We start from the raw sequence: 443901 nt of genomic DNA on the forward strand, positions 1-443901 counted from the left end.
CGTCAGGGACCCCCACCACCATGCGAGGGGATTTGACCGCGCCTGCCACTGCAACATGATGAGCTCCGCTGTCGTCGAGATGACATCCAACGGTAGCAATTCTGTCATATATCCATCGTTCCACGCGACAAAAATCTGCGTGACGCCACTGTCATAATTCGCCCGCGCGTTGTCATAATCGCGAACGCGACGACGTTTCGGCGTTTCCGAGAAGATGCCGGGGGCGCTGCGTCGCGGGCCCACCGGACTCACGCGTTCCTATCTCCTCAGCCCGCCGACATAGGCCGCGAGCTTGTCCAGCGTCTGGTAGCCATATTCGACGGCGCCAAAGCCGATCATGCCGTCGCGCTGCTCGGTGCTCGCCGCCAGCTGCCGCATCATCAGCACGGTCTTGCCGTTGGCCTGCTCGGCAAAGGTGATGGTGAAGCGGAACATGCCGGGGTCGTCGTCCTGGTCGCCGCCGTGGTCCATCTCCATGAAGGATGGCCGCTCGATCCGACGGAAGCGCATGCGGTTCGGATACACGGTGCCGTCGGGGCCGATCATGTTGAAGCGCCAGACGCCGCCGACCCGCACGTCGATCTCGAAGGTCTCGATCTTGAATCCCTTCGGTCCGAACCATTGCGGCAGGTGCTTGGGATCGGACCATGCCTCGAACACCAAGTCGCGCGGCGCGTCGATCACGCGCGACATCACGATCTCGCGGTCCATCGACCATTGCGACAGGGCGGCATTGGCAGCATTCGTCATTGTCAGGTACCTTTCCGTTTGCTTGGCTTGTTGTTGGTCTTCTCGGTCGTCTTCGACGGCCGCTTGGCAGCCGCCCTCTCCTTTCTGAGCTTCATCACATAGGCCTCGAACCGATCGAGCCTTGCCTCCCAGATCGCGCGCTGGTGCTGGAACCAGTCTTCCGCACTGAGGAGCGCGTCCGGGCTGAGGCGGCAGGTGCGCACGCGACCCTCCTTCTCCGACAACACGAGACCGCACGTCTCCAGCACGTGGATGTGCTTCATGAGGCTCGGAAGCGCCATGTCGAAGGGTCCGGCGAGCTCACCGACCGAGGCCTCGCCCGCACACAGCCGCATCACGATGGCCCGCCGCGTGGGGTCGGCAAGTGCTGCGAAAACCTGATCGAGCTGGGATGTTTGGTTAGCCATGCAGCTAACTATAGGACCATCGCGATCCGGCGTCAAGAATTGTTAGCCGACAGGCTAAGTTTTATGGGTTGCACCAAGTGGAACCGACAACGCGCAATCGTGAATTGGACGCCAAGCCCGCCCCGCTAAGATCGTCACCGGGGCCCAATCGCATCATCAGAGAGAACGTGACGTCCGTTGTCATCTCACCGCAAATCACCAGGCGATCCCTCGCCCGCGCCGCTCTTCTGCCCTTTGCGGCAACTTTCGCCGGGCCGCGTCGCGCCTCGGCGACTTCGGACATGATCGCGCAGATGCGCGATATCGTCGCCGCCGAGCTCGCGCCCACAGCGACCCCGGACCATCCGGGCGGCCTCGCCGCCGCGCTGTACGCCGGCGGACACGTCGAATTCTTCACCTACGGCTTTGCCGACGATGCCACCAAGCGGCCGGTGACGCCGGACACGCTGTTCAACCTCGCCTCCTTGCGAAAACCGTTCGAGGCGGCGCTGGCGGCATCAGGCATCCTCTGCGGCGAGCTGCGGCGCGACGATCCCCTGCCGAAATACCTGCCGGAGCTCACGGGCGACTACGTCCGACACATCACCGTCGGCGAGCTCGCCACGCATACGTCAGGACTGTTGCTGCCGACCGATCACCCGCCCTGGCCTGATGATTCCTACTCGCAGGCGCAATTCATCGAGATGCTCAACGCCTTCGTGCCGCCCCCGGGCATCACGCCCGGCAAGCAGCGCATCTACAGCCATGCCGGCTATGTGCTGCTTCAGCTGGTGCTCGAGCGCTGCTACCGCACGCCGATCGCGAAGCTGATCGAGAGCCGCGTCCTCACGCCGCTCGGCATGCACGCGACGTTCCTACCCGAGCGCGGAGCGGACAATCGCGCGATCATGGACGAGGCTGCGATGCGGCTGATAGCGCAGGGCTATTCCCACCAGGGCACCGCCATCGGCCCGATCGGCAACCAGCAGAGCTATTTCGATTTCCCCGGCACCGGCCAGATGTTCTCGTCCGCGCGGGACCTCTCCACCTTCGTCGCGGCGAGCGTCGACGGCCGCTCGATCGATCCACACTTGCGCGAGGCGCTGCGGTTGACACAGCGCGAAAGTTTCCGCGTCGACCAGACATTTGAGCAGGCTACGTTCGGGCAAGCCATGGCGTGGGAGACCGTACATCTGCCCGGTGTCACCGTCGTCGACAAGCCCGGCGGCCTCAACAATGCGTCGGGCTATATGGGCCTCGTACCCGCACACCGGATCGGCATCGTGCTGCTCGCCAATCGTGGCGATTATCCGCACGAGATCGCCCGCTACAAGATCCTGCCCGCGCTCGCCCGGCTGGTGGCAGCGCAGTGAATCACCCGCGTTACACCGAGCGCGTCAGTCCGCCGTCGACGCGGATGTTCTGCCCTGTGATGTAGGCCGCGGCGTCGGAAGCCAGGAACGAGATCGTCGCCGCGATCTCCTCCACCTTGCCGTAGCGTTTCAGCGGCACGCTGTCGCGGCGCGCGTCGGTCTGCGGCAGGCTGTCGATCCAGCCCGGCAGCACGTTGTTCATGCGGATGTTGTCGGCCGCATGGGTGTCGGTGAAGATCTTCGTGAAGGCAGCAAGGCCTGCACGGAACACGGCGGAGGTCGGAAACATCGAACTGGGTTCGAACGCCCAGGCGGACGAGATATTGATGATGGCGCCGCCCTTCTGCGCCTGCATCACCGGCAGCACCAGCCTGACCGGACGGATGACGTTAAGCAGATAGGTGTCGAGGCCGAGATGCCACTGCTCGTCGGTAATTTCGGTGATGGCGGCGCGCGGCCCATGACCGGCGCTGTTGACCAGCACGTCGATTCGCCCCCATTTTCCCAGCGCCCCGTCGACGAGGCGTTTCAGATCGTCATTGGACTTGTTCGAGCCGGTTACACCGAACCCGCCGAGTTCGGCCGCGAGCGCCTCGCCCTTGCCGGAGGACGACAGGATCGCGATGCGGAAGCCGTCGGCTGCGAGCCGCCGCGCGGCCCCAGCTCCCATGCCGCTGCCGCCTGCGGTGACGAGTGCGACTTTCTCTGCTGCCATGACCTGATATCCCTGTGATAGCGTTGAGGCGAGCCCAAGGTTCAGTCGCTATGGCTCAGCCAATCATCAGACCTTCTACAGCCGGACTTGTCCAAAGGTCCATTGCCGCGAGGCCACGCGACATGAGCGATTTGCAGATCCGCAATTTGCGGCCCGACGAGATCTCCGTCGCGATCGACTGGGCTGCGGCCGAGGGCTGGAATCCCGGCTTTGCCGATGCGGCCTGTTTCGCAATCCCTGATGCGCGAGGTTTCTTCGTCGGCGAGATCGACGGCGCGCCGGTCGCAACCGTCTCCTGCGTCACCTACGACGACAGCTTCGCCTTCCTCGGTTTCTACATCGTGCGGCCAGGCTTTCGCGGCAGGGGCCACGGCCTTCGAATCTGGAATGCCGCGATTGCGCACGCGGGCTCACGCGTGATGGGTCTGGACGGGGTCGTGGCACAGCAGGACAATTACAGGAAGTCCGGCTTCCAGCTGGCTTACGCCAATATCCGCTACAGCGGCACCGTTGCCGCGCCGGCGAAGCCGCCCGCCGGGATTGTTGCGCTCGACACGATCCCATTCGGGCTTGTGCAAGCCGTCGACGCCACCGTCTTCCCTGCCCCGCGCCCGGCCTTCCTGCGCGCCTGGATCAACTCACCTGGACACGTTGGCCGCGCACTCATGCGGGACGGCAAGCTTACCGCGTGGGGCGTGATCCGGCCCTGCCGGACCGGCCGCAAGATCGGCCCGCTGGTAGCCGATGACCGCGCCGCTGCGGAGGCTGTGTTGCAGGCTTTGCTGGCGAGCCCCGGAAGCAACGAGATTGTGCTCGACACACCCGCTGTGAACCGCGATGCTATAGCGCTTGCGGAATCGCTCAAGCTGAAGCCGACATTCGAAACGGCACGAATGTACACTGGACCGATCGCGTCACTGCGGCTCGACCGCGTGTTCGGAGTAACCAGTTTTGAACTAGGGTAGTACCCATTTTGAGTTAGTCCGTTCCGGCTTGAAATTTGTAATCTGCTTCACGTCCCCGCGGCGACGTGCCGTGTATCGTGTTGCATCCGCCGATTTTGTCGGACGGCTCGATCATCATTTTATCGTCGATATTTTATGCGGGAGCATTCATGCCCGAATCCAGAACCAAGGCTCGTTTTTCTCAGCCCACGGCCGATGACACACAGCGCCTCGGGATCGCGGCCGCGTTGGTGCTTGCCGTCGTGACCGCCCTCGGGCTTCATACGCTCGTCTCAGCGCCTGCGATGCGGGAGGCCGCCAGGGCGGAGCTCGCACGTGTCATTGCCGATGAGGATCGGGATGTCTGCGGGCAATTCGGGCTGCGGTCGGAGACGAGCGCATTTGCGGCTTGCAGCCGCGAGCTCGCGAATGTCAGGCGAAAGCAGTCCGACCGCGACCAGGCGGCAGCGGCAGGCATTCCGTAGCGAGCCGTGAAAAACCGTGCGTTGCCTAGTAGCAGCGCGTGATGTTGACGGTGTGCTCGGCACCACCACGGCCGGGTACCGTCACCTGCTCCGTCGGACAACTCGATACATAGGGCCGGTCGGAGGGCACGACGTTCGGCGGGAAACGATGCGCCCAGTCCCAGGGAACGTCGTAGGTGTAGGTGTAGCGAACGTCGTTGGCGACGGGCCCGGCACCGGCGAACGGTTCGCTGTACGCCGCACCGTCGTTGAAGAAGCCGCCGCCGCCCGGCCAGTAGACCCAGGGATTGTTGAAGTTGCGGCCGCGGAACCGCGCGCCCGGCCCGATCGGCGGATGCGCCATCGCGCCGGACCGCACTGCGGCGAACCCGTGGGGGGCGACACCGCCCGGTCGTGCAAAACTGTCGCCGGCGCCAAGGAGCAGCGCGGCTGTGCTGAACGAGGCGAGCAAGGCCCCGTGTGATCTCGACATCATGATACGCACCACACTCGTTTGGCTTCGCGCTCCCCATTGCACGCTAGGCCGGTCCGTCATCCGCCCGCAAACCTATAATTAATTATTGGTTAAGGCACGGGATTAACGGGGAACCGGGTGCGGCGGAACGCCAGGGATATTCGGCGACCATGGCTCAAGATCCGGTGTTGCCTGTCGGGCAAAACACGCCAGCCGTGGGGCAATCCGCGCATCCGAAAATATTCCACTTTACCGAAATTCGGAAACGGCGTATGTGTCGCGGCAACCCGGCCCATGGAAGAGGGGCGTATCGCGATCGTCACGACGCGGGCCGGACGGCGGTGGGCGTGGGCCGCATCGGCGCGAAGGGTTCTGCAGGGCGGGCAACCGTGAGCAAAGCGTCGCGCAAACGACCGGTGTGATCCGCGTACGGCAAAATCGTGTGGTCCTGGCGCCCGGAGTCTGTGCGTCAAGGCTCGTGGTGACGCGTGTGGCCCAACCGGGCCCTCGTGTCAGTCATCTGCGAGCCGACGGGGGCAATAGTGCATCGCTCCCCGGGGAGATCACGACATAAGCCGTCAAACCACTGCGCAGGGAAGGCCGGATGTTTGGGCTTCACCTGTATGCCGCTGTGCAGCCTCTTGTAGCGCAACCCATCGCACAGTGGACCGCGGGTGCGAGGTCAGCACCCGGTCTTCCCTGCGCCCTCTTTCATCTGAGGGTAGGCGACAAAGCAAAGCTCGGGCGAGATGCCGCGAGGATGCGAAGCTGTGTCTGCAATGAAGGTGCGAATCGAAGGAGCGAAGTCGTTGCCGCATACTCCGTCGTTGCGAGCGCAGCGAAGCAATCCAGAAATGTATCCGCGGAGGGATTCTGGATTGCTTCGCTGCGCTCGCAACGATGTGGAAGCAGATGTGGGCCGAAACTCCGCGCTCGTGCCCCCGGACGCTGCGCAGCACGAAGTGATGCGCTGCACAGCCCGGGCCCGTGCGGCAGCGAACTCGATGGCTTTCCTGGGTCCCGGCTCTGCGCAGCAATGCTACGCATTGCAAGCGCGTCCGGGACACGAGAGCCTCCCTACCCCGCAATGACAAATCCGCTGACCTCTCCCCACCTCCCCCACCACTTCTGGCGTGCCGATCCGCTCCTGTAACAAAACTGTCGTACTGCAAAACTAAACGATTGCTCGGGGGCCGCGGTTCGGCGGCCGAGCCGCTTCGTCGCTAGGAGATTTTGATGCGCCGTTCACTGGTGTTGCTGTCAGCCGGACTGACAGTGCTGTCCACCGGATTTGCCTTCGCCGAGAACAACACGCCCCGCAACCTGATCCTGTTCATTCCCGACGGGCTGCGCGCGCTGAAGATCACCCCCGAAACCGCACCCGCCATGGCCGAGGTGCGCGACAAGGGCGTGAACTTCAAGAACTCGCACTCGCTGTTCCCGACCTTCACCATGGCCAACGGCTCGGCGATGTCGACCGGCCATTATCTCGGCGACACCGGCGTGTACTCCAATACGATCTGGGCCAACTACATCTCAGGTCCGGCCGGCGACACCGTGGTCCCCTTCATCGAGAACGACGCCGTCCTCGGCGACATCGACGAGCATTTCAAGGGCAACTATCTCAACGAAGAGACCGTTTTGAAGATGGCCCGCGACAAGGGCCTCAGCACCGCGGCGATCGGCAAGGTCGGCCCCACCTATCAGTGGGACCACACCGATCATCCGGAGAAGACGGGCAAGCACTCGATCATCATCGACGATTCCACCGGAGGCAAGGCCGGCGTCGCGCTGTCGGACGAGATGAAGGACGCGCTGACCAAGGCAGGTCTCGCCCTCACCGCTCCCGGCCGCGGCGACAACGGCAAGGCGGGCGATGCCAGGACGCCCGGCACCACCACGGCCAATTTGGTGCAGCAGGCCTATTTCGCCGACGTCGCCACCAAGGTGGTGCTGCCGATGTTCAAGGCGCGCAACAAGCCGTTCGTGCTGGTGTTCTGGTCGCGCGACCCTGACGGCACCCAGCACAACCAGGGCGACAGCCTCAACCAGATCCTGCCCGGCATCAACGGCCCGAGCACGATGGCGAGCATCAAGAACGCCGACAACAACCTCGCCCAGATCCGCAAGGCGCTGGACGAGCTTGGGCTCGCCGCCAACACCAACATCATGATCCAGGCCGACCACGGCTTCTCGACCATCTCGAAAGAGAGCAACACCAGCCCCTCGGCCAGGATCAGCTATGACGACACGCCGAAGGACTTCTTGCCGATGGGCTTCCTGGCGATCGATCTTGCGAAAGCGCTCGACCTGCCGCTGTTCGACCCCAACGACAAGAACGCGGCCGTCACCGGCAACGCCCATCCGAAGGCCGGCAACGGCGTGCTCGGCAAGGATCCGACCAGGCCCGATCTCGTCGTCGCCACCAATGGCGGCTCGGACCTGATCTACCTCCCGAACAAGGACAAGAAGCTGGCCGCCAGGACGGTGAAGGCGCTGCTGGAGCAGGACTACGTCTCGGGCCTGTTCGTCGACGACCAGCTCGGCCGCATCCCCGGCACCCTGCCGCTGTCGAGCATCAATCTGCGCGGCAAGGCGGCGACGCCGACGCCTGCGATCGTGGTCAACTTCCGCTCCTATGCCAGCGAATGCGGCGAGGCGCCGACCAATTGCTCCGTGCAGGTGGCCGATACCGTGCTGCGCCAGGGCCAGGGCATGCACGGCAGCTTCAGCCGCGGCGACACCTACAACTTCATGGCTGCGATCGGTCCGGACTTTAAAGCCGGGTTCGTCGACGAGCTGCCGGTCAGCAATGCCGACGTCGGCATGACCGCGGCCCAGCTTCTCGGCCTGCGCGGCTCGCAGAATGGCGGCCTGGTCGGCCGGGTAATGTCGGAAGCACTGCCCAACGGCCTCGTGCCGAAGGCGTACAAGGCGGTCGAGAAGTCGAAGAAGAAGTCCGAGAATGGTCTGGAGACCGTGCTCAACGTCCAGCGCGTCGGAAGCCAGCGCTATTTCGACGCCGCCGGATTCCCGGGCCGCACGCTGGGCCTCGAGCCTGAAGCCGGCAAACAAAAAACGGCGGGGCAATAGCCCGCCGCTTCATTCGCGCCCTCAATGAGGGCGCGAAAGCTTCAATCACATGCCAATGTCGAAGACGTTAGGCAATTGGCCCGCCAGAGGCAGCGCGGTGGCGCCCAGGAAGGTCGCCACCATCGCCATCAGGCGACGATTGTTGTGGCGCTTGCCGCGCATCTGGCCGGCGATCCATTCCAGCATCTCGCTGTTGACCTTGGAGGCATAGGATGGCGCCCAGCTCTCGATGTCGGTGTCCTGAGCCAGCGCGACGCTGCGCGGGGGCACCTTCAGCCCTGAGGCGCTCGCTGCATAATGGGCAACGGCCTTGGTGAGCAAATCGTCGAACCGGCCGCCATCGGCACGTTCGGTCGCGGCTTCGTTGATCTCGAACAGCGCCTCGGCTTCGGCGCGGCTGATCGGCTGGTCGTTGACGGCGGTGGCGGTCAGGATGCGGGCGCACCAGGCGGCATCATCGGAATCGAGCGACCGGGAAAAGTGCACCCTTCCCTTGGTGGTCGGACCTTCGCCCGTGATCACGCCATCGCGCACGACGGAAAGCGCATGGGCCGCGGTATCGCGGCAGGACGGTTCGAGGGAGGGCGACTCAACGGACTTCAGCAGTGCGGCAGACATAGTTCACTTCCAGATTTCTTCTGATCGACCAGCATTTTCATGCGGGCGTAAAGGGGTGGTTAATGATTCGATATGCGGATCGCGACATTTCTCAATGGTTGCCGATTGGTCGCTGCGAGGACCATTTCGGTTCCGAAGAGCGTCGGGCGGGCGTGATGCGGGTCATAAACGGCTTTATCGGGGCAATCGAGACCGTGAAGCCCCGGTGGAGATGTTTCGCCGCAGGGAGCGCCGTAACAAAATTGTGCTGAGAAATCAGCCCTTCAGAGCAGGAATTCACATTTTACTTGAAGCAGTTCAGTTGGCGTTCACTTGGGATCGTCAAGTCCATATAATGGGGAATTACGGCAAGCCAGAATTTTTGAGTAAATTCAAAGCGATGAGGTAGAACCATGACACTTCCGATCGGCGCCACCGCACCCGACTTCGAAGCTGAGACCACCGAAGGGAAGATCAAGTTCCATGACTGGATCGGCAACAGCTGGGCGCTGCTGTTCTCGCACCCGAAGGACTTCACGCCGGTTTGCACCACCGAGCTCGGCGCCCTCGCCAAATTGAAGCCGGAGTTCGACAAGCGCGGCGTCAAATTGATGGGCCTCTCGGTCGACCCGGTCGATCGCCACTCGAAATGGTCTGAAGACATCAAGGAGACGCAAGGCGCTGCCCCGAACTACCCGATGATCGGCGATACCGATTACAACGTCTCGAAGCTGTACGGCATGCTGCCGGCCGCGATCTCGGGCGATCCCCTCACCCGCACCGCCGCCGACAACCAGACCGTCCGCAACGTCTTCATCATCGGGCCGGACAAGAAGATCAAGCTGGTGCTGGTCTATCCGATGACCACAGGCCGAAACTTCCAGGAGATCCTGCGCGTGATCGACTCGCTCCAGCTCACCGCCAAGCATCGCGTCGCGACGCCTTCGGACTGGAAGCAAGGTGAGGACGTCATCATCGCGGGCTCGGTCTCCAACGACGAGGCCAAGACGATCTACCCGCAGGGCTGGAAGGAGCCGAAGCCCTACATCCGCATCGTGCCGCAGCCGAAATAACTACCTGTCATTCCGGGGCGATGCGTCAGCATCGGCCCCGGAACGACGAGTTAGACCTTACGCCGCCCGCTGGCGCCCCTTTAGCGGTGGTTCACAGCCCGTACGCTCGACGATTTCCAAGACGTAAACAAGGACACGCTCTGATCCCGCCAAGCCCCCCGCCTGTCATCGTCTGGTTTCGCGACGACCTTCGCCTGTCGGATCACCCCGCCCTCCACGCCGCCGCCAAATCCGGCGCGCCGGTAATCTGCCTCTATGTGCTGGACGATGCGGCCGGCCGTGCGCCCGGCGGCGCGGCGCGATGGTGGCTGGCCCAGTCACTCCGGGCGCTCGGCACGGACATCGCGGCCCGTGGCGGATCGCTTGTCCTGCGCAAGGGACCGGCGGCCAGGGTGATCCCGGAAGTGGCTCGCGACAGCGGCGCCGGTTCGGTCCATTGGAATATCATCGCTCAGTCCCCGCATCAGGCGGTCGAGAAACAGCTCGAGGCGGCGCTGGCAAAGCTCGGCGTGGGCTCGCAAAGTTTCCCCGGCGACCTGCTCGTCCCGCCATCGGCCATCCGCAACAAGGAAGGCCGGGGCTTGCGTGTGTTCACGCCGTTCTGGCAGCGGGTGCTGTCGCTCGGCGATCCGCCCAAGCCCTTGCCCGCACCGAAGCAGCTTCGCCCCGGAGCGAAGATCGCGAGCGACAGGCTGGAGAGCTGGATGCTCGAGCCGAGCAAGCCGGACTGGGCCGGCGGCCTGCGTGAGAGCAGGACGCCGGGTGAGGCGTCGGCCCGCGCCCGCCTGCGCGACTTCCTCAAGCACACCGCGCGCACCTATAGGGGCGACCGCGACCGCCCGGATCGCGAGGGCACCTCAGGCCTGTCGCCGCATTTGCGATTCGGCGAGCTCAGCCCGCGCCAGGTCTTCCACGCCGCGCGCTTCGCCGCGGCCGAGAATCCGGCGCTCAGCTTGGGTATCGACAAGTTTCTGAGCGAGCTCGGCTGGCGCGAGTTCTGCCGCCACCTCCTCCACGATCACCCGAACCTCGCCACCGAGAGCCTGCAAACCAACTTCGACAACTTTCCCTGGAAGCCCGATAACAAGGCGCTCGCCGCCTGGCAGCGCGGCCGCACCGGTTATCCCCTCGTCGATGCCGGCATGCGCGAGCTCTGGCACACCGGCGTCATGCACAACCGCGTGCGGATGGTGGTCGCCTCGTTCCTGGTCAAGCATCTGCTGATCGACTGGCGCGACGGCGAGGCGTGGTTCTGGGACACGCTGGTCGATGCGGATGCCGGCAGCAACCCTGCCAACTGGCAATGGGTCGCCGGCTGCGGTGCCGACGCCGCCCCCTATTTCCGCGTGTTCAATCCGGTGCTTCAAGGCGAGAAGTTCGACCCTGACGGAACCTATGTCCGGCGCTGGGTGCCGGAGCTGAAAGACCTGCCGGCGAAGTTGATCCATCGGCCTTGGCAGGCGACGCCCATCGAGCTTGCGAGCGCTGGCGTGACGCTCGGCAAGACCTATCCGCGCCCGATCATCGACCACGCCAAGGGACGCGAGCGAGCGCTCGCCGCTTACGCAACGATCCGCAAAGGTTGAGCCTTGCTTTGACACAATCATGAAACCCGCTATCGTCATCGCTCCATGCAAACCGTGGGGGACACGATATGGACGACGACAAGCCGATCTCCGAGCAGGCCATGGAGACGATCACCACCGCAGTGGAAGCGACCAAGGACGCCGCCGTCGCCGCCGTGAAGAAGGTGAAGAAGGCAACCAAGAAGGTCGCAAAGAAAGTCGCGCCGAAGAAGGCGTCCAAGAAGAAGGCCGCCAAGAAGTCCTCGAAGAAAGCGACCAAGAAGGCGGTGAAGAAATCCGCGAAGAAGGCCGCGGCCAAGTCGAAAAAGAAGGCCAAGAAGGCCAAGCGCTGATCACAGCGCTTGGATGATGTCTCCGGGTGCGGGCCCGCCCGGAGACCGCTCCTGCGAACCTCTATCCCTGCTTTTTGGCTGCGCGCCTGCCCGGATGATGCTTCCCTTTCGGATCGCGAAACTCGCTGCGATGGCCGCGCCGGTCTTCAGCGTTGAAACGCCGCCGCTTCGCAGGTGAGCCGAACGCCTTGATCACCTTCCTGCCCTTGACCTTCTTGATGACGTAGCCGCCTTCGGTCATCGAGAACGGCGCCTTCAGCGTACCGTTGTGGTCGAACCTGGTACCGCGGGGATGCTTGATGGGTTCGAACCAGGACGGATAGACGAAGTTCGACATCGGGAAACCGCTGACGAGGAAGCCATCCTCCTCCACGGCGTCGCAGACCTCGTAGGCGTATTGGGTGTTCCGGTCCTTGTCGGCCCAGAGATTGGCCAGGGGATCGAGCACCATCTCGAACAACTCGTGTGACGCCGCCATGCTGACCGGCTCGTCGCCGAGCGCCTTGACGAAGATCTTCGAGATCGGCTGGCCCTGATACGTCAGCTCGTGCCGCCCGAGCATGTTCTTGTCGGAGGCGTCGTCGAAATAGACGAGCTGCCAGTCGGTGTGTTTCGGTTTGCGCGTCACGTAGAGATCGACGGGATAGCCCCAGACCGGCAGGAAGTGCTCATCATAGCATTTTTGCAGCGCCGCGGTGAGTTTACCCATCATGCCGCTGTCGATCGTCTCGTCAGCGTGGTTGATGCAGGCAATCCGGACCGGCTTCAGGGAACGGCCGAGCAGTGCTCGCTTCGCCTTCTTCTTCATGGAAATCACCGCGTGAGAGTTCAGCTGAATTGCGATCAGCCTATCACGATGCCCTCGGCACGCCAGGGATGTATTCCGGCGGCGTGGCTCAGGAGCCGAAGCGTCGGTTGACCACGAACACCGCGGCCGCGCACATCGTCATCCCGGCGATCGCCAGAGCATCGAGCTTCTCGCCGAACAGCACATAAGCCATCAGCGCGGTCACGGCGGGCACCAGATAAAACAGGCTCGCAACCGATGTCGCCGCAGCGTGACGGATGAGCCAGTACAAAAGGCTGATCGATCCGATCGAAAGTGCGATCGCGAGCCAACTGAGCGCGAGCACGAACTCGCGCGTCCAGTGCACGACCCGGTCCTCGAACAAAAGGGCGCCGGCTGTGAAGAAGATGGTGACCGCCACATATTGCACGAGATTGCCGGCCCGCCAGTCGATGTGACTGCAGAAGCGGCGCTGATACAGCGTGCCGAGCGTGATGCTGACCAGCGACACCACTGAGGCGAGCCAGCCGAGTCCGGCTTCGCCAATCATCGGGCGCTCGCGCAGAATCAGGGCCACGCCGCCGAGCCCGAACACGAGACCTGCCCACTGCACCGGCGTCACCTTCTCGCCGAGCCAGCGATTGGCGATGGTCGAGGTCAGAATCGGCTGCAGGCCCGGAATGAGCGCGGAGAGGCCTGCCGGAATCGAATGCGCGATCGCGATCGCGGTGCCGCCGAGATAGAAGCCGTGGACGAGTATGCCGGCGACCGCGCTGTGCGCGATACCGACTCGATCAGGCCATTTCGGGCGGGTAATGCCGGCGATGATCGCCATCAACCCGACCACCACCGCCATACGGATGGCGAGATAGGTCAAGGGATCGGCGTTGTTGATGACGTATTTGGTGCCGATGAAGCCGGTGCTCCAGAGCAGGACGAACAGGACAGGCGCTGCGCGCGCGGCCAGATGATCGTGATGATGATTCATTTGCCGCCTCATTGCCCGAGCGGCGACGGTGCGGCAATGTGAATTTCTGATGCTGCGCTGCGACGGTGCACAGCCGCTCAGCTCAGCCCATCACCACTCTTCCGGACAGGGATCGATGATCTTCCAGAGCTCGACCCCGTTCTTGATCTTCTTCATGTCGGTGGTCAGCCCGCCATTGCGGCGAATCCAGTCCTTCACCGTGTCAGGGTAGTAGGACATCAGGTCGGAGGTCCCCGCTGCGCTGGTGACCTTGATTCCAAAGGTGAATGCCTTGTCGTAATAGGCCTGGTGGAAGCCGAGACTCGCCTTTGGTGTCACGCAGATCTTGTTCAGCGGCACGATGCCGAGCACGAGCGTGCAGGCCGAGTTGCAGATCCCGTCGATGATCACGCGCTCGCCGGTGTCGCGGACGCGCTTGTACTTAGCCTTGTACTCTTCGACGTAGCCTCCGTGGTCGCGGGTGATGTGCAGTTCAGCCCGTGCGGGCGCGGCGGCGACGAAGAGCAACAGCAGGCTGAAGAGCGTGATGCGCATGGCAGGTTGCGATGAAAACCTTGCAGGAACGTACCGGCCCCTCGAAGAGGACCTCAATGAAAATCCCCAAAGGAGCCGGGGGCGGAATCTTTGACCGGATTCTCTTTGGCCATACTTGTGTGGGGAATTCGTTAAGCATCCCGAAAAGGCCAAAAATGGGCAGGCCCGACCGCGCTTCCGGCAATTCTGTCACACCCACCCGGGAATCTGCGGGATTAACCCCGCTTTCCGGGCCCCGGATGGGTGCCCTGGCGGTCCGAAATGGCTATAGATGGGTGACCGATTTGCGTGGGTCCGGAGAATCGACATGAGCCAATTCAAGCTTGTAGCCGCGGTTGCTGCCTTGTCGGCCGCAATTCTAGTCCCCAGCCTCGCGGAGGCCAGGGGCCATCACCGCTATTACGCGAGTCCGCTGCCCTACCCGATCAGCTATCTGCACAATTACGGCCCGGGTATCACGCCCGGTACCTTCGCCTTCTACGACGGCCCATCGACCAACCACTGCTATCAGAGCGCTGCCGCCTATGTCGGCCAGGACAGGCGGCGCCACCCCTGCTTCTGAGGGGCGTGGCCACAGCCAAGCGGGCGGCTAGCTGAGGATCTGCTCTCAGCACTCCATTTCGGTTCTGCCACAATTTGATCAGAACAACTTCGATACCCTGTGTCGCGTAAGCGGAGGAAGACATATGAAGCTTAAAATCGGCCTTGTCGCCGTGTTCCTGCTCGGTGCACTCGCGGCATCGTCGTCGGTCGCATCGGCCATGCCGGTTGCGCCAGCACCTGCGCCCCCGCAGCTCTCAGACGTCGAGCAGGCCCGCACGGTCTGCAATGCCTGGGGACGCTGCTGGTGGCAGCCGAACGTCTATTACGGCTACGGTTACGGCCCCGGATATTATGCGCCACCACGCTATTACGGCCCGCGCTACTATCGGCCGCGCTATTATGGATATTATGGCCGCCGCTGGTGAGTTTTGAAGGGGCCCTCTGGGCCCCTTCGCTTTTGCGAGATGGCGCTGGAGTCCGCTGCAGCTGAAGCAACTCCAAGACTGATCTAGATCAAAGATGAAGTTTGCCGTGCCGTCATGCTGCGCGGATGACCGATTTGATAGTATTCCGGTGCCCGCGGGCGGGCAGAATCTGCAAGCACATCTTGAAAAGCAGCCAAGCCGGGAAGGACGAAGCTTTGCATCCTTCGCCTGCAGGCGCCTCCATTTCATGACCCTGCTGCCCGCGCAGCGGATGAACCGGAGAGGTTTGACGTAGCCACGCATCCGGTCCCCGTGTCCGCAATATCAGCGCGGGGAATCCTGTTTACTGAATCGTCGCGTTTCGCCATTGATCGGCGCATCGACGTTCATTTCGTTGTCACATTGCAGCATTCGGCCAGACGCATGTTCTTCGACGCTCTTGCCCCCTCCTCCGCGCTCCAGCTGACCCGGTTTACCGATGTCGACGCGTTTCGACCGGCCGAGTCCCTGGAGGACGCCCGGAGCATTCCGCTTGATGTCGCCAATTTCGCAGCGGCGCGCGCCATCGTGAACCTGCCGGGGTGTCGGATCATTGTGGCGAGGTCATTCGCACGCATTCTCGATAGCGTTTACCGCGCGCCAGGCGGCATGGTGATTCTGCCGATGACCGACGATCTGCGGGCCAGTTCGAGCGGGGTGGATATCGACTCGCGCTTCTTCATCGCCTTGCGCGGCAACCACCATTGCCATTTTGTCGAACCGCGGATCAATCACCATGCGCTGATCATGTTCTCCCCCGCACTCGGGGATCGCGGCTGGTTCGATCGCCCCGACACTTTGTGGGTTCGTATCGCGGACCCCGCTGCGCATCTGTACGCGCGGCAGCTTGTGCAAGATATCTTGCAGACCGCGTCCATACAGCCGGATAGGTTCGAAACGCCGGAGGTCGCCGCGCACCTTCAGGAGGGCCTGTTGCTCGCCTTCGACGAGTTGTTCCGGATCAACCCGTCGCGCGATCGCGGCGCTCCACGTGCGGGCGCACGCTCAGCCAGGCTCGTGCAGCAGATCGACGACTACGTCACAGCCTATCCAACCGCTCCGATCTACACAGCCGATCTCGCCGATGAATTTGGCGTCTCGATCCGCACCCTGGGCGGTGCGGTGGCCAAGGTGCGCGGGATGAGCCTGCATCAATACATCCGGCTGAAGCGGCTCTGGGCAACCCGCTCACAGCTCCTCAGAAGCGGTGCCGCCTCGGTGGCCTCGTGCGCGCGCGCCCAAGGCTTCCACCATCTCGGCGAGTTTGCCGCAGCTTACCGCGCGACCTTCCACGAAGCGCCCTCGGACACGCTGGCGCGAGCCCGGCAAACCGGTTTTCCGGCGAACTGACATCTTCACTGTACTGAGAGGTGGATGGGCAACAAGCCGGCCTGGACGGAGGGAAGACCCTGGGCAGCTTACGAATGGCGCGCTCGGAAGGATTCCAAGCCTCCGACCCTCGGAATCGAAATCCGCTCAGTCCGCAAGCAGTTAGAGTGGATGTTTCGTCGCCTTGCCGCGGAGTTGCGTCTCTCTCCTGCGTGCTCATCGACCAGATTGTTGGGTAGGTCTGAATGCTCGGCGAAGCGATCCGGCCGGACGCTTGAGCGCCACGCCGGTGCCGCACGCCTCAAGCGCAGGTCCGCAATGGCGGCTCCGGATATCCCGCCGCCCCCGTTATCGCGAATGCGTGTGGGGACGCCCCCTTGACGCCCGAGTCTTTCCATCCATATACCATCCATGTGGATGCCAAGGGGATGCTATGTGATGCCGAGTAACGTTCACGAAATCCGACCAAAGCCGTCCGACACGGAAAAAATCACGATCAATCTTGGTTTTGTCGATCTCGGTCAGGTCGACTTGATGGTGCAGGAAGGGTTCTACTCGAACCGCACGGATTTCATCCGGACCGCGATCCGCAACCAGCTCGAACGCCATGCCGACGTGGTCAAGCAGTCCACGGCGCGAAAGAGCCTGGACCTGGGCTTGCGAAACTACAGCCGCGAGGATCTCGAGGCGGCGCGGCGGGCGGGCGAGATGCTGCATATCAATGTTCTGGGCCTCGCGACTATCGCCCAGGACGTCACGCCCGAGCTTGCCCGCGCGACGATCGCCTCGATCTCCGTATTAGGAGCTCTGCACGCGAGTCCGGCCGTCAAATCCGCCCTCGCTGACAGAACGAGGTAAGGCCATGCTGAAACTGGATATGGTTCGCGAAGCCACACGCCTGACGCGGTCGGGCCAGCTCGTTGAGGCCACCGCGCTGATCCAACGCGTGCTTAGGGGTGAGAGCGCGCCGGACGTCACCGCTCCCGGCACACGCCGCTCTCCCGCGACAGAAAGAAAGCCGCCGATCATCGACGCCAAGCCACACGTGGCCGCGACGAGGAGTCCGCGTCGCACAGCCCGTGCGCCGGTGGATCTCGCCAAGAATCTCCCTGGGCTTGGCCTCGGAGGACCGCTGCGGCGCGCCCCGCCGTCCATGGCGGACATCGTGCCGGACGGCACCCGGTTCGTCGAAGGTAGCTACTGCAACGCTGCGGGAAGCCGCTCCTACCGGCTCTTCATCCCCAGCGGCTATCATGGACAGGCCATTCCGCTCGTGATCATGCTGCACGGTTGCACGCAGTCGCCGGAGGATTTCGCCGCCGGCACGCGAATGAACTTCATCGCCGAAGAACAGACCTGCTTCGTGGCCTATCCCGCGCAACGGGCCGAAGCGAACCAGGCGAAATGCTGGAACTGGTTTCGTCCAGCCGACCAGCAGCGCGTTGGGGGCGAGCCTTCGCTCATCGCCGGCATCTCCCGCCAGATCATGCGCGACTATTCGGTCGATCGGGAACGCGTCTACGTCGCCGGACTGTCCGCCGGGGCCGCAGCCGCGGCCGTCATGGGATCGACGTACGGCGATCTGTACGCGGCGATCGGCATTCATTCCGGACTGGCCTGCGGAGCAGCCAGCGACCTTCCCTCCGCGCTGATGGCCATGAAGCAAGGCGGCGGACCTGAGGCAATGCCGGGCGACGGCCCGCCCGTGCCGACAATCGTCTTCCACGGCGATCGCGACACCACGGTGCATTCCAAAAACGGCACTCGGATCGTCCGACAGTCGATCGGCGCATCCCGCACGAAGGCGAAGGTGCACCGCGGGCGGGTACCTGGAGGGCATGCCTACACCCGCACGGTCCACACCGACGTCGGCGGGCGGGGAATCCTCGAACACTGGGAAATCCACGGAGCCGGACACGCATGGTCGGGAGGCAGCCCTGCCGGCTCCTACACCGATCCGGACGGACCGGATGCGACGAGGGAGATGCTGCGTTTCTTTCTCGAACATTCGTTGCAGAGGAGACGAAACTAGCGTCACTGCCAGCGACTCACAGTCACTTCGCGCAGCGCGCGCAGAGGTTGGCAATTGACCCATCGTCTGGCGAACGCAACGGCGACATCCATTCAGAATGCGGCATCTGATGGCGTTCAGAATGACAATCCTGAGACAGCCAAAAGCGCTTGATAGTCATCAGGGTGAATGGCGCGCTCGGAGAGATTCGAACTCCCGACCCTCGGAATCGAAATCCGATGCTCTATCCAGCTGAGCTACGAGCGCCCTGACCCGGGTGAGGGGCCACAAACCGACTGCCTCGGTCGTACGCTGGTGGGCCGGCGCACCGACGGCGTTCGGATCGGTTCGAATTAGCAGAGAGGTCGGACAATAAAAAGCCCTTCCCGCCTTCATCCAGGGGGGATCAGACCATTCTTACCAGGTCGTGTCGAAAAGACCGAAATGCGGCTGCTGTGCCACCTGCATCATCGGCTGGCCGCGCCGCGGCGCCGAATGCGCCCGAGCCACCTTGCGCTTGGGCTGAACTGGGGCCTGAACCTGCGCCTGCGGCTTCCCCTCGGCCTTCGGCGTGAATTGGGCAAATGTCTCGCGCACCCGCGCCTTCGCGGAGGCGTCAGCCAATGGGTCTGCCTGCGCGGTCGGCTGAGGTACGGCGGCCGCGGTCTTCATCACCGGCGCGGCGATGGTCGGCTGCCTGGTGTCGAGCACGACACGTTCAGGCAGATGACGGTCGGACCGGATTCGGATCAGCGGCTGGTCGTAGCTTGCAGCTGCAACGGTCTGCACAGCCGGCAACGTCGGCCAAACGAAATCAGCTGCGAATAACAGTGCGAGCAACGCTCCACCGACGAACAGGAAGTACCGAAAGATGGGCATTGACCGCGCTCCGCCCCCCGCATCCGCGCGTGGGCTTTTCGCCTTAACCGGCGATCCTTTAATTGGTTCCTGGGCCCAGCCTTAGGTTCAAATGGCAACGCCAAGATTTTCGGCCAAGGGGCGTGCAAGGTAACTTTTCCGCTAGCGGAATGTGCAGCCCTTAGGCGCGCCGCGCCGTCACGAGCGAGCACTTCGCCTGGTCGGCGTTCACGTTGACGAATCCGACCGGGACGTGGGCAAAGGTCTTGCGGCTCTTCATGCCAACGGTATCGGCCAGCACGCGGCTGCGGTCCGTCAGATGGCTGCCGTCGCGCCGCGCAAAAGCGCAGACGATCTCGACATCCTTTACAGCATAATCATTGTCATTCCGCACGGTGAAGGTCACCAGCGCCTTCGAGCCAAGGCCGCCGCGCCTCCAGGTCTGCGAGGAGATCCTCATTCGGTCGAGCTCGGCGTCCCCCGCAGCGGGGGTATCGGAGGCCGCCGCCGGGGGAGCCGGATTGTCGCCCGCCAAGGCGAAGCTCACCAAGGTCGATTTCACCGGTTCGGTTTCAGCGACATTGCCTTGGGAAGGATGCGTCGTCAGCCCGAGGGCACCGCCAACCACGAGTGCAGCCATTAAGAGGCCGCGCTCGACCCGGACGTTTGCGGACTTCGTCCGCGGCGTACCCTCGCCATTCCTGACGAAGCTTCCCGGTCCGATCGGAGCAAACCCTTCGCTCATGGGTGCGTCACTCGCCTCCTCTTTCAACCGGTGAGACGAATTCAGGTTCCCGCATCCATGCGAATTTCGGATAGGAGCCATAGTGTCCATCGCCTAACATGCGCTGCGACATCGCTAACGCCCTGCCGAGAGGAATTGAAATGCCAATCATCGTCACCTGGGATCACGTCCATCTGCGCAGCCCCGATCCGGAAGCGACCGCGACGTGGCTGCAGGATATCCTCGGCGGCGAGATCGTGCGCGCGCCAGGGCGCATCGATGTGAACCTCGGCGGCGCAAGGATCTTCATCGCGCCGCTGGAAGGCGACAGCGCCGTCAGCCCGCCGCCTCCTCACCCTCATCAGGGCCTCGACCATTTCGGGCTCACGGTGAAGGACATCGATCTCGTCGCCGCCGAGATCAAGGCCAAGGGTGTGACCTTCACGCGCGAGCCGACCACGATCCGGCCCGGCGTCCGCGTCTGCTTCATCCGCGGTCCCGAAGGCATCTCCATCGAGCTGCTCGAGCGCGACAAGAAATACACGTGATTCCTCAGGGCCTAAGGGCGTTGCCCGTCATTTCAGTGTCACAGATACAACGGGCGGGCAGCCAAGCGAAACTGCCGCGTTGCGCGAGGGGTTGCGCTTTGGCATAAAAGCCTCACCGGTTTAGCCATTGGGCGATGGCGTCCGGCCGACGGGGCGCAATGAAGAACGGCCTCTATTCGATCCATGTGAGCCTGCTCGATGGCCGAGCCGGCAAGGGTAGCGGCGTGATTCTTTTTCGCGACGGCAAGATCCTTGGCGGCGATGCCTACCTCTACTACACCGGCAGCTACGTGGTGAAGGACGACCACACGTTCAAGGGCGAGGTGCTGGTGCAACGGCACACCTCGCCGCGCGGCGACGACAATCCGCTGTTCGGCGGCCCTGCCCCCGTTGGCATCGGCGTCAGCGGCACCTACACGGAAACCCGCGCGGAGATGACCGGCACGGCGCTGGTTGGCAAGGCCAGCCTGATTTTCGGCGCCACCCTGCACAAGCTTGTAGACGCCGACTAGCCACAGGTCTATTCGGCAGCCTGCTCCAGCGGCGCCGTGCGCGGCAGGATGATCTGGATCCGCGTACCGCTGCCCGGCTCGGAAACGAGATCGAGTCGCCCGCCGAGCCGGTTGGTGACGATGCTGTAGACGATGTGCAGCCCCAAACCGGTGCCGCCTTGGTCGCGCCGCGTCGTGAAAAACGGATCGAAGGCACGGCGGCGCACGTCGAGCGACATGCCGCAGCCATTGTCTGAGACGATAATCTCGACATTGTCCTTGCCGGATTCGCGCACCTGGATGTCGATGATGCCAGGACGTCCGTTCGGAAAAGCATGCGCGACCGAATTCAGGAACAGATTGGTCAGCACCTGGCCGTACGGGCCGGGATAGCTGTTCATGGTCAGGTTAGGCTGGCACTCGACGTTGAGCGTGAGATTCTGCTTGCGCAGCCCCGGGCGCAGGCTCATCACCACCTGCTCGGTGAGGTCGGCGAGGTCGAAGCTGCGCTGGTCAGAGTAGTTGCGGTCGGCCGCGACCTGTTTGAAGGACTGGATCAGCTCGGCGGCGCGGTTGAGATTGGAGACCAACTGCGAGGAGGCGTCGCGGCTGGTGTTGAGGTAATCGTTGAGGGTCGAGCGGCGAAGCTCGCCGCGCTCGACCTCGGCAGTGAACATCGCGGTCTTGCGCTCCAGCGCCGAGGCGACAGTCAGGCTGATGCCGACGGGGTTGTTGACCTCGTGCGCCACGCCGGCGACCAGGCGTCCGAGGGCCGCGAGCTTTTCGGCCTCGATCAGCGAGGCCTGGGTCTCGCGCAGATTGCGCAGCGCGGTCTCAGCGGAGTCCTTGGCCTTCCGCATTTCCTGTTCACCGCGCTTGCGCTCGCCGATGTCGAGCGCCACGGTGACGATCCGCTCGATCTCACCCTCGGCATCGAGCAGCGGCAGCTTGTTGACCAGCCATTGCCGCATGTTGCCGGAGGCGTCCTTGTACTCCTCCTCGTAGAATCCGAGCCCCTTTCGCAAGGCCAGCACGCGCTTGTCGTTCTCGTCGGTCTTGGCGGCGCCGTAGCGGGACATCAGATCGGCGGTGGTGCGGCCGAGCGCATCGCCGGGTTCGATACCGAAGATGCCTGCCATATAGCGGTTCATCAGCACGTAACGGAGGTCGCGGTCCTTGACGTTGATGACGGCGGGCACGGTGTCGATGACCTGCTGGAGCAGGCGCCGGCCTTCGGCGATGGCATCTTCCGCCCGCTTCTGGTCGGTGATGTCGCGTAACGTACCCTCGTAGCGGACGATCGTGCCCTGCTCGTCCCGTACCCCCGTCGCACTGTCGGAGAGCCAGAGGATGTTGCCGCTGCGTTGGCGGACCTGGTACTCGAACTCGCGCACAATGCCGTCGCGATGCATCAGCCGCTGGTACTCCACGCGGGCCTCGGGATCGACATAGATGGTGTGGGCGATATCGTTGATGCTGTCGATCAGGTGCTGCGGGCTGTCATAGCCCATCATCCGTGCCAGCGCCGGATTGGCGTTGAGGAGATCGCCTGCCGGCGTCGTCACGTAAATGCCGTCGACCGACCCCTCGAATAGCTTGCGATAGCTCTCTTCCGCCAGCCGCTGCTCGGTGAGCGCCCGCACCGCCGCTTCGCGTGCCGTGTCGGCCTCCTCCAGCGCGCGGCGGAACACCTCCGCCGCGCGGGCAATATCGCCGATCTCGTTGTTGAGATCGGCCGACGGGATCGAGGTCCTTTTCTCGCCCGCCGCGAGGGCACGAATGGAGCGCGCGATCTGGGCCAACGGACGCACCGTCCGCCCCACGACGAAAACGGCGGCGAGGATGCCGATCAACACGCCCATGCTGCCGAGCACGATGCTCTGCCAGCGCGCTTCCGCAAGCGTCCGGGCGAAGTCGCGCGACAGCACATGGCCGCGGCGGTCGCTGACGTCACGGAGCAATTCGGTGACGCGGCCGATCAACCGGCCCTCGGTTCCCAGCACCTCACGATCGATATCGGCGATCTGCCGTTCGCGCACCGCGACTGCGATGATGGCATCGGCGTAATTGTTCACCGCGGTCTTCAGCTTGCCATCGGCAATGTCCATTGTCCGCATGCCCAGCGCGGCCTGTTCGGCTGCGGAGGGATTGCGCGCGAGCAATCCAAGCGCGATCCGGCTCTGGGCCTCCGACAGGCGCGCGGCGAGATCACGGTCGCCGCTTTCGGAGACCGCGGCGTCGAATTGGTCGCGCAGCGGGGGCAGCCCGGCTAGCAGTTGCGCACGGCGATCGATCAAGGTCGATATCCGGTCCAGCCCGCTCCGGTAGGTCGCAAGCCGCTCGGAGACGCCGTCGATCATGTCCTGCTGTTCGGGCGCCAGCTCGATTCGGGTCTTCTTGAGGATGTCGCTCAGCGTCGAGGCCGCCTCGCCGACCTGTTTGAACTGGATGCCGGCGCCGGGATCGGTGACGAAGTCACGCGCGGCGAGCCGCAAATCGTTCATGCGGCGGTCGATGTCCTCTGCGAGGTCGCCGACGCTTTGCAGCCGCTGGAGTTCGGCGAAGGTGGCGTCGATATGCCGGATCGCGATCACGCTGGCAGTCGAGGTGACGATGATCACCGCCAGCACCAGGATGAAGCTGCCGAACGTCATCTGGCCGATCGACAGCGAAAACGATCGCTTCTGCGGCGGATTCGGTGGCGTTTCGACGGACATTGGGGCTGAACCGGACTCCATACCCGCCCTATATACGCCGTATCGCCCCTCCGGGGGAACATGCCTCCGCGAGGCGGAACGGGTTGTTTTTCATGATGGTTTAGCGACGGCTGGGCCGCCGGGCCGGAAACCTGAGGTCCATGGCGATCGGTCCACGCTGCCATGGACGAACTTCAGGGCCTCGGCGCTCCCCAATACTTCGTTTGATATCGAAGTATTCTAGCCGACCGCGCCGACCTCGAACACCTCACCGTCATAGCCTGCTTCGCGGGGGATGCGGAGCTGGCGGCCGGTTTCGGTCTTGGTCATGACCGGCATCACCGTGACAATGGACATGCCTTTGGCATGCTCGAGTGCCGCCTTCACGTTCGGCTGCTTGGCGAGCCGGATCAGATTGCGCGTGGTCGGGAACGGCAACTTGAAGCGACCGCTCTCACCGCCCTCCACTGCCTCGCGCGCCGACAACCAGATCGAATCGGTGGACTCGCGTCCATCATGCGCGCCGAGCTGGTCGGGCGGTGCCGCGGCGAGGAAGAACCAGGTGTCGAAGCGCTTGGGCATCCCCTCCGGCGTGATCCAGTGCGCATAGGGCACGAGCGTGTCGAGCGCGAGCTGGAGATCGTTATCGGCGAGAATGCTGAGAAAGCTGATCTTGTGCTCGTTGAGCGCGACGCGATGCGCGTCGGCGATCTCGCCGGCGCGCTTCGCGTCGATAGGCGTGTTCGAACCATTGGAACGCGCCAGCAGGATGCCGCTCTCTTCGAACGTTTCGCGGATCGCGGCGATCCGAAAACCGCGGTCCGCTTCGCTCAAGGCTTCACCGCCCGAGTAGAGATCGGAACGCTTGACGATCTCCTGATCGCCGGCATCCACGCTTCCCCCGGGAAACACCAGCGCGCCCGAGTTGAACTCGATCTGATGATGGCGCACCATCATGAAGATCTCGACTTCCTTCGCTCCGTCACGAAGCAGAAGGATCGTCGAGGCCGGGCGTGATGCTGATATCTCGGGCATTCAACTAACCTGCGGCGCTGGATTGCGGGCCGAGATTGGCGCGCTTGTCGAAACGAGCGACGCGCGACAAGAGATAATCGACTTCCGCCTTTGCCGTTGCCGTTATCGTTGCCCCCGGCTTGCGCTGTGCGCTGGAGGCGATGATGCCGCGCTTCTGCAGCACGTATTTGCGCACGGTGAGGCCGACGCCGGGCTGCTGCTCGTAGCGGATCAGCGGCAGATGCGCGTCGAAGATGTCATGCGCGGCATCGCGCTTGCCGGCCTTGGAAAGGTTGACGACGTCGATCAGAAGCTCGGGGAAAGCGTAGCCGGTCATGGCACCGTCGGCGCCGCGCTCCAACTCGAAGTCCAGGAACGTGCCGCCATTGCCGCAGAGGATCGAGAGCGGACGGAGCGAGCCATCCTTCTGGAAGCCGCGCAACGTCGTGATCTTCTCCAGGCCCGGCCAGTCCTCGTGCTTGAGCATCACGCAGTTCGGATTGTCCATGACGATCTTGCGGATCACGGCGGGAGTGAACACCACCGTGAGCGTCAGTGGATAATCTTGGAGCACCCATGGCACGTCGGGGCCGATCGCCTCGGCCGCCTGCTTGAAATACCCGACGATCTGGTCGTCGGTGCGAAGCGAGGGCGGCGGCGCGATCATGACGCCGGCGGCGCCCGCGTCCATCGAGGCCCTGGCCAGCGAGCGCATGGTGGCAAAGCCGGGCGCCGAGACCCCGACGATCACCTGCATCTTCTTGGCGCGCTTGACGTAGCGCACCGCCACCTGCTCGGCTTCGGCGGCGTCCAACTTCGGAGCCTCGCCGAGAATCCCGAGCACCGTGACGCCGTCGCAGCCGACCTCCTCGTAGAAATCGGTCAGGCGATCGATCGAGCGCTCGTCGATGCGGCCGTCGTCGTGGAACGGCGTCGGCGCGATTGCGAAGGTGCCCTTAGCGTCGGCGGTGAGTCTCATCAGTCTCTCTCTTTCTCCGTCATTCCCGGACGCGCGGAAGCGCGAAGCCGGAATGACACAATCAGCCTAAAACCGCCGCGCGCCCATCTTGATCTGCTCTTCGGAGAAGAAGATCTCCCGGGCATGCTCAACGATGTCCTGGGCGTTCCAGCCCGTGTGCGGCGGCTTCCAGCCTTCCATCTCCATCATCCGCATTTCGCGCACACCACGGGGCCCGGACACGCCCAGCACCTTGCCGGTCTGATCGCCGGACAAATCGCTGACCATGTATAGCACGGCCGGCGCAATGCCGTCCGGCCCAAGCGCCGCCGAGGGGTTCTCCTTGTAGCGGGGCAGGTCTGCGGTCATGCGGGTCAGTGCGCCCGGGGCGAGCGTCCAGATCCGGATGTTGTACTTCCGGCCCTCGATCGCCAGCACGTTGGAGAGGCCCCAGATGCCGCCCTTGGCGGCCCCGTAATTGGTCTGGCCGAAATTGCCGATCAGCCCTGAGGTCGATGAGGTGTTGACGATGACGCCGCCGCCGTTCTCCCGCATCCAGCGAAACACCGGCATCGTGCAACAGAAGGTGCCTTTCAGATGCACCTTGATGACCCTGTCCCAGTCGGCCTCGGAGGCCTTGTGAAAGGTCTGGTCGCGCAAAATGCCGGCATTGTTGACCAGGATGTCGGCGCGGCCAAAATGCTTGATGGCGTCGTCGAACACCGACTGGCCGCCTTCCATGGTCGAGATGTCGGCGCCGTTCGCGACCGCCTTGCCGCCCTCGGCCTTGATCGCGTCCACCACGAGCTGCGCCATCGAGGTGTCGGCGCCGGAGCCGTCGCGGGGCCCGCCGAGATCGTTGACGACGACCGAGGCCCCTTCCCGCGCGAACAGCTTTGCGTAGGCCTCACCGAGCCCCCCGCCCGCGCCGGTGATCAGCGCGACCTTGCCGTCGAGTAATCCCATGATGGTTTCTCCCTGTTTTGCTGTTCCCTGTCCGAAACGCGATGCAGCGTGAAAGGCTGCGTCCGGGACACGAGATCTCCCTAGCCCAGCACCGTCTTGCCGTTCTTGATCACCGTAACGCCGCGCGAATTCACCTTGGCTTCGAACGAGATCACATTGCCGTCCTTCCAGAGGTCCATGGTCACCGTCTCACCCGGATAAACAGGCGAGGAGAACCGCGCGACGTGCTGGCGGAAGGCTGATGCGTCGTAGTCGGCATAGGTCTGCAGCACACCACGGCAGGTGATGCCGTAGGTGCACATGCCGTGCAGGATGGGGCGCGGGAAGCCGGCCTTCCTGGCGAATTCGGGATCGCTGTGGAGCGGGTTGCGATCGCCGCAGAGGCGATAGACGAGCGCCTGGTCAGGGCGCGTGACGATGTCGATGGTCTTGTCGGGTGCGCGCGAAGGCATCTTGTGCGGATCGGGCTGAGCCAGGTTCGGCCCGCCGAAGCCGCCATCACCGCGGGCAAAGCGGGAGGCGACCAGCGTGGCGAGCTTCTCGCCCTTCTCGTTCTTCAGCACGGTCTGGTGCGAGATGACGACGCCCTTGTCCTTGCCCTTGTCGTAGACCTCGACGACGGAAGAATCGGCGGTGATGTTCGCGGCCACGGGCAGCGGCTGGTGAAAGGTGATGTCGCGCTCGCCATCGACCACCATGACGCGGTTGAGGTTCATCTCGCCCGGGCCCGAGCCCCAGGCCGCGACGGAGGCAAAGGTCGGCACCACCTTCAGCGGCCGCGGCGTGAAGGTACCTTCATTGACGAAGGCGAGTTCGTTCTCGTCCAAGGGATCGGCACCGAGACCGATGCCGCAGGCGTAGAGCATCACCTCGCGATCGCCATAGGCATATTTCTGGCCGAGGTTTTTGAGGGCTTTGAGCTCTTCGTATCTGGCGGACATTTGTTTGTGTTCCTCCCGGCGTCTGTCTCAGCGAGCAGCGGCGCTCGTTAATGTGCCCTCTCCCCTTGTGAGAGAGGGCGACGAGAGCCGTGCGGCAAACTCGTTTGGGTGAGGGGTTGCTTCCTCGGCAAAAGTCTCTGTGGAGAGAACCCTTCATCCGGCGCTTCGCGCCACCTTCTCCCGCAAGGGGAGAAGGGAAGTAAGAACTACACCGGCGTGAAGAACGGCAGCGGTGCCCCATCGGTCGGCTTGAACACCACCTTCACCTTCTGACCGATCTTCAGCTTCTCGAGATCGCAGTCGACGAAATTGGTTTGCACCGACGGGCCCTCCTTCAGCGTGACGTAGCCGATGGCATAAGGACCGCTCGGCGACTTCCGCATCAGGCTCCAGGTGTAGATCGTGCCCTCGCCCGACGCCTCTTCCCATACCGTCTTGTCGGAGTAGCAGAACGGACAGATCGAGCGCGGGAAGTAGTGCGCTTCGCCGCAGGCGGTGCAGCGCTTGATCATGAACTTGCCCTGCCTGGCCGCGTCCCAGAACGCCGCGGTTTCCGGATTGGTCACCGGGGCCGGATACTTCCTAGCTTCGCTCATCACACGCGCTCCAGAATGGCCGTCGAGGCGGCGTGGCGGACACCCAAGAGACCGCCGGTGCCGTGGGCGATGGCGAGATCGCAGTTCCTGACCTGCACCTTCGGATGCGCCTCGCCGCGCAGCTGCCTGACGGCCTCGATGATCTTGGTCATGCCGCCGCGATTGACGGGATGGTTGCTGCAAAGGCCGCCACCGTCGGTGTTGAATGGCAGCTTGCCGACCCCGGAAATCAGATTGCCGTCGGCGACGAACTTGCCGCCCTCGCCCTTCTTGCAGAAACCGAGGTCCTCGAGCTGCATCAGCACCGTGATGGTGAAGCTGTCGTAGATCGAGGCGTATTTGATGTCCTTCGGCGTGATACCGGCTTCCTCGAACGCGCGCGGGCCGGACCAGATGCCGGCCGAGTATGTGAGATCGAGGTCCTTGCCGCCGCGCGGGCCCTTCATCGCCTCGCCATGGCCGATCAGCTTGACCAGCGGCTTCTTCAGGCTCCTGGCGATCTCGGGCGTCGTCACGATCAGCGCGCCGCCGCCATCGGAGACGACGCAGCAGTCCATGCGATGCAGGGGATCGGAGATCATCGGCGAGTTCAGGACATCCTCGACGGTCACAACGTCCTTGAGCATCGCATGGGGATTGTATTGCGCGTGGTGCGAGGCCGCGACCTTGATCCAGGCGAGCTGTTCGCTCGTCGTGCCATAGTCGTGCATGTGGCGCATGGCACACATGCCATAGGCATTGTGCGTGGTCGCGCCGTAAGCGGATTCGAAATCGAGCTCGGCCCCGGCGGCCCGCGGCGGCATCACGCCAGAGCGCGGCTTGCCGGCGAGCGTGATCAGCGCGATCGAGCACTTGCCCGCCGCGATTGCTTCAGCCGCATGGCCAAGGTGGATGATGTAGGAACAACCACCGGTCTCCGTGGAATCGACGTGACGAAGTTTTTTCGTGTTGAGACCGAGATAATCGACCATCGGCCAGGCGCCCCCGGGCGCATCGCCCGCGCAGAAATAGCCGTCGACATCGTCCTTGCTGATCCCGGCATCCTCGATCGCCCCCTTGGCGACCTCGGCGTGGAGCTGGGCGGTGGATTTGTCCGGCGCATGCCGGGTCGGGTGCTCGTAGATCCCGGCAATGTAGGCCTTGCCCTTGATGGTCAAAACAGAGGTCTCCGCTCGCGTTTCTTCTTGGCTCTTTTTTCTGAACCGCACCGGGCGGATTGGCAAGCGCGGAAATATTCCGTCGGGCGAGAGGACAGCGGGTGGGCGCAAGCGAGGTCGGTCATGGAGGGCCGCTCTGCTCCCGCGCCGTCCTGCGAGCGCAGCGAAGCAATCCAGGACTTTCTCCGCGGGTGTATTTCCGGATTGCTTCGCTGCGCCCGCAATGACGGAAGAGGCAGCGGAAATCCCAACGGTGTTCAGCCCGACGGCACAAGCAATTTTCGTTTGATCGAAAAATGGGCCCGCGTTCGAAAAACAACCCCATGCACAGTAGAGCAGTGGTTGATTTAAAAGGATAAATCGCAGCGCGGATTAGCCGGAGGCGTAATTCGCCGATTTGGCCTCCGCGGCAGCTGGGGTGGCGGATCACGCTTGGCTAATCCGCCCCACCAGACCGCCCTACTCCGCGGCAATCTGCCTTGGCGCTGGCGGCGGGCTCGCCAAATCGGCGGCGAGCTGGGCGTAACGGGCCTTGGCGTCGGCGACGGCCTTCTCCTTCACCGGGCCGTAGCCGCGGATGCGGTCGGGCAGCGAGAGCAGTTCGACCGAGGTATCGATCGTGACCGGCGACAACAGGCCGAGCACGGTGGCGACGTCCTTCTCGTAGCCGACGATCAGATCGCGCTCGAGCTTGCGGTCGGCGCTGCGGCCGAAGAAGTCGAGCGGCGTGCCGCGGAGGAATTTGAGCTTCGCCAGCACACCGAACACCTTCAGCATCCACGGGCCGAAGGCGCGCTTCTTCGGACGACCCAGCGCATCGACGCCGCTCGCCAAGATCGGTGGGGCCAGGTTGAAGCTGAACTTGTAGTCGCCCTCGAACTGGTCGCTGAGCTGTTTTGCGAAAGCGCCGTCGGTGAAGAGGCGCGCGACTTCGTACTCGTCCTTGTAAGCGAGCAGCTTTGCATAGTTGATCGCGACTGCGCGCGGCAGCGCATCGCCGTAGCCGCCCTTCACCGCGGCATCACGGACCTGGTCAACCAACTTGCGATAGCGCTTGGCCAGGCGGCCGTTCTGGTAGGCGGTGAGATGCTTGACGCGATGCTCGATGACTTCGTCGAGCGTCATGGCATCCAGTGTCTTGGGCGCTGCGACCTCGTCCGTGCCCTTCAGCATCTCGGCGAGGCGTGCCGGATCCGCGACCGCGAGGCGGCCGAGGCGGAAGGCTTCCTTGTTCATCTTGATCGCGACGCCGTTGACCTCGATTGCCTGCTCGATCGCTTCCGCCGACAGCGGGAACAGTCCCTTCTGATAGGCATAGCCCATCATCATCATGTTGGTGGCGATGCTGTCGCCGAGCAGCCGCTCCGCGGGCTTGGTGAAGTCGAAGAACACGGAATCCTTGTGCAGCGCCGTCTCTAACAGTCCGTTCAGCTTGCGGGTCTGGAAATCGAAGTCGCGGTTGAGGACGAAGTCGGCGGTCGGGATCAGGTGGCTGTTTATGATGCCGCGGGTGCGGGTGCTATCGCAGAGCGAGATCGTGTCCTTGGCGACTGCGACCACCTCGTCGGCGGCGAGCACGACATCGGCCGTACCGGTGACGATGCGCGAGCAGGTCACCTCGGCCGGGTGATCGGAGAGGCGCACGTGGCTCAGCACCGCGCCGCCCTTCTGCGCAAGGCCGGACATGTCGAGGATCATCGAGGCCTTGCCTTCGATGTGCGCGGCCATTCCGAGCAGCGCACCGATGGTGAGCACACCGGTGCCGCCGACGCCGCCGACCGCGATGTTGTAGGGCTTGTCGAGCGCCGGCCGCGACGCCGGCTCGGGAATCGCGCCGATATCGCCGAGATCGGCCGGCGCTCGGTGCCGTGGCGCGCCGCCGTCGATGGTGACGAAGGACGGGCAAAAACCCTTCAGGCAGGAATAATCCTTGTTGCAGGACGACTGGTTGATGGCGCGCTTGCGGCCGAACTCGGTCTCCAGCGGCTCGACCGAGATGCAATTCGATTGCACCGAGCAATCGCCGCAGCCCTCGCAAACGGCCGGGTTGATCATGACCCGGCGCGCCGGATCTTCCATCAGGCCGCGCTTGCGGCGGCGGCGCTTTTCGGCGGCGCAGGTCTGCACGAACACGATCGCCGAAGTGCCCTTGTACTCGCGGCACATCTTCATGACGTTCTGCAGTTCGTCACGGTGAAATTTCTTGACGCCGGGCGCGATCGTGTCGGCCGGATAGGCATCGGGGTTCTCCGAGACGAGATAGATCTCGCTGATGCCCTCGGCGTGCAGCTGGGCCATGATCTTCTGCGGCGACAGATCGCCGTCGTGGCGCTGGCCGCCGGTCATGGCCACCGCATCGTTGTAGAGGATCTTGTAGGTGATGTTGGCCTTGGAGGCGATCGCCTGCCGGATCGCCAGAATGCCCGAATGGAAATAGGTCCCGTCGCCGAGGTTCGCGAAAATGTGGTTCTCGTTGGTGAAAGGCGCGATCCCGACCCACGGCACGCCCTCGCCGCCCATATGGGTGAACGTCTCGGTCGAGCGGTCCATCCACAGCGCCATGAAGTGACAGCCGATGCCGGCCATGGCGCGGCTGCCTTCGGGGACTTTTGTCGATGTGTTGTGAGGACAGCCGGAGCAGAAATACGGCGTGCGGGAGACAGGCGCCGTGGGGATCATCTGGGACGCCTGGCGGCCGTTGAACCAGTCGGCCTTGGCGCGGAGCATCTCCGCGATCTCGGGGTTGAGATCAAGTCGAAGCAGTCGCTCGGTCAGCGAGGTCGCAAGCGAGGCAACGCTGAGCTCGGCGGCGAAGGTCAGGAAGCGCTTGTCGTGCTCGTCCATCTTGCCGACGATGCGCGGGCGCACGTCGTCCCGCCAGTTGAACAGCTCCTGCTTCACCTGGTTCTCGACGATCTCGCGGCGCTCTTCGACAATGAAGATCTCTTCCAGCCCGACAGCGAACTGGCGCACGCCTTCCGGCTCCAGCGGCCAGGGCATGCCGATCTTGTAGAGGCGAAGGCCTATCTTGGCGGCGACCTGCTCGGTAATCCCAAGCTCGCGCAGCGCCTGGCGGACGTCCTCGTAGCTCTTGCCCGAGGCCATGATGCCGAATCGGGCGTTCGGCGAATCCATGGTGATGCGGTTGACCTTGTTGGCGCGCGCAAAGGCGATCGCGGCAAAGCCCTTGTAGTCCTGCAGGCGGCGGTCCTGCTCGAAGCGATCGTCGGGCCAGCGCAGATTGAGGCCGCCGGGCGGCAGCTCGAAATCCGGGGGGATGATGAAAGGCTTCATTTCGTCGGTGAGATCGATCTCGGCGGTGGTCTCCACCGTCTCCGTGATCACCTTCATGCCGACCCAGCAGCCCGAATAGCGCGACATCGCGATGCCGAGCAGGCCCATCTCGATCATCTCGTGAATGCTCGAGGGATAGAGATACGGCATCAGCGCCGAGATGAAGGCATGGTCGGACTGGTGCGGGACGGTCGAGGATTTCGCGCCGTGGTCGTCGCCGGCGAGGCACAGCACGCCGCCGTTCTTGGCGGAGCCCGCCGCGTTGCCGTGGCGGAAGACGTCGCCGCAGCGGTCGACGCCCGGACCCTTGCCGTACCAGATGCCCACGACACCATCATACTTCGCACCGGGCGAGAGGTTGAGCTGCTGCGAGCCCCAGACCGCGGTTGCCGCCAGATCCTCGTTCACGCCGGGCTGGAATTTGATGTTGTACTGCTCGAGGTGCTTGCGAGCGGCGAAGAGCTGCTGATCGTAGCCGCCGAGCGGCGAGCCGCGATAGCCGGAGATGAAGCCCGCGGTGTTCAGGCCGGCGGCGCGGTCGCGGCGAATCTGGGCCATCGGCAAACGGACCAGCGCCTGGATGCCCGTCGTGAAAATATGGCCGGTGTCCTGGGTGTATTTCTGATCGAGACTGATCGGACCCTGGTTGATGCCCATCGTTGTCCTCTTCCGCCCTTTTGAGCGTTGGCTGCTTAAGCCGTTGCCTGCCCGTTGTTTTTAGCTAGGGCGCGCCGACCATCGCCGCCACTCTATGTCGGATATTCAACGCAAAGCATCACAAATCTGGGCCTGCCGCGGCGGCGGGAAAAAAACGCAATTTCGTGGCCGGAAAGGCATTGGCGATTTTCAATTTGTGTCACCATAGCCCGCCGTCGCGAAATGACGTGACGCCCGTATGATGCGAATGGGCGATGAGTCGCAGCAAGAAGGGTCGAGGATGCGGGGGATTCTGGCGGGCCTGATCTTGTGCAGTGCGATTGCGCGCGCGGCAGTTGCCGCCGAGCCGTCGCCCGAGCTGATCGCCGCCGGCAAGACGCTGGTCGAGGCCGGCGACTGCGCGGGCTGCCACACAGCCGATCCGGCAAAGCCGTTCGCCGGGGGCAAACGCATCGACACGCCGTTCGGCGCGATCTATGCGCCGAACCTGACACCTGATCGCGAGACCGGGATCGGCGCCTGGAGCGACGATAATTTCACCCGCGCCCTGCGCACCGGCACCGCGCCGGACGGCTCGCTTTACTACCCGGCCTTCCCCTACCCCTACTTCACGAAGATGACCAAGGACGACACGCTGGCAATCCGCGCCTATCTCGGCACGCTCGCACCTGTCGTCAGCCGCAACAAGCCGCCGGAGCTGCGTTGGCCCCTCAATTATCGCGTCCTGATGCGCGGCTGGAACTTGCTGTTCTTCACGCCCGGCCTGTTCGAGCCGGACCAGAGCAAGAGCGCGACGTGGAACAGGGGCGGCTATCTCGTCACCGGGCCCGGACATTGCGGCGCCTGTCACACGCCGAAGAACTACTTCGGTGCGGACAAGAGCGCGCAGGCGCTGACCGGCAGCGAGCTCGACGGCTGGTACGCGCCGCGTCTCGATGGCGCCGCGCGCAGCGGGCTGCAATCGTGGAGCGCCGAGGACATCACCGAATATCTACAGAGCGGCCGCAATGCCCGGAGCCATGCCGGCGGCCCGATGGCCGAGGTGATCGTCAATTCGACCTCGAAGATGAGCGATGCCGATGTGCGTGCCATCGCGGTTTACCTGAAGGGCCTGCCGCCGGCGCGCCGCGAGACCATCGTGACGCCGCCTGACGAGAGCGAGATGAAAGCCGGCCAGGCGGTCTATGCAAAGTTCTGCATCGCCTGCCACGAAGCCGACGGCACCGGAGCGCCGCGCATCTATCCGCCGCTGCCGGGCAACGCGCTGCTGCAATCGATCAATCCATCCTCCACCTTGCGCGTCATTCTCGACGGCGCGCACACCGTGACGACGCCGCGGGCGCCGAACACCGGCGAGATGCCGGCCTATGCCAGGCAATTGTCGGATGAGGAGATCGCGGCTGTGGTGAACTACATCCGCAACTCCTGGGGCAATGCCGGCCCGCTGGTGACGCCGGAGCAGGTCGCGAAGGCGCGCAATTGAGGAACGAATGGGAAAAGTGAACGGCGAACGGCGGATCCATTCGCAATTCGCCATTCGCGCGCGACAGCGCTCACCGCTCCTCATCTCCCGTGAACACGAATTTCGGCATCTCCCATTTGTAGCGCACCGCAAGCAGACGGAAGCCGAGGCCGAGCACGAAGGTCAGGATCGTCCAGAGCTCGGCGTTGAGCTCGAGGCCGAATGCAGTCGCGTAGAATAGTCCCGTCACGACTGAAACGCTGGCATAGAGCTCGGAGCGAAACAGCAGCGGGACATCGTTGCAGAGCACGTCGCGCAACACACCGCCGGCGCAGCCGGTCACCATGCCTGAAACGATGACGATCGGCAGCGAGGCATCCATCTGCCAGGCGACGTTGCAGCCGATCATGGTGAAGACGACGAGGCCGATGGCATCCAGCACGATGAAGGCGACGTGCAGCCGATGCACGAGTCGCGCCATCAGGATCGTCACGAGCGCCGAACCGCCCGGTAGCGCCAGGTAGACCGGATTTGCAACCCAGACCAGCGGGTAGTGACCGAGAAACAAGTCGCGCAGCGTGCCCCCGCCAAGCGCTGTGACACAGGCGAGAAGGCAGACACCCACATAGTCCATGCTGCGTCTGCCGGCCGCCAATGCTGCCGTCATGCCCTCCGCCGAGATGGCGATATACGCGAGAAGATGCAGCACGCTGTCGGTTGGCGGCAAGCTCCACATCGGTCAGTTCCCTCGTTGCGGCCATGGAACCCAGGTCCACCGGCTCTTGAGGAACAGGTTCCCGATTCCTCATGAGAGGGCAACATCCGACGAAAGCATAAGAGGGGCGGAACAGAATCTCGCAGCCGAGGGTTGTCACGGCGTAACAACGAGGAGACCCAATCGATGGCAGACGACCGTTTTCCCAACGATCCGTACCGCCCGAACCTCGCCGACGATGAGTATCTTCGCGCGGCGCGCCGGGATGCCGACCTTCAGGTCGATCCTGAGCTCGGCGAAGGCCCCGCCTCCAGCGGCAAGGTTGCGCTGTTCGCGGTGGCGATCGCCCTGGTGCTGGGTGCCGTGTTCTATGGCTTGAACAACTCCAGCACGGGCAACCAGGCGAGCAATACGCCTGCGACGCAGACCGCGCAGCAGACGGCTCCGGCCAACCCGGCCGCGCCTCCCGGCATGCGGGACGTGACCCCGCGTAACAACACCGCACCGGGCGTGACCACGGGCGCCGCCTCCAGCAAGCCGGCCGCACCGGCCCCGGATACGCCTGCGGCAAAGGCGGCACCGGATACGCAGACCCCGTCCGACGGCGCGAAGTAACAATTTGCAACACGAAGCGACAGCGGCGGGATCGAAAGGTCCCGCCGCTTCCGTATGGATCTATCCGAACATCTTGTTGAGCTCGCCGCCGGAATAGCCGGTGCCGAGCTCGGTGAAGGTGCCCTTCTCCGCCATCTCCTTCGCCGCGCGCATGAAGCCGCCCCAGGCGGCGCGGGCGAGCGAGCCGCCGACACTGATGCGGCGCACGCCGAGATCCTCGGCTTCCTTCAACGACAGGCCAGCCGTGCCGATCAGCAGGTTGAACGGCTTGGGTGCGACGGCCTTCACCACGGCGGCGATGTCCTCGCGCGTCTTCAGGCCCGGCGCATAGAGACAGTCGGCGCCGGCATCCGCGTAAGCGGTCAGCCGGTCGATGACGAGCTTGAGATCGGTCACGCCCCAGAGATACGCCTCGCAGCGGCCGACCAGCAGCGTACCGCTGTCGCCGATCGCCTTGCGCGAGGCCTTGATGCGCTCGACCGCGAGCGCGCGCTCATAGATCGGCTTGTCCTTGTCGCCGGTGGAATCCTCGATCGACAGGCCCGCGACGCCGGTGCGCACGCCGCGCGCGACATTTTCCGCGACCTTGTCCGGCTCGACCGCGAAGCCGCCCTCGAAATCCGCGTTCACGGGAATGTCGACAGACGAGCTCAATGCTGCCAGATGCTGACACACGTCCTCGACGGTGACGCGGTTGTCGGCCTTGCCGATGGTCCAGGCAAAGCCCGCGCTCGACGACGCAATGGCCTTGAAACCGAGATGCTGCAACGCCTTGGCGCTCCCGACATCGACGGGATTGGGCAGAATGAAGCATCCGCTCTCGTGCATCTTCCTGAATGTTGCGCGCTTGTCTGCAGTTGTCACATGCATGTTTCTCTCCCGTGTTGGCTGCGCAGAGATGGGGTTGCGCGCTCGACAGCGCTAGTGCGCGTCGTGCACCGCGCGGCTGTCCTTCGGCGCCTGCTCGCGATCATTCATGCCGTAGTCCCTGACGACGGTGGCGATGCGCAGGTGATAGTCGGCGAAGATCGTCGCCCTGCCTTTGGCCTGGGTGCGCCTGTGCTCCATTGTGTTGCGCCAGGCCTGCACTGCGGCCTCATCGCGCCAGAACGATAACGACAGGAACTTGCCCTTCTCAGTCAGGCTTTCGAACCGCTCAACCGAGATGAAGCCGTCGATGGCCTGCAGGATCGGCTTCAGATCGGCCGCGAGGTCGAAATAAGTCTGGCAGTGCTCGGGCTTGGGCCAGACTTCGAAGATCACGGCGATCATGGCAGTCTCCTTGATGTTGGTAACCTACATTACCACCTTGCGCAGGAAGGTGCGCTCCTCCGCGAGGATGAATTTGTTGTCCTCGGCAAAATGGAAGTTCGCCATCGCCTCGGCATCGTGCCGCAGCCGCGCGCGATAAGCTTCGTAGGCGGCGAGGCTTTGAAAGGTGACCAGCGCGAACGCGATGTTGTTGGTACCCTCATGCGGCATGAAATAGCCGATCAGGTCGCCGCCGCATTTCGGGATGATCGCGAGCCAGCGCTTCGAATAATCCTCGAACTGCGCACGCTTGAAGGGATCAAGCTGATAGCGGATGAAAACTGTGACGGACATGGGCTCTCCTGTTTCCTCCGTCATTGCGAGCGCAGCGAAGCAATCCGGGAATCCCTCCGCGGGGAGAGTTTGGATTGCATCGGCACCAGTGCAAATTGCTTCGCAATTCGTCACGGGTTCCTCGCAAATGGCGAGATGGCGAGAAACTACGCGCTTGCCCGGCTACAATGCTTCGGCTACGATCGAAGCATGAAATCAGGACCCGACATTGCCATGGTCGCCGCGCTGGTCGGCGATCCCGCCCGCGCCAACATGCTCACGGCGCTGATGAACGGACGCGCGCTCACCGCGAGCGAGCTCGCGCAGGAGGCCGGCATCACCCCACAGACGGCGAGCTCGCATCTCTCGAAGCTGGAGGCCGGCGGGCTGGTCGAGCCGGAGAAGCAGGGCCGCCACCGCTACTACCGCCTCACCGACGACGATGTCGCCGGCGTGCTCGAAGGGCTTGCGGGGCTTGCTGCGCGCACCGGCCATATGCGCGTGCGCACCGGGCCGAAGGATCCGGCGCTGCGGCGCGCGCGGATCTGCTACGACCACCTCGCCGGCGATCTCGGCGTGCAGATGCTCGACAGCCTGCGTGCACGAAACCTGGTGAAGCAGAAGAAGCAGGAGATCGAGCTGACGGCGGAAGGCGAGCGCTTCCTCGCCAAGAATTTGCAGATTTCATCGGAGATGCTCAGCCATCCGCGCCGCCCGGTCTGCAAAGCCTGTCTCGACTGGAGCGAGCGGCGCCACCATCTCGCCGGAACCCTGGGTGCCGCGATGATGCAGCGCTTTGCCGAGCTGAAATGGGCCGCGCGCGACGCCACGCCCGGCAGCCGCGTGGTGAATTTCACCCGCACCGGCGAGAAGCAGTTTGCGGTGCTGTTCGGCAACGGCAAGGACTGATCACGGCCTGGCGTGGCAGCACACGACCGCGTGTGAACGGAGACCCCCATGTTCCCCATCCTGCCGGCCGCGCTCATCGCCGCCCTGCTCGCTTTTCCCCTCACCGCCCGCGCCGCCGACACGCCGCAACGCGAACCCTATGGCATCTCGCTCGAGGGCTTTGCCTATCCCTACCCCGTGCATCTGCTGCCTGTCGTCAACGACGGCGAGCAGCTCAGCATGGCCTACATGGACATCGCGCCGGAGCAGCCGAACGGGCGCACCGTGGTGCTGCTGCACGGTCGCAATTTTCCGTCGAGCTATTGGGCCGATGTCATCAAGATGCTGAACGAGGCCGGCTACCGCGTCGTGGTGCCCGACCAGATCGGCTTCGGCAAATCGTCCAAGCCTGTAGGCGAACTGCATTTCGATAATCTGGCGCGCAACTCCATCGCACTGCTCGATCACCTCAAAATCGACAAGGCCGACATCATCGCGCATTCACTCGGCGGCATGCTGGGGGTACGCATCGCCCGCGCCTATCCCGACCGCGTCTCCCATCTCGTGCTGACCGCGCCGATCGGGCTCGAAGATTACCGCCTCTACGTGCCGCCAACGCCGACCGAGAAGATCATCGAGAGCGAGGACAAGCTCACCGCCGACGGCTATCGCAAGCAGCTGCAGACCAACTACGCGATCAAGCTGCCATCAGAGGCGATCACGCCGTTCATCGATGCCCGCTTCAACATCAAGGGCAGCCCCGATTACCCGCGCTGGCTGCGCGCCTTCGTCTCTTCCGGGCAGATGATCTATCGCGAGCCGGTTGCGCACGAGATTGCTGAGATCACCGAACCGACGCTGTTCATCATGGGCGCCGACGACCACAACGCGCCGGGCCGGCCGAAGGCGCCGGAAGCCTTGCGCGCAAAGATGGGGCAGAATGCCGAGCTCGCAACGGCGTTTGCTGCGAAGATGCCGAATGCGCGCGCCGAGATTATTCCGGATACCGGTCACCTCGTCTTCCTGGAAGCGCCCGGGAAGTACAAGGAATTGGTGCTGGGCTTTCTCGGTCGCTAGCGACGCCGAATTGTCGCTTCAGGCAGCACGCGGGGAATGTTCATGCCGCATTCACGTCATGATTGGCAGGCTTGGATCGCAACGTGACGGCACGTGTCCAAATCAATGTGTCAAATCGCGTCCTTGTGCGCCGCAAGCGCAAAACCCTGCCCGAGAACTTGCTCCCGAGGACCAGAAGGAAGATCGGATGAAATATCTCTTTGCCGCCGTGATGCTCGCCAGTGCGGTCGTCGGCTTCAGCGAGGCGGCCAGCGCCGCCGGTGGTTGCGGCCCAGGCTGGTACCGTGGCCCCTATGGCGGCTGCCGTCCCATGCGCGGTCCCGTCGTCGTCGCCCCCGCGCCTGTTGTGGTCGCCCCGCCTGTTGTCGTGGTGCGTCCGCGCGTCTGCCCCTACGGCTTCCGCTGGTACGCCGGCCGCTGCCGTCCGTTCTGATCTTTCGCGCGGTCAATATCGGTGAATGGCCCAAACCAAAAGGGGATCGCAATCGCGATCCCCTTTTTCAGTCCAGGCGCTGCCCTTACCAGTGGCGCCAATGGCGACGGTGCCAGCGACGGCGCCAACCCCAGTGCCGGTGATGCCAACCCCAGTGCCGGTGACGCCAGCCCCAGTGACGGTGATGCCAGCCCCAGTGACGGTGATACCAGTGGCCGTGCCCCCAGCGCACCTGCTCGGGCTTGAGCTCTGCTAGTTCCTCACTGGTGGTGACGGCGGGATGAGCGTCCGGATTGGCTGATGGCATGCTGCCGTTCCCCAGCGCCCGCGGCGCCAGCGGCGCGGCCTGTGCGGCGGCGGTGAACGCGGCAGTTGCCGCCGCGACACCGAATGCAAGTTTCAAAAAGTTCCGGCGCTCCATGACTCAATCCTCTGATTCATCGATCAAGTGATGCAGAGGAATTGTCGCGGCGCCGACATGAACTGCGGCTGAATCAACCGTTCAGATTCGACGCGTCTCGCTTGGCGAAAAAACATCGCAGGCCTGTCGGAACGCGCCGGCTCCATCCGTCCTAGGCTCGAGACAGCATGGAGACACTGCATGGTCGACCTCACGTTGATCACCTACGACTGGGTTCCCCCGCCACCGCGCGGCTATGTGCGCGATCTCAGGGTCCGCTGGGCGCTCGAAGAGGCTGGACTGCCCTATCGCGTTGCCAGCACGCCATTCAACGACCGCGGCGCAGAACATCTTGTGCACCAGCCGTTCGGCCAGGTGCCATGGCTGACCGATGGCGACCTTTCGATCTTCGAGAGCGGCGCGATCCTGCTGCATCTCGGCGGGCTCAGCCCGAAATTGATGCCATCAGATCGGCGCGGCCGCAGCGAAGCCACGGAATGGCTGTTCGCCGCGCTCAACTCGGTCGAGATGGCAAGCCTGCCGTGGACGATGTCGAAGTTCATGCGCCACCCAACCGATACGGCGGCATGGAAATTCGTCGACGACTTCCTGAAGCTCCGCCTCAAGCATCTCGAGCCGGTGCTGGCCGGCCGCGAATGGCTGGCCGGATCGTTCTCCGCCGCCGACATCCTGATGTCGGACGTCCTGCGCGTCGTCGATCAATTCGACGGGCTGGCCGACAGCCCCGCCTGCCGCGCCTACGTCGCGCGCGCGATAGGCCGTCCGGCGTTCGCAAAGGCCCACGCCGATCAGATGGCGCACTTCGCCGCAGCGGATAAGGCGCGCGGGATGTGACCTGCCGCACATCGTTAACCCGATGTTAGCCATAGGCTCACGGCCGCTGGAACGAAGCAATTTGCTTCAAATTGTCGGGGTGGAAGGTGACCCATGACCCGCATCGACTATCTCAGAGAGCAGGTAGCCCGCGCCGAGCGCCTGGCGAAGGCGATCCTCGATCCGCAAACCGCGGAACGGCTGCGAGCCTTCGCCGCCGAATGTCGCGCGGAGCTGGAGCTCTTGACCGTCAGGACTGCTGCATAAGGCGGCGCCTCACACCAGCTTCATCGGCGTATCGGCCACCACGCGCAAATCGATCCCGCCGATGAGTGCCGCGCGGCGCGCCTCGGCAGCACCGATCGCATCCTCCGACTGCCGCAGCGTGCTGACGTTCGAGCCGAGCGAGACGATGCCGCCGAGCACCAGCGCGATCGAGCCGAGCGCGGCGGTCTGACCCAATCCAAACAACCCGAGGATGGTGACCAGGAGTAATACCGCGCCGCCCCCGATCGCGATCTTGGACGCCAGGATGTACTTCCGGCAACGCTCGGCGATCCCGGCGAGCCGCTCGATCCGATCCTCGATGTCGGAGATTTCGTCGATCAGATCGTCGTCGGTCATGGGATTGCGGTTACCAGATCCCGATTGCAAAGCGGATTCTACAACGGCAGATTGTCGTGCTTCTTCGCCGGCGCTTCGACCTTCTTGTCCTTCAGCATCGCCAGTGCCCGCGCGATCCGCTTCCGGGTCGAATGCGGCATGATGACGTCGTCGATGTAGCCGCGCTCGGCGGCAATGAACGGCGACAGGAAGCGGTCCTCGTATTCCTTGGTGCGGGCGGCGATCTTGTCGGCATCGCCGATGTCGGAGCGGAAGATGATCTCGACCGCACCCTTGGCGCCCATGACCGCGATCTGGGCGGTCGGCCAGGCGTAATTCATGTCGGCGCCGATTTCCTTGGAGGCCATGACGTCGAAGGCGCCGCCATAGGCCTTGCGGGTGATGACCGTCACCAGCGGCACGGTGCATTGCGAGTACGCGAACAAGAGCTTTGCGCCGTGCTTGATCAGGCCGCCATACTCCTGCGCGGTGCCCGGCAGGAAGCCCGGAACGTCGACGAAGGTCACGATCGGGATGTTGAAGGCATCACAAAAACGAACGAAGCGCGCGGCCTTGCGCGAGGCGTCACTGTCGAGCACGCCTGCCAGCACCATCGGCTGGTTGGCGACGAAGCCGACGGTGCGGCCGGCGATACGGCCGAAGCCGGTGACGATGTTCTTGGCGAAGCTCTCCGCGATCTCGAAGAAGTCGCCCTCGTCCACGACCTTCAGGATCAGCTCCTTCATGTCGTAGGGCTTGTTCGGATTGTCGGGGATCAGCGTATCGAGCGACATGTCGATACGGGCGGTGTCGTCGAAGCTCGGCCATTCCGGCACGCCGTCGGTGTTGTTAGCCGGCAGGAAGTCGATCAGGCGCCGCATCTGCAGCAGCGTCTCGACGTCGTTCTCGAAGGCGCCATCCGCGATCGAAGAGCGCGTGGCGTGCACCGAGGCGCCGCCGAGCTCTTCCGCGGTGACGACCTCGTTGGTGACGGTCTTCACCACGTCGGGGCCGGTGACGAACATGTAGCTGGTGTTCTTCACCATGAAGATGAAGTCCGTCATCGCAGGCGAATAGACGTCGCCGCCGGCGCATGGGCCCATGATGACCGAGATCTGCGGGATCACGCCCGAGGCAAGCACGTTGCGGCGGAACACGTAGGAATAGCCGGCGAGCGCTGCGACGCCTTCCTGGATGCGGGCGCCGCCCGCATCATAGAGGCCGATGATGGGCGCCCTCGCCTTCATCGCCATGTCCTGGAGTTTTGTGATTTTCAGCGCATGCGTTTCCGACAACGAGCCGCCGAACACCGTAAAATCCTTGGCGAAGACGAAGGTCTTTCGGCCGTTGACGGTGCCCCACCCCGTGACGACGCCGTCGCCGGGGATCTTGTTCTTCTCCATGCCGAACTCGGTGGAGCGGTGCTCGACGAACATGTCGAACTCCTCGAACGATCCCTTGTCGAGCAAGAGCTCGATGCGCTCGCGGGCGGTCAGCTTGCCGCGGGCGTGCTGCGCCTCGATGCGCTTCTCCCCGCCGCCGAGCTTTGCGCCGGCGCGACGGTCTTCGAGGGCGTCCAGGATATGTTTCATTTGCTCCCGCCAGTTCTTAAGCCTTAAGTGAAGCGGGTTCTAACACGGCATTTTGCGCGCCGGAAAGCGGCTTTCGGCGCCGCAGGGCTGCCTTGAGGTAGCCTGAAGGCGCAAGGAATTCCAGAGTTTTGCTGAGAGGTGAACCATGGACGAGAGCGCAGTTGGCACGGGTGCCGTGACCGGAGGCGTCAGGATCCTGCTGCGGCTCGAGGGGCTCGCGCTGTTCGCGGCCATGACCGCGCTCTATGCGACCTGGGGCGGCTCCTGGTGGCTCTACGCCCTGCTCTTCCTGGTGCCGGATCTGAGCTTCCTGGCGTACCTGTCGGACGCCAGACTCGGCGCGCTGGTCTACAACGCCGCCCACAGCTACATGGCGCCGGTGGCGCTGATGACGCTGGGCTTAGGGTTCTCCTCGCCGTTGACCCTGTCCATCGCCTTGATCTGGCTCGCCCATATCGGCATCGACCGGGCCCTGGGCTACGGCCTGAAATATGACGCCGGCTTCGGCTTCACCCATCTGGGGCGGATCGGCCGCCAGAAAAGCGCCTGATCCCCGTGCACGCGCGGCGGGATGAGCGCGATTTGCCCGCGCTGATCAGTTGACCGGACCAGCCGATCCAGGCTTGCTCCAGATCCGATCAGGCGCTGACGGCGAAGAAGACGACGGATCGCGCGGCGGCCGGGCGACGCTCTATGCGAGCCTCGACCGCTTCCACAAGCTCTGGAACAAGTCAGGCGTGCAGTTCGCCGCAGCGCGCACGGTTTTGACAGCGGCCTGCTCGGCGTCGCCTCGGTCACCGTGTCGGCCAATGCCCAGACCGTGCGCAATTGCCACATCAGGGAGGGCGACGGCGGCGTGCTGATGAACGGCGATACCAACGCGCCCTTCACCTACAAGGACCCCTGCGTCGAGCTCAATCCACATGTCGGCGGCAATCCCGCCACGGCCGAGGCCTCGCGAAAAGCGTTGGTGGAATTTTTGCAGACGTTGTTCAAGCTGGGATAGGCCCGCGTCGGTGCCAAATTCTCCGTCATTGCGAGCGTAGCGAAGCAATCCAGAGTCTTTCCAGGGTGACAGCCTGGATTGCTTCGTCGCAAGAGCTCCTCGCAATGACGAGCCCGATCAACCTGATGCGCTAGCGCGCGCGGCCCGACAGCCGCAGCACGAACACCAGCACTTCGGCGACGGCCTTGTAGAGGTCCGGCGGAATCTCTTCGCCGAGCTCGACCTTCGAAAGCGCGCCGGCCAGGATCTCGTTCTCCTCGATCGGGATGTCGTTGGCCCTGGCGATCTCGACGATCTTGGCGCCGATCGTACCTTTGCCCTTGGCGACGACCACGGGCGCGCCGCTGCCCTTCTCGTAATGCAGCGCGATAGCGAGCTTGGACTCCTCGCTCATGTGGCGCGATCCAGGAAATGCCCGGCGCGGGCCGGCGCGGGTTGCGGCGGGGTGCCGTCGCGCACGACGATGTCGCCGGGCTTGAGCTCGGCCTTGGTCAGCGCCTGATTGAGCTCACCGATGCCGGCGCGGAGTTGCTGCGCCGTCGCCGGCCGCTCGGCCCACATCCGCACAAAGGTCTTGTCGCCGTTGAGCGTGACCAGCGCATGCACGGGGCCCGCCGGCTCGACATTGAGCGTGAAGCGCGCGCGCCAGGCGCGCTTGGCGGTGTCTGGCGTTTCGTTGCCGCCGTCGCGCGATATCTCGAACTGGGCCATCGCGGTGCCCTGCGGCGTCGCAAACGGAATCTCGAAATTCCACTGCGGTAGGCTCGGATCGATGCGATGGCCGCCGGCATCGACGCGGTCGGGCAGTGAAGCGACTTGCAGGAGGGTCTGCCGCGCGAGCGCGGCATCGGTATCGTCGAGCAGGCGATGCACGGTCGCAGCGAGCGGCGCATTCAGCGTCAGTGATGGTGAGGCGATTGCCTGCGGCGACGGAAGCGCGCCGCGGAACGGCGGCGGCGGCGGCGTACGCCCGGCCGCTTCGAAGACATGCCCGTCAGGCAGCACCTTGTTCGTGCCAGGCACATTGCCGGTCATGCGCGGCAGGTTTTGCGTGACCTCCTGCAGCAAGCTTGCGGCAAGGCCTGCGGAGATGGCCCGCGGCAGTGCTGCCTGCGCCGTTTCGCCGGCCATGTCTTTCAGCACGGCAACCGCAAGCGCGGCGTCGCGCGGCATTTGCGTGAGTTGAGCGCCCCCCGCCTCGGGCCCTGGCAACGCCGTCTGCACAGCTTCGCCGGCCACCTGCAGCGCCGGAGCTGCATTCTGCTGCGGCGTGACGGCATTCGTCGCAATCGCAAGGGCCTGCGTCGGCGGCGCGGCGGGCTCGAGCGTGGCTGAGGTCACGGCCAGCGTCTGGCGCAGCACCAGCAGCGCGGCCTTCAAATCCGGTACCGCACCTGACGATGGCGTCCCCCCCGCGGCCAGCGAGGCTTCGAGAAACAGGCCGGATTTCTGGAAGGCGGATTCGATATCGCCGCCATCCAGCGCAGTGTCGAGCGGCGTCTGTTGCGCCAGCACCTCCAGCACCGCCTGCTTCAGGCCAGCAGGCAGATCGCTGCCGCTGACGACCGACGCCAGATTGGCAAACAATGGCGCCTGGCTGCCCTGTTTGGTCGCGGCCTCGGCCGATGCGACTGTGACGGCGACCTGCTCGGTCGGGGTCAAGGAATTGCGGACTGAGGTCATTGACGGCGCAAGCGACGGGCTGTCGGCCAGCGAGGCGGCCGTCGGCGTCAGCGTGACCTGATCGGCGCTCGCCTCGCCCGCCCCATTGACGACAGCCAGCCTGATGGTGCCGTCGTTCCGCGATACCGCGAGCTGGAGATGTTGACCCGGGGTCAGCGACACCTCGGACATCACGTCCATCGAGAGGTTGGCGATCGCGATCCGCACCAGATTGTCCGCGAGCACGCTGACGACCTTGGCGTCGACGACGCTGCCGGCCTGAAGCACAAGATCCGGCGTGGCCGCATCAGCCACGAGGCTGGCGGCACTGACGGGAATGATCGAGCTTATCGGCGTCGCCATCTAGGGGGCCCGAGAGAACGTGCTCCCACCCTAAGGCCGCGGCGTAAACCTCTCGTTAAGGACCTTTGACCCCGGGCGGATTCACGGCCGTCAAAACCGCTACGGCGGCTTCGAAATCCCTCAAGCGGCTGGCCCGCCGGGCGGCGGCCTCCTCGTCCACGCCCCATTGGTCGATGTTCCAGTCCTCATCGACATGGGCGGCGGCCCAGACCTGATCGGCGTCGCGCACGCCATGCGCCAGCGCCAGCGCCAGCAGCGCCGAGCCGGTCAGGGTCGTCACGATGTGGAGGGCAGCCACCGACCAGGGATCATCAGGCAGCGCCGCGCCGGCGACCCGGAGCGCCTCGTCCGGCTGCTTCACATGCATGATGCCCTCGGACAGGATGAAATGCGCGCCCAGCGCCTCCGCGGCCCAGAACAGCACGGGATCCCAATGCGCGGCCTCGCGGGCGACCAGCCCCTCGGGGTGGCCGGCGCGATAGAACAGCAGGTCGGTCTCGAAGTATTTTGCGAGGTCATCCGCGACGAGCTCGACGCGGTCGACGACGCCCTCGACCACACTGTTGGCGATCCGCGTCAGCGGCATCGTCACCGGATCGATCGTCTCGGTTTGGGCGGCCCATTCCGCGGCCACGGCGTCGGCGAGCGCCCGCGCCGGGATCACCACCTGGCGCGTGGAAGGGGTTCGGATCGGCCTGCCGTCGAGCGTGATGGCAAAGCCGCCCTCGGCCTCGAGGACGCCCACCTCCTTGTAGAAGCGTTTGCGCAGCGGCGTGCGCGCGGAGGCACGCGCCGATTCCCGCGGGTCCGGCGGGGGCTGGCTGGCTGCTTCTTCGAACAATTCGCGCATGTGAGTATTCGGTCCCGGTCGCTCAATGCTGGGCTTTTAAGATAAGACCTATGGCCGATAAAGCGAGCGGCGGGGATGAGGGAACTTGCGCTGTCTCCACACCGTCATTGCTGTCGATGTTCACTAATTCGCTGATTGGATCGCGCTGCTCTTGGTAGCTGCGAAGGCTTCGGCATTTTGTCGCGGCCTCCCCGCAACGACGGGGCTAACAGCGCAGGCTCAACTACTCCTCCGGCGCGTTCTCGATCGGGTCGAACCGGCTGGCGTCCAACCCGAGCAAATTCCACGACTGCTGCATATGCTGCGGCAGCGGCGCGATGGCGTCGATAAAGCCGCCGCGCGGATGCGGAATGACGATACGCCTTGCGAGCAGGTGCAGCCGGTTTTGCAGGCCGCCCGGCAGCTGCCAATTCTCGATGTTGAAATATTTGGGATCGCCGACGATGGGATGGCCGATGTGCTCCATGTGGGCGCGCAGCTGGTGGGTGCGCCCCGTCACCGGCTTCAGCGACACCCAGGTCAGCTTGTTGCCGGCGGTCTCGACCACGGCATAGTACGTCACCGCGTGACTGGCGCCCTCGTCGCCATGCTGGGCGATGCGCATGATGGTGTCGTCCTCGCTCTCCTCCTTCGCAAGGAAGGTCGAGATGCGGCCCTGCTTCGGCTTCGGAAGTCCCGGCACCAGCGCCCAATAGGTCTTGCGAGCCGACCGCGAGCGGAAGGCGCCGGTCAGATGCGAGGCGGCAAACCGCGTCTTGGCGATCAAAAGACAGCCCGACGTTTCCCTGTCGATGCGGTGCACGAGGCGTGGCTTCTGGCCCTTGGAATCGCGCATCACCTCCAGCATCTGGTCGATGTGCCGCGTCATGCCCGAGCCGCCCTGCACGGCAAGGCCGGCGGGCTTGTTCAGGACGAGAACGTCGTCGTCCTCGTAGATCGTCATCTCCTTTAGCGCGGCCAGCGTCTTTTGCGCGCCCTCCGAGAGTTCACCTGCGGCCTTCGGCGTGTCGAGCTTCAGCGGCGGAATGCGGACGCTCTGCCCTTCCTCCAGGCGGTCCTTGCTGTCGACGCGCTTGCCGTCAACGCGCAGCTCGCCTTTGCGCACGACGCGCTGGATATGGGAAAACGACAGGCCGGGAAAGCGCGCCTCGAGAAAGCGATCGACGCGCATGTTGTTCTCGTCCGCCGTGACAGTGACGGTCTGCACCTTGGTCGGCAGCAGCGCCTCGACGGGTTTTGCCGGCGCGGCTCGCTCCGCTTCAGCCTTCGGCGGACGCCGCTCGGCGCGCTCGCCGGCGAAACGCGGCGGCTTGCTGCCGGGCTTGCCGCCCGGACGCGGTCCGGCCTTCGCGCTTCGTGCCTTCAACGGGCGCGATTCCTTGCGCTCGTCGCGTTCGCGGGGCTTTGGGTTCATTCTCTTGATACGGCGGCTCATGGTCGTCTGCGTACCCTAAAAGCCGGCCCCCGTCACGGCGAAATGGCCGTTTTCAGCCCTTCCCACCCCGCTCCTTGCGCAGCTTGGCCCAGTAATCCAGCCGCTTCCGGATCTCCCGCTCGAAACCGCGCTCGGGCGGGTCGTAGAAGGTCTGGCGGCCCAGGGCTTCCGGAAAGTAGTCCTGGCCGGAGAAGGCGTCGGGGGCGTCGTGGTCGTATTCGTAGGCGGCGCCGTAGCCCTCAGACTTCATCAGCTTGGTCGGGGAATTGAGGATGTGCTTGGGCGGCAGCAGCGAGCCGGCCTGTTTTGCCACCTGCATCGCCGCCCCGAAGGCCGTATAGACCGCGTTCGATTTCGGCGCGGTGGCGAGATAGACCACGGCCTGCGCGATCGCGAGCTCTCCTTCGGGGTGACCGAGGAAGTCGAAAGCGTCTTTCGCTGCATTTGCGATGACGAGCGCCTGCGGATCGGCGAGCCCGATGTCCTCCACCGCCATGCGCACGACGCGGCGGGCCAGGAACAGCGGGTCTTCGCCGGCATCGAGCATGCGCGCGAGATAGTAGAGCGCGGCGTCAGGATCAGAGCCGCGCACCGATTTATGCAGCGCCGAGATCAGATTGTAGTGGCCATCGGCCGATTTGTCGTAGATCGGCGCGCGGCGCTGCAGGATGTCCTGCAATTGCGCGGCATTGAAAATCTCGTCGGCCCGTGCCGAGCGCCAGACCTCTTCGGCCAGCGTCAGCGAGGCGCGGCCGTCACCATCGGCCATACGCACCAGCACGGACCTCGCCTCGGCATCGAGCGGCAGCTTGCGGCCCTCGACCTCTTCGGCATGCGCGAACAACTTTTCGATCGCATCGGCATCGAGCGCGCGAAATACCAGGACGCGCGCGCGAGAGAGCAACGCCGCGTTGAGTTCGAATGACGGGTTCTCGGTGGTGGCGCCGACCATCACCACCGTGCCGTCTTCCATGACCGGCAGAAACGAATCCTGCTGCGCGCGGTTGAAGCGATGCACCTCGTCGACGAACAGCAGCGTACCCTTGCCCATCTCGCGGCGAGCCCGCGCGGCGTCGAAGGCCTTCTTCAGATCGGCAACGCCGGAGAACACCGCCGAGATCTGCTCGAAATGCAGGTCCGTCGCGTCCGCGAGCAGCCGGGCCACCGTGGTCTTGCCGGTGCCGGGCGGGCCCCAGAACACCAACGATCCCAGCGTGCGCGTCTCCAGCATGCGCGTCAGCGCGCCGTCGGGGCCGAGGATGTGATCCTGGCCGACGACCTCCGACAGTGCACGCGGCCGCAGCCTGTCAGGCAGCGGATGCGGCGCTTCTTGATCGAGCCCCGCCGCGGCGAAGAGAGTTGGGGTCTCCCGTGGTCGCTTCGGACTCATCCGCCCAGCGTGACGTTGATCTGCTGGCCGCCGCGCACCAGCGCAATGCGCCAGAGTCGCGGCTGCTCCTTCGCGGCCTTCTCGAGGTCGCTGGTCCTGGCGATCTTCTGGCTGTTCACGGACAGGATGATGTCGCCCTTCTGGAAGCCGACATTTTGCGCAGCCGTGCCATCGCCGATGTCGGTGACGACGACGCCCTCGGTGTCGGCATCGAGATGCAGCTCGTCGGCCACCGCCGGCGTGATGGTGGAGATCCTTGCACCCTGGAACGGCGAACGCGTGGTGATGACGAGTTCATTACGGCCGCTGTCCGGCGCCGTCTCGAGCGCGATCGTCAGCTTGAGCGGCTTGCTGCCGCGCTGCACGTCGATCTGCGCGGTGCCGCCGAGCGGACGGGTGGCGAAGCGGTAGTCGAACGCGTTGGGGTCGTCTACGGCCTGGCCATCGATTCCGGTGATGAGGTCGGAGGATTTCAACCCGGCCCGCGCCGCGGGGCCGTTGGGGACGACGCTCGCGACCAGCGCACCGGTCGGCGAGCGCAGGCCGAGGCTCTCGGCGATCTCTGCCGTCACCGCCTGCAGCTTCGCGCCGAGCCAAGGCCGCTTCACGGCCGTGCCGCCGCTCTTGGCGGAGGCGACGACGACGCGCGCCATGTTGGCGGGAATCGCAAAGCCGATGCCCTGCGAGCCGCCCGAGCGCGAGTAGATCGCGGTGTTGATGCCGGCAAGCCGGCCGTTCATGTCGACCAGCGCACCGCCGGAATTGCCGGGATTGATCGCAGCGTCGGTCTGGATGAAGAACTGGTAGTCGGTGATGCCGACCTGCGTGCGCGCCAGCGCCGAGATGATGCCGTGGGTCACGGTCTGACCGACGCCGAAGGGATTGCCGATCGCGAGCACGACGTCGCCGACCATCAGCTCGTCCGAATTGGTGAATTCGAGCGCCGGAAATTTTTCCTTGGTGTCCTTCAGGCGCAACACCGCAAGATCGCTGCGGGAATCCTTCAGCACGATCTCCGCCTCGAACTCGCGCTTGTCCGCCAGCGACACCTTCACCTGGTCGGCGCCTTCGATGACGTGGACGTTGGTGACGATGAGTCCGGAGGAATCGACGATCACGCCCGAACCCAGCGAGCGCTGCACCTGCTCCTGCTGCTCGCCGCCGCCGAAGAAACGGCGGAAAATCGGGTCGTCCAGCAGCGGATTGCGGTTCTGCACCACCTTGGCGGCATAGACGTTGACGACCGCAGGCTGCACCCGCTGCACGATCGGCGCATAGGACAGCCGCAGTTCGGCTGGCGAGGACGGAACGCGACGGTCCTGCGCGGCAGCCGGATTGAAGTGGGCCGAAAAGGCTATGCACAGAGCCGTGACGACGGCGGTCCAGTTCGCTCGAAACATTCCTACCTCTCGGAAAAGACGCCGGAATATAGGCGCGTTCGTCTCCCAATAGAAGGGCGCCCGACGGCAATATTCAGTCCTCGCCCGGCGTCACGGGCATACAAGCCTCGCGTGCGAAATCGCAATTTGCTTGGCTTGGTGGATTGGCATGATGTGCGTCAGCTTGCATGCTCGTGCTGGGCAGATTCGGCTGCGGCGAATCGGCGTCAATGGGAACTGGGCAACCGGCGTTCACCGTCGCGGGGCAGTCATCGATCAGTCTTAGGCTCTCGCGTTCTCGACTTGGGGAAGTTCGTCAAAGGATGGAGTCACGACATGAGCAGGACAAGAATAGCGGCCACGGCGATTGGTCTCGCCGGCGCGCTGGCGGCCTCGCAGGCCCAGGCCCAATCGGCAAGCAACAGCGAACAGGAGATCGCGCTCCTGAAGCAGCAACTGAAGTTGCTGGAGCGGAAGCTCGACAAGCTGCAGAACCAGACCGCGGCGAACACGGCGGCAGCAGCAAAGACCAGGGCCGAAGCGAAGGCCGAGGCCAAAGCCGAAGCGCGCTCGGAGGCGAAGGCCGTCGTCGCCAACGCCAATGCGGCATTCCCGGTCAAAGGCGCCCCCCCAACGGCCGGCGTGATCGTGACCATGCCGAACAACCGGCCGACCATTTGCACCGCCGATCAAGCGAACTGCGTCGCGATCACCGGCCGCGTGCATTGGGACGTCGGCGGTTACGACTATCGTCCCAACACGGCGGCCACCGTGCCGCAGAGGCTGGACAGCGGCGAGAACGTCCGCCGCGCGCGCATCGGCCTCGCCGGCAAATTCTTCGACGACTGGAACTTCGCGCTTGTCTATGATTTCGGCGGCTCGTCGGACGGGTTCGGCGGCGCAGCGCCGGGATCGCTGCCCGGTGGCGGGGTCTCCGGCGTCGAGAACGCCTATCTCAGCTACACCGGACTAAAACCGTTCGGCGGCCGCATGGCCGTCGAAGCCGGCATCATGGACCTGCCCTACACCATGGACGAGGCCACGAGTTCCAACGACATCATGTTCATGGAGCGCGCCTCGGCCGGCGTGATCGCCACCAACATCGCCGCCGGAGATTTCCGCTCGGCAGCCGGCACGCGCTGGTTCGACGATCAGCTCTGGATCGGCGGCTATGTCACCGGACCTTCGACGGGCGCCATCCACTCCGCTTCGAGCGCGGCGCCGGCGGGCACGAGCGAGCAATACGGCGCGGTGGCGCGCGTTGCCGGCAATCCCATCAGCGGCAAGGACTACTCGGTGCATATCGGTGCTGACGCACAATGGCTGATCCAGCCGCCGCGCAACCTCATCGCCAATACGCAGACCGTCACGCTGAGCGATCGTCCGGAATTGCGGCTCGACCCGACGACGCTGGTGTCGACGGGGGCGATCGCAAATGTCTCGGGCGCCCAAGTCTACAGCGTCGAAGCGGCTGCGACCTACGGTTCGTTCATCGTCCAGGGTGAGTACTTCTGGTACAACGTCGACCGCACCGCCAATACCGGCGTGCCGCTGGTCGGCGCGCCGAGCCTGAAGTTCCAGGGCGGCTATGCGCAAGCCGGCTACGTGCTGACCGGAGAGGGTCGGACTTACAATGCGGCAAACGCGGCCTATAACGGCGTCAAGCCGGCGCACCCGTTCTCGCTCGATGGCGGCGGCTGGGGCGCATGGGAAATCGCGGGACGCTTCTCGACGATCGACCTCAACGATCAGCTTGCGAGCGCCAACGGCGTCGCGGGCGGACGCCAGAACGTCTACACGCTGGCGCTCAACTGGTACGTCAACGGCAACGTCCGGTTCATGCTCGACTACCTGCACGGCACCGTCTCCAAGCAGACGCTGCCGCCGAGCGCGTTCGCGAATACGGGCTCGGGCTTCGACGCCGTGGCGATGCGTACGCAGTTCGCATTCTGAGACGATCTCGTCCGGGAGCGGCGCGAGCTGCTCCCGGACGATCACGCCGCCCGCTTCGGCTTGTTCGCCGCGACCGGCGGCGGCGCGCAGGCGAGCCGCTGCTGGTGGCTCTCGCCCCAGGCTTTCAGGATGTCGATCACCGGCCGCAGGCTCTCGCCGAGCTCGGAAAGGCAATACTCCACCCGCGGCGGGACTTCGGCATAGACCTTGCGGATGACGAGCTGGTCCTCCTCCAGTGCGCGAAGCTGCTTGGTCAGCATGCGCTGGGTGACGCTGGGCATCATGCGTCGCAATTCGCCGAAGCGCCTTGTGCCGCTCTGGAGGTGATAGAGGATCACGCCCTTCCATTTGCCATCGATCAGGTCCAGCGTCGCCTCGACCGAGCAGCCGGGACGACGGGCAAAATCGCGCCGTTTCATGCTTATTTCCCCGATAGTATCCAAACGGGCACTATATCCCCGAATTTACAGTACTTGCCAAATTGAAGCCGGGGCGACAGTTAGAGCGGCAGGCGAATACGCCATCTGATGGAGACAAGCCATGAAGGCCGTCGGCTACAGGAAGTCGCTACCGATCGAGGATCAGGATGCGCTGATCGATTTCGAAACCGCAAAGCCGGAGCCCAGGGGACGCGACATCCGCGTCGCCGTGAAGGCGATCTCGGCCAATCCTGTGGATTACAAGGTGCGCAAGCGCGCCGCCCCGCCGGAGGGCGAGACCAAAATTCTCGGCTATGATGCGGCCGGCGTGGTCGACGCCGTCGGCCCCGAGGTCAGGCTGTTCAAGCCGGGCGACGAGGTGTTTTACGCCGGCTCGATCCTGCGCCAGGGCACCAATTCCGAATTCCATCTGGTCGACGAGCGCATCGTCGGCAACAAGCCGAAGTCGCTGTCGTTCGCGCAGGCCGCCGCGCTTCCCCTCACCTCCATCACCGCCTGGGAATTGCTGTTCGATCGTCTCGGCGCGGTGCCCGGCAAGAGCGTCGATCCGCGAACGCTCTTGATCACCGGCGGCGCCGGCGGTGTCGGCTCGATCCTGATCCAGCTGGCACGCCGTCTCACCGGCCTTACCGTGGTTGCGACTGCAACGCGGCCGGAGTCGCAGAAATGGTGCCTCGATCTCGGCGCGCATGCGGTGATCGATCACGGCAAGCCGATGAAGGAGCAGATCGAAGAGCTCAAGGTGCCGCCGGTCGCGCTGGTGGCGAGCCTCACCTTCACCGACCAGCACTACAAGTCGATCGCCGAGTTCATGGCGCCGCAGGGCCGGTTCGGCCTGATCGACGATCCGCCGGAATTCACCATGAGCACGTTCAAGGGCAAGGCGATCTCGGTGCACTGGGAATCGATGTTCACGCGCTCCTCATTCCAGACACCCGACATGATCGCGCAGCATCATCTGCTGAACGACGTCGCCGATCTCATCGACAAGGGCGTTCTGCGCACCACGCTCGACCAGACCTTCGGCACGATCAACGCAGCCAATCTCAAGCGCGCGCATGCGCTGCTGGAGAGCGGCAAGTCGCGCGGCAAGATCGTGCTGGAGGGGTGGTAGGACATGTCGTTGGGGTGGGGTGGGTTACGCCTGCGGCTAACCCACCCTTGCGCCCGGCCTAAAGCGTGATGGCATTAAGTTCGATAGCCTGAGTTTTTGAGGTAGTTGGCACATTCCTCGGAGGTGAAGGCGTCGAGGGCGTGGCCGATTGCGGCGCAGACTGCGTCGACGGTTCGCGCGGCGGCTTTGCGGAGCAGATGCTTGAGCTTGGCAAAGACCTGTTCGATCGGGTTCAGGTCGGGCGAGTATTTTGGCAGGAAAAACAGCTTGGCACCGACCGAACGGATGAGCTGGCGAACTGCCTTGCTCCTGTGGCTGCCGAGGTTATCCAGGATGACGATATCGCCGGGTCGAAGGACGGGCAGAAGAACCTTCTCGACATAGATGCGAAAGCTCACGCCGTCGATCGGCCCCTCGATGAACCATGGCGCCTCGATCCGGTCGTGGCGCAGGGCCGCCAGGAAGGTCATGGTCTTCCAGCGGCCGTGGGGAACCTTGGTGTGTAGTCTGTGCCCGCGCGGCGCCCATCCCCGCAAGGGTGCCATATCGGTCCTGGTCCAGGTCTCGTCGATGAAGACCAGCCGCTCAGCTTCGACGCGATCTTGATACTTTGTCCACTGGGCTCGCCGCCGCGCGACCTCAGGTCGATCGCGCTCGCCAGCCGCCACGCTTTTTTTTGAAGCTGAGCTTCTCGGCATGTACGAAGTCCCACACCGAGTGGTAGTCGACCTTCAGGCCACGTCCGGCAAGCTCGGCAACGAGACCGCGTATGGTGAAATCGCCATCCTTGATCCGTTGTGACAGCCAGACCGCGTGCTTGCCCGAAATTGCCTTCGGCTTGTAGCCGCCGATCTGGCTAGGCTCAACGCTGCCGGTCTTCTCGACCCGCTGCATCCAGCCGATGGCCGTGCTGATCGCCACCCCAAACTGCTTGGCGGCTCGATTGCGCGACATCCCGCCCTCGATCGCGGCTACGACACGTTTACGGAGATCCAGAGAGTAAGGCTTGCCCATCCATGCTGGCCTCCTATCCAGCCAGCATGGTGAATCAGAAACAAACTGATTTGGGAATCCCAAATCGATTCAGACTAAAGCCATCCCGCTTTAGGCGATCGTGTTGACGATGCCGCCTTCGGCGCGCAGCGCCGCGCCATTGGTCGCTGACGCCTGCTTCGAGGCGACGTAGACCACCATGTTCGCGATCTCATCGACGCTGGCGAAGCGTTGAATCAAAGAGCTCGGGCGATGCTGCCTGACGAAATTGGCAGCGGCCTCGTCGACCGATTGCCCGTTCTTCTTGGCGAGATCCTTCACGAAGGTCTCGACGCCCTCGGACATGGTCGGACCAGGCAGCACCGAGTTCACGGTGACGCCGGTCCCCCGGGTGAGCTGCGCGAGGCCACGCGCGACCGCGAGCTGGGCCGTCTTGCTCATTCCGTAGTGCATCATCTCGACGGGAATGTTGAGCCCGGATTCCGAGGAGATGAAAACGATGCGGCCCCAGTTGCGCCCAAGCATGCCCTTCATATAGGCGCGCGACAGCCGCACGCCGCTCATCACGTTGACTTCGAAGAATCGGCTCCAGTCTTCGTCCGGGATCTCGAAGAAGTCTTTCGGCTCGAAGATGCCGGCGTTGTTGATGAGGATGTCGACCTCGGGCAGATCAGCCACGAGCGCCTTGCATCCCGCCGCGGTCGAGACGTCGGCGGCGATGCCGCGCACCTTGGCGCCCGCCCCCTCCAGCTTGCGCACGGCCGCATCGACCTTGTCCCGGCCGCGTCCGTTGATGACGACGCTCGCGCCCGAGCCGGCGAGGCCCTTGGCGATGGCGTGTCCGATCCCGGCGGTCGAGCCGGTGACGAGGGCAGTCTTTCCGGACAGGTCGATCTTCATACGCAATCTCCATCGGTGGTGACGGGGATATCGTACCCCGCATGGGCGGCTGCAATCGCCGCTCACCGATGCGTGAGATTTACCTGCGCGATGGGCAGTGTCCGGACAAAGACGACGATGGCATCGAGGTCCTGCGGCGTCATGCCGGTGTCCTCATGAGACGTCGCCGCGCCATACAAAAAAGCGGCGCCCAGGGGCGCCGCCTTTCTGAAATCCCGATACCGGCTGGCTTACGCCGCCTCGGCTTCCTTCGCCTGCACCGGACCGGAGTCCTGGCCCTTGGCATCGACGTCGCGGTCGACGAACTCGATCACCGCCATCGCGGCGTTGTCGCCGTAACGGAAGCCCGCCTTGATGATGCGGGTGTAGCCGCCCTGGCGGTCCTTGTAGCGCGGCGCCAGCACGTCGAACAGCTTCTTGACCTGGTCCTTGTCGCGCATCTCGGAGATCGCCTGGCGGCGCATGGACAGGCCGCCTTTCTTGCCGAGGGTGACGAGCTTCTCGACGATGGGGCGAAGCTCCTTGGCCTTGGGCAGAGTGGTGACGATCTGCTCGTGCTTGATCAGCGCGGCCGCCATGTTGGCGAACATCGCGCGGCGATGCTCGGCCGTGCGGTTGAGCTTCCGATGAACCTTGCCGTGACGCATGTGTAGTGTCCTTACTTGAAACTGCCGCGACGGTTCGTCGGACATGTTGCTCAGGTGGGCTGCCTGCGTTCGCCCAGATAGCGAGTGGTGAACGGCGAGGAGCGAATTGTCGTTCGCTATTCGCCACTCCCAATTCGCCAAACTCAGTAGTGATCTTCGAAGCGCTTGGCGAGCTCGTCGATGTTCTCCGGCGGCCAGCCCGGCACTTCCATGCCGAGATGCAGCCCCATCTGGGCCAGCACTTCCTTGATCTCGTTCAGCGACTTGCGGCCGAAGTTCGGGGTGCGGAGCATTTCCGCTTCCGACTTCTGCACGAGGTCGCCGATATAGACGATGTTGTCGTTCTTCAAGCAGTTGGCCGAACGCACCGAGAGCTCGAGCTCGTCCACCTTCTTGAGGAAGGCCGGGTTGAAGGCGAGGTCCGGGATGATCTCCTGGGCGACTTCCTTGCGCGGCTCTTCGAAGTTGACGAACACGTTGAGCTGATCCTGCAGGATGCGCGCGGCGTAGGCCACGGAATCATCCGGCGTCAGCGCGCCGTTGGTCTCGATCGTCATGGTCAGCTTGTCGTAGTCGAGGATCTGGCCCTCGCGGGTATTCTCGACCTTGTAGGAGACCTTGCGAACCGGCGAGTACAGGCTGTCGACCGGGATCAGGCCGATCGGCGCGTCCTCGGGACGGTTGCGCTCGGCGGGCACGTAGCCCTTGCCGGTGGAGACCGTGAACTCCATGCGGATCTCGGCGCCCTCGTCCAGCGTGCAGATCTGCAGCTCCGGATTGAGCACCACGACGTCGCCGACCGTCTGGATGTCACCCGCGGTGACGGCACCCGGGCCCTGCTTCTTCACGACCATGCGCTTGGGGCCCTCGCCCTGCATCTTGATCGCGATGTCCTTGATGTTCAGCACGATGTCGGTGACGTCCTCGCGGACGCCGGCGATCGAGGAGAACTCGTGCAGCACGCCGTCGATGTGCACCGACTGCACCGCGGCGCCCTGCAGCGAGGAGAGCAGGATGCGGCGTAGCGCGTTGCCGAGCGTCTGGCCGAAGCCACGCTCGAGCGGCTCGGCGACGATGGTCGCAAAGCGGGTCGAATCGCTACCGGGCTGAATCTGGAGCTTGTTCGGCCGAATCAGTTCTTGCCAATTTTTCTGGATCGTCACTGTTTCACCCATACAGGCCAGTCGATTTGAAGGTTCAAATACTGGCGTTGGAGAAAGGCCGCGGATCAGTCCCGCGGCTCCTTAAAAAACCATCGCGGGCGACAAGCGCCCGCAACGTCGTATCAGACGCGCCGACGCTTGCGCGGACGGCAACCGTTGTGCGGGATCGTGGTCACATCGCGGATGGAGGTGACGGTGAAACCCGCGGCCTGCAATGCACGGAGCGCCGACTCACGGCCCGAACCCGGACCGGCGACTTCGACTTCCAGCGTGCGCATGCCGTGCTCCTGCGCCTTCTTCGACACGTCCTCGGCAGCCACCTGCGCGGCGTACGGGGTCGACTTGCGCGAGCCCTTGAAGCCCATCGTGCCGGCGGAAGACCAGGCAATCGTGTTGCCCTGCGCGTCGGTGATGGTGATGGTCGTGTTGTTGAACGACGAGTTCACGTGCGCGACGCCGGAGGCGATGTTCTTGCGCTCACGACGACGAACGCGGGTGGCTTCCTTGCCCATAGACTACCTTTCCTGGAGATCTCAAACGCCGCCGTAATGCCAGCGGCTACACCTGTGAAAATGCGAGTGGCGAATGGCGAGCGGCGAACGCATCCATTCGCTGCTCCCCATTCGCCATTCGCGTCGAATTACTTCTTCTTGCCGGCGATGGCCTTGGCCGGACCCTTGCGCGTACGCGCATTGGTGTGGGTGCGCTGGCCGCGCACCGGCAGACCGCGACGATGACGCAGGCCACGATAGCAGCCGAGGTCCATCAGACGCTTGATGTTGATGCCGACTTCGCGACGCAGATCGCCCTCGACGAGATAGTCGCGGTCGATGACTTCGCGGATCTGGAGCACTTCAGCGTCGCTGAGCTGATTGACCCGACGATCCTCGGGGATCTTCACCTTTTCGAGGATCTCACCAGCGATCTTCTGGCCGATGCCATGGATGTACTGGAGCGCGATCAGCACGCGCTTGTTGGTCGGAATGTTCACGCCGGCAATACGGGCCACGGCCTTCTCTCCTGTTGCCGATCCCTCGTCAGGAATCGGGCTTTAAGTGCTTATGTTTCTCGGGCAGGTGTTCACAAACGCGAACACGACGCCCACCCCTGGTCTTCCTGGGGCCCGGCATCGTTTGAAACTATCCGACTTGGATGCGGGGCTTATTAAGGGATTCAGGGGGCTTTCGTCAACCGCCGCTAGCGCCTGGCTCGCTTTTTCGTGACCTTTTTTGCGGCCTTTCTGGCACCCTTTTTGACGGTCTTCTTGGCGGCCTTTTTAGCCGTTTTCTTGGCTGTCTTCTTTCCTGCCTTTTTGGTGCCCTTCACGGCCTTTTTGGCGGATTTGGCCGATTTGGCTGTCTTTGGAGCCGCTTTCGCCGGCTTTTTGGCTGCTTTCTTGGCGGACTTGGTCTTTTCGGCCGCCCTGTTGGCGGGCGCCGCCCTGGCTGCACTGCGCGCACGCGACTTCCCATGCGTCTTCCCATGCGACTTCCCATGCGTCTTGGGCTCGACCGCGCCCAGCGCCAGCAGCTGGCGATGGATGGCACGGGTCACCTCGTCGATGGCCATCATGCCGTCGATGGTCGACAGCTTCCGGCGCTCGGAATAGTAGTGAATCAGCGGTTCCGTCTGGCTGCGGTAGCTGGCCAACCGCTTGGTCAGGACCTCCGGGGTGTCGTCAAGGCGGACCTCCTCCCCGCGCTCCCGCATCTGGGCGACGCGGGTCTCGACCCGGCTCAGCAGCGCGCTCTCGTTGACGCGAAGCTCGATCACGGCGTCCAGCTTGAGGTGCTTGTGCCGGAGCAGATCATCCAGAGCCTCGGCCTGCGGCACGGTGCGCGGGAAGCCGTCGAGGATGAAGCCATGCTTGGCGTCCGGCTGGTCGATACGGTCGGAGATGATTCCCACCACAACCTCGTCAGGCACGAGCCCGCCGCTGGCCATGATTTCCTTGGCCTTCAGTCCGACCGGCGTCCCCGCCGCAACGGCTGCACGCAACATCTCACCGGTCGAGAGCTGGACGATGCCATAGCGCTGCACCAGCAGCTGCGCCTGGGTGCCCTTGCCCGATCCTGGCGGTCCCAGAAGTATAATTCTCATTGGCGTACGCCCCCCATTGGGTGAGCGATATGTCGCGCACCCGTGTTTGAAACTCAGCAACAGTGCAAATCATAATCAGCGCCGCACCGCTACCCATATCATAGGGGAGCCAATGCCCGGACGCCAAGAAGGCCTTTGAAACCAGGGATTGCGCTGCCGCGAGAGCAGCCCTGCCGATGTCGCCGAACGGCTGGCTGATCGCCCTGGCGGGCCGCGCGTTGCTTGCGCAGCGAATCGGCGGCGCAGATGCGCCGCCTGGAGAGGACGCCGCGCCTTAGCGGCGCCGGCCCCGCAGCTTCGACTTGCGGATCAGGCCTTCATACTGATGAGCCAGCAGATAGCCCTGCACCTGCGCCACGGTATCCATGGTGACGCTGACGACGATCAGCAGCGAAGTGCCGCCGAAATAGAACGGCACCGAGGCATAGGAGATCAGGATTTCCGGGATCAAGCAGACGATCGCCAGGTAAATCGCACCGAGCACGGTGATGCGCGACAGCACGTAGTCGATATATTCCGCCGTGCGCTCGCCCGGACGGATGCCCGGGATGAAGCCACCGTGCTTCTTCAGATTGTCCGCGGTCTCGGTCGGGTTGAACACGATCGCGGTGTAGAAGAACGCGAAGAACACGATCAGCGCGAGATAGAGCACCAGGAACAGCGGACGGCCGTGGCCGAGCTGGGTGGTGATCCACTGGAACCATTCCGGCCCCTTGCCCGCGTTGAAGTTCGCGACCGTGGTCGGCAGCAGCAGCAGCGAGGACGCGAAGATCGGCGGGATCACGCCCGAGGTGTTGAGCTTGAGCGGCAGATGCGAGGACTGGCCCTCGAACATCTTGTTGCCGACCTGGCGCTTCGGATACTGGATCAGGAGCCGGCGCTGGGCGCGCTCCATGAACACGATGAAGGCGATGACGGCCACGGCCATCACGATCACGACCAGGATCAGGCCGGTCGACATCGCGCCCTGACGGCCGAGCTCGAGCATGTTGGCGAGCGCCGCCGGCAGCTCGGCGACGATGCCGGAGAGAATGATCAGCGAGATACCGTTGCCGATGCCGCGCGAGGTGATCTGCTCACCCAGCCACATCAGGAACATGGTGCCGCCGGTCAGCGTGATCGCGGTGGAGAGACGGAAGAACATGCCGGGGTCGCTGACGACGTTGCCGGCACCTTCGAGGCCGACCGCGATGCCGTACGACTGGAACGCGGCCAGGATCACCGTGAGATAGCGGGTGTACTGATTCAGCGTCTTGCGGCCCGCCTCACCTTCCTTCTTCAGCGCCTCGAGCTGCGGCGAGACGGTCGTGAGGAGCTGGATGATGATCGATGCCGAGATGTACGGCATGATGTTCAGCGCGAAGATCGCCATGCGGTGGATGCCGCCACCGGCGAACATGTTGAACATGCCGAGGATGCCGCCTGCCTGCGACTTGAACACCTGCTCCCAGATGTTCGGATCGATGCCGGGCAGCGGGATGTAGGTTCCCAGCCGATAAACGAGTAGCGCACCCAGGGTGAACCAGATGCGCTTCTTCAGTTCGTCGGCCTTGGCGAACGCGCCGAAATTGAGGTTGGCTGCCAGTTGTTCCGCTGCAGAGGCCATATTGGACTTTCTCCCGCCGCCTTTTGCGCCGTCATACCCGCGGCCGGGCTATTTAGCGGACGCCGGACATTATCTGGGGCTTCGGCTTCGATAAGTCCATCGTCCCGCATGCGTAAAGGCCCGCGAGGCGCGGGCCAATGACGCAGTTGTTACGCCGCCTCGCCTTCTTCCTTGGCAGGGGCGAGGATCTTCACCGAACCGCCGGCCTTCTCGACCGCTTCGATCGCGGACTTCGTGGCGCCGTGGACCTCGATGTTCAGCTTCGCCTTGAGCTCACCGCGGCCGAGCAGCCGCAGGCCGGCCTTGGCGCGGCGCAGCACGCCCGCCTTTACCAGGGCCTCGACGTTGACGACGCTGCCGGCCTCGAGCTTCTTGGCATCGATCGCGTCCTGCAGACGGTCGAGATTGATCTCGGCGTACTCGACGCGGAAGATGTTGTTGAAGCCGCGCTTGGGCAGACGGCGATGCAACGGCATCTGACCGCCTTCGAAGCCCTTGATGCGCACGCCCGAACGTGCGGTCTGGCCCTTGCCGCCGCGGCCGGACTGCTTGCCCTTGCCCGAACCAATGCCACGGCCAACGCGCATGCGCTTCTTGCGCGAGCCGGCGTTGTCGGCGATATCGCTGAGCTTCATCGCCCTGCTCCTTGTGTCTTGCGCATGATCTGGCCCGAAAACCGGTATCCACTTTTCGGGATCATGCGCCCTGTTTTACTTCTCGCCGACGATGCGGACGAGATGGTGAACCTTCTCGATCATGCCGCGGACCGCCGGGGTATCCGGCAGTTCGCTGGTGCGGCCGATCTTGTTGAGCTTGAGTCCGATCAGCGTCGAACGCTGCGAGTGATGGCGGCGGATCGCGCTGCCGGTCTGCTCGAGCTTGATCGTCTTTGCGGACTTAGCGGCGTCCTTGGCCATCGTGGTCTACTCCGAAAAGCGTTGGTTAGTCCGCAGCCGCCTCGGCATCGCCGCCGACGCGACGACCCTGGAGGGTGGACACCTTGATGTTGCGGCGCGCCGCGACCGAACGCGGGCTATCCTGATGCTTCAGCGCGTCAAAGGTCGCGCGAACCATGTTGTACGGGTTCGACGAGCCGATCGACTTGGCCACCACGTCCTGGACGCCGAGCGTCTCGAACACGGCGCGCATCGGGCCGCCGGCGATGATGCCGGTACCGGCAGGAGCTGCACGCAGGTAGACACGGCCCGCGCCATGACGGCCGGCAATGTCGTGATGCAGCGTACGGCCCTCACGCAGCGAGACGCGGGTCAGGTTGCGCTTGGCGGACTCGGTGGCCTTGCGGATCGCCTCGGGAACTTCGCGCGCCTTGCCGTGACCGAAGCCGGCGCGGCCCTTCTGATCGCCGATCACGACCAGCGCGGCGAAACCGAAGCGCTTGCCGCCCTTCACGACCTTGGCGACGCGGTTGATGTGCACGAGCTTGTCGACGAACTCGCTGTCGCGCTCCTCGCGCTCCCTGCGTTCACGTCCGCCGCCGCCGCGTTGATCGCGTCCACCACGTTGTTCGCGTTCTGCCATTTTTCCAATCCTTCAGAGGCTTGCGCCTCAATCCTCAAATTCTGTTAGAAGCTCAGCCCGCTCTCGCGCGCAGCGTCGGCAAGAGCCTTGACGCGCCCGTGGTAGAGATAGCTGCCGCGATCGAACACGACTTCCTTGACACCCTTCTCGGCAGCGCGCTCGGCCAGCAGCTTGCCGACCGCCTTCGCCGCATCGATGTCGGCGCCCGTCTTGCCGCCGTCCCGCATCGACTTCTCGAGCGAGGAGGCAGAGGCCAACGTCTCGCCCTTCAAGTCGTCGATGACCTGGGCGTAGATGTGCTTGGACGAGCGGAACACCGACAGACGCGGACGGCCACCACCGGAGCGGCGCAGCTTCAGCCGCACACTCCGCTTGCGCCGGGCATTCGTAACCTTGGCTTTGGACATGACCGGCTCCGTTACTTCTTCTTGCCTTCCTTGCGGAAGATGAATTCGCCAACATACTTCACGCCCTTGCCCTTGTAGGGCTCCGGCGGGCGATAGGAGCGGATCTCAGCGGCGACCTGGCCGACGCGCTGGATGTCGCTGCCCGCCACCGTGATCTCGGTCGGCTTCGGCACGGTGATCGTGATCCCTTCCGGGATCGTGTAGATCACGTCGTGGCTGTAACCGAGCGCCAGCTGCAGGTTCTTGCCCTGCATCGCGGCGCGGTAACCGACGCCGGTGATTTCGAGCTTCTTCTCGAACCCCTTGGTGACGCCTTCGACCAGATTCGCGACCTGGGCGCGAGCGGTACCGTACAGCGCCCGCGCGCGGTTGGTCTCAGCCCGCGGCTTGACCTTGATCTGGCCGCTCTCGAGCTTCACCTCGACGTCGTCATGAACGACGAACTGAAGCTGGCCCTTCGGCCCCTTCATCTTGACGGTCTGCCCATCGACGGTCGCGGTCACACCGGACGGCACCGCCACAGGCTTTTTGCCAACACGTGACATGGATCAAAAATCCTTCTCAGAACACCGTGAAGAGGACTTCACCGCCCACGTTCGCTTCGCGCGCACTGTGGTCGGCCATGATCCCCTTCGGCGTCGACAACACCGAAATACCGAGTCCGTTATTGACCCGCGGCAGGTTCTTCACCGAGGCGTAAACGCGACGCCCGGGCTTGGAAACACGTTCGATCTCGCGGATGACGGGCTCGCCGTCGAAATACTTCAGCTCGATCTCGATCTCGCTGCGGCCCGAGGAGTGCTCGAGGGTCGCGTAACCGCGGATGTAGCCCTCGCTCTTCAGCACTTCGAGGACGTTCTCGCGCATCTTCGAACCAGGGGTGGAGACCTTGTTCTTGGAACGCATCTGCGCGTTGCGGATACGGGTGATCAGATCGCTGATTGGATCGTGCGTAGACATCTAAACGACCCTCCTTACCAGCTCGACTTGACGAGGCCCGGGACCATGCCCTTGGAGCCAAGGTCGCGCAGCGCGATACGGGACAGCTTGTTCTTGCGATAGTTGGAGCGCGGGCGACCCGACAGCTCGCAACGCAGACGGATGCGGGTGGCCGACGAATTGCGCGGCATTTCCGCAAGCTTCAGGGTGGCGGCGAACCGCTCTTCCATCGGCAGCGTCTTGTCGGCGATGATCGCCTTCAACCGCTCGCGCTTCGGGGCGGCGTTCTTCACCATCCGCTTGCGCCGGTTGTTCTTCTCGACTGAACTCTTCTTTGCCATGCTTGGCTCCTGGGTATCCGCGTTTGAGAGGCTTTAGGTCAGCGTCTCACTGCCGGAACGGGAAATTGAAAGCGGTCAACAAGGCCCTCGCCTCTTCGTCGGTCCTGGCCGTGGTGCAGACGGTGATGTCCATACCGCGGGCTTCCGTGACCTTGTCGAAGTCGATCTCGGGGAAAATGATGTGTTCCTTGATGCCGAGCGAGTAGTTGCCGCGGCCGTCAAAGCTCTTCGGGTTCAAGCCGCGGAAGTCGCGGACGCGCGGCAGCGCGACCGTCACCAGGCGATCGATGAACTCGTACATGCGGGCCTTGCGCAGCGTGACCTTGCAGCCGATCGGCTGGTTCTCACGCAGCTTGAAGGTCGCGATCGCGATACGCGAATAGGTCACGATCGCCTTCTGGCCGGCAATCTGAGTCAACTCGGCAGCGGCGGTCTCGGCCTTCTTGCGATCGTTGACGGAATCGCCAACGCCCATGTTCAGCACGACCTTGTCCAGGCGCGGAACCTGCATCACGTTCTCATAACCGAACTTCTCGGTCATGGCCGTGCGGATCTTCGCGTCGTATTCCGCGCGCAGGCGCGGGGTGTAAGCGGCCTCAGCCATCGATCTCAGCTCCCGAGCGCTTGGCGATGCGGACCTTCTTGCCGTCCGCCAGAATCTTGAATCCGACGCGGGTCGGCTTTCCATCCTTGCCGACATACGCGATGTTGGACAGTTGGATCGGCGCCTCTTTCGAGATGATGCCGCCCTCCTGGGCCTGCGTCTGCTTCTGGTGACGCTTGACCATGTTGATGCCGCGCACGAGTGCGGTGCCGGCGTCCGGGCGAACCTCGAACACCTCGCCGCTGCGGCCCTTGTCGCGGCCTGTCAGCACGACGACCTTGTCGCCCTTGCGGATCTTCGCAGCCATCACAGCACCTCCGGCGCGAGCGAAATGATCTTCATGTGGTTCTTGGCGCGCAGCTCGCGCGGCACGGGCCCGAAGATACGGGTGCCGACCGGCTCGGACTGGTTGTTGATCAGAACGGCGGCGTTGCGGTCGAAGCGGATGACCGAACCGTCAGCGCGGCGGATGTCCTTGCGGACACGCACCACGACGGCCTTCATCACGTCGCCCTTCTTCACCTTGCCACGCGGAATGGCTTCCTTGATCGAGACGACGATGATGTCGCCGATGGTGGCGTAGCGGCGCTTGGAGCCCCCGAGCACCTTGATACACATGACACGGCGTGCGCCAGAATTGTCGGCCACGTCGAGGTTGGTCTGCATCTGAATCATTGATGCACCTCGTCCTCTTTCTCTTTGCGCCAGCCTAGCCGGCGCTCAACATTTCCCTGAAGTCGGTCGGCCAAGGCCGACAGATCAGGCGGTTTTCTTGTGCTCACCCCGGATCACGATCCAGGACTTCAACTTCGAAATCGGCTTCGATTCCTCGATCCACACCATGTCGCCCGGCTTGAACTCGTTGTTCTCGTCGTGCGCGTGGTAGTTCTTCGAACGGCGGATCGTCTTCTTGTAGATCGGATGCGTGAAGCGGCGGTCAACGCGCACCACGACGGTCTTGGCAGTCTTGTCGCTGACGACCACGCCTTGCAAAGTACGTTTCGGCATATCCGTTAGCCCCTTACTTCTTCTTGGCGCGCGTCTGCGCGGCGACGGTCTTGATCCGGGCAATGTCACGGCGAGCCTCGCGCAGGCGCGAGGTGTTCTCGAGCTGCCCGGTGGCACGCTGGAAGCGCAGGTTGAAGCGCTCCTTCTTGAGATTCAGGACGGCGTCGTCCTGCTGGTCGGGGCTCATCGCGCGGATGTCTTCGATCTTCATCTGGGCCATGGCCGTTACTCCGCAATGCGCTCGACGAAGCGCGTCTTGATCGGCAGCTTGGCGGCCGCCAGGGTCAGCGCTTCACGCGCCGTCTGGGTGTTGACGCCGTCGATCTCGAACAGCACCCGGCCCGGCTTGACGCGGGCGACCCACAGTTCCGGCGAACCCTTGCCGGAGCCCATGCGGACTTCGGCCGGCTTCTTCGACACCGGAACGTCCGGGAATACGCGGATCCAGACGCGGCCGGCGCGCTTCATGTGGCGGGTCAGCGCGCGGCGGGCGGCTTCGATCTGGCGCGCGGTGACGCGCTCCGGCTCGGTCGCCTTCAGGCCGAACTGGCCGAACGCCAACGTCGCGCCCGAAGTCGCAACGCCGTGAATGCGGCCCTTATGCGCCTTCCGGAACTTCGTTTTCTTAGGTTGCATCATGGCTTTAAGCCCTCAAATTCCTGTGCTGGATCAGGCCGCAGCCGTATCGCGGCGCTGACGGCCACCACGATCGCTGCTACCGCCCGTCTCGCCTTCGGCCATTCTCTTGTCCTGGGCCATCGGATCGTGCTCGAGGATCTCGCCCTTGAAGATCCAGACCTTGACACCGCAAGTGCCGAAGGTCGTGAACGCGGTCGCAACGCCGTAGTCGATGTCCGCGCGCAGCGTGTGCAGCGGCACGCGACCTTCGCGGTACCACTCCATGCGCGCGATTTCCGCACCGCCCAGGCGACCCGAGCAGTTGATGCGGATGCCTTCCGCGCCGAGCCGCATCGCCGACTGAACGGCGCGCTTCATGGCGCGGCGGAACGCGACGCGCCGCTCGAGCTGCTGCGCGATCGATTCGGCCACCAGCGTCGCATCGAGCTCCGGCTTGCGGATTTCGACGATGTTGATGACGACGTCCGACGAGGTGATGTCCGCGACCTTCTTGCGCAGCTTGTCGATATCAGCGCCCTTCTTGCCGATCACCACGCCCGGGCGAGCCGAGTGGATGGTGACGCGGCACTTCTTGTGCGGACGCTCGATCACGATGCGGGCGACGGCCGCCTGCTTGAGCTCCTTGTGCAGGATCTCACGGATCTTGACGTCCTCATGCAGCAGCTTGCCGTATTCCTGCTTGCCGGCGAACCAGCGCGAATCCCAGGTCCGGTTGATGCCGAGGCGCAGACCGATCGGATTGATCTTTTGACCCATCGTGTTCTCCTGCGTCCCTTAGGCCGCTGCTTCGGCTTCGACCTGACGAACGATGATCGTCAGCTGCGAAAATGGTTTGTAGACACGGCCCGACCGACCACGGCCGCGAGCAGCAAAGCGCTTCATCACGAGACCATTGCCGACGAAGGCCTGCGACACGACGAGATCATCGACGTCGAGGTCGTGGTTGTTCTCGGCATTGGCGATAGCCGATTCCAGGCACTTCTTCACGTCGACCGCGATCCGCTTGCGCGAAAACTGCAGGTCGGCGAGCGCGGCGGAAGCCTTCCGGCCGCGAATGAGCTGGGCGACCAGGTTGAGCTTCTGCGGGCTCACCCGCAGCATCCGGGCGACCGCCTTGGCCTCGTTCTCGGCGAGGCTCCGTTCGCGCTTAGGTTTGCTCATCGTTTAATCCTCAAGCCTTCTTGGCTTTCTTGTCGCCGGAGTGGCCATGGAAGGTCCGGGTCGGCGAGAACTCGCCGAACTTGTGACCGACCATTTCCTCGTTGACGGCCACCGGCACGTGCTTCTGACCATTGTAGACGCCGAAGGTCAGGCCCACGAACTGCGGCAGGATCGTCGAGCGACGGCTCCAGATCTTGATGACGTCGTGACGGCCGGACGCACGCGCGGCATCTGCCTTCTTGAGCAGAGAACCCTCGACGAACGGGCCTTTCCAGACTGAACGAACCATGTCCGTCGTTCCTTACTTCTTCCGCTTGTGGCGGCTTAGGAGAATGAATTTGTTGGTCGACTTGTTGGTACGGGTCTTCTTGCCCTTGGTCGGCTTGCCCCACGGAGTGACCGGGTGACGACCGCCCGAGGTACGACCTTCACCACCGCCGTGCGGATGGTCGATCGGGTTCATGGCAACACCGCGGTTGTGCGGGCGACGGCCCATCCAACGCTTGCGACCGGCCTTGCCGATCGAGGTGTTCATGTGATCCGGGTTCGACACCGCGCCGATCGTGCCGCGGCAACGGCCGTGCACCAGGCGCTGCTCGCCCGAGTTCAGGCGGATGATGACGTAGTCCTGATCGCGGCCGACGAGCTGGGCGTAGGTACCAGCCGAGCGAGCGAGCTGACCGCCCTTCCCGATCTTGACCTCGATGTTGTGGATGATCGTGCCGACCGGCATGTTGCCGAGCGGCATGACGTTGCCCGGCTTCACGTCGACATAGTTGCCGGCGACGATGGTGTCACCCACCGCCAGGCGCTGCGGCGCCAGGATGTAGGCCTGCTCGCCGTCCTGATACTTGATCAGCGCGATGAAGCCGGTGCGGTTCGGATCGTATTCCAGCCGCTCGACAACAGCGGGAACGTCGATCTTCTCACGCTTGAAGTCGACGGTACGCAGCGTCTGCTTGTGGCCACCGCCGCGGAAGCGCACGGTGATGCGACCGGTGTTGTTGCGGCCGCCCGAGGACTTCTTGCCTTCGGTGAGCGCCTTGACCGGCTTGCCCTTGTAGAGCGCCGAACGATCGACCATGACCAGCTGGCGCTGGCCCGGCGTCGTGGGATTGAATGTCTTCAGTGCCATCGTCGTACGACCTTACAGACCGGTGGTGACGTCGATCCGGTGGCCCTCTTCGAGGGTCACGATCGCGCGCTTGGTGTTCGACTGCGAGCCGAGATTGCCGCGGAAGACCTTGGTCTTGCCCTTGCGGACCAGCGTGTTGACGCTCTTGACCTTGACGTCAAACAGCTTCTCGATCGCTTCCTTGATCTGCGGCTTGGTCGCCTTGGCGGCCACCTTGAACAGGACCTTGTTGTGCTCGGACGCCAGCGTCGCCTTTTCGGTGACAACAGGGGCGACGATCACGTCGTAATGGCGAGCCTCGATGTTCTTCGTCATTTGAAGCGCGCCTCCAGCGCATCGATGGCGGCCTTGGTCAGAACCAGCTTCTGACGGCGCAGGATGTCATAGACGTTGATGCCCTGGATCGGCAGCACATCCATGTTGGGGATGTTGCGGGCCGCGGCGGCAAATCCGTTGTTGAGCTCGGCGCCGTCGATGATCAGCGCGTTGGTCAGCCCCAGGCCCGAGAAATGACCGAGCAACGCCTTGGTCTTGGCAGCTTCCAGCGCGGCCTTGTCGATCACGAGCAGATCGCCGTCCTTGGCCTTGGCCGAGAGCGCATGCTTGAGAGCAAGCGCGCGGACCTTCTTCGGCAGGTCGGTGGCGTGCGAACGCACGACCGGACCGAAGGCACGACCGCCGCCGCGGAACTGCGGCACGCGGGCCGAGCCGTGACGAGCACCGCCGGTGCCCTTCTGCTTGTACATCTTCTTGCCGGTGCGCCAGATCTCGGCGCGGCCCTTGGCCTTGTGCGTGCCGGCCTGACGCTTGTTCAGCTGCCACTGCACGCAACGCGCAATGATGTCCTGGCGCGGCTCAAGGCCGAAAATGGCGTCGGACAGCTGGACCGAGCCCGCTTCCTTGCCCTCGAGGGTGGTGACCTTCAATTCCATCTCACGCACCCTCTTGCTGGGCCGCGGCTTCGGCTTCGCCGCCCGCAACCTTGAACTTGCCGGGCTTCGGAGCTTCCTTCGGCAGCGGCTTCTTGACGGCATCGCGCACGCGGATCCAGCCGCCCTTGGAGCCGGGAACGGCGCCTTCGACGAGGATCAGGCCACGCTCGACGTCGAGCTGAACAACGCGGAGGTTGAGCGTGGTGATGCGGTCGACACCCATGTGGCCGGGCATCTTCTTGTTCTTCCAGGTCTTGCCGGGGTCCTGACGACCACCGGTCGAGCCGATCGAACGATGCGAGATCGACACGCCGTGCGTCGCGCGCAGACCACCGAAGTTCCAGCGCTTCATACCGCCGGCGAAGCCCTTACCGACCGAGGTGCCGGTGACGTCGACGAACTGGCCCACGACGAAGTGGTCGGCGAGGATCTCGGCGCCCACGGGGATCATGGCATCCGCGGAGACGCGGAATTCCTCGACCTGCCGCTTCGGCTCGACCTTGGCGACCGCGAACTGGCCGCGCTCTGCCTTGGGCATGTACACGGTCTTGCGGCTGCCAGAACCAAGCTGGAGCGCAACATAACCGTTCTTCTCTTCAGTGCGGTGGCCTACGACCTGGCAATTGCCGAGCTTCAGCACGGTCACGGGGATGTGCTCGCCGGCCTCTGTAAAGACCCGCGTCATCCCGACCTTTTGTGCGATCACTCCGGAGCGCATCGGCGTGCTTCCTGTTCTTTCTGTCCGCTAGTGGCGAACGTGATCCAAAAATCTTAGAGCTTGATCTCGACGTCGACACCGGCGGCCAGGTCGAGCTTCATCAAAGCATCGACGGTCTGCGGGGTCGGATCGACGATGTCGAGCAGACGCTTGTGAGTGCGCATCTCGAACTGTTCGCGGCTCTTCTTGTCGACGTGGGGCGAACGGTTGACGGTGAACTTCTCGATGCGGGTGGGCAGCGGAATGGGTCCGCGGACCTGCGCACCGGTGCGCTTCGCCGTGTTCACGATCTCCCGGGTCGACGTATCGAGGATACGATGGTCGAACGCCTTGAGACGGATGCGAATATTCTGGCCGTTCATTGCCGTGTCTTTCTTAGTGAGTGGCGAGTAGCGAACAGCGAATGGATTTCATCCACTCGCCACCCGCCATTCCCTATTCGCGTGATTACTCGATGATCGAAGCGACGACGCCGGCACCGACGGTGCGGCCACCTTCGCGGATCGCGAAGCGGAGCTTCTCTTCCATCGCGATCGGCACGATCAGGTGCACTTCCATCGCGATGTTGTCGCCCGGCATCACCATCTCGGTGCCTTCCGGCAGGTGCACGACACCGGTCACGTCGGTGGTGCGGAAGTAGAACTGCGGACGGTAGTTGGTGAAGAACGGGGTGTGGCGACCGCCCTCTTCCTTGGTGAGGATGTAAGCCTCGGCCTTGAACTTGGTGTGCGGCTTGACCGAACCCGGCTTGGCCAGAACCTGGCCGCGCTCGACGTCCTCGCGCTTGGTACCGCGGAGCAGCGCACCGATGTTGTCGCCGGCCTGGCCCTGATCGAGCAGCTTGCGGAACATTTCGACGCCGGTGACGGTGGTCTTCTGGGTGGCGCGGAGACCGACGATCTCGATTTCCTCGCCGACCTTGACGATACCGCGCTCAACACGGCCGGTCACGACGGTGCCGCGGCCCGAGATCGAGAACACGTCTTCAACCGGCATCAGGAACGGCTGGTCGATCGGACGCTCCGGCTGCGGGATGTAGCTGTCGACGTTCTTCATCAGCTCGATGATGGCGTCGTGGCCGAGCTTCTTGTCCGAATCTTCGAGAGCGGCGAGAGCCGAACCCTTGATGATCGGAATCTTGTCGCCCGGGAATTCATACTTCGAGAGCAGCTCGCGGACTTCGAGCTCGACGAGCTCGAGGAGCTCCGGATCGTCGACCATGTCGCACTTGTTGAGGAACACGACGAGCGCGGGCACGCCGACCTGGCGGGCGAGCAGGATGTGCTCGCGGGTCTGCGGCATCGGGCCGTCAGCAGCCGACACGACCAGGATCGCACCGTCCATCTGGGCAGCGCCGGTGATCATGTTCTTCACGTAGTCGGCGTGGCCGGGGCAGTCGACGTGCGCGTAGTGGCGGTTCGGCGTCTCGTACTCGACGTGCGCGGTCGAGATGGTGATGCCGCGCGCCTTCTCTTCCGGCGCCTTGTCGATCTGGTCGTACGCGGTGAACGTCGCACCGCCGGCTTCGGCGAGAACCTTGGTGATCGCCGCGGTCAGCGACGTCTTGCCATGGTCGACGTGACCGATGGTCCCGATGTTGCAGTGCGGCTTGGTACGTTCAAACTTAGCTTTGGCCATTTGACTCTCCGTTCAATCGTCAGTTCGTGACCGACGACAATCAGGCAAACTTCTTCTGGACTTCTGCCGACACGTTGGCCGGCGCTTCTGCGTAGTGGTCGAACTGCATGGTGAAGGTGGCGCGACCCTGGCTCATCGAGCGCAGATTATTCACGTACCCGAACATGTTCATGAGCGGCACCATCGCGTTGATGACGTTGGCGTTGCCGCGCATGTCCTGCCCCTGGATCTGACCGCGCCGGGAATTCAGGTCGCCGATGACCGAACCGGTGTAGTCTTCCGGGGTCACCACTTCGACCTTCATGATCGGCTCGAGCAGGACGGACTTGCCCATCTGGAGCGCTTCGCGGAAGCAGGCGCGCGAGGCGATTTCGAAGGCGAGTGCCGACGAGTCGACGTCGTGATACTTGCCGTCGACGAGCTGCACCTTGACGTCGACCACGGGGAAGCCCGCGACCACGCCGGACGACAGCACGCTCTCGAGGCCCTTTTCGACGCCGGGGATGTATTCCTTCGGCACGGCGCCGCCGACGATCTTCGATTCGAACTCGTAGCCCTTGCCGGGCTCGTTCGGCTCGACGATGAACGACACCGCAGCGAACTGGCCGGTACCGCCGGTCTGCTTCTTGTGGGTGTAGCTATGCTCGACGCGCTTGGTGACACGCTCCCGGAACGCCACCTGCGGTGCGCCGATGTTGGCGTCGACCTTGTAGGTGCGCTTGAGGATGTCGACCTTGATGTCGAGGTGGAGTTCGCCCATGCCCTTCAGGATGGTCTGGCCGGACTCGTGGTCGGTCGACACGCGGAAGGACGGATCCTCCGCGGCGAGCTTGGCCAGCGCCACGCCCAGCTTCTCCTGGTCGGCCTTGGACTTCGGCTCGATCGCGATCTCGATGACCGGCTCGGGGAATTCCATCTTTTCCAGGATCACCTGCTTGTCGGGATCGCACAGCGTGTCGCCGGTGCGCGCTTCCTTCAGGCCAGCCAGAGCGACGATGTCGCCGGCATAGGCTTCCTTGATGTCTTCGCGGTTGTTCGCATGCATCAAGAGCATGCGCCCGATGCGCTCCTTCTTCTCACGGGTCGAGTTCACGACGCCGGTGCCGCTCTGGAGAACGCCGGAGTAGATGCGGCAGAAGGTGATGGTGCCGACGAACGGGTCGTCCATGATCTTGAACGCGAGCAGCGCCAGCGGCTCCTTGTCGTCCGCCTTGCGCACGACTTCGTTGCCCTTGTCGTCGGTCCCCTTGATCGCAGGCACGTCGAGCGGCGACGGCAGGTAGTCGACGACGGCGTCGAGCAGCGGCTGCACGCCCTTGTTCTTGAAGGCCGAGCCGCACAGCACGGGATAGAACGCGCCGGTCAGCACCGCCTTGCGGATCAGGCGCTTCAGGGTCGCCTCGTCCGGCTCCTTGCCGTCGAGGTAAGCGGCCATGGCGTCGTCGTCGAGCTCGACGGCGGCTTCCACCATCTTCTCGCGGTATTCCTTGGCCTGGTCGACGAGGTCTTCGGGAATGTCGACATAGTCGAACTTCGCGCCGAGCGACTCGTCGTTCCAGACAACGCCTTTCATCTTCACGAGGTCGACGAGACCCTTGAAGTTGTTCTCGGCACCGATCGGAAGCTGGATCGCGACGGGCTTGGCACCCAGACGGTCAACGATGTCGGCCAGACACTTGAAGAAGTCGGCGCCGATCTTGTCCATCTTGTTGGCGAAAACGATGCGGGGAACCTTGTACTTGTCGCCCTGGCGCCAGACGGTCTCGGTCTGGGGCTCAACACCCTGGTTCGAATCGAGCACACAGACGGCACCGTCGAGCACGCGCAGCGAACGCTCGACTTCGATGGTGAAGTCGACGTGGCCGGGGGTGTCGATGATGTTCAGGCGCTTGCCGGCCCAGAACGCAGTGGTCGCGGCCGAGGTGATCGTGATGCCGCGCTCCTGCTCCTGCTCCATCCAATCCATCGTCGCGGCACCTTCGTGCACTTCGCCGATCTTGTGGCTCTTGCCGGTGTAGTAGAGGATGCGCTCGGTCGTCGTCGTCTTACCGGCGTCGATATGCGCCATGATACCGAAGTTACGGTAGTCCTCGATGGCATGTTGGCGGGGCATGGGGTGTTCCTTGCGAGTCCGTTTGTTTCGCCGTTACCAGCGATAGTGCGAGAAGGCGCGGTTGGCTTCCGCCATCCGGTGCACGTCTTCGCGCTTCTTGACGGCGTTCCCACGGTTGTTCGATGCATCCAGGAGCTCCGCCGAGAGACGCTCCGTCATCGTCTTTTCGTTACGCTCGCGCGCGGCCGAGATCAGCCAGCGGATACCCAACGCCTGGCGGCGGGTCGAGCGAACTTCGACCGGCACCTGGTAGGTCGCGCCACCGACGCGGCGGGAGCGCACTTCGATCGTCGGCATGACATTCTCGAGCGCCTGCTCGAACACGCCGAGCGGGTTCTGCTTGGTCTTGCCTTCGATGAGGCTGAATGCACCGTAGACGATGCCTTCGGCGACCGACTTCTTGCCGGCGTACATCACCGAGTTCATGAATTTCGTGACGATGATGTTCCCGAACTTCGGATCGGGAAGAACTTCGCGCTTTTCCGCTGAGTGGCGACGAGACATGGAGCTGGTTCCCGCTTACTTCGGACGCTTCGCGCCGTACTTCGAACGACGCTGCTTACGGTTCTTGACGCCCTGAGTATCCAGAACGCCGCGGAGGATGTGGTAGCGCACGCCGGGCAAATCCTTGACGCGGCCGCCGCGGATCATGACCACCGAGTGCTCCTGGAGGTTATGGCCCTCACCCGGGATGTAGCCGATCACCTCGAAACCGTTGGTCAGACGCACCTTGGCGACCTTACGAAGCGCCGAGTTCGGCTTCTTCGGGGTCGTGGTGTAGACGCGCGTGCAAACACCACGCTTCTGCGGCGACTGCTGCAGCGCCGGCACCTTCTTGCGCGACTTCTGCACTTCACGCGGTTGAGCGATCAGCTGGTTGATCGTCGGCATCCTGGCCTTACCCTTTGTTATCGCGGCCCCTTGCAGGCCCGCTGTCTTGCCGCGGCCCGTTGCCGGGACCGCAAATTCTCTCGAGCCACCCGCTCGATCGGGCCCGCCCGCGCGGAACAATCCACACAAAGCGAAATCGCGCCAACCGCTCATTGCTGAGTGGAAAGCGCTTCGACGCCACAGAGGACCGCAGTATTAAGGCCGATCAGCATAAGCCGCGGCCCGCGCACTGAGGTCATGCATCCGAATTCGACCACAGGAGAACGCGCCCCAGAGGCCTAAAATCGCACTGGCATTGCCTAGCTATTATCGACAGCGTTTGAGCGGCATTCGTCGAGGTTGGTGCCCGCTTAGCGACCCCTGGGGATCAACGGGTGGCCCGTTCCGACGTTGGCAATGCTCACCGCCTGTCGTTAAGTGAGGCGCTTTCTATAAGTGAGAATCGATCAAGTCAAGGCGAAACGACAGTCGCAAAGCGCTTCTGGCAGCTTCGGAAATTGCCCGGTCGTCCCCTGACGCGCCTCCCCGATATGGGAACGATATCCCGGCTCCGCCAACCTTCCATCGATTAACACCCGTATAAAATATAGTTTTATGTCGGCCGCTAAGGCTTTTTTTCCTCTTGATGCGTCAATCTGCCGCCTTCGGCAGAGACAGGCGCCATGCGGTACACCGACGTTGCCATCATTGGCGGAGGACTAGCAGGCTCGACCGCCGCCGCAATGCTCGGGCGTGCCGGCATTTCAGCGATTCTGATCGACCCGCATGAGACCTATCCGGCCGATTTTCGCGTCGAGAAGCTGAGCGGTCACGGTCAGGTCGAGCGATTCCACCAAACGGGCATCGCCGACTCGGTCCTGCGTCGCGCGACCTTCTCGGGCGAGAACTGGATCGCGCGATTCGGCCACATGCTCGACAGGGCGCCGAGCCGACAGTTCAACATCCTCTACGATTCGCTTGTTAACGCGATCCGCGACGAGATTCCCGACACGGTCGGACGTATCTGGACCAAGGCGGTGTCGGTCGCGACCAGTGCCGAGCGGCAAACGGTAGCCCTCGCCAATGATGAGACCATCTCGGCCCGCCTGGTGTTGCTCGCCAACGGCCTGAATGTCGGCCTGCGCCACCAGCTCGGCATCATCAGGAACGTCATCAGCCCCTGCCATTCGATCTCGATCGGCTTCGACGTGGTGCCGGCCGGGCGGAATGCGTTCGACTTCCCGGCGCTCACCTATTTCTCGGAGCGGCCGAGCGACCGCATCCCCTACATCTCGCTGTTTCCGATCGGCACGCGGATGCGCGCCAATCTGTTCGTGTATCGCGGCTTCGACGATCCCTGGCTGCGCGAGCTGCGCCGCGCTCCGGCCGAGACATTGAACGCCGCGCTGCCGCGGCTGAAGCGCATCACCGGCGCCTTCGACATTCCCGGCGAGTTGAAGGTTCGTCCGGTCGATCTCTACGTGAACGACGCCGGCCATCAGCCGGGCGTGGTGCTGGCGGGCGACGCTTTCGCCACCTCCTGCCCGGTCGCCGGCACCGGCTGCGACAAGGTGTTCACCGACATCGAGCGGCTCTGCAACGTCCACATCCCGCAATGGCTCGCCAGCGACGGGATGAATGCGGACAAGATTGCCACCTTCTATGCCGACCCGGTCAAGCGGGCCTGTGATGAATGGTCGGCCGCGAAAGCCTTCGACTTCCGCTCGGTCTCGATTGCGACGAGCCCCTACTGGACCGCTCAGCGCTGGGCACGCTTCATGGCGTGGTCGACCCAGGGATTACTGCGCAGGCTTGGAGGCGCGTTCCACCTGGAGCCGAACTTCCTCGGTCACTCCTCGTCCTCGTCCTCATCACCCTCGTCGAGGTCGTCCTCATCCGCGTCTTCGTCATCATCGCTCTCATCGTCGGCCTGAGCGGTCGCGCCGTGCGGCTGATGGATCTGGTCGTTCCACAGCTTGCGATAGATACCGTTCCTGGCAAGCAGCTCGGCATGCGAGCCGCGCTCGATTGCCCTGCCCCCTGAGATCACGATGATCTCGTCCATCTCGACCACCGAGGTCAGACGATGTGTCGACCAAATCATGGTGCGACCCTTGGCGACCTTGAGCAAGGTGCGGTTGATCGCGGCCTCCGTGGTCTGGTCCAGAGCCGAGGTCGCTTCGTCGAGCAGCAGCACGGAGGGATTGCGGATGATCGCGCGTGCGATCGCGATGCGCTGGCGCTGGCCGCCCGACAGCGTGTCGCCGCGTTCGCCGACCGGGGTGTCGTAGCGCTGCCGCAGGCCCATGATGTAGCGGTGAATCTCGGCCTTCTTGGCAGCCTCCTCCACCTCCTCGTCGGTGGCGCCTTCCTTGCCGAGCCGGATGTTCTCGCGGATCGACATGTTGAACAGCATGTTCTCCTGGAACACCACCGCCATGCTCCGGCGCAGCGAATCCAGCGTCACCTTGCGGACGTCGACACCGTCGATGGTGACGCGCCCCTCATCGGGCACGTAGAGGCGAAGGATCAGATTGAGCAGCGTGCTCTTGCCGGAGCCTGACGGACCAACGATGGCGATGCGCTTGCCGGCGTCGAGCTTGAGGCTGAGATTGTCCAGCACCGGCGTCTGGCCGCCTTCATACTGGAAGCTAACATGCTCGAAGGTGATGTCGTGGGTGATGCGCGGCAGATCGGGCGCGCCGGGACGATCCGCCCCGCGCGTCGGCTCGTCGAGCAGTTCCTGGATGTGACGGATCGCGGCGGCCGAGGAGATCGACACCGGGATGAAATGCATCACGTGGGCGATGTTGTAGGAGACCTCCCAGAACGCGCTCTCGAAGGTGACGAAGGTGCCGATGGTGATCTGGCCCTTGGTCGCGAGATAGGCGCCGATCGCGAGCACGACGAGGTGCAACAGCAGCACGGAGATGGTGACCGTCCGCTCCACCATCGTGGACAGGAACCCCGCTGCCGCAATCCTGTCGCGGGTCGCATCGTTGCGGAAGGTGAAGAAGCCGAACATCTTGCGTTGCAGGCTGAACGCCTTGATCACGGCCTGCGCCGCCACGTTCTCCTGCACCATTCCGAGCAGCGCGCTCTCGTTCAGCTTCTGCTCGTAGTTGGCCTGCACCGCCTTCGGCGTCAGGATGCGCGGGCCGATCAACGTGATCGGGAATACCAGCAGCGCGACCACCGCGAGCTGCCAGTTCAGGAATAGCATCAGGATGATGCCGGCGATCAACTCAAAGAACGGCAGCGCGGCGCTGTTGACGAAGGACTTGACCGAACCTTCGAAGGCCGAGAGATCGACCGAGAAGCGCGACAGGATCTCGCCACGCTTCGTGCGGCCGAAATAAGCCGCCGGCAGGTCCTGGACATGCTCGAACAGGCGCTTGCGGACGTCGGTGATGACGCAAGCCGCCAACCGCGCATCCCAGCGCTCGTACCAGACCGCGACGATCGAGGTTGAGATGCCGGCAGCCGCCAGCACGCCGAGGATCTTGTACAGCGCCTGGAAATCCTCTTCGCCGAGCGCGTCGTCGATCAGGTATTTCAGGCTGAGCGGCATGATGACGTTGAACAGTGTCTCAACCAGGACGCCGAACGCCACATAACCCAGGATGCGCTTGTAGTTGGACAGGAAGGGCTTGACGAATCCCAAGATCGTCGCGAGCGCGCCGGCAGCTTCGCGGGCGGTAAAGACGACGAGGTCCTCATCATCATCGTCATCGAGCTCAAGCTCGTCGTCATCCTCGTCTTCGTCGTCTTGCAGCTCGGGCGCGGCGCCGGGCGCAAGCTTGTCCTCGAGCTCGGCCGCCTCTTGCGCAGCGAGCTTCTGTTTGTCGGGAGAGAGGGGCCTGGACGCCATGAAACCAACCGATGCTGACGGCCGGCATGACCGCAGAGAGAGCAGGAAATAGCGGACCACCGCTACTCCGCCGATTCTATGCGATCAGGACGAGTTCGGCAAAGCAATTGGCGAATTCATCCGCGCCTGGTGATGTTAGTCCTCGTCTTCGTCCTCGATCTTGTCGAAGAAGGAGTAACGCAAGCTGTCGGCGTCGGCATACCATTGGCCCGGCCCTTTGTTGGCGGCGAGCGTCGCAGTCCATAGCGCGTCGGTGCAGTCCTTGCGGTGCATCGACAGATCGAAGCCGTTGCCGAAGAACAGCTCCGACCATTCCCACCAGGTGCCGAGCTTCTTGACCCCGCGCAGCAGGTCGTAGCGGTCGATCACGGCCGAAGCCATGTCCGAGGTGATCGAGCCGAACACGAGGCCGGTCTTGACCACACGGTTCAACTCGCGGATCGCGCGAACCACCTGCCTGGGCGCAACGTGGCATAGGCTGGTCTCGAAGACGTAGTCGAACGTGCCGTCCTTGAACGGCAGGTCGGTGATCGAACCGAGCTTGTTGAACTTCTTCAGCGCCTTCGGCGTCTTGGCATGGATGGCACGGTTGTTCTCGATGCCCCAGGCGTCGACGCCGCGCTCGCGCAATGCGCCGACCAGCTCGCCGCTGGCGGAGCCCGCGACCAGGAGCTTGGCGCCCTTGGCCTTGCCCCAGACGATGGTGATCAGCTTGGACAGATAATCCGGATCTGTGAACTGCCTCCACACCTCGCCGTAAGGTCCGAGGCCGCGATAATTCTCGAAATAGTCGCGGTCGATCTTGTCGGAAACCGGCTCGCCATCCTCCTGCGCACGCGCGCGGCGCAGCCGCATCATCTCGGTCAGAATGATGTCGGTCGCCGCATCCGAGGAGTCGAGGAGACCGTTCAGCGTGGAATCGAACAGATAGTCGCCTACCACCACGATACCGGGATGCTCCTTCGGCTCGGGTCGATGATTGGACATGACATCGCGAACGGGCAGGCCGCCAGGAATCGCATTCACCGACGACAGCCAACGGTGGATTTTGCCTTCCATGAAATGCGCACGCGCATCCCCAAGCGAGGCCGGCAGCGACTTCAGCGCGGCGTCGATCAGCTCCTGGTCCGACAGATTTGCGAACGCCAGCGCATCGGAGCCGGGAATCAGCCAGTTCAGGACGCCGTACCTGCCGACGTCGTGACGCGCGCCCTCATTGTAGACGCAGCAGCCGCCGAAAGCTTCCGACATGAACCAGGCGCCTGGAATCTTGTCGCCCCAGAACGGAGCGTCGAACAGGATCGAGACGCGCAGATAATGCGCGGGGCGATCGAAATACGAGACGTGCTTGACCATGGACTTGCGCAGCTGCTCGCCTTCCCACCCCATCGTCGAGAGCCAGGAGTGCGGCAGGCACATCAGTACGAGATCGAAGTCGCGCGTCTCCGGCCCCTTGCCGTTCATCATCTTCAGCTGATAGCGGCCGGTCGGCGCCTTGCCGACGGTGAGCACGCGGTGATTGAGCTGGATGTCGGCGCTGACCTCCGACTGCAGGCATTCGACCAGCTGCTCGTTGCCGTTCTGGATGGAATAGAGGCCGATATAGCCATCGACATCCATCAGGTAGTTCTTGAGCGCGTTGAGGCCGTTGGTGTTGTGGCTTTCGGTCGCGATGTCGGAGCGCGCCATCACCTTGAAGAAGCGCTTTGCGGTCTCGTCCTCGACCTCTTCGTCGAGCACCTGCTCGGCGGTCTTGTAGGCCCAGGGGTTCTCGTTGTCGTGCGCGCCGACGCCTTCGTAATATTCGATCGGCGACATCTGCTCGGCGCAACGCTTGCGGAACTGCTCGATCGCATCCGCGGTCTTGGCGCCGTATTTGCGGCGCATGCCGGCGACGTCGTCGAGCAACTCGCCGCCGAACTGCACCTGCTCGGCGTCCATCGGAATCGTCTGCAGGCCGAAATGCTGGATCAGCTCGCGCAGCGGATCAGGACCCGTCATCGAATAGTCGTAGATCTCCGCGACGCCGGCCTCGTACATCGCCGGCGCGGAATCGAATTTGCGCGTGACGATCTTGCCGCCGAGGCGATCGGAGGCCTCGAAGATGGTGATGCGACAGAGGTCGCCGAGCTTACGCTTCAAGTACCAGGCGCTCATCAGCCCGCCGGGGCCGCCGCCTACGATTGCGAGATCAAGCATGTGAGTTCCGTGGTCTCCGGCCCTGCCCCCGTCACGGGACCACCGGTCTAAGCTCCCTTAGCAGAAGCACTTTTGCGCCTGAAGGAAAGATGAACAAAGGTTGATCCCGCATCGCAACAGGCAAACAAAGCAGCAAAAAGGCCGGCTTTCGCCGGCCTTTTCGTTATCCTCGTATTCTTACGGATGAAGCACTATTCCGCGGGCGGCAGCGCAGGAAGCTCGGCTTCCGGAGCGGGCGACACGACGGCCGCCTGCTTCTCGCGCTCGTCGAGAATCAGCTTGTCGCGCTTCATGGCGACTTCGCGGATCTTGGCCATGGAGGCGCCGGTGCCCGCCGGGATCAGCCGGCCGACGATGACGTTCTCCTTGAGGCCTTCGAGCGGATCGACCTTGCCGTTGACCGCCGCTTCCGTGAGGACCCGGGTGGTCTCCTGGAACGAGGCCGCCGAGAAGAACGAGCGGGTCTGCAGGCTCGCCTTGGTGATGCCGAGAAGAACCGGCGTTCCCGTGGCGGGCTTCTTGCCCTCTTCCTTGGCCTTCATGTTCAGCGCGTCGAACTCGATCTTGTCGACCTGCTCGCCGGAGATCATGTCCGTGTCGCCCTGATCGGTGACTTCCACCTTCTGGAGCATCTGACGGACAATCACCTCGATGTGCTTGTCGTTGATGAGCACGCCCTGGAGCCGGTAGACCTCCTGGATTTCATTGACCAGATAGGCCGCGAGCTCCTCGATGCCCTTGACCGCAAGGATGTCGTGCGGCGCCGGGTTGCCTTCCACGATGAAGTCGCCCTTTTCGACGACGTCTCCGTCCTGAAGGTGGATGTGCTTGCCCTTCGGGATCAGGTACTCGCGCGCCTCGTCGGTCTTGTCCATCGGCTCGATCGAGATGCGACGCTTGTTCTTGTAGTCGCGCCCGAACCGGATGGTGCCCGCGATCTCGGCGATGATCGCCGCATCCTTCGGACGCCGTGCCTCGAACAGTTCCGCCACCCGCGGCAGACCGCCGGTGATGTCACGCGTCTTGGCGCTCTCGGTCGAGACACGGGCGAGGATGTCGCCCGGGTTGACCTTGGCTCCGACGTCGACCGAGAGAATGGCGTCGACCGACAGCATGTAGCGGGCATCGCCGCCACGGGCGAGCTTGAGCACCTTGCCGTCCTTGCCCTTCACCACGATGGCCGGACGCAGGTCCGAGCCGCCGCGGGTCGAGCGCCAATCGATGACGACGCGCTTGGCGATACCGGTCGCCTCGTCCAGCGTTTCCGAGATCGACTGGCCCTCGACCAGATCCTCGAACCCGATGGTGCCTTCCACTTCGGTGAGGAGCGGACGGGTGTACGGGTCCCACTCGACGATGCGCTGGCCACGCTTGACCATGTCGCCTTCATCGACATGCAGGCGCGAGCCGTACTGAATACGGTGCGTCGCACGCTCGGTGCCGTCGGCATCGACCACCGCCACCACCATGTTGCGCACCATCGCGACCAAATGACCTTCGCTGTTGCGGGCGATGGCCTTGTTCCGGATCACGATCTTGCCGTCGAAATTGGCTTCGACGAAAGACTGCTCGTTGAGCTGCGCCGCGCCGCCGATGTGGAAGGTACGCATGGTGAGCTGCGTGCCCGGCTCGCCGATCGACTGCGCCGCGATGACGCCGACCGCTTCGCCGTGGTTGACCGGCGTGCCGCGGGCGAGGTCGCGGCCGTAGCACTTGCCGCAGATGCCGTTGACGAGTTCGCAGGTCAGCGCCGAGCGGATCTTCACCTCCTGCACACCACCCTGCTGAATGGCGTCCAGATGGCTCTCTTCCATCAGCGTGTCGCGCTTGATGATCACCTTGCCCGAGCTGTCGCGCACGTCTTCGCAGGCCGTGCGTCCGAGGATGCGCGAACCGAGCGAAGCGACCACGGTGCCGGCATCGACGATGGCGCGCATCTTGATGCCGAGCTTGGTGCCGCAGTCGGACTGCGTGATGATGCAATCCTGCGCGACGTCGACCAGACGACGGGTCAGGTAGCCGGAGTTCGCGGTCTTCAACGCGGTGTCCGCGAGGCCCTTACGGGCGCCGTGGGTCGAGTTGAAGTACTCGAGAACCGAGAGGCCCTCCTTGAAGTTCGAGATGATCGGCGTCTCGATGATCTCACCCGACGGCTTGGCCATCAGGCCGCGCATGCCGGCGAGCTGGCGCATCTGGGCCGGCGAACCGCGGGCGCCGGAATGAGCCATCATGTAGATCGAATTGATGTCGGCATCGGCGCCGGCCGCCGTCTTCTTGGTGGAGGAGATCTCCTTCATCATCGCCTTGGCGATTTCTTCCGTGGCCTTCGACCAGGCGTCGACGACCTTGTTGTACTTCTCGCCATGCGTGATCAGGCCGTCGTTGTACTGCTGCTCGAAATCCTTCGCCAGCGTACGCGTGGTGTCGACGATCTTCCACTTGGAGTTCGGCACGACCATGTCGTCCTTGCCGAACGAGATGCCGGCCTTGAACGCGTTGTAGAAGCCGAGCGCCATGATGCGGTCGCAGAAGATCACGGTCTCCTTCTGGCCGCAGTGGCGGTAGACCTGATCGATGACGCCCGAGATCTCGCGCTTGGTCATCAGCTTGTTGATGATCTCGTACGAGATGCGCGGGTTGCGCGGCAGCAAATTGCCGAGCATGACGCGGCCGGCGGTGGTCTCGATCCAGCGCTTGGAGACCTTGCCGGTCTCGTCCATGCCTTCCCAGCGATACTTGATCTTGGTGTGGAGGTGGATGACCTTCGCATGCAGGGCGTGCTCGAGCTCGGCCATCTCGCCGAACAGCTTGCCCTCGCCGGGCAGGCCTTCGCGCATGATCGAGACGTAGTAGAGACCCAGGACGATGTCCTGCGACGGCACGATGATCGGCTGACCATTCGCGGGATGCAGGATGTTGTTGGTCGACATCATCAGCACGCGCGCTTCCAGCTGCGCTTCGAGCGACAGCGGGACGTGCACGGCCATCTGGTCACCATCGAAGTCGGCGTTGAACGCCGAGCAGACCAGCGGGTGAAGCTGGATCGCCTTGCCCTCGATCAGCACCGGCTCGAACGCCTGGATGCCCAGACGATGCAGCGTCGGCGCGCGGTTGAGCAGCACGGGATGCTCGCGGATCACCTCGTCAAGGATGTCCCAGACCTCGGGCCGCTCCTTCTCGACCAGCTTCTTGGCCTGCTTGACGGTGGTGGACAGGCCCTTGGCGTCAAGCCGCGAATAGATGAACGGCTTGAACAGCTCGAGCGCCATCTTCTTCGGCAGACCGCACTGATGCAGGCGCAGCTCGGGACCGACCACGATCACCGAACGGCCCGAATAGTCGACGCGCTTGCCGAGCAGGTTCTGGCGGAAACGGCCCTGCTTGCCCTTCAACATGTCGGCGAGCGACTTCAGCGGGCGCTTGTTGGCACCCGTGATGACGCGGCCGCGACGGCCGTTGTCGAACAGCGCATCGACCGCTTCCTGAAGCATGCGCTTCTCGTTGCGGATGATGATGTCAGGCGCACGCAGCTCCATCAGCCGCTTCAAGCGGTTGTTGCGGTTGATGACGCGGCGATAGAGGTCGTTGAGGTCCGAGGTCGCGAAGCGGCCGCCGTCCAGCGGCACCAGCGGACGCAGGTCCGGCGGGATCACGGGAACGACGGTCAGGATCATCCATTCCGGCTTGTTGCCGGAGTGGCGGAACGCTTCCACGATCTTCAGGCGCTTGGCGAGCTTCTTGTGCTTGATGTCGGAGTCGGTCTCCTGCATTTCCGCACGCAAGGTCAGCTCGAGCTTCTCGAGGTCCATGCCCTTGAGCAGCTCGCGGATCGCCTCGGCGCCGATCATCGCGGTGAAGGAATCCTGGCCGTACTCGTCCTGCGCCTTCAGATATTCGTCTTCCGACAGCAGCTGACGGTCCTTCAGCGCGGTCAGGCCCGGCTCGAGAACGACGTAATATTCGAAGTAGAGGATCCGTTCGAGATCCTTCAGCGTCATGTCCAGCAGCAAGCCGATGCGCGAAGGCAGCGACTTCAAGAACCAGATGTGGGCGACCGGGGCCGCGAGCTCGATATGGCCCATGCGCTCGCGCCGGACGCGCGACAGCGTGACCTCGACCGAGCACTTCTCGCAGATGATGCCCTTGTACTTCATGCGCTTGTACTTGCCGCACAAGCACTCGTAGTCCTTGATCGGCCCGAAGATGCGGGCGCAGAACAGGCCGTCGCGCTCGGGCTTGAAGGTACGGTAGTTGATGGTCTCCGGCTTCTTGATCTCGCCGTAGGACCAGGACAGAATCTTCTCTGGAGACGCGATCGAGATCCGGATCTGGTCGAAGACCTGCGCCGGCGTCGTCGGGTTAAAGAGATTCATAATTTCTTGGTTCATCGTCTTCTCCTCGCGTACCGGTCGCCTCCGGCCGCAAATTCGAAAATCACTCGAGCGGGGCGCCCTGCCCTCAAGGCATCGGGAGGGGCGCCAATGCCCGGCCGTGCAGGCCGGGCATGAAACGTCGTATTACTCGGCTGCTTCCGACGTCGGCGCCGGTCCCATCTTGGAATTGTGCAGGTCGACGTTGAGGCCGAGCGAGCGCATTTCCTTGACCAGCACGTTGAACGATTCCGGAATGCCGGCCTCGAAGGTGTCGTCGCCACGCACGATCGCCTCGTACACCTTGGTACGGCCGGCCACGTCGTCCGACTTCACGGTCAGCATTTCCTGCAGCGTGTAGGCCGCGCCGTAAGCTTCGAGCGCCCACACCTCCATTTCGCCGAAGCGCTGGCCGCCGAACTGCGCCTTGCCACCCAGCGGTTGCTGGGTCACGAGCGAGTACGGACCGATCGAACGCGCGTGGATCTTGTCGTCCACGAGATGGTGCAGCTTGAGCATGTAGATGTAGCCGACCGTCACCTTGCGATCGAAGGCGTCGCCGGTGCGGCCGTCATAGACGGTCGACTGACCCGAAGCATCCAGACCGGCAAGCTTCAGCATCTCCTCGATGTCGCTTTCCTTGGCACCGTCGAACACCGGCGTCGCGATCGGTACGCCGCGGCTCAGATTGTGACCGAGTTCAAGCAGCTCGTTGTCGTTGAGCGTCTTGATCGTCTCGTCCTCGCCATAGACCTTCTTCAAGGTTTCCTTCAGCGGCTTGATGTCCTGCTTCGACAGATAGGCATCGACGGTCTGGCCGATGCGCTTGCCCAGACCGGCGCAAGCCCAGCCGAGATGCGTCTCGAGGATCTGTCCGACGTTCATGCGCGAGGGCACGCCGAGCGGGTTGAGCACGATGTCGGCATGCGTACCGTCTTCGAGGAACGGCATGTCCTCGATCGGCACGATCTTCGACACCACGCCCTTGTTGCCATGGCGGCCGGCCATCTTGTCGCCGGGCTGGATCTTGCGCTTCACCGCAACGAAGACCTTGACCATCTTCATCACGCCGGGCGGCAATTCGTCGCCGCGCTGAAGCTTCTCGACCTTGTCGAGGAAGCGCTGTTCAAGCCCCTTCTTCGACTCGTCGTACTGCTTCCGCATGGCCTCGATCTCGGCCATCAGCTTGTCGTTCGGAGACGCGAACAGCCACCACTGCGACTTCGGGTATTCCTCGAGCACCGCACGGGTGATCTTGGTGTCCTTCTTGAAGCCCTTCGGACCGGCAATGCCCTGCCGCCCCTCGAGCAGCTCGGCCAGACGGTTGTAGACGTTGCGGTCCAGGATCGCCTGCTCGTCGTCGCGGTCCTTGGCCAGACGCTCGATCTCTTCCCGCTCGATCGCCAGCGCACGCTCGTCCTTGTCGACGCCGTGGCGGTTGAACACGCGGACTTCCACGATCGTGCCCTGCACGCCCGGGGGAACGCGCAGCGAGGTGTCGCGCACGTCGGAGGCCTTTTCGCCGAAGATGGCGCGCAGGAGCTTTTCTTCCGGCGTCATCGGGCTCTCGCCCTTCGGCGTGATCTTGCCGACCAGGATGTCGCCGGCGCGCACTTCAGCGCCGATGTAGACGATACCGGCTTCGTCGAGGTTCTTCAGCGCTTCTTCCGAAACGTTCGGAATGTCGCGGGTGATTTCCTCGGGTCCGAGCTTGGTGTCGCGGGCCATCACCTCGAATTCTTCGATATGGATCGAGGTGAAGACGTCTTCCTTCACGATCCGCTCGGAGAGCAGGATCGAGTCTTCGAAGTTGTAGCCGTTCCACGGCATGAACGCGACCAGCACGTTGCGGCCGAGCGCGAGCTCGCCGAGATCGGTCGACGGACCGTCAGCGATGATGTCGCCCTTCTTGACGATGTCGCCGACCTTCACCAGCGGACGCTGGTTGATGCAGGTCGACTGGTTGGAGCGCTGGTACTTCATCAGACGGTAGATATCGACGCCCGACTTGGTCGGATCGAGATCTTCCGTCGCACGGATGACGACGCGGGTCGCGTCGATCTGGTCGATCACGCCCGAGCGGCGCGCCGCGATCGCGGCGCCCGAGTCACGCGCAACCACGCCTTCCATGCCGGTGCCGACGAACGGCGCCTCGGCGCGAACCAGCGGCACCGCCTGGCGTTGCATGTTCGAGCCCATCAGCGCGCGATTGGCGTCGTCGTTCTCGAGGAACGGGATCAAGGCCGCGGCCACCGAAACGAGCTGCTTCGGCGACACGTCCATGTAGTCGACCTTGTCGGGCGTCAGCGGCACGACGTCGCGGGTGCCGCTCGCGCGGCAGACCACCAGGTCTTCGGTGAAGCGGCCCTTGGCGTCGACAGGCACGTTGGCCTGAGCGACCGAATAGCGGCCCTCCTCCATCGCCGACAGGTACACGACCTCGTCGGTGACGCGGCCGTCCTTGACCTTGCGATACGGCGTCTCGACGAAACCGTACTTGTTGACGCGCGCAAAGGTGGCGAGCGAGTTGATCAGGCCGATGTTCGGACCTTCCGGCGTCTCGATCGGGCAGATACGGCCGTAATGCGTCGGATGCACGTCGCGCACCTCGAAGCCGGCGCGCTCGCGGGTCAGGCCGCCCGGTCCGAGCGCCGAGAGACGGCGCTTGTGGGTGATCTCGCTGAGCGGGTTGGTCTGGTCCATGAACTGCGAGAGCTGCGAGGAGCCGAAGAACTCGCGGACGGCGGCGGCCGCCGGCTTCGCGTTGATCAGGTCCTGCGGCATGACCGTGTCGATGTCGACCGAGGACATGCGCTCCTTGATCGCGCGCTCCATGCGCAGGAGGCCGATACGGTACTGGTTCTCCATGAGCTCGCCGACCGAGCGCACACGGCGGTTGCCGAGATGGTCGATGTCGTCGATCTCGCCCTTGCCGTCGCGCAGGTCCACCAGCGTCTTGATGACGCAAAGGATGTCTTCCTTGCGCAGCGTGCGCTGGGTGTCGGGCGCATCGAGGTCGAGGCGCATGTTCATCTTGACGCGGCCGACCGCGGAGAGGTCGTAACGCTCGGCGTCGAAGAACAGCGACTGGAACATCGCCTGCGCCGAATCCAGCGTCGGCGGCTCGCCCGGACGCATCACGCGGTAGATGTCGAACAGCGCGTCCTCACGCGTCATGTTCTTGTCGGCCGCGAGCGTGTTGCGGATGTAGGCGCCGACATTGACGTGGTCGATGTCGAGCAGCGGCAGTTCCTTGTAGCCGTGCTCGTTGAGAGCCTTCATCGACTTGTCGGTGATTTCCTCACCGGCTTCGGCATGGATCTCACCGGTCTTCGGGTTGACGAGGTCCTCGGCGAGGTAGTTGCCGACGAGTTCCTCATCCGACAGACGCAGCGCCTTGAGCCCCTTCTCCTGGAGCTGGCGGGCGGCGCGGACGGTGAGCTTCTTGCCGGCCTCGAGCACGACCTTGCCGGTATCGGCGTCGATCAGGTCGTTGATGGTCGAGTAGCCGCGGAAACGGTTGGCGTCGAACGGAACGCGCCAGCCTTCCTTGGTCCGCTTGTAGAGGATCTTCTTGTAGAACGTGGACAGGATCGCCTCGCCGTCGAGGCCGAGGGCGAACATCAGCGACGTCACCGGAATTTTGCGGCGACGGTCGATACGCGCATAGACGATATCCTTGGCGTCGAACTCGATATCGAGCCAGGAGCCGCGATACGGGATCACGCGGGCAGCGAACAGCAGCTTGCCCGACGAATGGGTCTTGCCCTTGTCGTGATCGAAGAACACGCCAGGCGAACGGTGCATCTGCGAGACGATGACGCGCTCGGTACCGTTCACGATGAAGGTGCCGTTCATCGTCATGAGCGGAATATCGCCCATGTAGACGTCCTGCTCCTTGATGTCCTTGACCGACTTCGCACCGGTTTCTTCGTCGATATCGAACACGATGAGGCGCAGCGTCACCTTGAGGGGTGCCGCGAAGGTCATGCCGCGCTGGCGGCACTCGTCGACGTCATACTTCGGCTGCTCGAACTCGTAGCGGACGAATTCCAGCATCGAGGTGCCCGAGAAGTCGGAGATCGGGAACACGGAACGGAACACGGCCTGCAGGCCCTCGTCGAGGCGCCCGCCGGCGGGTTCGTCGACCATCAGGAACTGGTCATAGGACGCCTTCTGAACCTCGATGAGGTTCGGCATCTCGGCGACTTCCTTGATGTGTCCGAAGAACTTGCGAACGCGTTTGCGACCGGTGAATGTCTGCTGCGCCATCGTGGCCTCTCATTTTCGTCGCCCGCTCCGGGCGAACCGTCCGGAACGCGGCTGCCACCGCTCCCCGGGTTGAATTTTTCGAACCCGCTTTGGGGCCGGAGACTCAGGTTTCAGGCGGGAATGTCCTGAATCTGTTCTTCAGACCTTCAAAACGCAAAACGACGCGCGGGGCGCTAGCGCGCGCCCGCCCGTCACAACGATCGTCTTCACGGACTGAAAAAGCCCGAAATAGCCTGCTCTCCCAACGGCCTACAGGGAAATCCGGTATCCCTGCCCACCGCGCTTTCGTGCTGTCGAACCGATATGGGGCGACAATAATGAAGATTCGAGAGGTTAACCCTCAAATCCCCACACATTTTCGTGTTCAGCCTGCGTCGGGACCATCCGTCGCACGCCTTTTGCATCTGGCGCAGCCCTTAGGGGGCAGGACCAAGATCCCGGACCGCAGCCCGGGATCTCGCCAGAAAGCGTTGCTTACTTGAGCTCGACCTTGGCGCCAGCCTTCTCGAGCTGGACCTTGATCTTCTCGGCCTCGTCCTTGTTCACGCCTTCCTTGACAGGCTTCGGCGCGCCCTCGACGAGGTCCTTTGCTTCCTTCAGGCCCAGGCCGGTGATGGCGCGGACTTCCTTGATGACCTCGATCTTCTTGTCGCCGGCAGAGGCGAGAACGACCGTGAACTCGGTCTTCTCTTCCGCCGGAGCGGCAGCAGCGCCGCCGCCAGCCGGGCCGGCCACGGCGACAGCCGCGGCAGCCGAAACGCCCCACTTCTCTTCGAGGAGCTTCGCGAGTTCGGCAGCTTCGAGCACGGTGAGGCTCGAGAGGTCGTCAACGATCTTCTGCAAGTCAGCCATTGTTCAGTTTCCTTGAGTGTAAGTCTGGTTCGGGTTTGAGTTTTGCGAAGGGCGTCAGGCCGCTTCGCCCTTAGAGGCATGAGCCTGGATGACGCGCGCGAGCTTGCCCGCGGGCGCGTTGGCGAGCTGAGCGAGCTTGGTCGCCGGGGCCACAAGCAGGCCGACGATCTTGCCGCGCAATTCATCAAGCGACGGCAGCGAGGCAAGCGCCTTCACGCTGTCGACATTCAGGACGGTCTTTCCCATCGAGCCGCCAATGATGACGAACTTTTCGTTCGCCTTGGCGAATTCGACGGCGACCTTCGGCGCCGCTACCGGATCGTTCGAAGTGGCGATCACGGTCGGCCCCTTCAGCATGGGGCCGATGGCAACGACGTCAGTGCCTTCAAGAGCAATTTTGGCGAGACGGTTCTTCGAGACCTTCACCGAGGCACCAGCCTGCTTCATCTGCATGCGCAGCTTCTGCATCTGGGCAACGGTCAGGCCGGAATATTGGGCAACGATCGCGACGCTCGTGGTCTTGAAGACCCCGTTGAGCTGTTCGACCGCTTCCTTTTTTGCCGCTCGTTCCACAGCAAGCTCTTTCCGGTTGGCGGTCATCGCGAAAAGCGGGACCGCCGGGTTGCACCCATCGCCCCACCCAGAACCTGAACCTCAGGGCCAAAACCCATCGGACACGCGCCGGGCGAGACGACAATTCAAAGCCTGCCCTCCGGGAGCCCATGGGCCCACGGCGTGTCGAGGTCCGAACCAAACTTCTTCCGCGACCACCCCGAGGTGGGACGCGAAGTGAAATCCGGTCTTCACCCGTCTATGCAGGCCATGCGATTAAGCCGTTGAGAAATCGAAATATCCCGCGGGCGCCTGCAGTCTTGGACAGGACAAGGCCAGCCGGCGAACCGCCTGACCTCTGCCCGCATCCCACCGGCCGATGGATTTTCCTTCCTTTCCGGGCAAATCCTTGCGGACGTCCTGAAAAGGAATGATCTCCTGCGTGTCGGGTTTTCGGAATGCGTGCACGAACGCGCCAGCCAGGGCCGGCACGTCCGGAAGCGGTTCTTTAACCGCTCTTTGCCGGATTGCCAAGAGCAAAATTCACACCAGTTCCAATCCGTTGCCATAGGGCCTGAAACGGGCCGATTCAGGCCGGTTTGACCCCAAAAGGCAGCGGCTTGCCCTCGAAGAACGCGCTCAAGTTCGCCAGCACGCAGTCCTGCATGGCGACGTGCGATTCGAGGGTATGGCCGCCGATATGAGGGGCGAGCACCACATTGGGCAGCACCGTCAACGCGTCGGGCGCGTGCGGTTCCTTATCGAAGACGTCGAGGCCGGCGCCCGCGATGGTCTTGTCGGTGAGTGCAGCAACCAGCGCCTTCTCGTCGACGACCGAGCCGCGGGAGATGTTGACGACATAGCCGTCCGCGCCGAGGCGCTTGAGAATGTCGGCATTAACGACGTGCTGGGTCTCGGTCCCGGCGCGGACCGCGACCATCAGCACGCTGCACCAATCGGCCAGCGCCTCCAAGGCGGGAAAATATTGATAGGGCAAGTTGTACTTGCTGCGGCTGCAATAGCCGATTTCGGCCTCGAAGGCGGCACAGCGCGCCGCGATCTTGCGGCCGATCTCGCCCATGCCGTAGATACCGATGCGACGGCCGGCCATGCCGGCCTGCGGGCGCATCATCGGAGACTGTTTCGACGCCGCCCAATCGCCGCTGCGAACATATTGGTCCGCGACCAATATCCGCCGCGTCGCCGCCAGCATCAGGATCATCGCGAGGTCGGCCACTGAGGCCGCATTGGCGCCGGGGCTGTGGCCGACGGCGATGTTGCGGGCAGCTGCCGCCTTCAGGTCGACGCCGTCATAGCCGGTGCCATAGCAGACGATCGCGCCAAGTTTTGGAAACAGGTCCATCGCCTCGGCGCCGAGCGGCGTGCCGCCCGCGGTCAGCAGCGCGCGGATGCCTGCCAGCTCGTCCGCCGAAAACACCTCCCGTGCGGGCTTGCCGGCGGTGTCGAGCAACTCGAAGCGCTCGGCGAACCGCGCCATCATCGTCTTGGGAAAGCGCGAGTAGATCAGGACCTTGTCGGCCATTGCTCTGGTTTCCGGTGAGTGACGCGCACAAGCGACGAGGGGCGGAATCGGTTGCCCAATTCCGCCCCTCGCCTCATGCAATCCCAGGCTTAGCCGAGAATGGTGCCCGGCTCGACCTTCACGCCCGGGCCCATCGTCGAGGACACCGCAACGCGCTGGATGTAGGTCCCCTTGGAGCCAGCCGGCTTCGCCTTCGAGACAGCATCGGCGAGCGCCTTGATGTTCTCGACCAGCTTCTCCTCGGAGAACGAGGCCTTGCCGACGCCGGCCTGCAGGATGCCGGCCTTCTCGACGCGGAACTCGACCGAGCCACCCTTGGCACCCTTCACCGCACCGGTCACGTCCATGGTCACGGTGCCGATCTTCGGGTTCGGCATCAGGCCGCGCGGGCCGAGCACCTTACCGAGACGGCCGACCAGCGGCATCATGTCGGGGGTGGCGATGCAGCGGTCGAAATCGATCGCGCCGTTCTGCACCTTCTCGACCAGGTCTTCGGCGCCGACGACGTCGGCACCGGCGGCCCTGGCTTCGTCAGCCTTGGCGCCGCGGGCGAACACGCCGACGCGGAGCGTACGGCCGGTGCCGTTCGGCAGGGTCACGACGCCGCGGACCATCTGGTCGGCGTGACGCGGATCGACGCCGAGATTGATCGCGACCTCGATGGTCTCGTCGAACTTCGCCTTGGCGCGTTCCTTGACCATCTTGATGGCGTCCGCGAGCGGGTAAAGCTTTTCGCGGTCAACACCTTCGCGGGCTTTGTTCAAACGCTTTCCGATTGCCATGACCGCTTACCCCGCCACTTCCAGACCCATCGAGCGGGCAGAGCCCTCGACCATCTTCATGGCCGATTCGATGGTGTCGCAATTGAGATCCTTCATCTTCTTCTCGGCGATCTCGCGCACTTGCGCCTTGGTCACCTTGCCGGCCTTGTCACGGCCCGGCGCCTTCGAGCCGGACTGGATTTTTGCGGCCTGCTTGAGGAAGAAGGACATCGGAGGGGTCTTCATCTCGAACGTGAACGAACGATCGGCGTAGATCGTGATCACGACGGGAATCGGGGTGTTCTTCTCTTCCTTCTGGGTCTGGGCGTTGAACGCCTTGCAGAACTCCATGATGTTGAGACCGCGCTGACCGAGCGCGGGACCGATCGGGGGCGAAGGATTCGCCGCACCGGCCGGGACCTGAAGCTTCAGGTATCCGGTCACTTTCTTTGCCATGTATCACTCCTGTTGTGCCGGCCTTAAGCCGGCGGTTTCAGGTTCGTGGTCTGGGTCGGATGCGGCTGGCAACCGCCCTCTCCCTCCCACGGCCTCTTGTCGCGCGAGGCCTATAGCCTCACGCCTCGTCCGATCAGACCTTCTCGACCTGACCGAATTCCAATTCGACCGGCGTTGCGCGACCGAAGATCGACACCGCGACCTTCACGCGCGAGCGCGCCTCGTCGATTTCCTCGACGACACCCGAGAACGAGGCGAACGGACCGTCGGCCACGCGCACGTTCTCGCCGATCTCGAACGACACCGACGCCTTCGGCCGCTCCACGCCTTCCTGCACCTGGTGCAGGATGCGCATGGCCTCGTTCTCCGAGATCGGCATCGGCTTGTTCTCGGCGCCGAGGAAGCCGGTGACCTTCGGCGTGTTCTTGATCAGATGAAACGCCTCGTCGGTCAGCTTCATCTTCACGAGCACGTAGCCGGGGAAAAACTTGCGCTCGGCGTCGATCTTGCGGCCGCGGCGCACTTCCGTGACCTTCTCGGTCGGAACCAGCACCAGCTCGAACAGCTCCTCGAGCCCGCGCTGCTTGGCCTGCTCGCGGATCGATTCGGCGACCTTTTTCTCGAAGTTCGAATAGGCGTGGACGATGTACCAGCGCTTGTCGGACAGTTGAGCCGTTGCTGTAGCCATCAGTGAATGCCCAAAAGGAAGGTGATGAGATAACGGATGATCTGGTCGGCGGCGAAGAAGAAGATCGAGGCCACGGCGACCATCACGAACACCATGATGGTGGTGATCGTGGTCTCACGACGGGTCGGCCAGGTGACCTTGGCGGTCTCCGAGCGCACTTCCTGCAAGAACTTGAACGGGCTGACTGCCATCGTTTGAGACGCCATTAAGATTTCAGGGATCCGAACAGCCTGATGTGGCCCAGCCCTCTGTCTCGAAGGATGAGCCGGAAACCGGGCTCTGATGTTCGGGGAATTTCTAAGCCGCGCCGGAAATCCGCGTTTAACGGGCCTGCTGCGAGTGCGGGGTATCTACTGCGGTTGGGGCCAAACGTCAAGATGTGGGCGGGGCCGAATGCACACAAGCCCGGCTCTGGGAATTGATGCGGATCAAGGCTTTACCGGGTGCCGATGAACCATGCTCCGAGCTTTCGGCCCGTCAATGTCCTGCCTGTCGATCGTTGGGATCAGCTGGCAGGAGTGGCAGGGCTCGAACCTGCGACCCCCGGTTTTGGAGTACGGGGTTCTTTCGTGCCTCCTCGTTTTGTTCTGTAATTCGCTGTGCTGATCTGTCGGGATTTTCCGACTTCGCTCTCCCAGCTGTTCTCGCCAGTACCTGTCGGTCACCCCGCATCGGGTAGCAAAATGGTAGCATGACGTTCTCGTCTTGTTCGTTCAAAGGAGATCCTTGCTGCTGACCGAGACGCATGAGATCGGTGGAAGGTTTGCGATCACTTGGATACTTCAATGCTCACCGGCCTATGCTTCCCCGCGCGAGGCATCCGGATCTGAACGGCGCGCTCTTAACGTCCCGCCCCTCGGAATCGAAATCCGGCCAGCCGCCTAGCGATATCAACGCGCATTCTGAACTTTCACCGTCCGTTCTGCTAATGACGAGGCTTGGCGGTGCAGCCGAGACCTCCCACAAGCGGAAATGTTGGATGTGGGATTGCGGCTGCCGGATGCCAACCTAGAGCCTCGACGGCTGGCCAACCTGCTTCTGCGGTGAGCGCATTCCAGTTGCCTGCGGCGAGCAGCACATCCATACGTTCAGCGCGGAATCAGTGCAAGCGGGGAGCGCACTAAGTGATTTGGATCATCATCGGCTTAGGATTCACGTTTTTGTTGGGGTTAGTTTTGAGCGACGCCATTCGGGACGACCGACAAATAAAGCGCGGAGCCCAGCATGTAGATCAGGGTGACTCCGGCAGAAATAGCGAAGCCTCTGGCGCTGATATCGGGGAGCCTCCGCTTGAACAACCGCAAGGCGATCCACGAAAGGAGAGCTATCTCAACAAGCCGGAAAACAAGGTGAGTTTTGCCACTCTGCTTTTCGTTGGCGCCTACACTGTCATTACGATCTTCATGTGGTGCACTCAGCGCGATACCGAATACCGTCAATTGCGTGCGTATGTCCTCAGCCAACATGTTAAAGTTTTCATCTCCAACACGGCCCCAAATTTGAAGATAGAGCTTGTCTTCAAAAATTATGGATCGACGCCCGCGTATAGGCTCAGAGGCTGGCATTGCGTGGTCGTGAACAGATTTGAAAACGACGCCGATGGCGCGCTCACGATCGAAACCAATGAAGCTAATTTTCCCGAACCACCCTTCAGTGACAACACCGCTCCTGCACGCACCGTTGCTCCGCAGGAGATCAGGAACGTCCTGCATCCAGGATTCTGTGGCCGATCCGGAATGAACGGTCGAGTGATGACAACAGAGGAGCTCGCCAGCATTCAAAGCGGCAAGGCCGCGATCTACCTCTATGGGGAATTGCGTTACGGATACCCACACGTCACGCATTATCGCTTGGTTGGTCCCGGCGATGGCCCTACCTTCAATACCAAAGAGGGCAACGAGTCTGACTAGGGGCACCAAGATCCTCACAGGCAGCTGGCGTTGCGGTTGGTCTAGGCCGCTCCTATTTGAGCGGCATGCGTAAATTCGAGTGCAAGCCCGTGGCGGCGAAAGCCGTGCCGGCGTTCTCGGTTCGCGCATCGACCACGTGCCGCGCGATCTCTGAACCGTCCCCGTCGACAACAATAACGATCGTGCCGCTAACGGGATCGTACTCGGGATCGCTCCCGATGTCCCGAGCGATGCGGGCGCCGTAGTCGCTCGCCAGATCGGCCGAGCTAAATTGCTCGCCCTCATCGTCGACCTGTAATTGCCCGTTGTGAATGATCGGAAAATAGTAGCGCTGCATAGCGATAGCCCTCGTGGTTTGGGCGGTCATGCGTCCTTCTCGGGGTGGCCACACCTGTCGAAAATGACAGGGGTCCCAGTGGCCCTGATTGTTGGCTTAGTCGAGGAGCCTCCGTCAAACCCAGTTGAACGAGACAGGCTGTCCAACCCTGCATTGCCAGCATTGATTGGTTGTGCTTGGATACCCGGCGGCTGGGGGTTGTATGCACAAGATCGCTGGAGTCAGGCGAGAGAGTCGTCTTGTCGGGTTTGTGCGCTTGGGCGCATGGATCATTGCAATCCTCGTTCCGACCTCTTTTCTCCTCAAGCTATTCGCGTTGACCCTCTACAGCGTGCCGGAATCCGATGATTTTTGCTTCGCATATCTGCACCTACAGAATGGCTTCGGCGGCACGCTGTCGCACTACTATCATGTATTGATTGGGCGCGTGGTCCCCGTGCTCTTGATGCAGGTCCCGGCAGCGATCAGCCGCTTGACCTTCATCGACTATTTTATCGGAAACGTGCTGACCTTGGCGCTGCTCGAAATCGTGTTCGCGGGCGCGACGATCTTTGTCGTCAGCAGGATATGGCCGCTGGCAAGCTTTCCACAATGGATTGCGATGGCGGCAGCTCTCGCCGCGACGATGGCCGGTGAAGCGCCGAGCCTTCGCGAGATGCTCTACTGGTTGCCCGGTGTGAGCTGTTACATGGTGCCCGCAGCCATTGCGGTCGTGGTCTTTGTTGAGCTCATCAATGCCGCGGAAAACGGCGCGGGATTCTCGACGCGGGCAACTTGCATGTTGGCGATCGGATGCTTTCTCGCCTCTCTATGCAACGAGTTCACGCCGGTTTGGCTTATCGGAACCGTTGTCTTTTCGCTGTCGGCACGCAAAGTCTTGGGCCACCGACTGGAATTGCGCAGCCACGCATTGATCGGATTGGCAGCAATTGCCGGATTTGCGGTTCTTCTGCTGGCGCCGGGAAATGCGGTGCGTATAGGTCAATTCTCTGGCGCTGGGTCCTTCATCACCTCCCTCGGGGACGCACTGAAGTACTCGTTGACAGGACTGGGGCGCCTGTTGAGGCAGCCGCTCACGCTGACCTGGCTCGCCGTCGCGGCCCTCGCTACGGTCGCGCAGCCTAAGCAAACCGATGCACCCCCCAGAACGAGACTATTGCTGGCAGCCGGAGTTGCTTTGACCTCTCTGTCGTGCGGATATTTTGAGTACTTCGTGCATCAATTCGCGACAGGCATTCGCCTGGTCGAGCGGGCTCAAAACGAGGCGCTGGTCTTTGTTCTGTCGGGATTGACGATGAGCCTCGTCCTTCTCGTCCGCAGCGTTCGCGATCCCATTCGTCATCGGATTCAGGCCCTGGTGACGCGCCCCCTCGCTGTGGCGCTACTCCCTGCCGTGATCGCGCTTTTTGCCTTGGCGCCCCTTCAGCTGAGCCCAAACGCGAGGAGATTAGCGGTGGAACAACCCTCCTTTCGGGCATTCTGGCTCGAGGCGATGGGCCGTCATGTCCACCTAACCCTTTCGACGGAACGAAACCTTGCGATCCCCAAATATCGTGCCGTGCCGTCGGTGTTGACTAGCAGTGACGTAACGGATGATCCGACGCGGCTACCCAACGACTGTATCGCGAGCTTTTATGGCAAGGATGCAGTTGTTGCTCGACGCGATGCTCTGTCGCTGGAATGATAGTCATGTCGAGCGAACCTGATCAAGCTCGCGAAGAGATGCTCCTCGCCGAATTGAACCGGTGCAAAGCCCAGCTCGAAGCCGTCCAAGCAGAATTGAAGGAATTGGTAAGCGCAAAGAGTGTTGATGCCGTTGCAGTGGGGGATGCCGCAAAGCGAATGGCGGCGGCAGTTGCGCATCTCGAGGCGGTCACTCGAGCATTACTGTCCAGCCGGCCCACGACCTTACAGTAACCAGCTCTGGAGTCCGACAAACCTCCCTTAGCAGACTCGCGACCCACAGTAGCTCGCGCGCGTTCCGACCCACCAGTAATCGACGATTTGACTCTCGCCGGCATCGCGCGTGGATGGCGCTATGCCCCGCCCTCGACGTCACACGCCCACGCACGCCGACGGCCGCTCGCTCAAGATCACCTTCGGCGAGATGCGCGAGATGGGTCTCCGCGGCATCCTGGTCTATTGCCACTGCGGGCATCACGTCGCGCTGAGGGTCGATCGCTGGCCCGACCATATGCGCCTGTTTGATATCGAGCCGCGCTTCGTCTGCGGCGGCCGCGGCAACCGCGGAGCTGAGGTCAGGCCTAATTTCGAATCCCTTGATTAGGACCAGTAACGCTGCCGCTGCTTTGGTCGGAGCTTGATTCGTCATGCTTGAAGCCATTCGAGCCAGGATGGGCCAGGCTCTCGACCGCCGACGTTTCCTCGCTCAGGCGCCGTTCCAAAAATCGTCGCTCCAGATCTGACAGATTGGTTTTAAGCAGGCGTCGGTATCGGCCGATGTTGTGGTCGTGGGCGCGAAGACGGGCGATTATCTCGTCGGTCACGGGGCCTCCGTATGAAGGACAGAAATCTATTCGACGGGACAAATTAGAGAGTTCAAAGACTTCACCGTTTTAATGAAAGCAAGCTTCGCGCTTGGGCACTCGATTGTCAAACGAACCAGGCCCGCCAGCGTGAACCGCCGGACCTCTTGTCACCGCTTCAGTCATGGTCTCGTTTGCGAAGTTGCTCCAGTCCATTCTCGATCACTCGAAGGTCATCAAGTATGGAATCTCGCGACACAGCCGGGTTAATGCTGGATGCGCTCTGTAGTGTTTCTAGCAAGTGGCGGCGAAGGTCTCGCATATCCTCCAGCGCTTTCCGGTTGTTCAAACGTACATGAGCGGAAACGATCGATTCCATGGGGGTTGGCAATGGGTTGCTCCGACACAGAGCTCTAAAATAAATTGCATCGTAGTTCGTCGGAGTTGGTCCGCAAGATATCCAGGAGGGGTAGCGAAATGGCCTGCCAGCGTGAACCGGCGCACCCGTAAGTTTCCCAATGTCCGGGCTGCGGCAGCCGCGGAGCGACGTTCGACGGGACTTCAATCGGAATAAGCCTAATCGGAATACGGTGGCAACGTGACACGCGTCACAGCGAGCATCCCTGGCAGCGCGTACATTCGCATCCGATGGCGATCAAGCCACACGGAACAAGGAGAACGCAGATGAAGACGACTAGCGATCGTGAACTGTCAGCCGCCGAGCTGGAAGCGATTTCGGGAGGTTCTCCGACCCTCACTGTTCCAGCGGGTACGTTCGATAAGCTATTTGCGTCGATCGATAAGAATCTTGAAACGGTGAAGCAGCTGCCTAAGGGCGGTTACCTTCCGCCTGGCTAAGGCAAGCGGGCTTGACTTTGAGCGGGCGATGCGCGGCTTGCAATGCTGCGCCACGTAGGGCCGCAGAGGCCGCCAACTGGGGCGGCCTTACTGTTCCAACTCTTTGAGGATGCGGCCCCGATGCTGAACGTGCAGAACCTGGCACGAGTAGAAGTTCTCCAGAAGCTTTTTCGCTTCGGCTAGATCGTGCTATGGCGAAAAGCCCCGCGAAGCGCATTTCTCCATCGGAGAAACGCGTTTGCTTATCCGACGAAGCACTCTTGAAACAAAGAAATTGCAAGCTGTGTTTGTTACGGCACGGCACATCGAAGATTTACGGGTAAATAGAATGCGGAAGATCGGCCTTATATTGGGATTAGCGATTCTGGCCAGCGTTGCTGACGCCCCAGCCATTGCTAGCGATGCTGTTTCCACTAGCGGCTATACGCCCGATCGCGAGCTCTCCGTCCTTTCAACTGACGGTCACGTTTCAGTCGAAGTGACAGGCCGCGATACACCTACAAGCCAAGAGCGCGACGGCAACACGATCTCCATCGACATGGATCGGGACAACGATGTCGGCACTGTGGACAGCCGGGACATGACAATCGACCGCGACGACGGAAGTGGCGCCGATCGTGACGATGCCGGGGGTGATCACGGCGAGTGAACTCACGAAAGTGGAGTGAACTGAGGCAGTCGAGGTCTGCGGATCAGTGAGTCAGAGCAGAAGAAAGACTGCGATGGTCGAAAATGCCTAAGCTGAACGAGACATTATATGGGCAAAGCCGTTTATTATTTGTGTGTCGTAATGGTCGGTTTTCTGGTCATCAACTCGGACCCTGCTAGGGCTGACGTCTCTGTCAGAAACGTCCACTTTTGGATGAAGGCGTTCATCGCCAATCCTGCTGGGAACGCATCGACCGACTTTACAAAAACCGAGGCCGGCAAGTGGGTCGTGAAGGCGCCCCTCGCAGGTGTTCCCGTCTTAAATCTGGTGCTGCCAGTCGGCTGCTTTAGCATCGATGACCGCGATTTCAGCATCGACCCCCTTAGCTCCGCGCGCGTGACCTTTGAGGCCGATCTTGTCGTCACGGATCGTGACATGAAGGTAGACACCTACGACGGAAGGAGGCGGGCCAGAATTGGTGAAAGTCACAATGTTGACTGCAAGACAGGAGCCGACCTCCAAGCTCCTCGGTCGGCACCAGATTCGGACGTGTCAATCAGCGACGTGAAGTCTTCACAAAGAGGATTGATGCAGGTGTTCAATGTACGCGCGTCGACGCCCAATCCGTACTATGATTGGGTGAAGGATTACATACCCTCTGTACCGGTAGTGGGAACACGCGTAACTGGTGCACCTAGAATAGACTTTGAGGTTGCTTTTGCATTTAACGTCGTGGCCCAGAAGATATTAATCTCGGGATCAACGGGCGACTTCCCGTCGTTCGAGGCCTACTACTCGATTGATAACGGGCCCGTTGTTAAGGTCCTAAATCGCTCACAATCTGCGGTCGGACCAATTGCGCTGGCGGATTTTGGCACAGGAATAAACACGCAAAACTTCAAGGCGGAGATATCCCTCCCCGCTCCGTAGAGGCGGGCCCCTTCTTCGTCTATTGCCCTCGCTCTTCTCGCATAGGGCCAACTGGTGGCGTCCGACACCGGCCAGAGTACGCAGGATATCGGATCGCGCCACCGTGCCGCTGAACCCGGCGTCACCGACAGGCAGCAGCCCGGCCAAGCGTCGGCCATAATGCAGGGCGTCGAGATGCCGCCCCGGCCACCGGAACCGTAAGCGCGATCAAGAATCTTATCGATGCTTCCCCAGAGCTTTGCAGGCTGCATTGAGCAGCAGCGCAGCAGCCGTGGGTTGGCCAGCTTCTTGGTTCCCCAAGTATCGCGCACAGAGGCGGAATACGAAGCCATCCCGGCCGTGCGTGACGTGCTGGACATTGCCCGTGCCGCCGACTCACAAATGTTCTAGCGGGAACCGAATGGATCGGAAAATCTCGCGACAGTCCGGGAACAAGGACGTTTGGGTTTGAATGTCTGAAAACCCTGATTGGGCCGCTGCCGGTAGGGGGCAGCGGCCCCTTTTTTGCCGCGGCTTGCAGCTCCTCAAGGATCGCAAGGTGATCTTCTATAACGAGATCGGAACTTACATCCGGCTCAACGGAAGCGAAGATCTGCTGGAAAAAATAGCGACCCCGACCTTTGGCTGGGGCTGAACGAGGGGCCGGGGCCGCCAGTCACCCCCAGCGGGAGGTAGGTCTGGGCAGCCTTGTAGCGAGCCTGAGGGCGTGCGCAATAAACCAGGTGAATCGATTCGCAATTAGATCGAAGGCAACCTACCTTGGACTCGGTCAGTCCGGAGTTGCGTATGCGTAAATCCCCCTCGATCGTCCCCACCGATCGTCTCGACCGAGACATGCACTTCGTGCTGGAGGACTTCAGCAGCGGGCCTGCATGGAGAGAGACCGACGAGGACAGCACCGACTTCCGAACCCTGATCAGCGACCTCCTGAGCGGCCAGTACTCCCACCAATTCGCGTCGTCGCACTCAATCCCCTGGAGGGTTGGTCGCGAGACGCCTCTGAGGACGTGGCCCAGGCACTGGAGCAGCGCGTCGCCGAGGGATTTGAGGTCACCGAGCCGGTTCGGGAGTTCATCGAGCGCTTCACAGGAAGGCCGATCGGCGTGCAGCTTCTGCTGCCGCTGCGTGATTTTTAGGGGTCATACCTGAGCCGAGAGTTGTAGGCCCACCAGCGTGAACCGGCCGGATGCAATCAAGCGCTCGTGGCCCGGCGCGGTTCTCGTCCGGTGATCGCGCGCCGGGCCTAACCATTCCCCGCTTCCCCCGTGAGGTTTGGCTAAGCTGAAGATAAAACGATTCTCGGGACAGCTTATACTTGTTTGTGCAAGCCCCAGAACGCGATCAGCAGAAGGGCGACGCCCCCAAATACCTCCCCGCGCGTTTTGGCTAAAGGAAGACGCGAAAAACCAAGAGGCCGCCTTAGTTGGCGGCCTTACTCGATCGCCATCGCAACGATGACGGCGAGAGCGATCGCGGTCAGTGTCCAAGTCAGCGTGTGCAGCATCCAAGGTCGCATGGCGCGTGCCCCGGTGTTCCTCGGCAGGGAACGCTGGTGCGCTGGGGCTTCCTTGAGCTAGATCAAAGCCCAGTCTTACTGTCGTGTGTGGCGCTTCAATCGCGTGATGTGCCGTTCTCGTCTCCAGACATCAAGGTCGTGCCCGTCGAGTAATTGGGCCGCCTTCTCTTTGGCTTCTTCGTCGTTGGCGCAATCCAGCTCATGCACGCCGGTAATACGCCCGTCCTCATCAAGGATGTAAGCGCGGTAGTCCATGGCAGTCGCTCCTCAGCGGAACGATTATACCACTGGCTGAACGGCTGAAAAGCGGATTAGGACACCCTCAATTCAACTTAAGCCTCTGGGGATAGGAAATGATCTGCGCTGATAGGACCCGGCTCTGAGACTCACATTTGTTGTGGCGGGAACCGAGGATGTCGGGAAAGTTCGGGAAACCGGGGCTGGCTGCATATTTCACTTAGATCGTTTTTCACCCGGATTTTTTGACAAGGCGCGGGCCGCGGCAGTTCGCTGCTGCGGCCTACGTGTTCTTTGAAGAGGTCAAGTTTCATGACCAACGAACATTGCCTGATCGTCCACGCGGCCGGAAGACAATTGGATCTGCTTCGCGGAGAAGCTTCTCGCATCGCAAGAGGAAAACAGATCAACTGGTGGACCGATCGGACCGAAGTAGGCACCCGCTTCTGTTTTGAAGACGCGAAGGCGAAAGAGGTTTTCGCGATCACCTGCGGCGACTTTGGCGTTCGTTGCCGAGACGGCTACCCCCTAAAAGAAACCCGCCGACCTTGTGCGCCGGCGCGAGTTTGATCGAGATTGTTGGCAATCGGCAGGCATCGACCGATGATGCTGCCCTAGTATGTCGTCCCGCCAGCGTGAATCGGGGGCTAAAACCCGGGAAGGAAGCCCGCGCCCTGGAGAGAGAGAGAGACCGCCAACTGAGGCGGCCTTACTCTCGGGAGGGCGGTTGCTGGTCCGTTCGCTGACGCGCCTCTAACCAATCAGCGAGAGCCTTGTACTCGCGCTCCATTTTTTGGAGTTCAAATCTGGTTTCTTTGTGCCCCGTGATGGCGGCCTGTAGATGGCATTCGCGCTCCAATGCGCGGTACTTACGATGGGGCATCGTCATTCCCCTGTCTGTCAGAGACGACGCTTAATAGCGCGTTCCAAGGGCGTGCATTGAACTAGGATAATCTCTCAGCCCCCAACCAAGGACTTTACTCTTTCGCCTCCTCTTCTTGGATGACCTCGAACAAGAGTAGCAGCAGCATCGAGAACGAAGCTCGGAGCCACTTCGAGGGGTGCTACCAGCGCTCAGTTTGAGCACGTCTGAAACGCGCCGAGGTACCGACCGGCATAGAGGTTGCAGTTTAGACGGTGCTGAGACTTTCGGTGTCCCAGTTCGAGGATAAACTGCCGCATGGTGTGTAAATTTGAGCCAGCGGCACGAGAAAGTGGGAGGCTAACGTGGCCAACAACACACCGCCGCCAGGCCCCAGGTTCATCGTTCGGAAGGGAAGCGTTGATTGGATGGTCTACGATCGAGAACTCAAGAGGCCAGCGCAGTTGGGAAAAGATGGTCACTTCGGTGAGAGGTTGACCAAGGAAGAGGCCGAACAGCTAAAGCAGAAGCTGATGGACGACCTCCCTGCGCAGCAGGGAACGCGCTCTGTCGCTCGGCCAACGCCCCGGGGCAAGCATCGGCCATAATGCATCAGCGAAAGCCGTTTACGTGCGCGGCAATACCGGCACGTACTACGGGAACCTGATCTCGGGCCAGTACGCCTATCCCGTGCGGATCGTCGCCTTCAACGCGATCGAGGGCTGGTCCCGCGACGCCACAGAGGACATCGCCGAAGCGCTCGCCGAACGCGCTGCTCATGAAAGGCTCGATCTCGCCCGCGCTTGAGGCTGTCGTCCAGGCCAATGCGAGCCGCACTGTTGCCCGCAACTGCCGCTGCCTGTCATCTGCAGACGGGCAAGCTCTCCGTAACCCCGCAAAATAAATGGTGGGTACGTACTCTTTGTGTGCACTTTGATACCGTAAGTTCCTGACCCGGAACGCTAAAGCGGGCGCTCACTATCAGCGGGTAGGCGATGCGTTCGGAAGAAGGGAAAACAGGTGCGCCGGCAAACGATTTGCTACGGGCGCTTAGCCCGAAAGATTTCAAACTTTTACGACCCTTCATGGATGAGATCCACGGGCATTCGGGGCAGACCCTCTACCATCCAGGCGATACCGTTGAGAACGTCTATTTGCCATGCGGACCCACTTTGGTTGCATTTGCCGTTGCAAGTGATGACGATCGAGAAATTGAAGTTCTCTTGGTCGGCCGCGAAGGCGCCGCCGGCGGCGCGGTCAGTCACGGCCTGTTGCCGGCCTACTCTCGCATCACAGTAAAGCTGGCCGGACCATTGATCAGGCTATCTGCCCGCAAGCTGCATGACGCGCAGCAAGAATCGCGCGGACTTCGCCAACTGCTCGCAAGATATGCCGATTGCTTTGTAGCGCAGACCTTTCAATCAGTCGCCTGCAACGCGGCGCATTCTATCGAGCAACGCGCAGCGAAGTGGCTAATCGATCTTGTTGAGCATACTGGCGAGAACTTTGTCCCCCTCACCCATGAGCAGTTTGCAGGGATACTCGGAGTGGGACGAAGCTATGCCAGCCGGGTCCTTCAAGACTTCAGAGCTGCCGGTGTTCTCGAGACCGCGCGTGGCACGATCACTGTCTCCGACCTAGAGGCGCTTCACCACAGATCTTGCTCGTGCAACACGTGGGTCAAGAAGCACTTCGCTGAGGTTCTCGCGCGGCCCGAAATTACTGCGGGCGAGTGACCATCGATCGCCCTGCGATCAGCGGCAGCGCTCTGTCGTCATCCTCAAGACAAATACGGACGTGTCGTCGCTGAACACCCGCAAGGTCCACTGTTCACCAGGTCGCAACCCGTTCTCGACGTCGCGCACTAGGTGGAGTGCAGCCTGCCAGGCGGCTTCGTCGCTCTTCAGGAACTCGCCCGCCTCATCCGTGTGTGGGCGACTTCCCTCAAAATGAAAGTAGTACTTCCGCATTGGCCAGCAATGCATTACCGCGCCGACATGTTCCGTGGAACCGTGGCGCTCCCCGCATGCGAACAGCTAGGCTGACTTTGGTGTGTTCTGCAGGTGAATGAGGGCGCGACGACCGGTGTAGGTCAGCTCGCCGAGAGAAGTCTTTCCGTCACGCGCTGCCCGGATGAGTTGTTCGGCGATATACCTTCGGCTGTCGTGATCACCGCCATTAGGTAATTCAGTGCAGACCTCCTCCAAGACGACCTCCATGTTCGCTTTAACCCTGTCGGGAAATTGATCCATGCTCCATCCTCAATGAGTGATGACGGAGCGAGGCTAAACCGTGTCGGGAGATTGCGACAGCGGATCGTCTCGCCAAGGTTAAAGGCAATCCTCGTTATGTGCCGAAGTGAACATTCTGTCCCGCCTCGACGGCCGTCGGAAACAAATATGTAGGCAAGGATAAACGCCAGCAGCCCGGAGGTGAGCGGACGTCCAGCCGGACCTTGCTCAACAGCTAATCCGGGATCCGAATCGACGGATAAGTCCGTCGGGTCGCACCCCTACGGCCACGACTGGACGAGGGCCTCGTAACTTGGAACTTCAGCTTAGGAACTCGCCCTGTCGTTTCGGATTCGCAAATTTGCGTGTGAGTGCATATCTGCGCTTTCATGCGTACCGCGTACGAGCTCTGCCTGGCTACCGCTGGCAAGCAGGTGCCCGAGGGGCCGGACTGGATTCACGAAGTTAAGCATGATGGCTACCGGATGCTGGTTATCCGGGAGCATGAGCGCGTGCGCCTGCTCTCGCGCAATGGCACCGACTGGACCAAGCGCTATCCCTGGATTGCTGAGGCCGCGCTGAAGAATCGGCAGAAGCAGTTCGTCATCGATGGCGAAGCCGTGGTGCTCGGCGCGGATGGCATTTCCGATTTCAACGCGCTGCACTCTCGCAAGCACGAGCATGAGGTGCAGCTTTACGCCTTCGATATCCTGGCCATGGGCGGCGATGATCTGCGCGCCCTGCCCTTGCACCTGCGCAAGACCAACTTGGAAAGGCTTTTGGCGCGCCGTCCAGAGGGCATCACGGTGGCGCCCTTCGAGCGCGGCCAGATCGGCCCGGACCTATTCCGAGCGGCGTGCCGCATGGGTCTCGAAGGATTAGTCTCCAAGCATCGCGATCGGCCGTACCGAGGCGGTCGGCAGAAGCATTGGATCAAAGTGAAAAACCGGACGCATCCGGCTATGATGCGGGTTTCGGGCAACCTTACGGGCTCTTCGCGGATGGCGCGGCAGCGAACAGCAGCGCCTTGCCTTCGACCACAGTGATTCCTCGCTCTTGGAACATTGCCGTGAGATCGGACTCGGTAGCTTTCCCCGTATTCAAAAGCTGATCCGTCTTAAAATCGTCCACCACGAAGGCCTTGCCGGCAGCTCGGCAGATGAGGTTATTCTGTTTGCAGTAGACGTCGCCGGGAATCTTGGCCACGCTCGCAGCAGCCGCCGCCATGATAGCGGCGGATGCCGCATATCGAGCACGGAATTGCGGATCGAGCAGCACTTCGGCGCTCTCCTGCCGGCCAGACAGGACCAAGCGCAGCGCCAGCAGGACAACTACCATCACTCGCGAGCGGTTTGGACCAATCGCTAAAGCTATCGGAGAAGAGGCAATTCGCGCCAACGCCGCGCCTGTGCCGATCGCGAGTGCTATTGTCAGGTCAAATTCAGCGTTCCCAAAGACGCCATCGCCGAGCCATTGCGTGAGGCAGGAGACCAACGCAACAGCCGCATGCAGCGCTGTAAAGCGCGCAGCGTAGCTGGCGCGATCGAACCAGGCGGAAGAGCCCCACAGGATGGCGGCGAGCGCCAGCCATTGCAGATGCCCTACTTGGCTCACTAGATGCGCCACCGAATAGGCGCGAGCGGTGAACAGGTTGGCGAAGAACTGATGGCCAAAGATCACGCCGCAGAAGGCGAGTCCCGCAGCAGCAACGCCGATGCTGATCAGCGCCGGCCGCACCGCTGATCGCCAGTCGCGCAAGGAGAGCCATAGAACGACCGTCACGGGCATCGCCACTATGTTGTGTTTCCAGAAGCCCGCCAGAACCATCAGCAAGAGCGGCGCGTGCGGTGAGCGGCCGGCCTTGTCTCGGGCGAGAAACCAAACGAAGCCCACGCCCATGATTGCCTGTCCGGCAATCTGAGGATCGTTTGCGCCGACATAGGAGGTGGCGTTGTGCGCCATCAGAGCGACGAACCACAGCCCCCCGACGACGCCGGCAGAAAGCGACCCAGCCAAGATCCTCACGGCCAGCGCGATTTCCACAGCGAGCACCAGAAGCCCGGCGAATGATAGCGCGCGACCAACATAGAGACTGTCGCCAAACAGCCTCCCGAGCTCGCCGATGACAAAGAACGAAAGCGGCGGGTAATTATTAACGATGAGCTGATCGGGACCTGGATAGAGAGGCAGACCGGCAGCTGCGGAATCCTGGTGAAAGGCATTCCACGATTCTGTAAACCAAATCTCGATCGGGAATTGTGCCCGCCAGACCGGCCAAATCAAAAAATACGACGCGAGCACCCCAAAGATGCCCGCGCACAAAAAGCGCGCATGACTATGCATTTCTCAGCCCCAGCGCAGGCTACTCAACCACCGCGGGAACTGCAAGCATGAAAACGGGCGCCGGGCATGCGGCCCAATACCTGTAAGGGCTGAGACCATGCCGGGACGATTCTATGGAGTATTTGCCGCTGGGGATGGCGACCAACCCAAATAGATTTGCTAGAGTGTCATGCCTGCGGACGTCCGCCGATGGCTAACTCGCTTGTCATACGCAAAGGAACGAACCTAGAGAAGCGCAGCCGGGCCCTTCGTGCCGCGCAATATGTTCGCATGTCGACCGAACTTCAGCGGTATTCCATTGAGAACCAGGCAGCAGCAATTGCCGCTTACGCGCAGGACAAGAACCTCACCATTGTTCGAACTTACCGCGATGACGGGCGCAGCGGGCTGAAGATCAAAGGCCGGGCAGGTCTGATTGAGCTAATCGACGATATCGAATCGGGACGCGCCGATTTCGACCACGTCCTCGTATACGATGTAAGCCGGTGGGGTCGTTTTCAGGACGCCGACGAGAGCGCGCACTACGAGTTTGTGTGCAAGAAGAACGGCGTCCGGGTAGCGTATTGCGCAGAGCAATTCGACAATGATGGCAGCCTGGTCGCGAGTGTCGTGAAAAACATCAAGCGCGTCATGGCGGCAGAGTTCAGTCGAGAGCTATCGGTCAAGGTTCACACCGGCCAGTGTCGTCTCGCAGGGTTGGGCTTTCGCGTAGGCGGCCCACTCGGATTTGGCCTGCGCAGGGAAATGGTCGACGAAAAAGGTTGGCCGAAGGGCCATCTCAACAAAGGCGAGCACAAATCCCTGAAGACCGACCACGTGCGCCTCCGAAGAGGCACTGACGAAGAAGCCGAGGTCGTGCGCTGGATCTTCCGACAATTCGCAATTGAACGTCACTCGGAAGCGGAGATCGCGCGCCGACTCAATCAGATGCGTATGGCGAACGGCTGGGGGATTCCCTGGTCCGCCAAGATGGTCGACACGATCCTCCGCAATGAGAACTATGTTGGAAACCTGGTCTACAACAGAACGTCGCGGCGCCTTGGGCAGAAGGAGATCAAGAATCCGCCAGAGGCCTGGGTTCGCAGCGATAGCGGTGCAGGTTCAATAGTCGAACGACAGCTCTTCGATCGCGCGCAAAAGGTCATAGCCGATCGATATGTTTCGATTCCGGAAGATGAAATGCTGAAGCGGTTGCGGGTCGTCCTCAACAAAAAGGGAAGACTCAGCGAGCGCATCATCAACAGCACGCCGGGCCTTCCGAGCGTCAATGTGTATTGCAACCATTTCGGTTCAATCCGAAAGACCTATGCCATAATTGGATACACAACATCGCACGACTGCCGCGCCATGGATGCCCGTCGTCACTGGGACGAGATTCTGATTAGTTACGTTAGGCAGCTTGCCACCGCATTGAGGATCGATCTTACTCGCTGCACGGACGATGGCTTGGGTTTATCGATAACTGACAATTGCAGAATCCTATTTCGAACCGCTCGATCGAAAAAGAATAAGCCAAACGAGTGGAGAGCCTATTTCAAGAAGACTTCAGTAGAGTTTCTCGCAGTGCTGCGGGTGGACGATGTGACCAAGGCTATTCACGACTACGTGCTTTTGCCAACACCGCGACCTTATAGGCGTTATGTGATTGTCTCAGACACCGCTCTCCCGCGCCTCCGTGCAGTTCGCGTTCAGACGTTCGAGGCGCTCGTGCGCGAGATCAAGGCGAGAGGGGCAATGCATAACCGTGCCGCGCGAGCCAAGACAACAACATTGAACAGGCAAGCGAGGCCAAGCCGCCCCACAGCCAAGAACGGCCGCCCGCCGCGCTGATGGATCTCAGATACAGAAAAGCTCCGATCAGAGTTCCATAATTCCTCCGGAAGTCTCCATTGAGCTTGGCAATTTTTGACAACTCAGACGAGTTTTGGGATTCTTCCGCCATTCGCCCCGCTCCTCATTCGATCAAGAGCGCCCTATGAACCACTGTTTTGCCCGACGGAGCAAGCTGGATTTCGGAAGATCAGCATATGTGTTTCGGAGGCGATTGTTCACACCCACGATAGGCAGGGCCTCTTCAGCATTCCAAGCGACTAAAGCGGGATGGCTTTAGTCTGAATCGATTTGGGATTCCCAAATCAGTTTGTTTCTGATTCACCATGCTGGCTGGATAGGAGGCCAGCATGGATGGGCAAGCCTTACTCTCTGGATCTCCGTAAACGTGTCGTAGCCGCGATCGAGGGCGGGATGTCGCGCAATCGAGCCGCCAAGCAGTTTGGGGTGGCGATCAGCACGGCCATCGGCTGGATGCAGCGGGTCGAGAAGACCGGCAGCGTTGAGCCTAGCCAGATCGGCGGCTACAAGCCGAAGGCAATTTCGGGCAAGCACGCGGTCTGGCTGTCACAACGGATCAAGGATGGCGATTTCACCATACGCGGTCTCGTTGCCGAGCTTGCCGGACGTGGCCTGAAGGTCGACTACCACTCGGTGTGGGACTTCGTACATGCCGAGAAGCTCAGCTTCAAAAAAAAGCGTGGCGGCTGGCGAGCGCGATCGACCTGAGGTCGCGCGGCGGCGAGCCCAGTGGACAAAGTATCAAGATCGCGTCGAAGCTGAGCGGCTGGTCTTCATCGACGAGACCTGGACCAGGACCGATATGGCACCCTTGCGGGGATGGGCGCCGCGCGGGCACAGACTACACACCAAGGTTCCCCACGGCCGCTGGAAGACCATGACCTTCCTGGCGGCCCTGCGCCACGACCGGATCGAGGCGCCATGGTTCATCGAGGGGCCGATCGACGGCGTGAGCTTTCGCATCTATGTCGAGAAGGTTCTTCTGCCCGTCCTTCGACCCGGCGATATCGTCATCCTGGATAACCTCGGCAGCCACAGGAGCAAGGCAGTTCGCCAGCTCATCCGTTCGGTCGGTGCCAAGCTGTTTTTCCTGCCAAAATACTCGCCCGACCTGAACCCGATCGAACAGGTCTTTGCCAAGCTCAAGCATCTGCTCCGCAAAGCCGCCGCGCGAACCGTCGACGCAGTCTGCGCCGCAATCGGCCACGCCCTCGACGCCTTCACCTCCGAGGAATGTGCCAACTACCTCAAAAACTCAGGCTATCGAACTTAATGCCATCACGCTTTAGTGATTGAGAATTTGACTCCCGTCTTGACCGGGGTTCGATGGCGGGATGCCCCGGGTCACCTCGGCCAACTGGCGTTACTAGGCGAGGAACAATGGTCGTCACACCAGCTTCTGAGTGTCGCCGGTCAACGCGGAGCTGGCGGAACGCACCCGGCCATACCGCCAGCTTCCTACGAGCCGGGCCGCTCTCTGCCATTGGTAGTTTGGACGCGTCGGCAATGACCAACTCCATCATTCTCGTTCCCGGCATGCTGAAGCGGCTACGGCTGGCGCGGCTCTACGGGTTTTTAGTCGAGCGCAAGGACGGCCTTTATCACCGGGCGGCAGTCAACCATCGTGCTCGATGGAATTGGCACGCAATATGGTTGAAGGCGGCTGGCTGGTGAAGCACGGCCAGCGGCATGAGCCCACAGAGCAGGGTCTGAAGGCCACAGAATGATCCGACTGATGATCCCAGGATCAGCGGCGGAGCCGGCGCACCCTGCCCGATTAATCATCGAAAAATAGCGATTGGGGGATGGCCCCCTCAACTCAGTTTCGCAACATACGATTCCGGCAAGCCCATCTTTCTCACCACGATTTGTAATGCGGCGGCATACTGCGGATTGCCGCTTGACCGATTGGGCGGCCTCGGCAGATTAAAACACAAGGCGGGTTCGGCGCTGCCGTCACCCAGTTCTACGAGAACTGGCTCGGCCCGATACTCAAGCACGCTTGGCTCCGAATACAGTTGGTCGATCTCAGCATGTGTCAGACGCATGACCATCCCGTGAACCCTACCCTCCTTGGCTGGAACCAGCGTAGCGCGCTCACCCAGTCTCAATTCGAAGCCTTCCACACAAGCCCGCCTGACGTCCAATGGCCGCAGCCCTTTAGCTTCGAGAGCGTCCGGGTCCATGAACAGACCGTAGAAGAAAACCGTCACTTGCTCTGCCATGCCGGCATCTTAACAACGGTACCCGGCTGAAAAAAGCCCACCGGATCTTTAATGAGGTTGCGGGCTGAAGAACCCCTTTGGTCGCTTAAGCCCCCCGCCGCTTCAGCACGCCACCGCTTGACGCATTAGGGTGATCGCTTTAAGCCCGCGCGCGATATATGGAGAACATCAATTGGCGAAAAAGACGACAAGGAAGCGCAAAGAGTACACGAAGGATGACGTCAAGCTTCTGAAAGCACATTCGAAAGCCCGCACACCCGTGGTAAAGCTTGCAAAGCTGATGAAGCGGTCTGAGGGGTCTCTGAGGCAGAAGGCCCGCACACTCGGAATTGGACTAGGACATCAGCGCTAAGCTGCGAGATCAAAAGAACGGCCCGCCAGCGTGAACCGGCGGGCTGCACGACAGTCGCCCTAGACTCTCAGTTCCAAAGTCCAACACTGATCCTTTCTACAAGCGGCGTTTCGCTGTCCCGGAATGCTGGACCGTCGAGGGAAACGGGGCCGTACTTCGTGGGAAACATGCGATAAGCGGCTCGTTGAAATTCGCGCCATCGCTGGGGCGCATCCTCGATTGCAAGCGTCCCCTCAAGAATCGCGAGCATCATCGCGCTCAGTACTTCCTTCCGTGTTTCGCAATCGAGATAACGAGGCACGGCGCTATCGACAGCCGTGAATATCTCATTCGAGGGCGCGGCGATGATACCGGTCAGTACGGGCCTGCGATCGATCCGCTTAGGCAGGATGAGCTTGCGAGGATGGACGAGTTGATGAGCGATCGAGCGGTTTCTAGCGAAGATCGGTCGAAGCATTGCAGCTATTTTCGGATCGGCACACATCGCGGTGTTGTATTGGTTTACGCGCATCACCCGCGTGTCCGGGTGGCGGTAACTTGTCAGTCGACTGAGCGTTAGGCCAGCCTCCGCGCCTTTTAGGAGAGCGTCAACTTGCTCAGTAGTGAACTTGGAGGTTTTGTTGAACTCCCGCCGGCAGATCTGACACTCGCGGTGCTGCCAAGTCCCACGTGTCTGAACGTGATGTTTGACCGTTATAATCCGAGAGGTCTCTGGTGTGAGTAAGTGCCCTCTTTTGCAATGGGTGCGCAGCATCATATTCCTGTGCGCAGCCCTAATCTTTCCTTGTCGAGCGTTTTCAGCGGAGCGCAACAGCGCGTCAGCCCAAAAGTCAGGACGCTCCTGCTTCAGGAGTTTCCGGAAGTGCCAACTGACACCACAATTGAACAGAGTGCCGCCAGCATCAAGATGTGCCGTGATCTTGGCGGCATTGCCATCATGATCAGGAATGGATGCGATCGGTCCACCTTTTTGTTGCTTTGATGTGTTCACCACACTCGCCACGCTTGTTTGCTGTTCGCTGTTCATGGCCAATCCTTTCTCGTGATCGGAGATCGGCAGATCACCGACGAATGCATGGGGGTCCTGAGTCGCGGCTTGTCAGTGGCACCCCATGCCATCAGGGTGACGCAGTTGCAGAGGACAGATCGCTGAGTCGTGGCGGCTGTCGCCCCACGAAGCGATGCAGAGCGGCGGCTCTTTAACTCGCTCAGAATGCGGCGAGCGAAATGGGCTCGCCAGTTTGATGCCGGATCATGCTTTGTCAGCTCTCAGAGATCCGCTGGAGGTCATACAACAACGAGACGATAATAGGCTCGCCAACGCTAAGGTCATCGAGGCCACCCTCGATCTCAACACAGCGCAGCTTCGCTCGGAGGCCTTCGAGCGTGGCCGCCGGTGTCGCGCAGACGGCTCTGTTCGCTATGCGCCAGGCGCGTTCAGCACGTTTCCTCTCACGGTCAAGCTTGACGTATCCTCTTGGCCGACGCTCGTGCCAAGAGTCGAATGCCTCAACGATTTCTTGGCCGCGCGTAGACAGCTCCTCGGTTGCCGGAATACGCTGCTGAATTTTCGTCTGCCACTTGTCGACCTGCCGCCATTGCGCGATGTCGCAGGGCGCCGTCCAAAACTCCTGGGCAAGCTCCCAGGGCTTACACCCGAGCTCGAGGTCTCGTGGACGTATCCGGAGCACCTCCGGCGGCAACGGTCGCTCCAGTTGATCTAAGGCGATGTCAGCGTTTAAGAGGCGCTTTTCCGCTGCAACGCATTTGTCGACGAGGTCAAACAATGCGGCATCGGGATGGGCCGGAGGCAAGGAAACGGCGCTAACGGTTGGCGAGGGCCCTGCCTCCGAACGCCTCGGAATAGCTGCACCAGCGAGCGCCGCGGCGCCAACAAACAAATTCATGATTGATCTCCTACTTATCTGAGCCCCGCTCGATGGAATCGCTCCCGCGTGAGAAAGTTCTGGCTTGTTTTTGGCTCCCTGCCCTGCACTGGTTGGGCTGGCTGGAATCAGTTGAGGTGAAGACAATTGTTCGGCGCCCGTGGCGCCCTTAGTTACCGCGTTGCTCATGTCAGATCTCGATTTTGAGGCTGTGATATTGACCAAGGACCGCCCGTGCTCAGTCTGTGGGAAGGCAGGCAAGCCTAAGGTTGCTTCACCTCCTTCCCGGCTTGCCAGTTAAACAGTTGGGGCCAGAGCGGATCGAAGTGCTCGCATAAGGCTTCAAATGCAGCCCGTGCTGCGCTCTCGATCAATTCGATATGCAGACGAGGCCAGACAGCCGTCTCCTGCACTTGAGGCGTCCAATGGCTCGAAGAGAAGCCCTTGCGGACGGCCTCGATGGTTTCGTGGAAATAGCCCTCGCACTGCCCGACAGTGCCGAACCCGAGGGCAAGCATTCCGATGGTGCGCTGTTGCTCGGGTGAGAGAGCGTCCCAGGCCCTGCCCGCGTCAAAGCTGGCGAGTTCGTGGAAGGTCGGAAGCCGGTCGGACAGAGGAATGTCTGCTTCGGTCGGTTTCTGCGGTGGCTCCCGGCGCACGCCAATGATGGTGTGAGCGTTCCAAAGGGCCGTCCTCTGGCGGCTCCCCTTCTCCAGGCTCACCTCGACCTTGCCGCGGGGTGTGCGTGCTCCAGCGCTGACGCCGCGGACGGTTTCGCCTGATCCCGTGACGTCGCCCCGGAGCAAATGCCGGGCTTGGACACGGATCAGTGCCGGTGTAGCCCGGGCTTGGACACGGTTCAGCGCCAGTGTAGCGGTGTTGGTTAGCATGCCGCGCTCCTCAGAAAGCCGACCGGCGAACGCCCCCGCGGGCGGTGCCGAAGGCGGAAACGAGCGTGGTTGCGACCGGCAGCCCATGCCGCTGGCGCCAAGCGCACTGCATTTCCGGGATCATGTCGGCGACCACGCGCACAGAGGCCCTCAGGGAGCGCGGCGTCATCTCCCCCCAGGTCAGCATCGCTTCTCGGCGGGTGAGCCCCTTGAGGACCCACAGCTTCACCTCACCGGTTTCCTCGTCGATCAGGTTGCGGATGGTGAGAGCAGGCATGGCTCCGCCTTTCACCGGGAAGGTGTTCATTGACATCTGGGTTGCCCCTAAGGGTTGGTTCGTGATACCCAGAGTATTAAACGAAGCTCAATCGAAGTCAATACCTGAGGTATTAAAATTGTGAGTATTACAAGCGAACAGGTGCGTGCTGCTCGGATGCTGTTGCGTTGGGAGCAGAAAGATCTTGCTGATGCATCGGGGGTTTCACTGCCAAGCATCAAGCGACTCGAAACGCAGCCCGGAGCGCTCTCGGCTCAAGACCGAACTATCGACGCCATCTCAAAGGCACTTGAAAAGGCCGGCGTCGAGTTCATTCCGGAGAACGGCGGCGGGGCCGGAGTGAGGCTTGCAAAACGTAGCAAGCGAAAATGATCTCCATTTCAACGCGAGGATCTATGCGCAGCCCGGTTGTTGTCTTTGGACCTCTTGCTTTCAAATTCGCGCGGGATGATCGCGGTCGCGCGAGCAATCTGTATGAGGCCAAGCTATACCGTACCTCGAGTCCGCACCGCCGCGCCCTCCTCTGTCCATCGTTGTGGGTATCACCGCGCGGCTGGCTGCAAATCATGATCGCAGCAAAACCCTTGCAGGAGATCATGCCGCTTGAGGACTACCTGGAATTTGCTGAGATTTGGGACGCTCTTCCGGGCGAAGACAGCTGTCCGTTCGAGCCAAAGCCGAACGATTGGGGCCACTATAAGGGGCGCCGAGTCGCGTTGGATTATTCAACTCCGGCTTGGTGAGCTTCTTATGCCCTCTCCCAGATCGGAGCATTCCTCTCAAAGAGAAGCTTCAGCCACTCTTGCAGGCCCGCGAAAACCTCGTCCTCGCGATCGATCTTTTCCTTCAATCTTTCACAAATAGCGATGTGGGCGTGAGCGGGATGTTTCGTGCCGTCATCGTCCAAATCACACTCGTCCAAAACGGAAAAACCACGCTCGTCATTGATTTGATAGTCTCGAATTGTCGAGACGCTCGCGGGACGAAGCTGATTGAATTTCTCGCCGTTGGAGCGAACCATTAGTGGCTCCAAGAGAGCGACCAATTGTTGCAAATCAAGCGAAACGGCCTCGCCCAATCGCCAGACCGAAAGTTGCCCATTCCACAAATGAGAGGCCGTCACGACCGAAGACTTAAGGCCCTCTTTGATCTGAGATGGGAATACTCCCCTGTGGATATGTTCTACTGACATAACCACTCCGGGCGATACCCCGGGATCTCTCGAAACGAGCTCGCGAGCACAGACCGGCGCACAAGGCATGCTCAGCTCGCAATAAGCTGTCGAACCAAAGAGTCCTCTAGTTTGAGGGCGATCTTGATTTCTTCGCCCACGCCCAAGCTCCAAGAGCTGGAGCGAGGAGGCTCAATCGTTGCGAGCACGCCCGAAACTTTCCCATTGCCGCGGAAAACAAGGGAAAAGGAGCGGGACCTATTCTCTGCAACCCAACGGATCGCTACCGATCCGTCCTCTTCATCAACATCGATAGCCGGCATTTTCAGATTGGATGGCAACCGCATAGCAACGGCCTCCACATCCGAAAGCACTCGCTTTGATGGAGCAACCGTACCTGGACCAGCCCAGTCATCTTTAATTCGACCGAGTTCGCGAACAACTCTATCAGCTACCGTCTCAGCCGCAATGAGCGACGGCTTCTCATCCTTCTGATCAATGATAAGCAGCTGTTCGGTTCCCACCGAACTGAAATAACGGGCAAAACCCCTAGCAGGCTTCGCGAGCGTATGAGTGCAGGTGGAAGAAGACACGCTCAGAGAGCCGGCACGAGCCCAACCAAAACCTCTCAGAGCTCGTGCGGTCGTCTCAACCACGGCATCGTTGTAGATCTGAGCGTATTCCTCGTAGAGCTCGTCCGCTGCCAAATAGTCAGAAGCAGCTTGAGCGTCCCGAAATGCGTGCAGCGTATTATTGCTCATCCGCTGATACCAATTTTCTGTGCCATCTCGTCGTTAAGAAGCTCGTAAAGTATAGACTTATTCTGATTATGGAGCCTATTCATAGTTTCATCCAAGATCCCATCGACCGCCGCTAATTCGATCGCTGTATGAAATCTCACGTCCTGATTATGCGTAATTTGAACAAGTAGCTGCCCATTATTTGGGTCTCGAACAGCATCAATGTTAAGTTGATTCAGCCAAAGATGCGAATCATCGGCAGCTTTTTCGAACCATCCTACATGGTTGTGCCAGGTGGGGCCGGCGCGAAAGGCAACACCGGCGATAAAACGGCTCTCTTTAAGGAGGCTCAACAAATTGTAGGTCTCCCGATTCGCCACGAACTGATCCACGACAACGTGAGCCAGGTTGGCGATTCTGCGCGCCCGGTCGCCCGGCGGGATGACTTCAAGCCCCGTCGTCAGATACCGCCTAGCGGTCTCCCAAACCCGAGCCCATCGCGTGTATCGTGTACATTCAACAGCTAGTTCCTGCCCCATGAGGCGCAAGGCCCAGGCTGGTGTGCCATCTGGCCTCAGATGAGCGAGCTGAACACCGAGCATCCGGCGCGGAACGGGGGCTCCAGACGGACCGGGCAAGTTCAATTCGATCGCTTCAGGCGTTTGTACCGCAGGTAGCTCAGACGTCAGATCCCGGCGGCGGCCCAAGGCCTGGACGGCCCCCTGCGATACCGGACCGTCCAAAATGACAGAAAAAGCCGCGGATTGTACGGCATGATCTGCATTTATTGGCTCAAAATCCATTTCTCGTGTCCGGTCCCCGGTAACGCGCTAGCAAATTCCTAACGCACAGTAAATCAAAAGAGATGAATGACATTTTAAGCCCTCCGTACACGGTCCGCTGATTTCTGCCATCTCGCACTGTCACGCCACCTCCACCTTCGGATACGCCAACGACCGATTGAACCCGCCCCGATCGTCGCCCCGCACCATTAGCCGTATCCGCCTGGTCAGGCGCTTTGCCACCTCCGCCGCGACCTCCCCGACTGTAATTCCCAGGTGCCTGACATTCCGGGCCGATAAGCCCCCCCTGTCGTCCACCACGGTTAGAGCGCCCTAGCCCCTTGATCGTGCCCAAAGACGCCGCACTGCGTCAAATCAGCCACCAAACCTAGTACGGACTCTCTGGCCCAAAGCGCCCTCCTCCGCTCCATGATGTTTGGCTTGTCCAGGTCGGAATATTCGCTCATCCCGTTGCCGTGCCCTGTCACCGCAGGGACATAGGGCGACCAATGTCCCCATGCTGGGCTATTGCCTCTTTCAAATTGCTTCAGCCAAGCCTGGTACTCCGGATCTTGGAGCTTGCGGACCTGAGAGATGATCCGCTCCTCAATATCGCACTTCATATTCTTCGCAGTTTCTTTATCGGCCTCGGGCGTCGCAGCGTCGCCGAGCACTGCAAGCGCGCACTCGTAGGCGAACACAGCGAGTTCATCAAACGTCCGCTCCTCATCGCGCCCGAACTGCTTGGCCTCCAGCTTTCGCAGACGCAAATCGTTCGCCCGGCTCATGCTTCGCCCTCCGTGCGCCAAGTGACCACGACTGGCTGATCACTAGGAGCCATGTGGCCGGAAAACCGTGCTGCAGCGATCTCTGCTCCAATTTCCTGGGCTCCCTTAAGCTGGTTAGAGCCCGTCATTCCCCATATCATGAACGGCCTTCCGCGAGGCGCCAGAGCGATCTCCAGCTTTTCGAGACGGCGCGCGTGCGAAATCATACCTTGCCTCCGTTCAGGCTTTCTTCGAGCTTCTTCAGCCGTTGCTCGTGGTCCGCAACCTCAAGTATCCTTGCGTAGCCCTCAATGATCTTCGTCAGCTCGCCTGCTTCAGACGGCGTCAACTCACCAGCCGCAACGGCCTGAACGATGGCGCCAACCGCCTGCACGGCATCAGCGGCGGTGCTGATCGCGGGCGACGCAAAGGGGACCGGTCGGTCTTTCCGTGGCGGACAGACGCGCTCAAGGCAAAGACGGAGAGCGGTCAGATCTCCCTCCAACGCCAGCTCGATAGCCTTACGGGTCAGTCCCTCGGCTTCACCGTCCAACAATGCCTCCACAGCCAAAGTGGTCTTGTGCCGCGATCCCTTTGGTCGCCCCGGATTGCCAGGCCCGAAAGGACGCCCGCGCGTTTTAGGGGCGTTTTTTCGTGGTTCATCCATTAGGCGAGCCCCTGGTGCCGTGGTACAAACGCGCGCTCTCTGGGAGGCCATTCCATGTTGTTAGCGATCGTCAGGAAGTATCCTCTAGCCGCCGCCATTGTGCTGTTTGCGGTTATCATGGGTTTGGTAAAGCTGGGTGCAACGAGCCTTGTTACCAACTTTGGCCCCATCGCCGGCATCGCCGTCATTGCGTTAATCCTCGGCGCCTACGCTATCGTTGATCGCCGCAGCTAGGCGGCTGAGGCGGTCGTGCCGCGGATACCGAGCGTCGTGAGCCGCTCAATCGCATCTCTCATCCTCTGTTCGGCCGCAACGCCGCTGGGCGTCCCATAAAGTGCCCGCGCTACCTTGGATGCCTTCACCACGTCCGCAATCGCTTTTTGCGCTCCATGGCCGGCCATCCCTGCCCCTAGCCCTGCAGGGCCGGCCAAATGAAGGCCCCCGGCGGCAAACAACCCATCGACGGCGCCGCGCATCATCTTTGCAAGATGGGTGGCCGTGTTTGAGTAATTTACGGCGCCGGGTTTGGGCACGAGTTGCTTCAGTAGCTTCCCATACTCTCCGATTAGATTGCGCTCCGAATCGGAGAACATGACTTGAGCGAGAGCCTTGCCGTTACCGTTCAGAAATTCGAAGATGCGCTCCGATTCCTTCTGCGGCCCCCATTCGGTTCGGCCTTCGGCCGCTTGCGTCAACTTCGACCACATGCCCTGCCGTACGGTTGTCCATCCTTCGGGCGAGAGCGACCGCTTTAGCTCCTGCGCGAGGGGCACCGCGGCCACTCCATTGCCCGTGCCAGTTGCGCCAAATAGCCTATTAACAATATCGTTCGGCGCCGCAGGAGGAGCGCCATCGGCACCGACAATTCGGCGGATCGCCGCAGCGGCAGGCCCCTTTTCAACTTCTTGTGGCGCGCTGGTCGAGCGTAACCGCTCCGCATAGCGCGCGAGTGATTTCCGCTCGCTGGCGTCGAACGCGGTTTGCGCCAGGAGCTTGCCCTTGGTCCCGGTTAGAAATTCATCGATCCGGGCGGCAACCTTTCCCGGCTCTCCGGTCGTGAGTTGCTGAAAAAGCCCCTGCTTATAGGTCGAGAACTCCGCCGAATCGCGCCCAAAAATCTTGGCGATGCGCTGCGCAACCTGCACCGGCATCTGACCACCGGGCGCCGAGGCTGAGCCATAGGCCAGCCTCACAACCTCATCAGGCGTTGCCTTGGTATCAGAGAACTTGCCAAGGATCTTTTCAACTGCCGCCCCGACCGTGTCACCCGAACCGCGGCGCGTGAATTTCTGCTTGTAATCAGCAAATGAAGCCCGCGCCTCACGCTGCATCTGTAAGACCGCGGGCCCCTCGCCCGAGAACTTGCCTTGTTCGATCATCTGCTCAACGCGCGAGTCGAAATGATCGATGATATGCTCGAGAGCCCGCAAATCAGAACCCGAGCCACCGCCGAGCATCGCCCGCCGAGCGTCGCCGTAAAGTGTGGATAGTTGCTTCCGCACCTGCTCCACATCGCGCATCGTAAAGCCAGAACCGGGCTTCTCCACCTGCGCAGCGAGCCTTTCGGCCGCCGCAACCGGGCGATCACCAGGGAAGCCAGCGCTATGAACTGCGTTATCTTCTTGTTCCAACTGCCGGAAGGCATGTTCAACAGCCGTATCGGCATCCATGCCATCGTTCGACATCAGCTTAAGAGCGCGCTGCTTGACGTCGCCGCCCAGCTCACCATGGCCCGCAGCATGCAAGTCATCCTCGAGGCCCTGCATGTGCCGATCAAATTCGGCCCGCTCACGTTCCGACATTGCAGCAGATTCGCGCTTGCCGACGTGCCCCTCGAACCCCTCCGGATAGCGCTTTTGGCCGCGCATTTCGGCGTCAATCGCGTCAAGCAGATCGTTGACGGTAGATGTTCCGTTGTGATCTCCGCGGAGATATCCGGCCTCTTCCGCCGCCTCGCGCGCATAATCAAGCGGCCAACCGCCCTGCTTAACTAGCTTGCGACGGCCCGCGCCCTCAACGTTGACAGTGTGACCGTGCGCGCCGATCGCCTCCAATTCGGCATCCGGCCCCAAGCCACCCTTTGACGCGAGAAATTCCAGAAGGCTTTGAGCCTTCGGAGCCGCAGCCGCCTGCTTCTGCCGATCGTAAGCCGCTGCAACCTGATCGCCGAATTTCTCGCGAATATCCGAGACGTTTTGCGCATGCTCCGGCCCGAGTTCAGCCGCAGCCTCCACCCGTCCAGGACCAGCCGCATTCATCTTGTTGTCGATGATCTTCAGCGCTTGGAGCGCCTTCGGCGTGTTGGTCTCATCGAGAGAGACCGGGTTTTCACCGGCCGCCAACCCGCTTTCGACATCGTTGCGGAAGCCTGCCGCAGAGCCCGGCGCAAACTCGCCAGGCTGCTCGCTAACAGTCTTATACTTCGCGCGGTAATCTGCTTTCGACGCATCACGAGCCGCCGCCAGGCGATCAGAGAGCGCTTCGCCAGCATCAAACGGAGTTGCCGCCCGCACCTGACCACCGCCGAAGAACCGCGCCATGTTGGCGCCTTGCTGGGCCGGAGACATTGGACCAGCATGCACGCCGCTTTGAGAGGCTTGCCGACCCTGCTCCTGGGCGATCAATTCCGCCGCGATCCGCTCCGCCGCATCTTGCGGGTCTGTGCGTACCGAAGTGCCAGTAGGATCGAAGCCGGCCCCGATCGCCTCGCGGGCCTTCCCTAATTCCTCGTTCTGACCCTTAAAGAAATCTTCAGCAACCTGCTGCTCGCGCTGCCCGGCAGTGTTGCGGAGCGCGCCTTGCTCAAGCATCTGTGTATCAAGATCGCCGCTCAATTGACCAAAAGATCGACGGACGGGCACGCCAGCAATATCGACCATGTTGGCGGGAGCAGGCAGCGGCTGCCGCAGATTACGCAGCCCTGTGATCGCAGAGCCAGCCAGTTTACCTGCACCAGGCGCCGCAGCTCCCACGATCCCGCCGATAACGGCGGGAGCCGTCGGGCTTTCACCCCGTGCCAGCGCGTCGGCAGTGGCGATGCCCGCGCCGCTCGCCCCACCAGCAAGCCCGCGAGAGAGAAGATTCTTGCCGACCATCCCGAAAGCCCTTGCTCCCGCCGCAGTCGCCGCGATGGGAGCCATAGAGGCTACACCGCCAGCGATCTTCGCCCCCGTGTCCACCAGCGGATGCTCGGCCTCAAATTTGCGGTCCATCCCTTCCTGCTGCGCGAGCGAGTCAGCATAGCGTTGGGACCAGTCGCCCTTAAGCTGATCCTCATCCTTGAACAGGGGATTGAGCACCGGAGCCAACGTTGCGTTTGACGCCGCGTTCAATTTGTTCAGGACGCCACCGACAACCGGAACGCCAGTAGCAGCGGAGCGAACAACGTTGTTTGCAGAGATCGGCTCGGGCTTCTTATCGACGCGCGGGAATTGCTCCCAATCCGACGAAGCGCCATACGAACTAGCACGTGGAAACGCCTCCCAGTCATCTATTGGGGTGTACGGCTTTGACGGATCGAAGGTCGGCATGAGCTAGAGCACCCTAAGAAGGTAGGTCACACCAATTGTTGGCTGGAGCGAGGGGAATGCCTGGCTCACGCCGCCCTGCGCGCTTCCGGCGAACGACGAAGAAACCCCTGCGACAATGTTGCCATTAATAATGGTGGGCGTGTTCTGCCAACCATTGGTACCGAATGCGCCGCCACCACCTTGGCCTAAGCTGGTTCCTCCGCCGTTGACCAACAAGGTATGCCCGTTATCGAAAAGATTCGTAGTAACGGAGCCTGACGGCGTATAGGGCGGAAGATTTGCCGTACTCAGTGTTTTACTCTCTGATCCAGTTGAGCATGCCGCGCCGACCGCAGTCATCGCTACGCCGCATCCGTTAAATGCCGCGGTGAGGCGATTGGCGGAAGACCCATTGAGATTATCCAAAGCGGCGGGCACCCGACCTCGCATATCGATAACCGCGAACTGACCACCAGGGCAGCCTCCGCTTGCTGGAGATCCAAGAAGAGCCCAATACGCGGCATAGGTCGTTGTTGAGAGGCACTGACCAGCGGGGAAAACGAAGTTTGAGCTGGGGACAGTTGACCCAGTGTAGGGCACCAACCCACCAAGTGGAACGTTGAGGGTCGATCCGTAGAAGTCAAACAGCATCCACGCGCTGTTGCTGACGCTGAACTTCAGCTTGTACGGCGATCCTGAGACCAGAGTGCCGGATGCAACCGCCGTTCCCGACGAACTCTGGATCGGATACGCCGTGCAACCATCAGCTTGGAACGTAGCTGAGGCTCCGTTGGTCGCGTTCATGGTGACGGACAGTGTTTGGCCGTCCTGTGGCGTCGTGGACGACGTGCACAGACCTTGATTTGTTGAAACGGTAAATGCGGTAGACGTGCCGCCAGTGGTCAGCAGGCCTGAAATGTCATCGCGATACTTGGCAATTTCCGCCATCTCGGCTCGAGAGGATGATCCGACCGACGACGGCGCCATTCCAATGTGCCAGTCAATGTGCGGATCTGAGTTCGCATTATTGCCGGCAGTTTGCGACCAACGCCACACTTGTGCCGACGCTCCGACCGACAGCGCCGAAATCGCAACCACCGCGGCCCAAATGAAGAGCCATGTACTCTTGATCTTCATGCTCTGGGATCGCCTTTTGAGACAACTTCGTACAGGCGGACGACTCGATCGCCATCAATGCTGGCAACCGGGCCGAGCCGATAGTGCAAATCAGGATCGAACGGAGCCGAGTCTTCAAATTCAACGGGCAGCACTCTGCGTCCCGGGCCGGGATCGCTAGGTGCGGAAGCGAGATAGCCAGTGATCGAAATGATCCGATCGCCCTCGATGACGGCGTATTGCCTTTCGCCTGGCTGGCCATCGCCGAAACGGTTGATAGGGATAAAAGTCATTGATTGGTCCATTGGATGGTGCCACGGATCGCGCGCTCCGTTGCGGGCCACGCTTTTGACTCTGACCTGCGTCGGCGCCCAAGTGTGGGATGCCGAGGCTCAGTTACGGGAGCTAGCCGATGCGGATCGGAAGTCGATTTGGTTGACAAATGAACACAGGTCATTCTCCCTGAGTGCCTTACGTCGTGGCACCAACGTTGGGCCGATAACCCTCGGCCATGGGCAATCTGTTCTGCTTCTGACGAGACGCGAGCGAAAGAGCCACTGCTCATACTCATTGCAGCGCTCTCCGATCATCCTCATCCATAGCGGCGTCGGCCGCGCTAGTGAGTGTTTCAAAAGTTCCCGCGAGGCTGTCGGTTTTCTCGCCGCGTCCGACCATGAAGCCATGACGGTAAGATGCCGAGCGGTTTGCGGACGGCTCCGGCGCGGATAGGTCGTAGCCGTCCATGTAACCCTGCACCATTTCGCTGTTTGCCGGCCTCATCGCGTCAACCCGCTTCCGCGAGACGCAACACGTCGATGCCGTCGCGCTGAAGGCGGTCGAGCATCGCAAGACGAATATAATCAGCCCGGCTCGTGAGCTTCTGAGCGGCGGCTCGATCAAGCGCAGCGGTCAGGCTTTCGGTCGCCCTTACCTGCAGCATCACGTTCAGGTTGACGGTTCGTTGGGTCATACGCGATCTCAGCGAATTTTTTCACCGCGCAGTCATGCGCGGCATGTGTCGAAAGAAATACACTGACATTCGCCCCGCTGTCATTTAACGGCAGAGTAAAATCGTACGCCAACTTTCTAACGAGGCCCGCGCCCTTTACGAGGGCTCTGTGATAAAGCTCATTCGTGTTGTATTCTTCCAGTGTCGACGCCGCGAGTTCGAAAGCTTGGCGAGCTGCATCTGCGCGCTCCAATGCGATGCGTCGGTTTTGGTCCGAAACATCGTCCACCTTCGCATTAACATCATGCTGCATCGACATTCCTCCGCGCTATCGCGAAGTCAGATGCTGATTGGATCTGCGAACGATAGAGCGACCCGTTGGTCAGTGCGTCCAACAGGGTCAGAAAGCGCCGGCTTCCGATCGCATCGGCAATCTGATTGCCGAGCGCCGCATCGCCCCCACCAAGTTCTGTGAGCAGCCACATTTCAGCAGCGGGCCCTTCTATACCTAATAGAGGATCCTCTACTGGAGGAGAGATCTTTGAAGGTGTTAGATCCAAGGTGTTCCTACTAAGGTGTATGTTCGCCACGGGTGGCGTTTCTGGAAGTGCCACGGGTGGCGTTTCTGGAAGTGCCACGGGTGGCGTTTCTTGCAGTTTTAAATACGCCACGGGTGGCGTTTCTTGCTGCGCATTTCGAAGCTTCAACCTGCGCTCTTGGCGCATTTCGCGGAGGACGATTTGCCGATCAGTGACTTGGTTTATCTGACCGCCGAGAGTCCAATAGATGTTGGCCGTCTTGGTGCGTTTCCAATTGATCCAACCGGCAGACCGAAGCGCATTTCGCACTCGCAATACCCAGCGCTTCGGTATTCCAGTCTTGTCGCTTATGGTGTCGTCGGAAAGAATCGCGACGCCGGTTTGAGCGTTGACGTGTTGGGCGATCTGAAAGCCCACTTCGAATGCCCTCGCATCCAGGCGTGGATCTCCGCTTAAGGCGGAAAGCCAATCCAGCTTATCGCCTGTGAAGGATCTCAATTGGGCTCGCTCTGACTCCGTCTTGCTCATTCTGGGGGGATAACCCCGGGGTTAAGCCCTTCGGCCGCAGCAACCGCGCGCTCCCCCACTAGCAACTCGGTCGCAACCCAAACGGTCGCGGTCTGGCAACTGCGATTGCGTCTCCGCTCGTTTGTTTTCTTGATCAGACCGACCTGATGCAGCTCGGAAATTCTAGGCCTGGCCGAAAATGGTGAGACGTTGAACTGCGCGGCAACTTCGTCCGCTGTCCAGCCGGACGGGAACGTGTCGTAGTAAAATTTGGCAAACCTGCCACGCTGATCAGCCGCAAGGGGCGCGACTGCTTTGGCGGCATCTTCCGACGCGCCGCCTTTTTCTTTGGACCCCAGCGTCTTCTTTAGCCCCCAAAGGTCTCGAACCAATTGCTCGGGATCGACTCTCTTCATGGTGTCGGCCTCCCGACACTCGGCACACCGAGTAGGTCGAGCAGCCCATCAACGAATTGCTCGATGCACGACGCGCCAATCAGAACTATTTGGTTCTCGTTGGGCCAGCATATTTGCTCGATTATGAGATCGCCCCATTCATCCAGGCGCGCCGTGGTCGTGTCCTGACGGCTCAGCAGCGTTACTGCTACGGAGTCCTCGTTCATGCCACTCTTCGGATCGACGCGAGGCGGCAACGTGTCGAGCAGCAAATTCTCGCTTGTTTTGCTGCTCTTCTGTTCGGCTCGCTCTGGTTCGAGTTTGAGTTTTTCCGGGCGTATGGTATGGAACATAGACTGTCTTTCTCTGAGCCCGGCACGCACGACTGATCCTCGCAAGACTGGATCGTGCGGCTGGGTTTTCGTTTGATGATTAGGCGGCGCTACGAACTTCGGCCGTACACCGAACCGTCGGGCCGATCTTGCTGCTGGCGTGCTTCGCCGCCTCTTTCAAGCGGCGTCGAGACCGAGTTGTCTGCGCAGAGGTGCGGTGGGGACCTTGAGCAATCTGCCAATTTTGATCGTGGGAATATCTCCCCTCTTGGCAGCGTCGTAACTCCCATTCCTACTCAATCCAAAAATGATCCGTCCCACTTCTTCAACCGAAGCCGTAGGACTTGACAGCAACATCTCAACTTCCTGGTTCATGACTTTCCATCCAATTAAAGCACGTGAATATCAGTGCAATAATATAAATGGGCGCCATGTACCCCCTTGTCAAGATTTATCGCACGTGATATCCAGTGCTTAAAATGACTGGAAGGTACTCGGCATGACGGACGGCAAGAAAACTCGAGGAAGGCCAGCTTTGTCGGCTGCTGAGAAGCGAACTCACAACCTGACATTTCGCGCCAGAGGGGACATGCGGGAAAGACTGGCCAGCGCCGCAGCTGCGCACCAGAAATCGATTAGCGAAGAAATCGAGGGGCGCTTACAACAATCGTTCGATCTGGAAACATGGCTCGGCGTGCGGGTCAGCTTACCCAAGGCCATCGCGCAGGCTATCGCAGCTGCTGGCGGCGAATATTCGCCGGACGTTATGGCGCGGGCGACGATGATGATCTGCGAGGCCTATTTCAAGGGACCTCTTTCGGTGCCGTGGGAGCCGCAAGAACAGGACGGGGAGCCCGATCCTGCCGCGCTTATTGCGTTTGCCGTCCTGAAGGGGATGGGCATTGCCACGACTCAGGAGCACCCAGAGGGCCGGCCAAACACGGGCCTTTTGCACGAGCAGTCCGCCGCGCACGGAGATATCCAACAGACAGCAGCCCCCCAAGGCGGACAGCACCAACGTGCACGTATCCAAGGAGCCGAGGACATGCTGAATGTCCTGCTCGGCGGCAATCGAGAGAAAGTTGAGGCGTTGCGACGCTTCACCCTCGAGATTGCCCCTATCCCAGACGCTGACTTCTCAGAAGCTGCCGCTAAAATGAGCGAACGCATCTGCGAGACAGTTCGTGAGTGCTTGGAGGGGGGCGGATCATGAAAGGCCATCTGCGCGAACGCTCTCCCGGGCGCTGGGCGATCATTCTCGACCGCCACGATCCGGCCAGTGGCAAGCGAAAGCGCAAATGGCACAGTTTCAAGGGGACGAAGCGAGAGGCGCAAGTTGAGTGCGCGCGGCTGATTTCCGAGATGAAGGGCGGGTCTTACATAGACCCATCGAAGCTAACGGTCGCCGACTGGATCGAACAGTGGCTGGAGGCTGGTGCGCCAGGCCGGCGGCGGAAGAAGCCGGGCCAACGGACACTAGAGCGGTACGGGCAGCTTCTTCGCACTCACGTGAAGCCGGCACTTGGCGCCAGACTTCTTCAGAAGCTGAGAGCCCCTGAAATTGACCGGCTTTATGCTGACATAGAAGCCAAGGGCGCGATTTCCCCCCGCACCGCCCATCACGTCCACGTCGTCTTCGGCGCATGCTTGTCCACAGCCCATCGCAAGGGCCTTCTGGCAACCAATCCTATGGCTAGCGTGGAGCAGATCCCCAACCCGGACAGCGTGGTCTACGGCGAAGCAGGTGACCAATCGGACCAGCCCGATGAGACGGACGATATCGGCGAGGGCCTCAGCGAGGCCGAGATGAGGGAGTTGATTTCTGGCTTCCAGCCGCACCCGATCTACCCGACCGTGGTGCTTGCCGCCGCCACCGGGGCCCGGCGAAACGAACTCCTGGCATTGCGGTGGAGTGATCTCGATCCCGAAAAGCGAACCCTTCGCATTGAGCGCGCCCTGGAGCACACAAAGAAGTTCAAGCTCCGCATTAAGCCGCCCAAGACGAAACGCGGGCTGCGCACGATCGATTTGGATCAGGCCACAGTGGACGTCCTGTTGGCCCACAAGGAAAGGCACCTCAGGCTTGCAGCAGGCGTCCCTGATGGTGCAGATGCCGACCTGTCGCTCATTCGCCTGCCTGCCGGCGCATTGATGTTCCCGGCCCTCTTTGGCCCGGACAGGGGCCTGTCGTTTACCGCACCCCGTCAGCCGCGGAATTTCTCGCGGGATTTCGCCGACCAGGCCGAACTACTCGGTTTCGGGAAGACGCGCTTCCATGACCTGCGCGGCATTCACAGCACTGCTCTGCTTGATGCCGGCATACCTGTGCACACCGTCGCTCAGCGCATCGGCGACGATCCGGCGACCTTGTTACGGAACTATACCAAGAGGAAACGGCTGAAACTGGCTGACCAGCGCCTCTCTGAGACCATCAGCGATTTGACGGCGGGATTCCTCGGCACGAAGGCAGTTGGGTAGCAAATCGGTAGCAAATCTGCTGAACGACCGACCAAGCTTCCGGCTAAGTCCTTGATTTCGTGGCAGGAGTGGCAGGGCTCGAACCTGCGACCCCCGGTTTTGGAGACCGGTGCTCTACCAATTGAGCTACACTCCTACGGACCCTTGCGTCGCCGCCGGATCAGGGGCGCTTTCAAGCACAGGGGACGGCTAAATTGCAAGGACGGATTGCAAGGGTGAAGCGCGCTGGCTTCGCTTGTTTGTACAGCAGCTTCTGGGCCACTCTCCAATCCCGATAATCAAGAACAACCGGGAGTGCCCATGACTGCCACAGCCACCCAAGCCGCGACCGCCCCGAAAACCCCACCGATTCCCGAAGCTAAGCCCGAGACGCTGGGCCTGTCCCGCTCCCGCCTGCTGGCGATGTCGGGCGCGTTCAAGCGCGAGATCGACAAGGGAACCGTCCCCGGCGTGACTGTGCTGGTGGCCCGCCATGGCCAGGTCGGCTGGTTCGAGGCGCTCGGCAAGCAGAGCCCGGCGGGCCCGGCGATGGCGCTTGATTCGATCTTCCGGCTCTTCTCGATGACCAAGCCGATCGTTTCGGTCGGCATCATGGCGCTGGTCGAGGACGGCCACCTCCTCCTCGGCGATCCCGTCGCCAAATTCATTCCGGAGTTCGCCGACCAGAAAGTTGGCATCGTCAGCGGCGACAAGCTGGAACTGGTTCCGCCAAAGCGGCCGATGACGGTGCAAGACCTGCTCCGCCACACCTCCGGCCTCACCTACGAGCACCAGGGCGACGGGCCCGTGCACAAGCTCTATCAGGAGTCCCGCGTCCGCAGCCGCAAGATCAGCAATGCCGAGCACGCCGCGCTGGTGGCGAGCTTCCCCCTCGTCTGCCACCCCGGCGATGAATTCAACTACAGCCGCTCCACCGACATCCTCGGCCGCATCATCGAAATCGTCAGCGGCAAATCGCTCGGCACCTTCCTGACTGAACGCATCCTCGCGCCCTTGCAGATGACCGAGACCGGCTTCTCCACCTGCGCGGCCAATGCACACAGGCTCGCCCAGCCGTTCGAAACCGATCCCTGGACCGGCGACAAGGTCGCGCTGTTCAACATGCTCGAACGGCCGGTCATGGAATCAGGCGGCGGCGGCCTGGTCTCGACCACGATGGACTACGCCCGCTTCGCTCTGATGCTGCGCAACGGCGGCACGCTCGACGGCGCGAGGATCATCGGGCGCAAGACGCTCGAGCTGATGGCGTCCGATCACCTCGGACCCGATGTCGTCGCCAACGGCACGCTGCTCTCGCCCGGCCATGGTTTCGGCCTCGGTTTCGCCGTCCGCCGCGACGCAGGCATCGCGCCCTTTCCGGGCAGCGTCGGCACGTTTTTCTGGAGCGGCATCGCCGGCACGTTCTTCTGGATCGATCCCAAGGAGGACCTGTTCACGGTGTTCATGAGCCAGGGTCCGGGCCAGCGCGATTTTACGCGGACCCTGGTCAGGGATCTGGTTTACGCGGCGGTGGATTGAGGCGACGCTCTCGTGCCCCGGACGCGAGAGGGCCCTAGCTGATCGTCGCGCCGCCGTCGATCACCATGGTCTGGCCGGTCATGAAGTCGCCGGCCTTTGAGCCCAGGAAGACGGCGGCGCCAGCGATCTCGTCGGGGATGCCGATGCGCAGCAGCGGCGAGCGCGAGGTCGAGGCCTTCAAATTCTCCGGATTGTCCCACAGCGCTTTCGCGAAATCGGTCTTGATCAGGCCGGGGGCTATGCAGTTCACGCGGATATTGTGCTTGCCGTATTCGCAGGCAAGGTTGCGCGCGAGCTGCATGTCGGCGGCTTTCGAGATCGCGTAGGCGCCGAGGATGGTCGAGCCTTTCAGGCCTCCGATCGAGGAGACGATGATCACAGAGCCGTCCTTGCTCTCGATCATCTGCGGCACCACCATCGAGATCAGCCAATTGTTGGCGACGATATTGTTGTCCAGAATCTTCCTGAACTGATCGTCGGAAATGCCGGCGAGCGGACCGTAATAGGGGTTCGACGCGGCGTTGCAGACCAGCACGTCGATCTTGCCGAAGGCGCGGTTGCTCTCGTCGACGAGGTTCTGCAGATTTTCCTTGGAGGAGATGTTGGCGGCGATCGCGACCGCGGTGCCCTTGCCGAACTTCTCGTTGATGCCCTCGGCGACTTCTTCGCAGACGTCAGCCTTGCGCGAGGAGATCACGACCTTGGCTCCGTGCTCGGCCATGCGCTCGGCGATCGCAAGCCCGATGCCGCGCGTCGAGCCGGTGATGACGGCAACTTTGCCCTTCATGTCGAACAAGGTCATGTTTCTCTCCCAGAGTACGATTTCGATTTGGCTTAAAATTCTACGCCGCGTCCGCGCACGGACAGCGACGTCACGCGAGCTTCTTGACTTCCGGTCCCGCCGGCTGATGCATCTCGGCATGTGCATCGTCGGCGATCCACGGCTGCTGGTTCACCATGGGCAGCCGCCAGACGCTGCGCTCGGGGCTTGCGAAATAATCGAGCCGCGTGATCGAGACGTTGTCGATGTCGAACGACAGCGCCCGTTCGACCTGGCCGTCGAGTGCGAGGCCGATCGCGGCCTTGATGGTGCCGCCATGCGCGACCGCGATCACATCCTGCCCGGCCGCCTCATTGTTGATCCGTTCGACCGTTCGGCGCGTCCTGACATAAAGATCCATGAAACTTTCGCCGCCGGGCGCGGGCTCGTTGATGTCGGCGAACCAGTTCGAGCCGACGGGACGGCTGGCGATGAACGCGGCACGGTTCATGCCCTGCCATCTTCCGAGATTCTGTTCGGCCAGGTCAGCCTCCCACTTCATCGATTCAGGCTTCGGGTAGCCCGCCGCCCAGATCGCTTCGGCTGTTTGATGCGTGCGCATCAGATTGCTCGAATACCAGACCGCCTGGCGCGGCAGCACCTTGGCAACGGCATTGAACACATAGGTGTCGCTGGTGTCGCAGGGGAGATCGCTCTGCCCGTAGATGTTGCCGCCGTCATTGCGCACCGGTGCGTGGCGAACCCACCACCACCGTGTCGTGACTACATCAGGCTTGTCCGCGGTTGCCATTGAAGCTCTTCCATCCCGTGTGATGTCGCTGTACGTGAGTAGCGAACGTGTCTCAAGACACTTTACCGTTTGAAATTCTGTTTGAAATTCCGTCGCGCGGCAAGCGTCGCGCAAGTACCAAAGGAGGAACGCATGGGCCGTCTGCAAGGCAAATCCGTCATCATCACCGGCGCCGGCAGCGGCATCGGTCGCGCAGCTGCGCTGCTGTTCACCAGGGAAGGCGCCAAGCTGATCGCGGTCGATCGCACCGACGCAGTGAAGGAGACCGTCGACGAGGTGAAGAAGGCCGGCGGTGTTGCCGAGGCCATGATCGCCGATGCCGGCTCCGAGAAGGACGTCATCGCCGTGATCGAGAAGGCCGTGAACACGCACGGCCGGCTCGACGTGATCTGGGCCAATGCCGGTATTTCCGGCGGACTCGTTCCACTCGGCGAGCAGACCGTGGAACATTGGCAGGAGGTGCTGCGCGTCAATCTGATCGGACCGTTCCTTGCGGTGAAGCATGCGATGCCGCACATGGTGAAGCAGCAATCCGGCGCGATCGTGCTGACCGCATCGGTTGCGGGACTCAAGGCCGGCGCCAGCGGGCATCCCTATGCCGCGAGCAAAGCCGGCGTAATCAGCCTGGTGCAGACCACCGCTTATTCGCTCACCGGCACAGGCGTGCGCATCAATGCAGTGTGCCCCGGCTTGATCGAGACGGGCATGACCAAGCCGATCTTCGACCGCGCCAAGGAGCGCGGCACCCAGGACAAGATCGGCCAGCTCAATCCGCTCAAGCGCCCCGGCCAGCCGCACGAACTTGCCGCGATGGGATTGTTCCTGGCGAGCGACGAAGCGTCCTATGTGAACGGCCAGGCCTTCCCGGTGGATGGCGGGCTGACGGCCTCGATGCCGTATACGGGGAAGCCGGTTTAGCGTCGGTCTCGTGTCCCGGACGCGCTGCAACGCGCGAGCGTTGCTGCGCTGCGTCCGAGGCGCGAGAGCGAAGTTTCGGCGCACAACTTTCTCCACCTCGCGCTCGCAATGACGGAGTATGCGGCAACGACTTCGCTCCTTCGATTCGCATCTTCATTGCAGACACAGCTTCGCATCCTCGCGGCACGTCGCCCGAGCTTTGCTTCGTCGCCTACCCTCAGATGAAAGAGGGCGCAGGGAAGACCGGGTGCCGACCTCGCACCCGCGGTCCACTGTGCGATCTAGTTGCGCTACAAGAGGCTGCACAGCGGCATACAGGTGAAGCCCAAACATCCGGCCTTCCCTGCGCAGTGGTTTGACGGCTTATGTCGTGATCTCCCCGGGGAGCGATGCACTATTGCCCCCGTCGGCTCGCAGATGACTGACACGAGGGCCCGGTTGGGCCACACGCGTCACCACGAGCCTTGACGCACAGACTCCGGGCGCCAGGACCACACGATTTTGCCGTACGCGGATCACACCGGTCGTTTGCGCGACGCTTTGCTCACGGTTGCCCGCCCTGCAGAACCCTTCGCGCCGATGCGGCCCACGCCCACCGCCGTCCGGCCCGCGTCGTGACGATCGCGATACGCCCCTCTTCCATGGGCCGGGTTGCCGCGACAGATACGCCGTTTCCGAATTTCGGTAAAGTGGAATATTTTCGGATGCACAGCTTGTCCCACGGCTGGGGTGTTTTGCCCGACAGGCAACGCAAGCTGTTGTTGTGGGCTCCGAGGCCCTTCTAGCCTGTGTTGATTTGCCCGACTGGCCGTCACATTGGTATGGTTCATGCAGTAATCTCAGCCCGTTCAGCTCCGACAAGAAATGACCATGCCCAATCCGATCTTCCCGAGTTCGCGCGCCGACCGCATCCGCAACATGCTCGCCGAGCTTGTTGCCTTCGACACGGTCAGCGATCGCACCAATCTGCCCCTGATCGCGCATATCGAGAGCTATCTCGCCTTCCTCGGCGTCAAGGGCGAGCGCATCACCGACGAGACCGGCCAGAAGGCTTCGCTCTGGGTCACGATCGGGCCGGAGGACAAGCCCGGCCTCGTGCTGTCGGGCCATACCGACGTCGTGCCTGTCGTCGGCCAGGACTGGAGCCATGATCCGTTCAAGCTCGCCGAACGCGACGGCAGGCTCTACGGCCGCGGCACCACCGACATGAAGGGTTTTGTCGCGGTGTGCCTCGCCATGGTGCCGGAGATGCTGGACGCGAAGCTGACGACGCCGATCCATCTGGCGATCTCCTATGACGAGGAGATCGGCTGCGTCGGCGTGCGGCCGATGCTGGCCGTGGTCGCGAAGAAGAAAGTGAGACCGCTCGGCGCCTTCATCGGCGAGCCGACCGAGATGAAGGTCATCATTGGCCACAAAGGCAAGCACGGCGTGCGAGCGACCTTCCACGGCCTCGCCCGCCACTCCTCGATCGCACCCGATGGCGTCAATGCCATCGAATATGCCGCCGAGCTGATCACCGAGATCCGCCGCCGTGCGGTGAAGCTCGCAAGCGAGGCCGAGCGCAACAGCCTCTACGACGTGCCGCATTCGACGCTGCTGACCAGCATCGTGCATGGCGGCGCGGCGCTGAACATCGTGCCTGATACCTGCACCGTGGACTTCGAATGCCGCGGCATCGGCATCACCGAGTCCAGGGAAGTGACGGACGCGATCATCGCCTGGGCCAAGGCCGAACTCGAGCCTGCGATGAAGGCGAAGAGCCCTGAATGCGGCATCGCGTTCGAGGAGATCCTCGACTACCCCGCCCTCGACACCAAGGCCGACGCCGCCATCGTCACGCTGGCAAAGCAGCTAGCCGGCCGCAACGACCACGCCAAGGTCGCGTTCGGCACCGAAGCCTGCCTGTTCGCCAGCATGGCCGACATCCCCTCGGTGGTGATCGGTCCCGGCTCGATCGCGCAAGCGCATACGCCTGACGAGTTCGTGGAGATGGCCGAGCTTGAGAAGTGCGCCGAGTTCGTGGAGAAGCTGATCGCGCATTGCGCGAAGGCGACGTCGTAGGGGCCGGCGCCTCATCGCTCCTGCAAGGCCAGCCGCACGCCGACGGCGCAGTAGATTGTCCCGACCACCTTGCCCTGCCACTTCACCACGGCGGGATGGCGGCGCAGCAGATTGCCAAGTCGGCCGGCACCGACTGCGAACACGATCGTACTGACGAGGCCGATCAGCACGAAGACAGCCCCGAGCGTGGCGAGCTGAAGTGCCATCGAGCCGTGCTCCGGTCGGACAAACTGCGGCAGGAAGGCGAGGAAGAACAGCGCTGTTTTCGGATTGAGCACCTCGGTCAGCACAGCCTGGCGGAAGGCGCGGCCCGCGCTGATCGGAGGCGCACTGTGCAACTCGATCGGCGCCTTCTCGAGCATGGCGCGAATGCCGAGATAGATCAGGAACGCTGCGCCCGCATATTTGACGATGCTGAACAGCAGTGCCGAGGTTGCGACGATCGCCGACAGGCCCACGATGGCCATCGCGGTGTGGATCAAATCGCCTGCGGCAATCCCCGCCCCTGTCGCGATGCCGACCCTCGTTCCGGAACTGGCCGCGCGCGCCATGGTCAGCAATGTCGCTGGACCGGGAATGAAGACGAACCCGAGCACGATGAGGATATAGGTGATGAGAGTCGTGTGATCGATCATCCGTCATCTCGCGTGGCTTGGGTGCACAAGAATACAATGATCCGCTCGGTTGCGAAAGGCGCCGCCTCCTCGTCATCGCGAGGAGCTCGCGACAAAATTGCGCAGCAATTTTGCGCAGATGCAACGAAGCAATCCAGACTGCCTCCGCGCAAAGATTCTGGATTGCTTCGCTGCGCTCGCAATGTCGGAGCGCGCGGGCATGGCGAGGCAGCAAGACAAAAAAAGCGCGGCGATCAATCAGCCGCGCCTTCGTTATTCCTACACCGCGCCCGCCTTCTGCGCATACTCCCACGACGCCTTTGAGAGCGGCACGGTGCGCTTGGCGGATTCCAGTGCCTTGGCATTGGCGGCGGTGCCGTCGCGGACACGACCGGCGATTCCCTGCGTGATGCCGGCGAGGCGGAACAGATTGTAGGCGAAGTACCAGTTGAGATCGGGCACCGTCATCTTGGTGACGTTGCAATAGATCCGCGCGGCTTCCTCCACGCTCGGGATGTTGAGCGCCTTGAGGTCGGCGCCGTCGAGCCCCGGCATGATCCACTGCATCAACAGGTAGGTGAAATCGGCCATGGGATCACCGAGCGTCGACAGCTCCCAGTCGAGCACCGCCTGCACGCGCGGTTCCGTTGCATGGAAAATCATGTTGTCGAGGCGATAGTCGCCGTGGACGATCGAGACGCGCGCCTGTTCCGGCACGGTCTTGGGCAGCCATTCGGCGACCCTCTCGAACTCCGGAATGTGCTGGGTTTCGGATGCGCGATACTGCTTGGTCCAGCGGTCGATCTGGCGCGCGAAATAGTTGCCCGGCTTGCCGAAATCGCCGAGGCCGATCGCGCCAGGATCGTACATGTGGAGCTGTGCCAGCGTCTCGATCTTGCTGGTGAAGATTTTTCGCCGCGCGTCGTTGTCCTGGCTCGGCAGCGTCGGATCCCAGAACACGCGGCCGTCCTCCATCGACATGATGTAGAAGGCCGCGCCGATGATGCTGTCGTCCTGGCACAGCGCGTAGGCGTGCGCGACCGGAAAGCCCTGCTTTCCAAGGGCTGCGATGACGCGATATTCGCGATCGACCGCATGCGCCGAGGGCAGCAATTTGCCGAACGGCTTGCGGCGCATCACGTAGGAGCGCGACGGCGTGTTCAGGCGATAGGTCGGATTGGACTGGCCGCCCTTGAACTGGAGCACGACCAGCGGGCCTGCAAAACCTTCGACGTTGTCGCGCATCCAGGCCTCGAGCCTGAGCTCGTCGAAGCGATGACGCTCCTCGACCGGCTTGGTGCCCGAGAACTCTTCGTCTTTCCTGACGCCATCAGCCACGGTGACGCTCCCTCTTCAGTCCGGATATGATCCTAATCGGTAACCGCTGACGCACTTGCGTCAAGCGGTCACCGAATGCGGGTCATGCTCTTGCCGTTTCTTCAGAGCGGGCGCTTCGTCCCGCTCTCTCGCTTAATGCTTGGGAGAATTGGCATACTTCCGAACCTCCAACCTTGCAATGGCGCGATTGTGCACCTCGTCCGGGCCGTCGGCGAGCCGCAGCGTACGGATGTGGGCGTAGTCCTTGGCGAGGCCAGCATCGTCAGAGACGCCCGCGCCACCGAACGCCTGGATCGCCTCGTCGATGATCTTCAGCGCCATGTTCGGTGCTGCGACCTTGATCATCGCGATTTCGGCCTGCGCGGTCTTGTTGCCGACCTTGTCCATCATGTCGGCGGCCTTGAGGCAGAGCAGACGCGTCATCTCGATATTGGTGCGGGCTTCGCCGATGCGCTGCTCCCACACCGAGTGCTCGACGATCCTCTTGCCGAAGGCGGTGCGCGAGGAAAGCCGCTTCACCATCTTTTCCAGCGCTTCCTCGGCCTTGCCGATGGTGCGCATGCAATGGTGAATGCGGCCCGGCCCGAGGCGGCCCTGCGCGATCTCGAAGCCGCGGCCCTCGCCGAGCAGGATGTTCTCCTTGGGCACGCGCACGTTCTCGAGCAGCACCTGGGCGTGGCCGTGCGGCGCGTCGTCAAAGCCGAACACAGGCAGCATCTTTTCGACCTTGATGCCTGGCGTGTCGAGCGGCACCAGGATCTGCGACTGCTGCTGATGCTTGGCGGCGTTGAAATCGGTCTTGCCCATCAGGATCGCGATCTTGCAGCGGGGGTCGCCGACGCCCGACGACCACCATTTGCGGCCGTTGATGACGTAGTGATCGCCGTCCTTCTCGATGCGGGTCTCGATGTTGGTGGCGTCGGAGGACGCGACCGCCGGTTCCGTCATCAGGAAGGCGGAGCGGATCTCGCCGTCCATCAACGGGCGCAGCCATTTGCGCTTCTGCTCCCTGGAGCCGTAGCGGATGAACACTTCCATGTTGCCGGTGTCGGGCGCGGAGCAGTTGAACACTTCGGAGGCCCAGGTGATACGCCCCATCTCTTCCGACAGCAGCGCGTATTCGAGATTGGTCAATCCCGCACCGCGGAATTCGTCATCCTCATGCTCGCTCGGCGGCATGAACATGTTCCAGAGGCCTTCAGCCTTCGCCTTCTTCTTGAGGTCTTCGAGAACAGGGATGACCTTCCAGCGATCGCCACTCTTGTCCTGCTGATCATAGATGGGCACCGCCGGACGCACGTGCTTGGCCATGAAGGATTGCACGCGCTCGAGCCATTCCTTTTGCCTGGGCGACATATCGAAGTCCATGGGACGCTCCTCGTTCTCTCTTTGCGATCTCGTTTGTGGCGGACTGTCCTGCCGCAATGTGCGGCCCGCAAGCGCGAATGCGCGTTTGCGAGCTTCCGGAACCGGTTCGGTCGATGCGAACGGTTGCGATTGCGGATTGACTTTCTCCGATCTTCAAACGATAGTTTCATACAACTGTTTGAATTGCAACTCCCTCCCTGAGGGCAATCCATGGCCAGCGATCATACGAGGTCTGCCATTCTCGCCGCCGCCGAACGGCTCTACGCCGATCGCGGCTTCGGCGACGTCACGCTGCGCGACATCGTCGCGGAGGCAAACGTCAATCTGGCTGCGGTGAATTATCATTTCGGCTCGAAGGACGAACTGATCGCGGAATTATTCGTCACGCGGTCGATCGCGACCAACCGCGAGCGCCTGCGCGAATTGAAGGCGGCCGAAGAAGCAGGCGGCGGACACGCGCCGATCGAGGTGATCTTGCGCGCGCTGGTGGGGCCGACGCTGCGCGGTTGCCTGGGCCCCGAGAACCAGCGCTCCACCGCGGCGCGCTTCATGATCCGCGCATCCATCGAATCCGTGCCGCCGATCCGCCGCATCAAAAACCGCGAGATTGATCACCTGCGCAAATTCGCTGGCGCCATGCGACGGGCCCTGCCCGATCGCAACGATGTCGATATCTATTGGGGCCTGAATTTCGCACTTGCCATGGCGCACCACACCATTCGCGAGAGCGAGCGCCTGACCAAGCTGTCGGACGGCCAATGCGATCTCGACGACGTCGAGGACGTGGTCGCGCGCGTCGTCAGCGTGGCGACGATGGCGCTGACGGCGGGACGGACGGAGTCCAAGGCGCCGTCGAAGGTGGCTGCGCGGTAGCGCTCACATCATCGCGATGCAGTCGATCTCGACGTCGAACGGGCCGAACCATTCCGGCGTGCAGATGAAAATCCGCGCCGGCGGATCGACCGGGAAGTAGCGGGCATAGACCGTGTTGAAGGCGGCGAAATGTTTCGTCGAGGTGCAGTAGACGTTGCACTTCATGACGTTGTCGAGCGAGGCGCCAGCCGTCTGAAGGCACAGCTTCATCTGCTCCATGACGATCTCGCTCTGCCGCTCGATCGGCATTTCCGCAAGCTCGCCCGTTGCCGGATCGAATGGCGGCAGGCCGGCGACGAAGATCATGTTGCCGGCGCGCGTGACGGGTGAGGTCGGCGCCTTCCAGCGATCCAGATAAGACGAGATCGGTTCGACGCGGAGCGCTTCGCGTTTCATGGGCGGCCACCTTCGGTACGAGCGAGACTGTCGCCTGACTACATCATCATGCAGCCGACATGCTTCGCTTCTGATCGAAGTGTGATCGCCCTGAGGAGAGCTAGCTGCGCTGCGGCATCTCCTCGGCCTCTTCCTTGGCGAGCAGCAGCAGCATCTCGATGCCCATGTCGCCTTCCTGCGGCGAGCGGATGAACTTGATCTCTTCGGCACTTTGCCGCAGCGCGGCAATGATCGCCACAGCCTGATTGGCCGTCGCCGCCTCGGTCGCCAGAATGGCCTTCTGGTCTTTCGCTTGGAACCCGATGGTGTAGGACATGATGCACTCCCTCCCGTACCCACCTCGAGGGATCGAATCAGAGTCGCGAGCAAAGCGAAAGCCTGTGTGAGTACGGACCGGACTTATCTGGGGATTGCGCGCAAGCCCAGGTAAGGCCGCATAAGCGTCACACTGCCGCCGCTCTCGCTAGATGATCCCCTGCTTCTTCAACTCCTCGATCTTCCCCGCGTCATAGCCGAGCTGACCGCCAAGAACTTCCTGGGTGTGCTCGCCGAGCAGCGGCGGCGCGCGGTAGGTCCTGATCGGGGTCTCCGAGAAGGTCAGCGCGTTGCGGATCAGCGACAGGTCGGGCGCGAAGGGATGGTCGACCTTCACCCGCATGCCGCGCGACTGCACGTGCGGATCGGCGAACACCTGCTCGAAATCGTTGATCGGGCCGGACGGGACGCCGGCCTCCTCGAGCTTGTCCAGCCAGTAGGCCACCGGCTTGGTCAGGAACAGGCCGGCGAAGATCGCCATGATCTCCTTGCCGTGCACGACGCGGTCGTTGTTCTTGATGAAGCGTTTGTCGTTGGCAAGCTCCGGCCGGCCGAGCACGGCGCAGGTGCGCTGGAACTGGCCGTCATTGCCGACCACCAGCATCAGCTCGCCGTCGGTGCAGCGGAACACGCCCGCGGGCATGCCGCCATTGCCCCAGGTGCCGCGACGGGGCGGCGTCTTACCATTGACGAGGAATATCTGCAGCCAGTGCGACAGCGAGGCAATGACGGTGTCGAACAGGCACACGTCGATGTGCTGTCCCTGCCCGCCATTGACGTCGCGATGGTACAACGCCGCGAGCAGCCCGATCGAGGTGTTCATGCCGGTCATGTAGTCGACGATCGACGGGCCGACCTTCATCGGGCCTTCGCCGGGTTCACCGTCGATATGACCCGTGACGCTCATCAGGCCGCCCATCGCCTGGAGGATCGCGTCGTAGCCGGCACGCGGCGCGTAGGGGCCGGTCTGGCCGAAGCCCGTCACCGAGCAATAGATGATCTTGGGATTGATCGCCTTGATCGTCTCGTAGTCGAGGCCGTAGCGCTTGAGATCGCCGACCTTGTAGTTCTCCATGAAGACGTCGGCGTCCTTGGCCAGTTCGCGGATGATCGCCTGCCCCTCCGGCTTGGCGATGTTGACGGTGACCGACTTCTTGTTGCGGTTGGCGCAGAGATAGAACGAATTGTTGTTGTTTGCCTTGCCCTCGGGGTCGGTCAGGTATGGCGGGCCGAAGGCGCGCGCATCGTCGCCGGTGCCGGGCCGCTCGATCTTGATCACGTCCGCGCCGAGATCGCCCAGCATCTGGGCCGACAAGGGCCCGGCGAGCACACGCGTGAGATCAAGGATCTTGATGCCTGAGAGCGGCAGGGCCGACATGTCTTTCCTCCGGGGAACTGGATATTGGCACGGCGGCGAGATCGCGGGCCGCGCTCTCTGCGGATACACCATTTTGCGGCGCCGAGCCCTGCGCGCCGGACATACGGCCATCCCCCCGCCTCGCAGCGGAGGTCGCCCGCGATGCGCGATTCCGCGTTGCGAATATTACCAGATGACCTCACGTCGCGGCGGCCACAGCCAAGTGCGGACGCCTCCGTCCAAGCAAAACCAGGATCAGCACCGTCGCGCAGGATATGACCAGCGTCAGGCCAAGCGCGCCGCGGCTGCCGAACTGAGTAAGCAAGCCTGCCAGAAGCGGGGGCGAGATTGCGGAGGCCAGATTGAGCGGCAATGCGATCATCGACATCGCCTTGGCGAATTCGGCCTGGTCGTAGAAGACGAGCGGAATCGTCGCCCGCGCCACGGCCATCGCGCCGCTGCCGGCGCCATAGAGCAAGATGAAGGTCGCAACCGCCCAGGTCGCGCCCTCGCTCAGCATCAAGATCACCATGGCAACGGGAAGCGCGGTGCCAGCGACCAGGCCAGTGGTGATGCCGTCCCATCGCCCGCCGCCGAGGAAGTCGAGGCCGCGCGCGCTGACCTGGATCACGCCCAGCATCGATCCGAATGCGAGCGCCTGCGCCGGCGCAAGGCCCTCCGCCCTCAGCAACTCGAGCAAAATGGCACCGATGCCGAAATTGACGAAGGCGTTCATCGTGATCACGCCGACAACGAGACCGAAGGTACTTTTCGGAATCACAGGCGGCGGCGCAGCCTCGGCGGCGTCGCCACGATCGTCAGTCACAATTTTCCGGCGCGGCGCGACAAACGCATAAAGCGGAAGGTTGATGGCGAGCATCATCGCGGCATAGACCAGACAAGTGCCGCGCCAGCCGAGCCAATCGCTGAGAAACGACGTGGTCGGCCAGAAGATGCTGCTGGAGAGACCCGTCACCAACATCAGGCCGCCGATGGCATTCTTGGCGCCGCGTCCGGCGACCTCGTTCAGCATGATGTAGGCGCCGGTCGACAGCGTGGCGCTGCCGCCCATACCGAGAATGACCCAGCCGGCGAAATAGAGCAGCGGCTCACGCGCGAAAGACAGAACGACGTAGCCCGGCACGGAGACGACGGTGCCCACCATCATCACCTCGCGTGCACCGTGCTGCGCAAAGGCCTTGGCGAGCCAGGGGGCGCACAGACCCATCGTGACATAAAGGACCGAGCTGCCCGCAAACACGGCCGACAGGCTCATGCCGAGATCGGCTCCGAGATCGCGACCGATCACGGCCGGAAGGCCGATCGTTCCCCATCCGATGAGCTGGGTGATTGCAAGCACCAGCAGGACCCCGATCAGCCTGCTGTCGGATTTCAAGAACCGCATTCCAGTCGTCGCCTGCCCGGCAGGCGTCGATTACGCCTGTGAGCCCTGTCTTACCCGGAGAGTCCGCTCACGGGAACGCCGGCCGCCGAATGGCAGAAGGCAGCCGGGAGCATGTCAGGCAGACGTCAGGCCCGGGATGATCGTCCCTACCCCGCGATCCCGAGCAGGGATCGCGCTTCGGCCGCAGTCGCGACGCGCCGGCCGTGGCGCCTGACAGCTTCACAGGCGATGCTCACGAGTTCCGCATTGCTGCGGGCCAGGCGCGTCTTGTCGACCCTGATGTTGTCCTCGAGCCCGGTGCGAACCGCGTCGGCGCCGCGCGCCAGGGCCCAGTCCATCACCTCGGCCTGATGGCGTCCGATCCCGGCCGCCGTCCAGGTCGCTTGCGGGATCAGGCGTCTCAGCTCTCCCAGCAGGATGTCGAGCACATGCTCGTCGGCCGGCATCGCGTTCTTGACGCCCATGACGAATTGTACGTGCGGGCGCGCGTCCATCAACCCCGCTTCGATCAACCGACGGGCGCCGTGAAGATGCGACAGATCGAAGATCTCGATCTCAGGACGGACGCCATTCGCCTTCATGCCGGTGGCGAGAGTCTCGACCAGGGCGGCGCTGTTCTCATAGACGATGGTCGGGAAGTTCACCGAGCCCGTGGAAAGCGAGGCCATGTCGGGCTTGAGATAGAGCGAGGATCCGCGCGCCGAAGGATCGCGGCCGCGCCCTCCGGTCGAGAACTGCACGATCATCCCGGGACAATGCTTCCTGACGCCCTCCTGCACCAGGGCAAAGCGCTCGGGGTCTGAGGACGGCGTTTCGTCGTCGTTGCGAACGTGGATGTGCGCAAGCGTGGCACCGGCCTCGAAGGCCTGGTGCGTCGATTCGATCTGCTCTGCCGGCAAGATCGGCACCGCGGGATTGTCCTTCTTGCGCGGAACGGAGCCGGTGATTGCGACCGCAACAACAGCGGGATTCATCCTGCTAACCTCATCATCATCGCGCTCACGCGCACAAAGCTTCAATCGACGGTGAGTCCATACCACGAAGCCTCGCCGCTGCGAACATCATCCGTCGCAGCGGCGTTGACTTCAACCGTCAGGTCCGAACGGCGGCAGCACTGTCCTGCGTGTCTTCGCGCCGACGATCGTAGTCGGCCCGCGCCATCGGGACGGCTTTGGGATTACCGAGATCGTCGATGCTAATGCGATAGGTCTCCCGGGCCGTGAGGGCCGCCAGCGCCGCGATGACGGTGATGCCGAAAGCGATCGCCCCCACCGTCAAGGGAATGTTGGCCGAGCCGGGAGGGGCCACGCTCGCAAACAGCGCCGGAAGCAACGCAGTAATGGTCGTTCCGATGTTCTGCGAGATCGCCATCGCCGACACGCGGGTGCGCGTCGGAAACAGCTCCGGATAGAAGCTCGGAAAGATCGCGTTGTAGCCCTGATAGACGACGCCCCACATCAACAGCGAGATCACGATCGCGAGAGGCACGTTCTTGATGCTGATGGCGTAGAGATAGAAGAAGGCGAGCACGCCCGAAAGCAGCGCACCCACGATGATCGGAGGCTTGCGACCGACCTTGTCGGAGAGATTGCCGACGAAGGGAATGACGAACACGGCGACCATGTTGCCGAGCACGGGGATCCACAGGTAGACGTCCTTGGCAAAGCCGACGCCGTAGGCCGGCTGGACCGCGTAGGCCGCGCCAAAGATGGTCGCAACGACAGGAATGACGTTCATCAGCGCCATGCAGATGACGCGGAGCATGTCGGGCCAGCTCAGCTTGATTGCCTGGACAATCGGCGCCTGCGGCTTTTCTCCCCGTTCGCCCTCGCGGTCAAAAGCGGGGGTTTCGTCGACTTCGCGGCGAATGATGTAGCCTGCGACGATGACGAAGAAGCTGAGCAGGAACGGAATCCGCCACCCCCAGCTGTTGAAGGCCTCCGTCGGCATATAGGCCGCCAGCGGCAGGAAGACCGCAGCTGCCAGAATCTGTCCGGCCTGCACGCCCTGAAGGGCGAAGCTTGCGTAGAAGCCGCGCCGACCGAACGGTGCGTGCTCCAGGATCATCGAGCTTGCGCCGGAGATTTCGCCGGCCACGGCAAAGCCCTGCACCAGGCGCAGAAGGACCAGCAGAATCGGCGCCAGGATGCCGACCTGCTGATAGGTTGGCAGGATGCCGACCGCCATGGTCGAGATGCCCATCAAGAACATGCAGACGAGCAGAACCGTCTTGCGGCCGTGGGTGTCGCCCCAATGACCGAGCACGAAGGCCCCGATCGGCCGCGCAACATAGCCGACGCCATAGGTCGCAAGCGATGCGACGATCGCAACCGTTGGATTGTCGGACGGGAAGAAGATCTGCGGGAAGACCAGCGATGCCGCAGTCGCGTAGATGAAGAAGTCATAATATTCGAGAGCCGACCCGATCCAGCCGCTTGCAGCAGCCTTCCCGGACTGGCTCATGTGTTGGATCGCGCGCGTCGTAGCCATAGCAAAGTTCCTCCCGATCTGTTCGTTTGTTGTCGTCCCGTCAGCGGGCTTCGTTGGACAATTGGGCAGCAATCCCCGGGCGCTCCTGCGGTGTCCGCGAACGCTGGCATTGCCGGTCGGTGTCTTGAGTGAGTACTACAATAGGCATTCGCCGGCCTAACACAATTACCCAGTTATGCGATAAACCTAACATGATGTTATGGGGCAAGCTCCATCCCGCATGCTGCTGACGACGCCGCGGAATTCATTCCGGCGGATTGAACGTCCGGACGAAATACACGGGATCCCGGCCCTTCCTGAGACGATAGAGCTGCGCCGGGCGGTTCGGGCCACGCCGCATGTTGGCCACCGGCTCGATCATGTCGGCCGACAGGATCCGGGTCCGGAAGGCGCTCTTCTCCAGCGGACGATCGAGTACGATCTCGTAGACACGCTGCAAATCCGGCAGCGTGAATTCCGCCGGCATAAGGTAAGCGGGCAGCGAGGTATACTCCACCTTGTTGCGCAGCCGCTGGATTGCGCTGGCCAGGATGTCGCCATGGTCGAAAGCGAGCTTCTCCTTGAACCCGCCGCCGATCGGACACCATCGCGCATCCGACGTGAGCACGCTCGCGTATGCCGGGATCAGCGCGAAATAAGCGTGCGTCGCCGACCAGCCGCGCGGATCGCGCGTCGCACTTCCCCAGCTGCCGAGCTGCTCAAGGTAAGGGCTGCTGACGCCGCTCTTCTCCTTCAGCTTGCGCGCCGCACATTCCGCAAGATCGCGGTCCTTCGCGACGTCGACGAAGCCGCCCGGCAGCGCCAGGCTCAGCGGAAAGGGTTCATCCTCTCCGGCCGGGCGCTGCACCAGCAACACCTGCAGCCTGTCGTCGAGAATCGCAAAAATCACGACGTCGACCGTGGTCAGCGGCCTCGGGAAGTCCAGATGTCCCGGCTTTCCAAGCCCTTGTCCAGACCCCTGGGTCCGATCCTTGCCCCGCATTGGTAACCTCCCTGTTCGGCCTTGACAGTAGCATACTTAGTTGTACAGTCCAACTTAGTTAGTTGCTCAGACCAACTTATCTAGTTCCTGGAGAAAGCCATGTTCGGCATCCGATTCATCAAGGCCCAGCCCACCACCTATTTGATGAAGTACCGCGCCGGCGCGGTCGTGGCCGAGGGTACCGGGCTCTCGGCGCTCTACTACGCGCCGGTGACCACGCTCGTCGCCGTGCCGGTCGGCAGCCGCGATGCCTCCTTCATCTTGCAGCAGATCGCGCGCGACTTTCAGACGCTCACCGTCCAAGGCCACGTCACCTATCGCGTCCGCGAGCCGAAGAAGGCGGCCTCGATGCTCAATTTCACCCTGAAGTCCGACGGCAAGACTTACGAGACCGACGATCCCGAGAAGCTGCCGGAGCGCATTCTCGGCACGGTCGAGGTGCTCGCGCAGCAGGCGATCAAGGAGCTGACGCTGAAGGATGCGCTGCAGGCCTCCGACCGCATCGCCGACATCGTCGCAGGTGGCTTGCGGGCGCGCGCCGACATCGAAGCCCTCGGCATCGAAATCCTCGGCGTGTCGATCCGCGCCGTCAAGCCGACGCCCGATACAGCCAGGGCGCTGGAAGCACAGGCGCGCGAAGCGATTTTGAAGAATGCGGACGAGGCGATCTTCGCGCGGCGCAATTTCGCCGTCGAGCAGGAGCGCGCCATTCGCGAGAGCGAGCTCGACACCGAGATCGCCGTCGAGCAGAAGAAGCGCTCGATCCGCGAAACTCAGATGGACGCCGAGGCGAGCGTCGCCGCCAAGCGCAACGAGCTGCGTCAGGCCGGCATGGCCGCGGACATTGTGCTGGAAGGCAAGCGCAAGGACTTCGTCGGCCTCAACGCCGAGAACACCCGCACGCTGGCCGATGCCGAGGCCTATCGGGTCGGCGCGCTGATGAAAATCTTCGAGGGCGTCGACACCCGCGTGATCCAGGCGCTCGCAGCCGCGGGCATGCAGCCGGGCCAGCTGATCGCGCAGGCATTCTCCGGCATCGCCGAAAAGGCCGAGAAGATCGGCCAGCTCAACGTCTCGCCCGATCTGCTCAGCCAGCTGCTGGAGAAGCCGAAGCCGACGGAGGCCGCCAATGCCCGCCGCCAATGACCGCAAGATCGTGCTGGTGACGCGCAAGACCAGGCTGGAAGACCTGGTCGCGCGTTACCTGACGGCGGCCCAGGCCCGCTTCCATGTCGAGCATCTCGGCGCCGACTTCTCCGACTATGAGCACGAGCACGAGGTCTATCAGGCGCAGAAGCATGCGACGCTGCAGGCGCTGGAGCAATGGGGGCGGTATCAGGTGATCGAGCGCGGCTTCCTGGCCAGCTTCATCTTCGCGCCCGATGACATCGTCGTCGCGCTGGGCCAGGACGGCGTGGTCGCCAACACGATGAAATATCTCGACGACCATCCGCTTGTCGGCCTCAATCCGCACCCCGCGCGCTACGACGGCATCCTGCTTCCTTTCGCACCGCGCGACCTCGCAAAGCTGCTGCCGGAGGTCGCCGCTGACAAGCGCAGCAGCCAGGCCGTGACGATGGCGGAAGCGCGGCTCAGCGAGGGCCAGGTGCTGCACGCCGTGAACGACCTCTTCATCGGCCCCCGCACGCATGTCTCGGCGACCTACGAGATTACCGCCGGCGGGACGACGGAGCGGCAATCCTCGAGCGGGCTGATCGTCTCGACCGGGCTCGGATCGACCGCATGGTTCAAGAGCATCGTCACCGGCTCGCTTGCGATCGCCGGCAGTTTTGGCCGGCCGCCGCCGCTGGGCGGCTACGATGCCTTGCCTTGGGACGCGCCCGAACTGCGCTTCGCCGTGCGCGAGCCCTTTCCGAGCCGCAACTCCCAGACCAATCTCGTCTGCGGCCGCCTCGCGTCCGAGGAGCAGCTGCGCATCCGCTCGCTGATGGCGGAGAATGGCGTCATCTTCAGCGACGGCGTCGAAGCCGACCGCCTCGATTTCAACGCCGGCGCCGAGGTCACGATCGGAATTGCCAGGCGGCGCGGCCGGCTGATCGTTTGACCGGGCTAGATTCCCAGCGCGTTCTCGCCTGCTTCGCGACCGGGCACGCTGACATGGACTTCGTGGCCCTCACGAAGCGCCAGGGACGCTGCGGCGACCGCCGACTCGAACGCGGCTTCCTTCGTGGCGTATCTGCTCCTAACGGTGCCGTCGTGCAGCACGCCCCACTCGTCCTGGACCGGTACGATCGCGTATTGGGCAAGACCCATTATCCCTCTCCTATCGCTGCCGCGGCTTGCCTATCGCTGCGTCACTTGCGGATGCGCCGCCGTCACCCGCCACACCGTATTGCCGCTGTCGTCGGCGACGAGCAGCGCGCCTGATTTATCGATCGCAACGCCGACGGGCCGGCCGCGCGCCTGATTGTCGGTGTTGAGGAAACCGGTGACGACGTCCTGCGCCGGCCCGCTCGGCTTGCCGTCTGTGAACGGCACGTAGACGACCTTGTAGCCATTCAGCACCTGCCGGTTCCAGCTGCCGTGCTCCCCGACGAAGGCGCCGCTGCGATAGGCGTCCGGCAGCTTGCTGCCGCTGGAGAAAGCAAGTCCGAGCGGCGCGACATGCGAGCTCAACGCATAGTCGGGCACGATGGCTTTTTCCACGAGGTCCGGCCGTTGCGGCTTGACGCGGGGATCGATGTGCTGGCCGTAATAGCTGTAGGGCCAGCCGTAGAAGGCCCCCTCCTTCACCGACGTCATGTAGTCAGGCACGAGATCGGGCCCGAGTTCGTCGCGCTCGTTCACCACGGCCCACAACGCGCCGGTCTGCGGCTCGAAGCTGAGACCGTTCGGATTGCGCAAGCCGCTGGCAAAAATCCGCCAGCGGCCGCTGGCGCGATCGACCTCGAGGATGTCGGCGCGATTGTGCTCGGCCTCCATGCCGTTCTCGGTGATGTTGCTGTTGGATCCGACGCCGACATAGAGCTTTGAACCGTCAGGGCTCGCGACCAGACTTTTGGTCCAGTGGTGGTCGATCGGACCGCCGGGCAGCGGCGTCAGCACCGTGCCCGGCTTGGTGATCTTGGTGTCGCCTTCGGCGTAAGGATATTTCATGATCGCGTCGGTATTGGCGACGTAGAGATCGTTGCCGACGAGCGCGACGCCGAACGGGGAATTGAGATGGTCGAGGAAGACGCTCTGCGTATCCGGCACGCCGTCGCCATTGGTATCGCGCAACAGCGTGATGCGATTGCTGGGTCCAGTATCGCCCCCGGAGGTCGCCCAGGACTCGACGTAACCCATCACGATCTCCTTGGGCCGCTTGATCGCGGCAGCCTTCGGCGCCTTGGATTCCACTACCAGCACGTCGCCATTGGGCAGCACGTAGAGCGAGCGCGGGTGCTGCAAGCCGGTCGCGAATGCCTTGGCCTGCAAGCCTTGCGCGACATCAGGCGTCTCGTCCTTCTTCCAGCCGACGATGCGGGCAATGTGCATCGGCGGCAGCAGATATTGCTGGATGTCAGGGAGGACAGGATTGGCGCCGATCTGCGCCTTGGGGTCGCCGCTGCCGTCCTTGCAGCCGGCGAGAAGAGCGAGGAGCGAGGCGCACAGCAGCGCGCGTGTGGGGAAAGACATCATCGCGCAACTCCCACGCCGTGGCGATACACCATGGCCCATCCGAGCCAGCCGGTCACAGGCAGGATCAGCACGGTGAGCACCGAAAGAACGAGCCCCCACGGCCACACCGAGGTCCAGGCATCACGCGTGTGTATCAGCAGATTGATGACGGCAAGGATCATGGCGACGACGTTGCCGATCAGATGCGGCCAGGCCGGCGCCTGCGCGCGCACCAGGCGGTTGCCGAGGAAATCGGTCAGGCCGGCAATCGCCGCCAGCACGCCGAAGATGACGCCGACGAGCAGAAGCCAGGCGGAGAAATCCGCCCACATCATTTCAGCTGAGACGAGATAGGTGATGTCAGTCAGCAGCGCGCCAACGAAGCACGCGATGGGGATCGGCACCAGCATCGGATGAATCGGATGGCCTGCGATTTGCGCCGTCGAGCGCGCGCGCACGATATCTTGCACCGAGGACCTCGTGTGGCATGTCGCCCCGCCCGAACGGCCAACTCGTGCTCGCGGTGATGGTTCCTGGGCTCGTTTGCGCGCGATCTTGACACGACGACCGGAGCGACCGCGAGGAACTCACCGCTATTGGCAGCCTTGAGTTCGACCAGCATCCGGAGACCGCCACATGGACCAGCGAGACGAGGGCCCGTCGTTCAGCCCAGCCTCCAAGCTCGACGGCGTCTCGCGGCGCCAAACCGAGCAGATCGAATCCCAGAGCCGGCCGAACGCCGCACTGATCCACGAGACGATCCGCGCCGAGGGCGAGCAGGAACTGGAGCGGCGATGGTGGGCCATCCTGCTGTCCGGACTCGCCGCCGGCCTTTCGATGGGATTGTCCCTGATCGTCCAGGGTGAGTTTCACGCGCTGATCTCCGACGACGCCGGCCGCCGGCTGATCGCCCCGCTCGGCTACACCGTCGGCTTCCTGATCGTGGTGCTGGGGCGGCAGCAGCTCTTCACCGAGAACACGCTGACGCCGATCCTGCCGCTGCTGCACAACCGGGATCTCGGCACCCTGGCAAGCGTGCTCAAGCTGTGGGCCCTGGTTCTCGTTTCCAACATCGTCGGAACCTGGGCGGTCGGATCCGTGCTCGCGCATACCAGCATCTTCGAACCGCGGATCTTGGACGCTTTCGTCGATCTCAGCCGCCACACCATCGAGGGGACGTTCGCGACGACGCTGGTCCGCGGGATCTTTGCCGGCTGGCTGATCGCCCTGATGGCCTGGCTGCTTCCAGCCACCAAGGGATCGGGCGCGCACATCATTGTCGTGATGACCTATGTGGTCGCGCTCGGCGAGTTCGCGCACATCGTCGCGGGCTCGGTCGAGTGCGCCTTCCTGGTGCAAAGCGGTCGTGCGTCGCTGGCGCAATATGCCTCGGATTTCTTCCTGCCGACCTTGCTGGGCAACATCCTGGGCGGAACGACGCTGGTCGCCCTGCTGAATTACGGGCAGGTCGCGGCCGAAATCGACGATCACCGAGAATAGATCGGGCAGATAGCCGCTTCCCGAAGGGCGCGAAGCTCATCAGGCAGGGAGCGGCCCGACCGCAAGATAAGCTTCATAGGCGCGCTTCAGGCCATCCTGAAGCGACGTCGTCGCGCGCCAGCCGAGCTTATCGAGGCGGCTGATATCAAGCAGCTTGCGCGGTGTGCCGTCAGGGCGCGAAGTATCGAAGGAGATATCGCCGCGATAGCCGACGATCCCGGCGACGACGCGGGCGAACTCGGCGATGGCGATGTCCTCTCCGGTGCCGACGTTGATCAACTCCGCGCCGGAATAGGTCTTCATCAGGTGCACGCAGGCATCCGCCATGTCGTCGACATAGAGGAACTCGCGCCGCGGCGTGCCGGTGCCCCAGACCGCGACGCTCTTCGCGCCCGACAGCTTCGCTTCGTGAAAGCGGCGGATCAGTGCAGCCACGACGTGGCTCAATTCAGGATGATAATTGTCCCCGGGACCATAGAGATTGGTCGGCATCACGCTGATGAAGTCGCTGCCATACTGGCTGCGATAGGCCTCCGCCATCTTGATGCCGGCGATTTTCGCAATCGCATAAGGCTCGTTGGTCGGCTCCAACGGGCCCGTCAGCACGCTGTCCTCGCGCAACGGCTGCGGTGCGAGCTTCGGATAGATGCAGGACGAGCCGAGGAACATCAGCTTCTCGGCGCCATTTTGATGCGCGGCCTGAATCACGTTCGCGGCGATCGCGATGTTGTCGTAGATGAACTCGGCGCGCAGCGTGTTGTTGGCAACGATGCCGCCGACTTTGGCCGCGGCGAGGAAGATCACCTGCGGCCGCGCCTTCGCGAACCAGTCGAACACGGCGGCCTGATTGCAGAGATCGACCTCGCGCCGGTCGACGGTCACGACGTTCACATTCTCCCGCGCCAGCCGGCGCACGATCGCGCTGCCGACCATGCCGCGATGGCCGGCGACGTAGACGCTCTTGCCGGTCAGCTCAAACGCTGCGCTTGCCATTTGCGACATCCCGCTTGGCATCAGCCAGATCGCTCGCCATCATCTCTTCGACCAGCTGCGTGAAGGTCCGCTTCGGCTTCCAGCCAAGCACCTGCCGCGCCTTGCTGGAATCGCCAATGAGGAGATCGACCTCGGTGGGGCGGAAATAGGTCGGATCGATCTTCACCACGACCTTGCCGCTGATGGCATCGACCCCGGTCTCGTCGACACCTGCGCCGCGCCATTCGACGCGGCGGCCGACTTGCGCAAAAGACAGCTCGACCATCTCGCGCACCGAGTGCATCTCACCGGTGGCGAGCACGAAATCGTCGGGCTTGTCGGCCTGGAGGATCATATGCATGCCCTCGACGTAATCCTTGGCATGGCCCCAGTCGCGCTTGGCCTCGAGATTGCCGAGGTAGAGTGTCTCCTCCAATCCGACTTCGATGCGCGCGACCGCGCGGGTGATCTTGCGCGTGACGAAGGTCTCGCCGCGGATCGGGCTCTCATGGTTGAACAGGATGCCGTTCGAGGCAAACATGCCATAGGCCTCGCGGTAGTTCACCGTGATCCAATAGCCGTAGAGTTTTGCCACGCCGTAAGGCGAGCGCGGGTAGAACGGCGTGGTCTCCCTCTGCGGGATCTCCTGCACGAGACCGTAGAGCTCGGAGGTCGAGGCCTGGTAGAACCGCGTCTCCTTCTCCATGCCGAGGATGCGGATCGCTTCCAAGAGGCGCAGCACGCCGATGGCGTCCGCATTGGCGGTATATTCCGGGCTCTCGAAGCTGACGGCGACGTGGCTTTGCGCGGCGAGATTGTAGATCTCGGTCGGGCGGACCTGCTGCACGAGACGGATCAGATTGGTCGAATCCGTCATGTCACCGTAATGCATCAGGAACGGTACGTTGCCGACATGCGGGTCCTGGTAGAGGTGGTCGACGCGCCCGGTGTTGAAAGACGAGGAGCGCCGCTTGATGCCATGGACGATATAGCCGAGCGACAGCAGATGCTCGGCGAGATACGCGCCGTCTTGCCCGGTCACGCCGGTGATCAGAGCAACCCGTTCGCTCATAATATGGACTTGCTCCCAAAGGCACCGCGGCAGGCGCGGTCAGCGCCACGTCAAAAACTCCCCTTCTTTGACATATCGGTCGCCGGGGTCAACCTCGCAGGCTCGCCCCGGGCGGGTTTCCCGGGGCGTCCTGCTCGAATGCGGCCACTGGCATCGATAATTGCGAGATCCTACTGCGAGCGATCCGAGGTCCAGCCCTTGTAATCCTTGATGTTATCTCGGGTCACAAGCTTCGACGGCAGCAGTTCGACGGTCGAGGCCGGCTTCTGCCCATTGAGAATGCCGACGCCGATCTGCACGGCGCGCCGCGCCATGAAGAACGGATCCTGCGATGCGGATGCCTGGATCTGCGGCGACGCCGGATCCTTCAGCGCAGCCTCGATGTCGGGAGCACCGTCCACGGAAGTGATGATGATGCCGCTGCGGTTTTGCTGTTTCGCCGCGAGATCGGTCCCGATCGCCTGCGGATCATTGATGGCGAAGATCGCATCGATCTTGGGGAAGCGCGTCAGATAGCCCTGCGCGACGGTGAGGCCGCCTTCGCGCGAGCCCTTGCCGTCCTGGTCGCTGGACAGAACCTTGATCCCCGCGTTCTTCCCGAACACGTTTTTGCAACCGGTGACACGGTCGATCACGGCGGAGACCTGCGGCCCATTCTCGATGATGACGTCGCCCTTGCCTCCCAGCTTGTCGACGATGTATTGGCAGGCAATCTCGCCAGCCTGGACGTTGTTGGTGGTCACGGTGGCATCGGCGCCTTCGGCTGCGGTGTCGACCGCGACGACGACGATGCCCGCCGCCTGGGCTTTCTTGATCGCGGGGCCGATCGCCTTGGGATCACCGGGGTTCAACAGGATCAGGTCGACGCCGGCGGCGATGAAATTGTCGATCTGGGTGACCTGCTTGCCGAGGTCGTATTCGAAGCCGACGGTGGTGATCTTCACATTGGGGTTGGTCTTCTTGGCCTCGAACTCGGCGCCCTTCGACAGGGCGACGAAGAACGGATTGCCCATGGACCCCAGCGAGACGCCGATCGATTTGAGCTCCTTGGCAAAGGACGGCGTGGTGGTCAGTGCGAGCGCCACCGCGGCGCCAGCGAGCATTGTCTTCTTCAACATTGTCTTCCTCCCTGGTCTGTCTTCATCCCGGGCACGGCAGACCAGTTGCCGCAACCGAATCTCATATCTCTAGGTTCTGGCCGAGCCTTGCAGCCGGTAGCGATCCAGCGCCACGGCGCCGATGATCACCAGTCCCTTGATCACATATTGCCAGATATCAGAGACGCCTGTCAGGATCAGGCCGTTCGAGAGAACGGCGATGATCAGCGCACCAACCAGCGTTCCCCAGATCGAGCCGATGCCGCCGACGAAAGACGTGCCGCCGAGGATCACCGCGGTAATGGCGTCGAGCTCGTAGCTCTGTCCAAGCTGCAAGCCGTTGGCCGCATAGAGCCGCGCCGCCTGCATGCCGCCGCCGAGGCCGGCCAGCATGCCCGACACGCCATAAACGAAGATCAGAACGGCCCATACCTTGATGCCGGCCAGCCGCGCCGCGCTCTCGTTGCCCCCGACCGCATAGATGTGCACGCCGAGCACGGTCCGGCGCAGCACCAGCCATGACACGAGGATGACGAGCAGCGCGATCACCGAGAGCCACGGGATCGACGCCACGCCGGGCACGAGCGTCAGCGAGCCATTGCCGATGAAGGCATAGGGGATCGACGGATTGAACACGGTGGTGTCGGCGCCGAGCAGCCGCGCCAGGCCGCGCACGGCGGTGAGCGAGCCCAGCGTGACGATGAAGGGCGGCAGGCGCAACAGCGCGATCAGCGCGCCGTTGATGACGCCGAAGCCAAGACCGGTGAGCACCGCGACCGGCAGCCACAGGGCACCGAGCTCGGGCAGCTTGGAAATGGTCAGGCCGGCCATTGCGGACGCCGCCAGGATCGAGCCGACCGAGAGGTCGATGCCGCCGGTGAGGATGACGAAGGTCATGCCCGCAGCGAGCACGGTGTTCACGGCGGCCTGCTGCAGCACGATGCCGAGATTCTGCCCGGTGAAGAACCGGCCGTCCGATAAATAATGAAAGCCGCCGCAGAGCAGCAGCAGCACCGGCAGCATTCCGGCCGCGCGGATCAGCAGCCTGACGCGCTGGCGCTTCGTTGCTTGCGCGGCGGCAAGTCCGTCCGCCGTGGCGGCCTTCGCCGGCGTCGATCCGTTGTCAGGCATCGAGATGCTCCGTCCCCGTGGCAAGCGCCATGATATCCTCTTGAGTTAACGGCGCAGTCTCTGTTCGTCTGACTTCGCCCGCGATATGCCCGGACCGCATCACGATGACACGGTCGCAGATACCGATGATCTCGGGCAGATCCGACGAAATGACCAGGATCGCGGTGCCCGCCTTCGCGAGATTGTCGATGATCGAATAGATTTCGGACTTGGCGCCGACATCGACGCCGCGCGTCGGCTCGTCGAGGATCAGCACCTTCGGCGCAATGGCGAGCAGCCGCGACAACAGCACCTTCTGCTGGTTGCCGCCGGAGAGGCCACCGGCGGGGACACCGACATTGGCGGCGCGGATGCTGAGGCCTGCGAAAGCCCGGTCGGCGCGCTCGCGTGCCTTGTCGCGATCCAGGAACCAGCCGAGCCTGGCATCGCGACCGAGCACGGCGAGATTGATGTTGTCCAGGCACGACATGTCGAGGAACAGGCCCAGCGCCTTGCGGTCCTCGGTCAGATAGGCGATGCCGGCCGCGAGCGCCTCGCCGGGCGTGCGGATGTCGATCGGCTGGCCTTCAAGTTCGAGACGACCCGAAATCTTCGGTGCTGCACCGACGATGAGATGCGCAAGCTCGGTGCGGCCGGCGCCGATCAGGCCGGCAAGGCCCACCACCTCGCCCGCATGCACGGTGAGCGAGCAGCCCTTGACGCGGTGCCCGTCCGCCATGTCGGTGGCGGTCAGCACGGGGTGCCCCTTCCCGGCCTCGGGATCGTGATCCTTCTTGTAGAAGGAGGAGACGTCGCGCCCGACCATCATGCGGACGATGGCATCGGCGCGGATATCCTGCTTGTCGAGCGAGCCGACCAGGCGGCCGTCACGCAGCACGGTGACGCGGTCACCGAGCGCATAGACCTCGTCCATGCGGTGCGAGATGTAGATGATGGCGAGCCCTTCGGCGCGCAGTTGCCGGATCAGCGCGAACAGTCGCTCGCTCTCGCCGGCCGACAGCGCGGTGGTGGGCTCGTCCATGATCAGGATTTTCGAGCGCGTGTGCAGCGCACGCGCAATCTCGACGAGCTGGCGCTGGCCCATGGAAAGATGTGCCACCAGTGTCGATGGCAGGAAGTCGGCGCCCAGGCGCTGCAGAATTGGACCAACGCCCTCACGCATGGTGCCACGCGCCAGCAAACCTGAACGCGAGACCTCGCGACCGAGATAAATATTCTCCGCCACGCTCAGATTGGGGGCCAAAGACAGTTCCTGATAGATGATCGAGATGCCCGCCGCACGCCCGCCGAGCGGCCCCTCGATCCGCGCCGGCTTGCCCTCGATCCGGATTTCACCCCCCGGATCGGGCCGGTAAGCCCCCGACAGGATTTTCATCAGGGTCGATTTGCCCGCGCCGTTCTCACCCATCAAGGCGTGAATCTCGCCGGCATAGACCGTCAGGTCAACCGCGCGCAGTGCCTTGATGCCGAAGAAGGATTTCGACACTCCCCGCATCTCGAGGATCGGATCGTTCATCGTGCCTCCCGGCGCACGTTTCCCCTGTCCGCGTTTGGTTTTTCAAGCACGGTTGGCGTATTAAACAAAACGCCGCTGCACAGGGCAACAGCGAACAGACAGAATTGGGGACGCGAGGCGATGCTAATGGCGCGGCCGATACAATTCGCGCCAGGCGGAAAGCCGCTCGGCATACGCGTCCACCAGCACGCGGTCAGGCTCGAACGTCTCGACGCGGTGCGGGGGCGTGCAGATGGCGGGGATTGCCTCGCCGGTGACAGCAAGCCGCCCTAATCTCGCCGCACCGAACGCAGCCCCGGTTTCGCCGTCGGCAAAGCGATGGATCGGCACGTCAAGCACATTGGCCAGCACCGACAACCAGAACCGGGACCGCGAACCGCCGCCGATCACGTCGGCTTCCGTGACCACGATGCCGGCATCGCCAAGTGCGTCCCGGCAATCCGCGAGTGCGAAGGCGACGCCCTCGAGCACGGCCTGCACGATCGCCGTGCGGTCGGTGCCGTGGCTCAAGCCGTCGAGCATGCCGCGCACGAGGGGGTCATCATGCGGCGTCCGCTCACCCGCGAGATAAGGCAGGAAGCTCACCGGAGACGGCGTCGGCGGCTGCGCCCCCAGCGGCGCCAGCAGTTCGGCCTCGGCGACGCCGAACAGGCGCGCGGCCCAGGCCAGACAGGACGCCGCCGACAGGATCGCGCCGGCCTGGATCCACATGCCGGGAATCGCATGGCAAAAGGTGTGGACCACGCGGTCCGGATTGGCAGCGATATGGTCGGTCGGCACCAGCAAGGCCCCCGAGGTGCCCAGCGAGATGAATCCAGTTCCCGGCCTGATCGCGCCGATGCCGATGGCGCCCGCCGGATTGTCGCCCGCCCCGCCCGCGATCATGGGGCACCTCGCCATGCCCCAGCGCTGCGCCAGGTCAGGTCGCAGCGTTGCCGCCGGCGCACATCCCTCGACCAGACGCGGCATGTGCGCGCGCGACAGGCCCGTCGCAGCCAATGCCGCATCCGACCAGTCCCGGCGCGCCGCGTCGAGCCAGAGGGATCCCGATGCATCCGAGACGTCCTCGATCGCCTCGCCTGACAGCACCAGGCGCAGATAGGCCTTCGGTTGCAGGACAATTGCCGTCGCCGCAAAAATCTCTGGCTCATGCGCGGCGATCCAGAGCAGTTTTGGCGCCGTGAATCCGGGCATCGCCTTGTTGCCGGTCGTAGCACGCAAAGCTGGCCAGCGCCGTTCGAGGATCCGACACTCCGCGGCGGAACGTCCGTCGTTCCAGAGGATGCATGGCCGCAGCGGCCTGTCGCGCGCGTCGAGCAGCGTCGCGCCGTGCATCTGGCCTGATAACCCGATGCCTTGGATCGCCGCCAGCTCTTTTCCATGCGACGCCTTCAACGCGTCCAGCGTGGCGAAGGTCGCCTCGATCCACTGTGCGGGATCCTGCTCGAAATAGCCTTGATGCGGCGAGGCGATCGTCAACGCCCGGCTCTCGCTCGCAATCACGCGCTGGGTATGGTCGACCAGAACGGTCTTGACCGCCGAGGTCCCGAGATCGATGCCGAGATACATGACTGAACTGCTTCCCGAATTGGACACGAGCCGCGGTGGCCTTCAGGCCGCTCCCGATGTAATCCAGCCCAGCGAGACGAATATCGATTTCTTCAACTTACGGAAGATTGTCCCGCAAGAAAATGTCGATACGGATTCGCTCCTGATCGTGGCTGATCGGCTCTTCCATGCAATGCGCCAGCAGCACCCGCGCGGCGGAGCGCGCCTCGTGGCCGGGATCCTGATTGATGATGGCGTCGCACGTGCCGCGGACCAGGAAACGTCGCGTGTGCTGCGTCAACTCGTGGGTGATCCACACCACCTCGCGGGCGCGGCCGGACGCCTCGAGCGCATCGGCGATGCCGCGGTTTCCGGCGCCGCAACAATAAATGCCGCGGAGATCGGCATGGCGCGCGAGCAACCCGAGGGTGAGCTCTCGCGTGCGCGCGCTGTCGTCGCGGCCCTCGATGACAGGGAGCGCGCGCAGGTTCGGATACTCGCTCGACAGGATCTGATGGAAGCCGAACTGGCGCTCGGTATGATCGCGCAGCGACAGCGATCCGGCGATCACGGCGACCGTCCCCTCACGCCCGGCAAGGAAGCGCCCCATCAGCGTCGATGCAGTGCGCCCCGCGGCCGGATTGTCGATACCGACATAGTGCAGGCGGCGCGAGCTCGGCGCATCCGATACAAGGGTCACCACGGCAACGCCACGCCCGCTGAGTTCGTCGATCGCGGCCCGCACCCTGGGATGGTCGAGCGCAATGACCGCGACGCCCTGATAGGCCGGCGACAGATCCTCCAGCACGCCGGCCAGCACGTCAGGATCGAACACGTCGACATGGACGATATCGATGAAGCCGCGCTGACCGGCGAGCCAGTCTGCGGTGCGCTGGACCTGCTCGGTCAGATTGGTCATGAAGCTGTTGCTGCCGGACGGCAGCACGAATGCGAAGCGAAAGCTCTGCCCGCGCGCGAGCCGCGCGGCCGCAACATCCGCATGGTAGCCGAGTTTGGCCACTGCAGCCTCGACACGCGCGACCGTCTTGGCACGCACGCCCTGGCGCCGGTTGACGACGCGATCAACGGTGGCGAGCGAAACGCCCGCCGCACGCGCGACGTCCTCAAGCGTGGCGCGAACCGCCGGTTGCGCCGCACCAGAACTCATTCGCGCGCCGCCCACAGCATGCCGCGGGTCATCAACGTCCGGATCTCCGGGACGTCGAGCTCATAGGCGCGGTGGCCGAGCGAGGAATAGAACACCCTGCCCGCGCCGTATCGTTTTTTCCAGACCACGGGCATCACCACGCCATCGATCCAGGACGCGTGCTCGCCGGTAAAGGTCGTCGTCGCCAACACCTCGATGGCGGGGTCGACATGCATGTAATATTGCTCGGAACGGTGCTCGAAACTCTGCAGGCCCTTCATGATGGGGTCGTCAGGCTTCGTCACATCGACCTTGTAGTCGATGATGTTGCCGGGATGGGCAACCCACTGCCCGCCGCACAGGAACTGGTAGTCCACGGATTCGCGAAACGCATCGCACATGCCGCCATGGTAACCGGCGAGCCCGACGCCGCCACGCACCGCCGCGCAGAGATTGAGCGCGTCCGCCTTCTCGATCTTCGACATGGTGTAGATCGGGATGATCAACGAGAGATCGTGTATCGCGGGATCGCCGAACGCCTCTGTCGTCGTTTCGATCCGGACCTCAAAGCCTTCCGCCTTCAGCCAGCCGCGGATCATCGAGGCACAGAGATCGGGATCGTGTCCCGGCCAGCCGCCCCAGACTATCAATGCCTTGCGCATGGTCATTCCCTCAGTCGATCTGCCCGGTTTCACGCCCGGCCGGCAGCATCGCCGGCCGCTCGACGCGGTTCTCGATCTTGACGCGCCGTCCTTCGTCGGCGGAGGTCTGGAACGCCTCCATCACCTCCAGCACGTGGAAAGCGAGCGCGCCGCTGGCGCGGTGCGGCCGGTCGTGCAGGATCGCGGACGCCATGTCGGCGACGCCGATGGAGCGGAACTCGCCTTCGACATGACCGTGTGTCAACGGCACGGTTTCCCATTCGCCGCCGGTCTTGGCGACCTGCACCTCGCCGCCGAAGCGGTTCGGGTCGGGCACCAGCATGCTGCCCTTGTCGCCGTAGATCTCGATCGGCGCGTGCCGGTGCTTCGGCACATCGAAGCTCATCGCGATCGAAACCACCGCCCCGCTCTCGAATTCGAGCGTCCCTGCGACGTGGGTCGAAACCTCGACCGGGATCAACGTGCCGTTCATCGGCTGGCTGGTGACCAGACGCTCGGATCTTGGGCGCGCGGTCGAGCCCATCACGCTTGCGACTGGACCGAGCAACTGCACGAGATCGGTGATGTAGTACGGGCCCATGTCCAGCATCGGCCCGCCGCCGCGCAGGTAGTAGAATCCCGGCGCCGGATGCCAGCGCTCGTGGCCGGGGCAGCCGAAGAAGGCGCTGCCTGCGACGGGGGTGCCGATCGCGCCGTCATCGATCAGCTTGCGCGCGGTCTGGTGCCCGCCGCCGAGGAACGTGTCGGGCGCACAGCCGACGCGAAGTCCCTTCTGCGCGGCGAGATCCATCACCTTGCGCGCCTCCGCGACGTTGATGCCGAGCGGCTTTTCGGAATGGACATGCTTGCCGGCGTTCAACACCGCGAGGCTGACGTCGGTGTGGGCGAGCGGGACGGTGAGATTGATGACGATCTCGACGTCGTCACGTTTAAGCAGCTGGTCGACCCGCATCGCCGGCAGCCCGAAAGCGGCGCCCTGGCGCTCGGCGACATCGCTGCGCATGTCGGCGAGCGCCCTCACCTCCATCACCGGGAAGCGCTGCGCCGCCTTGATGTAGGCGGTGCTGATCACACCGCAGCCGATGATTCCGACCCCGACTTTTCTCATGATGATCTCCGTGAAGTCCTGGCTGTCTCTTGGCTGTCTCTTGGCTATCCCTTGACCGCGCCTGCGGTGAGGCCGGCGACGATGTGCTTCTGCGCCAGCAGGAACAGAATGATCGTCGGCAGGATGGTCAGCGTGATGAAGGCCAGGATCAGGTGCCATTCGGACGAATATTCGCCCTGATAAACCATGATGCCGAGCGGCCAGGGATAGAGCGCATCGGTGTTGAGCATCACCAGCGGCAGCAGATAGGCGTTCCAGCTGTTGACGAAGGTGATGGTGCCCACCGTCGCGAGAATCGGCCGCGACAGTGGCAGCGTTACGTAGCGAAAGAACTTGATGTAGCTGCAGCCGTCGACCAGCGCCGCTTCCAGCAGCTCATGGGGAATGTCCTTGAAGAAGCGCCGCAACAGCAGGACGCTCATGGCAAGGCTGAAGGCCACCTGCGGCAGCGCGACGCCGAAATAAGTGTCAAGCAGCCCGAGATCGCGCACCTTGATGAACAATGGCAGCACGGCAGTCGCGGCCGGAAACAACAGGCCGAGGGTCAAATAGCTCAGCAGCATCGAGCTGCCGAAGAACCTGATATGGGCGAAGGTGAACGCCGCCATCGAGGCCACGATCAGGGTCAACGTCACCGTGAGGGTCGAGATGATCAGCGAGTTGCGCAGGAGCTGCCAGTAACGTCCCGAGAACAGGATGCCCGCATAATTCTGCCACTCCCAATGCTGCGGCAGGCCGAAGGGATTGACGCGCAATTCGCCGAGCGATTTGAAGCCGCCGAGCAGGGTCGCGAGCAGCGGCACCAGCACGAAGATGGCAACGACTGCGAGGAACGCCGCCTTGAACGGTACGGCGGGATCCAACGGCGCGCGATTGGTTTCGGCATTACTCATCGCGCATGAACCATCGCTTGTAGGTGAAGGCAAAGGTTACGCAGATCGCGAACAGGATGACGCCGATGGCGCTGCCATAGCCGACCCGCATGCGCGAGATGCCGTTGTTGTAGAGGAAGCTCACCATGGTGTTGGAGGAATCCGCAGGTCCCCCGCGCGTCAGCGGCATGACGAGATCGAACAGCTGCAGCGAGCCGACGATGGCGAAGAACACCGAGAGCCGGATCGTCGGGTAGAGCAAGGGGATCACGACATGGCGCAACGCCTGCGAGCGTGTCGCACCGTCGATCCGTGCCGCCTCGACGAGGCTCTTGTCGAGGCTCTGGAGCGCTGCGATGAACAGCATCATGTGGAAGCCAAAGTACTTCCACACGATCACGATCAGCACCGCCAGCATCGCCGTATCGGTCGAGGCCAGGAGATGCGGCGGCTCGGCGCCGAAGGTGCGCCAGATCGATGCGACGAGACCGTAATCGCCGTCATAGACGAAGGAGAAGATCAACCCGGTCGCGATCTCCGCCAAAATATAGGGCATGAAGAACAGCATGCGCAGCGCCACCGCGCCGCGAAACTTCTCGGCCAGCATCAAGGCGAGGGTCAGCGCGAGCGGCAGCTGGATCGCGAGCGAGACTGCGATGATCAGCCCGTTATTGCGCAGCGCGAGCCAGAACGCGCGCGTTTCCAGCACGAAGCGATAATTGTCGAAGCCGATCCAGTGGGTCGGCCTGCCGAAACCGTTCCAGTTGAAGCCGGAGTACCAGGCCGCCTCGCCGATCGGCAGCACCACGAACAGCGTGAACAGCAGCAGTGCCGGCGGCAGGAACAGGATCAGCACAGTGAAGCGATTGTCCCAGCTCGGGCCGCGCACGGCGGCCTGGGGGGCCGCCTCGCCAGCAACGCCGACCGGCGATGGCATCGCGATCCGTCGCGCCACGGTCAGTTACCTTGCTTGTACGCCGCCTCGATCGCTTTCGCCGCGTCCTGCGGGCTCATGCTGCCGCCGGCGATCTCCGCCGAGACGTCGTTGACGACGCGGCCGACGGAGGGGCCGAGGCTCTGGTCATAGAAGTTCTGGTGGTACTTCGACTTTGCGAGATTGGACGCGATCAGCTTCATGAAGTCGCTCTTGAGGCCCGCCTCGCCGCCCTTGACGACGGGAACGATGAAGTTGCCGGCGGCGAGCCTCGCCTGCACGTCCTTGGAGATGAAGTACTTCAGGAAGTCGACGGCCTCCTTGGGCGAGTCCTTGGTGACCAGCCAGCCGGTGATGCCGCCGAGGGTGTCTGACGGCTCACCCTTGCCGCCGGGTACGACCGGAAAATCGAACCAGCCAAGCTTGTCGTCGGAAAGACCGACCTTGTCGGCGGCGAGCGCGCGCTGGGTGTGATAGAAGGAGGAGATCGCCAGGATCATCGCGGCCTTGCCGTCACCGAAATAGCCGACGGCCTGCGGGTTCTTGAAGCCGAGGAAGCCGTTCTGGAACGGCTGGAGATCGACGAGCTGCTTGAACAGCTCACCGGATTTCTGGAAGGTGTCGCCTGCGAAGCCGCCGTTTTCACCCTTCAGCGCTGCATCGAAGGCCGGCTTGCCGCCAATGCGCACGGCGAGGTGGGTCCAGTAGAAATGCAGCGGCCACTTATCGGCGCCGCCAACCACAATCGGCGTAACGCCGGCTGCCTTGAGCGTCTTCACTGCAGCAAGCAGATCATCCCACGTTTTGATCGCCGCGGAATCGACCTTCGCCTTGGCCATCAAATCCTTGTTGTAGAGGAAGCCGACCTGCGAGAGCGAGATCGGAAGTCCGAAGACGCGGCCGTTCTGGGTGAAGGCGGCAAGCGCCGCCGGTGCGATCGTGTCGCTATAGCCGTCGCTCTTCACAGAATCAGTGATATCTTCCAGCACGCCTGCCTCGATCTGGGTCTTCAAGACGCCGCCAGCCCAGCTGTAGATGATGTTCGGCCTGTCCTTGGATTGCAGGATGGTCGGCAGCTTGGCCTTGTAGGCCTCGTTCTCCAGGAACTGCATCTCGACCTTCACGCCGGGATGCGACGCCTCATAGGCGCGCGCGACCTCCTCCCAGATCTTCACCTGGGCCGGATTGACCTCGATGTGCAGCCATTTAACGGTCGTGTCGGCCAACGCGGAATTCGCCAAAAGCAGGCATGCGGCAGCGGTGAGTCCCAGCTTGGCGAGCAGCCTCATCACATCCTCCCAACAGGCTCTTATTGTTGGAGGCGATCCTGCCTGCAAGTTTTGAGGTGCGCAACTAAAATTCTGACCTATGCACCTCACGGAACCGACTAGGCTGACCGCTGCCGACGGCTACGGCTCGTTCGGCACCAAGCGCCGTGATGGCGTCATTGCTTAAGCTGGAGCGCCGCAACGCCGGCGAGACTGAGATCGCTGATCGCAACTCCGGCTGCGCTTGACGCTAGTTCGCGGATGCCCGCCTTACGATCGTTGCAGCACCACGCGATGGCCGCCGTGGAGAAGCGACTCGGCCGCTGCGCGACCTAGTCCGTCGGCGCTGCCGGTGATGAACACGATGGCCATTAGGCCGACTTTCGCTGCGGCCGAGCCGCCGGCTTCTTCGACGCTGCCTCCTTCGGCTTCTTGCCTTCGATTGGCATCAGCATTTCCTTCTGCCCGGCGGAGGCCCTCTTCGGCTTCTTGGCCGGCTTGGGCCCCTTCGCCGGCGCGGCCTCCTTGCCAACGGATCGACGGAGGGCTTCCATGAGATCGACGACGTTCGTCGCCGCGGGCTTGGACTTCGGCGTGATGGGCTTGCCGGCGCGCTTCTGGTTGATGAGATCGATCAGCGCGGTCTCGTAGTGATCCTCGAATTTCTCAGGCTCGAACCGCCCGGCCTTCTGGTTCACGATGTGCTTGGCGAGATCGAGCATGTCCTTGGTGACCTTCACGTCCTGGATCTCGTCGAAATACTCGGCCTCGCTACGCACCTCGTACGGATAGCGCAGCAGCGTGCCGACCAGACCCTTGTCCATCGGCTCGAGCGCAATGACGTGCTCGCGGTTGGTCAGCACCACCCGGCCGATGGCCACCTTGTTCATCTCGCGGATGGTCTCTCGGATCACGGCGAAGGCGTCGTGCCCGACCTTGCCGTCAGGGCGGATGTAGTAGGGTCGGATCAGGTAGCGCGGATCGATGTCGCGCTTGTCGACGAACTCATCAATCTCAATGGTGCGTGTGGATTCCAGCGCGATCTCTTCTAGCTCCTCTTTCGTGACCTCGATGAACTGATCTTTCTCGAGCTGATAGCCCTTGACGATGTCCTCGTTCGGCACCTCGTCGCCGGTGTCCGCATCGACCTTCAGGTACTTGATGCGATGGCCGGTCTGCCGGTTGAGCTGATTGAAGGAAATCTTCTCGCTCTCCGAGGTGGCGGGATAGAGCGCGACCGGGCAGGTCACCAGAGACAATCGCAGAAAGCCTTTCCAATTGGCGCGCGGTGCCATGTACGCAGAACTCCGGTCTTGGGGTACTTGACTCAAGACGAATGGGGGCACCGGGTTCCGACAACCCAGAAAGCCCTGCCGCATGATTTCTAAGGGAAGGGGTATCGACTCTTTCGTTCCCGTTACGTTCTGATTGGTGTATGTCTGATCGACCCGCGAGCTGGCGCATGCCGGACCCGAAGCAGATGGAAAAGATGGCCGCTGTGCCCCTGGATTGGCTCCTGACGCCGATCTGCCGCCGGAATACTGGCGGGCTCTGCTAAAGGACGCTTGCGCGAGCGTTTTTCGGCGGTGAAGGCGGATGTAAATAGCCGGCGGACCACAGCCCAGGCCGCATCGACAATTTTATGCGGTGTTGAGCAAATCTGCCGGAATAGTCGCTCGCTACGCTTTTGACTGTTGCGCCCGTGACCGTTCGGCGGTGGAGAAATGCTTCGCGCGCTGCCCGCGGCGCCGGGTGTGTGATTCCTCACAATTGAATGAACTGGCGATCAAGACGGGCGGCCTCTGGACAGCCGACAAGTGCCAGCGTCGTATCGACCTCGGCACTGAGGATTTCAAGCACGTGACTGGCCCCTTCTTCGCCCGCAGCAGCGAGACCGTAAAGGATGGCACGTCCCAACAACACCGCTTTGGCACCGAGCGCCAACGCCTTTACCGCATCGGCTCCGCGGCGGATGCCGCCATCGACGAGAAGCGGCGGCATCACCTTCTGGTTCGAGATTTCCGCCAACAAATCTATCGGTGCCGAAACGTCCTCGATCTGCCTTCCGCCATGATTGGACAGAACCACGGCATCGACGCCCAGTTCCTGGCATCGACTTGCGTCGGTCGGAGTCATGATGCCCTTGACCATGAGAATTCCCGGCCAGGCGTCGCGGAGCGCCTGAAGATCCTGCCAGCCGAAGCTGGCATCCATCTGCCGACGCATCAGGGCGGCTTGCGCGTTCACGTCGGTTGCGTTGGGGCTGGCAAAATTTGCGAGCTGGGGCAGCCCATGGCGGATTTGGCTGAGCGCCCACCTTGGATGAGTTAAGGCGTCGAGAACAGATCGGGGGGTTTGACGGAATGGAATCGCAAACCCGTTTCGCAGATCGCGCTCCCTCTTGCCATTCACCGCAACATCAACGGTGAGAACCAGCACACCGTAACCCGCGTCCTTGGCCCTGCGGACAAGCTGGTGCGCCAGATCTCGCTGCACGACGTAGAGCTGGAACCAAAGGTCGCCACCCGCCCGTTCCGCGACGTCCTCAATTGTCGCGTTTGATGCGGTCGAAAGTACAAACGGGATCCCTGCACTGCGGGCAGCCCGGGCTAACGCTACATCACCGTCAGGCCACAGAGCACCATTCAGGCCTGTCGGTGCGACCACGAAGGGCGTTGGAAGCGTCCGTCCGAACAGAGATATGGACGAGCTGCGCTGGCTGACATCGACAAGCCGTCGAGGCGCAAAATTGATCGCAGCAAAAGCTTTGAGATTTCGGTGCAAACCACGTTCGCTTTCGGCTCCCCCATCAAGATAGTCGAACACCATCCGTGGAAGGCGACGCTTAGCCAGGCTTCGATAGTCATCTACGTTAATCGGGGTCACCGTAAGCCCTCGAGCCACGCCGTTCTTATCATGGAGGCAACCCCGCACGGTTCTTGGCGAGACGCATCGCGGCTAGTCGTGCCTGCGTTCAAGCATTTTCGCGTGGACCGTTCAAGTCTCGGTGAAAGTGACCGCCGCGTTCTCGTCTTCGCTGAAGCCGACGCTCGTGCGACGCGGGCTGCGATTGACCATGAGACGGACGACGTCACCGCGGGCGTAGTGCCCCGTGGGGTCATAGGCCGCTTTGGCGATTGCAATCATTGAAAGGTCTACGTCAGCGTAGAGGATGCCTTCCTCGTCCTGAGGCAGATGCTCGCACATCGGCTGACCATCGGGACCGAAAATCATCGAATAGCCGCCACCTGGCTTTGCTCCCTCCGCGTTCAGCAAATCTGCCCTTTCCGGCGTATCGCAAAGCATGTCGAACATATCCTGACCGGTAATGGCCGACGCATGCAGGACGAAGCAACCTCCCTCCAGCGCGTAGATCTGGCTGGCGGCGAGATTCACCTCATGGCCCAACGCGTAGGCTTTGCCGCGATACAGCGTGAACGATGGCCACGACGCCACGTGAACTTGCTCGTTCATCGCGTACATGGCGTATTTCGACAACGGCTGAATGTGCTCGGCACAGCACAGGGCTCCGAGGCGTCCGACGCTGCTTTCGACGACGCGGAAATCAGACCCATCTCCTTCACCAAATAGCGTACGTTCGACGTGGGTCGGCTTGAGCTTTCGGCGCTTGAAGATGATCTTTCCCGCATCGCTGATCAAAACCTGACTCAGGTAGAGCGTCCCGCCGTCGATTTCGGAGAAGCCCATCACAACATTGATTTTCGCTTCGGCGGCGGCCGCGCAGAGATCGAGTATTTCGGGTCCATCCGCGCGCAGCGAATTGGCGTGATAGCGGGGTACAAACTGCATTCCCCAAGCCGGCGTCCCGAGCCAAAGCCACCAAGGATAGCCTGGAATCCAGACCTCGGGGAATGCCAGCAACTTCGCCCCTGCTGCACCCGCGTCCTTGATGAAGCCAATCGCCTTGGCCACGGAAGCTGAAGCATCCATGAATACCGGCGCGGCCTGAACGACTGCGACCTTGAATTTCGTGTCCTGCATGCGAGATCTCCGAGCCAAGTTTTCAGGTTTTGGGGAATGAAGCGGATCGGTCGAGATCGGACCCGGCCATGCGCCGGCGTATCCGGAACGGATCGAGCCGCCATTTTTCCGGAATGAGGGAAACCGCGCCGCCCGGGGCGGCCACCATGGTCAAGATCGCGAGCAGTCCGACCCCGATGAAGTACCAGGCGCCATAGCCTGCGAAGGTCTCTCGGAGCAGGAAATAGACGATCGTGCCGACGATCGGGCCCTCCAGCGTTCCGATACCCCCGAGAACGGCAATGAAGATCGCCGCAGCGGTCCAGTTCAACGAGAAAGAGGCATCCGGCGTGACCTGAAGCGTATTCATATACGAGACCGCGCCGGCAAGCCCTGAGATGACGGCGCACAGCACCCAAAGCGCGATCTTCGCGCGAGCGACTGGGACACCGCTCGCCAGCGCGGCGGGTTCGGAGTCACGCACGCTCATCAATGCAAGGCCCAGCGAGCCGCGCAGCACTTGTCTGCTTGCGACCAGCGATCCGACGCCGACGAATAGCGCCGCCCAGTAGACTCCCGCATTGCGCGTCCACCGATCGATATCGCTCATCGCTTCCAGCGGCATGCCGCCTCCGGCGCCCAGCCATGGCGAATTCAAGATCAATATCCGCATCATCTCGGCAAGAACCCACGTACCAACCGCGAAGTAAGCGCCGCTCAGACGGAACATCGGCCAGGCCGAGACGAGGGCGAAAACGGCAGCGAAGACCGCGGCGGCAGGCAGCAGCAGAAACGGATTCAGATGCAACTGGTTCGAGAGCGCGAAGAGTGAATACGAGCCTGCGCCGACGAAGACGTGCAAACCGATAGCCACCAGGCCGCCATAGCCTGCCAGCAGATTCCAGGCGAGCGCGACAGCGAACAGCGTGAAGACTTCGACGAGCAGCCGCTGGACGGCAAACGTCGACAACCAGGGCATCGAAACTGCGAGCGCAGCGACGATGAAGAGCCCCGCGCTGACGGACATCCGCGCCAACGCCGTCCTGGAATTCGCTCGCGACACGGTGACGGTGGTCATGACGACGCCTTTCCAAACAAGCCCTGGGGGCGAGCGAGCAGAGCCACGAGGAACGCGAGGTGACCGAAGAAGGGACCGAGACCCGAGGCGATCTTCGCCCCGAAAAGCTGCGCGACGCCGATCACGAGTCCACCAAACAAGGTGCCCCAGATATTGCCGAGCCCGCCAAGCACAACTGCCTCGAACGAATAGAGCAGCCGCTCGGGCCCCGCCGTTGGTGAGAAGGGTGTCCTGAGCGCGTAGAGCACGGCTGCCACGCCGATCATTGAAAAGATGACCCCGGTCACCATGCCGAAGAGTCGGCGATCATTCACGCCCACCAGCCGTGCGGTGCCGGGATCATCCGATACGGCCCGCGCCTGACGCCCGAAATGGCTGTGACCGACCAGCCAATGCGTCGCACCGAGCAGTGCGATGCTCGCGAGCGCAGAGACGAGGGGAAGGACTCCAATGGAGACGCCAAGAACGTTGAACCCGAGACCTGCGAGATCCCCGGCCTGCAGGCTTCGCGTATCCGCGGTGAAAATCTCCTGAAGGACGTTCTGCAAGACGATGGAGAGGCCGAATGTCAGCAGCAGCGGAGCCAGAGCATCCTTTCCGACAACACGGTTGAGCAGGATGATTTGAAGGATCCAACCGAGCGCGAACATCACCGGTATGACCACGAGCAGCGCGGTCAAGGCACCGACGCCCGCTGCGCTCATGACCACACTGGTCAGATAGGCCCCGACGACGATCAGATCGCCATGGGCGATGTTGATCATGCGCATGACCCCGACGCTCAAGCTCAGGCCAAGCCCGAACAGCGCGTAAAGCGCCCCCAGCATCAGCCCGTTCAACAACGTTTCCGCGGCGATCTGCATCATCAATCTCCGAAATACGCGGCCGATACGCGCGCGTAATCGGCCGTCTTCGAGATGCCCTCGAGCACGACGTTTCCCTTCAGCATGCAGTAGTACCTGGACGATTTGGAGAGCGCGCGACGCACGTTCTGTTCGACAAGGACGACCGCCATGCCCTCCCCGATGACGGTGCCGAGCAGCTCGTAGACCGTCTCGACCGCCACAGGCGAAAGGCCGAGCGATATCTCGTCGCAAAGTAGGAAGTCGGGATTCGTGACGAGCGCCCGGCCGACCGCCACGAGTTGCTGCTGACCGCCGGAAAGCGCCGTAGCGGGGCGCGCGCGCAACTTCTGAAGAGCCGGCAGTTCCCTATAGAGACGGTCTGGCGTCCACGGACCTCGACGGCCGTTTTTCGCGGCGAGAAGCAGATTCTCCTCGACCGTGAGGCTCGGAAACAGCCGACGACCTTCCGGCACCAGCGCAATTCCACGCGTCAGCTGATTGATCTCGGCGGAGCCGCCGACCGGCTTTCCGTCGAGCAGCACGCTCGGAGCGGCAACCGGGACAGAACCGACGATGGCGCGAAGCAGCGTCGATTTTCCGGCGCCGTTCGCGCCGATCAGCGAAACGACCTCGCCGCGTGCGATCGAGAAGTTGATGCCGAACAAGGCCTGGAACATGCCGTAGTTGGCATCGAGATGCTCAGTGCACAGCATGGGACGCCTGCTCGTCGAGATCGGATCCGAGATACACGTCACGAACTTCGCGACTGCTCATGACCGCGGTGGGCGCCCCGTCGCCGAGCAATCTTCCCTCCGAGAGCACGAGCAGGCGATCGGCGGACGAGACCAGCGCATGGACGAGATGTTCGATCCAGATCACGGTCACGCCGGCTCTATGGATCGCGGTGACGAGTTCGAGAAGCTCGCCGACTTCGGCGTCCGTCAACCCACCCGCGACTTCGTCGAGCAGCAGCAACCGCGGTTCGGTGGCAAGTGCCCGCGACAGTTCAAGCCGCTTGCGCTGGAGCAAGGTCAGGCGGCCGGCTGCCGTGTCGCCGAGACGCTCGAGGCCGCAACGAACGAGTGCTTCGCGTGCTTTCTGCTCAGCTCGTTTGCCGTGCAGAGCAGCCCCGAAGGTGGCCGCCACGAGCGCGTTCTCGAACACGGTCATGCCCTGGAATGGTTGGGGGATCTGGAATGTCCTGCCGACGCCGGCGCGGCAACGCGCATCGGCGCCGAGCGCGGTGACGTCTTCCCCATCCAGGTAAACCGCTCCGGAATCGCAGCGGAGGTTACCGGAGATCAGGCCGAACAGAGTGGTCTTACCCGCTCCGTTTGGCCCGATGACTCCGACGAATTCGCCTGCCCCGACCTGAAGCGTCAGGCCGGGAATCACGACCATATCGCGATAGCGCTTGCTGACGTCCCGCAGTTCGAGCAATGCTGTCATGGCCGTCAGCTCTTCAGCAGCTCGAGCTTGCGCTCAATCTTGATTTCGGGCGCCGTGCTGTTGCTCGTGATGAACAGGTGCGGCTTTCCGCCTTCCTCGACATGCCATTGCCCGCCGACGACCCGGATCTTCGAGACGTTGGCGATTCCGCTCGCGCCGAAGTCGAGATTTCCGATGACCGTATCGGTCTTGAGCTTGCGCAGGCTCTCGACGACCTTGCCCGGGGATTTCGGATCGCCGCTTGCCTTCAAGGCTTGAACGCCGGCCTCGAACAAGGCGTGCGCGACGCCGATCGGTTGCGTCCACTCCCGCTTCGTGGTTTCCCGGTAGGAGGCGGCAAGCTCGGCGGCAGTTTGCCCGGTCAGGCTGGAGCGGAACGGGTAGCTCGGCAACCACCAGATCTCGGTGGACATGCCCTCCGCGCGCGGCCCGAGAGCCGCCACACCGCCTGGGAAGAGCAAGGCCTTGGCGATGGTGCAAACCTTCGGCTTGAATCCCATCTGAGCGGATTGATTCAGGAAGGTCGCCCATTCGGGCGGATTGAAAAGGCCGGTGACGATCTCGACGCCTTCCTTCTTGAAGGCCTGGATGTGGGTCGAGAAGTCGTCCGCTCCGACCGGGAAGCGCCCGACGTCGATGATCTTGTAGCCGGCCTTGGCGAAGGCGCCCGGCATGCCTAGCTTCGCATCGCCCATGGCATTGCCGGGAACGTCGTTCGAAAAGACGGAGCCGACCACCTTGTTCGTGCCCGCATCCTTCCAGATGTCGAGATAGACGGCGGCGATGTCCTCGATCCCCCAGAAGAAATGAAACACGTTCTTGAAGCCCTTGGCCGGATCGCCCTTCATCGGGAACATCCACGCCTGCCACGGGCCCATGGTCGAAATGCAGGGGACGCCGTTGAGCTCGCATTGTTGCGATACGGCCGGGCCGATCGAGACCTGCGCAAGCATCAGGTCGATATTCTCCTTGTTGATCAGCTCGGCGGCGAGGTTGGACTGACGATCCGGACTACTCTGATCGTCGCGCGCGATGATCTCGACCTCATATTTCGACCCTCCCACCGTCAATCCGCCGGCGAGCGATTTTCTGACCTGATCGAGAATGAAATCGTCCGCCTCGGCAAACGGCGCGAACGGCCCGGTCTTCGGACTGATGTAACCGACGCGAATTTTCTTGTCCGCGGCAGCCCACGCGCGACCGGTCGAGCCGAGCGTCGCCCCCGCCGTCAACGCCGCGGCGGCCTTGAGAAAGTCGCGTCGCGCGGGGTCGGCAATACCGGTCTCGGGGACAAGACTGGGGTTATTCTTCGAAACCATGAATGCTCTCCGATGCAAAGATGCTGACCGAATTGACGGTCCACATTGGTCAGATCTGTCGAAGGCGGCTTGGTTCGGACGGAACAGAAACTTGTCTGAGACGGCTGGACGAGGTGCCCGTGCCAACGGAAAGCAATCCGGGCCAACCCGGGAAATTGGCATATTTCATGCTTGATCGGCCCCGAAATTGAGCAATAAACTTCACACCGGCGGATGATCCTGTCTGTGATGGACCGCCGAAGGGGCACCCAAGAACCCCATCTTAACGGATCGAGGGGAATCAAGAGATGCTTCTGGAAGCCGCAAAAGCTGCTTCGATGCAGCCGTGCTTCGCCTCGACGGCGAGCCTTCCGCCGCGAGAGCGCTTCGACTATTGGCACGACGTTGTGAGCCGCAATCTCGTCGACCTGGACTACCGGCTGATCGGCGAAGCTCAGTTCGATGCGAGCTTCCACTCCACACCCATCAATGGTCTCGACCTGTGCCGCATCAAGGCTTCTCCCCATGTGGCTCAGCGAAGCACTGAAGGCATCTCCCGCGCAGACCACTCGATGCTGGTCTTCAACTTCGTCCTGTCGGGCTCGTTGGTCGCGGAGCAGGATGGGCGCTTGGCGCACCTCCAGGTCGGTGATGGGGCACTGTGTGACGCTACGAGACCCTATAAGCTTCAATCAAACGAAGCTTTCGAGGTCGCCTCCGTTCGCCTGCCACGCGAGCAGTGCCTTGGACGAATTCCGCACTTGCATCGCCTTGCCGCGTGCAACTTCAGCGAACGCGGAGAACTGGCGCCGATGGTCTTCGGCTATCTCTCCCATCTCGTCGACCGCGCGCCAAATCTGACCAGCCCCGCTGCAGGTCTCAAGATATCGCAGAACTTCAAGGATCTTCTCCTTGCCATGCTGGCGGAATTGGCCGAAGCGCTCCCCCCATCATTGACGGAGTACCGGAGCCTGGCGCTGATGAGGGTCAAGGATACGGTCGAGCGCAACGTTCACGATCCCGACCTGACACCGGCGACGATCGCAGCCCACCTCAAGCTGTCGCCTCGCTACATCAACCAGTTGCTCGAAGCCGAGGGGACCTCGTTGTCGCGCTACATATGGTCGAGGCGGCTGGATCGTTGCGCCGAACAGCTGAAGGATCCTGCTTTGCGCGCGCGCGGCGTGTCACAGATCGCAATGGACAACGGGTTCAACGATCTCAGCCATTTCAGCAAGGCCTTCCGGATCAAGTTCGGCGTGGCGCCGCGCGATTATCGAAATGGGAAGGCAATGCATTCCTAGAGTACACGGTCCGGCCATCATGGCGGGACTTCCGATCAGCGTTTGCGGCTTCCCGCCGACGTCAGCCGCCTCAACTCGTCCAGCAGTTTCACCGCCGGAACGGCCAGGAGACCTCGCCGGCGGCGAAACGCCACCAGCCTTCGCCTGCCATCGACCCCGGTGATCGAAAGGGGAGCAATGAGACCGGCACGCCGCTCCGGCTCGAACATCGGCTCAGCCATCCAACTCAGAAAGCCGGAATCGACAACGAGACTCTTCAGCACCGTGATCGAGCGGGTTCTGACGATCACGTCGGGCATGCCGAGGCCTTGTTCGGCGAACACACGCTCGACGTGCTGATGCGGACCGGTGCCGGGCGGCGGGATCGTCCATTTCTCGTGAAGCGTATCGGCGAGCGTCAACTTTCGACGACGCCTCAGAGGGTGCCCGGACGAAACGATCACGTGGCTCGTGTCCTCCCAGCAGCAATCTCGGATCGCAACGATTTCGTCCGTGTCGGGCGCTTCCGCGCCCAAGGCGAGATCGATCTCGTGCTTCGACAAACTCGCTGCCAATAAGTCCCAGACGCCTTCAAAGACTTCGAAATGAAGACCGGGCCATTTGGTCAAGGTACGCTCGATCGCGGGCGGCAGGATCGAACTCGCGATGCTCGCCACCGCCCCGACCCGGACGGTCCCCTTCGCTGCGCCGCGCAGCGCCTGGATTTCCTCCAAGGCCTGCGTGGCCTCGACATGCAGCGAAGTCGCGTGCGGCAAGAAGGCTTTTCCGATGTCGGTCAGTTGCATGCCCTTGGAGTGGCGCTCGAAGAGCTCCGCGCCGATTTGCTGCTCCAGCCGTTTGATTGCCCGGCTCAGCGCGGGCTGCGTCATGTTCAACAAGGCAGCCGCCCGGCCAAGGCTCCCCGCCTTGACGATCGTGGTGAAGGTCGTCAGCTGTTCGATGCTCAAGGCCATAACCAAGTGTAATGGCTTTTCCTGATTTATTCAATTCTCTGCAATGACCTCCCTCCCCTAGTCTCCGGCCGAAGACAAAAACGGGATGGGAACGGACATGGCCACTGGGACGGATACGTTCGAGCAACGACGCGTGACTGCGCCGACGGTGCGCGATGCCGTCGTCGACCTGCTGCGTCGTCTCAACATGACGTCTGTCTTCGCCAACCCGGGATCGACGGAATTGCCGTTATTCCGGCACTTCCCCGACGATTTTCGCTACGTGCTCGGACTTCAGGAGGCCGTGGTCGTCGGCATGGCCGACGGCTTTGCGCAGGCAACGCGCAACGCCGCCTTCGTCAACCTGCATTCGGCGGCCGGCGTCGGCAACGCGATGGGAAACATCTTCACCGCATTCAAGAACCGGACGCCCCTCGTCATTACGGCCGGCCAGCAGGCACGTTCCATCCTCCCTTTCGATCCGTTTCTCGCTTCCAGAGAAGCTACCGAGCTTCCGAAGCCCTATGTGAAGTGGAGCATCGAACCGGCACGCGCCGAGGACGTGCCCCATGCCATCGCGCGTGCCTACTACATCGCGATGACGCAGCCGTGCGGGCCCGTTCTTGTCTCGGTGCCCGTGGACGATTGGGATCGGCCCGCCGAGTATCTGCCGACACGCACGGTCAGCCAGCAGGTCCGCCCCGATCCAGCCATTCTCGACCAGATCGGAAGCGCTCTCGATCGTTCGAAGCGGCCGGCCTTCGTCGTCGGAGCGGCCGTTGATCGCGACGGAGCCTTCGACGAGGTCCGGCAGCTCGCCGAAGCGCACAATGCGCGAGTCTTCACGGCGCCGATGAGCGGCCGCTGCGGCTTCCCCGAGAACCATCGATTGTTTGCCGGGTTCCTGCCAGCAATCCGCGAGAAGATCGTTCAGCTGCTGCAGGGACACGATCTCGTCTTCGCGATCGGCGCGCCGGCATTCTCGTATCATGTCGAGGGGTTCGGTCCGCATCTGCCTGATGGAGCCGAGCTCGTCCAGTTGACCGACGATCCCCAGACCGCCGCATGGACGCCGGAGGGAATGGCTGCGATCGGCAGCGTGCGGCTCGGCCTCCTGGATCTTCTGGCACGTGCCAGGCCACCGACGCGCGCCACTCCTCCTGCTCGCATCATCGCGCGGCGCGTGGAGCCGACGGCACCGCTGTCAACCGCATTCGTGATGCAGACCATCGCCGATACAAAGCCCGCCGACGGCATCATCGTCGAGGAAGCGCCTGGCGCCAGGCCTGTGATGCAGGCGCACTTGCCCATCACGCAGAGCGAAGCCTTCTACACGATGGACAGCGGCGGCCTCGGTTACGGCATGCCGGCGGCCGTCGGCGTGGCCCTCGGAAAGCCGGGACGCCGTGTGGTTGCCCTGATGGGCGACGGCTCGAGCCTCTACTCGATCCAGGCCATCTGGAGCGCAGCACAACTTCGTCTGCCCGTCACCTTCGTCATTCTCAAGAACGGGCGCTACGCCGCGCTGCAGGACTTCGCGCCCGTGTTCGGCTTCAGTTCGCAAGAGCACGTCCAGGGCACCGATCTTCCCGGCCTCGATTTCATCTCGATCGCAAAGGGCCTCGGCTGCTCTGCAGTCCATGCCGGGAGCGCCAAGGGCCTCCACGACGCTTTGACCAAGGCATTTTCGTCCGAGCGACCGACCCTGATCGAAGTCGAGGTCGAGGACAGAGACCTGCACACATAGAACAAACCGAGGGAGCAGACATGAACACGATTTCGATGTTGATCGGCGGCGAGCAACGAGCGGCCACCGGAAACGCCACGTTCGAGCGCCTCAATCCGCTCGATGGCCAGATTGCAACGCGAGCACCGGCAGCCACAGCGCACGATGCAGTTGCAGCTGTCGAAGCAGCCGCAGCAGCCTTCCCGAGGTGGTCTGCCACAGGTCCCTCGGAGCGCCGTGCCCTTCTGACCAAAGCCGCGCACGCGCTGGAAGCCAAGGCCCCAGCATTTGCCGCATCGATCGCGGCCGAGACCGGCGGCTCGGGGATATGGGCTGGGTTCAACGTCCATCTCGCGGCCGGCATGCTGCTCGAAGCCGCGGCGATGACAACGCAGATCAACGGCGAGATCATTCCCTCTGACGTACCCGGCAGCTTCGCGATGGCGGTGCGGCAACCCGCAGGCGTGGTCCTGGGCATGGCGCCCTGGAATGCGCCTGTGATCCTCGGCGTGCGAGCCATCGCGCTTCCGCTGGCTTGCGGAAACACCGTCGTTCTGAAGGGGTCCGAGCTGTGCCCCGCGACGCACGGGCTGATCGTCGAGGCGTTCAAGGAAGCCGGTTTTCCCAAGGGCGTCGTCAACTACGTCACCAACGCTCCGTCGGACGCAGGACCTGTCGTCGAAGCGATGATCGCGCATCCCGCCGTGCGCCGGGTCAATTTCACGGGATCGACACGCGTCGGAAAGATCATCGCCGCCGCATGCGCGAAGTATCTCAAGCCGGCGGTCCTCGAACTCGGGGGCAAGGCGCCACTCGTCGTTCTTGATGACGCCGACATCGACGCTGCCGTGAACGCGGCGGCATTTGGTGCCTTTGCGAACTCGGGACAGATCTGCATGTCGACGGAGCGGATCATCGTCGACGAGAGCATTGCGGACGAGTTCGTGCGCCGTCTTGCCGACAAGGCGTCCAAGCTGCCGCTTGGCGATCCGCGAAAGGGCCCCGTCGTTCTCGGCTCGGTCGTCGACATGACCACTGTCAAGCGCTGCAACGACCTCATCGATGACGCACTCGCGAAAGGTGCGAAACTGCTTTGCGGCGGGAAAGCTGAAACCACGCTGATGCCTGCAACGCTGATTGATGGCGTCACATCGGACATGAAAATCTACAGCGAGGAGTCCTTCGGACCGATCAAGCCGATCGTTCGGGTCAGGGGCGAAGACGCGGCGATCGCCTGCGCAAACGACAATGCCTACGGCTTGTCGTCCGCCGTGTTCACCAGGGATACGGCGAGAGGCATGCGCGTCGCCTCGCGCATTCAATCCGGGATCTGCCACATCAATGGCCCCACCGTGCATGACGAGGCTCAGATGCCGTTCGGAGGGGTCAAGGACAGCGGGTACGGACGATTTGGCGGCAAGTCTGGTATCGCCGAGTTCACGGACACCCGCTGGATGACCATTCAGACAAGCGAACGACATTACCCGTTCTGATCAGGCGCGAGCCCGATCTCGATCTCCAATGAAATGATGCCGCCTCCCTCGGGGAGGGGCGAGGAAGCTCGTCCAGATGGAGCACAGAATGTCAGTTCGGCAGCAACAACGCCCTGGGATTGCCATTCTCGGCTCCGGCGCGATGGGATCCTTTTTCGGCGGCTGTCTTGTCGAAGGCGGATCGGACGTCACCCTGATCGACCTGAATGTCCCGCATGTGGAGGCGATCCGAAAGCACGGTCTCGTCCTGAAAACAGACGCGGGCGAGCGGTCCATCCGCGTGCCGGTTCTATTTCCCCACGAAGTAGCGACGGTGTTCGATCTCGTCATCGTCTTCACCAAGTCGATGCACACAACGGCGGCCCTCTCGGCGGTCCGCTCCTGCATCGGCCCGGAGACGGTCTTGCTGAGCCTTCAGAACGGACTCGATAACAAGCTTGCGTTGGCCGCCTTCGCTCGCCCCCAGAACGTCCTGATCGGCATCACGACCTATCCTGCAGACCTCGTCGCGCCGGGTCACGTGGAGTCGCACGGTGCGGGGATCGCCCGCCTGGCGACGACCGCCGAGCCTGCGACGCCGATTCTGAAGCTGCTGCCCGACCTCCTTGCACGCGGAAGATTGAACGCCACCGTCGATCCTCAGGTCGAAACCGCCATCTGGGAAAAGGTCGCGTTCAACGCCGCTCTCAATACGCTTTGCGCGCTCACGCGCTCGACGGTTGGCCAGATCGGCACTGACGCCGCCACGCGGGGCCTGGCGTTCGCCATCGCTGCGGAAGTCTGCAACACCGCTATTGCATGCGGCTTTGCCGTCAATCGTTCGCACGTCGACCAGACCCTGGCGTCCGCCATGCAACATCACACGCACCACAAGCCTTCGATGCTGCAAGACGTGCTCGCCGGAAAACCCACCGAGATCGAGGCGATCTGCGGTGGCGTCGTGAGACACGCAAAGGAACGCGGCCTCTCAACGCCGATGACAGAAACTGTTTTAGCCTTGATCCGGCACATCGACGCAAAGATCGCCCGCAATGCCTGAACAGCAAAGTCCTGTGCAGTGATGCGGGCACAGGAAAGATCGTGTTGGCAGTTCAACCACAGGGCGCAAAACAACAGGAGGAACTGAAGTCATGACAGAGTCGTACCCCATGGGTCCCTTGTCTGCTCCGCACATCGCGGCAACCGGCTCCGGACCAACTCGCATTCCTGGTGAGGTTAGAAGCAGCGGCGACAGCGCACATTCCTCACTGGACATCGGGCAGTTCCTTGATGATGGCCCCTGGACCGTCGTGCAGAAAATCGTCGTCTTCATCGCTGCCCTGTCGATCATCATGGACGGGTTCGATGGACAGCTGATCGGCTTCGCTGTGCCAGTTCTGATCAAGGAGTGGGGTGTTACCCGCGGCGACTTTGCTCCCGCCCTTGCAGCCGGGCTGGTCGGAATGGGAATAGGAAGCGCCTTCGCCGGCCTCCTCGCCGACCGGTTCGGACGACGCGGCGCCGTGATCGTCAGCGTGATGGTATTCGGGCTGGCTACCTTCTGCATCGGCTTCGCCGCCAACCTCTGGCAGATCGGCGCGTTGCGCTTTGTTGCGGGACTCGGCATTGGCGGAGCCTTGCCGAGCTCCACCACCGTTGCGGCGGAATTCACACCCGCACGACGGCGGACGCTCGCCATTACGGCGACCATCGTCTGCGTCCCGCTTGGAGGCATGCTCGCCGGCCTTTTCGCCGGCGTGGTCCTGCCGAACCTCGGTTGGAGGGCCCTATTCTTTCTCGGCGGAACTCTGGCCGTGCTCCTGGGCTTCGTTCTGCTCTTCATTCTCCCGGAGACGCCGCGCTTTCTGGCGCGCCGGCCGGCGCGTTGGGCCGAGCTGCGCCGGCTCGTTGGGCGCATGTCGCGACCGGTTACAGCCGACATCGTGTTCACAGATCTAAGCGAGCAAAGAATCGAAAAACGCGAGGGTTTTCCCGCATTGTTCGAAAAGGGTCGGGCTCGCGACACGATCGCGCTCTGGTGCGCCTTCTTTCTCAACCTGCTTGCCGTCTATAGCGCCTTCACGTGGCTGCCGACGATGCTGACGTCCGAAGGGCTGGACGTCGCGATTGCGGGGTCCGGTTTGACGGCCTACAATTTCGGAGGCGTGCTCGGCGCATTAACGTGCGCCATGGCCATCACCCGGTACGGCTCCCGCTGGCCGCTCCTGCTGTGCGGCCTCCTCGGCGCCGCCACCGCGCTTTACCTGACCCGCGTGAACATCGCGCTGGAGGCAAGCATTCTGATAGCAGGATTCGGTGTGCAGGGCTTCTTCGCCAACGCGGTGCAGTCGACCATGTATGCCGTGTGCGCGTATGTCTACCCGACCTCAGTCCGGGCCACGGGCACGGCCTCCGCCCTCGCCTTCGGCCGGCTTGGAGCCATCCTCAGTGCCTTTGCCGGTGCAACCGTAATCACGGTCGGCGGCAAGGACGGGTATCTCCTGATGCTGGGCGTCGCCATGATCGGCCTCACCCTCTCGCTCGCTGTCGTCGGTCGTCATATCCCCGCGCGCAAAACATGACGAGAGGTCGTTGCAGCCGCCCGACACATCAGGAACATTCCGGGAGGAACCCTCAGTGCGAACACAAGTAGGTATCGTCGGAGCTGGTCCGGCGGGGCTAATGCTCTCTCATATGCTGCATCTGAGCGGCATCGAGTCGATCATCATTGAAAGCCGGTCACAGGACCAGATCGAGCAGACGATCCGGGCCGGCGTGCTCGAACAGTCGACCGTAGATCTGATGACCGAGATCGGTGCCGGAGATCGCATGAAACGCGAAGGCTTCGTGCATGGCGGCTTCGAATTGCGTTTCGGCGGCCGCGGGCATCGCATCGATCTCCAGAGCCTGGCAAACGGCCGCAGGATCACGGTCTACCCGCAGCACGAAGTTCTGAAGGACCTGATCGCGCTTCGCTTGCGTACCGGCGGCCAGATTCATTTTGAGGCCAAGGCAACCAGCATCGACGGCCTCACCTCCGACCAGCCCGTCATCCGTTTCAGCACCAAGCAGGGCGAGACGCGCGAATTGTCCTGCGACTTCGTCGCCGGATGCGATGGCGGTTATGGTGCAAGTCGCGCCGCAATACCGGAGCATTCGGTCCGGCACGACTACTTCCGTGTCTACCCGTTCGGCTGGTTCGGGATCCTCGCCAAGGCGCCTCCATCGTCTGAAGAGTTGATCTACACTCACCACGAACGCGGCTTCGCGCTGATCTCGACGAGATCTCCGGACGTGCAGCGCATGTACTTCCAATGCGACCCCACCGACAGCGTCGATAACTGGTCCGATGATCGGATCTGGAATGAGCTGCAGGCCCGGGTAGGCGGCGACGGGTTTGAGCTCAAGACAGGTCCGATCTTTCAGAAGGGGATCATTCCGCTCCGCTCCTTCGTCTGTGAACCGATGCGGCATGGGCGACTGTTCCTTGCGGGCGACGCGGCGCACTCCGTCCCCCCGACCGGCGCCAAGGGCTTGAATCTGGCGGCGGCGGACGTGCACGTCCTCGCCCGGGCTCTGTCCTCGTATTACGCCCAACGATCGACTACGCTCTTGGACTCCTATTCGCACACCGCGCTTCGGCGCGTGTGGCGCGCCCAGCACTTCTCCTGGTGGATGACGTCGATGCTCCATCGATTCCATGAGGGGACCGAATTCGACCTGAAGCGCCAACTCGCTGAGCTTGAGCTCGTGGCCTCATCCAAAGCGGCCGCGACAACTCTCGCCGAAAACTACGTAGGGATGCCGTTGGCGTGACGCTCCGATCGCCACGACCAGCAATCGAGGGCAATTCGAGTCGTTAGCACTCGGCGTCCGTCCCCTACCGACAACCGGAACACCGACGCTGGAGAACGCCCACGTTAGCGCCGCCTTCAACCGCGTGCGCGTCCATCTCGAACAGGCCGTTCCTCGCCGGCCAGAACGGTGCCTGCTAAACGGAGATGCGATCGCCGCCCATATCGCTGGATCATCCGAGCTGAACACGATAACGACGCTCAGGCCGCCACTGTGCGGTGGTGGCCAGCGGCCTGCCCTCCATCGACATGGAGAATCTCGCCTGTCACGAACCCCGCGCCATCGAGGTACAGCACCGCATCGACCACGTCGGAGATGTCTCCCATCCGGCCCATGGGGTGGAGTGCAGCCAAGGCATGATGCGCCTCCGGCGGATGCATCGGCGTTTTGATGATGCCGGGCGAGACGGCGTTGACGCGGACACCAGTGCTCGCATACTCGATCGCGAGCGCCCTGGTGGCGGCATTCAAGGCGCCTTTGGTAAGCGACGCCAGGGCGGCCGGGACGCTGTTCATCGGCTGATCAACGAGACTCGTCGTGATCGTGACGACATGGCCGCCCCCCTGCTTACCCATGATGTCTAGCGCACGTTGGGTCATGTGAAAGAACCCCTCAACGTTCGTCGAGACGTAGGCTGCATAGTCGGCCCGCGTGTAAGCGGTGAACGGCTTTGCCATGAACATGCCGGCGTTGTTGACCAGCGTATCGACCCGGCCGAAACGCTCGCGCGCCGCGCTGAACACCCGCTGCGCCGTTTGGGCATCACCGACGTCGCCCGGCACGACCAGCATGTCGGCATCAACGCCTGATTTGATTGATCGGGAGGTCGCGACGACCGCGTAGTTTCGCTGCCGAAGGGCCTTTGCAATTCCGGCGCCGATCCCCTGGGATGCCCCGGTGACGATGGCGACTTTCCGTTCTGTGCCCATGACCGTCTCCCTCAAGCTGCGCCGCTTGCCGCAAGTGGATCGTAGCTGTCTTGCCGAAGCATCATGTGGAGTTGCCGTCGCCTCACCCCCATATTGCCGCCGTCAAAGATTGGCAGCGCCAGCGCATCCTGGAGCAGACGAGCGAACGGCGCTTCGTGATCGTAGCTGTCGACGCCAACCACCCGCATAAGATCGGTAATCACGCGCACCGCCGCTTCCGAGCCGAAGATTTTTGCCTCGATGGCGAGTTCATCCGCACCCGGCGACTGCGTATCGACCGCGTGACACGCCCGCCAGCTGAGATAACGCGCGGCCTCGATCGTGGTCTTGGCATCGGCCAGCGCATATCCGACCGCCTGATGCTCGATGATCGGGTGAACGCCGCCGCGCTTTTCGGTCCGGGCAAAATGCAGCGCGAACTCAAACGCCGCGCGCATCAGTGCCACGCCGAAGATGCCGACGAGCGCCGCGGTCCCCGTGAAGGCGGCCGCCGTCAGCGCGAGACCCGCCCCCTCCTTACCCAACAGATTACGATGCGGTGTTGCAACATTCTGCAATCCGAACTGCGGGACGAGATGCGCGCGATGGCCGATCGTGCCGATGGCGCATTCGAAGACAAGGCCCTTCACCGGACCTTCGACAGCAATGATCGAGATCGCTTCACCGGGGGGCGCTGCGGAATCTGTTCGGCACACGACACACAGGACGTCGGCGCCCTCGCGATTCCAGCCGGTGGCTGAGGACACCCATTTCTTGCGGCCGTTGATCACCCAATCGTCGCCCTCGCGTCTCGCGGTGGTGCGAACCCCTTCGCCCGGCGGAGGCGAGCCGGAATTGGCGCTACCGCCGGGCTCGCTGGAGCAGAAACCGGCGAGCGGCGCGCCATTCGTCCTCAGGAACGGCACAAGCAGGCGCCGGCACTGGTCCGGCGAGCCGCCGAGCAGAATCGGGAGCAAGCCGAGCACGGTGCCGAGCATCGTCAGCGTCACGCTGGCGTTCACGCTGTAGAATTCCTCGGCCAGGATCGCCATGTCGATCAAGCCTGAATTTTCGCCCCCCGCCGGCGACGGAATGCATTTGCGCAAATAGCCGGCCGCGACCATCGCCTCATAGGTGGGCCGGGTCGCGAGAAAGCGTTCTTCCGGAGTTGCCAGCAGTTCGGCCCGCCAAGCCTCGCTGAGCACCTCCTTGGCGAACTTGCGCGAAGCGCGCTGAAGATCCCGCTGTTGCGTCGTGAGCGTGAAATCGATCGCCATAGCGATGTCCTCTGATCCCGGATGCCAGCCGTCAGGCATGGCTATCCCTGGCTCGGGAAGAAATCTTGGCCGGCAGCGCCCGATTTCTTGGCGTGGCGTGAACCGGATCAGTCAGGGTGCACTGCTCGCGCGCCGAAACTCGCGCGGAGCCAAACCGTGGCTGCGCTTGAACAGACGGTTGAAATGCGAGATATCGCGAAAGCCCGCGGCGAAAGCGATTTCGGCTATGGTCTTGTGAGCGGACTTGGGGTCAACCAGCACGCGCGTGCAGGCAGCAATCCGCCGGTCGTTGACGTGTTCGTTGACAGAGCGATCCGTCATGGCAAAGAGACGATGCACGTAACGTTCGGAGCAACGGAACTTCGCGGCAAGCGCCACCGCGCCGAGTTCAGAATCCTCACTGTGACGGTCGATATGTTCGATCATCATCGACAGCAGGACGGGGATGTGCACGCGCTCGGCGGACACATCGCTCAGCACGTCGGGCGCGTGTGCGATCAGATCGACCACATGCGCACCGACCGTGGCCGAGGTCATTGAGCGCCGATGGTCCGCCAGACAGATTTCGGCATAGCCGGCAAGGGTCTTCGACAGCGCACGGCCCATCTCCGTCCGAGACAGGTTGAGCCGTGGACGATCGAGCAGCCCACTCGGCAGCAGCCTTCGCGGGACGGCAAAGCAAAAGAGCTTGAAGTTGTGGCAGTTGGCGATCTCGAACGGCTCCGTCGTATCGGCGATGGCGAGATCGCCGGGCGCACAGGTCTGCTCGTGGTTCCGTTGCGTGGTTCGCCCCAGCCCTTCGATCTGGAGATTGAAGAAACAAAGATCGTCGGTGCTCCCGGAAATATGTGAGGCAAGACGACGTACCGTATGCCGCGTCGCGGTCACCAGCGAGACCTGGATTGGCGCAGCGTCAGCTCTGGAAATGGCACCTTCAAACGGCTCGTCCGCAATCCTGCGCGGCTCAAGCCGAACAAATGCCGCGGCAAGGTCGTCCGCCCAGCTTCCAAAGGGTTGATCCGCGCGTCGCGGCCTGGTCGACCATTCCATGAGCACCCCATAGAATTGCAAGGGTCCCGGTCGGCATAGGATATCGCCCGCGCAATGTGCGGTCAAATTCCGGGCAAATGGCAAGTTCGCGCTTCACACCGAAGAGATCGAGGGCGCGAAGCCCAGCATCCGCGGGTACTCGATTCCGCGGATTCATGGGTGGGTCGCCCCAAGCGTGCGCTGATGAAGAGCATCTGAACGCCAAACATCGGCGTGATAACAGGCGAAGGGCTGCGCCCTCGTCTTGCGAGCATTGCGCGTCGAAATCCGCCGGTGCTCACACGGATTCGAACGCCGACCTCGAGCCGCTCATCAAACAAGGACTCGCTAACACGGGCGCAGGATTCGCGCCTCGTTGTACTGACGTGTATACTCTCCCTATCCGGGTGGTAACCTCATGGACACGCGCGAAGCGATTGGGGTCATAGCCGTCTCTCTCGTCCCGTTTCTGGTCTCGGTTGGAGCGGCGCTCTCGGTTGGGGGGCCCGGAAATGGCCATTTCTCACCGACGCTTTTTCGCTTCTAGCCAGCTTACTGGCCGGAAAGGGGTTCGGCTTTCTGCTGTGGCTCCCGGTTCCATCGCAGGATGTTGCCGGTTCTTGACCTTGATCCAGTGCTTCTGCCGACCTGCCTGATAAGGACGGTCACGACGCTTTCAGACCTATGTTGCAAGCTGTGCGGAATAAATCGGGCCCAAAGTCACCGCATTCGAAACGCGGTTCGGATAGCGGTCTGTCTAGTTATAGCGCATGATCAGGCGTACTTCGTGATCCTCCGTATTTTGGTCACCTTTTGATCGCGATGTGAGTAGTCCAGATTGCGCAGCCAAGGTCTCAGCGATTTCGACAGCACAGCGGATTGCACAATGCGATTGAAAAGCGCTGCATTATTTGCCGTCGGTTTGTTGTTTGGAGGTTTTTGGCTGCACGGCGGCGCTCGATGTCAAACCTCGCTGGCCCCGCCACCTTTGGTGACCCAACAAGCTTCGCCAACACCGGCTACCTGCCAGTGGGGCGGTCTCAGTCTGTGCCGCAACCCGGCGACAGCCAAAGGTTCGTCGTCTCCGCCGACAGTGGCGCCAGAAGTCCCGATGTATCCGCCGCCCGTTATCTTCGCCTCGCCGCCATCGGCGACCACCCAAGGTGCGTCGCCACCGGCTGCCAAAAACGCTTCTCGACCAATGGCGATCGATGACGTTCCAGCGCCAACAGCGGCCGCCAAAAGTTCGGCACGATCCGCAGCCACCAAGCACTCGCCACCGCCTGCCAATGACAAAGACGCGCCGGCACCGGCAACCGGCAACATTTTGGCAACGCCGGCTATAGACATTTTGCCCAAGTCGCGCACGGGCAAGCTGTCTCCGTCGCAGGAGACCGGTCCCGATGGCTTTACAGTAGGTATCGACGATGACGAGCAGACAGGCGAGCCGGCGCTCATTACAACTCGCCCAAAACAGTCCAAGGTCAGGCAAAAGGCCGACGTTGCCGAGAGACCATCGGCGAAACAGTCGCTGAGCGATCAAGCAGAAATTGAGAAGCTGAAGTCCAATCTCACGATCTGCCGAGGCTGCTAGAAGGTAAGGTGCCCGCAGAGCACGCCATCCGGGCGCGCCCCGGCTTCGGCCAAACCGGTTGAGGTGTTGGCGCGAGGCTGAAGATGCGCCGCCTAGCAGGACGCAGCGGACCATCGATGATCCCTCCAGCGCAGGACATTGAGGTGATGAGAGTTCGCGGCATCCTGCCGCCTCCTTGAGAATAGCCCAAACCTCTCGCAAGTTGCGCCTGCCCGCTTCGGCGGCGCCTTGACCGCGAGATCGGCCGCGTCGGCGGCGAATGGGCTCAGCAGTGCCAATCCAGCGGCTGCAGCACGTCACCTTTTCCAAGCGCAGTGATTGCCTTTCGCAATTACGGTCGGTCAAAACGCGCGCCGCTCAGCTTCTCGGAAAGTACTTTGGTCGCAGAGCACTTCTTTCCATGCTCATTGCAGGGGCCGCAAGATGGTCAAGAGCCGGTCCGGCGGACAGTGGGTAATCCCCGCGTCCTGCCGCTTCAATCATCCCGACGGCAGCTTCGCCGGCGTAGTGCTGACGAGCGTCGACGTCGCCTATTTCATCCGCGGGCCGAGGGCCAGGTGATGCTCGATGTGTCCAAGATCACCACCGTACATCACCCACAGCCGTACCGTGAACATCTGGCTGAGTGGCTGTTAGGCCGGTCGCAGCGACAAGCCGGTCGTCGACAAGAAGGCGCTGGAGCGCAGAAGCAACAAGCTCTCGCGGTTCTGCGAACCTCATCGCGACATGCTGCCGCTGGACGCGTCGGTGACTCCGGCGGCTGGTAGGCTAGATCCAATCGGCCACCTTCGGGAAGCAGGCCCGCTTGCGCTGGCTCCAGACGTAATCCGATCCGCCGCAAGGCGGGCGTGGACGCGTCGTCGCCGGGCATTCGTTCCAGACGCGCGCGCCGGTGCCCCAGCCGTCGACCACACAGGCGCCCATCATGGTTGAGTGACAGCCGGGACCGCAGAGACCGCCGGCGTGGGCGGCGCTGACGGCCCCCAGCAGCAGCAGCAGCACAGATGCGGCGAAGGCCAGCAAGACTCCTGGACGGTGCTTCGTCATACGCGCTCCTCCGTCAGCCGATGCCGTCGTACTGTTACTGGGTGGTATCGGTCTGCCGCGCAGCATAGCACGAATGCCAATTGCCGTCCTCCGTTAAAACGGGGGACGGCGATGTTTGAATGCGAGCCGCAGAGACGCGGGCCCGCCCATTTTTGCGAGCGCGCCGCTCAGCTTCTCGGACAGTAGTTTGGTCGCGCCTGCAGCCTTCAGCTGCACGATCTGATCGGAGACGCTCTGGCCGTCGGTCGAGACCCGCGCATAGCTAATGATATCACCCATGGAAATCCTCACCCTCTTGCGCCGTTGCCTATATCGCCGTGAGCACTTCCGGGCCACCGCGCGCTTGTGAGCTAGATGCTCGAAACGTAGAAGATCGTCCCGTCGGACACGCATGTTGATCTGAGTTTGCGCCCGCCTGGGTGGCGGCGATACGTGTGAGAGATGCGACCGCGCCGTCGGCGGCCTTGCGCCTGATTTCGTAGGATCACCAAAGCCGAGTGGGGTTACTCACAGCAGAGACAATGAGTTCGCGATAGAGATGCCGCACGTCTCACAGGAGGCTCACGATCTCGACGAAAACTTAAAACTGACTTTGCACCGCTGCGCGATGACGAACTGGCCGCCCCGCCGTCTCTGGCAAACGATGCCCGATTACGAACGGTAACGACCCGCGCTTCCAGCTGACCTTGCAGGTCGTGCAGTACACGTATCGCGGAACGGTCTAGTCCCGGCCAAGACCGGACGGCCTGTGCCACCCAAGTCCACCGTGATCCTTCGCACAGTGGAACCGAACGATGCGGCCTATATTCCCGAGTGAGTTTCGTAGTGTGGTTATCTCATAACGGGACAGAATATATGACCAAGTTTGCGGAAATCGTTCACGAATTCACTGCCGAAGAACTCGAAGCAATTTGCGGCGGTATGAAATGGGACCAAAACTACAGAAATCCAGAAGTTATTGATGCCCGTGGCGGCTCATTTACGATGTTGGGATGCACCATAACTTACGACCCGAGTGGCAAAGTGACGAGCGTTGGTCGGACATAACGACGACACGCCCTTCGCAATTTGTGGCCGACGCGCATTATCAATAAGCCCAACCAACCGCCGCTCCACCATATCGCCCGCCAAAACGGCTCCCGGGCCGAAGACCGCCCATCAAAGCATGGCAGGCCGTTCGGAGTTAGTGTCCAATATCCGCTCAGGGTCCAATCGGGTCGTTTGGCCCGATCGATGCCGCATGCTGTACCCCTCAACTGCACACGCGTGTTCCAAGAGAAAGCCAATCGCGTCCGTGCTGGTCTGCAAGTGAACTGCCACAACTGCAACAGGCTCATGACTTTGTCCAAAGAGACAGAAGACCCTTTCATTCGGCGGGCACTAAAGACTGCGCGGGAAATGCGAGCGGCAGAGCAGGACCGCATAGTCGGCCAAGTCTACAAGGGCACGGCTGCCGCACCGCCACGCTCCGCGCCTTAATTGGCCGCAGTCCATCACTTACATTCGCGGCTTCTGACCTGTCTCACCGTGCTGGTTTTGAGGCAACTCAGCCACACGTGTTCCACCAACCTGGCCGCCGACAATCGCTGCGAGGAAGATGCCTGCGGCCAGTAAGCATCCGCCCACAAATCCGTAAAAGCGCCAGTCCTGATCATTCATGATTTGCTCCTGACGGCTAACGCTACGACGGGAGAAATGTTCTGGGAGCACGGACGCGGAGCATGGCCCAGCCACTTCTTACCAATCCGAACCGCCACTGGAACTCATCTGCGCAACTGAGAGTTCTATTCGCTTAGGCCGGAAGGAGGCCGAAACCTTGACCAGCTTGCGGCAAGCCATCGACAAACTTGGTCCCTACCAATCACTCACGCTGTTAGCCGTGCCGGTCTGTCTGGTTGAGCCTTTGAAGCTCGTTGCTGTGGCGTTGGCGGGTGAAGGCCACTGGATCACCGGCACAACCATGATCATCGCAGCGTATGCCGCCAGTCTACTCATTGTGGAACGACTGTTCGCGCTGGTGAAGCCGAAGCTACTGAAGCTTCACTGGTTCGCGAAGCTATGGGCTTGGCTCATTGTCATACGATACAAGCTCGCACGCCCGTTTCGGGGCACGTTGGCTTCGTGACGAGCGCATGACGACGTTGGGCACTTGTGAGGAAAGGGCCATTAGCATCCTCCGGGAATTGCAAGCTGCGGAAGACGAGTTGATCGGTAAGACGGTTATCATGACTGACGGCAAAGCTGGAACGATTGATCATGTCCATCTCGACGAAGTGCACGGACTTCGGATTTCAATCGCCGGGCATGAAGGTGAATGGCCGATTTCAACCGTCAAGCTCCTCCAGAACTGATGGCTGAGCATCAACTTCACCGAAACCGCGCCGCCCCGTGACCAAAGCTGGGTTGTGGAAGTCGTTGGACGTCTAGCGTTCACATCAGGGGCATCAGTCGCGATCTTTTGGAAGATGGGCATGCGGGATGAAAGCGGGGTTGCCGCGGCTGGGGGACAACCGCAACCATCGGCATGGGCCATGGTCACTGCGCTAGTGATGAGCGGCCCGGGCCCGGCTTGCCCAGCAGCCATACGGCGCCCCCACAAGCAAACCGCAGCCACCGGCATGGCCATGGTCACGCCGACATTTGATTCGAGCTTCCACTCATTGACGCTATCCGTTCGGCTTACCGTTCCCGAAACGCCCGTGTCATACTGTCCTCAAGCGGCTTGGCGATGTACTGAAGGAAGGTCCGCTCCGAGGTCTTAATGAAGACTTCGGCCGGCATTCCGGGCGTCGGGCTGAAATTCGGCAGGTTCGCAGCTTCTGCTGCGTTCAGGCGGACCCTCGCGACGTAGACGTCTGTAGGACCCACTTGCATCGACTTGTGCTCATCCGGCAAGGAATCCGCCGAAAGATAGATAACGTCGCCGCTGATCATCGGTGTGACGCGTTGGCTGAGAGCGGTAAGCCGCACCATCGCGTGCTGACCTCGCCTCACGCTATCGATATCTTGCGGCCTCACGCGCGCCTCGATGATGAGTTCAGCGTTGAGCGGCAGTATCTCCATGATTGGCTTGCCGGGTTCGACGACGCCTCCTTCGGTGTGATACCGCATCTTGACCACGATACCTTCGACCGGAGCGACTATGTTGATTCGATCGAGCACCGCCTTTGCACTGAGAACCCGCTCGTTGACGTCTGCAAGCTCGCCACGGACATCGCGCAACTGGTCGACCGCCTTCTTCACCGCGTCCCTTCGTAACCCCGTGATTTGCTCCAGCGAACGGGCGATGCGTTCCTTTGCGTCACCAATGTCTGCCATGATCCGTCCGACTTCGCCCTCCAGGTTCGCCTTGGTCCGCTGTAAAAGCAAGACATCCGGCTTCTTCACCAGACCAGATTGGAGAAGACGCTGCTTCGTGTCGATGTCCTCATCGAGGAGCTCCATCTGACGCTTGACACTGTCGAGCTGCACTTTCGAACCCTCGATGCGCTCCTCAATCGCCTTGATGCTCGCCTCGACCGCGGCGATATCGCTCTTCAAATTATTGCGGCGGGCAACAAGCGTCATTCGCTGAGTATTCAGAATCTCGAGGATTTCCGGATCGCTGGCCCTTTCGGTCAACTCGTCCGGAAAGCTGACCGCATCCTGTTCGTGAATTTCGGCCTGCAGGCGCGTGTCCTCTGCAACCAGGCGACTCTGTCGGATCTGTAGCCGTCGCAGTTCAGCCTTCGGCGTCGTGGGATCGAGCTCCATCAATGTCTGGCCGGCCTGCACAACATTGCCTTCCCGCACGGCGATCTTTCGGATCACGCCTCCCTCGAGATGCTGGATCGTCTTGTTTTCACCCGTGGCGACGAACACGCCTGAGGCAACCACCGCACCGGCGATAGGGGCCGTGCTGCCCCACACGCCGAAGCCCATGACGGTCGACGCGATGATCAGGACCCCTCCGAGCGTGGCTGCCTTCGTCGAACGCGGGAGATCCGCATCCCAGGATGGCCTTTCCTGGACCCGTTTTCGCCTGACTGCGTCAATAAGGAACTTCATGAATAAGCCCCTAGGATAAACCGTACGTCACGCATTGAGGATCGGCGGCCCGCCAGCAGACGGTCCGCTCCCATTCGGCGGCTTGCGGCCAGAAAGGAGATGGATCATTTCTTCTCGCGCTCCGAATGCTTGCACCGACCCATTCTGCAGGATCAAGATCTTGTCGACGCTCTGCAGCAGCGCGGGGCGCTGCGTGACCGCAACGATGGTCGTGCCCTTCTGCTTGGCTCGGGACAGCGCCTTGGCCAGCGCGATCTCTCCACTCGTATCGAGATTGGCGTTCGGTTCGTCGAGCACCACGAGACGCGGGCTACCGTAGAACGCGCGAGCTAGTCCGATCCGTTGTCGCTGGCCTCCTGACAAGGGGCTGCCATCCATGCCGATGACGGTTTCGTAACCCTGAGGAAACTCGGCAATCATCTCGTGCACATCAGCGGTTTCCGCTGCATCGAAAATATCGGCGTCGCGTGCATCGTCCCGCATACGGGCAATATTGGCCTTGATGGACGCTGGAAAGAGCTGAACGTCCTGCGGTAGATAGCCGACGCACTCGCCGAACTGGCGCGGATCCCAGTTGCGCAGGTCCATCAGGTCGAGCCTTACGTTGCCGGCGGTGGGCATGATGGACCCGACGAGCATTCTCGCGAGCATGGTCTTGCCCGTGCCGGACGGGCCGACAATCGCGAGGGATTCGCCGGGCTCGAGCTGAAAACTCACGCCGTTCAGGATCACCTTTTTCGTGGCCGACGGCACGTAGAGAATACGCTCTACGCTGAGACGTCCTTCCGGTCTCGGCAGTCGCAGCCGACGCAGATTGAGCGGGGTGTTTTGCAGAAGCGTCCTGATGCGTTGATAGGCGGACCGCGCGTGAACGTAGCTCCGCCAGCCCTCGATCGTGCCTTCAAGCGGGGCGAGCGCGCGGCTGGACACAATGGAGGCGGCAATGATCATGCCACCTGTAAGGTGCGCCTCCAGCGCAAGGACCGCGCCCCAACCGAGGATTGCGATCTGCGTCCCCAACCTCAGGAATTTGGAGAGGCCGGTCATGAAGATGTTGCGGTCCTGAGCGATCACCTGCGCCTTGAGCGATTCAACGGTCTCCTGGCCCCACACTCGAACGCCCTCAGGAATCATGCCCATGGCGTTTATCACTTGCGCGTTGCGTGCCATGGCTTCGGCCTGAAGGTTGGCGCGAGTTACGAAGGCGCTCGCCCGGGTAAACGGATCGGCCGTGACACGCTGGTTCAGCAAGGCCAGCGCGGTCAGGCCAAGACCGGCGGTGGTGACGATCACTCCAAGCTGCGGGTGAATGAGGAACACCACGATCAAATAAACGGGCGCAATTGGCGCATCGAACATCGTCAACAAAACCGGCCCGGTTATGAAGGACCGAAGCTGCTGCAGATCGGCAAGTGTCTGGAATTCCCGGCTCGAGCCGCTTTGTGCCGCCTTCGCCGCCGCACTGAGCACAGGACCGCCCAGCCGCGCCTCGGTGTCAACGGCAACTCGCATGAGAATGAACCGACGCATCATGTCCATGAGCACATGGGCTGCAATCGCAAATATGACAATTGTCGTGAGCATGATCAGGGTATCGACGCTCCGGCTGGTCAGCACGCGATCGGACATGTTGAAGAGGTAGATTGGAATCGACAACGCCAGCAAGTTGACCACGAATGAGAAGAGCCCAATCGTCAGAAAATTTCGTTTGATCGACGCTAGACCTTTGGAAAGAGTTTCCCGGTATTCGTCGCCCCCGGTGGCTTTCTGCAATGGCGACGATCCGCGGCCACCACCGCCTCCGCCGCTCCTGGTTCCACCGCCGTTCGATCCGCCTGAGTTCGATACTTTTCGTTCCTCGGCCGTCGCATTGACCGCCGCCCGCGATCCGTCCCGCATCGCCAGTGGAGGGCTCGCTTGCGGGTCCTTCGAGTGCACCTGCGGATGCCTTGCCTCGGCCCGTTGGCTGAACACCGGGTTGGACGCCCCCATGTCTGCCCGGGGTGACGCCCGGACCTGACCCTGTTCCTCAGGAGCGGCGACGGGGCCATGGTGCGCATCGAACCTTACGACACTCGGCGCGCGCGGATTCCCGCCGGCCCGCGCAGCGTCCGATGAATTTCCGATGCCCCATCTGTCCATCACCCGGCTCTTCCGTTTGTGCTGATCTGCTAATGCATCATGTGTGACATCGGATCATCGTGATGCACCGTGGTCGTCACGTGAACGACGGGATGCGGTGTCGGATCCACGATTTTCGTGTCGTTGAGGAATGCGACGATCTCCGGAGCAAGCGCGTGAGGATCGTTCCAGTGCCCGCCGCTTCCACCAGAGCATCCGCCCTGAGGGAGCATGTTCGCCTGAATTAGCACGGAATCGGAGTAAACCTGCCCATCGACAAAGGCCTGATCGGGCTTCACGGAGACGATCGACGCCAGGTTGAGGTCCATATCATGACCGGCAATGACTGACTGCTCCGCCGCACCATTCCCTATGAGTGGATTACCGGGCGCAGGCGACGTCTCCTCCTGCAGCACGTAGTTGCTGTCCTGTAGCAGATTGGTTTGCCAGATTGCGTTGACATCGTAGTAATCGCCAGTCACGTACAAGACATGAAGCGTTCCGCCGTAGCCGTGAATCTGAGATGCCAGCGATGGATCCATGCTGGTCTGGCCATTTTCGATCTGGTTGACGATCTGCTGAAGGCCGCCATTGAGCGGTTTGACGCTCTGACCTCCGTATGTATCGATCGTCGCCGCATTGATGAGGTGGTTTCCGCCGAGACTGATTGACGGCTCACCAAATCCGTCGGCGCCGCCCGCGCTATTCGCGGAATGAATGATGTCGTTATTCACCAGGATATTGTACTGATAGATCATATTGGCGGAGTGGTACGATCCGCCCACGATGATCATATCGTACTTGAAGTCACCGTTCGTGAGCTGAGCCACGTTCATCAGCTGATTCTCGCCAGCCACAACCTCGTAGTGCGTGTCCGAGCTCTTCTGCTCGACGACATCGTTGTTGGAGAGATAGTTGACCTGCGTCAGCGTATGGACCTGGTGGTAATTTCCATTGACGACATCGATATCCCACGTTGCGCCAGGCGCTCCCGGAGATCCGGCATAAACCGACGCGTGCTGGACAAACCCGGCAGCGTTGGTCGACTCGTCGGGCGTAAAATGGACGCCGCCGGAGGTTTCGCCGCTGCCGCTCGTTTCGACATGATCTCTATTCGCACTGGCGTTGACCTGGAAGATCGCGTTCGTGGTGTAATCGTTTCCCAGCACGATCATTGTCTTGCAGGCGCTTCCGAGATCAACGATCTGCGCGGCATTAGTCAGGTGATTGTCTCCGACATCGGCCCATTGTCCGAGCTGGTGACCAGTGTCCCCGGGCTTATGGTCGAGCGGCGATGTCAGATTTTGATGAAGAGCATCCGGCTCGGTCGCGTCGGGCTGCCCGTTCAATTGGTAGCCCTCCTTGACGGACGGGGGATTGCCTGAACCACCATGGCTGTTGTTCCAGTCCTTGTCCGCCGCGCCCAGTGCGGAAACGATCGCGGACGTGTCGTGCGGAAGCTTCCAGGATTCCGGAATGGCATCACTGACTTGGTGGATCATCGTACCAAGCAGTTGATCCGAAATCTGGATGAGGTGGTTCATGATCGGGGGATAGGTGGTCCCGATCAGGTCATTGCCGTCATTGAAAAGCGCGTTGACTTGATGAGTCTCAATCTCGCTTTGCTCGCCACCGGGGTGATACACAACCTTTACGTCGAAGCTGGCGCCGGCACCGCCTCCGCCACCGCCACCGCCACCGCTGAAGAACGGCGGCGGCGCCGGCGGCAGCAATCGATCTGGCGCGTCGGGAACGTCTGCCTCAGGCCATATTATTTTTGGCAGATGTGACTGTGGCACCCGAACGAATTGATGGGTGTCGTCCGGCAGGTTTCCTGGAGGTTCTACGGCGGTGGTCTGAAGATCGTCGAAGCTCAGTGGGGCGCTATTCTGTAGCGGACGTGGCGTATCGTCCCCGTCGGCGGCACGCGCGCCGGGGCCTCCGTCAAGTTGCACACGATCGCGTGCTATGTCATCGAAGAGATGGAGGTAACCGGAAAAATAAGAGATTGCTTCCGTCAAGCCGCCCGGAATCATTGTCGATCTCCGCTGACAGATTGCGTCTCCGCGAGCTTAAGCGCACGTTGCAATACCGCTTGCTGCCAAAACGACGAGGCCCGCGCGGCTCGAAGCCGCGCGGGCCATGGAGACGACTAATGTGTGATGTCGTGCGCGTCGTGCAGGTCGTTCCCTGCCACCTGCATCGTCAGGCTGTTGAACTGGATGTTGGCACCCAGCGTGATCGTCTGCGTGAAGGCAGACTGCGTCAGGGCGGCGTCGGCATGAGCGGCGATGCCGCTGGCGGACGTACCGGTGACGTCGCCGACATGGCTGTGGTCGGCACTGGAGTCACCGCCAAGGGCCTTGGCCTCCATGCTGAACCCGCCGCCATGCTCGGTCTCGCCACCGGTGAAGGTGACGTTCGCGTTCTCAACATGTCCATTGTTCACCAGGTTATTCACCTGATCGATGTTGAACTGGTTGCCGTCGCCGTTCAGCGTTTGGTTCACGACCTGCGGCATGATCAACGAATCGCTGAAGTGGCTCATGTCGTGCATATCGATCACCGGCGAGCTCAGGCCGGTTGCATGCAGATCGAGGTCGACCTTGACGTCCACGTTGACCTTGCTTTCGACGGTGTTCTCGACATTATTGTCGACAGCGTTGTCGACTTTGTTGTGAACGTCGTTGTCGTTGTGGTCGAAGTTGCCGTTGGCGTTCAGATTGCCGTTGGCATTCAGGTTGCCGTTGCCGTTCCAGTTGTCGTTGCTGTTGTCGCTCGAGTTGTCGCTTGAGTTGTAGAGCGCCTGCGAAGCAGTCTGCGTCTGATCCTGACCTTGGCCCTGACCCTGGCCCTGGCCTTGGCCTTGTCCCTGCAGATTCAACTGGCCCTGGCCCTGTCCCTGCAAGTTCAGCTGGCCCTGAGCTTGGCCCTGTAGTTGGCCCTGTTTCTTGGACATGAGATACTCCTGTTTGGGTTTGGAGCATCGTCAACGTTCGCGGTCGCTGATCTTCTGCGTCTGCGGCCTCTCACGTCTTTCGATACTGCTCTGCGTTGAGCCGGGTTCTCCCGACTGCAGACATCGCCTGATGTCCGCGCAGCTAGCATCGTCCAAGTCCTGAGAGGCGTTCAAATGGCTTTCCGAAGTAGTCGGCGTGATCCGTCTACTACCATTGAGGTATCCCGGATGCTTCATTGCTGCAGGTGAGCCTCGAGCTTGGGCAGAAACTCCCAAATATCCCGATTGATGCGGATCATCGCGCGGACCGTCTCGGAAAGCGACTTTAGACGAGCCTCATCGACCGGTCGCGTTTCTCCAAACGCGAGGCTTGCGCGGGTCTGAACGACGCGCATGGATTGGGTCTGGACTATCTCGCCGCTCTCGTCGACCGCATACATGCAATGCGTGAGCTCGTTACGAACCTGCGTCGTGTCGTTGAATCGGTCGATGAGCTTGTTCAAGTCTCTATTAAGAGCTTGATCTCTAATCTTGATCTTGGCCAGCCGTTGAATCAAATCGAGACGGGCTCGCGTCGTGTTCAACGTGGCAAACACCAACGCAGCCGAGGCTTCGTCCGTACTAAGCAAAAGCATCAGAACGTAAATGAACAGGCTCTCATTGTTCGACCAATTGAAGATGAGATTGCCAATGAGCGCGAGAACGTTCGTTCTATGGCCGGCAGACTCCGGCGCGGTCGCCTCAAGCGCGCTGAAATCCGGTTTGGGAGGTAGTCTGCTCACAGTCATTGGCTTGACCCCCGCGTGGACGTCCCGACGACCAGCAATCCCTTGCCAAGCCGACGAACATTGGCATTCTAGCTTACTTTGACGCTACCGCGCTACGCTCGTTCGCGCCGACGGCCCGCTAGCAATGGTGGAAGCTCGATGCTGAGGTGGCTTTTTACAATGATCGACGTGGCCCGTGTGCGCAATGCCGCAGTCGCGACGATCCAGCCATTGGTTGAGGCAAGCAGATGCCGTCTCGACGACATTCCGAGTTCGATCTGGCTTGAGCCGTATATGATCGGGCTCCTAGGCATGCTGATCACCCTGGCAGCGGAGCGGCAAACGCGCCCAATCAAGGGGGCTGCGATGCGCCAGGTTCAGACAGAAGTATGGCGCACGATTACCGGGTTGGACTATCGGATAGGAGAAGAGATTATGCTTCTCAGTGCCAGCCAGGACGAGCAATTCCTCGCGGGGTGCATGGACGCCGCGAGCATAGCGTCCGATCTATACGACTACGAAGCGGTCGCTCCGCTCGGATTGGATGCCCCGAATCTACAGGGCTCTTCGCTCTCTGCCGATCAAGTCGCAGTTCGTCAGGTCCGGGACATCGTCCGATGGCGCGAGACATTCGACACCTACGTCATGCGTCGGCAGTAATGCCCTTATCGGGCTTCAGCGACTAATTCGATCCCGATCCCCAATTGATCCTCAAGTTGCCATTGGACCTGTCCCCATCATCAGTGCGGAACGTCTGCCCGGTCAAGAAGCGAGGCTGCTCGCTGCGCCACGAGCCGGTCTCGACGATGACGCGGCGGTCAGGCGCGCGGAAGCGATCCTGCTGCCTGCGTTCGATCGGGCGATACGAATGTTGCGCCGAAGCTGCAACCAGCGGTCGCCGTTACTGGCACATTGGATTGGGTGTTTGCGGAATATCGCGCCGTCGGCTGGGAGTGGTTGCAGCGTGAGACAGATATCTTTGCGACGTTCATGGTCGAGCATTATCGAAAGCGAACCACCAATCAAATCATCAGTGGCGCTAAGAAACGCCGCACCTATCGCGACAAGGAGGAGAACAGTGCGTGATCTCGGTCCGAATGGAACGGCAGCCCCGCTGGATTCACGGTCCGAATAAGGTCGCGTAAGTTCTTGAAATCATTGGAGCGGGTGAAGGGAATCGAACCCTCGTATTCAGCTTGGAAGGCTGCTGCTCTACCATTGAGCTACACCCGCGACAGGGGCTCCCTAACACGGCCGGGCGGCGGCCTCAACTACCCGAGGCACGGCTTTCGCAGGCTTTCCGGCCTTGCGCACAGGTCCGGTTCCCCAGCGGCGCCTCCCCTTAACAGGCACGGCCATCCAGCCTATATTGAGAGCTCCCGCAATCAACGAAAGGAGGTGATCCAGTGTCTTTTACCAAGCGCTGTCACCTCGCTGGGATCGCCCGCTAGGCTTTGAAAGAGGCTTGGCATCGGGGCGCTCTCAGCCCTGGACCAGCGAGCAAGAAATCGGGCGCGACGGGATCTTCCCGCCGCGCCTTTTCATTGGCCTGGCCATTTCGCCGACATGGCGCGCATCCCTCAGAGCGTCGCCTCGCCCCCGAGCATTTCCCGGATCTTCCGCGACAGGTCAGCCTTCCGGTACGGCTTGCGGAGCAACGCCACGCCGGGATCGAGGTGCCCCTCGTGAACGATGGTGTTGTCGGCATAGCCTGAGGTGTAGAGCACCCGCACGCCCGGCCGACGGAGCCGGACAGCGTCTGCCAATTCCCGCCCGTTCATGCCGCCTGGCATGATGATGTCGGTAAACAGAAGATCGAAGCTCGCTCCCCGGTCGACCAACGCCAGCGCGGTTGCGCCATCGCTGGCGATCAGCGTGCGATAGCCGAGGCTGCCGAGCTGCGCGATGACGTAGCCCTGCACCAGCGGATCATCCTCGACCACGAGGATGGTCTCGTGTCCATGCGTCAGCGCGGGCGCCGGCGCCGGCCCGGTTCCCGCGGTCGCATCGCCCGCCGATCGCGGCAGCAACAGCCTCACCACCGTACCGCGTCCCTCTTCGCTCTCGATCGCCACCGTGCCGCCAGTCTGCTTTGCGAAGCCGTAAACCATGCTCAGTCCAAGGCCGGTGCCGCGACCGACCCCCTTGGTGGTGAAGAACGGCTCGAACACGCGGTCGCGAATCTCGGCAGGAATGCCGTGCCCGGTGTCGGCGACCGCGACCATGACATAGGAGCCGGCTTCGCCGTCGCCATTGTCCGCGCCATCGAGCTCCCGGTTGGCGGTCTCGAGCGTGAGCCTGCCGCCGTCAGGCATCGCATCGCGCGCGTTGACGGCGAGATTGACGATCGCAGAGGAAAGTTGCGACGGATCAGCCATGGCCGGCCATGCATCATCAGCAAGTCGCGTCACGATCTCGACATGCTCGCCAAGGATCGGCCGCAACAGCTTCACCGCCTCAAGGACGAGCGCGTTGACATCGATCTCGCGTGGCTCCAGCGGCTGGCGGCGGGCGAAGGTCAGGAGCTGCGACGTGATCTCGGCGCCGCGGGAGGCCGCATCGTCGATCAGCGCGGCGATCGAGGCGAGCTCGGGCTTGTCCGCGAGCCCCTCCTGGATGATCTCGATGGTTCCGATGATGACGGTCAGCACGTTGTTGAAGTCGTGCGCGACGCCGCCGGTGAGCTGACCGATCGCATCCATCTTCTGTGACTGGCGAAGCCGCTCCTCGGCCTCGTGCTGCGCGGTGAGATCGGTAGCGGAGCCGCGATAGCCCATGAAACGCCCGTCGTCGCCAAACACCGGCTGCCCGTTGACGCTGAAATAGTGCAAACGCCCGGCCGCATCGCGGCCGCGATACTCGAACTTGCGGAACGGCTCGTGGCGGTCCAGCGTCGCCATGTGGTCGCGCCATTTCTGCGCTTCGGAGTTTTGATCGAAGGCAGCATCCGGACGTCGTTTCCCGATCACGGCCTTACTGTCCATGCCGAATGCACCGGCCCGATCCGATATGTAGGTGAACACGTGATCCGGACCGGTTTCCCAGAACCAGTCGGAGGCGGTCTCGGCATAGTCGCGAAAGCGCTGCTCGCTCGCGCGCGCGTCGTCTTCCGCGCGCCGGCGGATCTTCAGATCACGATCGAGATTCGCATTGGCCTCGCGGAGTTCGCCATAGGCACGCTCCAGGTTGGCACACATGGCGTTGAACGCGTCGATCACCTTATCCAGCTCGTCGGGATCGTCAGGAGGCCGGCGCTCCAGACTTAATGGCGGAGGCGGCCGCGCCAGAGTGTACTTGCTGACGAACTCGGCGATGGCGACCAGGTGCCGGGTCACCAGAATGTGGAACATGTAGATGATGAACAGCGAGACGAGGAACGTCTTTGCCGCCTGACTTGCCAGGATGACGAGGGCCCGGTTCAGCAGTTGCTGATAGATGTCGCTGAGCGTCGCCTCGACATGGAGCACGCCGATTGGACGCGCGGTCCCTTGAACGGTGTAGGTCAGCGGATAGTCGCGCGTCACGACCGAGCGGCTAACGGGTTCGCCGACGGCAACACGGATGGGATGCGGCCGATCGGCGATCTCGCGGACCTCGGCGGCGCGGAGACCGGGCAGCCGCAGGATTCCTTCGAGCTGGAGCTTGAGCTGGTTCTCGTCGAGACTCCACAGGCTCTCGCCGAGGCTGCCCGTGGTGCTGCGACCGACCTCGTCGAGCCTTGTCTCGATCACGCCGACTTCGCGATCGTAGTCCAGATACAGCTGCAGCGCAGTCAGGGTCAGCGTCACGACCGAGGAGAACAGCAGCACGGCCGCAAGCAGGCGTGGCCCGACACCGCTGCGCGCCCCCTTGGATATTCGCGACAAAAACGTCGCGAGCACCGGGGGCGTAAACGCAACCCCGATAGTGCTCAAATCCCGCTCCGCAGCCGCCGGCGCAACAGCGCGGCTGCGATCGGGATTCTCGTCACTTGCCTTGCCCATGCACCCCGTCCCGGAAAATGGCGACATTCCTCTTCGGCCTGCCGGTCGCAGCCGCACACAATTCAACGGTTTTGATTCTCTTTCAGCACGCGTCGCGCGCAGCAATCCTGCCGGCCCTTGGGCGATCTGGGGTCGGCGGGGTCATATCTTGCGCCCAGCGGCAGGATCTTGGCGCAAACTATCACCTCGCGTGCTACAATGACATTGGTGATATCAAGGATAATGGCGGCCGAGCGGTGAGCTTGTGGCTCCGCGGAACGGCCATCTCCGGTAGATGGCGCTCGCATCAGAACTCAATGGTAGCAAGGGACGGCCGAGAAGCGCTCATGTGGCAGATCATCATCATCTGCCTTTCGCTGTTTGTAGCCGGTTCATCCCACGCGCAGTCGGTCATCCGGCTGGCTCGGATCGCCGACATTCCGGATCAATATGTCGGCGGCGAGCTTCTGCGCGCCGTCTACGCCAAGCTGAACATCAAGCTCGAATTCGTGGACGTCCCCGGCAAGCGGGCGCTCGCGCTGTCGAGCGCCGGCGCGGTCGACGGCGAAATCCAGCGGATCGGAACGTTGTCGGCCGAATACCCGACGCTGCTGCAGGTGACGCCAGCGATCAACTACATCGAGCCCGCCGTGTTCACGACCAAGCTCCATTTCGACGTGGATGGCTGGAATTCGATCAGGGCGTTCCGCATCGGAATCGTCCGCGGCGTCGGCTCGTCGGAAGCCGGGACGCGCGGCATGGACAGGGTCACGGCGACGATTGGCATCGAGAATTTGATCAGGATGCTCGATGCCGATCGTTTCGACGTGATCGTCAGCGACCTCTTCAGCGGGCTGGTCGCCGTCCGCAAGCTTAATCTCCAGGGCAGAATCTATCCGCTCTCGCCGCCGCTCGAGCGTATCCGCATCTTCCATTACCTGCACGAGAGCCACCGCGACCTCGTGCCGAAGGTTGGACAGGTGATCGCCCAGATGGAGGCAAGCGGCGAGCTGGCGGCGCTGCGCGAGTCTCTCGTCAAGCAGGTGCTGAGCACCCCCTGACGATGGCGGCCTCGAGATCGCGAAACCGCGCGCGCAACGCCGACGCCGCAATCCGCGCGGCTGAGAAGCCGAAGACGGCGAGCACAGACGCGCGCTTGCCGCGGCAGCTTTCGACGATGCGCTCGCTACCACTCTAAATTGCGATGATGGCCCGCCCGGTCGTGCAGATCGGCAGGCTGCGACGTCCCTGCTCGCCGCGCATCACAGGGCGCCTCCGATGAGCGATCAGCTGCTGTTGTGGCCATCAGTCGCCTCGACATTGGCGAGCGTTCACCCCGAGGGCGGCAATCGGGTTCCAGGGACGGTTTCACCCGGCGCAATATTTTCAGTCTCCCCATTGTCGGCTGCGGCTACGATGATACCGTCCTCGAGCTACGTGCCCAACAGAAGAGGTGGAGATGCTTTACGCGATCCTGGCTTACCACGTGGAAGGCGAGATTTTGTCGTGGACGCCGCAGGAGGACGCCGCCGTCGTCGCCAAAATCATCGAGGTTCAGGAACCCTTGAGGGCCAGCGGAAATCTTGGGCCGGCCGCCCGTCTGGATGACACAAGGAAAGCCCACACCTTGCGTGGCTCCGGCGCCGGAGTCGTCCTGGATGGGCCGTTTGCCGAGACCAAGGAGCAGCTTCTGGGCTTTCATCTCGTCGACTACGACACGGATGAGGAGGCGATCGCGGCCGCGCGCAAGCTGCGTGAGGTCAATCCGAGTGCGGTTTACGAAATCCGACCGATCAAGCTTTACGTCCCGGCCGATGGGTTCGGCGCGCCAGCGACAAAAGGATGATGGATCGCGCGGCGCTTCAGGGCTCGCCCGCCGCCGCCGTATCCAGGCGGCGGCGGATCAGCAGCGCGCCAAAGGCCAGAAACCAGAAATAGGACGCATATTGCGGGGCGAACGCGGCCACTACGGTCCCCGGAACCAATGCAGCCAGCGGGAACAGGGCCGCGATCAGCTGGGAACGGAAGCCTCGCATCACGAGCCACCACAACCATGCATTCAGCCCGGCGATGACGGAGAGATGCAGGCCATACAGCACGGCCACGGCGCTGCTCCTGTCGTAATTGCCATAGAGTCCGTTGGTCACCGGCAGCAGGACGATCGACAGCAGGAACACCAGGTTTAACAGCACGACGTGGCGGCCCGCTTCCGGTTGGCGGGCGAGCCGGCGGTGATGGCTGATCCAGAACACACCGGCGATGATGAAGCTGAGGATCAGGCCGGTGAGGCGCCCGGAGTAGAGTTGGCCGAGATCGCTCCATGTCGGCATCGCCTTGAACTCGCCCGCCTTGGGCAGATCATTGGCGAGCAGCGTCATCGCGACACCAAAGACGGTGTTGCTCAACGATTCCAGCCGGCGCATCTCGAAAAGGTCGGGCGTGGGATCGGCCATCTCTGCAAATCCGTCCGGGCTGGAACTTGAGCTGCCCTCTCCCCTAAATCCTCAGGCGGCTTGCGTCCAGCCGCATTGCGATTCGCCCGGGGATCGTTGATTCTGGCGGCATCACACTGGGGCGATTCGTGACGTCATATCTGGACACGCTCAATGCGGAGCAGCGCCGCGCCGTGGAGCATGGCGTGGCCGATGGCGTGACCGTAGGCACTCCCCTGCTGGTCATTGCGGGCGCGGGCTCCGGCAAGACCAACACGCTTGCCCACCGCGTCGCCCACCTGATCGTCGCGGGCGCCGATCCACGGCGCATCCTGCTGATGACGTTCTCCCGCCGCGCCGCCGCCGAGATGGCCGGACGCGTCGAACGCATCTCCCGCAAAGTGCTCGGCGAGAACAACGCCGCGATCATGCGCGATGCGCTGACCTGGGCCGGCACCTTCCATGGCATCGGCGCGCGGATGTTGCGCGAATATGCTGAGCGGATCGGCGTCGATCCCGCCTTCACCATCCACGACCGCGAGGATTCCGCCGACCTGATGAACCTGGTCCGGCACGAGCGCGGGCTGTCCAAGACCGAGAGCCGCTTCCCGGCCAAGGGCACCTGCCTGTCGATCTACTCGCGCTGCGTCAATGCCGAGATGGAAATCGAGAAGGTGTTGGGGACGCACTATCCCTGGTGCGCTGGCTGGGCCGCCGAGCTGAAGGGGCTGTTCGCCGCTTACGTCGAGGCAAAGCAGGCCCAACACGTGCTCGATTACGACGATTTGCTGCTCTACTGGTCGCAGATGATGAGCGATGCACTGATCGCTGACGAGATCGGCGGACGCTTCGATCACGTGCTGGTCGACGAATATCAGGACACCAACCGCCTGCAATCCTCGATCCTGCTTGCGCTGAAGCCGGACGGACGCGGGCTCACCGTGGTCGGCGACGACGCGCAGTCGATCTATTCATTCCGCGCCGCCACCGTGCGCAACATCCTGGATTTTCCGCAAAGCTTCTCGCCGCGCGCGGAAATGATCACGCTCGTCCGCAACTATCGCTCGACGCAGTCAGTGCTGGCGGCGGCCAACGGCGTCATTGGGCTGGCACGCGAACGCTTCACAAAAAACCTCTGGACCGACCGGACCTCGTCACAGAAGCCGCAGCTCGTCACCGTCCACGACGAGGCCGACCAGGCCCGCTACATCGTCGAGCAGGTGCTCGCCAATCGCGAGCAAGGCGCGCTGCTCAAGCACCAGGCAGTGCTGTTCCGGACGTCCTCGCATTCGGGTCCGCTCGAGATCGAGCTCGCCCGCCGCAACATTCCGTTCGTGAAATTCGGCGGGCTGAAATTCCTCGACGCCGCCCACGTCAAGGACGTGCTGGCGCTGCTGCGCTTCGCCGAGAACCCGCGCGACCGCGTCGCAGGCTTTCGCATCCTGCACCTCTTGCCGGGCATCGGTCCCGCCACCGCGCAGCGCGTGCTCGACCAGATGGCGGAGAGCATGGACCCGCTGCACGCGCTCGGCCAGCTTGCCGCGCCGCCGCGCACCGGCGCTGATTGGACCGACTTCGTCCGTACTGTCGAAAACCTGCGCTATTCGGAATGGCCTGCGGATCTCGAGCGCGTGCGGCTCTGGTACGAGCCGCATCTCGACCGCCTCCACGAGGACTCCGAGACGCGCCGCGCCGACCTGATGCAGCTCGAGCAGATCGCGAGCGGCTATTCCTCGCGCGAAAAATTTTTGACCGAGCTCACGCTCGATCCGCCTGACGCGACCAGCGACAAATCAGGGCCGCCCTTGCGTGACGAGGATTATTTGATCCTCTCGACCATCCATTCAGCCAAAGGCCAGGAATGGAAATCGGTGTTCGTGCTCAACGTTGTCGACGGCTGCATGCCCTCCGACCTCGGCGCCGGCACCAGCGCCGAGCTCGAGGAGGAGCGCCGGCTGCTCTATGTCGCGATGACGCGCGCCAAGGACGATCTGCACCTCGTGGTGCCGCAGCGCTTCTTCGTCCACGGCCAGGCCGCCAAGGGCGACCGCCACGTCTACGCCTCGCGCACCCGCTTCATCCCGGAGCAGCTGGTCTATCTGTTCGAGCGCACCGCTTGGCCGAAGGTCTCCGCGGCTGGCACGCGCGCTGCATCGCAGGGACCGAAGATCGACATCGGGGCGCGGATGCGGGGGATGTGGCGGTAGACGCAAGAGATCAGTCTCAGGGCCTGTCAGGATATCAGGAACAACAGAGGTCCTGACATGAAAGCCGTCGTCGTCGAGCAGTACGCCCCTATCGATCAGATCGAACTGAAGGACATCCCGCACCCGCCAGTGGAGTCCGGACAGTTGCGTATCCGGGTGGAAGCTGCCGGTATCGGCTTTGTCGATGGCTTGAAAGTTCAAGGGCTCTACCAAACCAAGGATCCCCTGCCCTTCATTCCGGGGACGGAATTCGCGGGTGTTGTCCAGGAGGCGCCCGGCGCACCGGGCGGCTATCAACCCGGCATGCGCGTAATGGGCATGACGCGGTCGGGCGCGCTCGCCGAGGAGATCGTGGTCAAGCCCGATGCGCTCCATCCCTTGCCGGACGGCGTCACCGCCGAAGTCGCCGCATCGTTTCGCGCCAATTACCTGACCGCGCTCTATGCGCTGAGCGGGCGTGCCACGATCGTTGCGGGCGAGCAGTTGCTGGTGCTGGGCGCTGCCGGCGGCACCGGCACCGCGGCCGTGCAGATCGGCAAGCTGCTCGGCGCTCGCGTGATCGCAGCGGCATCGACAGCGGAGAAACGTGAATTCGCGCAGGCGCACGGCGCCGACGCCGTGATCGACTACACCCAGGCCGGCTGGCGCGACACGCTGAAGGAATCGACCGGAGGACACGGCGCCGACGTGATCTTCGATCCCGTCGGCGGCGAGATCTCGGTGCAGGCCTTTCGCTCGATCGCCTGGCGCGGGCGCCATCTGGTCGTCGGCTTCGCCGGCGGTGCGATCCCCGCCCTGCCGTTCAATCTCCCGCTGCTGAAAGGCGGCGCCCTGCTTGGCGTCGATCTCGCACAGATCCCCACGCGCGAGCCCGATGTGCAGAGGCAACTGATGTCGCAGCTGACCGGCTGGCTTGCCGAAGGCAAGCTGAAGCCCGCAGTCGGTCGCGTGTTCGCGCTCGAGGAGTTTCGCGAGGCTTTCAAGACGATGCAGACGCGCGCAGCACTCGGCAAGATGGTGGTGCGTATGCCGGGATAGGCCTCACAAACGGAAACCGAGCATTTCCGAAAGCCGCCTTGTCGCGCGGCGTCGGTCCATTAAATCTGGCCGATCCTCCCCACAGAGACCTGATCGATGACTGCACCGCTCGAATTCGGACTGGATACCTTTGGCGACGTCACCAAGGACGCCACCGGCAACATGCTTGCGCATGCCCAGGTGATCCGCAACGTCGTCGACGAAGCGGTGCTGGCGGACGAGCTCGGCCTCGACTTCATCGGGCTCGGCGAGCATCACCGTTCCGATTTTGCGATCTCCTCGCCCGAGACCGTGCTCGCGGCCATCGCGTCGCGCACCAAGCGCATCCATCTCGGCTCCGCCGTGACGGTGCTGAGCTCGGACGATCCGATCCGCGTCTTCCAGCGCTTTGGCACGCTGGATGCGCTCTCGAACGGCCGCGCCGAAGTGATCCTCGGCCGCGGCTCGTTCACTGAATCCTTTCCGCTGTTCGGCTTCGATTTGGGCAAATACGAGGAACTGTTCGAGGAGAAGCTCGACCTGTTCGCCGCATTGCTGTCGCAGAAGCCGGTGACGTGGCAGGGCAAGCTGCGCCCGCCATTGAAGGATCAGCTGGTCTATCCGCCGGTCGAGAATGGTCAGCTCAAAGCCTGGATCGGCGTCGGCGGCAGTCCGAAATCGGTGGTGCGCGCCGCGCATTACGACCTGCCGCTGATGCTCGCCATCATCGGCGGCGATCCCGAGCGCTTTGCGCCTTACGTCGACCTCTATCACCGCGCCTACAAGGAGTTCGGCCGTCCCGCGCAGCCGATCGGCGTGCACTCCCCCGGTTATGTCGCCGAAACCGATGAGCAGGCGCGCGAAGAGCTGTGGCCCGACTACAAGGCGATGCGCGACCGCATCGGCCGTGAGCGCGGCTGGCCGCCGATGGGCCGCGACGAGTTCATCAGCGAAGCCGAGCACGGCTCGCTCTATGTCGGTGCACCCGAAACCGTCGCACGCAAGATCACCAAGACGGCAAAGGCGCTCGGCGTTGTGCGGTTTCAGCTGAAATACTCGGCGGGACCGTTGCCGCATGAGAAGCTGATGAAGAGCATCGAGCTCTATGGGCGCAAGGTGGTGCCGATGGTGCGGGAGATGATGGGGTAGTGGGCTGAGACAGCCCGCCAGGCCGGCGAACGGCCGGTAAGACTAGTCTTCGACCAACAGCAGTTCTTGTTGCCAAAGATGCGGCTACAAGACAGATCAGCATTGCGGGACGGCCGGTACGCATCCTCACAGGACGATGTCGAACGCGTGGCCGCGCCCGTGAAATACGTTTGCCGTGCCAGCCGACGACTCCTGCAATGGCAATCTGAGGAGGGTGCCCGGCACGAGGTCAGTCATAACGGCATCAGGCCAGACTACCCGCTGCGGCCGAGCCAGCGCTGGGTCGGGAACAGCTGCAATTGCCAGCGTCGAGCGGTCGCACCCCACACGCCGGTGGGCATGAACAGCATGATCAGGATGGCGAGCGTGCCGAGCACGACCAGATAGAGACTGCCAAATTGGGCGAGATAGGAGACGAGCCCCCACAGCAGGAGCACGCCGACCATCGGACCTTCGATGGTGCGCACCCCGCCGATCACGACGATGAAGATGACATAGGCGGTCCAGTCGGTGACGCTGAAGGCCGCATCAGGCGAAATACGCGCCTTCTGCAAATACACCACGGCGCCGACCATACCGGTGGCGAACGCGACCGCGATCCACAGCACGTGGCGCGTCCGCGTGGTGCGGACGCCGACGCTGCGCGCCGCCGCTGCGTTGTCACGGCTTGCGGCCAGCGCAAGGCCGTGGTGCGAGCGCATGAAGGCGTAGATGCCAAGCGTGACCAGCACGGCGAGCAGCAGCGCCAGCCAGTAAACCAGTACGTCACGCGCGGCCGCCGGGCGCAGGCCAAGCAGCGCCTGCACCGCCTTCAGCCCGATCATCTGCGACAGTTCGCCGGGCGAGATCGACATCCCGGTGCCGCCGCCGAGCGACTTGAACTGGGCGCAGATCAGCCGCAACGCTTCGGCTGCGACCCAGCTGCCGATCGCGAAATATGGCCCTTCCAGCCGGAATAGCAGCGGCCCGAGCACCGCCGCGACCAGCGCCGCGAACAGTCCGGCCAGCGGGATCGCCGCAACGGGATCGAGCCCGGCCATCACGATGCCGGCAAACAGCGCATAGGCGCCGAGCCCGACAAACGCCTGCTGCCCGACCGATACCAGCCCGCCCCACCCGGCCAGCACGTTCCAGAGCTGTGCCAAGGTCAGCATGGTGAAGACGAAGATCATATCCTGGATCAGGTTGCGCGAGGCGATCGCGGGCAAGGCGGCCAGCGCCACGATCAGCGCGATGCCGGCCAGCGCCGCGACGCGCGACAGCCGTGTGCCGACCCGAACCTGCCACACCGGCGCCTCCGCCGGGCGCTGCTCGCGGCTTGCCGGGATATGGATGCTTTCGACGCTCATGTCCGCCTCGCCGGGAACAGCCCGCGCGGCCGCACCATCAGCACGGCAAGGAAGGCGAGATGGCCGGCCAGGATCTGCCATTCCGGATTGATCCGCCCTCCGATCGCCTGCGCCAGCCCAAGCACGATGCCGCCCGCCAGCGTCCCCCACAGGCTGCCGAGCCCGCCGATGATCACCGCCTCGAATGCGTAGAGCAGCCGCGCCGGTCCGATCGACGGATCGAAGCTGGCTCGGATACCGAGCACAATAGCGGCGATCACCGACACTGCGAGCGACAGTCCGACCGCGATGGCGTAGACATTGCGCTCGTTGATGCCCATCAACTGCGCGATCGCGGGATTATCCGCAGTGGCGCGGAAGGCGCGGCCGAGCGAGGTGCGATAGAAGATGAGCTGGAGCAGCGCGACGGCCGCAACCGCCGTCAGCAGCGCGGTCAGCGGCGCCAGCCCGACGCTCAGGCCAGGAGCGAGCGCCACCGACGAGGATTCGAAGGCGCCTGCCTGCAGCCTGCGGCTGTCGGCGCCGTAGCCGAGCAGCAGTCCGTTCTGGATCACGATCGACAGGCCGAAGGTGACGAGCAGCGGCGGCAGGATGTCGTCGCCGAGCACCCGCTCCAGCACCAGCCGCTGCAGCACGAAACCGAGCACGAACATCGTGATGACGACCAGCAGGGATGCGACTGCCAGCGGCAAACCGAGCGCGTTGGTGGCGCTGAGCACCAGATAGGCGGCAAGCAGGATCAGATCGCCATGCGCCAGATTGACCAGGCGCATGATGCCGAAGATCAGCGACAGGCCGAGCGCGAACAGCGCATAGACGCCGCCGAGCAGCACGCCTTCGATGATGGTGTCGAACCCGCTCATCGCTCCCTCATGCTCCGAAATAGGCCGCGCGGATCGTGTCTTGATCGACATCCCCAGGCCGTCCGCTCAGTGTCACCCGTCCCTCCTGCAAACAGTAGAAGCGATCCGAAGCCCGCAATGCGCGGGCGATGTCCTGCTCGACGAGCACGACGGCGGTGCCGCCGGAGCGGATCTGCGGCAGCATGCGGTAGATGTCCTCCACCACGATCGGCGCGAGGCCGAGGCTGATCTCGTCGCACAGCAGGACCGTCGGGTTGGACATCAGAGCGCGGCCGATCGCCACCATCTGCTGCTGCCCGCCCGACAGCGCGGTGACGGCGCCGCGCCGCCGCTCCTTGAGCACCGGGAACATGCGGTAGACCGCAGCGAGATCCCACGGCGCGCTGCGTTCGCCGCCATATGCGCCGATCAAGAGGTTCTCCTCGACGCTGAGCGAGGGAAACAGCTGGCGGCCCTCCGGCACCAGCGCGAGGCCGAGCCGGACGATGCTGGCGGCGGACGCATCGCCGATCGCGCGTCCCCCGAGGCGGATCGCATCGGGACGGTTCTTCACCAGCCCGGCCAGCGATTTCAGCATGGTCGACTTGCCGGCGCCGTTGGCGCCGATCACAGCGACCGCCTCGCCCTCGTTCAGCTCGAAGTCGATGCCGAACAGCGCCTGGAAGTCGCCGTAGAACGCATCGAGCGCCGTGACATTGAGCAGCACGGTCATGCCGGCACGCCCATATAGATGGTCTCGACCTCGCGCGAGCGCATCACCTCGACTGGTGCGCCCTCGGCGACGACTTTGCCAAAGTTCAAGACGACCAGCCGCTGCACCACCGCGAGCAGCGCATGCACCACGTGCTCGATCCAGATGATGCCGACGCCTTCGGCATGGATGGTGCGGATGGTCTCGACCAGTTCGTGGCATTCGGCATCGGTGAGGCCGCCCGCGATCTCGTCGAGCAACAGTGTGCGCGGCCGGGTGGCGAGCGCCCGCGCCAGCTCGAGTCGCTTGCGATCGAGCAGCGGCAGGCTGCCAGCGAGCCGATTGGCCTTGGCTTCGAGGCCGGTCAGATCGAGCATGCGGCCGCAATGCTGGATCGCATCCGCCTCCGACAGGCCGCCGCCGAACAGCGCGGCGACCGCAAGGTTCTCGAACACCGAAAGATGGTCGAACGGTTGCGGGATCTGGAACGAGCGCCCGATTCCGGCGCGACAGCGTGCCTCGGCCGAGAGACCCGTGATGTCGGCGCCATCGAGAACGATGCGGCCGGCGTCGGGCCGCAGCAGCCCGGTGATCAGGTTGAACAGGGTCGATTTACCGGCGCCGTTCGGCCCGATCACGCCCAGCGCCTCGCCGGAGGACAGCGTCAGGTCGATCGCGTCTGCAACCACGATGGCGCCGAACCGCTTCGAGATGGCATGGAGTGCGAGCATGGTTGCCTACATCCGGTTTCGGCGTAGAGGAGATGCGCAGCAACGCCACGCATCTTCTGCCTTCGATGAAGCAGCTGGCTTGCGCTAACTCAACGCCTGCATGTCGCCGCCGAGCGGAATCTGAGGCGCCAGCTTGTTGTCCGTGATGACCATGTTGTACTTGTCGCCGCTGAGGCGCCACTGGCCGCCGACCAGCGGCGTCTTGGCGATGTTCTTCGCGGCGAACGGCGGCACGGCGCTGGAGCCGAACTCGATCTGGCCGACGATCGTTTCGAGCTTGGTGGCGCCGATCGCCTTCGCGAGCGCCGCGCCGTCGCCCGGATCGCTGGAGCGCTTGATCGCGTCGATCGCGACCTCGAACAGCGAATGCACGAAGCCGATCGGCTGGGTCCATTGCTTGCCGGAGGTCTGCTCATATCCCTTGGCGAGATCGGCGGCGCTGAGGCCGCTGAGGCTCGATTTGTAGGGATGCGTCGGCGTCCACCACACCTCGGTCGAGATGTTGTTGCCGCCCTTGCCGAGCGCCTGCACCGACGCCGGGAATAGCAGCGCCTTGGCGACCGATACGACTTTCGGTTTCAGCCCCTTCTGCCGCGCCTGGTTCCAGAACGTAGTGAAGTCGGGCGGGATGATCACGCCGGTGACGATCTCGGCATCGGCACCACGAAACGCCGCGATCTGCGAGCTGAAATCGTCGGTGAGGTTCTGGAAGCGGCCGGGATCGGTGAGCTTGAAACCCTGCTTGGCCAACACGGGCGGGAAGCCGATGGTGGTGTCGCCCCAGGCGTTGCCGTCGGCATCGTTGGGGAACAGCGCGCCGACCGACTTGTTCGTCGCGACCTGGCTCCACATGCTGGTGAAGACGCCGATCACGTCTTCCAGCCCCCAGAAGTAATGGAAGGTATAGTCGAACGGCTTCCAGCTCTTGGGATCGCCCGGATTGGCCTGCCGGCCGATGAAGTTGGTCTGCCACGGCGCGACGGAAGAGATGCACGGCACCTGCTCGAGCTCGCACTGTGTCGCCACCGGATTGTTGGTTTCGGGCGTGGCGCCGACCACGATCAGGCCGACATTGTCGCGGGTGATCAGCTCCTTGGCGACCTCGGCGGCGCGGTTCGGGTTCGACTGGCTGTCTTTTGTCACCACCTCGACCTGATAGGTCTGTGATCCGACCTTGACGCCATCCTTGATGAACTTTCTGAACTCGCCGAGCACGAAATCGTCAGCTTCGGCAAAGGCCGCCAACGGACCGCTCTTCGGCGAGACATAGCCGATCTTGATCGGCTTGTTGGCCGCGCGCACGGAAGGCGCGAACAATGTCGTCGTGCCTGCGGCGGCGAGACCACCGGCGATGCCCTGCAGCACGCGGCGACGATCGAAAGACTTCATGTTCAATAGATTTTTGGTCATTTCCCCTCCCTTGAGGCAAGCCGGTTTTCAAGCCGGCTGCCGTCCATTCCGTTCTGAACAATTATCCGCGCAGCGTCGCATCACGCGGCGGCGACGGACTTCGCCTGAGCCTTCGCGCTACGGCCGAGGATCTGGCCGAACACGTCGAGCAGCACGTCGGGGGCATTAACTGCCGCCTCTCTGGCGCGCCAGGCGACATACATGTCGGGACGCACCAGCACGCAGCCGTCCTCGTCGACTTCGCTCTGGCGATACCAGTCGGCATAGATGTCGAGCGCGTCGCAGCCCTGTGGACCGATCGTCACCACATCGACCGGCAGGCCGTAGGCCTTCTCGACCGCGGCGGCGGCGGCTTTCCAGCCATCGCCGCCGATCCCAGTGAGTAGCGTGAAGCGGCCCTTTCCGGTGAGATCGAGCGTCGACTTGCGCTGGCCCTGATGCTCGATCCAGACATGCGGCAGATGCGCACCGGGCCAGGTCGTTGCCTGATAATACAGTTCGTGATCCCTGGTGAAGGCCGGCATCGGCGTGCCGTCGGACACTACGGCGGTCGAGCCGTAGCGCTGGTTCAGCTCGACGCCGTGGCAGTTGAACTCGTAGCTTTTCCTGGCGATGGCCTCATAGAGCTTCTTGCGCCGCGCCTTGCCCTCGGTGGTCGGCGCCTTACGTGCCGCGATCGCCTTGCGGGCCTCGGCTGGATCGGTCGAGGCGACCAGCCCCACCGCCTCGAAGATCGGCGGGAAATCGCCGATACTCTTGTTGGCGCGGGTCACGATCTGCTTGCCGACCGGCTGGCGCTCCGCCGAATAGGTCTCGAGCAGCGACGGTGCCGCATGGCCCTCGAGCACCAGCTTCAGCTTCCAGCACAGATTAAAGGAATCCTGGATCGAGGTGTTGGAGCCGAGGCCGTTGGTCGGCGGATGGCGGTGCACGGCATCGCCGACGCAGAAGACGCGACCGGACGAATAGTGGCCGGCATACATCTCGTTCACGGTCCAGGTCGAGGTGGAGCGGACCTTGACCTCCAGCGCCTCGTCGCCGACGAGATTGCGCACGATCGAGATCGCCTCGTCATTGCTGAGCTTGCGCTCGCCCTGCTCGATGTCGTAGCCCCAGATGATCAGCCATTCGTTCCACGGCCGCACCATGCGGATCAGGCCGGCACCGATGCCGCCAATCTCAGCGCCAGGCTGCAGCACCCAGTACAGCACGCTCGGCCGGTGTGCGACGTATTTGCTCAAGTCGGCCTGCACGATGATGTTCATGCTGCCGGCGCGACCCATCTGCCCCTCCATCGGCAGCCCGATCACCTCGGCAACCCGGCTGCGGCCGCCATCGGCGCCGATCAGATACTTCGCGCGGATCTGGTAGGTCTCCCCGGATAGCCGATCCTTCACCGTTGCCGTGACGCCGTCGGCATCCTGCACCAGGTCGACGAACTCGGTGTTGAAGCAGAGCGAAGTGCCGCGCTGGCCGGCGGCCTCGATCAGGATCGGCTCGAGCAAATTCTGCGGCAGGTCGCAGATCCGGGTCGGGCTGGCGAGATCGTAATCCGCCTTGCGCGAGGGATGATTGCCCCAGGAATAGAGCCGACCGAACTCCTCGCCGGCGAGACTTTCACAGAACACGTTGTTGGCCATCAGATGCTGCGGCACCGCCTGCGCCACCGCCTTGTCCTCGAGGCCGAGATCGCGCAGAACCTCCATCGCACGCTGGTTGGTGATGTGGGCGCGCGGCGTGTCAGCCAGCCAGCCATATTTCGTCACCAAGATGTGCTTGACGCCGTACATGCCGAGCAGGGCCGCCGCCGTCGCGCCGGCCGGGCCGCTGCCGACGACAAGCACATCGGTCTCAACAGGTTTGCTGGTCATCATGCTCTCCTTGGTCGTGTTGTTGGTTGCGATCGTCATTCCGCGGCCATCATCGGCCGGGGCACCAAACCTGCGCCGGGCTTCATCTGGAAGTCGTAGGTCATCAGGTGCCACGGGCCGGAGACCCGCTCGCCGTTCGGCAGCGCTGCTTCGTTGCGCGGCTCGACGCGCGCGATGAGTTCGTCCTTGACGCCGAACACCACGTCGCTGCGCAGATATTGGTCGCCATCGAGGAAGACGTGGGTGATCAGCGGCTCGTAGCCTTCGGCCTTGACCAGGAAGTGCACATGCGCGGGGCGCATCGGGTGACGCTGCGTGGCGGTGATGAGATCGCCGACCGGGCCGTCGGTCGGGATCGGATAGCTGCACGGCAAGATTGTGCGGAACGAGAAGCGGCCGTCAGCATCGGTGACGAAGCGCGCGCGCAGCGACGGCCCGTGGGCCGCATAATCGGCCTTCTGCGAATCGTAGAAGCCGTCATCGTCGGCATGCCAGACGTCGATCTCGGCACCGGCAAGCGGCTTGCCGGCGAGGTCGGTGACGCGGCTCTGCACGAACATCACCTCACCGTCGATGCCCTCGGAGATATTACCACCGTGCGGCGTCACGCGGTGCTCGCCGACATAGAACGGGCCGAGCACCGTGGTCTCGGTTGCGCCCTCGCGCTCACGGTGATTGACGGCGTCGACCAGCATCGAGACGCCGAGCACGTCGGAGAGCAGGATGAACTCCTGGCGCAGCGGCGTGCAGGTCCGACCGGTGCGGGTCAGGAACTCGATCGCCTGATTCCATTCCTCGAAGGTGAGTTCGGTGCGGCGCACCAGATCGTGGAGCGATTTCACCGTCTCCTCGATGAGGAACTTCAGCCGCTTGTTCGGCGTGTTGGCGAAGCTGCGAACCACCTCGTCAGTGAGGTCATGCTCGTTGAAATTGGCCATCGTGTTGTCCTTGATCCCTGAGGTTCAGTCCTGCGCGGGCGCTTCGCCGCGCCAAGCTGCCGCGATCAATTGCTCGATCGGGGCGCGATCAATCGGTCTTGGATTGGCATATGGCTTGCGCACCGCCATCTCCGCAGCGCGTGCGATGCCGTCCTCGGGCATTCCGATGTCGGCGAGCGCGCGTGGCAGCGCGAGCTTCCGAGCAAGGTCAAACAGGCCCTGCGGAGCATTGGCGCTGTGCAGCGCCCGCGCGGCTCGAGTCATGGCCTCGGGCGCGGCGGCGGCGTTGTAGGCGGCGGCGTGTGGCAGCACGATCGCGTGAGTTTCGGCATGCGGCAGGTTGAACATGCCGCCCAGCACGTGGCAGAGCTTGTGGTGCAGCGACATGCCGACCGCGCCGAGGCAGACGCCGCACAGCCATGCACCATAGAGCGCATCGCGACGGGCGCCGGGATCGGCGGGCGCCACCATGATGCGCGGCAGCGCGCGGGCGAGCGCGGCGATGCCATCCTCCGCCATCAGCGAGGTCAGGGGATTGGCGTCGGGCGCATAAAGCGCCTCGACGGCGTGGGCGATCGCGTTCAGGCCGCTGGCAGCGGAGATGTGCGGCGGCAGGCTGACGGTGAGATCGACGTCGTAGATGACGGTATCAGGCACCAGATCCTGGGAATGCTGCGTGGTCTTGATGCCGTTGCTGGTCTCGCCAAGAATCGGCGTCATCTCGGAGCCGGCATAGGTGGTCGGCATCGCGATATGCGGCAACCCCGTGCGCAGCGAGAGCGCCTTGCCGAGTCCGATCGTCGAGCCGCCGCCGATCGCGACCAGCCCGTCGATGTCGCGGGACTCCACAATCCGAAGCGCTTCGTTGGTGACTTCAACCGGCGTATGCATGCGGGCGCCGGTAAACAGTCCGGCGAGCCTGTCGCCGAGGCCTGTGCCGAGCCGTCGCCCGAGGTCGTGCTGCTCGCTTGTGGTGAGCACCAACGCCCGCTTGATGCCGAGGCGCTCTGCCTCCTCGCCGAGTCGCCCCGAGGTGCCGGTACCGAACAGGACGCGATATTGCTGCGAGCAATAAGCAAACGCGCCCTTCCCCGCACCACCGGCCATCACAACGGACGCGGCTCCGGCATCGGCCAGCGCGATGCTCATGGCAATCCTCCCAAGCCGCCGAACCGGCGATCTCATGTCGTTGGGAGGAAGCTAGGGGCGGGCTGGCGCGGCGGGCCTGCACGAAACCGAAGAAAATCTGCACAAAACCGGAAAAATAATGCAGGGCTGAATCGGACCTTCGACCGCCGGGGCCGCGATCAGCGGAAGCTAGTGGCTGTGTCGGTATCGTCCGGGTGTTATGCCAGTAAAGCGGCGGAACATCCGCGTGAAATGCTCTTGATGGGAGAAGCCGCAAGCCAGCGCGATCTCGGCCAGACTCAGGGTCTCGTCGGCAAGCAGCGCCCTGGCGCGCTCTATGCGCAAATTGAGCACGTATTGATAAGGCGAGACGCCGCTGGTCGCCTTGAAAAGCCGCACGAAATACTCGGTGCTGCGGCCACACAGCTGCGCCAGCTGGTCGAGCCGGATATCGCTGTCGATGTTGGCATCAACGAATTCGCGGATCCGCGCCATCTGCTTGACGCTGAGCAGGTTTGGATGCTTGCCGGCCTCCACGCTCGGCTTGTGGAAATTAATCGCGACAAAGCGGTTGGCAATCGCCTGCGCGATCGGATCGACGAATAGCGACGAGGCCGGCAGGCCGCCGGTGATGGTATCGCCGATCGCCGCGGCGAGATGCTCGAGCACAGCGTCCTGATCGCCGAGCATCGGCGCGAGGCCGCCGATCACGCCGGCTGCCCCGTCAGGGCCGGCGAAAAGGTCGGAACGCAGATAGATGTGCGTGGATTCCAGCGGCTCGCGCAGGAGCACGTTGCATGCATGGCCCGCCGGCAGGAAGAAAACGCCACCGCGCGGGATGTGCCGAGCAACCGACTTGCCGTCCATCACATACGTGATGTCGACCGGGCCGCCCCGATGTAGCACCATCAGATTGTCTGAAAGTGCGTGGAAGTGCCCATCAAACGGCCGTTCGCGCTGGACCGAGGCAAACGCCGATGACCAGCCGAGCCCTTCGCTCGAGCCGCGGAATTCGGCCTGGAAGCGGTTCAGGATCCCGTGCGTCTCCTGCACCCCAAAATTCGACGTCGCCTGCATCCGACAGACCAAGGGCTCGCGGCTTCGGTGCCGCGGAGTAAAACCCAATGGCCCTCAATTTTCAATCCAATCGCTTCCATCGTTGCTGCAGCGCAATGTCAACACCGGCAACACAGTTCGAAGCTCTCTGAGATTCGTTGCAGGGCGGGACGGCGTCCAATGGAGATCGGTGCGGTCCTCGCGCGCCAGATCGAAGTTCTAACCAATGCTTGCAGCCAAGCGCTTGGCCTCCGTCGTCGCTTGCCGGCGCATCGCTTCGAACTGTTGCCGCTTCGGATCGACGTCTCGATCGGTGGGGAACGACCGAAGTATCTCTCCGAACGACTCTGCGACTTCGTCTTTGAATTCGCCGTGCGGAAGAATGTATGGCTCGTTCCCGACGATTCCTTCGACCACCCGTTCGCCTACGGCGAGAGGGTCCATTCCGGCTTCCAACGGCGAACCGCCGGCCGCGAACGGGCCGCCCGCCGATTGAGCAGAACCGAACGTGTTGAGGTGAAGCGTCGTGTCGACGAGATTGCTGCGAACCAGGCCGGGGCAAAGGAGCGAAACGCCAATGTTGTGCGGTCCGAGTGCCATTCGCAACGACTCCGTCAGGCCGCGCACCGCGAATTTGGATGTCGAGTAAATGCCGCCGGGATTGGGAAGAGCGAGGATGCCGGCCATCGAGGAGGTGTTGACGATGTGACCACCTTCTCCATGCGCCCGAATCCGGGGAACGAACGTCGCGACGCCGTTGACGACGCCCCCGACGTTGATGTTCATCACAAAATCCCAATCCGCGAAGCTCGCGTCTTCCATGGGCACCATGCTCGATACGCCTGCATTGTTGCAGAGTATGTGGACCCTGCCGAATACCTTCTCGGTCTCCGTCGCCGCTCGTGCCATTGACTCGCGGTCGGCAACGTCCAGACGGATCAGATGGTAGTTCTTGTTGGAGCGATCGAGGGCGGAAGCCGCCGCATCGAGATGCGATTGACGGACGTCCGCGACAACGACCTTCACCCCATGTTGCAGGAACGCGCGGGCCATTCCGAACCCGATCCCACTCGCGCCTCCCGTGATGAACGCGACCTTATTTTCGATATCTTTCATTTGATGGTGCTCCTGAATCCTTGCGCACGCCCCTCGACGTCATCGCGCCTTCTCGAGCATGAGCGAGAAGGTGGAGTGCAATCCCCGCCACTACGGCCACGGATACCGACCGGCATACTGTGGAACGAATTAGCGTCTCCACCTCCGGCTAGGCTCTTAATCGTAAGTTGCCAGACCCCGCCGCGGATCGCTGTTAGTCCTCGTGGCCCTCGATCATGACGAAATCGGAGGTGCTGGCTTCGTCGCGAATCTTGGCCGCCGCCTGATACTCGGGTGAGTCGTAGCAGGCCTTGGCCATTGCGTAGCTTTCAAACTCGATGACGACGTGGCGACGCCCTTGAAGTGCGTCGCCGTGCACTTCGCATGCGCCGTTTCGGACAAGGAACCGCGCCCCGTACTTCTTCAATGGCACGGCGTTGGCCGCGATGTAGTCCTTGTAGCGCTCCGGGCTCGTGACGTTGATGTGACCAACCCAATATCCCTTCTTCGCCATCTCGCACTCCTCCTGCGCTAACGGTCTGCTGACAAACCGGACCACTCACTGGCACCTACCAGCCGCTGCTTCACCACAAGATGCGGCGGCGGGAAGAATCGAATTTATGTTGGCCGTGACCCCACATATTCCGAGATCCATCTTTCCAGGAAAGCAGCGATGTCATCGCTGTTCCTTTCCTGCATCATCAGGTGGCCGTTGCCGCGCAGGCCATGGTCCTCGAGCCGCAGGTGGACGGCTCGCACGCCCGCCTGAACGAGATAGTCGACGGTGCCGTGGTCGTGCATGGACCAGGCCGACGCCTCCGATGTCACGACAGCAACGGGCATCGATGCGAGGTTGGGAAGGCGCCTCGCCGGCTCTTTCTGAACGAAGCAGTCCGCCAGCCCAGGTTTCGAAGCCTTGCGGATTTCGCGCCGCAGTTCAGTTGGGTCTTTGAGGGGCGGATCGAACGTCATCGGGATCGCAGTGAGTCCGTAAGAGAGGTCGCCCAGCCCCATCGGCAATTGGGCGAAAGGCGGCCCCATTGGCTCAACCGCCACGATGCCTTTCACCAGGTGCGGTCGACTATCTGCCACGAGCCAACCGAAGGGCGCTCCCATGGAATGGGTGAGCAGGATCGCCGGACCAATGCGATCCAGCAATTCGGCTCCGGCTCGCTGCATAAGCTGTTGCGTCTGTGCCAAAGAGACAAGGAATGGACCTTGCGTCGCGATGAATTGGTCCAGAACTGGATCGCCGACGACACCAGAGCCAGGCCACTGATCATGCTTCTGCGCATTCGGCCAGCTGTTCGGCTGCTTGCCGGGCGCGGTAAACAACGTCATGGCAAATTCGTAAGTCAGCGGAGGTGTCATGGGACCCAGAGCCTCCGGATGCAGGGGTGAGCGACCATGCCCTGGGCGGTCGACGACATAGACCGGGTAACCCTGTTTCAGAAAGTAAGTGGCCCATCCCGGCCGTCCGTCGGGAGTACCGAGAAAATCCGTTCCCTGCCCCCCACCTCCATGCACCATCACGATGGGATATGGATGCCGGATGTGTTCCGGGATCTGATACTGCACGAACATCTGGCCCGCAGCGATGGTGCCATTCGGTGTCTTCTGGCGGACCAAACCGGTCCAAAAGAATCCCTGATCTGCCAGCACCAAGGGAGCAGTTTTAGCTTCAGTCTGGGTCACGTCCCCCTCCGACTTTCTTCAGAGATCCAGAAAACCGGTCGGCAGCCCAAGATTGCTGCGACCAATGTACTTCGCGAAGGTCATGTATTGGGAGGACATGTGTCCTCGGTACATCTGGGCGTCGCCAAAGTATCGAAGCATCCTTGAGCCCTTCCGCGCCGCGGTCGACCCGGCGGTCTGAAACAGGAGCTCGATGGCGTCACAGGCAAGACGTGCGCCGGTCTGCAGCATTCCCCACAGTCGCAAGTTTTCTTCCACGGATGCTTGCAAGCCCGTCCTCGCCCACCGCTGGCAGTAGTCCATGTGCTTGCGCAAACCCTGCAGCAGCACGCCTTCGGCCGCATCGGTCAAGGCTATGGCGCGGCCATAGTTGACCTGGAAATCAGTCTCGAAGGCGCGCTTGATGAAAGGTGGAACAAATGTGTTTTGCGAGAGCAGGATATCGCGATACTCATCGATCGCCGCGCGCGCGGCACCGATGATAGGCGATGTCAGAGACGCGTGATAAGGACCCATGAGAACCCCGACATACATGGGGTTACCATGCAAGCGCGTTCCCGGTGTGCCCTCGGAGAGATCCTGCTTTGCACCCAGCGCGTCGAAGAACGCGGTCATGTGCTCGGGCACGAAGACATTGTCCAGCTTGACGCTGTTCGAGCCGGACCCGCGCATGCCCAAGGTGCGGTCTCCACCCCAATCGCCCAGAATTGTGTATTGCCCCCGCGGCACGACGAAGTTCAGGATTCGCGGCGGGAACGAAGTTTGAAGCAACGTTGCGCCGAGGAAGTGCGTGCTGTGCGGTATTCCCGACGCATACGGCCACACACCATTGATGATGTAGCCGCCCTCGACCGGCAGGCACGTGCCCCCGGGGGCAGCCCGGTGCGGTGACGCGAAATGACCGGATGAACCGAAGATTTCGATCTGTGCAGCTTCCGACCAGTGCGAGGCTATGACAGGCGCATGAGAAGCGGCCAACGTCAAGCACCACCCCGCGGACGGATGACCGCGCGAAATCTCCACCATGACGCGAAAAAATGTTTCGTAATCGAACTCGTAGCCACCAAACATTTTGGGCTGCAAGATCCGATAGAATCCGGCATCGATGAACTTCTGCTGGATTTCGTCCGAATAATGTCCCCGCTCATCGGTTTCGTCCTGCGATTCCCGCAGCAGCGTTCTCATCGAAGCCGCGCGGTCCACCAGATCCTGCGGAGTGAGGTGAGGTTCCGGTACCGGCAGGCTCCTGCGCATGGCCTGAACGTTCATTTTCAATCTCCTGATAATTCCGTTGAGCGTGTCGCAGCTAACCGGCGATAGGCATTTATGCCGGCGAGCTCACAATCATTCTTTTGTGGCGCTCGAGCACCCGCGGCGCAGTTTCGTCCAGCATCAGGCAAAGCAAGCCTGCACAAACACAAAGCGTAGCGGCGATCCACATCGAGCTGGACGGACCGAACACGTCGGAAGCGATCCCGGCGAGGGCCGGGCCCGCGAAGCCGCCCGCGAGCTCGCCAACCCCCATGATGAAGCCAAGCGCAGTAGCAACATGGGTCGGCGGGATTGTCTCGGACGGCACAGTGGCCATGAACAACGAGAAGCTGCCAATGGCGAGATTGCCGACACCCATGAGCAACACCATCAAAGGCAACGGTCCGTCGAACATTACGGTTGTCACCGGAGCAATCACGGCAACGAAGCCCGACAGGATGAGAATCGGACGGCGGCCAAAGCGATCCGACAGCGCCGGTACGATGATTGAGGACGCGGCCGTTGCGATACCGGTCGCCGCCACGGCAACGCTCATTGCGCTGGGCGACAGACCGCGAACCTGCACCAGGTAGATCGGAAGGAAGGTTATCTGAATCAGGAGCCAAGACACCATCAGGCAGCTCACGATCGCGCAAACCCAGATGTTGCGATGTTTCAGCATCGTCAAAAGCGGAATCGTGTTGCGCGCTGACGCAGCCGATATCGGAGCGGCACCCGACGAAGGTTCACGGATAAAAGCGACAATCAGGGCCGCCACCACAAAGCCAGGCACCGCCGCAATGTAGAAAGCACTTCTCCAGCCGTAGATCTGCCCAATCGCCACGAGCACCAGAGGAGCAGCAAAATTACTTAGGAGCGCGCTGAAGAAATTCTGCAAAACGCCCATGTTGAAGCCGCGACGGTGCTCCGACGATTCCGCAGCCATGATCGATTGCGCGATCGGAAGTACAGGTCCTTCCGCAAATCCCATAACGAGGCGAGCGGCAAGCAACGTCAGAAACGAATTGGCGAGACCGGATCCTACCGAGCAGATCGAGAAAATCAGTATCGCGCAGACAAGGAGTGTTTTACGATTTTGAAAATAGTCCGAAAGAGTGCCGACGGCGTAGCCGGCGATTGCCCAGGTCAGCGCCAGTCCACCCGCGAGGGCACCGAGCTGAGTGTTGTTCAGCTGCAGCTCAGGCACGAGAAATGGAGATAGAAAGTTCAGCGCCAGACGGTCGAAGAATACGAAGCCAAACGCGGCTCCCATCAAGACGACAACGAGATTTTCATAACTAAAGATGCGATTCTTGTTCATGATTTCTCCCTAGTGTTTGTTACGGTTGTTTGTGGCCGCGTTCTATGCGCATTGCGCCGGCGCGGCTTCTGATATTTCCTGAGGCGCCAGTCCATTGCGCCGGCTCTCATATAGCCGCCGCATTCTCGCGAACTCGACGACCTGCTCGGCCACGAATGCAAGCTGTTGCGCTATGATCGGATCGCTGCACGCGCCGTCTCCGGAAAATGGCCGCTGCGCGGTGTTAATCACCGCTGAAAATGGAGTCGGCCAACCGCGCAGCGCGTGAACAATGGTCCGCAGAGTCCCCAGCGTCGCGCCCATGGCTTGGGCTCCGCCCGCGCATACGATGGCGCCGACCGCGCGTCCGGCAAGATAGCTGCGAGCATCGGCGCTGAGGTCCTCGGTGTAGTCTATTGCGTTCTTGACCAGGCCGGAGATCGAGCCATGATAGCTCGGGGTGGCAATGATGACCCCGTCTGCTGCGCGTAGTGCTTCGACCAACGCCGTCGCACGCTCCGTACGTTCAATGCTGTCGTAGTGCGGGAGATTCAACGATTGCCCGGCGAAGATCTGCGTTTTCGCACCGAGCCGTGCGGCTTCCGTCAAAGCCAGGCGGAGCGCCCTCTCCGAGGTTGATCCGTCACGCAACGTTCCGCCGAGTCCGACGACGAGGGGTGACCAGTCTTTCATCGCAGCGGCCCACTTCCCCGCGCAGCACGATCACCCGAGGTCCAAGGCTCCTCAAGCGAATGCTGGCCAATTCGGATATGCGAGCACCCTCGCCCGGCATCGAACAATGCCATGCGCGTCTCTCCCTATCGTCGGCGCCATGATTGCGTCTGGCGCCTCTACGTCAGGTGAAAGTAGGACATGCCGGGTGGCTAAGCCTGCACAAACCGGACCGGTTTGCAGGAAACCGACACAAACTGTCCGCTTCGTTTACAGGAAACGAGCCAGCGTTCAGATCGGAAAGGCTGATCGTGGAGTTCTTAATTCATCGCCCGTCGATAAGCGCCCGGCGACAAGCCGGTCATCCGACGGAACGTGTTCGTGAAATGCTGCTGGTGCGCAAACCCGCATCGCCTCGCAACTTCCGCGAGGCTAATGTTTGGATCCGTCAGGAGCAGCTTCGCATGATGAATTCGTACCCCAACAACGTATCGGTGAGGAGACACGCCCAGCGAAGACTTGAACACCCGTATGAAATACTCGGGACTCACGCCGCAGATCGCAGCCAAATCGTCCAGCTTGATGCAATCCGCGATATTGGCTTCGACAAAGCCACGAATCGAGCGGACGCTACGTGTACTCAGCTGGCGTTCCACAGCACACACCGCTTTCCGCTCCCGTGCGTTGAGCACCACAAGGCGATTGGCTATTGCCTGCGCAATCGAATCGGCCAGGAGGGAGCACGAGGTATCGCCCTCACGCACCATTTCTTCCACCACTGCAAGCAGATTGCTGGTTAGGGGCTCCGGCTCGCCCAACAAAGGCAAGAGGCCAAAATCGGAGTTCTGCGCTTTATCTTCAGAGCCAGAAAACAGTTCAGGACGCAGGTACACATGGATCGAATCCAACGGCGTATTCAGCGTCACCTCACAGTCGCGGCGCGGCGGCAGGAAAAAGATTCCCTTCTCCTGCAAGTGCCTGGATACAACGCGCCCATCGATCCGATAGGTAACATCGACTGGTCCGGTAGCTCCAGTCACCAGCAGGGCGTTGGCATTGGCTTCGAAGCGGCCGCTGAACGGCTCTTCCCGCTGAACCGATGCGAACATAGTCGACCAGCCGAGCCCCGCACTGGACGCCTCGCGTTTCACCGCGAACTGTCGCAGCACGGAATGGACCTCGCCTCCGTCGAAAGGCTGCACGGTATGCTCATTTCGTGCTGCGGCTGGCGATGGTGGATCGGAGCGTTTCTGCATTGGCCCTAGCTGCTTGTCAGTTGACGCTGCGACGGTACCGACCGGGCGTTTGACCCGTCAGCCTGCGGAAGGCACGCGTCAAGTGTTCCTGATGGGAGAAGCCACACCGTAGTGCTATCTCAGCGAGGCCTTCCTGGTCTTGCTCGATCAATCGCTTGGCCCGTTCCACACGGGCCGCGATCACATATTGGTATGGTGATTTGCCCGTCGTTGCCGCAAAAGCCCGAACGAAAGACTTTGTGCCAATGCCGCACACGCTGGCCATCGCAGCAAGGGTAATCTCACCCTCAAGATTGGCTTCTATGAAATCGTTAAGGCGCCGAAGTTCGTAGTCCGGCAGCCCAGCGGTCTGAACCTGCCACGGTTCCCTACTCCTGCTAATCGCGGAGACCCTGTCCGCGAGCGCCCGCGCTATCGGATCGATGAAGAGATCTGAATTCGAGACATTCTCGCAAACCGCCCGCTCAACCGCCTGCGCCAGTTGCTGTATAACCACGTCCCGTTCCACCAGCAGCGGTGTGACGTTCTGAACAGAAACCAAGTTTGCACGAAGATAAATATGCAGAGTATCCAGCGCCCCATGCAATCCCACCTCGCACGCATGACCTGCCGGCAAGAAAAAGATGCTTCCTTTCGGAATGCAACGTGAAGTGACGTGCCCGCCGGATGCAAAGGTCGTCTGCACGGGGCCGCTACGGTGCAACACAATGAGGTCGTCAGCGATAGCTTCGAACCGCCCCTCGAAGGGATTCTCCCTTTGGATCGACGCGTAAATCGACGACCACCCATGCCCCTCGCTCGTTGCACGGATGTCGGCCCCGAATCGTTGCAGAACACCGTGAGTATCGGAGCCTCTAAACTCGCGCTTGGCTTCCATCTCGTGCTCCGCGTGCGTCTGACGGGGCCCACTGCCACGCAATATGCGCGCGTGTTGATCAAGAATGATTCATTATAACCACGATGCTGCAAGCACGCCAGCGCCTTCGCCGGCGGCAAGCTTTGAAGGATTCTCAGGGTCGCCTCTTCGGCATCGCCGGTGATCGCAATGCCTTCGGCTCGGCCCACGCTTGCAACTTCGCGGATCGACTGCTTGGCGAGTTCGAGGAGTTCCGGCCTGTGATAGCGGCTTGCCAACCCGGCCGGGTGACGAATACGACATCTAATCCCGCTGACTGCAACCAGCCACCATACAGCAGCCCGATTGCGCGGGGATGATCCGACAATGGCAACCCCCGTCAATCATCCTCAGTCTTTTGTCCGAGCGGCCGTCTCATGCACCCACTTCCTGTTTCAGCGTCGCACTGCGATTACCCGCATGAGGCGCCTACATTCTCTGCCTCATCTTTGTACTGAGGCGCTCCAAGGAGCGCGCTCTACGGTTGATCGTCTTGCGCAAGCGGGTCCAGCACCCGGATATTGTCGAGAGCTTTGCCGATGAACATGCTGGACGTCCTGGTCTTTCCTTAGAACGGGTAGTGCTGCGGACCTTCTATCGTTATCCAACGAAGCTCGGTGAATTCGTTGATGACGGCTTTTCCGCCGAAGCGGCCGTACCCGCTGGCCTTTGTGCCGCCGAATGGCATCTGAGCCTCATCGGCGACGGTCGGCCCATTGATGTGGCAGATACCGCTCTGGATACGTTTCGCAATCGTCAGGGCACGGGAGACATCGCGGCCGAAGATCGCGGCGGACAGTCCATATTCAGTGTCGTTGGCGACGCGCACGGCCTCGTCGACGCCGGCGACACGAATGATCGATTTCACGGGTCCGAACGATTCCTCGTTGTAGATTTTCATGTCCGACGTCACGTGGTCGAGCAAGGTGGCTTCGACGACCGTTCCGTTGCGCTTGCCGCCCGCGACGATCTTCGCTCCCTTTGCGGTGGCGTCCTTGATGAGCGCATCCATACGCTCGGCGGGCGCCAGATCGACCAATGATCCCAGGACGACGTGCTCACGCGGATCGCCAGCCGGCAATGTCGAGGCCTTGGCCGCGAGTTTGGCGACGAACGCATCGGCGATCTTCTGATCCACAATAATGCGCTCCGTGGACATGCAGATCTGCCCCTGATTCATGAAAGCGCCGAAGGCCGCAGCATCGACTGCTTGGTCCAGATCGGCGTCATCCAGAACGACCAAAGGCGCCTTGCCGCCAAGTTCCAGCAGGGCAGGCTTGAGATGCTCCGCCGCGAGCTTGGCGATGATGCGACCGACTTTGGTTGAGCCTGTGAAATTGACCCGGCGTACGGCAGGATTGGAAATCAACGCCTCGACGATCTTCGGCGCGTCCGGAGGTGCATTCGACAGGACGTTGACGACTCCCTTGGGGAAGCCAGCCTCATTCAGAACTTGGCCGATAAGATGATGTGTTCCGGGACAGGTTTCTGACGAACGCAAGATGACCGTGTTGCCGCAGGCGAGCGCCGCCGCGATTGCCCGCGTGCCGAGGATGACCGGGGCGTTCCACGGCGCCATGCCGAGGACGACGCCGGCCGGCTGGCGTACCGCCATCGACCAGATACCGGGCTTATCGGATGGAATGACTTCGCCTGTGATTTGGGTGGTGAGAGCTGCAGCTTCGCGCAAGATGCCGGCGGCGAGATGGACATTGAAGCCAGCCCAAGGCGCCGTCGCCCCGGTCTCCTCGAGCATCAACTTGATAAAGTCATTGGTACGGCTCTCCATAAGATCAGCCGCCTTCAGAAGGAGGCCGCGACGCAGCGAGGGCCCTGTCTCTGACCAGGTCTCGAACGCCTTGGCCGCAGCAGCGACGACCTTCTCGACGTCTGCGAGCGTCGCAGCCGGCGCGCGTGTCGCGACCTTACCGGTCATGGGATCCTTGCGCTCGAACGTGCCGCCTCCCTCGGCCGCAACCGCACCACCGTCAACGATCAATCCGATATCCATCGATACTCTCCCGATTTTCAAAACATTTATTTCTCTGACCTTGAGGCCGCCCGCTTCGCTGATCTCACCCGCCAGGAACTGCCAGCTCTTCAGTCCCACTCGCCTGTCGTCGCGCTGGGCCCGGAAAGAGGGTCAGTGACTGCGAGGCGGAAGCTCGTCGGCCCGCACCGAACTCGCCGCCAGAGCAGCAAATGCCGCCATGTGCGCGAGCGTCGTCGTCGTTTTCATTACAAACTCCTCCCAATCTGCTTCGAATTGCGCGGCCCTCAGGCCTGCGTTCCGCCGTCGATCGGAATGATCGCGCCGGTCATGTATGTGGAAGCCGGCGACGCCAACAGCAGCGCGAGCCCCTTGATCTCATGCAGTTCGGCAAGTCGCCCTAAGGGCACGGTATCTGCAAACGCCGCGGCACCTTCGGGCGTATGCATCCGGCCATTGCCGATATTCGTGCGAAAAGGGCCCGGCGCGATGGCATTGACACGCACATTGTGAGGACCGAGCTCGAGAGCCGCGACGCGCACCACCTGTGCAATGCCGGCCTTTGCCGCGTGGTAGCCGTAACTCGGTAGCGCCGACGCGCGCAGCGCCGCGACGGAAGACGTCACGACGATCGATCCCTGCCGCCGTGGCTTCATGTGTTTTGCCGCCACGCGAATTGTCCGAAAAGCGCCATCAAGATTGACCCGAAGGCAGGCGTCCCAAAGCTCCATGGACGCCACATTGAGCTCGCCTTCGGGCTTGCCGTATCCGGGGCCACCGCTTACGCCCGCGTTCGCAAACACACAATCGAGCCGGCCGTATCTTTCGACGTAAGCATCAACGACAGCTTCGACTTTGCCGGCCTCGGCTATGTCGACGCTGAAGGTCTCAACGGCTCCACCGGCTTCGTCGATGGCAGCCGCCGCCTGCTTCAATTTGCCCTCGTCGATGTCAAGCATTGCGACCCGCCCTCCATTGGCTGCGATCACTTGCGCAATCGCGAGACCAAGGCCAGACGCAGCGCCTGTAACGACGGCGACATGTCCGGACAGGTCAAACAGTTCAGCGGCCTTCATCGTGTCTCTCGTCGTTTAACATTCGGTCAGTTTAGACCGTGTACTCATAATTCTTTTCACAGATCAGAGCAGCGCCACAAGATCAGCGAAACTACCGACAAAGGCGGCCTTTAGCTTCCAATCAGTAATGCTATCGTGGCCATTAACAACGTGACCGCGACGGCGGGGACAACGATCCAGAAGGTCTCATTCCTGGTTTCGAACCACTCACAGGCGATATGATACAGCCGCGCCCGCAGCATCTTCATCGCGTTCGAGGCAACCGACACAATCCAGGCGCAATTCCGAACCGCACGCTCATCGAACGTCCTCATTGGCTGATCAACGGCGGTCCTCTGGTCGATCACATAATTCTCCTTGTCCACACGATACCGACGTCCGCGCATTTATGAGTACACGCCCTAGTCAGCGCGACCAAGCAAGGCGCCGCCATCGATGACGATGTGGGTCCCGGTGACGTAGCTCGACGCTGGCGAAGCCAGGAAAAGCGCCAGCCCCTGTATCTCCTCGGGTCGACCGACGCGGTGAATAGGGCTGCCAGCTTCGAAGCGCTTCTTGAGGTCGGGCGGCGTGAGCTGGGTCAGAAACGGACCCGGCAAGATTGCGTTGACCAGAATGTTGTAGCGGGCGAGCTCAAGTGCGGCCTGCTTGGCGAGGTGCGACACACCCGCCTTCGATATCTGATAGGGCATACCGACGATAGCACCTGGCCTGACGCTCGCAATCGACGAGGTCAGGATGATGCGTCCGCCGTTCTGTCGCTTCATGTGCGGAACAGCGGCTCGAATGGTCGAAAAGATCGAGGTCAAATTCGTATCGATGACCTTGTCCCACAGCCTGTCCGGGACGGCCTCGATCGCCCCCTCCGGATCCCGTTCGCCGGCCATCGACAGAAATCCCGGTCCGGCATCGATGCCCGCATTGGCGAACACGACATCGAGACGGCCGTTTCGTTCGACCGCTTTGTTGACAGCGGCCTTGACTGCATCGCGATCCGTAACATCGACGGCAACGCCGGCTACATCGCCGCGCACCTTGAGCTCGGACACGGCCTGGTCGAGGCTAGACTCGTCTTTGTCCAGCAAGACGACGCGTGCATCATTGTCGAGCATTGCCTCGGCGAAGGCCCGACCCAGGCCTTTGGCACCGCCGGTAATAACGACAGAAAGGCCGGTGACGTCGAACAGATCCTGGGTTTTCACGTCGAGGCACCTTGTTTGAGTGACCAACGCCGGATGGGATCCTTGCCGTCCCAGTTCTGCGCCGCTGCGAAGTAGCTGTGATAGATGCCCTCGAGCGCCTCCGTCGTCTCGATCACCTCAAGCATGCCCGGCAAGTCGCGGCGGGTATCGACATAGACGATCCGCACGCCGCGCGGCGAGAGGTCGGAGAACACGACCGGGTAGCCGGCAGCCTCGTAGCGAGCGACGTCCGCATCGAAGTCCTTGGAACAGACGGCCCAGTGATGGAAACCGTGACCTTTGACCTTGACCGTCTCTTGATAGACCGACGGCTTGGTGTCGTGCTGCTCAATGAGCTCGATCATCATGTGGCCGGTAAAGGCGACGGCGAGAGTCAGGCTGATGTCGGTCGGCTGGCCTCGATACACTCCCTTCGCAGGCACGAAAGGACCGCTCACAAACCAAGGCCCGATATTCAGCGCCTTCACATGATGCATCATCGTGTGATCGATGTTTTCGACCGTATAGGCTGCCTGCACCAATCCGCCGACCGGCTGTCCGAACGAGAGTGGCTTCATCGTGCAAAAAACTCCCTACTACCCGCCAAGCGCTCCTTGGCGACCACGAAGTCGAGAACTGCGGGCTCACCGCTTTCGTTGGCCACGAACGCCCGTTCTAGGGCGGCCTCGACCTGGTGGGGATCAGTGACACGCTCGCCGTAGCAGCCGGAGGCGACTGCAAGGCCCGCGTAGTCGAGATCAAGTACGAATTCGGTCCCAATGAACCGCTCATTGAACGCTTCCACTTGGATGTCGCGGATCGAGCCCAAGGCGTGATCGTTGAATATGCACCACGTGACACCGAGCTTGAGTTCGGCGGCAACGGGAAGGATATTCATCACCATCTGGAAGGATCCATCACCGACGAAGCAGACGGCAGGCCGGTCAGGATAGACGAGGCGTGCGACGGGAAAAGCCGATGCCGCGAAGCCCATTCCATAGAAGCTCGAGGGCACGATCGTCGCGCGTGGCTCAAAGATCTTAAAATACGGGAATGCGCCACCCATACCCTGCGCGAGCACGCCGACGTCGATGGCGACGGTCGCGTTGCGTGGGAACACGCGCTGGATGCGATCGAAGATCCGAATCGGATGAATTGGCGTGGCATTAGAGCTCGCCATGCTTTCGCGCTCTGTTTCGAGCGCAGCGCGCCGGTTCGACAACTCGGCGAGCCACTCCTTGGAGGCCGTGCGCTGACCAGTACCCTTTGTTTTCAACTCCGTGAGAAGATCCTGGAGGACCAGGCGCGCATCTCCCGTGATGCCGATGGTCGCAACGACCGAGCGGCCGAGTTCGTTCGGATCGATATCGATCTGGATATAGGTGGCCGCCGGCGCCGGAATATATTCTGGCTTCCAGTTGTTTTCCTGCTCCTCAAAGCGAGCACCGATGCCGATGACAACGTCAGCATTTGGCAGAAGATACTTTGTGACTTCCTGCCGATGATGACCGATGCCGCCAGCCGTGAGTTCATGATCGTCAGGCAAAATGCCGCGCCCTGCGAGCGTCGTGACGACGGGGCTACCCAGCATCTCCGCGAGCTGACGCACTTCAGACGTCGCGTTTGCGGCTACGGCGCCGCCACCGGCGACAATTAGCGGCTTTCTAGCCGCGAGAAGAGCCGCCGCCGCGGTCTTGATACGATCGCTATCACCGCGGACCGCAGCGGGTTTGCCGACTGGAAGATAGTCGCCGACATCAAACTGCATTCTAAGAATATCCGCGGGGATATCGATAAGCACGGGACCCGGCTTGCCCGAGCGGGCAATGGTAAACGCTTGACGCAGGCATTCGACAATGAGGTCCGGTCGATCGACCCGGACGCCCCATTTCGTGATGGCGCCAAAAATCTTGACTTGGTCGATTTCTTGGCTTGCGCCACGATGTGCGTTGCGAGTGGCACCACGGCCCGCGATGATGATCATCGGCAACGCACCGACATAAGCTTCCGCTACGCTCGTGACCAGATTTGTGGCGCCGGGCCCTGCAGTCACACAGCACACGCCAGGCTCGCCGGTAAGCTGCGCATAGCCGGCAGCCATGCTTGCAGCATGCTGCTCGTGCCGCACGAGAATGTGGGAGATCTGCTGTTGTCCGTAGAGAGCGTCGTAAATTCCGATTGTATGGCCGCCAGGCATGCCGAAGATAAACTTCACGCCTTCCGCCTTGAGAACGTCAACGACGGCTTGGCCGCCACTCTTCATCACCATTGACTCGATCCAGTTTTGATCATTGACGACCGCAGCCCCGCTTCGCGCGAGATTTGCTGTGTCGATTAGGGTTGGGCCGAACCGGCTTTCACCAACGGGCATCCGCCATCTTGGAGCGGACGGAACGCTTCATCTCCAGGTACTGTAGCCACTACGTTGTAGAGGTCCCACTTTCCTTTGGACTCCTCGGGCTTCTTGACTTGGAGAAGATAGAGATTGCGCAACACACGGCCATCGATCCGCACCTTCCCGTTTTTGGTTGTGAAGTCATTGACCGGTAGCTCGCGCATCTTTGCGGCGACGGCGTCCGCATCGCGCGATCCGGCGGCGTTGACTGCCTTGAGATAATGGAACACCGCGCTGTACGCCATCGCAGGATCCCAATCCGGCGGATGACCTATCTTTTCTTCGAAGCGCTTCGACCAGGCACGCGTCTCGTCATTCAGGTCCCAATAGAAGGGATTGGCCAGAAGCAAGCCGTGGGCGGTCTTGAGCGTGATGCTTTGGACATGCTCGAGAAAGAGCACGTAAGCCGCGAAGATCGCACCGTTTGAGGTGAGACCGAATTCGACGGCCTGTTTGATGGAGTTGACCGTATCGTCCGAGGAATTTGCAAGGCCGATCACGTTCGGATTGGTCGGCTGCGCCTGCAAGAGGAAGGAGGAGAAGTCGGGAGTGTTCAGCGGCGCGTAGACGGCGCCGAGGACCTTGCCCCCGTTGGCCTCGATTACGGCACTGGTATCGCGCACAAGGGCACGTCCGAATACATAATCGGCGCCGAGGAAGAACCAGCGGTTGCCGCCCCGCTTGAGAACAGCGGCTCCCATTACGTGCGCCAGCGAATACGTGTCGACGGCCCATTGCGTCGTGTAATTATCGCATTTGGGGCCGGTCACGTCGGAACTCAGGGCGCCAACAAATAGCGAAATCTTCTTCTTTTCCTTGGCAAGACTTTGGACCGCGAAAGCAACCGCCGAATTCGGTACGTCGACGACCGCATCGACACCCTCAACGTCATACCAGCGGCGCGCGATGGCCGAGCCGACGTCCGGCTTGTTCTGATGGTCGGCAAAGATAAGTTCGACCTTCTTGCCCAGCACCGGCCCCGCGTCGTCGATTGCCATGCGAACGGCTTCAACGGTCTCGCGACCGCCGGCCACGGCATAAACCGACGACATGTCGTTCATGACGCCGATCTTGATGGGTGCGTCGTCAGCGCGCGCCGAACTCGCCCACATCAACGCACCTGCGAAAACCGCGCCTAGCCACCTCATCGCAAATCTCCTCCCGAGCGAGCGATCCTCCGCGGGCGCCCCGTTAATTGTGATTTGTGATAACAAATCAAATATGAGAGTCAAGAGCCTTGAGCGCGCCCGAGCACGCACGCGCAACCAGCAGCAGCGCAGCACTCCCAGCTTCGTGTTTGAATTTCGATGGTTTGGCAGGACGAGACGGCTAGTGGGCCGGCTGCTTGTCCTGAATTAAGGCCGCGATGATGCGATCGCCACCCTTCATGAGATCTTCTGTTAGCGCCGCCCTTGCTGCCTTGGCATCGCCGGCACCAAGCGCAGCGATAATTCGACGATGGCCGCGGGCGCCTTCCGAGGTCAAGTTTATCGGAATATGGTTGAAAACAGGCCCGATCTGGAGCCACAGCGACTCGATCATGGAAAGTAATAACGGGCTCTTGGCCGCTTCATACACCGTAAAATGGAACTCCTGGTTCAGCGCCCAAAATTGACGCTGCTTATTTCCACTCAAGGATTTAATCTTCTCGTGGATGCGCTTGAGGGAAGCAATGACGTCAGGGCTAACGTGCTGACATGCCAGGGCGGCGGCCTCGCCCTCCAGAAGAATCCGAACTCTGCGAATCTCCAAGAACTCATCGATCGTCGTTTCAGGTACGATGACGCGATGGTTGGCGAGCATTTTCAGTGCACGTTCGACGACTAGGCGCCCAATGGCGTCTCGAACCGGCATCGGGCTAACATGTAGGCTTTGCGCCAGAGCTCGGAGCTTCATTTCCGAGCCGGGCGCGAAGCCTCCGGACATGATCATCGTCCGGAGTTCGCGGTACACGCGATCGTTGAGAGTCTCTCGTTCGACAGCGCGAATCGAGCTCTCGAGCCCGACCTTGTCTACCCCTTTAACCATTCGCAGAGCGGCCTCGTCCCCGACAATTCCATCACCTTATCAAGAGACGTGCGCTTGGCAAATCTGACGCCTTCCCCGGATGCGTCCTAGCCGCTCACCGAGGATCCACGCTCCACTCGGCGGTCCGCGGTGCCATGAATCGATTCCCCCGGTGGGCGCCGCTGCGAACGGGATACCCCGAAAGACCGCGAGACCTCCCTCGTGTCGACCGCGCACCCGGCCTGACGCCGTGAGGACGGTAGGGAATTCATTGTTGTCCGGTCTACTCCGCGCTTGCTGCAGACGTTGATGAGCTTGATCGCACCCGTGGCTGGGCGTTGGCAGCAGAATGTAGGTTGACGCGGGCTGCAAATGACGCGGAGGCTGTTCTTGATCCGCAGTTCAAGGTCCGGGGTCAACGTCGCGCCCTCGTATTTGGCGACAATCACGATTGTAGGCTTCCCTAGCGCGAAGCGAGGATGCTGGTCGGTGTCTTTTTGCGGCCTCTTGTCACGATTAGGCGAGCATGAACGCCATCCGTCATTTCGTTCTTCCTGGACGTCGCCCAGATCGCTTTTTTTGATCACCTCATATTCTCCGCAGCCGGCCCAAATCGCTCCCACTTTTCCCCGTCGAACCGAATGAGTTGCTCCTGTTTGATCGGCGCGAAGTCCGTCGGTGACGTGTTGATCGTTATTCCCGGGAGAAGCATGTCGAGCTTCAGATCCTTGAGGCTGGCCGCTTGCTTCATCACGTTCTCTCGCGTGAGATCGTCGCCGCACATCTTGAGCACCTCCGCCAAGGTCTGCGCGACCGAATATCCATAGACCGTGTTGGAATCGGCTTTGTCAGCTCCGGGCATGTATTCGTTCATGAACGTAAGCCAGTGCCGGTAGCCCTCGTCGCCGCTCCAGGCCGGGTCGAGCGGATCCTTCAAATATGCGGTCGAGATCACGCCCTTGGCGTTGTCGAGCCCCGCAGGCTTCAAGACTGCGGCCACCGACGTGGAGATGTTGTTCAGGATATGCAGCGGCCGCCATTGCAGCTCACCCGTCTTGCGAATGGCCTGCGCGGCAAATTTAGGCGACGTCACGTCGAAAAACACATTGGCGCCGGATGCCTTCAATTGCGACATCTGGGGATCGATGGTCGGGTCCGTGATCTCATAGGACGATCTGGTTACAGGCTCGAATTTGCCGCCCAGCCCCGCGACGAAACCCTTGACGTAATCCCGTCCGGAGTCGTCGTTCTGCCAAAGTATCCCTATCTTTGCATCGGAAAGCGTTTGAGCGACATACCGGCCATAAATCTGTCCTTCGGCTTGGTAGCTTGGCTGCCAGCCCATCGTCCAGGGAAAGCGCGCCGGGTCGTTCCATCGCTCCGCACCACTGGCCACGAACAATTGCGGCACCTTTTTGCCGTTGAGGTACTTCTGCACAGCGGCATTGTGTGCCGTGCCGAGGATGTTGAAGGTCAGCAGAACCTCATCGCTCTCCACCAGCTTGCGGACTTGCTCGACGGCTTTCGGCGGACTGTAGGCATGATCGTACGAGATGAAGTTGATCTTTCGACCGTTGATGCCTCCGTTCTTGTTGATCATCTCGAAATACGCCGCCTCGACTTTCCCAATCACGGAATAAGCCGATCCCGGCCCGCTATAGGGCATCAGGTTGCCGACCTTGATCTCGGTATCGCTGGCGCCGGGATCATATTGCTTCTGTGCGGATGCGGCCGAAGAAAGGAAAGCGACGCTCAAGGCGACGAACGTCAAGGAGCAGGCGTGTCTCATTGTCAATTCCTCTTCCCAGAGCGGTCACACAAGTCCGAGTTCTTGCAGGAGAGCGTTGCGATCGGCATCGAGCTCTGGGGCAGGCCGATAGTTTGCGAATTGCTCGCCGGCGAACCGGATGGGACAGGCCGCGGTTTTCAACACCATGCCCCCCGGAACCTCCAACGGGACGAACATGTCGCGCGCGTTGAGCTGCGGATCACGCAGTACGCCGGCGATGTCGTTCATCGGTCCGCAGGGAATCCCGGCTTGCGTCAGGATGGGGAGCCATTCCTCGGCGGTTCTGGCTGCCAGCGCCTCTTCGATCCGCGCGGCGAGGGCACGATGATGTTCGCATCGCGACGAATTGGAGAGGAATCGCGGATCGGCTTTGACGTCCCGCATCTGCAGCACATCGCAAAGATCTCTGAACTTCCGGTCGTTGCCGGCGGCGATGATGAGATGCCCGACCTTGCTCTTGTAGACGCCAAATGGCGTGATAGAGGGGTGCCTGGAGCCGATGGGCCCAGGAACGACTTGCTCGACTTGATAGCGGACGAGGGCATTCTCGAGCAGAGATATCTGCGTATCTAGCATGGAAATATCGACGTGCTTACCGCGACCGGTGCGGGCGCGCTCGATCAACGCCGCCTGAACGCCGATCACCGCATGAGTGCCCGCGGCGATGTCGCCGATCGATACTCCGACGCGCGTCGGCGGGCCTCCCTCCTCGCCGGTCAAGCTCATGACACCGCCCATGGCCTGCACGACCATGTCGTAAGCCGGCAGTTCGCGGTAGGGCCCCGTCTGACCAAAGCCAGATATCGACGCCAGAACCAGCCGGGGAAAGCGCGAGCTGAGCGCCTCCCAGCCGTAGCCGAAACGGTCCATGGTACCGGGCGTAAAATTTTCCGCGAGGACATCGGCATCCAGCAATAGTCGCTCGAAAATCGCGCGGTCGGCAGCATCCTTGAGGTTCAGTGCGATCGATTCCTTGCTTCGATTGATCGAGAAGAAATAGCCTGAACTCGGCAAGCCGTCGGCGTTCGAGATGAAGGGGCCGATGTGCCGCGCGTCGTCACCGATGCCCGGCATCTCGACCTTTCTGACCCGCGCGCCGAGATCCGCGAGCATCATGGTGCAATAAGGTCCCGCCAACACGCGGGTGAGATCGATCACGATCAGTCCAGCGAGTGGCCCCTTTGACCGCGGCTTCAGCGCGGACGCCCGTTGTGAGCGAGGTCGAGTCATCGGCCCTCCAGGTCGGCGCCGAAGCGCGGGGGTCGCTTTTCGGCGAAAGCCGCGCTGCCCTCGCGCAGCTCGGCGCCCACGAGGCTCTCACGGTAACGCTGATCGGCAGCAGCACGATCGAAGGAGTTTCTGGCGATCTCGTTGATGGCGCGTTTCATGCCACGCATGGCACCCGGCGCATTGGCAGCGAGAACAGAGGCGAGCTCCTTCACGCGCGCATCGAGGCTGCCCGCAGGAACGGCTTCATCCAGATAGCCGATGCGCAGCATCTCGGCCGCGTCCAGTTTCAGGCCCGTGAGGAACAGCTTCTTTGTCGCCGCTACGCCGAGGCGCGAGGCAAAGCGCATGAGACCGCTGCTGTAATAGTGAAGCCCGAGGCGCGCGGCCGGCATGAACATCTCGCAACTATCTACGCCGATCCTGAAATCGCAGGCGAGCGCAAGATCAGTCGCGCCGCCATAGACTCCGCCGTTCAGCCTGCAGATGCTCGGTATCGCCAGAGCCTCGAGCTGATCGACGACGCTGTCGAAGCCGGAAACATGAACATGTTCCTCAGACGAGGTTCGCGCAGCGATGTCTCCAAGGTCGTATCCGGCGCTGAACGCGCGTCCTTCGCCGGTCAGGATGAGAACTTTCGCACCTGCCTTCTCGATGCCGGCGAAGTGGCCCGACAACACGGCGAGATCGGCTGCGGTGATCTTGTTCATCTGCCGCGGGCGATTGAGCTGGATCGTCGCGATAGGCCCATCCGTCTTCAGCAAAGGGGCGCCGCTCAAATCCACGGAAGTCGTCATCGGCGTTTCCTGTTGTCCTCGTTCTGGGCCCGGATTATATGTATTTTTTCAAGACGTCTACGTATACATAAAGGCATAAGCGTATACATAAGGGCAGCCAATGCGGGTTCGCGTCTCCGATGAGCTTTGTCGACGGATCGAAAGCGATATCGCCGAGGGACGGCTGCTCCCGGGCGACAAGCTGGACGAGCAGAGCCTCGCCAGACGCTTTTCGGTCTCGCGGACGCCAGCGCGGGAAGCGCTGCTTCGCTTGGCCAATGAGGGTCTCGTCAAGTTCAGGTCGCGCCAAGGCGCAACCGTCGCGAGCATGACACCCCAGCGAGCGATCGGCATGGTCGAAATTCTCACTGCGCTCGAAGCGGAGGCTGCCGGTCTGGCGGCGCGCCGAATGACTGTCGCCGAACGAGCCGGCCTGCGTGAGATACACGAGCAGTGCGCACAAGCCGTGCACACCGGCAACACGGCGCGCTACGTCGAACTCAACACCGCATTTCACCAAGCCATCTACGCTGGCGCGCGCAACACGCCGTTGGCCGATCTCGTGACTGAAACCCGCCTTCGGATGCGGTTCTTCCGGCATCAGAGCTTGTCGCGACCGGCCCGCCTGGCGGCATCATTCGGCGAGCACGCTCTGATAGTCAGGGCGATTGAAACAGGGAGCGAAAGTGACGCACAGCAATCGATGCGCGCTCACATCATCGTCGGAGGCAACCTCTTTGCCGACATGGTCGCTTCCATCAAGCCCGAGTGACCGGCTCACAGCGTCTAACCCTGGCCAACCCTCCGTCGATCGAAGGAACTGCAGTTCTGGCCTTCGCGCAGAAGTCCATCGGTTCTAACGCTAAGCGAGCACGCGCCGAAACACTCGGCAGCAACAGAGTTGCCCACTCAACGAACTCAGCAGCTCACATTCTTGCTGGGATCGAACCTTTGCGCAATCAGCTAGACCCTATGACCACTTATACTGCTCAGCGCGTTTTGCGAGAACCGCTTGCAGCCTCTGATCCATAGACCACCTGTCGATCCTGCGGCGAGTGGCCAAGATTAGCTTGCGGGACCGTTCGGCCGGTGCCGTGGAAATCCAAAATATTGCAGCAGCGCAACTGCGAGATTTCGCGCGGGCGCATTGCGCGCTGGAGGCCGTCATCGGTTAGCGCGGCAACTGCCGGCATATGCAAAACGCACACGCAAGCAACAGATCTCCGGCACCACCAAGAGCGTAGTGACCCATCGGTGACCCACGCCAAAATAAGAAGCTTCTTTTGCCATCAAAGCCAGGGGCCGGGGACACTAATATCGTGCAAAATCAAGATGGTGGGGGAGGCAGGACTCGAACCTGCGAAGCCATGAGGCGGCTGATTTACAGTCAGCTCCCTTTGCCACTCGGGACACTCCCCCGCTCGACGGCAGCACAATCGGGCCGGACCTTGCCGGCGGACCGAAAACGGCCATGGAACGTGAAGGCCGCGACAGCCCGGATGGGGGCGCGACCGGGCGCGTTTATGGGCGAAGCGATGGGGCAAAGTCAACCGAGGCGAACAGCTAAAATCGCGATCGCAGCCACCCAAATTGCCATATTCCGGGACCCGTGACACAAGCGAGGCCATGAAGGATCGAAAATTCGTGCCCAAAGGGCCCCGCGGCGGGTCTAAGCCTTTCAACAGACCAGGAAAATCGGCCGGCCGGCCGGCGTGGCGCGAGCGCGATTCGCACCCCGACGGCCCCGTCATCCTCTATGGCTGGCACACCGTCACCATGGCGCTGGCCAACCCCGAGCGGCGGATCCGCAAGCTGACGCTGACCGAGAACGCCGCTCGGCGCCTGGCCGACGAAAACATCGAAACCCGCATCGCACCCGAGATCGTCCGGCCCCAGGAGATCGATCGCCTGCTCTCCCCCGACGCCGTGCATCAGGGCCTGTTGGCCGAAGCCGATCCCCTTCCCTCGCCTGATATCGAGACGCTGAAGCAGGAAGGCATGGTGCTGGTGCTCGACCAGATCACCGATCCGCACAATGTCGGCGCCATCCTGCGCTCCGCCGCGGCGTTCGCGGTCAAGGCGATCGTCACCACTGCGCGCCATAGCCCGGAAGCGACTGGCGTGCTCGCCAAAGCCGCCTCGGGCGCGCTGGAGCTGGTGCCGATGGTCTCAGTGCAAAACCTCGCGCGTGCGCTGACGGCGTTGAACGAGCGCGGCTTCCAGACCGTCGGCCTCGATAGCGAAGGCAGCGAGGATCTCTCCGACGTCTCCCTGCGCGAGCCGCTCGTGCTGGTGCTGGGCGCCGAAGGCAAGGGCCTTCGGCAGTTGACGCGCGAGACGTGCAGCGTCGTGGCGCGGCTCGACATGCCCGGCGCAATTAAGAGCCTCAATGTTTCGAACGCTGCCGCGCTCTCGCTCTATGTCGGCGCTGTCAGGCTCGGGCTGATGAAGCGCTAGAAAGAGAAAGCGCCCGTCCGCATGACGCGAACCGGCGCTTCATCAGTTCAACCGATCAGAGATCAGTAATAGCGGCGCAGCACGCGATGGCCGCCGTAATACGGCTGATAGCGATGGACGTAGCCGTAGCGCGGACCGTAGCCGTAATGCGGACGCGGCAGGTAGCCGTAACGGGGGCCGTAGCCGTAGCGATACGGACGGTAGTACGGGCGATGATGGTAGGGATGGGCGGCAGCGCGATAGCCATAGCCGTAGCCATAATTGGCGGGCGCGACGACCGCGTCTTCCTGGTAGGTCGGATACGGAGCGAAAGCGCCCGGACCGGTATAGGTCGGGCCCTGGTTGACGTAGTAGTACTGCGTCGTCGGCTCGGCCAGGCGCTCATAGCCATAACCATAGCCATAGCCGGCGCCGTAGCCATAACCACCGCAACCAGTGTTGCAGCCGGAGAACACCGGCGCAACCGGCTGGCACGGATTGAAGCCGCAGGCCATGGCCGGCGCGCTGCCCACGAACATCACGGCAGCCGCCGCGACCAGTCCCGAAATCATCTGACGCATTACTCTCTCCTGTTGATTTTCGTGTTGTTTGATTCTGGCGTTCTCAACCCGGCGGTTTGCCGGGTATTCCTGCATGCGGCCGCGGGCGAGCACGGCGCGGATGGTCGTTGATCTCTGGCGCGAGGATCACCGGCGGCGGGTTGACCGGCACATCCATTTGCGGCGGCAGCGGCGCGGACTGCACGCCCAAGCTCTCATGGTAGCTCTCGGCCGGCTTCGGCAATTTGCGGTTTGCGGGCGGCTCGATTTCGAGGCGGCCATAGCCGGGCTGCAAGCCCATGCTTGGATAGTAGTGACCGACATCTGAGGGCTGCCGCTCGGCCACGTAGCGCCCGCCATAGATCGTGGGCTGCACCTGGACGTTCTTGCCAAGGCCCCAGACACCTTCGACAACGGTGTAGGACGCATCGATATTATTGATGATGATAGGCACGCCGGGACGGCCAGGCACCACGATGTCGAAGCCGCCGCCGGCCAAAGCCGTTGCGGGCAGTCCGATCAGAAAGGCTGCAAGCGCCAAAGCGCGCATGGAAATATCCCGGTTGTCCGGATTGCAAGCTATCGGATTGCGACATCGAGAGGGTTAAGGACAGCCGGCCAAATTCCGGTAAGCCTAACGCGTAAGCGTCGCGCGTCGCTCAAATCCTGCGGCTCGTCCTAGCGAAGCGTTAACGGCGCTGCTGCCGCGAGCGGCCTGGTTCCACCCGCTCACATCGGTTTGACTGCAATTCAGGCCTGCTCTCGGAACGTCCGCCGTTCGCCGACATTTAGCTCCCCGTCAATTCAAAGGGAGACAACAATGACGAAGATGAAGCTCCTCGGCGCAGTCGCGATCGCGACGACCATGGTGACCGGCGCCGCGATGGCGCAAACGGTCGTGGCGAGTCCCGGCGGCTGCGATCCCCAATTTCCCAACGCCAACTGCAGGAATCTCGGTTACTCCGACCACGGCTATCGCCATCACCGGGTAAGCTACCGACAAACTAATCGCGACTGGAATAACGACTGGAACAGGACCCACACCGGATTCTGGCCGACGGACGTCGCGGGCGATGTGGCCGGCGCCGCAATCGGCACCGCGGGCGCGATCGCAACCGCCCCGTTCCGCGCCATGGATAACAGCTACGCCTACGACAATTCCTGGGACAATCGCGGTTGGGATCACCGCACCTATGCCCAGCGCAACGGTTTCGTCTGCACGCCCGGGACTTGGTTCAAGGGCGATGACGGCCGCCGCCACATCTGCCAGTAAGCCGATCCAGAAGCGAGCGACCCCAAACAGGCGGCCTCCGGGCTGCCTGTTTCATGCCCGCAGGAAGCGGGCGGGTTCTGGCACTTTCCGATGAAGTCTGGTATTGCGACGCCCGGGCGGGCAGCCCGGCGCATGCCGGCCCCTGCCCGCTTGCTCAAGGCGTCGCCGGCTTAGCTCAGCGGTAGAGCAGCGGTTTTGTAAACCGAAGGTCGGGGGTTCAATCCCCTCAGCCGGCACCAGCACCCGATCGCGCATTGCTCAGCTTGATGCCTTCGGCAGGCTGCCCTGTTGCAGATGCTCGACATCAAGACCCGTAATCTCCACCCAGGCGTGTTTCGACCGCTCGAACACCGATTTGATCGGCGCCGGAAAATTCGGGTCCGCGATCGCACCGACGGCAACGCCGATCATCCCTGGGAGCTTGTCGGGCGCCCAACAAACCGTCGAGCCGCAATCAGGGCAAAAATAGCAGCGAACCCTGCCGCCGCTCTCGCCGAAGCGAACATACTCCTTCGGCGTCCCCGAGATCGTGACGGCTTCGAGTGGATAGAAGGCACCAACGCCGAATGGCGCGCCGGTCCGGCGCTGGCATGCGAGACAATGACAGGCCGCGACCACGTTGGGCGGCCCCGGTAGCGACAGCGCAATGGCGCCACAACTGCATCTAGCATCGATCATCGAGCATGCTCCTTGCGTCGGGCGCTTTGGTGTCCGGGCGTGTGTGTGAGGAGGAGGTCGAGAGTGTCGTCGGACAACGCGTGACAGGCGTGCTGGTCCTGCCCCTCCCGCGTCACGACGGTGAGACTATCGGGGGAAGGCTCTCGTCAAGATTCCGTCGCTAGGGCAATATAGACGCGATGCATCACATCGGACAACGTTTCTCCTGCGAGCCCCAGATGATCAGCCGACGCGCGGCTCTGGCCGGTTTCGCTGCACTTTTGTCCCCAGCCACCGCACGCGGCGCGCCGGGCGAGCAGTTCGAGGTCACAAGCGGCCAGGACAGCTTGCTGGTGTCCCGCTATGCAGCGAGGGCCGAGGGAAAGCGTCCCGCCGTAATCGCATTGCACGGCGCCCGCGGCATTGAGCTCAGGGCCCGCGCCTATGAGCGATATGCCGATGCGCTGGCGGCGCGAGGCATCGACACTTACTTTCTGCGCTACATGACGCCGGCCGATATGGCTGCATTGATATCCACCTCCCATGCGAGCCGTGAGGCCTATGAGAGGACGCGGTTTGACGGCTGGGCCGACACGGTCGCCGCCACCGTGACGGCGGTGCTCGCCCGATCCGACAGTTCGGGACGCATCGGCCTGCTCGGCTTTTCGCTGGGCAGCTACATCGCCGCTGAGGCCGCCGTGCGCGACACCCGGGTCGCAGCCCTCGCGGTGCTCTATGGCGGCATGCCCCAGGACATGACCACCAAGATCAGGCATATGCCGCCGCTGATCGCGCTGCACGGCGAAGCGGACAAGAACGTCCCAATCGAGGAAGGTCGGCAACTCGTCGCGCTCGGGAAGTCAGCCGGCGCCGAGACCGAATTCGTGCCGTATCCCGGCAAGGCCCACGGCTTCGATTTCGCCGACACCGACCCGGCGACGGCGGATGCGATCGGTCGGGTCACGCGGTTCTTCCAAGCCAAACTCGCTGCCTGAATCGATCGGCTCAAGCCGGCTTCTGCCACTCCATGATGTGAAAATACGGCACGCGACGATGACTTGCGATCCTCGCGGGATCGCCTGCCGTGGGCTGTGGTTCGACGAACAGGCGCAACTGGAGGCCCTGATCGAGCAGCAGGGTCATATAGGTGCTGAGTGGACGGTGCCAGTTCTGGACACGGATGCCGCTCCAGCTGACCCAGATCGGCCGCTCGTCCATGTAGTGATCGATCGAAAAGCGTGCGACGCCTTCACCGTCGCGCGTCCAGCCGTCGGGCTGGCCTGCGGTATTGAAGCTCGTCAGGTTGGCGATCAGCAATGTGCCGCCCGGCCGCAGCGCCGCCGCCATCTTTGCGATCGCGGCCGCGAGATCGGGCATGTCGATCAGGCTGAGATAGCTGACCACGAGATCGAAATTCGCATCGACCTCCATCGTCTCGGCACGGCCGAGCCGGTAATCGCCATTCGGGTCGAGCTCTTTGGCGCGCATGAGCAGTGCATCGGTCGGATCAATACCGGTGGTGCGGATGCCTGCGCGCTGCATGATACGGCAAAAGCGGCCCTCGCCGCAGCCGACGTCCAACGCACGGAGGAAGCCGCGCCCCTCGACGCGCGCGCGCATCGGCGCATCAAGCACGCAGCGGCGGCCATAGTCACCATCCTCGCCTTGCTCGACGATCCAGGCGGACGCAGAGGCGCTCCAGCCGTCGCTGACATCCTCGCTCATCGCACTACCCTCGGGAGTTGGCCGCCCGCATCGCGGGACGGCTACTGACCACAGATTGGATCAGAGTACAACATGAGGTAGCATGCGCTGCTGCCGCAACAGGATCTGCGGCGTCCCGGCGGCGCGAGGCCGCCGGACTTTGGACATCGAGCGGGCTCAGGCCGCGCGCACGGTCCGCAGGAATTTGCCGACTTCGTCCTTCAGCCGGGTGCTGTCCGTCGCCAGCATCTTCGCGGTCGACAGCACCTGCGAGGACGCCGATCCGGTCTCGGTCGCGCCGCGCTGGACGTCCGTAATGTTGGTCGAGACCTGCTGGGTGCCGTGCGCGGCCTGCTGCACGTTGCGCGAGATTTCCTGGGTCGCGGCGCCCTGCTCCTCGACGGCTGCGGCAATGGTCGAGGACACCTCCGACAGCCGCTCGATGGTGGCGGAGATGTCGCGGATCGCCGTCACCGATTCCTGGGTGGCGTTCTGGATGCCGGAGATCTGCTGGCTGATCTCGCCGGTCGCCTTTGCGGTCTGCTCGGCCAGCGTCTTCACCTCGGAGGCGACGACGGCAAAGCCGCGGCCGGCCTCACCGGCGCGCGCCGCCTCGATGGTGGCATTCAGGGCGAGCAGATTGGTTTGGCCCGCAATGGTGTTGATCAGCTCAACGACGTCGCCGATCCGCGTCGCCGCAATCGAGAGCTCGCTGACGCGGTCGGTGGTGGCGCGGGCCTGGTTGACGGCCTCGCTCGCCATCCGCGCGGATTCCTGCACCTGCCGGCTGATCTCGTTGACCGAGGACGACAATTCCTCCGTGGCGGTCGCAACCGACTGGACGTTGCTGGTGGCCTCGCCCGAGGCGACCACGACCACGGAGGTCAGCTCCTGGGCGCGCTGCGCGGTGCTGGCAAGCGTTGAGGACGACGCCTCGAGCTCGGTGGAGGCAGATCCGACAGTATCGATGATCTCGCCGACCGCGCGCTCGAAGCCATCGGCGAGGTTGACCATGTCGCGGCGGCGCTGCTCGGCGGCCTGCTTCTCGGCTTCCACCTGCGCCGCCTTGAGCCGCTCGACCTCGAGCGCGTTGGTCTTGAACACCTCGACCGTCTTGGCCATCTCGCCGATCTCGTCGCGGCGGTCCTTCTCGGGCACTTCGGTCTTCAGGTCATTGCGCGCCAGGCCCTCCATGGCGAGCTTGAGCCGTGCAATCGGACGGGACATCGCCACGAGACCGATGAAGAGCGCGATCGCGATGCCGATGATCAGGCCGCCGGCGCTGACGCTCAATACGGTCCAGATCGCGGATTTGGCCTCGCCCTCGATGGCTTCCTTGCGCTGGGTCACGGCCTTGGCCGTGTGCGTGAACTTGGCAACGCGTTCAAGGGCCGCATCGATCAGCGGGTCACACTCCTTGTGAGCACGATCAGCCGCCTTGGCATTGTCCTCCGGGCTGGTTGCAGCCGCGCCGGCCCGCAGCACCGGATCGCAGCCTGCAAAGACGCCCTTCAACTGCTCGCCGACGCTCCTCGTTTCGGCCGCGCGCGCCGGCTCATCCTGCTCCGCAGCGGTCAGATATTGGCCGATTTCATTGCGGTTCTGGTCCGCGATTCTGAGGCGATTGGCGTTGCCGGCCTCGGTCGACTCGGTGAACACGGCATAGAGCGCGGCGTGATAGGTCTCGATGCGGCGCTGGGCGCGTATGAGGTTGAGGGAAGCAGACTGCATCGCTGTGACTTCGCTGAAGCCGTCGACCGTCGCCGACAATTCGCGAATGGCAAACGCGGCAACTGCAAGCAGGGCAACGCCCATCACCGTCACAATCAGCGCAACTTTCATTACGATCTTCAAATTATTCAGAATGCTCATCGCAGCCGCCTTCAAACACTTGGTTCCAGCACTGGAACTCCCATTGCGCGATTGGAACCGAAGAAAATTAACATTTGATAGAAAATGTCGTGGATGCCGTTAGGGGAAAATACCCAATGGGGCGCGTCAGTAAGCCTGGCGTAAGCTTGAGCCTACTTTCAAGGCGTTCCGGCATCCGCAAACGGCAATTCGCGCCCGCGCTAGCGATCCCGGGAGACCTCGTGGCCGTCATCGGTCCGGGCTTGAGCGCGCACCAGATCCTCGACGAAGGCGATCACCCGCGCCCGCTTCTCCGGCGGGAGTGACAGAAAGGCGCGCACGAGCCGCAGGCCCTGCGCTTCGTTTGACGGGTCGGCCGTGGTGTCCATCGGTGCAATGTCAGACGTCCGGGAAAAATATGCAACCCCCCTGGCGCGCACCGTGCTTGATTCGCGGCCCCGGCTTTGGTGAAATAGTGCCAACAGGGTGGTGGATCATGAAGTGGATCAGGGAGCGCGACGCACTGATCGCGCAAACACTGGCCTTCGTGCAATCGGTGTCCGGCAAGAAGGACGATCTCCGTCAGCGGGATGACGCTCCGGCTGCGCCGGTCCTGGCGGCGAAGTTCGTCTCCGTCGAGCCGGCCACCGCCACGGTCAAGCCGCAAGAGGCCGAAGCAGCGCCGCAGCCCTATCCTGTACCTCCGCCCCGGCTCGGTGGCGATTTCCGCAGCGAGATGCAGGCACGTATCGCCAGCTTCAGACAGCATCAGGAGCGCTTCGAGCGCGAGCGGGAGGAATATTGTGCGGCGACCCTAAGCAGGGTCCGCGCCGCGATCAACGACCCTTCTCTCCGTCCGGAAGCCGACAAGTGAGGCTGCCGCCTCGCGGCCCAAAGAGCTTAGAGCCAAGACCTTACAGCCAAGACCTTACAGCCAAGACCTTACAGCCAAGACCAAACCAGCCAGAGATTGGCCGCGCAGGCGCTGAATAGTCCCAGCGTCAGTGGCAGGAGCATGTGCCCGCAGCAGGTTTTCAGGTCGGTCGTCATGGGCGGAAACATCCGCTGATTCCGCCAAATGAGTCCCAAAGTTTCTTTTTCTCCGGATTCAGGACTCGTTAAGGACTCAGGGCCCGGCTGAAACTGAACCGCATCACCGGCCCCATCACGGCCCCGTGATCGAACCGGAACCGCTCGACCCATGAAGCCGTTAACGCGCTTTCCGGAGCGGAGATCATGCCCTACGCCCTGTTCTGCAATGACAGCCAGATCAGCAAAGCCTATCCGGATGAATGCGACGTCTGGAAGCTCGCGCAACGCAGCGGCCTGGTCGTGGACATCGGCACCGACGATGAGCGGCCGGGTCCGCGAAGGGTGCTCGACAACGACTACGAGATCAAATCCTGCCGGGCCGCCCAAGGCGAGGACCCCGCCCAGAACAAGGCGGACGCTGACCGGGAATCCGGCATGGAGCTTCAGCTCAATTCGTAAGGTCTGGCAGAGGCGCGATCGCCAGAGAGGCCTGCTCACCCGCGATCGCGACACAGGCCTTGCGGCGGTGCAGCCCGCGGATCGCCCCGGTCACCTTCAGCACCTTGCCGGGCGCACAGGAGGCGTCCTTCACGAAGGCGACCTCGTAAGGTGCCAACATCAGCGGCTCGGATTTGAGGATTGTTTGGGCAGAACACGGCACGGCGATCATGCATGAGACCACCACCACCGACGCCAACATACGCATGTTCGTTGTCCCACCAGCCGGCAATTCAGTAATAACGCTTTCCAGAGCGCGAGTTCCGTAAGCCGCAAAAATTATTTTTGCTTTACTCGATCCCCGTGACACCAGTGAGAAAGCGCGTGCCGGACTGTTTGCTTGCAAATGACGCGCCAGATGGTTCACATAATCCAAACAACCCGGCCAAACGAAAGGCCGGCGGGAAGCCGGCCTTTCAATCGTTGTCGTGCTCGTCCGGTCGGCTCAGTAGCGCGAGGCCGCCGGACCGCCCCAGCCGAAACGGTAGTTCACACCGACCTTGACGGTATGCTCGTCGTCCCGACCGCGGACGCCGACGATGTCGGCCGGACCCGACGTGAAGGTGGTGCTGCCGAAATTATAATACTGGTATTCGGCCTTGGCCGACCAGTTCGGCGCGAACATGTATTCGAGGCCGGCGCCGACGGTGTAGCCGTCCTTGCTGTTGCCGGTGGCGGTGAAGGTCTGCGGGACGCCGGCGATATTGACGCCGAGGCCGCCATTGCGCCAGGCGTAGCCGCCCTTGGCGTAGAGCAGCGTCGGACCCCAGGTGTAGCCGATGCGCCCGGTCACCGAGCCGAGCTGGTCGGTGTTGGAGGTCACCTGCGTGCCCAGCGGGAACGTGACACCGTTGTTGTTGGTCGGCAGCCAGGAATACTGGGCCTCGATACCCAGGACCCAATTGGGCGCGAACTGATAATCGAAGCCGCCCTGCACGCCGCCCATGAAGCGGGCGTCGCTGGATCGGAAGGTGGTGTCGCCGGCGAAGGCGCCGCCGACATGGCCGCCGATGTAGAAGCCGGTCCAGTTGTAGATCACCTGCGGCGGCGTGTAGGCCGGAGCCTTGGTGTAGGTGCGCGGCTGCATGTCGGCTGCGGCCGCCGGTCCGGCCAGCGCGAGCAGAGCTGCTGCACCGAGCAAAATCGTCTTCATGGCTATCCCCGTTCTTTCATTTACGACACTCGGGAAACAACGTGGCGTGAATTGGGTTGCTTCGCGGCGATGCCGGAACGTTGATCGTTCGTGACTGTGACGGAGCGGCAACATCGCGATTTTGTTCCGTCACGCCCCACCGCAGACAGATATTTTCGTCCGCGCGGGTCTTGCGGCAACAATTCGTCGCGAGGCAAAAGCGGCCCGTTCAAAGCTCGCCAAAATGTGATGCAGCGGCTCCGGCGGCTGCTGTTCTAGCACCACCCGATGAAGGTGGGCTTTGCACTATCGCGTCATCTTTTCCAGTTCCGGAAAGGGCGCGTAAACCGCACCGGCGCAGAGCTCGCTTGCGCGCTCGATGACGCGATCGGCCCGGCCATTGACGTAGATGATGGCGCGCTCGCGCATCGTCTTGTAGCTGCCGTCGGTCTCGCGGGGCGTGAAGTGCAGGCAGCTGACATAGAACTGCCGGCCACCGACTTCCCGCAGCACCGGATCGGCCATGCTGGCGTCGCGCACACCGACGGGATTGTTGAGATAGCTGCGCATCAGGGCCAGCGCATCGCCACGAAAATTGTCGGGAAACGGCTGAGGCCCTCCAGCCTGGGTCCCCTCCATCAGGGACGGCCGGTCGCCATCACTGCCGAAACAGGCGGTGAGCGCCAAAGGCAGCACCAGGATCGCCGCGCGTTTCGCCAATCGCCCCAAGAATCAAACTCTCCGGCCACCCGCTTCAGAATATGTTCTAGCCTCGAGGTTGCGCAAAGGGAATTCGCTTCCGCCAGCCTGCAGACAGCGCACCGGCCCGCCGCCAGCTCCTCGCGCTTTCGCGCCAGGCATGACGAACGGGCCGGGCCTGAACTCCAGGCGAGACGACGGGGCAATGCCAGGGATGCCGTCTCGCCAGGACCAGTGGTTAGCTGCGCTTCTCGGTGGTCACCGGCTTGGTGAGACCCGACTGCGTCTTCAGCGACTTCTTGACTGACAGATGCTTGTGGTGATGGCGATGCGTCCGCACCATCTTGTGCTCGTCGGGCGTAACGGCGGCGTTCGCGTTCATCGCCTTGGTCTTGGTATCGAGCTTGGCATCAGCCTTCACATCGGCCTTTGCACCCGACTTGATGTCGGCGGTCTTCGCGTCGGGCTTGACGGCTGTGGTCGAGACCTTGCTCTGGGTCTGGTCCGCCTTGATCACCGGCGCTGTCGTCGTGGTCTTGCCGGCTTCAGCGGCGAAGGCCGGGGCTGCGATGACGGAAGCTGCGAGCAAGGCTGCGGAAATGGTCTTCAACATGGTGGTCTCCTCTTGAAGGATCTTGAGGCGGCGCCCTCTCGCCAACTCTTCGATCATGGAGGAGAGCCTAGATGGCGCGTGCTGAACCCGCTCTGAAGCGCACGGCCAGCTTCCGTTCATCTGGATGACAAGTTTGTTATCTTTGCCGGGAATTCGGCCGGGGGACGGCCGGGAATGTTTTTGCCGGCCGGGTGTTCCGGTCTTTGGGCAATCGTGTAGGATCGCCACGTTCCATACGGGAGAACTTTTATGCGCAAACTCTCAACGCTTCTTGTGCCGGGACTTGTCGCCATGAGCTTGGCGGCCGGGCCGGCCCTGACCAGCGCCTATGCCGCGGGGAGTGACGAGCCCTCCTCGCCACCGAAGTCGGACACCTCGACCAAGAAGGGCAAGAAGAAGAGCTCCTCCGTCAACGATCCCAAATTCCTGGCGGCTTATCGCACCGCCTACACCACGATCTACGACAAGAACGACTATGCCAGCGCGATCGGCCAGCTGAAGTCGCTCAACCGCGACGACGTCGCTGACGTTGCCAACCTGATCGGCTACTCGTATCGCAAGCTCGGCGACTACCAGTCGTCGAAGATCTATTACGAGATCGCGCTGAAGGACGATCCGAACCACGTTCGCACCTGGCAGTATTACGGCCTCTGGCAGCTCGAGCAGGGCAACCGCGAGCAGGCGCAGTACCACCTGAACAAGATCGCCTCGCTCGCCGGCACCGACAGCTCCGAGTATCGCTCGCTCGCCGCTGCGCTCGACAAGCCGACCGGCGCGACGCTGGTCTACTGAGACAACCGGATCTTGGCATGGCGCCAACGGGCACAACCTTAACGGTTGTGCCCGTTCTGCTTTCTCGGCTAGCCTTGCTCACCGATCCCCCTCGCCAACCGGTAGCGCAATGGACAATTGGCTGCGATCCGCGATCGACTACATCGGCTCCTGGATTGAATTCCAGCAAACCACGTTCGAGCAACCCGGCGTCATGGTCGCATTCGTCCATCGCGGCGAGGTCGTCGCCGAACATGCCTTCGGGCTTGCCAACCTCGACACCGGCGAGAAGCTCACCCCGCGCCACCGCTTCCGCATCGCCTCGCATTCTAAGAGTTTTACGTCAGCCGGCATCATGAAGCTGCGCGAGCAGCGCAAGCTAAGGCTCGACGATTCCGTCGGCCAATATGTCGGCGGCCTGCATCCACGCATCGCCGAGACGACGATTGCGCAAGTGCTCTCGCATAGTGCCGGGCTGACCCGCGACGGCGCCGATTCCGGCCAGTTCGTCGACAGCCGTCCCTATCTCAACGCCGAAGAGCTGCTCGCCGAGTTGAAGCTGCCGACCGCGATCGAGCCGGGCACGCGCTTCAAATATTCCAACCACGGCTTTGGCCTGATGGGCCTCGTCATTGAAGCGATCACGGCGGAGCCCTACGCTGCCTGGATCAAGCGCGAGATCATCGTACCTGCAGGCCTGCGCGAGACAGAGCCGAGCGCCCCGCTTCCCAAGGAGGCATTGTTTGCACGCGGGCATACGCGCAAGCTGCCGATGGGCGAACGCTGCGTGATCCCAGGCGATAATCCTGCCCACGCAATGGCGTCGGCCGCGGGCTTCGTTGCCACGGCGGCGGACACTGCACGGTTCTTCGCACAGCTCGCGCCTAATGCCAGAAAGAGCGTGCTGTCGGTCGCGAGCCGCCGCGAGATGACGCGCAACCATTGGCGCATCCCGCAGAGCTTCGAGGCCTATTACGGTCTCGGCGTCAACGCCGGAAAGACCGACGGCTGGGACTGGTTCGGCCATGGCGGCGGCTTCCAGGGCTACATCTCGCGGACCTGCTCGATTCCCGAATGCGAGCTATCAATCAGCATTTTCAGCAATTCCATCGACGGCGCGGCACCGTTCTGGATGGACGGCGCGATGCAGATCCTGCGCGTGTTCAAGACCCGCGGCGCACCTGACAGCCGCGTCCGCAACTGGACCGGTCGCTGGTGGACGATCTGGGGCGCGACTGATCTCGTGCCCGCGGGAAACCGCGTGCTGGTCGCCAATCCGCAGTTCAACAATCCCTTCATGGATGCCGGCGAAATCGAAGTCACAGGCCGCGACACCGGCAAGCTCGCCTGGGCCGCCGGCTATTCCAGCCATGGCGAACCGGTGCGCCGCGTCCGCGACAAGCGCGGCAAGGTCAGCGATGTCTGGCTTGCCGGCGCCAACATCAAGCCAGCCAGCGTCGTGGCGCGCGAGATGGCGCGCCGCTATCGATCACGCAGGAAACGCCCTACTCCCTGATCAACGCCTCGACCTCGCTGCGAAACGCCTGCCGCGAGCCGTCGCGCGAATAGAACATGTGACCGCCGGGATAGACGACGAACTTCACGCGCGACGTCGCGAACGCCGGCAGTTGGTCGAGCGCTCGCTGGGTGCCGAAATAGGGCGTGGCGAGATCAAATAGCCCGTGAGCGACCAGCACGTTCAGCTTCGTGTCGGTCGCCAGGATCTGGCGCAGCTCCGACAGCGATTGCGGCGGGTTGATGCCGCCGCCGAAATCCCAGTTGTGCTCGACGGAGCCGTTGAGAACCTCATAGGAGCCATCGGGCCGCCAGTTGAGTTTTCGCGTCAGAACATCGACCGCCGCGCTCGTCAGGGGCGCCTGCAACGCATCGCCCGACGGATCGCCGAAGCGCGAGCTACTCGAATCCGGATAGGGATCGAGACCGCGCACCGAAGCATCGTAGCGTCCGGTTACCATGCCGTTCTTGCGGTCGAGTTCGCGGCGGAATTCGCCGACGTCGAAGCGGCCGGCGAGCCTGCGGCTCACCGCCTTGTCGATGCCGGTGAGCTCGGCGACCCTGTCGGCCAGGCGATTGGTCGCATCCCTGTCCGCTTCGCCCTTGACGAGATCGGCTAAAAATTCGCCGCGCGCATAAGCCTCCACATCGGCGAGATCCGCGCGCTTGACCGGTTCCTTGGCTTCGCGCGCCACCGCCACATAGCTCGGCAGTGTCGCGACATATTGCAGGAGGCTCGTCCCCGTGAACTCGCGGAAGTCAAGCAATGGCGACACCAGGATCAATCCCCTGACGCCGACGCCATGCTGAAGCTGCAGCTGGCGCACGACCTTTGGCCCGCGAATGCCGCCATAGCTCTCGCCGGCAACGTATTTCGGCGAGGTCAGCCGGTCGTGCTTCTCAAGCCAGCGGCGGATCACGAGCGCGATTGAATTGACGTCACCATCGACCGAATAGAACCGTTTTCGCGCATCCTCGCCGCTCGCCAGGACGCGGCTGTAACCGGTGCCGACGGGATCGATGAAAACGAGGTCGGTGAAGTCGAGCCAGGTCTCCGCGTTCGGCTTCACCTCAGGCGACGCCGATGGCGCCAGCCCCTCGCCATCCAGCGGCAGCCGCCACGGCCCGACAGCGCCGAACTGAAGCCACGCCGACGAGGCGCCGGGCCCGCCGTTGAACAGGAACGTCACCGGGCGCGTGCCGCGATCGGCGCCTTCGAGTTCGTAAGACGTGGTGGCGATGTCGGCCAGCGGATCGCCCTTGTCGTCGAACACCCGGATTGAGCCAGCGGTCGCGGCGAAGTTGAGCGTTCGACCGGGCAGATTGAGGGTCTGCTTGGTCGTCGAATCCCCGGGGAGACGACGATCGGAAGCCGAAACCTGCGTCGCATTCTGTCCGCTGCCGGCGCGCCCGCCCTTTTGTCCCGCGTTCGCCGCCGCCTCGCTGTGCGACTGCGGCGGATCGTCGGCGCGCGCTGGGCCTGCGAGCGCGAAAAGCGACAGCGCCAGCACCAGTCTCAACCTCATGGCCATGCCTGTTCTCCCTTGCCCCGCTCGCGGCGCGTCAGCCGCCGATTTAGCCGCCAATTACGACGGTTTGGGGGATCGAAGGCCCTGGACGGGCGTCCCGTGTCCTTGGGCCCGGCTTTTGTCCTGAACCATGCCGCCTCCACGACATCAGTGTTTGCTTTGTCGGGCCGTGATCCTCGACAATGCAGGCCAAGGTCGTATAGACGACCTCGGCGGAATTTTCTCGAGCCTGCGACACCTGCTGGAAGCCATGACCAAGCCATCGCGATACGACCGGATCGCCTTCGTCGCCAGCCCGGGCAGCGAAGCACAGGCCGCCTTCGGCCAGCTCACCAAGCAATATGGCAATTGCGCCCCGAACGAAGCCGACGTCGTGGTGGCGCTCGGCGGGGACGGATTGATGCTGCAGACGCTGCACCAGCACATGCATACGGGAAAGCCGATCTACGGCATGCACCGCGGCACGGTCGGCTTCCTCATGAACGAATACTCGACGGTCGACCTGCGCGCCCGGCTCGAAGCTGCGCATGAATCCGAGATCAATCCGCTGCTGATGCGCGCGACCGACGTCGAAGGTCGCGTTCATCTGCATCATGCCATCAACGAGGTCGCGCTGTTCCGGCAGACCTACCAGGCGGCGCGCCTGCGTATCCTGATCGACGAGCGCGAACGCATGGCCGAGCTGATCGCCGACGGCATCATGGTGGCGACGCCGGCCGGCTCGACAGCGTACAATCTGTCTGCGCAGGGCCCGATCTTGCCGATCAACGCCGCATTGCTGGCGCTGACGCCGATCAGCGCTTTCCGCCCGCGGCGCTGGCGCGGCGCGCTGCTGCCCAACACGGCCTACGTCGTGATCGAGGTGCTGGAAGGCGACAAGCGCCCGGTGGCCGCGGTCGCCGACCACGACGAGGTGCGCGATGTCCGCCGCGTCGAGGTGCTTGCCGACCGGACGATTGCGATGCGGATGCTGTTCGATCCAGGCCACAGCCTGGAAGAGCGAATCCTGCGCGAGCAATTCGGCGCCTGAACCGTCGGCCGGCACCTTGCCGAAGGCCCGGTGCAACGCTTCGTTAACCCTCGGCACGATATGGTTAACGAAGGTTGACCGCTTTGGCCCGGGCGTCATGTTTCGCATCGACTTCAACAAGCTGCGCTTTCTCGTCTGCGACGACAATCCGCACATGCGCCGCATCCTGCGGACGCTGCTGCATTCGTTCGGCGCGCGCGAAGTCTACGAAGCCGAGGACGGGGCCACCGCGCTGGAAATGTACAGCCATTACGTGCCCGACATCGTCATCACCGACTGGGCGATGCCGATCTTCGACGGGCTCGAACTCGCCCAGATGATCCGGCAGCCGGAATCCAAGGGCAACCCCTACGCACCGATCATCATGCTGACGGGTCACTCCGAGAAGCGCCGCGTCACCGTCGCGCGCGATGCCGGTGTCACCGAATTCCTGGCCAAGCCGATCTCGGCCAAGGGCCTCTATCAACGTATCCTCAACGTCGTCGCCAGTCCCCGGCCCTTCATCAAGACCAAGACCTATTTCGGCCCGGACCGGCGCCGCAACACCAACTCCGCGTATATGGGCCCGGAGCGCCGCGTCGGTGAAAAGCACGAGGTGCTGCAGCAGCCCTCTCTGCTCGACAAGGCCCGCTCTTCCATCTAGCGCAACGTCTCCAACGACGAGGCAGGCATCATGGCGAAGAACAGCGCGAAAGACATCGACGTCAGGGCCTTCGCCACGCACCATGTCATCACGCAACCCAACCCGCTGCGTCGAGTTTTGCGCCGGGTCGAAGCGAAAGACATGGACGATCCGGTCGGCCGCGCCGAACAGGCGCTGGCGGGCCTTGCCGGCCAGTTCAAGGACTGGATGGCGACCGAGGTCAACCGGCTCTCGGCAGCCTATGTCGCGATCCGCAACGACGGCTTCACCAAGGCACGGCGCGACGAGCTGTTTCACGCCGCACACGACATCAAGGGCGACGCCGCCACGTTCGGCTTTCCGGCTGCGGCGGGTGTGGCCGAGAGCCTGTGCCGCGTCATCGAGCACGCGCCTGACATCGAGAAGGTGCCTGCCGAGCTGTTCACGCACCACATCACCGCGATCCTCGCCATCGTGCACGAAAACACCAAGCTCGACAGCATCAGCGTCTCCGCCGAGCTCAGCCGTCGCCTGCGCAAGGTCGCCGACGATTACCTCGCCGACGTCAACCGCGACCGCCCCGAGCACCTCGAAGTGATCATGGCGCCGAGCATCGTGCCGACGGAGTAACGACTGCCCTCTCTTGCCGTCATTGCGAGGAGCAATTGCCGCGAAGCAATCCAGAGTCTTTCTGCGGAAAGATTCTGGATTGCTTCGCTGCGCTCGCAATGACGGAGGTTGTAGGTTCGGCTCGAGCTACGCCGCAATCCGATCGTCATACAAGGGATCGATCGCGTCATCCGCGACCAGCTCGTCGCAGAACAGCCTCGCCTCTTCACGCGCGGACTCGGTTGCGAAGCGGCGCAGCAGGACCATCAGCGGCTCGGTCGCGCCGCGATCGGTCTCGCAATGGGTGAGCACGCGCTCGACCATGCGCCGGCGCAGCCGGACCGCCGTATCGTCGGTGTCGACAAAGCCCTGCTCGTGACAGGCATCGAGCGCGACCTGGAATGCTGCGAACGTCGTCTCGGGTAATCCGGCGCGGCGAAGCAGCGCGTGCAGGCTGTTGCCGCCGCGGTCGTGCAGCAGCGCGGAGACACGCGCGAGCGGCAGGTGGGCGAGCTCGGCGAGTGCGGCGTCGAACAGGTCGAGATTGCTCGACAGCAACGCGCGCAGGATCAAGCCTGCGGTGAGCTGGCCGGTGATACGCAGATGTTTGACGAGGTCCTGCATATCGTCGCCGCGTGAGCGCGCCGCGATATTGATGGTGGAGCGGTCGCGCGCCTCTGATGTCATGCGCTCGGCACGGTCGGCGCTCAGCCAGTTCCGCGCCACGACGAACTGCGCCAGCGTCTCGGAGAGCTTTGCCACCAGCGCGGCACGCGTGGCGGCCGGAATGTCGTCCAGCACCAGCATCGCCTCGCGGATGGCCGCCAGATGGCCATGGCGCTCGACGATGCGATTCCAGGAGAACGGTGCGAGCTCGGCGTTGGGATTTTCGATCAGCTCCAGCGCGGCGGCCGCGCAGCCGACTTCGGCGATGGCGGCGCAGACCGAGACCGGCAACGCGAAGCGCCGGGCGACCGCACATTGTACGTCGTCGTTACCGGTCGCGACGATGTCGACGAGATCGGCATCGATCAGCAGCGGCGAATGTTCGAGCACGGGCAGCGCCACGGTCGGCTGGTCCGCCGACAACGCCCGCACGATCGAGGCCGGCGCATCGGTGCTGCGCGCAAAAGCCTCGGCCATTGCCTGCCGCACGAGCGGCGAGGGATCGTCGAGCAGCATCAGCAGCGCCCCTTCGGCGGCGACGCGATCGTCGTGGGAAAGGTCAGAGATCAGCCAGGCCCGGGCCAATGCCCGTGTTGCCTCCGCCCGCTCACCTGCTGGCGCGGTCCTGATCCAATGAATGAACTGCCGAACAATCATGGTGCTTCCGGCTTACGCAACGAAAAACGAAGCGGTGACGGCTTGTCACCTGCAATACAAAATAAACCACGACGCTTAACAAAGCGTTCACCATAACTGGCTGGTTTTATTGATGATTTGTTAAGGGCTGGAAGCTGCCGAACGGCGCGGTACGCGCTAGCTCGAGAACGTGCCGCTGCGATCGCTGAAGAGATCGAGCGGTTGCGGCGGGCGCACCTCGGGCGTCGCCGAGGCAACGGACATGAGCGAGGCGTTGTTGCCCCACAGTTTTTGCACCGTCGTCGAGACCGGCTGGGTCGCATCGCCGGGCTGATAGATCGAGCGGAATGCGGGCGCAGCCGGCGTATTGTCTGCGACCGTTGCGGACGATGTCGCGCTCACAGCCGCCACGCCACGTGCATCCGGCAAGGCCTGGAGATAGGCGGCGCTATCCACCGCCGGCGCGGTGGGCTGCACGCCGTTGGCGGCGGCGACCTGCGTTGTCGACGGCGTATCGCCATACATCGCCATGGCGCTGCGCGTGGCCTTCCCATTGGCAGCGCTGACGTAGCGCGCATTCAGCACCGAATAGACTTCGGAGACGCTGCGCGCGCGGCCATCCCTGGCGTAGAAGATCGACCGGTTGGAGGACGCGGCGTTGGGAAACAGCCGCGCACCGACAGCCTGCGGATTGTCCTCCGCGTTGGCGATCAGCTTCGCCGCACCGGCGACGCCCATGAAATGCGCCATGTAGAGTTCGCTGTCGGACGGCCTGCGGCCGAGCAGACCGGTGAGCTTGAAGCTGTTGGACTGCGTCAGCGCCGCGGCCATGCTGGATGCGGCGTCGGGATCATCACGCAGCTTCATGATCGATCGCCTCATGAAGGGATCGTCGACGGTGTAACCACCTGACGGCGTCCTGGTGATCGCGTCGGAATAGTTGCCATAACCGAGCTGGGTGCCTGCCTCTTTCACCGTGCCGAGCCAGGTCTGGTCGATGAACTGATAAAGGCCGTGGGCGGACGAGGTGGTGGCGCTGGCCGAGGGATCGAAATCCGATTCCATCTTGGCGGTGGTCAGCATGTATTCGAAGCTGACGCCGGTCTGGCTCGAGGCCTGCTTGATCGCGCCGGCAACACGCCGCGCACCTTCGGTTGCGGCCGTCTGCGAGGCACTGGAATTGTCGACCGACATGATGGCGTGACCGGCCCGCGCGGCGTATGAGCGGCGCCGGCAATTCGGACGCCTGATGGTCCCACCGTGGGACAGTTATGGTTAATGCGGGGTTAACTCGACGACCGCCGTCATTTCGGGGGCTCGCCGCAGATGCGAACTATTTCTTGTAGACCGCGGTCGGATCGAACAGCCTGTCCGCATCGACGAAGACGAGCTTCGACCCGCCGCCCTCCGCCTCGACCTTGCGATAGAAACAGGACCGGCGGCCGGTGTGGCAGGCCGCGCCGATCTGCTCGACGCGAATCCAGACCGCGTCCTGGTCGCAATCGGTGCGTATCTCGACAACGCGCTGGGTCTGACCCGAGGTCTCACCTTTTCGCCACAAGGCGTTGCGTGAGCGGCTGAAGTACCAGGCTTCGCCGGTTGCAATGGTCTTGCGGAGCGCCTCGTCGTTCATGTGGGCGACCATGAGCACGTCCCCGGTGACGACGTCGGTCGCCACACAGGTCACGAGGCCGCCGGAATCGAACTTTGGAAGGAAGGTGAGGCCTTCCTCGATCTCATGGGAGTGGGCGGGCACCACAAATCTCGCCGGTTGTTCGCGAGGTCAGCGCGGCATGCCTCGCACCATGGACAGGAAACGGGCCTGCTCCGCGGGATTGTCGCGGAACATGCCGGTGTAGCGGCTGGTGAAGGTCGAGGCGCCGTGCTTGGCGACGCCGCGTACCGACATGCAGGTATGCTCGGCCTCGATCAGCACGGCAACGCCGCGCGGCTTCAGGATCTCGTCGATCGCGGCTGCGATCTGCGCCGTCAGATGCTCCTGGGTCTGGAGCCGGCGGGCGAAGATGTCGGTCAGGCGCGCCAGCTTCGACAGACCGACAACACGTTCGACCGGCGTGTAGGCGATGTGCGCCTTGCCGTAGAACGGCATCATGTGATGCTCGCATTGCGACGTGAATTCGATGTCGCGGACCAGCACGAAGTCATCATAGCCGGCAGTCTCGCCGAAGGTGCGATCGAGCACCTCGGCCGGGCACTGGTGGTAGCCCTGATAGAGCTCGTCGAAAGCCTCGACCACGCGGCGCGGCGTGTCGAGCAGGCCCTCCCGCCCGGTGTTCTCGCCGATATAAGCGAGCAGCGTCTTCACGGCGGCTTCCGCCTCCGCACGCGCGGGGCGCGGCTGGTCGGCCCGGACGGCGGCCGCGAGGAACTCAGACGGATCGAGCTCGGGCGGGCGGCTCTCGGGCTGCCGGTCGGAGGGCTTGCCGGGGCGGATAGATTTGATTGCAGCGTCCATGTCTACTCCGTTCGACGGCCTTACGGCCGGAGTGTCACCGGCAGACGGGGCGGACAACCGCCGGGCGCCTGAAGAGAACAGTGTTTGGCGAAAGGGATCCCCACGCCGGCAGCGCGGATCTGGATCACCCACCGACGCACCGCCGGACTGTTTTTCCGCCAGTTCCGACCTATATAAGACCCTGGACGGCCCTCGCCAAGGCCGATCCGACAGGTAAGTGCTGGGCGCGATCACATGCTGAACGACATCTATAACAAGCGGATCATTGAGCTGGCCGGCAATATTCCGCGCCTGGGACGGTTGGCCGACGCCGATGCCACCGCCACCGCCCACTCCAAGCTGTGCGGTTCGACGGTGAAGATCGACCTCAAAATGGAGGGCGACACCGTCACCGATTTCGCACACGACGTAAAGGCCTGCGCGCTCGGCCAGGCCTCTTCATCCATCATGGCAAGTCATGTGGTCGGCTCGACTGCGAGCGAACTCCGTGAGTTACGCGAAACCGTTCGCAAGATGCTGAAGGAGAATGGTGCGCCTCCTCAAGGCAAATGGGAAGACATCAAGTTCCTCGAGCCGGTCCGCGACTACAAGGCGCGCCACGCCTCGACGCTCCTGACCTTCGATGCCGTGGTGGATGCGATCGGTCAGATCGAGGCCAAGCCGAAGCAGCCGGCCCCTGCGCAGGACTAAAGCGAGGCTGAAGCTCTTACTTCTGCGGCGCCGCAGGTGGTGCCGCCACCCCGCCGGTCGGGACCATGGCTTCCGCCGTTTGGGTGGACTTTGCCGGCTGCGGCTCTCCGCCGAACCTCGCCTGCGTCTTCGGCGCAAGCTCGGCAATCGCAGGCGCTGTGACATCCACGTGCGGCAACACGTCAGTCACGAGGTCCGTCGTCACGAGATTGGTCAGCTTCAACTCAGCAGTGTCGAGCTCGTGCAGATCTTCCCACGGCGGCACGTTGAGCGCCAGCGACAACAGGTCTCCCGCTCCGCCCATGTCGAAGGTGTATTTGGCGAGCCGGCCGATATCGCGTTCCACGATCATCAAATCCTGCGCGCTGTAGCTCGCTGCCTTGGCGTCGTCGGCGCGGTCCCCCATCCAGATCTGATGGACGCGGACATGGGCCGCATCAGGCACATAGCGCTTCTTGCCGGCCAGCAGCAGGAACACGCACATGGATTCGCAATAGGCTTCCGAGCCGACCGCGGGACGGGCGCCCTGCCCACTCTTCTGCTGCGTGATGCCGACGGTGGTGAGAAGGCCGAGATTGCGGAAGCGCCGCCCAAGCGTGATCGCGTCGTTGACGGAACCGCCGCTGGAGTCGAGGACAACCGTCGCACCGCCGAGCTGGCGCCCGCGGGCAAAGTCGTCGAAATCCTTCGGCGTATCTGCGGTGATGATGCCCACCGCGCTAACCCAGCCCCGGCAATTGGGCTCGCAGGCAACCCAGCCGAACTTCATCGGCAGCTTGCGCTCTTCGAGCGAGGCGCCGGCGCTGGCCGAGGAACCGAACGTCGCGGCGGCGCTTGCCAGCACGACACCACAGGCGGCGGTTCCAACCAGCAACCAGCCGCGAAGATTGAGCGACTTCAGAAGTTTCAAAATGATCCCTTCCCCAAGCCCATTGGCGCGATTATCCCCGCTTCGCGCTCGATGAGTCGATCATACAGTCGTATGTTTTCATGACTGTCCTAAAAATGGTATCCGGGGGAATACAGCTCGTCCACAGAGACTTGCTGCACTGCTCCCAAAAAGCATGCAAAATATGGCGCGAAAACAACAGCTTGCTGTTCCCTGCGCCGGAACCGTGCAGCACCTCGCACAGGATCTCGGCACAGCGCCTATGAAGCACTCAACCTGCGAGCAATGTTCCGCTCATCTGGCCGACGCACTGCGACTGCCGCGCAGATTCGGTCGCGCGTTGATCTGGCTTTACCGGCACACGCTGTCACCGCTGGTCGGCTACAATTGCCGCCATCTGCCAACGTGCTCCGTGTATGCCGATGAGGCGATCGAACGGTTCGGACTTTGGGCCGGCGGCTGGATGACGCTCGCGCGCCTGTTGCGCTGCAACCCGTTCGGCACCTCGGGCATCGACAACGTGCCACTTGCCGCACCGCAGGGCGCGCGCTGGTACCTTCCGTGGCGCTATGCGCGCTGGCGCGGCGTCAACGCCGACTAGTTAGGGTTGCTGCGGTGCTTTGCGCATCGCTGCCCCGAGCGGAACAGGAACTCCGCTCCTCGCGTTGTTGTGATGCTCCCGCGGGAGGAAACAACAATGCGCTGGAAAATCAGCCCTCATTTTCACTTCAGGCCTGGTGCACATCTCGGTTTTAATCCGAGAGATCACGATCCCAGGACGATCGACATGCTCGCGATCATCGCGCTGCTGGTTCTCGTCGTCGGCTCCGGATGGTATCTGGCCTCAAGCCTTGCCACACCGCCAAGCACGACGGCGTTCATCGTGCCGAGCCAGAGCGTGCACTGGTAGCTAAATTAGCGGAACCAGAAGAAACGTCCGGGCGGCGGCGGGATCGGCTCGGGCGGACGCAGTCGCCTGGGCCGCGCGGGCCTGGGCGCCGGTTCGGTGGACGAGGCCGTCTCCGCAGGAGGTGCTTCACTCCCCGGAATTTTCACCGACAGCAGCAGATTCGACTCGTGCATTCGCCAGCGATAACCGACGCCGAAATCGATCGGCTGAGCGCGCGTGAACAGTTCGGCATAACGATCCTGATAGCGACCAGGGAATTCGTTGATCGGCCCCAGATAGCGGCCGAACGGGAAGAAACGCCATTGCCGCGAATTGTAATTGGCGAGCGGAATGCCGGAATCGTCCTGGATGATGGTCGCACTGTTGGCGAGCAGCCAGTCGCGGGCAACGCTGAAATTGCCCGCGTGCAGGAGATACGACGCGCTCTTGAGCAGGCTGTTGCCCGGCCCGAGCGCGTCGCAGAATTTCAGGAAGCCGGCGGCACGCGCGCCGGAATTGGAAAGATCGGTCGAGAAATAATACAGCGTTCGCGACTCGCCGTCGGGACCTGCGAAGGTGATGCGGACGCCCCGCGTGGCGTTCGGCCCCGGATTGTCGTTGCCGGTATGCACCCCGCCCTTGTCATCGAGCGCGACCATCTCGACATTGCGGATCGTTTTGCCGGAGCGCGCCAGGAAGACGTAGAGGATCGGCAAGGTGCCGTTGACCTGGTTGCTGTGCAGGTCGACCTTCATCTGCTTGGTGATGAAGAAGGAGAAACTCAGGATCGAGCCGAGCGAACGCTCGACATTGTAAAGCGCGGCGTCAACCGAGCCGCGCGACAGCTTCGTCAGATCGGGTACCGCGCCAACCGGCTCCAGCGCACCGAGCACGTAGGTACTGGCCTTGGAATAGAAGGCATTGGCGTAAAGGAAATCCGGGCCGCTGAAAAAATAGAACATGGTCGGCCGCGGCGCGGCCAGATTGACGTCCGACCAGCTCCGGATCTTCGATAGCTGCCGCTGCTCGAGCTGGGCGAAGGCGCCGTCGAAGAATTTTGCGTGGTGCTGCCAGGCCGGATCCCTGGTGAGCGCCACCAGCGGCGAGTCCGCCGAAGGCTGCATGCCTGCGAGGATGCGCGCGGTATCGTCGAAAGTAACCTCGGCCGCGCGCACGGACGAGATGGCCGCAGCCATAAGGGCGAGACCGACGGCCGCAATTCTCATGGGTCGAAGCATGTCTATTCGCGATGGTGTGACGTGGCAGCGGCGACCGGCCGCCTGCGGAAAACAGCATAAATGAACAGGCCCGCGAGCATGACGAGCATCCCCGACAGCGACTGCACGGGCCGCTCGGTCAACAGGTAGTACATCATGGACGCGGTCACGAGCAGGAAAATGAGCGGTGTGAACGGGTATCCCCAGGCGCGATACGGCCTTGGCAAATCGGGATCGGTGATGCGCAGCTTGATGACGCCCGCCACCGTGAAGAACGAGCAGAACAGCAGCGCGAACTGGATGAAGTCGAGCACCGCCTCGAAGCTGCGCGTGAACAGCAGGAGATTGGCAACCGCAAGCTGAAACAGGATGGCGTAAGCCGGCGCGCCGCTCACCGACCGCTTCGAGAACACGCCCAGCGCCGGGATGTCCTCCCCCATCGTCATCATCACGCGCGGGCCGATCCACATCATCGCACTGATCGAGGAAATCAGCCCGACACAGATCATCGCACCGACGATCCGGCCGCCAAGAGGTCCGAAGATGGCGCTGCCGGCGACGCTCGCGACATCGAGCTGGCCGGCCAGCGCGCTGATCGGGGTCGAATAGAGGAACACCGCGTTGAGCGCGACATACAGCACCAGCACGATCAGCGTGCCCGCGAGCAACGCGCGCGGCAGGCTCTGCTGCGGCGTGTTCATTTCGCCGATGATGTAGGTCGCGGCATTCCAGCCCGAGAACGAGTACATCACGAAGACGAGCCCGATCGCGAACGGCGCACTCACGACATGGGCGAGATCGCCCGCTTGCGGCGCAAACGAGATCGGCTGCGGCGTGCCGATGACGAAGCCGGCTGCGAGGAAAGCGACGATCAGCACGACCTTGAGGATGGTCGAGATCAACTGAAAGGTCGACGATTGCCTGACGCCGGTCAACTGCACGATCGAGACCAGCCACACCACGCCAATCGCGAGCGGGATCGGCGGCAGATCGGGAATGACCGACTTGGCGTATTCGCCGAAGGCCATGGCGGCCAGCGCCACCGGCGCCGCGAAGCCGACCGTCGCCGAGACCCATCCGGCGAGAAAGCCGAAAGCGGGATGATAGGCGCGGCCGAGGAAGTTGTATTCCCCGCTCGAGCGGGGAAACATCGCCCCCAACTCGCTGTAGGAGAACACGCCGCACAGCGCGACAATGCCGCCCACGGTCCACAACGCCACGATCGGGAAGCCCGAGGGAATGTCCTTGACCTGGAAGCCGAGGCTCGTGAACACGCCGACACCGATCATGTCGGCAACGACGATCGCGGTCGCGACCAGAACGGAAACCCCGGAACCGCCTCCGGTCAGCCGCCCGCTCCAGGGCGCGGTTCCCGCATCTGATGCCGTCATCGGGGTCCTCGAGCCTCAGGCGTCGCGCCTCGTGCAGATTGGTCCAGTCAATTCAAGCAGGGTTAACAAGGGTTAAATGAGGCGATCCAAGATAGGTAATTGGTCACCTTCGATGCCGCTTTGCAGACGATAAACCCGTGGTCTTCAGCGGAAATGCGTCCGGCCTCCCCACAATCGCGACACGATTGCGTGGTCTTTTTGATCGCTCCGGATGTGGGGAAGTTTCTCCGGACACTTAACGTTGCCTAAACGCGGGTCGGTTCAATTGTCTTAATAATTGCCGATGGTTCGTGGCTTGGGTCATGCTTGGGGTCATGGGTGGATGGTCGGGGCCGTTCCGAAAGTGAAAGCAGACATGCGTGCTGACCGGACCAGGACGTCCGGCGTGCGCCGTCGTGCACTTCGGATCGCCCTGATCTCAGGCTTGGTGCCGTCGTCGCTCACGCTGGTTCAATGTGGCCAGTCGCCCAATCCAGCTGCGCTGGCGGCGAGTTCGCAAGCCAATGTCCAGGTGGTTGCGAAGACAAGTCCGCAAGTCTCCAACCAACACGTCGCAAGCGACGACACGTTCGACGATCGCTTTCCAGCCTCGCAGTTCAGGGAGCGCTTCCCTTCGGCGAGCGAGAGTTTCCTGCAACGGCAGATGTCGGACTTCTCGCCCAAGCGCGCCGTGCAGCAGCAGCCCCCGGAACAGGCGCCCTACAAGGTCGCCTCGCTTGCGCCGCAGGTCCCTTACCAGCGTCCGTCGCGCCAGGACCTCACAACGCTTGTCAGCATGAAATCGTCGGCCTTCCCTTATTTCGGCAACAACCCCGCCTCCGACGCGCCCTTCCTCAACATCTCCAGGGGGGACCGCCGCGGGCACCGCAGCTATTCCGGGCGCGTCTTCTGGCAGGACGAGACCTACAATGACAGCCGCGTGCTGGTGCACGTCCCCGAACATTTCGACGTGCGCAAGCCTGGCGTGATCGTGGTGTTCTTCCACGGCAATGGCGCGACGCTCGAGCGCGACGTGCGCGACCGGCAGCTGGTGCCGCAGCAGATCACCGCATCAGGCGCCAACGCCGTGCTGCTCGCGCCGCAGATGGCCGTCGATGCCGCCGATTCCAGCGCCGGAAAGTTCTGGCAGCCTGGCGGCCTCAAGCGCTTCATAGATGAATCGGCCAATCACCTCGCGCAGCTGACCGGCGATCCCAACAGCGCGCGTGCCTTCGCCACCATGCCGATCGTGATCGTGGGCTATAGCGGCGGCTTCCTGCCGACCGCATGGAGCCTCGAGGTCGGCGGCATCAGCGATCGCGTCCGCGGCGTCGTGCTGCTCGATGCGATCTACGGCGAAATGGACAAGTTCGCATCCTGGATCGAGAGCCACCGCTCTGGCTTCTTCGTCAGCTCCTATACCCACTACACCGCGCGGCGCGACCACGAGCTGATGAGCACGCTCAGGCAGAAGGGCATCGGCGTTTCCGAGGACATGGATGCACCGCTGCGCCCCGGCAGCGTCGTGTTCGTCGAGACCGGCGACGGCATCACCCACCGTGACTACGTCAATCGCGCCTGGACGCAATATCCGCTCAAGGACGTGCTGGTGAAGATGTCGGCAACGCCGGCACTCGCACTGACGCGCGTCGCAGCCACCGCATCACCGACATCGAGCCGCTAGCTGAGCGCCAACGACCGGCCACTCAGCTCTCACTTCCAACTCTTGGGCGGTCGAGCCGTTTCAGCTCTTGGGCAGTTTCGGAATGCTCTCGGCAAAGCCGTTGAAGCAGGCCAGCCGCTCGTCCTCTTCCTTGAGGAAGCGGCAGTCGGAGACACCTTTGGCCTTCGGCGGCTTGGGCTTCGGCGTCGGCGGAAGCACCGCGTCATAGCAATTGAGACGGTCCTTGGTGCCGTCGTCGGTATCAAGGCAGGCCTGGAGGCGCAGCGCGATCGACTGCGGCTTGCCTTTTGGCGCAGCGACAGCCGGTTTGGCTGCTGCTTCCTTGGTGCCGGCCTTGGTCCCTTTGGGCTTGACCTGCACCAGCGGCTTGTCCCCCACCATCGGTGGCGTGTCGGTTTGCGCAAACGCGGAGGCTGAATAGAGCACCGCGGCAACCGCCAGAATCATCCTCATTTCAGTCAACTCTCTTTGGTCCCCATATCTGGCCTTCTAGCGCTCTCTCGCGCGGTTTGCCAAGCGTCTTGCGTTCGGGAAACACGGCCATCAGCCCGGGGCGACAGCCGCCGGCCGGGGCCGGCTCGCAACCACCAGGACCACGGCCAGCACGACGAAGCCGACGGCCACAAAGCCCGTACTGTGCAGCAGTTCGCGGGCAAACAGCGCCCCTCCGACCGCGGAGCCAATGGCCTGGCCGATGTAGAGGACGGAGGTATTGAGCGCGACTGTTGCCGGCGCGAGCGGCGGTGCTGCCGCGACCAGCCGCACCTGCTGCATCGAATTGGTCGAGGCAAAGCCCAGCCCCCACATGGCCACCGCAATCGCCATTAATACCAGTGTGCCCGCGCTGAGCGCCCAACCGGTAATGCCCGCCAATAACAGGCTCGTGAACAACAAAGAGGTCTGGTACGGGCCCCATGTGTCGACGATACGGGTTGCGACGGCAACGCCGAGGAAGCCGCAAACACCATAGATCGCGAACACCATTCCGATCGCGTCCGGGCTTGCGTCGGTCATCTTGTTGAGCAGCGGGCCCATGAAGGTGAACACCACGAACTGGCCGGACATCTGCAGCATCGTGATCGCGAGCAGCAGCAGGATCGTCTTGTTGCGGCCGACCTCGCTCCAGGTCCTCAGATCGACCGGCGTGCCCTTCAATCCGGCCGGCAGGCGCACCAGCAGCAACAGGAAGCTGATGCAACCGAGCGCGCCGATCCCGCCATAGGCGGCGCGCCAACCGTAGCGACTGGCGATGAAGGTGATCAGCGGGAGGCCGACCGCGGCCGCCAGCGACCAGCCAAGGAAGATATAGGCGATCGTGCTGCCGCGGCGCTCCGGCGGCACGATCAGCGCGGCGGTGCCCGCCGCCTGCGGCGTGTACAGCGCGCCGACAGCGAGCATCACCAGCCGGATGACGAGGAGGCTTGCATAGCTGGGCGCAAAGGCCGACGCGAGATTGCCTGATGCAAGCACTGCCAGCGTGGCCGTGAGCAGGACCCGCCGCTCGATGCGGCTGGTCAGCCACGCCGTCAGCGGCGAGCCGATGCACAGCGTGATCGCGCCGAAGGTGATGAGCAGCCCGGCTGCATGGATGCTGATCCCGAGCCCCGCCGACACCTCCGGCAGCATTCCCGCCGGCGCCAGCACTGAGCAGCCTGTGACGAGATTGCCAAGCATCAGGGCGGTTGCGGTAAAGCGGCCGGCGCGCGGATTTTCCATGCAATTGCATGTAGAGCAGGCCCGCCGCCAGTTAAAGGGCGCGACATGAAATAGTTGGAGGATTGGCTGCGCTTTGCGCACCACTTTCTTGGAAATGCCGGATTGCGCAGGCCGAATCGCCTGATATATCGCTCGTTCCCGCTTACCTGCGCTCGTTCGCAGGAGTGAGCCTCAGGAGAAAAGCAATGTCCGACCAGCCCAAATCCGAATCCGGCTTCCAATATTCCCTCAGCAATCTGAAGCCCGTGACCCCCGCCGCCAAAGTCACACTCACCTTCCCCGACGGCGCCCAGCGCCAATATGACCAGAACATCACCGGTCTCGAGATCGCCAAGGGCATCTCGCCCTCGCTCGCCAAGCGCACCGTGGCGATGATGCTCGACGGCGTGCTCACCGATCTCAACGATCCCATCGAGGCCGACGCCAAGCTCAGGCTGATCTCGCGCGACGAGCCGGAGGCGCTGGGGCTGATCCGCCACGACTGCGCGCACGTGCTGGCGGAAGCCGTGCAGACGCTGTGGCCGGGCACGCAGGTCACCATCGGCCCCGTGATCGAGAATGGTTTCTATTACGACTTCTTCCGCAACGAGCCGTTCACGCCGGAAGATTTCGCCGCCATCGAGAAAAAGATGCGCGAGATCATCGCGCGCGACAAACCGTTCACCAAGGAAGTCTGGGACCGGGAAAAGACAAAACAGGTGTTCCGCGACAAGGGCGAGGCCTTCAAGGTCGAGCTGGTCGACGCCATTCCCGGCAACGAGCCGATCAAGATCTACTACCAGGGCGACTGGTTCGATCTGTGCCGCGGTCCGCACATGACCTCGACCGGCAAGGTCGGAGGCGCCTTCAAGCTGATGAAGGTGGCCGGTGCCTATTGGCGCGGAGACAGCAACAACCCGATGCTGACCCGCATCTACGGCACCGCCTTCGCCAAGCAGGAGGACCTCGACGCTTACCTCAAGCAGATCGAGGAAGCCGAGAAGCGCGACCATCGCAAGCTCGGACGCGAGCTCGACCTCTTCCACTTCCAGGAGGAAGGTCCTGGAGTCGTGTTCTGGCACCCGAAGGGCTGGACCATCTTCCAGCAGCTGATCGCCTATATGCGGCGACGCCTGACCGGCGATTACAGCGAGGTCAACGCGCCACAGATCCTCGACAAGTCCCTCTGGGAGACCTCGGGCCATTGGGGCTGGTATCGCGAAAACATGTTCGCAGCGCAGTCGGCCGGCGACGAAGCCGAGGACAAGCGCTGGTTTGCGCTCAAGCCAATGAACTGCCCCGGCCACGTGCAAATCTTCAAGCACGGCCTGAAGAGCTACCGCGACCTGCCCTTGCGTCTCGCCGAGTTCGGCGTTGTGCATCGCTACGAGCCGTCCGGTGCCATGCACGGCCTGATGCGCGTGCGCGGCTTCACCCAGGACGACGCGCATATCTTCTGCACCGAGGACCAGCTCGCCGACGAGTGCCTGAAGATCAACGAACTGATCCTGTCGACCTATTCGGATTTCGGCTTCACCGGCGAACTCACGGTCAAGCTCTCGACCCGGCCGGAGAAGCGCGTCGGCACCGATGCGATGTGGGATCACGCCGAGCGCGTGATGGCCACGGTGCTGCGCGAGATCCAGGCGCAGAACAATCACATCAAGACCGAGATCAATCCAGGCGAAGGCGCCTTCTACGGGCCGAAGTTCGAGTACGTGCTGCGCGACGCCATCGGCCGCGACTGGCAATGCGGCACCACGCAGGTCGACTTCAACCTGCCGGAGCGGTTCGGTGCGTTCTACATCGACCATGACGGCGGCAAGAAGCCGCCTGTCATGGTGCATCGCGCGATCTGCGGCTCGATGGAGCGCTATATCGGCATCCTGATCGAGCACTATGCCGGCAACTTCCCGCTCTGGCTCGCGCCGGTGCAGGCGGTGGTCACCACCATCACCTCGGAAGGCGACGAATACGCGAAGGTGGTGCTGGAGCAGGCGCGGCGCGCAGGGCTTCGGGTCGAGATCGACCTGCGCAACGAAAAGATCAACTACAAGGTCCGCGAGCACTCGCTGGCCAAGATCCCTGCGCTGCTCGTGGTCGGCAGGAAGGAGGCCGAGACGCATTCGGTCTCCGTTCGCCGGCTGGGTAGCGACGGGCAAAAGGTGATGACGACCGAGGAGGCCATCGCCGCCCTGGTCGACGAGGCGACCCCGCCTGACGTCCGGCGCGCGCGCGGCGCGGTCTGATCGCTGAAATCGCTCTAAACTCGCTTTCGGTTGCGGGCGTGCATGCTTATCTCGGCATGGCACGCCCGTCGCCCATCTGAAGAGGCCATCGCAATGCCCGACGCCATCGAACTCCTGAAAACCCGTCGCTCGGTCAAGCCGCGCGAGATGACCGGACCCGGCCCGTCGCCGGCCGAGCTCGAAACCATTCTCACCATCGGCGCGCGCGTGCCCGACCACGGCAAGCTCGCGCCCTGGCGGTTCATCATTTTCGAGGGCGACGCACGCCAACGCGCGGGCGAGGTGATCGCGAAGGTCTTTGCCCGCAAGAATCCCGGCGCGCCTGCGGCCGATATCGAGACCGAGCGCAAGCGCCTATCCGATGCGCCGCTGGTGATCGGGATCGTCTCCTTCACCAAGCCCCATCCGAAGGTGCCGGCCTGGGAGCAGGAGATGTCGGCCGCCGCCAGCGCCATGAACATCGTGACGGCCGCAACCGCTCTCGGCTACGGTGCCTGCTGGCTGAGCGGCTGGTTCTCCTTCGACCGCGACGTGCTTGAAGGCCTTGGGCTCAAGGCCGACGAAAAGCTCGCGGGCTTCGTTCATATCGGCAAGGCGACCAGGCCGAGCGAGGATCGACCGCGACCGGTCCTTTCCGAAATCGTGACGCGCTTCTAATCGAAGTCTTGTTGACGCCTCTGATGTCTTGCGGCTTTGTTCCCGTGCAGGGAGGAAGCCCGGATGAAGCGTCGTGAATTTCTGGTCGGGGCCGCGATGCTGGCGGGCACGATGACGCGGAGCCGCGCGTCCGACATTCCCGCCCCTTCCGCCGACGGGCTGAGGCGCCTCACCTCGTTCTTCGAGAACGAGGTCACCACCGGCCGCTTGCCGGGAGCCATCGTCCTGATCCATCAGCATGGCAAGCCTGTCTATTTCAAGCTGTTCGGCGTGCGCGATGTCCGGACGCGGCTGTCGATGACGCCTGACACGATCTTCGCGATCCATTCCATGAGCAAGCCGATCACCAGCCTGGCTGCGATGATGCTGATCGACGAGGGCAAGCTCGCGCTGACCGATCCCGTTTCGAAATACATTCCCGTCTTCGCCGGCACGAAGGTCGGAATGGAGATCACCAAGCCCGACGGCTCGCTGGCGCTCGACCTGGTGCCGCCGCTCCATCCGGTGACGATCAGGGATTTGATGCGGCACACCTCGGGCATCAGCTACGACTATATCGGCGGCAAATGGGTCGAGCTCGCCTACAAGGCGGCCAACATTTTTCAGGGCCATTTCGAAAACAGGGAGTTCGCCGAGCGAATCGCCCGGCTGCCGCTGGCGCGGCAGCCGGGCACGCTGTGGCGCTACGGCCATTCCACCGACGTGCTCGGCAGCGTCATCGAGATCATCACGGGGCAGCCGCTGTACGACGCGTTGAAACAACGCATCTTCGATCCGCTCGGCATGACCAGCACCAAGTTCGTGCTGTCGACGCCTGACGAATTCGAGCGGATGGCGCGGCCGCTGCCGACCGACCAGATCCTGCTCGATGCCGAGCGCGAGCGTCTCGAACATCCGGAATGGCAATCGGGTGGTGGCGGCCTGCTCTCGACCATCATCGACTATCAGCGCTTTTCGCAGATGCTGCTCAACGGCGGAGAACTCGAGGGCAAGCGCTATCTCTCGCCGGCCGCCTTCAAGGACATGACGACGGACCAGATCGGGCCAGAGTCCGGCGTTGATCGCGACTATTTCTATTTCCCTGGCGACGGTTTCGGTTATGGCTATGGCCTTGCGGTGCGCACCGATCCCGGCAACGCCAAACCGCCGCCGCCGGGCTCGCTCGGCGAATTGAAGTGGGACTCGGGCAGCGGCACCTATTTCGGCGTCGATCCCAAGCTCGATATGGTCTACGTCCTGATGCAGCAGACCCAGAACGAGCGCGGCCGCATCACGCCGGCGTTCAAGGCGCTGGTCTACGACTGCTACCCGGAAGAGCTACGCCGCCCGTGAGGAACGCTCGCCGAAATCGGCGAGAAGTCTTGCGATCTCGGCGGCGGGCCTCGCGGCGCTGAACAGGAAGCCCTGCACTTCGTTGCAGCCTTCCGCGCGCAGCCAGTCGAGCTGATCCTCGGTCTCGACCCCCTCTGCAGTCGTGGTGATGTTGAGGCTGCGGCCAAGGCCCGAAATCGCACGCACGATCGCGCCGCAATCGGGCCGCCGCGCCAGATCCTTCACGAAGGAGCGGTCGATCTTGATCTTGTCGAACGGGAAACTGCGGAGATAGCTGAGACTGGAATAGCCGGTGCCGAAATCATCCATTGAGATGGACACGCCGAGGTCGCGCAATCGATGCAGGATCGCGAGATTGGCATCCGTCTCCGCGAGGAAGACCGACTCGGTGATCTCGAGCTCGAGCCGCTTCGGCGAGAGGCCGGATTGCGCCAGTGCCGAGACCACGACCTGAACCAGACTGCGGCTACGGAATTGCGCCGGCGACAGATTGACCGCGACTTTGACTTCGTCAGGCCACTTCACCGCCTCGGCACAGGCTTCGCGCAGCACCCATTCGCCGAGCTGGGTGATCAGGCCGATGTCTTCCGCGACCGGAATGAATTCCGCGGGCGAGATCATTCCCTTCTCGGGATGAGGCCAGCGCAACAGCGACTCGAAGCCGGAGATGCGATCGGATGCGATCGCCACCAGCGGCTGATAGTGCAGTTCGAACTCGCCATTGGCAAAGGCGCGACGGAGATCCAGCTCCATATCGCGGCGCTTTTGCGCCTGCAGATCCATCTCGCGCTCGAAGAAATGGTGCATGCCGCCGCCGTCGGACTTTGCCCGGTACAGTGCCATATCGGCGTTGCGCATCAACTCCTCTGACGTGATGCCGTCGCCCGGCGACAGCGCGATCCCGATGCTGGCGCCGATCACCATCTCCTGGCCGTCGATCTCGTAGGGCGCCTTCAGCATGTCGATCAGCAGCGTCGCGCAGGCGCTCGCCTCGTTCGGCGAGACGTCGGATGCGAGGATTACCGCAAACTCGTCACCGCCAAGGCGGGCAGCGAGATTGGCGCCCCGGACCGCAGTGGTCAGACGCTGGGCGACTCCCTTGAGCAGGCGATCGCCCGCCGGATGTCCGAAGGAGTCGTTGATGGTCTTGAACAGGTCGAGGTCGATATAGAGCACACCGACGCGTTTTCCGCCGGCCTGGTCGAGCGCTTGCTTGAGGCGGTCCTGGAAGTGTTCGCGGTTCGGCAGGTCGGTGAGCCCGTCGTGATGCGCCATGTAGGCGATCCGCGCCTCGGCCTTACGCCGCTCGGTGATGTCGGCGACCGCAACCAGATAGCCGTCGCGATCGTTGAAGGTGATGCGGCGGCCGAAGGTGAGCACCTCGATCTCGCTGCCGTCGGCGCGCAGGTGCCGCCAGTTGCGCGAGGAGTGGTAGGTTTCACCGACGCGATCGAGCGCCTCGTCGTGGCTGTCCCACTCGTCCTCGGGCCAGATCTCGTGAAGCTTCATGCGCAGGAAGGCGGCACGGCTGTAGCCGTAATGTTGGACGGCGGCGTCGTTGACGCTCACAAACTCTTTGGTCTCGGCGTCGAACACCCACATCGGCATCGGGTTGCTGTCGAACAGCAGGCGGAACGAGGCGTCGCGCCGCTTCATCGCGGTGACATCGGAGATAGTCAGCGAAATGACGTCGGCGAACGCCGTCGCGCTCATGCGCAGATAGCGGCGATCGGTCTCTATCTCGAGCTGCTCGCCGCGGCCGCCCGACACCGCTTTCAGCAGGAACTCCCTGACGTCGGTCCTGGCGAGCAACGTAGTGCCCTGGCCGATCTGACGCCACAACAGGCCACCGCTTGCAACATTCAGCAGCAGCTCGGCGCTCTTGTTGTGATGCACGACTTGGAAATCGGACGGATGACCGCTCGCATCGCGCAGCGTCGCCAGTGAGACCACCGCGTCTTCGGTCGCAGAGAAGATCGCATCAAGAAGATTGTATTGGGTGCCGCGCTCATTGACGTAGGCGCCGACCAGCGTGGCGCCCCAGCGTGAGGCGGTCGGCAGCGCCAGCAAATCGTAGGTCCGGACCATGCCATCGCGCACGCAATGGGCGCTGGCCTGGTACGGCCGTCCATTCTCGAGCGCACTCGCCGCTGCTTCCGACAGCGCGGTGGCGCAATCGGGCGGCAATTCCGTCAGCGGAATGTCCCAGCGTTCCTCGCCGAGCCATTTTTGCACGTAGCGTCCGCTCCGCGACAGCTCGAGCGTGCCGTCGTCCTTGAGTAACGCGATGTGGTCGGCGAGCCGTCCCAGGCTCCCGAGCATGACATCTTCATAGCGCGGCAGCCGGTCGCCCGGCTTCAACGCGGCATGCCATTTGCGCTGAAGCACCCGGATGTCGTCAAACATTTCGGTGACCGGTTTGCCCGGCATCTTCTTCGCGGCACTCATTGCAGTCCCCAACGCACTATCCCGCTGCATCCAAAGACCGGCCCGCTTAATGGCATGTAAAAAGGACGCAGGCGCGGGTTCCGTGCGGTGATTATGACAGTTTTAAATCCGGCGATGGTTAGTGCGTCTTAGAGACTATGACAGTGGGTTGAATGCGCTGCCCTCGTGTCCCGGACGCGCTGCAGCGCGCGAGCGTTGCTGCGCAGCGTCCAAGGCACGAGAGCGGAGTTTCGGCGCACAACTTTTTCCACACCATCATTGCGAGCGCAGCGAAGCAATCCAGAATCCCTCCGCGGATACATTTCTGGATTGCTTCGCTGCGCTCGCAACGACGAAGTATGCGGCAATGATTCCGCTCCCTTCAATTCGCATCTTTATCGTAGAAACGCCTTCGCATCCTCGCGGCATCTCGCCCGAGCTTTGCGACACATGCGCCGTTGAATTTCGGCAAAGTGCAATATTTTTGACGAAGCGAATTGCCCCAGCCAGCGTGTTTTGCCGGCCGGGCAACGCAAGGGATTGTAGGTGCATCGCTGGCCGCGATTAGTCTTCGCTGGACGCCGTGAAGCGGTTGCGCAGGTATGCCTGCGACAGCAGGAAAAACAGCGCGCGCTCGCCGTGATATTTGGCTGAGGGCCGCGTGCGCTCGAATCCACCGGCAAAGATCTTGCCGGACTGGTCGCAGACCTGCCACCGCCAACCGAACCGTTTGCGCCTGGTGAGGATCACTTCGAACATGCCGACGCGCTAGGTCCCCTGCTCCTTGCCGGTCTCGCAGACCAACAAGGCTGCGCCGGCGTCCCCCATTGGACAGATGCCCGACATATAACCCAGCAGAATGGAAAGCGAATGAAATTGATTATCGGAATTACGTATCTTGCACCGGCAATTGAGGTCCAAACAAGCCGCTAGCCGCTGGCACCGGTGTTTCCGTAGCCGGCGCGCAGTCTAGTAGCGCTCGCAAAGGTCTCCGAAACCGAAACGCAAGACACGAATGGAGGGTAAGCAAACGCTCACCGGACTCCACCGGCGCCTGGCTTTCGTGCACTGGATGAGAAGCGCAGTACGATCTTCACGGCAAGGCTCTCTTCCCGGCCGGTGCTGAACTCGCAACGACGATGTTGACGCAGTGGCGCTGGCTCTCGCGCGGCGTCAGCGCGCGACGACTTCGACTTCGCCATCGACACCGTTGACGACGTTGAAGCCGCGCTCGTAGACCTTGCCCTCGTTCTTGGCGATGGCGCGGTATTCGCCTTCTGAGAGCACGACGCGCGGGAAAGCGCCGATCGATTCCTTGATGACGTCGCCGCCGGGCGTCAGCACCGACCAGGCGGTGTTGGCGAGCGCCTCGCCGCCCTTGTCACTGACGAGCTTGAGCGTGATCACGGCGGCGCGGTGGGTGATGGTGACGTCGGTGAGCTTGCCGGCCTGGACGCGGATGTCCGAGCGCACCACCGAGTTGGCGTCGCCGTAGTTGGAGATGATGTAGTAGGTGCCCTCCGGCAGCAGCACGACGTCGCCGGCGGCGACGTTCGGTACCAGCGACGCGCGCTCGCCGGATTCGAACTGGCTGCCCTTGTAGATCGCGAACGAGATCTGGTTCTGAGGAATGCGGCTGGTGCCGACGCGGCCCTCGATGCGCAGGCCGCCGGCCGGCAGCACGAAGGATTCGCGGTCGGTCTCGGCCTTCAGGCTGACGGTGCGCACCGCACTGACGAGGCCGAAGGCGACGTGCACGACGTAATTGCCCGGCGGCAACACGATGTTGGGCGTGGCGCTGCGATCCTCGCGGATCAGCTTGAAGGTGCCGTTCTCGTCGGGCCGGTCGGCAAACACCCGCCACACCAGGCCGCTGGTGATCGCAGGCGTGTCCTTGCCGTATTTCGCCATCAACGACAGCACGGCCTGCCCGGGCGCGGCCGCATTGAGCGGCGCGGCCGACGGGACGCCGGTCACTGCGGGCGGCATGCTGGGCGTATTGGGCTGGGTCAGGGTCGGCGGCAGGCTGGCAGGGCCGGCGCCTGAACCGGAGGGCGGCGCCAGGCTGACCGCGCCACCGGGATCGGGCACCGAAGCCGGGGGTACCGGCGGCGGACGATCGGAGAAAAGCTGCGCCTGCGCAGTGGTCTGGCCCAGGAGAACGACCCATGCGGACAGGACCAGCGCCGGCAGCAGCTTCCCGCCGCGCCGCCATCGAATGATGCCGTCACCCCCTCGAGTCATGCCACCTGCTTTTCACCGAAAACGCGGCAAATTCAAGCCTCTGAAATCCCCGGGGAATACGGTTCTCTGGAACCGGGTTGACGCCTGCGTGATTACATTAGAGGCAAGCGGCCCTTGCCACACTCCTGCCCCCTGCGTCCCGAACGCTGTAAACCAAGCTTTGCCATCGTTCTGGTGAAGCGGAAGCGCGGTGCCTACTCTGGAGTGAGGACGGCCCGGAGTAGGAGAGTTTCGGTGCTGGATATGTTGAGAGGTCGGGGCGTGAAGAGCGTAAACAGCGAGAAGGTCGGTCTTGGCAGCATCCGCCGACCCGTCCTGGGCCTCGCCCTCGGAGGCGGCGCGGCGCGCGGCTTTGCCCATATCGGTATCATGAGAACGCTGCTGGCCAACGGCATCGTGCCCGACGTCGTGGTCGGCACCTCGATCGGGGCTGCGGTCGGCGGCGCCTATGCGGCCGGACGGCTTGATGCGCTGGAAGACTGGGCCCGCAGCCTGCAGGGCGTGCGCAACATCCTCGGCTATCTCGACATTCGTCTCAACGGCTCCGGCCTGATCGGCGGCGCGAAGCTCGCAAGCCGGCTGGAGGAATCGATCGGCCAGACCATGATCGAGGATCTCCCGATGAAATATGCCTCGGTCGCGACCGAAATCGCGGACCGGCCATGAGATCTGGCTGACGCACGGCCGCCTGGTCGAGGCGATGCGCGCCTCCTATGCCCTGCCCGGCATCTTCGCGCCTGTGATGATCGGTGACCGCTGGCTGGTCGACGGCGCGCTGGTGAACCCGGTGCCGGTTTCGGCCGCGCGGGCGCTCGGCGCCGAAATCGTCATCGCGGTCAATCTGTCCACCGACATCTTCACGCATTCCACGACGATCTATTCACACGGCGCCATGCGCACCCCGGTCGCAGCCCCGGTCGCCGAGGAAAGCCCGGCCAAGCGGCGTTTTCCGCGCATCTTCTCGCCGGAGAAAACCGTCAAGCGCGAGTTCTTCGGGACCGCCGGCCGGCCCGGCATTTCCTCGGTGATGGTGGATGCGTTCAACATCATGCAGGACCGCATCACCCGCGCGCGGCTCGCCGGCGATCCGCCGGACCTCCTGATCACGCCCCGGGTCGGCCAGTTCGGCTGGTTCGATTTTCACCGCGCCGACGAATTGATCGCGCACGGCACTCGCGCCGCCGAACGCGTGCTGGAACAGATCCAGGAGACCATCGATGTGCTGGCGCCGGCGCCCGAAGGCGCCGTGCCGAAAGCGGTCGAATAAGATTGGCTCAGGCCGTCTTGATGTAGTCGCGCAGGGCTTCCTGCTCGGACTCGTATTCGCGCACCCGCCATTTGACGATGTCGCCGATCGAAATGAGGCCGACCACTCTGCCGTTCTCGACGACGGGCAGATGGCGGAACTTGCCTGTTGTCATCATCTCCATCAGTTCGGCGACCGTGTCGGTCTCCTTGCAACTCACGACCTTGCGGGTCATGACCTGAGAGACCGGCTCGTCCAGCACGCCGGCCCCGCGCTCGCCGAGCACGCGCACGATGTCGCGTTCGGACAGGATACCCTCGAGCCGGCTCTGGTTCATCACCAGCACCGCGCCGATCTTCTTCTCGGCGAGCAGCTTGACCGCGGCGGCGAGCTTGGCGTCGGGCTCGACGCTCATGATCTGGTGGCCCTTGGTATTGAGAATCGAACGTACCGTCATTGTCGCCTCCCTGAATCGGATCCCGTCCGCTTTGCGCGGTCCGGACTTGTTCGCGAGTCTTCAACTAACAGTTTTGGCGCCGGTTTTGCGTTCAGGCGCTTTGCGAAGCATCGCCTCTACGGGCTTGTCGCTTCGGAACATTCTTCTCGGGAATGATGGATGAATTCGGGCCGCGCCGCAAGCGCCGCTTCAAATACCGCTCGAAATGTCCTGTGATGACGCATCCGCAGCATCATCGCTTCGCACGCGCGGCACGGGATCGAACAGTGCGAACAGCACCAGGCCTGCGAAGAAGCCGCCGATATGCGCTTCCCATGCGACGCCTGCGCTGTCGCCCTCGACGCCGATCGCGCCGACACCGAAGATGATGTTGAGCACGAACCAAACGCCCAGGAAGCCGACGATCCGCTTGTCGCGAAGTGCCTGCAACAGTGGCAGTGCCGGAACCCTGGCGGCGGTATCGGCATCCGAACGGCTGAACGACAGGAAACTGCCACGCACGAAGGCGAACCGGATCGCGGCCGCCATCGCCCCCGACACCGAGGCCGAGGCACCGATCATCGGCACCACGGCATGCTCGTGGGTGACGAGATGGGCGAGCGCGCCGGCCGCCGCCGTCACCGCCAGGAACACGAAGAAGCGCAGCGCGCCGAAGCGGCGCGCCAGCGCGCTCCCGAACGGCAGGAGCCACAGCACGTTGAAGGCGAGATGGGTGAGATTGGCGTGCAACAGCGAATAGGTGACGAAGGTCCATACCTTGGCACCGGCGCCGCCCTCGAACTGCAAATTCACCAGCGAGGAATCGTAGCGCTTCGGGATGAACCCGAACACGTCGATGGTCCAGTTCTCCAGCTCCGGCGGCAGCAGCACCCGCAGATGGATCAACGCCAGCAGGATGACATAGACCGTCAGCGGCCAAGGCAAGGTCAGGATCGGCTCGCGCGGGGCCTCTTCGACGACGACCTGATGGTTCGACGGGAGTTGTGGCGGAGAATCCAAGGCGGTTTCGCTTTCAGGCGCGATCGAGGCAACAGCTTGGAGATAGTCGCCTTTGCCGGCCTTGCGCAAGTGCACAAAAGGAAAAGGCAGGGCCCTGGGAAAGCCCTGCCTGTCCGTGTCGGCCTTCCCGACGCGACGGATGAACAAGGTGTATCCCTACCCCTCCCCGCGATCAGCGACCAAACTGTTTGACGCCCGTGTACAGGCCTCGCCGAGAACCTGGAAAAACCGCGAGGCTTGCGACCGCGATCACCATAGCAGGCGCGCAGCCGATGCAAAGTGCATAGTTAATTTAACGTTAACGACGCAAAGATAGCGCACGGGGCACCGAAAACGCGCTCGCGGCATGGACGCTGCAATTCCCCTCCTGCACAACATCAAAGGGATCTCAGGTGCACTGATGCGGGACAGGTTTGTCCCACGAGGTTGCGCCGAGGGGTGAGCGTCAACAATGAAACATCCGTCGAGCCGCGCGTTCTTTGCGTATTGGGACAAGAAGCGCGGCAGCGCTCGGGCCCCTGACCGGGCCGATATCGACCCGGCCGCCGTGCGCGAACTGCTGGGCGATATCTTCGTCCTGTCCTGCGAGCCGAAAACAGGCTTTCCGTTCCGCGTCGCCGGCACCCGCGTCTGCGCGCTTGCCGGCAGCGATCTCAAGGACCAAGGTTTTGCCGCGCTGTTCGCGGAAGCAAGCCGTCGCGAGATCGAGGAGATCACCACCATCGTCGCCGACGAGACGTTGGGGGCCATCGCCGGCCTCGTCGCGGAGCGCGAGGACGGCAGCAAGGCCCATCTCGAGCTGCTGCTGCTGCCCTTCAATGCCCGCCCGCACACGCCGGTGAGCGTAACAGGCGTGCTCGCGCCGTTCGACGACGAATGCGGCGCGCTCGGGCCCTTCACCGTGACGTCCTGGCGCTATCTGCACCAGCCCGAGAAATTGCTGCCGCGCGCGATCCGCAAGCTGCAAATCGCACGCGGGCTGATGGTGTATGAGGGGCTCAGGTAGAGCAGCCGTCCGCGCAAGGTGTGAAAACGGCCTCGACCATCGCCTTCTGAATCGGATGGCGATCAGACACGCCGGGCTGGGGCTTGCGATCCGTTAACGGAACCTTACCTGCTACAACACGTTTGCCAGTTTGCCGCGCGCGTATCTGCACGGCAACGCGGCTCGGCTGGAGACGATGCCGTTTCCCGGCCGCTTCCGTCGAGGGATGGTTACCCGTGATGGAGCACGCGACCAGAGTTGGTAATCGCCTGTTAGCTGCGTTACCGCCGGCCGACTTCGCTTTGCTTGCACCGCATTTGCGGACGGTACCGCTCCCGCACGACGCAGTCCTGGTTCGATCGGGCGATCGGATCGATCAACTCTACTTTCCCTGCAGCGGCGCGGTCGCGCTCATCATGGATCTGCCGAACGGACAGACGGCCGCAACCTCCGTGATCGGCAACGACGGCGCCATCGGACTCTTGACGGCGCTCGGCCCGCTCCGCTCACCCATGACCGCGGTTGTCCGCGTCGCCGGCACCGCGTTGCTAATTCCGCCCGCGAGATTTCAGGCGGCGCTCCAGCGCAGTCCCGCTATCAGAAGTTTGGTTCAGCTTCTCGCCAGGGCGATGATGACACAAGTCCAGCACGTCGCGGCCTGCAATGCGTTGCACTCCGTCGAAGCCCGCCTGGCCCGCTGGCTGCTTCACATTCACGATCGGACGGATGGCGGCGACGTTCTGCCCTTGACGCAAGAGACGTTATCGGAATTGCTCGGCGTCCGCCGCACGACGGTCACGCACGTCGTAGGCGCACTTCGAACGTCAAGGGCCCTGAAATCCAGTCGGCGCGGTCACCTCGAGATCGACAGGCAGCGACTCGAGGCCGTTGCATGCGAGTGCTACAAGGTGATGCACCGCAGGATAGATCGGATCGTTTCGCAGGATGCCTTGAAGCTCCTTCACGCCGCGCCGCCGCCGAACGATTCCATGCCCCCGGACTTCCCGTTCACCAAGGCCGAGTCGTAGACCCAAGCCTCCTTGGCGAACCACTCGTGCGTTGCCGCGCACATCCGGCAATATGTCCGCGAAAAAAACACTGCGCTGCACCTAAATCGTTCGCGATCCATCTCGATACCCGTCGAAATGACCCTTCCCGTTTCCGGGCACTTGATCATCACCATACCCATCTTGGTTCCTCCAGATTTACATCACCTCACGGCGAGGGTGGCCGCCATCGGCTGGACGGCGTCTCTTCTGGCGGAGACGCTCGTCCAGCCGCTTCACGCGGCCGATAGCTTTCAAGCAGTTCTGTGCAGAACCCGGTCGAAGCTCTTCTTGATCGGCTCGGTCGTCTCGATCGCGGCCTTTTGGGCCAGGTCCCAAAGCTCCCGGTTCTGGGCGGAAGCCGCTTCAAAGGTCTTGCGACCATGGGCGGTGGAAAGGTTCACGAGATCCGCAAATGATCTCGCATCAGCGAGCTGTGAGAGGAGATCCAGCGCGGAGGTGGTCCTGGCGTTGGATATTGCGATGACCTTGGTGCCGTATTCGGCGGCATTCTTGGCATTGGTCGAACACGCTTCGTAGAGAGCGCCGGTGATTTCCTCGGAAGTTGCCTTCATCTGCTCGAAATTTGCCTTGGCCCGCGCAGCGGCCGGCTCGGTGAGATTGCCGAAGATCGTCTGGATGTTGAAAAAGGGTACGTCGAATTGAAGCTTTGCGCTTCCGTTGGGCATTCCATTCAGCGGAGCCGAGTTCGTTTCGGCTTTCACATTGGCATCACTCACGGGCTTTCATCCTTTCAAGCGAAACTAGATAATGGATTGAAGACTCCCCGAGGCGTCCGGATGCTTGCCGCACCGGGACGCCAGTGCTCCTACTTTCACGTTGTGGGATGCCGCTGCGGATGCACCGGTCTCGATCCCTGCCTGAGCCAACTATGGCCAAAGACTGTGGACGCTTCGGTTCGCTTTCAGACTCTGTGCTTGATTTTATTCGAATCATGCGACGAGGCGGCGCATGACCGCATTCCGCCTCTTTAAAGTTGCTGCCATCGTATGCGCCAACTTGAGATCAGCACCGGCGTTCGCGCGCCGGGCGACGCCTGCAGCGGCGATGCCCGGCGCGCGCATTATCGCGGGGCGCCGCATTGCGACGGAATAAAATGCACTTGATGATACGGAGCAGCCGAGATGACCGAGCCGCATTGGCGCCACGCGCGTGCCGGAGACCTCCTCGCGATCAGCGCGATCGCAGCGCGGATTCACCCTGAACTCCCCGAGCGTCCCGAAGTGCTCTCGGAGAAGATGCGGCTTTGTCCGGACGGTTGTCGCGTGCTCGCCGCTGGCGACGAGATCGCAGGCTACGGCCTTGCACATCCCTGGATGCAGCGACACGTTCCGCCGCTCGACGGCTTCCTCATCCGATTGCCGGAGGCGGCGGACTGTCTCTATTTGCACGACATCGCCGTGCTGCCCGGCTTCCGCGGTGGCGTGGCGCGCGCGTATGTTGCAGAGATCGAGGGGGTCGCACGTGCGTCAGAGATCACGACCATTGCGCTGGTCTCGGTCTACGGCACGCGCGGCATGTGGCAGCGTTTCGGCTTCCGGCCCGCCGCAGCGGATGCGGCGCTTCGCGACAAGCTCTCGTCATATGGCGCGGGCGCGACCTACATGCTGCGCGCTATTCCGCCACGCGGTCGGCGATGAACGTGCCGTTCGGCTGATGGAAGATGATCTGGCCGACAATCGCGCCCTCCCCGCGAAACTCGACGGCAAATCCTTCCAGCTCGATGATGCGAAACCGACGACCCTGCTGAGGCTCCAGGCGATAGGCCGGCTGATAGTCCGGCTTCAGGATCAGCCGCCCCTCATCGTCCAGCGTTATCCGATGGCTGATCGAGCCGCTCCTGAAGTGCCCGACACAGCGGGCGCGGAATGCGGGATCGAGGCAGTCGCCGGCGGCGCGACGCTCGAAGACGATGTCCTTCACCATCGGCTCCAGCGGAACCGAAAGGTGCACGATCTTGCCTTCGCGGTCGGTCTGGAACGTGATCGGAAGATTGTCCGGGTGCAGCTTGTCGATGATCTCCGGCGTCACGAAGGTCTCGAAATGCCGGTGCGACAGCGGCGCCCCCATTCCGCGCCACGACCAGTGCAGCACGCCGTCCTGCTCGCGGATCGATATCACGCCGTAGGCGGGATGGACGTAGTCTCCGGCGTAGGCCGACAAGGCGTGCGCCGGCCTGGTGTCCTTGTGACGCGATTTCTCGCGCGCCTCCTTGTCGGCCGGGATGTGGGCAATGAAGTCGTCGCGCATCTTGCGAAAGCGCGCGAGCCAGTCGACCGGCTCGCGTCCGCGCAGCCGATCGATGATGTACCATGTGAGGATCGGCGGGATTTCGCTCGGGCTGCGGTTGGTCAGCACGGCGACGCCGATGCCGGCATCGGGCACCAGCGTCATGAACGAACCCCACCCGGTCCATCCGCCACCGTGCGAGATGTGGCGATCCCCGCGATAGGTGTTCGACTGAAAACCCAATCCATAATGCGCATCGCCGAACTCGGAAAATTCCGACTTGCGAATGTGGGCCAGCGGCGCATGCAGCTGCTCGACCAGTGCCGCAGGCAGCAAGCGCTCGCCGGCAAATTCGCCCTTGCCGAGATGCAGCCGCATCCAGTTGGCGAGATCAGCGACCGAGGTGTTGATGGCGCCGGCCGCTGTGGTGCGGATCGGCAACCGCAGCGCCGGCAATCGCGTGTCGACGTTGATCATGTAGGGCTTCGCCGGCTCGGATCCCGCTTCGAGCTCGTCCAGCGCGAAGCTGACGTTCATGCCGAGCCTGCTGGTCAGCCGCCCGCGGACGAAGGCGTCAAAGCTCTGCCCGCTCAATCGCTCGATCAGGAGCCCAACGGCGTTGTAGCAGAGATTGTTGTATTGCCAGGCCGCACGAATATCGCGGCTGAGTTCAAGATGGCGCATCAGCGGCAGCATCTCGGCCGGCGAGAGATCTCCCGGCAAGTGAAGCCAATCGTGCCGCGGCAGCCCCGACTGATGGCTCAACAGGTCGCGAATGGTGACGCGTTCGGCCGCCACCGGATCGGAAAGGCGAAACTCCGGCAAGTAGTCGCGGACCGGTTTGGTCCAGTCCAGCACGCCCTCGTTATGGAGCAGCGCGATCGCGGTCGCGGTGAATGATTTCGTGATCGAGCAGATCACGAAATGCGTCTGCGGCGTGACCGGCAGATCCGCTTCGATGTCGCGCTGGCCATAGCCGCGTGTGAGCACGACCTCGCCGTCCTGCACGATGGCGAGTGCGGCGCCCGGCACTTTCCAGACCGCCATCGCTTCCGCGGCGAGCCGGTCGATGTCGGGGATCAGGGACGCGAGCGAAACATCGGGACGATCGGATGACGTATGCATGACACCTGCAAACCTTGTGAGGTGTGCAGGCTACCGGCTTCAACGTCGAATGGAAACCCGATCGACGGGCCCAAAGTGCGTGCCGCCAGCCGCCGCTGTTCAGCCGCGGTGCTTCTTCTTGCCCTTCTTCCCGGAGGCGCCGGGCCATTCAGTGACCGACGGCGCATGTTTGGCGTCGCCGGATTTGTTGCCGAACTTCTTGTTCTTCTTCCCGAAGGCCGGCTTGCCGAATTTGCCGCCGTCGTAGGGCTTGACGTCAGACTTGGCGTGCGGCTTGCCCTGGTCCCTCGCCTCAGGCTTTCCGCGCGGCCTGTCGTGCTGCTTTCGCTCGTTCGCATTCCAGGGATCGTCGCTGCGGCGAACGACGCGATCGTCGTCACCTTCATCGCGCCGTGGCGCACGAGAGCGCTTCTCCGGCGACATCTGCTCAAGCGGCGCGCCCGTCATCGCCTCGATGCGGATGCTGTCTTCCTTGTCCGGACGCTTGACCTTGAGGGCAAAGGACTCCGCGACCCTCTCGGAGATCTCGAACTCGGTGGTGGTGTCCGAAATCTTGATCGCCCCGATGTCGCGCTTGTCGATGCCGCCGCGGCGGCAGATCATCGGCAACAGCCAGCGGGCTTCCGCATTCTTGCGACGTCCGATGGCGGCCCGGAACCAGACGGTGGGCTCCGCCATGACGTGCTTTTTCCCTGATTTGGCGGGAAGCCGCCGCTCAGACCGGTCATCACCGCGCGGCTTGCGATCGTCGCGCGGCTTGCGATCGTCGCGCGGCGTGCGATCGTCACGTGGCCGGCTGCTGCGCTCGCCGGGATCGATGATGTCTTCAGGCGACGGCAGCCGCGCGCGATAAAGCCGCGCCAGCGCAGCTGCAATATCCTCGGCCGACCGCTCGGCCAGCAAGGCCTTCGCCAGCTCCAGATCGTCTGATGTCGTCTCCTCGGTGAACAGCACGTCCTTCATGCGCTGATGATCGAGCTTGCGGATCTCGTCCGCCTGCGGCGCCATGCCCCAGTTCGCCTCGATGCCGGACAGGCTCAGCAGCACCTCCGCACGCCGCCGCCGTACCGGCGGCACCAGCAGGACGCTGACACCCTTCCGGCCCGCGCGCCCGGTGCGGCCCGAGCGATGCTGCATCACCTCGGGGTCATTCGGCAGGTCCGCGTGAATGACGAGGTCGAGGCTCGGCAGGTCGATGCCGCGGGCGGCAACGTCGGTCGCGACGCAAATGCGGGCGCGCCCGTCCCGGAGCGACTGGAGCGCCAGGGTCCGCTCGTTCTGGGTCAGCTCGCCGGACAATGCGACCACGGAGAAACCACGCTCCAGCAGCGCGGCCTGCAAGTGCCTGACGGCATCGCGCGTGTTGCAGAACACCAGCGCGCTCGGGGACTCGTAGAAGCGCAGCACGTTGACGACCGCATGCTCGACATCACCGGGAGCAACCCGGATGGCACGATACTCGATATCGGCGTGACCGCCCTCGTCGCCCGCGACCTCGATGCGAAACGCATCCTGCTGATATTGTTTTGCCAGCGCCACGATGCCGCGTGGAAAGGTCGCGGAGAACAGCAGCGTGCGGCGCGTCTCCGGCGTGGTCTCGAGGATGAACTCCATGTCCTCGCGAAAACCGAGATTGAGCATCTCGTCGGCCTCGTCGAGCACGACGACCTTCAATTGCGAGATGTCGAGGCGGTTGCGCCGAAGGTGATCGCACAGGCGGCCGGGCGTGCCGACGACGATGTGGGCGCCAGCGGCCAGCTCGCGCTGCTCCCGGCGCGGGTCCATGCCGCCGACGCAGGAGACGACGCGCGCGCTGGCATGAGCATAGAGCCAGGTGAGCTCGCGCTGAACCTGCAAGGCGAGCTCGCGGGTCGGCGCGACGATCAGGGCCAAAGGTGCTGCGGCCCGTTCGAACGTCTCGGCATCGCCGAGCAGGTCCCTGGCCATGGCCAAACCGTAAGCGACGGTTTTGCCGGAGCCTGTTTGCGCCGACACCAGAAGATCGCGTTCGACAGTATCTTCGCCGAGCACGGCGAGCTGAACGGGGGTCGGAGAATCGTAATTGCGCTCAGCCAGGGCACGGGCGAGCGGCGGGGTCAGGGCCGGAAAGGACACGGGATGAAAACCTTGGTTGGTCCGGGCGCGGAACGGAAAGCCGTGGGCCTGGCGCTGCCCTCGCGGCAGAAGACCCGGTCACACCCATGATGATCTTGATTTGGACGCTCTTTACGCCAGCAGCGGCGAAATCACCATGCCTTTGATGCATGGCATTGGCGACAGGGTGAACAGGCCCGGGATGCTCGGCCGGCCATTTTGGGGTGCTTTGGCCGCGGAACGGCGGATTTTGGCGGCCATTTCGCCTAAATTGGGCGCGATCACACGGACCAGGAATGCACGTATGGCCTCATCAGGCGAACGTCGGTGCGGCGACTGCACGCTTTGCTGCAAGGTGATGGCCATCGAGGCGCTCGCCAAGCCGGTGGGCAGCTGGTGCACACATTGCAAGCCCGGCCGCGGCTGCGCGATCTATGGCGATCGGCCCGCCGAATGCGAGGCGTTCGCCTGCCTCTGGCTCGCTAATGGCCTCCTCGACGAACGCTGGAAGCCGAGCCGCTCCAAGCTGGTCCTGACCACGTCCGAGGACGGCGTCGAAATCCGCTGCGACCCCGGCTTTCCCAATGCATGGCGTAGGGAGCCCTACAAAGCCGAGATCCGCGCCTGGGCCGCGGAAGGCGGGCGCAACGACATGACGGTTGTCGTGATCATCGGCCAGCGCACGATCCTTGTCACGCCGGAGCACGAATTCGATCTCGGCATCGTGGGACCGGATGAGCGCATCGTGCGCGAGCTTGAGGGCACCAAGGTGGTGGGCGCGACGGTGGTGAGGGCGAGTGAGCTTGATGCCACTTCGGAGGTCGGCGGAGCAAGATCGACCAGTTGACGGATAGGTGTCTTGCCACACCGATCATCCGATCGCAGGTTCTGCCTCACGGAAACGGATACGGATCAAACATGGCCGACAGCATATCGCTTGCCGACAAGTTAGCTACCTTCACTGATTATTGGTCGCCGCGCACGATCACGACCTTCAACGGTTGCGACGTGATGGTGGTGAAGGTGAAGGGCGAATTCACCTGGCACAAGCACGACGATACCGACGATTTCTTTCTCGTTCTCAAGGGCCAGTTGGATATCGAGCTGCGCGACCGCACTGTCACGCTCGGGCCGGGCGAGCTCTATGTGGTGCCGAAGGGTGTCGAGCATCGCCCGGTGGCGCGCGAGGAGGTTCACCTCATGCTGATCGAGCCGACGGGCACGCCGAATACGGGCGACAAGGCCACGGCCGCAGCGCGCAAGCTCGCATGGAGGGCGCAGCCCTAATCCCTTGACGTCACGAGCCTGCTGAAGCTGCCGGCCAACCGCGCCCTGACCCGCACGAGAGAGTCCTTCGCGGCGCGGCTTAGGGCGCGGATGGCGCGCCAGGCTTCCGTTGCCTCCAGCCACGCCTTCATCTCGGTGAACTTGCCGTAGCACCATGCGAACGCCGGAATTCGCATCAGCTTGTCGCGGGTGAGATGGAACAGGCGCTCGACCAGCACCAGCTTGAGCAGCTCGCAGCCGACGAACGCCGCCACGCCGCTCAGGAACTGACCCGTTGCGACGAGATAGGCCGCCAGCGGCTTGATCGGCTCCAGAATGATCACCGGCACGGAAAACAGCGCGAGCGACGGATATGGCGGCAGCGATCTGATCCAGGCGCGCAGCCGCTTGAATTCGAAATGCCGGGCAATCCAGCGGGAGATTGGCATTGCCACGGCCATGAACACCGCATCCACCAGGAAGTAGATGGCCGCCAGGATGTAAGTGACCGGTTTCAGGACTTGCTTCACGGTACCTCTCCCGTGAACTGAAAGCCGGAACTCGGGCCTAAGTTTCACCCCGGCGTGAATAACTCGGGGATTTTCGACGGAACTTTTGGGGCGTTCGGCGCGGCCGGATCAGATCTCGGCATAGATTTCCAGAAGATTGCCGTCGGGGTCCCGGAAAAAACAGCGTCCGATGCCCAAACGACTGGTTCGTCGGCGGCGACAACAGCGCCACGCCCTGCCGCACGAGCTCGTCGGCGCAGGCATCGACCTCGGCTGGAGAGACCTTGAAGGCCAGTTGCAGTGAGGCACTCCCCGCCGGTATCGGCGCGTCGGCCGCTGTGCGGCTTGGTCGCGCCAACGCGAGCGTGTTGCTGCCGAGCCCGTACTCGATCCAGTTCGGCGACAGCTCGCGCCGCACAGACAGAGCGAGCACGTCTTCATAGAAGCGGCGCATCGCCGCCATATCGCGCACGAAGATGACGGTGTAGTCGATGGCGCGGATGGCGCTGAAGACAGAGCGACGCTTGGGTCCGGATGGTTGTCCGTTTGTCATCGTGGCCTTTTATTCCAATCGCCGGTTCGCGGGACCGGCCGCCCAGATCACGCTGCATCCGGGCTACAGTCCTACTCCACCAGATCGGGCCACGGCACGATGGTCGATTTCACCGTCTTCATCGCCATCGCGTCCTTCACGGCTTGCGAGACGCCCGCTTCCGTGAACGGATAGATCGTCTGCATCTTCAGCCAGGGATATTTGTCGCGGGTGCGGTAGAGCATGTCGACGCCGAGCGGGAGATCATTGCCTGTGAAACCCCACGAGCCCAGCACGTTGAGGTCCTTGGTGCAGATGCGGTGCCATGAGGTCTCGATCGAGCCGGCATCGGTGAACTGGCCCATCTCGACGTAGGTGCCGCCGTCGCGCAGCATCTCGATGCCTTCGGGGCCGGCGCTCGGATGGCCCGAGCAATCCATGACGAGGTCGGCGCCGAAGCCGCCGACGATCTCGCGGACACGGGCGATGCGCGCCTCGGGCGATTTGATCGCCTCGATGTTCACTGTCGCTTCCGCGCCGAACTCACGGGCGAGCTCGAGCCGCGGCTCTTCCGGCGCACCGACGCAGATCACGCGCCCTGCTCCCATCTCCTTTGCTGCCGCCACCGCCAGAATGCCGATCGGGCCGGAGCCCTGGATCACCACCGTGTCGGCCCAGCTGAAGCCGCCGGCGCGGGTCGCCCGATTGAAGGCACGGATGCAGGAGGTCAGCGGCTCGGACAATGCGCCGAGCCGCAGCGACATGTCGTCGGGCAGCTTGTAGATCTTGGTGCCCGGCAGCATGTCGAGATCGACATAGACATACTCGGCCCAGCCGCCCCACATGTGCGGCGGCTTGTCGAAGCCGAGATAGCGGCCGTAATAGACCGGCGTCAGGCATTTGTTGGCGGTCAGCGGATAGTGGATGCAGTAATGGCAGCGCCCGCACGGCATCAGCGGCGGGATCATCACCTTCGATCCGACCTCGAGCGGCTTGCTCATGAAGTCTTCGGTGAACTCGTCGCCGCATTCGACGATGACACCGCCGAGCTCGTGGCCGAGCGTGAACGGCCACGGCAGCGGTTTCGGCCAATGCCCCTTCAGGATATGCAGATCGGTGCCGCAGACGCCGCACGCACCGATCTTGATCAGCGCACCCTTGCGGCCGACCTTCGGCCACGGCACCGTCTTGATCACGGGCTCGGTGCCCGGTCCGGCGTGGGTGCATACGCGGATCTGGTCCATGGCAGTTTCCTCGCGGCCCGCTTGTTGTGGTTAATTGGTTGCGGGCTCGCGATCAGCCTATGACAGCCGCGCGACGTTGGAAACAGCAACGCAGATGTTGACACGCCGCGGTTGTGTCCGCAGGTTGCGTGCACCGGGGCAAAGCCTGCTTCGGGTTTTCGCGGCGTCCTGCGCCGCTCTCAGCCGGGATCATCAGATGGAGACGCGACCGGGCTCGGAACGAATCTTTGTCGCGCCTGACACCGATCCGCTGGACGGACATGTGCAATGGGCACCGGAGAAATCGCTGTGGCTGGCGGGCATGACCATGGCCGCCATCGTGCTTGCGCCGGTCTGCTTCTCCTGGTCGGCATTTACGCTCTTCCTCGCGGCCGGCGCCATCACGCTCTGCGCCGGGCATTCCGTCGGCATGCATCGGAAGCTGATCCATGCGAGCTTCGACTGTCCGCTCTGGCTCGAACATCTCTTCGTCTATCTCGGCACGCTTGTCGGCATGGCCGGCCCGTTCGGCATGATCCGCCTGCACGACTTTCGCGACTGGGCGCAGCGCCAGGGCGCGTGCCACGACTATTCCCGCCATCACGCCGGCTTCTGGCGCGATGCATGGTGGCAATTGCATTGCCGCCTGGTGTTGCGCCATCCGCCGGACTTCCGGCTCGAGCCGAGGCTCGCCGGTGACCGGTTCTATGCCTTCGTCGAACGCACATGGATGTTGCAGCAATTGCCGTGGGCTCTCCTCTTCTTCGCGATCGGCGGCATGGACTGGCTGGTCTGGGGCATCTGCGTGCGCGTCAGCGTCTGCGTCACCGGACACTGGCTGGTCGGCCACTTCTCCCACACCAGAGGCGAGCAAATCTGGATCATCGATGGCGTCGCCGCCCAGGGCTACAATGTCCGCCTCGCCGCGCTGATCAGCATGGGCGAGAACTGGCACAACAACCATCATGCCTCTCCGGGCTCGGCGAAGATGGGGCTGTTGCCGGGACAGGTCGATCCCGGCTGGTGGCTGATCCGGGCGCTTGAAGCCGTCGGGCTCGTCTGGAATGTCAGGACGCCGCACAATCTGCCGGAGCGGCCCGGGCTGCGGCGGCTGACGGAGGCGACGTTCACAGGATTGGTCGAGCCGTCACAAGAGCTGATTGGACGCTAATCTCCGCGCGCCTCATAGTGGCTGGGCTCATGAGCCACAATTCCGGAAAGAGAGTCAGTCGCGTGCTCGACCTGTCTACAGACGATCTCGAATTCGCCACCCGCCGAGTGGTCGCGACACCGATGCGGTCTTCTCCTGCGTTGGACGCCCGGATGGGGCGAACGATCTACGTCAAGGATGAAACCGTTCAACACGGAGGATCGTTCAAGTTTCGGGGGGCGATTCTCGGAGCCAAAAATGCAGCGCATGGTGTGGTGGCAGCGGGAGCCGGCAACTTTCCGATTGCTGTCGGCTTGGCCGCTCGAGCGCTCGACAAACCTGTATGCCTGGTCGTCCCCCACGACGTGCCGGACTTCAAGAGAGCGCAGGTGATAGAAACAGGAGCCGAGATAGCGTTCACGGACCGCTCGGATCTCGTGGCACGCGCTCGATTGGAAGCCCAGCATCGGGGCTGGAGCAACTTGCATGCTTTCGAAAGCACAGAGATGGTCATGGGGAGTTACACTTTGGGCTCGGAGATCGCGGCCGCCATCCGAGAGAAAGGCGCAGGCAGGGATGCTATCGTCGTGGCTTGTGGCGGTGGCGGACTGGCGGCAGGTGTCACCCTTGCCTTGCGATCCCGATCGATCGACGCAGCCATCTACGTCGTCGAACCGCAAACGCACCGGCGCTATGCCAAGGCCCGCGAAGCCGGGGAGCCGATCACGATCAGTCCCTCCGGAGAGACCATCTGCGATGCGCTGCAATCGCGTCAGATCGGTGCCCTCGCATTCGACGTGCTTGAAAGATCAAACGTCCATGTGTCTGCCGTCGACGATGGTCTTGTGAGGGCGGCAAGGGGACTTCTGCGAGAGATGTATGGCATCCGTGCAGAGCCCAGCGGCGCTCTGGCGATGGGGGCGGTGCTGGGAGGTGTCGTGGGCAAAGAGCACGATCGCTTATGGGTGATCGCCTGCGGAGGCAACGTACCTTCCTCCGGCGATGAGAGTTGACGGGCTTGCATGAACGAGGCGGAGACCGCTGTGCCGGATTGCGCTACGCTCCATCCGGGCTACGGCGCCTGCCACAAGCTCCATCGTCATCCTGAGGTGCTCTCCTTGCGATGCGTCAGCATCGCAAGGAGAGCCTCGAAGGATAGGCTGCGGGCGCTTGCGGGTCATCCTTCGAGGCTCGCTTCGCTCGCACCTCCAGCGACAACCGCTTCGCGGTTGCGCGGGATGACGGTTGAGTGTGTTGCGGCAGTGCATGGCTGCTGTTCGAGCACACCCAATTGTCTTGAGCCGCCCACACCGAACGTGTAAGGCCCCAAGAGTCCTTTCCTGGTGCCCGCTTGAACCCCCTTCCGCAAAACCCCATGGCCGCGTCCGGATCGTTCGCGGCGATGAAGTCCGTGCCTTATCGGCTGCAGTTCATCGCCTATGTGCTGGCGATGATGGCCGACAATGTCGAGCATGTGATCAGCTATTGGGTGGTGTTCCAGAAATTCCACTCGCCGACGCTGGGCGGCTTTGCGGTGCTGTCGCACTGGCTGCCCTTCCTGCTGCTCTCGGTCGCGGTCGGCGGGCTGGCCGACCGGTTCGATCCGCGCCGCATCATCCAGTGCGGCATGCTGCTGTTCATCGTGGCATCAAGTGGATGGGGCTTCTACTTCATCACCGACACCATCCAGATGTGGCACGCGATGCTGCTGCTGGTGATCCATGGCTGCGCGGGTGTCCTTTGGCAAACACCGAACCAGCTGCTGCTCTACGACCTCGTCGGCCCCGCAGACCTTCCGAGCGCGGTCCGGCTGAACGCGATGGCGCGCTATCTCGGCATCCTGGTCGGACCTGCGGTCGGCGGAATCATCATGCTGACGCTCGGCGCCTCGCACGGCATCATCTTCAACACGCTGTTCTATCTGCCGATGCTGCTGTGGCTGTTCTGGGCGCCGGTGCGCGACAGCAGCCTCGCTGTCAGGCGGTTCGCGGTGCGCGGCCTTGCCGACATCCTGCTGACCATCCGCGCCATCGGCACCCAGCCGGTGCTGACCGCGATGACATGGCTTGCCGGGCTCACCTCCTTCATGATCGGCAACGCCTATCACGCCCAGATGCCGGGCTTTGCCGGCGATCTCGGCCATGGCGATCCCGGCGTGTCCTACAGCGTGCTGCTGGCAGCCGACGCCGCCGGGGCACTGCTCGCCGGCATTGCGCTGGAATCCTGGGGACGCCTCAAGGGCACGCCGCGTACCGCGATCCTGCTCGCGACCTTCTGGAGCCTGGCCCTGCTCGGGTTCGCGGCGGTGCGGATCTATCCGGTCGCGATCGCGCTGCTGTTCGGCGCCGGCTTCTTCGAGCTGTCCTTCAACACCATGGCGCAGGCGCTGGTGCAGCTGAATGCGCCTTCTGACATCCGCGGCCGCGTCGTCGGGCTCTACAATATGGCCGGGCTCGGCATGCGGGCCTTCAGCGGCATCACCGTCGGCGTGTTTGGCGCGGCGATCGGCATTCACTGGTCGCTGGGACTCTCGGCCGCCGCGCTGCTGGGGCTGCTGTGTCTGCTTTACGGGCGGGCGACCAGGAAAGCCTAGGGCGCAGCCCGATACCGTCCGCCCCTGATGTGGCTTTTTCAACGCGTCGTGTCGCTCGGTATTCGCCGCGCCAGATCATAACGCGGCATTAACCCTATGCAGCTTAGGGTGGTGTTGGACTCCGCCAGGCGGGGGGTCGGGTTGTGAAAATGGCGTTGGCGAACAAAAAATTTCTTCCAGCCGCAGAGGAACGTCGGCGTTTCCAGCGGGTGAAGGTGCACCTGCTCGGCCGTTACATGCTGCCGGATCGCCGGGAATTCCCCTGTCAGGTGATCAACATGTCGCCCGGCGGGCTCGCGCTGCTGGCGCCCGGCATCGGCAATGTCGGCGATCGCGTGGTCGCCTATCTCGACCATATCGGCCGGGTCGAGGGCAAGATCACAAGGATCATCGACAACGGCTTCGCCATGACGGTGGGCGCGACGCCGCGCAAGCGCGACAAGCTCGCGGCCCAGCTGACCTGGCTTGCCAACCGCGACATCCTCAATCTGCCGGAAGACCGCCGCCACGACCGCATCGTGCCGCGCAACCCGATCGCGGTTCTGACGCTCGAGGACGGTACCAAGATGACCTGCCGCATCATCGACCTGTCGCTGTCGGGCGCAGCCATTGCCGCGGAGAACCGCCCACCGCTGAGATCGACCGTATTGCTCGGCCGGGTCCAGGGGCGCGTGGTCCGAAACCTCGAAGACGGCTTCGCACTCGAGTTCCTGCATTCGCAGCCGATCGAGACTCTCGAAGAGAGCGTTACCGCGCGGTAAAGCGAAAGCACAGCAAAACCCCGGCTTTTCCAGCCTCAAAGGCGGCCTCCGCGATGCGGAAGCCGCTTTTTTCGTATCTTGACGCGACCGCACGCGGGTTAACGTGCGACCTGCTCCCGGCAGAAACCCCAGTTCCGCCAGCGTGCGCGCGTTAATTGCTACAATTTGAATCAATTGCAGTCGTTTCAAATTTTAGTCGAATTCACTTCAAGTATAGATCGATTTGGCCGCGACTTTTACTTGTATTCGTCTCGACTTGACTTGACTGACTTAGCGGCAACTCAAAAGCTCCGTGCGAGATGTGGTCCCAACAAGAAACGGGGGCCGCAATGTTGGACTTCACGGGACAGGGGAAGGCACTGGCACTTGTTGCCATGCTGTTCGGGATCAGCGCGACAGCGCAGGCCGGCGAAGGCCGTCTGCTCTACGCCAGCCTCGGCGACACCACGCGTGCGCCGATCGGCTGGGTCGAGTTTTGTGCCGAGAATGCCGCCGAATGTCAGGGCGGGCCGACGCAGCCGCGCGACATCGTGATGTCGCAGACCGCGTGGCGCGACCTGACCAAGGTCAATCGCTGGGTCAACGAGACGATCAAGCCTTTGACCGACCAGGACCACTGGGGCGTCGTGGAGAAATGGTCGCTGCCGACTGACGGTTACGGCGACTGCGAAGACTACGTGTTGTTGAAGCGCAAGATGCTGATGGATGCCGGTTGGCCGCGTGAGGCTCTGCTCATCACCGTCGTGCGCGACAGGAAGGGCGAAGGACATGCGGTGCTGACGGTGAAGACCGACAAGGGCGAGTTCGTTCTCGACAATCAGAACGAGAACGTCGTCGCCTGGACGGAGACCGGCTACCGCTTCGTCAAGCGCCAGTCGCAGGCCGATCCCAATGTCTGGGTCTCGCTCGGCGATACCAGGCCGGCGGTCTCCACCGCCAGCGCAAGAGATCAGTAGTTGAGAGAGAAACGAGTTACGCGACCGGTCACATCCCCACCCCTCCCCGTCCCAGACCGGATCGCGCGCGGCCAGGCTTCCCCCAAAGCCTGGCCGCAACAATTTTGGGGCGGTCGGGTCAGCGGTGCCAGACTGTTCCTGTAGGTTCTGCCAGCCTTGATGGGATCTTCGACCAGCCTGATGGCGTCGCGCGGATTGCCGTCGACCACCAGGAGATCGGCGAGCGCGCCTCCCCAACCACTCCGAGCTTGTTTGAGCCGCTACGCGATTGCAGCCTTTGACCGCCACGCCAGAGTGAGCCAGCCGGTGCCGTGCGACTGCAGGTCGAGGCCATCGCACCACTCCGCGGAACGGATCTCAACAGAAGATGACTTGGGCTGAAGAACTCAACGTCGGCTCCGTTCCAGAGCTCGATACGCTCCGAGCATTTTGCGTGCAGAACCCGCAGCCAGCCAATTTGCAACCGCAGGACTTTTCGCACTTCAGCCATTTCCTGCGAGAGCGCTTGTTCTTCTCCGACAGGTAAGCACGACTGTCGCGCTGGCGTCGAACTCGACTCACTCAAATGACCGGCATTCGCGCGACAGGAGTGATCGAGCAGATGTTGCAACGCCGCCATGTGGGAGTACGATCGCCACCATGATCTCGTGGGGATGGGCGGCACAAGGGTTGAAAGCGAGGGGCGAGACCTGAACGACGAGGCGTAACATGGTGGCGCAAACGAGTGACGGACGTATCCTGCTGGTCAAGAAGCTCGGCGGACTCATCGCAATCATCATCGGATGCCTGCTGACCGCGGTCGGCGTGACCTTTGAATCCAGTGGAACGACTTTCGTAGGCGTTCTCTTCCTGGTGGCGGGCGCTGTTTTGCTTGTGCTGAAGATCATCAGGCGGAACGACGGATCGTCGCTGCCATAGCGGGCCGGCGCGGCTCGCTTATGCACCCAGCACGTCCGCGAGCCGCAGTTCGTCAGCAGCGGGATCTTTCAGGAACAGCTCGGCCTCGATCTCGTTCAGATGCGACAGCATCTGGGCGCGCGCGGTCTCTCCGTCGCCCTTGCGGATCGCGGTGACGATCCCGGCATGATGATCGGTGCCGCAAGCCGGCGTGTCGTGGCGGCGATAGAGCAGGATGATCAGCGACGAGCGCGCGATCAGCTCCTTCAGGAAACCGAGATATATGCTGTGGCCGCTCATCTCGGCGATAAGCCGATGAAAATCGCCGGACAGCCGGACCGAGGCGCGCGCATCGCCGCGCGCCTCGGCCTCGCGCTCCTCGGTCAGGTGTTGCTGCAGGCGATCGATCCACGTCGGCGACACCGCGTCGACGGCGTGGTCGACGATGGTCGGCTCGATCAGGCGGCGCGCCTCGAACACCTCGCGCGCGTCAGCCGGCGTCGGGCGCGCGACGAAGGCGCCGCGGTTCTTCTCGATGTTGACGATGCCCTCGTGCGCGAGCTGCTGGAGCGCGGTGCGAACCAGCGTTCGGCTTGCGCCATAGATCTCGCCGATCTCGTCCTCGCCGAGCTTGGTGCCCGGCAACAGACGGTGCTCGAGGATTGCCGCGGTCACACCCTCCCTGATCCGGATAACGCGATCGCCCACGTCGGGCGCGTCGGATCTCGGGCGGGATTTGGCGGCCATTAGTTCGAAGTCTGGGTTTGAGGACTCGATCGGAGATGGTCAGTCTCGGATCGTAAACGATGAGTTGTATCCAATCACAGGCGAAACTTTATACAATCTTCGCCCATTTCGTGTGCACACCCCGCCCGCCCCCTGCGTCGCACAAATGTGCCGAAGTTCGATCTAACGACCTGACTTCGCTGCACAGTTTTCCAATTTGGCAATTTTGGCGCTGTTGGCACGGACCTTGCGGAGAGGGGCAGAACATCGCCTCTCTCGCGGACATGCCATGGCCACTCCCGCCGCTCTCGAACTGGTTGCCGTCACCAAGCGCTATGACACCACGCTGGCGGTCGACAATGTCAATCTGAAGATCCCCGCCGGCACCTATTGCTGCCTGCTCGGCCCGTCCGGCTGCGGCAAAACCTCGACGCTGCGCATGATTGCCGGCCATGAGGCAGTCAGCGAGGGCGACATCATCCTGGGCCCGCAGAACGTGACCGATTTGGCGCCCGCCAGCCGCGGCACGGCGATGATGTTCCAGTCCTACGCGCTGTTTCCGCATCTGAGCGTGCTCGACAATGTTGCTTTTGCCCTGAAAATGCGCGGCATCGACCGCGCGACCAGGCACAAGCGCGCCGGCGAGCTTCTGGAACTGGTGGCGATGAGCCCCTACGCGGGTCGCCTGCCCGCCCAGCTCTCCGGCGGCCAGCAGCAGCGCGTCGCACTCGCGCGTGCACTGATCACCGAGCCGCAGATCCTCCTCCTCGACGAGCCGCTGTCCGCGCTCGATCCATTCCTGCGCGTCAAGATGCGCGGCGAACTCAAACGGCTGCAGCGCGAGCTCGGCATCAGCTTCATCCAGGTCACCCACGGCCAGGAGGAGGCGATGGCGCTTGCCGACCACATCGTGGTGATGAATCAGGGCAAGATCGAGCAGCAGGGCACGGCCCGCGACATCTTCCACCATCCCCGCACCGAATTCGTGGCGCGCTTCATCGGCGGTCACAACGTCCTCAGCGACGCCGGAAAACTCATCGCCGTGCGCGCCGATCAGCTCGGCATCAAGCCGGTCACTGACGGCGCGTTCGGCGCGCCGGCGCTGCTGACCCAGACCGAGTACCAGGGCTCTTATGTCGCCGTCTCGCTCACGCTCGACGACGGCACCGCCCTGTTCTCCCACGTTCCCGAAGCCACCTTCGATGTCCATCCGTTCCGGCCGGGCGATCGCGTGCTGGCCACCTGGGATCCCGCCAAGGCGCAACGTCTGCAATAGCGCCGTCATCACAGAAAATGCGCAACACAGAGGAGTGACTGGAATGACAAAGACCACCAAGACATCGGGCGTCAGCCGCCGCACGCTGCTCAAGGGCACCGCGGGTCTCGCGGGCCTCGCCGCCGGCTCCGGCGCCATCACCGGCTTCCCCTACGTAATGTCGGCCGAGCCGAAGGTGCTGCGCTATCTCGGCACCGCCGTGAACGAGGGCGACGACATCTCCAAGCAGTGCCTGAAGGACACCGGCATCAAGATCGACTACATCACCGCGACCACCGACGACGTCACCAAGCGCGTGATGACCCAGCCGAACTCCTTCGACGTGCTGGACACCGAATATTTCTCGCTGAAGAAGATCGTTCCGTCGGGCAACATCCTTGCCCTCGACGCCAAGAAGATCAAGGAATTCGACAACATCACGCCTGTCTTCACCAAGGGCGAGACGCCCGGCGGCAAGAAGATCGGCGGCCAGGGCACCGCGCCGTGGAAAGTGCTCTATCTCGAGGGCAAGGATTCCAAGAAATTCGCGACGTCGCCGACCGAGTACGTCACGCTGATCCCGACCGTGTACAACGCCGACACGCTTGGCATCCGTCCCGACCTCATCAAGCGCCCGATCAACTCCTGGGCTGAGCTGCTCAACCCCGAGTTCAAGGGCAAGGCCTCGATCCTCAACATCCCCTCGATCGGCATTATGGATGCCGCGATGGTCGTGGAAGCCACCGGCAAGTACAAATATGCCGACAAGGGCAACATGACCAAGGAAGAGATCGATCTCACCATGAAGGTGATGACCGAGGCGAAGAAGGCCGGACAGTTCCGCGCGTTCTGGAAGGACTTCAACGAAAGCGTCAACCTGATGGCTTCGGGTGAGACCGTGATCCAGTCGATGTGGTCGCCGGCGGTGACGAAGGTGCGTTCGATGGGCATCGCCTGCACCTTCCAGCCGCTCAAGGAAGGCTACCGCTCCTGGGCATCGGGCTTCTGCGTCTCCAAGGGCGTGTCCGGTCCGAAGCTCGATTGGGCCTACGAGTTCGTCAACTGGTTCTTGTCAGGCTATGCCGGCGCCTATCTCAATCGCCAAGGCTACTACTCGGCCGTGCTCTCGACCGCAAAGGCCAACATGGAGCCGTACGAGTGGGCCTACTGGATGGAGGGCAAGCCCGCCGAGAAGGACATCAAGGCGCCCGACGGCTCGCTGCTGGAGAAGGCAGGTTCCGTGCGCGACGGCGGCTCCTACGAGGACCGCATGGGCGGGGTGGCGTGCTGGAACGCCGTGATGGACGAGAACGACTACATGGTCCGCAAGTGGAACGAGTTCATCGCCGCGTGATGGATACGTCGGAGGACATCCTGCAACAGGCGCCCCCGGACATTGTCCGGGGGACCGACACGAGGCGCGCGGCCAAATCCGCGCGCCTGTCGCCCTCCTTCGTCTCCTGGCTACAGGCCGGGCCGATGATGCTGGTGTTTGTCGCTTTCTTCCTGATCCCGCTCGTCTTCGTCGTCATTGTCTCGTTCTGGGACTACAACGAATACCAATTGCTGCCGGCGCTCTCGGGCCGCGGCTACACCGACACGTTCGAAGGCTGCATCGCGCAGCTCCCCGATCTCTGCACCATCGCAAAAACCTATGTGAAGACGCTGAAGCTGTGCTTCCTGGTCTGGGCCATCACGCTCTTCATCGGCTTCTGGGTCGCCTATTTCCTCGCCTTCCACGTCAAATCCAAGACCTGGCAGATGGGACTCTCGCTGCTCTGTACGATCCCGTTCTGGACCTCCAACGTGATCCGCATGATTGCCTGGATCCCGCTGCTTGGGCGCAACGGGCTGGTGAATTCCGGACTGATGAAGACGGGCCTGATCAACCAGCCGCTGGAGTGGCTGCTGTTCTCCGAATTCTCGGTGGTGCTGGCGCTGGTGCACCTCTTCACCTTCTTCATGGTCGTGCCGATCTTCAATTCGATGATCCGCATCGACAAATCGCTGATCGAGGCGGCCTATGACGCCGGCGCCACCGGCTTCCAGACGCTGGTCAACGTCATCGTTCCCCTGGCGAAGCCCGGAATCGTGATCGGCTCGATCTTCGTCATCACCATCGTGATGGGCGACTTCATCACCATCGGCGTGATGGGCGGCCAGCAGATCGCGGCGGCCGGCAAGATCATCGAGACGCGGGTGAACGCGCTGCAATTCCCGGCCGCAGCCGCCAACGCCGTGATCCTGCTCGTCATCACGTTCCTGATCATCACCATGATGTCGCGCATCGTCGACATCAAGAAGGAGCTCTAGGCGATGAAGGAAGGGCGCCCCCGCAGCTTCTATATTCTCGCGATCTTCTTCGCAGCCTACGTGCTGTTTCTTTATGGACCGATGATTGCGATCTACGTGTTGTCGTTCCAGGGGCCCCAAGGTGGCCTCACCTTCCCGATGAACGGCGTGTCGACCTATTGGCTGACAAAGCTGTTCCAGGGCACCGGCATCATCGATCTCGGCGCGTCCTTCCGCCGCTCGCTGTTGCTTGGCGTCATCGTGATGGCTGTCACGGTCGTGCTGTCGATTGCCGCCGGCATGGCCTTCCGCAGGAAGTTCAGGGCGCAGAGCATTCTGTTCTATTCGGCGATTGCGAGCCTGATCGTGCCCTCGATCATCACCTCGCTCGGGATCTCGCTTGAATTCCGTATCATCGACGATCTGATCAAGGCGCATTGGAACGAGAATTTCGAGACATCGATGGGCCTGCTGACCTCCGGGCTCGGTGCGCATCTGACCTGGACGCTGCCGTTCGGCCTGCTGATCATGTTCGCGATCTTCAACCGCTTCGATCCCCGGCTCGAGGAGGCCGCACGCGATCTCGGCGCGACGCCGTGGCAAACGTTCCGCCATGTCGTGCTGCCGATCATCCTGCCGTCGGTGATCGGTATCGGTCTGTTCGGCTTCACGCTGTCCTGGGACGAACTCGCGCGCTCCAGCCAGGCGATCGGTGCGGTCAATACATTGCCGCTCGATCTCCAGGGCCTCACCACGACAGTGACGAACCCGGACATCTATGCGCTCGGCACGATCATCTCCGCGGTCTCCTTCGCTGTGATCGCGCTCGCGCTCGGCACGATCCACATGCTCAACAAGCGCCAGGCGGCCAAGGGCTCGGACGCCGGCAAAGGACTCCTCTGATCGCGATGCGGCTTCACGTCGTCAATCCCAACACCACCGCGTCGATGACGGCGAAGATCGCCGCAGCGGCACGGGCGGTCGCGCTGCCCGATACCGTGATCGACGCGCGCCAGCCGGCGATGGGCCCGGTCTCGATCGAGGGATTCTACGACGAGGCCTTCGCCGTCCCGGGCATGCTCGGCTGCATCCGCGAGGCCGACCGCGACGGCGCGAATGCCCACATCATCGCCTGCTTCGACGACACCGGCCTCGATGCCGCGCGCGCGGCGGCACAAGCGCCTGTCATCGGTATCGGCGAAGCGGGCTTCCACATCGCAAGCCTGATCGCCGCACGCTTTGCCGTGGTGACGACGCTCGGTGTCTCCATCGTGCCGATCGAACATAATCTGCGGAAGTACGGCCTCGCCGAGCGTTGCGCCCGCGTCCGCGCCGCCGAGGTCCCTGTGCTCGCGCTCGAAGAGCGCAACTCAGACGCCCTTGGAAAGATCTCCGCGGAGATCACCGCCGCGATCCGAAACGATCGTGCTGAAGCAATCGTGCTCGGCTGTGCCGGCATGGCCGATCTTGCCGCCGAACTCGCCGACACACACGGCCTGCCCGTGGTCGACGGCGTCGCGGCTGCGGTGACGCTGGCCGAGGGACTGGTGCGGCTTGGGTTGAAGACCTCGCGGCTCGGCCCGTACGCGGCGCCGAGGCCGAAGCCCTATGCCGGTCCATTCGCGCCATTCCAGCCCTAGCCTGGCCCCGCCGACGGTCCGTCAGGCGAAGACCGCCGGTGACCGGCACCGGCCTCGTCGGCCTACTCGTCTTTGCCACCGATGTCATGGAGCGCGCGACCTGGTAGAGCAACAGGTCCCCACGTTTTCTTCTTCGGCCGGTGACCTCGGTCGCAGGAGCCGTCCCTCTGGTCAATCGCCTTTTTTTCCACCGACGGCCACCTTTTCGTCCCATTTGTTGCTGAACGGTAACCCTTTCGGGACGTCCCGGCCGCCCTGTTTCTCGTGCTGCCGCTCTTCGCCACTCGCCAAGTTTCAATTTGGGTTTTGTCAGCGATGATCGATCTCGCAGAGGACACACCGTCCAATCCATTCGTCCGCCTCGGCGCCCAGCCGATCGCGTTGACGGCTGCCGCGCTGCTGCTGCTGATCGCCGGGGTCACCTCGATCGCGATCTGGCGGGCTTATACCGGCGCTGCCCCCGAAACGGACCGGGCGGTCGCGTCGCGGCAGCTCCAGGTGCGGGCGGCGCAAGCCTCCGAGCAACTCGTCGAGAAGACCAAGGGGCTGGAGGCGACCCAACAGGAATCGATCGACCAGCTCCAGGTCGTTCAGGACCAGCTTTTGACCATGAAGCGGCTGCTCGCCTCGCAACAGGCCGACACCAAGCGCCTGTCAGAACAGGTGGCCAATCTGAACGACGCCATCGACGGGTTGCGGCAATCCTTTGCCAGTGTTCGCGCCAACGAGGCTGACGCGCCCGCAGTTACCCCGAGGAAACCGGCGCGCCACCGTGTCCATGCCAGCGCCCGCAAACGCGCAAGCGGCTGATTGGATCCCTCGCTACGGGCTTTATTTTTGTCAGATGTGAAATGGATCACATTCGCCCGTATGATTCCGGGCGATGCTGGCCCATACCGGATGGCGTGAGCCGATTTCAATATCCGGGGCTGGCAAGGTCGTTGACGGTATACTGCGTCAACGGCCTTGTTTTTTGGCTCCGTATTCTGCTGCCTCAATCGGCCGGCTTTATTCACATACCTGAACGCGGCGAACGCGCCAGCCCCACTGCGTCATGACCCGCTGCCGCACGAGGTAGCACTGCGAGCCATAGCCGCCATCGTCATATCCCGCGCCGTAATAATAGGGGTCGCCGTAGTACGGGTAGCCATAGCCATAGCCACCAAAATAGCCGGCGCCCGCGATACCGGCACCAAGGGCGACACCGGGCCAGAAACCGCCGCCATGCCAGCCGTGGCCCCAGCCGCCGTGACCCCAGCCGCCGCCCCAATGGCCACCACCACCCCAATGGCCGCCGCCACCGAAACCAGCCCGCGCCTGCGCCGCCTCGGGCGCTGCGAGGCCGACTGCCGCGACGGCCAGCGCGGCCATGATCATCTTGCGTAACATCAACTCACCCTCCGCGTGGACACGCTCCACACTTCAAAACAGGTGCAAGCTAGTGTCACTCCGGATTTGATGATAGGCGCGCCGGCTCACTTCCGCGCGAGCGTCGGCAGCCGCGGTGACATCTCGCGCTTGGCGATGCGGTCGAGGACCGCCGCGACATATTTCGCGACGTCGCCGCTGAACAATCCGCTCTTGTTGGCGTTCATTGCGACCACGGCGGCCTTGCCGTCGAGCATGATCAGGCCCTGCGGCATGCTGTTGATCGCGGCGGCGAGCCGCCAGTTCTTGGCCTGGTACTTGTCGTTGAACTGGTCGCGCTCGGTGCACAATGTCGGACAGGCGGGCCAACACCGAGGCCAGCATCACGACGACGTTCAAGCCGGCGCGACGAGCTCAAGTATGAACAGATAGCCCGCGGCGAGCGGTTCTCGTCCACGGCCTCGGCGAGTTCACGGTGACGGCGCACCGGACCATCGGCGAACTGCTTGGCCGCACCAACTCGGGCCCGGCCCGATCACCGGGCATGGCCTCAGCCGATCCGCTTGAGGCCCTTTTTGAAGCGCGGGCCGTTGGCGACGTAAAACCTCGCCGCACTTCCCATCTTCTGCACCTGGGGCTCGTCGAGTGTGCGGATCACGCGCGCGGGCGAGCCGATGATCAGCGAACGTTCGGGAAATTCCTTGCCCTCGGTGATCACGGAGCCGGCGCCGACGATGCTGTTGCGGCCGATCTTCGCGCCGTTCATCACGATCGAGCCCATGCCGATCAGCGCGCCCTCCTCGATGGTGCAGCCATGCAGGATGACGTTGTGACCGACGGTGCAGTTCCTGCCGACGACCAGCGGAAAGCCGAGATCGGTGTGGCAGGTCGAGCCGTCCTGCACATTGGCGCCCTCGCCGATCTCGATCCACTCATTGTCGCCACGCAGCACCGCACCGAACCAGACGCTCGCACCCGGCTTCAAGCGCACGCGGCCGATCACGGTCGCAGTTTCCGCGATGAAATAATCGCCGTCAGAGGGAAGATCGGGCGCCTGCCCGTCGAGCTCGTAGATCGCCATGGAGGTCTCCTGTCGCGTCAAACCCAGCCATAGCGAAACGACGGCGCGGAGGCAAAGGTCGCCGCAGCCGGCACCCCTGCAAACGTCAGCCCAGGACGCCGGTGGCGCGCAGCGTCATCAGGAAGAAGGTGCCGCTCATCATGCTCCAGAAGCCGGCAATGACGGTCGCCATCATCACGAATTCGAAGCGGCGGCTTTCCAGCCGCATGCCGCGCAGCGTGTTGCGCATGATGATGAAGGGCGCGGCAAACACCAGGAACGGCACCGCTGCAAATGTCCGGGGGGCGACGCCCTCCTGCAACAGCCCGAAACCTGCGGGCCGCTGCGACATCGCCTGGTATCCATTGGCGAGCGCGCCCGCGAGCGCGAAGCCGATGCAGATCGCGAACAAGGTGTTGAGAGCTTCAGGTGTCATCGGAACAGTCCGCCCATACGCAACGCGAGGAGCCTTCCTGTGACAAATCGTGCCGGTTAACGCTACATTATCCTTAAGCGAAGGTTAACGGCGCCCCCGCCCGACGCAGAGCCGCCTTGTTCCCGGCAGGATCGGAACGTTCCGCGAAATCGCCGTCACGTGCCATATTCGCCGGTGATTCGTCGGCCAGCGGCCGACCCGGCCCATTTGCGTGACGTCATGACGGTGTTTTCGGCAACCTCCCCTCGCTCGCCCAAGGCAAGCGCAAGAACGCGCCCGCGGGCGCATTTCGTCCCGCTCGCGCTCACGGGCGTGTTCGCGGCGGGTGCGGTCGCGCTGGTCGCCTATCTGCTGTGGCCGACCTGGAGCCCGGGCGGCGTTGATGCTCCGGACAAGCTGCCCGTCAGCGTCGGCGGGACGCTGTTCAACCTGCCGATCTCCGCGATCCGGATGAAGATCCAGCGGCACTCCGGACCGCAGGAGCGCATCGATCTCGATTTCCTCTATCCCTCGCTCGACGCACCGAGCGGCCCGACGCATGTGACCGCCGATACCGTCAACACGGCCATGCAGCCGATCGACCGCATCTTCCTCTCGATCGCGGCACATCACGATGCGCTTTCGCCCGAGCAACGCACCGCGACCATCTATCCGCACTATCTCGACCAGTCCGTGACGACACCTGCCGATGGATTGACGATGCGCCCGTTCCGCAGCGACACGCCCTATGGCAGCGAGGATCTCTATTCCGCCACCAGCCCCGCGCTGACTGCGCGCTGCACGCGCGATGCAGCCACACCCGGGATGTGCCTGTCGGAGCGCCGCGTCGACGGCGCCGACCTCACCTTCCGCTTTCCGCGCAGCTGGCTGTCGCAATGGCGCGACGTCGCGGACGCCATGGACAAGCTGACCGCGCAGTTGCGCGGGCCGAAGGCGTAAGCGCGGCCTCGATAACAAAAAGTCGAAAACAACCCCATGCACAGTAGCCGGGGCCGGCGACGGTTCGTATTTACCGAATTATGACTTGACCCGTCGGGCAAAACAGGGGCACGATGGCATCATCGCACGATCCCCCGGCCCCCGCGCAGTTCAGTCGCTCCCTCGTCGCGCTCCTCCCAGCGATAGTCCGGCAGATCCAGCCTGTCCGCGATGTCGCGGCCAACTACAAGTCTGGCCGCACCGGGCAACGAGAACGCCCTGACGACCTGGTTTCGAAACCACAGGCCGCGCGACGTCCTCGGCGCGAAGGCAGCGGCAAAGCGCTTCGCTCCGCGCTGCTTCCTGGAGATATAGCTCCGCAATCGCGTCTCGTAGGCGCTGAATGCTTCGCAGTAGCTGCCGCCAGCGCGTGCGAGCTCACCGGCAAGCACGTAGGCGGAGATCACGGCGAGCGCCGAGCCCTGCCCCGCGACCAGCGACACGCAGAAGGCCGCATCGCCAATCAGGGCAACGCGCCCTCGCGACCAGCGGTCCATCTCGATCTGGCTGACACGATCGAAATACAACTCGTTCGCACGATCCAGTTCGCCGGCGATCGCCGGCCACTCCCATCGCGCGGCGCGATAGACGTCACGCAGCTTCGCCTTCTGCTCGGCAACCGTGGCGGGCCATCGATCGGTGTCACCGGTGAAAATGCAAACGAACAGCGTTCGGTCATCACGCAGGGTAAAGCGCCCGATCATGCGGCCCGGCTTGGCGTACATGAGGTACGTGTTCTCGTCGCGCCTGTCGTAACCGTCGGTCTCGAATGCGGCGACACCGTAGCCGAGATGCCGTTCGAAAGCCTGTTGCGGCCCGAAGGCAAGACGCCGTACCTGTGAATGTAGACCGTCGGCGCCGACCACGAGATCGAAGTGGCGCTCTCCACCACGCCGCAGGCGAACCCTGACCTCGTCGGCCCGCTCCTCGAGCGCGACGATCTCGTCGCCGAAGAGGACCTCGATGGAATCGGCAGATGCCTCGTACAGCAAGCGCGACAGATCGCTTCGCGCCAGCGTGACGTAACGTCCACCCGTGAGTTCGTCGAATACGCGTGTGCCGAAGCCGGCAATGCGCCCGCCGTCATCGTCGATGATGCGCATCTCGCGCACGTGATAGCCGGCGCGATTGATCGCCGGCAGCAGCCCCATGCGCTCTGCAATGTCGTAACCCAGTCCCCAGAAGTCGATGACGTAGCCGCCGCGACGAAGCGCGGGCGCACGCTCGACCAGCGTCGGCACGTAGCCGGTACGCTGCAGCCAATAGGCCAATGTCGGCCCCGCGATCCCCGCCCCGGAGATCAGCACAGATTTCATGAAGGGAATATGGGACAGGCGGCGACCGATTACACCGCCGCGTCAATCACCAAATGATGACTGCGGAGTTCCGCGTCACGTCACCGGCCGACCTATTCCTGATCGACCAGATCGTCTTCCAGGATCGCCATCTGAAACTGGAACGAGCGATCATCGTCCTCGTCGTCGACGAACAACACGCCGATGAACTCCTCGCCGATATAGACTTCGGCGGAATCGTCCTTCTTCGGCCGGGGCACGACGCGGATCTTGGGATTGCCGAATACGCGCTTCAAATACGCATCTAACTTTCTGACTTCTTTGACGTCCACGGCAAGTCTCCGATCAAAATTGGTCGGCGGGTTTTAGGACGAGACGCGACGAACCGCCAGCATGAATTGCCAAAGAATTTGGGGGACGAAAAGGCCGGAGAATCCGGCCCTCGAGCTCACGAATTCAAAGACCCATCGCGTTGATCATCTGGTCCATGGTGCGCGACGGCTCGGCACAGCCGGCCTCGCCGACGATCTTGGCCGGCACGCCGGCGACCGTGACGTTGTGCGGCACCGGCTTCACCACGACCGAGCCGGCCGCGATGCGCGCGCAATGGCCGATCTCGATGTTGCCGAGGATCTTTGCGCCGGCGCCGATCAACACGCCATGACGAATCTTGGGATGGCGATCCTCGTTCTCCTTGCCGGTGCCGCCGAGCGTGACGCCATGCAGGATCGAGACGTCGTCCTCGATCACAGCGGTCTCGCCGCAGACGAAGCCGGTGGCGTGGTCGAGGAAGACGCCGCGGCCGATGCGCGCGGCCGGATTGATGTCGGTCTGGAACACCGCCGACGCGCGGCTCTGCAGGTAATACGCGAAATCCTTGCGGCCCTTCAGGTAGAGCCAGTGCGCCAGGCGATGGGTCTGGAGCGCGTGAAAGCCCTTGAAATAGAGCAAGGGATCGATGAAGCGCGAGGTGGCGGGATCACGGTCGTAAACGGCGACGAGATCGGCGCGGAAGGCGTTGCCCAAATCGGGATCGTCGCGCAAGGCTTCGTCGAAGGTCTGCCGCACCAGATCGCCCGACAGCGCGGAGTGATCGAGCCGGTCGGCGACCCGATGGACCACCGAATCTTCCAGGCGGCTGTGATGCAGCACGGTCGAGTAGATGAAGGTCGCAAGCTCGGGCTCGCGGTGGACGATGTCCTCGGCCTCGCCGCGGATCCGATCCCAGATCGGATCGAGCGTCGCGAGCTTTCCTCCCGGATTGACCTGATGCACTGCCATGGAATCTGCTCTTTCGAATTGGCTCGTTTGGCTGGCTCTATAGCATAGTCTAGACGACAAAGTCCTGACGGGCTTGCCTGAGAGTGAACAGCACCTTGCCCCGCAGAAGCATGCCAACGCTTTGAAACACAAAGGTTTCCCAGAACGCCCCCGAGCGGCGAGGTCGGCTCAAAGTGGTCAGAGTTTCGCCAAATTCAAGCCGGGCGGCGTCAAACTATTGGTGAATTTCGCCTCAACCACTATTGCGGGCATGGTCGGCACGAGGACGGAGCAATCTTGAGCATCACCACCGATCAATTGCGCGCGCGCGCCGCGGGTACCCTTTGGCTGCGGTTGGCGGCGGTGGCTCTGCCCCTCCTCATGATCGCACCGGCGTTCTGGAATGGCTATCCGCTGCTGCAGTGGGATACCGGCGGCTATCTGGCGCGCTGGTACGAGGGTTATCTCGTTCCCAGCCGCTCCACGGTCTTCGGCCTTTATCTGCATTATGGCGAGAATTTCGGGTTCTGGATCAACCTCGCGGTGCAGTCGCTGGCGACGCTGTGGCTGCTGCAGCTGACGCTGCGCGTGCTCTCGATGATGCAGACGTTCCGCTTCGTCGCGATCAGCTTGTTACTGATCCTGTCGACGGCCCTGCCCTGGCTCGCCAGCATGCTGCTCACCGACATCTTCGCGGGCCTTTCGATCCTGTCGCTGTTCCTGCTCGTCATCGGCGGACCGCGGACATCGGTGCTCGAAAAGATCTCGCTGTTCGTCTTCACCGCCTTTGCCGCCGCAACCCACAGCGCCACGCTCGGCGTGCTGCTCGGGCTCTGCGTGGCCGGCTGGATGGCGCGGCCGTTGCTCGGACGTCGCGTCCCGATCGCCGGGCTGGCCTACGCGAGCATGACCATCATAGCCGGCAGCCTGATGCTGCTGTCGGCCAACCACGCTCTGTCGGGGAAATGGGCCTGGACACCCGGCGGCTACGGCGTCGCCTTCGGCCGCATGATGCAGGACGGCATCGTGGCGCGTTTCCTCGATGACCATTGCGCGCGCGAAGACTTCAAGCTTTGTCCCTATCGCAATGAATTGCCGGCGACGGCCGACGAATTCCTGTGGGGCAACAGCATGTTCAACACGCTCGGCCGCTTCGACGGGCTCAATGACGAGATGGGCACCATCGTCGTGCGATCGCTCGCCGATTATCCGGTCTGGCAGGCCGGCGCGGCGCTGCGGGCGATGGGCCAGCAATTGCTCCACGTGGCGACCGGCGAAGGCGCCAGCGTCTGGATCCCGCACACCTATGGCATCATCGAACGCTACATCCCGGGGCAGGTCGCGCCGATGCGCGCGGCACGCCAGCAGCATTGGGGCCTCAATTTCGACTACGTCAACTGGCTGCACGTCCCGGTCGCGCTGGTCTCGATGCTGGGACTGCTCGCGCTGCTCGGACATGCGCTCGCCCATCGCAGGCTCGACGACCTGTCGCTGCTCGCGGCGTCCGTGACGCTCGCGCTGCTGGGCAATGCCTTCATCTGCGGCGTGATCTCGGGCCCGCACGACCGCTATGGCGCACGGATGGTGTGGGTGGCGACCTTCGTGGTGCTGATGGCGCTGTTTCGATCGATCGGCGGTGAACCAGCGGACGACGAATCAGCCGCGGCGTGAGAGAAAGTCGAGCACGCCTGATTTGTAGACCTTGTCGCCGACGGCCCGCATGTGATCGCGGCCCGGTATATCGAGCACTTCCGACCCGGGGATGATCGCGCCAAGCGCGCTGGCCGAACCCGCAACATCGTCGGTCGAGCCGACCGCGATCAGCACCGGCACGTCGATCCGCGCGGCCTCTTGCCTGGTCATGAGCTCGCGCGTGCCGCGCAGGCAGGCGGCGAGCGCACGCCGGTCGGAACGGGTTTGGTCTGCAAACGCACGAAAGGTGCGGCCGACCGGATCGCCGACGTCGCCGAGCGAGGGCGCCTCCAGCGCCTTCGCGACGTTCTCGCCGGGCCCCGTGCCCTCGATCAGGCCGCCGATGCCGATGCCGCCGAGAATCGCCGAGCGCAGCCGCTGCGGCTCGTTGAGGCCGAGCCAGGCCGTCATCCGCCCGCCCATCGAATAGCCCATGATGTCGGCCTGCGGGATGGCGAGATGATCCATCAACGCCAGCACGTCGCCGGCCATGGTGGGAATCGAGTATTGCGCGGGATCGTAAAGCTTTGCGCTCTCGCCATGGCCACGATTATCCAGTGCAATGACGCGGCGGCCGTTCTTGCGCAGCTCCGAGACCCAGGTCGGATAGACCCAGTTCACGTTCTTGCTCGAGGCAAAGCCGTGCACCAGGATGATCGGATCGCCCTCGCCTTCGTCGAGATAGGCAATTTCAACGGCGCCGTTGTGAAAGCTCGGCATCAGCAGTTCCGGATTGTTGGGAGGAAGAGTTGATCTTAGGCCGTTGCGGCCGCACTGGCCAGAGCGGCCTCGGCCGCAGCCTGGGCCCGGCGGAGCCGCCGCGCCCGCCTGCGATCGCACCAGGCCTGGGTCAGGCGCTCGGCGGTCGCCTTGATCGAGGACAGCAGGCCGAACAGCGTCAGGGCAGCGCCGAACAGCCACAGCGTGAGATCGAACGCCCCGCCGACGAGCAGCAGCGCACCGCGGCCGAGCACTTTCATGATCGCGCGCGTCTTGCTGCCTTGCGCTTCCGCAAGCCGCGCCGCGCGCGAAACATCCTTCGGCCCTTCGGCGATCCGCAGCGTATCCATTGCGCCGCGCGCACCTGATTTCTCGGCAACACGCGTGACATCCTTGCCGAGCCGGACCAGCGCGCCGGCTTTCTCGACGCGGAACGCGGCCTTGATCGCGCTCATGGTCTCTCCCGGCCGCAGCACCGAACCGGAGGCGACCGCGTTCTGCAGCATCGGCGCGTCGACCACCTCGCGCGCGGAGCGGCCGGCCCATGCGGCGAGACCTTCGCCGAGCCGTCCGACCTTGCGGGCATCCTTCACCAGCGTCAGCCCGGCGCGCACAGGCGCCGCGCCGCCGGCCGACACGTAGGTCACGGCTGTCACCGCGAGGCCTGCGGTGGCGAGGCCAAGCACCAGGCGGTCGGTGTCCTCGCCCATGGCGAGATGCTTGCCCTCGCGCACGACGTCCCTGATATCGCCGATCACGAAGAGATCGCCGGCCACCGTCCCGGACAGGCTCGCGACGTCGTCGGCATTGCCGGTGACGAGCCCGGTGGCAAAGCGCCTGGCGAAATGCGCGGAGGAATTTTCCACTTTGACGGCATCGGCGACCCGGCTCAGAAGATCGTCGGGCAGCGCGATGTTGCGATCCCGTGCGAGCGCGACAAAGCTGTCGGCGAGATCGGCGTCACCGGCGTGAAGCGCCGCCTCGATATTGTCCTGAACCAGGCGGTCGTTGTTTGCGAGGGCCGCATCGAGCTTGAGTTCGGACAGGGCCGCCGGATCATCCTGGGCGGCGAGAACAGCGCCGGCCTGCCGGGCATGCGGCACTACCTGGGCGAGTACAAGGCTGCATGCAGCAATGCCCGTCAATGCTGAGCTGATTCGCAGCCACTTCATGCTGAAAGCCCTGGACATTCGCTGGATCACTTGCGCGGGATCTTTGCGCCCGATGGTGGTCTTTCGTCACGATTTCGCGTGTCCACAGACATGGTATGCCAAAATTGCGACACAACGTCCCCGACGAAAGAAGGGCTTCTCTGAGGCGACAAGATTGTGTCGAATTTGCATGAGCAAATGAGCATGGGGCAATTGCGAACCTTTCGGTTCCGCCGGGCTAGCAATCACCTGCACCCATCAGTATGGTCCGCGGCGTCAATAATATGCCGCGTCACCGCTGATTGTGTCTGCCGCCATTGCCACTCCAGGATGAACTACGATGTCCGACCATGTCGTCCCGCACTTCCATAACGATGCCGGTGTCCCCGTCATCGAGATCGGCTCGCAAGAGTTCATGTGCGTCGGCGCCAATCCTCCGTTCGATCATCCGCATGTGTTCCTGGACCTCGGCAACGACAACGAGATCATCTGCCCGTACTGCTCGACGCTGTACCGCTTCGCCGCCGACCTGAAGGCGGGCGAAGCCCGCCCCCCCGAATGCGTCTTGAAGGACAAGGTGGCCTGACCGTTCGCTTCGGTCAGGGGTGGCCCTCCCGCGAACGATCGTCATTGCCGGTGCCGGTATCGGAGGACTGACGGCTGCGCTCGCACTGGCGCAGCGCGGTTTCCGCATCGTCGTGCTGGAAAAGGCCGAGCGGCTCGAGGACATCGGCGCCGGCCTGCAACTCTCCCCCAATGCCAGCCGCGTGCTGGTCGAACTCGGCCTGACGGAGCGGCTGAAGCTGCGTGCGGTCGTCCCGGAAGCGGTCTCGATCATGAGTGCGCGCACCGGCGGCGAAGTGCTGCGGATGCCGCTCGGCGAGGCCGCCTCGGCGCGCGCCGGCGCTCCCTATTGGGTGATGCATCGGGCCGACCTGCAATCGGCGCTGTCAGGCGCGGTCGCAGACCATCCCGATATCGATTTGAAATTAGGGGCCACATTCGAAGATGTCGCGCCCCACGCCAAGGGACTGACGGTGGTCCATCGCAGCGGGACCATCCGCCGCAGCGATCTCGCCAGCGCGCTGATCGGCGCCGATGGCATCTGGTCCACGCTCCGCCAGCATCTCTTTCCCGAGGTGCAGCCGCGCTTCTCCGGGCTGATCGCCTGGCGCGGCACGCTCGATGCCACTCAGCTGCCGAAGGAGTTTACGGCGCGGCGGGTGCAGCTCTGGATGGGCTCGAACGCCCATCTCGTCGCCTATCCGATCGCGGGCGGCCGCCAGCTCAACGTGGTGGCGGTGCTGCCGGGGACCTGGAACAGGCCGGGCTGGAGCGCGGCAGGCGATCCCTTGGAGGTGATGGAGGCATTCGCCGCACCGCGCTGGCCGCCGACCGCGCGAATGATGCTGGCCGCCGTCGACAGCTGGCGCAAATGGGCGCTGTTCGGCGTGCCCGAGGGCTGCCCGTGGAGCAAGGGCCCGGTCGCGCTGCTGGGCGACGCCGTGCATGCGATGCTGCCGTTCGCCGCCCAAGGTGCGGGCATGGCGATCGAGGATGCCGCGGTGCTGGCCCGGCATCTGAGCCTCGAGGACGCGCAGGATGCGGCCGGCGTCACGGCGGCGCTGAAGCGGTTTGGTCAGGCGCGTCAGGCGCGTGTCAGGAAGGTGCAGCGCACCGCGCGGCAGCAGGGCCGCATCTATCATCTGGGCGGCCCGTTCGCGATCGCGCGCGATCTTGCGATCCGAGCGCTTGGCCCAGACCGCATGCTGGCCCGGCAGGACTGGATCTACGGCTGGCGCCCTAGCGTTTCGGAGCGGGCTTGATGTCCGGCCGCTGCGGGGTCGCGGCAGCAGGCGTTGCGTCAGGCGGCGTCTCCCGGCACCTGTTGCGGCGCCAGGCGTCCTCGGCCATTTGCGCCGAACCGCGCACCGCGACGTAGTCGTTGCGATAGGCGAGCTCGGACACCACGGCGCCGCCGGTGCCGGTCTCGGCCTTGTCCATCAGCTTCTGCAATTCCACGGTGCGGTTGGCGAGCGACTTTCGCTCCGCCTCGAGCTGCTTGCAGTCGTACAATTCGTATCTGGCGGGATCGGCAAAGGCCGGAGCGATCGTCTCGCTCACGCCGGCACAGCCGGACAGTGCGAAGCCCGCCACGACCAGCGCGGCAGCCGCGCAACCGAGGCGCAGGGACAAGGAATGCGAAACAGGCATGGGCAGAAAAATAGTCCCCGTGAATTGAGAATGCCTAAAGCAGGGCCAGATGTCCGGATTGAGGCTTTGCCTTGTGCCGCCGGCTCGCTTAAGGAAGACACGCCTCCGGCGCAACGCCTCGATTCCAGATCGCCGGATGGGACTTAAGTGTTTGATCTCGTTGGATCAAGCGGGCATGGCGGAATTGGTAGACGCAAGGGACTTAAAATCCCTCGGTGCGCAAGCGCTGTGCCGGTTCGACCCCGGCTGCCCGCACCAGCGATTCGTCACGATTGCGCGCCTTCCGTCTCGAGGCGCTTCGGGTCGGCGCGGAAATCCAGCAACAGGATCCAGTAGCCAAGGAGGGCAATGATGAGGAGGATGAAGCTGCCCTCGAATGCCATTCCCAAGAGCGAGATCACTGCCGGAAAGGCGAGGCCGACGACGACAAATGCGGCGAGTGCCAGGGCCGGAAGATCGACGACGAGTATCGCAGCGTAAAGCGCGAGCTCGAAATAGGCATATTCCTTCAGGCGCGGCGAGCTGAGATAAAGCGCAAACATCGCCAGCACAGTGATACGCATGGCCGTGCGGGGATGATCGATCAGCCCGCGATCCAGTCGCGCCAGCAGCGATCCGCCTTCCCGCGCCGGTTGGCCGTCGACCAGGCGCAGGACGGACACGACGAAGGGCACGAGCACGAGAGCGGATGCAAACAGCGCGTAGACCGCGAATGCCGCTGTCTTGCTGCCGCCAAGGCCGGCATGATCCATGAGGTCCCGCGCAAGCAGCAACAACGATGGATTGATCTCGAAGAGATCGACCACGTGCTGGTCGGGAATCTGTCCCGCCATTGCAAGCTGCCAGCTCGCGAACAGGTCGGGGTACAGCAGCCGCGAGATGAGGATCGGCAATGCGAAACCGAAAGCGGCCACCGCGATCAACGCAAGCTTCGGACCACGCCGCAGCGGCAGGAAATAGAGCGCGGCCAACACGGGCAAGAACACCAGCTTGAACGACGTCACGAGACCGAGCAACGCCGCGCCGGCGAGCCGCAGGCGATAGCTCGGATCCTGCGTCGCTCCACGAGCAGAGGGACGAAGCAAAAGCTGCAACGCGATCGCCGTAAGCAGGCCGCTCAGAATCGCGAAATTTCCCGTCGCTTGCACCCATTCGTAACCGATGAATGCGCCGAGCGCGCAGAGCCCCCTCAGTGCAACATCGCGTGCACTCAGACGCGTCCGGCCAAGACCTGGCAAGAGCAACGCGCAGAGCGCGGCAAGCGCAAGAAACAGGCTCCTGTAGTGACCGACGAAGAAGCCGCCCGCGCAGAGCGGACGGAAAACGTCCAGCGTCAGCGGCAGGTAGGGATAGGACAGCTTGGTGCCCTTCAGATTCTTGACGTAGTACGGATCCAGCCCGTCGACATGCGCATCGACCGCGGCGCAATTGACGCGAATATCCCAGCCGTATTTGACATCCAGCGCAGCGTCGCCGGCGAGATTGGCGAACACCAGGAACGCGACCAGGCCGACGAGACAGGCAAGCCAGGTCTTCCGCCATGCGGTCTTCTCGGATGACCGCATCCATCGTGCGGGACTGGTGATATCGGACACTTTGATGCTTGCCTTGATGGCCTGTTTGCGCCGACGCTCCGGGTGGCGCCCCTCCGGGCACAATGGCCGGGATCAATTGCGGATTCATCTCACCGGGGTGCGGTCCTGCTCCTATGGTGAATCGACCGTTGCCGACCTGGGGGGCACAGCGGAAATCATGAACCAACGACCTTTCTTTCCGTCGTGGAACCGCGTTGTCACAGCTTCGATTTACACAACCTTAGATTATTGCACTCTACAGCGTAGCAAGTCTGCTTCCGGACGAGCAGGCCCAAAAGCATCGCGGACCTTTGACCGTCCGTTTCCACCGTAAGGGACCGAGATGGATGCGCGCGCGAGCTGGAGCACCTCCAGGCAAGACGGCAGCTCCGGCACCGTCCAGTCCAGGTCAACCTTCGGAACCTATGCGTTCCTGATCACCTTTGCCTGTGCCTTTTACCTATCCAATGCATCGCTCCTGCTTGGTCATTATGACCTGGGATGGCACCTCGCCGCCGGCGACTTGATCCGAGCGCACGCGGCCATTCCCTTCCAGGACCCCTGGTCGTTCACCCTCGGCGACAAGCAGTGGTTCAATCTCTCCTGGCTTTGGGACGTGATCGCCAGTCGGCTGGTGCAATCGACCGGCCTGACGGGTCTCGTTCTGCTCGTGGTGGCGTGCGGCGGAATGATCGTCGGATGTCTTGCATCCGCCTGTCTGAGCCGCGGAGCTTCGGCGATCTCCGTTTGCATCGCCGTCTTCGCTGCGGGCCTGCTCTATCCCGCTTATGAGGCGGCCCCCAACATCTATCTCGCCGCTTCGCCCAACGTCGCGACGATGCTGTTCTGCGTGGTCTTCTACAGGGCGTGCCTCGCGGGAACCAAATCGTTGCTGTTGCTGCCCGCGATGATGGTGCTTTGGGTGAATTTGCACGGCGGCTTCCTGATCGGATTCCTCGTCATCGGCGTGTTCTGCGGCACCGCTCTGCTTCAGCAGGATTGGCCGCGCTGCAAACGATATGGCCTTGCGGGACTAGGCTGCGCGGCCGCAGTGCTCGTCAATCCGCTGGGCTGGCGCATCTATGACGGCGTGACGGCGACGATGGGCCACTTCGTGCAGGCCAACATCGGCGAATGGCTGCCCTACTCCCACAATGTTGAAATGCCCGGAAGCATCCCCGGCATGATCTACATGGCGGCCTTTGTAGCGCTCGAGGTGTGTCGCGGACGGCAGTCTCCCATTCCCTTGCAGTCGAGACTGCTCGCCTGGCTCTTCCTCCTGCTGGGCTTCTATCAATTCAGGTACATGTCCTTCTTCTTCCTGTTTTCTGCACTCCCGCTGGCCCTCCACATCGATCAGTTCCTGCCGGGAAGCCCGCCGGCGCGCGAGATTCAGAAATCACTGCTGATTGCAGGCCTGACCGGGGCGCTCGCGCTGCCGATGATCTTCCTGCATGTGGCGCCGGAGCTCGAACTTCCGCAAATGGTGTCGGAACAGGATGCCGACCATCTCAAGGCGCACCTGCCTCATGCGCGGCTCCTGAACCACTGGAACGCTGGCGGGCTCTTGATCTATTACACCCGCGGCGCGGTGCCCCTGTTCGTCGACGGTCGGGCGGCGACGGCCTATCCCGACGATCTGCTGCATGACTATTTCAAGCTGGTTCGAGAAGACATCGACGAGACGGCCTGGGACACCATCATCGACAAATATCGGATCGATGCGGTGCTCTGGGTGAAGGATCACAAGCAGCTGCGCCAGTTCCTGGTGGAAAGACGGGGCTGGCGCGAAGACTATGCGGGCCAGTATGTGAGCGTTTACGTCAAGCCGTAGCTGGGCTGAGCTCAACGCCTCCATCGACCGCGTCTTCACCATTTGTTGTCCGTCCGGAGCCCCGCCGGACAGCCATCCCGAAACATGGGTTGTGCGATGCAGCACGGGCTTTAGATATACCCTCTGAAATCAGAGGTGAGCTGCTTGTCCGACGTCAATGCCGACGATTGGGTGTCCGCCGGACACCGCCCCATGGGGTTTCCCGAATTCGTCATCGTGATCGCGTCCATCATGGCGCTGAATCCGCTTGCGATGGACATGATGCTGCCGGCGCTGCCCAACATCGGCGCGGCCTTCGACATTCCCAATGCCAACCATCTCCAGCTCGTGCTGTCGACCTTCCTGATCGGCTTCGGCGCGGGGCAGTTCGTCATGGGCCCGCTGTCGGACCGGTTCGGACGACGGCCGGTGCTGCTCGGCGGCATGGCAGTCTACGTGGTCGCAAGCGTGCTGGCGGTCGCGGCGCCCTCGTTCGAAACCCTGCTGCTCGCCCGTGCGCTTCAGGGCCTCGGCACCTCGGCAACGCGCGTGATCGCGACCTCGATCGTGCGCGACTGCTATGCCGGACGTCGCATGGCAAGCGTGATGTCGCTTGCGATGATGGTGTTCATCGCCGTGCCTGTGATCGCGCCGTCGTTCGGACAGGCGGTGCTGCTGGTCACGCAATGGCGCGGCATCTTCGTCGTGCTGATGCTGTACGGCTTGCTCGCACTGGCATGGAGCGTGCTGCGGCTGCCTGAAACCCTTCCCGAACAGGAACGCCGGTCGCTCGCGCCCGCCGACGTGTTCTCGGCCTTCCGGCAGACCGTCACCCACCGCCAGACCATCGGCTATGCAACGGCCGCCGGTTGCGTCATCGGCGCGCTGTTCGCCTTCGTCTTCTCGGCGCAGCAGGTGTTCACCGGCATCTATCATCTCGGCCACTATTTCCCGCTCGCCTTTGCCGCGATCGCGGCTGGCACCGCGCTTGCCGGCTTCATCAATGCAAAGCTGGTCGGGCGGCTCGGAATGCGCGTGATCTCGCATGGCGCGCTGACGCTCTACACTCTGGTCGCGGCCGCAATGCTGCTGAGCGAAATCCTCGGCATCTTGCCGTTGTCCCTGTTCATGGTGCTGTCGGCCCTGATGATGTTCTCGTTCGGCATGATGGTCGCCAATTTCACCGCGCTCGCGATGGAGCCGCAGGGTCACATCGCCGGCACCGCCTCCTCGCTCTACGGTTCGATCACCACGCTGATCGGCATCGTGGTCGGAACAGCGATCGGCCAGAGCTTCGACGGCACGCTGCTGCCGTTCTCGGTCGGCTTCTTCCTGTCGACGCTTGCCGCGCTCGCGATCGTGCTGGTGGTCGAGAAGGGGCGGCTGTTCAAGCCTCGGCACCGCCCCATCGTGTGAGGAACCTCGTGCGCCCATCGATGTTGTCCTGCAGCAAATTCGAGAGGCGGATTCAAATGGAATTGGAACAGCGCGACGAACGTTACGAGTCAAACCCGCAGCGCACGGAACGTGTGGCGAGGCGCGACGAACAAGCCGCGGTCAAGCCGCCCTTTGCGAGCGAAGGGCTCGAGCAGGTCCGCGACAGCCATTGCTGAGACACCGGCTCTAATCCAGGCTGCGCTTGCTGGCACTGAGGTCCTGCGCGGCACTCTCGGGTGATGCGTCGGGCGGCACCATCAGCGCAATTACATGACGCCTCACCCCGGACCGCCCCCACAGCGAGGCCTGTACGGTAAATTCGCGCCTGACACAATTGCCGGCGCGTGAGGACACGGATTCCATCCAGCGGCTGCAGTCGTGCTGGCCCTCGAAACAGAGTGCGGCCCAACCGCGACCGGCCGTGGCCTTGCGCTGCAGTCCCCAATTATGTTGATGCGCGAACGGCCGTGCATAAGGCGGATGATCCGGACTGTAGAAGGCCGTGGCGAAAGCAAGTGAATCGTCGCCGCTGACCGCACTGAGCGCCTCGCCGGTCAGTTCGTGCCATTGCCGGGTGAGTTCGCTTGCGGCTTGCGCGTAAAAATTCCGCCCCTCCTCGTAACCGTGGACATTGCGATAGACGGCGTGGATGGGTGCTGCGACCAGGACGGCGACGAGCGCAACGCCTGCCGCAATGACCGTGACGTTGACCGTGTAGAAGCGCTCCACCGGAAAGCGCGCGCCGCAAACGATCAGCACGACGAACAGGAACAATCCCTGCAAGGCCCACAGCGAAGGCAGATCCGTGCCCATCGCAAGCGATGTCAGGATCGGCAGGACGATGGTGCCGACGGCGACATAGAACAGAAGCCAGAGGCCCGGGCTCATAGCCGCGAAGTCGGCCGGAAACTGTCTGAGCCGCGTGCCCGCGATGAACACCCAGATGACGGCGGCGACGCTGATCGCCGCAATGAGGCCCAGCAGAAAATTCTTCGCGTCGCCGAGCGAGCTCACGGTATCGCTGTTGGCATGGGCCAGCGCGTAACTGAAGGTCGACGCGCCCGTGGTCGCGAGCCAATAGATGTGCGGCGACAGCACCGCAAGCCCGGTGACGGCCGAAATCCAGGGTGAGGCCGAGGTGAAATAGGCGCGACGCGCCGGATGCACGAGCGCGGCAAATCCAAAGCTCGCGACCAGGAAGACCGAGTAGTATTTTCCGACCATCGCGAGCGCCGCGGTGCATCCGGCCGCAATCGCCCATCCCGCATGGCGAGTCTCGAAGGCGCGCAGGAAGCACCACGTGGCAAGCGGCCAGACCGCGAGCAGCACGGTGTTGGCATTAAATCGCTGGGCGTGGAACTGATAGACCGGCGTCAGCATCAGAAGCAGCAGCACCAGGACGCGCTTGTGACCGGTGACGAATTGCCGCGCCACGCAATCGACGAAGAACAGCGCGAGCCCCGCATTCACCATCGCCATGAGTTGCAGCGAGAAATCGCTGAGCGGGAACAGGAAGGTCCAGCTTGCTGCGGCCCAGCCCATCAACGGCGGGTGCTTGTGATAGCCGAAGGCGAAATTGCGTCCCAGCGTCCAGGCCTCGAGCGTATCAGGGTGCAGGCCGCCACCGGCATAGGCCACGGCGAGATACAGAGTCCACACCGCGACGAAGCTCGCGATGAGAAGCGGCACGGCCCAGCCCGCCTCCACGCCATCGAGCCAGCGCAACAGCGGACGGCGCCAGCGCGCCGGCGTGCGATCCGACCGTTCGGCCATCGCCTGGAATGCAAAATCGAGTGGCAACTTCTTCAAATCGACGGGAGGAAAGTGATGTCCGGGGACATACCATCTATTTCAGATCAGAAACAAATGGCAATGATTGGAAACTGGAACCCTGGCTGCCCGCCGACGAGACAGCGGCAAGAGAAACGGCGCCGCTGATGACAGCGGCGCCGCGGATGTCAGAGACGAAAGGTGCAGACGCACCGTTCCGTCGACCGACTTTCCTTACTCCGATTTGCCTTACTCCGATTTGTCGATGTTCCAGAAGATCGGGGTCGCCGGGCCGTCGAGCACGCCGGTGAGCGACTTCCGCCACGCGCTCGGTGCCAGGTACTGCCCGAGCGGGATGTAGATCACCTGGTCATAGGCTTCCTTCTGGATCTCGGTCGCGATCTTCTTCTGATCGTCGAGCGAGGCCGCGCGCACGAAGTCGTCCTTGAGCTTCTCGATCTTGGCGTCTTCCGCCCAGCCGAACCAGCCGCCCTTCTTGCCCTGGCCGCCGATCGAGAGATTGGCGATCGGGTTGGACACGTCGGCGCTGACCCAGTTGGTGAAGAACATGTTCCAGCCGCCCTCCTTCGGCGGCTTCTGGCTGGCTCTGCGGCTCACCACCGTCTGCCAGTCGGTCGCTTGCGCGTCGACCTTGAAGCCGGCTTCGCGGAGCAGCTGCACCGCGACCGTCGGCTGCGCCTTCAGCGTCACGACGTCGCCGGGCACCATGACGACAACGGGCGTGCCGTCATAGCCGGACTCGGCGAGCAGCTTCTTGGCTTCCGCCATGCCGTTGCCCTTGACCAGCGATTCGGAGCCGACGTCGGTCGCGAACGGCGTGTCGCAGATGAAGAAGGCGCCGCAGATCTTGTAGTACTTGGGATTGCCGACGAGCGCATCGAGCACGTCCTTCTGGTTCATGGCCAGAAGGGCGGCGCGGCGGATCTTCTGGTTATCGAAGGGCGGATACAGGAAGTTCATGCGGCCGAGCGTCTGGTAACCGAACTTGTTCAGCGTCTCGACCTTGAGGTCGGGATTGCCCTCGAGCACCGGCAAGAGATCCCACGGCGGCACTTCCATGAAGTCGATGTCGCCGGATTGCAGCGCGTTCACCGCAGTCTGCGAGTCCGGCATGGTGATCCACTCGACCCGGTCTACCTTCACGACCTTGCCGCCGGCAGTCCAGCTCGCCGGCTCCTTGCGCGGCACGTAGTCGGTGTTCTTTTCATAGACCGCCTTCACGCCGGGCTGGAATTCGCCCTGCACGAACTTGAACGGGCCCGAGCCGATCTGTTCGGGGATCTGCTTGTCCGGCGGCGTCTCGGCGAGGCGCTTCGGCATCATGAAAGCCACGCGCGAAGAGGGTTTTCCGATGGAGTCCAGCACGAGGCCGTAGGGCTCCTTCAGCTTCAGCGTGATGGTCTTGGCGTCGGTCGCCTCGATGCTCGCAGTGAACTGCATCATCTGCTGGCCCATGCCGTCGACCGCGGCCCAGCGCTTCAGCGAGGCGACGCAATCCTCAGCCGTCACGGGCGTGCCATCATGCCACTTCAGGCCGTCGCGCAGCGTGAACGTATAGGTGAGCTTGTCGTCGGAGATCTTCCAGTCGGCCATCTGCGGCTGGATCTTGAAGTTCGAATCCGTCGCGATCAGCGTGTCATACACCATGTAGCCATGATCACGCGTGATGTAGGCGGTGGTGAAGATCGGATCGATGATGCGCAAATCCGAATGCATCACCGCGGTGACGGTTTTGCCCGCTGCGAACACCGGCGATGCCATCGCCGTTGCGAGCGCGACCACCGACAGTGCAAGGGTGGAGGCGAACGCGCGACGCCCCCGGCGCATCAAGCTCAACATAGAAAGTTTCTCCTGACGTGAAACTGTTCAAAGGCAGGTTATTCGTTGAGCATGAGGTTCGTTCTTTGGGCGAACCAACCTCACGCAATGCCTTTGTCTTTCCGAGACTTGCAGACAGTCTTGAGCGCGTCAATCCGGTTTCAATGCAGGCCCCGGCATCGCACGCACGGGCTCCACAAGGATCGGTTTGGCTCTACAACTTCTCCCGCTTGTCCTGCCGACGCTCATGCAATGCGCATTCCATCTTCAAGCTTGAGAGACATTCAGATGAATCCAGCCAATCTTCCCTTCGATTCCGAGGCCATGCTCGAAGGCCTGCGCAAGTGGGTGGAATGCGAGAGCCCGACATGGGACGCCGGTGCCGTCAACCGCATGCTCGATATCGCAGCGCGGGATATGGCGATCATGGGTGCGAGCATCGAGCGCATCGCCGGCCGTCAGGGCTTTGGCGGCGTCATCCGCGCGCGTTTCCCGCATCCCAGGCAAGGCGAGCCGGGCGTCCTGATCGCCGGCCACATGGATACCGTGCACCCGGTCGGCACGATCGAGAAGCTGAAATGGCGGCGCGAGGGCAACAGATGCTACGGCCCCGGCATCTTCGATATGAAAGGCGGCAACTATCTCGCGCTCGAAGCGATCCGGCAACTTGCGCGGGCGTCGTTCACCACGCCCCTGCCGATCACCATCCTGTTCACGCCGGACGAGGAGGTCGGCACGCCCTCGACACGCGACATCATCGAGGCGGAAGCGGCGCGCAACAAATATGTGCTGGTGCCGGAGCCTGGCCGCGCGGACAACGGCGTCACGACCGGACGTTACGCCATCGCGCGATTCAATTTGGAAGCGACGGGACGGCCGAGTCACGCGGGCGCAACGCTGTCGGCAGGACGCTCGGCGATCCGCGAAATGGCGCGGCAAATCCTCGCGATCGACGCGATGACGACGGAGGACTGCACCTTCTCCGTCGGAATCGTGCATGGCGGCCAATGGGTCAACTGCGTTGCCACGACTGCCACCGGCGAAGCGCTTTCGATGGCGAAGCGCCAGGCCGATCTCGACCGAGGCGTGGAGCGCATGCTGGCACTATCGGGCACTGCCAATGACATCACGTTCAGGGTGACGCGCGGGGTGACGCGGCCGGTGTGGGAACCGGATGCCGGCACGATGGCGCTGTATGAAAAGGCGCGCGGCGTCGCCAAATCTCTCGGCGCGGAATTACCGCATGCGAGCTCCGGAGGCGGCTCAGACGGCAATTTCACCGGCGCGATGGGCATTCCGACGCTCGACGGCCTGGGCGTGCGTGGAGCCAATGCTCACACGCTGGAAGAGTATATCGAGGTCGAGAGTCTCGTTGAGCGTGGCCGGCTGATGGCGGGGCTGCTCGCGACGCTGGAGTGACGCTACTGCGATCACCGCCGTCATGCCCCGGGTCAAGCCCGGGCATGACGGGCATACGAAGTTCCGGCTGGATGGCACGGGAATTGCTGAAATGTTAGGTTGGTGGCAGAACGGACAACGACCGCTGTCGACGATTTGACTCTCATCTGAACGGATCCCGCTTGCTCGGATATCTCATTCGCCGAATCTTCGCCGCGGTGCCCGTGATGGGCGTCGTCGCGCTGTTTGTGTTCCTGCTGCTGCGGCTGACGCCGGGCGATCCGGCCGCGATCCTCGCCGGCGACAACGCGACGCCGGAACGGCTCGAGCGCATCCGCACCTCGCTCGGCCTCAACGAGCCCCTGATCGTGCAGTTCATCACCTGGGTGAACAAGCTGCTGCATGGCGATCTCGGAACATCGCTGATCTCCAACCTGCCGGTCATGAAGATGATTGGCCAGCGCGTCGAGCCGTCGATCTCGATCGCGCTCTCGACCATCATCCTCGCGGTCATCGTGGCCGTGCCCCTGGGCGTCGTCGCGGCCTGGAAGCACGGCACCTGGATCGACCGCTTCGTCATGGGGCTTTCCGTGCTCGGCTTCTCGGTGCCGGTGTTCGTGGTCGGTTATGTCCTGATCGAAGTCTTTGCGATCGACCTGCGCTGGGTGCCGGTGCAGGGCTTCAAGAGCATCTCGGCCGGCTTCGGCCCCTTCCTCGAGCGCATCATCCTGCCGACCTGTGCGCTCTCCTTCATCTACATCGCGCTGATCGCGCGCATGACCCGCGCGGCGATGCTCGACGTGCTCGGCGAAGACTACGTCCGGACGGCGCGCGCCAAGGGCATCAACGAGGTCGCGGTGATGATGCGGCACGCGTTGCGCAATGCCGCAGTGCCCGTGATCACCGTCATCGGCACCGGCTTTGCGCTGCTGATTTCCGGCGTCGTCGTCACCGAAAGCGTGTTCAACATCCCCGGCATCGGCCGTCTCACCGTGGACGCGGTGCTGGCGCGCGACTATCCGGTGATCCAGGCGATGATCCTCTTGACCTCGCTGATTTACGTCGTCGTCAATCTGCTGATCGACGTCGCCTACACGCTGCTCGATCCCCGGATCAGGTACTGAGGCTAGGGACAACAACAAAATGACCGTCGACAGCCTCCCCCAATCCTCCATTCCGATCACGTCGCCGCTGCGGCCCAGATTCGGCTTTCTCACCTCGACGCCGATCATCGCGGCGGCCACGATCCTGCTCGCGCTGATCGTGCTGACCTCGATCCTGGCGCCGCTGATCGCGCCGCATGATCCGATCCAGCTTGCGCCGTCGCAACGGCTGAGGCCAGCCTCGGCGCAGTTCCTGCTCGGCACCGACGCCTATGGCCGTGACCTGCTGTCGCGCGTCATCTATGGCGGCCGCATCTCCCTGCTGATCGGCATCGGCTCGGCGGTTCTGTCGGTCGTCATTGGCCTCGCGATCGGCCTCGTCTCCGGCTTCTTCAAGCTGATCGATTCCGTGCTGATGCGCGTCATGGACGGCCTGATGGCCATGCCGAGCATTTTGCTCGCGATCGCCGTGGTGTCGCTGTCGGGCGCCAGCATCTGGACCGTGCTGATCGCGATCACCATTCCTGAAATCCCGCGCGTGGCGCGCCTGGTGCGCTCGGTGGTGCTGTCCGCGCGCGAGGAGCCTTACGTCGAAGCCGCAATCTCCGTCGGCTCCAGCCTGCCAAAAATCATGTGGCGGCACCTGATGCCAAACACGATCGCGCCGATGATCGTCCAGGGCACCTATGTCTGCGCGTCGGCGATCCTCACCGAGGCGATCCTGTCCTTCCTCGGCGCCGGCATCTCGCCGGAGACGCCGACCTGGGGCAACATCATGGCCGAGGGCCGCCAGTATTTTCAGCTCAAGCCGACGCTGATCTTCTGGCCGGGCCTTCTGCTCTCGATCGCCATCCTCAGCATCAACCTGATCGGCGACGCCGCTCGCGATGCCCTCGATCCCCGCATGAAGCAGCGGGAGGGCAAGTGATGAGCGATCAAGTGATGACCAAGGACGTCGTTCTCGACATCCACAACCTCGTCGTCTCCGTCGGCAACAAGCCGGGCGCGCCAAAGATCATCGACGGCATCGCGATCCAGGCGCACGAAGGCGAGACACTGTGCCTCGTCGGCGAAAGCGGCTCGGGCAAATCGGTGACCTCGCTGACCACCATGGGTCTCTTGCCGAAGGGCACGCTGGTCCCATCAGGCGGCAGCGTCAAGCTCGTCGGCGAGGAGATCCTCACCGCGACCGACCGCCGCCTACGCCAGCTGCGCGCAACCAGGATGGCGATGATCTTCCAGGAGCCGATGACTGCGCTCAATCCGGTGGTGCCGGTCGGCCGCCAGATCGACGAGGTCCTGCGCGCCCACACCAAGCTCGACGGCAAGGCACGGAGGAAGCGCATCCTCGACATGATGGAGCAGGTGCATCTGCCCCAGGTCGAGCGCATCTTCGCCTCCTACCCGCACCGCCTCTCCGGCGGCCAGCGCCAGCGCATCATGATCGCGATGGCCCTGGTGCTGGAGCCGAAGCTCTTGATCGCGGATGAGCCAACCACCGCGCTCGACGTCACCACGCAGAAGCAGATCCTGTCGCTGATCCGCGAGCTCCAGCGCGACCATGGCACGGCCGTGCTGTTCATCACCCACGACATGGGCGTGGTCGCGGAAATCGCCGACCGCGTCGCGGTGATGCGACAGGGCCGGCTGGTCGAAACCGGTCCGCTCGAGACCGTGTTGCGCAATCCCACGATGGAATACACCCGCAACCTGCTCGCCTCGGTGCCGAGCCTGGTGCCGCGGCCACCGCGCCAGGCGAGCAAGGAACCTGTCGTGCTCGAGGCCAACGACCTCAGCAAGATCTACAAGGAGCGCACGTTCTTCGGCCAGGGACGCGAGGTCATTGCCGCCGACAGGGTGACGCTGACGCTGCGCAAGGGCCGCACGCTCGGCATCGTCGGCGAGAGCGGCTCGGGCAAGTCCACCGTCGCGCGCTGCATTGTCCGTCTGATCGATCCGACCTCCGGCGGTGTCCGCCTCGCCGGCCGCGAGATCGCCGACATCTCGCGTCGTCTGCTGCAGCCGCACCGGCAGAAGATCCAGATCGTGTTCCAGGATCCCTACCGTTCGCTCAACCCGCGCATCAGCGTCGGCGAGAGCATTGCGGAAGGCCCGATCAACTACGGCACCTCGCACGCTGCTGCGATGAAGCGGGCGCGCGAGCTGCTCGAGCTCGTCGGCCTGCCGGCCGACGCCGTGTCGCGCTATCCGCACCAGTTCTCCGGCGGCCAGCGCCAGCGCATCGCCATTGCGCGCGCGCTCGCACTCGACCCGGACGTGCTGGTCGCGGACGAAGCGGTCTCCGCGCTCGATGTCTCCGTGCAAGCGCAGGTGCTGAAACTGCTCGATGAGATCCAGAAGCGGCTCGGCATCGCCATCCTGTTCATCACCCACGATCTGCGCGTCGCCGCACAAATCTGCGACGAGGTGGTGGTGATGCAGCACGGCCGCGTTGTCGAACAGGGACCGGCCGCCGAAGTGCTGACGCATCCGCAGCAGGCCTACACCAAAGCGCTGCTGGATGCGGCACCGGGGCGCAACTGGGACTTTGCGAATTTCCGGCCGGTGGCGGAGGGCGTGGGGGCCGCGGTGTAGCGACATCCTCCGCTGTCGTCCCGGCGAACGCCGGGACCCATACCACGGAATCTCTCGATTGCGAGTGGGAGTCCCGAACGACCGATCTTCGCAAAACTCCTCCCCGGGGTCATGGGTCCCGGCCTTCGCCGGGACGACGCCGAGAATGTTGAAGCGCCTTCCTAGACAACACTTATCCGCAGCATTCCCAAAATGGCTTGAGGCCATGCGCGGCGCGATTGTCTGCCTTGCTTGCTCTTGCCGCAAAGGCGGGTAACGTCGCGCTCGCCAGCTCATGGGACCAGCATTGATGACACGTATCGCCGTCGGCGGCTTCCTGCACGAGACCAACACCTTCGCTCCGACGAAGGCGACGTATGCCGACTTCCAGCATGGCGGCGGCTGGCCGGCGATGACCGTGGGACCCGACGTGCTGAAGGTGATGCGGCGCATCAATGTCGGGCTCGCCGGGTTCGTCGACAGCGCCGAAGCCAATGGCTGGGAACTCGTCCCGACCATCGCCTGCGGCGCGAGCCCGTCCGCGCATGTCACCAAGGACGCCTTCGAGCGCATCGTGAAGGTGATGGTGGACGGCATCGAAGCCGCCGGCCCGATCGACGCTGTTTATCTCGATCTGCACGGTGCCATGGTGACCGAGCATCTCGACGACGGCGAAGGCGAGATTTTGGCGCGGGTACGCCGCATCATCGGCAAGAATATTCCGCTGGTCGCGAGCCTCGACCTGCACGCCAACGTCACGCCGGCGATGATGGACCATGCGGACGCCTTGATCGCCTACCGCACCTATCCGCATGTCGACATGGCCGAGACCGGCCGCGCCTCGGCAAGGCACCTCGCGCTGCTCCTGAAGACGACGGAACGCTTCGCAAAATCGTTCCGCCAGTTGCCATTCCTGATCGCGATCAGCTGGCAATGCACCAATGACTTCCCTGCCAAGGGCATCTACGAAAAATTGGCAGCGCTGGAGAGTGAAACGGTTCCGACGTTGTCCTTCGCGCCCGGCTTCCCCGCCGCCGATTTCCGCGACTGCGGACCGAGCGTGTTCGCCTATGGCAAGACGCAGGACGACGCCGACCGCGCCGCTGATGCGCTCGTCAAGCTGATCGAAAGCCACGAGGACGATTTCGACGGCAAGATCTGGACTCCCGACGACGGCGTGCGCCACGCCATGGACCTTGCGAAGAGCGCGAGCAAGCCGATCATCATCGCCGACACGCAGGACAATCCCGGTGCAGGCGGCGATTCCGACACCACGGGCATGCTGCGCGCGCTGGTGCGCAACAGGGCGAGCGCGGCGACCGGCGCGATCTACGATCCCGTCTCGGCCAAGGCCGCGCATGCGGCGGGTGTCGGCGCGACGATCACGCTCTCACTCGGCGGCAAGTCAGGCATTCCCGGTGACGAGCCCTACACCGAGAGCTTCGTCGTCGAACAACTCTCCGACGGCCGGTTCATCGCGCCCGGCCCCTATTTTGGCGGACGCGAGATGGAGATGGGGCCCTCGGCGTGCCTGCGCATCGGCGACGTCCGCGTGGTCGTGAGTTCGCACAAGGCCCAGCTCGCCGACCAGGCGATGTATCGCTATGTCGGGATCGAGCCGACGAAAGAAAAAATTCTGGTCAACAAGAGCTCGGTGCACTTCCGCGCCGATTTCGAGCCGATCGCGGAGAAGCTGATGATCTGCGCCGCGCCGGGCGCGATGCCGGCCGATACCGCGTCCCTGCCCTGGACGCGCCTGCGTCCCGGCATCCGCATCAAGCCGAACGGCCCCGTTTTCACGCCCCCTTCACGCTAACAGGACAGGACACATGCCCACCATCGACCGCATCGACGGTTACGCCGACGAACTCACCGCCATCAGGCGCGACCTGCACGCCCATCCCGAGATCGGCTTCGAGGAGGTTCGCACGTCAGGCATCGTCGCCGACAAGCTGACGAGCTGGGGCATCGAGGTGCATCGCGGTCTCGGCGGCACCGGCGTGATCGGCGTCATCAAGGGAAAGGGTTCCGGCAGCAAGCGCATCGGTCTGCGCGCCGACATGGACGCGCTGCCGATGGAGGAGAACACCAATCTGAAATGGAGTTCGAAGATCCCCGGCCGCTTCCACGGCTGCGGCCATGACGGCCACACCACCATGCTGCTCGGCACTGCACGTTACCTCGCCGAGACCCGGAACTTCGACGGTACCGTGCACCTGATCTTCCAGCCGGCCGAGGAAGGCCTCGGCGGCGCTCGCGCCATGATCAAGGACGGCCTGTTCGAGAAGTTTCCGTGCGACGAGCTTTACGGCCTGCATAACGCGCCTGACTTGAATCACGGCGAGATCGCCATCCTGCCGGGCCCGGCCATGGCCAGCGCCGACTTCTTCGACCTCCGCATCACCGGTTATGGCGCGCATGGCGCGATGCCCGAGCGTTCCAAGGACGCCGTGATCATCGCAACCACGCTGGCGCAGGCGATCCAGACCATCGTCAGCCGCAACGTCGAGCCGCTGCAGGCAGCCGTGGTGTCGATCACCCAGATCCATGCGGGCTCCGCCTACAACGTCATTCCCGGCGACGCGCATCTTTGCGGCACCATCCGCACCTTCTCGAAGGAAGTCCGCACCCTGGTCAGCGAGCGCATCCGCACCATCTGCGCCGGCATCGCCAGCGCCTATCAATGCGTGATCGACGTCGACATCCGCGACACGTTCAACGTGCTGGTCAATCAGGTCGAGCAGTCCAGGGTGGTGGAGGAGGTCGCGCGCACCGTCGTCGATCCCGCCAAGGTGATTACCCGCACCCAGCCGAAGATGGGCAGCGAGGATTTCGCCGACATGCTGGAGACCATTCCCGGCGCCTATTTCTGGGTCGGTCATGACGGCTCGGTGCCCGTGCACAATCCCGGCTTCGTGCTCGACGACAAGATCCTGCCGATCGGCGCCAGCATGTTCGCCCGGATCATCGAAACGCGCATGCCGGTGGGTTAGCAATGCAGAAACAGAGCGTCGAAGATGCAGTCACCTCGCTGCACGATCTCTCCGCGGTCGATCTCATCGCGGGCTATCGGGCAAAACAGTTCTCGCCGAGCGAGGTGCTGGAGGATTTGCTCACGCATGTCGCTGCGTGGGAGCCGCATCTCAAGGCGCTCTACGCCTTCGATCCTGACAGCGCGCGCGAGGTCGCCAAGGCCTCGACCGCGCGCTGGTCCGGCGGCGAGCCTTGCGGCCCGCTCGACGGCGTGCCCGTCACGATAAAGGACAATATCGCGACCAAGGGCGTGCCGGTGCCGCTTGGCGCCGCGAGCGTCAGGCTCGTGCCCGCCGAGAAGGACGCACCGCCCGCGGCCCGGCTGCGTGAGGCAGGGGCGATCATCTTCGCCAAGACCACCATGCCCGATTACGGCATGCTGTCCTCGGGCCTCTCCTCGTTCCATGCGCTCGCGCGCAATCCGTGGGATCTCTCCAAGAATCCCGGCGGCTCCAGCGCCGGTGCTGGCGCTGCTGCGGCGGCCGGCTATGGTCCCTTACATCTCGGCACGGACATTGGCGGCTCGGTGCGCCTGCCCGCCGCTTGGTGCGGCCTCGTCGGCCTGAAGCCGAGCTTCGGCCGCGTGCCGATCGACCCCACCTATGTCGGCCGCGTCGCCGGCCCCATGACCCGTACGGTCGATGATTGCGCGCTGATGATGAGCGTGATCGCGAAGCCTGACCGGCGCGATGGCATGAGCCTTCCCGCCGAACCGCTCAATTGGAAGGGGTTGGAGAAATCTCCACGAAAATTGCGGATCGGCCTGATGCTCGATGCCGGCGTCGGCCTGCCGGCGGAAAGGCCGGTCCGCGAGGTCGCGGTGAAAGCCGCGAAGGCGTTCGAATCCGCAGGCAGCGTCGTCACCGAAGTCGACGGCATCCTCACGCGCGAGATGCTCGACGGCCTCGACAATTTCTGGCGCGCGCGGATGTGGGACGATCTGACGAAGCTGACGGCGGCCGAACAGGGCAAGGTGCTGCCTTATATTCATAGGTGGGGCGTATCGGGCGCGAAGCTGTCGGGGGTCGACGTGATCCGCGGCTTCAACCAGACCATGGCGATCCGCGCGGCTGCGTCAAAACTGTTCTGCGAGCTCGATTACGTGATCTCGCCGACCGCCCCGAATGTGAATTTTGCGGCGGAATGGGCGTCGCCCACCAACGATCCGATGAGGCCGTTCGAGCACATCTGCTATACCGTCCCGTGGAATATGTCGGAGAACCCCGCCATCTCCCTCAATGGCGGCTTCGATGCCACAGGTTTTCCGATCGGCGTGCAGATCGTCGGCCGCCGCTTCGATGATATCGGCGTGCTCGGCCTCGCCAAGGCGTTTGAAGGCCTGCGCGGCGCGCAGCGGCCTTGGCCGAAGCCGCCGGCGCATCAGGCGAGCATCTAGCGCCTCAGCACAATTCGTCATGCGCGGGCTCGACCCGCGCATCCCTCGTCTTCAGAAAAAGATGGATTGCCGGGTCAAGCCCGGCAATGACAGAATTGATTCAAGAATGACAGGGAAGGAAACCACCCATGGCGTATGAGACGATCAAATACGAGGTCGCCGAGCAGATCCTCACCATCACGCTGAACCGGCCCGACAAGCTCAACGCCTTCAATGCGCAGATGCAGGCCGAATTGATCGACGCGTTCGACGCCGCCGACAAGGACGACAATGTCCGCGCCGTCATCGTCACAGGTGCAGGGCGCGGGTTTTGCGCAGGTGCCGATCTGTCGTCGGGCGCGAACACCTTCGATCGCGACGCGCGGCGCGGGCCCGTCAAGCGTTTCGCGGACGGTAAGGTCGATTACAGCGATCCGCAGGTGCGCGACGGCGGCGGCCAGGTCACCTTGCGGATCTTCAAATGCCTCAAGCCCGTCATCGCCGCGGTGAACGGCCCCGCCGTCGGCATCGGCGTCACCATGCAGCTTGCGATGGACATCCGCATCGCGTCGGATGCCGCGCGCTTCGGCTTCGTGTTCTCCCAGCGCGGCATCGTGCCGGAGGCCGCCTCGAGCTGGTTCCTGCCGCGCATCGTCGGCATCTCGCAGGCACTGGAATGGTGCTATTCGGGCCGCGTCTTTCCGGCGCAGGAGGCGCTCGCCGGCCGTCTCGTCAGCAGGGTCGTCGCGCCCGATGATCTCTTGCCGACCGCGCGCGCCCTCGCCAAGGAGTTTGCGACCAAGACCGCGCCGGTGTCGGTGGCGCTGATCCGCCAGATGATGTGGCGCATGATGGGCGCCGACGACCCCATGGAAGCCCACAAGGTCGACAGCCGCGGCATCTACGCCCGCGGCCGTTCGGACGACGTGAAGGAAGGCGTGGTGTCGTTCCTGGAGAAGCGCCCGGCGCAGTTCAAGAACAAGGTGTCGAGCGACATGCCGGACTATTTTCCGTGGTGGACGGAGCGGGAGTACGAGTGAGGCGATGCGTGATGGAGGTCACTCCATCACCAACGCCACGCGGCCGATCGCCTTGCGGTCGAGCAACAGCCGCATCGCCTTGGCGCAATCTTCCAGCGGCAGCCGGTGCGAGATGTTCGGCCGCAGCCTGCCCTCTTCCGCCCATGTGAGCAGCGCCTTCAGCCTGATCTCGCCGAGCGCGGGATTCTTGCGCACGGCCTCGCCGGCGCGGACGCCGAGCACGCTGGCGCCCTTGATCAGCAAGAGATTGGTCTTGGCCGAGCCGATGCCGCCGGTGAAGCCGATCACCAGCAGCCTTGCGCCCCAGGCGATGCAGCGCATCGAGTTCTCGAACACCTCGCCGCCGACGGGATCGAACACCACGTCGGCGCCGCGGCCGTCGGTGATGCGCTTGACGGCATCGCGAAACGGCTCGCGGTCGTAACGCACGAGATGATCGGCGCCGCGTGATTTCGCGACCGCCAGCTTCTCGTCACTGGACGCGGTCGCGATCACGTTCGCACCGAGCATCTTGCCGATCTCCACCGCAGCAAGGCCAACCCCACCGCCGGCGCCATGCACCAGCAGCACCTCGCCCGGCTCGACCCGACCGCGATCGATCAGCGCATGATAGGCGGTGCCGTGGCCGGCGAGATAGGTCGCCCCCTCGGCGTAATCGAAGTTCGATGGCAACGGCGTCAGCTGCGCCGGCGTGACGACCGCCTCGTCCGTGAAGGCGCCGTGGCGCATCTTGACGATGACCTTGTCGCCGACGGAAACGCCCCTCGCCTCCGCACCGACCTCGGTCACGTCACCGGCAGCTTCCATGCCGGGCGTGAACGGCAACTCCGGCTTGAGCTGATATTCGCCTGCGGCCATCAGCACGTCAGGAAAATTAAGGCCGGCGGCACGAATTGCGACACGAACTTCGCCCGGATTCAGGGCACGCGACGGCAACTCTTCCAGCCGCAACGTTTCGGGTACGCCGAGCGCGCGGCAGACGACAGCACGAGCCATCAGGCCGCGCTCGCCTTGCTGCGCAGCAGCGCCTCGCGGATCAGCGGCAGACGGTCATTGCCAAAATACATGTCGGTCTTGTTGACGAAAATCGTCGGTGAGCCGAACCCGCCGCGCGCGACAACCTCCTCCGTGTTGGCCTTGAGCTGATCCTTGATGGCCTGCTGCGAGATTCCGGCAAAGAATTTCTGCTCGTCGATACCGGCCTTCCTGCAGATCGCCGCGAGCACCGCATCCTGCGAGATGTCCTCGTCGCCGCCCCAATAGGCCTCGAACACTGATGTCGCGAACGGCACCATGTCCTTGCCGAGCCAGATGCAGCCGCGCATCGCCTTGACGCTGTTCACCGGAAACACCGTCGGCGGCATCTTGATGGCGAGTCCGGCGGAGCGCGCCCAATCGGCGAGGTCCTTCTTCATGTAGCGCGCCTTCAGCGGCACCGGCGTCTCGCGCTGCGCGTAGACGCTGGGGTTGACCGTGTTGAAGATGCCGCCGACGAGGATCGGCCTCCAGACGATCTCGGAGCCGAGCTCCCTGGCCAGCGGCTGGATGTTGTGGAAGGCGAGATAGGTCCAGGGACTGGAGCAGTCGAAGAAAAATTCGATCATGGCGTTTCCGCTCCGGCATGGCCGGTTTCAAGGCGACTTTTGTTGTTCTGTACCTCGACGTTAAGACATGGCAGACACAGGCGCAATCACAACCCGCCGGGAGGGACCCATGCTGTTTCCAACGACGATCGCCGGCTCCTTGCCCAAGCCGGAATGGCTTGCCGAGCCCAACATGCTCTGGGCACCCTGGAAGTCGGAAGGCGACGAGCTGCTGCGTGCCAAGCGCGATGCGACGCTGATCTGGCTGAAGATCCAGGAAGACGCCGGCCTCGACATCGTCACCGAGGGCGAACAGGCCCGGCAGCATTTCGTCCACGGCTTTCTCGAGAAGATCGAGGGCATCGACTTCGCGCACAAGGTCGAGATGGGCATCCGCAAGGACCGCTACAAGGCGATGGTGCCGCAGGTGGTCGCTCCGCTCCGGCTGAAGGGCCGCGTCCATGCCTTTGAGGCGCAAGTGGCGCGCACGCATACCAAAAAGAAGCTGAAATTCACCCTGCCCGGCCCGATGACCATCATCGATACGATTGCGGACCGCCATTATGGCGACCGCGTCAAGATGGCCTTTGCCTTCGCCGAGCTGTTGAACGAGGAAGCCAGGGCGCTGCAGGCCGACGGCGTCGATCTCGTGCAGTTCGACGAACCGGCCTTCAACGTCTACATGGACGAGGTCAACGACTGGGGCATCAAGGCGCTGGAGCGCGCCGCGCAGGGGCTCACTTGCGCCACCGCCGTGCACATCTGCTACGGCTACGGCATCAAGGCCAACACCGACTGGAAGGAAACGCTCGGCGCCCAATGGCGGCAATACGAGCAGATCTTCCCGGCGATCGACGCCAGTCCGATCCAGCAGGTCGCGATCGAGTGCCGCAATTCGAAGGTGCCTCTCGATCTGCTCGCGCTGCTCAAGAATAAAATCGTGCAGGCCGGCGTCATTGATGTCGCCAGCGATACGGTCGAGACGGCAGAGGACGTCGTGCAGGTGATCGACACTGTCTCGAAATTCATACCCAAAAGCAACATCATCGCCACCACCAATTGCGGCATGGCGCCGATGCGGCGAGAGATCGCCGAAGCCAAGCTGATGGCCCTCGGCGCCGGCGCCGCGCTGGCGCGCGAGAAGCTGGGGTAGCGGCGGGGATTCGGCGCTAGGGCGGCGCGGAGGGGTGCAGCACCGGTCGATAGCCGGCGTTCAGCGTGCGGAGCGTCGATGGCGGCGTGAGCAGCGTTGCCTCGCCGGGGACTTCCTCCGCCGCGGCGTATCCCGCCGGCGACCACTTTAGCGCTCTCCCCTGCGTGACCAGATAGCTGTCCTCGCCCTGCTGAATCATCGCACCATCGGGCAGCTGGTCAAGCGGCACCGGCATCACGTGCAGCCGCTTCTTGCCGTGATCGAGCCGCTCGTGATGCAGCACGACGTCGATGTCGTGCATGCGGACATCGTGCACGCGGTTGCCCTTCTCCCACGCGGCGCGGAAGCGATTGGCATCGTCACGGCGGCAATAGAAGCAGGGACGATGGCCGGCAGCGAGCGCAGTGGCCTCGTCGAGGAAGAACAGTTCGGTCCAGCTCCGCTGCGCCATCACCTCGCGGCGGCGGCCGCGGAATTCGCAGGTGCAGGTGAGCCAGGCCGGCGACGACCAGCGCTTCTTCAGGAGCGTCTTGGTCGCGGGATCATGGATGATGCCGCGATTGCCGGTGAACATCCCGCGATAGGGTGTGGCGATGATCTCGCCAGTCGGCGTGACGCGGTTTTGCAGGGGCATGGGAGCGGTTCTGCTCCCTCTCCCCATTCTTACCGGGAGAGGGTTTTGGTGAGGGGCTGCCTCCGCAGATATGGTGAGAGAAGGACTCGCGGAGGCTCCCCCTCACCCGGATTGCATCTTCGATGCACTCCGGCCTCTCGCCGCGAGCGGGGCGAGGTGAAGCAAGATCACGCCGCGCCGTCGCGCAGCGGCGGGTGGTAGGACAGCGCGGTGTCCCAGGGGAAGAAGATCCAGGTGTCCTGCGAGACTTCCGTGATGAACGTGTCGACCAGCGGGCGCCCCTTCGGCTTGGCGTAGACGGTGGCGAAATGCGCATCAGGCAGCATCTCGCGCACCAGCTTGCCGGTCTTGCCGGTGTCGACGAGGTCGTCGACGATCAACAGTCCCTTGCCGGTGCCGCCGCCCAGCTTCATGGCCTGTTCTGAAATGCCCTTGAGGACCTGAAGCTCGCCCTGCTTGTCATGGTCGTAGCTGGCGATGCAGACGGTATCGATCACGCGCACGCCGAGCTCGCGCGCCACGATCGCGGCCGGCACCAGGCCGCCGCGGGTGATCGCGATCACCGCATGGAAGGGACCGACCTCGTTGAGCCGCCAGGTCAGCGCCCGGCAATCCCGGTGGAACTGATCCCACGACACAGGAAAGGGCCGGCCTGCCCGTTCCTCTGCGCTCAATTGCGGTGTTTCACCAGCCATTATCGTCTCCTGCTTCGCCTGTCGGCAGCTAGTTGCTAGCGCGTGATGTTCAATCCCGCCAGCATGTCCTTCACCGCCGCCATCGCTGCTGCGAGCTTGTCCGCGTCGCGCGAGCGCACCACCAGATTGGTGTTTGGCTTCTGCTCCTCGTCCATGAAAGGATAGCTGCCGATGATGGTGTCGGGATGGGCGGCGGCGATCGCGCGCAAGGGGCTGCCGATGTCGCCCTCCCGCGCATTGGCGCGGACCGATTCCGAGAGCATGCGCACGCCCGATTTCAGCTTCGGCGAGACGATGTCCATCATCGCCTGCATGATCGAGGGCACGCCCGCCATGACGATGACATTGCCGATCTTGAAGCCGGGTGCGAGGATGGTCGCGCTCTGGATCAGCTCGGCGCCATCGGGGATGCGGGCCATGCGCAGGCGGGCCTCGTTGAGGTCCTGCTCGCTCCAGCGCTCCCTGAAACGGGCGACCACTTCGGGATGATGGTCGATGCCGACGCCGAACGCCTTGGCCACGCTGTCGGCGGTGATGTCGTCATGGGTCGGCCCGATGCCGCCAGTGGTGAACACGTAGGTGTAGCGATGCCGCAGTGCATCCAACGCGGCGATGATGTCGGACTCGTCGTCGGAGACGACCCGGACCTCCTTCAGGTCGATGCCGATATTGGTCAAATATTCGGCGATGAAGCCGATATTCTTGTCCTTGGTCCGGCCGGACAGGATTTCATCCCCGATGACCAGAATGCCCGCCGTGACGATCTCGCTCATACCTTAAGTCCCTCACCTGTGGTCCCGACTTTGCCGAGGTAACGCGTTGAAGTCACGCGGTTTTGCTGCCGAAATAAGCAGTCCTCAGCCATTTTTTCAGGCAGGCCGCCAGCCGTCCCCGACAAATGCTGCTGGTCCATGCTTATCGCGCTGGCCCGCCCCTTGCTACCACATGAAAGTCATGCACTCTTGCCGCATGGCCACGGAGAACAGTCGGCATCTATGGCAGTCGCGTTTGATGAAATGAATATTCCCGGTGGGGACCTTCGCCCCGCCTATCAGGAGCTGGCACGCTGGCTCAAGGAGACGCCTCCCGAGGCGCTCGAGTATCGCCGCCAGGAGGCCGAGCTCCTGTTCCGCCGCATCGGCATCACCTTCGCGGTCTATGGGGATTCGGAATCCACCGAGCGCCTGATCCCGTTCGACGTGATCCCGCGGATCATGTCCGGCAGGGAATGGACAGTGCTGGAAAAGGGACTGAAGCAGCGCGTCAAGGCGCTGAACATGTTCCTGCGCGACATCTATCACGGCCGCGACATCCTCCGCGCCGAGATCGTACCCGACGATCTGATCTTCCAGAACCCGGTCTTTCGTCCCGAGATGAACGGCCAGCAGGTACCGCACGACGTCTACGTGCACATCGCCGGCATCGATATCATCAGGGTCGATGCCAACGACTTCATCGTGCTGGAGGACAATGCGCGCACGCCGTCCGGCGTGTCCTACATGCTGGAAAACCGCGAGATCATGATGCGGTTGTTTCCCGATCTGTTCGCCCGGCACCGGGTGGCGCCGGTCGAGCGCTATCCGGACGAGTTGCTCGCCGCGCTCCGCTCGGTCGCGCCGCAGAGCGCCTCGGGCGAGCCGACGGTCGCCCTGTTGACACCGGGCGTCTACAATTCCGCCTACTACGAACATTCTTTCCTTGCCGACAAGCTCGGCATCGAACTGGTCGAGGGGCGCGACCTCATCGTCAAGAACAACGAAGTCTTCATGCGAACGACCGAGGGCGTGAAGCGTGTCGACGTGATCTACCGCCGTGTCGACGATGATTTCCTCGATCCCCTGACCTTCCGTCCCGATTCTGCGCTCGGCGTGCCCGGGCTGATGTCGGCCTATGCCGCCGGCAACATCACCCTCGCCAACGCCGTCGGCACCGGCATCGCCGACGACAAGGCGATCTACTCCTACATGCCCGACATCGTGAAATTCTATCTCGGCGAGGAGCCTATCCTGAAGAACGTGCAGACCTGGCGCTGCCGCGAGCCGAAAGATCTCGCCTATGTGCTCGATCATATCGGCGAGCTCGTGGTCAAGGAGGTGCACGGCTCCGGCGGTTACGGCATGCTGATCGGCCCCGCCGCGACCAAGGCCACGATCGAGGCGTTCCGCGAAAAGCTCAAGCGGGAGCCGGAAGGCTTCATCGCGCAGCCGACGCTGGCGCTCTCGACCTGCCCGACCTGCACGGCCTCGGGCCTCGCGCCGCGCCATGTCGACCTGCGGCCCTTCGTGCTCACCGGCAGCAAGAGCACGACGATCGTGCCGGGCGGGCTGACGCGCGTCGCGCTGAAGGAAGGCTCGCTCGTGGTGAATTCGAGCCAGGGCGGCGGCACCAAAGACACCTGGATTTTGGACGAGTAGTCAGATGCTGTCGCGTACCGCCGAAAATCTCTACTGGCTCGCCCGCTACGTCGAACGGGCCGAATATCTCGCACGCACCATCGATGCGACCTTGCGTGTCACCGCGCTTCCCGCCGCCTATATCGGCAAGACCAACGAATGGGCCTCGGCGCTGCTCACCGCCGGCGTCGCGGAAAGCTTCTATCAGACCCATGAGGAAGCCAACGAGCACAATGTCGTCGACTACCTCTCGTTCTCCGCCGACAATCCGTCCTCGATCAGGAACTGCATCGAGGCCGCGCGGCTGAACTCGCGCTCGGTCCGCACGGCGCTGACGAGCGAGATGTGGGACACGATCAATTCGGCCTGGATCGAACTTCAGGCGGTCTGGAGCAAGGGCACCTCCACCCGCGAGGACCTCGCCAAATTCCTGCGCTTCGTGCAGGAGACGTCGCTGCGATTCGACGGCTCGGCCTACCGGACCATGCTGCGCAACGACGCCTACTGGTTCTCCCGGCTCGGCCTGCATCTGGAGCGCGCCGACAACACGGCACGCATTCTCGACGTGAAGTATCACGTGCTGCTGCCCGAAGAGGAGCATGTCGGCGGTCCGCTGGACTTCTATCAGTGGAGCTCGATCCTGCGCTCGGTATCGGCGCTGACGGCCTATCATTGGGTCTACCGCGAGACGCTGAAACCCTGGCTGGTTGCGGATCTGCTCATTCTCAACGGGACGCTGCCGCGCTCGCTGGCGAGCTGCTACGAAAATCTCGTGCGCAACCTCGACCAGATCGGCGTCGCCTATGGCCGTCAGGGTCCGGCCCAGCGCCACGCCCGCGGCATCCGCAACCGGCTGGAACACAGCAACATGAACGACATTTTCCAGCATGGCGTGCATGAATTCATTCAGGAATTCATCGCTGACAATTCCAGGCTGGGCGAAATCATCACGAAGCAGTATTTGATCTGATGCCCGCCCACTGGCGATATGGGACATTCGTCATGGCCGGGCTTGTCCCGGCCATACACGTTCTTGTTCCAGCGCGGTGACGAAGATCGTGGATGCCCGGGACAAGCCCGGGCATGACGACCTTCTTCACGCCAGCCAGTCGGGCTTAACCATTAACGGCACGGTCCACCATGCGCCTGCGAATCCAGCACACCACGACCTATCGCTACGAGCCGGCCGCAACCAGCGTGATCCAGATCCTGCGCATGACGCCGTGCAGCCATGACGGGCAATATGTGGCGGAATGGCAGATCGACGTCTCCACAGACACCAAGCTCGACATGCACGAAGACGCGTTCGGCAATGTCACCCATGTGCTGTCCTGCGGGCCCCTGAGCGACATCAAGATCACCGCCGAAGGGCTGATCGAGACCCATGATACCGGCGGCGTGCTGCGCGGCGCGGACGAGCGGTTTCCCGCCGACATGTTCCTGCGCACAACCGACCTCACGACCGCCAATCCGGCGATGACCGCAGTTGCGCGCCAGCTGCGCAGCGAGGCCGAGAACGACACGCTCGGCTTCCTGCACACGCTGATGTCGCAAATCAGCGATCACATGACGTTCGACGAAGACCCGACCAACAGCGGCACCTCGGCCGCCGAAGCCTTCACGCTCAAGCGGGGCGTCTGCCAGGACTATGCGCATATCTTCATCGCCTGCGCCCGGATCGGCGGCGTGCCGGCGCGCTTCGTCTCCGGTCATTTCCTGCGCTCCGACGGCACGGTGCATCAGGATGCCGGGCATGCCTGGGCGGAAGCCTACGTCGATGGTCTCGGCTGGGTCGGTTTCGATCCCGCCAACAGCATCTGCACCACCGACGCCCATGTCCGCGTCGCGATCGGTCTCGATTATCTCGGCGCGGCTCCCGTGCGCGGCACCCGCTATGGCGGCGGCACGGAGACGCTGACGGTTGCGGTCAAGGTCGAGCAGGCCGGCCGCGGTGGCCAGTCGCAATCGCAGTCGCAGCGGCAGAGCTAGTCGTCCCGCGTCACCCCTGGGAATCGGGGTTGGAGCGGCCTCCGAAATTGGCTAGTAATTCCGCGCAAACGCGTTCGGGGACTGGAAATGACCTATTGTTGTGGAATCCTGGTTCGGGACGGGCTCGTGATGATCGCCGATACCCGCACCAATGCCGGTCTCGACAACGTCTCGACCTTCCGCAAGCTGCACATCTTCTCCAAGCCCGGCGACCGCATCATGGCGATCGCCAGCGCCGGCAACCTCGCCATCAGCCAGTCGGTGCTCTCGACGCTGACCGAAGGCCTCGAAGACCCCAACACGGGCGAGGTCGAGACGCTGATGAACGCGCCGACCATGTTCCAGGCCGCCCAGCGCATCGGCCGGGCGATCCGGGCGGTGCATGCGACCGAGGGACCGGCGCTGAGATCCGAGGACGTGTCCTTCGACGTCTCCTTCCTGTTCGGTGGCCAGATCAAGGGCTCCCGCATGCGCCTGTTCATGATCTACACCGCGGGCAATTTCATCGAGTGCACCACCGACACGCCCTACCTGCAGATCGGCGAGCACAAATACGGCAAGCCGGTGCTCGACCGCGCCATGCATTACGACGTCGAGCTCTACGAGGCGCTGAAGACCGGCCTGATCTCGATGGACTCGACGATGCGCTCCAACCTCGGTGTCGGCCTCCCGATCGACGTGCTCGTGGTGCGGGCCGACGCCTGCGAGGCCGATCTCAACCACCGCATCGAGGCTGGCGAGCCCTATTTCCACGATCTGCGCTCGCGCTGGTCGGCCGCCTTGCGCGCGGCGCATCAGAACATTCCGCGGCCGCCCTACAAGAACGAAAAAGAACCCAAAATCTGACAACTCAAAGAAAAGGCAGGAAACGATGAGTGAAGCGAAAAAAATCGCAGTGGTGACGGGCGCCGGCACCGGGGTCGGACGCGCCGCATCGCTGGCGCTGATGAACATCGGCTTCACCGTGGTGCTGGTCGGCCGCCGGCTCGACATGCTCGAGGAGACAGCGAAGCTCGGCCCCGCAGGCAAGAGCCTGTGCGTGACCGCCGACATGACCAAGCCCGAATCCATCGCCGCGCTGTTCGACAAGGTGAAGGCGACCTATGGCCGGCTCGACGTGCTGTTCAACAATGCCGGCATGGGCGCGCCGGCCGTGAATTTCGAGGACCTCAGCCTCGAGCAGTGGCAGGCGGTGGTGAACACCAACCTCACCGGCCCATTCCTGTGCACCCAGCACGCCTTCCGCATCATGAAGGACCAGAGCCCGCGCGGCGGACGCATCATCAACAACGGCTCGATCTCGGCGCACGCGCCCCGGCCGTTCTCGGCGGCCTACACCTCGACCAAGCACGCCATCACGGGCCTGACCAAGGCCTCCAACCTCGACGGCCGCATGTACGACATCGCGGTCGGCCAGGTCGACATCGGCAATGCCGCGACGCCGATGACCGATCGCATGGTCAACGGCCCCGGCGTGCTGCAGCCCGACGGCACCACCAAGCACGAGCCGCGCATGGACGCGAAGGCGGTCGGCGATGCCGTCGCCTACATGGCCGGCCTGCCGCTCGATGCCAATGTGCTGACGATGACGGTCATGGCCACCAAGATGCCGTTCGTCGGACGCGGCTGAAGCAAGACGCGAAGACACCCCCATGCACGGTAGGCGTCGAACGACGCCTGGTGCGGGGGTGGAGCTGTCTCAACAATCGTCATCGGCGAGCACCTGCCGCACGGGACGGCTCTGTGCGGCGCCGCCGCTGACGACGATCGTCTCGATGTCGATGCCTTTGTCCTGCTGGGCGCGCACGATCTGCCGCGCGCCGTAACCGAGGCCGCACAGGCCGGCGAGATAGAGAGCCAGCAAGCTCTCCAGGTCCGAGCGCATATCCAGTCCGGCGATCAGCGCACTGGCCAGCAATCGTCTGAAGCGCGAGGGCGGCATACCCTTCCCCGCCAAAAACTGGCGGTTGAAGTCGGAGAGATTATTGAAGCCGACCTCGAAGCAGATGTCGGCGATGGAGGCCTGCTCGTCGCTCATCAGGATCTGGCAGGCGAGATTGATGCGGAGCCGCTCCCTGATGTCAATCTTTCCCGCGTGACTGACGCAGGCGAGCTTGTCAACAGCGGGCCTGCCAGCAACATTCCCGGCATTGCGTTTGCAACGCAGGCACAGCCATAATCATCGGGGGGTTGGGGACATCATGCTGCGGCTGCAATCGACACTCGGGGTTTTCGCATTGCTGCTGATCGCCTTCGCGCTGGCGGAGAATCGCCGCGCGGTCTCGTTGCGCCAGGCGCTGATCGGCCTCGTCGTGACCTTCGTCACCGCGATCGTGCTGCTGAAGGTGCCTGTTGTCGCGCACGCCTTCGGCGCCATCAACGACGCGGTCGGGGCCATCTCGGCCGCCTCGCGCGCCGGCTCCTCCTTCGTGTTCGGCTATGTCGGCGGTGGCCCCCTGCCGTTCGACCTGAAGGCGCCGGGTGCCGATTTCATCCTGGCATTCCAGGCGCTGCCGATCGTGCTTGTGATGAGCGTGCTGACGACGCTGCTGTTCTACTGGCGCGTGCTGCCGCCTGTTGTGCGCGGCATGGCCTGGCTGCTGGAGCGCACCTTAGGGGTCGGCGGCGCGGTCGGGCTCTCGACCGCCGCCAACATCTTCCTGGGGATGGTCGAGGCGCCGCTGTTCGTGCGGCCGTATCTGGCGCAGATGAGCCGCAGTGAATTGTTTCTGGTGATGACCGGCGGCATGGCCGGCATCGCCGGCACCGTGCTGGTGCTCTATGCGACGCTGCTGGCTCCCCTCATCCCCGACGCGGCCGCGCATTTCGTCATCGCCTCCGTGCTGGGCGCGCCGGCTGCCATCCTCGTCAGCCTGATCATGATCCCCGAGACGTCAGACAAGCGCACCGGCGGCGCGCTGGAGGATCCGGAGATGCAGGTTTCGGGCACCATGGACGCCATCGTGAAAGGTACCAGTGCGGGGATCGAACTGCTGATCAACATCGTGGCCATGCTCCTGGTGCTGGTGGCGCTGGTCTATCTCGTCAATGCGGTGCTTGGGCTGCTGCCAAACGTCGGCGGTGCCGCGATCTCGCTGCAGCGCGTGCTGGGTTTGATCATGGCACCGGTGTGCTGGCTGATGGGACTGCCGTGGGAGCAGGCGATCACCGCCGGCAGCCTGATGGGCACCAAGACCGTGCTCAACGAACTCGTCGCCTATGTCGACTTCTCGAAAATGCCACCCGATACACTCGATGCGCGCTCGCGCCTGATCATGCTCTACGCGATGTGCGGCTTCGCCAATTTCGCCAGCCTCGGCATCATGATCGGCGGCCTGGGTGTGATGGCGCCGGACCGGCGCGAGGAGATCAACGCACTGGGATTGAAGTCTATCGTGTCGGGGACGCTGACGACCTGCCTGATGGGCGCGATCGTGGGAGTGTTGACGTAGCGCGGTCTCTCCGCCGTCATTGCGAGCGGAGCGAAGCAATCCAGGAATGTATCAGCGAAGGTGGCCTGGATTGCTTCGCTTCGCTCGCAATGACAAGTGATGCGAGATCGGCCTACGCCTTCAATTCCACCGTCCTGAACTCCGCCGGCAGGATCACTTCCAGCAATTCCACGTCATCGGAATAGTCCAGGATCATGTGCTTGATCTTCGGCGGCTGGGTCCAGGCGCTGCCTTCTTTCATCATGGTCTCGCCCTGCCCGTCCATGTAGGTCTTCACCCAGCCCTTGAGCACGTAGACCATCTGGAACTCGACGTCGTGGAAGTGCAGCTTCGAGACCTCAGTGGGATCGCAGGGGCCTTGCAGGCGGATGACGTGCGCTTGCGCGAGGCCGTGGCTTGCGGCGGCGATGCCGAGGTCGCGGTATTTTGCGTAAGCACGCAGGCCATCGGCTTTGAAATCTTCCTCGCGGTGATGGCTGATGGCGATGCGCTGCCTGGGGCGCGCCGGCTTCTTGACGGATGCATTTGCCGTCGTCGTGCGCGCCTTCGCCCTCACCGCCTTGCGCGCCGAGGAGCGGGTTGCGGCTTTGGCGCCGCTGCGCTTTTTCACTGCGCTCTGGGCTGCGCTGCGCGATTTCGTTTTCGATTTTGTTTCCGATTTTGTTTCCGATTTTGTTTTCTTGGCCATGGGCCGGCCTCCCGTTGTCATGGACGGAGGCTAGCATGAAAACAGCTCTCGTAGGGTGGATTAGCCGAAGGCGTCATCCACCGATTCTCTCTCGGCGCGTGGAAAGCAAGAGGTGATTACGCCAGCGACGCGCTTCGCCCAGCCGCAGGCTAATCCACCCTGCACACCGTCAATGCAGCCGGAACACGCCATCCACGGCGCGCAGCTCGGCCGGCTTGATCAGCTTGGAATGCGCCACCGTCACCGAATGCAGCGGGCCGTCGAGCTTCTCCTGCCAGAACGCCAGGAAGTCGGTCAGCGCCGGGAATTTCGGAAACATGTCGTAGTTCTGCCAGACATAGGTCTGCAGCAGCGAGCGATGATCCGGCATCCTGTAGAGAATTTGGGCCGTCGTCAGCCCGTAGCCCAGCAACTGTTTCCGGAAATCCTCGGAAACGGTTCCAACCCGCAATCCCATGCCAACCTCCTTTGCAGGAGCGCATTCAGGGGGTGGCTTGATCCGGTACGCGACTGGTTGCGCCACCCGGTGGAGATGCGCTCACATGAGAGAAATGTGACGCAAACTGACAATCCATCTCAAGCCTAAAAGTTTAACAAGCTGTTGAAATTCAACGCGTTAGCAGCAGATGCAGCTCCGTGCTAATACGGCCCCCAAGGAAGCCTGGAGAGGCCCTCGCGACGCGGTTAACGATGGTCGCACGAAGTTGGCACTCCGCACTTCCGGCTGCTGATTTTTTTGCTACAAACCCTTGCTCCCGCAAAATTCCTGTCCTATTTCAATCCCGCCTGTGCTAGCACTCGCGGGCACAGATTGCTAACAAGCTAAAAACCTCAACTCGTGCAAATGTTTAGGAGGACTGCATGAATTTCCGTCCGCTTCACGACCGCGTCGTGGTCAAGCGCATCGACGCAGAAGAGAAGACCGCTGGCGGCATCATCATTCCCGACACTGCCAAGGAAAAGCCCTCCCAGGGCGAAGTCGTCGCCGTTGGCCCGGGTGGCCGCGACGAAGCCGGCAAGCTGATCCCGATCGACCTGAAGGTCGGCGACCGCGTGCTGTTCGGCAAGTGGTCTGGCACTGAAGTCAAGATCGACAACGTCGATCTCCTGATCATGAAGGAAAGCGACATCATGGGCGTCCTCGACGTCCCCGCTTCCAAGAAGAAGGCGGCCTAACGGCCCCTCGCTCCCTCCAGTCAAACACATCCAAGGAAAACTCCAGATGGCAGCCAAAGAAGTCAAATTCTCGGTTGAAGCGCGCGACAAGATGCTGCGCGGCGTCGACGTTCTCGCCAACGCGGTGAAGGTCACGCTCGGTCCGAAGGGCCGCAACGTCGTGCTCGACAAGTCGTTCGGCGCTCCCCGCATCACCAAGGACGGCGTCACCGTCGCCAAGGAGATCGAGCTCGACGACAAGTTCGAGAACATGGGCGCGCAGATGGTGCGCGAAGTCGCCTCGAAGTCCGCTGACGCGGCCGGCGACGGCACCACCACCGCCACCGTGCTTGCCCAGGCGATCGTCAAGGAAGGCGCCAAGTCGGTTGCCGCCGGCATGAACCCGATGGACCTCAAGCGCGGTATCGACCTCGCGGTCGAGGCCGTCGTTGCGGACCTCCAGAAGAACTCCAAGAAGGTCACCTCGAACGACGAGATCGCCCAGGTCGGCACCATCTCGGCGAACGGCGACCAGGAGATCGGCAAGTTCCTGTCCGACGCCATGAAGAAGGTCGGCAACGAGGGTGTCATCACCGTCGAGGAAGCCAAGTCGCTCGAGACCGAGCTCGACGTCGTCGAGGGCATGCAGTTCGACCGCGGCTACATCTCGCCCTACTTCGTCACCAACGCGGACAAGATGCGCGTTGAGATGGACGACGCCTACATCCTCATCAACGAGAAGAAGCTCTCCTCGCTCAACGAGCTGCTGCCGCTGCTCGAGGCCGTGGTGCAGACCGGCAAGCCGCTGGTCATCGTCGCCGAAGACGTCGAAGGCGAGGCTTTGGCCACGCTCGTTGTGAACCGTCTGCGCGGCGGCCTGAAGGTCGCGGCCGTCAAGGCTCCGGGGTTCGGCGATCGCCGCAAGGCCATGCTGCAGGACATCGCGATCCTGACCGGCGGCCAGGCGATCTCGGAAGATCTCGGCATCAAGCTCGAGAACGTCACGCTCAACATGCTCGGTCGCGCCAAGAAGGTGATGATCGACAAGGAGAACACCACGATCGTCAACGGCGCCGGCAAGAAGGCCGACATCGAGGCGCGCGTGGCCCAGATCAAGGCGCAGATCGAGGAGACCACCTCGGACTACGACCGTGAGAAGCTCCAGGAGCGTCTCGCCAAGCTCGCCGGCGGCGTCGCGGTGATCCGCGTCGGCGGCGCGACCGAGGTCGAGGTGAAGGAGCGCAAGGATCGCGTTGATGACGCGATGCATGCGACCCGCGCGGCTGTCGAGGAAGGCATCGTCCCGGGCGGCGGCGTCGCCCTGCTCCGTGCCTCCGAGCAGCTCAAGGGCCTGCGCACCAAGAACGACGACCAGAAGACCGGCGTCGAGATCGTGCGCAAGGCGCTGTCGGCGCCCGCTCGCCAGATCGCGATCAACGCCGGTGAAGACGGCTCGGTGATCGTCGGCAAGATCCTGGAGAACAAGGCCTATGCTTACGGCTTCGACTCCCAGACCGGCGAGTATGGCGACCTCGTCAAGAAGGGCATCATCGACCCGACCAAGGTGGTCCGTACCGCGATCCAGAACGCAGCTTCGGTTGCGGCGCTGCTGATCACCACGGAAGCCATGGTCGCCGAACTGCCCAAGAAGGGCGGCGCGGCTCCCGCGATGCCCCCGGGCGGCGGCATGGGCGGCATGGACTTCTAAGGCGACGAAGTCGTCCCGGACGCGGTGCAGCGCGAAGTGGTGCACCGCAGATCCGGGACCTCGCTCCACAAATGCGAAACCCCGGCAGCAATGCCGGGGTTTTTGTTTGGACACGCGCTCGTCGTCGCAAGCCGGACGGAACGAAGGCGCAATTGCGCACCGTCGCTCGGCGCTTCGCGCCGCCCCGGAATGACAACCGAATGTCAGGATCAGACGGAGAACCATTCAACCAAGAGCTGCAACAACAATTTTGGATCGTCACATCGAGACATCGCCTCAGCTGCGCGCCATCTCCTGAAAACACGCCCTCACCCAATCGATCGTCACGCGCGTTGCGGCGTCGCGCTTGAGATGATTTTGCACGAGCAGCCAGGCATCGCGCCGCTTCGGCAACAGCGCGGCACGCAGGCGACGATCGGCGAGCAGATCCGCGCAAACATATTCCGGCAACACGCCGGCGGCCTGATGCGCGCGGATCATGTTGCGGATGACGCGGACATTGTCGGCGACGCAGCGCGCACGGGCTTTCCTGGTGCGCAGGAATTGCATCTCGGGAATGGCACCGAGCTCATCCGGATAGGCGCACAGCATCGCCTCGCCGTCGATTGCGGCAGGCTCGAAATAATAGAGCTTGATCTCGCCGAGCTTCGAGATCGCAAAGTCGCCCTTGTCGGGCTTGCGCAGTCGGATGGCGAGATCGGCCTCCCAGCGCGAGAACTTGACGTTCTCGCTCGAGGTCAGGAATTGCAATGTCAGGCCGGGATTGGCCCGCAGGAAGTCGCTCGCGCGCGGCGATAGCACCTCTTCGGCGACCGTGTTGGTGGAGGCGATGCGCAGGCGTCCCACCGGACCTGCCAGGCTCTCGCCGACGCGGCCGATCTCGGCGGCATGCGCCGCCATCGCTTCGACATGCGCCAGCACCGCCTCGCATTGCCGCGTTGGCTTGCGGACGCCGTCGGCGGCCTCGAACAGGCGCAGGCCGAGCGCGCGTTCGATGCGAGACAATCTGCGCCCGACCGTGGTCTCGTCGATGCGCAGTCGCGCACTGGCGCCGGCATAGGTGCCCTCGTCCCTGACGGCAGCGATGATGCGCAGATCGTCCCAGTTCATGGCGTCAGGCTACATCGCGCGGGGTCCGCCTGCAATATCGCAGCCGGCGGCTGCGATATCCCTGCATATCGGCAGGCCCACCCCGCGCTATGGTTGGGCAGGCCTTCCTCGGCTTTCCCTCGGAGATGACCACGACCATGACTGCTGCAACGACCCTGCTCCAGCTCGCCGGCGCCGACCTCAATCCGCCGCGTCTTGGCGACGCCGCGCTGGTGCTGATCGATATCCAGAACGAATACCTCGCGGGGCCCCTTGCCTTGCCCGACGCCCGGCCGGCGATCGCGCGCGCAGCCGCGCTGTTGGCGCGGGCGCGCGAAGCGGGAACTGTGATCCTCCACATCGCCCATCGCGGCAAGGCAGGCGGCCTGTTCGATCGCAGCACCGAGCGCGGCGCCATCGTCGCGGAGCTTCAGCCGCGCTCCGGCGAGCTGGTGATCGAGAAGGAGCTGCCCAATGCCTTCGCCGGCACCGGCCTCAAGGCGCGCCTCGACGAGACCGGCAGGAAGAACATCGTGCTGGCCGGCTTCATGACGCATATGTGCGTCAGCTCCACCGCGCGGGCCGCACTCGATCTCGGCCTTCGCACCACTGTCGATGCCGATGCCTGCGCCACGCGCGACCTGCCGGATGGACGCGGCGGCACGCTCGACGCCCGCACCATTCACGAGGTTGCGCTGGCCGAACTTTCCGACCGCTTCGCGATCATCGCGCGCGGCGATGCGCTGAGATAACGGAGAAACGCGATGCTGGAGCTGTATTTCTCGCCGATGGCCTGCTCGCTTGCGAGCCGCATCGCGCTGATGGAAGCCGGTCTGGATGCGCGCTATCATCAGGTGCATCTCCAGACCAAGAAAATTGCGGACGACGGCGGCGATTTTCGCGACATCTCGCCGAAGGGCGCGGTGCCGGTGCTGGTGCTGGAGAACGGCGAGCGCCTGACGGAAAACGCGGCGGTGCTGCAATACATTGCCGACATGAAGCCCGAGCGCGGTCTTGCACCGCCGCCTGGCGACGTCAATCGCTACCGCTTGCAGGAATGGCTGAGCTTCGTCGGGGCCGAGATCCACAAGGCCTTTCTGTTTCCGACCTTCTGGTACAAGGATGATGCCTCGCTCGCCAAGCCGCGCGCGCGGATCGGACAGACATTGTCGGTGCCATCGGCACATCTGGCGGACCGCGAGTTCCTGGTGGCTGACAGCTTCACCGTCGCGGATGCGCATCTCACCTGGGCCTTGCTGCTGCTTCGTCCCGCAGGCGTGGACATCGCGCAATGGCCACCGCTCGCAGCCTATCTCGAACGCCTGCAGGCGCGCCCCACCGTGCGGGAGGCGATCGCGACCGAGATGGCGCTGCGCAAGACCATGGCAACCAGCGCGGCCTGACAAGGTCACAGGCGGAAGCGGCGAAAAGAAAAAGGGCCGCTGCAAGCGGCCCTTGTTATTGTCTGGAGGCGGCTGAGATCACTCGACGCGCGCCAGCACCGCGAGCTTGCGGATGCCCTTGTTGCGATAGGCGTCGAGAAACGCGTAGTAATCCTTGAACGACACGCAGCCGTTGGAATCGCCGTTCGGCCCGAGCATGAAAGTGTGCGCGAGCAGGCCATCGCGGCCGTAGATTGCGTTCTCACCGCCGATCGGTGTCAGACGCAGCGCGGGCACGCCGTGGAACAGCGCTTCGCGCGGCTTCAGATTGTAGATGTGCGGCGGGGTCACGCCGCGCATGCGGACTTTCGAGGAGCGCGGATCGTCGAGATTGGAGCCGAGGCCGGAATGCGCCTCGAGCTTGGTGCCATCAGGCAGATAGACCGTCTTGGCGGTGATGTCGTAGACCGCGGTGTCGCGTTCGTAGGGCGGCGCACCGCCGAACATCGGGTTCTGCTCCTTCGGCGCGATCGCCGAGGTCACGCTGGCGTCGGCCGAGGCGTAGGCGAGCAAGCCGCCGGAGGGCTCGCGCTTGCCCCAGAGCTTCTCCACCATCGACTGGCGCGGGCCGGTGATCGACATCACCGCGGCCTTGGCACGATCGGCAAAGGACTTCGGCTTCGCCTCGGGCGCCGGCACGATCTGGGCCGGATCAGCAGAAGCCAATTGCACCGGCGCTTCCGAGCGCCTGGTCTTCGCGGCATCCGCGATCCTCTCGACGGCCTTGACGGGGCTCTTCAGCACGTCCGCGACCTTCGCGACGACGGTCGGCTTCGGCGCATCCTTGACTTCGGCGACCTTGGTCTCGGGCGCGGCGCTCGCGGCGTTGGAGTCCACGCCTTGCGTCGCTGCCGCGGCGAAGCGCTCATTGAACATTTCGCGCGAGATCGGTGCAGCCACCTGCAGCCGGTCGGGCAGCAGCGCAAAGGTTTCCCTGATGGCCTCGCCCGCTTCGCGCAGCGCGACCTTGGGCGCGCGCTTGACCACGGGCTCGTCGTAGCCGGAACTGCCGACGGTCGGATAGACGCTGGCTGCGAAGATGTTGTTGTAGACGGTCCAGCCGGCAAGCAGGACGCAGCCGGCCACGGCGGCGCCAAGCACGTTTTGGTTGGTCATGTTCCGGGAAGACTTCCGAGAATTGTTTGGCTTCCGTGCCGCGTAACTTTGCGCAGCGATACTCGTACTCATTCGCCTTGCGTCCAGGACGGTGTCACTAAGTCCCCCTCCGAAGTGCCGCTGGTCACGATCCGGGAATGGCATCTCGCAGAAGGTCGGAGCGTCATTAAGGCGACTTTTAGTTAAATGCGGATTAAGTTCTGGCAGATCCAGGGCAACCCGTTAACGCTGTGCCATTTCGAGAAAAAAGCCCGCACAACTACTGACTTAGGCCACGCTGTTAACCACAATTCTCGGCCGGTTCCGCAGCCGATTCCGAGGCCTCCGGCCGCATCTCTAAACGCACCAACCAAGTCGTTTTCGTGGTCATCGATTTCCGGAAGAAAGCGGGGAAGCATTGCGCCACGCTGGCGCAGCCCGGCTCCTCCCTCTCCAGGGAGGACAAGGGAGAGGAAAGACGGTTTTCCCTGACTGAAAATTGATCGCACCGATCTGGAAATGGCCCGGACGAGAAAATAGCTACGTGCTCGGCCTTTTGCCGCGCGTCGGTGTGCTGATGGCAGGGTTGGGTCACCACGGCCCGGCCAAGAAGGCTGGATCACGAAGTCCGCAGACATTGAAACGAGGTTCGCGCCAAACGACGCGGACCAAGACCGGATTGCAGTACGACGGTATGAATAGACGCACCGAGATCGTGTTGGCCCTCGTCCTCGCTGCCCTATGGGGCGGCGGCATTTTTGCCGCTCACGCCAACGGCCATCTGCTCTTTCTCGATCGGCTCGAGGCGACGCTGACCGATTGGCGAACCCAGGTTCGTGGCGTGCAGGCTCCGCCCGATCTCGTCACCATCGTCGCGATCGACGACACCGTGGTGAAACGCGGCGGCAGCTATCCGCTGCCGCGCGCCGACCTCGCCCGCGTGGTCGACACCATCGTGCAGTTCAAGCCGAAAATCGTCGCAATCGACCTGTTGCTGGTCGACCGCAGCGCCGCGATCGGCGATGCCACGCTGGCCCACACGCTTGCGACCGGCCCGATGGTGCTCGCAGGCGCTGCGATCTTTCCGGCCGCGAGCGAGACGGTGGCATCCGGCGGCGACGGGCCGCTCGCCACCCTTCCCCAGGCCGAGCGCTTTCTGCTGCCGTTGCCAGCTTTCGCCGACCACGCCGATGTCGGAATCGTCAACGTCGCGACCGGACAATCCGGCTCGCCGCTCTCGGAGCCGATGCTGTTCCGGACCGGCGACAGGATCGAACTGTCGTTGCCGCTGCGGGTCGCCAGCCGCGCGCTCGACAAGCCGCTGACGATCGCGCCCGATCATCTCATGCTCGGTGATCGCACGGTGCCGACCGATAGCGGCTTTTCGCTGCCCATCACCTATTACGGCCCGCGCCGCACCATTCGCACCGTCAGCGCGCAGAGCATTTTCGACGGCACGCTCGACCGCAAGGCGATCGAGAACCGGATCGTCGTGATCGGCGCCGCCGTTGCCGGCGGCAGCGATTTCGCTCCGACGCCGTTCGATTCCCTGATGCCCGGCGTCGAGGTGGTGTCGACCGCGATCACGCATCTGGTCGCCGGCGACGGCATCTTGCGCGACCGCAGGGTTCACATCGCAGATGGCCTCGTCGCGATCCTGCTGCCGATGCTGCTGGTCGGCCTGCTCGCCTGGCGACGCAGCGCGCTCGGCTACGTCGCGGCCGCGGCGGCGATGGTGGCCTGGGCCGGGCTCAATCTGTTCGCGTTCACGCACGGCGTCTGGCTCGATGCCGCGATCACGCTTGCGGCTGCCATACCGCCAGTCGCGGTGTTCATCGGCGTGCAACTGTGGACGGAACGCCGCCCCGCCCAGGATCTCACAACCGAGAGCCGCTCACTGGCCAGGCGCTGATCGTCAAGCAGCTGCAGGCCGCAAACTTGCGTGGCGCGGAACGGCGTAGTCCGCGCCGGAGAGCGGCGTGATCTTCAGGGCTGAAGTTCGGGCGGCGGCGAACGGTCCAGCACGTCGCCCCTGGCGCCCTCGAGCAGATCGATGCCGTAGGTCTCCACGACCAGCGGGCCGCGCTTGCGCTGCAGTTCGCCGACGCGCCTCACCTGCGTGAAGAGATGGTTGAGGAAGGGATGGCCATCGGGCCTGATCTCGTCGACATAGATCAGCTTGCCTGCGAGCAGTTTTGGATCGGGCTCGGGCATGTTGACCCAGCGGATACGCTGGTCCTGCTGCACCACGCAGGAGCCGCGCGGCAGATAGAAGGCGAGCCAGCCCGTGGTGCCGTAGTCAGGCGCGAGCACGCAGCTCGCGCCATTGGCGACGCGCGCCGCTTCGATGGCCGCGGCGAGCTCACGCCAGCCGACGCCGACGCTGCGCACCGTCGCATCGCGGCGATAGCCTGACAGCCAGCCGGTATTGGCTTGCAGGATCAGCGCGGCAAACATCACGATTCCGGTCGGCGCAGCCCAGCGCAGGCAGAAATCCACCAGGCGCTGCGCCCGCGGCTTCCACTGCGCAAGGTTGGCCGCGGCTGCTGCGGCGACGACGAAGGGCGGATAAACCGGCGCGAACCAGTTGGCCTCGACGCGGGCGTGCAGCGAATGCCAGACGAAATAGGCGACGATGGTCCAGAACATCGTCTCGATCAGCACGCGCGAGGCCAGCGCGCCGGCCCGGCGCCAGGTCAGTGCGTGCAGGCCCATCGCGCCGAGGATGAACACCAGTGGCGTCGCAAATGCGATCTGGGTCGGGATCAGCTCCGCGACGAAGACCGGGCGGAAATCCTCGACCTTGGCACGCCCGAGCTGCTTGACGAAAGAAACCCAGTGATGATCCGCATTCCAGAGGATCACCGGCGAGAACAGCGCAAGCGCGACGAGGCCGCCGAGATAGGGCCAGGGCGAGAGGAACCAGCGCCGCAGTTTTGGCACCGCCGCGAGCCAGATCAGGATCGCAGCGCCAAAGAACATCGCGGTGTACTTCGACAGCAGCGCCGCGCCGACGGCGGCGCCGACCGCGAGCCACCAGGCGCCGCGGCCGGTCTCCAGCACTTTTGCGAGGAAGAACAGCACGAAGCTGGAAGCGACCAGCAGCGGCGCATCCGGCGTCACGATCAGCGTGCCGACCGAAGCCATCATGGTCACGTTGAGCAGGATGGCGCTGGTCGCGGCCACCCGCGCCCCGCCGAACAGGATCGCAGCCGTGCGATAGATCGCATAGCTCATCGGCAGCGCGAGCAGGATCGAGACCAGACGGACGCCGAGCTCGGTATCGCCCGCGATCATGGTGCCGGCGCGGATGACGTAAGCCACCATCGGCGGATGGTCGTAATAGCCTCCAGCGAGGCTCTTCGACCACATCCAGTAATAGGCTTCGTCGAAGGTAAGCGGCGTGAAGGCGGCTGCAACGAGCCGCAACGCGACCAGCGCGAGGAGCGCCAGCGCCGTATTGCGGACGATCCGCGCGTCAGCCCCGCCCATACCTGAATCCTTGGCGCGCTATTTCTTGCGCCAGACGAACAGTCCGGACATCGCGTAATTCCACACCACGCCCATCAGCGCGCCGGCGAGGCCCGCCAGCCACCAGATCGGTTCCTGGTCGTAGACCGAGAAGGCGACGCCGACATTGGCGAGCAGGCCGACGCTGCAGACGATGTAGAACATGATCAGGCCGCGCAGGATCGCAAAGCCCTTCAGCCGCTGATCGCGATAGGTGAGGAAGTTGTTCATGACGAAGTTGGTGGTCATGGCGACGACGGCGCCGGCGGCCTGTGCCTCCGCGAACGGCACCTTGATCAGCTCGAGCGCGACGAACAGCGTGGTGAGATGCACCACCAGGCCGATGCCGCCGACCATCGCGAACAGGATGAAGCGCAGCGAGACGATGTCGTTGGTCAGCTTCGCAAGCACAAGGCCGAGGAAGTCGAGCGCGACCATGGAATCGAGCTTGCTCTCGCCATGCTGGCGGGCGCCGAACGTGTAGGGAATCTCGATCGCGCGCAATTCGCCATGCGCGGTCGCGACCAGGTCGAGCAGGATCTTGAAGCCGTGCACCGACAGTTTTGGCGCAAGCTGCTCGAAGCGATCGCGTCGCACCATGAAGAAGCCGCTCATGGGATCGGCGATCTCGACCCGCAGCATCTTCCGGGCGACCTCGGTCGCCAGCGCGCTGGCGCCGGCGCGCTGCTTGTTGAAACCTTCGCTCTTGTAGCCCTCGATGTAGCGGCTGCCGACGACGAGGTCGGCCTTGTCGCTTGCGAGCAGCAGCAGCATCTTCGGCAGCTGGGTCTCGTCATGCTGGAGGTCGGCATCGATCACGGCCGCGTAAGGCGCGCTCGAAGCCAGGATGCCCTCGATACAGGCGCCCGACAGGCCGCGGCGGCCGATTCGGCGGATGCAGCGCACGCGGCTGTCCTTCAGAGCGAGCGCACGCACGACGTCCCAGGTGCCGTCAGGCGAATTGTCGTCGACGAACACAACTTCCCAGGCGACGTTGACAAGCGTCGCCTCCAGCCGCCGGTACAGCACGGTAACGTTGTCACGTTCGTTGAAGGTCGGGACGATAACCGACAATTCCGGCCCTTCTTGAGCCTGATAGTCGACGCCCGGTCTGATCGCTTCATTCATGACGGCAGCGTATATCCGCCGCGTCCTGCGATGCCAAGCCGGGGTCTTGGGGGAACGGCCCAAAGCAGGGCCTAAAATGCCAACGACCCCGGAACGGCGAACCGCGCGTACATCCGGCGCAGCCCAAGCTATTCCAAGGTCGTTCCAGCGACGGAGTATTCGCTCGACGTCGCCGTTGGAGCCTAGATGGGGACGGCGAAGCCGCTCCGCAAGAGGCCGAAACCGCCCATTTTCAGGCCATTACTGGTTCGGGACTTCCCGGATCACCGGCCCCCGCGGCGCCGGCGCGGCCGGGGCTGCGGGCGCCACGGCGGGGGCCGGCTCGACCTTGGCCGGCTTGGGGGGCTTGCCGTACTGCCCGATCGGCCCAAAGACGACGGCAACCGCCAGCGCCACCGCCGCGACAACAGCGCCAAAAATGCCACCCACCGACTCAGACGACATGCCAGCCCGCCCCTGTTCCTGATAGGTCCGATCATACCACGGATGAACGCACGGCCGGAAGGGCCAGGGGGCGCGAGGCGAATAGTCAATGGCGAATGGCGGCAAGCCGGTAGCCGTCCCTATTCGCTACTCGCCATTCGCCACTTCTTACTTCACCGGCGGCCTGATTTGAGTCGCGCGAATATTCCCGCGCGAGGCAATGCCAGCAATCGTCGCTACCGTGCATGGTGAGCTTCTGTACGCCCTTCGCGTCGGCGTCTTGCGCCATCGCCGAATAGGTCCTGGCAGCAGATGTCATCATCACGAGCGCCGCTCCCGGCAACTGCATCCGCATCTTCTCGCTTTTTTTGCAGACGGCGCAGCGAGCCTAGACAGGATGCGAGAACTGGCCAATCACTTCCGGTTTGAATAGGATGCGGCCCTCCCCTTCCCGCCGATGCGAGATCCCTCCGTGGCCAAAGCAAAAACCGCGACCAAAAAATCCGGCAAGATCTTCATCGGTATCGGCGGCTGGACCTTCGAGCCGTGGCGCGGCGTGTTCTATCCGGAGAAGCTGACGCAGGCGAAGGAGCTTTCCTACGCCGCCTCGAAGCTGACTTCGATCGAGATCAACGGCACCTATTACGGCTCGCAGAAGCCGGAGAGTTTTCGCAAATGGGCAGCCGAAGTGCCCGAGGGCTTTGTGTTCTCGGTGAAGGGACCGCGCTTCGCCACCAACAGGCGCGTGCTCGCCGAGGCCGGCGATTCCATCAAGCGCTTTTATGATTCCGGCGTGCTGGAACTCGGCGATCATCTCGGGCCGGTGCTGTGGCAGTTCGCGCCGACAAAGAAATTCGACGGCGCCGATTTCGGCAAGTTTCTGGAACTATTGCCGCGCAGGCTCGATGGCCGCGCGCTGCGTCACGTCGTCGAAGTGCGTCACGACAGCTTCTGCGCGCCTGAATTCATAGCGCTGATCCGCGAATTCGGGACGCCCGTCGTGTTCGCCGAGCACGGCAAATACCCCGCCATCGCCGATGTCGCCGGCGACTTCGTTTATGCCCGGCTGCAGAAGGGTAATGACGAGATCAAGACCTGCTATCCGCCGAAGCAACTCGACGCCTGGGCTGAGCGCTTCCACGCCTGGGCCGAGGGACGTGAACCCGACGACCTGCCCAAGGTTGACAAGGCGAAGCCGAAGAAGGAGCCGCGCGACGTGTTCGCCTATGTGATCCACGAAGGCAAGGTGCGCGCACCGCATGGCGCCATGGAACTGATCGCGCGGGTCAGCTGAAAGAGAGCGATGGCCAAGGCGAAAAAGCTCTTCACCATCGGCTATGAGCAGACGCCGCCCAAGGCCGTGCTGGACGAGCTGGAGCAGGCCGGCGTCAAGCTGGTGGTCGACGTGCGCGCCGTGACGTCGTCGCGCCGGCCGGGCTTTTCCAAGAAGCAGCTCGCCGCAGGTCTCGACGAACGCGGCATAGCCTATGTTCATCTCGCAGGCCTCGGCACGCCCAAGGAGGGTCGGCTCGCCGCGCGCAGCGGGCAATACGACGTGCTGGAGAAGATTTTCTTAGAGCATCTGAAGACGCCGGAGGCCAGGGAGCAGATGGACGAGCTCTCGGCGCTGGTGATGAAAGCCGGGCCCGTCTGCCTGCTCTGCTACGAGCGCGACCATACCCATTGCCACCGCCGGATCATCGCCGAACTCATCGAGGAGCGCGATGGCGTGGCGGTGAAGAATTTGGCGGGGCGGCAGGCGTAGCTGTCAGCCCTCCCCCGCCAACCTGAACGTCCCCTCCATCATCTGCACGCAAGCGCCTCCGACATGGGCCGATACGATCTTGCCATCGCGCTTGACGACGCGCGTCTGGAGCATGCTGGGGCGGCCCATATCAAAACCCTGGCCAACCGCGAGCCTCAACTCGCCATCGCTGACGGAATCGAGGTCGGCGAACAGCGCGGCGGCGGCGACGGTCGCGCTGCCGGTGGCGGGATCCTCGGTGAGGCCGCTGGCGCCGCGCATGAACATGCGCGCCTGCCGCTCGCACGGCGCCTCTTCCGGAGGCACGTCGCGCGTATAGAACCACACCGAGCGGGCGCCGTCGCGCGGCAGGAGCTTACCATAGGCCGCAGCATCGGGCCGGGCCCGCTTCAACGCCTCGCGCGAATGCAGCTCCATCACCAGAAACGCGTTTCCGACGGTGACAACATGCGGCGCATGGTTGTCGGTCTTGACGTCGTCCGCACTCAGCGAAATGCAGCTCGCGGCCTCGGCAGGTGACAGCGGCGCAAACCGCTGGAGCGGCTGCGGCGCGGTAAGCTCCGTCCTGATCACCCGACCATGCTCTCGAACGATCTCCACCGGCACGAGCCCGGCCTTCTCTTCGAACAGCAGACGCGGCTTCGGCTGTCTGGCCATTGACGCAAGTACGAACGCAGTGCCGACATTGGGGTGGCCGGCAAAGGCAATCTCGAGTACCGGCGTGAAGATGCGCACCTCGGCGTCGTTGGCCTTGTCGCGCGGCGGCAGCACGAACGTCGTCTCCGAATAATTGAACTCGGTCGCGATCGCCTGCATCTGCTGTGTGGAGAGCCCGCCTGCATCGAGCACCACGGCAAGCTGGTTGCCGCCGAAAGCGCGATCGGTGAACACATCGATGGTGACATAGCGGCGCTGCATGGCGAGTCCTCACGCAAATGGCGGCGGCAAGCCGACCGCCTCGCGCAGCACTCTACAAGCCCAAAACATCGCCCGTCATGCCCCAAAATAGAGAGCAATCGGAGCAATCGCGACGCGCGTCAGAAACGGAAGAGAGATCGCGGCGAGGCCAGCACTTGCGCCCGCTCGCGCCCGTCGACGACGAGCGTGTCGAGGAATTGCCGGTTCTTGGCGTAAGTCTGCGTTGCCTCGAACTGCGTGTGCGGCCAGTCGCTGCCCCAGAGCAGGCGATCGAGGCCGTAAGCACTGCGCAGCAGCGGATACGCTTCCTTGGCAAAGCTCTCACCGGCCGGCCCGTTGCGATATGGCGCCGAGACTTTGACCCACACATTCCCGGTCGCGCCCAGCTTCAGCACCGACTGAAAACCGGGATCGGCGACGCCGAGCTTGGGATCCGGCAGCGCGTAATGATCGAGCACGACAGGGACGCCATGATCGAGCAGGTGCGGCACGAGCACGGCGAGATCGGCCGCGTTGCGCTGGATCTCGACCTGCCAGCCCATTGCCTTCACGTCTGCGAGCAATCTCTTCCATTCGTCCGAAGCAAGCTCGGGCAAAGGCTGGCCGACGAGATTGAGGCGAATGCCGACCACGCCGGCGCGATCGAGCGAACGCAACTCGTCCGCGGAGACGGCGGGATCGACCACCGCAATGCCACGCAGGCGACCGCCGGTGTGCTTCAGGCAATCGACGAGGTAGGAATTGTCGGTGCCGAGAAAGCTCGGCTGCACCAGCACGCCGTTGCTCGTGCCATTCTGATCGAGCTGCTCGAGATAGAGCGAGAGCGGCGCATCATAGTCGGGCGCATAGCGGCGGCCCGGTGCGAGTTTCAGCCCGCGATGGAAGACATGGGCGTGGGTGTCGATCACAGGCAAGGCCGCCTCACTCCTGGCTGTGGTCGCGACCACTGTGGCAAGCGACGCGAGGCCCGCGCCAAACCTGCGGCGCGTCAGGCCGCGCTGGAACAATGTCATGATCGTTACTCCTCATTTTCGGTCAGGCGTGGGTGGCCGCGGTTTGCTCGAACACCTTGCCGCGGGTTTCCGGCAGGAGCAGAACCGCGATCAGCACCAGCGCATAGGCAAAGGCCGCATCGATACCGATCGCGGGACCGAGGCCGATGCGGTCACCGAGGAAGCCGACCAGGAAGGGAAACGCGGCGGAGACGACACGGCCGAAATTGTAGCAGAAGCCAACACCCGTGCCGCGGACGCCGGCGGGATAGAGCTCGCTGAACAGCGCCGCCATGCTGGCGGGAATGCCCGCCGAGAAGAAGCCGAGCGGGAAGCCCAGCACCAGCATCTGGCTGTTGGTCAGCGGCGCGAAGATGTAGACCAGCACGGTGGCGATGCATGCGCTGGCAAAGAACGCGACATTGGCCCGGCGGCCGATGCGGTCGCTGATGATCCCGCTCGCGACGCAGCCGCAGAAGAAGGCGACGATGATGACGGCGAGATATCCGCTGGAGCCGAGCACCGACAGGTGCCGCTCCTGGCGCAAATAGGTCGGCAGGAATGTCGTCAGCGCAGCATAACCACCGTGGGCGCCGATGCCGAACAGGCCGCCGACCAGGGTCGAGCGCAGCACGTCGCGGTGGAAGATGCCTGAGAGCGTGGCGAGGAACGGCGCATCTCGATCCTTTGCAACGGCGCGCGGCGGCTCCTTCAGCCCGCGCCTGATAAAGAGGATGAGCAGCGCCGGCAACAATCCGATCGCAAACAGGATGCGCCAGGCGATGTCCGCCGGCGCGTAGGTGAAGACCAGCGCGGACAGCAGCACCGCCGCGCCCCAGCCGACGGCCCAGGCACTCTGCACCGTGCCGAGCGCCCTGCCGCGATGTTGGGGTCGGATGATCTCAGCCATCAGCACTGCGCCGCAGGCCCATTCGGCGCCGAAGCCGAGGCCCTGGATCGCCTTGAGTACCAGAAGCTGGGTGTAGCTCATCGCAAACGCTGATGCGAATGTCGCGAGCGCAAAGGTCGCGACCGTGATCTGAAGCGCCTTGACGCGACCGAAGCGGTCGCCGAGCGCGCCGCCGAGCCAGCCGCCGAACGCGCCGAAGAACAATGTGACGGAGCCGAGCAGACCGGCGTCGGCCTTGCCGATACCGAAGGCCGCGATGAGCGCGGGAATGGCGAGGCCGAACATCTGGACATCGAGCGCATCCAGTGCCCAGCCGCCGAAGCTTGCCCAGAACGTGCGCCGTTCCAGCGGCGAGCTCTCACTGTACCAGTTCGACATGTTTCCTATCCCTGTACGCGTTATTGCTTGATGTCGTTGAAAACGGCCGTCATCGGATCTCGGCGTGGTAGCGGAAGCGATCCGCCGGCCCGCGCGAGCGACGCCATTCGATCGGCCGCCGCTCCAGATCCAGCGCGAGACGCTCGATCACGATCAGGGGTGCATGCGCTTCGAGCCGCAGCAGCCGCGCCTGCATCTGGTTGGCGGTCTCGACCGTCAGGATTTCCTCGGCGGAGACCACCACTTCGCCGCAGCGCTCTTCATAGAGCGGATACAGAAGGTCACCGAACTCGGCGGTCTCGATCTCGAGGATTTGGGCGAAACGCGATTGCTGGAGCCAGATTTCCTCGGCGAGCAGCGGCACGCCGTCGATCAGCCGCAGGCGCGACAGGCTGATCACGGGCTCGCCAACGGGAATGCGCAGCGCCGATGCGACAGCAGAAGTCGCCGGGACGCTTTTGCGCCTGAGGATGCGGCTCTGCGGCACGCGCCGCTCGCCGCTTTCGGACTGGAAACGGAAAAAGCGGAATAGCGAGGAGTTGAAGCGCGCACGGCGGACGAAGGTGCCGCGCCCCTGCTGGCGCTCCAGCGCGGCATCAGCGACGAGCTGGTCGATCGCCTTGCGCACGGTGCCGATGGCGACGCCGTAATGAGCGCCGAGCTCGGCTTCCGACGGAATCGGCTCGCCCGGCCGCCATTCATTGCGGTTGATCCGCGCGGCGAGGTCGTCGCGCAGAAGCTGGTAGCGTGGCAGGCGGCTGTCGCGCGGATCGGAATTCATATAGTCATATAGATGACTAGATGAAAAGGAAGTCAAGCGCTACCATATTACCGCGAAAGACCGCTCGAAGAGCGGCAGGGCTATGTCCGCGCGCATCTTCAAACGAACCCGAGCAGACCCCTTCACCCCAATTGAAACACCGGGACCGGCTGCTCGTAACCGCGCACGGTGACCTCGCCGAGCGCAACGGCGTCCTCGCCGTCGTCGCCGAGCGCCTCACGCACGGATGCGGAGATCAGCAGTTGCGAGCCGAACTCCTTGTTGAGCGCCTCGAGCCGCGAGGCGAAGTTCACGGTGTCCCCGATCACGGTGTATTCCTTGCGCCGGGGCGAGCCGATATTGCCGGCGACGACCTCGCCGAAATGGATGCCGATGCCGATTCGCAGCGGCCAGTTCGTCTGCGCATTGATGCGGTCCATTGCACTCAACATCTCGCGGGCCGCCGCGACAGATCGATGCGCGGCATCGGACGCCTCCAGCGGCGCGCCGAACAGCGCGAGAAAGCCGTCGCCGAGAAACTTGTTCACGATGCCGCCGTTGCGATCGAGAATATCGACCAGCACCGCGAACGCGCCGTCGAGCCGGTCGACGACCTCCTGCGGCGTACGCGACCGCGCACCGGCGGTGAAGCCGCGGAAATCGACGAACATCACGGCGACGCGGCGGAGATCCCCGGCAGCACTGGTGCCCTGCGTCATCAGCCGTTCGACCACCTGCGGCGAAACATGCTGGCCGAACAGGTTGGTCACCCGATCGCGCGCGGTCGCCGCCGCGATGCTCGCCGCGAATTGCCGCCGCAACTGCGCGCCGACGGAGCCCGCCAGCACGCCGCAGACCAGGATCACCATGCTGCGTACCGCGTGGAAGTAGATCAGAGGTTCGCCGGTCTCGTTGGTCGAATTGTAATACAGCGCAACGGCCAGCAATTCGGCGGCGGCAACAAATCCGGTGAAAGCGGACAGCCAGAAATCGAGCCGCAGCGTCGAAAGAATGACGAAGATGAAATAGACCATCGGCAGCACGAAACCGAGCGCGGGCCCAGCGCCCATGCTGCGGATCTGGAGGATCAGGATGAGCGTCGGCAGCGACGTCTCGATAAAGGCGCCGACATAGCGCCTGATCACGGGCAGATCGCGATCGAGCTCGAGATTTCGACTGATCTGGCCGTGGATCCAGACCTCGAGCAGCATGAAGGCCGTCACGAGAGCATATTCGCGGACCATGCCGTCGGTGCCGCGCCAGATCCGGCTTGCGATGGCAGGATCGACCACGAGGGTTGCCGTGAGCAGGACCAGGATGACGCAGCCCGTGGCGATCAACGCCTTCACCCGCAACAGCTCGGTGCGCAGCACCTCGCGCGTCAGCTCCCGTTCGAACGCCTCCGACAGGACGGCTTTCCGCCTGGCTTTCAAAAATCTGACCATTCCACCCCCTCGATTCCGGGGCAGTCTGCCTCAATCCAGCGTGCGGCGGAAGCGCGTCACGGCGATGACCATGGCAAGCGCCATCAGGGCCGTCAGCGCCAGCGCGTCGAACTGCAGATTCTGCATGGTCGCGCCCTTCAGCATGATGGCGCGGACGATGCGCAAATAATGGGTCAGGGGCAGGCATTCGCCGACATATTGCGCCCAGGTCGGCATGCCCGCGAACGGAAACATGAAGCCTGACAGCAGGATGCTCGGCAGGAAGAACATCATCGACATCTGCATGGCCTGGAGCTGGTTCTGCACGACCGTCGAGATCGTGTAGCCGATGGCCAGATTGGTGGTGATGAACAGGGTCGAGAGCAGCGCCAGCAGAAACAGATTGCCGAGCACGGGCACGCCGAACAGGACCACGCCGATGCCGATGATGAGGAAGGCCTGGACGAAGCCGACCAGCACGTAAGGGATGATCTTGCCGAACATGACCTCGACCGGCTTGATCGGCATCGACAACAGCGCCTCCATGGTGCCGCGCTCGACCTCGCGCGTCACTGACAACGCGGTGAAGATCAGCATCGTCATGGTGAGGATGGTGCCGACCAGCCCCGGCACGATGTTGAGGCTGGAATTCGCTGCCGGATTATAACGGGCATGGGCGCGGATCTCGAACGGCAGGTCCGGGGGATTGCCGATGTAAAGATCATGCGCGAGTGCGGTCTGCACGATCATACCGAGCGAGCCGAGCGCCGCGCTCGCGGCGACCGGATCGGTGGCATCGGCCGCAACCAGCAGCGCCGGCTTGTCGCCGCGCCGCACCGCGCGCTCGAAGCCGCGCGGGATCTCCACCCCGAACAGCACCTTGCCCGACTTCAGGAGATTGTCGAACTGGTCGACATCATGCACCTCATAGATGAAGTGGAAATAGGCCGTGTTTTCGAGTGCTTTCAGGACCGAGCGGGCGAGATCGCTATCCTCCTGGAGCAGCACGGCGCTCGGCAGATTGTGCGGCGTGGTGTTGATGGCATAACCGAACAGCAGGAGCTGCATCACCGGCAGCATCACGATCATCGCGAACGAAACGCGGTCGCGCCTGAGCTGGATGAACTCCTTGATCAGCATCGCATACGAGCGCTTCCAGAAGCCGAAGCGCTCCCTGATCTCATGTGCGGGCGTAAGCTGATCGACGGCGCTCATTGGAAATCATCCCTGAAAATTGTCCTTGGAGCGGCCCATCAGCTCGATGAACACGTCCTCCAGCGAGGGCGCCGCCTTCTGCCAATGAAGACCGCTGTTGTCGCGCCACGGCGCGATGCTGGTCTCTAACGCGGCGACGTCGCGCCCCGAAACATGCAGGGAGGTGCCGAACGGTGCCACCATGTCGATTCCGGGCTTGCCTGACAGCGCGGCCGTGAGGTCGTTCAAGTTCTCGCCTGTTACGGTGTAGGTCGTGAGCTTGGATCCCGCGATTACCTCCTCCACCGTACCGTGGGTCAACAGATGGCCATAGGCGATGTAAGCGATCTCGTGGCACCGCTCGGCTTCGTCCATGTAGTGGGTAGAAACCAGCACGGTGAGCCCTTCCGCCGCGAGCGCATGGATCTCGTTCCAGAAATCGCGCCGCGCCTTGGGATCGACTCCGGCCGTCGGCTCGTCGAGCAACAACAGCTTTGGGCTGGGCAGCGTGCAGGCGCCCAACGCCAGCCGTTGCTTCCAGCCACCGGAGAGCTCGCCGGCGAGCTGCGCCTCGCGACCGGAGAGGCCGAGCCGCTTGATCATGTCGCGCGCCGCACCGCGCGCATCGGCAAGGCCATAGAGCCGCGCGACGAATTCGAGATTCTCGCGCACGGAGAGGTCCTGATACAGGCTGAAGCGCTGGGTCATATAGCCGACCTGGCGCTTGATCTTGTCGGCGTCCGTCAAAATGTCGTAGCCTAGACAGGTGCCCTCGCCGCTATCGGGCGTCAGCAGGCCGCAGAGAATGCGGATGGTGGTGGTCTTGCCCGAGCCGTTCGGCCCGAGGAAGCCGTAGATCGAGCCGCGCTTCACCTGCATCGACAGATCGTGCACGACCTCGCGGCCGCCGAACGATTTGGTCAGGCCCTTGACATCGATCGCAATGTGGTCGCCGGCGTTCATCGCTTGTCCGCCACCGGGGTCTTCGGGTTGAGATAGACGTCGATCGGTTGGCCCACCCGCAAGGCATCGGGCCGCGACGGCCGCGCCTGAACCAGATAGACGAGCTTGTTGCGCTCATCGAGGCTGTAGATCACGGGCGGGGTGTATTCCGCAGAGGTCGCGATGAAATAGATCTTTGCGGTGAGGTCGGCGGCGCAATTGTCGCAGGCCACCCGCACCTCGTCGCCAACAGACAGTTTCGGCAACTCCGTCTCCGGCACGAAGAAGCGCAGCTTCATGTTGCCGGGCGGCATGATCGAGAGCACCGGCCGCTGCGCCGCCACCATCTCGCCCTCGCGGAAATAGATCTGCTGGATGGTGCCGGCAACAGGCGCAAAGCCCTTGCGCCGCGCCAACCGCGTCTGTGACGTCACCACCCGCGCCTGTGCGACGCGCAGATCCGAGACGGCGGAATCGAGCGCGGCTTGCGTGCCCGAGCCGGTCTTGCGCAGGGAATCCGCGCGATCAAATACCTGCTGCGCGTTGGCCAGCGTCGCCTTGGTCTGGTTGAGATCGGCAAGCTGGAGATCGTCGTCGACGGAATAGAGGGGATCGCCGACCTTCACGACGTCGCCCTCGCGGACATCCAGCTTGGTCACGCGACCGGCCTCGTCCGGGCTGACATAGATCATGTCGGCCTCGACCCAGCCCTGGAAACCGGGATCGCGCTTCTCCTTGCAGCCGGCAAGTCCGGTGGCAAGCACGACGGCCAGTGCGATTGCAAATATCCTTTGCGACGACCTCATGTCGTCCTCCGTTCACCAAAAATCAAATCGAGATGGACGCGCAGCATGTCCTGCGCGTCGAGCGGTGCGTGGCGCGCAAACAGGCTCTGCCAGATCACTGCGATCATCGCGGGCGCGACCAGGATCTGCGGATAACGGGCGAGGTCCTTCTCGCGGATCTCGCCACGAGCAATGCCGAGCTCGATCAGCGCGCGCATGCCGGCCATCCCGCGCGAGACGACCTCGCGGTAATAGAAGTCGGCAACGGCCGGAAAGCGCGGCCCTTCCGCCACGATCAGGCGGACGAGATCGCCACGCTTGGTGCCGATGACCTCCTTGATGAAGTTGCCGGCAAACATCTCGATCAGATCGCGCACTGAGCCCGTCGGCGGCGGCAATGCAGTGAGCCGCGCGACCACCGGCACGATCACGATGCGCACCAGCTCCTCGAACATCGATTCCTTGTCCTTGAAGTGCAGGTAGATCGTGCCCTTCGCGACTCCGGCGCGCTTGGCAATGTCGTCGAGCCGCGTCGCGGCAAAGCCGCGCGCGATGAACTCCTCCATCGCTGCTTCGACGATCGCATCGCGCCGCTCCGCAGCACGCGTCGCACGGTTCGACGCCGGGGTGATCTCTCCGCCGGCTTGGGGCTTCGGACTTGCTGCCTTGGCGGCGGCCGCTCTGGTGGGCTTCTTCGTCATTTCTCCATAATGACTGACTAGTCAGTCATTGTCAATCAAGGGCTCAGCCTCGACATGAAGACGAATTAGTGTTGACTAATGCATTAGCGTATACTAATTTATTCGCATGATCGATGCCGTCTCAAATCCCGTCACCGCCGTGATGCGTGCCCTCGCCGACCCGACCCGACGCGCGGTGTTCGAGCGCGTCTTCGACGGCAAGGAGATCAGCGTCGCCGAACTGACGCGCGGCAGCGGCGTGACGCAGGGCGCGATCTCGCAACATCTGAAATCGTTGAAGCAGGCGGGCCTTGTCGCCGAGCGTGCCGAGGGCCGCAACGTCTATTACCGCGCTGCACCCCAAGGACTCGGGCCGCTGGTCACCTGGATGGACCATTACGGCGTCTTCTGGCGCGAGCGCCTCCAGAACCTGCGTGACCTCTTGAAGGAGATCGACCCGTGAGTGCAGCCGAGCTGAAAGCCGAGAGCCGAGGAAACGTCAGAGACATCGTCATCGACGAGGTGCTTCCTCATGCGCCCGAGACTGTCTGGAAGGTGCTGACCAGTGCGCAGCTGATCGCGCGCTGGCTGATGAAGCCGACCGGTTTCGAGGCTGTCGAGGGCAAGGCCTTCACGTTCCAGACCACGCCGGGCGGCCACTGGGACGGCGTCATCCATTGCAGCGTGCTGGAGGTGATGCCGAACAGGCGCCTCGTCTACGCCTGGAAGGGCGGCGACGAACGCAACACCGGCTATGGCGCGCCGCTCGACACCATCGTGACGTGGTCCCTCACCCCCGTCGAAGCCGGCACGCGAATCCGGCTGGTTCATTCCGGCTTCGTTCTGCCCAGGAACGAGACCGCCTTCACCGGCATGAGCGGAGGCTGGAAGAAGGTCGTGCGGCAGCTCGACGAGATCAGCGGCGAAAGCAAGTAAGGCGTATCACGATGGACAAGCCCTACACCGGCGGCTGCGCCTGCGGCGCAATCCGCTATTCGATTGCCGGCGAGCCCCTGTTCGCCAACCATTGCCAGTGCCGGGACTGCCAACGTGAAAGCGGCACCGGACATGGCTCCTACGCCACCTTCGCGCGCGCCGGCGTGACGGTGACGGGCGAAGCCAAGACGTGGGACATGGTTGGCGACAGCGGCAATTTGAAGACGCGCGCCTTCTGCGCCGAATGCGGCGTGAGTGTTTACATGACCTTCAAGGCCATGCCCGGCATTTTCACCATCCGCGCCGCGAGCCTCGACGAGCCCGCCCGCTACCAGCCGCAAGCGATCACTTACGCGATGCGTGCGTATGACTGGGATCAGCTCGATCCTGGTTTGACGAAGTTCGAGAGGATGCCGCCGGGGTAGCTGGGCAGTCGGTCCTTGCGAGGAGCCCGCGACAAAATTGCGAAGCAATTTTGCGCTGAAGCGACGAAGCTATCCAGAAAGCCTCCGCAAAAAGATTCTGGATTGCTGCGCTCGCAATGACGATGCGGGAGCCGTCGGGCACACCCACTAGCCATGAAACTTCAATCCATCGACGATCTTGTCGATCACCTTGCGTTCGGCGCGCATCGCGATGCCGACAAGATTGAGATCGGCACGCGCAATCGCCCTCACCGCCTCGCGATTGGCGGCGTCATGCGTGGTCCTGAACATGTCCTCGGTATAAACCGCCGGCGTGACGCTGCGCGTCAGCGCACGATCGAGTGCGCGCGACAATTGCGGACCGTCGGCCCCATAGATCAGGATCGGTTGGCCGATCAATGCAAGATATTTCGTGGAGGAGGCGTCCTCATAGGCATCACCGATGCACTCCGGAAAGGCGGCAGCGACGCCGCTCGTCAGGAACGATGCGACATTGAGTTTCTGCCAAGCCTGGAGGTCGTTGCGAATGACAACGGCGATCTTGGTATCGAATTTCATGAATTCTCCCACACTCGTCCAAGCGCCTGGAAAGAAAAGAAAATTCCAAGCATTGGACTGTCGGCGTGAATGTAACGCGGATTGCCCCATCGATCACAGAGCGGAAATTCAATGAGAGTTGCTATCGGCTGCGCTTCTCTCCGCAGGCCAAGTCGGATATATCTCGGCGCTCTGTCACTGAACTGTCATAAAGCTGCTGATGTCCGAAATCGACGCCATCAAGCGAGCCCTTGAACCGGTGCGGCGTCTCGCCGGGTCAAACAATCAACACATTGCGGCCAAGCACACTGCGGCTTCCGGCGCGGAACAAAAACCTGGTTCCGAAATCTCCGGTGACGAGCTCCCGCACAGCAAATCCGCATCCGCCGGCCTGCCGGCCGACGTCGCTCCCGCCGGGGTGGCGACAGCTGAAGCCGTTTCGCCCAGCGCTGTTGCGCCTCACGTGACCGAAATCGAACTCAAGCTGCTCGTGGCTTCCGATCGTCTGGCTGACTTCAACGATGCGCCGATCATCGCCGCGAATGCGCGCAACAATGGAACCCGCAAGCATCTCAAGGCCGTCTACTACGACACGCCCAAACGCGCGCTTCGGCGTGCCGGATTCAGCTTCAGGGTCCGCCAGAGCGGCACGCGATTCACGCAGACCGTAAAAACGGAACCCAGCACCGATCCGCTGCGCCGCGGCGAATGGGAGGCAACAGTGCCTTCGATCGCGCCTGATATCGCGCTGGCCATGCCGCTGGTTTCGGACAAGCTGCGCGCCGAGCTGGCGCGCCACCCGGTCGAAGCCGTCTTCAGCAGCGACATCCACCGGCATCAGCGCCTGGTCGATTTGCCGTCCGGCACCGTCGAAGTTGCCTTCGACCGGGGCCAACTGACGTCTGGCGACCGGTCATTGCCCGTCAGCGAGATCGAACTCGAGCTCAAGAGCGGCAGCCCGTCCGCCGTCTGGGAGCTCGCGCGGCGGCTCGCCGAGCATGACCAGGTGAAAGCTTCGATCCGGACCAAATCAGCGCGCGGATTTGACCTCGCGGCCGACGCGCCGCCACGGGCGCCGAAGCCGCCGAAGCTTCGGCTGGACCCCTCGATATCCCTCGACGAGGCCTTCTCCGAGATCCTGCGATCCTGCTTTCTGCATTTGCTCCAGTCGTTGCCTGCGGCCGAGGACGGTCGCGACCCCGAGGGGATGCACCAGCTTCGCGTCGCGCTGCGCCGCCTGCGCTCCGCGCTCGACCTGATGCGGTCGGTGGTCTCGGTGGCCAAGCTCGACCTGATGCGCGCCGAAGCAAAGTGGCTTACGGGACGCCTCTCGGGCGCGCGTGACTGGGATGTGTTCCGGCAGGACACGTTGCGCACCGTTGCGGATGGCTGCCCGTCGGTCGCAGGCTTCGACGCGCTCGGCGTGCTCGCCGACGAACGCCGCGTGGCCTGTTACGAGCAGGCCCATCTCGCGCTCGCCGACCGGCGCTGCCAGTATTTCGTGATCGGGCTTGGCGCCTGGATCGAAGCGCGCGGCTGGCGGAGCGACGTCGCTTCCGAAGGCCTGGGGCAACTGGCCGAGCCGGCGGTCAACTTCGCCCGCAATGTCCTGTCGGCGCAGCATGCGAAGGTGCTGAAGCGCGGCCGCAAGTTCAAATCGCTGCCGACGGAGGAGCGTCACCGCGTCCGTCTCGCCGCGAAGAAGCTGCGCTACGTCGCCGACTTCCTGCTCCCGCTCTGCGGGCACGGCAAATCCGCAAAGCGGTTCTCGCGCAGGCTGGCCGTCCTTCAACAGGAGCTTGGAATCTACAATGACATGGCGACAACGTCGTCGTTGCTAGCCGAGGTCGGCGCCAAAACGACCGACAGCGGCACGGCGGCGGCGGCGATCGCGGGCTGGCAGGCCCACGCCATAGTCGCCGTTGAAGCACGCTTGCTGAAAGCCTGGTCGGAATTCACCGTTGCCAAGGTGCCCTGGTCGACCGACGCGCCGGAGCAGCCGATCAAGCTGGTGCAAACCAACGCGGGATGGCTGCGCTAATCGCAGCCCAACACTTGATCACCCCTTGGCGTCGCACGCCCAGGCGCGGATCACGCATTCCTTGCCGCCATATTTGTAGCATTCGCGGGTGGCGGCATTGAGCGTCGCCGAGATCTTCGGCTTCACCGCATAGCCATAGGCGCCACAGGGATTGGCCATATCGACCGACATCGCCGCGCAGGCGCGCTTCATCGTCACGGTCGTGCAGTCGCCCTTGCACTGTTTCTGCGCAGCGGCGCGCGCCTCGTGCTCGGCGCCGTAATCGTAAGCCTGGCCATAGGCTCCGCACTTGCCGACGGCAAAAGCACCGGCCGCATGTGCTTGCGTAATATAACGGGCGCCGGCGATACAAACCGACAGCACAAAGAAAAACATCGCGCAACGGCGCGCGACGACATCAGAACCCATGGAAAACCCCTCCCCCCAAGGCAGGTGGGGCGACTTTAAGCGCCGGTCGTTTCCACTTGGTGAACGAGTGGTTGAAAAGCGATGCGGGACTAGCGATCTCGGCAACACACTTTCTGGTTGTATTTTCAAATCGCGTTATTTACGGTCGCCAAGTTGCAAACAGAGCCGCAGGAGGCGACCATGCGTCCGATCAAAACGATGCTGCCGGGAATGATCGCGTCGGTCTGTCTGATCGGACTTTCGCCCGCGCATGCACAGGCGGTGAACTGGACCTGGACCAACCAATATGGCTCGATCCTGGCCATCACTGGCTTCGACCAGAACACGGGTGCGATCAGGGGGACCTACACCAACAACGCAACAAGCAGCTGCGACGAGGGCAAGCCGCAGGGCGTGACGGGCTGGCTGGCCTACGGCAACACCGGCACCGCGATCAGCTTCTCGGTGAATTTCCTCGGCTGCGGCTCGACCACCGTCTGGACCGGACAGCTCAATAACTCATCTGGATTCCAGGGACTGTGGTATCTGTCGCTCGGAGAGGCCGTCGCATGGAACGGCATCAGCGCGGGCGCCGATACCTTCACGTTCAGCAGCGGCGACAAGGCCCTGCTGACGAAGAGTGGGGTCGACCTGAAGGCCGCCAGCGAGAAGCTGTCGAACACGAAGAAGTAGGCGAGCGGCGAAGGTGGTGCGCAACCTATCGCATCACGGCGCTGCCTATCCGCGTCGTGCCGCTTCCAGCGCCTGCGGCGTGTCGATGTCGAGGAACGCGCCCTCACCGTCCACCGGCACTTCAGCGACCGCTTCGGTGTGCCTGGCGATCAGATGCCGCGCGCCGACATCGCCGTCGAGCGTCATCAACTCCTTGAAGAAACGGCGCGACCACAACACGGGATTGCCGCGGCGTCCTTCGCTCACGGGCACGACGATGAGATTGCCACGATCCGGCGCGAAGCCGTCGATCAGGCGATCGATCAGGCCGGCATCGATCAGCGGCATGTCGCCAAGGCAAACCACGGCGCCGTCGCATGCGTCGGACACCGCGGCGATGCCTGCTTTGACCGAGCTCGCGATGCCGCCGGCGAAATCCGGGTTCTTGACGAAACGCACCTTCAGGCCTTGCAGCGCCTGCTCCACCAGCTCGGTTTGATGGCCGGTAACGACGATCACCTCGGATGCTTTCGAAGCCAGCGCCTGCTCGGTCGCGATCCGCACCAGCTTCTTGCCGTCGAGCTCGGCGAGGAGCTTGTTCGGCCCGCCCATGCGGGTGGAGCGCCCCGCTGCGAGCACGATGGCGGCGACCTGGCTGTTGCCCTCGGTCTCGGGTTTGGCGCGCGGCTGCGGGCGCGTGACGATTTCCATCAGGAGGCCACCGACGCCCATGCCCATCAGCTCGGAGCGCGTCACCTCGATGCCGGCCAGGAGCCGCATCAGCACCCAGTCAAAACCGTTTTCGACCGGCGAACGCGCGCAGCCCGGCGCACCCAGCACCGGCACGTTGCCGGCGCGTGCGATCAGCAGCAGATTGCCGGGATCAACAGGCATGCCGAAATGCTCGATCTCACCGCCAATTCCGGTAACCGCAGCCGGAATCACATCGCGGCGGTCGGCGATCGCCGATGCCCCGAACACGATCACGAGCTCGGCGCCAAGCGCGAGCAATTCCTTGATCGCAGCCGACAACGCGCGCTCGTCATGCTGAACGCGCCGCTCGGCGATGATCGCGGCGCCCGCCGGCGCGAGGCGCTCGGCGGTGACGCGCAGCGTCTTGTCGACGACCTTGGAAGAAAGGCCCGGCAGCAGCGTCGAGACCACGCCGACGCGCTTGACGACGTAAGGCGCAACCTTCAGCACATTTTTGCCGGCCGCCTTCACCGCGGCATCGCGCAAGCTGCCTTCAACGCCGAACGGGATGATCTTGACGGTGCCGACCATTTCGCCCTCGACCACCGGCTTGTAAGCCGAGAGGGTCGCGAAAGTGATGGCCTCGTCGATATTGTTGATACGATCGACGGCGGCGCGGTCGATGACCAGCACGCCGGGCTGCGCGGCGAACAAATTGGCGCGGCCGGTGAAGGCGCGCTCGACATGAATGCCCTCGCCGCCGATCGCAAGCGCGATGCTGGCGGCCGCGACGTCCTCGGAAACGTCCCCCTCCTCCATCCGCACCACGACGATGTCCTTGATGCCGGCACGCTCCAGCGTTTCGACCTCGGCGGCCCCGATCGTCGTGCCCTTCTTCAGCACCAGCGGACCCTGGCGCAAGGTGTGGACGGTCACCCCGCCGATCGCATCCCTGGGGCTCGCCGGTCCAAACTTCATGCCGCTTCTTCTTTTGCTTTGGGTGGCAGCCGAAGCACCGCCGTGATCTCGGCCATGATCGCCACGGCGATCTCGGACGGCGAGACTGCGCCGATCGGGAGCCCAATGGGCGCGTGGATGCGCGCGATGTCGCTATCCCTCGCGCCCTGCGCCCGCAACCGGTCGCCGCGCTTGGCATGGGTCTTCCGCGAGCCGAGCGCACCGATATAGAAGCAATTGCGCTCGAAGGCATGGAGCAGCGCGGGATCGTCGATCTTGGGATCGTGCGTCACCGCAACGAAAGCGGTGTAGGCATCGACATTGAGCGGCGGCAGCGCGGTATCGGGCCATTCGGCGACCAGCGGAACATCGGGAAAGCGCTCGGGGCTCGCGAACGCCGTACGCGGATCGACCACGGTGACGTCATAGCCGAGCGAGCGCGCCAACGGCGCCAGGGCTTGGCTGATATGGACGGCGCCGACGATGACGAGCTTTGCGGTCGGCGCGTAGACGTTCAGGAACAGCTTCTTGCCACCGGACTCGACATTGGCGCTCTTGCCCATGCGAAGCTGCTTGTCCAGCTCGGCGCGCAGCGGATCCCTGGCGAAGTCAGCCGCTTTCACCAGGCGCTGCTCGCCGCTCTCGGTGTCGGTCACCAAAATCACGGGCCGGCGCGCGGCCCGCTCTGTGTTCAGTTCGTGCAGGATTGCGAGCTTCACGGCTAGCCGACCTTCTCGACGAACACGCGGATGGTGCCGCCGCAGGACAGACCGACGTTCCAGGCGGTCTCGTCGGCGACGCCGAACTCGAGCATCTTCGGCTTGCCGCTCTCGATCACGTCCATGGCCTCGGTGACCACGGCCCCCTCGACGCAGCCGCCCGAGACGGAGCCAAGAAACGTGCCCTCGTCGTTGATGACGAGGCTCGAGCCCGCCGGGCGCGGGGCCGAGCCCCAGGTTTCAACAACGGTGGCCAGCGCGACGCCACGGCCGGCCTTTTGCCAGTCCTCCGCCGCCTTCAGGATATCCTCGTCGCGATCGAGCATGGGCTTGGCCTCTCAGGCTGCGGGGCGGATAAGGCTGCGGTGATGCGGCGGCAACGGCCGGGACAGCGTGGTGATCAACTCCTGGATCGAACTCAAATTATGCACGGGCCGGAATTCGTCAACGTGCGGGAGCATCATTTTGATGCCCTGGGCCTTGGCCTCGAAGCCGCCGAACCGCAACAAGGGGTTGAGCCAGATCAGCCGCCGGCATGAGCGGTGCAGCCGGTCCATCTCGAAGGCGAGCCTGGAATCGGCCTCCCGCTCCAGCCCGTCGGAGATCAAGAGCACGATGGCGCCCTGGCTCAGCACCCGCCGCGCCCACAATTTGTTGAAGTTGTGCAGCGAGGCCGAGATCCTCGTGCCGCCCGCCCAATCCTCGACCGCGGCCGAACAGCTCGCCAGCGCCTCGTCCGGATCGCGCTGCCGCAGCGCGCGGGTGACGTTGGTGAGACGCGTGCCGAACAGGAACACCGAGACCCGCTTGCGCGCATCGCCGATGGCATGCAGGAAATGAAGGAACAGACGTGTGTACTCGCTCATCGATCCCGAGATGTCGAGCAGCGCGACGATCGGGGCCGGCTTTTCGATCCGCCCGAGGCGATGGATGTCGATGATATCGCCGCCGGTGCGCAGGGATGCGCGCAGCGTTCTGCGCATGTCGAGCCGCAAGCCCCGCGCATCAGGCTGATGCCGGCGCGTCAGCAGCTCCGCCTGCGGCAGCCGCATCATCTCGATGGCACGGAGCGCCTCGGCGATCTCGGCTGCGCTCATCTGCGCAAAATCCTTCTTCTGAAGGATCTCCTGGTCGGACACCGAGAGACGCAGATCCTGCTCCTGGTGCTGCGGCGTCTCCGTCATCCGCGGCTGCGACATCGCTTCCTGCACGCGCCGGGCGCCGGCCTGCGGCTTCTTCTTGGCCTGCTCCGGCAGCGGCACCGAATCCAGCATGTGCTTCCACTCTTCCGAGGCGCGGAAGAACAGGTTGAAGGCCTGCTTGAAGATCTGCGCATGCTCGTGGCGCATGACGAAGATCGATTCCAGCGTGGTGAAGACGTCGGCGCGGCTGCCGATGTCGATCACCTGAAGCGCATTCATGGCGTCGATCACCGCACCGGGACCGACCGGCATGCCGGTCGCGCGGAGCGCGCGGGCAAAGCCGACGATGTTGTCGGCGAATTGCTCGGTTTGCTCGGGTGCAAGGTGGTTGACGGCCATGGTTGGGTACTCCCGCTCGTCATTCCGTCGCGGCACGCCGAATGACGGGCTCAGTGGAGACGCGACATCAATTCTCGCTCGTCGCTTCCTTCAGCACCTTTTGCAGGGTGTCGCCCTGCATCCGCGTGATGTCGTCCTGGTATTTGAGCAGCGCGCCCAGCGTATCGCCGACCACCTGGGGGGTCAGGGAGCGGGCATCGAGCTCGGACAAGGCTGTCGCCCAGTCGATGGTCTCGGCAACGCCCGGCGACTTGTAGAAGTCCTGGTTGCGCAGCGCCTGCACGAAGCGAACCACCTGCTGCGACAGCTTCGCCGAGATGCCGGGCACGCGCGACTTCACGATCGCAAGCTCCCGATCGGCGGCGGGATAATCGACCCAGTGATAAAGGCAGCGCCGCTTCAGCGCGTCGTGGATCTCACGGGTGCGGTTGGAAGTGATGATGACGATCGGCGGATGCGGCGCCTTCACGGTACCGAATTCGGGGATCGTCACCTGGAAGTCGCTGAGGATTTCCAACAGATAGGCTTCGAACGCCTCGTCGGCGCGGTCGAGCTCGTCGATCAGCAGCACCGGGGGACCTGCCACGTCAGGCTCGAGCGCCTGGAGCAGCGGCCGCTTGATCATATAGCGGTCGGCGAAGATGTCGCTCGACAGCTGCTCGCGATCTGTGTCACCCGCCGCTTCCGCCATCCGGATCGCGATCATCTGCGCGGCGCTGTTCCACTCGTAGACGGCGGACGAGACGTCGAGGCCTTCGTAGCACTGCAGGCGAATCAGCTTTCGTCCCAGCGCCGCCGACAGCACCTTTGCGATCTCGGTCTTGCCGACGCCGGCCTCGCCTTCAAGAAACAGCGGCCGGCCCATGCGCAGCGAGAGATACGTCACCGTCGCCAGCGACCGCTCGGCGAGATAGCCGCGCGACGTCAAGAGTTCGAGCATCGCATCGACCGATGCCGGCAGGGTCGCTGAAGTCATGAAAAAGCCAGTCTCGCTACGCCCCTACCCGGGACAAGTTTGGCCGAGGCGTGAGGTTCACTCACCCCTTGGCGTTAGCCGCATCAAGGGCGCGCCGCGTCAGTACGCCGATGAGATGCGCACGATATTCGGCGCTGCCGTGGATGTCGCTGTTGAGCCCTTCCGCGGGCACCTCGATGCCTTCGATCGCCTTTGAGGCGAACCGCTTCTTCAGCGCCTCCTCGAACGCCTCGACGCGGAACACGCCGTCCGAGCCGGCCCCGGTGACGGCGACGCGCACGTCCGAGGGACGCCGCGCCACGAACACGCCGACCAGCGCGTAACGCGAAGCCTGGTTGCGGAACTTGACGTAGGCGGCCTTCTTCGGCAGCGGGAACATTACCTTGGTGATGATCTCGTCGGCTTCGAGCGCGGTCGAGAACAGGCCCTGGAAAAACTCTTCGGCCTTGAGGCGACGCTTGTTGGTGACGATGGTGGCGCCGAGCGCGAGCACGGCGGCCGGATAATCCGCGGTCGGGTCGTTGTTGGCGAGCGAGCCGCCGATCGTGCCCTTGTGGCGCACCGCGGGATCGCCGATCTGGCTGGCGAGACTGGCCAGCGCCGGAATGGCCTCGCCGACGATGGCTGATGTCGCGACCTCGGCATGCTTGGCGGTCGCGCCGATCACCAGCGAACGGCCCTTCATCTCGATCGTGTCGAGCCCCTCGATATGGGAGAGGTCGACCAGATGCGGCGGGCTTGCGAGGCGCTGCTTCATGACCGGAATCAGCGTGTGGCCGCCGGCGATGACCTTTGCGTCTTCGTTCTTGACCAGAAGATTGGCGGCCTGCCGGACGGTGCCGGGGCGGTGGTATTTGAATTCGTACATCTGGATGTCCTGATCGCGGAGGGCGCGCGGTTACGCGAGATCGGATTTCGCCATTGCCTTCGCGCCGGCGGCGATCGAGGCGACGATGTTCTGGTAGCCGGTGCAGCGGCAGAGATTGCCTTCAAGTTCTTCCCGGATCGTATGGTCGTCGAGCTCGTGGCCCTTGCGATGCACGATATCGATCGCGGTCATGATCATGCCGGGCGTGCAGAAGCCGCACTGCAGGCCATGGTGCTCACGGAAGGCCTCCTGCATCGGATGCAGCGGCGCGCCATCGGCCGCCAGTCCCTCGATGGTCTTGACCTCGTGGCCGTCGGCCATCACGGCCAGCGTGGTGCAGGATTTCACGGCCTTGCCGTCGAGATGCACGACGCAGGCGCCGCACTGCGAGGTGTCGCAGCCGACATGCGTACCGGTCAGCCGCAGATTCTCGCGCAGGAACTGCACCAGAAGCGTACGCGGGTCGACATTGCCGTTGACAGGATTGCCGTTCACGATGAGGGAGATTTTTGCCATAAGCACTCTCTATCAGCGCCCCGACGGGTCCCGTCGAAGCGGTTCTTTCTTATAATTATTCCAACCCATCATATGGGCCATTATGGCCGGGGGCAACATCGCCCCGGGCGCACGGTGCCATGACGAAAGTGGGGGCGTTCAGCCCTGTACCGCCTTGGCGAAATTCGCGAAAAACTCGTCGGCCAGCTTCTTGGCAGTGCCGTTGATCAGGCGCTGGCCGAGCTGCGCAAGCTTGCCGCCGATCTGCGCCTCGACCTCGTAGGAGAGCAGCGTGCCGCCATCCTTCTCGGCGAGCTTCACGGCCGCGCCGCCCTTGGCGAAGCCGGCCACGCCGCCCTCGCCCTCGCCCGAGATCTTGTAGCCGTTCGGCGGATCGAGATCGGAGAGCGTCACCTTGCCCCTGAAGCGCGCCGAGACCGGGCCGACCTTCATTTTCGCCGTGGCGCGAAAGCCGCCGTCGTCGGTCTTCTCCAGCTCCTCGCAGCCGGGGATGCAGGCCTTCAGCACCGCGGGGTCGTTGAGCTTTTCCCACACAGCCTCGCGCGGCGCCGCAAGCTGGACTTCGCCGTTCATCGTCATGGCCATGGGCGCCTCCCGGGGATCGCATCAGAACAAGATTGCTCAAGTAACGCAGGGAGGCCGCAAAGGAAAGAGCGGCACCCGCTCACTTGCAATGCATATTCGCACCTGCAAAAAGCCTTGTACGCTCACTCAGGGATTGGCACAGCCGGGTCATGGTGGTTAGGTCCCGCGCAACATGAGTACACCCCTCTCTCCCCTGCTTGCGCCGATGCTGTCGAGCGCCGCCATGCGCGCCGTCTGCGACGACCGCGCCACCCTGCAAAACATGCTCGATTTCGAGACAGCCCCTGGCCCGGGCCGAGGCTGCGGCGGGTGTGATTCCGGAAGCCGCGGTGGGCCCGATCCAAACCGCCTGCAGGGCCGACAGCCTCGACATCGGCGCCCTGGCCGAGGCCGCGACCCGGTCAGGCAATCTCGCCATCCCCCTGGTCAAGATGCTGACCGCCCATGTTGCAAAGACGGACGCCGAGGCTGCGCGCTACGTGCATTGGGGCGCAACGAGCCAGGACGTTATCGACACCGCGACCATGCTGACCTTGCGCGCAGCAATCGATGCGCTCGACCCCGACCTCAGCCGGGCCATCAAGGGGTTTGCCGCGCTGGCTCGCACCCATCGCAACAGCGCGATGGTGGCGCGGACCTGGCTCCAGCATGCGCTGCCGATGCCGTTCGGGTTGAAGGCAGCTGGATATGCCGCAAGCCTCGCCCGCGCCCGCTGCCGCCTGCGGCGGCTGCGCCGTGAGGGCCTCGCCCTGCAATTCGGCGGTGCCGCCGGCACGCTCGCCGCCCTCGGCGACAAGGGGCTGGCAGTGGCCGAACGGCTGGCGCAGGAGCTGAACCTGGCGCTGCCCGAAGCGCCCTGGCACACCCATCGCGACCGCATCGCGGAGGCAGCTTCGGCGTTTGCGATTCTCGCGGGCAGCTGCGGCAAGATCGCGCGCGACGTCTCGCTGATGATGCAGACCGATGTCGGCGAAGCCTTCGAGCCCGCCGGCGAAGGCCGCGGCGGCTCCTCGACGATGCCGCACAAGCGTAACCCTGTCGCGGCCGCAAGCGCGCTCGGCTGCGCAACCATGGCGCCACAGCTCGCTGCGACGATCTTTGCAGCCCAGGTGCAGGACCACGAGCGCAGCGCCGGCCCCTGGCACGCGGAATGGCCAACGCTGCCGCAATTGATGCTGGTCACATCAGGCGCGCTTGCCGCCATCGTCGACATCGCCGAAGGGCTCGACGTCGATGCCGCGCGCATGCGCAGCAATCTCGATGCGACGCATGGGTTGATCATGGCGGAGGCCGTCACGTTTGCGCTCGCCGACAAGATCGGCAAGAGCGATGCGCATCACCTGATCGAGGCCGCGAGCAAGCGAGCGGTTGCCGAGAAGAGGCATCTGCGCGAGGTGCTCTCGGCCGATTCGCAGGTCACCGCGCATCTGACGCCTGAGAAAATTGCGGCATTGTTCGAGCCAATGGCCTATCAAGGAGCCTCGCAGGCTCTGATTGATCGCCTGCTCGACGGCCTTGAGCGCGAATAGAACGGAGACGCCACGATGCCCATGATCGATGCCGACGGTTGCCTGCTCAACGTCTCCGTCGAGGGCCGCGATGGCGGGCCGACCCTGATGCTTTCCAACTCGCTCGGCTGCACGCTGCAGATGTGGGAGCCGCAGATGAAGGCGCTGACGCAGGTGTTCCGCGTCATCCGCTATGACCGGCGCGGCCATGGCAAGTCCAGCGTACCGCCCCCGCCCTATACGATGGAGCGCTTCGGCCGCGACGTGCTGGCAATCCTCGACGATCTCAACATCGAGAAGGTGCACTGGTGCGGCCTGTCGATGGGCGGCATGGTCGGGCAATGGCTGGGCGCCAACGCGCCCGAGCGGTTCGGCAAGCTCATCCTCGCCAACACCTCCTGCTACTATGCCGAGCCGACCAAATGGCTGGAGCGCATCGACGCCGTGAAGAAGGGCGGCCTCGCTGCGGTCGCCGACGGCGTGATCGCCGGCTGGCTCACCCAGGATTTCCGTGAGCGCGAGCCCGACATCACCGCCAGGATGAAGGCGATGCTGCTGTCCACGCCGGTCGAAGGCTATCTCGCCTGTTGCGAGGCACTGTCGACGCTCGACCAGCGCGCGATGCTGCCTGAGATCAAGAGCCCGACGCTGGTGATCGCCGGCCGCCACGACATGGCGACGCCGATCTCGGCCGGCGAATTGATCCGCTCGAACATTCCCGGCGCCAGCATGACCATCATCGACGCCGCCCACATTTCCAATGTCGAGCAGCCGCATGCGTTCACCGACGCGGTGGTGGGATTCTTGACGCAACGCTGACCAAGACCATCATTGCGAGCGAAGCGAAGCACCAGAATCTTTCCGCAGAGACAGTCTGGATAGCTTCGCTCCGCTCGCAATGACGAAGGAGGAAACAATCATGGACGACCAGAAGCGCCGCGATGCCGGCATGACCGTACGCCGCAAGGTGCTGGGCGATGCCTGGGTCGACAAATCGATCGCCAACCGCAATGCCTTCAACACCGACTTCCAGGACATGATCACCCGCTACGCCTGGGGAGAGATCTGGACGCGACCGCATTTCGACGAGCGCACGCGCCGGGTGCTCGTGATCGGCACCATGGTCGCGCTCGGACAATGGGATGAATTCCGCCTGCATGTGCGCGCGGCACTCGCCGAAGGTGGCTTCAGCCCCGACGACATCAAGGAAATTCTGTTGCAGCAGGCGATCTATTGCGGTGTTCCGGCGGCGAACCACGCCGTCAAGGAGGCCTCAGCTGTTGTGCAGGAGCTCGGCTTGCTCGAGAGCTAGCGGCGCGGCCTTCGCGACGTCGACGGTCTTCGGCGCCGGCGCGGGCCGCTCGATCACCAGCACGACCGCGGCACCCAGCAGCAGCAGTAGCTCGGTTGCATGCAGCCGGAGCGCGGCCATCTCGCCCACCTTCGATGCCATCACCATGCTCGCAAACGAGATCAGGCTCCCGATCGCAAGCGCGATGCCGAGCGCCTCGTCGCTGCTCCCGCTCCTGCGGGTGCGGGGAATGGCGAGCAGCGCAAGATAGATCGCGAAGAACGCCACGACGGTCAGTCGCCCGAGCGCCAGCAGCCAGGCGGCGCGCACGGTGCTCATGCCCGACATCTGAAGCTCGTCGCTGAGGAACAGCGCCACGGCAACGCTCGGCCGCTCGTAGAGGCCGTGCACCGGCGCCACGAAAATGTTGAAGGCGACCATGGTCCAGGCCGGAATGAAATAGGCCGCCAGCAGCGCGCCGTTGATCGAGCCGATCCGCCAATTCCTGAACATGCCGCTTCCCGTTTCGTCATTGCCCTCGGACAGAAGGCTTTGCCGGGAGCTAACGCGCATCGGAGTGTAGCGGCAATTTAAACCCTTTGTTTACCTTAACTGGCCCGTTTCCCCAAAAGAAAAGGGGCCCTGCCTTCCGGCGGGCCCCCTTCCTGCTACTCCCTCGACCTTCAATCCAATCTGTTGTCCTGCTGACCACCCTGCTGCCGGCCCGGCTTGTTGTTGTCGCCCTGGCGCATCGGGTCCTGCTGCTGCTGTCCGGGTTTCTGGCCTCCGCCCTGCTGCTGCCCTGGTTGCTGACTTGGGCGCTGCTGACCAGGGCTCTGGTTCTGCTGGCCCGGATTCTGGTTCTGCTGCTTCGTCATTGGGGGAAACTCCCTTGTTGGACGTCACTCGGGATAACGGCCTGGGGCTGATTTGGTTGCCCTGCAGAGCCGGTTCCTCGTTGCGGGAACCAGATTTTGGCACCAGGCGCCGAAATGACTCTGTACAAGCCCTCAATGCCGAGGCCGGGCAGTTGCAGGCACCAGTTCCCTCCTGTTACAAAACGGGAAGAACGCTCGAGGGGCTGCCGGGGCCCGAGAAGAAGCGTAAGCACTCTCTCGAAGGCTTCCCTTTCAGTCGCGTCAGGTTGGTAACGGCAGCGCATGGATTATTTCGCCCAGCAGCTCATCAACGGCCTCGTGCTTGGTTCCATCTACGGCCTGATCGCGATCGGCTACACGATGGTCTACGGCATAGTCGGCATGATCAATTTCGCCCATGGCGACATCTTCATGATCGGCGGCTTCATCGCACTCATCACCTTCCTGATCCTGATCTCGCTCGGGTTGACCGCGATCCCGGTGATCCTTCTCGTGGTGCTGCTGGTCTCGATGGCAATTACCGCACTTTATGGCTGGACCATCGAGCGCATCGCGTATCGGCCGCTACGCCACTCCTTCCGCCTTGCGCCGATGCTGTCCGCGATCGGCATGTCGTTCGTGCTGACCAACTACTCGCAGGTTGCGCAAGGGGCGCGGGTCAAGCCGATCCCGCCCTTCATCAAAGGCGGCTACACACTGCATGAGAGCGCCAACGGCTTCGTCATCCAGCTCTCGAACATCCAGATCATGGTGGTCCTCACCACCATCGTGCTGCTGGCCATCTTCACCTGGCTTGTTTCGCGCACGAGGCTCGGGCGCGACATGCGTGCCTGCGAGCAGGACCAGACCATGGCGGCGCTGCTTGGTGTTGACGTCGACCGCACCATCTCCATGACCTTCGTGATCGGGGCCGCGCTCGCCGCGGTCGCCGGCCTGATGTACCTGCTTTATTACGGCCTGGTCGATTTCTTCATGGGCTTCGTCGCCGGCATCAAGGCCTTTACCGCCGCCGTGCTCGGCGGAATCGGTTCGCTACCCGGCGCCATGCTCGGCGGTCTCGCGATCGGCCTGATCGAGACGTTCTGGTCGGCCTATTTCTCGGTCGAGTACAAGGACGTCGCCGCATTCTCGATCCTGATCGTCGTGCTGATCTTCATGCCGACCGGCCTGCTCGGCCGTCCCGAAGTCGAAAAAGTCTGACGGACCGCCCGCGTGACAGCCAGCTCGCACGAGACCACCAACACACGTCGCACCGCCGGCATCCCGTTCCTGCTGAAGACCGCATTCATCAACGCGGTGATTGCGCTGGTGCTGTTCTCGCTGATGGTCGGTATCCGCACCGAGGCGGGCTCCGACGGCCAGCTCACCTATTGGACGCGATTCGGCGACCTCGCTTCGCTCGTCGCCGCGGTGTTCGGCGGCTCGATCGTGATCGAGCTGCTGCGGCAATGGATCGGCCCGACCGGCGCCGAGAAGCTCGTGCCCGCTTCGGTGCAGAACGGCGTCTCCTTCATCGGCCGCTACCTTGCGCCCGCGCTCCTGATCTTCACGCTGCTGGTGCCTGTCATCTTTTATAACCAGCGCTACATCCTCGACCTCGCGATCCTCGTGCTCACCTATGTGATGCTGGGCTGGGGCCTCAACGTCGTGGTCGGGCTCGCCGGCCTGCTCGATCTCGGCTACGTCGCCTTCTACGCAGTCGGCGCCTATTCCTACGGGCTGCTCGCCACCAATTTCGGCTGGTCGTTCTGGGTCTGCCTGCCGCTCGCCGGCATCCTTGCCGCGTTCTGGGGCGTGCTGCTCGGTTTCCCCGTGCTGCGCCTGCGCGGCGACTATCTCGCAATCGTGACGCTCGCCTTCGGCGAGATCATCCGCCTCGTCATCATCAACTGGCAGGATCTCACCGGCGGGCCCAACGGCGTCTCGGGCATTCCCCGTCCCTCCTTCTTCGGCATTCCGCTCGACAACAGCGACGACGGGCTGGCTGCCAAACTCGGCATCGAATATTCGCCGACCCATCGCATCGTCTTCCTGTTCTACCTGATCCTGGCGCTGGCGCTTTTGACCAACTGGGTGACGATCCGCCTGCGCCGCCTGCCGATCGGACGCGCCTGGGAAGCGTTGCGCGAGGATGAGGTCGCCTGCCGCGCTCTCGGCATCAACACGACGACGACGAAGCTCACGGCGTTCGCGACCGGCGCCATGTTCGGCGGCTTTGCGGGCGCGTTCTTCGCGACGCGCCAGGGCTTCATCAGCCCGGAATCCTTTACCTTCCAGGAATCGGCGCTGGTGCTCGCCATCGTCGTGCTCGGCGGCATGGGCTCGCAGCTCGGCGTCGCGCTGGCGGCGCTCGCCATGATCGGCGGCTTCGAGCTGTTCCGCAGCCTCGAGACCTACCGCATGCTGGTGTTCGGCGTCGCCATGGTGCTGATCATGATCTGGCGGCCGCGCGGCCTGATCGGCCATCGCGCGCCGACCGTGTATCTGACCAAGGCGCAAACGATCTCCTCCGACCTGGTCAAGGAGGGGCACGGATGAGCGAGGATACAATTCTCAGTGTCGACCGGCTCACCATGCGTTTCGGCGGCATCGTCGCCGTGCAGGACCTGTCGTTTGCGGCCGAACGCAAGAAGATCACCGCGCTGATCGGACCGAACGGCGCCGGCAAGACCACCGTCTTCAACTGCATTACCGGCTTCTACAAGCCGACCGGCGGCGCCATCCGCCTCTCCCATGATGATGGCCGGCAAATCGCGCTGGAGCGGCTCAACGATTTCCGAATCGCCAAGCTCGCCAAGGTCGCCCGCACCTTCCAGAACATCCGGCTGTTTCCCGGCATGACGGCGCTGGAGAACCTGATGGTGGCCCAGCATAACGCATTGATGCGCGCGTCGGGCTTTACGTTTCTCGGCCTGATCGGCGTGCCCACCTACCGCGATGCCGAAAAACGGGCGATCGCGCTCGCCACCGACTGGCTCAGGCGCATCAATCTGCTCGATCGCGCCGACGACGCCGCCGGCAATCTCGCCTATGGCGACCAGCGCCGGCTCGAGATCGCGCGCGCGATGTGCACCGAGCCCGCGCTTCTGTGCCTGGACGAGCCCGCCGCCGGCCTCAATGCACGCGAGAGCGCCGCGCTCAGCGAGCTGCTGCTCTCGATCCGCAGTGACGGTACCTCGATCCTGCTGATCGAGCACGACATGTCGGTGGTGATGGAGATCTCAGACCACATCGTGGTGATGGATCATGGTGTGAAGATCGCGCAAGGCACGCCGCGGGAGGTGCGCGACGATGCCAAGGTGATCGCGGCCTATCTCGGCACGGACGAGGAAGAGGCTGCGGCCGTAATGGAGGGCGGCACGTGACGTCCGCTCCCACCCCCCTGCTCGCGATCCGCAGCCTGCGCGCCGCCTATGGTAAGATCGAGGCGCTCAAGGGAGTCGATGTCGCGATCAATCCAGGCGAGATCGTCGCGCTGATCGGCGCCAACGGCGCCGGCAAATCGACGTTGATGATGACGATCTTCGGCAGGCCGCGTGCCCGCGCCGGGCAGATCCTGTACGAAGGCCGCGACATCACCGACGTCCCTACCCACGAGATCGCACACTTACGCATCGCGCAGTCGCCGGAGGGCCGCCGTATCTTCCCGCGCATGAGCGTGGCGGAGAACCTCCAGATGGGCGCGGACGCCACGGAGTGCACCGATGCGGAGCGCGAGGCGACGCTGGAGCGCGTGTTCACGTTGTTTCCGCGCCTGAAAGAGCGCTATGCGCAGCGCGGCGGCACGCTCTCGGGCGGCGAGCAGCAGATGCTGGCGATCGGCCGTGCCCTGATGAGCCGCCCGCGCCTGCTCCTGCTCGACGAGCCGTCGCTGGGCCTGGCGCCGCTGATCGCCCGACAGATCTTTGATGCCATCCGCGTCCTGAACCGGCAGGACGGCCTGACCGTCCTGATCGTCGAGCAGAACGCCAATCATGCGCTCAAGCTCGCCCACCGCGGTTACGTCATGGTCAATGGCCTGATCACGTTGGCCGGAACCGGTGCCGAGTTGCTGCAGCGCCCCGAGATTCGCGCCGCCTATCTGGAAGGTGGCCGCCACGGCTGAGGCCGCCCGCCTCCTCGTGGAGCCGGGTTCGGCGCGGCCGAATGCGCCGAAATATCTGCGCTCATGCCCGTATTTTGCCGGTGACTTCTCCCGGGATTCATTCAAGAATGGCGCCGGTTTGAACCGGGCCAACCCGGCAACTTCCACAGGCGATCACCCGCGAGGTATCTCATGAAGTCACTGAAACTCATCGGTCTGGCATTCGGCGCGTCGGTCGCGCTGTCGAGCGCGGCATTCGCGCAGGATGTCACCATCGCAGTTGCAGGTCCGATGACCGGCACTGAATCCGCCTTCGGCCGACAGATGAAGAACGGCGCCGACATGGCCGTGGCAGACATCAACGCCGCCGGCGGCGTCAACGGCAAGAAGCTCGCGCTCGATGTCGAGGACGACGCCTGCGATCCCAAGCAGGCCCGCTCGGTCGCGGAAAAGATTGCAAGCGCGAAGATTCCGTTCGTCGCCGGGCACTATTGCTCGTCGTCGTCCATCCCGGCGTCCGAAGCCTATGCCGACGGCAACGTGCTCGAGATCACGCCTGCCTCGACCAACCCGCTGTTCACCGAGCGCAAGCTCTGGAACGTGGCGCGCGTCTGCGGCCGTGACGATCAGCAGGGCCTGATCGCCGCGCAATACATTGCCAAGAACTTCAAGGGCAAGAACATCGCGATCCTCAACGACAAGACCACCTACGGCAAGGGTCTGGCGGATGAGACCAAGAAGGCGCTCAACAAGGCCGGCATCACCGAGAAGATGTACGAGTCCTACAACAAGGGCGACAAGGACTTCAACGCGATCGTCTCGCGCCTGAAGAAGGACAACATCGATCTCGTCTATGTCGGCGGTTACCACCAGGAAAGCGGCTTGATCCTGCGCCAGATGCGCGACCAGGGCCTCAAGACGATCCTGATGGCCGGCGACGCGCTCGCCGACAAGGAATACGCCTCCATCACCGGCCCCGCCGGCGAAGGCACGCTGTTCACCTTCGGTCCCGATCCGCGCGAGAAGCCGACCGCGAAGAAGATCGTCGACGCCTTCAAGGCCAAGAATATCGACCCCGAAGGCTATACGCTCTACACCTACGCGGCGATGCAGGTCTGGTCGCAGGCAGCCAAGAAGGCCGGCACCACCGACCCCAAGAAGGTCATGGAAACGATGAAGGCCGGCAAGTGGGACACCGTGATCGGCCCGATCGAGTATGATGCCAAGGGCGACATCAAGCAGCTCGACTACGTCGTCTACAAGTGGGACGCCAAGGGCGGCTACGCCCAGATCAAGGGCAACGGCACTTGAGACAGGACTGCTGACCTTTTAACTCCACCAGCGTCAACGCCCCGGCTCGCCGGGGCGTTTTGTTTCGGCACGCCGTCAGACGGCTGCGAAAAGCTCGTCGCCCGCCGCTTCCTGCGCCTTCCGGAGCGCCTGCAGCAGGTCGTTCGGCCGAAACGGCTTTTGCAGGCATATCACGCCGTCGAGGCCGGGTGCCTCGCCCATGAAATCCAGCGCCGTCATCCCGGATATCGCCACGATCGGAAATCCGGGAATCCGTTCGCGAATAGCTGCCATGACCTCGATCCCGCTGGCATCGGTCAGGAAAATGTCGACGATCGCTGCATCGAAAACGTTCTCGCCGAACGCCTTCAGGCCCGCCGCGCCACTCTCCGCCTCGACCACGTCGTATTGGTTGACCCGAAGAACAATCGAGACCATGGCACGGACGTCCTTTTGATCATCGACAACAAGGACACGGGGCATGGGAACAACTCCCGGATTCGTATCATTAACTGGTTCAATTCAACGGCGGGGGGCGCCCGGCCAGTATGGGGTCCGTCCAGTAAAGCCAACCTTACCGACTTCCTATTCCGATTCCCTGTCCGAGTTAAGTAAGCTGTAACCCTCGGTTGAGTCGTGGGCACGTTCCCCCAGGACACGCGCCCGGAGCCGGCTACCATGGAGGCGAGAGCCGACAATCCAAGGCAGCCGGCCAACGAAGCCACGTGGACTACCCATCGACCTAGCGAGAGGTTGACGTGCACGCAAAGAACGACCGAAGCACATTCCTTTCGACCTTGCCGGCCACGCAGCGCGATCGCGCTGGAGCATTGGCGATCGTCGGGGTTTCCGCGATCCTGTTCGCAATCGCCGTGCCCTTCGCGGGCACGCCGCTGGCCCAGGTACCGGGCTTCGTGGCGAGCTATCAATCGGCGCTCACGGTCAGCGACATCATCACGGCCGTTCTGCTGCTGTCGCAATTCTATGTGCTGCGCAGCCGCGCACTGCTGCTGCTGGCCACCGGTTATCTGTTCACCGCAGCGTCGGCGGTAACCCACGCCCTGACCTTCCCAGGGCTGTTCGCGCCGACCGGACTGCTGGGCGCCGGGTCCCAGACCACGGTCTGGCTCTACATGATCTGGCACGGCGGTTTCCCATTGCTGGTGCTGGCCTATGGCTGGCTGAAGGATGCCGACGGTGGCCCCAAGGTCGACGGACCGACCGGGCGCTCGATCGTGGTCGCCGTCCTCGGCGTGATCGCCGCGATGATCGTCATCGCCTGGGTCGTCACGGCGCAGCACGATCTGCTGCCCGTCCTGTTGAAGGACGGTCGCTACACCACCACCATGATCGGGGTGGTATCATTCGTCTGGTCCTTGAGCTTCGCGGCGCTGATCACGTTGTGGCTCCGCAAGCCGCATACGGTGATCGACATCTGGCTGATGGTCACCATGTGCGCCTGGCTGTTCGACATCGCATTGTCGGCGATCGCCAACGTTGCGCGCTACGATCTCGGCTTCTATGCCGGCCGGCTCTACGGCCTTTGCGCTGCGAGCTTCGTGCTCGCCGTGCTCCTGATCGAGAACGTTCGTCTCCAGGCCACCACGATGGGCCTCCTCGGCCGGTTGCGCGAGCAATCGGCTTCGGAGCGCGACTACTACGACAAGCGCCTCGCACTCTACGGTGCGGTCGTCGAGTCCTCCAACGATGCCATCATCACCCAATCCCTCGACGGCATCATCACGGGCTGGAACAAGGCCGCCGAGCGCCTGCTCGGCTATTCCGCAGCGGAGGCCATCGGCCAGTCCATCGAGATGATCGTGCCGCAGGATCGCAAGGCAGAGGTCAGAAGCATTCTCAACCGCGTCAGCAACAACGAAACGATCGCCCAGCAGGAGACCGTCCGTGTGCGAAAGGACGGGCGCCCGATCGACCTCGTGCTCAATATCTCTCCCTTGAAATCAGTCAGTGGTGAGATCATCGGCGTCTCCAAGATTGCCCACGATATCACCGAGGAGAAGCAATCACGAGAAAAGCTGCGCCGCGAGATCGAGGAGCGCCAGCGCATCTTCGAGACCTCGCAGGACCTGATCCTGGTCACCGACGGATTCGGCAATTTCATCCAGGTCAGCCCGAGCGTGAAGGAGATTCTCGGCTTCACTCCGGAAGACATGATCGGGCACAGCGCGACAGAGTTCATCCACCCCGACGATCTCGAGAGGACGCGCGAGGAGATGCGCGCGGCCCGGCGCGGTCATATCAAGCGCAGCTTCGAGGCGCGCTACTATCATTACGACGGACACGAGGTCACGCTGAACTGGATGGGCACCTGGTCGGAGCCGGTGAAGCGCCATTTCTTCATCGGCCGCGACCTCACCGACAAACAGGCGGCGGAGGCCCAGCTCCGGCAGGTCCAAAAGATGGATTCGATCGGCCATCTGACCGGCGGCGTCGCCCACGACTTCAACAACGTGCTCACCGTCATCACCGGCACGATCGGTATCCTGGCGGACGCAGTCGCCGACCGGCCGGAGCTTGCCGCCATCACCAAGCTGATCGACGATGCCGCCGAGCGCGGCGCGCAGCTGACCAAGCATCTGCTCGCCTTCGCCCGCAAGCAGCCGCTGCAGCCGCGCGAGATCGACGTCAATGCGCTGATCCTCGAGGCCACCAAGCTGCTGCACCCCACGCTCGGCGAGCAGATCACCATCATGCCGCAGCTCACCGAGGATGCCTGGCCCGCTTTGGTCGATCCGGGCCAGCTTTCCACCGCGATCCTCAATCTCGCGCTGAACGCACGCGATGCCATGCCGGACGGCGGCACCCTGGTGCTTGAAACCCGCAACATCTTCCTCGACGACGGCTATGCCAGCATGAATGTCGACGTCGTCGCCGGCAAATACGTGATGATCGCGGTCAGCGACACGGGATCGGGAATTCCGGCCGCCCTGCTCGATCGGGTGTTCGATCCTTTCTTCACCACCAAGGAGGTCGGCAAGGGCACCGGCCTCGGCCTCAGCATGGTGTTCGGCTTTGTCAAGCAGTCCGGCGGTCACATCAAGATCTACAGCGAGGAAGGCCACGGCACGAGCGTGAAGATCTATTTGCCGCGTTCCACCGGCGTGCAGGAGACCGAATACGAGGTGCTGCAGAATGTGCCCATCGCCGGCGGCAACGAGAAGATCCTGATCGTCGAGGACGACGCGCTGGTGCGGCAGTATGTCGTGACCCAAGTCAAGAGCCTCGGCTATGCCGCGCTGGAAGCGGCCAACGCGGCCGAAGCCCTCGACATCATCGATGCGGACGAGGACATCGACCTGCTCTTCACCGACGTCATCATGCCCGGCAACATGAACGGCCGCCAGCTCGCCGACGAGGCGGCACGGCGGCGCCCGGAGCTGAAGACGCTGTTCACCTCGGGCTACACGGAAAACGCCATCGTCCATCACGGCCGGCTCGATTCCGGCGTGCTGCTGCTGGCGAAGCCCTACCGCAAGTCGGAACTCGCCAGGATGCTCAGGACGGCGCTGGCGAGTTGAGCCTGTCGCTGGCGTGGGCTATCGCTGAAGCCATGCTAGCCGCATGGAGTGCCGCCCTTGAAAAACCTCCTCACTGACGTCGCCGGCGTTCGCGTCGGCCATGCCCATGACGCGAAGCTCGCCTCTGGTGCCACGGCCATCGTGTTCGACCAGCCGGCGGTGGCGGCGATCGACGTCCGCGGCGGCGGCCCCGGCACCCGTGAGGATGCGTTGCTTGACCTCGCCAACACGGTCGAGCGCGTCGACGCGATCGCATTGTCGGGCGGCTCCGCCTTCGGTATCGAGACCGGCGGCGGCGTGCAGGCCTGGCTCGCCGAGCAGGGCCGCGGCTTCCGCGTCCGCGAGGCGCTCATTCCGATCGTGCCGGGCGCGATCCTGTTCGATCTGCTCAACGGCGGCGACAAGGCCTGGGGCCGCTTCGCGCCCTATCGCGATCTCGGCTACGCCGCGGCGGTCGCCGCCGGAACGGGCTTTGCGATCGGAAGCGTCGGCGCCGGCCTGGGGGCCACCACCGCGACATTCAAGGGCGGGCTCGGCTCGGCCTCCGCGGTGACCAGCAATGGGGTCACGGTCGCGGCGCTCATCGCCGTCAATGCGGTCGGTAGCGCCACCGTCGGCGACGGACCGTGGTTCTGGGCGGCGCCGTTCGAGGTCGATGGCGAGTTCGGCGGCCGCGGGCTGCCCGAGGCGTTCACGGACGACATGCTCAAGATGCGCGTCAAGGGCGGCCCCGCCGCAAACGAGCGCGAGAACACCACGATCGGCGTCGTCGTCACCGATGCGGTGTTGACCAAGCCGCAGGCCAAGCGGCTGGCGATGATCGCGCATACCGGCTTTGCGCGCGCGATCTACCCGGTTCATGCCCCGACGGATGGTGACGTTTTGTTTGCCGCCGCGACATGTGTCAAGCCGATCGATCCGGTCGTCGGCCTGACCGAGCTCGGCATGGTCGCCGCCAACGTGGTCGCCCGCGCGATCGCCCGCGGCGTTTACAGCGCAACCGCGCTGCCGTTCCCGGGCGCGCAGCCGGCATGGAAGGACCGGTTCGGCTGAGGTCTCGAAAAGCGCGTCAGACGCTTATCGAGATCGAGGAGGAGGCCGCGTTCGCCGATGATCCCTGTCCCTGGCTCTGCATCATCTGCGCAAACCAGTCATAGGGCGTATTGCCGGCGCCGGAGCCATTCGAAGAGCTGGAGGCGCCCGGCACGGTCGTCGTCATCTTGAAACCGTCGGCGTAGGTGACGGTGGTCGTGGTCGAGCCGTCGGCGCTGGTCGAGGTGGTCGTGGTCGAGCCGCCGCTCGACGATGACGACTTGGAATCCGAGCCGCTGCCCGACGCATCGCCCGAGCCGCTCGCCGCCTGCGCGTGGTGGTGGCCGCCATGATGGCCGCCGGCGCCCTTCAGCGCCTTCGACATCTCGTCGAGGCTGACGCTGCCGTCGGAATCGGTATCCAGCTTGGAGAACACGTCGTCGGCCTGCGCCAGATTGGTGCCGCCCGCGCCCAGCGCATTCTCGAACTCCGACTTGCTGATCTGGCCATCGCCATTCGCGTCGAGTTGCGAGAACAGGTCTTTCAGCGCTGCGTCGCGGTCCGTCGAGGTCGAGCTGGCCGGGTCCGTCGACCGGCTTTGCGCGGCGAACAACGCATTCATCGTGTCCGGCGAGATCTGCGGATAATAGCCCGCATTCGCCGACGAAGCCGCACTGCTGGACGTGCCGCTGTTGCTGCCGTCGATCGCGAAGGGATTGCTCGCCGCATTTTGCGACGAGCCCGCCTGCTGCGTCGCGGACGATTTCGAGTTCGTCAACGATTGAATGGCATCGAGCGCACTCGAGACCGCACCAAGAGCGAACAACATTGCACAACTCCAACCGATGCGGCATGCCGCCGCCAATGTTCCGCCGTTGAGGTCAGCAAGCGTCGTGCCAGCGCGAAAAGCTCAATGTAATCCAGCCCGGCCGCGCTTTATGGGCACCGGGAACATCGGCAATTCATGCCGCCACCGGCAGAATTTTCCGCCCACAGGAAGCTGATCCTCCGCGCATTGCCGGGCCGGGAGGCCCATGTTAGGCGAGGCCGTTCGTCCTTCCGCTGCCACGGGAAACCGCGCCATGACCCAAGCCTTCGCCCCCCGCCCCCTGGCCATCGCCCCCTCGATCCTGGCTTCGGATTTCTCCAGGCTCGGCGAGGAGGTTCGCGCGGTGGACGCGGCCGGCGCCGATTGGATCCATCTCGACGTGATGGACGGCCACTTCGTGCCGAACATCTCCTACGGCCCCGACGTCATCAAGGCGATGCGCCCGCACACCAAGAAGATCTTCGATGCGCATCTGATGATCGCGCCCTGCGACCCCTATCTGGAAGCCTTCGCCAAGGCCGGCTGCGACCACATCACCGTACATGCCGAGGCAGGTCCGCATTTGCACCGCTCGCTGCAGGCGATCCGCGCGCTCGGCAAGAAGGCCGGCGTCTCGCTCAATCCGGGCACGCCGATCAGCGTACTGGAATACGTGCTCGACCTCGTCGACCTCGTGCTGGTGATGTCGGTCAATCCAGGCTTCGGCGGCCAGGCTTTCATTCCCGCCGCGATCGGCAAGATCCGCGACATCCGCGCGATGACCGCGGGACGGCCCGTCGACATCGAGGTCGACGGGGGCGTCGGCCCCGACGTCGCGGGCGCGCTCGCAGCGGCCGGCGCCAATGCCTTCGTCGCCGGCACGTCCGTGTTCAGGGGCGGCACGCAGGAGGCCTACAAGACCAACATCGCGGCGATCCGCAACGCCGCCGCGGGCGCACGCGGCGAAGCGATCTGAGCTGTAGCGAGGCTCGGAAAGCGCCGAAAACCTGCGGCTTGTACGGAGGCCACAGCGGGCATTGCTTAAAATTGCAACTATGATCCGTACTCATCCGGGCTTCACTGATTCGCGCAAATCACCGCTACTAACTCCCGTCTGCTTTTGACGGGAGCACATCATGACGACGACCCTGGTTTGGACTGGCGTGGCGTTGTGGATCGGTTTCAGCGCGTTCGTCGTGTTTGGCCCATCGGCCGGCCCGGACAAAGTCCCGGCGCGTTCCACGCCTGTCATCCGCCGCGACAGGGCCTGATCCCATGCAGATCGCCCTCACCAAGCTTCAGCCGAAGCGCCGTTGCCGAATCCCGCGTCGTCCGCATCCGAACCTCGATTATTTCTTCGGCCGCCTCGAACGCGCCGAAGGTACGCTCGACGATGATTCCCGCCCCGACAATAGAGACCTCGATCATTCGTTCGCCTCACAGCGTCGACACTGAGACCCCTTTTTCCGGATTGAAACCATGAAACCGCACTGCCCGAATTGCTTCAAGGAAATGGACAAGGCAGCCGCCTCGCGCAACCTCTTCAGCTGCGAACCCTGCCGCGAGATCATTCAGTATTTTGGCGGCAGCGTGGATTACGGCGAACCCGCTCCCCAGTTCTCCTGGCCGATCCGCCGCAAACGTGCCGTCCCCGCCGCCCAGGCCGCCTGATCTGTCCTAGCCCCACACCACGCCGGGATCCGGTTCTGGCAGAGCCATTCGCGGCGGCCGCACGACGGTGACGGTGCAGGTCGCCTCCGCGGCCACCTTGGCCGAGACGCTTCCGAGCAACGTGCGCCTGAACGAGCCTTGCCGGGCACCGATGATGACGTGGTCGACCTGATTGACCTCGGCAAATTCCAACACGGCGGCGGCAGGATCGACGGCTTCCAGCACATGAACCGATAGCCGGCTTTCGTCGAGCTTCAACGGCGTCGCCCAATGCCGGAGCGCGACGAGGCGGTCGATATGCTTGTTGGAGCCCTGCTCATCCAGCGTCTTGTCGATGGCGATGCGGTTGAGCTTCAGCACGTTGACACAGGCCAGCCGTGCCGACGGCAGGGTCGCGAGGATGCGCTCCGTGGTGACCCGTAGCGACTCGTTCAGTTCCGGCTCACCCTCGGCCGTATCCAGCGCGACTGCGACGATCGGGCTCATCGCAATTTGCGTCGCAACATCGGATCTCCCGCCCTGCGGCTTGACGTCGGGGTTGAAGCGGCGCCGCCAGGCCACACTGAGAGGATCGCGCTTCAGGCGTTCCGCGCGCGCGGTGAGCTTGACCTGGTCCGGATGGGTCAGATCGAAGGCCAGCTGAGCTGCCGTCGGATAGCGCCAGTCCGGCTCGATCTCCAGGCACCGCAGCACCACCTCCTGGAGCCAGGGCGGATAGTCGCTGCGCAGCGCGCGCGGCGGATAAGGATCGCGCCACAGCCGACGCCGCATCGCGCGCAGCGTCTCGCCCTCGCCAAAGGGACGTTCGCCGGTGGTGAAGAAATAGAGCAGCACGCCCAGGGAAAACAGGTCACTGCGCGGATCGTCGCGCACCCCTCGAAGCCGTTCCGGCGCCATATAGGGCGCAGTGCCGTAAGGCAGGCGGAACTCCGCCTGCAACAGATCGGGCAGATGATTGTGATGAGACAGGCCGAAGTCGATCAGCACGGCCTCGCCCCGCGCCTTCTCGTCACTCCCGCGGAACATGATGCTGCTAGGCTTGATATCGTGATGGATCACGTTCTGCCGGTGCAAATCGGCAAGGGCGGTCGCGATTTTTGCGACGAGCAGCCGCACTTCGTCGTAAGGCAGCGGCAGGTCGGGCAGCCGCTTGTAGAGGGTCGTTCCCGAAATGCGCTCGATCACGGCATAGGCCTGATGCGCGAAATCACCGGTGCCGTAGCAGTGCGGTACATGGGGTCCCGTCAACCGCGGCAGGATCATCATCTCCATCTCGAAGGACACGATCGCGGCGGGATCTTCGCCTTCGGACGCCCTTGGGATCTTCATCAATAGCGGCACGTCGATATCGGCATGGGTGACGGTCCAGAGCGTCGCCATGCCGCCGGCATGCACGCATTCGCCGATGGTGTAACCGTCGATGACGGCGCCTGACTTGACGAGAGGTATCGGCATCGGTCTCTACCGCCCCTCCGACAGCCGGTCGGCGAGCCAGTGCGGCAGGCCGTTCCCGCGGATCCGGTTCGCCGCGCTCGCGATGTCATAGGGCGCGCGACAATACGTGATTTGGCATAATGCCGTATCGAACAGCGCGAACGCCGCCGACGGATCACCGTCGCGCGGCTGGCCCACGGCACCGAGCACGGCGAGCCATTGCCGGCCGCGCAGCAGCGGCACCGAAACGTCGGTCTTGGGCACGAGGCCCGTCATCTTCGCCGTCACCGACATCGAATAGAGCGCGGGACGATGGATGTGGCCGCAGAAGGTCACGTGAGCCGTCGTCGATATCAGGCTCTTGGCGGCATCCGCCGTCGAGCGGATGTAGTGCCAGCGCTGGGGCTGCGAGGCTTCCGAGTGCACGAACAGACGGTCGCCGTCCTCGACGAGCATCGGCAGTTCGGCGAGAAACCGGCGCTGCGCGGGGTCGAGCCGTCCGCGCGTCCATTCGATTGCGATCTGCGCTTCATTGTTCATGGTCTCGGACGAGGAGTTCACCGCATGGTCGTGATTGCCGCGGACGGCAACGGCGCCCTGGGCGACCAGCTCCATCACGGTATCCACGACCCATTCCGGGTCGGCACCATAGCCCACGAAATCGCCGAGCAGGACGAACCGCTCCGCGCCCCTGGCGCGGGCCGCCTTCAGGCACGCCTCGAATGCCTGCCGGTTGCCATGGATATCCGAGAAGACAGCGAGAAGCACGCACCCTCCACCCTCCACCCTCAAACTCTTACTGGGGGCTGATAGAGCCAATTCGAGGGAGTCAACAAGATGCGCCTGCGCGAGGCGCTTTACCAGCCGCCCACTGGGGCGATGGGGACTATTGCTCGTCCTTGGGCGGCATTTCGGATGGCTGCAGGGACGAGGTGATTGGAACGAAGACCGTTCAGCTCCGGTTAATGGCAGAGCGAAGGAGTAGGCCTCATGAGTACGGGTCATCACAAGGAAACCGCCCATCCTCCGATCATTACGGTAGGCGAGCTCATCGACGAACTCTGTCGGCTGCCTGATACCGCCGTCGTCCGCTTCCGGTGTCCCATGCTCAATCAGGAGCTGACATTCTATCACCTTCGAAAGCGGTCGAAGGACACTGTCGAAATCGCGATCAATGCCTATCCGGAGAGTCCGCCGATCGTGCCGGCATCCAACGGCGGGCTCCACGCGCGCAGGCATGCGGCAGCTTCGCCCGCGGTTCGCGCGGACGGACCTCTTCACAAGGCGAGAGGGTGAGTCGGGCGTAGCGACCTAGCCTGCCTTCAATCCGCGCAGCACCAGCGCGAGCGTCGCATCGACACGCGCCGGCAGCTCGGCATCCTTCCACTCATCGGCATGCGCCGGATGATGGAAGCGACAGGTCGCATCGAACAGTGCGCGTGCCGTGACCTTGACGTCGTCAACCGCGAACACGCCCTGCTTGACGCCGTCGGACAGGATCGCCGCGATCTGGTCAATCATGGTATCCTTGTGGCACCTGACGGCCGCACAGGCCTCGCGCGCCAGGGTCAGATAAGTCTCGAACATTTCAGGGTCGTCGAGCACGCGCGAACGTTTTGCAGCAAAGAGCGTGCGCAGCCAGCAGTCGAGCCGATCGGCCGCGGGCCCCTGCTCCCTGGCGATTGCCAGAAGCGGCGCGTCGATGCGGTCGAGCCAACGTTTGGCGACGGCTTCGCGCAGCGAGGCTTTGCTCGGGAAATGGCGGTAGACGCTGCCGTGGCTCACATCGAGCGCACGGGCAACATCGACCACGGTGGCCTTGGCGAGTCCGTAGCGCCGCAAGACGTCCTCGGTGACTTCGAGGATCCGCTCCGGCGTCAGGATAACGGCTTCGTTCATGCCAGCACCTTGTTCCCGTTCAGGGTTGACCCGGCGATGGAGCTGCTTCCGAAGCGCCCCACCTGGTCGTTTCGGAAAGCTCTCGCCTCAATGAGGCAGTTTTGCAGCCTGCGCCGCGATCTGGCGCGCGACCAGCAGATTGAGCCAGTGCCCAATCGTGCCGGTGAGATTGATGATTTCGATCGTCATTGTCTTTGTCTCCATTCGTCCGCGACCCTCGCCCTTGAATGACGACCCTCGATCCGAGTGATTTCGGATGTCGGGCTCCCCCCGGAGGTGGCCACGGGACACCCAATCGGAGCGTCCGGGAACGGATATACACGTCTCGCTGACAGATTTCAATATCTGTCAGTCAATGATACGTGATTGACAGTTAACTTTTGCCATCAGGAGGGCTCCCGCCCACCCGCGGGCCTGATCAACAAGCGCCTGTGACACAGCGGTGGCTTACGCTACGCTCACCCGCCCAAGAACTCATCACAAGAAGCGGACCCCCCATGCCCATCGTCAACCGCATCGCCGCCCTCTCCGACGAAATGGCCGCCTGGCGACATGACTTTCACGAGAACCCTGAGTTGCTCTACGAGGTCCATCGGACCGCCGGCATCGTCGCCGAGAAGTTGCGCGCGTTCGGCTGCGACGAGGTGGTGACGGGCATCGGCCGCACCGGCGTCGTCGGGGTGATCCGCGGCCGCAAATCCGGCTCCGGCAAGGCGATCGGCCTGCGCGCCGACATGGATGCGCTGCCGATCATGGAAGCCGCCGATGTGCCCTACGCCTCGAAGGTCCCCGGCAAGATGCATGCCTGCGGCCATGACGGCCACACCGCGATGCTGCTCGGCGCCGCAAAGTACCTCGCCGAGACGCGCAATTTCGATGGCACCGCAATCCTCATCTTCCAGCCCGCCGAGGAAGGCGGTGGCGGCGGCAAGGCCATGGTCGAGGACGGCCTGATGACGCGCTGGAACATCGAGCAGGTCTACGGCATGCACAACATGCCGGGCCTGCCCGAAGGCCATTTCGCCACCACGTCAGGCCCGCTGCTCGCCTCTTCCGACAACATCCAGATCACCGTCCGCGGCAAGGGCGGTCATGCCGGCGCAACGCCGCACCAGGCGATCGACAGCGTCTTGATCGGCTCGCAGATCGTGAACGCGCTGCAATCGATCGTCGCCCGCAACGTCGATCCGCTGAAATCGGCGGTGATCTCGGTGACGCAATTCCACGCCGGCACCGCTTTCAACATCATCCCGGAGACCGCCGAGCTCAGCGGCACCGTGCGCACGCTCGACCCTGAGGTGCGCGATCTGGTCGAGCGCCGCATCGGCGAAGTCGCCGACAGCGTCGCCCGCGCCTATGGCGGCACTGCCGAGACGAAATACTCGCGGATGTATCCAGTGACGATGAATCATCCGCGCGAAGCCGTTGTCGCCGCCGACGTGGCCCGTGACATCGTGGGCAGCGAGCGCGTCAACGACCGCATCATTCCGATGATGGGCGCGGAAGACTTCTCGTTCATGCTGGAGGAGCGCCCCGGCGCGATGGTGCTGGTCGGCATGGGCGACAGCCCGGCGTGCCACCACCCGGCCTACGTCTTCAACGACAACATCCTCGGCCACGGCGCCTCGTTCTGGGTGCGCCTGATCGAGACGGCAATGCCGGCGGGCTAGATACGCCGATTTGCCGAGCATCAGGACGTGCGGCGACGCACGTCCTGCAGATCCGCATCCATGCCGGCGGCAAGCCCGTCGGCGACGATTCGCGCGATCTTCGGGAACGGCTTGCGCGCATCGATGGCCACACTCACGGTCTGCGGATCGGCCCCCTTGTCGCGTACGGGCACGAACACCAGCGCGCCGCTGACGAGCTCGGGGGCGGCATCGAGCTCGGAGGTGAAAGCAACGTAGTTGCCGCTCCCCGCGAGGCGCTTCACCAGTTGCAGCGAATTGGTCTCGATCGTCCCCTCCGACAACAGCCAGCCATGGCGTGCCTCGAGGTAGCGCCTGATCGCCAATGCCTTGTTTTGCAGGACGATGGGATAGCCTGCCACTTCCTGCATGCTGGTGGTCTTGCGCTGGGCCAGCGGATGGTTCGGCGCGACTACGCAGCCGAAGGGCAGCTCGCGGCGCCACAGCACATGGATCTCACGGTGCGGATTGAGATTGAAGGCGGCAATCAGATCGGCGGCTCCGGACAGCAGCGCGGTCTGCGCATCATCCGTGCCGCCGACCTGAATCTCGAGCGAGATACGGGGATGGCGCCCCTTCAGCTCGCTCACGAACCGCGGCAGGAATCCGTTGACATGGCTGTCCATCGCAACGAGACGCACATGGCCCTGGTTGACGCCCTGCAGCTGCTTGAACTCGGCATTGGCCCGCCGCTCGTCCGAGCGCCAACGGCGCGTCAGCGCGACCAGCGCATCGCCGGCCGGCGTCAGCCGCATGCCGCCGGTCACGCGCTCGAACAGGGTGACGCCGAGATCGCGCTCCAGAAGCAGGATCTGCCGGTTGATGGCAGACGCCGCGATATTCATTTCCCGGGCAGCGCTCTGGATTGATCCGGACCGCGCCACCTGGTCGGCATAGCGCAATGCCGCCGGAACGAGCGACCCTCTCACGTGACCTGCACCTGCCCGCACCCATTCTAATTTTGCGTATGGAGAATTGCCTATTCTGTGCTGGACGGCAATGGGTGATTGAGCCGAACATGTGCGCCGAGGTGATTTCCTTCGACCGCTGCGAGGTGCCCGTCGCAGGTTTTGGGGCAAAACGTTCATGACTGCGTCTCGCTCGCATCGGCTCCGGCTGGACGCCATCACGCACCGGTTCGGCGCGAGCACGGCCGTGCGGGATATCAACCTCGATATCGCCGGCGGCGAGCTCGTCGCCCTGCTCGGCCCGTCCGGCTGCGGCAAGTCGACCTTGCTGCGGATCATCTCCGGCTTCATCCGGCAGAGCGAAGGCCGCGTCCTGTTCGACGACAGCATAGCCGATGCCCTGTCGCCCGCGGAGCGCGGCGTCGGCATCGTCTTCCAGAACTACGCGCTGTTTCCGCACATGAGCGTCGGCGAGAACGTCGCTTACGGCCTCCAGGCACACAAATGGCCGCGCGAGCGCATCGCCAAGCGCGTCGCCGAGATGCTCGATCTCGTCCATATGGGCGAATTCGCCAGCCGCAGGCCGCGAGAACTGTCCGGTGGCCAGCAGCAGCGCGTGGCGCTGGCCCGCTGCCTCGCCATCGATCCCAAAGTCCTGCTGCTCGACGAGCCCTTCGGAGCCCTCGACAAGAATTTGCGCCTCGACATGCAAATCGAGGTCAAACGCCTCCAGCGCCAATCCGGCATCACCACCATCCTGGTCACCCACGACCAGGAGGAGGCGCTGTCGATGGCCGACCGGATCGCGGTGATGTCGCGCGGGCGCATCGAGCAGATCTCGACCCCGACCGGCATCTACGACACGCCGCAAACGCTGTTCGTGAACGAATTCGTCGGAACCACCAACGTGCTGCGCGGTGAACTCATCGAAGGTTCTGCCGTTCGGCTCGAGAACGGCCACGTTCTCCCCGTCAGCCCGAACAAAACACTTCAGCAGGGGCACGCGGTCGTCGTGTCGATCCGTCCTGAGCAGTTGCGCTTCCGACCAGCTCCGTCCGATGGCGCCTTCACCGCGATCATCACCACGGTGCTGCCGCTCGGCGCGCAGGTCGTCTACGACGTCGCGCTGACCGCGGGCCCCTCGCTCAAGGTCGCGGAGACCCGCGATGCCGAGGGCGCGCTGCGCCCGGTCGGCGCGACCGTTTATCTGGCACCGGCCTCACCGGCGGCCTGCCATGTATTCCCCGCATCCTGAGTCCGGAGAGAACGCCGCCATGACATCATTCAGAACCGTTACGATCGATCGCCGGCGCCTGTTGCGCAGCGCCGGCGGCCTCGCGCTCGCGGCGAGCCTGCCGCCCGTCGCGCACGCACAAAACAAGTCGCTGATCGCGGCAACCTTCCCCGGCACCTGGAACGAGGCGGACCGCGACGTCATCGCACCGGCGTTCAAGCAGCTGACCGGCGCCGCCGTTACGCAATCCATCATCCTCGGCACCGACCAGGTATCGCGGCTCGTTGCCGCCAAGGGCAATAAGCCGCCGTTCGACGTTGCGTTCTTCGACGCACCGCAGGTGATCGATGCGGTCCGCGAAGGCCTGATCGTGGAATATCCCATCGCGCAGTCGCCCAACTACAAGGACTTGCTGCCGACCGCCCAGGACAAATGGGGCCCGAAGATCACCATGCAGGTGATCGGCCTCGGCTACAATCCCGACAAGATCAAGATTCCGCCGACGAGCTGGGACGATCTGCTCGATCCAAAATACAAAGGCCGCGTCGGCCTGACCGCGCTCAACAGCCAGCTCGGCATCGCCTTCCTTGCCGAGATCAACCGCCTCAAGGGCGGCACCGACGAGGATTTCGAGCCGGCGTTCAAGTTCCTGAAGCAGCTCTTGCCGAATGTCGGTGCGATCGGCGCCAATCTCGGCGCGTTCGCGACGCTGTGGCAGCAGGAGCAGATCGATATCGCTCCCTACAATTTCAACTTCGTCCAGACGCTCAAGGCGAAGGACGTGCCGGTCGAATTCATGGTCCCGGCGACCGGCCCGGTCGGCTGGTCGACCAGCCTGCACATCGTCGCAGGCGCCGCCGAGCCCGAGCTTGCAGTCCGATATATCGACCTGCATCTGGCCGCAGCGACTCAGGAGAAGCTGCTGAAGCCGCCCTATGACGTCATTCCGACCAATGCGAAGGTCGAGCTCGGGGGCGCCATCACGAAGTCGCTGGCCAGGACGCTCGACGATGTCGCCAAGATCCGCACCATCAACTGGGAAAAGATCAACCCCCAGCGCGGCGCGCTGATCGATCGTTTCAACCGCGAGATCAAGCTTTAAGGGGGAGACCTGGCGATGGAGGCCGATTCAAGGCTCGTCCTGCCGCTTGCCGCCCTCTTCACGGCATTCTTTGTCGCGCCGCTCGTGGTCCTCCTCCTGCTGTCCCTGCATGGCGACATCGCCATGCAGGGCTGGACACTCGGCAACTACGCGAAGTTCTTCAGCGATCCCTTCAGCTACTCGATCCTGATCGATACGCTCCTGCTCGGCGTCAAGGCAACGTTAGTGTGCCTGTTGTTCGGTTACCCCGTCGCCTGGCTCTGCGCACGCGCCGGCGCACGTTGGCAGAGCGTGCTGGTGTTCCTGGTCATCCTTCCGATCCTGACCTCAGTGGTGGTCCGCACCTTTTCCTGGATCGTGATTTTGGGCCGGCAGGGCCTGCTCAACCAAATCGTCATGGGGCTCGGCCTCAGCAACGAGCCGCTGCGACTGCTCTATACCGAGGTTGGTGTCGTGATGGTGCTTGCCCAGGTGCAGATGCCGCTGATGGTGCTGCCGATCCTCACCGTGCTGTCGAAGCTCGACCCGAATTTTGGCGATGCCTCGCGCGTGCTCGGGGCCGGCGAATGGCGCACCTTCTTCCGCATCACGCTGCCGCTGTCGCTGCCCGGCATCATCGCCGGCTGCATCCTGACCTATGCCGCGAGCATCACGGCCTTCGTCACGCAGACTCTGATCGGCGGGGCGCGGCTGATCTACATGCCGCTCGATATCTACCAGCAGGCGGTCGGCGCCAATAACTGGCCGTTCGCCGCGGCGCTGTCGATCATCTTCATGGTCACGGTGATGATCGTCGTCGGCGTGCTCGGCGCTATCGGCCGCAGGAGCGAGATTCATGGCCGGGCTTAGACGAATCCGCTGGGAAGCCCTGTCGCTCAAATTCGTCTTCGGGTTGCTTGCGGCCATCGCCTTGCTGTTCCTGATGTTGCCTACCGCAGTCGTGCTGCTGACCTCGCTCACGTCATCGCAATCCCTGCGATTTCCGCCGCCCGGATTCTCATTGCGCTGGTATGTCGCGCTGCTCGACGCCGACCAGATGCAGCGCGCAGGGCTGAACAGTCTGATCGTGGCGTTCTGGACCACGCTGCTGTCGACGATATGCGGCACGGCCGCAGCGCTCGCGATCGCGCGCAGCCGCTCGCCGATGATGCGCGCAGCCGACCTGCTGTTCATGTCACCGCTGCTCCTGCCTGCGCTGTCATTCGGCTTTGCCGCGCTGATCTTCATCAACAGGCTCGGCCTCTCGCCGAGCATTCCCCTCCTTGTGCTCGGCCATGGCATCGTCTGCGTGCCTTTCGTACTGAGAACGACCCTCGCCTCCCTGTCGCAGCTCGATGCCAGTTTGCTCGAGGCCTCCGAGAGTCTCGGCGCCGATCGCCTGACGACGTTTCGCCGCATCACCCTGCCGCTGATCGGGCCCGGCATTGGCGCGGGCGCCTTTCTCGCCTTCATGGCCTCCTTCGACAACGTTCCGGTGTCGCTGTTCCTCGCCGACGAGCGCACCGAGATGCTGCCGATTCATCTCTGGCAACAGATCGAGACCAATCTCGACGTTCGCACCGCAGCCGCCTCAGGCGCGATCGTGATCGCCACCCTGATCCTGATGCTGCTTGCCGAACGCTTCGCCGGACTGACCCGGCAGATGCGCTGAACGGAGATTTTCGTGCCGGGACAACTCACCCTCGACACCCTCAATCGGGCCAGCAGGGCGGATTTCGTCGCGGCGCTCGGCGAGACCTATCGCGGCAGTTGAGGCGCTGGCGAGCCCGGCGCTGCCCTCACCTACGCGTGAACGATCTCATGCCGCATCACGAAAGGTGCGAGCAGCGCGTGCACTTCGCCGGCGACGACCTCGCGCTGATCAGCAGGCAAGCCTGTCAGCGTCACGGTCGCGATCGAGCCATGGCTGCCATGCGCACCGACCTTCACCTTGCAGTCGATGCCGCGCTCGATCAGCGGCGTCAGCACCTTGGTGAACACGCGCTGCGCCGCGTCCCAGCGCAGTTGCGGCTTGAACACCTTGCCGACGCCGGTGACCGGCATCGGGTCGATCGGAATGACCTGCACCGGAACGGCGGCGCGTTCCGGCGTGCGCTCGCGCACCCAGGTCTCCAGCTCGCCCGGCTCGACGGACGCGCCCGGCTTCAACTGCACATAGCCGACCGGCAGCTCGCCGGCATAGGCATCGGGCTGGCCGACCACGGCGGCAAAGCCGACCGCAGGATGGCGAAACATGATCTCCTCGATCGGCGCCGGATCGATGTTGTGGCCGCCGCGGATCACGAGGTCCTTGGCGCGGCCGGTGATCCAGAGATAGCCGTCGGCATCGAGCCGCCCGAGATCGCCGGAATTGACCCAGACGTCGTCGACGAAGGCACCCTTGTTGTGGGCGTCGTTGAGATAGCCGCCGAACACGCCAGGCCCGGCCATGATGACGACGCCGATCTCGTCAGGCTTGCAGTCGCGGATCAGGTTGCCCTCGGCGTCGAGCTGCACGATGCGGACGCGGGCATAAGGCATGGGAAGGCCGACCGAGCCGAGCCGTATCGGTCGTGACGGATAGGCGAGCGTGTGCACGCTCGATGTCTCGGTCATGCCGTAGACCTCGACCACCGGCAGCTTCAATTTCTCTTGGATCGCAGACCCGACGGCAACCGGGATCGCCGAGCCTCCGCCGGCCGCATATTTCAGGCTGGAGATGTCGGCATTGCCTGGAGGCACTGCGAGCGCTGCGGCCAGAACCGTCGGCACGCTCGACAGTGCCTCGACCCTGAAGCGCTCGACCAGGGCCCAGATGTTCTTCACCGCGTTCGGATTGCGCCAGCCGCTCGGCGACAGTACCACCAGCGAGCCGCCGGCAGAGAGTGTCAACAGGACCTGCGTCAGCGATCCGCCAACGTGAAACAGCGGCATGCCGAACAGCATGTTGCCACCGGGCTTGGACTTCAACAGCAGGTTCAGCGCCCAGGCCTGATAGACCTGGTTGGCATGGGTGTGCCGCACCAGCTTCGGCGTGCCGGTGGTGCCGCCGGTGTGGAAATAGGCGGCGACGTCGCTGCCGAGAATGTTGCGCCCGCTGACAAGCCGGTCGGACGGTTGCTGCTTGATCAGATCGTTGAACGCGAAAATTCCGTTCGCGGGATCACCGTGGCCTGCCACCTGCACAATCGCCTTGAGGTGCTTGAGTTGCGGGCGGATCTGCTCGACCTTCTGCCAGATATCGGTCCCCGGCATCGGCCCGAGGGCCACCAGGATCTTCGTCTTCGCCGCTTCCAGGATTTCCGCGATCTGGTGCGGCTCGAGCAGCGGGTTGACGGGGTTGGCGATGCCGGCGGCCTCCGCTCCGAACAGCGTCACGAAGGCATCGGGCAGCAGCGGCAGCATGAAGGAGATGACGTCGCCCTTCTCGACGCCGAGCGCGTGAAACATGTTCGCGGCCTGCGTCACGCGCGCGATCAAGTCGCGGTAGCTGACCACAACGGGCGCGTCGGCCGGATCGGCATTTTGCAGAAACTGGATCGCCGCGCCGTCGGGATTGCGCGCAGCACCGAGCTTGATGGCATCATAGGTGCTCTCGGCCGCAACGCGATCGGCGTAAGGGACCTGCTCGAAGACCCGGACCTCCTCGTCCGTCAAGAGCTCCGGATATTCGTTGCCGATGAGCCGATCGAGCGCGTGGATGCCCGCCATGGAATTCCGTCCTCCCCCAGCTGTCGTCCCTCGCCGCCTCTCTATGACATTTGGTTCGGCGGGGCCGCGACCGATTGACCGGTCGAGCAGGACCACAATGATGGATGATTTGGCGTTCGTCCATTGCCTGCCGGCTGCGGCGATAAACCTCGACTGAGAGGCTTTGAACCTCCCTGCCCGATCCAGGTACCAAAGAACTGGAGTTGAGCTCGTCCGCCAGCGTCCTGCCGCAAGACTTGAGGTGACCATGACTACGCCCTTGCGGGACCGCGCCACGCGGCTGACCCTCGCGCTAGCCATGGCATCGGCGATCGCCCTGCCGCGTACAACGCTCGCAGAGGACAGCCAGTTCGACAAGATGCGCGCCAAGATCGTCGCCTTCGTCGGCGACAAGATGGAAAAGCTGGGCGGGTCGCGCATCGTCTACGGCGTGGACGGCGACGGCTTGCGCGAGAGCGTCGTCACGGATTTGCGCGACGACGTTTACGGCACCTTGCATGCCGGGCATATCGCCTTCTCCGACCTTGCGATCCGCGATGGCGGCGTCGAGCTGAAGATCGCCGACGCCAAAGATCGCGAGCAACTTGCGCGCAAGCTCGCCTCCGCCGCAGAGCGGCTGCCATCGCGCCTGATATCCGTGACCGATCGCGGCGACGGAGCAGTCAGGCTCACGCCGACCGATGCGGCATCCGCCGCGCGGCTGCACGACCTCGTCGAAGACTCCATCGCCATGATCGAGCAACGTCTCAAGGACGCCGGCGTAAAGCCTGTCAGCGTCGCCCCTGAGGGCACCGACCGCATCCGCATCTTCCTGCCTGGCGTCACCGACCCCGACCGTATCGCCGCGATCTTCGCGCGGAAGGTCAAGGTCAGCTTCCGACCGGTCGATGTTTCGATGACGCCGGAGCAGGCGCAATCCGGCAGCCCGCCCGAAGGCTCCGAGATCCTGCTCGGCTTCAAGGACAAGCGGCCCTACCTGGTGACCAAGGAGAGCGCGCTCGACGGCGAGGACATCAATTATGCGGCGCCCGGCGTTGTGACCGGCATCAACGGCGCCAAGGATCCGATCGCCCAATTCCGCTTCAATGGGCGCGGTACGGGGCGCTTTGCCCACGTCACCGCGGAGAACGTCGGCAGGCCCCTGGCCATCGTGCTCGACGACAAGGTGATCTCCGCGCCAGTGATCCGCGAACCGATCGCCGGCGGCTCGGGCCAGATCTCGGGCAATTTCACTCTCGAAGAGGCCAACAGTGTCGCCATGCTGTTGCGTGCCGGCGCCCTGCCCGGGCATCTGACCCTCGTCGAAGAGCAGGTCATCCAGCCCGCCGCCAAGCCGTAGCACCCACCGGGCCATTTCTTAGCGCCGCCGCCCGCCCCGGATGCCTAGCTCTGCCTGCGGCGCCAACCCGAATCACGGGCCGCGCCGGGATCATGCGCGCAACCAACGGGCAATTGCCGAAACCGCCGATCGGGCTAAAATTCGTCCCTTGCAGCAGGGCGACCGAAAGTTTCTTTCAAGCGGTCGTCATTCGATTTCGGCTATACGTGCCGCGGATACCGACCAGGACTAGAGGCCTTACGCAGGGATAGTACCATGCCGTCCGGCAGCGCAGACATTTCCTCGATCCTCGACCGCATTCTGGATGCGGCGACGGACAACCTCAGGATCGCGAAGATCCTGGTCCAGATGGGCCTCGACCCCAACAACGTCACCTGGGACGCGATCTTCAACCGGATGCTGGAGATCTTCGTTCACAACATCACGCTGGCCAACATGTTCGCCGCGGTCGGCGCCGTCTTCTTCGTCGCCACCCTCCTGATGCGGACGATGGTCCCCTTGCGCGTCGCCAACATGATCGGTTGCGCTTTCTTCGCCATTTTCGGCGCGCTCTCGGCCAACGTCTCGACGTTCCTGCTGTATCTGCTCCTGCTTCCGATCAACGCTCTTCGCCTGCGGCAAATGCTCAAGCTGGTGAAAAAGGCGCGACATGCGGCCGAAGGCGACATGTCGATCGAGTGGCTCAAGCCGTTCATGACCGAGCGCAAGTACCGCCATGGCGACACGCTGTTCAGGCTGGGCGACCCGGCCAAGGAGATGCTCCTCACCGTGACCGGCAAATTCCTGGTCAAGGAGATCAACGTCGAGATCGGCCCGGGCGCTCTCATGGGCGAGCTCGGCTTCCTGACGCCCGACAACCGGCGCACCGGAACCATCGAATGCATCGAGGACGGACAGGTGCTGACGATCACCTATGACCGCCTGCTCGAGATCTACTTTCAGGATCCGCAGTTCGGCTATTACTTCCTGGTGCTGACCAGCCAGCGCCTCCTGCAAAACATCGATCGCCTGCAGAAGCAGCTGGCGGCAGCCCGGACAGCGACCACGAACAAGATCGCCTGATCGCCGCTCAGCTCAGCAGCAGCGCCATGCCGGGATCACCCTTCTCCATCGCGCGCCGGTAGGCGGGACGCGAACCGACGCGGCCGAGATATCTGACCACATTCGGGCAGCGCGCGAGATCATAGGGCTGGAAATAACGCATCGTCGTCAGCGAGAAGCCGATCATGATGTCGGCCGTGGTGAAGCTGCTGCCGGCCAGATATTCGGCCTCGCGCACGCGCGCATCGACCAGATCGAAGGCGCGATCGACCCGCGCCTTCGTGGCGGCCAGCATGGGATTGTCATCGGTGAGCTTGAGCCGGTTCAACAGCATCAGCCGGCCCATGGCGGCCTGCAAGGTGCCGTTCGCGAAGTGAAACCAGAACAGGAATTGCGCAAAGTCGGGATCATCGGCGCGGAGAACGAGTCGACCGTTGCCGTATGTGGCGATGATGTAATCGACGATAGCGCCGGATTCGGCGAGCACGAGATCGCCGTCCGTGATGACCGGCGCAGTTCCGATCGGATGCAGCGCCTTGTAATCCGGCGGCGCCAGCATGGTGACGGAATCCCGCGCGTAGCGCTTCAGCTCGTAGGGCATCCCGAGCTCCTCGCAGAGCCAGACGATGCGTTCGGACTGCGATCTGCCGAGGTGATGGACGGTGAGCATGAGCGTCTCCTGACGAGATGAAGCAAACTGACGCCAGATCCTAACCCGTGGAGAGACCGCGCTCTATCCCACCTCGTTGGTCACCATCCGCGCCACGACACGGTCACGGCGGATGAAGTGGTGCCAGAGGGCGGCGACGAAGTGGACGGCGATCAGCGCCAGCAGCACATAGGCAAAGAAAATGTGCCGGTCCTCGAAGGCGTCCGCTGCCGCCTTGTCCGGGGAGGTGAATTGCGGCACGTGAAACAGGCCGAAGAAGTCCGAATAGTTGGTCGCACGCGCGCCGGAATGCGCCCAGCCCAACATCGCGACCAGGATCACCACGAGATAGAGCGCGCCCTGGCTGACGCGGGCCGCAATCCTCTGCCAGTGCAAGGACTCGGCCGGCAGCGCCGGCGTCGGGTTGATGGCGCGCCAGGCCAGGCGCAGCACCGTGAGCAGCAGGATCACGTAGCCGATGTCGGCATGGATCGAGCGGTAGAAGAATTTGTCGGCGCGCGCCGGAATGTGATTCATGCACCAGCCGAAGCCGATCATGCCGATGATCGCCGGTGCCAGGCCCCAGTGAAACCACCGGGCAACGCTGCCCCAGCTATTCCCAGTATTTCTGATCATGTCGGCTCCCGGACAGTTGCGGATACCCCAACCGCAGCGCGGCAGGGCTGCTGATAGCGGGAACATGCGGCATACGCGAAATTGAATCGTTCCAAACTGGGCGGCTGGCCGATCCCGCCGCAAAACCGCCCAAAAACCGAATGGTAACCATCAGGCCTTAAGGTAACGACGTGACCCATTCCCCGACGATCCTGGTATTCGATTCCGGCCTTGGTGGCCTCACGGTGCTGCGTGAGGTGGTGGCCGCACGCCCGGATGCGCATTATACCTACGTCGCCGACGACGCCTTTTTCCCCTATGGCCATCACAGCGAGGACGAAATCATCGCCCGCGTCGTGCCGCTGATGGGAGAGCTGATTGCCGCGCATAGGCCCGACCTGGTGGTGATCGCATGCAACACCATGTCCGTTTCGGTCATGAGCCATTTACGCGCGGCCTATCGCGTGCCGTTCGTCGGCACGGTGCCGGCGATCAAGCCGGCCTGCGCGCAGTCGAAGACCCGCCGCGTCTCGGTGCTCGGTACGAAAGCGACCGTCAAACGCGAGTACACCCAGGCGCTGATCCGGGATCACGGCCAAGGCTGTGAGGTGACACTGGTCGGCTCGCCCGAACTCGCCACGCTCGCCGAGGCTGCGCTCAGCGGCACCACCGTCGACGACGGCGACATTTTCGCGGAGCTGAAACCTTGCTTCGTCGGAAACCCCGAGGATAGGACTGCGCGCACCGACACGATCGTGCTCGCCTGCACTCATTATCCGCTGCTGCTGGACCGGATGGAGCGGCTGGCGCCCTGGCCGGTGGAGTGGATCGATCCGGCACCGGCCATTGCGCGCCGCGTCTCCGACCTGCTTGGCCCGAGCAATGGCGGCATGGCCAAATCGGGCGCCGAGATGATTTTCACGTCGAACCGCGTTCATGGCCTCAGCGCCACGCTGATGCCGTTCTTCGGCGGCCGGGCGCTGGCCTGACTTTTCGCAGCCAGGGCGCGCTGCTAGGCTGCGCCGTCGTCATCGCACGCAAGGTCATTCATGCCGGTCCCCGCAAAGCCGCTCAACCGCCTCCGCCAGATGTGGAACGAAGGCCGCCCCGCCTTCGGTGCGATCGCAACGATCCCGAGCGTGCAGATGGTGCAGATCATGGCGCGCTCGCTCGACTGGATCATCGTCGATCTCGAGCACGGACCGATCGGCCTCACCGAAGCCCATGCGATGATCGCGGCGACGACGGGCACGCCGTGCACGCCGCTGGTGCGGATTGCCGCGAACGAGCCCTGGCTGGCGAAGGCGCCGATGGACATCGGCGCGTTCGGCATCAATTTCCCGATGATCACCAATCGCGACGAAGCCGACAAGGCGGTGCGGAGCGTGCGCTATCCGCCGCGGGGGGACCGCCTCTGGGGCCCCTTCCACGCGCCGTTCCGCTGGGGCCAGTCGATGCCCGACTACATGGCGTCAGCCGACGAGGAGATGATCTGCATGATCACCATCGAGCATGTTGAGGCCGTCAACCGCATCGACGAGATCATGGCGACGCCGGGCATCGACGTCGCGGTCATCGGCCCCCGGCGATCTCGCCACCTCCATCAACAAGCGCGGTCAGATGGACGATCCGGAATTGCTTGCGCTGATCGCGCGTGCCGAAGCCGGCATCCTCAACAGCGGCGTGCCGATCGGCGGCGTGGCGCGCACCGCCGACCAGGCCAACCAGCTGATCGACCGCGGCTATCGTGCGATCGCGCTCGGCTTCGACTGGTCGCTGTTCCAGCGCGGCATCATGGCCGCGTTCGACGGCATCAAGCGCTGAACGGTGGACTCGGCCATAATGGCTTGCCGCGACCGGCAGTGCTGCTAGGGTCGCCGCCGCTCGCCGCCCCTGATGTCAGCCCGCGGGAACCGAAAGAACGATGCGCGGTCAACCCAAGAAGATTTCGCTTCCGCGCCGACTGATTGTCGACCTCATGCGCGCCTCGATGGGCGTGCCATTCGTCTCGCTCTCGCGTTCACTCGATATCCGCCTCCTGCTGGAGGCACGCGCTGGTGCGGCCGCGCCCGCCGGCTGGGCCGCGATGTTCGTCAAGGCCTTCGCACTGGTGGCCAGGGACGAGCCGGTCCTGCGAACCGTTTACGCCAAATGGCCTTGGCCTTCGTTCTACGAGTTCCGCAATAGCGTGGCGTCGGTTGCGATTGCCCGGGTCGAGAACGGCGAGGAATGCGTGATGCCGCAGCGAATCGCAGCCCCGGAGGCCATCACGCTGGCTGCGATCGACGCCGAGATCCGCCGCGCCAAGACGGCGCCGGTCGACGACGTCCCCATGTTCCGCAAGATCATGCGGGTCACCCGGCTGCCCCTGCCGCTGCGGCGGCTATTCTGGACGGTGGGCCTGAATTTCGGCCGCCAGCGCGGCAATTGGTTCGGCAGCTTCGCGGTGAGCTCGGTATCGGCCTATGGCGGCGGCGAACTCCACCCCATCACACCAGGCCCCTTCATCGTCAGCTACGGGCTGGTCAAATCCGACCAGACCATCCATGTGGTGATCCGCTGGGATCACCGGGTTACGGATGCGGCTCCCATCGCCCGGGTCCTGACTCGGCTGGAACAGGTCCTGAACACTGAAATTGCTGCGGAATTGCGTGCGGCCGGCCCCACGCCGATCCGGGCGGTCAGGACCTGAATCCGGGCCATTCGCATTGACAGCGAACCCCAAACTCCCCTAAAAGCCCCCTGCTCGCGGGCCGATTTCGGCCCGCGAAGCGTTTCGCGACCCGTGGTCCTCTCCCTTAAGCTTTGGGGATTGGACCTGTCAGTGCCGGGCTAGCCCGTCACCCAGGAGGGCGCGTTTCCTCAAACCATGCAACCCAAGAGGACGCGATGACTAAGCGCAGTGAGGCGAAGTACAAACTCGATCGCCGTATGGGCCAGAACATCTGGGGCCGCCCGAAGAGCCCCGTGAACCGCCGCGAATATGGCCCCGGCCAGCACGGCCAACGCCGCAAGGGCAAGCTCTCGGACTTCGGCGTGCAGCTGCGCGCCAAGCAGAAGTTGAAGGGCTACTACGCCAACATCAGCGAGCGCCAGTTCCACGGCATCTATGTCGAGGCCAGCCGTCTCAAGGGCGACACCGGCGAGAACCTGATCGGCCTGCTCGAGCGTCGTCTCGACGCCGTCGTGTACCGCGCCAAGTTCGTCTCGACGATCTTCGCGGCCCGCCAGTTCATCAACCACGGCCACATCAAGGTGAACGGCCGCAAGGTCAACATCTCGAGCTACCAGATCAAGGTGGGCGACGTGATCGAGGTCAAGGAAGCCTCCAAGCAGCTCGCCCACGTTCTCGAGGCGAGCCAGCTCCCCGAGCGCGACACCCCCGACTATCTCGAAGTCGACCACGGCAAGATGACCGCCAAATACGTGCGCGTCCCCGGCCTCTCCGACGTGCCGTTCCCGGTGCAGATGGAGCCCCATCTGGTCGTCGAATTCTATTCGCGCTAAGATCTCACTATCGAAAGGCCCCGGTTCGCCGGGGCCTTTTTGCTTAAGAGCCGCATTTCAGTGGCCGCACTGCCCATAGGAGCCGTCCATGCTCTACAGCCCTCCCCCGATCGATCCCAAGGCGCCGCCGGTGCGCATCAATCTGCTCTCGGACACGCAGACCAAGCCGACGGCTGCGATGCGCGAGGCGATGGCGCGGGCTGAAGTGGGTGACGAGCAGGTGGGTGACGATCCGACCGTGAATGCACTGTGCGAGCGCGTCGCTGATCTGATGGGCAAGGAGGCGGCGGTCTACATGCCCTCGGGCACGATGTGCAACGTGACAGCGACGCTGGTGCATTGCCGTCCCGGCGACGAGATTCTCGCGCATGAAACCGCGCACATCATCGCCCGCGAAGGCGGTGCGCATGCCGCGATCGGCGGTTTCCAGGTGACGCAGCTCAAAGGCGCCGACGGCCAGTTCACGCCGGAGACGTTCCGCAAAGCTCTGCACCCGCGCACGCGCTACCAGCCGACGCAGAGCGTCGTCAGCGTCGAGCAGACCGCCAATATCGGCGGCGGCACGATCTGGAAGAAGGCTGCGCTCGACGAGATCGTCGCGATCGCCAAGCAACATGGCCTCGTCACGCATATGGACGGCGCGCGTCTGCTGAATGCCACAGTCGCGAGCGGCATCTCGCCTCGGGAGATGACGGCGGGCTGGGATTCGGCATGGATCGACTTCTCCAAGGGCCTGGGCGCGCCGATCGGCGGCGTGCTCGCGGGCACGCGTGCCTTCATCGACGCCGTCTGGCAGTGGAAGCAGCGCCTCGGCGGTTCGATGCGGCAGGCTGGCGTATGTGCCGCGGCTTGCATCTACGCGCTCGATCATCACGTCGAGCGGCTCGCCGACGACCACGCCAATGCGCGCGCACTGGCCCGCGGGCTCTCGCAGATCTCAGGCATCGAGGTGCAGGAGCCGGAGACCAATCTCGTGTTCTTCAAGCCCGACGGCGCCGGCGTACCCGGCGACAAGATGGTCGTGGCATTGCGCCAGCGCGGCGTGACCCTCGCGATGATGGACGGCCGCATCCGCGCCTGCACCCATCTCGACGTCAATGCGAGCCAGATCGAGGAAACGATCGGCTACGTCAGAGAGATCGTACGCGGCGCATGATCACCGCCCCATCGCCCGATAGATCAGCGTCTTCAGCGCGAGCTGGATGCGGCCGCGCTGCGACGGCGTCTGCACCATGAAGATCCCGAACAGGTCGTCTTCGGGGTCGATGAAGAAGAAGGTGCCGCCGACGCCGTCCCAGCGATATTCGCCAACCGGCCAAGAGGTGCCTGGTGGTACCGACGTGCGCACGGCGACGCCGAGGCCATAGCCCGAGCTCTCGCCGGGATAATAATTCCTGTCGCGCTCGACATGGGTTTCAGGACCGACGTGATCGGACGTCATCACGGCGATAGTCTCGGGCTTGAGGTAGCGTCGGCCATCAAGCGTGCCGCGGTTGAGCAGCATCTGTGAGAAGCGCGCGTAGTCGCCGATGCTGCCGACGAGTCCGCCGCCACCCGACTCCCATTTCAGTGGCTTCCTGATATCGCGAACCTCAGTCATCGGGCTGATCGCGCGGTCCTGCGGCATCGGCTCGGCGATCCGCGGCCATTTGGCGGGATCGGCGACATAGAACGCGGTGTCCTTCATCCCGAGCGGATCAAGCAACCGCTCCTTCGCGAACTGGTAGAGCGATTCCCCTGATATCACCTCGATGATGCGGCCGAGCACGTCGGTGCCATGGCCGTAATCCCAGATCGTGCCGGGCTGTTCGGCGAGTGGCAGCGCGGCGATCTTCGCGACGAATTCGGCGTTGGTCCTGTCCTTGTTGTCGAACAGACCGGCATCGGCATAGAGCTTGTTCACCAGGTCTCCGCCATAATAGCCATAGGGGATACCGGCTGTGTGGCGCATCAAATCCTCGATCGTGACAGGACGATTGAGCGGCTCCAGCTCGAGCGAGACCTTGTTGTCCTCGGCCTTCTTCTCGACGCCGACCTTCATGCCGGCAAAGGCCGGAATGTATTTCGAGACGGGATCGTTGATCGCGAGCTTGCCCTCCTCGACCAGCATCATCGCCAGCACGGAGGTGACCGGCTTCGACATCGAATAGAGCCGGAAGATCGTGTCGGCGCTCATCGAGATCTCGGTCGCGACATCGCGGACGCCGAAATTCTCGTAATAGACCGGCTTGCCGTGCTGCTGCAGCAACAGGATCGCGCCCGGAATCTTGCCGGTCGCGATCTCGTTCCTGATGTAGTCGGAGACTTTGGCCAGACCCTCGGGCGTGAAGCTGTGCGCGCGATCCTCGGAGCCCGCCTGCGCACCGACCACACCCAGCAAGAGAACGAGTGCCGCGAAGAGCGCGCGGCGCCCGAACATGTCAATTCTCCATGGATTCATAGACCAGTTGCTTCAAAGTCCGCTGGATGCGCTGGCGCTCGCTCGGGGTCTGCTCCAGCAGCACGAAGAACATGTCCTGCTTGGGGTCGATCACGAAATAGCAGCCGGAGGCGCCGTCCCACTTCAATTCCCCGAGATCGCCGGGCGGCGGCGGTTTGGCGTTGCCGGGATCGGTACGGACGGCGAGGCCCAGGCCGAAGCCGAAACCGTCACCGGGGAAGTAGAAGTAGTCGCGCTCGACGCCGGAGCCTGGCCCGACTTGGTCGGTCACCATCAACTTGAACGTCTCCGGCTTGAGGATGGTCTTGCCGTCGAGAGAGCCGCCGTTGAGCAGCATTTGCGCAAAGCGTTCATAATCGGCCATGGTCGTCACCATCCCGCCGCTGGCGAACTGGATCTTCTTGACGACGGTCGGATCGTTGATCCGGCCGACCCGGAAATCGCTGTCGTTCGGCACCGGCTGCGCCAGAAGCTTTTGTTTCTCGGGATCGGTGACGAGGAAGCCGGTGTCGACCATGCCGAGCGGGCCGAGCAGCTTCTCCCGCTCGATATCGAGCAACGGCTTGCCGGCCGCAACTTCCATGACACGCGCCAGAATGTCGGTGGAATGGCCGTATTGCCAGAGTGCGCCCGGCTGATTGTGCAGCGGCAGTTTTGCGATGCGCTCGGCGAACTCGGCGAGGTCGAAATCGCCGGCATAGATGTTGGCGTCACGATAAGCCTTGCGAACGAGACTGTCGCCGTAAAAGCCATAGGTGATGCCCGACGTATGGGTCATCAGATCGTGCACATTCATCGGCCGGTTCGCGGGCACCAGCTCGAGCGATCTGGTGCCGTCCTCGGCCTTCTTCTCGACGCCGACCTTCACATTGGCAAAGGACGGAATGTACTTCGAGACGGGATCGTCGAGCTTGATCTTACCTTCCTCGATCAACTGCATCGCGGCGACGGAGGTGATCGCCTTGCTCATCGAGAACAGGCGGAAAATTGTCTTGTCGGTGATTGGCGCTTTGCTGACCACGTCCTGCACGCCGAAGGCTTCGTGGTAGACCGGTTTGCCGTGCTGCTTGATCAGCACGGTGGCGCCGGCGATCTTGCCGGTCGCGACCTCGTTCTTGAAGAACTCGCTGATCTTGCCGAGCTTGTCCTGATTGAAATGCGCTCCGGCCGGAATCTCGTAGGTGCCTTCCGCGCGCGCAAGCGACATCGTGCCAAATGATATGAGCGCGCCACAGACCAGCCCACGTAGTCCAGTATTTGAAATCATATCCCCTCCCCGGAACATGGCCGAGCCGAGTGTACTTGCCGCCTCATGAGGCACAAGGGCTGCCGTACCGCGCCAAAGCGTCCCTGTGAAACGCGGCACTCGCCTCCGAGAAACAACAAAATATGACGTGTCCGACCGTCGGCGCGGCCGGCAGCGCGTCGATCGTCGCTTGGACCGCGATCTTCGCGGCCCGCTCGGCCGGGAATCGATACACGCCGGTGGAGATTGCAGAGAATGCCAGCGAGGTCAGCCCATTGGCGTGCGAGAGCTCGAGCGCACGACGATAGCAGGAACTGAGCGCCTCGGCCTCACCGCGCTCCCCGCCATACCAGACAGGGCCGACCGCATGAATCACATGGCGCGCGGGCAGACGATAGCCCTTCGTGATCTTGGCATCACCGGTCGGGCATCCTCCGAGCGTCCGGCACTCGGCCAGCAGTTCGGGTCCCGCAGCGTCGTGGATCGCGCCATCGACGCCGTCCCCGCCAAGGAGCGACGAATTGGCCGCGTTGACAATGGCGTCAACGCTCAGCGTGGTGATGTCGGCAACAATGACGTCAAGCTGGACAGCGCCGATGCGGCGCGTCAGCACCGTCACGGATCAAGCCGCGACGACGACGCCCTTCTCGGAGAAGAGCTGCTGCAACTCGCCGGCCTGGAACATCTCGCGGACGATGTCGCAGCCGCCGATGAACTCACCCTTGACGTAAAGCTGGGGAATCGTCGGCCAGTTCGAGAATTCCTTGATGCCGTTGCGCAGTTCGGCGGATTCCAGGACGTTGAGGCCCTTATAGCCGACGCCGATGTGGTCGAGGATCTGGACGACCTGGCCGGAGAAACCGCACTGCGGAAATTGCGGCGTACCCTTCATGAACAGAACCACGTCGTTCGACTTCACTTCGTTGTCGATGAATTCCGCGATGCTCATATCCGTGTCCTTTTGGGGCAGAGCCCTCACCAATTGCTTCGGGCCGGCTCAGCCGATCTGACCCGATACCTGCGTATATATGTAGCCCAAACCGTTGTGCATCCAAAGTAAAATGGCAAAGAGCAGCCCCCGACATCAGGCTGGGGCAGCCCCGGCGTCATTACATGATGACACGAATATCATCACTTGGGAGGACTTTCATACCGTAACGGAGCCCCCATTTAGGACGAACCTGGGTTTTGGAACCTGGTATCGCCAACAACGTTCTCTTGTCCTGTCTGGAGAAAAACGTGACGAAACAAGCCTCCGCACCGGCCAGTCCGCCGCTTTCGTCACAATCGGCCGCTTCTGTTGGCCTCGCCGAGAGGCTGGAGAGCGCTTTTCTCGCCGTCCGCAACGAGACCGAACGCCGGGCCGCACCGCTCTCGCCGGAGGACCAGCAGATCCAGTCGATGCCGGATGCCAGTCCCGTCAAATGGCATCGGGCCCACACCACCTGGTTCTGGGAGCAGTTTCTGCTCGGCGAGCATGCCCCGGGCTACCGGTCGTTTCACCCTGATTTCGCGTTCCTGTTCAATTCCTATTACGTCAGCGCGGGGCCGCGCCATGCCCGCAATCATCGCGGCGACATCACCCGGCCCAGCGCCACCGAGGTCGGCGCCTATCGCAGCTATGTCGATGCCGCCGTCGTCAAATTCTTCCGGGAGGCCGGCGAGGACAAGCTCCGCGCCGTCGCGCCGCTGGTCGAGGTCGGGCTGAACCACGAGCAGCAGCATCAGGAATTGATGTTCACGGACATCCTGCACGCCTTCGCGCAGAACCCGGTCTATCCGGCCTACGACAAGGAGTGGCGCTTTCCGTCCGCAACGCGCGCCGGGGACGACTGGCTGACGCTCAACGAAGGCATCCACACCGTCGGCCATGTCGACGACAGCTTCCATTTCGACAACGAGAAGCCCGCACATCGCGCGCTCGTCGGCCCCGTCAAGATCGCGCGCAATCTCGTCACCAACGGCGAATGGCTCGCCTTCATGCGCGACGGCGGCTACCAGCGTGCGACGCTGTGGCTGATGGACGGTTTCGCCGCCGCAACCAAGGAAGACTGGCAAGCCCCGGGCCATTGGCGCGAGGCCGACGGCGGATGGCAGGTGATGACGCTCGCCGGCCTCAAGCCGGTCGATCCAGACGCGCCCGTCTGCCACGTCAGCTATTACGAGGCCGACGCGTTCGCGCGCTGGGCGGGAAAGCATCTGCCGACCGAGATGGAATGGGAGGTCGCGGGACGCGCCGGCCAGCTCAATGACCCCTTCGGCATCGTCTGGCAGTGGACCCGCAGTTCGTATTCACCCTACCCGGGCTATCGCGCCGTCGAAGGCGCGCTCGGCGAGTACAACGGCAAGTTCATGGTCAATCAGCTGGTGCTGCGCGGTTCCTCGCTGGCGACGCCTGATGGTCACAGCCGCGTCACCTATCGCAACTTCTTCTATCCGCACCACCGCTGGCAATTCACGGGGTTGCGGCTCGCTGACTACGACTAGTTCTCATCCGACGACAAATGCGCGCCGGACAGCGCGTTCAGGAGAGTATCATGAATGTGCACGCCAGCGCTTTGGCCGAAGCCCATCTCCCCGACGAGCAGACCACCGCCTTCGCCCGTGAGGCCATCGAGGACCTCTCCCAGCAGCCGAAAAAGCTGTCGCCGAAATATTTCTATGACGCGACCGGATCGGAGCTGTTCGAGGCGATCACGCGCCTGCCGGAATATTATCCGACGCGCACCGAGCTTGCGATCCTGAGGGAGCGCGGCAGCGAGATCGCAAAGATCATTCCCGAGAATGCCGCACTCGTCGAGTTCGGCGCCGGCGCAACGACGAAAGTCCGCCTGCTGCTGAACCAGTCCAAATTCGCGGCCTATGTCCCCGTCGATATCTCCGGCGACTTCCTGAAGGCGCAGGCCAACGGGCTCAAGCGCGATTTCCCCTCGCTGGGCATCTATCCGGTGGCCGCCGACTTCACCACGCCGTTCGAGCTGCCGAAGGCAGTCGCGTCGATGCCGAAGGTCGGCTTCTTCCCGGGCTCGACCATCGGCAATTTCGAGCCGCATGAAGCGCAGGCATTCCTGAAGAGCGCCCGCCAGATCCTGGGCAAGGGCGCGCAGATGATCATCGGCGCCGACCTCGAGAAAGAGGAGCGCCTGCTCCACGCTGCCTATAACGATGCGGCCGGTGTCACCGCACGCTTCAACCTCAATGTTCTCGTGCGGATCAACCGTGAGCTCGGCGGCAATTTCGACCTCTCCGCCTTCACCCACCGCGCGATCTACAATCACGACCGGCACCGCATCGAGATGCACCTGATCAGCCGGAAGAGCCAGACCGTGCGTCTGCTCGGCACCAGCTTCTCGTTCCGGCCCGGCGAGAGCATCCACACCGAAAACAGCTACAAATACAGCCTCGAACGCTTCGCCGCGCTGGCGCAAGGCGCCGGCTGGCGGGTGCGCGAGAGCTGGACGGATGCAGCGAAGATGTTTTCGGTGCACGCGCTGGAGGCGGCGGAGTAAGGCTCCGGCGCCTTAATGCCTGTCAGCCTCGTCCGGCTGCGACCCGAGCGACACGGATTCCCACACCGCGACGACGATCATGATCACGCTGGTCGCCACCGTCAGCCACAGCGGCGAGAGATCGGCGGCGAACCACCACAGCGCCAGCAGCAGGATGATGCCGATGCCGTGGGACAGCTGGAGAAAGCCGCGGATCGAGTGCTTGAACAGGATGGTACCGACCAGGAACACCAGGGGACCACCGATCGTGCTGACGATGGTTCGGACGTCGGAATGACCCGAGGGGTGCTTCAGCACCAATTCGTCCGAGACCGCGGTCAGGATGATGCCGGCGACGATCGGCATGTGCAGATAAGTGTAGGCGAGCCGCGCCAGCCGGCCGGATTCGGCTGATTTCGAGATCCGCTCGGAGCCGGCCTCTGCGCCTTTGTCGAAATAGACCCACCACATCGCGATGCTGCCGACCAGCGCGGCGATGAAGGCCAGAATGTTCTCCGCGGTCCAGTCGAGTTCAGCAAAGGTCGCGCCGTTGACGACGACGGCCTCACCGAGCGCGATGATGATGAAGCCGGCGCAGCGCTCGGCCATGTGGCCGCCCTCGACGGCCCAGGCCTCGACCGAGGAGAAGCCGAGCTTCGGCACCCAAAAGCGCACGGCGGGCGAGACATATTCAATCGCGAGCGCCGCGATCCAGAACCACAGCCTCTCCTCTCCATGCGCCAAGCCGCCGAGGATCCAAAGCACCGCGGAGCCGCAGAGCCAGACCAGGATGCGGAGCGCGTTGTGCCGCACGGCGGTGCGATGGCGCGGCGTTGCGAACAGCCAGAACGCGGTGCGTCCGACCTGCATGACCGCATAGGCGATCGCAAACCACAGGCCACGACCGTCAAACGCGCTCGGGATGGTCGTCGACAGCACAAGGCCGCCGAGCATCATCAGGAAGATCAGGATGCGGACCGGCGTCAGCTCGGGATTGAGCCAGTTCGTGACCCAGGCGGTGTAGACCCACACCCACCACACGGCCAGGAACAGCAGCGTGACCTCGATCGCGCCGAGCGGCGTGAACTGGTGCAGCAGGGTGTGCGAAACTTGCGTAACGGCGAAGACGAAGACGAGGTCGAAGAACAGCTCGGCATTGGTGACGCGGCTGGGCTGGTTCGGCACGATCACGCGAAACATCGCGCCGCGCGGATTGTCCGCAGCCATCAGCGTCCCCGTCGCGCGATCAGGTCAGGTGCAATCCGTTCAAGGGCTTGGCACCCCGGTTTGCAGCGCCAGCGCATGCAGCACGCCCCCCATCTGGCCCTGCAGGGACCGGTAGACGATCTGGTGCTGCTGGACGCGGGACTTGCCGCGGAAGGATTCCGAAATCACTGTCGCGGCATAGTGGTCGCCGTCGCCGGCTAGGTCACGGATGGTCACCTCGGCATCGGGGATCGCTGCCTTGATCATCGCCTCGATATCGTGGGCGTCCATGGGCATTCGGGTCTTGCTCCTGTGTCGTCGGCTCACAGCCTCGGCGTCGAATCGCTTGCCGGGGTCCCCTCGCCGGCAGCGCCAAACTTAGCGTGAACGGCCTTCTACGTCACGCCTTGCGGCACTATATCCCTGATCCCGTCAGGATAAAGCCACGACAAAGTGCCGCGCGCGGCGGATCGATCGAAAAGGCGTGACATCATGAAGCTTCCAGGCCCCGACCACCCGATCACGATCACCCGAAACCCCCGTCGCGTGCGCGTCACGGCGGGCGATCTCGTGATTGCCGAGAGCGCCAAGGCGCTGACACTGAAGGAGGCCAGATATCCGGCGGTGCAATATCTGCCGCGGGAGGATGCCAACATGGCGCTGCTGGAGCGTACCGACCGCACCACCCATTGCCCCTACAAGGGCGACGCCAGCTATTACAGCATCAAGGTCGACGGCAAGACGCTCGACAACGCGATCTGGAGCTACGAGACACCCTTCCCCGCGATGACGGAGATATCAGGCCATCTCGCCTTCTACCCGGACAAGGTGAAGATCGAGGAAGTGGGGTAGGCTCGCGCTGCAGCGCCACAGTCATGGCCGGGCGCCGTCCCGGCCAACCACCTTCATGGCTGCTTGCGCCCTACGCCCTGAAGATCGTGAGCCCGAGGATCAGTAACACCAGGAAGATCACGACGAAGACATAGAACAGGAAACGGGCGACATCGGCCGAAGCCGCCGAGATGCCCGTGAAGCCGAGCACACCGGCCACGATCGAGATCAGCAGGAAAATCAGCGCCCATTTCAAGATCGTCATCGCCCGCTCCGCAGCATTGGCCACCGCCATCGGCGGCCTCTTACCCGTTTCGGAACGGTAACCGCGTCGCTCGGAACGGGTTCCTAGGGTCACGACAGAAGGTTGTCCCGGCACAAACTACGCTTGCTGAATCGGGTTCCCGGCGGCACAGTCCGGCCGGTACGGAAGCGCAATCGGGGCGACCATGATGACGATGTCACAGACCGCGGTACTCGGCGCCGAGGCGCAAGCCGAACCGAAGGCCAAGGCGCGCAATTTGTCGCTCGACCGCGCCCGCACCTTCCTGACGCTGGTGGTGCTGTTGCATCACGCCGTGATTCCCTACACCTATTTCGGCCATACCGACCCGAAGTTCTTCTTCGGCTTCGACATGATCGTGCTCGCCACCGACAGCTTCTTCATGGCGATGTTCTTTTTCCTGTCGGGCTTGTTTGCGTGGTCAGGCATCGCCCGCAAGGGCGCACGAACCTATTTGGCGGATCGCCTGCTGCGGCTTGGCCTGCCGTTCGTGATCTGCGCATTCACGATCATTCCGCTCGCCTATTACGCCATCTCGCTCCGGCACAACCCCGAGATCGGTTTCTCGGAATACTGGTGGAACATGGTCACGAAGGGCCCGTGGCCCAGCGGGCCGATCTGGTTTCTCTGGGTTCTGCTCGCCTTCGATGTAGTCGCCTGCATCCTGCATCGACTATCGCCCAACCTGCTCGATCCCATCAATCGCCTTTCGCTGCACGGTCGGCGCCGGCCCGCAGCGTTCTTCGCGGTCATGCTTGCCGTCACTGCAGCCTTCTATGTTCCCGGGCTGATGTATTTCGGGCCAAGCAGCTGGTTCGAGTTCGGACCGTTCTCGGTTCAGCACGGCCGCGTGCTGCTCTATGCGAGCTACTTCTTTTTCGGGGCCGGCGTCGGCGTCGCGAATATGGATCGCGGGTTGCTCGCGCCCGACGGCCGGATGGCGAAGGTCAGCTGGGATTGGACGGTCTTGGCGATCGTTCCGTATTGCCTGCTCTGGGTGCTGATCTACATCAAGCGCGAAATACTGGGCAATCCGTCACCGCTGCCGAACTGGTATGAGGGGCTCTATGCGCTCTGCTTCGCCGTCTTCAGCGTGGCCATCATGTTTCTGATCCTGGCCTTTTTCCAGAGGTTCAGACAATCGGGCTCGGCCAAGCTCCTCGATCCGATGCAGGCGGACGCCTTTGGCATGTTTCTGGTGCACTACCCGATCGCGCTTTGGCTGCAATACTGGCTGTTCGACTATGAGCTGCCGGCGATTATCAAGGCGACGATTGGATTCGTGCTGACGGTCGCGTTCAGCTGGGCGCTGACGCGGGCCTTGCGCCAGATCCCCGGGGCAAAGAAGGTCCTGTGAGTGTGAAGGCGGCTCAGGCCGCCTTCCCACCCATATATTCCGGCAGAAAGCGCTCGTGCGATGTCCGCAGGCGCTCGATCGTAACCGGCGTCTCGCCCGCAATCGCGATGGCATCGCCGCCGGTGGTGCCGATCCGCACGCAGGGCACCTCGCAGCCGCGCATCTTGGCGAGCACGCGGCCGGCTTCGATTTCCGGCACGGTGACGAGATAGCGCGCCTGGTCCTCGCCGAACCAATAGGCCTGCGAGACGAGCGAGGTCGGCGCCGCAAGCAGCTTTGCGCCGATGCCGCTCGCGATCGCCATTTCGGCGAGTGCGATCAGGAGACCGCCGTCGGAGAGGTCGTGCACCGCGGTCGCGGTGCCCGCATGGATCATGCCGCGCACGCAATCGCCGTTGCGCTTCTCGGCGGCGAGATCGACCGGCGGCGGCGCGCCCTCCTCGCGACCGCAGATGTCGCGCAAGTAGACGGACTGACCGAGCCAGCCATGGGTCTCGCCGACCAGGAGGATCGCTTCGCCCTCCGCCTTGAAGGCGAGCGACGCCGATTTGGGGAAGTCGTCGAGCAGACCGACGCCGCCGATCGACGGTGTCGGCAGGATCGCGCGGCCATTGGTCTCGTTGTAGAGCGAGACGTTGCCCGAGACGACCGGGAAATCGAGCGTGCGGCAGGCTTCCGAGATGCCCTTCAGGCAGCCCACGAACTGGCCCATGATCTCAGGGCGCTCAGGATTGCCGAAGTTGAGATTGTCGGTGATCGCGAGCGGCTTGCCGCCGACCGCGGTGATGTTGCGCCAGGCTTCCGCGACCGCCTGCTTGCCACCTTCAAACGGATCGGCCTCGCAATAACGCGGCGTGACGTCGACGGTCAGCGCCAGGCCCTTCGGCCCGTCCTGCACGCGCACGACGGCGGCGTCGCCGCCGGGGCGCTGCATGGTGTTGCCGAGAATGACGTGGTCGTACTGCTCCCAGACCCAGCGCTTGCTGCACATGTCGGGCGTTCCGATCAGCTTCTCCAGGGCAGCGCCGAGCGCCATCGGCGCCGGCACCTCGCGCGCATGCACGATCGGCAACGCAGCAGACGGGACATGCGGACGGTCATAAAGCGGCGCTTCGTCGCCGAGCTCCTTGATCGGCAGATCGGCCATGACGTCGCCGCCATGCTTGACCACGAAACGCTTGCTCGGCGTGGTGTAGCCGACCACGGCGAAGTCGAGGCCCCACTTCTTGAAGATCGCCTCGGCTTCCTTTTCCTTCTCGGGTTTGAGCACCATGAGCATGCGCTCCTGGCTCTCCGAGAGCATCATCTCATAGGCGCTCATGCCGGGCTCGCGGGTCGGCACCGCGTCGAGATCGAGATCGACGCCGAGGTCGCCCTTGGCGCCCATTTCCACTGCAGAGCAGGTCAGACCCGCCGCGCCCATGTCCTGGATCGCGATGACGCAACCCTTCTCCATGATCTCGAGGCAGGCCTCTAACAGCAGCTTTTCGGCGAAGGGATCGCCGACCTGCACGGTGGGGCGCTTCTCCTCGGATTTGTCGTCGAACTCGGCCGACGCCATCGAGGCGCCGTGGATGCCGTCGCGGCCCGTCTTGGAGCCGAGATAGACGATCGGCATGTTCACGCCGGAGGCCGCCGCATAGAAGATCTTGTCGGCATCGGCGAGGCCCACCGCCATGGCGTTGACCAGGATGTTGCCGTCATAGCGGGTGTGGAAGCGCACCTGGCCGCCGACCGTCGGCACGCCGAAGGAATTGCCGTAGCCGCCGACACCTGCGACGACGCCGGAGACCAGATGGCGCGTCCTGGCATGCTCGGGCGCACCGAAGCTCAGCGCGTTCAGGCAGGCGATCGGGCGCGCGCCCATGGTGAACACGTCGCGCAGGATGCCGCCAACGCCTGTCGTTGCACCCTGATAGGGCTCGATGTAGCTCGGGTGGTTGTGGCTCTCCATCTTGAAGACCACGGCCTGGCCGTCGCCGATGTCGATGACGCCGGCGTTCTCGCCCGGTCCCTGGATCACCCAGGGCGCCTTGGTCGGCAGGCCCTTGAGATGGATGCGCGAGGATTTGTACGAGCAGTGCTCGTTCCACATCGCCGAGAAGATGCCGAGTTCGGTAAAGGTCGGCTCCCGCCCGATCAGCTTCAGGATGCGCTCATATTCGTCGGGCTTGAGCCCGTGGGCGGCAACCAGTTCGGGGGTGATCTTGGGTTCGTTCTTCATGGATTTTGGGCTTTCGGCGGCGTTTGGCCGTTCTTAGGAACATCGGGGGCTCTCGAAAAGCCCTTTATGGCGCATTTTCCCGCTGTCCCACGTTTTGCAAGCGGGGTCGGCGGCGATCCGGAATTGCAAGGCGCTGACGGATCGGATTTAAGGGCCAAAGACCCGCAATTGAAGGCCTATTTCCTTGCACGAACTGACCAAAGCCCCGCCGCCCCGTCGTCCCGACCTCCACATCGCCACCGAGGGGGAATTTGAGGGCTGGCGGACCTGGATTCGCGACAGTTTTGAATCCCATGTCGGCCCCTTCTGGCATCGGATCGAGCCCGACGGCAGCGTCCGCTGCGCCTTCCGGGTCGAGAAAAAGCACCTCAACGGCTCCGGCAACGTCCATGGCGGCTGCTATATGGCGTTCGCGGACTACTCCCTGTTCGCGATCGCCACCCATGTCCTGGATAGCAGGGCCGTGACGACCAATTTTGCCTGCGAATTCCTCGATGCGGCCCGGGAGGGCGAGCTGATCGAATGCACCGGCGAAGTCAGCCGCGCCGGCGGTTCGCTGATCTTCCTGCGCGGCAAGATGATGTCAGGCGCGCGGCAATTGTTCACGTTTTCGGGCACGATCAAGCGGGTGAAGCGGAAGGCCTGAGGCCGCCGCATAGCTTCAACGCGAGATCACGCCGCCTTTTCCAGATGCGCGGTGAGGCCGGCGAACAGGCCGCGGCCGTCGGTGCAGCCCATGATGTCTTCGACGTGGTTCTCGGGATGCGGCATCATGCCGAGCACGTTGCCCTTGTCGTTGACGAGGCCGGCGATCGAATGCGCCGCGCCGTTGATGTTGTGGCTTTCATCAACCAGCCCGTCCGCAGAGCAGTAGCGATAGAGCACCCGCCCCTCGCCCTCGATGCGCTTGATGGTCTCTTCATCCGCCTCGTAATTGCCTTCGCCATGGGCCACCGGCACGCGGATCACCTGACCGGCATTGTAGCCGCGGGTGAACGGCGTATCGGAACGCTCGACGCGCAGATGCACGTCCTTGCAGATGAATTTCAGCCGCGCATTGCGCATCAAGACGCCCGGCAGCAGGCCGGATTCGCAGAGAATCTGGAAACCGTTGCAGACGCCGAGCACGAGGCCGCCCTTGGCCGCATAGTCGCGCACCGCGTCCATCACAGGCGCCCGCGCCGCGATCGCGCCACAGCGCAGATAATCGCCATAGGAGAAGCCGCCCGGCACCACCACGAGGTCGGTGCCCGCAGGCAGCGACGTCTCGGCGTGCCACACCATCGCAGGCTCGTGGCCCGAGATCAGCTTCAACGCCCGCGCCATGTCGCGCTCGCGATTGATTCCGGGAAAGACGAGGATGGCGGCTTTCATCAGAGCAGCTCGACCCGATAGTTCTCGATCACGGTGTTGGCGAGCAGCTTGTCCGCGGCATCCTTCAGCGCGGCTTCGGCCTTGGCCCTATCGGCGCCGGCGAGCTCGATGTCGAACACCTTGCCCTGCCGCACGCTGGCGACGCCATCGACGCCGAGCGATTTCAGCGCGCCTTCGATGGCCTTGCCCTGCGGATCGAGGATCCCCGTCTTCAGGGTAACGGTAACACGTGCCTTCACGTCGAAATCCTCTTCAGCTCTTCACCAGCACGGGACCCGTGCCCTGCGGTCGCTCGTTCTCCATGAGGATGCCGAGGCGCTTTGCGACTTCCGTGTAAGCCTCGAGCAGGCCTCCAAGGTCACGGCGGAAACGATCTTTGTCGAGCTTCTCGTTCGACTTGATATCCCACAGACGGCAGCTGTCCGGCGAGATCTCGTCAGCGACGATGATGCGCATCATCTCGTTCTCGAACAGGCGGCCGCACTCCATCTTGAAGTCGACGAGGCGGATGCCGATGCCGAGGAAAAGGCCGGTGAGGAAATCGTTGACGCGGATGGCCAGCGCCATGATGTCGTCGATCTCCTGGGGCGTGGCCCAGCCGAAGGCGGTGATGTGCTCTTCCGACACCATGGGGTCGTTGAGCTGGTCGTTCTTGTAATAGAACTCGATGATCGAACGGGGCAGCTGCGTGCCCTCCTCGATGCCAAGGCGCTGCGACAGCGAGCCGGCGGCAACGTTCCGCACCACCACTTCGAGCGGCACGATCTCGACCTCGCGAATCAACTGCTCGCGCATGTTGAGACGGCGGATGAAATGGGTCGGCACCCCGATGTCGTTGAGGTGCTGAAACAGGTACTCCGAGATGCGATTGTTGAGGACACCCTTGCCCTCGATCACCTGATGCTTCTTCGCATTGAACGCGGTGGCGTCGTCCTTGAAGTGCTGGATCAGGGTACCGGGCTCCGGACCTTCGTAAAGAACCTTTGCCTTGCCTTCATAAATGCGACGCCGACGGCTCATTGGGATGTACCGTGTTTTGTTGAAATCCATGTATTTGGTGTGCTCCGGTTACCAGGTTACGACCCACAGCGGAGCTGCCGTGAACGGCCTGGAACCCATCAAATTTCCAAAGAAAACCAAAGGAAACAGAACGGGAACCGAGCCTTCAGGCAACCTATCCGATTGGCTGTCCCAGCACAATCGATCCGGCCCTTCCGACGCTGACTTATACCGCCTTGCCTGCGGCTTTACGGCTCGTTGTTTCGCCGATCCTGCCCTCTATCTAGGCATGCGTGGGGGCCCTTGCAACGAGGGCCACCACGGCCAGAGACCGAAGGACTCGGAAGACGCATGAGCGAATTCGACAAGCGCGAAGAAGGCTTTGAGAAGAAATTTGCCCTCGATGAGGAGCAGAAATTCAGGGCGGAGGCTCGCCGCAACCGGCTGCTGGGGCTGTGGGCGGCCGAAAAGCTCGGAATCACGGGCGATGCCGCCGCCGCCTACGCCAGGGAGGTGGTCGCGGCCGATTTCGATGAGGCCGGCAGCGGCGGCGTCCTGCGCAAGCTCGTGGCCGATTTCGCTGCTGGGAATGTGGCCCTCACCGAGCAGGCGATTCGGAGCAAGATGAGCGAGCTGATGGCGGTCGCGGCTGCGGAGGTGAAGGCCGGGAAGTAAGCTTCACAGCGGGCGGCGGATGGCCACGCGCCGCCCGCCCTCTCGGGCTTGCAGCCGGCTCCTGGCAATGCCAAATGGGCGGCATGTCACAGGATCACATCTCTAACGTCCTCGCCCAACGCTACGCCTCGCCCGCGATGCGCGCCATCTGGAGTGGCGAGGGCAAGGTTCGCCTCGAACGCGACTATTGGATCGCCGTGCTGAAAGGCCAGCGCGATCTCGGTATTCCGGTGCCCAATGGCGTGATCGAAGCTTACGAGCGCGTGAAGGACCAGGTCGACCTCGACTCCATCATGCGGCGCGAGCGCATCACCCGGCACGACGTCAAGGCTCGAATCGAGGAGTTCTGCGATCTCGCCGGTCACGAGCACCTGCACAAGGGCATGACCAGCCGCGACCTCACCGAGAACGTGGAGCAGCTCCAGGTCTACCGCGGTCTGCAGCTGATCGAAACCAAGAGCATCGCCGCGCTCATTCGCTTCGCCAAACACGCCAAGCAATTGCGCGACATGCCGTTCACGGCGCGCACGCACAACGTCGCTGCGCAGGTCACGACGCTCGGCAAGCGCATCGCCATGTTCGGCGAGGAGATGCTGGTGTCGCATCAGAGCCTGGTTGGCGTGCTCGACACCTACCCGGCCCGCGGCCTGAAGGGCGCGGTCGGCACAAGGCTGGACCAGATCACGTTGTTCAACGGCGATGCCGGCAAGGCGCGCGCGCTCGAAAAGCAGATCCTCAAGCACCTCGGCCTGCCCCAAAGCTTCGATGCGGTCGGCCAGGTGTATCCGCGCAGTCTCGACTTCCGCGCCGTCAGCGTGCTCACGGAGCTCGCCAGCGGGCCCGGCAATTTCGCCAAGACGTTGCGCCTGATGGCAGGCCATGAGCTCGCCAGCGAAGGTTTCGCCAAGGGCCAGGTCGGCTCGTCCGCGATGCCGCACAAGATGAACAGCCGCTCATGCGAACGCATCAACGGCCTGCATGTCGTGTTGAAAGGCTATCTCGCGATGGCCGCGGGCCTTGCCGGCGACCAGTGGAACGAAGGCGACGTCTCCTGCTCGGTCGTTCGCCGCGTCATGCTGCCCGATGCCTTCCTTGCCATGGACGGTCTGCTCGAGACGTTACTCTCGGTGCTCGACCAGATGGAAATCTTCGATGCCGTCGTCGCGACCGAGCTGAATCGGTATCTGCCCTTCCTGCTCACCACCACCGTCATGATGGAGGCGGTGAAGAAGGGCGCTGGCCGCGAAGGCGCGCATGAGGCGATCAAGGAGCACGCGGTCGCGGCCATCCGCGACCTGCGCACCGGCAAGATCGTGCAGAACGACCTGCTCAAACGCCTCGCCGCCGATCAGCGTCTCGGCCTCAGCGAAGCCGAACTCAGCCAAGTGCTCGAGCACGGCCGTGCCAATTCAGGTGATGCCGGCGCTCAGGTCGACTACTTCGCCGAGCAGGTCGATGCGCTGGCGAAGGCGAAGCCCGAGGCGGCCAAGTACACGCCCGGCGCGATCCTTTGAGGCGAATGGGGAGTAGCGAATGGAAAGCAGATTCCATTCGCTACCCGCACTTCGCTATTCGCCCTCTTTGAAGCCGTACTCCGGCACATTGCCGCTGGCGCCGTAATATTTGTAGGGCAGGAATTTGCCGGACATCGTGATCTTGACGCGGTCGCCCTTCGGGTTGGCGACGCGCTCGATGCCCATGTCGAAGTCGATCGCCGACATGATGCCGTCGCCGAATTCCTCCTCGATCAGCGCCTTCCAGGCCGGACCATTCACCATCACCATCTCGTAGAAGCGGTAGATCAGCGGATCGGTCGGCGGCATCGGCGTGCCGGTGCCACGCATCGGCACCTCGTTGAGCATCGCAGTCTCGGCCTTGGTCAGGCCGAACAGCTCGGCAGCGTTGGCGGCTTGTGGTTTTGTGAGTTTCATCTGGCCCATGATCGCGCCAACGATCAGCACCTCGGAATAGCCGCCGATCTTTTCGCAGATATGTTTCCAGCTCCAGCCCTTCTCACGCTTGATGTCGAGCAGCTTCTCGGTGAGGTCGTCGCGTTTCATGTCAGGTCTCCCCTTGGGCAGGCATTGTGGGCCTTGCCGCCTTGGGAGGCACGAAACGTGCCAATAAATGAGGCTTAGAGGGCTTCACGCCGGCCCCCATCTCGAACAAGTCGCCTTGCTCACCCTGTGAGACCTTGCCTGATTGCACTCACCGGCTCGCTCGCAGCGCGGCAAGCTCAACGTCGGCAGCCGGCTTCTCGATAAAGGTCTTCGGACAATCGGCTGCAGCCTGTTCGAACAGCTTCAACGCCCCGTCCCTGGAGCCGCGCTGCAGAGCTAATTCGGCACTATAGAAATTGGCTTCGCAGACCTGCCCTTTTTTCTTCCTGGGGTCGGCGTCGTCGGCAGCGTCGAGCACTTGCTCCGGCGTCATCGTACCGAGAAAGAGATTGACGATCGGCGCGGGCCATTTCGTCGCGTCGAGCTGCCTGGCAGCCTCGCTCAGCTGGCTCGGTTGGTCACTGCGCTTTGCAACGATTTCGCGCCATAGGATGGCATAGGCATACTTTGGATTGAGCTGCGTCGCCTGATCGAAGTCGGCCAGCGATTTTGCGAATGACGCAATCTGCCAATAGAGTCTTCCGCGGTGGAAATAGGCGCGGGCATCCTTGGGATCGATTTGCACCAGCTGATCGTAGTCCGCAAGCGAGCGATCGAAGTCCTTTTTGGCCTTGTACGCGTTGGCACGGAGCCCGAGTGCATCCTTGTCCTTGGTACTAAGGCGGATCACTTCATCGTAGTCTGCGATCGCACGGTCGAGGTCGCCTTTCGCCTGGTAGGCCGCTCCCCGAGCGCGGAGCAGAGGGCCGTCTCCCGAAGCAAGTGCCAATGAGTCACCACCGACGGACGGGGAAATGGGCTCACTGTCCTGACCTTGAACCTGAGCCTGCCGATCGCCTCGGTTTTCCTGCTCCTGATGTGCCAGCTGGATCGCCTGGTCGTAATCGGCAATGGCGTGATCGTAGTCGCCCTTTTGAGCATAGGCGACGCCGCGGCAGCCGTAGACAAATCGGCTTCGGGGGTTCAGCTCGATGATCCGGTCATAGTCGGCGATAGCGCGTTCGAATTCGCCCAGTTGAGAAAACGACGCAGCTCGGAAGTAGTAGAAATACTCCTTTCTTGGCTTGATCGGCATCGTTTGATCGAGCGTGGCCAATGCGCGCCCTCTGTCGCCCTTGGCGAAGTAAACCCGGCCGCGGCACAATTGGCCGCCACCGGTTTCCGGGCTGATCTCGGCTGCTCGGTCACAGTCGGCCATGGCCCGATCCAAATCGCCCTTGCGGAGATAGGCGAGGCCTCGGTCGACATGGACGATGACATTGTCGGGATGGACCAGAAGGGCTTGATCGAGATCAGCGATGGCGCGCTCAAGATCTCCTTTTGATTGATAGATTCGGGCACGCCCGAGACGGGCGTATACGGACTTGGGATCGAGCTCGACGACTTTGTCGTAGTCCGCAAGCGCAGCGTCGGTTTCGCGCCTCTCGCTATGCGCAAAGGCTCGCTGAAGACGGGCGTCCAAATTGCCTGGATCGTGCTCGATGATCCGATCGTAATCCGCGATCGCAAGGCCGGGCTCACCTTTTTGACGGTAAAGCATGGCGCGGCGAAAATGCGTCATGATAACGCTTTGCTGCATAGCAGTTGCCGCCTGAATCAAGGCGGTACAGCCCGCGATGCGGTCATCGAGCGCAATGCTGACGGGCGTGTAGCACTTGGCGTTCAAAGGCATTTCGGCGCGAGCGCCTGATATGCCGAACACGATCGTCATCGCCAACGCGCTTCCGCCTGCTGCCGCGCCAATGAGTGCACGGCCCGTCACTCCAAACATGCAGTCCCCAACCGGATTTCCGGGCACTGTCATAGCAACCAATCAAGCCTCTGCACAGCCCATGGTTGCGAAAACCGCGATGCGCTTGGGCTAGGTCGTCTGCTCCATCATCCCCTGCAGCCGCACCAGCTCCGCCTCGAGAGCGCGCTCCACATCCACGGCGCGAATATCGACCACCCGGTAATCCCGCGCTTCCAGCCAGGCCCGCCGCGAGGCGCGGTCGGCCGCGATGGTGTCGCCCTCGCCCGGATTGACCAGTTCGATCGCGATCCGGTGCGGGAATGAGACGAAGTCAGGGATGTGGCGGCCGACCGGGGTCTGGCGCTTGAACTGACCTGCGAAGCGGCGGTCGCGCGTGAGTGCCTGCCACAGCAGGCGCTCGGCATCGGTCGGGTTGCGGCGGAGCAGGCGGGCCAGCCCACGCACCGTTGAGCCGCTGTCGGGCACGCCGCCGCCCTGCCCGTGCTCGGCCAAGAGCGCGCGCAGGCGCGTCGCCTGTTCGCCGTCGAGCACGCCGCCTTTGGCCGGGCCCTTGCGTCCCTCGGCGATCGCCATCACCACCCCGTGGAGCGTGTGCATGTCCTGCTTGGTCGGCTCCATCCGGCTGAAGATATTGCGCAGGTTGACGAGCATGGTGTCGCGCTTCTCCGCCGGGCGCAAGAATTCGACCCGGTCGAGCTCGCGGATGAGATTGTCGAAGAAGGCCTGCATCTGGTGCTGCGAGGCGCGCTCGGAACGTTCCGGCATGGCATGGGGAAGCGCGCCCGCCGTCGCCCGCTTGAACCATTCATAGCCGACCAGCAGCACCGCCTGGGCCAGGTTGAGCGAGGCAAAGCCCGGATTGACCGGGAAGGTGATGATGCGGTTGGAAAGCCCGACCTCCTCGTTGGTCAGGCCCCAGCGCTCGCGGCCGAACAGGATGCCGGCCTTTCCGCCAGTCGCAACATGCCCGGAGATCTCGGCGGCCGCGGCTTCCGGCCCGACCACAGGCTTGGCCTGGTCGTGGGGGCGTGCGGTGGTGGCGAACAGCAAATCGAGATCGGCGACCGCCTGCTCGACCGTGTCGAACAGTTCGACCTTTTCCAGAATGTGGTCGGCGCCGGCGGCGGCGCGCTGTGCCGCGATGTTGGGCCAGCCGTCGCGCGGGTTGACGATGCGCAAGGCGCTCAGGGCAAAGTTGCCCATGGCGCGTGCGGCCATGCCGATGTTTTCGCCGAGCTGCGGCTCGACCAGGATCACGATGGGACCGTCGAGGGCGAGCCCAACCTTGGTCTTGTCGGTGCCGGACATCTCATTCCACTTTCTGCTTCAGCTTTCGTCTCGTTCCGCTTCGGAAAGACCCCGAACCTCCGTCTGAAGACGCTGATCCAAAGCTTCATCCGCGGCCACCCGCCCGCCTTCCGTGCGGCGCAATTTCTTGAGCGGAGATAACAGGGTTAGCGGCGTTTGCGAAACTGCAATCGCACCTCAATTGGGGACGGTTTCACCGCCCGGCTTGCGCGCGCTTTGCTTTCGGATAAGGCTATCAAGCACAACCAAAGCGAAGCCGAAAGGGCCTGAGCTGAAGCAACAATTGAGTGGGGGGATGGTGATGCTGAGCCGATGGAAATTGGCGCTTCTGGGGTTGGTCTTGATCGCAGTGGGCGGTTTCATCGCCCATCTGACCCAGACCTCGGGCGGCATCCGGATCCAGGATGTCAGGTTCAAGGGCGCCAAGGGCAACACCATGAGCGCCCTGCTCTACATCCCCGCCAATGCCACTGCGCAGACCCCGGCACCCGGCATCCTCGCCGTCCACGGCTACATCAATTCGCGCGAGACGCAGGACGGCTTCGCCATCGAATTCGCCCGCCGCGGCTATGTCGTGCTGGCACTGGACCAGACCGGCCACGGCTACAGCGACCCGCCCGCCTTCGCCAACGGCTTCGGCGGCCCTGACGGCCTCGCCTATCTGCGCAGCCTCGAGATGGTGGACAAGGCCAATATCGGCCTCGAGGGTCACTCGATGGGCGGCTGGACAGTCCTGGCCGCAGCCACCGCGATGCCCGACGGCTACAAGTCGATGGTGCTGGAGGGCTCCTCCACCGGCAAGCCATTCGCGGCCGACGGCACACCGAACTGGCCGCGCAATGCGGCGCTGGTGTTTGCCCAGTATGAGGAATTCTCCACCCTGGTGTGGGGCGTCGATGTTGGCCGCGATGTCACCAAGAGCCCGAAGCTGTGGGCGATGTTCGGCACGCAGGGGCCGGTCGAGCCGGGCAAGGTCTATGGCGACCCGGCGGCCGGCACCGCCCGCGTGCTCTACACCCCCGCGATGACGCACCCGGCGGAGCACATCTCGCATGAAGCGATCGGATACAGCCTCGACTGGTTCGCTAGGACGTTGCAAGGCGGTACGCCCCGGCCGGCCGACGACCAGATCTGGTTCCGGAAAGAACTCGGCACGCTCATTGCG

Annotated in this window: 456 protein-coding genes, 6 tRNA genes and 9 pseudogenes (2 of these 471 only partly in view); 182 read left to right on the top strand and 289 right to left on the bottom strand. The window is 63.1% G+C overall.

Annotated elements, in window-relative coordinates; genetic code table 11:
• From ACVIIW_RS30040 to ACVIIW_RS30050, 3 genes are all read right to left on the bottom strand, one after another.
• Positions 1–57, bottom strand: partial view of a hypothetical protein gene (locus ACVIIW_RS30040; RefSeq protein ID WP_456705311.1) — the 5' portion only. 786 nt of this gene lie to the left of the window's left edge; only the first 57 of its 843 coding nucleotides appear in the window; its start codon is at positions 55–57; its stop codon lies off the left edge, out of view.
• A gap of 201 nt (positions 58–258) precedes the next feature.
• Positions 259–750, bottom strand: a complete 492-nt coding sequence (locus tag ACVIIW_RS30045; protein ID WP_456704023.1) for an SRPBCC family protein — start codon at positions 748–750, stop codon at positions 259–261.
• Between the two features lie 2 nt (positions 751–752).
• Positions 753–1157 (bottom strand): ArsR/SmtB family transcription factor, encoded by a 405-nt coding sequence (locus ACVIIW_RS30050; protein ID WP_456704024.1) that lies wholly within the window; start codon positions 1155–1157, stop codon positions 753–755.
• Between the two features lie 167 nt (positions 1158–1324).
• Here ACVIIW_RS30050 and ACVIIW_RS30055 point away from each other — a divergent pair, with 167 nt between their 5' ends.
• Positions 1325–2509 (top strand): serine hydrolase, encoded by a 1185-nt coding sequence (locus ACVIIW_RS30055; protein WP_456704025.1) that lies wholly within the window; start codon positions 1325–1327, stop codon positions 2507–2509.
• Between the two features lie 10 nt (positions 2510–2519).
• Here the strand turns inward: ACVIIW_RS30055 and ACVIIW_RS30060 are convergent, their stop codons facing one another.
• Complete coding sequence (locus tag ACVIIW_RS30060; RefSeq protein WP_456704026.1) at positions 2520–3224, bottom strand: SDR family oxidoreductase; 705 nt, start codon at positions 3222–3224, stop codon at positions 2520–2522.
• Between the two features lie 122 nt (positions 3225–3346).
• Between ACVIIW_RS30060 and ACVIIW_RS30065 the strand changes: the two genes are divergently transcribed.
• Positions 3347–4189, top strand: coding sequence for a GNAT family N-acetyltransferase (locus ACVIIW_RS30065; RefSeq protein WP_456704027.1), 843 nt, complete (start codon positions 3347–3349; stop codon positions 4187–4189).
• A gap of 77 nt (positions 4190–4266) precedes the next feature.
• Entirely contained in the window at positions 4267–4653 is a 387-nt protein-coding gene (locus tag ACVIIW_RS30070) for a hypothetical protein (protein ID WP_456704028.1), read from the top strand.
• 25 nt (positions 4654–4678) lie between these two features.
• Here ACVIIW_RS30070 and ACVIIW_RS30075 read toward each other — a convergent pair whose 3' ends face one another.
• Complete coding sequence (locus ACVIIW_RS30075) at positions 4679–5128, bottom strand: hypothetical protein (protein WP_456704029.1); 450 nt, start codon at positions 5126–5128, stop codon at positions 4679–4681.
• A 1215-nt stretch (positions 5129–6343) separates the two neighbouring features.
• Between ACVIIW_RS30075 and ACVIIW_RS30080 the strand changes: the two genes are divergently transcribed.
• The gene (locus ACVIIW_RS30080; protein ID WP_456704030.1) at positions 6344–8200 is read left to right on the top strand and encodes an alkaline phosphatase family protein; all 1857 of its coding nucleotides are present in this window, start codon (positions 6344–6346) and stop codon (positions 8198–8200) included.
• Between the two features lie 45 nt (positions 8201–8245).
• Here the strand turns inward: ACVIIW_RS30080 and ACVIIW_RS30085 are convergent, their stop codons facing one another.
• Positions 8246–8818: a hypothetical protein gene (locus tag ACVIIW_RS30085; RefSeq protein WP_456704031.1), complete on the bottom strand. Its 573-nt coding sequence runs from the start codon at positions 8816–8818 to the stop codon at positions 8246–8248.
• A gap of 392 nt (positions 8819–9210) precedes the next feature.
• On the opposite strand from ACVIIW_RS30085, the gene ACVIIW_RS30090 reads away from it, so the two are divergent.
• The 3 genes from ACVIIW_RS30090 (at position 9211) to ACVIIW_RS30100 (ending at position 11788) form a co-directional block, all read left to right on the top strand.
• Positions 9211–9870, top strand: coding sequence for a peroxiredoxin (locus tag ACVIIW_RS30090; protein ID WP_092238821.1), 660 nt, complete (start codon positions 9211–9213; stop codon positions 9868–9870).
• 143 nt (positions 9871–10013) lie between these two features.
• Positions 10014–11456 carry a cryptochrome/photolyase family protein gene (locus tag ACVIIW_RS30095; protein ID WP_456705312.1) on the top strand — a complete coding sequence of 481 codons (1443 nt, stop codon included), beginning with the start codon at positions 10014–10016 and terminating at the stop codon, positions 11454–11456.
• A gap of 68 nt (positions 11457–11524) precedes the next feature.
• Positions 11525–11788, top strand: coding sequence for a histone (locus tag ACVIIW_RS30100; protein WP_456704032.1), 264 nt, complete (start codon positions 11525–11527; stop codon positions 11786–11788).
• Positions 11789–11849: 61 nt separating this feature from the next.
• Here ACVIIW_RS30100 and ACVIIW_RS30105 read toward each other — a convergent pair whose 3' ends face one another.
• From ACVIIW_RS30105 to ACVIIW_RS30115, 3 genes are all read right to left on the bottom strand, one after another.
• Positions 11850–12596, bottom strand: a complete 747-nt coding sequence (locus tag ACVIIW_RS30105; protein WP_456704033.1) for a hypothetical protein — start codon at positions 12594–12596, stop codon at positions 11850–11852.
• Positions 12597–12684: 88 nt separating this feature from the next.
• Complete coding sequence (locus ACVIIW_RS30110; protein WP_456704034.1) at positions 12685–13563, bottom strand: DMT family transporter; 879 nt, start codon at positions 13561–13563, stop codon at positions 12685–12687.
• 90 nt (positions 13564–13653) lie between these two features.
• Entirely contained in the window at positions 13654–14097 is a 444-nt protein-coding gene (locus tag ACVIIW_RS30115) for a hypothetical protein (RefSeq protein WP_456704035.1), read from the bottom strand.
• A 307-nt stretch (positions 14098–14404) separates the two neighbouring features.
• On the opposite strand from ACVIIW_RS30115, the gene ACVIIW_RS30120 reads away from it, so the two are divergent.
• The 5 genes from ACVIIW_RS30120 to ACVIIW_RS30140 all read left to right on the top strand — a co-directional run bounded on the left by ACVIIW_RS30120 (position 14405) and on the right by ACVIIW_RS30140 (position 18465).
• Positions 14405–14659 carry a hypothetical protein gene (locus ACVIIW_RS30120; protein ID WP_456704036.1) on the top strand — a complete coding sequence of 85 codons (255 nt, stop codon included), beginning with the start codon at positions 14405–14407 and terminating at the stop codon, positions 14657–14659.
• 124 nt (positions 14660–14783) lie between these two features.
• Complete coding sequence (locus tag ACVIIW_RS30125) at positions 14784–15065, top strand: hypothetical protein (protein WP_456704037.1); 282 nt, start codon at positions 14784–14786, stop codon at positions 15063–15065.
• A 423-nt stretch (positions 15066–15488) separates the two neighbouring features.
• On the top strand, positions 15489–16454 hold the full coding sequence (locus ACVIIW_RS30130) for a helix-turn-helix domain-containing protein (RefSeq protein ID WP_456704038.1): 966 nt from the start codon (positions 15489–15491) through the stop codon (positions 16452–16454).
• A gap of 417 nt (positions 16455–16871) precedes the next feature.
• Positions 16872–17291, top strand: a complete 420-nt coding sequence (locus ACVIIW_RS30135; protein ID WP_407179934.1) for a CopG family transcriptional regulator — start codon at positions 16872–16874, stop codon at positions 17289–17291.
• 4 nt (positions 17292–17295) lie between these two features.
• Entirely contained in the window at positions 17296–18465 is a 1170-nt protein-coding gene (locus ACVIIW_RS30140) for an extracellular catalytic domain type 1 short-chain-length polyhydroxyalkanoate depolymerase (RefSeq protein WP_456704039.1), read from the top strand.
• A 169-nt stretch (positions 18466–18634) separates the two neighbouring features.
• Here the strand turns inward: ACVIIW_RS30140 and ACVIIW_RS30145 are convergent.
• From ACVIIW_RS30145 to ACVIIW_RS30155, 3 genes are all read right to left on the bottom strand, one after another.
• Positions 18635–18711 (bottom strand) — tRNA-Arg (locus tag ACVIIW_RS30145).
• 150 nt (positions 18712–18861) lie between these two features.
• Positions 18862–19323: a hypothetical protein gene (locus ACVIIW_RS30150; RefSeq protein WP_456704040.1), complete on the bottom strand. Its 462-nt coding sequence runs from the start codon at positions 19321–19323 to the stop codon at positions 18862–18864.
• A 160-nt stretch (positions 19324–19483) separates the two neighbouring features.
• Positions 19484–20047: a hypothetical protein gene (locus ACVIIW_RS30155; protein ID WP_456704041.1), complete on the bottom strand. Its 564-nt coding sequence runs from the start codon at positions 20045–20047 to the stop codon at positions 19484–19486.
• 140 nt (positions 20048–20187) lie between these two features.
• Here ACVIIW_RS30155 and ACVIIW_RS30160 point away from each other — a divergent pair, with 140 nt between their 5' ends.
• Positions 20188–20574 (top strand): VOC family protein, encoded by a 387-nt coding sequence (locus ACVIIW_RS30160; RefSeq protein WP_456704042.1) that lies wholly within the window; start codon positions 20188–20190, stop codon positions 20572–20574.
• A 158-nt stretch (positions 20575–20732) separates the two neighbouring features.
• On the top strand, positions 20733–21086 hold the full coding sequence (locus tag ACVIIW_RS30165; RefSeq protein WP_456704043.1) for a GrlR family regulatory protein: 354 nt from the start codon (positions 20733–20735) through the stop codon (positions 21084–21086).
• Between the two features lie 8 nt (positions 21087–21094).
• Here ACVIIW_RS30165 and ACVIIW_RS30170 read toward each other — a convergent pair whose 3' ends face one another.
• The 8 genes from ACVIIW_RS30170 to ACVIIW_RS30205 form a co-directional block, all read right to left on the bottom strand.
• Positions 21095–23782, bottom strand: a complete 2688-nt coding sequence (locus tag ACVIIW_RS30170; RefSeq protein WP_456704044.1) for a PAS domain S-box protein — start codon at positions 23780–23782, stop codon at positions 21095–21097.
• A 219-nt stretch (positions 23783–24001) separates the two neighbouring features.
• Complete coding sequence (locus tag ACVIIW_RS30175) at positions 24002–24796, bottom strand: NUDIX hydrolase (protein WP_456704045.1); 795 nt, start codon at positions 24794–24796, stop codon at positions 24002–24004.
• A gap of 4 nt (positions 24797–24800) precedes the next feature.
• Complete coding sequence (locus ACVIIW_RS30180) at positions 24801–25754, bottom strand: dihydrodipicolinate synthase family protein (RefSeq protein WP_456704046.1); 954 nt, start codon at positions 25752–25754, stop codon at positions 24801–24803.
• A 66-nt stretch (positions 25755–25820) separates the two neighbouring features.
• Positions 25821–26699, bottom strand: a complete 879-nt coding sequence (locus tag ACVIIW_RS30185) for an SDR family oxidoreductase (protein ID WP_456704047.1) — start codon at positions 26697–26699, stop codon at positions 25821–25823.
• An 80-nt stretch (positions 26700–26779) separates the two neighbouring features.
• The gene (locus tag ACVIIW_RS30190) at positions 26780–27640 is read right to left on the bottom strand and encodes a MaoC/PaaZ C-terminal domain-containing protein (RefSeq protein ID WP_456704048.1); all 861 of its coding nucleotides are present in this window, start codon (positions 27638–27640) and stop codon (positions 26780–26782) included.
• Between the two features lie 206 nt (positions 27641–27846).
• The gene (locus ACVIIW_RS30195) at positions 27847–28236 is read right to left on the bottom strand and encodes a Zn-ribbon domain-containing OB-fold protein (protein WP_456704049.1); all 390 of its coding nucleotides are present in this window, start codon (positions 28234–28236) and stop codon (positions 27847–27849) included.
• The gene (locus tag ACVIIW_RS30200; protein WP_456704050.1) at positions 28236–29393 is read right to left on the bottom strand and encodes a thiolase domain-containing protein; all 1158 of its coding nucleotides are present in this window, start codon (positions 29391–29393) and stop codon (positions 28236–28238) included. The genes ACVIIW_RS30195 and ACVIIW_RS30200 overlap by 1 nt, the downstream gene beginning before the upstream one ends.
• A gap of 459 nt (positions 29394–29852) precedes the next feature.
• Positions 29853–33344 (bottom strand): indolepyruvate ferredoxin oxidoreductase family protein, encoded by a 3492-nt coding sequence (locus tag ACVIIW_RS30205; RefSeq protein ID WP_456704051.1) that lies wholly within the window; start codon positions 33342–33344, stop codon positions 29853–29855.
• A 280-nt stretch (positions 33345–33624) separates the two neighbouring features.
• Between ACVIIW_RS30205 and ACVIIW_RS30210 the strand changes: the two genes are divergently transcribed.
• Positions 33625–34827, top strand: coding sequence for a c-type cytochrome (locus ACVIIW_RS30210; RefSeq protein ID WP_456704052.1), 1203 nt, complete (start codon positions 33625–33627; stop codon positions 34825–34827).
• 70 nt (positions 34828–34897) lie between these two features.
• Here the strand turns inward: ACVIIW_RS30210 and ACVIIW_RS30215 are convergent, their stop codons facing one another.
• On the bottom strand, positions 34898–35542 hold the full coding sequence (locus ACVIIW_RS30215) for a trimeric intracellular cation channel family protein (protein WP_456704053.1): 645 nt from the start codon (positions 35540–35542) through the stop codon (positions 34898–34900).
• Between the two features lie 165 nt (positions 35543–35707).
• On the opposite strand from ACVIIW_RS30215, the gene ACVIIW_RS30220 reads away from it, so the two are divergent.
• Positions 35708–36136, top strand: coding sequence for a hypothetical protein (locus ACVIIW_RS30220; protein ID WP_456704054.1), 429 nt, complete (start codon positions 35708–35710; stop codon positions 36134–36136).
• Between the two features lie 60 nt (positions 36137–36196).
• On the opposite strand, the gene ACVIIW_RS30225 is transcribed toward ACVIIW_RS30220, so the two are convergent.
• Genes ACVIIW_RS30225 through ACVIIW_RS30235 form a run of 3 tightly spaced genes read right to left on the bottom strand, consistent with a single transcriptional unit; the run spans position 36197 to position 37741 of the window.
• Positions 36197–37006, bottom strand: a complete 810-nt coding sequence (locus ACVIIW_RS30225) for an isocitrate lyase/PEP mutase family protein (protein ID WP_456704055.1) — start codon at positions 37004–37006, stop codon at positions 36197–36199.
• Positions 37007–37057: 51 nt separating this feature from the next.
• Complete coding sequence (locus ACVIIW_RS30230; RefSeq protein ID WP_456704056.1) at positions 37058–37408, bottom strand: antibiotic biosynthesis monooxygenase family protein; 351 nt, start codon at positions 37406–37408, stop codon at positions 37058–37060.
• 24 nt (positions 37409–37432) lie between these two features.
• A complete protein-coding gene (locus ACVIIW_RS30235; RefSeq protein ID WP_456704057.1) occupies positions 37433–37741 on the bottom strand; it encodes an NIPSNAP family protein in 309 nt (102 codons plus the stop codon).
• Between the two features lie 189 nt (positions 37742–37930).
• Here ACVIIW_RS30235 and ACVIIW_RS30240 point away from each other — a divergent pair, with 189 nt between their 5' ends.
• The 3 genes from ACVIIW_RS30240 (at position 37931) to ACVIIW_RS30250 (ending at position 40118) form a co-directional block, all read left to right on the top strand.
• The gene (locus tag ACVIIW_RS30240; RefSeq protein WP_177243638.1) at positions 37931–38629 is read left to right on the top strand and encodes an ArsR family transcriptional regulator; all 699 of its coding nucleotides are present in this window, start codon (positions 37931–37933) and stop codon (positions 38627–38629) included.
• Positions 38630–38677: 48 nt separating this feature from the next.
• Positions 38678–39685: an alpha/beta fold hydrolase gene (locus tag ACVIIW_RS30245; RefSeq protein WP_456704058.1), complete on the top strand. Its 1008-nt coding sequence runs from the start codon at positions 38678–38680 to the stop codon at positions 39683–39685.
• A 187-nt stretch (positions 39686–39872) separates the two neighbouring features.
• Entirely contained in the window at positions 39873–40118 is a 246-nt protein-coding gene (locus tag ACVIIW_RS30250) for a GCG_CRPN prefix-to-repeats domain-containing protein (protein ID WP_456704059.1), read from the top strand.
• Between the two features lie 85 nt (positions 40119–40203).
• Here ACVIIW_RS30250 and ACVIIW_RS30255 read toward each other — a convergent pair whose 3' ends face one another.
• Positions 40204–40539, bottom strand: coding sequence for a twin-arginine translocation signal domain-containing protein (locus tag ACVIIW_RS30255; RefSeq protein WP_456704060.1), 336 nt, complete (start codon positions 40537–40539; stop codon positions 40204–40206).
• Between the two features lie 180 nt (positions 40540–40719).
• On the opposite strand from ACVIIW_RS30255, the gene ACVIIW_RS30260 reads away from it, so the two are divergent.
• Together ACVIIW_RS30260 and ACVIIW_RS30265 are read left to right on the top strand one after the other, a co-directional pair.
• Complete coding sequence (locus tag ACVIIW_RS30260) at positions 40720–41373, top strand: glutathione S-transferase family protein (RefSeq protein WP_456704061.1); 654 nt, start codon at positions 40720–40722, stop codon at positions 41371–41373.
• Positions 41374–41466: 93 nt separating this feature from the next.
• Positions 41467–41619, top strand: a complete 153-nt coding sequence (locus tag ACVIIW_RS30265; protein ID WP_456704062.1) for a hypothetical protein — start codon at positions 41467–41469, stop codon at positions 41617–41619.
• Between the two features lie 9 nt (positions 41620–41628).
• On the opposite strand, the gene ACVIIW_RS30270 is transcribed toward ACVIIW_RS30265, so the two are convergent.
• Together ACVIIW_RS30270 and ACVIIW_RS30275 are read right to left on the bottom strand one after the other, a co-directional pair.
• Positions 41629–41976, bottom strand: coding sequence for a hypothetical protein (locus tag ACVIIW_RS30270; protein WP_456704063.1), 348 nt, complete (start codon positions 41974–41976; stop codon positions 41629–41631).
• 38 nt (positions 41977–42014) lie between these two features.
• Positions 42015–43547, bottom strand: a complete 1533-nt coding sequence (locus ACVIIW_RS30275) for an acyl-CoA carboxylase subunit beta (protein ID WP_456704064.1) — start codon at positions 43545–43547, stop codon at positions 42015–42017.
• Between the two features lie 145 nt (positions 43548–43692).
• Between ACVIIW_RS30275 and ACVIIW_RS30280 the strand changes: the two genes are divergently transcribed.
• The gene (locus tag ACVIIW_RS30280) at positions 43693–44097 is read left to right on the top strand and encodes a DUF4260 domain-containing protein (protein WP_456704065.1); all 405 of its coding nucleotides are present in this window, start codon (positions 43693–43695) and stop codon (positions 44095–44097) included.
• Between the two features lie 118 nt (positions 44098–44215).
• Positions 44216–44553 (top strand): annotated as a pseudogene (locus ACVIIW_RS30285) (hypothetical protein); the annotation flags it as partial.
• A 130-nt stretch (positions 44554–44683) separates the two neighbouring features.
• Here ACVIIW_RS30285 and ACVIIW_RS30290 read toward each other — a convergent pair.
• From ACVIIW_RS30290 to ACVIIW_RS30315, 6 genes are all read right to left on the bottom strand, one after another.
• Complete coding sequence (locus tag ACVIIW_RS30290; protein ID WP_456704066.1) at positions 44684–44947, bottom strand: EscU/YscU/HrcU family type III secretion system export apparatus switch protein; 264 nt, start codon at positions 44945–44947, stop codon at positions 44684–44686.
• Positions 44944–46578, bottom strand: coding sequence for a flagellar hook-length control protein FliK (locus ACVIIW_RS30295; protein ID WP_456704067.1), 1635 nt, complete (start codon positions 46576–46578; stop codon positions 44944–44946). Before ACVIIW_RS30295 ends, ACVIIW_RS30290 begins: the two co-directional genes overlap by 4 nt.
• A gap of 55 nt (positions 46579–46633) precedes the next feature.
• Positions 46634–47428, bottom strand: coding sequence for an ATP12 family chaperone protein (locus ACVIIW_RS30300; RefSeq protein ID WP_456704068.1), 795 nt, complete (start codon positions 47426–47428; stop codon positions 46634–46636).
• Between the two features lie 223 nt (positions 47429–47651).
• Positions 47652–48863, bottom strand: a complete 1212-nt coding sequence (locus tag ACVIIW_RS30305) for an RluA family pseudouridine synthase (protein WP_456704069.1) — start codon at positions 48861–48863, stop codon at positions 47652–47654.
• 52 nt (positions 48864–48915) lie between these two features.
• Complete coding sequence (locus ACVIIW_RS30310; protein WP_456704070.1) at positions 48916–50253, bottom strand: replication-associated recombination protein A; 1338 nt, start codon at positions 50251–50253, stop codon at positions 48916–48918.
• Entirely contained in the window at positions 50250–51653 is a 1404-nt protein-coding gene (locus ACVIIW_RS30315) for a DegQ family serine endoprotease (protein ID WP_456704071.1), read from the bottom strand. The genes ACVIIW_RS30310 and ACVIIW_RS30315 overlap by 4 nt, the downstream gene beginning before the upstream one ends.
• Before the next feature lie 315 nt (positions 51654–51968).
• Between ACVIIW_RS30315 and ACVIIW_RS30320 the strand changes: the two genes are divergently transcribed.
• Positions 51969–53585, top strand: coding sequence for an OprO/OprP family phosphate-selective porin (locus ACVIIW_RS30320; RefSeq protein ID WP_456704072.1), 1617 nt, complete (start codon positions 51969–51971; stop codon positions 53583–53585).
• A gap of 41 nt (positions 53586–53626) precedes the next feature.
• Here ACVIIW_RS30320 and ACVIIW_RS30325 read toward each other — a convergent pair whose 3' ends face one another.
• On the bottom strand, positions 53627–54004 hold the full coding sequence (locus tag ACVIIW_RS30325; protein WP_456704073.1) for a winged helix-turn-helix transcriptional regulator: 378 nt from the start codon (positions 54002–54004) through the stop codon (positions 53627–53629).
• Between the two features lie 121 nt (positions 54005–54125).
• Between ACVIIW_RS30325 and ACVIIW_RS30330 the strand changes: the two genes are divergently transcribed.
• Entirely contained in the window at positions 54126–55139 is a 1014-nt protein-coding gene (locus ACVIIW_RS30330; protein ID WP_456704074.1) for a zinc-binding alcohol dehydrogenase family protein, read from the top strand.
• A gap of 74 nt (positions 55140–55213) precedes the next feature.
• On the opposite strand, the gene ACVIIW_RS30335 is transcribed toward ACVIIW_RS30330, so the two are convergent.
• From ACVIIW_RS30335 to rpsL, 33 genes are all read right to left on the bottom strand, one after another.
• Positions 55214–56153, bottom strand: a protein-coding gene (locus tag ACVIIW_RS30335) for an IS630 family transposase (RefSeq protein WP_456704075.1) whose coding sequence is annotated in 2 segments (ribosomal slippage) — positions 55214–55816 and positions 55818–56153 — 939 coding nt in all. Because the reading frame shifts where the segments join, the coding sequence is not laid out codon by codon here.
• 90 nt (positions 56154–56243) lie between these two features.
• Positions 56244–57032 (bottom strand): SDR family NAD(P)-dependent oxidoreductase, encoded by a 789-nt coding sequence (locus ACVIIW_RS30340; RefSeq protein WP_456704076.1) that lies wholly within the window; start codon positions 57030–57032, stop codon positions 56244–56246.
• Between the two features lie 230 nt (positions 57033–57262).
• Entirely contained in the window at positions 57263–57679 is a 417-nt protein-coding gene (rplQ, locus tag ACVIIW_RS30345; RefSeq protein WP_057745449.1) for a 50S ribosomal protein L17, read from the bottom strand.
• A gap of 143 nt (positions 57680–57822) precedes the next feature.
• Positions 57823–58854, bottom strand: coding sequence for a DNA-directed RNA polymerase subunit alpha (locus ACVIIW_RS30350; protein ID WP_092228449.1), 1032 nt, complete (start codon positions 58852–58854; stop codon positions 57823–57825).
• A gap of 110 nt (positions 58855–58964) precedes the next feature.
• Positions 58965–59354 carry a 30S ribosomal protein S11 gene (rpsK, locus tag ACVIIW_RS30355; protein ID WP_007603045.1) on the bottom strand — a complete coding sequence of 130 codons (390 nt, stop codon included), beginning with the start codon at positions 59352–59354 and terminating at the stop codon, positions 58965–58967.
• A 128-nt stretch (positions 59355–59482) separates the two neighbouring features.
• Positions 59483–59851 (bottom strand): 30S ribosomal protein S13, encoded by a 369-nt coding sequence (gene rpsM / locus ACVIIW_RS30360; RefSeq protein ID WP_014494511.1) that lies wholly within the window; start codon positions 59849–59851, stop codon positions 59483–59485.
• Positions 59852–60039: 188 nt separating this feature from the next.
• A complete protein-coding gene (locus tag ACVIIW_RS30365) occupies positions 60040–60942 on the bottom strand; it encodes an adenylate kinase (protein ID WP_456704077.1) in 903 nt (300 codons plus the stop codon).
• Positions 60943–61216: 274 nt separating this feature from the next.
• Positions 61217–62548, bottom strand: coding sequence for a preprotein translocase subunit SecY (gene secY / locus ACVIIW_RS30370; protein WP_092228451.1), 1332 nt, complete (start codon positions 62546–62548; stop codon positions 61217–61219).
• A gap of 149 nt (positions 62549–62697) precedes the next feature.
• The gene (gene rplO / locus ACVIIW_RS30375) at positions 62698–63183 is read right to left on the bottom strand and encodes a 50S ribosomal protein L15 (RefSeq protein ID WP_456704078.1); all 486 of its coding nucleotides are present in this window, start codon (positions 63181–63183) and stop codon (positions 62698–62700) included.
• 75 nt (positions 63184–63258) lie between these two features.
• Positions 63259–63465 (bottom strand): 50S ribosomal protein L30, encoded by a 207-nt coding sequence (rpmD, locus tag ACVIIW_RS30380; protein WP_092228453.1) that lies wholly within the window; start codon positions 63463–63465, stop codon positions 63259–63261.
• A gap of 25 nt (positions 63466–63490) precedes the next feature.
• Positions 63491–64087 carry a 30S ribosomal protein S5 gene (gene rpsE, locus ACVIIW_RS30385; protein ID WP_092228454.1) on the bottom strand — a complete coding sequence of 199 codons (597 nt, stop codon included), beginning with the start codon at positions 64085–64087 and terminating at the stop codon, positions 63491–63493.
• 44 nt (positions 64088–64131) lie between these two features.
• Positions 64132–64494: a 50S ribosomal protein L18 gene (gene rplR / locus ACVIIW_RS30390; protein ID WP_007603036.1), complete on the bottom strand. Its 363-nt coding sequence runs from the start codon at positions 64492–64494 to the stop codon at positions 64132–64134.
• 11 nt (positions 64495–64505) lie between these two features.
• Positions 64506–65039 (bottom strand): 50S ribosomal protein L6, encoded by a 534-nt coding sequence (gene rplF / locus ACVIIW_RS30395; protein ID WP_456704079.1) that lies wholly within the window; start codon positions 65037–65039, stop codon positions 64506–64508.
• Positions 65040–65055: 16 nt separating this feature from the next.
• On the bottom strand, positions 65056–65454 hold the full coding sequence (gene rpsH, locus ACVIIW_RS30400) for a 30S ribosomal protein S8 (protein WP_007603034.1): 399 nt from the start codon (positions 65452–65454) through the stop codon (positions 65056–65058).
• Between the two features lie 14 nt (positions 65455–65468).
• Positions 65469–65774 carry a 30S ribosomal protein S14 gene (gene rpsN / locus ACVIIW_RS30405; RefSeq protein ID WP_057745473.1) on the bottom strand — a complete coding sequence of 102 codons (306 nt, stop codon included), beginning with the start codon at positions 65772–65774 and terminating at the stop codon, positions 65469–65471.
• A gap of 46 nt (positions 65775–65820) precedes the next feature.
• Entirely contained in the window at positions 65821–66378 is a 558-nt protein-coding gene (gene rplE / locus ACVIIW_RS30410) for a 50S ribosomal protein L5 (RefSeq protein WP_456704080.1), read from the bottom strand.
• Entirely contained in the window at positions 66371–66685 is a 315-nt protein-coding gene (gene rplX, locus ACVIIW_RS30415) for a 50S ribosomal protein L24 (protein WP_456704081.1), read from the bottom strand. Before rplX ends, rplE begins: the two co-directional genes overlap by 8 nt.
• Entirely contained in the window at positions 66685–67053 is a 369-nt protein-coding gene (gene rplN, locus ACVIIW_RS30420; RefSeq protein ID WP_007603030.1) for a 50S ribosomal protein L14, read from the bottom strand. Before rplN ends, rplX begins: the two co-directional genes overlap by 1 nt.
• Before the next feature lie 84 nt (positions 67054–67137).
• Positions 67138–67386 (bottom strand): 30S ribosomal protein S17, encoded by a 249-nt coding sequence (gene rpsQ / locus ACVIIW_RS30425; protein WP_212301601.1) that lies wholly within the window; start codon positions 67384–67386, stop codon positions 67138–67140.
• 13 nt (positions 67387–67399) lie between these two features.
• A complete protein-coding gene (gene rpmC / locus ACVIIW_RS30430; protein ID WP_026202715.1) occupies positions 67400–67606 on the bottom strand; it encodes a 50S ribosomal protein L29 in 207 nt (68 codons plus the stop codon).
• A gap of 5 nt (positions 67607–67611) precedes the next feature.
• The gene (rplP, locus tag ACVIIW_RS30435) at positions 67612–68025 is read right to left on the bottom strand and encodes a 50S ribosomal protein L16 (protein WP_027535296.1); all 414 of its coding nucleotides are present in this window, start codon (positions 68023–68025) and stop codon (positions 67612–67614) included.
• 30 nt (positions 68026–68055) lie between these two features.
• Positions 68056–68781, bottom strand: a complete 726-nt coding sequence (gene rpsC / locus ACVIIW_RS30440; RefSeq protein ID WP_092294149.1) for a 30S ribosomal protein S3 — start codon at positions 68779–68781, stop codon at positions 68056–68058.
• Positions 68782–68799: 18 nt separating this feature from the next.
• Positions 68800–69186 carry a 50S ribosomal protein L22 gene (gene rplV / locus ACVIIW_RS30445; RefSeq protein ID WP_092228458.1) on the bottom strand — a complete coding sequence of 129 codons (387 nt, stop codon included), beginning with the start codon at positions 69184–69186 and terminating at the stop codon, positions 68800–68802.
• A gap of 10 nt (positions 69187–69196) precedes the next feature.
• Positions 69197–69475 carry a 30S ribosomal protein S19 gene (gene rpsS / locus ACVIIW_RS30450; RefSeq protein WP_008136357.1) on the bottom strand — a complete coding sequence of 93 codons (279 nt, stop codon included), beginning with the start codon at positions 69473–69475 and terminating at the stop codon, positions 69197–69199.
• 12 nt (positions 69476–69487) lie between these two features.
• On the bottom strand, positions 69488–70321 hold the full coding sequence (gene rplB, locus ACVIIW_RS30455) for a 50S ribosomal protein L2 (protein WP_092228459.1): 834 nt from the start codon (positions 70319–70321) through the stop codon (positions 69488–69490).
• A gap of 12 nt (positions 70322–70333) precedes the next feature.
• Positions 70334–70636 carry a 50S ribosomal protein L23 gene (locus ACVIIW_RS30460; protein ID WP_027535292.1) on the bottom strand — a complete coding sequence of 101 codons (303 nt, stop codon included), beginning with the start codon at positions 70634–70636 and terminating at the stop codon, positions 70334–70336.
• Positions 70633–71253 (bottom strand): 50S ribosomal protein L4, encoded by a 621-nt coding sequence (rplD, locus tag ACVIIW_RS30465; protein WP_011088150.1) that lies wholly within the window; start codon positions 71251–71253, stop codon positions 70633–70635. Before rplD ends, ACVIIW_RS30460 begins: the two co-directional genes overlap by 4 nt.
• Position 71254: 1 nt before the next feature.
• Complete coding sequence (gene rplC, locus ACVIIW_RS30470) at positions 71255–71971, bottom strand: 50S ribosomal protein L3 (RefSeq protein ID WP_092228460.1); 717 nt, start codon at positions 71969–71971, stop codon at positions 71255–71257.
• A 53-nt stretch (positions 71972–72024) separates the two neighbouring features.
• Positions 72025–72333 (bottom strand): 30S ribosomal protein S10, encoded by a 309-nt coding sequence (gene rpsJ / locus ACVIIW_RS30475; RefSeq protein ID WP_002712302.1) that lies wholly within the window; start codon positions 72331–72333, stop codon positions 72025–72027.
• 85 nt (positions 72334–72418) lie between these two features.
• Positions 72419–73609, bottom strand: a complete 1191-nt coding sequence (tuf, locus tag ACVIIW_RS30480) for an elongation factor Tu (RefSeq protein ID WP_092228461.1) — start codon at positions 73607–73609, stop codon at positions 72419–72421.
• A gap of 40 nt (positions 73610–73649) precedes the next feature.
• A complete protein-coding gene (gene fusA, locus ACVIIW_RS30485) occupies positions 73650–75722 on the bottom strand; it encodes an elongation factor G (RefSeq protein ID WP_128966832.1) in 2073 nt (690 codons plus the stop codon).
• 33 nt (positions 75723–75755) lie between these two features.
• A complete protein-coding gene (gene rpsG, locus ACVIIW_RS30490) occupies positions 75756–76226 on the bottom strand; it encodes a 30S ribosomal protein S7 (protein ID WP_092228463.1) in 471 nt (156 codons plus the stop codon).
• A 15-nt stretch (positions 76227–76241) separates the two neighbouring features.
• Positions 76242–76613: a 30S ribosomal protein S12 gene (gene rpsL / locus ACVIIW_RS30495; protein ID WP_007603006.1), complete on the bottom strand. Its 372-nt coding sequence runs from the start codon at positions 76611–76613 to the stop codon at positions 76242–76244.
• 662 nt (positions 76614–77275) lie between these two features.
• Here rpsL and ACVIIW_RS30500 point away from each other — a divergent pair.
• On the top strand, positions 77276–78526 hold the full coding sequence (locus ACVIIW_RS30500) for an FAD-dependent oxidoreductase (protein WP_456704082.1): 1251 nt from the start codon (positions 77276–77278) through the stop codon (positions 78524–78526).
• Here ACVIIW_RS30500 and ACVIIW_RS30505 read toward each other — a convergent pair.
• The 11 genes from ACVIIW_RS30505 to secE all read right to left on the bottom strand — a co-directional run bounded on the left by ACVIIW_RS30505 (position 78442) and on the right by secE (position 96347).
• Positions 78442–80463 carry an ABC transporter ATP-binding protein gene (locus tag ACVIIW_RS30505; protein WP_456704083.1) on the bottom strand — a complete coding sequence of 674 codons (2022 nt, stop codon included), beginning with the start codon at positions 80461–80463 and terminating at the stop codon, positions 78442–78444. The genes ACVIIW_RS30500 and ACVIIW_RS30505 overlap by 85 nt on opposite strands.
• A 135-nt stretch (positions 80464–80598) precedes the next feature.
• Complete coding sequence (locus ACVIIW_RS30510) at positions 80599–82662, bottom strand: FAD-dependent oxidoreductase (protein WP_456704084.1); 2064 nt, start codon at positions 82660–82662, stop codon at positions 80599–80601.
• 191 nt (positions 82663–82853) lie between these two features.
• The gene (gene rpoC, locus ACVIIW_RS30515; RefSeq protein WP_456704085.1) at positions 82854–87050 is read right to left on the bottom strand and encodes a DNA-directed RNA polymerase subunit beta'; all 4197 of its coding nucleotides are present in this window, start codon (positions 87048–87050) and stop codon (positions 82854–82856) included.
• Positions 87051–87179: 129 nt separating this feature from the next.
• Positions 87180–91304 carry a DNA-directed RNA polymerase subunit beta gene (rpoB, locus tag ACVIIW_RS30520; RefSeq protein WP_456704086.1) on the bottom strand — a complete coding sequence of 1375 codons (4125 nt, stop codon included), beginning with the start codon at positions 91302–91304 and terminating at the stop codon, positions 87180–87182.
• A gap of 474 nt (positions 91305–91778) precedes the next feature.
• Positions 91779–92156 carry a 50S ribosomal protein L7/L12 gene (gene rplL / locus ACVIIW_RS30525; RefSeq protein ID WP_008136432.1) on the bottom strand — a complete coding sequence of 126 codons (378 nt, stop codon included), beginning with the start codon at positions 92154–92156 and terminating at the stop codon, positions 91779–91781.
• 54 nt (positions 92157–92210) lie between these two features.
• Positions 92211–92729 carry a 50S ribosomal protein L10 gene (gene rplJ, locus ACVIIW_RS30530; protein WP_456704087.1) on the bottom strand — a complete coding sequence of 173 codons (519 nt, stop codon included), beginning with the start codon at positions 92727–92729 and terminating at the stop codon, positions 92211–92213.
• Positions 92730–93297: 568 nt separating this feature from the next.
• A complete protein-coding gene (locus ACVIIW_RS30535; RefSeq protein WP_456704088.1) occupies positions 93298–94251 on the bottom strand; it encodes a 2-hydroxyacid dehydrogenase in 954 nt (317 codons plus the stop codon).
• Between the two features lie 89 nt (positions 94252–94340).
• Positions 94341–95033 carry a 50S ribosomal protein L1 gene (gene rplA, locus ACVIIW_RS30540; protein ID WP_456704089.1) on the bottom strand — a complete coding sequence of 231 codons (693 nt, stop codon included), beginning with the start codon at positions 95031–95033 and terminating at the stop codon, positions 94341–94343.
• Between the two features lie 6 nt (positions 95034–95039).
• The gene (rplK, locus tag ACVIIW_RS30545; RefSeq protein ID WP_008136439.1) at positions 95040–95468 is read right to left on the bottom strand and encodes a 50S ribosomal protein L11; all 429 of its coding nucleotides are present in this window, start codon (positions 95466–95468) and stop codon (positions 95040–95042) included.
• A 133-nt stretch (positions 95469–95601) separates the two neighbouring features.
• Positions 95602–96156 (bottom strand): transcription termination/antitermination protein NusG, encoded by a 555-nt coding sequence (gene nusG / locus ACVIIW_RS30550; protein ID WP_092228471.1) that lies wholly within the window; start codon positions 96154–96156, stop codon positions 95602–95604.
• Positions 96156–96347, bottom strand: a complete 192-nt coding sequence (gene secE / locus ACVIIW_RS30555; protein ID WP_007611620.1) for a preprotein translocase subunit SecE — start codon at positions 96345–96347, stop codon at positions 96156–96158. Before secE ends, nusG begins: the two co-directional genes overlap by 1 nt.
• Positions 96348–97280: 933 nt before the next feature.
• Between secE and ACVIIW_RS30560 the strand changes: the two genes are divergently transcribed.
• The gene (locus ACVIIW_RS30560) at positions 97281–98066 is read left to right on the top strand and encodes a hypothetical protein (RefSeq protein ID WP_456704090.1); all 786 of its coding nucleotides are present in this window, start codon (positions 97281–97283) and stop codon (positions 98064–98066) included.
• 52 nt (positions 98067–98118) lie between these two features.
• Here ACVIIW_RS30560 and ACVIIW_RS30565 read toward each other — a convergent pair whose 3' ends face one another.
• Positions 98119–98433, bottom strand: coding sequence for a DUF6894 family protein (locus ACVIIW_RS30565; protein WP_456704091.1), 315 nt, complete (start codon positions 98431–98433; stop codon positions 98119–98121).
• Positions 98434–98605: 172 nt separating this feature from the next.
• Here ACVIIW_RS30565 and ACVIIW_RS30570 point away from each other — a divergent pair, with 172 nt between their 5' ends.
• The 3 genes from ACVIIW_RS30570 to ACVIIW_RS30580 all read left to right on the top strand — a co-directional run bounded on the left by ACVIIW_RS30570 (position 98606) and on the right by ACVIIW_RS30580 (position 100690).
• Positions 98606–100087: a DUF6056 family protein gene (locus tag ACVIIW_RS30570; protein WP_456704092.1), complete on the top strand. Its 1482-nt coding sequence runs from the start codon at positions 98606–98608 to the stop codon at positions 100085–100087.
• A gap of 5 nt (positions 100088–100092) precedes the next feature.
• Positions 100093–100320: a hypothetical protein gene (locus ACVIIW_RS30575; protein ID WP_456704093.1), complete on the top strand. Its 228-nt coding sequence runs from the start codon at positions 100093–100095 to the stop codon at positions 100318–100320.
• Positions 100321–100441: 121 nt separating this feature from the next.
• Positions 100442–100690, top strand: coding sequence for a hypothetical protein (locus ACVIIW_RS30580; protein WP_456704094.1), 249 nt, complete (start codon positions 100442–100444; stop codon positions 100688–100690).
• On the opposite strand, the gene ACVIIW_RS30585 is transcribed toward ACVIIW_RS30580, so the two are convergent.
• Positions 100668–100910 carry a hypothetical protein gene (locus tag ACVIIW_RS30585; protein WP_456704095.1) on the bottom strand — a complete coding sequence of 81 codons (243 nt, stop codon included), beginning with the start codon at positions 100908–100910 and terminating at the stop codon, positions 100668–100670. The genes ACVIIW_RS30580 and ACVIIW_RS30585 overlap by 23 nt on opposite strands.
• Before the next feature lie 663 nt (positions 100911–101573).
• Between ACVIIW_RS30585 and ACVIIW_RS30590 the strand changes: the two genes are divergently transcribed.
• The 6 genes from ACVIIW_RS30590 to ACVIIW_RS30615 all read left to right on the top strand — a co-directional run bounded on the left by ACVIIW_RS30590 (position 101574) and on the right by ACVIIW_RS30615 (position 104462).
• Positions 101574–101747 (top strand): hypothetical protein, encoded by a 174-nt coding sequence (locus ACVIIW_RS30590; protein WP_177243727.1) that lies wholly within the window; start codon positions 101574–101576, stop codon positions 101745–101747.
• A 328-nt stretch (positions 101748–102075) separates the two neighbouring features.
• Positions 102076–102396 (top strand): hypothetical protein, encoded by a 321-nt coding sequence (locus tag ACVIIW_RS30595; RefSeq protein ID WP_456704096.1) that lies wholly within the window; start codon positions 102076–102078, stop codon positions 102394–102396.
• Between the two features lie 108 nt (positions 102397–102504).
• On the top strand, positions 102505–103326 hold the full coding sequence (locus ACVIIW_RS30600) for a hypothetical protein (protein WP_456704097.1): 822 nt from the start codon (positions 102505–102507) through the stop codon (positions 103324–103326).
• Between the two features lie 222 nt (positions 103327–103548).
• Positions 103549–103716: a hypothetical protein gene (locus ACVIIW_RS30605; RefSeq protein WP_456704098.1), complete on the top strand. Its 168-nt coding sequence runs from the start codon at positions 103549–103551 to the stop codon at positions 103714–103716.
• A gap of 61 nt (positions 103717–103777) precedes the next feature.
• Complete coding sequence (locus tag ACVIIW_RS30610; RefSeq protein ID WP_456704099.1) at positions 103778–103960, top strand: hypothetical protein; 183 nt, start codon at positions 103778–103780, stop codon at positions 103958–103960.
• A gap of 373 nt (positions 103961–104333) precedes the next feature.
• Positions 104334–104462, top strand: a complete 129-nt coding sequence (locus ACVIIW_RS30615; RefSeq protein WP_456704100.1) for a hypothetical protein — start codon at positions 104334–104336, stop codon at positions 104460–104462.
• Between the two features lie 455 nt (positions 104463–104917).
• Here the strand turns inward: ACVIIW_RS30615 and ACVIIW_RS30620 are convergent, their stop codons facing one another.
• Positions 104918–105097 (bottom strand): hypothetical protein, encoded by a 180-nt coding sequence (locus tag ACVIIW_RS30620; protein WP_456704101.1) that lies wholly within the window; start codon positions 105095–105097, stop codon positions 104918–104920.
• A gap of 294 nt (positions 105098–105391) precedes the next feature.
• On the opposite strand from ACVIIW_RS30620, the gene ACVIIW_RS30625 reads away from it, so the two are divergent.
• From ACVIIW_RS30625 to ACVIIW_RS30635, 3 genes are all read left to right on the top strand, one after another.
• A complete protein-coding gene (locus ACVIIW_RS30625) occupies positions 105392–105649 on the top strand; it encodes a hypothetical protein (RefSeq protein ID WP_456704102.1) in 258 nt (85 codons plus the stop codon).
• Positions 105650–106571: 922 nt separating this feature from the next.
• Positions 106572–106748, top strand: coding sequence for a hypothetical protein (locus ACVIIW_RS30630; RefSeq protein WP_456704103.1), 177 nt, complete (start codon positions 106572–106574; stop codon positions 106746–106748).
• 188 nt (positions 106749–106936) lie between these two features.
• Positions 106937–107677 carry a Crp/Fnr family transcriptional regulator gene (locus ACVIIW_RS30635; protein ID WP_456704104.1) on the top strand — a complete coding sequence of 247 codons (741 nt, stop codon included), beginning with the start codon at positions 106937–106939 and terminating at the stop codon, positions 107675–107677.
• 18 nt (positions 107678–107695) lie between these two features.
• On the opposite strand, the gene ACVIIW_RS30640 is transcribed toward ACVIIW_RS30635, so the two are convergent.
• Positions 107696–107926 carry a DUF6894 family protein gene (locus ACVIIW_RS30640; protein ID WP_456704105.1) on the bottom strand — a complete coding sequence of 77 codons (231 nt, stop codon included), beginning with the start codon at positions 107924–107926 and terminating at the stop codon, positions 107696–107698.
• 51 nt (positions 107927–107977) lie between these two features.
• Positions 107978–108193 carry a hypothetical protein gene (locus ACVIIW_RS30645; protein ID WP_456704106.1) on the bottom strand — a complete coding sequence of 72 codons (216 nt, stop codon included), beginning with the start codon at positions 108191–108193 and terminating at the stop codon, positions 107978–107980.
• Positions 108194–108561: 368 nt separating this feature from the next.
• Here ACVIIW_RS30645 and ACVIIW_RS30650 point away from each other — a divergent pair, with 368 nt between their 5' ends.
• A complete protein-coding gene (locus ACVIIW_RS30650; protein WP_456704107.1) occupies positions 108562–109218 on the top strand; it encodes an ATP-dependent DNA ligase in 657 nt (218 codons plus the stop codon).
• On the opposite strand, the gene ACVIIW_RS30655 is transcribed toward ACVIIW_RS30650, so the two are convergent.
• Positions 109157–110515 carry a hypothetical protein gene (locus ACVIIW_RS30655; protein WP_456704108.1) on the bottom strand — a complete coding sequence of 453 codons (1359 nt, stop codon included), beginning with the start codon at positions 110513–110515 and terminating at the stop codon, positions 109157–109159. The genes ACVIIW_RS30650 and ACVIIW_RS30655 overlap by 62 nt on opposite strands.
• A gap of 189 nt (positions 110516–110704) precedes the next feature.
• Between ACVIIW_RS30655 and ACVIIW_RS30660 the strand changes: the two genes are divergently transcribed.
• The 3 genes from ACVIIW_RS30660 (at position 110705) to ACVIIW_RS30670 (ending at position 114040) form a co-directional block, all read left to right on the top strand.
• Positions 110705–112345, top strand: a complete 1641-nt coding sequence (locus ACVIIW_RS30660; protein ID WP_456704109.1) for a recombinase family protein — start codon at positions 110705–110707, stop codon at positions 112343–112345.
• A 354-nt stretch (positions 112346–112699) separates the two neighbouring features.
• Positions 112700–113639, top strand: a protein-coding gene (locus ACVIIW_RS30665; protein ID WP_456704075.1) for an IS630 family transposase whose coding sequence is annotated in 2 segments (ribosomal slippage) — positions 112700–113035 and positions 113037–113639 — 939 coding nt in all. Because the reading frame shifts where the segments join, the coding sequence is not laid out codon by codon here.
• 233 nt (positions 113640–113872) lie between these two features.
• A complete protein-coding gene (locus ACVIIW_RS30670) occupies positions 113873–114040 on the top strand; it encodes a hypothetical protein (RefSeq protein ID WP_456704110.1) in 168 nt (55 codons plus the stop codon).
• A gap of 140 nt (positions 114041–114180) precedes the next feature.
• Here ACVIIW_RS30670 and ACVIIW_RS30675 read toward each other — a convergent pair whose 3' ends face one another.
• Entirely contained in the window at positions 114181–114591 is a 411-nt protein-coding gene (locus ACVIIW_RS30675; RefSeq protein ID WP_456704111.1) for a gamma-glutamylcyclotransferase family protein, read from the bottom strand.
• A 172-nt stretch (positions 114592–114763) separates the two neighbouring features.
• Between ACVIIW_RS30675 and ACVIIW_RS30680 the strand changes: the two genes are divergently transcribed.
• Positions 114764–114943, top strand: coding sequence for a hypothetical protein (locus ACVIIW_RS30680; RefSeq protein ID WP_456704112.1), 180 nt, complete (start codon positions 114764–114766; stop codon positions 114941–114943).
• A gap of 67 nt (positions 114944–115010) precedes the next feature.
• Here ACVIIW_RS30680 and ACVIIW_RS30685 read toward each other — a convergent pair whose 3' ends face one another.
• From ACVIIW_RS30685 to ACVIIW_RS30700, 4 genes are all read right to left on the bottom strand, one after another.
• Complete coding sequence (locus ACVIIW_RS30685; protein ID WP_456704113.1) at positions 115011–115970, bottom strand: hypothetical protein; 960 nt, start codon at positions 115968–115970, stop codon at positions 115011–115013.
• Between the two features lie 235 nt (positions 115971–116205).
• Entirely contained in the window at positions 116206–116850 is a 645-nt protein-coding gene (locus ACVIIW_RS30690) for a hypothetical protein (protein ID WP_456704114.1), read from the bottom strand.
• Between the two features lie 242 nt (positions 116851–117092).
• Positions 117093–117719: a hypothetical protein gene (locus tag ACVIIW_RS30695; protein WP_456704115.1), complete on the bottom strand. Its 627-nt coding sequence runs from the start codon at positions 117717–117719 to the stop codon at positions 117093–117095.
• 10 nt (positions 117720–117729) lie between these two features.
• Positions 117730–118032 (bottom strand): hypothetical protein, encoded by a 303-nt coding sequence (locus ACVIIW_RS30700; RefSeq protein ID WP_456704116.1) that lies wholly within the window; start codon positions 118030–118032, stop codon positions 117730–117732.
• An 84-nt stretch (positions 118033–118116) separates the two neighbouring features.
• Here ACVIIW_RS30700 and ACVIIW_RS30705 point away from each other — a divergent pair, with 84 nt between their 5' ends.
• Both ACVIIW_RS30705 and ACVIIW_RS30710 read left to right on the top strand, forming a co-directional pair.
• On the top strand, positions 118117–118368 hold the full coding sequence (locus ACVIIW_RS30705; RefSeq protein ID WP_456704117.1) for a helix-turn-helix domain-containing protein: 252 nt from the start codon (positions 118117–118119) through the stop codon (positions 118366–118368).
• A gap of 23 nt (positions 118369–118391) precedes the next feature.
• Positions 118392–118739: a hypothetical protein gene (locus ACVIIW_RS30710; protein ID WP_456704118.1), complete on the top strand. Its 348-nt coding sequence runs from the start codon at positions 118392–118394 to the stop codon at positions 118737–118739.
• Positions 118740–118744: 5 nt separating this feature from the next.
• On the opposite strand, the gene ACVIIW_RS30715 is transcribed toward ACVIIW_RS30710, so the two are convergent.
• From ACVIIW_RS30715 to ACVIIW_RS30735, 5 genes are all read right to left on the bottom strand, one after another.
• Positions 118745–119188: a hypothetical protein gene (locus ACVIIW_RS30715; RefSeq protein ID WP_456704119.1), complete on the bottom strand. Its 444-nt coding sequence runs from the start codon at positions 119186–119188 to the stop codon at positions 118745–118747.
• A gap of 71 nt (positions 119189–119259) precedes the next feature.
• The gene (locus ACVIIW_RS30720; protein ID WP_456704120.1) at positions 119260–119928 is read right to left on the bottom strand and encodes a hypothetical protein; all 669 of its coding nucleotides are present in this window, start codon (positions 119926–119928) and stop codon (positions 119260–119262) included.
• Positions 119925–120710: a hypothetical protein gene (locus ACVIIW_RS30725; protein WP_456704121.1), complete on the bottom strand. Its 786-nt coding sequence runs from the start codon at positions 120708–120710 to the stop codon at positions 119925–119927. The genes ACVIIW_RS30720 and ACVIIW_RS30725 overlap by 4 nt, the downstream gene beginning before the upstream one ends.
• 302 nt (positions 120711–121012) lie before the next feature.
• Positions 121013–121477, bottom strand: coding sequence for a hypothetical protein (locus tag ACVIIW_RS30730; RefSeq protein ID WP_456704122.1), 465 nt, complete (start codon positions 121475–121477; stop codon positions 121013–121015).
• A 202-nt stretch (positions 121478–121679) separates the two neighbouring features.
• Entirely contained in the window at positions 121680–122009 is a 330-nt protein-coding gene (locus ACVIIW_RS30735; protein ID WP_456704123.1) for a hypothetical protein, read from the bottom strand.
• A 168-nt stretch (positions 122010–122177) separates the two neighbouring features.
• On the opposite strand from ACVIIW_RS30735, the gene ACVIIW_RS30740 reads away from it, so the two are divergent.
• On the top strand, positions 122178–122357 hold the full coding sequence (locus ACVIIW_RS30740; RefSeq protein ID WP_456704124.1) for a hypothetical protein: 180 nt from the start codon (positions 122178–122180) through the stop codon (positions 122355–122357).
• Here ACVIIW_RS30740 and ACVIIW_RS30745 read toward each other — a convergent pair.
• The 9 genes from ACVIIW_RS30745 to ACVIIW_RS30785 all read right to left on the bottom strand — a co-directional run bounded on the left by ACVIIW_RS30745 (position 122354) and on the right by ACVIIW_RS30785 (position 129845).
• On the bottom strand, positions 122354–125653 hold the full coding sequence (locus ACVIIW_RS30745) for a hypothetical protein (RefSeq protein WP_456704125.1): 3300 nt from the start codon (positions 125651–125653) through the stop codon (positions 122354–122356). The two genes, ACVIIW_RS30740 and ACVIIW_RS30745, sit on opposite strands and share 4 nt — an antisense overlap.
• 3 nt (positions 125654–125656) lie before the next feature.
• Positions 125657–126769: a hypothetical protein gene (locus tag ACVIIW_RS30750; RefSeq protein ID WP_456704126.1), complete on the bottom strand. Its 1113-nt coding sequence runs from the start codon at positions 126767–126769 to the stop codon at positions 125657–125659.
• Positions 126766–127041, bottom strand: a complete 276-nt coding sequence (locus tag ACVIIW_RS30755; RefSeq protein ID WP_456704127.1) for a hypothetical protein — start codon at positions 127039–127041, stop codon at positions 126766–126768. Before ACVIIW_RS30755 ends, ACVIIW_RS30750 begins: the two co-directional genes overlap by 4 nt.
• Before the next feature lie 274 nt (positions 127042–127315).
• The gene (locus ACVIIW_RS30760) at positions 127316–127492 is read right to left on the bottom strand and encodes a hypothetical protein (protein ID WP_456704128.1); all 177 of its coding nucleotides are present in this window, start codon (positions 127490–127492) and stop codon (positions 127316–127318) included.
• Positions 127493–127532: 40 nt separating this feature from the next.
• On the bottom strand, positions 127533–127718 hold the full coding sequence (locus tag ACVIIW_RS30765) for a hypothetical protein (protein ID WP_456704129.1): 186 nt from the start codon (positions 127716–127718) through the stop codon (positions 127533–127535).
• A 281-nt stretch (positions 127719–127999) separates the two neighbouring features.
• Positions 128000–128764, bottom strand: coding sequence for a hypothetical protein (locus tag ACVIIW_RS30770; protein WP_456704130.1), 765 nt, complete (start codon positions 128762–128764; stop codon positions 128000–128002).
• Positions 128761–129159, bottom strand: a complete 399-nt coding sequence (locus ACVIIW_RS30775; RefSeq protein ID WP_456704131.1) for a hypothetical protein — start codon at positions 129157–129159, stop codon at positions 128761–128763. The genes ACVIIW_RS30770 and ACVIIW_RS30775 overlap by 4 nt, the downstream gene beginning before the upstream one ends.
• Positions 129156–129491, bottom strand: coding sequence for a hypothetical protein (locus ACVIIW_RS30780; RefSeq protein ID WP_456704132.1), 336 nt, complete (start codon positions 129489–129491; stop codon positions 129156–129158). The genes ACVIIW_RS30775 and ACVIIW_RS30780 overlap by 4 nt, the downstream gene beginning before the upstream one ends.
• 156 nt (positions 129492–129647) lie before the next feature.
• Positions 129648–129845 carry a helix-turn-helix domain-containing protein gene (locus tag ACVIIW_RS30785; RefSeq protein ID WP_456704133.1) on the bottom strand — a complete coding sequence of 66 codons (198 nt, stop codon included), beginning with the start codon at positions 129843–129845 and terminating at the stop codon, positions 129648–129650.
• A gap of 124 nt (positions 129846–129969) precedes the next feature.
• Between ACVIIW_RS30785 and ACVIIW_RS30790 the strand changes: the two genes are divergently transcribed.
• Positions 129970–130683, top strand: coding sequence for a hypothetical protein (locus ACVIIW_RS30790; protein WP_456704134.1), 714 nt, complete (start codon positions 129970–129972; stop codon positions 130681–130683).
• Positions 130680–131948: a tyrosine-type recombinase/integrase gene (locus ACVIIW_RS30795; protein WP_456704135.1), complete on the top strand. Its 1269-nt coding sequence runs from the start codon at positions 130680–130682 to the stop codon at positions 131946–131948. The genes ACVIIW_RS30790 and ACVIIW_RS30795 overlap by 4 nt, the downstream gene beginning before the upstream one ends.
• A gap of 60 nt (positions 131949–132008) precedes the next feature.
• Here the strand turns inward: ACVIIW_RS30795 and ACVIIW_RS30800 are convergent.
• Positions 132009–132084 (bottom strand) — tRNA-Trp (locus ACVIIW_RS30800).
• Positions 132085–132248: 164 nt separating this feature from the next.
• Between ACVIIW_RS30800 and ACVIIW_RS30805 the strand changes: the two genes are divergently transcribed.
• Positions 132249–133466: a serine hydrolase domain-containing protein gene (locus ACVIIW_RS30805; RefSeq protein ID WP_456704136.1), complete on the top strand. Its 1218-nt coding sequence runs from the start codon at positions 132249–132251 to the stop codon at positions 133464–133466.
• A 34-nt stretch (positions 133467–133500) separates the two neighbouring features.
• On the opposite strand, the gene ACVIIW_RS30810 is transcribed toward ACVIIW_RS30805, so the two are convergent.
• Positions 133501–134268 (bottom strand): SDR family NAD(P)-dependent oxidoreductase, encoded by a 768-nt coding sequence (locus ACVIIW_RS30810; protein ID WP_456704137.1) that lies wholly within the window; start codon positions 134266–134268, stop codon positions 133501–133503.
• 70 nt (positions 134269–134338) lie between these two features.
• Positions 134339–135037: a histidine phosphatase family protein gene (locus ACVIIW_RS30815; protein WP_456704138.1), complete on the bottom strand. Its 699-nt coding sequence runs from the start codon at positions 135035–135037 to the stop codon at positions 134339–134341.
• A gap of 132 nt (positions 135038–135169) precedes the next feature.
• Here ACVIIW_RS30815 and ACVIIW_RS30820 point away from each other — a divergent pair, with 132 nt between their 5' ends.
• Positions 135170–135955, top strand: coding sequence for an SDR family NAD(P)-dependent oxidoreductase (locus ACVIIW_RS30820; protein ID WP_456704139.1), 786 nt, complete (start codon positions 135170–135172; stop codon positions 135953–135955).
• 870 nt (positions 135956–136825) lie between these two features.
• Positions 136826–138019 (top strand): acetylornithine deacetylase, encoded by a 1194-nt coding sequence (gene argE / locus ACVIIW_RS30825; protein WP_456704140.1) that lies wholly within the window; start codon positions 136826–136828, stop codon positions 138017–138019.
• 11 nt (positions 138020–138030) lie between these two features.
• Here argE and ACVIIW_RS30830 read toward each other — a convergent pair whose 3' ends face one another.
• From ACVIIW_RS30830 to ACVIIW_RS30840, 3 genes are all read right to left on the bottom strand, one after another.
• A complete protein-coding gene (locus tag ACVIIW_RS30830) occupies positions 138031–138654 on the bottom strand; it encodes a LysE family translocator (protein ID WP_456704141.1) in 624 nt (207 codons plus the stop codon).
• A 258-nt stretch (positions 138655–138912) separates the two neighbouring features.
• Positions 138913–139971, bottom strand: a complete 1059-nt coding sequence (locus ACVIIW_RS30835) for a phosphotransferase family protein (RefSeq protein ID WP_456704142.1) — start codon at positions 139969–139971, stop codon at positions 138913–138915.
• Positions 139972–140103: 132 nt separating this feature from the next.
• Positions 140104–141339, bottom strand: coding sequence for an acyl-CoA dehydrogenase family protein (locus ACVIIW_RS30840; protein WP_456704143.1), 1236 nt, complete (start codon positions 141337–141339; stop codon positions 140104–140106).
• A gap of 210 nt (positions 141340–141549) precedes the next feature.
• Here ACVIIW_RS30840 and ACVIIW_RS30845 point away from each other — a divergent pair, with 210 nt between their 5' ends.
• Positions 141550–142212 (top strand): TetR/AcrR family transcriptional regulator, encoded by a 663-nt coding sequence (locus ACVIIW_RS30845; protein ID WP_456704144.1) that lies wholly within the window; start codon positions 141550–141552, stop codon positions 142210–142212.
• Between the two features lie 3 nt (positions 142213–142215).
• On the opposite strand, the gene ACVIIW_RS30850 is transcribed toward ACVIIW_RS30845, so the two are convergent.
• The 7 genes from ACVIIW_RS30850 to ACVIIW_RS30880 form a co-directional block, all read right to left on the bottom strand.
• A complete protein-coding gene (locus tag ACVIIW_RS30850) occupies positions 142216–142608 on the bottom strand; it encodes a RidA family protein (RefSeq protein WP_456704145.1) in 393 nt (130 codons plus the stop codon).
• Positions 142609–142708: 100 nt separating this feature from the next.
• Entirely contained in the window at positions 142709–142924 is a 216-nt protein-coding gene (locus ACVIIW_RS30855) for a hypothetical protein (protein ID WP_456704146.1), read from the bottom strand.
• Between the two features lie 147 nt (positions 142925–143071).
• Positions 143072–144301, bottom strand: coding sequence for a CaiB/BaiF CoA transferase family protein (locus ACVIIW_RS30860; RefSeq protein ID WP_456704147.1), 1230 nt, complete (start codon positions 144299–144301; stop codon positions 143072–143074).
• 178 nt (positions 144302–144479) lie between these two features.
• On the bottom strand, positions 144480–145685 hold the full coding sequence (locus ACVIIW_RS30865) for an MFS transporter (RefSeq protein WP_456704148.1): 1206 nt from the start codon (positions 145683–145685) through the stop codon (positions 144480–144482).
• Positions 145686–145831: 146 nt separating this feature from the next.
• A complete protein-coding gene (locus tag ACVIIW_RS30870) occupies positions 145832–146659 on the bottom strand; it encodes a 3-keto-5-aminohexanoate cleavage protein (RefSeq protein ID WP_456704149.1) in 828 nt (275 codons plus the stop codon).
• A 118-nt stretch (positions 146660–146777) separates the two neighbouring features.
• On the bottom strand, positions 146778–148175 hold the full coding sequence (locus tag ACVIIW_RS30875) for an MFS transporter (RefSeq protein ID WP_456704150.1): 1398 nt from the start codon (positions 148173–148175) through the stop codon (positions 146778–146780).
• Positions 148176–148419: 244 nt separating this feature from the next.
• Positions 148420–149157, bottom strand: coding sequence for an NUDIX hydrolase (locus ACVIIW_RS30880; RefSeq protein ID WP_456704151.1), 738 nt, complete (start codon positions 149155–149157; stop codon positions 148420–148422).
• A 99-nt stretch (positions 149158–149256) separates the two neighbouring features.
• On the opposite strand from ACVIIW_RS30880, the gene ACVIIW_RS30885 reads away from it, so the two are divergent.
• Positions 149257–150303 (top strand): SPFH domain-containing protein, encoded by a 1047-nt coding sequence (locus ACVIIW_RS30885; RefSeq protein WP_456704152.1) that lies wholly within the window; start codon positions 149257–149259, stop codon positions 150301–150303.
• Positions 150287–151222 (top strand): sugar kinase, encoded by a 936-nt coding sequence (locus ACVIIW_RS30890; RefSeq protein ID WP_456704153.1) that lies wholly within the window; start codon positions 150287–150289, stop codon positions 151220–151222. Before ACVIIW_RS30885 ends, ACVIIW_RS30890 begins: the two co-directional genes overlap by 17 nt.
• A gap of 5 nt (positions 151223–151227) precedes the next feature.
• Here ACVIIW_RS30890 and ACVIIW_RS30895 read toward each other — a convergent pair whose 3' ends face one another.
• The 3 genes from ACVIIW_RS30895 to ACVIIW_RS30905 are packed head-to-tail and all read right to left on the bottom strand — an operon-like array spanning position 151228 to position 153248.
• Positions 151228–151431 carry a hypothetical protein gene (locus ACVIIW_RS30895; RefSeq protein WP_456704154.1) on the bottom strand — a complete coding sequence of 68 codons (204 nt, stop codon included), beginning with the start codon at positions 151429–151431 and terminating at the stop codon, positions 151228–151230.
• A gap of 30 nt (positions 151432–151461) precedes the next feature.
• Entirely contained in the window at positions 151462–152799 is a 1338-nt protein-coding gene (locus tag ACVIIW_RS30900; protein ID WP_456704155.1) for a PQQ-dependent sugar dehydrogenase, read from the bottom strand.
• Positions 152796–153248: a DUF2231 domain-containing protein gene (locus ACVIIW_RS30905; protein ID WP_456704156.1), complete on the bottom strand. Its 453-nt coding sequence runs from the start codon at positions 153246–153248 to the stop codon at positions 152796–152798. The genes ACVIIW_RS30900 and ACVIIW_RS30905 overlap by 4 nt, the downstream gene beginning before the upstream one ends.
• 166 nt (positions 153249–153414) lie before the next feature.
• Here ACVIIW_RS30905 and ACVIIW_RS30910 point away from each other — a divergent pair, with 166 nt between their 5' ends.
• Complete coding sequence (locus tag ACVIIW_RS30910) at positions 153415–154278, top strand: formate/nitrite transporter family protein (RefSeq protein ID WP_456704157.1); 864 nt, start codon at positions 153415–153417, stop codon at positions 154276–154278.
• A 39-nt stretch (positions 154279–154317) separates the two neighbouring features.
• Here the strand turns inward: ACVIIW_RS30910 and fcl are convergent, their stop codons facing one another.
• The 21 genes and pseudogenes from fcl to ACVIIW_RS31015 form a co-directional block, all read right to left on the bottom strand.
• Positions 154318–155271 carry a GDP-L-fucose synthase gene (gene fcl / locus ACVIIW_RS30915; protein ID WP_456704158.1) on the bottom strand — a complete coding sequence of 318 codons (954 nt, stop codon included), beginning with the start codon at positions 155269–155271 and terminating at the stop codon, positions 154318–154320.
• Entirely contained in the window at positions 155252–156322 is a 1071-nt protein-coding gene (gmd, locus tag ACVIIW_RS30920) for a GDP-mannose 4,6-dehydratase (protein ID WP_456704159.1), read from the bottom strand. Before gmd ends, fcl begins: the two co-directional genes overlap by 20 nt.
• A 170-nt stretch (positions 156323–156492) precedes the next feature.
• Complete coding sequence (locus tag ACVIIW_RS30925; RefSeq protein WP_092228496.1) at positions 156493–157440, bottom strand: ABC transporter substrate-binding protein; 948 nt, start codon at positions 157438–157440, stop codon at positions 156493–156495.
• A gap of 69 nt (positions 157441–157509) precedes the next feature.
• Positions 157510–158550 (bottom strand): ABC transporter permease subunit, encoded by a 1041-nt coding sequence (locus tag ACVIIW_RS30930; RefSeq protein ID WP_092228497.1) that lies wholly within the window; start codon positions 158548–158550, stop codon positions 157510–157512.
• Positions 158543–160066: a sugar ABC transporter ATP-binding protein gene (locus ACVIIW_RS30935; RefSeq protein WP_456704160.1), complete on the bottom strand. Its 1524-nt coding sequence runs from the start codon at positions 160064–160066 to the stop codon at positions 158543–158545. Before ACVIIW_RS30935 ends, ACVIIW_RS30930 begins: the two co-directional genes overlap by 8 nt.
• A 123-nt stretch (positions 160067–160189) precedes the next feature.
• On the bottom strand, positions 160190–161635 hold the full coding sequence (xylB, locus tag ACVIIW_RS30940) for a xylulokinase (protein WP_456704161.1): 1446 nt from the start codon (positions 161633–161635) through the stop codon (positions 160190–160192).
• A gap of 97 nt (positions 161636–161732) precedes the next feature.
• The gene (locus ACVIIW_RS30945) at positions 161733–162782 is read right to left on the bottom strand and encodes a LacI family DNA-binding transcriptional regulator (RefSeq protein ID WP_456704162.1); all 1050 of its coding nucleotides are present in this window, start codon (positions 162780–162782) and stop codon (positions 161733–161735) included.
• Positions 162779–163423 carry a ThuA domain-containing protein gene (locus ACVIIW_RS30950; protein WP_456704163.1) on the bottom strand — a complete coding sequence of 215 codons (645 nt, stop codon included), beginning with the start codon at positions 163421–163423 and terminating at the stop codon, positions 162779–162781. The genes ACVIIW_RS30945 and ACVIIW_RS30950 overlap by 4 nt, the downstream gene beginning before the upstream one ends.
• A gap of 10 nt (positions 163424–163433) precedes the next feature.
• Positions 163434–164531: a Gfo/Idh/MocA family protein gene (locus ACVIIW_RS30955; RefSeq protein WP_456704164.1), complete on the bottom strand. Its 1098-nt coding sequence runs from the start codon at positions 164529–164531 to the stop codon at positions 163434–163436.
• 44 nt (positions 164532–164575) lie between these two features.
• On the bottom strand, positions 164576–165424 hold the full coding sequence (locus tag ACVIIW_RS30960; protein WP_456704165.1) for a carbohydrate ABC transporter permease: 849 nt from the start codon (positions 165422–165424) through the stop codon (positions 164576–164578).
• Entirely contained in the window at positions 165417–166358 is a 942-nt protein-coding gene (locus ACVIIW_RS30965) for a carbohydrate ABC transporter permease (protein WP_456704166.1), read from the bottom strand. The genes ACVIIW_RS30960 and ACVIIW_RS30965 overlap by 8 nt, the downstream gene beginning before the upstream one ends.
• A gap of 2 nt (positions 166359–166360) precedes the next feature.
• Positions 166361–167626, bottom strand: coding sequence for an extracellular solute-binding protein (locus ACVIIW_RS30970; RefSeq protein ID WP_456704167.1), 1266 nt, complete (start codon positions 167624–167626; stop codon positions 166361–166363).
• Between the two features lie 185 nt (positions 167627–167811).
• Positions 167812–167977 (bottom strand): annotated as a pseudogene (locus ACVIIW_RS30975) (SDR family NAD(P)-dependent oxidoreductase); the annotation flags it as partial.
• Positions 167977–168900 (bottom strand): non-homologous end joining protein Ku, encoded by a 924-nt coding sequence (ku, locus tag ACVIIW_RS30980; protein WP_456704168.1) that lies wholly within the window; start codon positions 168898–168900, stop codon positions 167977–167979. The gene ku and the pseudogene ACVIIW_RS30975, both read right to left, overlap by 1 nt.
• Positions 168901–169369: 469 nt before the next feature.
• Positions 169370–170491 (bottom strand): alpha-hydroxy-acid oxidizing protein, encoded by a 1122-nt coding sequence (locus ACVIIW_RS30985; protein WP_456704169.1) that lies wholly within the window; start codon positions 170489–170491, stop codon positions 169370–169372.
• Positions 170492–170602: 111 nt separating this feature from the next.
• Positions 170603–171607, bottom strand: coding sequence for a nitrilase (locus tag ACVIIW_RS30990; RefSeq protein WP_456704170.1), 1005 nt, complete (start codon positions 171605–171607; stop codon positions 170603–170605).
• A gap of 22 nt (positions 171608–171629) precedes the next feature.
• Positions 171630–172664: a branched-chain amino acid ABC transporter permease gene (locus tag ACVIIW_RS30995; protein ID WP_456704171.1), complete on the bottom strand. Its 1035-nt coding sequence runs from the start codon at positions 172662–172664 to the stop codon at positions 171630–171632.
• A complete protein-coding gene (locus ACVIIW_RS31000) occupies positions 172661–173530 on the bottom strand; it encodes a branched-chain amino acid ABC transporter permease (protein WP_456704172.1) in 870 nt (289 codons plus the stop codon). The genes ACVIIW_RS30995 and ACVIIW_RS31000 overlap by 4 nt, the downstream gene beginning before the upstream one ends.
• Entirely contained in the window at positions 173530–174222 is a 693-nt protein-coding gene (locus tag ACVIIW_RS31005; RefSeq protein WP_456704173.1) for a branched-chain amino acid ABC transporter ATP-binding protein, read from the bottom strand. Before ACVIIW_RS31005 ends, ACVIIW_RS31000 begins: the two co-directional genes overlap by 1 nt.
• Positions 174209–174958 carry an ABC transporter ATP-binding protein gene (locus ACVIIW_RS31010; protein WP_456704174.1) on the bottom strand — a complete coding sequence of 250 codons (750 nt, stop codon included), beginning with the start codon at positions 174956–174958 and terminating at the stop codon, positions 174209–174211. Before ACVIIW_RS31010 ends, ACVIIW_RS31005 begins: the two co-directional genes overlap by 14 nt.
• A 5-nt stretch (positions 174959–174963) precedes the next feature.
• Positions 174964–176277, bottom strand: a complete 1314-nt coding sequence (locus ACVIIW_RS31015) for an ABC transporter substrate-binding protein (protein ID WP_456704175.1) — start codon at positions 176275–176277, stop codon at positions 174964–174966.
• 287 nt (positions 176278–176564) lie between these two features.
• Between ACVIIW_RS31015 and ACVIIW_RS31020 the strand changes: the two genes are divergently transcribed.
• Positions 176565–177560: an AraC-like ligand-binding domain-containing protein gene (locus tag ACVIIW_RS31020; protein WP_456704176.1), complete on the top strand. Its 996-nt coding sequence runs from the start codon at positions 176565–176567 to the stop codon at positions 177558–177560.
• A gap of 35 nt (positions 177561–177595) precedes the next feature.
• On the opposite strand, the gene ACVIIW_RS31025 is transcribed toward ACVIIW_RS31020, so the two are convergent.
• Entirely contained in the window at positions 177596–178513 is a 918-nt protein-coding gene (locus ACVIIW_RS31025) for a LysR family transcriptional regulator (protein WP_456705313.1), read from the bottom strand.
• 97 nt (positions 178514–178610) lie between these two features.
• Between ACVIIW_RS31025 and mdlC the strand changes: the two genes are divergently transcribed.
• The 5 genes from mdlC (at position 178611) to ACVIIW_RS31050 (ending at position 185506) form a co-directional block, all read left to right on the top strand.
• Positions 178611–180239: a benzoylformate decarboxylase gene (gene mdlC, locus ACVIIW_RS31030; RefSeq protein ID WP_456704177.1), complete on the top strand. Its 1629-nt coding sequence runs from the start codon at positions 178611–178613 to the stop codon at positions 180237–180239.
• 20 nt (positions 180240–180259) lie between these two features.
• Positions 180260–181711 (top strand): aldehyde dehydrogenase, encoded by a 1452-nt coding sequence (locus tag ACVIIW_RS31035; RefSeq protein WP_456704178.1) that lies wholly within the window; start codon positions 180260–180262, stop codon positions 181709–181711.
• Positions 181712–181799: 88 nt separating this feature from the next.
• On the top strand, positions 181800–182750 hold the full coding sequence (locus ACVIIW_RS31040) for a ketopantoate reductase family protein (RefSeq protein WP_456704179.1): 951 nt from the start codon (positions 181800–181802) through the stop codon (positions 182748–182750).
• A gap of 109 nt (positions 182751–182859) precedes the next feature.
• Complete coding sequence (locus tag ACVIIW_RS31045) at positions 182860–184272, top strand: MFS transporter (RefSeq protein ID WP_456705314.1); 1413 nt, start codon at positions 182860–182862, stop codon at positions 184270–184272.
• 55 nt (positions 184273–184327) lie between these two features.
• Positions 184328–185506 (top strand): 4-hydroxybenzoate 3-monooxygenase, encoded by a 1179-nt coding sequence (locus ACVIIW_RS31050; RefSeq protein WP_456705315.1) that lies wholly within the window; start codon positions 184328–184330, stop codon positions 185504–185506.
• Positions 185507–185745: 239 nt separating this feature from the next.
• On the opposite strand, the gene ACVIIW_RS31055 is transcribed toward ACVIIW_RS31050, so the two are convergent.
• The 3 genes from ACVIIW_RS31055 to ACVIIW_RS31065 all read right to left on the bottom strand — a co-directional run bounded on the left by ACVIIW_RS31055 (position 185746) and on the right by ACVIIW_RS31065 (position 188780).
• On the bottom strand, positions 185746–186474 hold the full coding sequence (locus ACVIIW_RS31055; protein ID WP_456704180.1) for an SDR family NAD(P)-dependent oxidoreductase: 729 nt from the start codon (positions 186472–186474) through the stop codon (positions 185746–185748).
• Positions 186475–186485: 11 nt separating this feature from the next.
• Positions 186486–187730, bottom strand: coding sequence for an acyl-CoA dehydrogenase family protein (locus tag ACVIIW_RS31060; RefSeq protein WP_456704181.1), 1245 nt, complete (start codon positions 187728–187730; stop codon positions 186486–186488).
• A 111-nt stretch (positions 187731–187841) separates the two neighbouring features.
• Positions 187842–188780: a helix-turn-helix domain-containing protein gene (locus ACVIIW_RS31065; RefSeq protein ID WP_456704182.1), complete on the bottom strand. Its 939-nt coding sequence runs from the start codon at positions 188778–188780 to the stop codon at positions 187842–187844.
• An 865-nt stretch (positions 188781–189645) separates the two neighbouring features.
• Here ACVIIW_RS31065 and ACVIIW_RS31070 point away from each other — a divergent pair.
• Both ACVIIW_RS31070 and ACVIIW_RS31075 read left to right on the top strand, forming a co-directional pair.
• The gene (locus tag ACVIIW_RS31070) at positions 189646–190353 is read left to right on the top strand and encodes a hypothetical protein (protein ID WP_456704183.1); all 708 of its coding nucleotides are present in this window, start codon (positions 189646–189648) and stop codon (positions 190351–190353) included.
• A 423-nt stretch (positions 190354–190776) separates the two neighbouring features.
• Positions 190777–190914, top strand: coding sequence for a hypothetical protein (locus tag ACVIIW_RS31075; RefSeq protein WP_456705369.1), 138 nt, complete (start codon positions 190777–190779; stop codon positions 190912–190914).
• Positions 190915–191121: 207 nt separating this feature from the next.
• Here ACVIIW_RS31075 and ACVIIW_RS31080 read toward each other — a convergent pair whose 3' ends face one another.
• Positions 191122–191400: a hypothetical protein gene (locus ACVIIW_RS31080; RefSeq protein ID WP_456704184.1), complete on the bottom strand. Its 279-nt coding sequence runs from the start codon at positions 191398–191400 to the stop codon at positions 191122–191124.
• Between the two features lie 93 nt (positions 191401–191493).
• Positions 191494–191679 carry a recombinase family protein gene (locus ACVIIW_RS31085; RefSeq protein ID WP_456704185.1) on the bottom strand — a complete coding sequence of 62 codons (186 nt, stop codon included), beginning with the start codon at positions 191677–191679 and terminating at the stop codon, positions 191494–191496.
• 576 nt (positions 191680–192255) lie between these two features.
• Here ACVIIW_RS31085 and ACVIIW_RS31090 point away from each other — a divergent pair.
• Positions 192256–192447: a hypothetical protein gene (locus ACVIIW_RS31090; RefSeq protein ID WP_456704186.1), complete on the top strand. Its 192-nt coding sequence runs from the start codon at positions 192256–192258 to the stop codon at positions 192445–192447.
• 450 nt (positions 192448–192897) lie between these two features.
• Here ACVIIW_RS31090 and ACVIIW_RS31095 read toward each other — a convergent pair whose 3' ends face one another.
• A complete protein-coding gene (locus ACVIIW_RS31095; protein ID WP_456704187.1) occupies positions 192898–193059 on the bottom strand; it encodes a hypothetical protein in 162 nt (53 codons plus the stop codon).
• A gap of 157 nt (positions 193060–193216) precedes the next feature.
• Between ACVIIW_RS31095 and ACVIIW_RS31100 the strand changes: the two genes are divergently transcribed.
• A complete protein-coding gene (locus ACVIIW_RS31100; protein WP_456704188.1) occupies positions 193217–193525 on the top strand; it encodes a hypothetical protein in 309 nt (102 codons plus the stop codon).
• Positions 193526–193532: 7 nt separating this feature from the next.
• Positions 193533–193751, top strand: a complete 219-nt coding sequence (locus ACVIIW_RS31105; RefSeq protein ID WP_456704189.1) for a PRC-barrel domain containing protein — start codon at positions 193533–193535, stop codon at positions 193749–193751.
• A 328-nt stretch (positions 193752–194079) separates the two neighbouring features.
• On the opposite strand, the gene ACVIIW_RS31110 is transcribed toward ACVIIW_RS31105, so the two are convergent.
• From ACVIIW_RS31110 to ACVIIW_RS31130, 5 genes are all read right to left on the bottom strand, one after another.
• Positions 194080–195447, bottom strand: coding sequence for an HlyD family type I secretion periplasmic adaptor subunit (locus ACVIIW_RS31110; protein ID WP_456704190.1), 1368 nt, complete (start codon positions 195445–195447; stop codon positions 194080–194082).
• A 27-nt stretch (positions 195448–195474) separates the two neighbouring features.
• Positions 195475–197589 carry a type I secretion system permease/ATPase gene (locus ACVIIW_RS31115; protein WP_456704191.1) on the bottom strand — a complete coding sequence of 705 codons (2115 nt, stop codon included), beginning with the start codon at positions 197587–197589 and terminating at the stop codon, positions 195475–195477.
• A gap of 29 nt (positions 197590–197618) precedes the next feature.
• The gene (locus ACVIIW_RS31120) at positions 197619–199604 is read right to left on the bottom strand and encodes a hypothetical protein (RefSeq protein ID WP_456704192.1); all 1986 of its coding nucleotides are present in this window, start codon (positions 199602–199604) and stop codon (positions 197619–197621) included.
• 116 nt (positions 199605–199720) lie between these two features.
• Positions 199721–200527: a hypothetical protein gene (locus ACVIIW_RS31125; RefSeq protein WP_456704193.1), complete on the bottom strand. Its 807-nt coding sequence runs from the start codon at positions 200525–200527 to the stop codon at positions 199721–199723.
• 233 nt (positions 200528–200760) lie between these two features.
• Complete coding sequence (locus ACVIIW_RS31130; RefSeq protein WP_456704194.1) at positions 200761–201315, bottom strand: hypothetical protein; 555 nt, start codon at positions 201313–201315, stop codon at positions 200761–200763.
• A 159-nt stretch (positions 201316–201474) separates the two neighbouring features.
• Here ACVIIW_RS31130 and ACVIIW_RS31135 point away from each other — a divergent pair, with 159 nt between their 5' ends.
• Complete coding sequence (locus ACVIIW_RS31135; protein WP_456704195.1) at positions 201475–201954, top strand: hypothetical protein; 480 nt, start codon at positions 201475–201477, stop codon at positions 201952–201954.
• A 252-nt stretch (positions 201955–202206) separates the two neighbouring features.
• Complete coding sequence (locus ACVIIW_RS31140; protein WP_456704196.1) at positions 202207–202380, top strand: hypothetical protein; 174 nt, start codon at positions 202207–202209, stop codon at positions 202378–202380.
• A 73-nt stretch (positions 202381–202453) separates the two neighbouring features.
• Here ACVIIW_RS31140 and ACVIIW_RS31145 read toward each other — a convergent pair.
• Both ACVIIW_RS31145 and ACVIIW_RS31150 read right to left on the bottom strand, forming a co-directional pair.
• Positions 202454–202527 (bottom strand) — tRNA-Gly (locus ACVIIW_RS31145).
• A 347-nt stretch (positions 202528–202874) separates the two neighbouring features.
• Positions 202875–205277 carry an ATP-binding protein gene (locus ACVIIW_RS31150; protein WP_456704197.1) on the bottom strand — a complete coding sequence of 801 codons (2403 nt, stop codon included), beginning with the start codon at positions 205275–205277 and terminating at the stop codon, positions 202875–202877.
• Positions 205278–205603: 326 nt separating this feature from the next.
• On the opposite strand from ACVIIW_RS31150, the gene ACVIIW_RS31155 reads away from it, so the two are divergent.
• Together ACVIIW_RS31155 and ACVIIW_RS31160 are read left to right on the top strand one after the other, a co-directional pair.
• Complete coding sequence (locus tag ACVIIW_RS31155; protein WP_456704198.1) at positions 205604–206317, top strand: substrate-binding periplasmic protein; 714 nt, start codon at positions 205604–205606, stop codon at positions 206315–206317.
• Between the two features lie 398 nt (positions 206318–206715).
• Positions 206716–207102 carry a YciI family protein gene (locus tag ACVIIW_RS31160; RefSeq protein ID WP_456704199.1) on the top strand — a complete coding sequence of 129 codons (387 nt, stop codon included), beginning with the start codon at positions 206716–206718 and terminating at the stop codon, positions 207100–207102.
• Positions 207103–207118: 16 nt separating this feature from the next.
• Here the strand turns inward: ACVIIW_RS31160 and ACVIIW_RS31165 are convergent, their stop codons facing one another.
• Positions 207119–207709 (bottom strand): TMEM175 family protein, encoded by a 591-nt coding sequence (locus tag ACVIIW_RS31165; RefSeq protein WP_456704200.1) that lies wholly within the window; start codon positions 207707–207709, stop codon positions 207119–207121.
• A 128-nt stretch (positions 207710–207837) separates the two neighbouring features.
• Between ACVIIW_RS31165 and ACVIIW_RS31170 the strand changes: the two genes are divergently transcribed.
• From ACVIIW_RS31170 to ACVIIW_RS31180, 3 genes are all read left to right on the top strand, one after another.
• Positions 207838–209895 (top strand): ATP-dependent helicase, encoded by a 2058-nt coding sequence (locus ACVIIW_RS31170; RefSeq protein ID WP_456704201.1) that lies wholly within the window; start codon positions 207838–207840, stop codon positions 209893–209895.
• A 57-nt stretch (positions 209896–209952) separates the two neighbouring features.
• Complete coding sequence (locus tag ACVIIW_RS31175) at positions 209953–210933, top strand: NADPH:quinone oxidoreductase family protein (protein ID WP_456704202.1); 981 nt, start codon at positions 209953–209955, stop codon at positions 210931–210933.
• Between the two features lie 96 nt (positions 210934–211029).
• Entirely contained in the window at positions 211030–212061 is a 1032-nt protein-coding gene (locus tag ACVIIW_RS31180; RefSeq protein ID WP_456704203.1) for an LLM class flavin-dependent oxidoreductase, read from the top strand.
• A 254-nt stretch (positions 212062–212315) separates the two neighbouring features.
• Here ACVIIW_RS31180 and ACVIIW_RS31185 read toward each other — a convergent pair whose 3' ends face one another.
• The 28 genes from ACVIIW_RS31185 to ACVIIW_RS31320 all read right to left on the bottom strand — a co-directional run bounded on the left by ACVIIW_RS31185 (position 212316) and on the right by ACVIIW_RS31320 (position 242724).
• Positions 212316–213410, bottom strand: coding sequence for a branched-chain amino acid ABC transporter permease (locus ACVIIW_RS31185; protein ID WP_456704204.1), 1095 nt, complete (start codon positions 213408–213410; stop codon positions 212316–212318).
• Positions 213407–214273 (bottom strand): branched-chain amino acid ABC transporter permease, encoded by an 867-nt coding sequence (locus tag ACVIIW_RS31190; protein WP_456704205.1) that lies wholly within the window; start codon positions 214271–214273, stop codon positions 213407–213409. Before ACVIIW_RS31190 ends, ACVIIW_RS31185 begins: the two co-directional genes overlap by 4 nt.
• 7 nt (positions 214274–214280) lie before the next feature.
• Positions 214281–214985: an ABC transporter ATP-binding protein gene (locus tag ACVIIW_RS31195; protein ID WP_456704206.1), complete on the bottom strand. Its 705-nt coding sequence runs from the start codon at positions 214983–214985 to the stop codon at positions 214281–214283.
• Positions 214982–215695 carry an ABC transporter ATP-binding protein gene (locus tag ACVIIW_RS31200; protein ID WP_456704207.1) on the bottom strand — a complete coding sequence of 238 codons (714 nt, stop codon included), beginning with the start codon at positions 215693–215695 and terminating at the stop codon, positions 214982–214984. Before ACVIIW_RS31200 ends, ACVIIW_RS31195 begins: the two co-directional genes overlap by 4 nt.
• A gap of 84 nt (positions 215696–215779) precedes the next feature.
• Positions 215780–217105: an ABC transporter substrate-binding protein gene (locus ACVIIW_RS31205; protein ID WP_456704208.1), complete on the bottom strand. Its 1326-nt coding sequence runs from the start codon at positions 217103–217105 to the stop codon at positions 215780–215782.
• Between the two features lie 80 nt (positions 217106–217185).
• Positions 217186–219015, bottom strand: coding sequence for an FAD-dependent oxidoreductase (locus ACVIIW_RS31210; protein WP_456704209.1), 1830 nt, complete (start codon positions 219013–219015; stop codon positions 217186–217188).
• Positions 219012–219914 carry an intradiol ring-cleavage dioxygenase gene (locus ACVIIW_RS31215; RefSeq protein WP_456704210.1) on the bottom strand — a complete coding sequence of 301 codons (903 nt, stop codon included), beginning with the start codon at positions 219912–219914 and terminating at the stop codon, positions 219012–219014. Before ACVIIW_RS31215 ends, ACVIIW_RS31210 begins: the two co-directional genes overlap by 4 nt.
• Before the next feature lie 24 nt (positions 219915–219938).
• Complete coding sequence (locus tag ACVIIW_RS31220) at positions 219939–221021, bottom strand: maleylacetate reductase (protein ID WP_456705316.1); 1083 nt, start codon at positions 221019–221021, stop codon at positions 219939–219941.
• A gap of 210 nt (positions 221022–221231) precedes the next feature.
• Positions 221232–222119, bottom strand: coding sequence for a helix-turn-helix transcriptional regulator (locus ACVIIW_RS31225; RefSeq protein WP_456704211.1), 888 nt, complete (start codon positions 222117–222119; stop codon positions 221232–221234).
• A gap of 198 nt (positions 222120–222317) precedes the next feature.
• Positions 222318–223214 carry an SDR family oxidoreductase gene (locus tag ACVIIW_RS31230; protein ID WP_456704212.1) on the bottom strand — a complete coding sequence of 299 codons (897 nt, stop codon included), beginning with the start codon at positions 223212–223214 and terminating at the stop codon, positions 222318–222320.
• 193 nt (positions 223215–223407) lie between these two features.
• Positions 223408–223707 carry a DUF1330 domain-containing protein gene (locus ACVIIW_RS31235; protein WP_456704213.1) on the bottom strand — a complete coding sequence of 100 codons (300 nt, stop codon included), beginning with the start codon at positions 223705–223707 and terminating at the stop codon, positions 223408–223410.
• Between the two features lie 104 nt (positions 223708–223811).
• Positions 223812–224888: an alpha/beta hydrolase gene (locus ACVIIW_RS31240; RefSeq protein ID WP_456704214.1), complete on the bottom strand. Its 1077-nt coding sequence runs from the start codon at positions 224886–224888 to the stop codon at positions 223812–223814.
• A gap of 18 nt (positions 224889–224906) precedes the next feature.
• Positions 224907–226157 carry an acyl-CoA dehydrogenase family protein gene (locus ACVIIW_RS31245; RefSeq protein WP_456704215.1) on the bottom strand — a complete coding sequence of 417 codons (1251 nt, stop codon included), beginning with the start codon at positions 226155–226157 and terminating at the stop codon, positions 224907–224909.
• A gap of 55 nt (positions 226158–226212) precedes the next feature.
• Positions 226213–227460: an MFS transporter gene (locus ACVIIW_RS31250; protein ID WP_456704216.1), complete on the bottom strand. Its 1248-nt coding sequence runs from the start codon at positions 227458–227460 to the stop codon at positions 226213–226215.
• 42 nt (positions 227461–227502) lie between these two features.
• The gene (locus ACVIIW_RS31255) at positions 227503–228132 is read right to left on the bottom strand and encodes an NADPH-dependent FMN reductase (RefSeq protein ID WP_456704217.1); all 630 of its coding nucleotides are present in this window, start codon (positions 228130–228132) and stop codon (positions 227503–227505) included.
• A 299-nt stretch (positions 228133–228431) separates the two neighbouring features.
• Positions 228432–229313 (bottom strand): helix-turn-helix transcriptional regulator, encoded by an 882-nt coding sequence (locus ACVIIW_RS31260; protein ID WP_456704218.1) that lies wholly within the window; start codon positions 229311–229313, stop codon positions 228432–228434.
• Between the two features lie 70 nt (positions 229314–229383).
• The gene (locus tag ACVIIW_RS31265) at positions 229384–230244 is read right to left on the bottom strand and encodes a helix-turn-helix domain-containing protein (protein WP_456704219.1); all 861 of its coding nucleotides are present in this window, start codon (positions 230242–230244) and stop codon (positions 229384–229386) included.
• A 586-nt stretch (positions 230245–230830) separates the two neighbouring features.
• Positions 230831–232273, bottom strand: a complete 1443-nt coding sequence (locus tag ACVIIW_RS31270; RefSeq protein ID WP_456705317.1) for an aldehyde dehydrogenase — start codon at positions 232271–232273, stop codon at positions 230831–230833.
• Positions 232274–232539: 266 nt separating this feature from the next.
• Positions 232540–233328 (bottom strand): SDR family NAD(P)-dependent oxidoreductase, encoded by a 789-nt coding sequence (locus ACVIIW_RS31275; protein WP_456704220.1) that lies wholly within the window; start codon positions 233326–233328, stop codon positions 232540–232542.
• 110 nt (positions 233329–233438) lie between these two features.
• Entirely contained in the window at positions 233439–233675 is a 237-nt protein-coding gene (locus ACVIIW_RS31280; protein ID WP_456704221.1) for a hypothetical protein, read from the bottom strand.
• A 54-nt stretch (positions 233676–233729) separates the two neighbouring features.
• A complete protein-coding gene (locus tag ACVIIW_RS31285; protein WP_456704222.1) occupies positions 233730–234530 on the bottom strand; it encodes an SDR family NAD(P)-dependent oxidoreductase in 801 nt (266 codons plus the stop codon).
• A complete protein-coding gene (locus ACVIIW_RS31290) occupies positions 234527–235048 on the bottom strand; it encodes a VOC family protein (RefSeq protein ID WP_456704223.1) in 522 nt (173 codons plus the stop codon). The genes ACVIIW_RS31285 and ACVIIW_RS31290 overlap by 4 nt, the downstream gene beginning before the upstream one ends.
• A gap of 35 nt (positions 235049–235083) precedes the next feature.
• Positions 235084–236880 carry a thiamine pyrophosphate-binding protein gene (locus tag ACVIIW_RS31295; protein WP_456704224.1) on the bottom strand — a complete coding sequence of 599 codons (1797 nt, stop codon included), beginning with the start codon at positions 236878–236880 and terminating at the stop codon, positions 235084–235086.
• A complete protein-coding gene (locus ACVIIW_RS31300; RefSeq protein ID WP_456704225.1) occupies positions 236844–238052 on the bottom strand; it encodes an ABC transporter substrate-binding protein in 1209 nt (402 codons plus the stop codon). The genes ACVIIW_RS31295 and ACVIIW_RS31300 overlap by 37 nt, the downstream gene beginning before the upstream one ends.
• A 181-nt stretch (positions 238053–238233) precedes the next feature.
• The gene (locus ACVIIW_RS31305; protein ID WP_456704226.1) at positions 238234–238932 is read right to left on the bottom strand and encodes a GntR family transcriptional regulator; all 699 of its coding nucleotides are present in this window, start codon (positions 238930–238932) and stop codon (positions 238234–238236) included.
• Between the two features lie 562 nt (positions 238933–239494).
• Positions 239495–240700, bottom strand: a complete 1206-nt coding sequence (locus ACVIIW_RS31310; protein WP_456704227.1) for an ABC transporter substrate-binding protein — start codon at positions 240698–240700, stop codon at positions 239495–239497.
• A gap of 24 nt (positions 240701–240724) precedes the next feature.
• Complete coding sequence (locus tag ACVIIW_RS31315) at positions 240725–241930, bottom strand: CaiB/BaiF CoA transferase family protein (RefSeq protein WP_456704228.1); 1206 nt, start codon at positions 241928–241930, stop codon at positions 240725–240727.
• Complete coding sequence (locus ACVIIW_RS31320; protein ID WP_456704229.1) at positions 241927–242724, bottom strand: enoyl-CoA hydratase/isomerase family protein; 798 nt, start codon at positions 242722–242724, stop codon at positions 241927–241929. Before ACVIIW_RS31320 ends, ACVIIW_RS31315 begins: the two co-directional genes overlap by 4 nt.
• 100 nt (positions 242725–242824) lie before the next feature.
• Here ACVIIW_RS31320 and ACVIIW_RS31325 point away from each other — a divergent pair, with 100 nt between their 5' ends.
• On the top strand, positions 242825–243475 hold the full coding sequence (locus tag ACVIIW_RS31325) for a GntR family transcriptional regulator (RefSeq protein WP_456704230.1): 651 nt from the start codon (positions 242825–242827) through the stop codon (positions 243473–243475).
• A 561-nt stretch (positions 243476–244036) separates the two neighbouring features.
• On the opposite strand, the gene ACVIIW_RS31330 is transcribed toward ACVIIW_RS31325, so the two are convergent.
• Positions 244037–244122, bottom strand: a tRNA-Tyr gene (locus tag ACVIIW_RS31330).
• Between the two features lie 207 nt (positions 244123–244329).
• On the opposite strand from ACVIIW_RS31330, the gene rlmB reads away from it, so the two are divergent.
• Positions 244330–245160, top strand: coding sequence for a 23S rRNA (guanosine(2251)-2'-O)-methyltransferase RlmB (rlmB, locus tag ACVIIW_RS31335; protein WP_456704231.1), 831 nt, complete (start codon positions 244330–244332; stop codon positions 245158–245160).
• 62 nt (positions 245161–245222) lie between these two features.
• Here rlmB and ACVIIW_RS31340 read toward each other — a convergent pair whose 3' ends face one another.
• Positions 245223–245720, bottom strand: coding sequence for a hypothetical protein (locus tag ACVIIW_RS31340; protein WP_456704232.1), 498 nt, complete (start codon positions 245718–245720; stop codon positions 245223–245225).
• A gap of 43 nt (positions 245721–245763) precedes the next feature.
• Complete coding sequence (locus ACVIIW_RS31345) at positions 245764–246249, bottom strand: hypothetical protein (RefSeq protein ID WP_456704233.1); 486 nt, start codon at positions 246247–246249, stop codon at positions 245764–245766.
• A gap of 270 nt (positions 246250–246519) precedes the next feature.
• Between ACVIIW_RS31345 and ACVIIW_RS31350 the strand changes: the two genes are divergently transcribed.
• Both ACVIIW_RS31350 and ACVIIW_RS31355 read left to right on the top strand, forming a co-directional pair.
• Positions 246520–246972 (top strand): hypothetical protein, encoded by a 453-nt coding sequence (locus ACVIIW_RS31350; protein ID WP_456704234.1) that lies wholly within the window; start codon positions 246520–246522, stop codon positions 246970–246972.
• 164 nt (positions 246973–247136) lie between these two features.
• Positions 247137–247211 (top strand) — tRNA-Thr (locus tag ACVIIW_RS31355).
• A gap of 19 nt (positions 247212–247230) precedes the next feature.
• Here the strand turns inward: ACVIIW_RS31355 and ACVIIW_RS31360 are convergent.
• Positions 247231–247650 carry a GFA family protein gene (locus ACVIIW_RS31360; RefSeq protein WP_456704235.1) on the bottom strand — a complete coding sequence of 140 codons (420 nt, stop codon included), beginning with the start codon at positions 247648–247650 and terminating at the stop codon, positions 247231–247233.
• A 218-nt stretch (positions 247651–247868) separates the two neighbouring features.
• Between ACVIIW_RS31360 and ACVIIW_RS31365 the strand changes: the two genes are divergently transcribed.
• Positions 247869–248624, top strand: a complete 756-nt coding sequence (locus ACVIIW_RS31365; protein ID WP_456704236.1) for a dienelactone hydrolase family protein — start codon at positions 247869–247871, stop codon at positions 248622–248624.
• A gap of 10 nt (positions 248625–248634) precedes the next feature.
• On the opposite strand, the gene ACVIIW_RS31370 is transcribed toward ACVIIW_RS31365, so the two are convergent.
• The 3 genes from ACVIIW_RS31370 to ACVIIW_RS31380 all read right to left on the bottom strand — a co-directional run bounded on the left by ACVIIW_RS31370 (position 248635) and on the right by ACVIIW_RS31380 (position 251573).
• A complete protein-coding gene (locus ACVIIW_RS31370; protein ID WP_456704237.1) occupies positions 248635–249354 on the bottom strand; it encodes a class I SAM-dependent methyltransferase in 720 nt (239 codons plus the stop codon).
• A 156-nt stretch (positions 249355–249510) separates the two neighbouring features.
• Complete coding sequence (locus ACVIIW_RS31375) at positions 249511–251205, bottom strand: methyl-accepting chemotaxis protein (RefSeq protein ID WP_456704238.1); 1695 nt, start codon at positions 251203–251205, stop codon at positions 249511–249513.
• A 200-nt stretch (positions 251206–251405) separates the two neighbouring features.
• Positions 251406–251573 carry a hypothetical protein gene (locus ACVIIW_RS31380; RefSeq protein ID WP_456704239.1) on the bottom strand — a complete coding sequence of 56 codons (168 nt, stop codon included), beginning with the start codon at positions 251571–251573 and terminating at the stop codon, positions 251406–251408.
• Between the two features lie 107 nt (positions 251574–251680).
• Between ACVIIW_RS31380 and ACVIIW_RS31385 the strand changes: the two genes are divergently transcribed.
• Both ACVIIW_RS31385 and ACVIIW_RS31390 read left to right on the top strand, forming a co-directional pair.
• Positions 251681–252058 (top strand): hypothetical protein, encoded by a 378-nt coding sequence (locus ACVIIW_RS31385; protein ID WP_456704240.1) that lies wholly within the window; start codon positions 251681–251683, stop codon positions 252056–252058.
• Between the two features lie 362 nt (positions 252059–252420).
• Positions 252421–252675, top strand: a complete 255-nt coding sequence (locus ACVIIW_RS31390) for a hypothetical protein (RefSeq protein WP_456704241.1) — start codon at positions 252421–252423, stop codon at positions 252673–252675.
• On the opposite strand, the gene ACVIIW_RS31395 is transcribed toward ACVIIW_RS31390, so the two are convergent.
• The 4 genes from ACVIIW_RS31395 to ACVIIW_RS31410 form a co-directional block, all read right to left on the bottom strand.
• Positions 252665–252922 carry a hypothetical protein gene (locus ACVIIW_RS31395; RefSeq protein ID WP_456704242.1) on the bottom strand — a complete coding sequence of 86 codons (258 nt, stop codon included), beginning with the start codon at positions 252920–252922 and terminating at the stop codon, positions 252665–252667. The genes ACVIIW_RS31390 and ACVIIW_RS31395 overlap by 11 nt on opposite strands.
• Before the next feature lie 237 nt (positions 252923–253159).
• On the bottom strand, positions 253160–253867 hold the full coding sequence (locus tag ACVIIW_RS31400) for an outer membrane protein (protein ID WP_456704243.1): 708 nt from the start codon (positions 253865–253867) through the stop codon (positions 253160–253162).
• 285 nt (positions 253868–254152) lie between these two features.
• A complete protein-coding gene (locus ACVIIW_RS31405; RefSeq protein WP_456704244.1) occupies positions 254153–254575 on the bottom strand; it encodes a hypothetical protein in 423 nt (140 codons plus the stop codon).
• Between the two features lie 208 nt (positions 254576–254783).
• Complete coding sequence (locus ACVIIW_RS31410; protein WP_456704245.1) at positions 254784–255158, bottom strand: His-rich protein BRANT; 375 nt, start codon at positions 255156–255158, stop codon at positions 254784–254786.
• Positions 255159–255407: 249 nt separating this feature from the next.
• Here ACVIIW_RS31410 and ACVIIW_RS31415 point away from each other — a divergent pair, with 249 nt between their 5' ends.
• Together ACVIIW_RS31415 and ACVIIW_RS31420 are read left to right on the top strand one after the other, a co-directional pair.
• Complete coding sequence (locus ACVIIW_RS31415; protein WP_456704246.1) at positions 255408–255950, top strand: tetratricopeptide repeat protein; 543 nt, start codon at positions 255408–255410, stop codon at positions 255948–255950.
• Between the two features lie 109 nt (positions 255951–256059).
• Complete coding sequence (locus ACVIIW_RS31420) at positions 256060–257445, top strand: serine hydrolase domain-containing protein (RefSeq protein ID WP_456704247.1); 1386 nt, start codon at positions 256060–256062, stop codon at positions 257443–257445.
• Here ACVIIW_RS31420 and ACVIIW_RS31425 read toward each other — a convergent pair.
• Positions 257435–258976: a S10 family peptidase gene (locus tag ACVIIW_RS31425; protein ID WP_456704248.1), complete on the bottom strand. Its 1542-nt coding sequence runs from the start codon at positions 258974–258976 to the stop codon at positions 257435–257437. The two genes, ACVIIW_RS31420 and ACVIIW_RS31425, sit on opposite strands and share 11 nt — an antisense overlap.
• A 247-nt stretch (positions 258977–259223) precedes the next feature.
• Between ACVIIW_RS31425 and ACVIIW_RS31430 the strand changes: the two genes are divergently transcribed.
• The 3 genes from ACVIIW_RS31430 to ACVIIW_RS31440 all read left to right on the top strand — a co-directional run bounded on the left by ACVIIW_RS31430 (position 259224) and on the right by ACVIIW_RS31440 (position 261255).
• Positions 259224–260003 carry an NAD kinase gene (locus ACVIIW_RS31430; RefSeq protein ID WP_456704249.1) on the top strand — a complete coding sequence of 260 codons (780 nt, stop codon included), beginning with the start codon at positions 259224–259226 and terminating at the stop codon, positions 260001–260003.
• Positions 260004–260100: 97 nt separating this feature from the next.
• A complete protein-coding gene (locus tag ACVIIW_RS31435; RefSeq protein WP_008133731.1) occupies positions 260101–260646 on the top strand; it encodes a response regulator in 546 nt (181 codons plus the stop codon).
• 30 nt (positions 260647–260676) lie between these two features.
• On the top strand, positions 260677–261255 hold the full coding sequence (locus tag ACVIIW_RS31440) for an Hpt domain-containing protein (protein WP_456704250.1): 579 nt from the start codon (positions 260677–260679) through the stop codon (positions 261253–261255).
• Positions 261256–261381: 126 nt separating this feature from the next.
• Here ACVIIW_RS31440 and ACVIIW_RS31445 read toward each other — a convergent pair whose 3' ends face one another.
• From ACVIIW_RS31445 to folE, 4 genes are all read right to left on the bottom strand, one after another.
• Positions 261382–262557, bottom strand: a complete 1176-nt coding sequence (locus tag ACVIIW_RS31445; protein WP_456704251.1) for a DUF2336 domain-containing protein — start codon at positions 262555–262557, stop codon at positions 261382–261384.
• A 156-nt stretch (positions 262558–262713) separates the two neighbouring features.
• A complete protein-coding gene (locus ACVIIW_RS31450; RefSeq protein WP_456704252.1) occupies positions 262714–263730 on the bottom strand; it encodes a lytic transglycosylase domain-containing protein in 1017 nt (338 codons plus the stop codon).
• Positions 263731–263869: 139 nt separating this feature from the next.
• Entirely contained in the window at positions 263870–264292 is a 423-nt protein-coding gene (gene hisI, locus ACVIIW_RS31455) for a phosphoribosyl-AMP cyclohydrolase (RefSeq protein ID WP_456704253.1), read from the bottom strand.
• A 27-nt stretch (positions 264293–264319) separates the two neighbouring features.
• The gene (gene folE / locus ACVIIW_RS31460; RefSeq protein WP_456704254.1) at positions 264320–265012 is read right to left on the bottom strand and encodes a GTP cyclohydrolase I FolE; all 693 of its coding nucleotides are present in this window, start codon (positions 265010–265012) and stop codon (positions 264320–264322) included.
• Between the two features lie 234 nt (positions 265013–265246).
• Between folE and ACVIIW_RS31465 the strand changes: the two genes are divergently transcribed.
• The gene (locus ACVIIW_RS31465) at positions 265247–265702 is read left to right on the top strand and encodes an iron-sulfur cluster assembly scaffold protein (protein ID WP_456704255.1); all 456 of its coding nucleotides are present in this window, start codon (positions 265247–265249) and stop codon (positions 265700–265702) included.
• Positions 265703–265718: 16 nt separating this feature from the next.
• Here ACVIIW_RS31465 and ACVIIW_RS31470 read toward each other — a convergent pair whose 3' ends face one another.
• On the bottom strand, positions 265719–266612 hold the full coding sequence (locus ACVIIW_RS31470) for a hypothetical protein (protein WP_456704256.1): 894 nt from the start codon (positions 266610–266612) through the stop codon (positions 265719–265721).
• A 241-nt stretch (positions 266613–266853) separates the two neighbouring features.
• On the opposite strand from ACVIIW_RS31470, the gene yidD reads away from it, so the two are divergent.
• A complete protein-coding gene (gene yidD / locus ACVIIW_RS31475; protein WP_456704257.1) occupies positions 266854–267192 on the top strand; it encodes a membrane protein insertion efficiency factor YidD in 339 nt (112 codons plus the stop codon).
• Positions 267193–267288: 96 nt separating this feature from the next.
• The gene (locus ACVIIW_RS31480; RefSeq protein ID WP_456704258.1) at positions 267289–267501 is read left to right on the top strand and encodes a hypothetical protein; all 213 of its coding nucleotides are present in this window, start codon (positions 267289–267291) and stop codon (positions 267499–267501) included.
• Positions 267502–267506: 5 nt separating this feature from the next.
• Here the strand turns inward: ACVIIW_RS31480 and ACVIIW_RS31485 are convergent, their stop codons facing one another.
• Positions 267507–268718 (bottom strand): hypothetical protein, encoded by a 1212-nt coding sequence (locus tag ACVIIW_RS31485; protein ID WP_456704259.1) that lies wholly within the window; start codon positions 268716–268718, stop codon positions 267507–267509.
• Between the two features lie 2 nt (positions 268719–268720).
• Positions 268721–270088 carry an APC family permease gene (locus ACVIIW_RS31490; protein WP_456704260.1) on the bottom strand — a complete coding sequence of 456 codons (1368 nt, stop codon included), beginning with the start codon at positions 270086–270088 and terminating at the stop codon, positions 268721–268723.
• Between the two features lie 355 nt (positions 270089–270443).
• Here ACVIIW_RS31490 and ACVIIW_RS31495 point away from each other — a divergent pair, with 355 nt between their 5' ends.
• Positions 270444–271751, top strand: a complete 1308-nt coding sequence (locus ACVIIW_RS31495) for an alpha/beta hydrolase (protein WP_456704261.1) — start codon at positions 270444–270446, stop codon at positions 271749–271751.
• A 60-nt stretch (positions 271752–271811) separates the two neighbouring features.
• Here ACVIIW_RS31495 and ACVIIW_RS31500 read toward each other — a convergent pair whose 3' ends face one another.
• Both ACVIIW_RS31500 and ACVIIW_RS31505 read right to left on the bottom strand, forming a co-directional pair.
• Positions 271812–272204, bottom strand: coding sequence for a hypothetical protein (locus ACVIIW_RS31500; protein ID WP_456704262.1), 393 nt, complete (start codon positions 272202–272204; stop codon positions 271812–271814).
• Positions 272205–272294: 90 nt separating this feature from the next.
• Positions 272295–273467 (bottom strand): MFS transporter, encoded by a 1173-nt coding sequence (locus ACVIIW_RS31505; RefSeq protein WP_456704263.1) that lies wholly within the window; start codon positions 273465–273467, stop codon positions 272295–272297.
• 185 nt (positions 273468–273652) lie between these two features.
• Here ACVIIW_RS31505 and thrS point away from each other — a divergent pair, with 185 nt between their 5' ends.
• The 3 genes from thrS (at position 273653) to ACVIIW_RS31520 (ending at position 277684) form a co-directional block, all read left to right on the top strand.
• On the top strand, positions 273653–275695 hold the full coding sequence (gene thrS, locus ACVIIW_RS31510; protein ID WP_456704264.1) for a threonine--tRNA ligase: 2043 nt from the start codon (positions 273653–273655) through the stop codon (positions 275693–275695).
• A 93-nt stretch (positions 275696–275788) separates the two neighbouring features.
• Complete coding sequence (locus ACVIIW_RS31515) at positions 275789–276352, top strand: nitroreductase family protein (RefSeq protein ID WP_456704265.1); 564 nt, start codon at positions 275789–275791, stop codon at positions 276350–276352.
• Between the two features lie 63 nt (positions 276353–276415).
• Positions 276416–277684: a serine hydrolase domain-containing protein gene (locus ACVIIW_RS31520; RefSeq protein ID WP_456704266.1), complete on the top strand. Its 1269-nt coding sequence runs from the start codon at positions 276416–276418 to the stop codon at positions 277682–277684.
• Here the strand turns inward: ACVIIW_RS31520 and ACVIIW_RS31525 are convergent.
• The 3 genes from ACVIIW_RS31525 to ACVIIW_RS31535 form a co-directional block, all read right to left on the bottom strand.
• Positions 277670–280132, bottom strand: a complete 2463-nt coding sequence (locus ACVIIW_RS31525; RefSeq protein ID WP_456704267.1) for a putative bifunctional diguanylate cyclase/phosphodiesterase — start codon at positions 280130–280132, stop codon at positions 277670–277672. The genes ACVIIW_RS31520 and ACVIIW_RS31525 overlap by 15 nt on opposite strands.
• 543 nt (positions 280133–280675) lie before the next feature.
• Positions 280676–280870, bottom strand: a complete 195-nt coding sequence (locus tag ACVIIW_RS31530) for a hypothetical protein (RefSeq protein WP_456704268.1) — start codon at positions 280868–280870, stop codon at positions 280676–280678.
• Between the two features lie 414 nt (positions 280871–281284).
• Positions 281285–282355, bottom strand: coding sequence for a hypothetical protein (locus tag ACVIIW_RS31535; RefSeq protein WP_456704269.1), 1071 nt, complete (start codon positions 282353–282355; stop codon positions 281285–281287).
• Between the two features lie 234 nt (positions 282356–282589).
• Between ACVIIW_RS31535 and ACVIIW_RS31540 the strand changes: the two are divergent.
• Positions 282590–283622: pseudogene (locus ACVIIW_RS31540) on the top strand (patatin-like phospholipase family protein).
• Between the two features lie 7 nt (positions 283623–283629).
• Here the strand turns inward: ACVIIW_RS31540 and ACVIIW_RS31545 are convergent.
• Positions 283630–284058, bottom strand: a complete 429-nt coding sequence (locus tag ACVIIW_RS31545) for a CBS domain-containing protein (protein WP_456704270.1) — start codon at positions 284056–284058, stop codon at positions 283630–283632.
• A gap of 189 nt (positions 284059–284247) precedes the next feature.
• Entirely contained in the window at positions 284248–285057 is an 810-nt protein-coding gene (locus ACVIIW_RS31550) for a rhomboid family intramembrane serine protease (protein ID WP_456705318.1), read from the bottom strand.
• Between the two features lie 451 nt (positions 285058–285508).
• Here ACVIIW_RS31550 and ACVIIW_RS31555 point away from each other — a divergent pair, with 451 nt between their 5' ends.
• Positions 285509–286063, top strand: coding sequence for a PAS domain-containing protein (locus tag ACVIIW_RS31555; protein WP_456704271.1), 555 nt, complete (start codon positions 285509–285511; stop codon positions 286061–286063).
• A 218-nt stretch (positions 286064–286281) separates the two neighbouring features.
• Positions 286282–287070 carry a Crp/Fnr family transcriptional regulator gene (locus ACVIIW_RS31560; protein ID WP_456705319.1) on the top strand — a complete coding sequence of 263 codons (789 nt, stop codon included), beginning with the start codon at positions 286282–286284 and terminating at the stop codon, positions 287068–287070.
• A 272-nt stretch (positions 287071–287342) separates the two neighbouring features.
• Here ACVIIW_RS31560 and ACVIIW_RS31565 read toward each other — a convergent pair whose 3' ends face one another.
• Complete coding sequence (locus ACVIIW_RS31565) at positions 287343–287828, bottom strand: phasin (RefSeq protein WP_456704272.1); 486 nt, start codon at positions 287826–287828, stop codon at positions 287343–287345.
• Positions 287829–288060: 232 nt separating this feature from the next.
• Here ACVIIW_RS31565 and ACVIIW_RS31570 point away from each other — a divergent pair, with 232 nt between their 5' ends.
• A complete protein-coding gene (locus ACVIIW_RS31570; protein ID WP_456704273.1) occupies positions 288061–288204 on the top strand; it encodes a hypothetical protein in 144 nt (47 codons plus the stop codon).
• Positions 288205–288233: 29 nt separating this feature from the next.
• The gene (locus ACVIIW_RS31575) at positions 288234–288749 is read left to right on the top strand and encodes a GNAT family N-acetyltransferase (protein ID WP_456704274.1); all 516 of its coding nucleotides are present in this window, start codon (positions 288234–288236) and stop codon (positions 288747–288749) included.
• Here the strand turns inward: ACVIIW_RS31575 and ACVIIW_RS31580 are convergent.
• From ACVIIW_RS31580 to ACVIIW_RS31590, 3 genes are all read right to left on the bottom strand, one after another.
• Entirely contained in the window at positions 288724–290463 is a 1740-nt protein-coding gene (locus tag ACVIIW_RS31580; protein WP_456704275.1) for a serine hydrolase, read from the bottom strand. The two genes, ACVIIW_RS31575 and ACVIIW_RS31580, sit on opposite strands and share 26 nt — an antisense overlap.
• Positions 290464–290562: 99 nt before the next feature.
• Entirely contained in the window at positions 290563–292578 is a 2016-nt protein-coding gene (locus tag ACVIIW_RS31585) for a DEAD/DEAH box helicase (protein WP_456704276.1), read from the bottom strand.
• A 111-nt stretch (positions 292579–292689) separates the two neighbouring features.
• Positions 292690–292923 carry a hypothetical protein gene (locus ACVIIW_RS31590; RefSeq protein ID WP_456704277.1) on the bottom strand — a complete coding sequence of 78 codons (234 nt, stop codon included), beginning with the start codon at positions 292921–292923 and terminating at the stop codon, positions 292690–292692.
• On the opposite strand from ACVIIW_RS31590, the gene ACVIIW_RS31595 reads away from it, so the two are divergent.
• Complete coding sequence (locus ACVIIW_RS31595) at positions 292916–293404, top strand: hypothetical protein (protein ID WP_456704278.1); 489 nt, start codon at positions 292916–292918, stop codon at positions 293402–293404. The two genes, ACVIIW_RS31590 and ACVIIW_RS31595, sit on opposite strands and share 8 nt — an antisense overlap.
• Before the next feature lie 71 nt (positions 293405–293475).
• Positions 293476–293844, top strand: coding sequence for a cupin domain-containing protein (locus tag ACVIIW_RS31600; RefSeq protein ID WP_456704279.1), 369 nt, complete (start codon positions 293476–293478; stop codon positions 293842–293844).
• On the opposite strand, the gene ACVIIW_RS31605 is transcribed toward ACVIIW_RS31600, so the two are convergent.
• The 3 genes and pseudogenes from ACVIIW_RS31605 to ACVIIW_RS31615 form a co-directional block, all read right to left on the bottom strand.
• Positions 293841–294353, bottom strand: a complete 513-nt coding sequence (locus tag ACVIIW_RS31605) for a hypothetical protein (RefSeq protein ID WP_456704280.1) — start codon at positions 294351–294353, stop codon at positions 293841–293843. The two genes, ACVIIW_RS31600 and ACVIIW_RS31605, sit on opposite strands and share 4 nt — an antisense overlap.
• A gap of 108 nt (positions 294354–294461) precedes the next feature.
• A pseudogene (locus ACVIIW_RS31610) lies at positions 294462–294885 on the bottom strand (VOC family protein).
• Between the two features lie 71 nt (positions 294886–294956).
• A complete protein-coding gene (locus ACVIIW_RS31615; protein WP_456704281.1) occupies positions 294957–296108 on the bottom strand; it encodes a zinc-binding dehydrogenase in 1152 nt (383 codons plus the stop codon).
• A 196-nt stretch (positions 296109–296304) separates the two neighbouring features.
• Between ACVIIW_RS31615 and ACVIIW_RS31620 the strand changes: the two genes are divergently transcribed.
• From ACVIIW_RS31620 to ACVIIW_RS31645, 6 genes are all read left to right on the top strand, one after another.
• Complete coding sequence (locus ACVIIW_RS31620) at positions 296305–297258, top strand: acyl-CoA desaturase (RefSeq protein WP_456704282.1); 954 nt, start codon at positions 296305–296307, stop codon at positions 297256–297258.
• A gap of 29 nt (positions 297259–297287) precedes the next feature.
• Positions 297288–298250 carry a pyridoxal-phosphate dependent enzyme gene (locus ACVIIW_RS31625; RefSeq protein WP_456704283.1) on the top strand — a complete coding sequence of 321 codons (963 nt, stop codon included), beginning with the start codon at positions 297288–297290 and terminating at the stop codon, positions 298248–298250.
• 362 nt (positions 298251–298612) lie between these two features.
• Positions 298613–299830, top strand: a complete 1218-nt coding sequence (locus tag ACVIIW_RS31630) for an MFS transporter (RefSeq protein WP_456704284.1) — start codon at positions 298613–298615, stop codon at positions 299828–299830.
• A gap of 149 nt (positions 299831–299979) precedes the next feature.
• Complete coding sequence (locus ACVIIW_RS31635) at positions 299980–300591, top strand: PilZ domain-containing protein (RefSeq protein ID WP_456704285.1); 612 nt, start codon at positions 299980–299982, stop codon at positions 300589–300591.
• 329 nt (positions 300592–300920) lie between these two features.
• Complete coding sequence (locus ACVIIW_RS31640; protein ID WP_456704286.1) at positions 300921–301547, top strand: transglutaminase-like cysteine peptidase; 627 nt, start codon at positions 300921–300923, stop codon at positions 301545–301547.
• 708 nt (positions 301548–302255) lie between these two features.
• Positions 302256–302465, top strand: a complete 210-nt coding sequence (locus ACVIIW_RS31645) for a hypothetical protein (protein ID WP_456704287.1) — start codon at positions 302256–302258, stop codon at positions 302463–302465.
• 18 nt (positions 302466–302483) lie between these two features.
• Here ACVIIW_RS31645 and ACVIIW_RS31650 read toward each other — a convergent pair whose 3' ends face one another.
• Positions 302484–303191, bottom strand: a complete 708-nt coding sequence (locus ACVIIW_RS31650; RefSeq protein WP_456704288.1) for a GntR family transcriptional regulator — start codon at positions 303189–303191, stop codon at positions 302484–302486.
• A gap of 268 nt (positions 303192–303459) precedes the next feature.
• On the opposite strand from ACVIIW_RS31650, the gene ACVIIW_RS31655 reads away from it, so the two are divergent.
• The 6 genes from ACVIIW_RS31655 to ACVIIW_RS31680 all read left to right on the top strand — a co-directional run bounded on the left by ACVIIW_RS31655 (position 303460) and on the right by ACVIIW_RS31680 (position 309167).
• Positions 303460–304446, top strand: coding sequence for an ABC transporter ATP-binding protein (locus ACVIIW_RS31655; protein ID WP_456704289.1), 987 nt, complete (start codon positions 303460–303462; stop codon positions 304444–304446).
• Positions 304447–304489: 43 nt separating this feature from the next.
• The gene (locus ACVIIW_RS31660) at positions 304490–305779 is read left to right on the top strand and encodes an ABC transporter substrate-binding protein (RefSeq protein ID WP_456704290.1); all 1290 of its coding nucleotides are present in this window, start codon (positions 304490–304492) and stop codon (positions 305777–305779) included.
• Positions 305779–306738 (top strand): ABC transporter permease, encoded by a 960-nt coding sequence (locus ACVIIW_RS31665; RefSeq protein ID WP_456705320.1) that lies wholly within the window; start codon positions 305779–305781, stop codon positions 306736–306738. Before ACVIIW_RS31660 ends, ACVIIW_RS31665 begins: the two co-directional genes overlap by 1 nt.
• 3 nt (positions 306739–306741) lie before the next feature.
• Entirely contained in the window at positions 306742–307620 is an 879-nt protein-coding gene (locus ACVIIW_RS31670) for an ABC transporter permease (protein WP_456704291.1), read from the top strand.
• Between the two features lie 5 nt (positions 307621–307625).
• The gene (locus tag ACVIIW_RS31675; RefSeq protein ID WP_456704292.1) at positions 307626–308357 is read left to right on the top strand and encodes an aspartate/glutamate racemase family protein; all 732 of its coding nucleotides are present in this window, start codon (positions 307626–307628) and stop codon (positions 308355–308357) included.
• A 315-nt stretch (positions 308358–308672) separates the two neighbouring features.
• Positions 308673–309167: a hypothetical protein gene (locus ACVIIW_RS31680; protein ID WP_456705321.1), complete on the top strand. Its 495-nt coding sequence runs from the start codon at positions 308673–308675 to the stop codon at positions 309165–309167.
• Positions 309168–309365: 198 nt separating this feature from the next.
• Here ACVIIW_RS31680 and ACVIIW_RS31685 read toward each other — a convergent pair whose 3' ends face one another.
• The 4 genes from ACVIIW_RS31685 to ACVIIW_RS31700 all read right to left on the bottom strand — a co-directional run bounded on the left by ACVIIW_RS31685 (position 309366) and on the right by ACVIIW_RS31700 (position 311221).
• Positions 309366–309746, bottom strand: coding sequence for a hypothetical protein (locus ACVIIW_RS31685; protein WP_456704293.1), 381 nt, complete (start codon positions 309744–309746; stop codon positions 309366–309368).
• Between the two features lie 86 nt (positions 309747–309832).
• Entirely contained in the window at positions 309833–310075 is a 243-nt protein-coding gene (locus tag ACVIIW_RS31690; protein ID WP_456704294.1) for a hypothetical protein, read from the bottom strand.
• 200 nt (positions 310076–310275) lie between these two features.
• The gene (locus ACVIIW_RS31695; protein ID WP_456704295.1) at positions 310276–310806 is read right to left on the bottom strand and encodes a gamma carbonic anhydrase family protein; all 531 of its coding nucleotides are present in this window, start codon (positions 310804–310806) and stop codon (positions 310276–310278) included.
• Between the two features lie 85 nt (positions 310807–310891).
• Entirely contained in the window at positions 310892–311221 is a 330-nt protein-coding gene (locus ACVIIW_RS31700) for a DUF6949 family protein (RefSeq protein ID WP_092228601.1), read from the bottom strand.
• Between the two features lie 219 nt (positions 311222–311440).
• Here ACVIIW_RS31700 and ACVIIW_RS31705 point away from each other — a divergent pair, with 219 nt between their 5' ends.
• Entirely contained in the window at positions 311441–312160 is a 720-nt protein-coding gene (locus tag ACVIIW_RS31705; RefSeq protein ID WP_456704296.1) for a hypothetical protein, read from the top strand.
• Positions 312161–312279: 119 nt separating this feature from the next.
• Here ACVIIW_RS31705 and ACVIIW_RS31710 read toward each other — a convergent pair whose 3' ends face one another.
• The 3 genes from ACVIIW_RS31710 to cysE all read right to left on the bottom strand — a co-directional run bounded on the left by ACVIIW_RS31710 (position 312280) and on the right by cysE (position 314775).
• A complete protein-coding gene (locus tag ACVIIW_RS31710) occupies positions 312280–313515 on the bottom strand; it encodes an FAD-binding domain (protein WP_456704297.1) in 1236 nt (411 codons plus the stop codon).
• Between the two features lie 92 nt (positions 313516–313607).
• Entirely contained in the window at positions 313608–313826 is a 219-nt protein-coding gene (locus ACVIIW_RS31715; protein ID WP_007602550.1) for a DUF3126 family protein, read from the bottom strand.
• A gap of 124 nt (positions 313827–313950) precedes the next feature.
• On the bottom strand, positions 313951–314775 hold the full coding sequence (gene cysE / locus ACVIIW_RS31720; RefSeq protein ID WP_456704298.1) for a serine O-acetyltransferase: 825 nt from the start codon (positions 314773–314775) through the stop codon (positions 313951–313953).
• A gap of 276 nt (positions 314776–315051) precedes the next feature.
• Here cysE and ACVIIW_RS31725 point away from each other — a divergent pair, with 276 nt between their 5' ends.
• Complete coding sequence (locus ACVIIW_RS31725) at positions 315052–316425, top strand: hypothetical protein (RefSeq protein WP_456704299.1); 1374 nt, start codon at positions 315052–315054, stop codon at positions 316423–316425.
• Here ACVIIW_RS31725 and ACVIIW_RS31730 read toward each other — a convergent pair.
• Entirely contained in the window at positions 316411–317166 is a 756-nt protein-coding gene (locus tag ACVIIW_RS31730; protein WP_456704300.1) for an alpha/beta fold hydrolase, read from the bottom strand. The genes ACVIIW_RS31725 and ACVIIW_RS31730 overlap by 15 nt on opposite strands.
• 35 nt (positions 317167–317201) lie before the next feature.
• Complete coding sequence (locus ACVIIW_RS31735) at positions 317202–318338, bottom strand: hypothetical protein (protein WP_456704301.1); 1137 nt, start codon at positions 318336–318338, stop codon at positions 317202–317204.
• Between the two features lie 319 nt (positions 318339–318657).
• On the opposite strand from ACVIIW_RS31735, the gene ACVIIW_RS31740 reads away from it, so the two are divergent.
• Together ACVIIW_RS31740 and ACVIIW_RS31745 are read left to right on the top strand one after the other, a co-directional pair.
• Positions 318658–318903, top strand: coding sequence for a zinc-finger domain-containing protein (locus tag ACVIIW_RS31740; protein ID WP_007602543.1), 246 nt, complete (start codon positions 318658–318660; stop codon positions 318901–318903).
• A gap of 19 nt (positions 318904–318922) precedes the next feature.
• On the top strand, positions 318923–320143 hold the full coding sequence (locus tag ACVIIW_RS31745; protein ID WP_456704302.1) for an FAD-dependent monooxygenase: 1221 nt from the start codon (positions 318923–318925) through the stop codon (positions 320141–320143).
• On the opposite strand, the gene ACVIIW_RS31750 is transcribed toward ACVIIW_RS31745, so the two are convergent.
• The gene (locus ACVIIW_RS31750; RefSeq protein ID WP_456704303.1) at positions 320121–320531 is read right to left on the bottom strand and encodes a twin-arginine translocation pathway signal; all 411 of its coding nucleotides are present in this window, start codon (positions 320529–320531) and stop codon (positions 320121–320123) included. The genes ACVIIW_RS31745 and ACVIIW_RS31750 overlap by 23 nt on opposite strands.
• 169 nt (positions 320532–320700) lie before the next feature.
• Here ACVIIW_RS31750 and ACVIIW_RS31755 point away from each other — a divergent pair.
• Positions 320701–320789: transfer RNA gene (locus tag ACVIIW_RS31755), tRNA-Leu, on the top strand.
• An 8-nt stretch (positions 320790–320797) separates the two neighbouring features.
• Here the strand turns inward: ACVIIW_RS31755 and ACVIIW_RS31760 are convergent.
• Positions 320798–322096: a hypothetical protein gene (locus ACVIIW_RS31760; RefSeq protein WP_456704304.1), complete on the bottom strand. Its 1299-nt coding sequence runs from the start codon at positions 322094–322096 to the stop codon at positions 320798–320800.
• Between the two features lie 352 nt (positions 322097–322448).
• Between ACVIIW_RS31760 and ACVIIW_RS31765 the strand changes: the two genes are divergently transcribed.
• The 3 genes from ACVIIW_RS31765 (at position 322449) to ACVIIW_RS31775 (ending at position 325531) form a co-directional block, all read left to right on the top strand.
• Complete coding sequence (locus tag ACVIIW_RS31765; RefSeq protein ID WP_456704305.1) at positions 322449–323939, top strand: hypothetical protein; 1491 nt, start codon at positions 322449–322451, stop codon at positions 323937–323939.
• Positions 323940–324083: 144 nt separating this feature from the next.
• The gene (locus ACVIIW_RS31770) at positions 324084–325334 is read left to right on the top strand and encodes a multidrug effflux MFS transporter (protein ID WP_456704306.1); all 1251 of its coding nucleotides are present in this window, start codon (positions 324084–324086) and stop codon (positions 325332–325334) included.
• 56 nt (positions 325335–325390) lie between these two features.
• Positions 325391–325531 (top strand): hypothetical protein, encoded by a 141-nt coding sequence (locus ACVIIW_RS31775; RefSeq protein WP_456704307.1) that lies wholly within the window; start codon positions 325391–325393, stop codon positions 325529–325531.
• Between the two features lie 10 nt (positions 325532–325541).
• On the opposite strand, the gene ACVIIW_RS31780 is transcribed toward ACVIIW_RS31775, so the two are convergent.
• Together ACVIIW_RS31780 and ACVIIW_RS31785 are read right to left on the bottom strand one after the other, a co-directional pair.
• On the bottom strand, positions 325542–327128 hold the full coding sequence (locus ACVIIW_RS31780; protein ID WP_456705322.1) for a glycosyltransferase family 39 protein: 1587 nt from the start codon (positions 327126–327128) through the stop codon (positions 325542–325544).
• 246 nt (positions 327129–327374) lie between these two features.
• Positions 327375–328985, bottom strand: a complete 1611-nt coding sequence (locus ACVIIW_RS31785) for an ABC transporter substrate-binding protein (RefSeq protein ID WP_456704308.1) — start codon at positions 328983–328985, stop codon at positions 327375–327377.
• Between the two features lie 267 nt (positions 328986–329252).
• Here ACVIIW_RS31785 and ACVIIW_RS31790 point away from each other — a divergent pair, with 267 nt between their 5' ends.
• From ACVIIW_RS31790 to ACVIIW_RS31825, 8 genes are all read left to right on the top strand, one after another.
• A complete protein-coding gene (locus ACVIIW_RS31790) occupies positions 329253–330383 on the top strand; it encodes a M20/M25/M40 family metallo-hydrolase (RefSeq protein ID WP_456704309.1) in 1131 nt (376 codons plus the stop codon).
• A 161-nt stretch (positions 330384–330544) separates the two neighbouring features.
• Positions 330545–331486 carry an ABC transporter permease gene (locus ACVIIW_RS31795; protein ID WP_456704310.1) on the top strand — a complete coding sequence of 314 codons (942 nt, stop codon included), beginning with the start codon at positions 330545–330547 and terminating at the stop codon, positions 331484–331486.
• A 19-nt stretch (positions 331487–331505) separates the two neighbouring features.
• Positions 331506–332393, top strand: coding sequence for an ABC transporter permease (locus ACVIIW_RS31800; protein ID WP_456704311.1), 888 nt, complete (start codon positions 331506–331508; stop codon positions 332391–332393).
• Positions 332393–334060, top strand: coding sequence for an ABC transporter ATP-binding protein (locus tag ACVIIW_RS31805; RefSeq protein WP_456704312.1), 1668 nt, complete (start codon positions 332393–332395; stop codon positions 334058–334060). Before ACVIIW_RS31800 ends, ACVIIW_RS31805 begins: the two co-directional genes overlap by 1 nt.
• A gap of 289 nt (positions 334061–334349) precedes the next feature.
• Positions 334350–335855, top strand: a complete 1506-nt coding sequence (locus tag ACVIIW_RS31810; protein ID WP_456704313.1) for a M81 family metallopeptidase — start codon at positions 334350–334352, stop codon at positions 335853–335855.
• A 13-nt stretch (positions 335856–335868) separates the two neighbouring features.
• Positions 335869–337032: a M20 aminoacylase family protein gene (locus tag ACVIIW_RS31815; RefSeq protein WP_456704314.1), complete on the top strand. Its 1164-nt coding sequence runs from the start codon at positions 335869–335871 to the stop codon at positions 337030–337032.
• Positions 337033–337034: 2 nt separating this feature from the next.
• Positions 337035–338468, top strand: coding sequence for an amidase (locus ACVIIW_RS31820; protein WP_456704315.1), 1434 nt, complete (start codon positions 337035–337037; stop codon positions 338466–338468).
• A gap of 128 nt (positions 338469–338596) precedes the next feature.
• On the top strand, positions 338597–339487 hold the full coding sequence (locus ACVIIW_RS31825; protein ID WP_456704316.1) for a crotonase/enoyl-CoA hydratase family protein: 891 nt from the start codon (positions 338597–338599) through the stop codon (positions 339485–339487).
• 18 nt (positions 339488–339505) lie between these two features.
• Here the strand turns inward: ACVIIW_RS31825 and ACVIIW_RS31830 are convergent, their stop codons facing one another.
• Together ACVIIW_RS31830 and ACVIIW_RS31835 are read right to left on the bottom strand one after the other, a co-directional pair.
• Positions 339506–340483: an NADPH:quinone oxidoreductase family protein gene (locus ACVIIW_RS31830; protein WP_456704317.1), complete on the bottom strand. Its 978-nt coding sequence runs from the start codon at positions 340481–340483 to the stop codon at positions 339506–339508.
• On the bottom strand, positions 340483–341091 hold the full coding sequence (locus tag ACVIIW_RS31835) for a DsbA family protein (RefSeq protein WP_456704318.1): 609 nt from the start codon (positions 341089–341091) through the stop codon (positions 340483–340485). Before ACVIIW_RS31835 ends, ACVIIW_RS31830 begins: the two co-directional genes overlap by 1 nt.
• A gap of 109 nt (positions 341092–341200) precedes the next feature.
• Here ACVIIW_RS31835 and ACVIIW_RS31840 point away from each other — a divergent pair, with 109 nt between their 5' ends.
• Complete coding sequence (locus ACVIIW_RS31840; RefSeq protein WP_456704319.1) at positions 341201–342223, top strand: methionine synthase; 1023 nt, start codon at positions 341201–341203, stop codon at positions 342221–342223.
• A 16-nt stretch (positions 342224–342239) separates the two neighbouring features.
• On the opposite strand, the gene ACVIIW_RS31845 is transcribed toward ACVIIW_RS31840, so the two are convergent.
• From ACVIIW_RS31845 to ACVIIW_RS31855, 3 genes are all read right to left on the bottom strand, one after another.
• Entirely contained in the window at positions 342240–342857 is a 618-nt protein-coding gene (locus tag ACVIIW_RS31845; protein WP_456704320.1) for a hypothetical protein, read from the bottom strand.
• 167 nt (positions 342858–343024) lie between these two features.
• Positions 343025–343552, bottom strand: coding sequence for a xanthine phosphoribosyltransferase (gene gpt / locus ACVIIW_RS31850; protein ID WP_456704321.1), 528 nt, complete (start codon positions 343550–343552; stop codon positions 343025–343027).
• Between the two features lie 35 nt (positions 343553–343587).
• Positions 343588–344325 (bottom strand): competence/damage-inducible protein A, encoded by a 738-nt coding sequence (locus ACVIIW_RS31855; RefSeq protein ID WP_456704322.1) that lies wholly within the window; start codon positions 344323–344325, stop codon positions 343588–343590.
• Between the two features lie 222 nt (positions 344326–344547).
• Between ACVIIW_RS31855 and ACVIIW_RS31860 the strand changes: the two genes are divergently transcribed.
• The 5 genes from ACVIIW_RS31860 to ACVIIW_RS31880 all read left to right on the top strand — a co-directional run bounded on the left by ACVIIW_RS31860 (position 344548) and on the right by ACVIIW_RS31880 (position 349564).
• On the top strand, positions 344548–345966 hold the full coding sequence (locus ACVIIW_RS31860; protein ID WP_456704323.1) for a circularly permuted type 2 ATP-grasp protein: 1419 nt from the start codon (positions 344548–344550) through the stop codon (positions 345964–345966).
• Between the two features lie 4 nt (positions 345967–345970).
• A complete protein-coding gene (locus tag ACVIIW_RS31865) occupies positions 345971–346915 on the top strand; it encodes an alpha-E domain-containing protein (protein ID WP_456704324.1) in 945 nt (314 codons plus the stop codon).
• 170 nt (positions 346916–347085) lie between these two features.
• Positions 347086–347934: a transglutaminase family protein gene (locus ACVIIW_RS31870; RefSeq protein ID WP_456704325.1), complete on the top strand. Its 849-nt coding sequence runs from the start codon at positions 347086–347088 to the stop codon at positions 347932–347934.
• A gap of 87 nt (positions 347935–348021) precedes the next feature.
• Positions 348022–348780 carry a peptidase gene (locus ACVIIW_RS31875; protein ID WP_456704326.1) on the top strand — a complete coding sequence of 253 codons (759 nt, stop codon included), beginning with the start codon at positions 348022–348024 and terminating at the stop codon, positions 348778–348780.
• Positions 348781–348805: 25 nt separating this feature from the next.
• On the top strand, positions 348806–349564 hold the full coding sequence (locus ACVIIW_RS31880; RefSeq protein ID WP_456704327.1) for an SDR family oxidoreductase: 759 nt from the start codon (positions 348806–348808) through the stop codon (positions 349562–349564).
• Between the two features lie 81 nt (positions 349565–349645).
• Here the strand turns inward: ACVIIW_RS31880 and ACVIIW_RS31885 are convergent.
• Positions 349646–349846, bottom strand: a pseudogene (locus ACVIIW_RS31885) (FGGY-family carbohydrate kinase); the annotation flags it as partial.
• An 18-nt stretch (positions 349847–349864) separates the two neighbouring features.
• Positions 349865–350107 (bottom strand): annotated as a pseudogene (locus ACVIIW_RS31890) (helix-turn-helix domain-containing protein); the annotation flags it as partial.
• Between the two features lie 28 nt (positions 350108–350135).
• On the opposite strand from ACVIIW_RS31890, the gene ACVIIW_RS31895 reads away from it, so the two are divergent.
• Entirely contained in the window at positions 350136–351386 is a 1251-nt protein-coding gene (locus ACVIIW_RS31895; RefSeq protein WP_456704328.1) for a NupC/NupG family nucleoside CNT transporter, read from the top strand.
• Between the two features lie 112 nt (positions 351387–351498).
• On the opposite strand, the gene ACVIIW_RS31900 is transcribed toward ACVIIW_RS31895, so the two are convergent.
• Both ACVIIW_RS31900 and ACVIIW_RS31905 read right to left on the bottom strand, forming a co-directional pair.
• Entirely contained in the window at positions 351499–352074 is a 576-nt protein-coding gene (locus ACVIIW_RS31900; RefSeq protein WP_456704329.1) for a cupin domain-containing protein, read from the bottom strand.
• A 169-nt stretch (positions 352075–352243) separates the two neighbouring features.
• Positions 352244–352531 (bottom strand): usg protein, encoded by a 288-nt coding sequence (locus tag ACVIIW_RS31905; RefSeq protein ID WP_092239997.1) that lies wholly within the window; start codon positions 352529–352531, stop codon positions 352244–352246.
• 404 nt (positions 352532–352935) lie between these two features.
• Here ACVIIW_RS31905 and ACVIIW_RS31910 point away from each other — a divergent pair, with 404 nt between their 5' ends.
• Positions 352936–353250 carry a co-chaperone GroES gene (locus tag ACVIIW_RS31910; protein ID WP_092239996.1) on the top strand — a complete coding sequence of 105 codons (315 nt, stop codon included), beginning with the start codon at positions 352936–352938 and terminating at the stop codon, positions 353248–353250.
• A gap of 46 nt (positions 353251–353296) precedes the next feature.
• Complete coding sequence (gene groL / locus ACVIIW_RS31915) at positions 353297–354937, top strand: chaperonin GroEL (protein WP_456704330.1); 1641 nt, start codon at positions 353297–353299, stop codon at positions 354935–354937.
• 276 nt (positions 354938–355213) lie between these two features.
• Here the strand turns inward: groL and ACVIIW_RS31920 are convergent, their stop codons facing one another.
• On the bottom strand, positions 355214–356047 hold the full coding sequence (locus ACVIIW_RS31920) for a LysR family transcriptional regulator (RefSeq protein ID WP_456704331.1): 834 nt from the start codon (positions 356045–356047) through the stop codon (positions 355214–355216).
• Positions 356048–356184: 137 nt separating this feature from the next.
• Here ACVIIW_RS31920 and ACVIIW_RS31925 point away from each other — a divergent pair, with 137 nt between their 5' ends.
• Together ACVIIW_RS31925 and ACVIIW_RS31930 are read left to right on the top strand one after the other, a co-directional pair.
• Positions 356185–356778, top strand: a complete 594-nt coding sequence (locus ACVIIW_RS31925; protein ID WP_456704332.1) for a cysteine hydrolase family protein — start codon at positions 356185–356187, stop codon at positions 356776–356778.
• A 12-nt stretch (positions 356779–356790) separates the two neighbouring features.
• The gene (locus ACVIIW_RS31930; protein ID WP_456704333.1) at positions 356791–357429 is read left to right on the top strand and encodes a glutathione binding-like protein; all 639 of its coding nucleotides are present in this window, start codon (positions 356791–356793) and stop codon (positions 357427–357429) included.
• A gap of 78 nt (positions 357430–357507) precedes the next feature.
• Here ACVIIW_RS31930 and ACVIIW_RS31935 read toward each other — a convergent pair whose 3' ends face one another.
• Positions 357508–358584: a DUF2778 domain-containing protein gene (locus ACVIIW_RS31935; RefSeq protein ID WP_456704334.1), complete on the bottom strand. Its 1077-nt coding sequence runs from the start codon at positions 358582–358584 to the stop codon at positions 357508–357510.
• Positions 358585–359257: 673 nt separating this feature from the next.
• Here ACVIIW_RS31935 and ACVIIW_RS31940 point away from each other — a divergent pair.
• Positions 359258–360469 (top strand): annotated as a pseudogene (locus ACVIIW_RS31940) (CHASE2 domain-containing protein); the annotation flags it as partial.
• An 80-nt stretch (positions 360470–360549) separates the two neighbouring features.
• On the opposite strand, the gene ACVIIW_RS31945 reads toward ACVIIW_RS31940, so the two are convergent.
• The 4 genes from ACVIIW_RS31945 to ACVIIW_RS31960 all read right to left on the bottom strand — a co-directional run bounded on the left by ACVIIW_RS31945 (position 360550) and on the right by ACVIIW_RS31960 (position 363973).
• Positions 360550–362055 carry a glycosyltransferase family 39 protein gene (locus ACVIIW_RS31945; RefSeq protein WP_456704335.1) on the bottom strand — a complete coding sequence of 502 codons (1506 nt, stop codon included), beginning with the start codon at positions 362053–362055 and terminating at the stop codon, positions 360550–360552.
• A gap of 18 nt (positions 362056–362073) precedes the next feature.
• On the bottom strand, positions 362074–363201 hold the full coding sequence (locus tag ACVIIW_RS31950; RefSeq protein WP_456704336.1) for a glycosyltransferase: 1128 nt from the start codon (positions 363199–363201) through the stop codon (positions 362074–362076).
• A 240-nt stretch (positions 363202–363441) separates the two neighbouring features.
• Positions 363442–363645, bottom strand: coding sequence for a hypothetical protein (locus ACVIIW_RS31955; protein ID WP_456704337.1), 204 nt, complete (start codon positions 363643–363645; stop codon positions 363442–363444).
• Between the two features lie 85 nt (positions 363646–363730).
• Positions 363731–363973 (bottom strand): hypothetical protein, encoded by a 243-nt coding sequence (locus ACVIIW_RS31960; protein WP_456704338.1) that lies wholly within the window; start codon positions 363971–363973, stop codon positions 363731–363733.
• A 108-nt stretch (positions 363974–364081) separates the two neighbouring features.
• Between ACVIIW_RS31960 and ACVIIW_RS31965 the strand changes: the two genes are divergently transcribed.
• Positions 364082–364918, top strand: coding sequence for a DUF72 domain-containing protein (locus ACVIIW_RS31965; RefSeq protein WP_456704339.1), 837 nt, complete (start codon positions 364082–364084; stop codon positions 364916–364918).
• A gap of 9 nt (positions 364919–364927) precedes the next feature.
• Complete coding sequence (locus tag ACVIIW_RS31970; RefSeq protein WP_456704340.1) at positions 364928–365389, top strand: DUF488 domain-containing protein; 462 nt, start codon at positions 364928–364930, stop codon at positions 365387–365389.
• A gap of 3 nt (positions 365390–365392) precedes the next feature.
• Here ACVIIW_RS31970 and ACVIIW_RS31975 read toward each other — a convergent pair whose 3' ends face one another.
• The 9 genes from ACVIIW_RS31975 to ACVIIW_RS32015 all read right to left on the bottom strand — a co-directional run bounded on the left by ACVIIW_RS31975 (position 365393) and on the right by ACVIIW_RS32015 (position 374393).
• Complete coding sequence (locus ACVIIW_RS31975; protein WP_456704341.1) at positions 365393–366307, bottom strand: PhzF family phenazine biosynthesis protein; 915 nt, start codon at positions 366305–366307, stop codon at positions 365393–365395.
• 119 nt (positions 366308–366426) lie between these two features.
• Positions 366427–367320, bottom strand: a complete 894-nt coding sequence (locus ACVIIW_RS31980) for an amidohydrolase family protein (RefSeq protein ID WP_456704342.1) — start codon at positions 367318–367320, stop codon at positions 366427–366429.
• Between the two features lie 22 nt (positions 367321–367342).
• Entirely contained in the window at positions 367343–368587 is a 1245-nt protein-coding gene (locus ACVIIW_RS31985; RefSeq protein ID WP_456704343.1) for an MFS transporter, read from the bottom strand.
• A gap of 49 nt (positions 368588–368636) precedes the next feature.
• Positions 368637–369368: a GntR family transcriptional regulator gene (locus tag ACVIIW_RS31990; protein ID WP_456704344.1), complete on the bottom strand. Its 732-nt coding sequence runs from the start codon at positions 369366–369368 to the stop codon at positions 368637–368639.
• A 122-nt stretch (positions 369369–369490) separates the two neighbouring features.
• Positions 369491–370792: an adenylate/guanylate cyclase domain-containing protein gene (locus ACVIIW_RS31995; RefSeq protein WP_456704345.1), complete on the bottom strand. Its 1302-nt coding sequence runs from the start codon at positions 370790–370792 to the stop codon at positions 369491–369493.
• 30 nt (positions 370793–370822) lie between these two features.
• The gene (locus tag ACVIIW_RS32000) at positions 370823–371986 is read right to left on the bottom strand and encodes an ABC transporter permease (protein ID WP_456704346.1); all 1164 of its coding nucleotides are present in this window, start codon (positions 371984–371986) and stop codon (positions 370823–370825) included.
• 6 nt (positions 371987–371992) lie between these two features.
• Positions 371993–372928, bottom strand: coding sequence for an ABC transporter ATP-binding protein (locus tag ACVIIW_RS32005; protein WP_456704347.1), 936 nt, complete (start codon positions 372926–372928; stop codon positions 371993–371995).
• Entirely contained in the window at positions 372925–373713 is a 789-nt protein-coding gene (locus ACVIIW_RS32010; protein ID WP_456704348.1) for an HlyD family secretion protein, read from the bottom strand. Before ACVIIW_RS32010 ends, ACVIIW_RS32005 begins: the two co-directional genes overlap by 4 nt.
• A complete protein-coding gene (locus ACVIIW_RS32015) occupies positions 373710–374393 on the bottom strand; it encodes a TetR/AcrR family transcriptional regulator (protein WP_456704349.1) in 684 nt (227 codons plus the stop codon). Before ACVIIW_RS32015 ends, ACVIIW_RS32010 begins: the two co-directional genes overlap by 4 nt.
• A gap of 106 nt (positions 374394–374499) precedes the next feature.
• Between ACVIIW_RS32015 and ACVIIW_RS32020 the strand changes: the two genes are divergently transcribed.
• From ACVIIW_RS32020 to ACVIIW_RS32030, 3 genes are read left to right on the top strand one after another with little or no spacing between them, the layout of a single operon-like run.
• On the top strand, positions 374500–374835 hold the full coding sequence (locus ACVIIW_RS32020; protein ID WP_456704350.1) for an ArsR/SmtB family transcription factor: 336 nt from the start codon (positions 374500–374502) through the stop codon (positions 374833–374835).
• Complete coding sequence (locus ACVIIW_RS32025) at positions 374832–375308, top strand: SRPBCC family protein (RefSeq protein WP_456704351.1); 477 nt, start codon at positions 374832–374834, stop codon at positions 375306–375308. The genes ACVIIW_RS32020 and ACVIIW_RS32025 overlap by 4 nt, the downstream gene beginning before the upstream one ends.
• Positions 375309–375319: 11 nt before the next feature.
• Entirely contained in the window at positions 375320–375733 is a 414-nt protein-coding gene (locus tag ACVIIW_RS32030; protein ID WP_456704352.1) for a GFA family protein, read from the top strand.
• A gap of 147 nt (positions 375734–375880) precedes the next feature.
• Here the strand turns inward: ACVIIW_RS32030 and ACVIIW_RS32035 are convergent, their stop codons facing one another.
• Complete coding sequence (locus tag ACVIIW_RS32035; protein ID WP_456704353.1) at positions 375881–376291, bottom strand: DUF2000 family protein; 411 nt, start codon at positions 376289–376291, stop codon at positions 375881–375883.
• Between the two features lie 199 nt (positions 376292–376490).
• Between ACVIIW_RS32035 and ACVIIW_RS32040 the strand changes: the two genes are divergently transcribed.
• On the top strand, positions 376491–378311 hold the full coding sequence (locus ACVIIW_RS32040) for a CYTH and CHAD domain-containing protein (RefSeq protein WP_456704354.1): 1821 nt from the start codon (positions 376491–376493) through the stop codon (positions 378309–378311).
• Positions 378312–378329: 18 nt separating this feature from the next.
• Here ACVIIW_RS32040 and ACVIIW_RS32045 read toward each other — a convergent pair whose 3' ends face one another.
• Entirely contained in the window at positions 378330–378719 is a 390-nt protein-coding gene (locus tag ACVIIW_RS32045; RefSeq protein WP_456704355.1) for a DUF4189 domain-containing protein, read from the bottom strand.
• A gap of 180 nt (positions 378720–378899) precedes the next feature.
• On the opposite strand from ACVIIW_RS32045, the gene ACVIIW_RS32050 reads away from it, so the two are divergent.
• Positions 378900–379391 carry an avidin/streptavidin family protein gene (locus tag ACVIIW_RS32050; RefSeq protein ID WP_456704356.1) on the top strand — a complete coding sequence of 164 codons (492 nt, stop codon included), beginning with the start codon at positions 378900–378902 and terminating at the stop codon, positions 379389–379391.
• A gap of 45 nt (positions 379392–379436) precedes the next feature.
• Here the strand turns inward: ACVIIW_RS32050 and ACVIIW_RS32055 are convergent, their stop codons facing one another.
• The 8 genes from ACVIIW_RS32055 to ACVIIW_RS32090 all read right to left on the bottom strand — a co-directional run bounded on the left by ACVIIW_RS32055 (position 379437) and on the right by ACVIIW_RS32090 (position 386225).
• Positions 379437–381041, bottom strand: coding sequence for an NTP transferase domain-containing protein (locus tag ACVIIW_RS32055; protein ID WP_456704357.1), 1605 nt, complete (start codon positions 381039–381041; stop codon positions 379437–379439).
• Positions 381038–381739, bottom strand: coding sequence for an XdhC family protein (locus ACVIIW_RS32060; RefSeq protein ID WP_456704358.1), 702 nt, complete (start codon positions 381737–381739; stop codon positions 381038–381040). Before ACVIIW_RS32060 ends, ACVIIW_RS32055 begins: the two co-directional genes overlap by 4 nt.
• Positions 381740–381741: 2 nt before the next feature.
• Entirely contained in the window at positions 381742–382065 is a 324-nt protein-coding gene (locus ACVIIW_RS32065) for an XdhC family protein (protein WP_008564652.1), read from the bottom strand.
• 12 nt (positions 382066–382077) lie between these two features.
• Positions 382078–383280 carry a vWA domain-containing protein gene (locus tag ACVIIW_RS32070; protein WP_456704359.1) on the bottom strand — a complete coding sequence of 401 codons (1203 nt, stop codon included), beginning with the start codon at positions 383278–383280 and terminating at the stop codon, positions 382078–382080.
• A gap of 67 nt (positions 383281–383347) precedes the next feature.
• A complete protein-coding gene (locus tag ACVIIW_RS32075; protein ID WP_426419143.1) occupies positions 383348–384256 on the bottom strand; it encodes an AAA family ATPase in 909 nt (302 codons plus the stop codon).
• Positions 384257–384317: 61 nt separating this feature from the next.
• Positions 384318–385124 carry an FAD binding domain-containing protein gene (locus tag ACVIIW_RS32080; protein WP_456704360.1) on the bottom strand — a complete coding sequence of 269 codons (807 nt, stop codon included), beginning with the start codon at positions 385122–385124 and terminating at the stop codon, positions 384318–384320.
• Between the two features lie 30 nt (positions 385125–385154).
• Positions 385155–385640 (bottom strand): (2Fe-2S)-binding protein, encoded by a 486-nt coding sequence (locus ACVIIW_RS32085; protein ID WP_092227994.1) that lies wholly within the window; start codon positions 385638–385640, stop codon positions 385155–385157.
• A 138-nt stretch (positions 385641–385778) separates the two neighbouring features.
• On the bottom strand, positions 385779–386225 hold the full coding sequence (locus ACVIIW_RS32090; protein ID WP_456704361.1) for an SRPBCC family protein: 447 nt from the start codon (positions 386223–386225) through the stop codon (positions 385779–385781).
• 172 nt (positions 386226–386397) lie between these two features.
• Between ACVIIW_RS32090 and ACVIIW_RS32095 the strand changes: the two are divergent.
• The 3 genes and pseudogenes from ACVIIW_RS32095 to pcaC all read left to right on the top strand — a co-directional run bounded on the left by ACVIIW_RS32095 (position 386398) and on the right by pcaC (position 389045).
• Positions 386398–387754, top strand: a pseudogene (locus tag ACVIIW_RS32095) (3-carboxy-cis,cis-muconate cycloisomerase).
• A gap of 15 nt (positions 387755–387769) precedes the next feature.
• Entirely contained in the window at positions 387770–388552 is a 783-nt protein-coding gene (pcaD, locus tag ACVIIW_RS32100) for a 3-oxoadipate enol-lactonase (RefSeq protein WP_456704362.1), read from the top strand.
• A 100-nt stretch (positions 388553–388652) separates the two neighbouring features.
• Positions 388653–389045: a 4-carboxymuconolactone decarboxylase gene (gene pcaC, locus ACVIIW_RS32105; protein WP_456704363.1), complete on the top strand. Its 393-nt coding sequence runs from the start codon at positions 388653–388655 to the stop codon at positions 389043–389045.
• Here the strand turns inward: pcaC and ACVIIW_RS32110 are convergent.
• Together ACVIIW_RS32110 and ACVIIW_RS32115 are read right to left on the bottom strand one after the other, a co-directional pair.
• Complete coding sequence (locus tag ACVIIW_RS32110) at positions 389007–389537, bottom strand: hypothetical protein (RefSeq protein ID WP_456704364.1); 531 nt, start codon at positions 389535–389537, stop codon at positions 389007–389009. The genes pcaC and ACVIIW_RS32110 overlap by 39 nt on opposite strands.
• A 170-nt stretch (positions 389538–389707) precedes the next feature.
• On the bottom strand, positions 389708–389902 hold the full coding sequence (locus ACVIIW_RS32115) for a hypothetical protein (protein WP_456704365.1): 195 nt from the start codon (positions 389900–389902) through the stop codon (positions 389708–389710).
• 282 nt (positions 389903–390184) lie between these two features.
• On the opposite strand from ACVIIW_RS32115, the gene ACVIIW_RS32120 reads away from it, so the two are divergent.
• The 5 genes from ACVIIW_RS32120 to ACVIIW_RS32140 all read left to right on the top strand — a co-directional run bounded on the left by ACVIIW_RS32120 (position 390185) and on the right by ACVIIW_RS32140 (position 395297).
• A complete protein-coding gene (locus tag ACVIIW_RS32120) occupies positions 390185–391102 on the top strand; it encodes an ABC transporter permease subunit (protein WP_456704366.1) in 918 nt (305 codons plus the stop codon).
• A 12-nt stretch (positions 391103–391114) separates the two neighbouring features.
• Positions 391115–392440 (top strand): high-affinity branched-chain amino acid ABC transporter permease LivM, encoded by a 1326-nt coding sequence (livM, locus tag ACVIIW_RS32125; RefSeq protein ID WP_456704367.1) that lies wholly within the window; start codon positions 391115–391117, stop codon positions 392438–392440.
• The gene (locus tag ACVIIW_RS32130) at positions 392437–393267 is read left to right on the top strand and encodes an ABC transporter ATP-binding protein (protein ID WP_456704368.1); all 831 of its coding nucleotides are present in this window, start codon (positions 392437–392439) and stop codon (positions 393265–393267) included. The genes livM and ACVIIW_RS32130 overlap by 4 nt, the downstream gene beginning before the upstream one ends.
• Entirely contained in the window at positions 393264–394007 is a 744-nt protein-coding gene (locus tag ACVIIW_RS32135) for an ABC transporter ATP-binding protein (RefSeq protein ID WP_456704369.1), read from the top strand. Before ACVIIW_RS32130 ends, ACVIIW_RS32135 begins: the two co-directional genes overlap by 4 nt.
• Before the next feature lie 171 nt (positions 394008–394178).
• Positions 394179–395297 carry a branched-chain amino acid ABC transporter substrate-binding protein gene (locus ACVIIW_RS32140; protein WP_092228003.1) on the top strand — a complete coding sequence of 373 codons (1119 nt, stop codon included), beginning with the start codon at positions 394179–394181 and terminating at the stop codon, positions 395295–395297.
• 75 nt (positions 395298–395372) lie between these two features.
• Here ACVIIW_RS32140 and ACVIIW_RS32145 read toward each other — a convergent pair whose 3' ends face one another.
• Positions 395373–395759, bottom strand: a complete 387-nt coding sequence (locus tag ACVIIW_RS32145) for a response regulator (protein ID WP_456704370.1) — start codon at positions 395757–395759, stop codon at positions 395373–395375.
• A gap of 275 nt (positions 395760–396034) precedes the next feature.
• On the opposite strand from ACVIIW_RS32145, the gene ACVIIW_RS32150 reads away from it, so the two are divergent.
• Both ACVIIW_RS32150 and ACVIIW_RS32155 read left to right on the top strand, forming a co-directional pair.
• Complete coding sequence (locus tag ACVIIW_RS32150; protein ID WP_456704371.1) at positions 396035–398815, top strand: PAS domain S-box protein; 2781 nt, start codon at positions 396035–396037, stop codon at positions 398813–398815.
• A gap of 57 nt (positions 398816–398872) precedes the next feature.
• Positions 398873–399868, top strand: a complete 996-nt coding sequence (locus ACVIIW_RS32155) for a P1 family peptidase (RefSeq protein WP_456704372.1) — start codon at positions 398873–398875, stop codon at positions 399866–399868.
• 16 nt (positions 399869–399884) lie between these two features.
• Here the strand turns inward: ACVIIW_RS32155 and ACVIIW_RS32160 are convergent, their stop codons facing one another.
• A complete protein-coding gene (locus ACVIIW_RS32160; protein WP_456704373.1) occupies positions 399885–400676 on the bottom strand; it encodes an EF-hand domain-containing protein in 792 nt (263 codons plus the stop codon).
• Between the two features lie 253 nt (positions 400677–400929).
• On the opposite strand from ACVIIW_RS32160, the gene rpe reads away from it, so the two are divergent.
• The 4 genes from rpe to ACVIIW_RS32180 all read left to right on the top strand — a co-directional run bounded on the left by rpe (position 400930) and on the right by ACVIIW_RS32180 (position 402326).
• A complete protein-coding gene (gene rpe, locus ACVIIW_RS32165) occupies positions 400930–401631 on the top strand; it encodes a ribulose-phosphate 3-epimerase (protein ID WP_456704374.1) in 702 nt (233 codons plus the stop codon).
• A 160-nt stretch (positions 401632–401791) separates the two neighbouring features.
• Positions 401792–401926 (top strand): hypothetical protein, encoded by a 135-nt coding sequence (locus ACVIIW_RS32170; RefSeq protein ID WP_456704375.1) that lies wholly within the window; start codon positions 401792–401794, stop codon positions 401924–401926.
• A 4-nt stretch (positions 401927–401930) separates the two neighbouring features.
• Positions 401931–402110 carry a hypothetical protein gene (locus ACVIIW_RS32175; protein ID WP_456704376.1) on the top strand — a complete coding sequence of 60 codons (180 nt, stop codon included), beginning with the start codon at positions 401931–401933 and terminating at the stop codon, positions 402108–402110.
• Between the two features lie 24 nt (positions 402111–402134).
• Positions 402135–402326, top strand: coding sequence for a hypothetical protein (locus tag ACVIIW_RS32180; RefSeq protein WP_456704377.1), 192 nt, complete (start codon positions 402135–402137; stop codon positions 402324–402326).
• A gap of 6 nt (positions 402327–402332) precedes the next feature.
• Here the strand turns inward: ACVIIW_RS32180 and ACVIIW_RS32185 are convergent, their stop codons facing one another.
• Positions 402333–403781 carry a serine/threonine protein kinase gene (locus ACVIIW_RS32185; RefSeq protein ID WP_456704378.1) on the bottom strand — a complete coding sequence of 483 codons (1449 nt, stop codon included), beginning with the start codon at positions 403779–403781 and terminating at the stop codon, positions 402333–402335.
• 6 nt (positions 403782–403787) lie between these two features.
• A complete protein-coding gene (locus ACVIIW_RS32190) occupies positions 403788–404528 on the bottom strand; it encodes a metallophosphoesterase family protein (RefSeq protein WP_456704379.1) in 741 nt (246 codons plus the stop codon).
• Positions 404529–404750: 222 nt separating this feature from the next.
• On the opposite strand from ACVIIW_RS32190, the gene ACVIIW_RS32195 reads away from it, so the two are divergent.
• Positions 404751–405056 (top strand): hypothetical protein, encoded by a 306-nt coding sequence (locus tag ACVIIW_RS32195; RefSeq protein ID WP_456704380.1) that lies wholly within the window; start codon positions 404751–404753, stop codon positions 405054–405056.
• Positions 405057–405071: 15 nt separating this feature from the next.
• On the opposite strand, the gene ACVIIW_RS32200 is transcribed toward ACVIIW_RS32195, so the two are convergent.
• Positions 405072–405659 (bottom strand): TetR family transcriptional regulator, encoded by a 588-nt coding sequence (locus ACVIIW_RS32200; protein ID WP_456704381.1) that lies wholly within the window; start codon positions 405657–405659, stop codon positions 405072–405074.
• A gap of 497 nt (positions 405660–406156) precedes the next feature.
• Between ACVIIW_RS32200 and ACVIIW_RS32205 the strand changes: the two genes are divergently transcribed.
• Complete coding sequence (locus tag ACVIIW_RS32205; protein ID WP_456704382.1) at positions 406157–407329, top strand: M20 aminoacylase family protein; 1173 nt, start codon at positions 406157–406159, stop codon at positions 407327–407329.
• Between the two features lie 20 nt (positions 407330–407349).
• Here ACVIIW_RS32205 and ACVIIW_RS32210 read toward each other — a convergent pair whose 3' ends face one another.
• Positions 407350–408276 (bottom strand): LysR family transcriptional regulator, encoded by a 927-nt coding sequence (locus tag ACVIIW_RS32210; protein ID WP_456704383.1) that lies wholly within the window; start codon positions 408274–408276, stop codon positions 407350–407352.
• Positions 408277–408433: 157 nt separating this feature from the next.
• On the opposite strand from ACVIIW_RS32210, the gene ACVIIW_RS32215 reads away from it, so the two are divergent.
• Genes ACVIIW_RS32215 through ACVIIW_RS32230 form a run of 4 tightly spaced genes read left to right on the top strand, consistent with a single transcriptional unit; the run spans position 408434 to position 412242 of the window.
• Entirely contained in the window at positions 408434–409510 is a 1077-nt protein-coding gene (locus ACVIIW_RS32215) for an ABC transporter ATP-binding protein (protein WP_456704384.1), read from the top strand.
• Between the two features lie 19 nt (positions 409511–409529).
• A complete protein-coding gene (locus tag ACVIIW_RS32220; RefSeq protein ID WP_456704385.1) occupies positions 409530–410591 on the top strand; it encodes an extracellular solute-binding protein in 1062 nt (353 codons plus the stop codon).
• A 15-nt stretch (positions 410592–410606) separates the two neighbouring features.
• A complete protein-coding gene (locus tag ACVIIW_RS32225) occupies positions 410607–411440 on the top strand; it encodes an ABC transporter permease (protein WP_456704386.1) in 834 nt (277 codons plus the stop codon).
• Positions 411427–412242, top strand: coding sequence for an ABC transporter permease (locus tag ACVIIW_RS32230; protein WP_456704387.1), 816 nt, complete (start codon positions 411427–411429; stop codon positions 412240–412242). Before ACVIIW_RS32225 ends, ACVIIW_RS32230 begins: the two co-directional genes overlap by 14 nt.
• 131 nt (positions 412243–412373) lie before the next feature.
• On the opposite strand, the gene ACVIIW_RS32235 is transcribed toward ACVIIW_RS32230, so the two are convergent.
• Positions 412374–414281 carry an acyl-CoA synthetase gene (locus ACVIIW_RS32235; RefSeq protein WP_456704388.1) on the bottom strand — a complete coding sequence of 636 codons (1908 nt, stop codon included), beginning with the start codon at positions 414279–414281 and terminating at the stop codon, positions 412374–412376.
• Between the two features lie 247 nt (positions 414282–414528).
• Here ACVIIW_RS32235 and ACVIIW_RS32240 point away from each other — a divergent pair, with 247 nt between their 5' ends.
• Positions 414529–415620 (top strand): SecDF P1 head subdomain-containing protein, encoded by a 1092-nt coding sequence (locus ACVIIW_RS32240; protein WP_456704389.1) that lies wholly within the window; start codon positions 414529–414531, stop codon positions 415618–415620.
• 255 nt (positions 415621–415875) lie between these two features.
• Positions 415876–416682, top strand: a complete 807-nt coding sequence (locus tag ACVIIW_RS32245; RefSeq protein ID WP_456704390.1) for a Crp/Fnr family transcriptional regulator — start codon at positions 415876–415878, stop codon at positions 416680–416682.
• A 7-nt stretch (positions 416683–416689) separates the two neighbouring features.
• Here ACVIIW_RS32245 and ACVIIW_RS32250 read toward each other — a convergent pair whose 3' ends face one another.
• Together ACVIIW_RS32250 and ACVIIW_RS32255 are read right to left on the bottom strand one after the other, a co-directional pair.
• The gene (locus ACVIIW_RS32250) at positions 416690–417331 is read right to left on the bottom strand and encodes a glutathione S-transferase family protein (protein ID WP_456704391.1); all 642 of its coding nucleotides are present in this window, start codon (positions 417329–417331) and stop codon (positions 416690–416692) included.
• A 63-nt stretch (positions 417332–417394) separates the two neighbouring features.
• Positions 417395–417946, bottom strand: a complete 552-nt coding sequence (locus ACVIIW_RS32255; protein ID WP_456704392.1) for a cytochrome b — start codon at positions 417944–417946, stop codon at positions 417395–417397.
• Positions 417947–418116: 170 nt separating this feature from the next.
• Here ACVIIW_RS32255 and murI point away from each other — a divergent pair, with 170 nt between their 5' ends.
• The 5 genes and pseudogenes from murI (at position 418117) to ACVIIW_RS32280 (ending at position 422588) form a co-directional block, all read left to right on the top strand.
• Complete coding sequence (gene murI / locus ACVIIW_RS32260; RefSeq protein ID WP_456704393.1) at positions 418117–418914, top strand: glutamate racemase; 798 nt, start codon at positions 418117–418119, stop codon at positions 418912–418914.
• Between the two features lie 60 nt (positions 418915–418974).
• Positions 418975–419749 (top strand): annotated as a pseudogene (locus ACVIIW_RS32265) (HpcH/HpaI aldolase family protein).
• 100 nt (positions 419750–419849) lie between these two features.
• Complete coding sequence (locus ACVIIW_RS32270) at positions 419850–420617, top strand: acyltransferase (protein ID WP_456704394.1); 768 nt, start codon at positions 419850–419852, stop codon at positions 420615–420617.
• Between the two features lie 197 nt (positions 420618–420814).
• A complete protein-coding gene (gene rpsD / locus ACVIIW_RS32275) occupies positions 420815–421432 on the top strand; it encodes a 30S ribosomal protein S4 (protein WP_456704395.1) in 618 nt (205 codons plus the stop codon).
• Positions 421433–421520: 88 nt separating this feature from the next.
• Positions 421521–422588, top strand: coding sequence for a threonine aldolase family protein (locus ACVIIW_RS32280; RefSeq protein WP_456704396.1), 1068 nt, complete (start codon positions 421521–421523; stop codon positions 422586–422588).
• On the opposite strand, the gene ACVIIW_RS32285 is transcribed toward ACVIIW_RS32280, so the two are convergent.
• From ACVIIW_RS32285 to grxD, 4 genes are read right to left on the bottom strand one after another with little or no spacing between them, the layout of a single operon-like run.
• Positions 422589–423851, bottom strand: coding sequence for a serine hydrolase domain-containing protein (locus ACVIIW_RS32285; RefSeq protein ID WP_456704397.1), 1263 nt, complete (start codon positions 423849–423851; stop codon positions 422589–422591).
• 1 nt (position 423852) lies between these two features.
• The gene (locus ACVIIW_RS32290; RefSeq protein ID WP_456704398.1) at positions 423853–425139 is read right to left on the bottom strand and encodes a serine hydrolase domain-containing protein; all 1287 of its coding nucleotides are present in this window, start codon (positions 425137–425139) and stop codon (positions 423853–423855) included.
• 43 nt (positions 425140–425182) lie between these two features.
• Positions 425183–425737, bottom strand: coding sequence for an O-acetyl-ADP-ribose deacetylase (locus tag ACVIIW_RS32295; RefSeq protein WP_456704399.1), 555 nt, complete (start codon positions 425735–425737; stop codon positions 425183–425185).
• Positions 425738–425740: 3 nt separating this feature from the next.
• Positions 425741–426067, bottom strand: a complete 327-nt coding sequence (grxD, locus tag ACVIIW_RS32300; RefSeq protein WP_063682471.1) for a Grx4 family monothiol glutaredoxin — start codon at positions 426065–426067, stop codon at positions 425741–425743.
• A 239-nt stretch (positions 426068–426306) separates the two neighbouring features.
• On the opposite strand from grxD, the gene egtB reads away from it, so the two are divergent.
• The gene (gene egtB, locus ACVIIW_RS32305; protein WP_456704400.1) at positions 426307–427605 is read left to right on the top strand and encodes an ergothioneine biosynthesis protein EgtB; all 1299 of its coding nucleotides are present in this window, start codon (positions 426307–426309) and stop codon (positions 427603–427605) included.
• Positions 427606–427655: 50 nt separating this feature from the next.
• Positions 427656–428627: an L-histidine N(alpha)-methyltransferase gene (egtD, locus tag ACVIIW_RS32310; protein WP_456704401.1), complete on the top strand. Its 972-nt coding sequence runs from the start codon at positions 427656–427658 to the stop codon at positions 428625–428627.
• A 12-nt stretch (positions 428628–428639) separates the two neighbouring features.
• On the opposite strand, the gene ACVIIW_RS32315 is transcribed toward egtD, so the two are convergent.
• Together ACVIIW_RS32315 and ACVIIW_RS32320 are read right to left on the bottom strand one after the other, a co-directional pair.
• A complete protein-coding gene (locus ACVIIW_RS32315; RefSeq protein ID WP_456704402.1) occupies positions 428640–429833 on the bottom strand; it encodes a low temperature requirement protein A in 1194 nt (397 codons plus the stop codon).
• 39 nt (positions 429834–429872) lie between these two features.
• Complete coding sequence (locus ACVIIW_RS32320) at positions 429873–430109, bottom strand: BolA family protein (RefSeq protein ID WP_092228036.1); 237 nt, start codon at positions 430107–430109, stop codon at positions 429873–429875.
• Positions 430110–430304: 195 nt separating this feature from the next.
• On the opposite strand from ACVIIW_RS32320, the gene ACVIIW_RS32325 reads away from it, so the two are divergent.
• Entirely contained in the window at positions 430305–430664 is a 360-nt protein-coding gene (locus ACVIIW_RS32325; protein ID WP_456704403.1) for a DUF427 domain-containing protein, read from the top strand.
• Between the two features lie 70 nt (positions 430665–430734).
• Here ACVIIW_RS32325 and ACVIIW_RS32330 read toward each other — a convergent pair whose 3' ends face one another.
• Entirely contained in the window at positions 430735–430908 is a 174-nt protein-coding gene (locus ACVIIW_RS32330; RefSeq protein WP_092228199.1) for a DUF1328 domain-containing protein, read from the bottom strand.
• Between the two features lie 184 nt (positions 430909–431092).
• Between ACVIIW_RS32330 and ACVIIW_RS32335 the strand changes: the two genes are divergently transcribed.
• A complete protein-coding gene (locus ACVIIW_RS32335) occupies positions 431093–432283 on the top strand; it encodes an acyltransferase family protein (protein WP_456704404.1) in 1191 nt (396 codons plus the stop codon).
• 13 nt (positions 432284–432296) lie between these two features.
• On the opposite strand, the gene purL is transcribed toward ACVIIW_RS32335, so the two are convergent.
• A complete protein-coding gene (gene purL, locus ACVIIW_RS32340) occupies positions 432297–434507 on the bottom strand; it encodes a phosphoribosylformylglycinamidine synthase subunit PurL (protein WP_456704405.1) in 2211 nt (736 codons plus the stop codon).
• Positions 434508–434691: 184 nt separating this feature from the next.
• On the opposite strand from purL, the gene ACVIIW_RS32345 reads away from it, so the two are divergent.
• Entirely contained in the window at positions 434692–435153 is a 462-nt protein-coding gene (locus ACVIIW_RS32345) for a PaaI family thioesterase (RefSeq protein WP_456704406.1), read from the top strand.
• Between the two features lie 26 nt (positions 435154–435179).
• On the opposite strand, the gene purQ is transcribed toward ACVIIW_RS32345, so the two are convergent.
• From purQ to purC, 3 genes are read right to left on the bottom strand one after another with little or no spacing between them, the layout of a single operon-like run.
• Complete coding sequence (gene purQ, locus ACVIIW_RS32350; RefSeq protein WP_092228040.1) at positions 435180–435881, bottom strand: phosphoribosylformylglycinamidine synthase subunit PurQ; 702 nt, start codon at positions 435879–435881, stop codon at positions 435180–435182.
• Entirely contained in the window at positions 435881–436120 is a 240-nt protein-coding gene (gene purS / locus ACVIIW_RS32355) for a phosphoribosylformylglycinamidine synthase subunit PurS (RefSeq protein WP_456704407.1), read from the bottom strand. Before purS ends, purQ begins: the two co-directional genes overlap by 1 nt.
• A 13-nt stretch (positions 436121–436133) precedes the next feature.
• On the bottom strand, positions 436134–436901 hold the full coding sequence (purC, locus tag ACVIIW_RS32360) for a phosphoribosylaminoimidazolesuccinocarboxamide synthase (RefSeq protein ID WP_172782948.1): 768 nt from the start codon (positions 436899–436901) through the stop codon (positions 436134–436136).
• Positions 436902–437231: 330 nt separating this feature from the next.
• Between purC and ACVIIW_RS32365 the strand changes: the two genes are divergently transcribed.
• Together ACVIIW_RS32365 and purB are read left to right on the top strand one after the other, a co-directional pair.
• Positions 437232–437555, top strand: coding sequence for a DUF1476 domain-containing protein (locus tag ACVIIW_RS32365; RefSeq protein ID WP_456704408.1), 324 nt, complete (start codon positions 437232–437234; stop codon positions 437553–437555).
• An 83-nt stretch (positions 437556–437638) separates the two neighbouring features.
• Positions 437639–439069 carry an adenylosuccinate lyase gene (gene purB / locus ACVIIW_RS32370; RefSeq protein ID WP_456704409.1) on the top strand — a complete coding sequence of 477 codons (1431 nt, stop codon included), beginning with the start codon at positions 437639–437641 and terminating at the stop codon, positions 439067–439069.
• 54 nt (positions 439070–439123) lie between these two features.
• On the opposite strand, the gene cynS is transcribed toward purB, so the two are convergent.
• The 3 genes from cynS to ACVIIW_RS32385 form a co-directional block, all read right to left on the bottom strand.
• Positions 439124–439615: a cyanase gene (gene cynS / locus ACVIIW_RS32375; RefSeq protein ID WP_456704410.1), complete on the bottom strand. Its 492-nt coding sequence runs from the start codon at positions 439613–439615 to the stop codon at positions 439124–439126.
• Positions 439616–439763: 148 nt separating this feature from the next.
• Positions 439764–441386: a tetratricopeptide repeat protein gene (locus ACVIIW_RS32380; protein ID WP_456704411.1), complete on the bottom strand. Its 1623-nt coding sequence runs from the start codon at positions 441384–441386 to the stop codon at positions 439764–439766.
• A 150-nt stretch (positions 441387–441536) separates the two neighbouring features.
• Positions 441537–442736 (bottom strand): TrmJ/YjtD family RNA methyltransferase, encoded by a 1200-nt coding sequence (locus tag ACVIIW_RS32385; RefSeq protein WP_456704412.1) that lies wholly within the window; start codon positions 442734–442736, stop codon positions 441537–441539.
• Positions 442737–443037: 301 nt separating this feature from the next.
• Between ACVIIW_RS32385 and ACVIIW_RS32390 the strand changes: the two genes are divergently transcribed.
• Positions 443038–443901: the 5' portion of an alpha/beta fold hydrolase gene (locus ACVIIW_RS32390; protein ID WP_456704413.1), read on the top strand. Its footprint extends 864 nt past the window's final position; the window shows 864 of its 1728 coding nt (coding positions 1–864); its start codon is at positions 443038–443040; the stop codon falls past the right edge of the window.

The sequence above is a fragment of the Bradyrhizobium sp. USDA 4449 genome (assembly GCF_054056275.1).

Coding starts and splice junctions, on each gene's coding strand:
- ACVIIW_RS31495 (WP_456704261.1), top strand. CDS start 270,444: ATGCGTGCTGACCGGACCAGGACGTCCGGCGTGCGCCGTCGTGCACTT.
- ACVIIW_RS30865 (WP_456704148.1), bottom strand. CDS start 145,685: ATGCGGTTCTTGAAATCCGACAGCAGGCTGATCGGGGTCCTGCTGGTG.
- ACVIIW_RS30110 (WP_456704034.1), bottom strand. CDS start 13,563: ATGAATCATCATCACGATCATCTGGCCGCGCGCGCAGCGCCTGTCCTG.
- ACVIIW_RS31315 (WP_456704228.1), bottom strand. CDS start 241,930: ATGACTCGACCTCGCTCACAACGGGCGTCCGCGCTGAAGCCGCGGTCA.
- ACVIIW_RS31340 (WP_456704232.1), bottom strand. CDS start 245,720: ATGCGTCAGATGATTTCGGGACTGGTCGCGGCGGCTGCCGTGATGTTC.
- ACVIIW_RS32110 (WP_456704364.1), bottom strand. CDS start 389,537: ATGTTCAGGAATTGGCGGATCGGCTCGATCAACGGCGCGCTGCTGGCG.
- ACVIIW_RS30100 (WP_456704032.1), top strand. CDS start 11,525: ATGGACGACGACAAGCCGATCTCCGAGCAGGCCATGGAGACGATCACC.
- ACVIIW_RS30085 (WP_456704031.1), bottom strand. CDS start 8,818: ATGTCTGCCGCACTGCTGAAGTCCGTTGAGTCGCCCTCCCTCGAACCG.
- ACVIIW_RS31655 (WP_456704289.1), top strand. CDS start 303,460: ATGGCCACTCCCGCCGCTCTCGAACTGGTTGCCGTCACCAAGCGCTAT.
- ACVIIW_RS31385 (WP_456704240.1), top strand. CDS start 251,681: ATGAAGTGGATCAGGGAGCGCGACGCACTGATCGCGCAAACACTGGCC.
- rplA (WP_456704089.1), bottom strand. CDS start 95,033: ATGGCAATCGGAAAGCGTTTGAACAAAGCCCGCGAAGGTGTTGACCGC.
- ACVIIW_RS31125 (WP_456704193.1), bottom strand. CDS start 200,527: ATGTCCAAGAAACAGGGCCAACTACAGGGCCAAGCTCAGGGCCAGCTG.
- ACVIIW_RS31710 (WP_456704297.1), bottom strand. CDS start 313,515: ATGAAATCTGTGCTGATCTCCGGGGCGGGGATCGCGGGGCCGACATTG.
- purQ (WP_092228040.1), bottom strand. CDS start 435,881: ATGAAAGCCGCCATCCTCGTCTTTCCCGGAATCAATCGCGAGCGCGAC.
- ACVIIW_RS30325 (WP_456704073.1), bottom strand. CDS start 54,004: ATGAAACGGCGCGATTTTGCCCGTCGTCCCGGCTGCTCGGTCGAGGCG.
- ACVIIW_RS30275 (WP_456704064.1), bottom strand. CDS start 43,547: ATGAAACATATCCTGGACGCCCTCGAAGACCGTCGCGCCGGCGCAAAG.
- ACVIIW_RS31015 (WP_456704175.1), bottom strand. CDS start 176,277: ATGGTTTCGAAGAATAACCCCAGTCTTGTCCCCGAGACCGGTATTGCC.
- ACVIIW_RS31000 (WP_456704172.1), bottom strand. CDS start 173,530: ATGATGCAGATCGCCGCGGAAACGTTGTTGAACGGGCTGATGCTGGGG.
- ACVIIW_RS31320 (WP_456704229.1), bottom strand. CDS start 242,724: ATGACGACTTCCGTGGATTTGAGCGGCGCCCCTTTGCTGAAGACGGAT.
- ACVIIW_RS31840 (WP_456704319.1), top strand. CDS start 341,201: ATGCTGTTTCCAACGACGATCGCCGGCTCCTTGCCCAAGCCGGAATGG.
- nusG (WP_092228471.1), bottom strand. CDS start 96,156: ATGGCTACAGCAACGGCTCAACTGTCCGACAAGCGCTGGTACATCGTC.
- ACVIIW_RS31165 (WP_456704200.1), bottom strand. CDS start 207,709: ATGGCCGATCCCACGCCCGACCTTTTCGAGATGCGCCGGCTGGAATCG.
- ACVIIW_RS31555 (WP_456704271.1), top strand. CDS start 285,509: ATGAAACATCCGTCGAGCCGCGCGTTCTTTGCGTATTGGGACAAGAAG.
- ACVIIW_RS30105 (WP_456704033.1), bottom strand. CDS start 12,596: ATGAAGAAGAAGGCGAAGCGAGCACTGCTCGGCCGTTCCCTGAAGCCG.
- ACVIIW_RS31700 (WP_092228601.1), bottom strand. CDS start 311,221: ATGACACCTGAAGCTCTCAACACCTTGTTCGCGATCTGCATCGGCTTC.
- ACVIIW_RS31430 (WP_456704249.1), top strand. CDS start 259,224: ATGACCAAGCCATCGCGATACGACCGGATCGCCTTCGTCGCCAGCCCG.
- rpmD (WP_092228453.1), bottom strand. CDS start 63,465: ATGGCCAAGGACGCCGCTAAGTCCGCAAAGACGATCAAGCTCGAGCAG.
- pcaD (WP_456704362.1), top strand. CDS start 387,770: ATGCCCATGATCGATGCCGACGGTTGCCTGCTCAACGTCTCCGTCGAG.
- rplV (WP_092228458.1), bottom strand. CDS start 69,186: ATGAGCAAACCTAAGCGCGAACGGAGCCTCGCCGAGAACGAGGCCAAG.
- ACVIIW_RS30775 (WP_456704131.1), bottom strand. CDS start 129,159: ATGAAGAGAGTCGATCCCGAGCAATTGGTTCGAGACCTTTGGGGGCTA.
- ACVIIW_RS31410 (WP_456704245.1), bottom strand. CDS start 255,158: ATGTTGAAGACCATTTCCGCAGCCTTGCTCGCAGCTTCCGTCATCGCA.
- ACVIIW_RS31955 (WP_456704337.1), bottom strand. CDS start 363,645: ATGTCGTCTGAGTCGGTGGGTGGCATTTTTGGCGCTGTTGTCGCGGCG.
- ACVIIW_RS31325 (WP_456704230.1), top strand. CDS start 242,825: ATGCGGGTTCGCGTCTCCGATGAGCTTTGTCGACGGATCGAAAGCGAT.
- ACVIIW_RS30255 (WP_456704060.1), bottom strand. CDS start 40,539: ATGGAGCGCCGGAACTTTTTGAAACTTGCATTCGGTGTCGCGGCGGCA.
- ACVIIW_RS31275 (WP_456704220.1), bottom strand. CDS start 233,328: ATGAAGGCCGCTGAACTGTTTGACCTGTCCGGACATGTCGCCGTCGTT.
- ACVIIW_RS32015 (WP_456704349.1), bottom strand. CDS start 374,393: ATGACGAAGAAGCCCACCAGAGCGGCCGCCGCCAAGGCAGCAAGTCCG.
- ACVIIW_RS31630 (WP_456704284.1), top strand. CDS start 298,613: ATGGCCGCGTCCGGATCGTTCGCGGCGATGAAGTCCGTGCCTTATCGG.
- ACVIIW_RS31295 (WP_456704224.1), bottom strand. CDS start 236,880: ATGCCCGTTGGTGAAAGCCGGTTCGGCCCAACCCTAATCGACACAGCA.
- ACVIIW_RS32315 (WP_456704402.1), bottom strand. CDS start 429,833: ATGGCTGCGGACAATCCGCGCGGCGCGATGTTTCGCGTGATCGTGCCG.
- ACVIIW_RS30330 (WP_456704074.1), top strand. CDS start 54,126: ATGAAGGCCGTCGGCTACAGGAAGTCGCTACCGATCGAGGATCAGGAT.
- ACVIIW_RS31590 (WP_456704277.1), bottom strand. CDS start 292,923: ATGGCCATCACCTTGCAGCAAAGCGTGCAGTCGCCGCACCGACGTTCG.
- ACVIIW_RS31005 (WP_456704173.1), bottom strand. CDS start 174,222: ATGCTGTGCACTGAGCATCTCGATGCCAACTACGGCATGTTCCAGGCC.
- ACVIIW_RS31660 (WP_456704290.1), top strand. CDS start 304,490: ATGACAAAGACCACCAAGACATCGGGCGTCAGCCGCCGCACGCTGCTC.
- ACVIIW_RS31390 (WP_456704241.1), top strand. CDS start 252,421: ATGCCCTACGCCCTGTTCTGCAATGACAGCCAGATCAGCAAAGCCTAT.
- ACVIIW_RS31490 (WP_456704260.1), bottom strand. CDS start 270,088: ATGACGGCATCAGATGCGGGAACCGCGCCCTGGAGCGGGCGGCTGACC.
- ACVIIW_RS32285 (WP_456704397.1), bottom strand. CDS start 423,851: ATGTTCGGGCGCCGCGCGCTCTTCGCGGCACTCGTTCTCTTGCTGGGT.
- ACVIIW_RS30165 (WP_456704043.1), top strand. CDS start 20,733: ATGAAGAACGGCCTCTATTCGATCCATGTGAGCCTGCTCGATGGCCGA.
- ACVIIW_RS32170 (WP_456704375.1), top strand. CDS start 401,792: ATGACGACGACCCTGGTTTGGACTGGCGTGGCGTTGTGGATCGGTTTC.
- rlmB (WP_456704231.1), top strand. CDS start 244,330: ATGAAGGATCGAAAATTCGTGCCCAAAGGGCCCCGCGGCGGGTCTAAG.
- ACVIIW_RS32010 (WP_456704348.1), bottom strand. CDS start 373,713: ATGAGGTCGTCGCAAAGGATATTTGCAATCGCACTGGCCGTCGTGCTT.
- rpmC (WP_026202715.1), bottom strand. CDS start 67,606: ATGGCCCAGATGAAGATCGAAGACATCCGCGCGATGAGCCCCGACCAG.
- fcl (WP_456704158.1), bottom strand. CDS start 155,271: ATGGCAAGCGCAGCGTTTGAGCTGACCGGCAAGAGCGTCTACGTCGCC.
- ACVIIW_RS30805 (WP_456704136.1), top strand. CDS start 132,249: ATGACTGCCACAGCCACCCAAGCCGCGACCGCCCCGAAAACCCCACCG.
- ACVIIW_RS30650 (WP_456704107.1), top strand. CDS start 108,562: ATGCGTACCGCGTACGAGCTCTGCCTGGCTACCGCTGGCAAGCAGGTG.
- ACVIIW_RS31080 (WP_456704184.1), bottom strand. CDS start 191,400: ATGACGAAGCACCGTCCAGGAGTCTTGCTGGCCTTCGCCGCATCTGTG.
- ACVIIW_RS30700 (WP_456704116.1), bottom strand. CDS start 118,032: ATGTCAATGAACACCTTCCCGGTGAAAGGCGGAGCCATGCCTGCTCTC.
- ACVIIW_RS31925 (WP_456704332.1), top strand. CDS start 356,185: ATGACTGCTGCAACGACCCTGCTCCAGCTCGCCGGCGCCGACCTCAAT.
- ACVIIW_RS30710 (WP_456704118.1), top strand. CDS start 118,392: ATGCGCAGCCCGGTTGTTGTCTTTGGACCTCTTGCTTTCAAATTCGCG.
- ACVIIW_RS30765 (WP_456704129.1), bottom strand. CDS start 127,718: ATGACCCAACGAACCGTCAACCTGAACGTGATGCTGCAGGTAAGGGCG.
- ACVIIW_RS30195 (WP_456704049.1), bottom strand. CDS start 28,236: ATGAGCGAAGCTAGGAAGTATCCGGCCCCGGTGACCAATCCGGAAACC.
- ACVIIW_RS30880 (WP_456704151.1), bottom strand. CDS start 149,157: ATGCGGGGCAAGGATCGGACCCAGGGGTCTGGACAAGGGCTTGGAAAG.
- ACVIIW_RS31765 (WP_456704305.1), top strand. CDS start 322,449: ATGGATGCGCGCGCGAGCTGGAGCACCTCCAGGCAAGACGGCAGCTCC.
- ACVIIW_RS31205 (WP_456704208.1), bottom strand. CDS start 217,105: ATGACCAAAAATCTATTGAACATGAAGTCTTTCGATCGTCGCCGCGTG.
- ACVIIW_RS30535 (WP_456704088.1), bottom strand. CDS start 94,251: ATGGCCGACAAGGTCCTGATCTACTCGCGCTTTCCCAAGACGATGATG.
- rpoB (WP_456704086.1), bottom strand. CDS start 91,304: ATGGCGCAGCAGACATTCACCGGTCGCAAACGCGTTCGCAAGTTCTTC.
- ACVIIW_RS30460 (WP_027535292.1), bottom strand. CDS start 70,636: ATGACGAAGAACATCGAGGCTCGCCATTACGACGTGATCGTCGCCCCT.
- ACVIIW_RS30725 (WP_456704121.1), bottom strand. CDS start 120,710: ATGGATTTTGAGCCAATAAATGCAGATCATGCCGTACAATCCGCGGCT.
- ACVIIW_RS31375 (WP_456704238.1), bottom strand. CDS start 251,205: ATGAGCATTCTGAATAATTTGAAGATCGTAATGAAAGTTGCGCTGATT.
- ACVIIW_RS30075 (WP_456704029.1), bottom strand. CDS start 5,128: ATGATGTCGAGATCACACGGGGCCTTGCTCGCCTCGTTCAGCACAGCC.
- ACVIIW_RS31785 (WP_456704308.1), bottom strand. CDS start 328,985: ATGTTGAGCTTGATGCGCCGGGGGCGTCGCGCGTTCGCCTCCACCCTT.
- ACVIIW_RS30740 (WP_456704124.1), top strand. CDS start 122,178: ATGTTGTTAGCGATCGTCAGGAAGTATCCTCTAGCCGCCGCCATTGTG.
- ACVIIW_RS30745 (WP_456704125.1), bottom strand. CDS start 125,653: ATGCCGACCTTCGATCCGTCAAAGCCGTACACCCCAATAGATGACTGG.
- ACVIIW_RS30750 (WP_456704126.1), bottom strand. CDS start 126,769: ATGAAGATCAAGAGTACATGGCTCTTCATTTGGGCCGCGGTGGTTGCG.
- ACVIIW_RS31085 (WP_456704185.1), bottom strand. CDS start 191,679: ATGGGTGATATCATTAGCTATGCGCGGGTCTCGACCGACGGCCAGAGC.
- ACVIIW_RS30570 (WP_456704092.1), top strand. CDS start 98,606: ATGCACAAGATCGCTGGAGTCAGGCGAGAGAGTCGTCTTGTCGGGTTT.
- purB (WP_456704409.1), top strand. CDS start 437,639: ATGTCACAGGATCACATCTCTAACGTCCTCGCCCAACGCTACGCCTCG.
- ACVIIW_RS31735 (WP_456704301.1), bottom strand. CDS start 318,338: ATGAAGTGGCTGCGAATCAGCTCAGCATTGACGGGCATTGCTGCATGC.
- ACVIIW_RS32040 (WP_456704354.1), top strand. CDS start 376,491: ATGTCCGAAATCGACGCCATCAAGCGAGCCCTTGAACCGGTGCGGCGT.
- ACVIIW_RS32070 (WP_456704359.1), bottom strand. CDS start 383,280: ATGGCCGTCAACCACCTTGCACCCGAGCAAACCGAGCAATTCGCCGAC.
- rpsH (WP_007603034.1), bottom strand. CDS start 65,454: ATGTCTACGCACGATCCAATCAGCGATCTGATCACCCGTATCCGCAAC.
- ACVIIW_RS32145 (WP_456704370.1), bottom strand. CDS start 395,759: ATGCCCCGTGTCCTTGTTGTCGATGATCAAAAGGACGTCCGTGCCATG.
- ACVIIW_RS31560 (WP_456705319.1), top strand. CDS start 286,282: ATGGAGCACGCGACCAGAGTTGGTAATCGCCTGTTAGCTGCGTTACCG.
- folE (WP_456704254.1), bottom strand. CDS start 265,012: ATGGACGCTGCAATCAAATCTATCCGCCCCGGCAAGCCCTCCGACCGG.
- ACVIIW_RS32185 (WP_456704378.1), bottom strand. CDS start 403,781: ATGCCGATACCTCTCGTCAAGTCAGGCGCCGTCATCGACGGTTACACC.
- ACVIIW_RS31255 (WP_456704217.1), bottom strand. CDS start 228,132: ATGAAAGACTGGTCACCCCTCGTCGTCGGACTCGGCGGAACGTTGCGT.
- ACVIIW_RS30760 (WP_456704128.1), bottom strand. CDS start 127,492: ATGGACGGCTACGACCTATCCGCGCCGGAGCCGTCCGCAAACCGCTCG.
- ACVIIW_RS31875 (WP_456704326.1), top strand. CDS start 348,022: ATGACCTATTGTTGTGGAATCCTGGTTCGGGACGGGCTCGTGATGATC.
- ACVIIW_RS32130 (WP_456704368.1), top strand. CDS start 392,437: ATGAGCGAGGATACAATTCTCAGTGTCGACCGGCTCACCATGCGTTTC.
- rplR (WP_007603036.1), bottom strand. CDS start 64,494: ATGTCCAAAGCCAAGGTTACGAATGCCCGGCGCAAGCGGAGTGTGCGG.
- ACVIIW_RS31645 (WP_456704287.1), top strand. CDS start 302,256: ATGGTGGCGCAAACGAGTGACGGACGTATCCTGCTGGTCAAGAAGCTC.
- ACVIIW_RS31445 (WP_456704251.1), bottom strand. CDS start 262,557: ATGATTGTTCGGCAGTTCATTCATTGGATCAGGACCGCGCCAGCAGGT.
- ACVIIW_RS30265 (WP_456704062.1), top strand. CDS start 41,467: ATGACCCGCATCGACTATCTCAGAGAGCAGGTAGCCCGCGCCGAGCGC.
- ACVIIW_RS31190 (WP_456704205.1), bottom strand. CDS start 214,273: ATGAGCGGGTTCGACACCATCATCGAAGGCGTGCTGCTCGGCGGCGTC.
- ACVIIW_RS32230 (WP_456704387.1), top strand. CDS start 411,427: ATGGCCGGGCTTAGACGAATCCGCTGGGAAGCCCTGTCGCTCAAATTC.
- ACVIIW_RS30605 (WP_456704098.1), top strand. CDS start 103,549: ATGCTTCCCCAGAGCTTTGCAGGCTGCATTGAGCAGCAGCGCAGCAGC.
- ACVIIW_RS32325 (WP_456704403.1), top strand. CDS start 430,305: ATGAAGCTTCCAGGCCCCGACCACCCGATCACGATCACCCGAAACCCC.
- ACVIIW_RS31855 (WP_456704322.1), bottom strand. CDS start 344,325: ATGAGCGAGATCGTCACGGCGGGCATTCTGGTCATCGGGGATGAAATC.
- ACVIIW_RS30645 (WP_456704106.1), bottom strand. CDS start 108,193: ATGGATCAATTTCCCGACAGGGTTAAAGCGAACATGGAGGTCGTCTTG.
- ACVIIW_RS31195 (WP_456704206.1), bottom strand. CDS start 214,985: ATGACCGTGCTGCTCAATGTCACGGCGCTCGATGCGTTCTACGGCGAC.
- ACVIIW_RS32330 (WP_092228199.1), bottom strand. CDS start 430,908: ATGACGATCTTGAAATGGGCGCTGATTTTCCTGCTGATCTCGATCGTG.
- ACVIIW_RS31695 (WP_456704295.1), bottom strand. CDS start 310,806: ATGGCGATCTACGAGCTCGACGGGCAGGCGCCCGATCTTCCCTCTGAC.
- rplD (WP_011088150.1), bottom strand. CDS start 71,253: ATGGAATTGAAGGTCACCACCCTCGAGGGCAAGGAAGCGGGCTCGGTC.
- ACVIIW_RS30115 (WP_456704035.1), bottom strand. CDS start 14,097: ATGCGCATCACGCTCTTCAGCCTGCTGTTGCTCTTCGTCGCCGCCGCG.
- ACVIIW_RS31960 (WP_456704338.1), bottom strand. CDS start 363,973: ATGCAGTTGCCGGGAGCGGCGCTCGTGATGATGACATCTGCTGCCAGG.
- ACVIIW_RS31060 (WP_456704181.1), bottom strand. CDS start 187,730: ATGGCGATCGATTTCACGCTCACGACGCAACAGCGGGATCTTCAGCGC.
- ACVIIW_RS31020 (WP_456704176.1), top strand. CDS start 176,565: ATGCTTCTGGAAGCCGCAAAAGCTGCTTCGATGCAGCCGTGCTTCGCC.
- ACVIIW_RS30240 (WP_177243638.1), top strand. CDS start 37,931: ATGAAATCAGGACCCGACATTGCCATGGTCGCCGCGCTGGTCGGCGAT.
- ACVIIW_RS31265 (WP_456704219.1), bottom strand. CDS start 230,244: ATGGAAGCCAAGCGCGAGTTTAGAGGCTCCGATACTCACGGTGTTCTG.
- ACVIIW_RS32220 (WP_456704385.1), top strand. CDS start 409,530: ATGACATCATTCAGAACCGTTACGATCGATCGCCGGCGCCTGTTGCGC.
- ACVIIW_RS30720 (WP_456704120.1), bottom strand. CDS start 119,928: ATGAGCAATAATACGCTGCACGCATTTCGGGACGCTCAAGCTGCTTCT.
- ACVIIW_RS31225 (WP_456704211.1), bottom strand. CDS start 222,119: ATGCAGGCGACGTCGAATTTTGGGGTGCAGGAGACGCACGGGATCCTG.
- rplN (WP_007603030.1), bottom strand. CDS start 67,053: ATGATTCAGATGCAGACCAACCTCGACGTGGCCGACAATTCTGGCGCA.
- ACVIIW_RS31505 (WP_456704263.1), bottom strand. CDS start 273,467: ATGGAAAATCCGCGCGCCGGCCGCTTTACCGCAACCGCCCTGATGCTT.
- ACVIIW_RS32245 (WP_456704390.1), top strand. CDS start 415,876: ATGCCGTCCGGCAGCGCAGACATTTCCTCGATCCTCGACCGCATTCTG.
- rpsS (WP_008136357.1), bottom strand. CDS start 69,475: ATGGTTCGTTCAGTCTGGAAAGGCCCGTTCGTCGAGGGTTCTCTGCTC.
- ACVIIW_RS30595 (WP_456704096.1), top strand. CDS start 102,076: ATGCGGAAGATCGGCCTTATATTGGGATTAGCGATTCTGGCCAGCGTT.
- ACVIIW_RS32050 (WP_456704356.1), top strand. CDS start 378,900: ATGCGTCCGATCAAAACGATGCTGCCGGGAATGATCGCGTCGGTCTGT.
- ACVIIW_RS30935 (WP_456704160.1), bottom strand. CDS start 160,066: ATGAACGATCCGATCCTCGAGATGCGGGGAGTGTCGAAATCCTTCTTC.
- ACVIIW_RS31120 (WP_456704192.1), bottom strand. CDS start 199,604: ATGATTCCGGGCGGCTTGACGGAAGCAATCTCTTATTTTTCCGGTTAC.
- ACVIIW_RS32045 (WP_456704355.1), bottom strand. CDS start 378,719: ATGGGTTCTGATGTCGTCGCGCGCCGTTGCGCGATGTTTTTCTTTGTG.
- ACVIIW_RS31270 (WP_456705317.1), bottom strand. CDS start 232,273: ATGGATATCGGATTGATCGTTGACGGTGGTGCGGTTGCGGCCGAGGGA.
- ACVIIW_RS30150 (WP_456704040.1), bottom strand. CDS start 19,323: ATGCCCATCTTTCGGTACTTCCTGTTCGTCGGTGGAGCGTTGCTCGCA.
- ACVIIW_RS30655 (WP_456704108.1), bottom strand. CDS start 110,515: ATGCATAGTCATGCGCGCTTTTTGTGCGCGGGCATCTTTGGGGTGCTC.
- ACVIIW_RS30310 (WP_456704070.1), bottom strand. CDS start 50,253: ATGAGTCCGAAGCGACCACGGGAGACCCCAACTCTCTTCGCCGCGGCG.
- ACVIIW_RS30155 (WP_456704041.1), bottom strand. CDS start 20,047: ATGAGCGAAGGGTTTGCTCCGATCGGACCGGGAAGCTTCGTCAGGAAT.
- ACVIIW_RS31435 (WP_008133731.1), top strand. CDS start 260,101: ATGTTTCGCATCGACTTCAACAAGCTGCGCTTTCTCGTCTGCGACGAC.
- ACVIIW_RS30870 (WP_456704149.1), bottom strand. CDS start 146,659: ATGAATCCCGCTGTTGTTGCGGTCGCAATCACCGGCTCCGTTCCGCGC.
- ACVIIW_RS31750 (WP_456704303.1), bottom strand. CDS start 320,531: ATGCCTGTTTCGCATTCCTTGTCCCTGCGCCTCGGTTGCGCGGCTGCC.
- ACVIIW_RS30580 (WP_456704094.1), top strand. CDS start 100,442: ATGCCCCGCCCTCGACGTCACACGCCCACGCACGCCGACGGCCGCTCG.
- rplX (WP_456704081.1), bottom strand. CDS start 66,685: ATGGCTGCGAAGATCCGCAAGGGCGACAAGGTCGTCGTGCTGACAGGC.
- ACVIIW_RS30925 (WP_092228496.1), bottom strand. CDS start 157,440: ATGTTGAAGAAGACAATGCTCGCTGGCGCCGCGGTGGCGCTCGCACTG.
- ACVIIW_RS31800 (WP_456704311.1), top strand. CDS start 331,506: ATGACCGTCGACAGCCTCCCCCAATCCTCCATTCCGATCACGTCGCCG.
- ACVIIW_RS32250 (WP_456704391.1), bottom strand. CDS start 417,331: ATGCTCACCGTCCATCACCTCGGCAGATCGCAGTCCGAACGCATCGTC.
- ACVIIW_RS30600 (WP_456704097.1), top strand. CDS start 102,505: ATGGGCAAAGCCGTTTATTATTTGTGTGTCGTAATGGTCGGTTTTCTG.
- ACVIIW_RS32140 (WP_092228003.1), top strand. CDS start 394,179: ATGAAGTCACTGAAACTCATCGGTCTGGCATTCGGCGCGTCGGTCGCG.
- ACVIIW_RS32160 (WP_456704373.1), bottom strand. CDS start 400,676: ATGTTGTTCGCTCTTGGTGCGGTCTCGAGTGCGCTCGATGCCATTCAA.
- ACVIIW_RS32075 (WP_426419143.1), bottom strand. CDS start 384,256: ATGACTTCAGCGACCCTGCCGGCATCGGTCGATGCGATGCTCGAACTC.
- ACVIIW_RS32385 (WP_456704412.1), bottom strand. CDS start 442,736: ATGTCCGGCACCGACAAGACCAAGGTTGGGCTCGCCCTCGACGGTCCC.
- ACVIIW_RS32085 (WP_092227994.1), bottom strand. CDS start 385,640: ATGGCAAAAATCTCCCTCATCGTGAACGGCAATCCTGTCAACGGCAAT.
- ACVIIW_RS30990 (WP_456704170.1), bottom strand. CDS start 171,607: ATGCAGGACACGAAATTCAAGGTCGCAGTCGTTCAGGCCGCGCCGGTA.
- ACVIIW_RS31905 (WP_092239997.1), bottom strand. CDS start 352,531: ATGGGATTGCGGGTTGGAACCGTTTCCGAGGATTTCCGGAAACAGTTG.
- ACVIIW_RS30960 (WP_456704165.1), bottom strand. CDS start 165,424: ATGAGTAATGCCGAAACCAATCGCGCGCCGTTGGATCCCGCCGTACCG.
- ACVIIW_RS32335 (WP_456704404.1), top strand. CDS start 431,093: ATGATGACGATGTCACAGACCGCGGTACTCGGCGCCGAGGCGCAAGCC.
- gpt (WP_456704321.1), bottom strand. CDS start 343,552: ATGGCTGGTGAAACACCGCAATTGAGCGCAGAGGAACGGGCAGGCCGG.
- ACVIIW_RS30955 (WP_456704164.1), bottom strand. CDS start 164,531: ATGAGAAAAGTCGGGGTCGGAATCATCGGCTGCGGTGTGATCAGCACC.
- ACVIIW_RS30230 (WP_456704056.1), bottom strand. CDS start 37,408: ATGATCGCCGTGATCTTCGAAGTCTGGCCCAAGCCCGAGCACTGCCAG.
- ACVIIW_RS30840 (WP_456704143.1), bottom strand. CDS start 141,339: ATGGACTTCGATATGTCGCCCAGGCAAAAGGAATGGCTCGAGCGCGTG.
- ACVIIW_RS30610 (WP_456704099.1), top strand. CDS start 103,778: ATGTCTGAAAACCCTGATTGGGCCGCTGCCGGTAGGGGGCAGCGGCCC.
- ACVIIW_RS30295 (WP_456704067.1), bottom strand. CDS start 46,578: ATGGCGACGCCGATAAGCTCGATCATTCCCGTCAGTGCCGCCAGCCTC.
- ACVIIW_RS31380 (WP_456704239.1), bottom strand. CDS start 251,573: ATGGACACCACGGCCGACCCGTCAAACGAAGCGCAGGGCCTGCGGCTC.
- ACVIIW_RS31985 (WP_456704343.1), bottom strand. CDS start 368,587: ATGTCGAACTGGTACAGTGAGAGCTCGCCGCTGGAACGGCGCACGTTC.
- ACVIIW_RS31880 (WP_456704327.1), top strand. CDS start 348,806: ATGAGTGAAGCGAAAAAAATCGCAGTGGTGACGGGCGCCGGCACCGGG.
- ACVIIW_RS31245 (WP_456704215.1), bottom strand. CDS start 226,157: ATGAACGTTCAGGCCATGCGCAGGAGCCTGCCGGTACCGGAACCTCAC.
- ACVIIW_RS30170 (WP_456704044.1), bottom strand. CDS start 23,782: ATGTCCGTCGAAACGCCACCGAATCCGCCGCAGAAGCGATCGTTTTCG.
- rpe (WP_456704374.1), top strand. CDS start 400,930: ATGACCCAAGCCTTCGCCCCCCGCCCCCTGGCCATCGCCCCCTCGATC.
- ACVIIW_RS32030 (WP_456704352.1), top strand. CDS start 375,320: ATGGACAAGCCCTACACCGGCGGCTGCGCCTGCGGCGCAATCCGCTAT.
- ACVIIW_RS31105 (WP_456704189.1), top strand. CDS start 193,533: ATGACGACGTTGGGCACTTGTGAGGAAAGGGCCATTAGCATCCTCCGG.
- ACVIIW_RS31650 (WP_456704288.1), bottom strand. CDS start 303,191: ATGGCCGCCAAATCCCGCCCGAGATCCGACGCGCCCGACGTGGGCGAT.
- ACVIIW_RS30770 (WP_456704130.1), bottom strand. CDS start 128,764: ATGAGCAAGACGGAGTCAGAGCGAGCCCAATTGAGATCCTTCACAGGC.
- ACVIIW_RS30280 (WP_456704065.1), top strand. CDS start 43,693: ATGGACGAGAGCGCAGTTGGCACGGGTGCCGTGACCGGAGGCGTCAGG.
- ACVIIW_RS30125 (WP_456704037.1), top strand. CDS start 14,784: ATGAAGCTTAAAATCGGCCTTGTCGCCGTGTTCCTGCTCGGTGCACTC.
- ACVIIW_RS32055 (WP_456704357.1), bottom strand. CDS start 381,041: ATGAAGTTTGGACCGGCGAGCCCCAGGGATGCGATCGGCGGGGTGACC.
- rplP (WP_027535296.1), bottom strand. CDS start 68,025: ATGATGCAACCTAAGAAAACGAAGTTCCGGAAGGCGCATAAGGGCCGC.
- ACVIIW_RS31480 (WP_456704258.1), top strand. CDS start 267,289: ATGCGCTGGAAAATCAGCCCTCATTTTCACTTCAGGCCTGGTGCACAT.
- ACVIIW_RS31210 (WP_456704209.1), bottom strand. CDS start 219,015: ATGACGATCGCAACCAACAACACGACCAAGGAGAGCATGATGACCAGC.
- ACVIIW_RS30685 (WP_456704113.1), bottom strand. CDS start 115,970: ATGAACAGCGAACAGCAAACAAGCGTGGCGAGTGTGGTGAACACATCA.
- ACVIIW_RS31965 (WP_456704339.1), top strand. CDS start 364,082: ATGCGAGATCCCTCCGTGGCCAAAGCAAAAACCGCGACCAAAAAATCC.
- ACVIIW_RS31305 (WP_456704226.1), bottom strand. CDS start 238,932: ATGGTTAAAGGGGTAGACAAGGTCGGGCTCGAGAGCTCGATTCGCGCT.
- ACVIIW_RS31300 (WP_456704225.1), bottom strand. CDS start 238,052: ATGAGGTGGCTAGGCGCGGTTTTCGCAGGTGCGTTGATGTGGGCGAGT.
- ACVIIW_RS31635 (WP_456704285.1), top strand. CDS start 299,980: ATGGCGTTGGCGAACAAAAAATTTCTTCCAGCCGCAGAGGAACGTCGG.
- ACVIIW_RS31780 (WP_456705322.1), bottom strand. CDS start 327,128: ATGGCCGAACGGTCGGATCGCACGCCGGCGCGCTGGCGCCGTCCGCTG.
- rplB (WP_092228459.1), bottom strand. CDS start 70,321: ATGGCACTGAAGACATTCAATCCCACGACGCCGGGCCAGCGCCAGCTG.
- ACVIIW_RS30620 (WP_456704101.1), bottom strand. CDS start 105,097: ATGGACTACCGCGCTTACATCCTTGATGAGGACGGGCGTATTACCGGC.
- ACVIIW_RS30505 (WP_456704083.1), bottom strand. CDS start 80,463: ATGGCGTCCAGGCCCCTCTCTCCCGACAAACAGAAGCTCGCTGCGCAA.
- rplE (WP_456704080.1), bottom strand. CDS start 66,378: ATGGCTGAGGCCGCTTACACCCCGCGCCTGCGCGCGGAATACGACGCG.
- ACVIIW_RS32065 (WP_008564652.1), bottom strand. CDS start 382,065: ATGCTCGATCGCGACGAGGATATCCTGAAGGCGGCGGAGGACTGGCAA.
- ACVIIW_RS31665 (WP_456705320.1), top strand. CDS start 305,779: ATGGATACGTCGGAGGACATCCTGCAACAGGCGCCCCCGGACATTGTC.
- ACVIIW_RS31775 (WP_456704307.1), top strand. CDS start 325,391: ATGGAATTGGAACAGCGCGACGAACGTTACGAGTCAAACCCGCAGCGC.
- ACVIIW_RS30780 (WP_456704132.1), bottom strand. CDS start 129,491: ATGTTCCATACCATACGCCCGGAAAAACTCAAACTCGAACCAGAGCGA.
- ACVIIW_RS32320 (WP_092228036.1), bottom strand. CDS start 430,109: ATGCCCATGGACGCCCACGATATCGAGGCGATGATCAAGGCAGCGATC.
- purL (WP_456704405.1), bottom strand. CDS start 434,507: ATGAAGAACGAACCCAAGATCACCCCCGAACTGGTTGCCGCCCACGGG.
- ACVIIW_RS31115 (WP_456704191.1), bottom strand. CDS start 197,589: ATGGACAGATGGGGCATCGGAAATTCATCGGACGCTGCGCGGGCCGGC.
- ACVIIW_RS32000 (WP_456704346.1), bottom strand. CDS start 371,986: ATGAGCGCCGTCGATCAGCTTACGCCCGCACATGAGATCAGGGAGCGC.
- ACVIIW_RS30290 (WP_456704066.1), bottom strand. CDS start 44,947: ATGAGCGAGGAGTCCAAGCTCGCTATCGCGCTGCATTACGAGAAGGGC.
- ACVIIW_RS30365 (WP_456704077.1), bottom strand. CDS start 60,942: ATGAGAATTATACTTCTGGGACCGCCAGGATCGGGCAAGGGCACCCAG.
- rplF (WP_456704079.1), bottom strand. CDS start 65,039: ATGTCACGTGTTGGCAAAAAGCCTGTGGCGGTGCCGTCCGGTGTGACC.
- ACVIIW_RS30220 (WP_456704054.1), top strand. CDS start 35,708: ATGGCAGACGACCGTTTTCCCAACGATCCGTACCGCCCGAACCTCGCC.
- ACVIIW_RS32180 (WP_456704377.1), top strand. CDS start 402,135: ATGAAACCGCACTGCCCGAATTGCTTCAAGGAAATGGACAAGGCAGCC.
- rplQ (WP_057745449.1), bottom strand. CDS start 57,679: ATGCGTCACGGCAAGGTTCATCGGAAGCTCAACCGCACGGCCGAGCAT.
- ACVIIW_RS30945 (WP_456704162.1), bottom strand. CDS start 162,782: ATGAGTTCTGGTGCGGCGCAACCGGCGGTTCGCGCCACGCTTGAGGAC.
- ACVIIW_RS31415 (WP_456704246.1), top strand. CDS start 255,408: ATGCGCAAACTCTCAACGCTTCTTGTGCCGGGACTTGTCGCCATGAGC.
- ACVIIW_RS31625 (WP_456704283.1), top strand. CDS start 297,288: ATGAGCCACAATTCCGGAAAGAGAGTCAGTCGCGTGCTCGACCTGTCT.
- ACVIIW_RS31090 (WP_456704186.1), top strand. CDS start 192,256: ATGACCAAGTTTGCGGAAATCGTTCACGAATTCACTGCCGAAGAACTC.
- ACVIIW_RS30130 (WP_456704038.1), top strand. CDS start 15,489: ATGTTCTTCGACGCTCTTGCCCCCTCCTCCGCGCTCCAGCTGACCCGG.
- ACVIIW_RS30210 (WP_456704052.1), top strand. CDS start 33,625: ATGCGGGGGATTCTGGCGGGCCTGATCTTGTGCAGTGCGATTGCGCGC.
- rpsQ (WP_212301601.1), bottom strand. CDS start 67,386: ATGCCGAAACGTACTTTGCAAGGCGTGGTCGTCAGCGACAAGACTGCC.
- ACVIIW_RS31680 (WP_456705321.1), top strand. CDS start 308,673: ATGATCGATCTCGCAGAGGACACACCGTCCAATCCATTCGTCCGCCTC.
- ACVIIW_RS30970 (WP_456704167.1), bottom strand. CDS start 167,626: ATGAGGCTGCTCGCCAAGCTGGGACTCACCGCTGCCGCATGCCTGCTT.
- ACVIIW_RS31200 (WP_456704207.1), bottom strand. CDS start 215,695: ATGCTCGCACTCCATGCCATCTCGAAGCGGTTCGGCGCCATCGTGGTT.
- ACVIIW_RS30135 (WP_407179934.1), top strand. CDS start 16,872: ATGCCGAGTAACGTTCACGAAATCCGACCAAAGCCGTCCGACACGGAA.
- ACVIIW_RS31705 (WP_456704296.1), top strand. CDS start 311,441: ATGACGGTGTTTTCGGCAACCTCCCCTCGCTCGCCCAAGGCAAGCGCA.
- ACVIIW_RS30250 (WP_456704059.1), top strand. CDS start 39,873: ATGAAATATCTCTTTGCCGCCGTGATGCTCGCCAGTGCGGTCGTCGGC.
- ACVIIW_RS31310 (WP_456704227.1), bottom strand. CDS start 240,700: ATGAGACACGCCTGCTCCTTGACGTTCGTCGCCTTGAGCGTCGCTTTC.
- ACVIIW_RS30060 (WP_456704026.1), bottom strand. CDS start 3,224: ATGGCAGCAGAGAAAGTCGCACTCGTCACCGCAGGCGGCAGCGGCATG.
- ACVIIW_RS30260 (WP_456704061.1), top strand. CDS start 40,720: ATGGTCGACCTCACGTTGATCACCTACGACTGGGTTCCCCCGCCACCG.
- ACVIIW_RS31930 (WP_456704333.1), top strand. CDS start 356,791: ATGCTGGAGCTGTATTTCTCGCCGATGGCCTGCTCGCTTGCGAGCCGC.
- ACVIIW_RS31825 (WP_456704316.1), top strand. CDS start 338,597: ATGGCGTATGAGACGATCAAATACGAGGTCGCCGAGCAGATCCTCACC.
- ACVIIW_RS32205 (WP_456704382.1), top strand. CDS start 406,157: ATGCCCATCGTCAACCGCATCGCCGCCCTCTCCGACGAAATGGCCGCC.
- ACVIIW_RS30140 (WP_456704039.1), top strand. CDS start 17,296: ATGCTGAAACTGGATATGGTTCGCGAAGCCACACGCCTGACGCGGTCG.
- ACVIIW_RS30950 (WP_456704163.1), bottom strand. CDS start 163,423: ATGCGCAAGGCATTGATAGTCTGGGGCGGCTGGCCGGGACACGATCCC.
- ACVIIW_RS31250 (WP_456704216.1), bottom strand. CDS start 227,460: ATGAACAAGAATCGCATCTTTAGTTATGAAAATCTCGTTGTCGTCTTG.
- mdlC (WP_456704177.1), top strand. CDS start 178,611: ATGGCCACTGGGACGGATACGTTCGAGCAACGACGCGTGACTGCGCCG.
- ACVIIW_RS31440 (WP_456704250.1), top strand. CDS start 260,677: ATGGCGAAGAACAGCGCGAAAGACATCGACGTCAGGGCCTTCGCCACG.
- ACVIIW_RS31865 (WP_456704324.1), top strand. CDS start 345,971: ATGCTGTCGCGTACCGCCGAAAATCTCTACTGGCTCGCCCGCTACGTC.
- ACVIIW_RS31600 (WP_456704279.1), top strand. CDS start 293,476: ATGGCCGACAGCATATCGCTTGCCGACAAGTTAGCTACCTTCACTGAT.
- ACVIIW_RS31990 (WP_456704344.1), bottom strand. CDS start 369,368: ATGAATTCCGATCCGCGCGACAGCCGCCTGCCACGCTACCAGCTTCTG.
- ACVIIW_RS30730 (WP_456704122.1), bottom strand. CDS start 121,477: ATGAGCCGGGCGAACGATTTGCGTCTGCGAAAGCTGGAGGCCAAGCAG.
- ACVIIW_RS31010 (WP_456704174.1), bottom strand. CDS start 174,958: ATGACAGCATTGCTCGAACTGCGGGACGTCAGCAAGCGCTATCGCGAT.
- ACVIIW_RS31580 (WP_456704275.1), bottom strand. CDS start 290,463: ATGCATACGTCATCCGATCGTCCCGATGTTTCGCTCGCGTCCCTGATC.
- ACVIIW_RS31530 (WP_456704268.1), bottom strand. CDS start 280,870: ATGTTCGAAGTGATCCTCACCAGGCGCAAACGGTTCGGTTGGCGGTGG.
- rplK (WP_008136439.1), bottom strand. CDS start 95,468: ATGGCAAAGAAAGTGACCGGATACCTGAAGCTTCAGGTCCCGGCCGGT.
- ACVIIW_RS32225 (WP_456704386.1), top strand. CDS start 410,607: ATGGAGGCCGATTCAAGGCTCGTCCTGCCGCTTGCCGCCCTCTTCACG.
- ACVIIW_RS31950 (WP_456704336.1), bottom strand. CDS start 363,201: ATGAATGAAGCGATCAGACCGGGCGTCGACTATCAGGCTCAAGAAGGG.
- rplC (WP_092228460.1), bottom strand. CDS start 71,971: ATGCGCTCCGGAGTGATCGCACAAAAGGTCGGGATGACGCGGGTCTTT.
- ACVIIW_RS32215 (WP_456704384.1), top strand. CDS start 408,434: ATGACTGCGTCTCGCTCGCATCGGCTCCGGCTGGACGCCATCACGCAC.
- ACVIIW_RS31595 (WP_456704278.1), top strand. CDS start 292,916: ATGGCCATCGAGGCGCTCGCCAAGCCGGTGGGCAGCTGGTGCACACAT.
- ACVIIW_RS30855 (WP_456704146.1), bottom strand. CDS start 142,924: ATGTCCTACACCATCGGGTTCCAAGCGAAAGACCAGAAGGCCATTCTG.
- ACVIIW_RS30315 (WP_456704071.1), bottom strand. CDS start 51,653: ATGTTTCGAGCGAACTGGACCGCCGTCGTCACGGCTCTGTGCATAGCC.
- ACVIIW_RS30590 (WP_177243727.1), top strand. CDS start 101,574: ATGAAGACGACTAGCGATCGTGAACTGTCAGCCGCCGAGCTGGAAGCG.
- ACVIIW_RS31810 (WP_456704313.1), top strand. CDS start 334,350: ATGACACGTATCGCCGTCGGCGGCTTCCTGCACGAGACCAACACCTTC.
- ACVIIW_RS32235 (WP_456704388.1), bottom strand. CDS start 414,281: ATGGCGGGCATCCACGCGCTCGATCGGCTCATCGGCAACGAATATCCG.
- ACVIIW_RS31075 (WP_456705369.1), top strand. CDS start 190,777: ATGGTCAAGAGCCGGTCCGGCGGACAGTGGGTAATCCCCGCGTCCTGC.
- ACVIIW_RS31045 (WP_456705314.1), top strand. CDS start 182,860: ATGGGTCCCTTGTCTGCTCCGCACATCGCGGCAACCGGCTCCGGACCA.
- ACVIIW_RS30305 (WP_456704069.1), bottom strand. CDS start 48,863: ATGAGCCGCCGTATCAAGAGAATGAACCCAAAGCCCCGCGAACGCGAC.
- ACVIIW_RS32255 (WP_456704392.1), bottom strand. CDS start 417,946: ATGATCAGAAATACTGGGAATAGCTGGGGCAGCGTTGCCCGGTGGTTT.
- ACVIIW_RS30175 (WP_456704045.1), bottom strand. CDS start 24,796: ATGCCCGAGATATCAGCATCACGCCCGGCCTCGACGATCCTTCTGCTT.
- gmd (WP_456704159.1), bottom strand. CDS start 156,322: ATGAGCGAACGGGTTGCTCTGATCACCGGCGTGACCGGGCAAGACGGC.
- ACVIIW_RS30860 (WP_456704147.1), bottom strand. CDS start 144,301: ATGTCGGCCCTGCCGCTCTCAGGCATCAAGATCCTTGATCTCACGCGT.
- ACVIIW_RS30270 (WP_456704063.1), bottom strand. CDS start 41,976: ATGACCGACGACGATCTGATCGACGAAATCTCCGACATCGAGGATCGG.
- ACVIIW_RS32175 (WP_456704376.1), top strand. CDS start 401,931: ATGCAGATCGCCCTCACCAAGCTTCAGCCGAAGCGCCGTTGCCGAATC.
- ACVIIW_RS31220 (WP_456705316.1), bottom strand. CDS start 221,021: ATGGCCGGTGGTGCGGGGAAGGGCGCGTTTGCTTATTGCTCGCAGCAA.
- secE (WP_007611620.1), bottom strand. CDS start 96,347: ATGGCAGTCAGCCCGTTCAAGTTCTTGCAGGAAGTGCGCTCGGAGACC.
- ACVIIW_RS30565 (WP_456704091.1), bottom strand. CDS start 98,433: ATGACCGCCCAAACCACGAGGGCTATCGCTATGCAGCGCTACTATTTT.
- ACVIIW_RS31065 (WP_456704182.1), bottom strand. CDS start 188,780: ATGGAATGGTCGACCAGGCCGCGACGCGCGGATCAACCCTTTGGAAGC.
- ACVIIW_RS30845 (WP_456704144.1), top strand. CDS start 141,550: ATGGCCAGCGATCATACGAGGTCTGCCATTCTCGCCGCCGCCGAACGG.
- ACVIIW_RS31920 (WP_456704331.1), bottom strand. CDS start 356,047: ATGAACTGGGACGATCTGCGCATCATCGCTGCCGTCAGGGACGAGGGC.
- ACVIIW_RS31895 (WP_456704328.1), top strand. CDS start 350,136: ATGCTGCGGCTGCAATCGACACTCGGGGTTTTCGCATTGCTGCTGATC.
- ACVIIW_RS30755 (WP_456704127.1), bottom strand. CDS start 127,041: ATGACTTTTATCCCTATCAACCGTTTCGGCGATGGCCAGCCAGGCGAA.
- ACVIIW_RS31365 (WP_456704236.1), top strand. CDS start 247,869: ATGATCAGCCGACGCGCGGCTCTGGCCGGTTTCGCTGCACTTTTGTCC.
- ACVIIW_RS30090 (WP_092238821.1), top strand. CDS start 9,211: ATGACACTTCCGATCGGCGCCACCGCACCCGACTTCGAAGCTGAGACC.
- groL (WP_456704330.1), top strand. CDS start 353,297: ATGGCAGCCAAAGAAGTCAAATTCTCGGTTGAAGCGCGCGACAAGATG.
- ACVIIW_RS30890 (WP_456704153.1), top strand. CDS start 150,287: ATGCCCGCCGCCAATGACCGCAAGATCGTGCTGGTGACGCGCAAGACC.
- rpsC (WP_092294149.1), bottom strand. CDS start 68,781: ATGGGTCAAAAGATCAATCCGATCGGTCTGCGCCTCGGCATCAACCGG.
- ACVIIW_RS31675 (WP_456704292.1), top strand. CDS start 307,626: ATGCGGCTTCACGTCGTCAATCCCAACACCACCGCGTCGATGACGGCG.
- ACVIIW_RS31485 (WP_456704259.1), bottom strand. CDS start 268,718: ATGCTTCGACCCATGAGAATTGCGGCCGTCGGTCTCGCCCTTATGGCT.
- ACVIIW_RS31575 (WP_456704274.1), top strand. CDS start 288,234: ATGACCGAGCCGCATTGGCGCCACGCGCGTGCCGGAGACCTCCTCGCG.
- grxD (WP_063682471.1), bottom strand. CDS start 426,067: ATGAGCATCGCGGAATTCATCGACAACGAAGTGAAGTCGAACGACGTG.
- ACVIIW_RS32200 (WP_456704381.1), bottom strand. CDS start 405,659: ATGAACGAAGCCGTTATCCTGACGCCGGAGCGGATCCTCGAAGTCACC.
- ACVIIW_RS31160 (WP_456704199.1), top strand. CDS start 206,716: ATGCTTTACGCGATCCTGGCTTACCACGTGGAAGGCGAGATTTTGTCG.
- ACVIIW_RS30045 (WP_456704023.1), bottom strand. CDS start 750: ATGACGAATGCTGCCAATGCCGCCCTGTCGCAATGGTCGATGGACCGC.
- ACVIIW_RS30910 (WP_456704157.1), top strand. CDS start 153,415: ATGGACCAGCGAGACGAGGGCCCGTCGTTCAGCCCAGCCTCCAAGCTC.
- ACVIIW_RS31570 (WP_456704273.1), top strand. CDS start 288,061: ATGACCGCATTCCGCCTCTTTAAAGTTGCTGCCATCGTATGCGCCAAC.
- rpsN (WP_057745473.1), bottom strand. CDS start 65,774: ATGGCAAAGAAGAGTTCAGTCGAGAAGAACAACCGGCGCAAGCGGATG.
- ACVIIW_RS32365 (WP_456704408.1), top strand. CDS start 437,232: ATGAGCGAATTCGACAAGCGCGAAGAAGGCTTTGAGAAGAAATTTGCC.
- ACVIIW_RS30120 (WP_456704036.1), top strand. CDS start 14,405: ATGAGCCAATTCAAGCTTGTAGCCGCGGTTGCTGCCTTGTCGGCCGCA.
- ACVIIW_RS31830 (WP_456704317.1), bottom strand. CDS start 340,483: ATGGCTCGTGCTGTCGTCTGCCGCGCGCTCGGCGTACCCGAAACGTTG.
- ACVIIW_RS31515 (WP_456704265.1), top strand. CDS start 275,789: ATGCCCGACGCCATCGAACTCCTGAAAACCCGTCGCTCGGTCAAGCCG.
- ACVIIW_RS31620 (WP_456704282.1), top strand. CDS start 296,305: ATGGAGACGCGACCGGGCTCGGAACGAATCTTTGTCGCGCCTGACACC.
- ACVIIW_RS31420 (WP_456704247.1), top strand. CDS start 256,060: ATGGACAATTGGCTGCGATCCGCGATCGACTACATCGGCTCCTGGATT.
- ACVIIW_RS30215 (WP_456704053.1), bottom strand. CDS start 35,542: ATGTGGAGCTTGCCGCCAACCGACAGCGTGCTGCATCTTCTCGCGTAT.
- ACVIIW_RS30900 (WP_456704155.1), bottom strand. CDS start 152,799: ATGATGTCTTTCCCCACACGCGCGCTGCTGTGCGCCTCGCTCCTCGCT.
- ACVIIW_RS31150 (WP_456704197.1), bottom strand. CDS start 205,277: ATGGGCAAGGCAAGTGACGAGAATCCCGATCGCAGCCGCGCTGTTGCG.
- ACVIIW_RS31040 (WP_456704179.1), top strand. CDS start 181,800: ATGTCAGTTCGGCAGCAACAACGCCCTGGGATTGCCATTCTCGGCTCC.
- ACVIIW_RS31230 (WP_456704212.1), bottom strand. CDS start 223,214: ATGAAAGATATCGAAAATAAGGTCGCGTTCATCACGGGAGGCGCGAGT.
- ACVIIW_RS30500 (WP_456704082.1), top strand. CDS start 77,276: ATGCGGTACACCGACGTTGCCATCATTGGCGGAGGACTAGCAGGCTCG.
- rpsK (WP_007603045.1), bottom strand. CDS start 59,354: ATGGGCAAGGAAGCCACCCGCGTTCGTCGTCGTGAGCGCAAGAACATC.
- ACVIIW_RS31135 (WP_456704195.1), top strand. CDS start 201,475: ATGATCGACGTGGCCCGTGTGCGCAATGCCGCAGTCGCGACGATCCAG.
- ACVIIW_RS32115 (WP_456704365.1), bottom strand. CDS start 389,902: ATGACGAAGCAGCAGAACCAGAATCCGGGCCAGCAGAACCAGAGCCCT.
- ACVIIW_RS31500 (WP_456704262.1), bottom strand. CDS start 272,204: ATGAGGATGATTCTGGCGGTTGCCGCGGTGCTCTATTCAGCCTCCGCG.
- ACVIIW_RS30625 (WP_456704102.1), top strand. CDS start 105,392: ATGACCAACGAACATTGCCTGATCGTCCACGCGGCCGGAAGACAATTG.
- ACVIIW_RS31760 (WP_456704304.1), bottom strand. CDS start 322,096: ATGCGGTCATCCGAGAAGACCGCATGGCGGAAGACCTGGCTTGCCTGT.
- thrS (WP_456704264.1), top strand. CDS start 273,653: ATGTCCGACCAGCCCAAATCCGAATCCGGCTTCCAATATTCCCTCAGC.
- ACVIIW_RS31055 (WP_456704180.1), bottom strand. CDS start 186,474: ATGGGCACAGAACGGAAAGTCGCCATCGTCACCGGGGCATCCCAGGGG.
- ACVIIW_RS31180 (WP_456704203.1), top strand. CDS start 211,030: ATGACTGCACCGCTCGAATTCGGACTGGATACCTTTGGCGACGTCACC.
- ACVIIW_RS31370 (WP_456704237.1), bottom strand. CDS start 249,354: ATGAGCGAGGATGTCAGCGACGGCTGGAGCGCCTCTGCGTCCGCCTGG.
- ACVIIW_RS31175 (WP_456704202.1), top strand. CDS start 209,953: ATGAAAGCCGTCGTCGTCGAGCAGTACGCCCCTATCGATCAGATCGAA.
- ACVIIW_RS31685 (WP_456704293.1), bottom strand. CDS start 309,746: ATGTTACGCAAGATGATCATGGCCGCGCTGGCCGTCGCGGCAGTCGGC.
- ACVIIW_RS32195 (WP_456704380.1), top strand. CDS start 404,751: ATGAGTACGGGTCATCACAAGGAAACCGCCCATCCTCCGATCATTACG.
- ACVIIW_RS32290 (WP_456704398.1), bottom strand. CDS start 425,139: ATGATTTCAAATACTGGACTACGTGGGCTGGTCTGTGGCGCGCTCATA.
- ACVIIW_RS32080 (WP_456704360.1), bottom strand. CDS start 385,124: ATGTACGAATTCAAATACCACCGCCCCGGCACCGTCCGGCAGGCCGCC.
- ACVIIW_RS30830 (WP_456704141.1), bottom strand. CDS start 138,654: ATGATCGATCACACGACTCTCATCACCTATATCCTCATCGTGCTCGGG.
- ACVIIW_RS31070 (WP_456704183.1), top strand. CDS start 189,646: ATGCGATTGAAAAGCGCTGCATTATTTGCCGTCGGTTTGTTGTTTGGA.
- ACVIIW_RS31805 (WP_456704312.1), top strand. CDS start 332,393: ATGAGCGATCAAGTGATGACCAAGGACGTCGTTCTCGACATCCACAAC.
- ACVIIW_RS31465 (WP_456704255.1), top strand. CDS start 265,247: ATGCTGAACGACATCTATAACAAGCGGATCATTGAGCTGGCCGGCAAT.
- rplO (WP_456704078.1), bottom strand. CDS start 63,183: ATGAAGCTCAGCGATATCGCCGACAACGCCGGCTCGCGCAAGAAGCGC.
- ACVIIW_RS31935 (WP_456704334.1), bottom strand. CDS start 358,584: ATGACCAACCAAAACGTGCTTGGCGCCGCCGTGGCCGGCTGCGTCCTG.
- ACVIIW_RS30510 (WP_456704084.1), bottom strand. CDS start 82,662: ATGCTTGATCTCGCAATCGTAGGCGGCGGCCCCGGCGGGCTGATGAGC.
- ACVIIW_RS32270 (WP_456704394.1), top strand. CDS start 419,850: ATGCGCGGTCAACCCAAGAAGATTTCGCTTCCGCGCCGACTGATTGTC.
- ACVIIW_RS30225 (WP_456704055.1), bottom strand. CDS start 37,006: ATGCATGTGACAACTGCAGACAAGCGCGCAACATTCAGGAAGATGCAC.
- ACVIIW_RS31450 (WP_456704252.1), bottom strand. CDS start 263,730: ATGTCGGTCGACAATTCCAGTGCCTCGCAGACGGCCGCAACCGAAGGT.
- ACVIIW_RS31900 (WP_456704329.1), bottom strand. CDS start 352,074: ATGGCCAAGAAAACAAAATCGGAAACAAAATCGGAAACAAAATCGAAA.
- ACVIIW_RS31790 (WP_456704309.1), top strand. CDS start 329,253: ATGAATCCAGCCAATCTTCCCTTCGATTCCGAGGCCATGCTCGAAGGC.
- ACVIIW_RS31520 (WP_456704266.1), top strand. CDS start 276,416: ATGAAGCGTCGTGAATTTCTGGTCGGGGCCGCGATGCTGGCGGGCACG.
- ACVIIW_RS30785 (WP_456704133.1), bottom strand. CDS start 129,845: ATGAACCAGGAAGTTGAGATGTTGCTGTCAAGTCCTACGGCTTCGGTT.
- ACVIIW_RS30180 (WP_456704046.1), bottom strand. CDS start 25,754: ATGAGACTCACCGCCGACGCTAAGGGCACCTTCGCAATCGCGCCGACG.
- ACVIIW_RS31360 (WP_456704235.1), bottom strand. CDS start 247,650: ATGATCGATGCTAGATGCAGTTGTGGCGCCATTGCGCTGTCGCTACCG.
- ACVIIW_RS30790 (WP_456704134.1), top strand. CDS start 129,970: ATGACGGACGGCAAGAAAACTCGAGGAAGGCCAGCTTTGTCGGCTGCT.
- ACVIIW_RS31525 (WP_456704267.1), bottom strand. CDS start 280,132: ATGAGTGCCGCGAAGAAGATGCCGGGCAAACCGGTCACCGAAATGTTT.
- cynS (WP_456704410.1), bottom strand. CDS start 439,615: ATGAAACGCGACGACCTCACCGAGAAGCTGCTCGACATCAAGCGTGAG.
- ACVIIW_RS30670 (WP_456704110.1), top strand. CDS start 113,873: ATGACCAACTCCATCATTCTCGTTCCCGGCATGCTGAAGCGGCTACGG.
- ACVIIW_RS31945 (WP_456704335.1), bottom strand. CDS start 362,055: ATGGGCGGGGCTGACGCGCGGATCGTCCGCAATACGGCGCTGGCGCTC.
- ACVIIW_RS31910 (WP_092239996.1), top strand. CDS start 352,936: ATGAATTTCCGTCCGCTTCACGACCGCGTCGTGGTCAAGCGCATCGAC.
- cysE (WP_456704298.1), bottom strand. CDS start 314,775: ATGGCAGTGCATCAGGTCAATCCGGGAGGAAAGCTCGCGACGCTCGAT.
- ACVIIW_RS31995 (WP_456704345.1), bottom strand. CDS start 370,792: ATGGTCAGATTTTTGAAAGCCAGGCGGAAAGCCGTCCTGTCGGAGGCG.
- rpsJ (WP_002712302.1), bottom strand. CDS start 72,333: ATGAACGGCCAGAATATTCGCATCCGTCTCAAGGCGTTCGACCATCGT.
- ACVIIW_RS30350 (WP_092228449.1), bottom strand. CDS start 58,854: ATGGGTGAAACAGTGACGATCCAGAAAAATTGGCAAGAACTGATTCGG.
- ACVIIW_RS31110 (WP_456704190.1), bottom strand. CDS start 195,447: ATGAAGTTCCTTATTGACGCAGTCAGGCGAAAACGGGTCCAGGAAAGG.
- ACVIIW_RS30190 (WP_456704048.1), bottom strand. CDS start 27,640: ATGTCCGCCAGATACGAAGAGCTCAAAGCCCTCAAAAACCTCGGCCAG.
- ACVIIW_RS30795 (WP_456704135.1), top strand. CDS start 130,680: ATGAAAGGCCATCTGCGCGAACGCTCTCCCGGGCGCTGGGCGATCATT.
- ACVIIW_RS30245 (WP_456704058.1), top strand. CDS start 38,678: ATGTTCCCCATCCTGCCGGCCGCGCTCATCGCCGCCCTGCTCGCTTTT.
- ACVIIW_RS31350 (WP_456704234.1), top strand. CDS start 246,520: ATGACGAAGATGAAGCTCCTCGGCGCAGTCGCGATCGCGACGACCATG.
- ACVIIW_RS32240 (WP_456704389.1), top strand. CDS start 414,529: ATGACTACGCCCTTGCGGGACCGCGCCACGCGGCTGACCCTCGCGCTA.
- xylB (WP_456704161.1), bottom strand. CDS start 161,635: ATGTATCTCGGCATCGATCTCGGGACCTCGGCGGTCAAGACCGTTCTG.
- ACVIIW_RS30850 (WP_456704145.1), bottom strand. CDS start 142,608: ATGAAACGCGAAGCGCTCCGCGTCGAACCGATCTCGTCTTATCTGGAT.
- ACVIIW_RS31345 (WP_456704233.1), bottom strand. CDS start 246,249: ATGCGCGCTTTGGCGCTTGCAGCCTTTCTGATCGGACTGCCCGCAACG.
- ACVIIW_RS31215 (WP_456704210.1), bottom strand. CDS start 219,914: ATGGCCAATTTCAACGAGCATGACCTCACTGACGAGGTGGTTCGCAGC.
- ACVIIW_RS30205 (WP_456704051.1), bottom strand. CDS start 33,344: ATGGGCATCAACCAGGGTCCGATCAGTCTCGATCAGAAATACACCCAG.
- ACVIIW_RS30185 (WP_456704047.1), bottom strand. CDS start 26,699: ATGGGATTACTCGACGGCAAGGTCGCGCTGATCACCGGCGCGGGCGGG.
- ACVIIW_RS30810 (WP_456704137.1), bottom strand. CDS start 134,268: ATGACCTTGTTCGACATGAAGGGCAAAGTTGCCGTCATCACCGGCTCG.
- ACVIIW_RS32380 (WP_456704411.1), bottom strand. CDS start 441,386: ATGACGATCGTGTTCGGCATATCAGGCGCTCGCGCCGAAATGCCTTTG.
- ACVIIW_RS30635 (WP_456704104.1), top strand. CDS start 106,937: ATGCGTTCGGAAGAAGGGAAAACAGGTGCGCCGGCAAACGATTTGCTA.
- ACVIIW_RS31815 (WP_456704314.1), top strand. CDS start 335,869: ATGCCCACCATCGACCGCATCGACGGTTACGCCGACGAACTCACCGCC.
- ACVIIW_RS31185 (WP_456704204.1), bottom strand. CDS start 213,410: ATGAGCGTCGAAAGCATCCATATCCCGGCAAGCCGCGAGCAGCGCCCG.
- ACVIIW_RS30160 (WP_456704042.1), top strand. CDS start 20,188: ATGCCAATCATCGTCACCTGGGATCACGTCCATCTGCGCAGCCCCGAT.
- rpsD (WP_456704395.1), top strand. CDS start 420,815: ATGACTAAGCGCAGTGAGGCGAAGTACAAACTCGATCGCCGTATGGGC.
- egtD (WP_456704401.1), top strand. CDS start 427,656: ATGAATGTGCACGCCAGCGCTTTGGCCGAAGCCCATCTCCCCGACGAG.
- ACVIIW_RS32035 (WP_456704353.1), bottom strand. CDS start 376,291: ATGAAATTCGATACCAAGATCGCCGTTGTCATTCGCAACGACCTCCAG.
- ACVIIW_RS31870 (WP_456704325.1), top strand. CDS start 347,086: ATGCGCCTGCGAATCCAGCACACCACGACCTATCGCTACGAGCCGGCC.
- rpoC (WP_456704085.1), bottom strand. CDS start 87,050: ATGAACCAAGAAATTATGAATCTCTTTAACCCGACGACGCCGGCGCAG.
- ACVIIW_RS31535 (WP_456704269.1), bottom strand. CDS start 282,355: ATGACTCGAGGGGGTGACGGCATCATTCGATGGCGGCGCGGCGGGAAG.
- argE (WP_456704140.1), top strand. CDS start 136,826: ATGCCCAATCCGATCTTCCCGAGTTCGCGCGCCGACCGCATCCGCAAC.
- pcaC (WP_456704363.1), top strand. CDS start 388,653: ATGGACGACCAGAAGCGCCGCGATGCCGGCATGACCGTACGCCGCAAG.
- ACVIIW_RS31095 (WP_456704187.1), bottom strand. CDS start 193,059: ATGAATGATCAGGACTGGCGCTTTTACGGATTTGTGGGCGGATGCTTA.
- ACVIIW_RS30875 (WP_456704150.1), bottom strand. CDS start 148,175: ATGGCTACGACGCGCGCGATCCAACACATGAGCCAGTCCGGGAAGGCT.
- ACVIIW_RS30080 (WP_456704030.1), top strand. CDS start 6,344: ATGCGCCGTTCACTGGTGTTGCTGTCAGCCGGACTGACAGTGCTGTCC.
- ACVIIW_RS31820 (WP_456704315.1), top strand. CDS start 337,035: ATGCAGAAACAGAGCGTCGAAGATGCAGTCACCTCGCTGCACGATCTC.
- ACVIIW_RS31835 (WP_456704318.1), bottom strand. CDS start 341,091: ATGATCGAATTTTTCTTCGACTGCTCCAGTCCCTGGACCTATCTCGCC.
- ACVIIW_RS31545 (WP_456704270.1), bottom strand. CDS start 284,058: ATGACGGTACGTTCGATTCTCAATACCAAGGGCCACCAGATCATGAGC.
- ACVIIW_RS31155 (WP_456704198.1), top strand. CDS start 205,604: ATGTGGCAGATCATCATCATCTGCCTTTCGCTGTTTGTAGCCGGTTCA.
- ACVIIW_RS30815 (WP_456704138.1), bottom strand. CDS start 135,037: ATGGCAACCGCGGACAAGCCTGATGTAGTCACGACACGGTGGTGGTGG.
- ACVIIW_RS31670 (WP_456704291.1), top strand. CDS start 306,742: ATGAAGGAAGGGCGCCCCCGCAGCTTCTATATTCTCGCGATCTTCTTC.
- ACVIIW_RS31730 (WP_456704300.1), bottom strand. CDS start 317,166: ATGCCGAGCTTTCACAACGGCGCCGTTGAAATTGCCTATCTCGACGAA.
- rpsL (WP_007603006.1), bottom strand. CDS start 76,613: ATGCCGACGATCAACCAGCTGATCGCTCAACCGCGTGAAGTGCAGAAG.
- ACVIIW_RS32120 (WP_456704366.1), top strand. CDS start 390,185: ATGGATTATTTCGCCCAGCAGCTCATCAACGGCCTCGTGCTTGGTTCC.
- ACVIIW_RS30050 (WP_456704024.1), bottom strand. CDS start 1,157: ATGGCTAACCAAACATCCCAGCTCGATCAGGTTTTCGCAGCACTTGCC.
- ACVIIW_RS30340 (WP_456704076.1), bottom strand. CDS start 57,032: ATGAAGATCGACCTGTCCGGAAAGACTGCCCTCGTCACCGGCTCGACC.
- ACVIIW_RS30300 (WP_456704068.1), bottom strand. CDS start 47,428: ATGCGCGAATTGTTCGAAGAAGCAGCCAGCCAGCCCCCGCCGGACCCG.
- ACVIIW_RS32280 (WP_456704396.1), top strand. CDS start 421,521: ATGCTCTACAGCCCTCCCCCGATCGATCCCAAGGCGCCGCCGGTGCGC.
- ACVIIW_RS31130 (WP_456704194.1), bottom strand. CDS start 201,315: ATGACTGTGAGCAGACTACCTCCCAAACCGGATTTCAGCGCGCTTGAG.
- ACVIIW_RS31025 (WP_456705313.1), bottom strand. CDS start 178,513: ATGGCCTTGAGCATCGAACAGCTGACGACCTTCACCACGATCGTCAAG.
- purC (WP_172782948.1), bottom strand. CDS start 436,901: ATGAGCCGTCGGCGTCGCATTTATGAAGGCAAGGCAAAGGTTCTTTAC.
- ACVIIW_RS32005 (WP_456704347.1), bottom strand. CDS start 372,928: ATGAACGCCGGCGACCACATTGCGATCGATGTCAAGGGCCTGACCAAA.
- ACVIIW_RS30640 (WP_456704105.1), bottom strand. CDS start 107,926: ATGCATTGCTGGCCAATGCGGAAGTACTACTTTCATTTTGAGGGAAGT.
- ACVIIW_RS31740 (WP_007602543.1), top strand. CDS start 318,658: ATGTCCGACCATGTCGTCCCGCACTTCCATAACGATGCCGGTGTCCCC.
- ACVIIW_RS31975 (WP_456704341.1), bottom strand. CDS start 366,307: ATGCAGCGCCGCTATGTCACCATCGATGTGTTCACCGATCGCGCTTTC.
- ACVIIW_RS32090 (WP_456704361.1), bottom strand. CDS start 386,225: ATGGCCATGACGATGAACGGCGAAGTCCAGCTTGCGGCGCCGCGCGAG.
- ACVIIW_RS31400 (WP_456704243.1), bottom strand. CDS start 253,867: ATGAAGACGATTTTGCTCGGTGCAGCAGCTCTGCTCGCGCTGGCCGGA.
- ACVIIW_RS30065 (WP_456704027.1), top strand. CDS start 3,347: ATGAGCGATTTGCAGATCCGCAATTTGCGGCCCGACGAGATCTCCGTC.
- ACVIIW_RS30930 (WP_092228497.1), bottom strand. CDS start 158,550: ATGCCTGACAACGGATCGACGCCGGCGAAGGCCGCCACGGCGGACGGA.
- ACVIIW_RS31970 (WP_456704340.1), top strand. CDS start 364,928: ATGGCCAAGGCGAAAAAGCTCTTCACCATCGGCTATGAGCAGACGCCG.
- ACVIIW_RS31395 (WP_456704242.1), bottom strand. CDS start 252,922: ATGCGTATGTTGGCGTCGGTGGTGGTGGTCTCATGCATGATCGCCGTG.
- ACVIIW_RS30690 (WP_456704114.1), bottom strand. CDS start 116,850: ATGAATTTGTTTGTTGGCGCCGCGGCGCTCGCTGGTGCAGCTATTCCG.
- ACVIIW_RS31425 (WP_456704248.1), bottom strand. CDS start 258,976: ATGGCCATGAGGTTGAGACTGGTGCTGGCGCTGTCGCTTTTCGCGCTC.
- ACVIIW_RS31615 (WP_456704281.1), bottom strand. CDS start 296,108: ATGGACCAGATCCGCGTATGCACCCACGCCGGACCGGGCACCGAGCCC.
- ACVIIW_RS31235 (WP_456704213.1), bottom strand. CDS start 223,707: ATGGCGAAGAAGGGATATTGGGTTGGTCACATCAACGTCACGAGCCCG.
- ACVIIW_RS31640 (WP_456704286.1), top strand. CDS start 300,921: ATGTTGGACTTCACGGGACAGGGGAAGGCACTGGCACTTGTTGCCATG.
- ACVIIW_RS30575 (WP_456704093.1), top strand. CDS start 100,093: ATGTCGAGCGAACCTGATCAAGCTCGCGAAGAGATGCTCCTCGCCGAA.
- ACVIIW_RS30885 (WP_456704152.1), top strand. CDS start 149,257: ATGTTCGGCATCCGATTCATCAAGGCCCAGCCCACCACCTATTTGATG.
- secY (WP_092228451.1), bottom strand. CDS start 62,548: ATGGCCTCTGCAGCGGAACAACTGGCAGCCAACCTCAATTTCGGCGCG.
- ACVIIW_RS31845 (WP_456704320.1), bottom strand. CDS start 342,857: ATGCCCCTGCAAAACCGCGTCACGCCGACTGGCGAGATCATCGCCACA.
- ACVIIW_RS30675 (WP_456704111.1), bottom strand. CDS start 114,591: ATGGCAGAGCAAGTGACGGTTTTCTTCTACGGTCTGTTCATGGACCCG.
- rpsG (WP_092228463.1), bottom strand. CDS start 76,226: ATGTCTCGTCGCCACTCAGCGGAAAAGCGCGAAGTTCTTCCCGATCCG.
- rpsE (WP_092228454.1), bottom strand. CDS start 64,087: ATGGCAGAACGCGAACAACGTGGTGGACGCGATCAACGCGGCGGCGGC.
- ku (WP_456704168.1), bottom strand. CDS start 168,900: ATGGCACCGCGCGCCAATTGGAAAGGCTTTCTGCGATTGTCTCTGGTG.
- ACVIIW_RS31860 (WP_456704323.1), top strand. CDS start 344,548: ATGGCAGTCGCGTTTGATGAAATGAATATTCCCGGTGGGGACCTTCGC.
- ACVIIW_RS30320 (WP_456704072.1), top strand. CDS start 51,969: ATGAGCAGGACAAGAATAGCGGCCACGGCGATTGGTCTCGCCGGCGCG.
- ACVIIW_RS30695 (WP_456704115.1), bottom strand. CDS start 117,719: ATGCTAACCAACACCGCTACACTGGCGCTGAACCGTGTCCAAGCCCGG.
- ACVIIW_RS30715 (WP_456704119.1), bottom strand. CDS start 119,188: ATGTCAGTAGAACATATCCACAGGGGAGTATTCCCATCTCAGATCAAA.
- ACVIIW_RS30995 (WP_456704171.1), bottom strand. CDS start 172,664: ATGACCACCGTCACCGTGTCGCGAGCGAATTCCAGGACGGCGTTGGCG.
- ACVIIW_RS30660 (WP_456704109.1), top strand. CDS start 110,705: ATGGCTAACTCGCTTGTCATACGCAAAGGAACGAACCTAGAGAAGCGC.
- ACVIIW_RS31980 (WP_456704342.1), bottom strand. CDS start 367,320: ATGACATTGTTCCAGCGCGGCCTGACGCGCCGCAGGTTTGGCGCGGGC.
- fusA (WP_128966832.1), bottom strand. CDS start 75,722: ATGCCCCGCCAACATGCCATCGAGGACTACCGTAACTTCGGTATCATG.
- rplL (WP_008136432.1), bottom strand. CDS start 92,156: ATGGCTGACTTGCAGAAGATCGTTGACGACCTCTCGAGCCTCACCGTG.
- ACVIIW_RS30820 (WP_456704139.1), top strand. CDS start 135,170: ATGGGCCGTCTGCAAGGCAAATCCGTCATCATCACCGGCGCCGGCAGC.
- ACVIIW_RS32020 (WP_456704350.1), top strand. CDS start 374,500: ATGATCGATGCCGTCTCAAATCCCGTCACCGCCGTGATGCGTGCCCTC.
- tuf (WP_092228461.1), bottom strand. CDS start 73,609: ATGGCCAAAGCTAAGTTTGAACGTACCAAGCCGCACTGCAACATCGGG.
- ACVIIW_RS31035 (WP_456704178.1), top strand. CDS start 180,260: ATGAACACGATTTCGATGTTGATCGGCGGCGAGCAACGAGCGGCCACC.
- yidD (WP_456704257.1), top strand. CDS start 266,854: ATGAAGCACTCAACCTGCGAGCAATGTTCCGCTCATCTGGCCGACGCA.
- ACVIIW_RS30895 (WP_456704154.1), bottom strand. CDS start 151,431: ATGGGTCTTGCCCAATACGCGATCGTACCGGTCCAGGACGAGTGGGGC.
- ACVIIW_RS30235 (WP_456704057.1), bottom strand. CDS start 37,741: ATGTCCGTCACAGTTTTCATCCGCTATCAGCTTGATCCCTTCAAGCGT.